This window comes from Cupriavidus sp. WKF15 (genome assembly GCF_029278605.1).
In the GTDB taxonomy this organism is placed as follows: Bacteria; Pseudomonadota; Gammaproteobacteria; order Burkholderiales; family Burkholderiaceae; genus Cupriavidus.
Map to the genome: position 1 here is coordinate 112,700 of NZ_CP119574.1, position 458,950 is coordinate 571,649.

At 61.0% G+C, this 458,950-nt stretch carries 396 protein-coding genes, 1 other RNA gene and 43 pseudogenes (1 of these 440 only partly in view); 231 read left to right on the plus strand and 209 right to left on the minus strand.

The window, feature by feature from the left end:
• Positions 1-431: 431 nt before the first annotated feature.
• The 4 genes and pseudogenes from CupriaWKF_RS30435 to CupriaWKF_RS30450 all read right to left on the minus strand — a co-directional run bounded on the left by CupriaWKF_RS30435 (position 432) and on the right by CupriaWKF_RS30450 (position 3,086).
• Positions 432-1,049 (minus strand): serine protease, encoded by a 618-nt coding sequence (locus tag CupriaWKF_RS30435; RefSeq protein ID WP_276103801.1) that lies wholly within the window; start codon positions 1,047-1,049, stop codon positions 432-434.
• Between the two features lie 476 nt (positions 1,050-1,525).
• Positions 1,526-1,968, minus strand: a pseudogene (locus CupriaWKF_RS34415) (HAD family hydrolase).
• Positions 1,969-2,014: 46 nt separating this feature from the next.
• Positions 2,015-2,263: a hypothetical protein gene (locus CupriaWKF_RS30445; protein ID WP_276103804.1), complete on the minus strand. Its 249-nt coding sequence runs from the start codon at positions 2,261-2,263 to the stop codon at positions 2,015-2,017.
• A gap of 121 nt (positions 2,264-2,384) precedes the next feature.
• Positions 2,385-3,086 (minus strand): hypothetical protein, encoded by a 702-nt coding sequence (locus tag CupriaWKF_RS30450; protein ID WP_276103807.1) that lies wholly within the window; start codon positions 3,084-3,086, stop codon positions 2,385-2,387.
• A 193-nt stretch (positions 3,087-3,279) separates the two neighbouring features.
• Between CupriaWKF_RS30450 and CupriaWKF_RS30455 the strand changes: the two genes are divergently transcribed.
• From CupriaWKF_RS30455 to CupriaWKF_RS30465, 3 genes are read left to right on the plus strand one after another with little or no spacing between them, the layout of a single operon-like run.
• The gene (locus CupriaWKF_RS30455) at positions 3,280-3,606 is read left to right on the plus strand and encodes a hypothetical protein (RefSeq protein WP_276103808.1); all 327 of its coding nucleotides are present in this window, start codon (positions 3,280-3,282) and stop codon (positions 3,604-3,606) included.
• Between the two features lie 13 nt (positions 3,607-3,619).
• Positions 3,620-4,303: a hypothetical protein gene (locus CupriaWKF_RS30460; protein ID WP_276103809.1), complete on the plus strand. Its 684-nt coding sequence runs from the start codon at positions 3,620-3,622 to the stop codon at positions 4,301-4,303.
• A 42-nt stretch (positions 4,304-4,345) separates the two neighbouring features.
• Positions 4,346-5,500: a hypothetical protein gene (locus CupriaWKF_RS30465; RefSeq protein WP_276103810.1), complete on the plus strand. Its 1,155-nt coding sequence runs from the start codon at positions 4,346-4,348 to the stop codon at positions 5,498-5,500.
• 202 nt (positions 5,501-5,702) lie between these two features.
• Here the strand turns inward: CupriaWKF_RS30465 and CupriaWKF_RS30470 are convergent, their stop codons facing one another.
• Complete coding sequence (locus CupriaWKF_RS30470; protein ID WP_276103811.1) at positions 5,703-6,122, minus strand: hypothetical protein; 420 nt, start codon at positions 6,120-6,122, stop codon at positions 5,703-5,705.
• A 56-nt stretch (positions 6,123-6,178) separates the two neighbouring features.
• The gene (locus CupriaWKF_RS30475) at positions 6,179-6,556 is read right to left on the minus strand and encodes a hypothetical protein (RefSeq protein ID WP_276103812.1); all 378 of its coding nucleotides are present in this window, start codon (positions 6,554-6,556) and stop codon (positions 6,179-6,181) included.
• 867 nt (positions 6,557-7,423) lie between these two features.
• Here CupriaWKF_RS30475 and CupriaWKF_RS30480 point away from each other — a divergent pair.
• Together CupriaWKF_RS30480 and CupriaWKF_RS30485 are read left to right on the plus strand one after the other, a co-directional pair.
• Positions 7,424-7,708, plus strand: coding sequence for a hypothetical protein (locus tag CupriaWKF_RS30480; protein ID WP_276103813.1), 285 nt, complete (start codon positions 7,424-7,426; stop codon positions 7,706-7,708).
• Positions 7,709-8,213: 505 nt separating this feature from the next.
• A pseudogene (locus CupriaWKF_RS30485) lies at positions 8,214-8,606 on the plus strand (group II intron reverse transcriptase/maturase); the annotation flags it as partial.
• Positions 8,607-8,872: 266 nt separating this feature from the next.
• Here the strand turns inward: CupriaWKF_RS30485 and CupriaWKF_RS30490 are convergent.
• Positions 8,873-9,661, minus strand: coding sequence for a hypothetical protein (locus CupriaWKF_RS30490; protein ID WP_276103814.1), 789 nt, complete (start codon positions 9,659-9,661; stop codon positions 8,873-8,875).
• Positions 9,662-10,311: 650 nt separating this feature from the next.
• Between CupriaWKF_RS30490 and CupriaWKF_RS30495 the strand changes: the two are divergent.
• From CupriaWKF_RS30495 to CupriaWKF_RS30515, 5 genes and pseudogenes are all read left to right on the plus strand, one after another.
• Positions 10,312-11,058: pseudogene (locus tag CupriaWKF_RS30495) on the plus strand (IS110 family transposase); the annotation flags it as partial.
• 83 nt (positions 11,059-11,141) lie between these two features.
• Positions 11,142-11,519 (plus strand): transposase, encoded by a 378-nt coding sequence (locus CupriaWKF_RS30500; protein ID WP_276103008.1) that lies wholly within the window; start codon positions 11,142-11,144, stop codon positions 11,517-11,519.
• A complete protein-coding gene (tnpB, locus tag CupriaWKF_RS30505) occupies positions 11,516-11,851 on the plus strand; it encodes an IS66 family insertion sequence element accessory protein TnpB (protein WP_276103009.1) in 336 nt (111 codons plus the stop codon). Before CupriaWKF_RS30500 ends, tnpB (CupriaWKF_RS30505) begins: the two co-directional genes overlap by 4 nt.
• Before the next feature lie 82 nt (positions 11,852-11,933).
• Positions 11,934-13,490: an IS66 family transposase gene (locus CupriaWKF_RS30510; RefSeq protein ID WP_276103010.1), complete on the plus strand. Its 1,557-nt coding sequence runs from the start codon at positions 11,934-11,936 to the stop codon at positions 13,488-13,490.
• Positions 13,491-13,537: 47 nt separating this feature from the next.
• Positions 13,538-13,984: pseudogene (locus CupriaWKF_RS30515) on the plus strand (transposase); the annotation flags it as partial.
• Positions 13,985-14,133: 149 nt separating this feature from the next.
• Here CupriaWKF_RS30515 and CupriaWKF_RS30520 read toward each other — a convergent pair.
• Positions 14,134-14,328 (minus strand): annotated as a pseudogene (locus tag CupriaWKF_RS30520) (transposase); the annotation flags it as partial.
• A gap of 57 nt (positions 14,329-14,385) precedes the next feature.
• Between CupriaWKF_RS30520 and CupriaWKF_RS30525 the strand changes: the two are divergent.
• Entirely contained in the window at positions 14,386-14,697 is a 312-nt protein-coding gene (locus tag CupriaWKF_RS30525; RefSeq protein WP_276103815.1) for an H-NS histone family protein, read from the plus strand.
• A gap of 651 nt (positions 14,698-15,348) precedes the next feature.
• Here the strand turns inward: CupriaWKF_RS30525 and CupriaWKF_RS30530 are convergent.
• Positions 15,349-15,549, minus strand: a complete 201-nt coding sequence (locus CupriaWKF_RS30530; RefSeq protein ID WP_276103816.1) for a hypothetical protein — start codon at positions 15,547-15,549, stop codon at positions 15,349-15,351.
• Between the two features lie 319 nt (positions 15,550-15,868).
• Here CupriaWKF_RS30530 and CupriaWKF_RS30535 point away from each other — a divergent pair, with 319 nt between their 5' ends.
• Complete coding sequence (locus CupriaWKF_RS30535) at positions 15,869-16,327, plus strand: fumarate hydratase (protein WP_276103817.1); 459 nt, start codon at positions 15,869-15,871, stop codon at positions 16,325-16,327.
• Between the two features lie 711 nt (positions 16,328-17,038).
• Here CupriaWKF_RS30535 and CupriaWKF_RS30540 read toward each other — a convergent pair.
• The 8 genes and pseudogenes from CupriaWKF_RS30540 to CupriaWKF_RS30575 all read right to left on the minus strand — a co-directional run bounded on the left by CupriaWKF_RS30540 (position 17,039) and on the right by CupriaWKF_RS30575 (position 24,244).
• A complete protein-coding gene (locus tag CupriaWKF_RS30540) occupies positions 17,039-17,815 on the minus strand; it encodes a hypothetical protein (RefSeq protein WP_276103819.1) in 777 nt (258 codons plus the stop codon).
• A 213-nt stretch (positions 17,816-18,028) separates the two neighbouring features.
• Positions 18,029-18,130: pseudogene (locus tag CupriaWKF_RS30545) on the minus strand (PHA-granule associated protein 4); the annotation flags it as partial.
• A 131-nt stretch (positions 18,131-18,261) separates the two neighbouring features.
• Entirely contained in the window at positions 18,262-18,834 is a 573-nt protein-coding gene (locus tag CupriaWKF_RS30550; RefSeq protein ID WP_276103820.1) for a DUF4337 family protein, read from the minus strand.
• Positions 18,835-18,852: 18 nt separating this feature from the next.
• Positions 18,853-19,248, minus strand: a complete 396-nt coding sequence (locus CupriaWKF_RS30555) for a type II toxin-antitoxin system VapC family toxin (protein WP_276103821.1) — start codon at positions 19,246-19,248, stop codon at positions 18,853-18,855.
• Entirely contained in the window at positions 19,245-19,490 is a 246-nt protein-coding gene (locus CupriaWKF_RS30560; RefSeq protein ID WP_276103822.1) for an AbrB/MazE/SpoVT family DNA-binding domain-containing protein, read from the minus strand. The genes CupriaWKF_RS30555 and CupriaWKF_RS30560 overlap by 4 nt, the downstream gene beginning before the upstream one ends.
• Before the next feature lie 256 nt (positions 19,491-19,746).
• A pseudogene (locus CupriaWKF_RS30565) lies at positions 19,747-22,587 on the minus strand (error-prone DNA polymerase); the annotation flags it as partial.
• Positions 22,584-23,493 (minus strand): annotated as a pseudogene (locus tag CupriaWKF_RS30570) (nucleotidyl transferase AbiEii/AbiGii toxin family protein). The pseudogenes CupriaWKF_RS30565 and CupriaWKF_RS30570, both read right to left, overlap by 4 nt.
• Entirely contained in the window at positions 23,486-24,244 is a 759-nt protein-coding gene (locus CupriaWKF_RS30575) for a type IV toxin-antitoxin system AbiEi family antitoxin domain-containing protein (protein WP_276103823.1), read from the minus strand. Before CupriaWKF_RS30575 ends, CupriaWKF_RS30570 begins: the two are co-directional and overlap by 8 nt.
• Positions 24,245-24,661: 417 nt before the next feature.
• On the opposite strand from CupriaWKF_RS30575, the gene CupriaWKF_RS30580 reads away from it, so the two are divergent.
• The 5 genes and pseudogenes from CupriaWKF_RS30580 to rpoD all read left to right on the plus strand — a co-directional run bounded on the left by CupriaWKF_RS30580 (position 24,662) and on the right by rpoD (position 31,107).
• Positions 24,662-26,062, plus strand: a complete 1,401-nt coding sequence (locus CupriaWKF_RS30580) for an ISNCY family transposase (protein WP_276101523.1) — start codon at positions 24,662-24,664, stop codon at positions 26,060-26,062.
• 550 nt (positions 26,063-26,612) lie between these two features.
• A complete protein-coding gene (locus tag CupriaWKF_RS30585) occupies positions 26,613-26,924 on the plus strand; it encodes a type II toxin-antitoxin system RelE/ParE family toxin (RefSeq protein WP_276103824.1) in 312 nt (103 codons plus the stop codon).
• An 18-nt stretch (positions 26,925-26,942) separates the two neighbouring features.
• Positions 26,943-28,081 (plus strand): annotated as a pseudogene (locus CupriaWKF_RS30590) (IS3 family transposase); the annotation flags it as partial.
• 171 nt (positions 28,082-28,252) lie between these two features.
• A complete protein-coding gene (locus tag CupriaWKF_RS30595) occupies positions 28,253-28,573 on the plus strand; it encodes a helix-turn-helix domain-containing protein (protein ID WP_276103825.1) in 321 nt (106 codons plus the stop codon).
• A gap of 503 nt (positions 28,574-29,076) precedes the next feature.
• Entirely contained in the window at positions 29,077-31,107 is a 2,031-nt protein-coding gene (rpoD, locus tag CupriaWKF_RS30600; RefSeq protein ID WP_276103827.1) for an RNA polymerase sigma factor RpoD, read from the plus strand.
• 58 nt (positions 31,108-31,165) lie between these two features.
• On the opposite strand, the gene CupriaWKF_RS30605 is transcribed toward rpoD, so the two are convergent.
• The gene (locus tag CupriaWKF_RS30605) at positions 31,166-31,369 is read right to left on the minus strand and encodes a cold-shock protein (protein WP_115666647.1); all 204 of its coding nucleotides are present in this window, start codon (positions 31,367-31,369) and stop codon (positions 31,166-31,168) included.
• A gap of 353 nt (positions 31,370-31,722) precedes the next feature.
• Between CupriaWKF_RS30605 and CupriaWKF_RS30610 the strand changes: the two genes are divergently transcribed.
• Positions 31,723-32,577: an RNA-guided endonuclease TnpB family protein gene (locus CupriaWKF_RS30610; RefSeq protein WP_276103828.1), complete on the plus strand. Its 855-nt coding sequence runs from the start codon at positions 31,723-31,725 to the stop codon at positions 32,575-32,577.
• On the opposite strand, the gene CupriaWKF_RS30615 is transcribed toward CupriaWKF_RS30610, so the two are convergent.
• Both CupriaWKF_RS30615 and CupriaWKF_RS30620 read right to left on the minus strand, forming a co-directional pair.
• Positions 32,485-32,799: a helix-turn-helix domain-containing protein gene (locus CupriaWKF_RS30615; RefSeq protein ID WP_276103829.1), complete on the minus strand. Its 315-nt coding sequence runs from the start codon at positions 32,797-32,799 to the stop codon at positions 32,485-32,487. The two genes, CupriaWKF_RS30610 and CupriaWKF_RS30615, sit on opposite strands and share 93 nt — an antisense overlap.
• Positions 32,800-33,099: 300 nt before the next feature.
• Positions 33,100-34,092: a tripartite tricarboxylate transporter substrate binding protein gene (locus CupriaWKF_RS30620; RefSeq protein WP_276103830.1), complete on the minus strand. Its 993-nt coding sequence runs from the start codon at positions 34,090-34,092 to the stop codon at positions 33,100-33,102.
• 324 nt (positions 34,093-34,416) lie between these two features.
• Here CupriaWKF_RS30620 and CupriaWKF_RS30625 point away from each other — a divergent pair, with 324 nt between their 5' ends.
• Positions 34,417-34,788: a helix-turn-helix transcriptional regulator gene (locus tag CupriaWKF_RS30625; protein WP_276103831.1), complete on the plus strand. Its 372-nt coding sequence runs from the start codon at positions 34,417-34,419 to the stop codon at positions 34,786-34,788.
• Positions 34,788-36,089: a type II toxin-antitoxin system HipA family toxin gene (locus CupriaWKF_RS30630; RefSeq protein ID WP_276103832.1), complete on the plus strand. Its 1,302-nt coding sequence runs from the start codon at positions 34,788-34,790 to the stop codon at positions 36,087-36,089. The genes CupriaWKF_RS30625 and CupriaWKF_RS30630 overlap by 1 nt, the downstream gene beginning before the upstream one ends.
• A 582-nt stretch (positions 36,090-36,671) precedes the next feature.
• On the opposite strand, the gene CupriaWKF_RS30635 is transcribed toward CupriaWKF_RS30630, so the two are convergent.
• From CupriaWKF_RS30635 to CupriaWKF_RS30645, 3 genes are all read right to left on the minus strand, one after another.
• Complete coding sequence (locus tag CupriaWKF_RS30635; protein ID WP_276103833.1) at positions 36,672-38,030, minus strand: type II toxin-antitoxin system HipA family toxin; 1,359 nt, start codon at positions 38,028-38,030, stop codon at positions 36,672-36,674.
• Complete coding sequence (locus CupriaWKF_RS30640; protein ID WP_140952720.1) at positions 38,027-38,449, minus strand: helix-turn-helix domain-containing protein; 423 nt, start codon at positions 38,447-38,449, stop codon at positions 38,027-38,029. The genes CupriaWKF_RS30635 and CupriaWKF_RS30640 overlap by 4 nt, the downstream gene beginning before the upstream one ends.
• Before the next feature lie 455 nt (positions 38,450-38,904).
• Complete coding sequence (locus tag CupriaWKF_RS30645) at positions 38,905-39,240, minus strand: helix-turn-helix transcriptional regulator (RefSeq protein WP_276103834.1); 336 nt, start codon at positions 39,238-39,240, stop codon at positions 38,905-38,907.
• A 1,075-nt stretch (positions 39,241-40,315) separates the two neighbouring features.
• Between CupriaWKF_RS30645 and CupriaWKF_RS30650 the strand changes: the two genes are divergently transcribed.
• From CupriaWKF_RS30650 to CupriaWKF_RS30665, 4 genes are all read left to right on the plus strand, one after another.
• Positions 40,316-41,227, plus strand: a complete 912-nt coding sequence (locus CupriaWKF_RS30650) for a site-specific integrase (protein ID WP_276103835.1) — start codon at positions 40,316-40,318, stop codon at positions 41,225-41,227.
• 127 nt (positions 41,228-41,354) lie between these two features.
• On the plus strand, positions 41,355-41,789 hold the full coding sequence (locus CupriaWKF_RS30655; RefSeq protein ID WP_276103836.1) for an HU family DNA-binding protein: 435 nt from the start codon (positions 41,355-41,357) through the stop codon (positions 41,787-41,789).
• A 69-nt stretch (positions 41,790-41,858) separates the two neighbouring features.
• Positions 41,859-42,236 (plus strand): transposase, encoded by a 378-nt coding sequence (locus CupriaWKF_RS30660; RefSeq protein ID WP_276103837.1) that lies wholly within the window; start codon positions 41,859-41,861, stop codon positions 42,234-42,236.
• Positions 42,233-42,859, plus strand: coding sequence for a phosphatase PAP2 family protein (locus tag CupriaWKF_RS30665; protein ID WP_276103838.1), 627 nt, complete (start codon positions 42,233-42,235; stop codon positions 42,857-42,859). Before CupriaWKF_RS30660 ends, CupriaWKF_RS30665 begins: the two co-directional genes overlap by 4 nt.
• A 74-nt stretch (positions 42,860-42,933) precedes the next feature.
• Here the strand turns inward: CupriaWKF_RS30665 and CupriaWKF_RS30670 are convergent, their stop codons facing one another.
• The 5 genes from CupriaWKF_RS30670 to CupriaWKF_RS30690 form a co-directional block, all read right to left on the minus strand.
• The gene (locus tag CupriaWKF_RS30670; RefSeq protein WP_276103839.1) at positions 42,934-43,395 is read right to left on the minus strand and encodes a hypothetical protein; all 462 of its coding nucleotides are present in this window, start codon (positions 43,393-43,395) and stop codon (positions 42,934-42,936) included.
• Between the two features lie 144 nt (positions 43,396-43,539).
• Positions 43,540-45,864 (minus strand): SMC family ATPase, encoded by a 2,325-nt coding sequence (locus CupriaWKF_RS30675; protein WP_276103840.1) that lies wholly within the window; start codon positions 45,862-45,864, stop codon positions 43,540-43,542.
• Positions 45,852-46,370 (minus strand): hypothetical protein, encoded by a 519-nt coding sequence (locus CupriaWKF_RS30680; RefSeq protein WP_276103841.1) that lies wholly within the window; start codon positions 46,368-46,370, stop codon positions 45,852-45,854. The genes CupriaWKF_RS30675 and CupriaWKF_RS30680 overlap by 13 nt, the downstream gene beginning before the upstream one ends.
• Before the next feature lie 156 nt (positions 46,371-46,526).
• Positions 46,527-47,966: a metallophosphatase family protein gene (locus CupriaWKF_RS30685; protein WP_276103843.1), complete on the minus strand. Its 1,440-nt coding sequence runs from the start codon at positions 47,964-47,966 to the stop codon at positions 46,527-46,529.
• A gap of 137 nt (positions 47,967-48,103) precedes the next feature.
• The gene (locus CupriaWKF_RS30690; protein ID WP_276103844.1) at positions 48,104-49,429 is read right to left on the minus strand and encodes a hypothetical protein; all 1,326 of its coding nucleotides are present in this window, start codon (positions 49,427-49,429) and stop codon (positions 48,104-48,106) included.
• 907 nt (positions 49,430-50,336) lie between these two features.
• Between CupriaWKF_RS30690 and CupriaWKF_RS30695 the strand changes: the two genes are divergently transcribed.
• Positions 50,337-50,936 (plus strand): hypothetical protein, encoded by a 600-nt coding sequence (locus tag CupriaWKF_RS30695; RefSeq protein ID WP_276103845.1) that lies wholly within the window; start codon positions 50,337-50,339, stop codon positions 50,934-50,936.
• Between the two features lie 663 nt (positions 50,937-51,599).
• Positions 51,600-52,037: a polymer-forming cytoskeletal protein gene (locus CupriaWKF_RS30700; RefSeq protein WP_276103846.1), complete on the plus strand. Its 438-nt coding sequence runs from the start codon at positions 51,600-51,602 to the stop codon at positions 52,035-52,037.
• Between the two features lie 77 nt (positions 52,038-52,114).
• Here CupriaWKF_RS30700 and CupriaWKF_RS30705 read toward each other — a convergent pair whose 3' ends face one another.
• On the minus strand, positions 52,115-52,507 hold the full coding sequence (locus tag CupriaWKF_RS30705) for a hypothetical protein (protein ID WP_276103847.1): 393 nt from the start codon (positions 52,505-52,507) through the stop codon (positions 52,115-52,117).
• A 166-nt stretch (positions 52,508-52,673) separates the two neighbouring features.
• On the opposite strand from CupriaWKF_RS30705, the gene CupriaWKF_RS30710 reads away from it, so the two are divergent.
• On the plus strand, positions 52,674-52,973 hold the full coding sequence (locus CupriaWKF_RS30710; RefSeq protein ID WP_276103848.1) for a helix-turn-helix transcriptional regulator: 300 nt from the start codon (positions 52,674-52,676) through the stop codon (positions 52,971-52,973).
• Positions 52,974-53,051: 78 nt separating this feature from the next.
• On the opposite strand, the gene CupriaWKF_RS30715 is transcribed toward CupriaWKF_RS30710, so the two are convergent.
• The 5 genes from CupriaWKF_RS30715 to CupriaWKF_RS30735 form a co-directional block, all read right to left on the minus strand.
• The gene (locus CupriaWKF_RS30715) at positions 53,052-54,281 is read right to left on the minus strand and encodes a VWA-like domain-containing protein (protein ID WP_276103849.1); all 1,230 of its coding nucleotides are present in this window, start codon (positions 54,279-54,281) and stop codon (positions 53,052-53,054) included.
• A gap of 7 nt (positions 54,282-54,288) precedes the next feature.
• Positions 54,289-55,212, minus strand: coding sequence for a hypothetical protein (locus CupriaWKF_RS30720; RefSeq protein WP_276103850.1), 924 nt, complete (start codon positions 55,210-55,212; stop codon positions 54,289-54,291).
• A gap of 100 nt (positions 55,213-55,312) precedes the next feature.
• A complete protein-coding gene (locus CupriaWKF_RS30725; protein WP_276103851.1) occupies positions 55,313-56,332 on the minus strand; it encodes an ATP-binding protein in 1,020 nt (339 codons plus the stop codon).
• Positions 56,333-56,617: 285 nt separating this feature from the next.
• Positions 56,618-58,183, minus strand: coding sequence for a hypothetical protein (locus tag CupriaWKF_RS30730; RefSeq protein WP_276103852.1), 1,566 nt, complete (start codon positions 58,181-58,183; stop codon positions 56,618-56,620).
• A 97-nt stretch (positions 58,184-58,280) separates the two neighbouring features.
• The gene (locus CupriaWKF_RS30735; protein ID WP_276103853.1) at positions 58,281-58,652 is read right to left on the minus strand and encodes a hypothetical protein; all 372 of its coding nucleotides are present in this window, start codon (positions 58,650-58,652) and stop codon (positions 58,281-58,283) included.
• Positions 58,653-59,134: 482 nt separating this feature from the next.
• On the opposite strand from CupriaWKF_RS30735, the gene CupriaWKF_RS30740 reads away from it, so the two are divergent.
• Entirely contained in the window at positions 59,135-60,472 is a 1,338-nt protein-coding gene (locus CupriaWKF_RS30740) for a transposase (RefSeq protein WP_276103854.1), read from the plus strand.
• On the opposite strand, the gene CupriaWKF_RS30745 is transcribed toward CupriaWKF_RS30740, so the two are convergent.
• The 12 genes from CupriaWKF_RS30745 to CupriaWKF_RS30800 form a co-directional block, all read right to left on the minus strand.
• Positions 60,467-60,787: a hypothetical protein gene (locus CupriaWKF_RS30745; protein WP_276103855.1), complete on the minus strand. Its 321-nt coding sequence runs from the start codon at positions 60,785-60,787 to the stop codon at positions 60,467-60,469. The genes CupriaWKF_RS30740 and CupriaWKF_RS30745 overlap by 6 nt on opposite strands.
• A 10-nt stretch (positions 60,788-60,797) precedes the next feature.
• Complete coding sequence (locus tag CupriaWKF_RS30750) at positions 60,798-61,178, minus strand: hypothetical protein (protein WP_276103856.1); 381 nt, start codon at positions 61,176-61,178, stop codon at positions 60,798-60,800.
• A gap of 197 nt (positions 61,179-61,375) precedes the next feature.
• Positions 61,376-61,756 carry a hypothetical protein gene (locus CupriaWKF_RS30755; RefSeq protein ID WP_276103857.1) on the minus strand — a complete coding sequence of 127 codons (381 nt, stop codon included), beginning with the start codon at positions 61,754-61,756 and terminating at the stop codon, positions 61,376-61,378.
• Positions 61,757-61,945: 189 nt separating this feature from the next.
• On the minus strand, positions 61,946-62,413 hold the full coding sequence (locus CupriaWKF_RS30760; RefSeq protein WP_276103859.1) for a hypothetical protein: 468 nt from the start codon (positions 62,411-62,413) through the stop codon (positions 61,946-61,948).
• A 123-nt stretch (positions 62,414-62,536) separates the two neighbouring features.
• The gene (locus tag CupriaWKF_RS30765; protein ID WP_276103860.1) at positions 62,537-62,797 is read right to left on the minus strand and encodes a hypothetical protein; all 261 of its coding nucleotides are present in this window, start codon (positions 62,795-62,797) and stop codon (positions 62,537-62,539) included.
• A 61-nt stretch (positions 62,798-62,858) separates the two neighbouring features.
• Positions 62,859-63,653: a PRTRC system ThiF family protein gene (locus CupriaWKF_RS30770; RefSeq protein WP_276103861.1), complete on the minus strand. Its 795-nt coding sequence runs from the start codon at positions 63,651-63,653 to the stop codon at positions 62,859-62,861.
• On the minus strand, positions 63,650-64,294 hold the full coding sequence (locus tag CupriaWKF_RS30775) for a PRTRC system protein A (protein WP_276103862.1): 645 nt from the start codon (positions 64,292-64,294) through the stop codon (positions 63,650-63,652). Before CupriaWKF_RS30775 ends, CupriaWKF_RS30770 begins: the two co-directional genes overlap by 4 nt.
• Positions 64,295-64,296: 2 nt before the next feature.
• On the minus strand, positions 64,297-65,016 hold the full coding sequence (locus CupriaWKF_RS30780; RefSeq protein WP_276103864.1) for a PRTRC system protein B: 720 nt from the start codon (positions 65,014-65,016) through the stop codon (positions 64,297-64,299).
• Positions 65,017-65,024: 8 nt separating this feature from the next.
• Entirely contained in the window at positions 65,025-66,164 is a 1,140-nt protein-coding gene (locus tag CupriaWKF_RS30785; RefSeq protein WP_276103865.1) for a PRTRC system protein F, read from the minus strand.
• Between the two features lie 93 nt (positions 66,165-66,257).
• Positions 66,258-66,482, minus strand: coding sequence for a PRTRC system protein C (locus tag CupriaWKF_RS30790; protein ID WP_223999906.1), 225 nt, complete (start codon positions 66,480-66,482; stop codon positions 66,258-66,260).
• 11 nt (positions 66,483-66,493) lie between these two features.
• Positions 66,494-66,946 (minus strand): PRTRC system protein E, encoded by a 453-nt coding sequence (locus tag CupriaWKF_RS30795; RefSeq protein ID WP_276103866.1) that lies wholly within the window; start codon positions 66,944-66,946, stop codon positions 66,494-66,496.
• Between the two features lie 61 nt (positions 66,947-67,007).
• Positions 67,008-68,672: a PRTRC system ParB family protein gene (locus tag CupriaWKF_RS30800; protein WP_276103867.1), complete on the minus strand. Its 1,665-nt coding sequence runs from the start codon at positions 68,670-68,672 to the stop codon at positions 67,008-67,010.
• A gap of 503 nt (positions 68,673-69,175) precedes the next feature.
• Here CupriaWKF_RS30800 and mgtA point away from each other — a divergent pair.
• Positions 69,176-71,755, plus strand: a complete 2,580-nt coding sequence (gene mgtA / locus CupriaWKF_RS30805) for a magnesium-translocating P-type ATPase (RefSeq protein WP_276103868.1) — start codon at positions 69,176-69,178, stop codon at positions 71,753-71,755.
• Positions 71,756-71,959: 204 nt separating this feature from the next.
• On the opposite strand, the gene CupriaWKF_RS30810 is transcribed toward mgtA, so the two are convergent.
• Positions 71,960-72,745, minus strand: a complete 786-nt coding sequence (locus CupriaWKF_RS30810) for a transporter substrate-binding domain-containing protein (RefSeq protein ID WP_276103869.1) — start codon at positions 72,743-72,745, stop codon at positions 71,960-71,962.
• A gap of 696 nt (positions 72,746-73,441) precedes the next feature.
• Between CupriaWKF_RS30810 and CupriaWKF_RS30815 the strand changes: the two genes are divergently transcribed.
• Both CupriaWKF_RS30815 and CupriaWKF_RS30820 read left to right on the plus strand, forming a co-directional pair.
• Entirely contained in the window at positions 73,442-73,885 is a 444-nt protein-coding gene (locus CupriaWKF_RS30815) for a phosphate-starvation-inducible PsiE family protein (RefSeq protein WP_276103870.1), read from the plus strand.
• A 35-nt stretch (positions 73,886-73,920) separates the two neighbouring features.
• Positions 73,921-74,256 (plus strand): glutathione S-transferase C-terminal domain-containing protein, encoded by a 336-nt coding sequence (locus CupriaWKF_RS30820; RefSeq protein WP_276103871.1) that lies wholly within the window; start codon positions 73,921-73,923, stop codon positions 74,254-74,256.
• A 292-nt stretch (positions 74,257-74,548) separates the two neighbouring features.
• On the opposite strand, the gene CupriaWKF_RS30825 is transcribed toward CupriaWKF_RS30820, so the two are convergent.
• The 9 genes from CupriaWKF_RS30825 to CupriaWKF_RS30865 form a co-directional block, all read right to left on the minus strand.
• Positions 74,549-75,469, minus strand: a complete 921-nt coding sequence (locus tag CupriaWKF_RS30825; protein ID WP_276103873.1) for a LysR family transcriptional regulator — start codon at positions 75,467-75,469, stop codon at positions 74,549-74,551.
• Between the two features lie 29 nt (positions 75,470-75,498).
• Positions 75,499-75,936 carry a Zn-ribbon domain-containing OB-fold protein gene (locus CupriaWKF_RS30830; protein ID WP_276103874.1) on the minus strand — a complete coding sequence of 146 codons (438 nt, stop codon included), beginning with the start codon at positions 75,934-75,936 and terminating at the stop codon, positions 75,499-75,501.
• An 18-nt stretch (positions 75,937-75,954) separates the two neighbouring features.
• Complete coding sequence (locus CupriaWKF_RS30835; RefSeq protein ID WP_276103875.1) at positions 75,955-77,127, minus strand: thiolase family protein; 1,173 nt, start codon at positions 77,125-77,127, stop codon at positions 75,955-75,957.
• The gene (locus CupriaWKF_RS30840; RefSeq protein ID WP_276103876.1) at positions 77,124-77,915 is read right to left on the minus strand and encodes a crotonase/enoyl-CoA hydratase family protein; all 792 of its coding nucleotides are present in this window, start codon (positions 77,913-77,915) and stop codon (positions 77,124-77,126) included. Before CupriaWKF_RS30840 ends, CupriaWKF_RS30835 begins: the two co-directional genes overlap by 4 nt.
• A 48-nt stretch (positions 77,916-77,963) precedes the next feature.
• Positions 77,964-79,475 carry a class I adenylate-forming enzyme family protein gene (locus tag CupriaWKF_RS30845; RefSeq protein WP_276103877.1) on the minus strand — a complete coding sequence of 504 codons (1,512 nt, stop codon included), beginning with the start codon at positions 79,473-79,475 and terminating at the stop codon, positions 77,964-77,966.
• A gap of 76 nt (positions 79,476-79,551) precedes the next feature.
• Positions 79,552-80,724, minus strand: a complete 1,173-nt coding sequence (locus CupriaWKF_RS30850; protein WP_276103878.1) for an acyl-CoA dehydrogenase family protein — start codon at positions 80,722-80,724, stop codon at positions 79,552-79,554.
• Positions 80,725-80,800: 76 nt separating this feature from the next.
• The gene (locus CupriaWKF_RS30855) at positions 80,801-81,883 is read right to left on the minus strand and encodes a hypothetical protein (protein ID WP_276103879.1); all 1,083 of its coding nucleotides are present in this window, start codon (positions 81,881-81,883) and stop codon (positions 80,801-80,803) included.
• A 247-nt stretch (positions 81,884-82,130) separates the two neighbouring features.
• On the minus strand, positions 82,131-83,642 hold the full coding sequence (locus tag CupriaWKF_RS30860) for an aldehyde dehydrogenase family protein (RefSeq protein WP_276103880.1): 1,512 nt from the start codon (positions 83,640-83,642) through the stop codon (positions 82,131-82,133).
• 812 nt (positions 83,643-84,454) lie between these two features.
• The gene (locus CupriaWKF_RS30865; protein ID WP_276104126.1) at positions 84,455-85,987 is read right to left on the minus strand and encodes an SNF2-related protein; all 1,533 of its coding nucleotides are present in this window, start codon (positions 85,985-85,987) and stop codon (positions 84,455-84,457) included.
• Positions 85,988-86,180: 193 nt separating this feature from the next.
• On the opposite strand from CupriaWKF_RS30865, the gene CupriaWKF_RS30870 reads away from it, so the two are divergent.
• From CupriaWKF_RS30870 to CupriaWKF_RS30885, 4 genes and pseudogenes are all read left to right on the plus strand, one after another.
• The gene (locus CupriaWKF_RS30870; RefSeq protein ID WP_276103692.1) at positions 86,181-87,044 is read left to right on the plus strand and encodes a hypothetical protein; all 864 of its coding nucleotides are present in this window, start codon (positions 86,181-86,183) and stop codon (positions 87,042-87,044) included.
• Between the two features lie 172 nt (positions 87,045-87,216).
• Positions 87,217-87,423: pseudogene (locus tag CupriaWKF_RS30875) on the plus strand (hypothetical protein); the annotation flags it as partial.
• A 208-nt stretch (positions 87,424-87,631) separates the two neighbouring features.
• On the plus strand, positions 87,632-88,165 hold the full coding sequence (locus tag CupriaWKF_RS30880; RefSeq protein ID WP_276103691.1) for a transporter suffix domain-containing protein: 534 nt from the start codon (positions 87,632-87,634) through the stop codon (positions 88,163-88,165).
• Between the two features lie 237 nt (positions 88,166-88,402).
• Positions 88,403-88,813: pseudogene (locus CupriaWKF_RS30885) on the plus strand (isoaspartyl peptidase/L-asparaginase); the annotation flags it as partial.
• A 588-nt stretch (positions 88,814-89,401) separates the two neighbouring features.
• On the opposite strand, the pseudogene CupriaWKF_RS30890 reads toward CupriaWKF_RS30885, so the two are convergent.
• The 4 genes and pseudogenes from CupriaWKF_RS30890 to CupriaWKF_RS30905 form a co-directional block, all read right to left on the minus strand.
• Positions 89,402-89,836 (minus strand): annotated as a pseudogene (locus tag CupriaWKF_RS30890) (NnrU family protein); the annotation flags it as partial.
• A gap of 13 nt (positions 89,837-89,849) precedes the next feature.
• Positions 89,850-91,403, minus strand: coding sequence for a hypothetical protein (locus tag CupriaWKF_RS30895; RefSeq protein WP_276103689.1), 1,554 nt, complete (start codon positions 91,401-91,403; stop codon positions 89,850-89,852).
• A gap of 33 nt (positions 91,404-91,436) precedes the next feature.
• Positions 91,437-92,141 (minus strand): glycoside hydrolase family 25 protein, encoded by a 705-nt coding sequence (locus CupriaWKF_RS30900; protein ID WP_276103688.1) that lies wholly within the window; start codon positions 92,139-92,141, stop codon positions 91,437-91,439.
• A gap of 403 nt (positions 92,142-92,544) precedes the next feature.
• Positions 92,545-92,775: a hypothetical protein gene (locus CupriaWKF_RS30905; RefSeq protein ID WP_276103881.1), complete on the minus strand. Its 231-nt coding sequence runs from the start codon at positions 92,773-92,775 to the stop codon at positions 92,545-92,547.
• 1,218 nt (positions 92,776-93,993) lie between these two features.
• On the opposite strand from CupriaWKF_RS30905, the gene CupriaWKF_RS30910 reads away from it, so the two are divergent.
• The 3 genes from CupriaWKF_RS30910 (at position 93,994) to CupriaWKF_RS30920 (ending at position 96,827) form a co-directional block, all read left to right on the plus strand.
• Entirely contained in the window at positions 93,994-95,025 is a 1,032-nt protein-coding gene (locus tag CupriaWKF_RS30910) for a dihydrodipicolinate synthase family protein (protein WP_276103883.1), read from the plus strand.
• A 151-nt stretch (positions 95,026-95,176) separates the two neighbouring features.
• The gene (locus CupriaWKF_RS30915) at positions 95,177-96,343 is read left to right on the plus strand and encodes an alpha-hydroxy-acid oxidizing protein (RefSeq protein WP_276103884.1); all 1,167 of its coding nucleotides are present in this window, start codon (positions 95,177-95,179) and stop codon (positions 96,341-96,343) included.
• Between the two features lie 136 nt (positions 96,344-96,479).
• Positions 96,480-96,827: a hypothetical protein gene (locus tag CupriaWKF_RS30920; RefSeq protein WP_276103885.1), complete on the plus strand. Its 348-nt coding sequence runs from the start codon at positions 96,480-96,482 to the stop codon at positions 96,825-96,827.
• A 327-nt stretch (positions 96,828-97,154) separates the two neighbouring features.
• Here CupriaWKF_RS30920 and CupriaWKF_RS30925 read toward each other — a convergent pair whose 3' ends face one another.
• Positions 97,155-97,835, minus strand: coding sequence for a hypothetical protein (locus CupriaWKF_RS30925; RefSeq protein ID WP_276103886.1), 681 nt, complete (start codon positions 97,833-97,835; stop codon positions 97,155-97,157).
• 624 nt (positions 97,836-98,459) lie between these two features.
• Between CupriaWKF_RS30925 and CupriaWKF_RS30930 the strand changes: the two genes are divergently transcribed.
• The 3 genes from CupriaWKF_RS30930 (at position 98,460) to CupriaWKF_RS30940 (ending at position 101,410) form a co-directional block, all read left to right on the plus strand.
• The gene (locus CupriaWKF_RS30930) at positions 98,460-99,779 is read left to right on the plus strand and encodes an MFS transporter (RefSeq protein WP_276103887.1); all 1,320 of its coding nucleotides are present in this window, start codon (positions 98,460-98,462) and stop codon (positions 99,777-99,779) included.
• 619 nt (positions 99,780-100,398) lie between these two features.
• Complete coding sequence (locus tag CupriaWKF_RS30935) at positions 100,399-100,587, plus strand: hypothetical protein (protein ID WP_276103888.1); 189 nt, start codon at positions 100,399-100,401, stop codon at positions 100,585-100,587.
• Between the two features lie 388 nt (positions 100,588-100,975).
• The gene (locus CupriaWKF_RS30940; protein WP_276103890.1) at positions 100,976-101,410 is read left to right on the plus strand and encodes a hydroxyquinol 1,2-dioxygenase; all 435 of its coding nucleotides are present in this window, start codon (positions 100,976-100,978) and stop codon (positions 101,408-101,410) included.
• A gap of 535 nt (positions 101,411-101,945) precedes the next feature.
• On the opposite strand, the gene CupriaWKF_RS30945 is transcribed toward CupriaWKF_RS30940, so the two are convergent.
• The 3 genes from CupriaWKF_RS30945 to CupriaWKF_RS30955 are packed head-to-tail and all read right to left on the minus strand — an operon-like array spanning position 101,946 to position 104,421.
• Positions 101,946-102,590, minus strand: a complete 645-nt coding sequence (locus CupriaWKF_RS30945) for a 3-oxoacid CoA-transferase subunit B (protein WP_276103891.1) — start codon at positions 102,588-102,590, stop codon at positions 101,946-101,948.
• 13 nt (positions 102,591-102,603) lie between these two features.
• Positions 102,604-103,302 carry a CoA transferase subunit A gene (locus tag CupriaWKF_RS30950; protein ID WP_276103892.1) on the minus strand — a complete coding sequence of 233 codons (699 nt, stop codon included), beginning with the start codon at positions 103,300-103,302 and terminating at the stop codon, positions 102,604-102,606.
• A gap of 60 nt (positions 103,303-103,362) precedes the next feature.
• On the minus strand, positions 103,363-104,421 hold the full coding sequence (locus CupriaWKF_RS30955; RefSeq protein WP_276103893.1) for a phosphotransferase: 1,059 nt from the start codon (positions 104,419-104,421) through the stop codon (positions 103,363-103,365).
• 697 nt (positions 104,422-105,118) lie between these two features.
• On the opposite strand from CupriaWKF_RS30955, the gene CupriaWKF_RS30960 reads away from it, so the two are divergent.
• Positions 105,119-106,150 (plus strand): dihydrodipicolinate synthase family protein, encoded by a 1,032-nt coding sequence (locus tag CupriaWKF_RS30960; protein ID WP_276103894.1) that lies wholly within the window; start codon positions 105,119-105,121, stop codon positions 106,148-106,150.
• 450 nt (positions 106,151-106,600) lie between these two features.
• The gene (locus tag CupriaWKF_RS30965; RefSeq protein WP_276103895.1) at positions 106,601-107,713 is read left to right on the plus strand and encodes a porin; all 1,113 of its coding nucleotides are present in this window, start codon (positions 106,601-106,603) and stop codon (positions 107,711-107,713) included.
• 473 nt (positions 107,714-108,186) lie between these two features.
• Here the strand turns inward: CupriaWKF_RS30965 and CupriaWKF_RS30970 are convergent, their stop codons facing one another.
• The 5 genes from CupriaWKF_RS30970 to CupriaWKF_RS30990 all read right to left on the minus strand — a co-directional run bounded on the left by CupriaWKF_RS30970 (position 108,187) and on the right by CupriaWKF_RS30990 (position 112,869).
• The gene (locus CupriaWKF_RS30970) at positions 108,187-108,780 is read right to left on the minus strand and encodes a hypothetical protein (protein WP_276103896.1); all 594 of its coding nucleotides are present in this window, start codon (positions 108,778-108,780) and stop codon (positions 108,187-108,189) included.
• A 256-nt stretch (positions 108,781-109,036) separates the two neighbouring features.
• On the minus strand, positions 109,037-109,657 hold the full coding sequence (locus CupriaWKF_RS30975) for a flavin reductase family protein (RefSeq protein WP_276103897.1): 621 nt from the start codon (positions 109,655-109,657) through the stop codon (positions 109,037-109,039).
• Between the two features lie 80 nt (positions 109,658-109,737).
• Positions 109,738-111,105, minus strand: coding sequence for an MFS transporter (locus tag CupriaWKF_RS30980; protein ID WP_276103898.1), 1,368 nt, complete (start codon positions 111,103-111,105; stop codon positions 109,738-109,740).
• Positions 111,106-111,410: 305 nt separating this feature from the next.
• Positions 111,411-112,181: an aldolase gene (locus CupriaWKF_RS30985; protein WP_346348642.1), complete on the minus strand. Its 771-nt coding sequence runs from the start codon at positions 112,179-112,181 to the stop codon at positions 111,411-111,413.
• A gap of 70 nt (positions 112,182-112,251) precedes the next feature.
• Positions 112,252-112,869: a glutathione S-transferase family protein gene (locus tag CupriaWKF_RS30990; RefSeq protein WP_276103900.1), complete on the minus strand. Its 618-nt coding sequence runs from the start codon at positions 112,867-112,869 to the stop codon at positions 112,252-112,254.
• A 316-nt stretch (positions 112,870-113,185) separates the two neighbouring features.
• Between CupriaWKF_RS30990 and CupriaWKF_RS30995 the strand changes: the two genes are divergently transcribed.
• Positions 113,186-113,860 (plus strand): XRE family transcriptional regulator, encoded by a 675-nt coding sequence (locus CupriaWKF_RS30995; RefSeq protein WP_276103901.1) that lies wholly within the window; start codon positions 113,186-113,188, stop codon positions 113,858-113,860.
• Between the two features lie 190 nt (positions 113,861-114,050).
• Here CupriaWKF_RS30995 and CupriaWKF_RS31000 read toward each other — a convergent pair whose 3' ends face one another.
• The 8 genes from CupriaWKF_RS31000 to CupriaWKF_RS31035 all read right to left on the minus strand — a co-directional run bounded on the left by CupriaWKF_RS31000 (position 114,051) and on the right by CupriaWKF_RS31035 (position 123,033).
• The gene (locus CupriaWKF_RS31000) at positions 114,051-115,367 is read right to left on the minus strand and encodes an MFS transporter (protein WP_276103902.1); all 1,317 of its coding nucleotides are present in this window, start codon (positions 115,365-115,367) and stop codon (positions 114,051-114,053) included.
• Between the two features lie 79 nt (positions 115,368-115,446).
• Positions 115,447-116,895, minus strand: a complete 1,449-nt coding sequence (locus CupriaWKF_RS31005) for an amidase family protein (protein WP_276103903.1) — start codon at positions 116,893-116,895, stop codon at positions 115,447-115,449.
• Between the two features lie 149 nt (positions 116,896-117,044).
• A complete protein-coding gene (locus CupriaWKF_RS31010; RefSeq protein WP_276103904.1) occupies positions 117,045-117,851 on the minus strand; it encodes a helix-turn-helix domain-containing protein in 807 nt (268 codons plus the stop codon).
• Positions 117,852-118,014: 163 nt separating this feature from the next.
• The gene (locus tag CupriaWKF_RS31015) at positions 118,015-118,479 is read right to left on the minus strand and encodes a MaoC/PaaZ C-terminal domain-containing protein (protein ID WP_276103905.1); all 465 of its coding nucleotides are present in this window, start codon (positions 118,477-118,479) and stop codon (positions 118,015-118,017) included.
• 516 nt (positions 118,480-118,995) lie between these two features.
• On the minus strand, positions 118,996-119,859 hold the full coding sequence (locus CupriaWKF_RS31020; protein ID WP_276103906.1) for an enoyl-CoA hydratase/isomerase family protein: 864 nt from the start codon (positions 119,857-119,859) through the stop codon (positions 118,996-118,998).
• Positions 119,860-119,967: 108 nt separating this feature from the next.
• Positions 119,968-121,209: an MFS transporter gene (locus CupriaWKF_RS31025; protein WP_276103907.1), complete on the minus strand. Its 1,242-nt coding sequence runs from the start codon at positions 121,207-121,209 to the stop codon at positions 119,968-119,970.
• Positions 121,210-121,308: 99 nt separating this feature from the next.
• Positions 121,309-122,451 (minus strand): iron-containing alcohol dehydrogenase, encoded by a 1,143-nt coding sequence (locus tag CupriaWKF_RS31030; protein WP_276103908.1) that lies wholly within the window; start codon positions 122,449-122,451, stop codon positions 121,309-121,311.
• Positions 122,452-122,565: 114 nt separating this feature from the next.
• On the minus strand, positions 122,566-123,033 hold the full coding sequence (locus CupriaWKF_RS31035) for a MaoC/PaaZ C-terminal domain-containing protein (protein ID WP_276103910.1): 468 nt from the start codon (positions 123,031-123,033) through the stop codon (positions 122,566-122,568).
• Positions 123,034-123,204: 171 nt separating this feature from the next.
• On the opposite strand from CupriaWKF_RS31035, the gene gcvA reads away from it, so the two are divergent.
• Complete coding sequence (gene gcvA, locus CupriaWKF_RS31040) at positions 123,205-124,086, plus strand: transcriptional regulator GcvA (protein ID WP_276103911.1); 882 nt, start codon at positions 123,205-123,207, stop codon at positions 124,084-124,086.
• A 1-nt stretch (position 124,087) separates the two neighbouring features.
• Here gcvA and CupriaWKF_RS31045 read toward each other — a convergent pair whose 3' ends face one another.
• Together CupriaWKF_RS31045 and CupriaWKF_RS31050 are read right to left on the minus strand one after the other, a co-directional pair.
• Positions 124,088-125,620, minus strand: a complete 1,533-nt coding sequence (locus tag CupriaWKF_RS31045; RefSeq protein WP_276103912.1) for an AMP-binding protein — start codon at positions 125,618-125,620, stop codon at positions 124,088-124,090.
• A 51-nt stretch (positions 125,621-125,671) separates the two neighbouring features.
• Positions 125,672-126,466, minus strand: a complete 795-nt coding sequence (locus CupriaWKF_RS31050; RefSeq protein ID WP_276103913.1) for an IclR family transcriptional regulator — start codon at positions 126,464-126,466, stop codon at positions 125,672-125,674.
• A 179-nt stretch (positions 126,467-126,645) separates the two neighbouring features.
• On the opposite strand from CupriaWKF_RS31050, the gene CupriaWKF_RS31055 reads away from it, so the two are divergent.
• Positions 126,646-127,629, plus strand: a complete 984-nt coding sequence (locus CupriaWKF_RS31055) for a nitronate monooxygenase (protein WP_276103914.1) — start codon at positions 126,646-126,648, stop codon at positions 127,627-127,629.
• A gap of 576 nt (positions 127,630-128,205) precedes the next feature.
• Here the strand turns inward: CupriaWKF_RS31055 and CupriaWKF_RS31060 are convergent.
• The 3 genes and pseudogenes from CupriaWKF_RS31060 to CupriaWKF_RS31070 form a co-directional block, all read right to left on the minus strand.
• Positions 128,206-128,997: a LysR substrate-binding domain-containing protein gene (locus CupriaWKF_RS31060; protein ID WP_276103915.1), complete on the minus strand. Its 792-nt coding sequence runs from the start codon at positions 128,995-128,997 to the stop codon at positions 128,206-128,208.
• Positions 128,998-129,184: 187 nt separating this feature from the next.
• Positions 129,185-130,147: an IS5 family transposase gene (locus CupriaWKF_RS31065; protein ID WP_276099037.1), complete on the minus strand. Its 963-nt coding sequence runs from the start codon at positions 130,145-130,147 to the stop codon at positions 129,185-129,187.
• A gap of 69 nt (positions 130,148-130,216) precedes the next feature.
• Positions 130,217-130,363: pseudogene (locus CupriaWKF_RS31070) on the minus strand (LysR family transcriptional regulator); the annotation flags it as partial.
• A 256-nt stretch (positions 130,364-130,619) separates the two neighbouring features.
• On the opposite strand from CupriaWKF_RS31070, the gene CupriaWKF_RS31075 reads away from it, so the two are divergent.
• From CupriaWKF_RS31075 to CupriaWKF_RS31115, 9 genes are all read left to right on the plus strand, one after another.
• Complete coding sequence (locus CupriaWKF_RS31075) at positions 130,620-130,778, plus strand: hypothetical protein (protein WP_276103916.1); 159 nt, start codon at positions 130,620-130,622, stop codon at positions 130,776-130,778.
• A gap of 10 nt (positions 130,779-130,788) precedes the next feature.
• Positions 130,789-132,060, plus strand: a complete 1,272-nt coding sequence (locus CupriaWKF_RS31080) for an epoxide hydrolase family protein (protein WP_276103917.1) — start codon at positions 130,789-130,791, stop codon at positions 132,058-132,060.
• Positions 132,061-132,073: 13 nt separating this feature from the next.
• The gene (locus tag CupriaWKF_RS31085) at positions 132,074-132,358 is read left to right on the plus strand and encodes a hypothetical protein (protein ID WP_276103918.1); all 285 of its coding nucleotides are present in this window, start codon (positions 132,074-132,076) and stop codon (positions 132,356-132,358) included.
• A 250-nt stretch (positions 132,359-132,608) separates the two neighbouring features.
• Positions 132,609-133,427 carry an enoyl-CoA hydratase/isomerase family protein gene (locus tag CupriaWKF_RS31090; protein WP_276103920.1) on the plus strand — a complete coding sequence of 273 codons (819 nt, stop codon included), beginning with the start codon at positions 132,609-132,611 and terminating at the stop codon, positions 133,425-133,427.
• A gap of 17 nt (positions 133,428-133,444) precedes the next feature.
• The gene (locus CupriaWKF_RS31095; RefSeq protein WP_276103921.1) at positions 133,445-134,338 is read left to right on the plus strand and encodes an alpha/beta hydrolase; all 894 of its coding nucleotides are present in this window, start codon (positions 133,445-133,447) and stop codon (positions 134,336-134,338) included.
• Positions 134,339-134,662: 324 nt separating this feature from the next.
• Positions 134,663-135,289 (plus strand): isochorismatase family cysteine hydrolase, encoded by a 627-nt coding sequence (locus CupriaWKF_RS31100; RefSeq protein ID WP_276103922.1) that lies wholly within the window; start codon positions 134,663-134,665, stop codon positions 135,287-135,289.
• 6 nt (positions 135,290-135,295) lie between these two features.
• Positions 135,296-136,504 (plus strand): MFS transporter, encoded by a 1,209-nt coding sequence (locus CupriaWKF_RS31105; RefSeq protein ID WP_276103923.1) that lies wholly within the window; start codon positions 135,296-135,298, stop codon positions 136,502-136,504.
• Positions 136,505-136,809: 305 nt separating this feature from the next.
• The gene (locus tag CupriaWKF_RS31110; protein ID WP_276103924.1) at positions 136,810-140,289 is read left to right on the plus strand and encodes an indolepyruvate ferredoxin oxidoreductase family protein; all 3,480 of its coding nucleotides are present in this window, start codon (positions 136,810-136,812) and stop codon (positions 140,287-140,289) included.
• Between the two features lie 552 nt (positions 140,290-140,841).
• Positions 140,842-141,783 carry a LysR family transcriptional regulator gene (locus CupriaWKF_RS31115; RefSeq protein WP_276103925.1) on the plus strand — a complete coding sequence of 314 codons (942 nt, stop codon included), beginning with the start codon at positions 140,842-140,844 and terminating at the stop codon, positions 141,781-141,783.
• Positions 141,784-142,183: 400 nt separating this feature from the next.
• On the opposite strand, the gene CupriaWKF_RS31120 is transcribed toward CupriaWKF_RS31115, so the two are convergent.
• The 4 genes from CupriaWKF_RS31120 to CupriaWKF_RS31135 form a co-directional block, all read right to left on the minus strand.
• Positions 142,184-142,546 carry a 4-oxalocrotonate tautomerase gene (locus tag CupriaWKF_RS31120; RefSeq protein WP_276103926.1) on the minus strand — a complete coding sequence of 121 codons (363 nt, stop codon included), beginning with the start codon at positions 142,544-142,546 and terminating at the stop codon, positions 142,184-142,186.
• A gap of 527 nt (positions 142,547-143,073) precedes the next feature.
• Positions 143,074-144,123: a GntG family PLP-dependent aldolase gene (locus CupriaWKF_RS31125; protein WP_276103927.1), complete on the minus strand. Its 1,050-nt coding sequence runs from the start codon at positions 144,121-144,123 to the stop codon at positions 143,074-143,076.
• A 29-nt stretch (positions 144,124-144,152) separates the two neighbouring features.
• On the minus strand, positions 144,153-144,593 hold the full coding sequence (locus CupriaWKF_RS31130) for a tautomerase family protein (RefSeq protein ID WP_276103928.1): 441 nt from the start codon (positions 144,591-144,593) through the stop codon (positions 144,153-144,155).
• 17 nt (positions 144,594-144,610) lie between these two features.
• Positions 144,611-145,561 (minus strand): DMT family transporter, encoded by a 951-nt coding sequence (locus CupriaWKF_RS31135; protein WP_276103929.1) that lies wholly within the window; start codon positions 145,559-145,561, stop codon positions 144,611-144,613.
• 101 nt (positions 145,562-145,662) lie between these two features.
• Between CupriaWKF_RS31135 and CupriaWKF_RS31140 the strand changes: the two genes are divergently transcribed.
• Entirely contained in the window at positions 145,663-146,577 is a 915-nt protein-coding gene (locus CupriaWKF_RS31140; protein WP_276103930.1) for a LysR substrate-binding domain-containing protein, read from the plus strand.
• A gap of 207 nt (positions 146,578-146,784) precedes the next feature.
• Here the strand turns inward: CupriaWKF_RS31140 and CupriaWKF_RS31145 are convergent, their stop codons facing one another.
• From CupriaWKF_RS31145 to CupriaWKF_RS31155, 3 genes are read right to left on the minus strand one after another with little or no spacing between them, the layout of a single operon-like run.
• Positions 146,785-147,396 carry a TetR/AcrR family transcriptional regulator gene (locus CupriaWKF_RS31145; RefSeq protein ID WP_276103931.1) on the minus strand — a complete coding sequence of 204 codons (612 nt, stop codon included), beginning with the start codon at positions 147,394-147,396 and terminating at the stop codon, positions 146,785-146,787.
• Between the two features lie 55 nt (positions 147,397-147,451).
• Complete coding sequence (locus CupriaWKF_RS31150) at positions 147,452-148,153, minus strand: SDR family NAD(P)-dependent oxidoreductase (RefSeq protein WP_276103932.1); 702 nt, start codon at positions 148,151-148,153, stop codon at positions 147,452-147,454.
• Positions 148,150-148,791, minus strand: a complete 642-nt coding sequence (locus tag CupriaWKF_RS31155; RefSeq protein ID WP_276103933.1) for a DsbA family protein — start codon at positions 148,789-148,791, stop codon at positions 148,150-148,152. Before CupriaWKF_RS31155 ends, CupriaWKF_RS31150 begins: the two co-directional genes overlap by 4 nt.
• Positions 148,792-148,918: 127 nt before the next feature.
• Between CupriaWKF_RS31155 and CupriaWKF_RS31160 the strand changes: the two genes are divergently transcribed.
• Together CupriaWKF_RS31160 and CupriaWKF_RS31165 are read left to right on the plus strand one after the other, a co-directional pair.
• Positions 148,919-149,890, plus strand: a complete 972-nt coding sequence (locus CupriaWKF_RS31160) for a zinc-binding dehydrogenase (RefSeq protein ID WP_276103935.1) — start codon at positions 148,919-148,921, stop codon at positions 149,888-149,890.
• A 145-nt stretch (positions 149,891-150,035) separates the two neighbouring features.
• Positions 150,036-151,313, plus strand: coding sequence for an epoxide hydrolase family protein (locus CupriaWKF_RS31165; protein ID WP_276103936.1), 1,278 nt, complete (start codon positions 150,036-150,038; stop codon positions 151,311-151,313).
• Between the two features lie 283 nt (positions 151,314-151,596).
• Here CupriaWKF_RS31165 and CupriaWKF_RS31170 read toward each other — a convergent pair whose 3' ends face one another.
• Both CupriaWKF_RS31170 and CupriaWKF_RS31175 read right to left on the minus strand, forming a co-directional pair.
• On the minus strand, positions 151,597-151,806 hold the full coding sequence (locus tag CupriaWKF_RS31170) for a hypothetical protein (protein ID WP_276103937.1): 210 nt from the start codon (positions 151,804-151,806) through the stop codon (positions 151,597-151,599).
• A 150-nt stretch (positions 151,807-151,956) separates the two neighbouring features.
• The gene (locus tag CupriaWKF_RS31175) at positions 151,957-152,436 is read right to left on the minus strand and encodes a hypothetical protein (RefSeq protein ID WP_276103938.1); all 480 of its coding nucleotides are present in this window, start codon (positions 152,434-152,436) and stop codon (positions 151,957-151,959) included.
• Between the two features lie 147 nt (positions 152,437-152,583).
• Here CupriaWKF_RS31175 and CupriaWKF_RS31180 point away from each other — a divergent pair, with 147 nt between their 5' ends.
• The 5 genes from CupriaWKF_RS31180 to CupriaWKF_RS31195 all read left to right on the plus strand — a co-directional run bounded on the left by CupriaWKF_RS31180 (position 152,584) and on the right by CupriaWKF_RS31195 (position 155,555).
• Entirely contained in the window at positions 152,584-153,066 is a 483-nt protein-coding gene (locus CupriaWKF_RS31180) for a hypothetical protein (RefSeq protein WP_276103940.1), read from the plus strand.
• A gap of 381 nt (positions 153,067-153,447) precedes the next feature.
• Positions 153,448-154,323, plus strand: a complete 876-nt coding sequence (locus tag CupriaWKF_RS34420; RefSeq protein ID WP_346348643.1) for a UvrD-helicase domain-containing protein — start codon at positions 153,448-153,450, stop codon at positions 154,321-154,323.
• Between the two features lie 34 nt (positions 154,324-154,357).
• Complete coding sequence (locus CupriaWKF_RS34425) at positions 154,358-154,528, plus strand: hypothetical protein (protein WP_346348644.1); 171 nt, start codon at positions 154,358-154,360, stop codon at positions 154,526-154,528.
• A 23-nt stretch (positions 154,529-154,551) separates the two neighbouring features.
• Entirely contained in the window at positions 154,552-154,803 is a 252-nt protein-coding gene (locus CupriaWKF_RS31190; protein ID WP_276103941.1) for a hypothetical protein, read from the plus strand.
• A gap of 485 nt (positions 154,804-155,288) precedes the next feature.
• Positions 155,289-155,555: a hypothetical protein gene (locus tag CupriaWKF_RS31195; protein ID WP_276103942.1), complete on the plus strand. Its 267-nt coding sequence runs from the start codon at positions 155,289-155,291 to the stop codon at positions 155,553-155,555.
• 162 nt (positions 155,556-155,717) lie between these two features.
• On the opposite strand, the gene CupriaWKF_RS31200 is transcribed toward CupriaWKF_RS31195, so the two are convergent.
• From CupriaWKF_RS31200 to CupriaWKF_RS31220, 5 genes and pseudogenes are all read right to left on the minus strand, one after another.
• The gene (locus CupriaWKF_RS31200) at positions 155,718-155,855 is read right to left on the minus strand and encodes a hypothetical protein (RefSeq protein WP_276103943.1); all 138 of its coding nucleotides are present in this window, start codon (positions 155,853-155,855) and stop codon (positions 155,718-155,720) included.
• Positions 155,856-156,523: 668 nt separating this feature from the next.
• Positions 156,524-157,702, minus strand: coding sequence for an epoxide hydrolase family protein (locus CupriaWKF_RS31205; protein WP_276103945.1), 1,179 nt, complete (start codon positions 157,700-157,702; stop codon positions 156,524-156,526).
• 182 nt (positions 157,703-157,884) lie between these two features.
• Positions 157,885-158,286, minus strand: a complete 402-nt coding sequence (locus tag CupriaWKF_RS31210) for a cupin domain-containing protein (RefSeq protein ID WP_276103946.1) — start codon at positions 158,284-158,286, stop codon at positions 157,885-157,887.
• Between the two features lie 108 nt (positions 158,287-158,394).
• Positions 158,395-158,598: pseudogene (locus CupriaWKF_RS31215) on the minus strand (thioredoxin); the annotation flags it as partial.
• Between the two features lie 65 nt (positions 158,599-158,663).
• Positions 158,664-159,080, minus strand: a complete 417-nt coding sequence (locus CupriaWKF_RS31220) for an organic hydroperoxide resistance protein (RefSeq protein ID WP_276103947.1) — start codon at positions 159,078-159,080, stop codon at positions 158,664-158,666.
• 439 nt (positions 159,081-159,519) lie between these two features.
• Here CupriaWKF_RS31220 and CupriaWKF_RS31225 point away from each other — a divergent pair.
• Positions 159,520-160,244: pseudogene (locus CupriaWKF_RS31225) on the plus strand (response regulator); the annotation flags it as partial.
• 389 nt (positions 160,245-160,633) lie between these two features.
• Here CupriaWKF_RS31225 and CupriaWKF_RS31230 read toward each other — a convergent pair.
• The 3 genes and pseudogenes from CupriaWKF_RS31230 to CupriaWKF_RS31240 form a co-directional block, all read right to left on the minus strand.
• Positions 160,634-162,106 (minus strand): benzaldehyde dehydrogenase, encoded by a 1,473-nt coding sequence (locus CupriaWKF_RS31230; protein ID WP_276103948.1) that lies wholly within the window; start codon positions 162,104-162,106, stop codon positions 160,634-160,636.
• Positions 162,107-162,670: 564 nt separating this feature from the next.
• On the minus strand, positions 162,671-163,228 hold the full coding sequence (locus CupriaWKF_RS31235; protein ID WP_276103949.1) for an Rrf2 family transcriptional regulator: 558 nt from the start codon (positions 163,226-163,228) through the stop codon (positions 162,671-162,673).
• A 198-nt stretch (positions 163,229-163,426) separates the two neighbouring features.
• Positions 163,427-163,894: pseudogene (locus CupriaWKF_RS31240) on the minus strand (TolC family protein); the annotation flags it as partial.
• A 4-nt stretch (positions 163,895-163,898) separates the two neighbouring features.
• Here CupriaWKF_RS31240 and CupriaWKF_RS31245 point away from each other — a divergent pair.
• Positions 163,899-164,090, plus strand: a pseudogene (locus tag CupriaWKF_RS31245) (thioredoxin reductase); the annotation flags it as partial.
• A gap of 263 nt (positions 164,091-164,353) precedes the next feature.
• Here CupriaWKF_RS31245 and CupriaWKF_RS31250 read toward each other — a convergent pair.
• The 4 genes from CupriaWKF_RS31250 to CupriaWKF_RS31265 form a co-directional block, all read right to left on the minus strand.
• Positions 164,354-165,769: an efflux transporter outer membrane subunit gene (locus tag CupriaWKF_RS31250; RefSeq protein ID WP_276103951.1), complete on the minus strand. Its 1,416-nt coding sequence runs from the start codon at positions 165,767-165,769 to the stop codon at positions 164,354-164,356.
• Positions 165,756-168,920, minus strand: coding sequence for a multidrug efflux RND transporter permease subunit (locus tag CupriaWKF_RS31255; RefSeq protein ID WP_276103952.1), 3,165 nt, complete (start codon positions 168,918-168,920; stop codon positions 165,756-165,758). The genes CupriaWKF_RS31250 and CupriaWKF_RS31255 overlap by 14 nt, the downstream gene beginning before the upstream one ends.
• A 4-nt stretch (positions 168,921-168,924) precedes the next feature.
• Positions 168,925-170,136, minus strand: coding sequence for an efflux RND transporter periplasmic adaptor subunit (locus CupriaWKF_RS31260; protein WP_276103953.1), 1,212 nt, complete (start codon positions 170,134-170,136; stop codon positions 168,925-168,927).
• A gap of 84 nt (positions 170,137-170,220) precedes the next feature.
• The gene (locus CupriaWKF_RS31265; protein ID WP_276103954.1) at positions 170,221-171,414 is read right to left on the minus strand and encodes an MFS transporter; all 1,194 of its coding nucleotides are present in this window, start codon (positions 171,412-171,414) and stop codon (positions 170,221-170,223) included.
• Positions 171,415-171,572: 158 nt separating this feature from the next.
• Here CupriaWKF_RS31265 and CupriaWKF_RS31270 point away from each other — a divergent pair, with 158 nt between their 5' ends.
• Complete coding sequence (locus tag CupriaWKF_RS31270) at positions 171,573-172,067, plus strand: helix-turn-helix domain-containing protein (protein ID WP_276103955.1); 495 nt, start codon at positions 171,573-171,575, stop codon at positions 172,065-172,067.
• 266 nt (positions 172,068-172,333) lie between these two features.
• On the opposite strand, the gene CupriaWKF_RS31275 is transcribed toward CupriaWKF_RS31270, so the two are convergent.
• Positions 172,334-173,314 carry an alpha/beta hydrolase gene (locus CupriaWKF_RS31275; protein WP_276103956.1) on the minus strand — a complete coding sequence of 327 codons (981 nt, stop codon included), beginning with the start codon at positions 173,312-173,314 and terminating at the stop codon, positions 172,334-172,336.
• A 285-nt stretch (positions 173,315-173,599) separates the two neighbouring features.
• Between CupriaWKF_RS31275 and CupriaWKF_RS31280 the strand changes: the two genes are divergently transcribed.
• The 5 genes and pseudogenes from CupriaWKF_RS31280 to CupriaWKF_RS31300 all read left to right on the plus strand — a co-directional run.
• Positions 173,600-174,118, plus strand: a complete 519-nt coding sequence (locus CupriaWKF_RS31280) for a MarR family winged helix-turn-helix transcriptional regulator (protein ID WP_276103957.1) — start codon at positions 173,600-173,602, stop codon at positions 174,116-174,118.
• Positions 174,119-174,225: 107 nt separating this feature from the next.
• Positions 174,226-174,428, plus strand: a pseudogene (locus CupriaWKF_RS31285) (nitrilase-related carbon-nitrogen hydrolase); the annotation flags it as partial.
• Between the two features lie 37 nt (positions 174,429-174,465).
• Entirely contained in the window at positions 174,466-175,113 is a 648-nt protein-coding gene (locus tag CupriaWKF_RS31290) for an alpha/beta fold hydrolase (RefSeq protein ID WP_276103958.1), read from the plus strand.
• Complete coding sequence (locus CupriaWKF_RS31295) at positions 175,106-175,492, plus strand: alpha/beta hydrolase (protein WP_276103959.1); 387 nt, start codon at positions 175,106-175,108, stop codon at positions 175,490-175,492. Before CupriaWKF_RS31290 ends, CupriaWKF_RS31295 begins: the two co-directional genes overlap by 8 nt.
• A 109-nt stretch (positions 175,493-175,601) precedes the next feature.
• Positions 175,602-175,722 (plus strand): annotated as a pseudogene (locus CupriaWKF_RS31300) (alpha/beta hydrolase); the annotation flags it as partial.
• Positions 175,723-175,781: 59 nt separating this feature from the next.
• On the opposite strand, the gene CupriaWKF_RS31305 reads toward CupriaWKF_RS31300, so the two are convergent.
• The 10 genes from CupriaWKF_RS31305 to CupriaWKF_RS31350 form a co-directional block, all read right to left on the minus strand.
• Positions 175,782-177,029 (minus strand): FAD-dependent oxidoreductase, encoded by a 1,248-nt coding sequence (locus CupriaWKF_RS31305; RefSeq protein ID WP_276103961.1) that lies wholly within the window; start codon positions 177,027-177,029, stop codon positions 175,782-175,784.
• Positions 177,030-177,148: 119 nt separating this feature from the next.
• Positions 177,149-178,516, minus strand: a complete 1,368-nt coding sequence (locus CupriaWKF_RS31310; protein ID WP_276103962.1) for an MFS transporter — start codon at positions 178,514-178,516, stop codon at positions 177,149-177,151.
• The gene (locus CupriaWKF_RS31315) at positions 178,476-178,874 is read right to left on the minus strand and encodes a hypothetical protein (protein ID WP_276103963.1); all 399 of its coding nucleotides are present in this window, start codon (positions 178,872-178,874) and stop codon (positions 178,476-178,478) included. Before CupriaWKF_RS31315 ends, CupriaWKF_RS31310 begins: the two co-directional genes overlap by 41 nt.
• A gap of 450 nt (positions 178,875-179,324) precedes the next feature.
• Positions 179,325-179,741: an organic hydroperoxide resistance protein gene (locus CupriaWKF_RS31320; RefSeq protein ID WP_276104129.1), complete on the minus strand. Its 417-nt coding sequence runs from the start codon at positions 179,739-179,741 to the stop codon at positions 179,325-179,327.
• A 101-nt stretch (positions 179,742-179,842) separates the two neighbouring features.
• Positions 179,843-181,345 (minus strand): fumarate hydratase, encoded by a 1,503-nt coding sequence (locus tag CupriaWKF_RS31325; RefSeq protein ID WP_276104130.1) that lies wholly within the window; start codon positions 181,343-181,345, stop codon positions 179,843-179,845.
• Positions 181,346-181,363: 18 nt separating this feature from the next.
• Positions 181,364-182,407, minus strand: a complete 1,044-nt coding sequence (gene gtdA, locus CupriaWKF_RS31330; RefSeq protein ID WP_276103964.1) for a gentisate 1,2-dioxygenase — start codon at positions 182,405-182,407, stop codon at positions 181,364-181,366.
• A 24-nt stretch (positions 182,408-182,431) separates the two neighbouring features.
• The gene (maiA, locus tag CupriaWKF_RS31335; protein WP_276103965.1) at positions 182,432-183,070 is read right to left on the minus strand and encodes a maleylacetoacetate isomerase; all 639 of its coding nucleotides are present in this window, start codon (positions 183,068-183,070) and stop codon (positions 182,432-182,434) included.
• A gap of 13 nt (positions 183,071-183,083) precedes the next feature.
• Positions 183,084-183,782, minus strand: a complete 699-nt coding sequence (locus tag CupriaWKF_RS31340) for a fumarylacetoacetate hydrolase family protein (RefSeq protein ID WP_276103966.1) — start codon at positions 183,780-183,782, stop codon at positions 183,084-183,086.
• Between the two features lie 67 nt (positions 183,783-183,849).
• Complete coding sequence (locus CupriaWKF_RS31345; RefSeq protein ID WP_276103967.1) at positions 183,850-185,049, minus strand: 3-hydroxybenzoate 6-monooxygenase; 1,200 nt, start codon at positions 185,047-185,049, stop codon at positions 183,850-183,852.
• An 87-nt stretch (positions 185,050-185,136) separates the two neighbouring features.
• Positions 185,137-186,516 (minus strand): MFS transporter, encoded by a 1,380-nt coding sequence (locus tag CupriaWKF_RS31350; protein WP_276103968.1) that lies wholly within the window; start codon positions 186,514-186,516, stop codon positions 185,137-185,139.
• 138 nt (positions 186,517-186,654) lie between these two features.
• Here CupriaWKF_RS31350 and CupriaWKF_RS31355 point away from each other — a divergent pair, with 138 nt between their 5' ends.
• Positions 186,655-187,575 carry a LysR family transcriptional regulator gene (locus CupriaWKF_RS31355; RefSeq protein ID WP_276103969.1) on the plus strand — a complete coding sequence of 307 codons (921 nt, stop codon included), beginning with the start codon at positions 186,655-186,657 and terminating at the stop codon, positions 187,573-187,575.
• Between the two features lie 77 nt (positions 187,576-187,652).
• On the opposite strand, the gene CupriaWKF_RS31360 is transcribed toward CupriaWKF_RS31355, so the two are convergent.
• Positions 187,653-188,864 carry an NAD(P)/FAD-dependent oxidoreductase gene (locus CupriaWKF_RS31360; RefSeq protein ID WP_276103970.1) on the minus strand — a complete coding sequence of 404 codons (1,212 nt, stop codon included), beginning with the start codon at positions 188,862-188,864 and terminating at the stop codon, positions 187,653-187,655.
• 584 nt (positions 188,865-189,448) lie between these two features.
• On the opposite strand from CupriaWKF_RS31360, the gene CupriaWKF_RS31365 reads away from it, so the two are divergent.
• The 3 genes and pseudogenes from CupriaWKF_RS31365 to CupriaWKF_RS31375 form a co-directional block, all read left to right on the plus strand.
• Positions 189,449-189,868, plus strand: a complete 420-nt coding sequence (locus CupriaWKF_RS31365) for a cupin domain-containing protein (RefSeq protein WP_276103971.1) — start codon at positions 189,449-189,451, stop codon at positions 189,866-189,868.
• A 9-nt stretch (positions 189,869-189,877) separates the two neighbouring features.
• Complete coding sequence (locus tag CupriaWKF_RS31370; RefSeq protein ID WP_276103972.1) at positions 189,878-190,333, plus strand: carboxymuconolactone decarboxylase family protein; 456 nt, start codon at positions 189,878-189,880, stop codon at positions 190,331-190,333.
• A 586-nt stretch (positions 190,334-190,919) separates the two neighbouring features.
• Positions 190,920-191,215, plus strand: a pseudogene (locus CupriaWKF_RS31375) (TolC family protein); the annotation flags it as partial.
• Between the two features lie 71 nt (positions 191,216-191,286).
• Here the strand turns inward: CupriaWKF_RS31375 and CupriaWKF_RS31380 are convergent.
• Positions 191,287-192,210 carry a LysR family transcriptional regulator gene (locus CupriaWKF_RS31380; protein WP_276103973.1) on the minus strand — a complete coding sequence of 308 codons (924 nt, stop codon included), beginning with the start codon at positions 192,208-192,210 and terminating at the stop codon, positions 191,287-191,289.
• A 160-nt stretch (positions 192,211-192,370) separates the two neighbouring features.
• Between CupriaWKF_RS31380 and CupriaWKF_RS31385 the strand changes: the two genes are divergently transcribed.
• The 7 genes and pseudogenes from CupriaWKF_RS31385 to CupriaWKF_RS31415 all read left to right on the plus strand — a co-directional run bounded on the left by CupriaWKF_RS31385 (position 192,371) and on the right by CupriaWKF_RS31415 (position 200,819).
• Positions 192,371-193,657, plus strand: coding sequence for an MFS transporter (locus CupriaWKF_RS31385; protein ID WP_276103974.1), 1,287 nt, complete (start codon positions 192,371-192,373; stop codon positions 193,655-193,657).
• A 12-nt stretch (positions 193,658-193,669) separates the two neighbouring features.
• Positions 193,670-194,419, plus strand: a complete 750-nt coding sequence (locus tag CupriaWKF_RS31390; protein WP_276103975.1) for a creatininase family protein — start codon at positions 193,670-193,672, stop codon at positions 194,417-194,419.
• A 78-nt stretch (positions 194,420-194,497) separates the two neighbouring features.
• Positions 194,498-194,962 carry a RidA family protein gene (locus CupriaWKF_RS31395; RefSeq protein WP_276104131.1) on the plus strand — a complete coding sequence of 155 codons (465 nt, stop codon included), beginning with the start codon at positions 194,498-194,500 and terminating at the stop codon, positions 194,960-194,962.
• Positions 194,963-195,076: 114 nt separating this feature from the next.
• Positions 195,077-196,351, plus strand: coding sequence for a M20 family metallo-hydrolase (locus CupriaWKF_RS31400; RefSeq protein ID WP_276103976.1), 1,275 nt, complete (start codon positions 195,077-195,079; stop codon positions 196,349-196,351).
• Positions 196,352-196,540: 189 nt separating this feature from the next.
• Positions 196,541-197,887 (plus strand): MFS transporter, encoded by a 1,347-nt coding sequence (locus tag CupriaWKF_RS31405; protein ID WP_276103977.1) that lies wholly within the window; start codon positions 196,541-196,543, stop codon positions 197,885-197,887.
• A 164-nt stretch (positions 197,888-198,051) separates the two neighbouring features.
• A complete protein-coding gene (locus tag CupriaWKF_RS31410; protein WP_276103978.1) occupies positions 198,052-199,572 on the plus strand; it encodes an amidase family protein in 1,521 nt (506 codons plus the stop codon).
• Positions 199,573-199,847: 275 nt separating this feature from the next.
• Positions 199,848-200,819 (plus strand): annotated as a pseudogene (locus CupriaWKF_RS31415) (IS5 family transposase).
• A 210-nt stretch (positions 200,820-201,029) separates the two neighbouring features.
• On the opposite strand, the gene CupriaWKF_RS31420 reads toward CupriaWKF_RS31415, so the two are convergent.
• Positions 201,030-201,491, minus strand: coding sequence for a DUF6130 family protein (locus CupriaWKF_RS31420; RefSeq protein ID WP_276103979.1), 462 nt, complete (start codon positions 201,489-201,491; stop codon positions 201,030-201,032).
• A gap of 206 nt (positions 201,492-201,697) precedes the next feature.
• Between CupriaWKF_RS31420 and CupriaWKF_RS31425 the strand changes: the two are divergent.
• Positions 201,698-202,134: pseudogene (locus CupriaWKF_RS31425) on the plus strand (Rrf2 family transcriptional regulator); the annotation flags it as partial.
• A 97-nt stretch (positions 202,135-202,231) separates the two neighbouring features.
• Here the strand turns inward: CupriaWKF_RS31425 and CupriaWKF_RS31430 are convergent.
• A pseudogene (locus CupriaWKF_RS31430) lies at positions 202,232-202,393 on the minus strand (NAD(P)/FAD-dependent oxidoreductase); the annotation flags it as partial.
• Between the two features lie 226 nt (positions 202,394-202,619).
• Here CupriaWKF_RS31430 and CupriaWKF_RS31435 point away from each other — a divergent pair.
• Entirely contained in the window at positions 202,620-203,825 is a 1,206-nt protein-coding gene (locus CupriaWKF_RS31435) for an IS110 family transposase (RefSeq protein ID WP_276099851.1), read from the plus strand.
• Positions 203,826-203,844: 19 nt separating this feature from the next.
• On the opposite strand, the pseudogene CupriaWKF_RS31440 reads toward CupriaWKF_RS31435, so the two are convergent.
• Positions 203,845-204,897 (minus strand): annotated as a pseudogene (locus CupriaWKF_RS31440) (FAD-dependent oxidoreductase); the annotation flags it as partial.
• Between the two features lie 501 nt (positions 204,898-205,398).
• On the opposite strand from CupriaWKF_RS31440, the pseudogene CupriaWKF_RS31445 reads away from it, so the two are divergent.
• Together CupriaWKF_RS31445 and CupriaWKF_RS31450 are read left to right on the plus strand one after the other, a co-directional pair.
• Positions 205,399-205,551: pseudogene (locus CupriaWKF_RS31445) on the plus strand (cupin domain-containing protein); the annotation flags it as partial.
• Between the two features lie 9 nt (positions 205,552-205,560).
• Positions 205,561-206,016: a carboxymuconolactone decarboxylase family protein gene (locus tag CupriaWKF_RS31450; protein ID WP_276103980.1), complete on the plus strand. Its 456-nt coding sequence runs from the start codon at positions 205,561-205,563 to the stop codon at positions 206,014-206,016.
• A gap of 308 nt (positions 206,017-206,324) precedes the next feature.
• Here the strand turns inward: CupriaWKF_RS31450 and CupriaWKF_RS31455 are convergent, their stop codons facing one another.
• The 7 genes and pseudogenes from CupriaWKF_RS31455 to CupriaWKF_RS31485 all read right to left on the minus strand — a co-directional run bounded on the left by CupriaWKF_RS31455 (position 206,325) and on the right by CupriaWKF_RS31485 (position 212,633).
• Positions 206,325-207,218: an FAD-dependent oxidoreductase gene (locus tag CupriaWKF_RS31455; protein ID WP_276103981.1), complete on the minus strand. Its 894-nt coding sequence runs from the start codon at positions 207,216-207,218 to the stop codon at positions 206,325-206,327.
• Entirely contained in the window at positions 207,215-207,580 is a 366-nt protein-coding gene (locus tag CupriaWKF_RS31460; protein WP_276104132.1) for an FAD-dependent oxidoreductase, read from the minus strand. The genes CupriaWKF_RS31455 and CupriaWKF_RS31460 overlap by 4 nt, the downstream gene beginning before the upstream one ends.
• A 15-nt stretch (positions 207,581-207,595) precedes the next feature.
• Positions 207,596-207,748, minus strand: coding sequence for an FAD-dependent oxidoreductase (locus tag CupriaWKF_RS31465; RefSeq protein WP_276103982.1), 153 nt, complete (start codon positions 207,746-207,748; stop codon positions 207,596-207,598).
• A 148-nt stretch (positions 207,749-207,896) separates the two neighbouring features.
• Positions 207,897-208,796 carry a LysR family transcriptional regulator gene (locus CupriaWKF_RS31470; RefSeq protein WP_276103983.1) on the minus strand — a complete coding sequence of 300 codons (900 nt, stop codon included), beginning with the start codon at positions 208,794-208,796 and terminating at the stop codon, positions 207,897-207,899.
• Positions 208,797-209,445: 649 nt separating this feature from the next.
• Positions 209,446-210,211 (minus strand): annotated as a pseudogene (locus CupriaWKF_RS31475) (LysR family transcriptional regulator); the annotation flags it as partial.
• Between the two features lie 109 nt (positions 210,212-210,320).
• On the minus strand, positions 210,321-211,427 hold the full coding sequence (locus tag CupriaWKF_RS31480; protein ID WP_276103984.1) for an efflux RND transporter periplasmic adaptor subunit: 1,107 nt from the start codon (positions 211,425-211,427) through the stop codon (positions 210,321-210,323).
• Between the two features lie 84 nt (positions 211,428-211,511).
• Positions 211,512-212,633, minus strand: a complete 1,122-nt coding sequence (locus tag CupriaWKF_RS31485; RefSeq protein ID WP_276103985.1) for an MFS transporter — start codon at positions 212,631-212,633, stop codon at positions 211,512-211,514.
• Positions 212,634-212,669: 36 nt separating this feature from the next.
• Between CupriaWKF_RS31485 and CupriaWKF_RS31490 the strand changes: the two genes are divergently transcribed.
• Both CupriaWKF_RS31490 and CupriaWKF_RS31495 read left to right on the plus strand, forming a co-directional pair.
• Entirely contained in the window at positions 212,670-212,957 is a 288-nt protein-coding gene (locus CupriaWKF_RS31490) for a winged helix-turn-helix transcriptional regulator (RefSeq protein WP_276103986.1), read from the plus strand.
• Positions 212,958-213,220: 263 nt separating this feature from the next.
• Positions 213,221-214,498: pseudogene (locus CupriaWKF_RS31495) on the plus strand (IS1182 family transposase).
• A 326-nt stretch (positions 214,499-214,824) separates the two neighbouring features.
• Here the strand turns inward: CupriaWKF_RS31495 and CupriaWKF_RS31500 are convergent.
• From CupriaWKF_RS31500 to CupriaWKF_RS31520, 5 genes are all read right to left on the minus strand, one after another.
• Positions 214,825-216,330 (minus strand): fumarate hydratase, encoded by a 1,506-nt coding sequence (locus tag CupriaWKF_RS31500; protein ID WP_276103987.1) that lies wholly within the window; start codon positions 216,328-216,330, stop codon positions 214,825-214,827.
• A gap of 19 nt (positions 216,331-216,349) precedes the next feature.
• Positions 216,350-217,393 carry a gentisate 1,2-dioxygenase gene (gene gtdA / locus CupriaWKF_RS31505; RefSeq protein WP_346348645.1) on the minus strand — a complete coding sequence of 348 codons (1,044 nt, stop codon included), beginning with the start codon at positions 217,391-217,393 and terminating at the stop codon, positions 216,350-216,352.
• A gap of 24 nt (positions 217,394-217,417) precedes the next feature.
• Positions 217,418-218,056 (minus strand): maleylacetoacetate isomerase, encoded by a 639-nt coding sequence (gene maiA, locus CupriaWKF_RS31510; RefSeq protein WP_276103988.1) that lies wholly within the window; start codon positions 218,054-218,056, stop codon positions 217,418-217,420.
• A gap of 13 nt (positions 218,057-218,069) precedes the next feature.
• The gene (locus CupriaWKF_RS31515) at positions 218,070-218,768 is read right to left on the minus strand and encodes a fumarylacetoacetate hydrolase family protein (protein ID WP_276103989.1); all 699 of its coding nucleotides are present in this window, start codon (positions 218,766-218,768) and stop codon (positions 218,070-218,072) included.
• Positions 218,769-218,841: 73 nt separating this feature from the next.
• On the minus strand, positions 218,842-219,933 hold the full coding sequence (locus CupriaWKF_RS31520) for a porin (RefSeq protein ID WP_276104134.1): 1,092 nt from the start codon (positions 219,931-219,933) through the stop codon (positions 218,842-218,844).
• A gap of 591 nt (positions 219,934-220,524) precedes the next feature.
• On the opposite strand from CupriaWKF_RS31520, the gene CupriaWKF_RS31525 reads away from it, so the two are divergent.
• The 11 genes from CupriaWKF_RS31525 (at position 220,525) to CupriaWKF_RS31575 (ending at position 233,385) form a co-directional block, all read left to right on the plus strand.
• Positions 220,525-221,274 carry a glutathione S-transferase family protein gene (locus CupriaWKF_RS31525; protein WP_276103990.1) on the plus strand — a complete coding sequence of 250 codons (750 nt, stop codon included), beginning with the start codon at positions 220,525-220,527 and terminating at the stop codon, positions 221,272-221,274.
• 86 nt (positions 221,275-221,360) lie between these two features.
• Entirely contained in the window at positions 221,361-222,656 is a 1,296-nt protein-coding gene (locus CupriaWKF_RS31530) for an FAD-dependent monooxygenase (protein WP_276103991.1), read from the plus strand.
• Between the two features lie 122 nt (positions 222,657-222,778).
• Entirely contained in the window at positions 222,779-223,678 is a 900-nt protein-coding gene (locus CupriaWKF_RS31535; RefSeq protein ID WP_276103983.1) for a LysR family transcriptional regulator, read from the plus strand.
• 148 nt (positions 223,679-223,826) lie between these two features.
• Positions 223,827-225,239: a glutathione-disulfide reductase gene (gene gorA / locus CupriaWKF_RS31540; protein ID WP_276103992.1), complete on the plus strand. Its 1,413-nt coding sequence runs from the start codon at positions 223,827-223,829 to the stop codon at positions 225,237-225,239.
• Between the two features lie 662 nt (positions 225,240-225,901).
• Positions 225,902-226,879, plus strand: coding sequence for an alpha/beta hydrolase (locus tag CupriaWKF_RS31545; protein WP_276103994.1), 978 nt, complete (start codon positions 225,902-225,904; stop codon positions 226,877-226,879).
• 230 nt (positions 226,880-227,109) lie between these two features.
• Positions 227,110-227,400 (plus strand): hypothetical protein, encoded by a 291-nt coding sequence (locus CupriaWKF_RS31550; protein WP_276103995.1) that lies wholly within the window; start codon positions 227,110-227,112, stop codon positions 227,398-227,400.
• 391 nt (positions 227,401-227,791) lie between these two features.
• Positions 227,792-229,348 carry an MFS transporter gene (locus tag CupriaWKF_RS31555; RefSeq protein WP_276103996.1) on the plus strand — a complete coding sequence of 519 codons (1,557 nt, stop codon included), beginning with the start codon at positions 227,792-227,794 and terminating at the stop codon, positions 229,346-229,348.
• A gap of 254 nt (positions 229,349-229,602) precedes the next feature.
• Positions 229,603-230,697 carry an aromatic ring-hydroxylating dioxygenase subunit alpha gene (locus tag CupriaWKF_RS31560; protein ID WP_276103998.1) on the plus strand — a complete coding sequence of 365 codons (1,095 nt, stop codon included), beginning with the start codon at positions 229,603-229,605 and terminating at the stop codon, positions 230,695-230,697.
• 70 nt (positions 230,698-230,767) lie between these two features.
• Positions 230,768-231,757 carry a PDR/VanB family oxidoreductase gene (locus CupriaWKF_RS31565; RefSeq protein WP_276103999.1) on the plus strand — a complete coding sequence of 330 codons (990 nt, stop codon included), beginning with the start codon at positions 230,768-230,770 and terminating at the stop codon, positions 231,755-231,757.
• A 45-nt stretch (positions 231,758-231,802) separates the two neighbouring features.
• A complete protein-coding gene (gene fdhA, locus CupriaWKF_RS31570) occupies positions 231,803-233,002 on the plus strand; it encodes a formaldehyde dehydrogenase, glutathione-independent (protein WP_276104000.1) in 1,200 nt (399 codons plus the stop codon).
• Positions 233,003-233,154: 152 nt separating this feature from the next.
• Positions 233,155-233,385: a DUF2798 domain-containing protein gene (locus tag CupriaWKF_RS31575; protein ID WP_276104001.1), complete on the plus strand. Its 231-nt coding sequence runs from the start codon at positions 233,155-233,157 to the stop codon at positions 233,383-233,385.
• Between the two features lie 495 nt (positions 233,386-233,880).
• On the opposite strand, the gene CupriaWKF_RS31580 is transcribed toward CupriaWKF_RS31575, so the two are convergent.
• The gene (locus CupriaWKF_RS31580) at positions 233,881-234,843 is read right to left on the minus strand and encodes an IS5 family transposase (protein WP_276099037.1); all 963 of its coding nucleotides are present in this window, start codon (positions 234,841-234,843) and stop codon (positions 233,881-233,883) included.
• 927 nt (positions 234,844-235,770) lie between these two features.
• Here CupriaWKF_RS31580 and CupriaWKF_RS31585 point away from each other — a divergent pair.
• From CupriaWKF_RS31585 to CupriaWKF_RS31640, 13 genes and pseudogenes are all read left to right on the plus strand, one after another.
• Positions 235,771-236,592: a DUF5131 family protein gene (locus CupriaWKF_RS31585; protein ID WP_276104135.1), complete on the plus strand. Its 822-nt coding sequence runs from the start codon at positions 235,771-235,773 to the stop codon at positions 236,590-236,592.
• On the plus strand, positions 236,582-236,905 hold the full coding sequence (locus tag CupriaWKF_RS31590; protein WP_276104003.1) for a hypothetical protein: 324 nt from the start codon (positions 236,582-236,584) through the stop codon (positions 236,903-236,905). The genes CupriaWKF_RS31585 and CupriaWKF_RS31590 overlap by 11 nt, the downstream gene beginning before the upstream one ends.
• Before the next feature lie 175 nt (positions 236,906-237,080).
• Positions 237,081-237,689 (plus strand): hypothetical protein, encoded by a 609-nt coding sequence (locus tag CupriaWKF_RS31595; protein ID WP_276104004.1) that lies wholly within the window; start codon positions 237,081-237,083, stop codon positions 237,687-237,689.
• Positions 237,690-237,740: 51 nt separating this feature from the next.
• The gene (locus CupriaWKF_RS34430; RefSeq protein WP_346348646.1) at positions 237,741-238,301 is read left to right on the plus strand and encodes a DNA/RNA non-specific endonuclease; all 561 of its coding nucleotides are present in this window, start codon (positions 237,741-237,743) and stop codon (positions 238,299-238,301) included.
• The gene (locus CupriaWKF_RS34435) at positions 238,282-238,689 is read left to right on the plus strand and encodes an endonuclease (RefSeq protein ID WP_346348647.1); all 408 of its coding nucleotides are present in this window, start codon (positions 238,282-238,284) and stop codon (positions 238,687-238,689) included. The genes CupriaWKF_RS34430 and CupriaWKF_RS34435 overlap by 20 nt, the downstream gene beginning before the upstream one ends.
• A pseudogene (gene traD, locus CupriaWKF_RS31605) lies at positions 238,685-239,914 on the plus strand (conjugative transfer system coupling protein TraD); the annotation flags it as partial. The gene CupriaWKF_RS34435 and the pseudogene traD, both read left to right, overlap by 5 nt.
• A 6-nt stretch (positions 239,915-239,920) precedes the next feature.
• A complete protein-coding gene (locus tag CupriaWKF_RS31610; RefSeq protein WP_276104005.1) occupies positions 239,921-240,427 on the plus strand; it encodes a hypothetical protein in 507 nt (168 codons plus the stop codon).
• Positions 240,405-240,644, plus strand: coding sequence for a hypothetical protein (locus CupriaWKF_RS31615; protein WP_276104006.1), 240 nt, complete (start codon positions 240,405-240,407; stop codon positions 240,642-240,644). The genes CupriaWKF_RS31610 and CupriaWKF_RS31615 overlap by 23 nt, the downstream gene beginning before the upstream one ends.
• Positions 240,645-240,672: 28 nt before the next feature.
• A complete protein-coding gene (locus tag CupriaWKF_RS31620) occupies positions 240,673-241,263 on the plus strand; it encodes a DUF4400 domain-containing protein (RefSeq protein ID WP_276104136.1) in 591 nt (196 codons plus the stop codon).
• A gap of 76 nt (positions 241,264-241,339) precedes the next feature.
• Positions 241,340-242,212 (plus strand): ATPase, encoded by an 873-nt coding sequence (locus tag CupriaWKF_RS31625; protein WP_276104007.1) that lies wholly within the window; start codon positions 241,340-241,342, stop codon positions 242,210-242,212.
• Positions 242,213-242,215: 3 nt separating this feature from the next.
• Positions 242,216-242,467 (plus strand): hypothetical protein, encoded by a 252-nt coding sequence (locus tag CupriaWKF_RS31630; protein WP_276104008.1) that lies wholly within the window; start codon positions 242,216-242,218, stop codon positions 242,465-242,467.
• Positions 242,457-244,163, plus strand: a complete 1,707-nt coding sequence (locus CupriaWKF_RS31635; protein WP_276104009.1) for an ATP-dependent helicase — start codon at positions 242,457-242,459, stop codon at positions 244,161-244,163. Before CupriaWKF_RS31630 ends, CupriaWKF_RS31635 begins: the two co-directional genes overlap by 11 nt.
• A 496-nt stretch (positions 244,164-244,659) precedes the next feature.
• Positions 244,660-245,877: a transposase gene (locus CupriaWKF_RS31640; protein ID WP_276104010.1), complete on the plus strand. Its 1,218-nt coding sequence runs from the start codon at positions 244,660-244,662 to the stop codon at positions 245,875-245,877.
• A gap of 277 nt (positions 245,878-246,154) precedes the next feature.
• Here the strand turns inward: CupriaWKF_RS31640 and CupriaWKF_RS31645 are convergent, their stop codons facing one another.
• Positions 246,155-247,552 (minus strand): replication initiation protein, encoded by a 1,398-nt coding sequence (locus CupriaWKF_RS31645; RefSeq protein WP_276104011.1) that lies wholly within the window; start codon positions 247,550-247,552, stop codon positions 246,155-246,157.
• A 1,336-nt stretch (positions 247,553-248,888) separates the two neighbouring features.
• Here CupriaWKF_RS31645 and CupriaWKF_RS31650 point away from each other — a divergent pair.
• On the plus strand, positions 248,889-250,100 hold the full coding sequence (locus CupriaWKF_RS31650; RefSeq protein WP_276104012.1) for an AAA family ATPase: 1,212 nt from the start codon (positions 248,889-248,891) through the stop codon (positions 250,098-250,100).
• Positions 250,097-251,068 (plus strand): ParB/RepB/Spo0J family partition protein, encoded by a 972-nt coding sequence (locus tag CupriaWKF_RS31655; RefSeq protein WP_276104013.1) that lies wholly within the window; start codon positions 250,097-250,099, stop codon positions 251,066-251,068. The genes CupriaWKF_RS31650 and CupriaWKF_RS31655 overlap by 4 nt, the downstream gene beginning before the upstream one ends.
• Positions 251,069-253,044: 1,976 nt before the next feature.
• On the opposite strand, the gene CupriaWKF_RS31660 is transcribed toward CupriaWKF_RS31655, so the two are convergent.
• Positions 253,045-254,238, minus strand: coding sequence for a site-specific integrase (locus CupriaWKF_RS31660; protein WP_276104015.1), 1,194 nt, complete (start codon positions 254,236-254,238; stop codon positions 253,045-253,047).
• Positions 254,239-256,847: 2,609 nt separating this feature from the next.
• On the opposite strand from CupriaWKF_RS31660, the gene CupriaWKF_RS31665 reads away from it, so the two are divergent.
• The 9 genes and pseudogenes from CupriaWKF_RS31665 to CupriaWKF_RS31705 all read left to right on the plus strand — a co-directional run bounded on the left by CupriaWKF_RS31665 (position 256,848) and on the right by CupriaWKF_RS31705 (position 265,434).
• Positions 256,848-258,008: a transposase family protein gene (locus CupriaWKF_RS31665; RefSeq protein ID WP_276104016.1), complete on the plus strand. Its 1,161-nt coding sequence runs from the start codon at positions 256,848-256,850 to the stop codon at positions 258,006-258,008.
• 5 nt (positions 258,009-258,013) lie between these two features.
• Complete coding sequence (locus tag CupriaWKF_RS31670; RefSeq protein ID WP_276104017.1) at positions 258,014-258,883, plus strand: TniB family NTP-binding protein; 870 nt, start codon at positions 258,014-258,016, stop codon at positions 258,881-258,883.
• Positions 258,858-259,451, plus strand: coding sequence for a TniQ family protein (locus tag CupriaWKF_RS31675; RefSeq protein WP_276104018.1), 594 nt, complete (start codon positions 258,858-258,860; stop codon positions 259,449-259,451). The genes CupriaWKF_RS31670 and CupriaWKF_RS31675 overlap by 26 nt, the downstream gene beginning before the upstream one ends.
• A 281-nt stretch (positions 259,452-259,732) precedes the next feature.
• Positions 259,733-260,380 (plus strand): hypothetical protein, encoded by a 648-nt coding sequence (locus CupriaWKF_RS31680; RefSeq protein WP_276104019.1) that lies wholly within the window; start codon positions 259,733-259,735, stop codon positions 260,378-260,380.
• Between the two features lie 92 nt (positions 260,381-260,472).
• A pseudogene (locus CupriaWKF_RS31685) lies at positions 260,473-260,757 on the plus strand (transposase); the annotation flags it as partial.
• Between the two features lie 114 nt (positions 260,758-260,871).
• Complete coding sequence (locus CupriaWKF_RS31690) at positions 260,872-262,767, plus strand: acetate--CoA ligase family protein (RefSeq protein ID WP_276104020.1); 1,896 nt, start codon at positions 260,872-260,874, stop codon at positions 262,765-262,767.
• 24 nt (positions 262,768-262,791) lie between these two features.
• Positions 262,792-263,598, plus strand: coding sequence for an IclR family transcriptional regulator (locus CupriaWKF_RS31695; RefSeq protein WP_276104021.1), 807 nt, complete (start codon positions 262,792-262,794; stop codon positions 263,596-263,598).
• A gap of 381 nt (positions 263,599-263,979) precedes the next feature.
• Positions 263,980-264,861, plus strand: a complete 882-nt coding sequence (locus CupriaWKF_RS31700; protein ID WP_276104022.1) for a PIN domain-containing protein — start codon at positions 263,980-263,982, stop codon at positions 264,859-264,861.
• A gap of 15 nt (positions 264,862-264,876) precedes the next feature.
• Positions 264,877-265,434: a hypothetical protein gene (locus tag CupriaWKF_RS31705; protein WP_276104023.1), complete on the plus strand. Its 558-nt coding sequence runs from the start codon at positions 264,877-264,879 to the stop codon at positions 265,432-265,434.
• Between the two features lie 160 nt (positions 265,435-265,594).
• On the opposite strand, the gene CupriaWKF_RS31710 is transcribed toward CupriaWKF_RS31705, so the two are convergent.
• On the minus strand, positions 265,595-266,557 hold the full coding sequence (locus tag CupriaWKF_RS31710) for an IS5 family transposase (RefSeq protein WP_276099037.1): 963 nt from the start codon (positions 266,555-266,557) through the stop codon (positions 265,595-265,597).
• On the opposite strand from CupriaWKF_RS31710, the gene CupriaWKF_RS31715 reads away from it, so the two are divergent.
• Positions 266,556-266,759, plus strand: a complete 204-nt coding sequence (locus CupriaWKF_RS31715) for a hypothetical protein (RefSeq protein WP_276104024.1) — start codon at positions 266,556-266,558, stop codon at positions 266,757-266,759. The two genes, CupriaWKF_RS31710 and CupriaWKF_RS31715, sit on opposite strands and share 2 nt — an antisense overlap.
• A 375-nt stretch (positions 266,760-267,134) precedes the next feature.
• Here the strand turns inward: CupriaWKF_RS31715 and CupriaWKF_RS31720 are convergent, their stop codons facing one another.
• The gene (locus CupriaWKF_RS31720; RefSeq protein ID WP_276104026.1) at positions 267,135-268,169 is read right to left on the minus strand and encodes an AraC family transcriptional regulator; all 1,035 of its coding nucleotides are present in this window, start codon (positions 268,167-268,169) and stop codon (positions 267,135-267,137) included.
• A 144-nt stretch (positions 268,170-268,313) separates the two neighbouring features.
• Here CupriaWKF_RS31720 and CupriaWKF_RS31725 point away from each other — a divergent pair, with 144 nt between their 5' ends.
• The 4 genes from CupriaWKF_RS31725 to CupriaWKF_RS31740 all read left to right on the plus strand — a co-directional run bounded on the left by CupriaWKF_RS31725 (position 268,314) and on the right by CupriaWKF_RS31740 (position 272,053).
• Positions 268,314-268,721 (plus strand): carboxymuconolactone decarboxylase family protein, encoded by a 408-nt coding sequence (locus CupriaWKF_RS31725; protein WP_276104028.1) that lies wholly within the window; start codon positions 268,314-268,316, stop codon positions 268,719-268,721.
• 37 nt (positions 268,722-268,758) lie between these two features.
• Complete coding sequence (locus CupriaWKF_RS31730) at positions 268,759-269,814, plus strand: 3-keto-5-aminohexanoate cleavage protein (RefSeq protein ID WP_276104029.1); 1,056 nt, start codon at positions 268,759-268,761, stop codon at positions 269,812-269,814.
• Positions 269,815-269,919: 105 nt separating this feature from the next.
• The gene (locus CupriaWKF_RS31735) at positions 269,920-271,194 is read left to right on the plus strand and encodes an MFS transporter (RefSeq protein WP_276104030.1); all 1,275 of its coding nucleotides are present in this window, start codon (positions 269,920-269,922) and stop codon (positions 271,192-271,194) included.
• A gap of 31 nt (positions 271,195-271,225) precedes the next feature.
• Entirely contained in the window at positions 271,226-272,053 is an 828-nt protein-coding gene (locus CupriaWKF_RS31740) for an SDR family NAD(P)-dependent oxidoreductase (RefSeq protein WP_276104031.1), read from the plus strand.
• A gap of 898 nt (positions 272,054-272,951) precedes the next feature.
• On the opposite strand, the gene CupriaWKF_RS31745 is transcribed toward CupriaWKF_RS31740, so the two are convergent.
• The 9 genes from CupriaWKF_RS31745 to CupriaWKF_RS31785 form a co-directional block, all read right to left on the minus strand.
• Positions 272,952-273,137 carry a DUF2188 domain-containing protein gene (locus tag CupriaWKF_RS31745; protein WP_276102092.1) on the minus strand — a complete coding sequence of 62 codons (186 nt, stop codon included), beginning with the start codon at positions 273,135-273,137 and terminating at the stop codon, positions 272,952-272,954.
• Positions 273,138-273,743: 606 nt separating this feature from the next.
• Entirely contained in the window at positions 273,744-274,532 is a 789-nt protein-coding gene (locus CupriaWKF_RS31750; RefSeq protein ID WP_276104032.1) for an enoyl-CoA hydratase-related protein, read from the minus strand.
• 65 nt (positions 274,533-274,597) lie between these two features.
• Positions 274,598-275,632 carry a CaiB/BaiF CoA-transferase family protein gene (locus CupriaWKF_RS31755; protein WP_276104034.1) on the minus strand — a complete coding sequence of 345 codons (1,035 nt, stop codon included), beginning with the start codon at positions 275,630-275,632 and terminating at the stop codon, positions 274,598-274,600.
• A complete protein-coding gene (locus CupriaWKF_RS31760; protein ID WP_276104035.1) occupies positions 275,629-276,780 on the minus strand; it encodes an acyl-CoA dehydrogenase family protein in 1,152 nt (383 codons plus the stop codon). Before CupriaWKF_RS31760 ends, CupriaWKF_RS31755 begins: the two co-directional genes overlap by 4 nt.
• A gap of 11 nt (positions 276,781-276,791) precedes the next feature.
• Positions 276,792-277,622, minus strand: a complete 831-nt coding sequence (locus CupriaWKF_RS31765; RefSeq protein ID WP_276104036.1) for an SDR family NAD(P)-dependent oxidoreductase — start codon at positions 277,620-277,622, stop codon at positions 276,792-276,794.
• A gap of 36 nt (positions 277,623-277,658) precedes the next feature.
• On the minus strand, positions 277,659-278,078 hold the full coding sequence (locus CupriaWKF_RS31770) for a MaoC family dehydratase (RefSeq protein WP_276104037.1): 420 nt from the start codon (positions 278,076-278,078) through the stop codon (positions 277,659-277,661).
• A 10-nt stretch (positions 278,079-278,088) separates the two neighbouring features.
• Entirely contained in the window at positions 278,089-278,529 is a 441-nt protein-coding gene (locus tag CupriaWKF_RS31775) for a MaoC family dehydratase N-terminal domain-containing protein (RefSeq protein ID WP_276104038.1), read from the minus strand.
• Between the two features lie 2 nt (positions 278,530-278,531).
• Positions 278,532-279,716 (minus strand): lipid-transfer protein, encoded by a 1,185-nt coding sequence (locus CupriaWKF_RS31780; protein WP_276104039.1) that lies wholly within the window; start codon positions 279,714-279,716, stop codon positions 278,532-278,534.
• Positions 279,717-279,742: 26 nt separating this feature from the next.
• Positions 279,743-281,302 (minus strand): long-chain-fatty-acid--CoA ligase, encoded by a 1,560-nt coding sequence (locus CupriaWKF_RS31785; protein WP_276104040.1) that lies wholly within the window; start codon positions 281,300-281,302, stop codon positions 279,743-279,745.
• A gap of 56 nt (positions 281,303-281,358) precedes the next feature.
• On the opposite strand from CupriaWKF_RS31785, the gene CupriaWKF_RS31790 reads away from it, so the two are divergent.
• Positions 281,359-282,459 (plus strand): AraC family transcriptional regulator, encoded by a 1,101-nt coding sequence (locus tag CupriaWKF_RS31790; protein ID WP_276104041.1) that lies wholly within the window; start codon positions 281,359-281,361, stop codon positions 282,457-282,459.
• 432 nt (positions 282,460-282,891) lie between these two features.
• Here CupriaWKF_RS31790 and CupriaWKF_RS31795 read toward each other — a convergent pair whose 3' ends face one another.
• Positions 282,892-283,881 carry an SLAC1 anion channel family protein gene (locus CupriaWKF_RS31795; protein ID WP_276104042.1) on the minus strand — a complete coding sequence of 330 codons (990 nt, stop codon included), beginning with the start codon at positions 283,879-283,881 and terminating at the stop codon, positions 282,892-282,894.
• A 113-nt stretch (positions 283,882-283,994) separates the two neighbouring features.
• Here CupriaWKF_RS31795 and CupriaWKF_RS31800 point away from each other — a divergent pair, with 113 nt between their 5' ends.
• Complete coding sequence (locus CupriaWKF_RS31800; protein WP_276104137.1) at positions 283,995-284,903, plus strand: LysR family transcriptional regulator; 909 nt, start codon at positions 283,995-283,997, stop codon at positions 284,901-284,903.
• Between the two features lie 414 nt (positions 284,904-285,317).
• Here CupriaWKF_RS31800 and CupriaWKF_RS31805 read toward each other — a convergent pair whose 3' ends face one another.
• Complete coding sequence (locus tag CupriaWKF_RS31805; protein ID WP_276104043.1) at positions 285,318-286,436, minus strand: sensor histidine kinase; 1,119 nt, start codon at positions 286,434-286,436, stop codon at positions 285,318-285,320.
• On the opposite strand from CupriaWKF_RS31805, the gene CupriaWKF_RS31810 reads away from it, so the two are divergent.
• The 3 genes from CupriaWKF_RS31810 to CupriaWKF_RS31820 all read left to right on the plus strand — a co-directional run bounded on the left by CupriaWKF_RS31810 (position 286,435) and on the right by CupriaWKF_RS31820 (position 289,390).
• Entirely contained in the window at positions 286,435-286,953 is a 519-nt protein-coding gene (locus tag CupriaWKF_RS31810) for a response regulator (RefSeq protein ID WP_276104044.1), read from the plus strand. The two genes, CupriaWKF_RS31805 and CupriaWKF_RS31810, sit on opposite strands and share 2 nt — an antisense overlap.
• A gap of 694 nt (positions 286,954-287,647) precedes the next feature.
• Positions 287,648-287,989 (plus strand): helix-turn-helix domain-containing protein, encoded by a 342-nt coding sequence (locus tag CupriaWKF_RS31815; protein ID WP_276104046.1) that lies wholly within the window; start codon positions 287,648-287,650, stop codon positions 287,987-287,989.
• Between the two features lie 9 nt (positions 287,990-287,998).
• Positions 287,999-289,390, plus strand: coding sequence for a HipA domain-containing protein (locus CupriaWKF_RS31820; RefSeq protein WP_276104047.1), 1,392 nt, complete (start codon positions 287,999-288,001; stop codon positions 289,388-289,390).
• Positions 289,391-289,740: 350 nt separating this feature from the next.
• Here the strand turns inward: CupriaWKF_RS31820 and CupriaWKF_RS31825 are convergent, their stop codons facing one another.
• From CupriaWKF_RS31825 to CupriaWKF_RS31835, 3 genes are all read right to left on the minus strand, one after another.
• Positions 289,741-291,081 (minus strand): cytochrome P450, encoded by a 1,341-nt coding sequence (locus CupriaWKF_RS31825; RefSeq protein ID WP_346348648.1) that lies wholly within the window; start codon positions 291,079-291,081, stop codon positions 289,741-289,743.
• An 85-nt stretch (positions 291,082-291,166) separates the two neighbouring features.
• Positions 291,167-292,372, minus strand: coding sequence for an 8-amino-7-oxononanoate synthase (locus CupriaWKF_RS31830; protein ID WP_276104048.1), 1,206 nt, complete (start codon positions 292,370-292,372; stop codon positions 291,167-291,169).
• Between the two features lie 557 nt (positions 292,373-292,929).
• The gene (locus CupriaWKF_RS31835; protein ID WP_276104049.1) at positions 292,930-293,226 is read right to left on the minus strand and encodes a hypothetical protein; all 297 of its coding nucleotides are present in this window, start codon (positions 293,224-293,226) and stop codon (positions 292,930-292,932) included.
• A gap of 60 nt (positions 293,227-293,286) precedes the next feature.
• Between CupriaWKF_RS31835 and CupriaWKF_RS31840 the strand changes: the two are divergent.
• Positions 293,287-293,507: pseudogene (locus CupriaWKF_RS31840) on the plus strand (IS630 family transposase); the annotation flags it as partial.
• A 56-nt stretch (positions 293,508-293,563) separates the two neighbouring features.
• Here the strand turns inward: CupriaWKF_RS31840 and CupriaWKF_RS31845 are convergent.
• Positions 293,564-294,862 (minus strand): erythromycin esterase family protein, encoded by a 1,299-nt coding sequence (locus CupriaWKF_RS31845; protein ID WP_276104050.1) that lies wholly within the window; start codon positions 294,860-294,862, stop codon positions 293,564-293,566.
• Positions 294,863-295,001: 139 nt separating this feature from the next.
• Positions 295,002-295,604 (minus strand): annotated as a pseudogene (locus CupriaWKF_RS34440) (hypothetical protein); the annotation flags it as partial.
• A 26-nt stretch (positions 295,605-295,630) separates the two neighbouring features.
• Between CupriaWKF_RS34440 and polX the strand changes: the two are divergent.
• From polX to CupriaWKF_RS31870, 4 genes are all read left to right on the plus strand, one after another.
• Complete coding sequence (gene polX, locus CupriaWKF_RS31855; RefSeq protein WP_276104051.1) at positions 295,631-297,370, plus strand: DNA polymerase/3'-5' exonuclease PolX; 1,740 nt, start codon at positions 295,631-295,633, stop codon at positions 297,368-297,370.
• Between the two features lie 277 nt (positions 297,371-297,647).
• On the plus strand, positions 297,648-297,878 hold the full coding sequence (locus CupriaWKF_RS31860) for a hemerythrin domain-containing protein (RefSeq protein ID WP_276104140.1): 231 nt from the start codon (positions 297,648-297,650) through the stop codon (positions 297,876-297,878).
• 344 nt (positions 297,879-298,222) lie between these two features.
• Positions 298,223-300,619, plus strand: a complete 2,397-nt coding sequence (ppsA, locus tag CupriaWKF_RS31865; protein ID WP_276104142.1) for a phosphoenolpyruvate synthase — start codon at positions 298,223-298,225, stop codon at positions 300,617-300,619.
• 46 nt (positions 300,620-300,665) lie between these two features.
• Entirely contained in the window at positions 300,666-301,625 is a 960-nt protein-coding gene (locus tag CupriaWKF_RS31870; protein WP_276104143.1) for a 1-phosphofructokinase family hexose kinase, read from the plus strand.
• 610 nt (positions 301,626-302,235) lie between these two features.
• On the opposite strand, the gene CupriaWKF_RS31875 is transcribed toward CupriaWKF_RS31870, so the two are convergent.
• The 7 genes from CupriaWKF_RS31875 to acsA form a co-directional block, all read right to left on the minus strand.
• Positions 302,236-305,067 (minus strand): AMP-binding protein, encoded by a 2,832-nt coding sequence (locus CupriaWKF_RS31875; protein WP_276104052.1) that lies wholly within the window; start codon positions 305,065-305,067, stop codon positions 302,236-302,238.
• Positions 305,060-305,470, minus strand: a complete 411-nt coding sequence (locus CupriaWKF_RS31880; protein WP_276104053.1) for an AMP-binding protein — start codon at positions 305,468-305,470, stop codon at positions 305,060-305,062. The genes CupriaWKF_RS31875 and CupriaWKF_RS31880 overlap by 8 nt, the downstream gene beginning before the upstream one ends.
• A 202-nt stretch (positions 305,471-305,672) precedes the next feature.
• A complete protein-coding gene (locus CupriaWKF_RS31885) occupies positions 305,673-305,921 on the minus strand; it encodes an acyl carrier protein (RefSeq protein WP_276104054.1) in 249 nt (82 codons plus the stop codon).
• Positions 305,918-307,036: a dihydrolipoamide acetyltransferase family protein gene (locus tag CupriaWKF_RS31890; protein ID WP_276104056.1), complete on the minus strand. Its 1,119-nt coding sequence runs from the start codon at positions 307,034-307,036 to the stop codon at positions 305,918-305,920. Before CupriaWKF_RS31890 ends, CupriaWKF_RS31885 begins: the two co-directional genes overlap by 4 nt.
• Before the next feature lie 61 nt (positions 307,037-307,097).
• Positions 307,098-308,072 carry an alpha-ketoacid dehydrogenase subunit beta gene (locus tag CupriaWKF_RS31895; protein WP_276104057.1) on the minus strand — a complete coding sequence of 325 codons (975 nt, stop codon included), beginning with the start codon at positions 308,070-308,072 and terminating at the stop codon, positions 307,098-307,100.
• A complete protein-coding gene (gene pdhA / locus CupriaWKF_RS31900) occupies positions 308,069-309,091 on the minus strand; it encodes a pyruvate dehydrogenase (acetyl-transferring) E1 component subunit alpha (RefSeq protein ID WP_276104059.1) in 1,023 nt (340 codons plus the stop codon). Before pdhA ends, CupriaWKF_RS31895 begins: the two co-directional genes overlap by 4 nt.
• A complete protein-coding gene (acsA, locus tag CupriaWKF_RS31905; RefSeq protein ID WP_276104060.1) occupies positions 309,088-310,857 on the minus strand; it encodes an acetate--CoA ligase in 1,770 nt (589 codons plus the stop codon). The genes pdhA and acsA overlap by 4 nt, the downstream gene beginning before the upstream one ends.
• Before the next feature lie 319 nt (positions 310,858-311,176).
• Here acsA and CupriaWKF_RS31910 point away from each other — a divergent pair, with 319 nt between their 5' ends.
• The gene (locus CupriaWKF_RS31910) at positions 311,177-311,374 is read left to right on the plus strand and encodes a hypothetical protein (RefSeq protein ID WP_276104061.1); all 198 of its coding nucleotides are present in this window, start codon (positions 311,177-311,179) and stop codon (positions 311,372-311,374) included.
• An 8-nt stretch (positions 311,375-311,382) separates the two neighbouring features.
• On the opposite strand, the pseudogene CupriaWKF_RS31915 reads toward CupriaWKF_RS31910, so the two are convergent.
• The 3 genes and pseudogenes from CupriaWKF_RS31915 to CupriaWKF_RS31925 all read right to left on the minus strand — a co-directional run.
• A pseudogene (locus CupriaWKF_RS31915) lies at positions 311,383-311,586 on the minus strand (sigma factor-like helix-turn-helix DNA-binding protein); the annotation flags it as partial.
• A 117-nt stretch (positions 311,587-311,703) separates the two neighbouring features.
• Positions 311,704-311,832 (minus strand): annotated as a pseudogene (locus CupriaWKF_RS31920) (sigma-70 factor domain-containing protein); the annotation flags it as partial.
• 141 nt (positions 311,833-311,973) lie between these two features.
• Positions 311,974-312,429, minus strand: a complete 456-nt coding sequence (locus tag CupriaWKF_RS31925; protein WP_276104062.1) for a universal stress protein — start codon at positions 312,427-312,429, stop codon at positions 311,974-311,976.
• A 1,213-nt stretch (positions 312,430-313,642) separates the two neighbouring features.
• On the opposite strand from CupriaWKF_RS31925, the gene CupriaWKF_RS31930 reads away from it, so the two are divergent.
• The gene (locus CupriaWKF_RS31930; RefSeq protein WP_276104063.1) at positions 313,643-314,050 is read left to right on the plus strand and encodes a DNA-binding response regulator; all 408 of its coding nucleotides are present in this window, start codon (positions 313,643-313,645) and stop codon (positions 314,048-314,050) included.
• Between the two features lie 92 nt (positions 314,051-314,142).
• A complete protein-coding gene (locus CupriaWKF_RS31935; RefSeq protein WP_276104064.1) occupies positions 314,143-315,036 on the plus strand; it encodes a helix-turn-helix domain-containing protein in 894 nt (297 codons plus the stop codon).
• Between the two features lie 3 nt (positions 315,037-315,039).
• Here the strand turns inward: CupriaWKF_RS31935 and CupriaWKF_RS31940 are convergent, their stop codons facing one another.
• The 4 genes and pseudogenes from CupriaWKF_RS31940 to CupriaWKF_RS31955 form a co-directional block, all read right to left on the minus strand.
• The gene (locus CupriaWKF_RS31940; RefSeq protein WP_276104065.1) at positions 315,040-315,687 is read right to left on the minus strand and encodes a response regulator transcription factor; all 648 of its coding nucleotides are present in this window, start codon (positions 315,685-315,687) and stop codon (positions 315,040-315,042) included.
• A 1-nt stretch (position 315,688) separates the two neighbouring features.
• A pseudogene (locus CupriaWKF_RS31945) lies at positions 315,689-317,019 on the minus strand (PAS domain-containing sensor histidine kinase).
• Between the two features lie 339 nt (positions 317,020-317,358).
• A pseudogene (locus CupriaWKF_RS31950) lies at positions 317,359-317,740 on the minus strand (hypothetical protein); the annotation flags it as partial.
• Between the two features lie 15 nt (positions 317,741-317,755).
• Complete coding sequence (locus CupriaWKF_RS31955; RefSeq protein WP_276104066.1) at positions 317,756-318,271, minus strand: lecithin retinol acyltransferase family protein; 516 nt, start codon at positions 318,269-318,271, stop codon at positions 317,756-317,758.
• A gap of 661 nt (positions 318,272-318,932) precedes the next feature.
• Between CupriaWKF_RS31955 and CupriaWKF_RS31960 the strand changes: the two genes are divergently transcribed.
• Both CupriaWKF_RS31960 and ald read left to right on the plus strand, forming a co-directional pair.
• Entirely contained in the window at positions 318,933-319,247 is a 315-nt protein-coding gene (locus tag CupriaWKF_RS31960; RefSeq protein WP_276104067.1) for a GYD domain-containing protein, read from the plus strand.
• Between the two features lie 9 nt (positions 319,248-319,256).
• Positions 319,257-320,372, plus strand: a complete 1,116-nt coding sequence (gene ald / locus CupriaWKF_RS31965; protein WP_276104068.1) for an alanine dehydrogenase — start codon at positions 319,257-319,259, stop codon at positions 320,370-320,372.
• Positions 320,373-320,827: 455 nt separating this feature from the next.
• Here the strand turns inward: ald and ssrA are convergent.
• Together ssrA and CupriaWKF_RS31975 are read right to left on the minus strand one after the other, a co-directional pair.
• Positions 320,828-321,200, minus strand: a transfer-messenger RNA (tmRNA) gene (gene ssrA, locus CupriaWKF_RS31970).
• Positions 321,166-321,330 carry a zinc ribbon domain-containing protein gene (locus CupriaWKF_RS31975; protein WP_276104069.1) on the minus strand — a complete coding sequence of 55 codons (165 nt, stop codon included), beginning with the start codon at positions 321,328-321,330 and terminating at the stop codon, positions 321,166-321,168. Before CupriaWKF_RS31975 ends, ssrA begins: the two co-directional genes overlap by 35 nt.
• 560 nt (positions 321,331-321,890) lie before the next feature.
• Here CupriaWKF_RS31975 and CupriaWKF_RS31980 point away from each other — a divergent pair.
• From CupriaWKF_RS31980 to CupriaWKF_RS31990, 3 genes and pseudogenes are all read left to right on the plus strand, one after another.
• Complete coding sequence (locus tag CupriaWKF_RS31980) at positions 321,891-323,573, plus strand: PQQ-binding-like beta-propeller repeat protein (RefSeq protein WP_276104070.1); 1,683 nt, start codon at positions 321,891-321,893, stop codon at positions 323,571-323,573.
• An 87-nt stretch (positions 323,574-323,660) separates the two neighbouring features.
• Positions 323,661-324,092, plus strand: a complete 432-nt coding sequence (locus CupriaWKF_RS31985) for a cytochrome c (protein WP_276104071.1) — start codon at positions 323,661-323,663, stop codon at positions 324,090-324,092.
• A gap of 229 nt (positions 324,093-324,321) precedes the next feature.
• Positions 324,322-324,579, plus strand: a pseudogene (locus CupriaWKF_RS31990) (hypothetical protein); the annotation flags it as partial.
• A 231-nt stretch (positions 324,580-324,810) separates the two neighbouring features.
• Here CupriaWKF_RS31990 and CupriaWKF_RS31995 read toward each other — a convergent pair.
• Positions 324,811-325,872, minus strand: a complete 1,062-nt coding sequence (locus tag CupriaWKF_RS31995) for a porin (protein WP_276104072.1) — start codon at positions 325,870-325,872, stop codon at positions 324,811-324,813.
• Positions 325,873-326,516: 644 nt separating this feature from the next.
• On the opposite strand from CupriaWKF_RS31995, the gene CupriaWKF_RS32000 reads away from it, so the two are divergent.
• The 13 genes and pseudogenes from CupriaWKF_RS32000 (at position 326,517) to CupriaWKF_RS32060 (ending at position 340,518) form a co-directional block, all read left to right on the plus strand.
• Positions 326,517-327,554: a cytochrome D1 domain-containing protein gene (locus tag CupriaWKF_RS32000; RefSeq protein WP_276104073.1), complete on the plus strand. Its 1,038-nt coding sequence runs from the start codon at positions 326,517-326,519 to the stop codon at positions 327,552-327,554.
• Complete coding sequence (locus CupriaWKF_RS32005; RefSeq protein WP_276104074.1) at positions 327,541-328,137, plus strand: cytochrome b; 597 nt, start codon at positions 327,541-327,543, stop codon at positions 328,135-328,137. The genes CupriaWKF_RS32000 and CupriaWKF_RS32005 overlap by 14 nt, the downstream gene beginning before the upstream one ends.
• A gap of 658 nt (positions 328,138-328,795) precedes the next feature.
• Entirely contained in the window at positions 328,796-329,806 is a 1,011-nt protein-coding gene (locus CupriaWKF_RS32010) for a thiamine pyrophosphate-dependent dehydrogenase E1 component subunit alpha (RefSeq protein WP_276104075.1), read from the plus strand.
• Positions 329,807-329,836: 30 nt separating this feature from the next.
• Positions 329,837-330,910: an alpha-ketoacid dehydrogenase subunit beta gene (locus CupriaWKF_RS32015; RefSeq protein WP_276104076.1), complete on the plus strand. Its 1,074-nt coding sequence runs from the start codon at positions 329,837-329,839 to the stop codon at positions 330,908-330,910.
• Positions 330,907-331,158 carry a lipoyl domain-containing protein gene (locus CupriaWKF_RS32020; protein ID WP_276104077.1) on the plus strand — a complete coding sequence of 84 codons (252 nt, stop codon included), beginning with the start codon at positions 330,907-330,909 and terminating at the stop codon, positions 331,156-331,158. The genes CupriaWKF_RS32015 and CupriaWKF_RS32020 overlap by 4 nt, the downstream gene beginning before the upstream one ends.
• Positions 331,155-331,865 (plus strand): dihydrolipoamide acetyltransferase family protein, encoded by a 711-nt coding sequence (locus CupriaWKF_RS32025; protein ID WP_276104078.1) that lies wholly within the window; start codon positions 331,155-331,157, stop codon positions 331,863-331,865. The genes CupriaWKF_RS32020 and CupriaWKF_RS32025 overlap by 4 nt, the downstream gene beginning before the upstream one ends.
• The gene (locus CupriaWKF_RS32030; protein ID WP_276104079.1) at positions 331,865-332,644 is read left to right on the plus strand and encodes a ligase; all 780 of its coding nucleotides are present in this window, start codon (positions 331,865-331,867) and stop codon (positions 332,642-332,644) included. The genes CupriaWKF_RS32025 and CupriaWKF_RS32030 overlap by 1 nt, the downstream gene beginning before the upstream one ends.
• 73 nt (positions 332,645-332,717) lie before the next feature.
• Positions 332,718-333,296: a gluconate 2-dehydrogenase subunit 3 family protein gene (locus CupriaWKF_RS32035; protein ID WP_276104080.1), complete on the plus strand. Its 579-nt coding sequence runs from the start codon at positions 332,718-332,720 to the stop codon at positions 333,294-333,296.
• A gap of 32 nt (positions 333,297-333,328) precedes the next feature.
• Positions 333,329-334,909 carry a GMC family oxidoreductase gene (locus CupriaWKF_RS32040; protein ID WP_276104081.1) on the plus strand — a complete coding sequence of 527 codons (1,581 nt, stop codon included), beginning with the start codon at positions 333,329-333,331 and terminating at the stop codon, positions 334,907-334,909.
• A 132-nt stretch (positions 334,910-335,041) separates the two neighbouring features.
• On the plus strand, positions 335,042-336,997 hold the full coding sequence (locus CupriaWKF_RS32045; RefSeq protein WP_276104083.1) for a sigma-54-dependent Fis family transcriptional regulator: 1,956 nt from the start codon (positions 335,042-335,044) through the stop codon (positions 336,995-336,997).
• Between the two features lie 149 nt (positions 336,998-337,146).
• Positions 337,147-338,138, plus strand: a pseudogene (gene lipA, locus CupriaWKF_RS32050) (lipoyl synthase).
• Positions 338,139-339,142: 1,004 nt separating this feature from the next.
• Entirely contained in the window at positions 339,143-339,994 is an 852-nt protein-coding gene (locus CupriaWKF_RS32055; protein ID WP_276104084.1) for an L-serine ammonia-lyase, iron-sulfur-dependent, subunit alpha, read from the plus strand.
• Positions 339,995-340,005: 11 nt separating this feature from the next.
• Positions 340,006-340,518: a flavin reductase family protein gene (locus CupriaWKF_RS32060; RefSeq protein ID WP_276103371.1), complete on the plus strand. Its 513-nt coding sequence runs from the start codon at positions 340,006-340,008 to the stop codon at positions 340,516-340,518.
• A gap of 46 nt (positions 340,519-340,564) precedes the next feature.
• Here CupriaWKF_RS32060 and CupriaWKF_RS32065 read toward each other — a convergent pair whose 3' ends face one another.
• The gene (locus CupriaWKF_RS32065; RefSeq protein WP_276103373.1) at positions 340,565-344,014 is read right to left on the minus strand and encodes an adenylate/guanylate cyclase domain-containing protein; all 3,450 of its coding nucleotides are present in this window, start codon (positions 344,012-344,014) and stop codon (positions 340,565-340,567) included.
• A gap of 672 nt (positions 344,015-344,686) precedes the next feature.
• Here CupriaWKF_RS32065 and CupriaWKF_RS32070 point away from each other — a divergent pair.
• Positions 344,687-344,887: a helix-turn-helix domain-containing protein gene (locus tag CupriaWKF_RS32070; RefSeq protein ID WP_276104085.1), complete on the plus strand. Its 201-nt coding sequence runs from the start codon at positions 344,687-344,689 to the stop codon at positions 344,885-344,887.
• Between the two features lie 89 nt (positions 344,888-344,976).
• Here the strand turns inward: CupriaWKF_RS32070 and CupriaWKF_RS32075 are convergent, their stop codons facing one another.
• Positions 344,977-346,083: an S-(hydroxymethyl)glutathione dehydrogenase/class III alcohol dehydrogenase gene (locus CupriaWKF_RS32075; protein WP_276103374.1), complete on the minus strand. Its 1,107-nt coding sequence runs from the start codon at positions 346,081-346,083 to the stop codon at positions 344,977-344,979.
• A gap of 175 nt (positions 346,084-346,258) precedes the next feature.
• The gene (locus CupriaWKF_RS32080; RefSeq protein ID WP_276103375.1) at positions 346,259-347,344 is read right to left on the minus strand and encodes a GlxA family transcriptional regulator; all 1,086 of its coding nucleotides are present in this window, start codon (positions 347,342-347,344) and stop codon (positions 346,259-346,261) included.
• 321 nt (positions 347,345-347,665) lie between these two features.
• On the opposite strand from CupriaWKF_RS32080, the gene CupriaWKF_RS32085 reads away from it, so the two are divergent.
• The 7 genes from CupriaWKF_RS32085 (at position 347,666) to CupriaWKF_RS32115 (ending at position 356,031) form a co-directional block, all read left to right on the plus strand.
• The gene (locus CupriaWKF_RS32085; RefSeq protein ID WP_276104086.1) at positions 347,666-349,054 is read left to right on the plus strand and encodes an L-serine ammonia-lyase; all 1,389 of its coding nucleotides are present in this window, start codon (positions 347,666-347,668) and stop codon (positions 349,052-349,054) included.
• 14 nt (positions 349,055-349,068) lie between these two features.
• Positions 349,069-350,313, plus strand: coding sequence for a sarcosine oxidase subunit beta family protein (locus tag CupriaWKF_RS32090; RefSeq protein WP_276103376.1), 1,245 nt, complete (start codon positions 349,069-349,071; stop codon positions 350,311-350,313).
• 19 nt (positions 350,314-350,332) lie between these two features.
• The gene (locus tag CupriaWKF_RS32095) at positions 350,333-350,629 is read left to right on the plus strand and encodes a sarcosine oxidase subunit delta (protein ID WP_276103379.1); all 297 of its coding nucleotides are present in this window, start codon (positions 350,333-350,335) and stop codon (positions 350,627-350,629) included.
• Positions 350,626-353,637 carry a sarcosine oxidase subunit alpha family protein gene (locus CupriaWKF_RS32100; protein ID WP_276103380.1) on the plus strand — a complete coding sequence of 1,004 codons (3,012 nt, stop codon included), beginning with the start codon at positions 350,626-350,628 and terminating at the stop codon, positions 353,635-353,637. Before CupriaWKF_RS32095 ends, CupriaWKF_RS32100 begins: the two co-directional genes overlap by 4 nt.
• Positions 353,627-354,280 (plus strand): sarcosine oxidase subunit gamma, encoded by a 654-nt coding sequence (locus CupriaWKF_RS32105; protein ID WP_276103381.1) that lies wholly within the window; start codon positions 353,627-353,629, stop codon positions 354,278-354,280. Before CupriaWKF_RS32100 ends, CupriaWKF_RS32105 begins: the two co-directional genes overlap by 11 nt.
• Positions 354,277-354,723: a dihydroneopterin aldolase gene (locus CupriaWKF_RS32110; protein WP_276103382.1), complete on the plus strand. Its 447-nt coding sequence runs from the start codon at positions 354,277-354,279 to the stop codon at positions 354,721-354,723. The genes CupriaWKF_RS32105 and CupriaWKF_RS32110 overlap by 4 nt, the downstream gene beginning before the upstream one ends.
• A gap of 156 nt (positions 354,724-354,879) precedes the next feature.
• Positions 354,880-356,031 carry a porin gene (locus CupriaWKF_RS32115; protein ID WP_276103383.1) on the plus strand — a complete coding sequence of 384 codons (1,152 nt, stop codon included), beginning with the start codon at positions 354,880-354,882 and terminating at the stop codon, positions 356,029-356,031.
• A gap of 89 nt (positions 356,032-356,120) precedes the next feature.
• On the opposite strand, the gene CupriaWKF_RS32120 is transcribed toward CupriaWKF_RS32115, so the two are convergent.
• On the minus strand, positions 356,121-357,551 hold the full coding sequence (locus CupriaWKF_RS32120) for an MFS transporter (RefSeq protein WP_276103384.1): 1,431 nt from the start codon (positions 357,549-357,551) through the stop codon (positions 356,121-356,123).
• Positions 357,552-357,896: 345 nt separating this feature from the next.
• Here CupriaWKF_RS32120 and fdhA (CupriaWKF_RS32125) point away from each other — a divergent pair, with 345 nt between their 5' ends.
• Positions 357,897-359,093 carry a formaldehyde dehydrogenase, glutathione-independent gene (gene fdhA, locus CupriaWKF_RS32125; RefSeq protein WP_276104087.1) on the plus strand — a complete coding sequence of 399 codons (1,197 nt, stop codon included), beginning with the start codon at positions 357,897-357,899 and terminating at the stop codon, positions 359,091-359,093.
• Between the two features lie 67 nt (positions 359,094-359,160).
• On the opposite strand, the gene CupriaWKF_RS32130 is transcribed toward fdhA (CupriaWKF_RS32125), so the two are convergent.
• Positions 359,161-360,195, minus strand: a complete 1,035-nt coding sequence (locus CupriaWKF_RS32130) for a GlxA family transcriptional regulator (protein WP_276103385.1) — start codon at positions 360,193-360,195, stop codon at positions 359,161-359,163.
• Positions 360,196-360,608: 413 nt separating this feature from the next.
• Here CupriaWKF_RS32130 and CupriaWKF_RS32135 point away from each other — a divergent pair, with 413 nt between their 5' ends.
• The 10 genes from CupriaWKF_RS32135 to CupriaWKF_RS32180 all read left to right on the plus strand — a co-directional run bounded on the left by CupriaWKF_RS32135 (position 360,609) and on the right by CupriaWKF_RS32180 (position 372,998).
• Positions 360,609-361,883 (plus strand): serine hydroxymethyltransferase, encoded by a 1,275-nt coding sequence (locus CupriaWKF_RS32135; RefSeq protein WP_276103386.1) that lies wholly within the window; start codon positions 360,609-360,611, stop codon positions 361,881-361,883.
• A gap of 25 nt (positions 361,884-361,908) precedes the next feature.
• Positions 361,909-362,880 carry a dipeptidase gene (locus CupriaWKF_RS32140; RefSeq protein ID WP_276103387.1) on the plus strand — a complete coding sequence of 324 codons (972 nt, stop codon included), beginning with the start codon at positions 361,909-361,911 and terminating at the stop codon, positions 362,878-362,880.
• A gap of 123 nt (positions 362,881-363,003) precedes the next feature.
• Positions 363,004-363,537: a DUF5943 domain-containing protein gene (locus tag CupriaWKF_RS32145; RefSeq protein ID WP_276103388.1), complete on the plus strand. Its 534-nt coding sequence runs from the start codon at positions 363,004-363,006 to the stop codon at positions 363,535-363,537.
• A 61-nt stretch (positions 363,538-363,598) separates the two neighbouring features.
• Complete coding sequence (locus CupriaWKF_RS32150) at positions 363,599-365,662, plus strand: NADH:flavin oxidoreductase (protein ID WP_276103389.1); 2,064 nt, start codon at positions 363,599-363,601, stop codon at positions 365,660-365,662.
• Positions 365,663-365,664: 2 nt separating this feature from the next.
• Entirely contained in the window at positions 365,665-367,590 is a 1,926-nt protein-coding gene (locus CupriaWKF_RS32155; RefSeq protein ID WP_276103390.1) for a (Fe-S)-binding protein, read from the plus strand.
• 4 nt (positions 367,591-367,594) lie between these two features.
• Positions 367,595-368,764 carry an electron transfer flavoprotein subunit alpha/FixB family protein gene (locus CupriaWKF_RS32160; protein ID WP_276103391.1) on the plus strand — a complete coding sequence of 390 codons (1,170 nt, stop codon included), beginning with the start codon at positions 367,595-367,597 and terminating at the stop codon, positions 368,762-368,764.
• Complete coding sequence (locus CupriaWKF_RS32165; RefSeq protein WP_276103392.1) at positions 368,761-369,546, plus strand: electron transfer flavoprotein subunit beta/FixA family protein; 786 nt, start codon at positions 368,761-368,763, stop codon at positions 369,544-369,546. Before CupriaWKF_RS32160 ends, CupriaWKF_RS32165 begins: the two co-directional genes overlap by 4 nt.
• A gap of 55 nt (positions 369,547-369,601) precedes the next feature.
• Positions 369,602-370,843, plus strand: coding sequence for an aromatic ring-hydroxylating dioxygenase subunit alpha (locus CupriaWKF_RS32170; protein WP_276103393.1), 1,242 nt, complete (start codon positions 369,602-369,604; stop codon positions 370,841-370,843).
• Positions 370,844-370,878: 35 nt separating this feature from the next.
• On the plus strand, positions 370,879-372,027 hold the full coding sequence (locus tag CupriaWKF_RS32175) for a hybrid-cluster NAD(P)-dependent oxidoreductase (RefSeq protein WP_276103394.1): 1,149 nt from the start codon (positions 370,879-370,881) through the stop codon (positions 372,025-372,027).
• 107 nt (positions 372,028-372,134) lie between these two features.
• Positions 372,135-372,998: a glycine betaine ABC transporter substrate-binding protein gene (locus tag CupriaWKF_RS32180; protein ID WP_276103395.1), complete on the plus strand. Its 864-nt coding sequence runs from the start codon at positions 372,135-372,137 to the stop codon at positions 372,996-372,998.
• Between the two features lie 74 nt (positions 372,999-373,072).
• Here CupriaWKF_RS32180 and purU read toward each other — a convergent pair whose 3' ends face one another.
• The gene (gene purU / locus CupriaWKF_RS32185; RefSeq protein ID WP_276103397.1) at positions 373,073-373,945 is read right to left on the minus strand and encodes a formyltetrahydrofolate deformylase; all 873 of its coding nucleotides are present in this window, start codon (positions 373,943-373,945) and stop codon (positions 373,073-373,075) included.
• A gap of 475 nt (positions 373,946-374,420) precedes the next feature.
• Between purU and CupriaWKF_RS32190 the strand changes: the two genes are divergently transcribed.
• From CupriaWKF_RS32190 to CupriaWKF_RS32215, 6 genes are all read left to right on the plus strand, one after another.
• Positions 374,421-375,578: a glycine betaine/L-proline ABC transporter ATP-binding protein gene (locus tag CupriaWKF_RS32190; protein ID WP_276103398.1), complete on the plus strand. Its 1,158-nt coding sequence runs from the start codon at positions 374,421-374,423 to the stop codon at positions 375,576-375,578.
• Positions 375,571-376,467 carry a choline ABC transporter permease subunit gene (choW, locus tag CupriaWKF_RS32195; RefSeq protein WP_276103399.1) on the plus strand — a complete coding sequence of 299 codons (897 nt, stop codon included), beginning with the start codon at positions 375,571-375,573 and terminating at the stop codon, positions 376,465-376,467. The genes CupriaWKF_RS32190 and choW overlap by 8 nt, the downstream gene beginning before the upstream one ends.
• Before the next feature lie 76 nt (positions 376,468-376,543).
• A complete protein-coding gene (locus CupriaWKF_RS32200; protein ID WP_276104088.1) occupies positions 376,544-377,494 on the plus strand; it encodes a GlxA family transcriptional regulator in 951 nt (316 codons plus the stop codon).
• An 86-nt stretch (positions 377,495-377,580) separates the two neighbouring features.
• Entirely contained in the window at positions 377,581-378,735 is a 1,155-nt protein-coding gene (gcvT, locus tag CupriaWKF_RS32205) for a glycine cleavage system aminomethyltransferase GcvT (protein WP_276104089.1), read from the plus strand.
• Positions 378,736-378,798: 63 nt separating this feature from the next.
• The gene (locus CupriaWKF_RS32210; protein WP_276103400.1) at positions 378,799-379,689 is read left to right on the plus strand and encodes a CoA ester lyase; all 891 of its coding nucleotides are present in this window, start codon (positions 378,799-378,801) and stop codon (positions 379,687-379,689) included.
• A gap of 423 nt (positions 379,690-380,112) precedes the next feature.
• Positions 380,113-381,261: a branched-chain amino acid ABC transporter substrate-binding protein gene (locus CupriaWKF_RS32215; RefSeq protein ID WP_276103401.1), complete on the plus strand. Its 1,149-nt coding sequence runs from the start codon at positions 380,113-380,115 to the stop codon at positions 381,259-381,261.
• 662 nt (positions 381,262-381,923) lie between these two features.
• On the opposite strand, the gene cyoD is transcribed toward CupriaWKF_RS32215, so the two are convergent.
• From cyoD to cyoA, 4 genes are read right to left on the minus strand one after another with little or no spacing between them, the layout of a single operon-like run.
• Complete coding sequence (cyoD, locus tag CupriaWKF_RS32220; protein WP_276103402.1) at positions 381,924-382,301, minus strand: cytochrome o ubiquinol oxidase subunit IV; 378 nt, start codon at positions 382,299-382,301, stop codon at positions 381,924-381,926.
• Positions 382,298-382,942 carry a cytochrome o ubiquinol oxidase subunit III gene (gene cyoC / locus CupriaWKF_RS32225; RefSeq protein ID WP_276103403.1) on the minus strand — a complete coding sequence of 215 codons (645 nt, stop codon included), beginning with the start codon at positions 382,940-382,942 and terminating at the stop codon, positions 382,298-382,300. Before cyoC ends, cyoD begins: the two co-directional genes overlap by 4 nt.
• A gap of 4 nt (positions 382,943-382,946) precedes the next feature.
• Positions 382,947-384,923 (minus strand): cytochrome o ubiquinol oxidase subunit I, encoded by a 1,977-nt coding sequence (gene cyoB / locus CupriaWKF_RS32230; protein WP_276103404.1) that lies wholly within the window; start codon positions 384,921-384,923, stop codon positions 382,947-382,949.
• A 1-nt stretch (position 384,924) separates the two neighbouring features.
• Positions 384,925-385,917 (minus strand): ubiquinol oxidase subunit II, encoded by a 993-nt coding sequence (gene cyoA / locus CupriaWKF_RS32235; protein ID WP_276103405.1) that lies wholly within the window; start codon positions 385,915-385,917, stop codon positions 384,925-384,927.
• A gap of 161 nt (positions 385,918-386,078) precedes the next feature.
• On the opposite strand from cyoA, the gene CupriaWKF_RS32240 reads away from it, so the two are divergent.
• A complete protein-coding gene (locus CupriaWKF_RS32240) occupies positions 386,079-387,470 on the plus strand; it encodes a PLP-dependent aminotransferase family protein (protein ID WP_276103406.1) in 1,392 nt (463 codons plus the stop codon).
• A gap of 547 nt (positions 387,471-388,017) precedes the next feature.
• On the opposite strand, the gene CupriaWKF_RS32245 is transcribed toward CupriaWKF_RS32240, so the two are convergent.
• A complete protein-coding gene (locus CupriaWKF_RS32245; RefSeq protein WP_276103407.1) occupies positions 388,018-390,252 on the minus strand; it encodes an FAD-dependent oxidoreductase in 2,235 nt (744 codons plus the stop codon).
• 679 nt (positions 390,253-390,931) lie between these two features.
• On the opposite strand from CupriaWKF_RS32245, the gene CupriaWKF_RS32250 reads away from it, so the two are divergent.
• Positions 390,932-392,662, plus strand: coding sequence for a PAS domain-containing sensor histidine kinase (locus CupriaWKF_RS32250; protein ID WP_276103408.1), 1,731 nt, complete (start codon positions 390,932-390,934; stop codon positions 392,660-392,662).
• A 1-nt stretch (position 392,663) separates the two neighbouring features.
• On the plus strand, positions 392,664-393,311 hold the full coding sequence (locus CupriaWKF_RS32255) for a response regulator transcription factor (protein WP_276103409.1): 648 nt from the start codon (positions 392,664-392,666) through the stop codon (positions 393,309-393,311).
• Positions 393,312-393,420: 109 nt separating this feature from the next.
• On the opposite strand, the pseudogene CupriaWKF_RS32260 reads toward CupriaWKF_RS32255, so the two are convergent.
• A pseudogene (locus tag CupriaWKF_RS32260) lies at positions 393,421-393,699 on the minus strand (tyrosine-type recombinase/integrase); the annotation flags it as partial.
• 189 nt (positions 393,700-393,888) lie between these two features.
• Here CupriaWKF_RS32260 and CupriaWKF_RS32265 point away from each other — a divergent pair.
• Positions 393,889-394,146 (plus strand): GlsB/YeaQ/YmgE family stress response membrane protein, encoded by a 258-nt coding sequence (locus CupriaWKF_RS32265; RefSeq protein WP_276103410.1) that lies wholly within the window; start codon positions 393,889-393,891, stop codon positions 394,144-394,146.
• A gap of 1,209 nt (positions 394,147-395,355) precedes the next feature.
• Positions 395,356-397,008 carry a sialidase family protein gene (locus CupriaWKF_RS32270; RefSeq protein ID WP_276103411.1) on the plus strand — a complete coding sequence of 551 codons (1,653 nt, stop codon included), beginning with the start codon at positions 395,356-395,358 and terminating at the stop codon, positions 397,006-397,008.
• Between the two features lie 641 nt (positions 397,009-397,649).
• Here the strand turns inward: CupriaWKF_RS32270 and CupriaWKF_RS32275 are convergent.
• Positions 397,650-397,997, minus strand: coding sequence for a hypothetical protein (locus CupriaWKF_RS32275; protein ID WP_276103412.1), 348 nt, complete (start codon positions 397,995-397,997; stop codon positions 397,650-397,652).
• Positions 397,998-398,241: 244 nt separating this feature from the next.
• On the opposite strand from CupriaWKF_RS32275, the pseudogene CupriaWKF_RS32280 reads away from it, so the two are divergent.
• Positions 398,242-398,382 (plus strand): annotated as a pseudogene (locus CupriaWKF_RS32280) (EamA family transporter); the annotation flags it as partial.
• A 435-nt stretch (positions 398,383-398,817) separates the two neighbouring features.
• Here CupriaWKF_RS32280 and CupriaWKF_RS32285 read toward each other — a convergent pair.
• The gene (locus CupriaWKF_RS32285; RefSeq protein ID WP_276103413.1) at positions 398,818-399,252 is read right to left on the minus strand and encodes a GNAT family N-acetyltransferase; all 435 of its coding nucleotides are present in this window, start codon (positions 399,250-399,252) and stop codon (positions 398,818-398,820) included.
• A gap of 136 nt (positions 399,253-399,388) precedes the next feature.
• Between CupriaWKF_RS32285 and CupriaWKF_RS32290 the strand changes: the two genes are divergently transcribed.
• Positions 399,389-400,771, plus strand: coding sequence for an IS701 family transposase (locus tag CupriaWKF_RS32290; RefSeq protein WP_276102015.1), 1,383 nt, complete (start codon positions 399,389-399,391; stop codon positions 400,769-400,771).
• 45 nt (positions 400,772-400,816) lie between these two features.
• Here the strand turns inward: CupriaWKF_RS32290 and CupriaWKF_RS32295 are convergent, their stop codons facing one another.
• Entirely contained in the window at positions 400,817-401,137 is a 321-nt protein-coding gene (locus CupriaWKF_RS32295; protein ID WP_276103414.1) for a hypothetical protein, read from the minus strand.
• Positions 401,138-401,500: 363 nt separating this feature from the next.
• Between CupriaWKF_RS32295 and CupriaWKF_RS32300 the strand changes: the two genes are divergently transcribed.
• Both CupriaWKF_RS32300 and CupriaWKF_RS32305 read left to right on the plus strand, forming a co-directional pair.
• Positions 401,501-401,944, plus strand: a complete 444-nt coding sequence (locus tag CupriaWKF_RS32300; RefSeq protein WP_276103415.1) for a hypothetical protein — start codon at positions 401,501-401,503, stop codon at positions 401,942-401,944.
• Positions 401,945-402,355: 411 nt separating this feature from the next.
• On the plus strand, positions 402,356-402,973 hold the full coding sequence (locus CupriaWKF_RS32305; protein ID WP_276103416.1) for a hypothetical protein: 618 nt from the start codon (positions 402,356-402,358) through the stop codon (positions 402,971-402,973).
• A 199-nt stretch (positions 402,974-403,172) separates the two neighbouring features.
• Here CupriaWKF_RS32305 and CupriaWKF_RS32310 read toward each other — a convergent pair whose 3' ends face one another.
• The 3 genes from CupriaWKF_RS32310 to CupriaWKF_RS32320 form a co-directional block, all read right to left on the minus strand.
• Positions 403,173-403,376, minus strand: coding sequence for a cold-shock protein (locus CupriaWKF_RS32310; RefSeq protein WP_276104091.1), 204 nt, complete (start codon positions 403,374-403,376; stop codon positions 403,173-403,175).
• Positions 403,377-403,445: 69 nt separating this feature from the next.
• A complete protein-coding gene (locus tag CupriaWKF_RS32315; RefSeq protein WP_276103418.1) occupies positions 403,446-404,642 on the minus strand; it encodes an RNA-guided endonuclease TnpB family protein in 1,197 nt (398 codons plus the stop codon).
• Positions 404,636-405,268, minus strand: coding sequence for an IS607 family transposase (locus tag CupriaWKF_RS32320; protein ID WP_276104092.1), 633 nt, complete (start codon positions 405,266-405,268; stop codon positions 404,636-404,638). Before CupriaWKF_RS32320 ends, CupriaWKF_RS32315 begins: the two co-directional genes overlap by 7 nt.
• A gap of 947 nt (positions 405,269-406,215) precedes the next feature.
• Here CupriaWKF_RS32320 and CupriaWKF_RS32325 point away from each other — a divergent pair.
• Positions 406,216-406,521: a hypothetical protein gene (locus CupriaWKF_RS32325; protein WP_276103419.1), complete on the plus strand. Its 306-nt coding sequence runs from the start codon at positions 406,216-406,218 to the stop codon at positions 406,519-406,521.
• A gap of 32 nt (positions 406,522-406,553) precedes the next feature.
• On the opposite strand, the gene CupriaWKF_RS32330 is transcribed toward CupriaWKF_RS32325, so the two are convergent.
• The 4 genes from CupriaWKF_RS32330 to CupriaWKF_RS32345 form a co-directional block, all read right to left on the minus strand.
• Positions 406,554-407,123, minus strand: coding sequence for a hypothetical protein (locus CupriaWKF_RS32330; RefSeq protein WP_276103420.1), 570 nt, complete (start codon positions 407,121-407,123; stop codon positions 406,554-406,556).
• 64 nt (positions 407,124-407,187) lie between these two features.
• A complete protein-coding gene (locus CupriaWKF_RS32335) occupies positions 407,188-407,433 on the minus strand; it encodes a hypothetical protein (RefSeq protein WP_276103421.1) in 246 nt (81 codons plus the stop codon).
• Between the two features lie 401 nt (positions 407,434-407,834).
• Entirely contained in the window at positions 407,835-408,281 is a 447-nt protein-coding gene (locus CupriaWKF_RS32340; RefSeq protein WP_276103422.1) for a hypothetical protein, read from the minus strand.
• Between the two features lie 147 nt (positions 408,282-408,428).
• On the minus strand, positions 408,429-408,872 hold the full coding sequence (locus CupriaWKF_RS32345) for a GNAT family N-acetyltransferase (RefSeq protein WP_276103423.1): 444 nt from the start codon (positions 408,870-408,872) through the stop codon (positions 408,429-408,431).
• Between the two features lie 541 nt (positions 408,873-409,413).
• Here CupriaWKF_RS32345 and CupriaWKF_RS32350 point away from each other — a divergent pair.
• The 3 genes and pseudogenes from CupriaWKF_RS32350 (at position 409,414) to CupriaWKF_RS32360 (ending at position 412,257) form a co-directional block, all read left to right on the plus strand.
• The gene (locus tag CupriaWKF_RS32350; RefSeq protein ID WP_276103424.1) at positions 409,414-409,845 is read left to right on the plus strand and encodes a GNAT family N-acetyltransferase; all 432 of its coding nucleotides are present in this window, start codon (positions 409,414-409,416) and stop codon (positions 409,843-409,845) included.
• A gap of 503 nt (positions 409,846-410,348) precedes the next feature.
• Positions 410,349-410,510 (plus strand): annotated as a pseudogene (locus CupriaWKF_RS32355) (acylphosphatase); the annotation flags it as partial.
• Between the two features lie 550 nt (positions 410,511-411,060).
• A complete protein-coding gene (locus tag CupriaWKF_RS32360; RefSeq protein WP_276103425.1) occupies positions 411,061-412,257 on the plus strand; it encodes an MFS transporter in 1,197 nt (398 codons plus the stop codon).
• Between the two features lie 17 nt (positions 412,258-412,274).
• Here the strand turns inward: CupriaWKF_RS32360 and CupriaWKF_RS32365 are convergent, their stop codons facing one another.
• Together CupriaWKF_RS32365 and CupriaWKF_RS32370 are read right to left on the minus strand one after the other, a co-directional pair.
• Positions 412,275-412,793: an aspartate carbamoyltransferase gene (locus tag CupriaWKF_RS32365; protein ID WP_276103426.1), complete on the minus strand. Its 519-nt coding sequence runs from the start codon at positions 412,791-412,793 to the stop codon at positions 412,275-412,277.
• Positions 412,794-412,849: 56 nt separating this feature from the next.
• Complete coding sequence (locus CupriaWKF_RS32370; RefSeq protein WP_276103427.1) at positions 412,850-413,197, minus strand: carboxymuconolactone decarboxylase family protein; 348 nt, start codon at positions 413,195-413,197, stop codon at positions 412,850-412,852.
• Positions 413,198-413,346: 149 nt separating this feature from the next.
• On the opposite strand from CupriaWKF_RS32370, the gene CupriaWKF_RS32375 reads away from it, so the two are divergent.
• The 3 genes from CupriaWKF_RS32375 to CupriaWKF_RS32385 all read left to right on the plus strand — a co-directional run bounded on the left by CupriaWKF_RS32375 (position 413,347) and on the right by CupriaWKF_RS32385 (position 415,695).
• Complete coding sequence (locus CupriaWKF_RS32375) at positions 413,347-413,724, plus strand: transposase (protein WP_276103008.1); 378 nt, start codon at positions 413,347-413,349, stop codon at positions 413,722-413,724.
• Entirely contained in the window at positions 413,721-414,056 is a 336-nt protein-coding gene (gene tnpB, locus CupriaWKF_RS32380; RefSeq protein ID WP_276103009.1) for an IS66 family insertion sequence element accessory protein TnpB, read from the plus strand. Before CupriaWKF_RS32375 ends, tnpB (CupriaWKF_RS32380) begins: the two co-directional genes overlap by 4 nt.
• 82 nt (positions 414,057-414,138) lie before the next feature.
• Entirely contained in the window at positions 414,139-415,695 is a 1,557-nt protein-coding gene (locus CupriaWKF_RS32385) for an IS66 family transposase (protein ID WP_276103010.1), read from the plus strand.
• Between the two features lie 16 nt (positions 415,696-415,711).
• Here the strand turns inward: CupriaWKF_RS32385 and CupriaWKF_RS32390 are convergent, their stop codons facing one another.
• The 6 genes from CupriaWKF_RS32390 to CupriaWKF_RS32415 all read right to left on the minus strand — a co-directional run bounded on the left by CupriaWKF_RS32390 (position 415,712) and on the right by CupriaWKF_RS32415 (position 419,047).
• On the minus strand, positions 415,712-415,921 hold the full coding sequence (locus CupriaWKF_RS32390; protein WP_276103428.1) for a DUF2892 domain-containing protein: 210 nt from the start codon (positions 415,919-415,921) through the stop codon (positions 415,712-415,714).
• A gap of 177 nt (positions 415,922-416,098) precedes the next feature.
• Positions 416,099-416,917: a c-type cytochrome gene (locus tag CupriaWKF_RS32395; RefSeq protein ID WP_276103429.1), complete on the minus strand. Its 819-nt coding sequence runs from the start codon at positions 416,915-416,917 to the stop codon at positions 416,099-416,101.
• A gap of 55 nt (positions 416,918-416,972) precedes the next feature.
• Entirely contained in the window at positions 416,973-417,791 is an 819-nt protein-coding gene (locus CupriaWKF_RS32400) for a sulfite exporter TauE/SafE family protein (RefSeq protein ID WP_276103430.1), read from the minus strand.
• Between the two features lie 56 nt (positions 417,792-417,847).
• Entirely contained in the window at positions 417,848-418,279 is a 432-nt protein-coding gene (locus tag CupriaWKF_RS32405; RefSeq protein ID WP_276103431.1) for a YeeE/YedE family protein, read from the minus strand.
• A gap of 1 nt (position 418,280) precedes the next feature.
• Positions 418,281-418,715 (minus strand): YeeE/YedE family protein, encoded by a 435-nt coding sequence (locus CupriaWKF_RS32410; protein WP_276103432.1) that lies wholly within the window; start codon positions 418,713-418,715, stop codon positions 418,281-418,283.
• Entirely contained in the window at positions 418,709-419,047 is a 339-nt protein-coding gene (locus CupriaWKF_RS32415; RefSeq protein ID WP_276103433.1) for a metalloregulator ArsR/SmtB family transcription factor, read from the minus strand. Before CupriaWKF_RS32415 ends, CupriaWKF_RS32410 begins: the two co-directional genes overlap by 7 nt.
• An 84-nt stretch (positions 419,048-419,131) precedes the next feature.
• On the opposite strand from CupriaWKF_RS32415, the gene CupriaWKF_RS32420 reads away from it, so the two are divergent.
• From CupriaWKF_RS32420 to CupriaWKF_RS32435, 4 genes are all read left to right on the plus strand, one after another.
• On the plus strand, positions 419,132-419,992 hold the full coding sequence (locus CupriaWKF_RS32420) for an MBL fold metallo-hydrolase (RefSeq protein WP_276103434.1): 861 nt from the start codon (positions 419,132-419,134) through the stop codon (positions 419,990-419,992).
• A gap of 391 nt (positions 419,993-420,383) precedes the next feature.
• Positions 420,384-421,349 (plus strand): MFS transporter, encoded by a 966-nt coding sequence (locus CupriaWKF_RS32425; RefSeq protein ID WP_276103435.1) that lies wholly within the window; start codon positions 420,384-420,386, stop codon positions 421,347-421,349.
• Positions 421,350-422,348: 999 nt separating this feature from the next.
• Entirely contained in the window at positions 422,349-423,317 is a 969-nt protein-coding gene (locus CupriaWKF_RS32430; protein WP_276103436.1) for an IS5 family transposase, read from the plus strand.
• Positions 423,318-423,414: 97 nt separating this feature from the next.
• Positions 423,415-424,683 (plus strand): IS256 family transposase, encoded by a 1,269-nt coding sequence (locus CupriaWKF_RS32435; RefSeq protein WP_276098122.1) that lies wholly within the window; start codon positions 423,415-423,417, stop codon positions 424,681-424,683.
• A 1,297-nt stretch (positions 424,684-425,980) separates the two neighbouring features.
• Here the strand turns inward: CupriaWKF_RS32435 and phaP are convergent.
• From phaP to CupriaWKF_RS32460, 5 genes and pseudogenes are all read right to left on the minus strand, one after another.
• The gene (phaP, locus tag CupriaWKF_RS32440) at positions 425,981-426,484 is read right to left on the minus strand and encodes a TIGR01841 family phasin (RefSeq protein WP_276103437.1); all 504 of its coding nucleotides are present in this window, start codon (positions 426,482-426,484) and stop codon (positions 425,981-425,983) included.
• 292 nt (positions 426,485-426,776) lie between these two features.
• On the minus strand, positions 426,777-427,151 hold the full coding sequence (locus tag CupriaWKF_RS32445; RefSeq protein ID WP_276103438.1) for a PHA-granule associated protein 4: 375 nt from the start codon (positions 427,149-427,151) through the stop codon (positions 426,777-426,779).
• Between the two features lie 208 nt (positions 427,152-427,359).
• Positions 427,360-427,680: pseudogene (locus CupriaWKF_RS32450) on the minus strand (DNA/RNA non-specific endonuclease); the annotation flags it as partial.
• A gap of 138 nt (positions 427,681-427,818) precedes the next feature.
• Positions 427,819-429,066 carry an MATE family efflux transporter gene (locus CupriaWKF_RS32455; RefSeq protein ID WP_276103439.1) on the minus strand — a complete coding sequence of 416 codons (1,248 nt, stop codon included), beginning with the start codon at positions 429,064-429,066 and terminating at the stop codon, positions 427,819-427,821.
• Between the two features lie 166 nt (positions 429,067-429,232).
• On the minus strand, positions 429,233-430,168 hold the full coding sequence (locus CupriaWKF_RS32460) for an NAD(P)H-binding protein (protein ID WP_276103440.1): 936 nt from the start codon (positions 430,166-430,168) through the stop codon (positions 429,233-429,235).
• A gap of 255 nt (positions 430,169-430,423) precedes the next feature.
• Between CupriaWKF_RS32460 and CupriaWKF_RS32465 the strand changes: the two genes are divergently transcribed.
• Both CupriaWKF_RS32465 and CupriaWKF_RS32470 read left to right on the plus strand, forming a co-directional pair.
• A complete protein-coding gene (locus CupriaWKF_RS32465) occupies positions 430,424-431,365 on the plus strand; it encodes a LysR family transcriptional regulator (protein WP_276103441.1) in 942 nt (313 codons plus the stop codon).
• A gap of 617 nt (positions 431,366-431,982) precedes the next feature.
• A complete protein-coding gene (locus tag CupriaWKF_RS32470) occupies positions 431,983-433,119 on the plus strand; it encodes a zinc-binding dehydrogenase (RefSeq protein WP_276103442.1) in 1,137 nt (378 codons plus the stop codon).
• Here CupriaWKF_RS32470 and CupriaWKF_RS32475 read toward each other — a convergent pair.
• Positions 433,091-433,414: a DUF302 domain-containing protein gene (locus CupriaWKF_RS32475; RefSeq protein WP_276103443.1), complete on the minus strand. Its 324-nt coding sequence runs from the start codon at positions 433,412-433,414 to the stop codon at positions 433,091-433,093. The genes CupriaWKF_RS32470 and CupriaWKF_RS32475 overlap by 29 nt on opposite strands.
• Before the next feature lie 102 nt (positions 433,415-433,516).
• Positions 433,517-434,095 carry a TetR/AcrR family transcriptional regulator gene (locus tag CupriaWKF_RS32480; RefSeq protein WP_276103444.1) on the minus strand — a complete coding sequence of 193 codons (579 nt, stop codon included), beginning with the start codon at positions 434,093-434,095 and terminating at the stop codon, positions 433,517-433,519.
• A 144-nt stretch (positions 434,096-434,239) separates the two neighbouring features.
• Here CupriaWKF_RS32480 and CupriaWKF_RS32485 point away from each other — a divergent pair, with 144 nt between their 5' ends.
• A complete protein-coding gene (locus CupriaWKF_RS32485) occupies positions 434,240-434,962 on the plus strand; it encodes a hypothetical protein (RefSeq protein WP_276103445.1) in 723 nt (240 codons plus the stop codon).
• A 930-nt stretch (positions 434,963-435,892) separates the two neighbouring features.
• Here the strand turns inward: CupriaWKF_RS32485 and CupriaWKF_RS32490 are convergent.
• Entirely contained in the window at positions 435,893-437,224 is a 1,332-nt protein-coding gene (locus tag CupriaWKF_RS32490; RefSeq protein WP_276103446.1) for a PLP-dependent aminotransferase family protein, read from the minus strand.
• A gap of 88 nt (positions 437,225-437,312) precedes the next feature.
• Here CupriaWKF_RS32490 and CupriaWKF_RS32495 point away from each other — a divergent pair, with 88 nt between their 5' ends.
• Positions 437,313-437,909 carry a DJ-1/PfpI family protein gene (locus tag CupriaWKF_RS32495; RefSeq protein ID WP_276104093.1) on the plus strand — a complete coding sequence of 199 codons (597 nt, stop codon included), beginning with the start codon at positions 437,313-437,315 and terminating at the stop codon, positions 437,907-437,909.
• A gap of 157 nt (positions 437,910-438,066) precedes the next feature.
• A complete protein-coding gene (locus tag CupriaWKF_RS32500; RefSeq protein WP_276103447.1) occupies positions 438,067-438,855 on the plus strand; it encodes an enoyl-CoA hydratase in 789 nt (262 codons plus the stop codon).
• Here the strand turns inward: CupriaWKF_RS32500 and CupriaWKF_RS32505 are convergent.
• Positions 438,852-439,281: pseudogene (locus tag CupriaWKF_RS32505) on the minus strand (MarR family transcriptional regulator). The gene CupriaWKF_RS32500 and the pseudogene CupriaWKF_RS32505 overlap by 4 nt on opposite strands.
• Positions 439,282-439,511: 230 nt before the next feature.
• On the opposite strand from CupriaWKF_RS32505, the gene CupriaWKF_RS32510 reads away from it, so the two are divergent.
• From CupriaWKF_RS32510 to CupriaWKF_RS32540, 7 genes and pseudogenes are all read left to right on the plus strand, one after another.
• Positions 439,512-439,778, plus strand: a complete 267-nt coding sequence (locus CupriaWKF_RS32510; protein WP_276103448.1) for a hypothetical protein — start codon at positions 439,512-439,514, stop codon at positions 439,776-439,778.
• A gap of 263 nt (positions 439,779-440,041) precedes the next feature.
• Positions 440,042-440,605 (plus strand): hypothetical protein, encoded by a 564-nt coding sequence (locus tag CupriaWKF_RS32515; protein ID WP_276103449.1) that lies wholly within the window; start codon positions 440,042-440,044, stop codon positions 440,603-440,605.
• Positions 440,606-440,746: 141 nt separating this feature from the next.
• Positions 440,747-440,902, plus strand: a pseudogene (locus tag CupriaWKF_RS32520) (DNA-binding response regulator); the annotation flags it as partial.
• 188 nt (positions 440,903-441,090) lie between these two features.
• On the plus strand, positions 441,091-441,822 hold the full coding sequence (locus CupriaWKF_RS32525; RefSeq protein ID WP_276103450.1) for an alpha/beta hydrolase: 732 nt from the start codon (positions 441,091-441,093) through the stop codon (positions 441,820-441,822).
• Positions 441,823-442,199: 377 nt separating this feature from the next.
• On the plus strand, positions 442,200-442,613 hold the full coding sequence (locus tag CupriaWKF_RS32530) for a hypothetical protein (protein ID WP_276103451.1): 414 nt from the start codon (positions 442,200-442,202) through the stop codon (positions 442,611-442,613).
• Positions 442,614-442,929: 316 nt separating this feature from the next.
• Positions 442,930-443,922 (plus strand): zinc-binding dehydrogenase, encoded by a 993-nt coding sequence (locus tag CupriaWKF_RS32535; protein ID WP_276103452.1) that lies wholly within the window; start codon positions 442,930-442,932, stop codon positions 443,920-443,922.
• A gap of 89 nt (positions 443,923-444,011) precedes the next feature.
• Complete coding sequence (locus CupriaWKF_RS32540) at positions 444,012-444,602, plus strand: TetR/AcrR family transcriptional regulator (RefSeq protein ID WP_276103453.1); 591 nt, start codon at positions 444,012-444,014, stop codon at positions 444,600-444,602.
• 29 nt (positions 444,603-444,631) lie between these two features.
• On the opposite strand, the gene CupriaWKF_RS32545 is transcribed toward CupriaWKF_RS32540, so the two are convergent.
• Positions 444,632-444,832 carry a hypothetical protein gene (locus CupriaWKF_RS32545; protein ID WP_276103454.1) on the minus strand — a complete coding sequence of 67 codons (201 nt, stop codon included), beginning with the start codon at positions 444,830-444,832 and terminating at the stop codon, positions 444,632-444,634.
• A gap of 94 nt (positions 444,833-444,926) precedes the next feature.
• Here CupriaWKF_RS32545 and CupriaWKF_RS32550 point away from each other — a divergent pair, with 94 nt between their 5' ends.
• The 15 genes from CupriaWKF_RS32550 to CupriaWKF_RS32620 form a co-directional block, all read left to right on the plus strand.
• Positions 444,927-445,607 carry a YciI family protein gene (locus CupriaWKF_RS32550; RefSeq protein ID WP_276103455.1) on the plus strand — a complete coding sequence of 227 codons (681 nt, stop codon included), beginning with the start codon at positions 444,927-444,929 and terminating at the stop codon, positions 445,605-445,607.
• Positions 445,608-445,694: 87 nt separating this feature from the next.
• Positions 445,695-446,603, plus strand: coding sequence for a LysR family transcriptional regulator (locus CupriaWKF_RS32555; protein WP_276103456.1), 909 nt, complete (start codon positions 445,695-445,697; stop codon positions 446,601-446,603).
• A gap of 448 nt (positions 446,604-447,051) precedes the next feature.
• Entirely contained in the window at positions 447,052-448,455 is a 1,404-nt protein-coding gene (locus tag CupriaWKF_RS32560; protein ID WP_276103457.1) for an NAD-dependent succinate-semialdehyde dehydrogenase, read from the plus strand.
• 122 nt (positions 448,456-448,577) lie between these two features.
• Positions 448,578-449,009 (plus strand): tautomerase family protein, encoded by a 432-nt coding sequence (locus tag CupriaWKF_RS32565; protein ID WP_276103458.1) that lies wholly within the window; start codon positions 448,578-448,580, stop codon positions 449,007-449,009.
• A 269-nt stretch (positions 449,010-449,278) separates the two neighbouring features.
• A complete protein-coding gene (locus CupriaWKF_RS32570; protein ID WP_276103459.1) occupies positions 449,279-449,968 on the plus strand; it encodes a 3-oxoacid CoA-transferase subunit A in 690 nt (229 codons plus the stop codon).
• Positions 449,969-449,978: 10 nt separating this feature from the next.
• Positions 449,979-450,626, plus strand: a complete 648-nt coding sequence (locus CupriaWKF_RS32575) for a 3-oxoacid CoA-transferase subunit B (RefSeq protein WP_276103460.1) — start codon at positions 449,979-449,981, stop codon at positions 450,624-450,626.
• A gap of 103 nt (positions 450,627-450,729) precedes the next feature.
• Positions 450,730-451,506: an enoyl-CoA hydratase/isomerase family protein gene (locus CupriaWKF_RS32580; protein WP_276103461.1), complete on the plus strand. Its 777-nt coding sequence runs from the start codon at positions 450,730-450,732 to the stop codon at positions 451,504-451,506.
• Between the two features lie 31 nt (positions 451,507-451,537).
• Positions 451,538-452,803: a CoA transferase gene (locus tag CupriaWKF_RS32585; protein ID WP_276103462.1), complete on the plus strand. Its 1,266-nt coding sequence runs from the start codon at positions 451,538-451,540 to the stop codon at positions 452,801-452,803.
• Positions 452,804-452,929: 126 nt separating this feature from the next.
• Positions 452,930-453,454, plus strand: a complete 525-nt coding sequence (locus tag CupriaWKF_RS32590) for a DUF302 domain-containing protein (protein WP_276103463.1) — start codon at positions 452,930-452,932, stop codon at positions 453,452-453,454.
• Positions 453,455-453,579: 125 nt separating this feature from the next.
• Positions 453,580-453,876: a DUF1330 domain-containing protein gene (locus CupriaWKF_RS32595; RefSeq protein WP_276103464.1), complete on the plus strand. Its 297-nt coding sequence runs from the start codon at positions 453,580-453,582 to the stop codon at positions 453,874-453,876.
• Between the two features lie 146 nt (positions 453,877-454,022).
• Entirely contained in the window at positions 454,023-455,366 is a 1,344-nt protein-coding gene (locus CupriaWKF_RS32600; protein ID WP_276103465.1) for an MFS transporter, read from the plus strand.
• Between the two features lie 105 nt (positions 455,367-455,471).
• Positions 455,472-456,311: an alpha/beta hydrolase gene (locus CupriaWKF_RS32605; protein ID WP_276103466.1), complete on the plus strand. Its 840-nt coding sequence runs from the start codon at positions 455,472-455,474 to the stop codon at positions 456,309-456,311.
• A 139-nt stretch (positions 456,312-456,450) separates the two neighbouring features.
• Positions 456,451-457,941 carry a CoA transferase gene (locus CupriaWKF_RS32610; RefSeq protein ID WP_276103467.1) on the plus strand — a complete coding sequence of 497 codons (1,491 nt, stop codon included), beginning with the start codon at positions 456,451-456,453 and terminating at the stop codon, positions 457,939-457,941.
• 147 nt (positions 457,942-458,088) lie between these two features.
• Positions 458,089-458,733, plus strand: coding sequence for a TetR family transcriptional regulator (locus tag CupriaWKF_RS32615; RefSeq protein WP_276103468.1), 645 nt, complete (start codon positions 458,089-458,091; stop codon positions 458,731-458,733).
• 98 nt (positions 458,734-458,831) lie between these two features.
• Positions 458,832-458,950: the start of an alkene reductase gene (locus CupriaWKF_RS32620; protein ID WP_276103469.1), read on the plus strand. Its footprint extends 991 nt past the window's final position; the window shows 119 of its 1,110 coding nt (coding positions 1-119); its start codon is at positions 458,832-458,834; the stop codon falls past the right edge of the window.

A 458,950-nucleotide genomic window follows, 5' to 3' on the forward strand; every position in this document is an offset into this window, starting at 1 on the left:
CGCGTCTGGTGTTCCCTTGTGGGAGCGGCGCGCGTGGTCCCCGCAATCGGTTGCCATTGGAAAAAACAGTGTCGAGTCCCGCGCTCTAGCGCAGGCGGAGAAACTGGTGTGGGATTGACCGTTCTTGCATCAGCGAGCGCGCCTGGTACATGCGCAATGGCTGCGGAGCGGGACGTGCCGCCGGTCGGAAAAGGTTGCGGCCGGTTGTTGCCGCGAAAGGTTCGCGTGTACGCCCGTGCTGCCGCTGATACTTTTCTAATGATAATGTCTTGCGGACAGCGCATTTGGCGTCGACGGGTATCGACGAAAACGGATGATACCACTTTTTGGTATCTCTGCTTGCGATGCACCCAAATTTCGCAGGTACTACGGCAGCTCCGCGGTCAATCCGTTCGAACGTAGAATCCTTCAAGCTCGATCGTCTTGCCGGATCATGCCTCGGTCAGAGGCAGCAGGATGTCGGCATACCAGGCGGAGTTCAAGCCCATGGCTTCATCAAGTTCAAAGTCCCGCGAGCCCACGTCCAACCGGGCCGAATGGGTGCCGAGCAGCATCCACGGCAGCGTGCGTGTGGATGAATCGGTCCTGGGCATGCGCAAGACAACCGGTGCTCCACTCGTACCGCGGTGCGTCCTCGCATCGGTCAGGAAGTAGCCATGCCCCTGAAAGCGCATGCCGAACGAGGATGAGATGACTGCTTGGCGCACGACGGGCAAATGATGAAGCGTGTCGTGGAAACCTAGCGGGAAACCAACGATTAGCAACGGGGTGCCTGCTTCGATGCGGTCGCGTGGCCGGTAAAGGTGAGAGGGCGTAAAGGCCCGGTAGACCATTGTCGGCGGCAGCGCAGTACGATCAAGCTCTATCACGGCCACGTCGATGCCGCCGCCGCTATCGAGCCCATCGCGCCAGATACTCTTGCCGTCGTGATACAGCGGAATTGAGAAGCCGATGGATTCGGCCACGTTGTTCGGATTGACGTGCAACTCAATCTCGATCCGGTCTGGGAAGTGCTTTGTCGGCTCGTGGAGTAACGCACTGTGCGGCAACGCTGTCTCCTGGATTCACGCCCGGTCTGACATGCGAAAAGGCGCCTCCCCCAGGGTGAACGCTGGGGAGGCTTTTCTTACGCTCATCGCCGTATTTCGGGGCAGAGGTGACCGGTTGAATCTGCGACCCTACGCGGTCATTCGCACGTCAATACTACGAGGGACCGTTTTCCGCTGTACTTCTGCCCTTGGTGCCCCGGACCCATTCGTAGCCGAGGCCTGTAGTCACATCGGTGATAGATTTGGATGGGTCAATCGGGAGGGATACGACTTTTGACCACTGACTCATCCAGCTCGAATTCACGCAAACGCCGGCCAATACGGCTGCAAGTCGTGGCGGCAGGTGCTAAACGAGTTCCAGGTGTTCGAGCTGGAATACCGCAAGCATGAGCGCGGCCGGCCGGTGGCGTGGTTCCGGGAGCGGGGCGAGTAGAGCAGCCCGTTCCCTCTCGCGAAAAGGCGGGGTGGTGCCCTTCTCACGGCTGCGCGCAATCGTGTCGCCAGCGCAGTTCGGCCAATCGTCTGCGCGTTGCTTCCTCGCGCAACGTATCGTCGGGATTCACGACATGCGCGTACTCCACGGACTGCAGGAGCGGCACGTCGTTGAGCGAGTCGCTATAGCCGTAGCTGCCGTCCAGTGTTTCGCCGTGCGTTGCAAACCATGCGTGCAACCTGGTGACCTTGCCCTCGCGATAGCTGAGCACGCCGCGGGTGCGTCCGCTGTAGGCCCCGTCCCCATGTCCAGCTCGATGCTGATGACGTCCGCGACACCCAGCCGCCGCGCGATCGGCGCAACCAGATGCTCGCCCGAGGCGGAGATGACCAGGACGCGGTCGCCGCGCTCGCGGTGCAGCGCGAGCCGGTGCCACGCCTGCGGGAAGATGCGCGGCACGATCACTTCCTCGATGAAGCGCGACACCCAGGACGAACTCGGACATCCCAATCCGCCGAAAAGCAGGGACCGATCAATTGTGCTGGGCCGCGTTCAGTTCACGTGCCGGTGCGGAAGCGGCAATTAGCGTCCGCCGAAAACGAACAGGCTGAAGCTTCACGACCGGGCGGACGCTTAGCGCCGCGGCGACAATGCTCACCACCAGGACCATCAATCCCCCAAGCAGCGGCGTAAGCCACATGATGCGAAACGGGAAGCCGGCCATGACAGCAAACTGGCCGAGAATGCTGCGCAGGCCAACGCCCAGACCCGTACTGATCAACGCCCACAGGCCCGTCGTCAGTGGCCGGGAGCCTCCCGGCGTCGAAGATCCACATACCTTACCAGGCTAACAATCGCTTTCCCCCTCCAATGAAGGGTTCAGACTGGACAACCGTCGTCCGTTAAAGCCGGAAATCCGAGCCTCCGGGGCTGGCCGGCTTCGAGATTTCACGCATAGCGTAGAAATCGAGTGGGTGGCGGCCATTTTCCTGCTGACAACCAAAGAAATTCGAAATCAGCCAATAGGAAACGAGCGCCCAAGAAATACCAATAAATAGCGAAGGGAGTGGAATGACGAGCTGTACGAATTGCGGTGCCGATACCGCATCCGGCGCCCGCTTTTGCAAATCATGTGGCACGCCAGTCAAAGCTCCGGCGGCGCCGTTGAACGCATTGGTCTGCGGTGGCTGTGGCGCCGAACTAGGCACCGGTGCAAAGTTCTGCAGGAAGTGCGGGGCGCGACCGCCGGGTGCGGAGGCGCCGCCTGCGGCTTCGCAGGTGCCAGAGACAGTGGTGACCGCCGAGGCTGCATCCGAGCCCGTGCACTTGGCCGCGATCCCGGTTCGGGATACGACGCCAGAAGTCGCACCGCCGGCAGTACAGCCGGACGAATCTACCGTGATCCAGGAAGTCGAGCCCGAGATCGCACCGCTGTCCGTCGTTCCCGAGTCAGCAAACGACGAAGTGCCGGCACGAACGGCTGCGCGGTCGACATTGGAGCAAGGCACCGTCGCCGCGACCTTGCCCACAGCAACGGAGCCAGCAACACGACAATCGCAGAACGTACTGATCGCCATCAGCATCGTCGCGACAGTCGCTGTCATAGGTGGGGGCCTATTCTGGTGGTATGGCGGCAAACAGTCCAGCACGCCGGTCGATCAGGCGGCACAAATGCAGGCCTCCCAGTCGACGGCGCCTGCTGAAGCCACGCCGGCCGCTCGACCAGGCGAGCCTGCTCAGCCCGTCGAGCCTGTCCAGCCCACTCGATCGCAACCAGCGCAACCCGAGGACGCACCGGTGTCATCTCCGCTGCAACAAGCGCCTGCACCTGCGCACGCACCGGAGCCACCCCCGATCGCAGCCGCACCGCCGGCGCTGCCTGTGCTAGCGGACCCGGTCAAACACGCCAAGTCAGCAGTCCAGCCGGATCCCAAAGACGCAAAGGTCGACGAGCTGTTGCGCAAGGCGAAAGGCCATGTCGCCAATGGCCAGTTCGACAAGGCCATCGCCACGGCCGAAAGCGTCTTGGCCATCGATGCAGGCAATCGAGCGGCAAAAGCTTTGATCCAGAACGCAAAATCCAGGCAAATAGAAGCGCTCCGATCCAACACGTCTCTCGAATAACTACGAGCAACTCATGACACTACAGAAGACGATTTCATTGGTGGCCGTCGCCACGCTACTGGCCAGCGGCTGCGCAACCCAAGGCGGAGGGAGCACCGTCAGCAGTGACACGGTCCTGCGCTGCACTGCCCTCGGCGCGGGCGGTGCAATTGTGGGCGCATTGATTGGTGGCACGAAGGGCGCCATTGGCGGTGCTGCCGTTGGCCTGGCTGCATGCGCGGTGATTGAGGTGGCCACGCGCCAAACCAAGACCGCAGCGGAGGTGGACCGCGAATACAAGGTGAACAATCGCAATCACCTGCCTCGTACCGCCGAGGTCAATGCGTACAACACTGTCGTCACGCCCAATGGCGCAGTGAAGGCCGGCGAGGCGATCAAGCTGCAATCGACGATCCGCGCCGTGTCCGGCACCACTGAACCCGTTCAGGAGGTGAAGGAGATCGTGACGGTTTATGCGCCGTCCGGGGAGGAGTTCAAGCGCGGCGAGAAAGTTGTCAGCTCGGCGCCGGGCAGCGGCGAGTATGAGAACAGCTTCACGTTGAAGTTGCCGTCCGGCGCGCCGCAGGGCACCTATCGCCTGAAGAGCCAGGTGGTGCTGAATGGCAAGCCTGGCGTCACTCGGGAAAACCAACTGCAGCTTGCGCGCGTGGGAGACACAGTCACCGTTGCCATGCTGGACCACAGAGTCGATCACTGATGCGACCGCAGAACCTATAACAACACCGAATAGGCCAAATTCATGACGACAAACGAAAACGCGGCAGCGCCTTCCTACACCCTTCTTCGCGCGGCCGAGGCAATCACAAACTGGCGCGCATTGGCGATGTGCGGCATAGCGGGCGTGGCAACGTTGATTGCGGGCATGCTAACCACTTACATGATTGCCCAAAGCGTCTTCCTGGGGCTGGTGATGGGCTTGGTCACGCTGGTGGTGATGCTGGTGGGATACTCGGCCGTTGGCATCACGCTGATGCGCCGGGCGCAGGGCCAAACCATCGGTTTCGTCGATGCGGTGCTGCAGGCAGTGTTCACAGCGCACAGGTTCCTTGCCGTTGGCATCTTGCTGCTGCTGGGCTACCTAGCGGTGTTGCTCGCTGCGCTTTTGATCTTCCTGCTGTGCAAGATCCCCGGGCTGGGCCCACTGTTGTACGCGTTCGCGTTTCCGCTGGTGGCAGTAGTCATTGGCGTGACGTTCGCGGGCCTGGGGTACGTGGGCTACCCGCTGGCCGCGCCGGCCATCTGGGAGGGCAACACGTCGGTGCAGACGGTGGCGCGCCTGGTGCAGATCGGCCGTCAACGCCTGCTGCAGGTGATCGTGAACATGTTCCTGCTGCTGGTGCTCGTGGCATTCCTGTCGTTTGTCGTCTTTGGCATTCTGGGCTATGGCGCCGTGATGGCGACGTCCCTGTCGAGCGCCGTTGGCGCCAGCCCGATGAGCGCGCTGTTGTCGATGTTCTCTGGCGTCATGGGCTCGTTCGGTCGCGGCTACGGTGGCGGCTTTGGCCGCGGTGGCCTGACTGCCTTGGAGAGCGGCATGGCCTACGCGTCGTCGTTTGGCTTTGGTGCCGGCTTGCTCATGACGATTGCCTTGGTGATACCGTTCCTGACGTTTATCAACGGGACTTGCCTGATCTACCTGCAAACCGTCAAGGGCATGGACTTCTCGGAATCGGAGGCGATGCTGCGGGAGCGCATGGCACAAGCCAAGCGGCAGGCGGAGCAAGCGCGTAATCGCGCCGCAGAGCGCATGCGCGAGGCGAAGGCATCGCAGACCACGCCCGCGGTGCCGGCGGTGGCGCCTGCACCGGCGTCGTCGGCTTGCCGCACCTGCCATGCACCCATGGCAGCGGATGACGCGTTCTGTGGCGAGTGTGGGGCCAAGCGTCCGGCTTGACGGCAAAGCTGCCCGATCGGGCCCGCCAGCAGTGGGGCGGGACTAACGCCGGTCGGCAGCGGCCAGGTCGTTTCGGCCATTCATGATCCGAAGCTAACTGACTCGAAATGGCCGGACGCGGAAGTTCGGTAGTCGCTCTAGGCCGGCCGCAACTACAAACCTCTGTTTCCGACCCTAAGCGGCCGTCCGAGCCCGGTAGACCTTAGTAGCCTTTGAGCTGCCTGAGCAGCGACGCGTACTTCTTCCCGAACTCCGGATAGTCACGCGAAAGAGCCTCAATCGAACGCATGCGGTCATCTTTGCGCGTCTTGGGATTCTCGATGTCGCTGACGTAGGAATTGATTTCTGCGTCTGCAACCATCGTTGTCAAATCTTTGTCGTTGGTAAGTTGAGCGCAGCGCCGGACCGTGAGCACCGCCGGCCAGTACTCACGAGCTTTCATCAAGCCCTTATACTTCGCCGTCATCTCCGCCTTCGTGGATTTGCACACACCGGCCTGGGCGATGTCGTCGGCCGCATCCTTTTCCGCCTTTGGCGTCCGGACCAACGGGTGGATGGTTTTACTGAGGAAACAGCCTACCCAAGAGCTGCCCTTGGCGACCGGCTGCTTTCTGCCGGTCACGGATCAGCGCACTAAATTGCTCCGTGCGCCCCAACACAATGACGCTCTCATCAGACTTAAACGACGTGAAATACTGGACATGTCAGGATACACCGCTGCTTTTCCGGCCCGTCTTTTAGTGCCCCCCCGCGCTTTGGCGGGTTCTTTTTGGGCGGGGCCTGCTCGAATTGGCGCTCGTCAGCCTTCGGCGCAGCGCTCTGCTGGTCGCCAACACTGGCTTCCTCTACCATGATCGCGTAGCTCGCCGGGTCCCATTGGAGTGTCTGCTGCCTCTCCGAACCGCCATCAAGAGATGACACGGTTATCTCAACACCATCCTTCCCCATTTCACAGTCCAGGAAGACAGCGCAGTAGTTATCTCGCAAGACCAAAATGCGTCGTCCGGGGTACTGCTCCCGCAGGATATGGACCTTCTCGGTAAGTGCGATGAGCATGCGGCGACCCTCGGGCATTGTTCCCCTTAGACGAGCGAGCAAGGAGCGAGAAGTCGATTCTAGCTGCCGTCAGCCAGCCGCATATCCCCGCACTGAGGTAAAAACCACCCTTTTGATTGCGGGTTGCGGGTCGTTTTTTAGAATTCAATCGGTGCAAATATGGGGATAGCACTGAACATGTGCATGTCATTACCCCAAGGGGACTAAGCTTCAGATACCAATCGCTGCAACCTGGTGTCTCGATGTTCCCGGGGCGGGTCGTAGCGAGCAGCTAGACCGAAAACAAGGGCGAAGTGATAGGGCGGTTCTGTTGGGTTGGGGACAACAGACATCGGAACGACTGGCGAACGGAGCTACCAAGCGGCTCTTCATGGCCGGTCACGGCCGGCTGCTCACCTCCAGGTCGCGGCCGTCCCTGAACGCCCCTTCACCGCCATTGATGAGCGCTCACCACAAGCGGAAGATCTTCAATGTAGAACGGCCACAGACTGAGTCAGGCGGGCGTAGCCGTGATCCAAGCAGTCCGGTACTAATGGAACAACGACAGGCTCCCGGTACCTTGTCCCCCGACGGCGAGCACCCTGCCGTCAGGCATCAGCGTTGCCGTTGGCTGTCTGCGTGCCTGCGCCATGCTGCCGGTCTGCGACCAGGTACCAGCCGCTGGATCGTAGAGTTCGGCCGAAGCCCACTGATCGAGCGCTCTGCCGGTGAGTTCTCGGGTCGCGACAGACGTAACGGCGCTGGGCTCTGCAGAATCATCGCTTACGGTTTGTCACAACCTCATCGTCAACGCCAAATGAACGTGGGTCGTTTTTACGGGTAAGCACGGCAACTTGCAGTGCCTCTAACCTCAAAGAAGGATTTATCATGAAGAAGCTGTTCGCCGCTGTCGCCTCCCTCGCCATCGCCGGCGCCGCTTTCGCCCAAGGCGTTGCCCCGGCTCCCGCTGCTGCCCCGGCACCGGCCGCTCCGGTTGCGCAAGCCGCTCCGGCTCCCGCCGTGAAGGCACCCGCCAAGACCGCTACCCATAAGCACGCCAAGGCCACCAAGGCCACCAAGGTGAGCACGGCGAAGGCTGCTCCGGCTGAAGCGAAGGCCACCCCCGTCGCGGCTGGGAAGGTCGCGCCGGCCCCCACCGCCACGAAGCAGTAACGCGGCGTCTGCAAGGCGGGCAGAAGGGTAGTCGTTCGAGCCAAACCTTCCGCAAGCCTTCAGCGGCTTCTCAAGAAAACAGCCGACCGATTGGTCGGCTGTTTTGCTTTGTGCGCCCAGCATGGGCGCACTCTTGTGGGTGCAAGTCCCACCGTAAGTTGATCACAGCGAACGAAGCGAAACGCAACTGCGTGAGGGTGACCGAGCGTGGGGAGGAAGCGTGGAGCGAAGTTGCGAGCCGAGGGACACGAACCGGATAGAAGGCGGTGCTAACCAGGACGAGCGGGCAAGGAACCGCGAAGTTCTTGTGATCAAGGGGAGGCGGCTTAAATCCGGCGGTTGTGCAGCGAAGGAGTGCGTTCTTACCTGGGGACGCCCCGCCTTGCGCCTGAAAGGGCGACGGCGTCGAGCCGGAGCGGGGTCTCAGCAGAGGTCATAGTAGTCGGGGGTAGCGAAGGCTCGAGTCCGCCGACGAAGGACCGAACGAGAGGGAGTGTTCGAAGCCGTGTCGATGCAACAGGCATTGCGTCAGAAGCCCGCGCGAGCGGGGCGAGCGAGGGAAGCGGACGGTGAAGCCGGCCGGGAACGCGCCTGCGACGAAGCCTGCGGCCCGCGACGCGAACCGGAGAGCACAGGGTCGGCGCTGCTGGCAGCAGCGCTGACGCGAGAGAACCTGAAGCAGGCGTTCAGGCGAGTCCGACGAAACAAAGGCGCCGCTGGCGTGGATGGTCTGGATATTGATCAGACCGCCCGCCATCTGGTGTCGGCGTGGCCGGCGATTCGCCAGCAACTGCTCAAGGGGAGGTACCGGCCCAGTCCGGTACGGCGGGTAACGATTCCGAAGCCGGATGGAGGAGGCGAGCGCGAGCTTGGTATCCCGACGGCGACGGATCGGCTGAAGATCAATTCATCCCAGTTCGGTGCGCCGTGTAATTGGGCCGCAAGATCGAGGCCACTCGCGAAGTGGGATGCGTAACGTTCTGGCTAGGTTCCGGCCATGCAGATGGCCGCAGCGACCGGCTCTGCCCGACCCATCCGAGTCATTCGACTGCGCAAGGACGAAGGGCCAAGTCGGCCGATCTCCGGCTCTTCACCGGATACCAAGCTTTGGCCGGTGTCGTGCCTCGAAGCGACATTGCTCAATGGGGGACAGTCGGCGATGCATCAAGGCAGCGGAATCTCGAAGATCCATTTCAGTGTCCAGCGGTCCGCCGCTTGCGACAGGCCGCGCCCGACACCGAAGTTGAAGACCAGTGGGCCGTGGTTGACGTCGAACGCCAGGTAGAGCGTCTGCGCCTGCTTCGGGCCCATCGCTGGATGGTTGAGACGGCCTAGGTCCATGTAGTATTCCACACCGGCGCGCAACCAAGGCAACACCGAGCGCGCCACCTTGAAGCTGGGGACGAATTCCGGCACGCCGCTTTTGTCGGGGCCGGCCAGGCTCCAGTCGAGCACGGGGTTGACGGCTAGCAGCCAGCGGGCGTTCTGGTAGCCGAAGATCGGCCGCAGCTCCGCCGCGCGCGTGGACTGGTCAAAGCGCTGGTCGACGTGCGCCAGTTCGACATTGGCCCCCGCGAAATATCCCACTCCATCCTGCAGCCGCACGGGCAGCCATTTGAGGCGGATCTTGGGCCCGGTCACGTAGTAGGTGTTGTCGCGCGTCAAGACGGTCGGGATGTAGAAGCCCAGCTCCCAGCCCGGAGCCAGACCGTATGAAAACTCGGCCGTGGCGCGCCAAGCGTGGGGGGTGGTGACCTCGCCCGGATACGACGGCTGGGAATTGCCGCTCGGCGTGGTGTTCAGGTGCAGTTCCAGCCCGAATTCTCCAGGCGCGTTGATGTCGCCTGTGTAGACCTGGATTTCGTCAGGCAGCGCCGCATGGGCGGGCGAGGCCACCCACGATGCCAAGGCGACGCACAGGGTCAGGCATAGGCTGAATATGCGGCAATTCATGGTTGGCTCGGGGCAAAGATGCCAATCATAGCCGGCAAGCATTAACAGGGCAATGTCGGTAGATTCTAATAATGAGAAGGAAAGTACGAGTGATTCGGATATGCGGGTGCGACATCTTCGGAATTCTCCGCCAGAGCACGCAACAGAAATCGCCGCCTTGCTGAAGCTGGGGTGAAGCGGCCGTCTGAATGGCACAGCCTGGGCGATATCGAGCATCGCTTGCTGGCCCGACACCGGCCGTAGGTTCGTTATTTGTTGAAGGGCCGTAGATCGGCCGACTCGGCCTTCCAGTTCGGCGCCGACGGATTCTCAACGTGGCCGGGAAGGGCCCGATCGCCCCAGGTGGCCGGAAAATCCGGCAGCAACGGGCTGTAGCCGACCGAGGCCGTGTGGAAACGTCTCTCGAATCGGACCAATGCGCCCCCGTTACTATCTTCGTGTCCCGATGATCGGGGCTTTGGCCAGCCAGGCCCGGCATGATTCTCGCCCCCAGTCGCCCATGATCCGGGGGGTGTTGTCACCGGGCCTGGTGGGTGGCTGGTGATCGCTAATAGGGGCTCGGCTGGAACATCTGGAGGCCGTCCGTAACGTGGATGCCGAGACTTGCCACCGTTGTTGCAGGCCAAACCGCTCAATCTGCAAAACCTTCGATGCAAGACAACCAACAACATAGCTCCGTCGATGTATTCGTCGGCGTCGATGTCGGCAAAGGCCACCATCATGCCGTCGCTCTCGATCGGAACGGAAAGCGCCTGTACAACAAAGCGCTGCCCAACGATGAGGCCAAACTGCGCGCGCTCATCGCCGAACTCAAGGCACACGGCCAACTTCTGTTCATCGTCGATCAGCCCGCCACCATCGGCGCGCTGCCTGTGGCAGTCGCCCGTGATGAAGGTGTCCTGGTCGCCTATCTGCCGGGTCTGGCCATGCGCCGCATCGCCGATCTGCATGCAGGTGAAGCCAAGACTGACGCCCGCGATGCCGCCATCATTGCAGAAGCCGCCCGCTCAATGCCGCATACGCTGCGCTCGCTTAGACTGGCGGACGAGCAACTTGCCGAACTCACCATGCTGTGCGGCTTCGATGACGATCTCGCCGCGCAGATCACGCAGACTAGCAACCGCATTCGCGGACTGCTCACCCAGATCCATCCCGCTCTGGAGCGGGTTCTGGGGCCGCGCCTCGATCATCCAGCCGTGCTTGACCTGCTTGAGCGATATCCGTCGCCCGCCGAACTTGCAGCCGCCAGCGAGAAGACGCTCGCTAACCGCCTCACCAAACTCGCACCCCGCATGGGCAAAAGCCTCGCGGCCGAAATCGTTCAGGCGCTCAGCGAGCAGGCGGTAATCGTACCTGGCACTCAGGCAGCAACGATCGTCATGCCGCGTCTGGCACAGCAGCGTAAGGGCCCGGTGAACCCGTCTTGAAGGGAAGCAGGAGAGCAAGGAGCATCGTGTCCATCTAAATTCTTGGTGGACACGTGAACACTATCGAAGAGAGCGTACCAGCGCGACGCCGACGTCAGCATAGCGCCGAGTTCAAGGCCAAAGCCGTCCAGGACTGCATGCATCCTGGTGTTTCGATTGCGGCAGTAGCGCTGCACCATCGCGTGAACGCGAATCTGCTGCGGCGCTGGGTCGCTGAGCACCAAGCGTTGGAAGCCGCGGGCGAAGCCCGCGCATTGATGACAGTACCCCAAGCCGAGTTCATCCCGCTGCAGATCGGCGATCCCACGCCGACGCCGGCGATACCGGATATACAGATCGAAGTGCGACGCGGTGCAGCGACGATCAACATTCGTTGGCCGGGATCGGCCGCAGCAGAGTGTGGCGAATGGCTTCAGGGGTGGTTGCGTTGATCCGCGTCGAGGCAATCTGGCTAGCCACCGAGCCGCTGGACATGCGAGCGGGAACAGATACGGTCTTGGCTCGGGTGGTGAAGGTATTTGGAGCCGCCCGGCCACATCATGCTTATCTCTTCACGAACAAGCGTGCCACGCGGATCAAGGTGCTGGTGTACGACGGCATTGGCATCTGGTTGGCGACGCGGCGGCTCAATAAGGGTCGCTTCGTCTGGACCGACGGTATGACAGCCATCACGACGCCGCTGTGTCGGGAGCAACTGGATGCGTTGGTGCTGGGCCTGCCTTGGCAGCGCTTGGGCCGCGATGAGGCGATCACCGTGCTTTAGTCGTGGCTTGGCACAGGAGCCGAGCGTCCATTGGGGGCTGTGCCAATGGTTGGAGTGACCGGGAACTGGCAAGATTCGGAACATGAATCCCGCCGAGAACCTGGACGACCTGAGCCCACAGCAATTGCGCGAGTTGGCTGCGACGCTGCGGGCGCAGATCCAGGAGCATGACGCCGTCATTGCGCGGCACGCGCAGGAGTTGCGCTACCGGCAAACCAAGATCGATCAGCTCACTCACGAGCTAGCCATCCACAAGCGTTGGAAGTTCGGCAAACGCAGCGAGCAACTGACATCGGCCCAGGCAAGCTTGCTGGAGGAAGCCCTCGATGCAGACCTTGAGGCAATCGAAGCCGAGTTGGAAGCGCTGATGCCGCCGTCCAAGTCGGAGCCCAGGGACAAGCCGAAACGCCAGGCGCTTCCGCCTCAATTGCCTCGCACCGAGATCCGTCACGAGCCAGAGTCCGAGACCTGCACGTGCGGCTGCGCGCTCAAGCGCATTGGCGAAGACGTCAGTGAGAAGCTGGATTACACCCCTGGCGTGTTCACGGTCGAACGTCATATCCGGGGCAAGTGGGTATGCGGGCAATGTGAGACTCTCACTCAGGCACCGGTTCCTCCCCACGTCATCGACAAGGGCATCCCCACCGCCGGGCTGCTGGCGCATACGCTGGTGTCCAAGTTTGGCGACCATCTTCCTCTGTATCGGCAAGAACGCATCTACGCGCGGGCCGGCCTGGCAATCCCGCAATCGACGCTGGGTGCGTGGGTCGGTATCTGCGGTGTGCGACTGCAACCGCTGGTGGATGCCCTGCAGGCTGAGGTATTGACCCAGAGCGTACTGCACGCCGACGAGACACCAGTGCAGATGCTCTCGCCAGGCGACGGCAAGACGCATCGCGCCTACCTGTGGGCCTACGCACCGAGCCAGCTCTCATCGTTGCGTGCAGTGATCTATCAGTTTGCACCTAGCCGCAGCGGCGAACATGCTCGCGCATTCTTGCAGGACTGGCAGGGCAAGCTGGTATGCGACGACTTCTCTGGCTACAAGGCCAGCTTCGGCGGTGGCATCGTCGAGATTGGGTGCATGGCTCACGCGCGTCGTAAGTACTTTGAGCTGCACGACAAGCACAAGAGCGAGTTGGCTGGCCAGGCGCTACGCTTCATTGCCGGGCTCTACGAGATCGAGCGAGAGGTGCGGGACGCAGAACCAGAACTACGCTTGGAAGCGCGACAGCAGCGGGCCAGACCAATCCTGGACGCACTGCATCTCTGGCTTGAAGAACAAAGGCGGCGGGTGCCAGACGGTTCGGCCATTGCGCGAGCTATCGACTACAGCCTCAAACGCTGGGTGGCACTCGTGCGCTACGTTGAGGATCCAGCCGTGCCTATCGATAACAACCATATCGAAGGGCAAATACGGCCTATCGCTCTTGGAAGATCGAACTGGCTGTTCGCAGGTTCGCTGCGCGCTGGCCAGCGCGCCGCCGCAGTCATGAGTCTGATCCAGTCGGCGAAGCTCAATGGGCATGACCCCTACGCCTACTTGAAAGACGTGCTTACGCGACTGCCAACCCAGAAGACCGCTGACATCGCGGAGCTCCTGCCACATCGCTGGACTGCCTCCGTCCTCCCTGAGTAGCCACGTCAAGACGGGTTCACCGGGCGCTTACACAGCAGCTCGCTGCCTTACGCAAGCAACGCGACGAGGTTGCCAGCGAAGTTGAACGCCTGGTGCATGCGAACCCTCTTTGGCCAGTCCTGACCAGCATGCCGGGAGTCGGCGTCAGGACCGCCGCCAGACTCCTCACTGAAGTCGCCCACAAAGTCTTCGCTTCGGCCGCGCATCTTGCCGCCTACGCTGGCCTGGCGCCAGTAACTCGACGCTCCGGCTCATCCATCCGTGGCGAGCACCCGTCCAGGCGGGGCAACAAGGTCCTTAAGAGAGCACTCTTCCTCTCTGCCTTTGCCGCCTTGCGGGACCCTGTCTCACGGGACTACTACGCCCGCAAGGTCCAACAGGGCAAGCGCCACAACCAAGCGCTCATTGCTCTTGCCAGACGTCGCTGCGACGTGCTGTTCGCCATGCTGCGTGACGGCACCTTCTATCAACCGAAATCCGGCCCTAATGCTTGACGAACCACATAGGGGCACCCCCCGGGGCGTAGCCTGCCTTATCGAATTTTCGGCTAATCGGGTCGTGGGATGACGTCGAAACGGGTGCGAATAGTGCTAATGGCCCCTGAGGGCGATCTTCAGCCCATTTTGTGGGCGTAAATAGGTGCTTACGCACCCACCAGGCGCATCGCCTTCATTGTTTTCGAGAATCCGAGAATTCTGAGCACGCGCTTGAGGTTGTACGCCAGAACATGCAGGCTCATTTCAGTACCTACATTGGGTAGCGTGCGCGTCAGGAAGTGCGTGTCGCCCATCCAATGTTTGAAGGTTCCGAAGACATGCTCGACCGTTCGCCTGCGGACCGCTGGATTAGGATATAAACTATCTCCATTCAGATCTCGATTAGAAAGGAAACTCACATGGCGTCCTATAAGGAACTCATGTCCCAGAAGCAGGCCCTCGAAGCCCAACTGGAACAGGTACGCGCCAATGAAGTAGCCGGTGTCATCGAGAAGATTCGGAGCCTAATGGCGGACTATGGCTTGACGGCCGAAGACATTGCCAAGCGCCGTCGCGGCCGCCCCGCTGGCAGCGGTGCGAGCAAGCCGAAGTCGGAGCTGCCCCCTAAGTACCACGACCCCAAGACCGGGAAGACCTGGTCTGGCCGTGGTCGCCAACCGGCTTGGCTCGGTAAGAACCCCAAGCGATTCCTGATTGCCGAAGAAGCCTGATTCTCAGCTTCTCGCCCTGAAGTAGTATTTGCCCCTGCACTGTGCAGGGGTTTTGTTTTTTTGAGAGCAGCACCATGTCCCTTGAAGCGATTCACGCCGAGATCATGCTTGCGCGGCCCTACCTGATTCCTTGCGAACGCACTGAGAAGGGGATAAGGAATGGATATTCCTATTGGCTGCGGGTTCCGCCCAGCAAGGAGCTGCAAGTCATCCGTCTTTCGCAAGAGGACGGCAGCTATGAGCTCGTGCGTTCGGCCAGCGAGCGCAAAACCCTCGCGAAAGTTCGACAGCCTTTCTCCGGTTCAGTAGCCGAGCTCGTGGCCATCATCGATGAGCAGATCGACATCATCCGGGAAGCCGGAGCGTTAGTCACTTGGAATGATTCGCATGGAGTCGACGGCTGTCGAGTCCATGGACATGCGTGCACTTGCGGATGCTGCGACCTGTGGTGGTCACGTCCTCGGCCACAATCTCGACGCGCAGTCGGCGATAACCGACGTGGGCCCAAGAAGGCCGCCTTCCACCGACCAGGCCCTGCAGCGGCATTGCGTCGACTTTGCGCGACGCAATCGGTGATTCGCGGTCATCCGTGGCCAGGGATTCTTCGCGACAAATAGAGCAAACCATGAGGGCTCTCAAGACCGAGCGGCGTTAGGCAATACGGCGCATGGCTTCGAGCATGGAATACCCTTGACTCGTTAAGCGAGGGTGGGCATTTGCGCTATCGTGTCCGTACTCCATTGTCACCAGTTTGTGGACCAGCAAGCCGTCCAACTGTTCCGGTTCGAGATCGTCGATGTCTTGCGCATCGCCAAGCAGTAGCAGCGCGGCAATTTCATGCGGACTGAGCATGTCAGGCTCCTCTGTCGGGGAGACGGAAAAGGAACTACGACTGCTGGTCCGTGGACGGAGTTCCACGGAGGATGATTGGAACAACACTAAGTGAATTCGGTGCGAGGACGCGCTGAGTATGCGCACACCGAACGTTGACACTAAACGCTCTTGTCCCCGGAATCAAGCGCTACGTGTGCTGCAATGCAGCGACGAAGCGGAACCCATCGGCTTGTTGGTCGATGTTTCAGGCGTTTCGCAACCCAATGGTGCGCCCCGGATCACTGCAGATTGAGACAAAGGTTATACTTCGCGCTCCAACGAACAACGGATAATCAACATGGTCGCAGCAACCAAAGCAACGACGCCGACGAGCGCGGTTACCAAAAAGAAGCCTGTCGCAAAGAAGTTGACGGCACCGACGAAGAAGGCGAGCGTGCTCGCACGTGAAGCCGAGGTAGCGAAAAAGCGCTTGTTGAAACTGCGCGCCGACACGAAGAAGGCGATTGAGGCGGCAAAGCGTGACGTGGCGAAAGCAACGGAAGCCGCAAAGTCCGCCGCGCGTTTTGAAAGGCAAGCCGCCAAGGACAAGCTCGCGGCGAAGAAGGCGAAAGCTGCAGGCGTCAAGAAGGCATCGGCCAAAACCGCCGCTACGAAGGTCGCCCCGAAAAAGGCTGCCGGTAGCAAAGCCGCCGCGACGGTTGTGTCGAAGAAGGCTGCGGTGAAAGCCGTGACGAAGAAACGTGTCCCGGCGAAGAAAGTGGCATCGACCGTCACGACTCCCGAAGCTTCGGTGTGATTTTTCCCGTCGACTGAACTGGCCTTCGGCAACCGGTCGATTGAAGCAGGATGGGCGCACACCGGCGCCCAGTTTGATCGCCCGGACAAGCCGCAAGGAGCTTCGGCCTGTTCTTCACCAGCAGTATCCCGCCTCTGGCTCTGACTTCGTGAGTGCTGCGGCCCCATCCCGTTGATGCTCTGCTCGATTTACGAGGCCTGCCCAGCACGCCCCATATCTTGATCCCGCGTTTTTGCATCCGCTAACCGCTGGCCATTCGCATACATCTGGCTGGGCAAACGCTCCCGCTCCGCAGCTGAGTCACCCATTGACTACGCGCTGAGGCAAGCAACGCGTCGCCATGACACCAACTTCCCATGGCAAGCGTCAGGCCCATGCCCACGATATTCGTCTGCAGCTGCGCGTACCCATTTCTGCGTGCCGTGAAAGGAGCGTCTCCTGATCATGCGGTCATCTTGCGTGCCCCTACGCGGCCAGTGTCGGCGTCAAACGCGCCTGACATCGGGTGTCCGATTTCTTCATGGACGTTCCACGGCTCTCTTCCGCGAGGTGGAGAGCATTTTTTTGCCCTGATCGAGTGCGTGCAGAAGCGAAGAAGAGCCCCGAAACATTATCGCGTACGCGATATAGGCCTCGAAGAGGCCCCCGTGCAGGCCGCGTAGGTCCTTTCGCCGTTCCACCAAATCATGCTGGCGGCCTTGGCGCTCAAGGTTAAGCAACTCGCATTCCCTTTTCGGGTAATGTGCCCGTCGAGGGCTCGGACGCGCGTAAGAGGGCAGCAAGTCCGGGTTTTTCCGTCAAGGCCCAGGCAGGAAAGAAGGCAAGATCATCGGCTGTACCGTCACCGTCGAAATTTGCATCGAACCGCCGGCGCAGCGCCACCAATGACGAATCCCCGAGCGTTTGCATGAGCGCGCCAAGCTTTTTCGGGGACAGCCAAGCAAGCTCCGACAAAAGCGGCCACGCCGAATCAAGCCCCTGGAGCCGGTAGACCGTCTCGGCCATCCAGGCGAGCGGGATTGGAATGCGTCGCCATGACCCGATTCGCTTGATGCTGTCACATGCCTTCGTCCACTCCGCTGCGCGCATCCATAGCGGTGCCGCATGCCATTCGGGCATCTCCCGGTGAAACGGTAATTGAGAGGCGGCCCCGGCGATGGCGCGCCACAGCGGTAGGCACCAAGCCATGCCCGCTGCGTCGCCGAATGCCCGGCGCGCTGCCGCCACGCACGGCAAACACCACGCTTCGCATCTGTCGCGCAGTGCCGCGTGATTCGTGAAGTGTTCGTGGACGGGTGACTCCAGCACACCGACAAGCGTCTCCAGGGTTGGCACAAGCGCGTCGTCTGGATATTCCGCGCCCAGGCGCTGCAGTGCTTCACGCCCGGCGGCGGCATTGCGTTGCTCAAGCGCTGTGGGCACGTCGTTGCGAAGCATGACATCGCGACCATCTTCGAAGAGATCGAGCTGATTCGTCACGGCGTTCACGTTGGTAGTCACCCCTGGAGGACCGGCCCAACATCGCCGGGCACAACAAATCTTCAGGGATGGTAGCTACTGCCACGACTACGGGCAATCCGCGACCGGCCAACCATCTCTGCGTGCGAGATAAGAGTTCCGCCCAAGGCGGCCAGGCAAATCAAGGCGCGACTCACGGCGCAGATCCTGTTCTGGACCTCAGGAAGGCTGCATGGCAATGCGTTACTCCGTCCACACAGCATCGACATCCCGCATTAGGTGTCCAGCGAGGATGTAGTCCCCGAGCTTCTCCGCTTTTCCCTCCAGGCGCTCCAAGTCAGTCGCTGCTTCAACGACAAGGGCTTTCCCGTTCGGCACCGACCAACGATTCCAAGAACCTTCACTGTTCCAAGACAGTCGCTCACAAGATCAGCCACTATCGCCGGGGTCAGGACGACGTGGTCCATTTCATTTTTCTACACGTGAAGTAGCGCGAGCGTGGCCAGGACTCCACCGACTGCACCCGCGCCATATGAGACGGCCTGTAACCAGCGGCGGCGCGACAACAGGGTGATGGCCGCCAGCGCGATCGCGACCTGGACGGCGACGACAGCTTGCGCCCAACGGTGGTGGTGATGAACGGCTGCCTCGCTGGCTTCATCTGCTCGCTTTGCTTGCTCTTCTTGTGCGTCCGCCTTCTGACGAATGGCCTCCTTTTCGGACCCGTACCGCTTGGCCTCTCGCTGAGCCGCGGCCTGATCGACACCAGGTAGTTGCGCGGTCAGTTCCGCGATAGCCTGTTTCTGGCCCTTGGCCTGATAGTAGGCCCACTGATTGGCTGCCTCCGTCTTGTGGATAGCAGCTTCGTTTTTCAGCAGCAGCGCCTCGTTTTGTGTCGCCCCGCCCTGGTAGCCGAAAATGGCACCTGCCGTAGACAGAATTGCCGTCATTACGGCGATGCGCCCAGCAAAGCTGTCGGCGTGGCCAGCTTCCGCTGCGTGTTCCAGCGCGTGGTCGTGGGCCCCATGGACATGGAATCCTTCAGACATCTGTTGTTCTCTTTTCCCTTATTTCATGAGCCGCATTCCGGCGCCCTTGGCCGCTTTCGTGTCAAACGTCATTGTGTATTCACACTGCGCGTCGTGACACATCCGTTCAATTAGGCAGTCGGCGAAATCGGCCGATGATCCGCCATAAAGGCGCAATGCCTTCCAGACTGTTTCCGCCGATTCGACTACTAATTCCTTCGTCCGTAGCAGCGTCTCGACCACCTGCGTGATTTCATCGCGGTCCGCACTATAAGCCAGTCCCAATACCCACACGACTTCGACAAGGGCCACCTGTGTGACATAACCCGGGGAGTCCGCAGTCAGCGACTCGATCAGTTCGGTTGCCTGCTTAGCCTGCACAGGTTCATCTTGCGCGAAGTACCGGACTAGCACATTCGTGTCGAGACCAATCATCGGGCGGAAGCCCCTTGTTCCGCTATCGCTGCGTTCATGTCGTCGATCGAGACCGGCTTAGAGGGCTTGCGAATAATGCCCTTGAGAGCGGTTACCGAACGGGTAGCAGGGACCACTTCATATCGTCCCGTCTGTTCATTGAGCACGAATTCGATCCGGTCCCCCGTAGACAGGCCCAGATGGGTCCGCACATCCACAGGAATCGTAACCTGCCCTTTTGATGTCACGGTTGCAGAAGCCATAGCGCCTCCTGATATTTCATTTCCTTACTTTAATGTAAGGAATGCGGAAGGGCAAGCGCATTCTCTCATCCTTGTAACACCACTACCAAGGCGCAGTTGATGCGGCATCCGGGTCACACGCAGCACAAGTTGCTTAGACTGCCCCCACCTCTGCCATAGCCAGGGTCTTGGCGCGTTTGATGTTCATCGATTCTCTATCTCGGAATACGCCCGATTTTCGGACCTGTTATGAGAGAGAAACGGCAGGCGCCAGGCGTCAGCAAAAATTCCGGCTCGTGGTACCCAGCCGGCCGAGCATCGACGAAAGATCCACGACGCGCTGAGCGATCAGATGTCGCACTTCGCCTTCGCATTGCCACTGTCCGTAGATGCCGGCCATCCTCGCGGTGAGGACCTCTTTGCGAAAGCGTTCGAAGACGCCAGGCCACACGATCACGTTCACAACGCCGGTCTCATCCTCCAATGTCATGAAGATGACGCCATTTGAGGTGCTCGGGCGCTGCCGCACCGTCACAATGCCGGCCGCACGGGCGGTCTGCCGCGGCTGGTAATGCGCAAGCTCCGAGGCTGGCACAAAACGCCGCTCGGCCAGTATTGGGCGCAGCAAGGCGAGCGGGTGGCGACGAAGCGTCAGGCCCATCGCCCTGTAGTCCCCGACGATCTCCTCGCCCTCGGTCGCCTGCGCCAGTTCCGCCGGCTCTTCGACGAGTTCAGCAGCCCGCAGCATGTCCTTGTCGGGCACCGCCGCAGCGGCCAGCCAAAGGGCCTGCCGGCGCCCGCCCGTCATCGCTGCCAGGGCATTGCCTGCGGCGAGCGCTTGCAGGTCGTTCCGATCGAGCCCCGCACGCCGAGCCAGTTCCGCAGTGCTGGCGAACGGCCGAATCGCGCGGGCCTCCTCGATGCGCTGCGCGGCCTCTCGCCGCATACCGCGTATCAGCGAGAGGCCGAGTCGCACTGCCGGCCGGGTACCGCCGGACGAATGCTCAAGAGCGGAATCCCAGCCGCTCACTGATACATCTGCGGGCAGGACGATGACCCCGTGCCGCTTCGCATCCTGCACCAACTGCGAGGGCGTGTAGAAGCCCATGGGCTGGCTGTTCAGCATCGCGCAAAGGAAGGCCTCGGGCTCATGGCATTTCAGCCAGGCGCTGGCGTAGACGAGCAGGGCGAAGCTGGCTGCGTGGCTCTCGGGGAATCCGTATTCGCCGAAGCCCTGGATCTGTCGGAAGATGCTTTCGGCGAACTCGCGGTCGTAGCCACGCTCGAGCATGCCCGAGACGATCCGGTCGTAATACTTGTCGATACCTCCCTTGCGCTTCCACGCGGCCATTGCGCGCCGCAACTGGTCGGCTTCGCCCGCCGAGAAGCCGGCGGCCAGCATGGTCACCTGCATCACCTGCTCCTGGAAGATCGGCACACCCAGCGTGCGGGACAGCGCCTTTTCCATCGCGGCGCTGGGATACGTGACTGGCTCGAAGCCCTGCCGCCGGCAGAGGTAAGGGTGCACCATGCCGCCCTGAACCGGTCCGGGGCGAACAATGGCGACCTCAATGACCAGATCGTAGAACGTGCGAGGCTTTAGGCGTGGCAGCATCGACATCTGGGCGCGCGATTCGATCTGGAAGACGCCTACCGTATCGGCCTGGCAGATCATGTCGTAGGTCGCCGGGTCTTCCGCGGGAATGTCCTGCAGCTCGAAGGCCTCGCCGCGCTGCTCGGCAACGAGGTCCAGCGCGCGTCGCACGGCGGACAGCATGCCGAGCGCCAGGACGTCCACCTTGAGCAAACCCAAGGCGTCCAGATCATCCTTGTCCCACTGAATCACGCTGCGGTCCACCATCGCGGCATTCTCAATGGGCACGAGTCGTGACAACTTGTCGCGCGCGAGCACGAAGCCGCCCGTGTGCTGGGACAGATGGCGGGGAAAGCCGAGTAATGAGACGGCCATGTTCGCCCATCGTTGGGAAAGCTCAGCTTGAGCGTCGACGCCGCTTTCTGCGAAGCGCTTGAGCAGATCCGCCTTGCCATCGAACCAGTGATGCGACTTGGCGACGAGGTCCACGATAGCCGGATCCACACCCAGCGCTTTGCCGGTATCGCGCAAGGCGCTGCGCGGGCGGTAAGTCGTCACCGCGGCCGCGAGCGCTGCCCGATCTCGCCCATATTTGCGGTACAGGTACTGGATGACCTCTTCGCGTCGCTGGTGCTCGAAGTCGACGTCGATGTCCGGGGGCTCGCCGCGCTCCTTGGAAATGAACCGCTTGAACAGGAGGTTGCCGCGCGCGGGGTCGACTTCCGTGATGCCCAGGCAGTAGCAGACTGCGGAATTGGCCGCCGAGCCACGGCCCTGGCACAGAATACCGTTGGAGCCTGCGAAGCGGACAATGTCATAGACGGTCAAGAAGTAGCGCTCATAGTCCATGTCCCGGACGAGCGCCAGTTCATGCTCGAGCTACTGTTGCACGACAAGAGGAATGCCGGCGGGGAAGCGGCGGTGGGCCCCGGCGTATGTCTCGGCGCGCAGATAGTCCGCTGGTGTGGTGCCATCCGGCACCACTTCGTCGGGGTATTCATACCGCAACTCATCCAACGAAAACTGGCAGAGGTTGGCGATGTGGATGGATTCGGTGAGATAGCGGTGCGGGTAGATGTTCGCCAGGCGCAGGCGCGAACGCAGGTGCTGCTCGGCATTGGGTGCCAGGTCGTAGCCGCACTCTGGAACAGGACGGCCCACGCGGATCGCCGTCAGCACGTCGTGCATTGGCTTGCGCGAGCGCACGTGCATGGTGACGCAGCCGATGGCCACGAGGCGCAGATGGTGGCGCGCGGCGGCCGCCTCGACCGTCCCGCGGTGAATATCGTCCATCGGGCGGTACAGCAGGTTCAGGCCCATCCAGGCCCGACCGGCGAAGGTGGTGCTCACCCATGACGCTTGCGTGTCGAGCTTGTCGGCCGGCACGCCGTAATCCGGCGTGAAGACGATCAGGCAGTCGGGCAAACCCTTGAGGTGCTGGTGGGGCGCCTCCGGTGCCGCGAGGTCGCGTGGCGTCAGAACATAGGAGCCTTTGGCGGCGCGCATGCGAGCCAGCGTGATCAGAGGCCAGCTTCCAGTAATGCAGCCTGCGCCGAAGAGTCGCTAGGTCGCCGCTTGCGGAAGGTTTCCAGGTTGCTGAGCTTCCATCGCAGTGCGGGCATTTCGGCGGCATGCCGACATTGCAGCAGGGACCAATCAGGTTCCGCGCGGGCCAGGCCACACAGAAATTGCTTTTGAGCCGCACTCAGCCGTCGCGGCAATTCCTGACGCAGTCGCTCGCGAGCCTCCAGCAAAGTTTCCAGGGAACAGGGAACCTCAGTCATGCCGACAAACGCCCGGTCGTACTCTGCGGCGATATCCTTGTCGTTGCCGAGAAGGACTTCATGCGTGGGCCGGTTGTGGCCTGCTAAATAGACCACGAAGCATTCCACCATGCCGTCGGTAAGGCTGCCCGATTCATAGAGTTGCCACACGTCGAAGGTCGCGGGGATGCTGCCGGTCCAGCGCGGCCACCAGCTTGCCTGCGTAAAGTTCATCCTGCGTCAGGATCGGCAGCTCGAACTCGACGCCGAACAGGTCGCTGGCCTCGGCACACAACGGCCGGTGCTCCACCGGCAATACGGTTCCACGGAACACCACGTTCACCTCGACCTTCACTTGGCTCGTCTCGTTCTCGACGATCAGCTTGGTTTCTCCGAGATCCTTGGCCCGGATCAGGCGTGTTTGCAGGCCCAGCGGCTGAACCCGTTCCCCGATGGCAGCCAACTCCTGGTTGATCGCCCGGAGCGCCTCATCGCGCGGCACTTGCCACGGCAGGTACACCACGTCGATGTCAACCGATAGACGTGGCATGTTCCGCACGAAAAGGTTGATGCCGGTGCCGCCCTTGATGGCGAAAATGTCGTAGGCAAACACGTCGGGTGCGACGGTCAGCAGCAAGCGAACGGTGTCTGCGTAGGTTTTATCCACGGGGTTTTAGGCTAAGCAAAGTGCCGTCGTCCAGTCGGCTCATCCAGCGCTTGGGGCTGCCAGTACGTACCGCGTACTGTTCCAGCAGGGTATCCACGTCCACGAGGTTCGTTTCGCGTGCCCATGTGAGGAACAGGCGTACTGCCTTCACGCTGGTACAGCAGGTCAGCAAGCGTCCCAGCAGATCCTTTCGGGGCGAGCGCAACCCGTCGAAGAGATTACGAGCCTCTTCAAGGCTTTGCTTGACACCCACCTCGTACAGCAGTTCGAGCATGGCGCGTTCGGGGGTGGCAACGTGCAACCCTTCTGGCAGGCTCGGAGGGGTGGTCAGGGTTTTACGTGTCAATTCGTCGTCGGGCCAGTCGAACAGGTGAGCATGGACGTAGCGCCCGGGAAAACGCTTCGTGAACCAGGTCGGCAAGGGAAAGCGGTTGTCTCCCCATAGCACCAGTGCATCCCGGCTGCCGAGGTTGTGCCTCACACCTTGCCAGGCCAGCGCACTTTTGCCACCGACATGAAGCCCCGGCACCCGCCTCTGGAGGAACAACAATGCGCCGTAGACGCTGAAGTCATCGTTCGGATACGCGTAGACGCCTTGAGCGAGACGCACGAGCCACCCGCCGTCGACGTAATGGGCGGCGAGTTGGGGCGAGACGCCGAATTGACTCAGCACGGCAAGGTCGAACGGGGCTCCGCGGGGCAGCTCCGCCTGTAGACGCTTGATTACATCATATCTGGAACTTAACTCCATGTTTGTAATTCTATACCAAATCCAATCACCGCTCGTCCCGAGACAGCCTAATGATCGAAAAATAGCAATTGGCTTTATTATCTCAGCCCGATCTAATCACCCCTGATTTCCCGACAGACGGCGGTCCCACCCAGCGGGCCGAGCGTTGTGGTCGCCGCAAGCCGACGTCCGATGCACTGGCGCCCGCGGCGCGACGCCGCTGTCGCAGTCACCACCGGGGCCTGACTCGCGTTTCTTCCGGCATTGGGAACCCGTCCGTACACTCGCAACACGATTTAACATAACCCTTATTCGGCGTATTTGAGCTGTAGCGGCAAAGTTGTAATGTCCGGTTTTGGCAAAGTTCAAATGTCCGCCTGAGCGGTCCATTCGTGTTATTTAGCCTGCCCCGGTTGAACACGATGGAGACGCCAGAGGATGGCTAAATCCGAGGTCATTACAGTCAGCATGCATGAGTTAGACAGGCTCAAGACCGTCCAGGCGGTTGTGGATGGTCAGTTACGGCCCGGTGTGGCCGCAGAACGATTGGAGATCACGGACCGGCAGTTGCGGCGGTTGCTGGAGCGCTACCGGCAAGAAGGTCCGTCGGGACTCGTGACCCGCAAGCGCGGCCGTCCGAGCAACAACCGGCTGTCGGCCGACCGCGAAGCCGCGGCGCTGGGCCTGATCCGGGAACACTACGCCGACTTCGGGCCGACGCTGGCCTGCGAGAAGCTCCGCGAACGCCATGGACTCACGTTGTCCAAGGAAACGATCCGCCGCCTGATGACGGCATCTGGGCTTTGGATACCGCGCAAACAGCGGCCGCCGAAGGTCTACCAGCCGCGCAACCGCCGTGCCTGCTATGGCGAGCTGATTCAGATCGACGGCTGCGATCACCGCTGGTTTGAGGAGCGCGCTGCGGCCTGCACGCTGCTGGTCTATGTCGACGACGCCACCAGCCGGATCATGGAACTGCGCTTTACCCATTCCGAGGCCACGTTCACATACTTCGCTGCAACTCGCGCCTACCTGGAGCGCCATGGCAAGCCGGTGGCGTTTTACAGCGACAAGGCCAGCGTCTTCCGGGTCAACAAGCCGAATGCCACCGGCGGCGATGGCCATACCCAGTTTTCCCGGGCCTTGTTCGAGCTGAACATCGAGGGCATCTGCGCCAACAGCAGCCAGGCCAAGGGCCGCGTCGAACGGACCCACCTGACGTTGCAGGACCGCTTGGTCAAGGAGCTGCGCCTTCGCAATATCAGCACCATGGAAGCTGCCAACGCCTTCATGCCCGAATTCATCGCGGACTACAACGCGCGCTTCGCCAAGGTCCCGCGTAACAGCCATAACGCGCATCGTCCGCTGCGACCGGATGAGAACCTGGATCTGATCTTCGCCTGGCGCGAACCACGCTGCGTCTCGAAGAGCCTGACGATCCAGTACGACAAGATGCTCTACCTGCTGGCAGATACACCCGAGCACCGCAAGCTCGCCGGTCGCTATATCGACGTCTACCACTACCCCGACGGCAGGATCGAGCCACGCGCGAATGGCGTCGCCCTGCCCTACACCATCTACGACAAGCTGTCGGAAGTCGATCAGGGGGCAATCGTGGATAACAAGCGGCTGGGGCACGTATTGCAACTGGCGCAGTACGTTCAGGAGAAACGCGACAACACGCGATCTCTCTCTTTGCCTGCCACCGAAGGCGTTGTCCGCAAGCGTGGGCGACCGCCAGGCAAGAAGTCACAGCGCTCGCTGGATCAGAACGACATGTTGGAAGCGCTAAAACGCTTACAGCAGCAACCGTGGCCGCTTAACGGAACTGAGAACTGATTTCCGCTTACTCCTGGGAATTCAAATCCGCCCTGCTGGAATGACAGCCCCACCCTGAGCTGGACTCCGTCGTGTCAGGCCAGCACCACCGCCCTACGGGAACCTCAAAAGACTGAACAAACAAGCTGAAAAGACGCCGGACAACCGGACATTTCAACTTTGCTGGCGCCCGGACATTTCAACTTAGCTTTGACATGAGCCTTTTGGAGCACATGCCGGGAAACTGGCTTCTCCGGCATGTCGGCCGCCCACAGCAGTAAATGTGGTGTTCGGCGATAACTTCATTCCGCGCCACCGAACAGCGGTTCCAATCCCCATGCGACCGAATCGCCAAGGCTCGCTGCGCAGAGCCTGATGCTGCGCGCCGATGTTGGGTCGGGGGCATCGACTCAGAGCAAACGTGTCACCCTTCCCGGGATGTACCTCATGAGCTGCTTTTTTTGTATCAATAGAATCACATTGTTCCGGAACCCTTAGCAGATCGATAACGAAATGGCTTAGCAATCAATTTTGACTTGTTATACAATCAAAACTGAGCAAACAAGAGATCATGACGCCGAACTATAAGAAGCCCTTCAGTCAGTTTATTAAGAAGGCGCATAAGCCACTTCAGTTGAGAATCGAGGACGAAGTGGAGGTCGTCTGTGACAACCCGAACATCGGGGAAGCGAAAGTGGGCGATCTGACGGGGATCTGGGTCCACAAGTTCAAATTCAACCGCCAAGAATACTTGATGGCCTATCGGCCACCCACTCCAGAGCAGAGAGCCGAAGGCATTGACATTGATCTGTTGCTGATCGATTTTTGCCAGGTTGGCTCGCATGTGGAGGTGACCCGCTTTTTCGGACAGTGCCTATCTTGAGTAAGCAGGAGGTGCACCATGCCGAAAACGCGCCCACCGTACAGTGCGGTCTTCCGTCAGCAAATGGTTGACTTGGTCCATGCAGGTCGCCGTCCGGAGGATCTGGCCAAGGAGTTCGAACCCACGGCCCAGACGATCTACAACTGGGTTGCCCAAGCGGATCGCGATGCCGGCGTTCGTCAGGACGGCCTGACCACGGCGGAGCGCCAGGAACTCACGCGGCTGCGCCGTGAGAACCGGCAACTCAAAATGGAGAGGGAGATACTTGCAAAAGCCGCGGCCTGGTTTGCCCGGGAGACCGACACGCTGCCCGACAAGGGTTCGAGTTCATGAAGGCAAATCAGGACCGCTTTCCGCTGTCCACCATGGCGCGGCTGCTTAAGGTCTCGCGCAGCGGCTTCCATGCATGGATGGAACGACGTCCGAGCGCTCATGCCGTGAGTGACAAGCTGTTGCTCGCGCAAATCCGTGAGATTCACGCCCGCTCGCGCGGTACCTATGGGATGCCACGTGTGCATGCCATGCTGCTGCGCCAAGGTATCCACGTCGGGCGCAAGCGCGTGGCGCGTCTGATGCGTGAGGCCGGCCTGCGCGGGGCTTGCCGGCCGCGCTTCATTTGCACCACCCACCGTGCGCCAGCGGGCAGACCCGCGCCCGATCTGGTGCAGCGACACTTCTCTGCCGATGCGCCAAATCAGCTGTGGGTCGCCGATGCGACATACATTCCGACCGTTGCCGGCTTTTACTATCTGGCTGTCGTGTTGGACGTGTACAGCCGGCGCATCGTAGGTTGGGCCATGGGTAGTCATCTGCGCACCGCACTGATGCTGCAAGCGCTGGACATGGCGCTGGCGCAGCGACATCCCAGCGCAGTGATTCACCATTCGGACCAGGGCTGCCAATACACGTCTGTTGCCTTCGGGCGACGTTGCCGCGAGGCCGGCGTTCAGCCTTCGATGGGCTCGGTGGGCGATGCCTACGACAACGCCATGTGCGAGTCCTTCTTCGCAACGCTCGAATGCGAGCTGCTGATGCGTTCGCGCTTCGCCACGCACGACGACGCCCGTCAGGCATTGTTCACCTGGATCGAGGGTTGGTACAACTCGCATCGCCTGCACAGCGCACTGGGATATCGGTCTCCGCAGGAGTTTGAAAAGCTTCCCGTCAATGGCATGAATCCGGCGCTACACCGGGCATACACTGCCCCATCACAAGGAGAAAACCCATCGACATAAAATTCCAATGCGAATCTGTCCGATGAAACGGGGCAACCCCAATGAGAATTTTTACGACGAGCTCAAGAAGTACCTGAAGGCAGAGAGGAAAGCATGAACATCATGACCGCAGAAGAGCTAATGAAGACTCTTGGCAAGATGCCTGCTCAGGAGCGGCTCAAGTTTTTTGCCCTGGTGGGTCAACAGGCATTCCGCGACGAGAACCTGAGCCACGACGAAGTCTTTGGCCATTTGGCTCACGACGACTTCACGGCAGCCGAGGCCGCCGAATACCTTGAGGTCTCGATGGCTACCTTCCGCCGCTTCGTACACGATGGAAAGTTGACTGCCCATGCCGAAGTCGGCCGCAGCCAGCTATTTGCTGTGGCGGATCTGAAGGCATTCAAGCGCCAACGCCAGGCCATCAAGGGCTGAGCCCACCAGAACTGCCAACAACGCAAAAGGGCGCTTCGGCGCCCTTTGCTTTTTTCTCGCACGCTGCGTCCCAGCTCACTGCTGCGTCCGCTCATCAGTGCAATTTTCTGCGCAGAAGATTGATCCCAACTTTGTCGCTGCCAGGCACCAGGCTAGCCGTGGCCGCCCGGGGTGAGGAAAAATGCTTTCGGCTTGAGTTGAAGAGGTTGCGAGGTCAGCATCTAACCACTGGGGCGGGCCCGCCTTGCCATTGCCGGGGCCCCAGTAGAGTGAAAGCATCCATGAGACGAAACGCCCATTCGGCGAATCTGAGCCCATAAATCACATTTGATGGCCTCAACGAAGCCGTAGCCACCGCATGTTGCGCCGCACAACGGCGGCTGGTATTATTCAGCATCCCCCCATTCTGCGCACACCGGATTCCGCGAGAGGCATTCCGGCCTCGACTATCCGTGCGCCATCCCACGATTTCGTTCGCACCCCGACAGCCTTGACCAGCCGTCATGTCCGCGACGATTGTCGGCCAATCCGTCGAGGAGAGTGTATTGGCAAATCCAGTTCGCGACGATTCAGCATCCCGCACGATCGCGGTCACGTCAAAGACCGGCCGCCGCTCTTCAAAAGGAAAGATCCAGGCGGTCGCAACACCGCTGGACAAAGCGTCCATGGCGCGTCAGGACGAGGAGCGTCAACGCCAGATGCGCGCGCTGATCGCGCTTGGCCGTGAGCGTGGCTATCTCACCCACGCGGACATCAACGATCACCTTCCCGACAACGTTACGCAAACTGCTGCGATGGAGACTATCGTCAGCACGTTCGGCGACATGGGGGTGGCCGTGTACGAGCAGACGCCCGACGCGGAGACGCTCCTGTTAAGCGACGCCGCGCCTGCCGCGGCATCCGACGATCAGGCGGACGAGGAAGCGGAAGCTGCACTGTCGACCGTCGATTCCGAATTCGGCCGCACGACTGATCCGGTCCGGCTGTACATGCGCGAAATGGGCGCCAGTGAACTGCTCACTCGCGCCGGCGAAATCGAAATCGCTAAACGCATTGAAGGCGGCTTGCAGGACATGATTCAGGCGATCGCCGCGTGCCCGTCAGTCGTGTCCACGATTCTCGCCGATGTGGACCGCATCGTTGCCGGCGAACTGCGTATCGACGAGCTGGTCGCTGGCATCAGCGACGATGTGAACGAAAGCGAAATGGCGCTGGAGTCCGATGAAGTTCAAGTGGAAGCAGACGCCTCCGACGATGACTCAGACGGTGATGAGGCTGAAGCGGACGCCGGGGATCCGGAGAAAGCGAACGCAGCCCGCCTCGAAGAACTCACGGTCGACAGTCTTGCGATTTTCGCGTGCGTGCGGGCACTGTTCGAGCAGTTGCCGGACGCGCCCGTGACCGGGAAAGCCCGTTCCGCAGCCGTTGCGCGACTGCGCTCGGAGATCCAGCGCGAACTGGCGCCGATCCGCTTCACGGCCAAGACGATCGACCGCCTGTGTGCCAGTGTGCACGAACAGGTTACCGAGGTTCGAGCGATCGAGCGCAGCATCCTGGAGATCGCCGTCGACCGTTGCGGCATGCCGCGCGAGGCGTTTGTCGAGTTGTTCCCGGGACACGAGACCGACCTTAAATGGACCCGCCACATGGCGGCGACTTCGCCGCAGTTTGGCGCCGCGCTCAAGCGACATCTGCCGGCCATTCAGGCCAGCCAGCAGAAGCTCATCGACATCGAGGCCAGGGTCTCGCTGCCCCTCCAGCAGCTCAAGCAGATCAATCGCCAGATGAGTGCCGCGGAGTTGAAGATGCGGCAGGCCAAGCGAGAGCTAATCGAAGCAAATCTTCGCCTTGTCATTTCAATCGCCAAGAAATACGTGAACCGCGGCATGCAGTTCCTGGATCTCATCCAGGAAGGCAATATCGGCCTGATGAAAGCGGTGGACAAGTTCGAATACCGGCGCGGCTGGAAGTTTTCGACGTACGCCACCTGGTGGGTCCGACAGGCTGTCACGCGCGCGCTTGCCGATCAGGCGCGGACCATTCGTGTGCCGGTCCACATGATCGAGTTGATCAACAAGCTGAACCGGATTTCGCGCGAATTCCTGCAACAGACGGGACAGGAAGCGCATCCCGCTGTCCTCGCCGAGCGCATGGAGATGTCCGAGGAAAAAGTGCGCAGTATCCTCAAGAGCGCGAGGCAACCTGTCTCGCTCGAGACCCCTGTGGGCGACGACGCCGACGCGACGCTCGGCGACATGATTGAGGATGTCTCGGCGAGTTCACCGGCTGAGGCCGCGATTCAGGCGAATATGCGCGCCGCGATAGATGAGGCACTCGACGGGTTATCGCCGCGCGAGGCCAAGGTCCTGCGGATGCGATTCGGCCTCGATACGACCTCTGATCGTACGCTTGAAGAGGTCAGCAAGCAGTTCGACGTGACCCGCGAGCGGATCCGTCAGATTGAGATCAATGCGATGCGCAAACTGATGCATCCCAGTCGCGCTGACAAGTTGAGGCCCTTTCTCGAGCATTGAGAAAGGCGGAGGCGCGGCCCCTTTCGACGCCCTGCTCCAGACCCGCAGCGCAGAAGACTTACAGCGGTTTGATGCTCGCTGCCTGCTTCCCCTTGGGGCCCTGCTTGACTTCAAAACTGACCTTCTGGCCTTCCTGAAGTGATTTGAAGCCGCTTCCCTGAACCTCGGAGAAGTGCGCGAACAGGTCATCGCCGCCGTCGTCCGGCGTGATGAAGCCAAAACCCTTCGCATCGTTAAACCACTTGACGGTACCTGTTGCCATGTTCTGAATGTTCCAAGATTTAGATGACGCCGCCGGCCTGCGCCAGACGTGCGGCCATCTTGTATCACAGGTGAGCCGTCGCCGACAATCCGGTGTTATTTGAGCGGCTCCGCTGAGCCGTGCCATGACGCTTGCTGGGCGGAGTCAGCGACAAGGGGTCTCCTAGCGTTCGGCGAACGCTTCGGCCGCGTCCTTGACGCTCGAGCATGCCTCGCTCAAGCGCTTCCAACGGTGAGATGTTTTCGAGGGATGCCTTGGCAGAGGTCTGTCAGGTCGATCGCGCTCCGTCCTTCGCAGCGATCTCCCTAGCCTCGTTGAGGCCCTTCGGGCTGTCGAACTGCCGTTGCAGACTGATGACAGGCTCCGTCAGCTGTTATATCGACGCCTCACGCATTCGCATCCCCAATCTCGGCTGGGTGCGCATGCGCGAGACGTTGCGCTTTGCTGGCAAGATCATGTCGGCCACGGTCTCCCGTGTGGCCGACCGCTGGTTCGTCAGCATCACCGTGGACACACCCGACAGTTCGCACCTGCCCGAAGCCGAAAACCAAGGGGCAGTGGGTGTCGATCTGGGTGTGTCGGCGCTGGCCACGCTCTCGACGGGAGAGGCGATTCCTGGTCCCAAGCCGCACAAGGCTTTGCTAGCCCGCCTGCGCAAGCTATCGCGCAGCCTGTCGCGCAAGGTCAAGGGATCGGCCAATCGTCGCAAGGCGAAGGCAAAGCTGGCGAAGCTGCATGCCCGCATCGCAACCATCCGCTCGGATGCCCTGCACAAGCTCACGACTGATCTCACTCGCCGCTTCCACACCATCGGCATTGAAGACCTGAACGTGCGCGGCATGGTGAAGAACCGGCACCTGGCGCGTTCGATCGCCGACATGAGCTTCTTCGAACTGAGGCGGCAGCTGGAGTACAAGGCGGACATGCGCGGAGCCAAGGTGGTGGTGGCCGACCGCTTCTATGCCAGCAGCAAGACGTGCTCGGCGTGCGGACACAAGCTGGAGAGCTTGCCGCTGTCCATGCGCGAATGGATGTGTCCCCCGTGCGGGACGATTCACGACCGCGATGTGAACGCGGCCGTGAACCTGTGCAACCACGCCGTGAGTTCCACGGTGTCAGCCCGTGGAGAGGAAGGCTCTGGCTCGGATCGCAAGACCCGAGTGAAACCGTCCTCCGCGAAGCGGGAAGTCAGCTTTGTTCCTGTTTGAGCAGGAATGAGCAAGTCTGATGGAACGGTCGCCAACCTTTGCCGCATGGGGCGCTGCCTGCTCGAGCCAAGAACCATGCGCCTTCGGCACGACCAGCATCGTCAAACCCAGTCCGTCCAGCACACGCAGGACGTGCTCGAGATTGACGCCCTTGCCGTTCTCTAGCTTGGACAGCATGCCGACAGACACACCACAATGCCTTGCTGCCTGGTCAATAGGCATCGCTTCCCCTACTCGGGTGGCGCGAATGCGGTCACCCAGTTGCGGAATGGTACGGATGGTGGCGCGTGAGGGGGGCGTCGGATCAGGGAGTGGGACACGTTCCGTGCAGAAGGAAAGCCAGCGTGGAGGCGGCTCACAGGGTTCTTTCACTATCGTGAAAGTTAACTCAACTCGACAACGACCGCTTGTGAGATAGGCCGTTGGGCGAGGGATCCTTTGCTTGCCAGATTCGGCTAGATGCTAGCGAACGCCGCGCAATACACCAACTTGCGCGGCTCCACTGTCTGCGGAACAAGACCTCTAGTCGAGCGAAATCTTGCCGGCTTTGACGATTGCCGCGTAACGCGCGGTGTCCCGCTCGATCAGCTTGCGAAACTCATCCGGCGTACCACTCACCGGCACAAAACCCAGGTCGGTCAGCTTCTTTGCAACATCCGGGTTGCGCACAGCCGTAGCGATCTCCCTGGCCATCCGGTCGACGATTGCCTGCGGCGTGCCAGCTGGCGCGAGGAGTCCAGTCCACGAACTCATCACGAAGCCCGGAAATCCTGCTTCTTCCATGGTCGGGATATTTGGCTCGCCAGGCCAGCGTTTTGCAGAGGCCACCGCCAGCACGTTGATCTTGCCCTGCTTCGCGTGCGGCATCGGTACGAGCAACGGATCGAATGCAACCGAGACCTCGCCCGAAACAAGTGCCGGCAAGATCGGAGCGCTACCGTTATATGGGACGTGCGTCATCTTTACCTTCGATTCCATCGCGAACCGCTCGCCGGTCAGATGCGCCGAGCTGCCGACGCCGCTGGAGCCAAAGGTAAGCGTGTCTGGATGCGCCTTGCCGTAAGCGACCAGCTCGGCCACCGTCTTGACCGGCAGCTTCTTGCTTGAAAATAGGAACAGCGGCAGCTCCGCCATTTGAGCAACTGGCACCAGATCCGACGGTTTGTAGCTCAGTTTTGAATACAGCGACATGTTTGCGCTGTACGCCGCCAGGACCGACACGAAGGTATAACCGTCCGGTGCCGAGCGGGCCGTGACACCGACCCCCAGCGTGCTGTTCGCGCCCGGCTTGTTCTCGATGATGATCGGTTGCCCAAGACTTTGAGAGACCTTCTCGAATACGACGCGCGACACAGTGTCGGTAGATCCCCCGGGCGTATAGGGAACAATCACTTTGATCGGCTTGACGGGCCAGGCGTCGGCCGCGACGGCATTGTTGCCAACAGCAACGCAGGCGATAGCCGCAAGCTGCACCACGCTGATCAAATGCTTCTTGACGCTCAATTTCATCTCCATCTTTCATTGTCCTGCGGCCCTATTTTCTTTCTGGAGGGCATTCGCAGCCGACACGGTCGGCCGATCCATTTTCGGTGCGGCAGCATCGAAGATGTGGGAAAGAAGAGCCCTCTCCGCCGAGATTTGCGCGATAAGCGCACAAGGGCGCCGCATATGACGCTTCACGCCGTTTGAGCATCTAACCCACCGAACCCAGGTCCGGAATAAGCACTCACGCATAAGCGAAAAACCAAAATGATCGCTCATATCTGAGCGATCACTTGACCTCTCAGCGAAGGTTGGCGAAAATAACCGCGGTATAGTCACCCGCCCATAACCGCGCACATGGCCACCCGTATCTTGCAAAAACGCTCATATATGAGCGCTAGTGATGACAACGTCTTGCCGACGCCAGTCTCTCGCGCCTTGATAAAACTGGGCCACGACCTGTCGCTGGCCCGCCGTCGCCGACAGCTGACACAGGAGTCCATGGCCGAGCGCATTCAGACGTCGGTCGCCACCCTGCGTCGGATGGAAAAGGGTGACTCGCGGGTACAAATCGGGACAGTCGTCCAAGCATTCTTCGTCCTTGGCGAGCTCAACAAAATCACTGACTTGCTGGACACGGCGTCCGATGAGATTGGCTTGTCACTCATGAACGAGCGGCTGCCCCAGCGCGTGCGGCGCAAGAGCGCCAAGAAGACGGGAGCACTCTAATGGCTCTCAAACAAAAGAAGGTGAGCGTCGTGCTGGGCCGGGCCGGGATTCCTCTTGGCGAACTGTCGTATACGAAGGACGGCAAACGGGAACATTCCAGCTTTTCCTACGATAACGTCTGGCTGGCCGGTGCTGACAGGTTTTGGATTTCACCCGACCTCCCCCTTGTAGAGGGCAACCAGTTCCGCAAAGCTCCCTCCAAGGAGGACTCCATCTTCCATTTCGCGTTCGCGGACACGGAGCCCGACGGTTGGGGCTGCCGGGTCATCGCGCGCGACCACGCCAAGCGCCGCAAACAGGCCCAGCAGAACGGCAAGCCCGTCCCAGCCGCCGAATTGAGCGAGTTGGACTACCTGCTGGGCGTTGACGATGTGAGTCGAATCGGCGCCGTCCGGCTTGTCGACCAGAATACCAGGGAGTTCCTGCGGGTCATCGAAGACGACGGCCGAGGCACACCGCCGCTGCTAGAGCTCGCACACCTGATGGCAGCTTCTCGCGCGGTGGAGATGAACCAGGAGACCGAAGCCGACTTGCGCTACCTGCGCGGACGCGGTACGTCGCTGGGCGGGATGCGCCCGAAGTGCACCATCGTCGATGAAGACGGCCACCTGGCCATCGGCAAGTTTCCAAGTGTCAAGGACGACCGCAGCGTGACCCGGGGCGAGATTCTGGCCCTGCACCTGGCAGCCGCCGCGGGCATCTCGGTAGCAGACTCCCGCATCGTCATGTCTGATGACATCCCTGTCGCGCTTGTTCGCCGGTTCGACCGGGTCGCCAATGGCGGGCGAATTCCCTACCTGTCAGCTGGCTCAATGATGCAGGCTTCTCGGCAGGAAGACTACGCATACACGCAGATTGCCGACGCCATCATCGCCAACAGTGTCGATCCCGCCCGCGACCTTGAAGAGCTATGGCGTCGGCTGGCGTTCAATCTGCTTATCACAAACGTCGACGACCACGTACAAAACCACGGCTTTCTGCATGTGGAGCACGGCCAGTGGCGCCTGTCGCCGGCCTTCGATATCAATCCGTTCCCCGACAAAGATCAGGAGCTCAAGCTGTGGCTCGATGAAGGCTATGGCCCCGTCGACTCCATCGAAGCGGTCGTAGGTGTGGCTGCCTATTTTCGCCTCAATGCGGCTGCCGTTCAGCGAGTGCTGGGCCAGGTGTACCAGGCCATCGTCGACTGGCAAACCGTCGCCCGGTCTTCCGCCGTGGGCATGACCGCACGCGACCTGGACGATTTCGCGCCCGCGTTTGAGAACGAACAGATGAGCATCGCCAGGACGATGCTCCAGTAGGCTTGGGACTATTGGAGCATGATCTCCTGGGAATTCTACGGACGGATACCAGTACCTGGACTTACCGGCGTACGTCAGGATGCTTACGTCTCCGCGGTCAGCGTGATGCTCGGGCTGGCCCTAGCTTCCGACCGTCCCGCCCCCGTGCGTGTTGAAGGAAGCCGGAACGATTGCGCCCGTGATCACTCTGAAGGCTTGGTCGCATGGACCTCTGCCTGCTCGATCCAAGAACCATGTGCCTTCAACACGACCAGCATGGTTACCCAGTCCGTCCAGCACCCGCAGGACGAGATTGACGCCCGTGCAATTCCAGCCTGTCGCTCCCGCTAGATCCAATTGGCTGGCTCCCTGGGCGAGCCAACGTGCGGCCGCAATTATGAGTTTGATCCATCGGCCAAGTTCGAGGTCGAGGAAGCGGTCCGCGGCCGCACAAGAATCGGCCCGCGCTGGGTCAGCGTCGCGGATCTTCATCGACGAGAAGCTCGGCACGACACGCCCTGCCGCTACGTCCGTTGGCATACACGGATTTGGACCGACCTCACGGCCCGGTCTCTTTGACGGCTCCCATGCGGCCAGCCAGCGCTATCGTGATTTGTGGCTAAACGCACCATCCGGGTTGATATAGGGGTTCACTTCCTTTTTTGCGGTGCCCTTCGGGCCAGACAAGCCAATTTGCTCGCGCAGCGGCGCGGGCTCGGTCTTCCCGGGCTTGGCAGTCGGCTTGATATCCTCCAAGCCCCTTGCCCACTCGTCCGCCATCAGTTTCGCTGTCTCCCGAAAATCGGGGAATCGCTCCGTCATCTCTTGCATTATCGGCAGCACTTGTTGGACCGCATCTTCCACCTTCTCGAGGCAGGCTTTTCTCACGAAGGCCGGGAGTCCCATGACTTTACCGCCGACTTCATGAAGCGTCTTCCCGCACGTCCATACCTTCTTGCCTGCGAGTGTGAGCGCGGGTGTATCTCGCTTCAAGTGCGGGTAGACGGTCACAGTGACAATGTCGAACGCCGGCGCAAATCGAGCATTGTTGTGGGCTGTGTAAAGAAGTGCGAAATTTTTGAGGTGCGCGTCGCCGTTCTTCAACGCATAGTTCACGAGATGGAGCGTGAACAGTCTTGCCATATCCTCTTGTTGATGCTCGGGCGGAACGCGTAGCTTGATGATCCTGGCCAGCGCCTCAAGTGACCCTCCCCCGCTAGGACCGCCGCTGTATTTGTCCACTGGAAGATGGCCTGCGAGTGAACAAAAATCTTCGAACGCAATCATCGATCCGTCAGGAGTTCGGTCGAATCGCTTCACGGCCAGCACCTGCCCATCATTGGAAAGGCGAGTCACTGGCACTTCCAAGCCAGCATGCCGAGCCACTTCGAGGCAGAGATATTCGTTGATAGCGATCCAAGGTAACTCCGCCGAGCCCGTCTTCAGGATGTAGTTCGGCGTTTGGGCGGTGACTTTGTCCCGCTCACGCAGATTTGGGGCACGTTCCACTGCAAATGACTTTGGCATGACCCCGGAAACGCCTTGAGAGATATCCGTTCTGAGGAGGCCCAGCAAGCTCTCGCGTGAATCTGCAGAAGCCAGCACGCTGGCCATGTCCTCAACGTCCTTTGCGCTTGCCAGCCCCAATCCTTCCGGCACGACCTGCACGCGACCGATACCATTCGCTCCGGTGAGCTCAAGCAAACCGATATCACTCATGTCCGCGTGCGGGCCAACGGCTTCTCGAAGGAAGTCCTTCTTGTAGCCCTCCGGTAGATTCATCTGAAAGATTGGATGAACGCCGCGCGGATATACGTAAGACTGCAGGCGAACAGGCATGGGGAGAGAGACGAGCTTGTCCGGATCAACGCCAGGCAAATAGCTGAAAACCCCGGCCGCCCCTTCTTCCGTGAGTCGACCCACCATCTGGCCGTCGACATACACGTCGAGGTTCTTTGTCATTTCTTGGGATCTTTCTTACCAGTATTTGGTTTGAGGAAACTTGCGAGGCCAGATCGGAAATCTTGTTCGCCTGTGCGGACATTGCGGACCCGCTGCCGCAGAATGCGATTCCGCTCAAATAACGACTTCGGGAGAACGTGCTCGATGTCGGAGGCATGCGCACCACCGACGCTCTGAAACTGCTCTGCCACCAGGTCATCCAATGTGTGGCCTTGCCCCAAGGGACGAGCGACCAACTGGAGTCCGACTGTTTCGAAAAGCGACAACACCTTCACGACGCCAAGCTCGGGAAGTCCACCGTTCTCGAAGGCACTAATGCGCGAGCGCGAGATGCCAGTTAGGTCAGCGACTTCCTGCTGCGTCCTGCGCGCCTGGAGACGGGCGGCCTTGAAAGCCATCCCAAGTTCAACAAGGTTCATACGTCACCTATGTGGGACATTCATTTTACGTTAACGTCACTATAGCGTTACCTTGCAGCGAAGCAAGCGTTAATCGCCATTAACGTCACGCTATCATGACATTAATACCAAATAATGATGAGATGTCTCGTTCACGAGATCTTATGAGTGTCGTTTACTTTACATTTGATACTGAGCGCAGCGATCGCAGGACCTGCGGCGTTGTGCGACAGACACTGCGGATCGCTTAGGCATCGGTGGTGGGAGGGGGCTGGGACAGAGTGATTGTTTCCTCGCCGATTCCCCCTCACGCGTGGATTGCCGTCCATGCCGCAGCGGGAGAAAAGCCGCCCGCAGGAGCAGCACCGCATCGGATGGGCCAGCTTAGGCGTAAGGCGCGTCCGCACGCCAAGCGAACGGTATTTCCGCACAGATCGAGGACCGCATCCGAGGATGAGGCCCAGCCTGATCGGGTGCTAGGCTTCCGGCCATGCATGCTGGTCCCTGGCCGCACCCTCGCTGATCTTGGCCGCATGAACCGCTGCCTGTTCGAGCCAAGACGCATGCGCCTTGGGAACGACCAGCATCGTCAAACCCAGTCCGTCCATCACACGCAGGGCGTGCTCGAGATTGACTCCCTTGCCGTTCTCTAGTTTGGACAGCATGCCGATGGAGACACGGCAATGCCTTGCTGCCTGGTCAATGGGCATCCGTTCCGCGGCGCGGGTTGCTCGAATGCGGTCGCCCAGTTGGTGAATGGTGCGAATTGTCGCGCGCGAAGGCGGCGTCGGATCAGGTAGTGGTCGCGGCATAGAGGCCCGTCCGTGAAGAAGGCAAGCCAGAGAGCAAGCTGCTGGCCAGGTGATTTCATGATCGTGAAATTATAATCCGAAACGGGATTGGCTGCCTTCTCGGCTAGGGTAACTGCCTCATGCCGGCCCTCGGTATTAAGAGCTTTGGGGTATCGGCAATGAGCGTTTTCGCCCGCCGAGGTCCGAGATGAAAGTCCATCTTTCGAGAGGAGACGGAGACCATCACCAATTGGGGCGAATCGGGATGGCCCGCTCCCAAAGCCATGCGCCCGGAACGCACGTGGCGCGCGTTGGCGTAGGACGGACAATGCGGCAACCTCTGCTCGACACTACCTGAGTGCCGCGCATCCTTGACGTTCCTCGTGCGTGGGCAATCTGGAAGCATCATCGTGAATACCGCTTCCCATGCTTACCGCCCCCTCGCGACTGTCCCTGTTCTCAACCCCGTCGCACGCCCTCACCCATGCACCGGCCTTGTTGTTGCTCACCTGTTCCCGCACGAAGTTGGATCCGCCGGCTTGTGCAATTGACCTCTGCCGGCGTTCGGCGAGAGGATCGGCCAAAATCTAAACGGCACACCGCTCTATCGGCGGCATGACTGGATCGCAGTTGACGGTCAAAGTCGCTCATGCCGGCTCCTCGGTGAAAGGATGGAACGCTGACCCCGCGCGGGCAGATTCTCGCGCGCCCACGTACGAACTCTTCGACTTCGACGCATGGGCCAACGCCACGAGTTTGTCTGGCGTGGTTGACCCGGTCTGGCACAGCTCAACCGCCTCCCGACGCGCAGGCCTGAAGGCACGGGCGAAGGTCGGCAATCTCCAGTTCCCGCAGGCGCTACTGCGCCTGGGAATGCCTGCTCGCGTGCTGCTTCACGCAGGAGCACCGCTTGGAGCGGATCACGGGCATGCTGGATGACGCCTATCCCCGCTATGCCAGAACGCGTGCAAGGCTATCCGCCCGTCGGAATCGCTACGGCCGGCCGCAGGAGTGACCCCGTCTCCTACAGGCAATATCCGCCTCGACGAGGCGGCAGGGGTGTGGGAAGGGGCAAATTCAGTATATAACAGCGGTCATGGATACCCTCTGGCTCACGAATCCCACCTCGGCCTACCGGGACTGGCAGGCACGCGAGGCCGCCGGCGCGGATCGCCGCCCGTTCGCGGCTCGTTCGATCGTCCAGCACCAGGCCATGTTCGAGCACTTCCGCCGACATCTGATGGCCAGAGAAACGTCTGTCGTCACGTTTGGCGCCGACGATATCGAGGCGTTCTGGCTAAGCGCGGAAGCCCGCACCTATTCCCAAGCCACGCGCATGCGGTACGTCAAGTTGCTGGACCGGCTATGCCGGCACCTGGTCTTCGCCGGCATTCGGCAGGACAACCCGGCCGCCCCTTTTCTCGCCGTCGAGCGATGGCCGGACACTGAACCCACGCCGCAGTATCTTGACGCCGACGCCGATGCACGGCTGCAGGCGTATCTACAATCCCCTGCCAACGATCTGGCACAACTGCGCAGCCGCGCCATCGTCGCCACGCTTCTGGCTACCGGCATCACCGCCGCCGAAGCCCGCGCCGCGCGCATCCTGGACCTGGTCCCGGACGCCCGCCCTCCTTACCTCTTCGTGCCGGCACACGGGCCGCGAGACGCCCGCACGGTGCACCTGCCCGACTTTGCCTTGCCCGTACTGCGTGCGTGGCTGACGCGACGCAAGACGCTGCCGATCGAGGGCGATCGACTATTCACGCTCACCCCGGACGGGCGCCCGGTCACAGACATGAGCTTCGGCCGCATCGTGTCAGCGGTGCTCGAAGCGATTGGCGGGGCGGACGCGGAGATGAGCCCGCGCACGCTGCGCAATACCTTCGGCCGGCGGCAACTACTGGCCGGACGCTCGCGCGAGGAAGTCAGCCAGATGCTGGGCCTGTCCAGCCACCGCACGTGCGACCGCATCGCCGCCACGATCCCTGTCGACAGACCGTTGTAAGCGCGCACCGTTCGAACGCTGCGTGAAATCCCGGCCTTGCACAGCCGCCCCTCTTTGCTATGCTTCGCCGGTGCGCTGCAAGCCAAATCCGGCTTGCAGGCGCGCATTTCCATCCAGACCTACGACTATGGCCACGAAAGCAAAACCTGTAGCAAAGACTGCAACGAAGACCGCAGCGAAGAAAGCCGCTCCGGCCAAGAAGGCTGCCGCCCCGGCTAAGAAGGCAGCCACTGCCGCCCCGGTCGCCAAGCCGATCAAGGACACCTTCAACAAGTCCAGCCTGCTGGCTCACCTGATCGAGCAAACCCAGCTGGAAAAGAAGGCCGTTCAGACGGTGCTCGCCCATCTGGAGAACACCATCGTCAGCGCCATTCACAAGAAGGGCGCAGGCGAATTCACGCTGCCGGGCCTGTTCAAGGTGCAGGCCATCCAGGTACCGGCCACGAAGAAGCGCTTCGGCAAAAACCCGTTCACCGGTCAGGAACAGTGGTTCGCCGCCAAGCCGGCCAGCGTGAAGGTGAAGGTGCGTCCCCTGAAGAAGCTCAAGGACGCCGCCCTGTAATCGATTCGCGACCGACAGCTGCAAAAGGAAAGGCCCCGAAATCTCGCGATTCCGGGGCCTTTCTGCACGTTGACGACTTGCCTGGCGAAGAGATACGGCACGCACCTTGTGTTTGCAGATCGCTGGTTTCCGTCGAGTAAGCTGATGTCCTGCTGTCGCAATAAGCTCGACAGACTTGCGCTTAGCGAGCGTCGCATCGTGTGCCCGGCCTGCGGCATTAGTCATGACCGCGATCACAACGCAGCGATCAGCCTTGAACGGCTCGCAACCGAAACTGCGCTACCCGTGGCGAGTGGTTCGGCAACGAATCGCACTGCGAGAGGCATGTCGCCAATTGTGGGCGGGAAAGTTACATCCGTCAGAGACGAGGTCGGCCAGCAAGGAGCCTCGGGGCGGGAAGGAAACGGCGCGCACATTTGCGCACGTTTTTCGTGGCAGATGACATGATGAACCTGCGCACTCGCTTAATGCAGCAGCTGCGGGGCTGGGGGCCCGTTGGACTACTGTACATCCTGCTGTGTACTTTCACCCCAACGCGACAAACGGTGCTGCCGGAAACATTCCTGGACAGGGCCATTCCGTTCAATCCAGCAGGTGTATGGATATACCTGTCATTCTTTATTATGGTTCCACTGACCTACCTGGTCGTTGACACCCCTACCCTGCGTTGGCTGACTCGTGCCCTGCAGGCCAGCGGGGTGGTTGCAGGAACCATATTTGTGCTGTGGCCCACGACGCTGCACTACCCGACCATAGCCGACAACAGTATCAGTGCGCAGTTCCTGGTCTGGATGCAAAAATGGGACAGTCGTTGCAACTGCCTGCCCTCTCTGCATGGCGCCCTGACTTTTTTGTGCGCGTGGGCGTTGGCCAAAACGAAGAACTTTTGGGTCACACTTGTTGGTTTTGTGTGGGGTCTGGCCATCCTTTATACCGTCATCCAGGTTCGACAGCATGTGGCCGTGGACTTGAGCGCCGGCATGCTGCTGGGTCTCCTGTCTGGAATCGGTGCGCAACTCCTCCAAAAGCGTTCCTTACCTCATGGCTTTCGCGGGTGCTCGCAAACCTGACTAGCGGCCTTGTCTCTTTTCTACCGCATGAGGCCAGTGATACCGATCCTCAGCCGGTTTCATGCTCCGGCTGGTCAAACCCCTTCATCTTCAGCCATCACGGAAATCTCGCAGAGCACGTAGCGCGCAAACATAGTCTGAAACGCCTCCTTCTGCGATCCGGAAAAGAACACCCCCGCTACGTCACCCGCGCTCGCCTTGAGGCCATCCTGCACGGAGAGGCATGCAGCGTTCAGTGCATCCTCGACAAGCTTCTCGACCAACAATGCGTTGCGTTCGACGCTGGCGGTCAACCACTGGCCCAGCGCCTCTTGCACGCGGTTGGCGGCCTCGAAGAAGGCATCTTCTTCCGCGGCGCTGGTGCGCGGGAACAGGCGGTTCCACTCGCCATCGTCCTCGCACAGTCCGCCAAACTCATTGGCATCCACGAAATCGTGTAGCCCGGCGAAGTCGGTCACCGTCGGCGGAATACGGCCATCGGCGATCTCCTGCTGGGATCTGCCGCTTACCGAGCTCAATCGCCCGAGCGATCGCACCGTCCTGCTCTCCGGTCAGCTCGATAGGCTGCGGAGTCGCGACCACATCGATGTTACTTTTCATCAGAAACTCCTCGTTCAAAAAGGAAAAATGCCCGCGTCCCTTTCGGGGCGACGGGCATGGCTACAAAGGGTTGTTACGAACTACTGGGCAGCCAAGGCCACCACATCAATGACCGCATCGGCTTCGTCGACCAGGTCCGGCGTGTGCGAAATGAAGAATTCCCGCTCATACCCGCCCTGGCGCAGCACTTCCCGCTTCATTCGCATGAAGGCACGCTTGCGCTCGGGATCCAACGGGCCATCGGCTTCGTCGGTAAACAGCGTCTGGATGGCCTGCCCGGTGTCCTGCGCCCGGTAAAGCGCAATCCCACGGGTCAGGCATTCGTTGATCCAGATCTTCTGTCCGCCCGACATCACCGAGAAGTCCTTCGTGGAATCGTTCTCCCCGTCGTTGACGGCGATCTCGAACCCTTCACGCTTCTCGCCATTGGCCAGCGTCGTCTGCGTCTGAATCGCGATGGTGAATCGCGGTCCGTAGCAAGCGAGCAGCAGGTCGTTGACGATGCGCGTGAGGGCCGGCCCCGCGTCATCGATGGACAACGCGATGACGCCGTCGTTGCCCAATCCCTTGGCGAGCAGCTTCCACTGCGCGATCTCGTCAGAGAGCCGATCGGCCTTACCCTGAACTGCGGGCAAGCCGGCAACCATAGGGGTGACCCGTTCGAGTTCGGTCGACAAGGTGGCCTGCTGGCGAATCAGGACTTCAATCCTCCCATCAAGAGCCACCACCGCTTCCCGGCTCTGGCGGAGGCGCTGGTCCAGCGCGGCCAGCATGCCGGTCACGTCTTCGGTGGCCAGCCCGGATAGCTCTCGCTGGACGGTCGACAACTGCGAATCGGCTTCCGCCACTTCCCGCGCGAAAATTGCCGCGGCAGCAGCCTCCTCCTCACCGAGTGCCGTCTGGTCCCGCTCGGCCTGCACCAGGCCCTCCCGGGCGACGTCGAGCATTGGCTTGCGGGCCGCCAGCGCGGTCAGGCGCTGCAACTCCTGTTGGTCGCGAGCCAATTCCGCCTGCAGGGCAGTCAAGGCCGTGCGCTGGCCGGGCAGAGCCGCCAGCGCATCGGCCAGCGGCTTCATCGCCAACTGCTTGGCCTGGTAGCTGGCCCGCAAATCCCGCACCGTGATGACCTGTTCGGCCAACTTGCCTTGGGCTTCGCGCGCCTGCGCCAGCAACGGGCACGTGTTGTGCATCGGATCGGCCCGGCATGGCACCGTGTCGATCACATCGGCCTGGGCCTTCAGCGAGCCAGCAAATTGCGCCGCCGACTTGCCGCGGGCTTCGAGCCCCTGCAACTTGGTGGAAAGCGCGGCTTGCTGCGTCCGCTGCGATTCCAACTGGCTCACCGCCTGCTGCAACGCGCCAAACTCACCCTGCTTCCGGCCAATGGCCATCTGCAAGGCATCGCGCTGCTCGCCTGCCGCGAGGATCACCGGCCCTTCGGCCAGGGTCAGCTTGCGGCTGGCCACCAACTGCTCTAGCTCCCGGCGCCGCGTTGCGGTACGGGTGGCTGTTGCACGGTGGTCAGATTCCAGTTGCCGCCGGCGCGCCCCCAGTTCGGTTTCCCGTTGCCTGAGTTCGCGCAGACGCGCTTCGGTCGCCGCACTCGCGCTTTGCCTGGCAGCCTGCGTCGCACGCTCCTGCAGGAGCTTTGCGCCGTTGGCTGTTTCCGCATCGCGCTCGCGCCGTGCCGCCGTCAATGCCTCGTCGGTCTGGCCGATCTCCCGGCCCAACTGCACCGCCCGCTCACGCTGGGCGGACAGGCCCACCAACTCGCGCTGCAGGGTGTCCAGACTGCGCCCCAGCACCTTTGCCACTTCGCCGGCCTTCGCCGACAGGTCGCGCAAGTGCTCGATCCCAAGCAACTCAGCCAGCAGGCGCTTGATCTCGCTAGCCTGGTAGCTGGCGATCGGCCGACGGTTCTGGGCAGAGAACACGCTGGTGAAAAACGCTTCGGGAGACCCCAACACCGCCTCAATGCAGCGGTTGTAGGTATCTGCCTTGCCATCCGACAGCGTGCCGTCGGGAAGCTGCAGCGGCACCCAGTCACCTGCGGCGCCTTTCTCGAACAGGTAGTACTCCGCCTTGCGGCTCTTGCCCGGATTCCGGAAAGCGAACGCCGAACGGTACAGCTTGCCGGCGTGCTCCCACTCCAGATCCTTCTCGCCACGGGTGCCACAGAGGTGATCCCAGTAGGAGAAGCCATCCGCGGTCATTTTCGAGGCGTGGCTCGGCATGATCGGGTACGGGTGCAGGTTGTCCATCAGCGTCGTCTTGCCCGCCCCGTTGGGGCCGACCAGCGCGATTAAGCCGGGTGGCAAGTGAATCAGGTCCAACGTCACGCTGTCACGGCGCATGCCATCGCGCACGCCATGAAAGCCCGAGAGGGTCAGTTTCAGTGGACGCATTCGGACACCTCCGTACCGGTCATGGATGCCAGGTAATCCGCCGGCAACTCCATCACGTCGCCGTCGTAGAACGGCATGTCAGGGGCAACTGCTGGGGCGTCCTGTTCGGGCCGCCCGGCCAGTGCACGCTCCAGGGAACGCACGGCCGCCGCGAATTGCTGGCGAGCCAGCGCAATCACGTCGGGCCACGCCGTGCAGCCGCACAGCGCCTTCAACTCCAGCGCACTCCACTGGCTGGCGTAGCCATTGGTGAACGACCAAAGCAGGTTCTGCATTTCGAGCGAGGGGGTGACCTCGTACCAGTGCTGGCCGTCGGCGGCGTGCACCGCAAGGACCAGCAGATGGTCGCGCTGGGCGATCACCGCGCCGCGCCCTGCCCCGAACGGCTGGAACAAGGTGCTGCGGGTAAAGCCGTGTGCGTCCGCCAGGCGCGCGGCCAGGTCGGGCGCGGCGATGGTGGTTTCAAAGGTTTGGGCCCAGTCGGCGCCCGCGGGATAGAACATCATGATGCACTCCAGATGGGACGGAGTGCTGTCCCGGACGGGAAGCACCCGTCAGGGTTCAATGGGATAAAACTACGGTCGATGCGTCCGGAAGACGCGGGTAAAACCTTGTTTCGACAGCCCCAAAGGGCTCTCGGAACTTTCGGCCAGGTTCAAGAGTTAGGCGGTTGCTTCCGCAAACAGGTCATCGGAGAGCCAGTCCATCGCTTGTAGCGGTGCGGGGATCTCCTCAAGGAAGCGTTCAGGACGCGCGACAGGCACTGCTGGCGCTGCAGACACTTCGGTGTCGACCACCGGTATGGACACAACGTCCGGAGCAGCTACGGGGGCAACCTTGGTCGAGGCGTCGGCATTGTCGGGTTGCTGCAGCACCAGGTCCGCAATGGCCTGCGGATCTGCATGCTCCAACATCGACAGCCGATCCAGCAGCGGGACAGTGTCGACCTGCGTCAACTCGCCCCATCGCGTGATCTTCTCCGACAGGCTGGCGGCACGGCTGATGCCTTCCGCGCGACTGCGCACGGCGGGCAGCACACGGCCTTCGAGCTTCACTTCGGCAGCGCCCGCAAACAGCACGCCGATGGCGTCGCGATCGACCGCTTGACGGTGCTCCTCGTCCACAACCCAGCGGATGCGCACGAACTTGTCGGTAGCCTGCGCCGCCACGCGGGCCAGCTCCGACATATCGGGTAGGCCTTCGAAGTCGATACACAGGGTCTCGCGAGCCGGCGTCACCACTGGCGTAGTGGTCGCTCGTCCTGGCGTGACCTGCCATTGCAGGTAGGTCTTGTCACCGATCTCGCCATAGTGGAAGCGCCCGATCGAACCCGGATACGCCACCAGCCGGCCCTCGCGGTCCCATTGCTGGGCGCGATGGATATGGCCGAGCATGAAGCCGTCGCATTCCGCGTCGAACAGCGCCCCAATGGTGAACTCGTGATCGAATCCAGCCATCGGTACGCCGTGCTCGGTCTGGCAGCCGTTCACCGTGCCGTGCGAAATGCCTACCGTGCGAATGCCACGGGCCCGTAAAAGACGATTCACCGTGCCAGCAGCATGCAGGTAGGTAGCCAGATGGTCCCCCACCGCGGTAGCGGCCTCGGTCGTCCCGACTGCCGCCGCGAGCATGGCCTTGTTGACCGTGGGGACGCAGGTGAAGACCACCTCCGGCACCGCGCTTGCGAGCAGCTCCTCGATCTCCGCCGGCGTGAACAGCGCGCCGGTGGACGGGGTAAATGACCCATTGCACAGCGCCACCTGGTGGATGCGGTCGGCAATGTAGACCGGGTAACGGCTGCCAACGAGGCGAAACAGATCCAGCGTGCCCGGCGGCTCGTGGGAATACGTTCCCTGGAGCATAACGACGGCCATGTGCTCGGAGAGCTGCTGGATGCGTTCGGCCAACACACGCAGTGCTGGAGTGTGAGCGTCCAGACGATGGTCGGTCGAGTCGCCGGAGACGACACCGACGCGACTGCCGGCGGCGATCGCGTGTTGGACCGCGAAGCCAAAGCAGCGGTCCGCCTCGGCGAGATGGCCGGGCGAGTAGTGCAGGTCAGAAAAGTGAGCCAACAGCAGGCTCTCATTTGCGTCGAGCATGTGTGATTCTCCAAAGGAAGGTTGCGCCGGTGTGGCGCGGGCATGAAAAGGTGTGACCGGCGTGGCCACCGGTGAAAGGAAATGGGGGAAAGAACAGGGGGAACGACGCTACTGCGCCGCTCCCCCTCTCGATGCCGTCAGACCGGCAAGGTCGCCTCGCGCACGCGGGCGCGGACTTGCTCGCGGAAGGCCATGGGGTTGGCCAGCGCCGTCTGCATCTCGCCGATCAGGCTGTCGATGTCCTTGGGCCGCTTGGTCCAGCCCTGCCCATACTCGATACGGGCAAAGGTCAGCAGGTCGATCTTCTCCTGCCCCGCTGCCATGCCGAGGCGGGCGGCAAGGTCGGCCAGCATGCTCTCGCGATCCTCGGGGTCGGATGCGCCAGCCATGGGCGGCGCGCCCGGTTCGGGCAACGCTCCTGCCGTGCCCTCCGATACCGTCACGACTGGCACGGCGCCCGCGAACTCTCCGGTCGACGCCAACGGCACATCGTCCGTCGCTGCCGAAGTGCCTTCCAGCAACGCAACCGCATGGTTTGCCCCTTCGATGGCGAGCTGATCAGCACCATCCAGCAGCGCGCCAAGGTCGATCTCCGCATCCAGCATGGTGAGCATCTGTTCCTGCCGAATCGGCAGGCCATCTTCACCAATGCGGGTGATCTCGACGGCCTTCTTCGAGAGCCAGAACCTCATACCGGCCAGGCGTCCACCGCGTGCCATTGCCACCGTCTGCATGGCGGCATACGCCTTCTGCAGCACGTAAATGGAGTTGGTAGGCAATTCGATCAGGCCGAGGCCCTTAATATCTGGGACCGCGAAGAAGAAGCTCGCGCTGAGGTTGCACTTGCGCTCCTGGTACTGTGGACACTGGTGCGGATCGCACACGCCATCGGGAATGGCATCGTCCTGGCGCAGGATGATGGTCCGCCCGCCGAACAGACGCTTTGCGCGTTGCGCGCGCTGATCGACTTCCGGCGCTGCGTACATCTTGCAGTATCGCTTGCCGTCCGGCCCGTAGTCCGAAAAGTACTGCAGGCCGCGGGAGCCCCAGACCTTCAACTGGTTGGGCATGTTGGCCAGCCAGTCGTCGAAGGCGAAAATCACCGGGAAACGCCACAGCTTGAGGCCGTCGCCGCGATCCTCCCCGTACTTCTGGAGAATCTCCTCGGCGGTGGCAGGGTTGGTGAAGTCCGAACCGCGGCAGGTAAACCACCCCGTGTTCTTGGGTACCAGCGCGTTGCGAAGCTTGGTCTTGCGCTCGATTTCGTTGCCGATGGATTCGAACGACTCGCCAAGCGCCAGCATCGCGTCGTGAATCTTGACCGCCTCCGGGTTGGCCTTGGCCGCCTTGGTGAGCACCTTGATGCCCGGGCGGATCTTGCCAATGATCGGCGGCCTGGCCGGCCGTTCCTCTATGAGACTGCGGGGACTGCTGAAGTCGCTGTAGCCAATGGCTCGTTGCATGATGCGTTGCTCCTGCGTTCAAGGAATTGAACGACGGCGACGCGGATGGACGCAGCATGCTCCCGAAGGCGCAGGGCTGTGTCGGCCCCGCGCTGGGTCGTTACTTGGGAAAGGAACGCCGCTCGCGCGGGCTCCGCTAGACCGGCCACGTGGGCCGCTTCGCACAAACTTCGCCACGCGTGCGGCATGTCGACATAGTCGGGCCGCCTACGGGCAAGCGTGGCCGCAATGGCGGCACGAATCTGGGAATTCTGGTCGATGGCAGTCAGCATGATCAGCTCCTGTTCGAGGGTTCCTAAAACAAAAAAAAGCCCGCTCCGGCGATGCGGAAGCGAGCTTGTTCGCAGGAAACCCGTTGCCACGCCCCTTCCGGGGGCGTGGCAAACAGGGAGCTATACGCCAATGCGCAAGCTCTATGTGAGGACGTAAAGTCGTCCCCGTGCAGCATGGTCACGCTGCACTTCAACCCATTTAGAACACAAGGTTCACCGCAGGATCACGGATCAGCCGACGACGGCCGTTCTGCCCAGGAGGGGCCAAGAGAGAGAGAGACCCACATGGTCCCGAGCTCGAACGGTGTCCACAGCGCATGCCAAAAGCAGCACTGATGCAGGACGCGTTTTACGGATGATAGATGGGGAGCAAATGGCGAAAATGCTCATCACAAGAGAATGTCCACACCGGTAGCCAACCGGTCGGCGCATGCGCTAAGGCACGACTTGAAAATGCTATGGACTCGCGAGGGAGTCAGGTCGATGCGTCGGAGACGCGAGAAGTGAGATCATTATGCATCGAATGGGCACCGATGCAAAGCGCGTAATCTCACGAAAATCGCTAACCTTACGACACGCATCTCGCCCCTGTCGTGGCCGAGAATCTCCCCCGAGAGAGACTCACGTTCACGGACATGGCCGAGAAGCCGGGGACACTTCCCCCCAACCCACCAGATTCCCAATCCGCCCCGGCGCAAGCGGACACGCCCGAGCAAGCCAAGCCAGACACTGGCCTCAAGCCCATCACGCGGCTCATCAGCGAAGACCGCATCGGGCGCATCGTGCCCGAGACGTCAACGAGGGTCGAAGTTTCGTTCTCGTCGGTCTTCACCCGCCGATTCCTGCATGACGATTTTTATTTTTGCGCGGCCAAGTGCTCTGTCGCGCGGGATGGCAAGGTCAAAGCGCTAGATGAGGCGTTCCGCGACGCTGAAGAATGGTTCGCGCGCGTGAACGAATGGCTCGCGTGGAAAAACCAACTTGAGTTCGCAATTGGCTATGAGTCCGTTGTTCTCGAGGTCCCCAACGCCCTCGCCGGCCGGCTACTGCGTCTGTTGAACCAATACGACAAGCTCTCTTCGGCAACATTGTTCGCTCAAATCGGACGTTCGATCTCCGGGACCGAAAGAGATACGCAGCTCGATATCGCGAGCCGCCGCATCAACACCATTCACGCACTCTGCATCCCGGACAGCGACCGGTTTGCCGACGATGGCAGCCGCCTGCCGGCTTGAGTGCGTCTTCTCCCTACCGAACCTCAAGGACCCACGTGGACATTCGAGAGATCCAGCGTCTGCACGAGCAGTTCGCCCATTCCCCGCATACCATCGAAGCACCGATAGGCGTCCAGCATTCCGGCAACCGAATGTTGCCGCCTCCCGTCTACGCGGCCGCGCGCGCGTCACGCCACTGGGGAAGCTACAACAGAACCGCTCTTTTGGTCGCCGGCATTGTTGCCGGCATCCTGGTGGCTGGAGCCATCGGCATGTCACTCGCCAACTGGCAGCATCGGCGTGTCGCTGATGCCGACGCTCCCGGCGACGCTGCACTCGCCAGGGCACCCGTCACGCAAGCACCAGATCCCGCGCAACTGGCTACCCCAGTTCAAACCATCGTGAACCCGGCCGCGACACTACCAGCCGCATCGGCGCCCCGGTCCGAGATGACGCAGCCCTCCGAGCTTTCCCCTAAGCCTGCGCCGCCGCAGCCTGTGGCACAGTCACCGATGCCGGTTGCCCCAGCAGCCCGCCCTCTATCTGGCGAGGCTCTTGCAAGGAATCCTTCTGGATTGCGCAAGGCCGAGCCAGCCCCCGCGCAGGCGAAGCCCGCCGCCCCCCCTGCCACCCGTGCGCAGCACGGCAACGCAGCCACCGACATCAAGTTGTTCTGAGGCAGCCATGAAAACGACTCCCACCTTCAGCGTGCTCAATCATGGTATGAGCATCCACGGCGATGTCGCCGCGGATCACGGGATGACCTGCCTTGGTCTCATCGACGGCAATCTGTCCGCCACCGCCGGTCTGTTGCATGTCGGAACTGGCGGCGTCGTTCGCGGCAAAGTTGAAGGCGACCATGTCATCGTCGATGGCATCGTGGAAGGCGATGTCGCCGCGCGCAGTACGTTGCTGATCAATGGCCGAGTGAAGGGTGAAATCTTCTATGCCGGCACGATCCGCCTTGGCCTGAACGCGAATCTGGAGAGCAAGATCTCTCGCGTGGCCGCAATTGGCTCCGGGAGCGATGCTCACATCTTTGCGCGGGAATCCATCACGGTAGACCCGCCCCAGCCCGCCGAGCTCACAGAGACTAATACAGCGGGAACCCCGAGCACGTGAGTTCACCCTATTGGCAATAACGCGCTAGATTGACCGTCTCTTACGCTCTCTCACGGCCCGGTTTCCTCCGGGCCTCTTTATTGCTCACCCCCGACCTGCCGCAGCGAAACCAATTCATCCACGGTGAACAGTCCCGGCACGGTGAGCCATGGCAGGTTGGAGCCCTGCGCGCCGATAAAGGAAACGAAGGGGAACTGCTGCTCCACCATGCAGCGGAAGCTGCGCGCGCCCCGTACCGGGTCTTCTATTTTGTACAGGCCGCGATGCCGCAAGGCAAATGTTGCCAAGCCTTGCCGATACTGCTGCTCAACGGGCGCACCTGACCAAAGGTGCCCCTCCAGCCAACGGTCATAGTCGAGACCTCTCTCACCGGATGCCCTTTCGCGTAACCAGGAATCGTGCAATGCCAGCGGCACGTCACGCGACATGGCTGCAACATCCAGCGGACCCGAAATCTTGTTGAAATGCAAATTCTTCTCCAGCTAGCCTGACCCTGGCCGATAAGCTTCGTTTGGCCAAACGGTTGTCGGCGGATCTCCTCTCGTGGTTGTCGCGCCGCAAAAGAGTCATCGGCAATTCCGGAAAAGCGTTAAATATCACGTGGTTTAAGCCGGCCTGCAGCACCACGCTTAAGCCATGCAGAAGCGTCCTATCCAGCGTGGCCGTCCGCTCGGCACCGTGACTTTTGACTCCCACTTGGCACAGGGCTTTGGCGGCGCTGTTCGCGCTCGCCGGCTTGCAGCTGGAATCGCCCAAGAAACTCTTGCTAACCTCGCCGGGATCGAGCGATCGCACACGGGAAAGATAGAGCGCGGTCAGCACATGCCGTCGCTGGCGATCATATTTCGGCTGGCGCGAGCGCTGGATTGCAGCCCGGCGGACCTGATTGCTGCCACCGAGAAGCTGGCCCAGTCGCGCAAGACTCCAGACGCCTGAGGAGAGGGCAAGGCCCGGGTGTTTCCGCTGCTCCGGCCCCACAAAAAAGAAAAACCCCGGGACTAGCCCGGGGTTGGTTCAAACGATCACCTCCAGCGCCTCACCAAACGGCGGCGGTGCAATCCGATGGAGCGGCGTGGTCGACGCCCACAGGGTGGGATACGCCGGCGGCGCCGACGGGAACTTCCCGTGCATGTCCGTCAGGTAGACCAGGAACGCCGGAGCAATTCCCTGTTCGTCCAACCAGTCGAACGGCGCCACGAAGCTCGTGCCACCACCGCCTAGGATGGGACCCAGCTCAATGGCCTGACCCCGTTCAAAGCATTGCACCTGCGCGATGCGGGTGTCACAGTCCACCACGAACAGTCGCCGGGGCTGCAGCGAAGCGAAGACTGCTTCGATTTCCGCCCCGAACTGCCGTTGCGTCTCGTCGAACACCGAACCGCTGGTGTCGCGCACGAAGACCGCATCGCCGACTGACTGGTCATGCAGAGCCGGCAGGTACAGCCCCATGTGGGTGTACCGCCGATTCGGCATCGCCCAGCTGTAGTCCGAACGGGTCTGTTCGAAGGCAAAGCGGTGCAGCACCGCGCGCCAGTCCACCGACGCCCGCGTGGCTGACTCGACCATCGCACTCAACTCGCCCGGCAACTTGCCCCGCATCTGCGCGGCCTTCGCCGCCTGCATAGTGGCCACCTTCCACTCGTTGGCCAGCGTCTGCTGGTCCGCTTGCGGTTGCTGACGCACCTCGCCGGGCGAGAACTCTGGCGAGGCCTGCGACGGATCGTCACCGGCCTTCCCTTCCGCATTGCCGTCCTGGCCATCGGGCTGGGGCGGCGACCCACCTTCACCCTCGCCGTTGCCCTCCTGCTGTGGCTGTGGCTGTGGCTGGACCTGCGGCGGCGCCTGGTCGGATGCCTCTTGGCGCAGCATGGCATAGATCTCTTCCGCGGACTTGCCGAGGAAACGTCCATCGATGAGCGCGCCGGCCGGCAACTGCAAGCCGGCGTTGAGCACCAACGGATTGATCGCATAATCACACGCCTGATTCCAACGGGCGGCATCGCGGACGCCGCGGCGCCAGCAATGCCCGTTGGCCGGATGCAGGACCTCGTGCGCCACACAGCCGCGCAGCTCAAGATCGCTCAGGGTGGCGACGTACGCGGGGTTGTAACCCAGCGAGACGCCATCCACCCAGAACGTCTTGCACGACGGATCCTCGACCAACTGCAACCGCATCAGCAACGCTCCGAAGAACGGTTGCGACAGGATGAGCTGGGAACGCTGCTTCGAGATTCGATCTCGCATCCTGACCTCACGCAGTCAGCATTTCGAAGAGCTGCGACGTCGACGCCGGCGCTTCTGTCATTGCCGACGGGGGCGGACCGCCCATGAAGGCGGCCATCTGCGCCTCAATCTCCATCGCCTTCTCGGCTACCTGCTTGCGCAGGTCGGTCGAGTTACGCAGGTCCAGACCGCTATGCCGGGCCAGATGCTGCTGAGTCTCCTCCAGGATGCGCGTGAGCGCCGGGTCCCCGGAGAAATTCAGCTTCGGCAGCAGCGCACTCAACTCGCGCACCTTGTCGGCCACGTCCAGCCGCACGTTCGTCGCCCCATACAGGCGGTTGGCGAAGTGCTGCACAGCTTCAAAGAGGCGCCCGACCAGGTCGTCATTCGCCGTCTTCACCGCGCCGAGTACGCGCTGGTCCATGTCGGACCGCAGCCCGTCCAGCACGTTGGCCGGCAGCGCGATATCGAACTGGCTTGCATCCGGAAACGGCAGGACCGCCAGGCGCATGCCGAACTTCATGGCCAGCTCCGCCGGCGTCGGATAGTCCGCTTCGTCGAAGAGGCCATTCAACGCCGACCGCGCCTCCTCCTTCAGGCGCGGATAGTCAGCGAGAAACACCGCGGTCGCGGCATTGAACTCGTCCTGGAACTGGCGCTGGCGGTCGGCGACCTCCATGTAGATGTCGGTGGGCAACAGCCGAACGCCTAGTTGGTCATAGTCCAGCGAATGCGCATCGAAGTAGGCTCGCGCACGGTTGGCAATCGCGCACACCTCCTTGTAGGACGTGGCGCCTTCGGTCAGCAGCTTCTTGTTGAAGCGGCCAATGTCCTTGGCGTCATGGTTGGCTTCGACCTCCTCAGTGGCCCGGGTGTCGAACTTGCGCGCGCGCCACACCGACGTGTTGAAGGTGGCGAGCATGACGCACTTGGTGATGTTGGTAATGTTCATGATGAGTCCTGGAAATGGGATAGATACGGCAGAAAAGGAAACGGCGAGCCAGGTGGCTCGCCGTCAGGGGATGAAGATGAAAAGGGGTTGGTTGCGTGGATCAGTTGCCGAGCAGCAGCTCACCGAGCTTGCCGCCCTGCGCATTGATCCACGCCGGGGTGGCGCAGATGCGCGAGTCGCGGCGCGCCGCGTCCGTTGCCAACATCACGGCGAACTCACCGAGATGGGCTTCGAACAGGCGATTGGCATACACCATCACCCGATCGAAGTTGTTCTCGTTGGCGACCGATGCCAGCGCCGAGCAGATGGCGAACTGTGCCGCCACGTTGTCCGGGATCCTCGCGGATTCCGGCGCGGCCAGCACTGAATCCACGCTGGGTAGCTCGCGATAAATCTGGCGGAACGACTCAAACTCGAGCGCTGCGCCCTCGCCTACCGCGCCGGCCGTGACGATGATCTCCATGCCCGGCGGCACGAGCGGCAGTTGGCGCGCAACGTGCCCCCAGCCTCGCGGCGACGGCTCGTTCTCGACCTCCTTGCTGCGCTTGGAAGAGAGCAGCAAGTCGGGCCGGAAGCGCAGGAACGCGATCAGCACCGGCGGCACGCTGTTCGTGACCGCCCAGCGCGTCCAGTCCTCGATCGTCGGCTCCAACTCCACGATGGTGCTGAAGCGGGATTTCAACGGATCGAGGATGTTGGAGACCGCCGCGTTGTCGCTACGGCGGTTGGTCGCGGCGACAAAGGTGACGTGGTCTGGCAGGACGTGCTCACCGATACGCCGTGCGAGCAGCAGTTGCATCTTGGCGGCCTGGACGGCCGGAGAAGCCTGTCCGAGGTCGTCAATGAACCAGACAATCGGGCGCGTGCTGTTGAGCGCCGTGGCCAGGTCCCCGAACGGCAGGAACTTGGCGCCAGCGCCGTCAGGAAACGGCAGCCCCTTGGAGTCGGTCGGATCCTCCACCACGGGGTGGGAGATCAGCAGATCGTAGCCGGCGGCCTTGGCGGCACTGGCAACGATGTCGCTCTTGCCGATGCCAGGAGCGCCGGTAATGAGGACAGGCAGACGTGCCGGAATGAAGGCCGAGAGAAGCGTATGCAGTTGGAGCGGATTGACTTTCATGGGAATTCCTAAACGGGATCCCACAAAGCCACCTTGCCCACAGGGAAGGTGTCCCTGTGGGAAGGTTCAATGAATGCGCCAGCGGTGCTGGCTTGGGTCGATGCGTCGCTAGACGCGGGTAAAACGCTGTTTGGACTGATCCGTATCAGTGCGAACAACGCTTCATCGACAAGACTACAGGCAACGCGGCACGAGCGGAATGCCGAAAGGCGAGAGATTGCGTATCGCTTATGAGGGAGAGAGAGGTCCCCCGGGCACAAGGCCGGGGGAAAATTGCAAAGAAGATCACGCGGCCATCGCCAGCGCGGTGACCGGCTCAGACAGGCGGGCACGGGCATAGTCAAGCGTGCCATCCTTGGCCCGCAGGCGCCGGGCGGTGCGTGTCGCGGGCTGCTCGATGTAGTAGACCCGAGCGCTCCCACGCGGGAAGTGCCGAATCTGGCTGAAGCCTTCATCGATGCACAGATCCACATACTCCCGGCCGTTCATCCGCTTGCCATTCAAGTTCCAGCGCGAGGCCTCCGCACGCTTGCGCGCACATTCGGCGTCTTGCTCCTGCAGGCGCTCGGACTTCGCGGCCAGGGCCTGAAGCTCCCACTGGTGCTGCTCCGACTCGGAAAAGCCGCACATCTCGAAGATGCGGCGACGGCGCGTTGTCGCGGGGACTCCCGTCAGCGCGACACCACACACCTCACGCAGGGCACGCTTGGACGACGTGTTGCGGTCGTTCGGCGTATCCAGGACCTGCAGCAGCGTCGCGATGTCCCGCTGCAGCACGGCCAGCGCGAAGCGGTTGGGCCAGCTGAAGCTGGCATGGTCCCGTTCGACGGCGGCCATTGACATTTCCGACTGGAAGCGCCGCTCACTGAGGTTGCCCTTGGTCCGCTCCGCTGCCACTCGCTCAACGTGCTTCGCATATCGCTTTGCACCGATCAAGGCGTGCAAACGTGCGGCCAGCGGCGACACCGGTTGGGCATCGTCTCCGGTCGGGGCCTTGCCCAACGGGGCGGAGAGCGGTGGGACCACTTGCGCGGCATACAGGGCATTGTCGACGTCGACATGGGTGCAGTCATCAGGCAGCAGCTTCACCAGGGCAATCAGGCGTGCAGCGTTGCGCGCCGTGATCGCCAGCTTGTCATGGCGCATCACCGAGCACAGCGCTTGCAGCTTGTTGGCGGACAGTGCACCCCGTAGCGCTGGTACCTCGATCAACGTTGGCAGCCAGTGCAGGTCGTGGCGCCCGGCATCCACGGCATCTCCGTCACGGCGGTAGGCGTTCAAGATGCAGTCCCGGACAGGTTCGCCGCGCTGCAATGCATAGGCGACGTGGACCTCATGGCGGCAGTTCATGCCAGCACCCGGCGAGTACTCCGGTCCGGTGGTCCCGTAGCCGAAGCGCCGATAGAACTCTTCATGCACGAAGCTGCTCGCGTCGAAGGGCTCTGCCACCGCAAACAGGTCGAGGTTCGCAGACTGGGGCTTCCCAAGCTGGTCCGGATCGACTGCCTCGTTGGTGAACACCGCCAACCGTCCAGCCGCAGCCACCGCTTGCCAGGAGGTGCGGCTCATTTCATGCGGACGCAGCACTTTGCCGTCCGGCCGGACGATGTAGCGGTCTACTTCATCCAGGATGGAAGCCAGAATGGCCTTCGCTTCTCCGGCTGGCCGCACCGCAAATTGCCCCGATGGGAGTCGCAACACGGGAATGGCGCCGCGCTCGACATGCCGCACAGCCATATCCTCAGCGCGCATGCCCGGCTTCGGGCCAGGCTCATGGTTCAGCAATGCCAGTACGCCGGCGAGGGTCGTGCGGCTCTCGACCCGTTCCGGGCCGATCGAAATGACATACATGATTTGCTCCGCGAGCGAATGGAGCAAGCCCATCGGGGCGTTGCCCCGTATGGGTTGATAGGTAACAGCTGTGCGAGATCAGACTCGCGGGCGCAGGTCAGGCGCTTGCCGATGCATCCGCGGCGGCGTCCGCGCGGGCATCGGCAATCCAGTCGAGCAGCTCGGCGGACTGGATCTTCCAGACCGGGCCACGCGCGAAACCCGTGACGAGCGTGCGCTCTGGCACGAACAGGTCTGTCTCAAGCAGTGCCGCCAGGACATCATCGGGAACATTCCACGCCGCTATGAACACCTCGTCGTCCGCCAGCTGCTGGCCGGGAACATTCGAGGTGAGATCGACATAGGGCATGAAGTCGTCGGCGCAAATGAGGGACTGCGCCGGGCGATTGTTGCTTTGATAGACGTGAACCCGTAAATGCAGGCCTGCCGGGTAGCTGCCTACGCCAGCGCAAAGGATGCGGTCTTCCATGGGGGACTCCTGAGTGCAGGGGCGCCCCATCGGGGCGCGCCCCGTGTGGGTGTTGGAAACAAAAAACGCATCCCGAGGGATGCGTCAGAGCAGACGTCCGGGGAACCCGGGCACCTGAGAGGATCGATGGCGATCAGTCCTTGTGAACGCGACGACCGTTGCGGTCGGCCCACAGGAAGTAACCTGCCAGTGCCAAAGCCGCCAGCAAGATATAGGGACCAAACATCACTTTTCTCCTTTTGAAAGGATCGCGCCTACGCCGAATAGTACTACGGCCGTGGCTATCAGACTTGCAGTGTTAGCAACCGACGGCCAGGACCATCCCGGCTTACTGGCGATATAACCACCAGCCGCTACAGCGGCGGCTGCCGAGAGCGTATGGAGATGGCCTCTAGGTAGCGTGAATGTGCTCATAGGCGCATAATCGTGCGCAATCATTGCATGATGATGAGTTGCGAAATGGAACACAAAGGGCGCTGCCAATGCTGCTAGCCCATACGATTGAACTTGTGACCAGCCAGCGCGAAGTCGATTACTTCGCGAGGGCGGCTGGGTGCGCGCGTTTCGTATGGAATTGGGCGCTGGCAGAATGGAACCGCCAACGCGCAGCCGGCGGTAAGCCGAGCGCCATGGCGCTGAAGAAGTCCTTTAACGCCATCAAGTATCAACAGTACCCGTGGATGGCCGACATCCATCGTGACGCGCACGCCCAACCCTTCGCGAATCTATCAAAGGCTTGGTCGAAATTCTTCTCTGACATAAAGTCGGGGATAAAAGCGCACGCCCCTAGGTTCAAGAAAAAAGGTCAATGCAAGGACGGATTCTACGTCGCCAATGACAAGGTAAGGTTTGAGGGAAAGTCGGTTGTGCTGCCATTGATCGGGCGGGTTGCCATGCGGGAGGCGCTGCGGTTCCCCGGACGAGTCATGGGCGCCGCCGTGAGCCGACGCGCTGATCGTTGGTTCATCTCGGTCCAGGTAGAGGTGGCGGACGACGTGGCGTTCATCCCGCGCACCGGCCATGGCGTGGTGGGCGTGGACCTTGGGATCAGTTCGGCCGTCACCCTTTCGACGGGGGAAACGTTCGAGGGCCCAAAGCCGTTGAAAGCGGCGCTACGGCGCCTGCGGATTCGGTCTCGACGCCTTTCCCGAAAGGTGGAGATGGCCACGCCTGGGCGCGCGGCATTCAGCCGCGAGTTCACTGGGCCGCTACGTCCGAACACCAAACCACAGCCGGCGCGGTCTGCCGGCCAGATCGACAGTGCCGCACGGCTGGCACGCCTGCACGCCCGTGTCGCCAATATCAGGCAGGATTTCCTGCACAAGGCAACCACCAGGCTATGCCGCGAAAACCAAGCGATTGGCCTGGAGGATCTCAACGTCGCCGGTATGCTCAAGAATGAGCGTCTTGCCCGCTCACTATCGGACATGGGGCTGGGTGAGTTTCGCCGGCAATTGGACTACAAGGCGAAGCGATACGGCACGCACCTTGTGTTTGCCGATCGCTGGTTTCCGTCAAGTAAGCTGATGTCCTGCTGTGGCCATAAGCTAGACAGACTTGCGCTGAGCGAGCGTCGCGTCGTGTGTCCGGCCTGCGGCACGAGTCATGATCGCGATCACAACGCAGCGATCAACCTTGAACGGCTCGCAACCGAAACTGCGCTACCCGTGGCGAGTGATTCGGCAACGAATTGCACTGCGAGAGGCATATCGCCACTCGCAGGCGGGAAAGTTACGTCCGTCAGAGACGAGGTCGGCCAGCAAGGAACCTCGGGGCGGGAAGGAAACGGCGGCGCGCACATTTGCGCACGTTTCTCATAGCAGGTAGCGCCCGTACTGCAGGCGTTGGTCCTTAGTAGGCGCCTCCACGGCCATCCGGGCTTCCTGCAGCCAGCCTCGCTTTGCTGCCTTGGAACGGTCGACGCGATATTTTGCGCCTTCCTCACGGATGAGCGGATACTGGAAGCCGCTCCTGAGAAACAGGACGTGCCGCTCGCCCAGCGCAGTGGACGCGTCCACCAGACTGTCGAGGCGGGCGGGCAGCATGACGAGACCCGAACTCCGTTCGTAGTGCACGGAGCAGGAAAACTCATCCCCGCTCGTCGACTTCAACAGGACTTTGGCTATCTGGGTCATTGCGGCCCCTTCAACTGCGCCGACCCGTTACCACGCGCAGCGTGGCCACGAGCGAGGCATAGCCTTCCGGAGAGCCGATCGACTGCAGACAGACCGCATTGTCGCGACCGCCTGTGTGGTCATCGCGGCCTCGGCAGGTGCGAAAGCTCATGCTGGCAGCGGTCTGCTGCGGCGCGTGGGAAATCTGCACATACAGCGTGTCGGTGTGCAGCGCATAGAGGTCGGCTTGATGGCGGCGATGGCGGCGCTCGCGAACATTGAAGTCCCGCTGGCGCAGACCAAGGTCGCTCGCCAGGCGGCGAATGACACGCGAGGCATCGCGTTTGAGGGTGGCACAAGCGGCAGCGTTGCCGGGCTGGTGCGGTCGCGTAAAGGATTTAGGGATTTTCATGGCATGTCTCTGAGAAATCGGGACAGCCATCCCCACGGGACAGTGTCCCGCATGGGTGAAGGTCTGGGCAAGCCAGACGTGGGTTCGATGCGTCGAAGACGCGATCAAAGGGTGCTTGCCGAATCGCCTCCGATTGAGCAAACGCCCTCCTCCGGCTGGCGTCAACGCCCGAGGGCGCCGCGTCAGTCAGCGAAGTGTCAGTCCAGGTCCAGCGCGCGATTGATGACGCGAGCGGTTTGCCAGGCCTGGTCTCGATTAAACATCTTGGCCGAGACCAGCTTGCGCAGCGTCGTGCTGCCGGAGGGCCCCTCCACGATCGTTGCGATGTGATCGACGTGGACGCGCCAGCCTTCCGATATGCCGCGCTCCACAGAGACGGCGAAGCGGTGGCGGGCATGCTCAGCTGGCCAGGGCGCGGTGGGTCGGAGGCCATACTGCGCCTCATTGGCGTCGGCGAGGAAGTTTGTCGGGATGATCCACTCGGGCTCAAGTTCGAGCGCACGTAGGGTGTGAGCGAGCAGGTCGGAAACTTCCTGCACGGTCTTGCCTTCAGTAGTGATCGGGGAAACGGATTGCATAGTCGGCTCCAGAAAAGGGACGCCGCTCACGGGGGCGGTGCCCCGTGGGTGCAAGGGATGGTCCTGGACAAACCAGGCGCAGGATTCGATGCGTCGTGCGACGCCATCAAAAACGCTTGCCCAAGCGCGAACGCTGGGGCAAGCCCTCTCGGGCTTGCAAGGGATGGGAGAGCCTGTATGGCCTTCTAGTCATCGCGTCAGGCGGTAATCGCTACCCGACGACACCAAGTACAGCCGCTCGCCAGTGACGAACTGCTGCTCGGAGCCTTGCGTGACGACAAGCTGGCGGCCGTTGTCCGTACGGACAATGACCTCAACGCCGTCACGCTGCGACAGGTGTGTGGCGGTGAGCTGGCCAACGACGCCAGCCGCGGTACCCGACAGGGCGCCGGCAATGTAACGACCATCGCCGTTGCCGATCACGCGGGCGCCAAGCACGGCGCCTACCAAGGTGCTGAGAATCGCCGGTACGCCAGAGCTTGCCGAGAGCATGCTGTCGCCTGCGATGACGACATTGCGCACGCGTAGCACGGTCACCTGCTCGACGGACCCGGTGCGCATGGCGTCGGATCCACGATAGATATTCGGCGAGGATTGCGCAGCGCAGCCGGTGAACAGGCAAACGATGGCAACGAACAGGAAGAAACGCTTGAACATGATGGCCTCACATGAATGGGCCAACATGCCTACGGGCAGGAAGGCCCGTAGGGGGGAAGAGAAAAGCTGTGCCAGCGATGCCGGCAAGGTCGATGCGTCAGGGACGCGGAAAGTACAGCTATGTTAGCAGTCCTGGCCTGTGGCAAGCAATCGTCCGCAGTCATCGCAGGTGCAACCGTGCCAATCTGCCGCGTCACGCTCGGGGTACAGACTTTGAAAACCGGAGAAATCCCCGGTGAACGGGGCGAACGGTACGCCGTTTCCGTCCTTTGGCCGGCCGTATCCCTGGCTGCGGAACTTGGCCTGTGTGCAGGCCGCGCAGTGCGCCGCATCGTGATACAGATAGCCAAAGGGCGGCGCAATGGTGGTCTGAATCTTGGACATGATGTACTCCTGAATAGGAAAACCCCCGACATCGTCGGGGGTGGGTGCATGCAAAGATGGATCATGCGGCTTTCGCGCGCTTACGTGGCGACTTCGCTGGCAGCTTGTAGCCGAAGCGCTCCCAGGCTGCCGGATCGACCGGCAGTGGGTTCGTCCGGCCGGCGGCCAGATTCACGAAAGCACCGCAGTACTGCAGCGTGCCGGTGCGAAAGAGCGTCCAGAGCAGGTTGTAAGCCTGCACGGCGATGGCCTGATTGATGACCAGCGACTGCTTGCGCAGTGCATCGGCCATCGAGCAGGACGGCGCCGTATCCGCCTTGTCCCCTTTCGGGTTCAGCAGTTCCGGGAACAGATCGCCCACATGAGGCAACCGCTCGGCGGCCTTGCCTCGGACCTGACCAAGAATGACCTGGCCGCTATCCGATTCGTTGCCGCAGTCGAGGTAGTAGCCACCGGTTCCGCGTTGCATCGACCCAAGGATGGCCTTACGGGCCGCCCGCGTGTCGACGCAACCGACCACCAGGTCGCACACGAAGCGGTCTTTGCTACCGATCCGGCGTGTTTCCGCTTCCCAGCGGGTACCCATCAGGTTATTCAACCGGTTCACCAGCAACGTAGCCTTGTACTGGCCTACGTCCACCGGATAGAACCCCTGGCGGCCCACGTTGGTTTCGCTCACCGTGTCGTCGTCATACACCGTGCAGTCAATGCCACCGGGATGGCCGAGCTCCAACATCGCATGGTGCAGCCGGGCGAGATTCGGCAGCAAGGCGCTTCCGGTACCGCCGGCGCCGACAACCGCCACACTCCACGCACGCTGGGTCATCGCAACGGGGATCTGATGAACGAGGCTCATGCGACCTCCCCGTAAGCTGCCGTTGCACGAACCCACGCGACCGGGATCGGATTGACGTCTTCCATGATCCCCTTCGCGCACAGGCGCAGTGCCAGTGACGGATACTGACGGTCACACTCACCAACGACCAATGCAAACTTCACGTCGAAACGGTCGTCGGCATTATCGGTCGAGGAGAAGCACGCTCGATGGCGCCCATGCGAATGGCAGTCCATCACCAACACCTCTGCCTCTTCCAGCCGCGGCCGGTCGTAACGAAGGTGGCCCGGGCCGTGCTCCAAGATTCGCACCGGAATGAGCCGGAACGCGCAGGTCTGGCTGTTCCAGACAATCCACGCGCCCGTCTCGTTCGGGTGGGCTTCGCGAGCCATTCGGGCGAACTGCCCAATTAACTCCAGCGGTACCTGACCGCAGTGAAGCTCCGTGGCCGGCTGGACAGCACCGTACGGGATCGGCGTCTCGAATACATAGGATGCCAGCCGGCGGACCAGGCGAATCCACGGGCGAGAGATTTCAAGGAAAATTCCGTTCTGGCCAATCAGGAGCCGTTCCCCGGACGTCTGCATTGGGTGCAGATCGCCAAAGCGCGGAACCATGACGGTCGGAAAGGACTGTTGCAGGGCAATATCAGCAGGATGCATGATCAATGGTTGAGCTTGCCGGCGATGAGATCGGCCAGCGTGAAGTTCATGGGGATGAGGACGGTCTTGGGGTAGTTGGGAAACTTCCCCTCAAGCATGTCCTTCCAGAAGGCGTAAGCGCCGCGCTCGTAGTTCACGCGCTGGCCACCCACATTGGGGTGAGTGAATGCAGAGTTGAAGAAACTCTCTTCCCATCCGGTAATGGAAGCCACGTCGATCTGCTTGGGCACGTGTGCGCTCCCGATGCAGATCTTTCCCTGGTCCCAGGTGTTGAAGTACGGAGGCTCATGCAGGACCGTGGTCGGCGCCGGGCGATCTTCGCCGCCCAGCGCAAAGACTCGGAATCCCGCATGAGACGCCTGGAATACCAGCGCCGGATGCGGAACGACAGCGCTGCGTTTGCCAAGCTCCTTGCAATCGAAGAAGACGCGTTGTTGGCCCGCCGGACACCACCACGTCACCGCGGTGGGACTGATCGACAAGACGTTCGGCGTCAGGAATTCGCCTTTCGGCAGCGCTTCCTTGGCAACCTGCCGCACGGCGTAGATCAGCGCCTGCCGGTTGAGCGGCGTGCCAGGTCCCATCACCGGACGCCCGCCCACATCCTGTTGGATGACGTGGGCGGTTGCGTACGAGAACTGCTCGGGCCGAGCGCCGTAAAGCAAAATGGCCCCTTGCAGGGCCACATCGTGCGACCGTGAGGCGGTCAGAATACTGGCCATGAGGCCTCCTATGAAGAAATGAGAGTGAGAACGCGGTCGAGGGCACCGATGATCCGCAGCATCCCGTCCAAATCACGGAACTGCCGGCGAATAGCGTCGGCCTCGCTCGCTAGAGGAATGAAGCACTGGAAAAGCGTCGCATCACCGGAGTTGTTGATGCAGTCGTAGTGGTCGTCCAGGAGTTCCGAGACGTAGTCACTATCGCTGAACGCGATGATTGCGGCCGAGTAGGCTGGCTCAGCCCACTGCGAGCCTTCAAGCGCTGACCGCTCGCCCTGTTGGGCAACGAGCAACTGCAGGTCGGCAAGCGCCCCACATAGCTCCCCTACCCAGCCGTCTTGCGAACGCGACAGCGCGCGCAGACAACGGCGGCTTAGCGTGCGCAGGTGGGCCGACGCCGAATTGGTATGGCAGAACTTCGGCAACGTGTCATCGGGTGCCAGTTCAGGGCGCACGACGGACGGCAGGTAGCGCTCGATATCGGAATCGTCCTCTCCGAAGCGCTCTTTCAAGAAGCTCCGTGCATCGTCGTCATCGGTGAGCGTGGAATCAAACTCCCAATGCCAGCGCGCGAACATGTCCAGCAACTCATCCGGCGTGCGGAGGTACAACGACTTGCCCGCCGCGGCATTGATGATGCCCATTGCCGTGTAGAGCAACGATGGGTGCGCCGCTCGCAATGCCTGCGCGCGCTCCATGCCGATGACATAGGTCTCGTCGCCGGGCAAGTCAATGCCCAGGTACAGCGGGTTGTCCAACTCTTCGTCCCAGCCGAACTGGCTCACCTGATCAGCTACTGCAGATTGATCGACCAGCGACAGGCTGAACTGCAACCGCTGGCACTTCGGCATGCGAGCGCCAATCCACGCGAACATCGCCTGCGCGAAGGCATCACCTGCACCCGTTGGATCGACGACATCCCGAGCGCGCAGCACGCCGGTCGCGAACTGCACGCGAACCAGGTCCGTGAAGTCCACATCCTCAGGGTAGGCGAGAGCGGCCTTGCCGGGGACCCCTGCTGGGATGACCGGCAGCGTCAGAAAATCATGGGCAGGTCGATGTTGGGCAGCGGAATGCTGTCGCGATGACGACCATGCGGGTTGTCCTCCAACGTCTTCAAAAACAAACGACCGAGGATCGAACAGCATTGTTGAGTCTCCTCAGAATGAAAAAAAACCGCCCTTTCGGGCGGCTTCGTGTTCGGATGGCTGAACTGTCCGGTGGACAGCGCCTTCATCAGATCAGACTTGCGCATAGGCGCCCTTCGCGCCGGCGGCGCGAACGAACGTGTAGTGCGCGACATCGCCCTTGTGCTCGGGGCCATCCACCGCAGCGGTGGTCAGCTCCGGGTACTGGGCGGAATAAACGTCGCGTACCTGTTCCGGGGAAAACGTCGGGCCCGGGTCCATCAGCGTCATGCCGTTGTAGGAGAACTCGCGCTTGAGCTTCTTGACTTCGATAGCCATTGCGATCCTCCTTAACCGAGCAAATCAGACAGGTTGGTGCCGGCCGGTTCGGCAGGCTGCGCGGGCTCGGCTTTCGCCTCAGTGCCAGCGTTTGCACCTTCATCGCCCTCATCGTCCTCGTCGCTGGCATCAGCCGACGACGAAGCTGACGAGGGGGAGGCCTTGACCAGCGCCTTCGTCGCCTTGACGGACTGCGTGGACTTGGCCGCATCCAGAATCGACTTCGTGGCCTCGGCCTGCTCGGCCAGAGACTGGCGAGCGTCGGTAACCGTGGCGACCGCGTCAGCAAAGCCAGCATCGAGCTCCGCCGGCGACGCCGACAACGCCAGAGGCGTTGTGAGCGCACCGTCCGTCGGGTTCTTGATGACCGGCACGACGACAACAGACATCGTATCGCCCTGCATGGTGAGGGTGAGCACGACCTTTTCGCTCGCGCGAACGAGCGGAACAAGTTCCGAGAACATGGGGGGATTCCTTAAGAATAGAGAGAAAGAGAGGCGCACGCGGCGCCTCAGGGAAGATGAATCAGAAGCAAAGGACCTTGGGCACCTTGCCGCTGTAGTCGAAGCCTTCCACGTTGAGAAGTGCCTCGATCAGTTCCGGTTTGGATTTGTTGAACGCCTTGGCGAAGTTGTCACCAAGCGCGGCGCGCAAGCCGAGTTCGTCGGCAAGCACCTTCATCTCGGACTTCGTGAGCATCTCCAGGAAGTCCTTCGACTTCTGAAGATTCCAGTGCTGGCGCAGGTCAAGCTTGTGGTACTGGCACAGCGCCACCAGGTGGCTGACGTCAATCCCTTCGATTGCAGCCACGGTGAGCGCAATGGTCAGGTTCTGGCGCTTGCCCGCGTCCAGATCGTGGACTGCTGACAGGTTCTTCTTGATGTCCGTGGCCGACGACTTCTCGTCCACCAGTTTCTCGAAGATTTTCCCCATCGTGTCACCGGCAATGTGGCGGGACAGGCCCGTCAGTGCCATCGCCAGCAGATAGGTGTTGGCCGTGTCAGCACTGGCCGCGGCCTCGCGACGCAATGCCTTGCGCCACAGCGCGGTCCGGTAGGCTTTCACCTTCTCGGATTCGCTGATCTGCGTGACGGGCTTTTCCTCGGCCGTAGCCTTGGTGGTTCCCTTCGACGCAGCCTGTGCGCTCGCCGCAGCTTTCGCGGGCGCCTGGGTGGCCGCCTTGGTGTCGCGCTCCGCCTTCAGACGTGCCGCGACCTTTTTGGTGTTGCACGCCGTATCGAAGCATTGGCCGCGATAGACCTTGCCCATGCTGTCCGGCAAGGCGCTAACGGCCGCCCCGAAATTCTCGCAGGCGTGACAGGCTTTCGCCTGTTCCTCGCCAACGCCGGTTGGGCCGTCCACCACCAGTTGCACACGCGTGTGGTTGTCCCCCGCGCGCACAATCCGGATCACCGGGTACTCATCCTTCAGGCCGTAGGCAACCGTTTCCAGTTGTTTATCGGTCTTCTGGCTGTAGCACGCTCGGTTGGTGCAATTGCCGGTGGCAATGGCTTCACCGAACATCTCCGTCTGCAACGACGAATTGTGCGGGCAGGCAGCGCAGTCGGCCTTGTCGAAGATGGCCGTGGCGAGGCTGCACGCGGCGGCCTCGATGGTCTTCTTCAGTTCGGCGATCGACTTCTTCTCGGCGATGATGACCGGCAGGAGCTTGTCCTGCTTGTCCTTAGCCAGGGTAGCCAGGAGTTCGGCGTGACCAAGCTGGAGCGCGCGCGTGTTGAGCGCGTCGAGCACGGCTTCGCTGCAGTTCATCAGCGCCAGACGCTTGTCCAGCGTGGAGCGGGACCAGCCGAGTACGCGGGCAGCCTCATCGCGGTCGCCCTTGAGTTGACCGACAATCCGCGCGGCGGCCACGGCTTCCTCGGAGGGCGCCATGTCCGCACGCTGGACGTTCTCGATGAGTGCGAGCCGGTCGGCTTCCTCTTCGGACATCTCGCGAATGGTGACGGGGATTTCGTAGTAGTCGCCGTGTGCTTCCTTGGCGGCGCGCAGGCGACGCTCACCGGCCACCAGCTCGTAACTGTCACCTCCCAGTGGGCGGATCAGGATCGGCTGGATGACACCGTTCTCGCGAACGGAATCGGTGAGTTCTGCCATTTCGGCAGGATCGAAATACTTGCGCGGATTGCGGCCAGGATTGATCTTGCCAACGGCGATAGTGGGGTTCAGCATGATGGGTTCTCCGGAACGGAAAAGGGAACCCGTCGCCGCATCGGGAACAGGTTCCCGATGGGATAAGAAGGAAGGCATGGCGGCCCGGCAAAGCGGGAAGCCAAGTTACGGCAAAAATCTATGCACCGGTGGTGCGAGGTCGATGCGTCGGAGACGCGGAAGTAGCCGAAAGAATAACGGATTTGTGTTGACTGCGCCAGTCGCCCCGTGGAGATGGTCGATTGAGGGGCTTCCCAACTCCTGTCGGCAACCGGTTGAATCTGCGACCCACTACCGCCATTCGACCTTGCCTCGCCTCAACAGCCGCACTCATGGTAGAGCAGTCAATAGTTATCCGGGGGCCAATCGGCAAGAACTCGCCCAAGCGAACCGCCACTCACGGCGAACCGCGCCGATCGACCAAGATGCTTGGGAGCGGCCCCTTCCTTTTGTGCTAACGTACTGACCCCAAGCCGTCTTCATCTGCCTAGCCGAGCGCGTAGTTGCCGCAGAAGGTATATGCAATGGATTTCCCGGAACAACAGTTTTGGAACCAGCCTTCTGCCGCGCTCCAGGCCCGTTTGGCGTCATCACCTGAGGGCTTGAGCCAGTCGGAAGCACGCCAAAGGGCAGCGCGCTTCGGCCCCAATACGCTGCAGCCGGGCGGTGGACGATCCCTGTTACTGCAGTATCTGAGCCACTTCAGGAATCCCCTTGTGATGATCCTGCTCGTCGCCAGTGCCGTGTCGGCGCTGACTGGCGAGCTCACCGGATTCACGATCATCTGGGTCATCGTTCTTGTCAGCGTGACCCTGGATTTCGTCCAGGAGTATCGAGCGGGGCAAGCTGCGGAACAGCTTAAACAAACTGTCGCGGTCCGTGCAAGCGTGATGCGCGATGGACATTTGCAGGACATGCCGATCGCCACGCTGGTTCCCGGCGATGTCGTTCTTCTTGCCGCCGGCGATCTCATACCGGCAGATTGCCGCTTGATCGAGGCCAAGGATTTTTTTGTCAATCAGGCGGCGCTAACGGGCGAATCCTACCCAGTTGAGAAGTACGCGGCCGACCTCGCTGAACCGGCGGGCGACCTCAATCAGGCTGAGAACGCTGTCTTCATGGGGACGTCCGTGATCAGCGGGATGGCCAAAGCGATGGTGTGCCAGATTGGTGCGGATACCGCCGTTGGCAACGTCGCGGATTCGCTGGTGACCAAGGCACCGCCTACCGCTTTTGAGCTGGGTACGCATAGTTTTGGCATGTTGATCATGCGCTTGACCGTGCTGCTGGTGCTTTTTGTGTTTCTGGTCAATGCGCTGTTCCATCGCCCCTTCCTCGAGTCGTTTCTCTTCGCCATCGCGCTTGCGGTCGGGCTGACGCCGGAACTCCTGCCGATGGTTGTCACGGTAACGCTCTCGCGCGGCGCAATGCGCATGGCCCGACAACACGTCATCGTAAAGCAACTCGCCGCGATTCATAACCTGGGCAGCATGGACATCCTGTGCACCGACAAGACCGGCACGCTGACCGAAGCACGCATCCATTTGGAACGGCATCTGGATGCGCAAGGGCGCGATAGCGCGCAGGTCCTGCAGTTGGCTTACCTCAATAGCTATTTTGAAACCGGCCTCAAAAGCCCCTTGGACGCCGCCATCCTTGAGCACAGGGAGATCGAGGTCGGCCATTGGCGCAAGATCGACGAGGTGCCATTCGATTTCGAGCGCAGGCGTGTCTCGGTGTTGCTCGACGATGGTCGGCAGCGGCTGTTGGTGGTAAAGGGCGCGCCAGAGGACATTCTCAAACTTTCCACGCAATACGCGCTTGGCGAGGCACCGGGGATGCAACCTCTGGATGAAGCCGCGCTGGCGACCATCCAGGCGTTGGACGACAGTCTTGGGCGGGAAGGCTTCAAAGTGCTTGGCATCGCGTGGAGATTGGTCGCGCCGAACCACTCGCACGCGGTATTGAGTGATGAAGCCGAACTAATCTTCGCCGGCTTTGCCGCCTTCCTCGATCCCCCTAAGTCCAGTGCCGCCAAGGCGCTCAAAGACTTGGCGGAAATTGGCGTGGACGTCAAGATCATCACCGGTGACAGCGAGCTGGTCACCCGGCACGTGTTTACACAACTTGGCGTGCCAGTCACGGGGGTGCTCACCGGCAACGAAATCCGGCAAATGGACGATACTGCACTGGCTGTGCGGATAAGGGATGCCAACCTGCTTTGCCGGGTCACGCCGGCGCAGAAAAACCGCGTTATCCTGAGCCTGAAAGCCCAAGGACATACCGTCGGTTATCTTGGCGACGGTATCAATGACGCACCCTCGCTTCATTCCGCGGATATCGGCATTTCTGTCGATAGCGCGGTTGACGTGGCCAAGGCGGCGGCAGCGATGATCCTGCTGCGGCAAGACTTAAATGTATTGCGTGCTGGCGTGCTGGAAGGTAGACGGACCTTCGCCAATATCATGAAGTACATCATGATGGGAACCAGCTCGAATTTCGGCAATATGTTCAGCATGGCGGGCGCGACGATATTTCTCGCCTTTTTGCCGATGTTGCCGGCACAAATTCTTCTCAATAACCTGCTTTACGATATCTCGGAACTGCCTATTCCGATGGATAACGTGGATGACGATTTCCTTACGCATCCCAAGCATTGGGATACGACATTCATTCGCAATTTCATGTGGGTGGTCGGTCCAGTGAGCTCGGTCTTCGACTTCTTGACATTTTTCATCATGCTGAAGGTGCTCAACGCGGGCGAAGGGCTATTTCACACTGGCTGGTTTATCGAGTCGATTGCCACTCAAGTATTGGTGATCTTTATCATTCGAACCCAGGGCAGCCCGTTCAAGAGTCGGCCGAGTCGCGTATTGACGATTGCTTCGCTCTCGGTTGTGCTCATTGCCGGCTCATTGCCCTTTATGCCGGTCGCTGCGCTGCTCGGCTTCGTCGCACCACCGTTTCAGTTTTTTCTGATTCTATTGGCGATACTGCTCTGCTATTTGGTCGCCGTGGAATGGATAAAGCGATTGTTCTATCGCTATTTCGCGGCGCACAGGCAGATGGACAGGCTCACCAGCGGAAGGCCATTACCTGAGTGAAGCCGACGTTCATACGTCCGGCCGAGAGCGCGGTTGAATCTGCGGCCGGTCTCTGACGTCGACCCACCCGCGCACTGGCGTGCTGGCGCCACAGGCAACTCCTGACTGCGGATTCAGTCGGTCACGCAGCTACCAGGAAGGCGGACAACGTTGCCGACGACCGGCCATCACCGGCAGGTTAGAAACCACTGCCTTTTTCAGTTGTCAGCGCGTGCCGCGCAGGCCCGCTCTTTGAACCGCCGCCTTGATTAGTCCATCGGATTTCGCGTCCTCAATGAACTTTCGCACATAGGTCATTCCGGGCTCACGGCCTTTCGGGAGTGCTATGGCAACTTCGTCCACACCAATCCGACCATCAAGAACTCGGGACCCAGGCATCTTTTCCGACAACCCGAACAGGTTTGCCTTATTAGCGGCAAAGACGTCCACCTTTCCGGACCTGAGCATTTCCTCCCCGGCGGGAACACTCGGACTCACGATCAGGGTGGCATTCTTGATTATGCGCGCCAAAGATGCGTTCACGGACCCACCCTGCGGCACACCAATGCGCGTTCCCGACCGATCCACTGCGTCGATGGTCAAGATCGGAGAGCCGGCGGGAACGAGGTAGCCGTGCTCAATTACGAGAAACGGGACGGTGAAGTTTAAGACACGTTCGCGCTCTGGGGTTGGCCCAAAGATGGTGAGGTCCCACTCGCTGGACTTCAGGCCGTCCATGATGGCCCCTGGCGAGGGGTACACCACTGGTTCGAATGGAACCCCGATACGCCGGGCCATCTCCTTGCCCAGATCGAACCCCACCCCCTTTGACTCATCCAGCGTGGCACCGCGAACAATGGACGCGGGCGCGCCGAGATAGAGCGCTACACGGAGCTTGCCTGTTGGGGCCAGTACCTGTCGCTCCTCCTGACTAGGCGCGGAAGCGATACCCGCGCAACCTTCAATCAGAAATCCAACTACCGCGGCGGCAAGCCATGGAATCGCTCTCATTCCATCCTCCGTTGATGCTTTACGACGAACAAGTTCACTGACCGACCGCACGCCTTGATCGCCTTGCTATGACGACGCAACATGTTGCAGGCAATATCAAGCGCGGAAAGGCTCATGTGTGCGTTGACAGACAAACCAGCCGTTGGGCAGCCAGTGGTGACTGACTGAGATTGGCCGGCAAGCGCGTGATCGATTCTGAGATTGAGCGCGTTGGCGCTGGCGGGCAGAAGCCGACCCATTGCGGCCAGTCGAACGGAGTCGGCCTCGACGACAGCTTTCAATCTACAACGGCCATCCACGCGGTTTCTGTCCGGTTTTGGAGCCGGCCAGGCCTGATATCAAACCATCGCGAGGCGCACATCCACCAGATTTTCTTTGCCAAATATGGCAAGTGCCCTTGGCGTCACCGATCCAACTCATCTGGGCACACCCGCGCACTTTTATACCGACGCCGGATAATTATCCCGCCATGGATAATTCGGTATAAGAGTGGTGAGCCTCAGCCGCCGCAAATCGCCACAAAACGCGCGACAAATGCGCCTTGACGCACATGTGAAACTGAAATCCTCCGGCGCGTGCTCGTGTCTTGCAGACATAAGGCATCAAATGCTAACTGAGTGGCGGCAGGAGCAAAGGCCCGCCTCCGCGGCACGCTTATTTTGAAATGTCCGCTTTTGACAAGGAGTTTCATCCGCCATGCAAAATGAAAAATTCACCTCGAAGATCACCTACTGGTTCGAACAATCCGTTTTGGTGGCTGCTCAGATCCTGCTGATGGCGGTGATCCTAGCGATGGTCATCCAGCTTTGGGTCATGTTTTCCTCCGATCTCATCGAGCGTGTTCGCAGCATCGATACCGTTCCGGAACTCATGAAGTCGGTGCAGACGGCTTTTTCCGGTGTGCTACTCATCATTCTCGGGCTCGAGCTTATGGAAACGTTGCGCGTGTATTTCAAATCGCACCGCGTTCGGCTGGAAACCATCTTGGCCGTGGCCATCATTGCCATCGGCCGCCACGTGATCAATTTGGATATGGAGCACATGCCGGGCGTTTCCCTCATCGGCGTTGCCGCGGTAGTGTTGGCGCTAACGGGCGGCTATTTTTTGCTCCGATACAAGGCGTCACCCTCTACGGATTGAGGCCAGCGGTGCTTCACTCGATGTGGGAGCGACGCATGGAGGTCGAGGGATTTGCCGCAGTGATGGAAGGTGTGCGCAACGCTGCCGCGGGACTCAAGGGGCGAGCCATTTCGGGTCCGCATGGGTACGAGCAGATTCCCGCACTCGTCGAGCGCAGCAAACAACGGGTTGCTAATTTCTATGACGACCTGGAAGCGCAATTGGGACACGCGGCATTTGTCGCGGGTGGCCACTTCTCCGCGGCTGATATCACCGCCCTCGCTACCGTCGACTTCGCGGCGAAAGCGCTTGCAATGCCTATGCCCGCGACGCATGTCGCGGTCACGCGGTGGCATGAAGTCGTTTCCGCTCGTCCTAGCGCCACGGCGTAAGTTCGGGGCCGAAGCAGCCTGAGGATACCCCAGCCGTCGGTCTATGGCAGCCCCGAGCAAGCGAAACTTTCGAGGGGCGGGGAGGCAGAAAGGGCACGCATTCCATAGGCGGTTATCCGTACCAATCTGGCAGATGGACGAGTCTGGTCGGTCGGCAGGCGATACCCGCCGCGAAGCGGCTATCGTCTCTGATCGACCCCAAGCGGCCTTGCAGGTTTTCGCGACGGCTACGACTGCTATTGAGGAGCAACAGCCGCAGGCCCGTATGCGTGCCCCAGGATGTGGGCGCCGGTCATACCGCCGCGTCGTACTGATGGATCTGCGCCGCTAGTCGTTGCAGCAACCGGTTCGCCGCAGGCGAAAGCTGGCGGCCCACGCGCGTGATCAATTGAGCCTCCGGACTTTGGAGCAACCGGTTCTCGACTGGGATTGCCGTCAACTGGCCGGCTTCCAGCTCAGGGGCAACCGCGATCCGCGCAAGAAACGTGAAGCCGAGATTGTTGGTTATGAACTGCTTGAGCAAGGTGACCGAATTCGTTGTCAACGCTGGCGTCAGTCTGACGCGGTCGAGCAGCATCGCGGCCTCCACCAGCCGCCGCGTGCCGTGCTCCGGATGCGTCAATGCCAGCGGATAAGGAAGCAAGTCCTCCAGCGTGACCGATCCGAACTTGCCGGCGAGCGGGAAATCCGGCGCAACGACCGCGTGCATCGGTTGACGAGATTCAGCGCGGCTGACGACCTTAGGGTCGGGCGACGGGTTGAACGCTAGCCCGATGTCAGCCTCGTCCTCGGCCACCCGACGCACCACTTCGTTGGTGCTGCACAGGTCAACTGTGAGCGAGATTTCCGGGTGGCTTTCGCGGAACTGCCGTATCGGGCCGCCGACCATCGTCGACGCAAAGCCCTCGCCCATGACGACAGTGACCTTGCCGCGGCGCAGTCCGCGCAATTCCTGGATTTTCGAAACGAGATCGGCCTGATGGGCGCGCTGCTGGGAAAAGTACTCGAGCAGCAGCGCGCCTGCCTCGGTTGGTTTGACGCCGCGCTTGTTACGCTCGACGAGCGGCGTGGCAAGTTCCTCCTCGAGCAGTGCGATCTGCCGACTCACGGCCGAGGGCGCGATGTCCAGGAAGTCGGCCGCGGCGCGCACCGTGCCACAGCGCACCGCTTCATACAGGTAACCAATACGGCTTTCGGTGTAGGGGGCTGGCATGCGGTCGTCCCAGACTGGCGTGTAGGCGCCTACTCCGGTTGAAACATCAGTAGGTGCATGCCATCGTCTATCGGCAGCCAGTAGGGCACGACCTTCATGCCGATGCAAACCTCATGCAGTGAACACTTGACCAGGTTGGCAATCACATTGACGCCGACATCGAGAGTCACCGACGCGACCACATAGGGCTCGTGTCCACGAAAAGCTGTGGCGGCGCGCCGCACCACGGTCCATGAGAAAACTTCGCCTCGACCCGAGACCTCGCGCCATTCAATGTCGGTCTTGCGGCCGGTGAAGATACTTGTTGGGCGCGGGTAATGCTGATACTTGCCGGTCGCACGGCAATACTGGATCACCAGCTTCTTCTCGCGTGTCGCCGTCCAGAATGGCTGCGTGAAGCTGGATGGCTGGATCGCGCGCTTGACACCAAAAGTATCATTGAGAAGATCGGGAGTAGCTGTTGCCATTGTCGCCTCGCGTATTGATCATGCGTTGGGAGCCAGGACCAGGGCGCTGCTCGTGCCCCAGTTGCGCGAGTAATTGATCCAGCCGATGCCACTCACCAGCGCATTGGCGGTATTCCTGACCTGACGCGCACCGCCCTCGCCCATCAACTGCCTCACTGCCTCGGTCAGGTTGTGCGAACAGCATGCCGCTTGCCCCGCCGAGATCTGGCCGCCGCCGGTATTCAACGGTAGATCACCATCGAAAGCAAAGTTCATTTCGCGGATGAACTGCACGCCCTGACCAGGCCCACAAAAGCCGAACGCCTCGAGCTGCAGCATGATCGCGATGATGAAATCGTCGTAGGGATGAAACGATGCAACATCCTTGAGCGCGAGTCCTGCCTGGGCGAGGGCGCGTTTGCCGCAAGCCTCGTGGCCACTGCGGGTAACATCGACGAAGTTCTCCCCGCCCAGGAAGTTGGTCCGCTCTCCGTAGCCGATCGGTGTGACGAACTTGTCGATGCCCTTTTCCCTGGCGCGTCGCCGGCTGGTCATCAGCAGGCCGGAAGCGGCGTCGCAGCGCATAACGCAATCGAGCAGACGTATCGGGTCGGCGATCATGCGCGAGTTGAGGTAGTCATCGATAGTGATCGGCTTGCGCAGCTTCTCGCAGGCGTTCTCGTTCAACACGGCATGGGCACGCTGGGTGACCGCGAGCTTGCCCAGCATCTCGTAGTCAAGTCCATACTGATGCTCGTAGCGCCTCGTCAGCAAGCCGAAAGCGTCGGGGGGGCCAAATACGCCGTACGGATCGGCCCACTCGCGGCGGAAGCTGCGGTCACCTCGGTTGTTTTCCGCCACGCCAGTATCGGCGAACAGCAGCAAGACCGTGGTGCATAGGCCAGCATCGATCGCGGCCGCGGCACGTGCGACACTGCCGGTGGCTGAACAGCCGCCGATATGCACCTGGTCGCAGTAGTCGAGTTCCAGGCCGAGCTGGTCGGCCGTGACTTGTGCCCAGAAGCTCTCACCCGCCGCTGTCAGCCCGAACCCGGCCATGACCAGGCCGTCGATCTCGCCCTTCTCGAAGCCGCTGCGCTCGAGCAAGGCTTCGAGGACCTCGGCATCAAGCTCCCAGACGTCGCGGTCGCTTTTCTCCATGATCTTGGTTTCGGCGTAGGCGACGATTGCCGAATCGCGTAGGCCGTTCACAGCGTCTCCCCCCCTCCCGGCGCCTTGATGGGCGCCGCTTTCTTGTTCAGGAACTCGCTCAGACGCGCGGTCGATTCCGGGCTGAGGGTATATTCACTGACCAGCCGCTCGACGAAGATGCCATCGTCGTAAGACATATCCCGGATGCGCGGCAAGGCATTGGTGATGGCGAAATTGGTCAGCGGCGCGTTGGCACAGATGCGCCGGGCCAATGTAACTGCCTTCTCCAGCGCCTGCCCCGTGGGCACCACATACTGCACCGCGTTGAAGCGCAGCGCCTCCTCGGCGTTCAGCACGCGTCCCGTCAACATCAAATCCGTCATGAGGGCGGTCCCGATCAGCCGGCTGATCCGCACCGAGCCGGCGCCGCCGACGAAGATGCCACGCTGGCCTTCAGGCAGGGCGAAGAACGCCGTTTCGTCGGCGACCCGAATATGGGTGCTGGCCGCGGCCTCGAAGCCGCCACCGATGGTGGCGCCATGCAAGGCAGAGACGAAGGGTATCCTCCCCCGAGCGATCAGCTCAGTGTCGTAATTGCGGGGATACGGCAGTTTGTGGTCCTGGCCGCTTTCCCACATCGACGCGGCGTAGGCGAGATCCAGCCCACCGCTGAAGCACTCCCCATGACCGAACAGCACGCCGCACCTGGCCTCTTCACCCGCGCGCATCACTGCCGCATGCAACTGCTTATGCAGTTCGTCGTTGAAGGCATTACGCTTGGCCGGGCGGTTGAGACCGATAATGGCAACGTCGCCATCGAGTTCATAACTCACTACTTCCTGGCTCATTTCTTTCTCCTTCGATGTTTCGTTCATTTCACGAGGGCAACAGCCCGGTCATCCCTGCGCCACTGCATCGATGTGGGCGAGCAAATTTCGTTTGAGCAACTTGCCGGTGTCAGTCATCGGCATGGAGGGCAGCACGCGAAACAGTGCCGGTTGCTTGTAGGGCGCTAGTTGCTCCCGCAGGTAGCCGCGCAGTGCTTGCTCATCGAAACCCATGCCGTCGCGAAGCTCGAGGAAGGCGATCACCCTCTCGTTGCCATCAGGCTCTCGCTGCCCAACGACCGCCGAGCGCTGTACGCTGGGATGCTGATTGAGCACCGCTTCCACTTCTGCCGGATACACATTGAAGCCGGAGCGGATGATGAGCTCCTTCAGTCGGCCGACGATGAACAGCGCGCCGTCCTCCCCCAGCCGCCCAAGGTCACCGGTGGCATACCAGCCGCCGGGACGGAACGCCTGCCGGGTAGCCTCGGGATCTCGAAAGTAACCGGGCGTCAGATACGGCCCGGCGAGCCAGATCTCCCCGGTCTCTCCCGCCGCTACATCGCGATGATTGGTGTCCACGATGCGAATGGACATGCCTTCCAGGAGATAGCCTGCGGCGGTGTCCTGGCGCCGCACGTTGCTTGTGGTGGCGCAGCCGACCGGGGATTCCGAACTCGCGTAACCGTGGTGCAGCGGCAGGCCGAAACAAGCCTCCACGCGCTCTTTCAGCGCGATATCGAGCGGACTGCTTCCCGTGTAGATGTAGCGCAGATGCGGCGCTGATGGCCGGTCAATGCCATGCGTCTCGAGATGGGCAAGGAGGCGCGAATACAGCGCCGGCGGACCTTGCAACTGGCTGACCCGATGATGGGCGAGTGCGTCGAGCACATCGGCGGCAGAGAAAGTCTGCTGCAAGACCAATGTTGCGCCCGAAAGGAGCGAAGAGGCCAGCACAGCGGCGAGGCCAAAGATATGGGTCATCGGCACGAACAAGCACAGGCGATCGTCGCGACCCAGGCCGCGCGATTTGCAGGAGACACGCGCGGCATGCAGCACGGCCGCGTGGGTCACCATGACGCCCTTTGGCCTTCCGGTGGTGCCGGAGGTGGAGATGATCGCCGCGACGCGTTCGGCTTCGCTACCTTGTTCGGCGACCGCTTCAAGGCGCACGTCGCTGTGCATGAGACCGTCGACCGTCGATGACCGGGCTTGGTGCCGCCGGGCATGGGTCATCGCCGCCGCCGAGACTGCCGTGGTGAAGTAGACCACCCGCGCATCGACCAATTGCGCAAAGGCATCGACTTCACCGGCGGCCATGCGGGCATTGACTCCGCAGGACCACGCGCCGACGCGACTGCAAGCGAGCAGCAAGGCGATATGCTGAGTGCAGTTCTCCGTCACGATGACCACCCGATCGCCGGGGCGCACGCCCAAGGCGAGCAGTTCCGTCTCCAGGGCGCTGGCCATCGCGCCGACCTCGGCATACGTCACAGTGCGATCGGGGAGATGGATGAACTCGCGGTCGGGCTCACTCGCGAGCCACGGCTCGAGGAGTTCGTGGATGCGGCTTGGATTCATGGGTTCTCCAAAAGGAAACAGATTCGGGCGCGATGATTTGCCTGGATCGGCAATGCGCCTCGGCGCACCAGTGCCATCAGCCGAACACATTCAATGCATGCCGGGCAATGGCGACCTTGAGAACGTCGGTCGGCCCATCGGTGACCAACATGCTGCGCTGATCACGCCAGAATTTCTCGATCGGCAGTTCGGTCGAGAGTCCGATACCGCCGTGGACTTGCATGCATCGATCCGCAGCTTCAAAGGATTTGCTGTCACCGAAATTCTTCACCATGTAAGCTTCCGTGCGAATGTCCTCGCCGCGATCGTGTTTCCACGCTGCGTGCCTGACCATCAGTTCGAGCTGGTGCCACTCGAGGTAGGAATCGGCGATCAACCATTGCACGCCTTGCCGTTCAGCAAGCGGCTTGTCGAAGGTCACCCGCTCCTTCGCGTAGCTCGCGGCCAACTCGAGACAGCGCTCCATCACCCCGCAGGCCTTGGCGCCATGACGCACGCGAAGTACGGTGAGCACTTTCTGTGCGTGCCTGAAGCCTTCACCTTCGGCGCCGATGCGATTTTCCACCGGCACTCTGACATCGTCGAAGGCGATTTCCCAAGGCGTGTCGTCGACCAGCATCTTCTGTGCGCGCAGCAGTTTGACCCCGGGAGATTTCATGTCGACGATGAAGGCAGAGATCCCGCCGTGCGAGCCCTTTGTGCGGTCGGTCGCGGCCATCAATTGCGCATAATCGGCATCAGCCGCGCCGGTGATGAAGCGCTTGAAACCGTTGATTACGTAATGATCGCCGTCGCGCACGGCAGTGGTCTTCATGCCGCCGGGGTCAGAGCCCGCATCGGGCTCGGTCTGAGCAAAGCACCATTTCAATTCGCCGCGCAGTGTCGGCAAGAGAAAGCGCTCCTTTTGCGAGGCGTCGAGTTCATAAAGCACGGGGTACACCGTCGCGCCGAACGGATTGATCGCCCGTACCGGCAAGGCCACTGTGCGGGCGAGTTCCGACCACACGACGGTCTTGGCGAGCAGGCCGAAGCCCAGTCCGCCGTATTCGACGGGCACATCGAACTTGTCAAGTCCCAATTCTTTCCCGAACGCCTCGACGCGGGAGCGCAGTTCGGGAATCAGCTTGTCGTCCTTGCGAGCAGTGAGTTCGGCCGGAATGAGCTCCTGATTCACAAAGCGGCGCAGCGATTCCTTCAGCATGCGCAGTTCTTCCGGTAACGCAAAATTCATCATATCGTCTCCGTCCATACCCATTTCCTTTCAGCGCCGCTGCGTCGCACGCCGACGGCATATACGCGGCTGCCGTTGGCCGCGCTGGCAGCGCTCAGCGCGATGAATTCGACTGGACGTACTGGTTGAAGAAGGTCACCATCCCCGGCGGCAGGCTATTCAGTTCGGCAAGGATGCGCTCGCCGTCGGCACGACGGACGAAATGTGCCGGCGCGAGCGCAGCCATTTCGTACTGCGCGATGAACTGCGGATCCTTCGCCATCCTTTCCACGGCGCTGCGCAGTTCAGCGACGGCAGCATCGGGGGCATTGGGCGGCATGAAGACCACCCGCGGCATGCGCGAGATCCTGTTCAGGAACTGCAGCGCTTCCCACTTCGTGCCGCTCGGATTCGCATTGGCGCCGTGGATTTCGCGATAGACCTCCAGGAAGGTGGGCACATCGGGCAGGTTGGGACTGCGTCCGAGGTTGCCATCACCGCGTTCGTATTGGAAGAGCGGAATCGCGAGACCCTTGCCCACCAAATTGGGTTTGGCAAAGGAGTTGTAGCCGGGCAAGGAATTACTGACCAACTGGATGTCGCCTTGGATCATCGCCATTTCGGCCTCACGCGTCCCCTTGTAGCCGGGGATGATCCGGTATTTGGCGCCGAGCAGATCAAGGGCCAGACTCTGGCGCAACGCCGACCAGTCCGAACCGTTCGAAAGCACGCCGGCGTGAAACGTATTGACTTTGGCAATGTCGGCAGGCTTGGCGATGCCCGGGGCGGTGTCACGCCGAATGTATAGCAGGTTGGTCTGCTCCATGCCGGCAATGAACTTGAGGTCATTGAATTGGACCCGCAAGTTCGGATGTTTCAATATCTGCTGCATCGGGTCCCAGGTAAAGAAGCCGATGTTGAGGTTATTCGTCTCGGAGACGTCGCCGAGTTGGTTGACGGCGATCATGCCGCCGGCGCCGGCAACGTTGCGAACGACAACAGCGCTGGTGCCTTTCAGAAAGCGCGGCAGATGTTGCGCAAAAACGCGGCCCTCCAGGTCGGTGGGCCCGCCCACCGGAAAATTGACAATGACATTGACCACGCGGCCGGCGAATTCTTGCGCATGGGCAATACCCGTGCCAGCGCAGAGCATCGCCAAGACGCAGGCAACGCTGCCAAGCTTAGTCATCAGACGCATTTTTCAAACCTCCTAATAGCCGACATGAAGTGAATCGCGACGTCCGTAGCACTCCGACTCGCACGACTAACCCCGTAACTTCTATATAGGTGCGAGAAGGATATAGCTTGACGTACTGACTTTCTTCTAGGGATATCCATAAGTCCTACATAGGAGAAAGAGCGGTTCGTTTCGCGGCCCGATGGGGCGGTTGTACTCGATGCCATGCTGTTCCCGGTCGTGCGTGGGAGTGCATGGGTGAGCGATGTCACGAACGGCCCACCCGGGTCGTGGGCGTGGCGGCGGTCTGAACCCATACGCTCTTGGTCTGCGTGTATTCGTAAAGCGCCTCGACGCCGCTCGTGCGCCCGTAGCCGCTGTTCTTGTAACCGCCAAATGGCGAAGCAACATGCACGGAGCGGTAACCGTTGACCCAGAATGTGCCGGCGTCCACCTGGCCCGCCACACGGTGCGCGCGGGCGACGTCGTTGGTCCACACCGCGCCAGCCAGGCCGAATTCGCTGTCATTGGCGATCGCGATCGCCTCCTCCTCCGTGTCAAACGGAATCGCGGCGATCACGGGTCCGAAGATCTCGGTGCGGGCGACCTGCATGGAGTTCGAGACGCCAGCGAACAGCGTCGGCTGGACGTAATAGCCGCCTGGCTTGAAATCTGTGGTGCCGGCCGCGAGTTGGGCGCCTTCTGCGACGCCCGCAACGATCATCCGCTTGATGTGCTCGTACTGGCCGCGGTTACTGATTGGTCCAATCTCCGTCGACGATTCGAGCGGATGCCCGATGCGCAGCCGGCGCGCACCGTCCGCCACTTTGTCGACCAGTTCGTCGTAGACTCGGCGCTGCACGAGCAAGCGCGATCCAGCGGTGCAGCTCTGGCCCGTGCCCGAGTAGACGGCTGCCTGGGCGCCAATTGCGGCCATGTCGAGGTTTGTGTCTTCGAAGACGATATTCGCGGACTTGCCGCCGAGTTCAAGGATGCAGGGGAGCAGATGCCGCGCAGCAGATTCGGCGATCTTTGCGCCCGTTGCAGGCGAGCCGACGAAGACGACCTTACGCACGATGCTGTTCGCGATGGCTGCCTGGGCCGTTGTGTGACCGTAGCCGGCCAGCACGTTGACCAACCCGGCAGGCAGGCCTGCCTGTTCAGCCAACGAGGCGACCGCCAGCGACGTGAACGGCGTCAGCTCCGACGGCTTGAGCAGCACTGCATTGCCTACAGCGATGGTCGGCGCGACTTGCCAGCCGAACGACAGGATCGGGATATTCCACGGCGTGACATGGAGGATCGTGCCGTAAGGCTCGCGGCGCGTGTAGTTGAGGTGTGTCGTTGGCACGGCGATGACGTCGCCGTGAAACTTATCGGCCCAGCCTGAGTAGAACTCGAACATTTCGGCCACCATTTCGGCCTCGCGACGGCTATCGCGGATTGGCTTGCCGGTCGAAATCGATTCCAGGCGTGCCAGCGCTTCGCCGTGCTCGCGGATCTTCGCCGCTACCGCGAACAGGGTGCGCCCACGCGCTGCGTGCGTCATGCCCCACCAGATCTTCTGCGCCTCGTGTGCGGCCACGCAAGCGAGCGCGGCCACTTCGGCGCCGGCGTCGCGATAGCTGATACTCTTCTCTCCGGTCGCAGGGTCGAATAATTGAATCTCGTCGCCGGTGCCGGGAATCAATTTTCCGCCCACATAGGAAGCGATCTCCGTGGAGCCGGGAAAGAATTCGGCAAAGGCCGCCACCAGGAATCCTGCTTTCGATTGCTCCATCTTGAATGCTCCAGTCAGTTGTGTCCGTCCGGGGCAGTATGGTTGGAGGGGGTGGCCCGATCAATCACACACGATGAGCAATCGTGTTCTGAAAAAGAGAACACTAGCGCAGCGTGCTACTTGATGTGAAGACAGTGGCGCCGCTGTTGACTAGCTTGTCCCGAGACGTCAAATGGCAGTCCCGAAATGCCAAATTGCCGGTCTTACCTGATGGCTCTGCTGCCGGCTGGCACAGGCGAAGCGGATCTCAGAGGCGATAGGACGCTTGCCAGGGCCAATAGCAGTCCGTCAACGCTCTATTTCCGATTTGGCTCACACTCGTAAAGTTCGGCCGCCGAATGCTCGTGGATCACGTCACCCCCGATAAATCGGCTGCTGTCGGCAGGCAGTCACGCGGTAATCGGATGACCGGTTACAGGGCTGAACTGACGCCTGAACGTCCGACTGATGACACATCTGAACGGCGGCTCATGGCCGTTCTCGGTCTTCCCGTGCATCGCCGGAAGACGAAAAAAAACCCTCCCGCATGGGGAGGGTGAGTCTTACGAGGTCGGGTCAGTAGCGGGAGCGCCACTGAAGTCCATCATAACGTGTGCGTGGGTGCCTTCGTGCGCCGAAAGCTCACGAATTTGCTATCTCTTTCGCCGAATAGTACCGCTAGGCGGACCGCGTACTGCGATCCGCCTCTGGCCATCAATTCATCCGCTGGCGCGGCCCAATTGGACGCGAAAGTAGCGTGGTAACGGCGCCGGCGACATGCCATCCATCCAGCTCCGATTCGTGGATGCCGTGCACCAGCCGGTCCAGGCAAATCACCTCGACCCCGTGCGTGCCAGGATTGCGATCAGGTTGTTGGACTTCCCCTCGATCTTGCGCATGTCCCGGTACCACTCGGCAAACTCGTCCGCCGTACGCAGGTAGAGCGACAGGTGGGCAGGATCCCAATCCGACTCGACCACCTCGACTGCTGGCGGGTCGATCTGGATGTATCGCGACACATCCGGTTCGCACACCAATCGGCACTTCACATGCGGTGCCAGCATCTGCCGATACCGCGGCAAGTTGCCGATCTTCGGCACCTCGCGCTTCGCCCCGTCCTGCAGGCTCTCCGCGAACTCCCACGTCACCCATTCCAGCACAACGAAGTCATTGCGGAAGCGGTCGATACCGCGCTCGGCGTACTGCACCGATGCGAGCCAGTTGGCTTCCAGATAACCGCGCCGGTAGCCGTAGGGCTGGGCCGCCGTGCCATCTCCACCCGTGAATGCGATCAATCCGAAGATGTCGCGCGGGTAGTTGGCAATGGGGCTGCCGGTCAGGATGTAGCGACGCCTGGCCGAGAGCTGCCACAGCGCACGGCTCTGGTCACTGGCCGGGTTCGACAGCCGCTCACCTTCGTCCGCTACCAGCAGGCCAATGCGACGGCGCAACCGGTGGGCATATGTGACGCGCCGAGACGCCTCACGGCATATGGGCATGCGCAAACGCTCATAGGCAATCAAGTTGATTCGACCGAGCGCACCCAGATCTTCTGACGACTGGATGACGTGGACGTCGCCAGGTGGCAGGATCTGCGCCAGTTCCGCGCGCATCTCCGGCACCAGCCGGGCCTCGACCACGATCAGGCCATGCCGGACACCCGATAGCAGGATCAATGCCGCGGCCAAGCGCGACTTGCCGCAGCCTTGCTCCCACGCCGCCACCGCCCCGTTGGGCTTGAGCAGCAACTCGACCAGGTCCTCCTGTTGGAATTCCCAGTCCAGCCACTTGTCGATTCCCAACGCAAGCAGCCGCTTGCGCAACTGGTTTGCCTGGTGCGGGTACTGGCGCTGCAGGCCCTCGTGGACGACTTCCCACGCCTGTGCCGATTTCTCGACAGAGAAGCGCGTCATGAGTTCGTCCAGGGACATCGCATGTCGCTTGCCCGCACACTCGTAGGCGTACATGCCATCTGGTAGGCGGTCGAAGCGCACTTGCTGGCCCGCCTTGAGCACGGGGCTACCCCACGAGCTGGGGTCGACTAGATGAGACTTCGTCGCCGCCCCTACCATCGTGTCGGCCTGGCCCGCGCCCGTCGTCCATACGGCATGGCGGAGCGGCAGCGCCTGACGCGCGCTGCGGCGCACCCTGCGGCGGAAGTGCTCGAGGAAGCCCGGCGCGAACTCCGGCTCGCCGCCCGCAGCCTTCACCAGTTTGATGAGCTGGCCCAGCGCTTCGATTGGGTCGTCCTGCGCCAGATAGGCTTCGAGATCCAACCGTCCCGTACCCGCATAGCGGAAGCCACGCGGCAGGCGTCGGCCCTCCAGCGACACGATCCGGCTCTCCAGCACCCGGTTGAGCACCATGGCCTCGGTGAATCCACACTCGAAGCCGAACACGATGCGCCGTCCGTCATGGGCGATGCGTACCCGTTTCTGCGAGGTTATGGGGCGCGTGATGGCGGGCCCTTCGTCGTCGAGCAACTGGTTGGCCAGGCGCGGTTCGCCATAGAGACGATCGTCGGCTTGCAGTTCCACTGGAAGAGCGGAGGCGTAAAGGATGGGAAACACGCGACAAGTCAGCCGGCTCGACGCGAGAAATGGCGAGCACCGGCCCGCGAAGCCTGGCTGGAACCGTCTGGGTGTCACGATCGTCCTTGCGATCGCGGCCGCCTCGGCTCACGCGGAATCGCGGGATGCGAACGGGTGGAGATTCGCGATTGGTCCATATCTCTGGTTACCCAACGTGAGCGGAGCCCTGCGATTCTCCGGATCGTCATCGACCGGAGGTGGCAGACTCGATGTGGGAACGGGACCGGACAGCTATCTCCAGAACTTGCAGTTCCTGCTCATGTGGCAAGCCGAGGCCAGCAAGGGGAACTGGACAATCCTGGCCGACGCAGCGTATCTGGATTTCAGTCACCAGGAGACCACCATCAATGCGGTCGGCGCCGGGAACGGTGCCGCGGTTGGCATACCGCGCGACGTGGAAAGCGGAGCAGGCAGCAGCCTGCGCGGCGGCCTGTTCGGACTTGCCGCGGCCTATACGGCCTTGCATGTGCCCTGGGGCACCATCGAACCACTCGGCGGGCTTCGGTACCTGAACCTGAGTGCGAACGCGAACTGGACACTGTCGGCCACGTTCACGGCGCAAGGCGCGACGCTGGCGAGAGAAGGGAGCCTGTCGCAGACCGCGAATATCGTCGACGGCATAATCGGTGTCCGCGGGCGCATCCGTCTTGGCGACTCTGACAGATGGTACCTGCCCTACTACTTCGACATTGGAACCGGCTCGTCAAGATATACGGATGCAAGCATCCGGAGGCGCGGCATATGCGGCAAAGTGGGGAGATGTGCAACTGACCTACCGCTACCTGACCTATCAGCTCGGAGACAGCGACCTGGTGCAAAAGCTGACACTTAAAGGGCCCATGATGAGCGTGGTGTTTCGCTTCTGAACCCCTTGCCTTTCAGGAAGGCATCGCTACGCGGCGATGTCCTGTCGGCCCGCGGGGAGCCTTGTTCGTGCCGGGAGGGCTGGCTAGCTGCCCCCTATTGCCCTGTCCGACCATCGATGCAGTTACCGGGAGCTCTCTGTGGCAAATACACCCAAGACGACAATCGGCGCATGCACGACGGTCAAGCCGGAGGACGCGGAGATGCGAGAGCCGGTGCTGGACGTAGTGGACCGCGTCTCCGAAATGTGTTTCGGCCTGTTCATGGCGCTCACCTTTGTCGGCGCGGTGGCGAGCGGCACGGGCGGGCCGAACGCCAGTCACACCATGCTGCATGCCGCCCTGGGGGTGCAACCTGCACGCGGATTTACGGCGGCGACCGCGATCTCCAGCGGGGCTGGCTTTTTCCAGGTCACTGTGCGCAAGGTCACCGCTGGTCTCTACTGGTTCAACCCAGGCTCGCATGAGCAGGTCGCGATCCTGTCGCTGGGCGTCAGCTTCTAGAGTGACCACGCGATAGTATGTGGAGCACGCCGTCCGGAGGAGGAGCGCGAGCATGGCAGATCCTTATACCCAGGCCGGATCTCTTGCATCCGCCACCTGGCGCCTGCGCGCCGGCATCGGCCTTCTGGTCCTGGCGTATGGGGCATGGCTGGCGGTGCCGGTGGCGGCCACGGCAGGTGCTTCCCCCACGCAGGTTGCCACGCTGACCGGCGCCATCGTGGTGGCCAACAAGATCATGCTGCTGGCCAGCGTCGCCGTGATGGGCAAGCCGGGATTCATGCGGGTGAAAGCAATCGTGCTCCGGTACCTGAGGCGCGCCGCTTCCGGCGACCCTATTGGACCGGTTCGCCATGCGCTCGGTCTCGCGATGTTCTGCCTGCCGCTTCTCTCGGCGATGCTGGAGCCTTACGTAGACGCGATCTGGCCAGACCTGCGGCCGAAGCTATGGGAAGCACAATTGCTCGGCGACGTGATGCTGGTCGCCAGCGTCTTCGTGCTCGGCGGTGAATTCTGGAACAAGGTGCGGGCACTGTTCATCCGCACCGCACGCGTGGTGGACGATGGCGATCCGACTGGCGGAGCCTGAGGCGCGCGCAGTTTCGCGGCGGGCATCCGACCGAGACCGGACCAACTGCAGCCCTTCGCCGTCGCAGTCACGCTGTCATTCAAGCGAACGGTCAGCATCGATCGGTGGCCTTTCGAAGGCGGATCCGTGCTCTCGTGAATTCGTCGGGCTAATTTATTAAATGAGCAACGCTCGAGGCGGGCCATCAAGTTCTGAGAGCTGGCGGATCGAGCGTCGATGCTGTCGTCGCCGCAGCACAAGTTCGGCACGGTCGGCGCCGTCGCGCTCGATGCAAACGGTCATCTTGCCGCCGCGACGTCCACCGGCGGCTTGACGAACAAGCGCCACGGCCGCATTGGCGATTCCCCGCTCATCGGATGCGGCACTTTTGCCGACACGCGCGTAGCCGTGTCCACGACGGGAACGGGAGAGGCGCTTATCCGCGCTGTCGCGGCCTATGACGTCGCAGCGCGGATGAAGTACGGTCATGCGACGGCCGATGAGGCCGCGCGCACGGTCATCAACGAGATGATTCCGAGGCAACGTGGCAGTGGAGGACTCATCGCCGTCGATGCCGAGGGACGCGTTTCGATGCCGTTCAACACCGAAGGGATGTATCGCGGCGTCATTCAGGCTGACGGCAAGCGGTACGTCAATATCTATCGGTAGATGACGCCCCTCCGCTCCGGTAGCGAATTGGAAGACGAAGCACCGGTACGATCGTGTGCCGAACCGCACCATTGACGACCGAGATCAATGCTTGCGCAAATCTTGAGATGAGGCGAAAGGCACTATAGAAGGCGGCGGACAGCACGCCGCTTCCGAAGATCCTGTGCTGACAGCAGAACAGGTCCCTATTCGAGTAGCTTCATTCGCTGCAGAAATTGACCGGTACCATCGGAATCGTACAGGACGCGTTCCAACGGCCGGAGTTCGACGATCACCAGCCGTTCAGCGCGAACATCTCCACCGGCTGCAAGGGGTCGGGAACGGTCGGTCGGCTCTAGAAAATGGCCGTCGCGTGCCGGCCCAAACGGAGGGCACTGGCTAGAGTCGTTCGAATGACCTAGGCCGGGCAAGTCTGTCATCAAGGCGATTCGGTTACGCAGGACAGACAAGTACAGACCTATAAGGCCTGACATATGGTCGGCCAGCAGGATGACAGAGCGAGGAAGCGCGGTAGCTTCAGCCGTTCGCGGCTCGCGGTGTCGGCTGGCGACTCGCTACTGCTCCATGGCGTGACAGCTCGTCCTGCGGCTACAGCCAATGCCAGATGCCCGCCGCCCGACCGGTGACTGGGGTATGTGCCCAAGTCGCTACGAGCCAGAAGACGAGGCCGCCCAGAAGTGCATGCAAGCCAAAGCCGCCCAGCCGGGCACGGCCAGCGAGAATCGCCGTGAATGGCAAGTAGCTCGTCTTCGACTCCCATGTGGGCCAGAGATCCGGCTGCAGTTGCTCCTTCTTCCGGTCCTGCAATGCGGCGCCGACGAGTGCGAGGACGACAATAGCCGCTGCGACTATGATGTTCTTGGCCACCGGGAACACTGCGACGTGGCACAGGCCCCAGAGTGCGAACGACCACATCATAGGGTGGCGCGTCACCGCATACACGCCGCGCGCCGCTTCGGGGAACGAGGCGGGCCGGCCGCCTGTCGGGAACGACGGGTTGCGGATCAGAGAGCCCATCAGGAGGTTCCCGCGGTGATCAGGGATGCGTGGAGACATCCCCATATAGCTGCCGCATGAACGCTCGAAACACAGGATTCATCACGTCGTCGTGGTTCTTGATGACATCGCCGTCCACCTCGACGTTCCAGATCACTGCATTCGCCGCCGCGACCCCATCAGCGCCACCCACCGTCGTCAGAAAGCTGCCGCCGCAGAAGGTACGTGCCCAGTTTGGCTTGAGCAGATAGCCTGGCGTGAGGTTCTTGCGAAAGAACTCAGCAGCGTCTTCTGCCTCGAGCTTCTTGTTCTGACGCACTGCCTCGCCCAGTTCCTCACCGTGTAAATCTTTGAGCTCCGCCTCTGACCTCCATCCTGAACAGCGGGCGCCGTCGCCAGGCATGGCGTTGCCCCCGCCCGGCGCCTCGCCGGGCGCGTGAGCGTAGAGTCGGTGCGTCAGGTAATGATCGATGTGGCCTGGGGTCTTCTTCATGGCCGTACCCTGTTCACTGGTGGTCTCACGCTCGAAGAGCGTGTTGACCGAGCGGCCAATCGGAAATGCGATTCCAGTTGCCCAGTCCTTGATCGACGTGACGGACACCAGCAGCGGCGGCTGAAACCGTGTCGACTGATACCTGAGCGACACGCGGTAGAGCGCCTCGTAGCGCGATGCCTCGAAGGCCGGATTGATCAGCAATATCATGTCCGCCGGTCTTTCCGCCAGTTCCGTTCCCTTGCCCGTTCCGGCCAGATCTCGCTGCGCGGCCAGCGACTCGATCAGCGATCCGGACATGGCGGCATAAAGGATCAGACCACCAAAGCTATGACCTATCATCAGCGTGCGGATGCGCGGACGCGCGCCCGCTTTTTCGGAAGCGGCGCCCGTCTGGAGCGCGCCGGCCGACTGCGCTTGGCTGTAGTGAGTTCGGAGGGATCGCAGTCGGGCGAACAGCTCACGCGACGATCCGATCGAGACGCGTCGCGCGGCCTCCTTGCGCGCCCAGAAAGTAAGACTCAGTAGCGGATCGGGCACTGTCCACGACTTGCCTCGCCATGCCACATAGACGCCCACGACCTTTCTCGGTGTGCCACCCGGTCCAGCCCGGTCACGTTCCTCGGCGCCTGCGGCTTCGAGCAAAGCACGGAATTCCTCCACATTAGCGTCGGCGGCCTGTGCGTTGTGCTTCCAACCGTGAACAAAAACAACGATGCTCAGGTCTTCGCCTTTGGCAAGGAGGGACTTCAGCCGATCCATCAGGTTATCGATCTGGTTCGAGGGGTTGGTCGCCAGTGCGTCTGCGGAAGCGGGCGTACTCGGAAACAGCCAGCCCTGATCGTCGAACTCGACGAAATGCAATTCATAGAGCCCTCGTACACTTTCCGGTGTCACGCTACCGCACACTTGCCTGGGGTCATCGTGCATATTGGCGCTTGCACGCTGACAGCTTGTGTCCTTGTCGAGGTCGACGAGATGGGGGCGATACGCGCCGTTCGGCGCGCATGCAAAGAGGCCCCCTATCAGCAAGGCTGTAGAAAGCCATTGCAGGATATGTATCGCGCAGGGTTGTGCCGCACTGGCGGCGTCGGCTTTCATCTGTCCTGGGCTAGGTGCGAAGGCGCCTGGCACCTAGGCATTCTGATCGGTCGACCTCGGTGCTGTCATGAAATAGTCAGCAAACGGCCATGCCGCCTTCAGTTGCGCTTCGGTTCCGGCATAGCAATCCCGATCGCTGGGATCCATCCCCGCAAACGCATGGGGTAACGGCCCTAACTTGCCGTCGGTGTACTGCCAGAGGATAAAGTGCGGCCAGGTGTCCGTCGGGATGCCAACAGGCTGGCTTCGGTACCGGGCATACCAGAGCGGGCAATTCTTGAGGATGGGGTCCGCACCATGTGCCTGCACGGCATCGCGGAGCATGTTGCCGCCATAGACCATGGGCCAGCGTCCGGTCTTCTCCTTCACCCTGGCGACGAACTCGTGGGCCTGATCTAGCGTCATGTCCGGTCCGCTTGAACTGGGTTCGAAATCGAGGCAGAAGAGCGTCATGGAATTATCTACCGCCGGGTCGCCCCACTGCGTGGCGGCCAGGAAATTGTCCGCCTGCGCGATAGCGTCCCGGGAACTGGAGAAGTGGTATGCGCCCCACAGTAGTCCCGCGGACAGTGCCTCATCCCGCCGCTTTCTGTATGTAGGATCCTGGAAGGTCGCACCCTCGCTGGCCTTGTGGATAACTGCCCTGACCCCAGCGTTCTTTGCCTTGACGGCATTGAAGTGGTTGTCATGGTTGATGTCGATGATGACATCGATGGTTCCGGCTAGGGCGTCTGGCATCGCACCCTCCCATTTCCAAAGGCCATTGGGTCACGGCGCAGCAATCGGCGGACTGCTGCGCGCGCTGGACCGTGAAAGTGCTGCGAGGTTTCCGTCGGACCAGAACACACATCGGTGACCGCCGCCATCAGTTTCCGGGCCGTGCCTGAAACTTTTCGGACTAATCTGAAGAATAGGCAACGCTCGGGCGGAGCATCTCAGCCAAGTGGATGATCTCGTGATGCAGAAAATTGAATCCTGAGTTAAGGGATAGGTAAAAACGGGCGTTGACACGGGCTACCTTTGAAGGGTCGGCTAGTGTCGGAGATGCCCCGCCAACGGCGCGCCCCACAAAGGCGGTATGGCGGGGGCATTTCCGGCGGGTCAGGCGCACGGTCAGGCCCCGCTACGGCGATGGTGACCGTCAGACTTGCGCCGCACCCGCGATGCCGCCGACCTTGCTGAGCATGGTGTGGGTAGAGAAGTCGACCTGCGTCACCGGTGCAGTGATGATGTTCGGGCTGGCAAACGACAGGCCACAGCCATTCTGGAGAGCGTTGACGCAGTTCTCTGCCTTGTCACGGGCCCCGCACAATGGCCCGACTGATAGATCGGAAACGAGGTTTTCGCAAACCGCTTGGCGGCTCCCGTCCATGCATCCACCGCTGGCTTCACCGAAGCTGTCTGTCCGGAACCGGTAGCATCGCTCGGGCGTGAAGACTCGCCGACCAACGGGCAATCCGAGCGATCCCAATCGGCCATCAAGCGACGTTCGCGCGTTTCTACGATTAGACATTGGAATGGCCGGTCGACTTCACAAACAGTCGCTTGACTATTGATAGATTTCGCAGCTCATCGGCGTCTGGCGACGGTCCCATCACCATTCGGTTCTACCGTAACCCTGCGCAGAACGGGAGACGTTGTCAGGTCGGGCCTGAGGAGAAAGTCGCGCGCGAGTGCTGTCGGCCACTTCAATGCATGAAGGCATGAAGACTCAGTAGCCAGTCGCTATTGCCCGACTGCGGATAGTACAACGGCATGGCGCCCAGGCGAAACTATGGCCACAGTAGTATTCGAGGCGACCGACGCCTCGAACTTCGTGCAGGGCTCAGAACCGGTGGTCGACGGCGGCGGCTAGCCACTCAAAAGAACGGTATTCATGCCCCCGAGCCCTACCCATCCTCGGCTTTGCCCCAGATGGGCAACATAGAGCAAGTTTCGTCAAATCGCGACGCCTAGCCCCTCATAGCATTCGATGTAGCGACAGTCGAAGGCATTCCGAAAGAGCGGATCGGCATTCGTCGTTGAGGCTGGAGGCACCAAAAGTCCACGGCCTACAGGAAAATTTGACGTGATTCACGGGGGTTTTCCTTCGCGGCCATCTTGTGGCCTACCCATGCCACAGAGGGTCGCTCCTCAACATTGCCATTGGCTTGTCGTCGGAATTCGGCGTCGTCCGAGCGACCGACCTGCCGAGCAGGTGTACTACGTTCGGCGGTCACCTTACCAACATACCGGCCGGCCATGATGCAACGCTTACAACATTAGACGGCATGACTCAATCAGTAGACCACGTGTGGCAACTCGCCCTCGAGGAATCTCGGCGTGCCATCAGGATGACCTGGCGCAATGTGGCCGCCTCGAAGCAACCCTGCGCGAGCCAATCGTCAATTGCCGGGGGGCAAATTTACCGCATAAATTCCTCACAACAGGAATTGACAATTCCTGTTGTGAGGAATAAATTGAAGCGGTCGTTCAGTGCTTGAGTATGAAGACGACGGAAGATGGGCTGCACCGGTCACCCGAAGAACGTTGGGCAAGCTGCAGTTCCAGATTCAGTTCCAATAGGCGCAAATTTCCCGGAGGCAGACTGATGGAAACGATTACAAGCGTGACAACGAACAAGTGGGGCAAAGCGGCCGGCAAAGGCCCGCTAGGGCTGGACTGGTCTGGGTGCTACCCGGCCACTGTGATTCCGTTCACCGACCGTACTTGCCGAGAGATTGACGAGGACGCCTTCCGAATTTTGGTCAGGGACCTATTGGAATCGGACATCGCCGGCATCGACCCCAATGAGGTTGAGGGTCTTTCCCGCCAAGAGACCATCCGATTGATGCAGATTGCCAAGGAGGAGGTGCGAGGCAGGGTTCCAGTGACCGGAAAGGTTGAGGCCAGGAACGGTCAGTGGACGTGGGACCTGATTCAGGAAGCCGAGAAGGTCATCGAAGCCGGCGCAGACGTTCTTTACCTACATCCATGGCCCGAAGGGGACAACATGGAGGACTTCGTCAATCTTTACAGGACGTTCGACAAGGCTTTTGACGTGCCCATCATCGCCCTGATGGTTGGCGTCCCCGTGCCCGTAATCAAGGAGATCTCGCTGGCGTGCAAGAACATCGCCGCTTGGAAATTTTATGCGGGCGAAGACCTCAGGCTCATGAAACAGCTTGTCTGGAGCCTGCAAGAGGCCGAAGCGGTGACGGGCAGACATATTAGCCCGTTGCGCGGAGGTGATGAGTCCTTGGTCGAGTGCCTGATGAATGGCGCCGAGGGCAATTTCAACGGAGCTGCGTCGTGGAGGGGCCGCGAGGATGTAGCCATCTACCAGGCCGTCAACCGTGGCGACCTGAACGAAGCATTCGCCATTCAGAAGAAAATCGAGGCTGCCACTGAGGCCGTTCGCGGAAGGCACGGCAGCAAGACCCTGCCGTTCTGGCGCTTCCCCCATCGGTACAAATTGGCGGCCTGGCTGTTGGGCAAGGTACCCAACCCCTACGCGCGATTGCCGCGCATCGCATTTTCCGATGAGGAAGTGCTGCTGGTACGGGACGCGTTGATCAGGTCCGGCTTTGAGGTCGTGCGGGAGCCCGGCGAGTGTCGGAACCTGGGCTCATCTTCCTACTGACGGCCCTGCAGTACAGCGAGGCGCGAGGGCGATACGCCCTCGCGCTCCGCGCTGGACAAAGCGGCAAGAATTATGGAATCCCCATGGCGTCATGAGTTCTCGTTCCCGGTCAAAGCGCCAGCAGACAACCTCACATCCAGCAAGGACGACCATGACTCAATTCGGTGACTTCCAGAACGAGATCTACTTCAATGGGCTGCAGGGCATCAAGCCGGCCCTTCCCGTTGATTTCAAAAGACTTGAAGAGCGCGCCGGGGCAGCATTGTCGCCCTCCCTCCTTAGCTATGTCCAGGGAGGCTGCGGCGACGAGTTCACCCAGCGCCGCAATGCGGAAGCCTTCCATGACTGGGGAATCGTTCCGCGTATGCTCGTAGATACCCGCGTCCGCGACATGTCCGTCAATGTCTTCGGAAAGAAGCGCGCGTCGCCCCTGATGTTGGCCCCGATCGGCGTGATCGGCGCCTGCGCACAGGATGGCCATGGCGATATCGCAACGGCCAAGGCGGCGGCAGCGGCCGGGGTACCGATGATCGCCTCCACGCTCATGAACGATCCGCTCGAAACCGTGGCCGAGGCGCTCGGTGAAGGCGACGCCTTCTTCCAACTCTACACTCCCCGGGACCGCGATCTCGCCGAGAGCTTCGTACGGCGGGCCGAGACCGCCGGCTACAAAGGCATCGTGGTGACCCTGGACACCTGGTTGACCGGCTGGCGTCCGCGCGATCTCAACGACAGCAACTTCGCTCAGTTACGTGGTGTGGCGCTGGCAAACTACTTCTCGGATCTGCATTTCCGTTCAAAGCTAACGACCACACCGGAAGACGACGTTGCCGCCGCCGTGAGGCATTGGACCTCGGTCTTTGGCAAGGTCGTTACGTGGGAAGACCTTTCTTGGCTGCGATCCCTTACTCGCCTGCCGCTAATCGTCAAAGGCATCCAGCATCCCGACGACGCGAAGCGTGCCATCGATGCTGGGGTCGATGCCATCTACTGCTCCAACCATGGGGGCCGGCAGGCCAATGGCGGCATCGCGTCGATCGACCTTCTACCTGCGCTAATCGCCGCGTGTGGCAATGTGCCGGTCTGGTTCGATTCGGGTATCCGCTCTGGATCAGATGTAATCAAGGCGCTGGCGATGGGCGCGAGCATGGTCGGCATCGGCCGCCCCTACGCCTACGGCCTGGCGTTGGGCGGCACGGCCGGCATCGTCCACGTGGTGCGAGCCATTCTCGCAGAGGCGGACCTTCTCATGGCGGTCAACGGATTACCCGATCTGGCGGCGCTGCGGGAGGCCGGCGTACGTCGTACTCGCGTGTAGTCCAGCCAAGCATCCCAAAGGACAGGCCATGCGAATTGCCCCTGCATGGCCGCCCCGCGCTCATCGGCGCAAACCGTCACCGGCGTCGCCCGCTGACAATCATGTTCCGCGTTTCAATGCATACAAGGAGGCTAGCATGGCAAAGTTCACCTTTTTGGTACTGACGAATCCCGTCCCGGGGCGCGAGGATACGTTCAACCGTTGGTACACCGAACAGCATCTTGCTGACGTCCTCCGTGTACCGGGGATTGTGAGCGCCCAGCGATTCCGGCGCATGGCGCAGCAGAGAATCTCGGTCCCTCAACCATGGGAGTACATGGCGCTGTACGATTGCGACGCCCCCGGGCCACAGGACGTCATCGACGGCCTAGAAGCTCGCATCGGCACGACTGAAATGCCAGTGACCGACTCATTGGCCGAGGTTCGCTACGCATGCCTTTTTGAACCGATTACAGAGGTTATCCATAGCCAACTCAAGGCATAGGGTTGCGATACGACAAGACATAACCGTTATCGCCTTGAGGTGGATTGGTGGATTCAGGCCACAGATCGACGCGGTTCGGATGGCTGGCGCATAGCCAGCCATCTGGCGGCGTCAACGGCACAAATCAAGAGATCATAGAGTGCAGGAGTCAAGACCGACACTTCCAGGCAAACCAACGACGCGCAAAGTCCCTCATGGATACGTCGCCTACCGGGTGAGTACGTCTCGGCAGCACAGGTTTATCGTTCTTCAGTCAATGTCGGGCCCGGTACTTCTCGTACTGCCGCACGATGGCCTGGCTAGAGGCAAGTATTGTGGAATCAGATGCTAAGGCCTCTTAGCGATACCACGCAGCACGAGGTCAATAATGAAGTCTGCGTAGAGATTCTCGGTCGATGTTCGCCGGCCAGGCATCAGTTCGTCGATGATTGACCGCGCCGTCACGAAGATCTCGCTCAGTCCGATAAGTGCGATATAGAGGAATCGCGTATCAATATTTTCAGCAAACTCACCATTTCGTTGCCCATCCTCGATGACAGTTTGTAAACGGCTATAGGCTGAACTAGTCAACTCGGCTCTCACATTCTTGGCCCAGTCCGTTTTGGACGCGTATACACGGTCTGAAATCATCTCCCACAGGTTCGGGTTCGCGACTACGTAATTCGTTAGCGCCCGGATACGCCTGCGGATGCGTTCCGTTGCAGTCCCGCCTGTCGTGCTGGCCTTCGACATGACCATGCCAAGTCCGTCGATCAGCCGTTCAAGGACAGTGGTCATCAGCCCCTCAAGGTCGCCGAAGTAATAGCGGACCAGCTTTGGGTCCACTCCTGCATTGCTTGCGACGAGATTTTGCGTGATCTCTCCGGGCTTGTGTTTCCTCAGTAGGGCGATTGCAGTGGCGATGATCTTTTCACGTCCCACGTTTTCGTCCAAAGTGGACGGACGCCCCTTTCGTCGCTTTTTGGGTGTGGGCTGCTCTGCGATGGCAGATGGTTCAGTGCTTTTCACGATCAGACGAATGAAAGGGATGAAGTGGATATGACTCGCGCCGTCCCATGTTTCTCAAGATCGGCCAAGATGCCATGGTATCCGCTCTGCCACCGGCGAACAACTTCAACCCCAGGACTTTGCCCCGAATCCTAATTCGGGATGTGCCTCGGTGGACAACTGGCCGAGCTGAGCAGCTTAGCTCGGGCGCCCGCATCGTACGAGAGGCCAGGCGGCGGCTTACTACTATGGGCTCCCAGTTGTTGTGCGTTCAGTTCCCGAGTGGCTTTCGTTGCCTTCGCGACCACAATCTCGTACGGGTTTATTCCTATATATAGGAATTTAATCAACGACGAAACTGGCATCACCGGATGTATGACTTCGTACCCGGTCGAGCAGAGTCCCGCGCGCTAAGGAACGCGAGCAATCCTCGGCGCGCCTAGATCGCTAGTGGTGTCGCTGGAGTTGATTAGGAACCGTGGTAGCAACCAAGGTTGTCAAAGCACCCGACGCGAGACAGGCTCCTATTCGACATATCGGCCTCTCTATCGGGATGGCCCTCGTGGTTGTCGACACACAATGAATCTAAAAAAAGAAATGTAACTTCTATCAGTTCAGTAACAAGCAACTTAACTGGAGCGCATCTTGGATAGCTATGTTGAAATCGATGTTCGAGCAACTCGGACGACGTCGCCCGAATACGCTTTATGGATAACGATTGCAGGAAATTTACTGGAGTGGTTTGATTGGACAATCTACGCGACTTTCGCGCCGTATATCGCGAAGACTATGTTTGCCCCGTCGGATGAGATTTCCGCAATGCTTCAGACGTTGGCAGTCTTTGCTGTCGGGTTCGTCGCCAGACCAATTGGCGGACTCCTGTTTGGCAAATTTGCTGACACTCACGGGCGCCGAAGGGCGCTCGTCACCTCAATGCTACTGATGGCAACCGGCAGCCTTTTGATCGCCGTGGCGCCTTCGTTCGCGCAAGTCGGCGTTATGGCCTCGGCTTTACTTCTTGTCGCTCGCCTCGTGCAAGGCTTTGCACATGGCGGAGAGAGCGGAGCATCGTACGTTTACATAGCTGAGTTAGCACCGGCTCGTTCCCGAGGGTTATGGTGCAGCAGCGCCTTTGCTAGCGTGACGGGAGGAGTGGTGCTTGGAAGCCTTCTTGGCGTCGTATTGACGCAAACACTTGACTCGGCCTTACTGCAATCTTGGGGCTGGCGCATTCCGTTTGTAGTGGGTGGCGGGCTTGCCATTTTTACCTTCTACCTGCGGCGATCGGCCATAGAGTCGGAAGCCTTTCAGGACAACAAAAGAGAGGCATTGGTGTCACCGGAACGGGCTCGGGCACGCAGCTCCCGGTCTGCGGGCCTTACCCGCCTACGGTTATTTATTCTAATAAGTGCCACCGTAGTTGTCTATTATACCTGGCTTGGATTTGCCACATCATATGCGGTGGTCAATAAGGGTATATCAGAGAAACTTGCGTTCTCTGCCAGCCTCGCCGCTCAACTGATCTGCTTGCTGGCAATGCCGTTTTTCGGATGGCTTTCAGATATAGTAGGGAGAAAGCCACTTGCGCTTTTCACAACCATTGGTTTTACACTGCTTTCGTTTCCGCTTGATTTCCTGTTTCAAAGCAGTGCGTGGTCGCTTTTCATTTGTCAGACCATCGCATTGCTAATGTTCGCAGCCACTGGAGCAATATATCCAGCCCTCCTTTCTGAGCAGCTTGCGACTTCCCATCGAGGCGCCAGTATCGGCCTAGTTTCGTCACTTTCGGCGGCAATTTTCGGGGGTACGGCCCCATACCTAAATACCTGGCTGACTTCGATTGGAGCACACTGGTTGTTTACGTCGTACACCACCATCCTTTGTATCTTGGCGACTATTGCAGTGGCTACGATGCCTGAAACTAAAGGGATCGACTTGCGCGTAGCAGGGACCGAAACGGCTTAACACACGGGAGTGGGAAGTGGGGGACGAACGTAGCCGACTTGGGAACAGAAAATCGCCCGATGTCAATCGACGAATCTTGATCCAAGCCTCAACATTTTCTCGAATCGGTTTCGCCATCCTTCACAGGTTGCAGAGGCTCCTGCTGTGGCACGCCACTTGAATCAAATCATGAAGCTGGCTCAGTTGCTCAAAGCCCGATCATGTTATGCCCAAAACAAAACTTCGGATTCACTCTTCTGGGTCACCTTGCGCTCGGCGTCGTGTTTGGAGTCTCTGACAAAGACGGCGTCGTCACGATCCACGCTCCGGGAGCGTGGCGCGAAAAAATCAATGATGGCCAACCTCCAGGCGTAGAGCAAAGCGAGTTCTCCCACCAATTGCGCAGGTAGCCCGTCAGGAGACAAACCATGCGGACCCCTTCGCCCGAATAGGTATCCCGGCGGTCGGCCTCTCGCCCCGGGGCCAAACTCTTTAGCAGGACGCAGTACCCGCTACGCGGCTGACTCCGAGCGCCCCTCTTACGAGAATGGTGCCCCTAGTCTAAAGCCCGAATTTCCGAGATTCACTACATTGAAGTGGCAGAGGGACACACCCCGCCGCTTGGCAGAACGGACAACTCATGGCAGCAGCGGTACAGACGAACATCCGAGCGGACAACCAACCCGATACGTGGCGTCGAGACTTCGGCCTCGGATATCTCTACGCTTTCTCCAAGCGCACGGATGCCTACGTCAACATCCTATACGACAAGCTTAGCAAAAAGGGCAGCGGAACAACCACCGGGATCGGCATTCGACTTAAGTTCTGATTCCATTTATGGCTGGCCGCTGGTCCCGGTCAGCCGGGAGGTCAGGATTTCAAGAACTCCGCCCCCATCCGTCATCATCCTTCCCACGGCCGCGCCAGATTCCGACGCGTCCATGTTGCGTTGGCGACACCTCTCGTGTGTTTCCCCCTCCCCCAAGCGTCCGCCGGCTGCTGCTGACCCCCTCCCTTTTTGTACGCCTTTGTATCAGGCCGCGCCGCCGATACGTGCCCCGACAGAAACGCCCCCCGGCGCGCTACCGGTGAGATACGTGGAGCGCGTTAAATACATTCCATGGCAGCGCGACGCAACTACAGACAAAGCGAAAACGCTGCTTCGGCTTACCCGCAACGCAAACACTGCGACCTCAATCAACGTAAAGGAACTGATCATGTCCAACACCTTCGCCAAGCGCCTTGTCCTCGCCGTCGCCCTCGTTGCCGCCGCCGGCGCTCAAGCTTCCGTCATTGGTAGCCGTGACCCGTACTCGGACGGCGCCCGCTCCGTCCAGGATGCTCATGATGTGTTCAGCGAAGGCGCCCGTTCGGTGCCAGACGCCCGCGACCCGTTCACCGAAGGTGCCAGTTCCGTGCAGGATCCGCGCAGCCCCTATTTTGAAGGCGCCCACACGATTGCCGGAATGGACCGCGTCGGCGTGTCAGCTTCGCCGGCCCGCAGCGCCGACCCGTACACGGACGGTGCCAAGACCGGCAAATTTGACCCGTACACCGACGGCACCCACGCGGTGGCCGGCCTGGACCGCAGCGGCGTGTCGGCCTCGCCGGCGCGCAGCGCCGGCCCATACACCGACGGCGCCGTTGCCTGAGTCCGTGGCCGGCATGACGCCGGCCGTTCCTGACGTCTGCCGGGCGCAACCCGCCTCAGGCGCGTTGCGCCCGGCCTTGGAGTTGATCATGAACCTGCGAGACAGCGTCTTGATACTAGCGGGATGGGTGGGACTGTGCCTGTTGAGCGGTTCCCTCGCCACGCTGGTGGCGCAAGCCCTGCCGGCCTGATCGGGATGTCATGAAGCCATGAAAACCCATTCCGTTCACGAACAACTGCTCGTCCAACGGCTCGAGTCGCTAGTCGGTGGCATCGAAGTCGATCTCGATGCGGCCCTCTCGGCAGACGGAGTATGAGGGCGCAAGGCCGCACATCTGCCGGTGGAAGGTAAAAAGCCCTGGGGAGCTCCCGCTCACGGTGCACATTATCTTTGCGTATATTTGCTGACTCATGGCCTCCCCTTGCTAATTGCGACACCAGGATCGATTCCATTGCCGCACGGGATCATCGTTCGGGCGGCTCGCTCGAATGGCCACATGATTGATGCCGCCAAGTCGGCGGTAGGGTGTTTCCTCTCAGCGGAAGATGAGGGGCACTCCTGTGTGGGCTTGCAAGATTGCCGTGGAAACCTCGGGAGCAACCTTGCAGACGTGAAGCCCGTCTGGAACGACGTCGATAACGGCTAAATCCGTGATGATGCGACTCACTACTTGCACCCCTGTGAGAGGCAATGTGCAACGCGGTACGATCTTATGCTCAAAGGCTCCGTCCTTCCGTCGTACGACGTGCTCCATCAATACGACGACGCGCGGGACTCCCGCGACAAGATCCATGGCGCCTCCCATACCTTTGACCATCTTTCCTGGAATCATCCAGTTCGCAAGATCGCCGTCTACGCTCACTTGCATCGCGCCAAGGATGCTTAGATTTAGCTTACCGCCACGGACCATTGCAAAGGATTGATCGCTACTTACCACCGCTGTTCCCGGTACAGCGGTAACGGTCTGCTTACCGGCGTTGATGAGATCGGCGTCAACCTCTTCCTCAGTGGGAAAAGGACCAATCCCCACCATTCCGTTCTCAGACTGAAGCCAAACGTCAAGGTTGGCCGGCACGTGATTGGACACAAGGGTTGGCAGACCGATGCCCAAATTGACGTAGAAACCGTCACGCAGTTCTTCGGCCGCCAATGCGGCCATCTGATCATGATTCCATGGCATTTTGCTATGTCCCTCAGGCCGGCCGAGTGGTTCGTTGTTCGATGCGCTTCTGCGGCGCGGCATTCACCACGATACGGTGAACGTAGACACCGGGAAGATGAATGTCATCAGGTGCCAACTCTCCATTCGAGACGAGCCGTTCGACTTCTGCGATGCAGATTCTGCCCGCCATCGCCACGGCAGGGTTGAAATTTCGCGCGGTAAAGCGGAAACGTAGATTGCCGGCATGATCGGCAACGTCTGCCTTTACGAGGGAAACGTCGGGAGTCAGCGAGCGTTCCAAGAGATACTGCTGTCCATTGAACTCGCGAAGTTCCTTACCCGCCGCTACCAAGGTTCCCAAACCTGTACGGGTAAAGAACGCCGGAATCCCGGCGCCGCCGGCGCGCAGCTTTTCAGCCAAGGTCCCTTGCGGAGTAAACTCCACTTCCAACTCGCCGGCTAAGTACTGCCGCTCGAACTCCTTATTCTCACCGACATAACTCGCGATCATTTTTCGAATCTGCCGCGTCTCCAACAGCAGTCCGAGACCAAAGCCGTCCACGCCAGCATTGTTCGAAATCGCCGTTAACTCCCTCACGCCCGTGGCGCGAAGGGCTTCGATGAGTGCTTCAGGGATGCCACACAATCCGAAGCCCCCGACGGCAAGCGTCTGACCGCTATGCACGACACCCTCAAGCGCCGCGGCAGCGGAGCTATAGATCTTGTTCATGGATATCCCTCCCCCGGATAGATCCGGACACGTTTTCGATTTCGCAGAAACCAGGCCAGATCAAGTTACCCGCCTCGCTTGCTCCCAAGCAAGTTCCGCCACCCGAGAGAACGTACTCCCCACCTTTCCGGCATCTGCGTTCGTCGCAGTACCGCGAGCGGCTCGACCTTTAATGCCATGGAGGATGGCCGCAAACCGAAACATGTTGAATGCGATGTAGAAGTTGAGGTCTCGAATCTCGGACCTGGATGTTCGGTCGCAGTAGGCGCGAACATAGGCCTGCTCATCAGGGAGCCCGGCATGCGCGAGGTCCACGCCTGCGATGCCGCCCAGAATGTCTCGCGGCATTCGGTACATCATCACATGATAAGCAAAGTCTGCGAGCGGATCTCCAAGGGTTGAGAGCTCCCAGTCAAGAACCGCGATCACACGCGGCTCTTTCGGGTGGAAAATCATGTTGTCGACACGGAAATCTCCATGCAGAACTGCGGCATCGTCGACAGTCGGCACATGCGCAGGGAGCCAATCCACAAGCGAATCCATGGCGTGATGCCGACCGGCCAACTCATCGGATTGATACTGTTTAGACCATCGTCCGACCTGTCGCAAAATGTAATTGTCGGGCCTTCCAAAATCCTGGAGACCGATTGACATGTAATCAACGCGATGTAACGACGCAAGCGTGGCGTTCATTGCGTCCATGTATTCCGGCCTCTCCGCTTTGTCGATCTCCGGAAAGCTGGCATCCCAAAAGATCCGACCATCGACGAGGTTCATAACGTAGAACCAACTGCCGATTACGGACTCGTCAGTACAGAGGCCATACACGAGCGGTACGGGATAACCCACTTGTTCAAGCGCCTTCATCACACGGGCTTCTCGATCTACCGCGTGGGCCCCCTTCAGCAGTCCCTCCCCCGGCGGTTTCCTTCTGAGTACATAGTCACGGGCCGGGGTCTGTATTCGATAGGTTGGATTCGATTGGCCAGTGCTGAACTGCGTCACTTGCATTGGGCCGCTGAAGTCCGCAACGTTCGTCTTCATCCATTCGAAGAGAGACGCCTCATTGAGACGCGAAGTGGTAGGTGGGTACATGTGTGCATCTTTGCGTTCAGTCATGGCCTTTTTACCTCCAGCGTGTCACGCTTGATATTCCACATTGAGGGACCGGATCCAGCGCCCCTCTGCTTAGCGAATTCCGTCTTGAAGATTGCGAGGTGCTTCTGGTCGCCAAACCAGGGACCAAGAAGCCGCTTCTCCTGGGCCCCGAGTCATGTGTAGATACTGGCTGAGATGCGTGCCGCCTGGAAGGAGGAGAACACCAGACCTTCCGTATCACCCCAGCGTTGTTGGTCAGACGTCCATGGCTCCCAACGTGTTGAACTTTCAAGTCCGTGCCCCCACAGATGCCTCCCATCCTGCGTTAGGCCAGGTCGAACTCGTAGGTCTAACGTGGCACCACACACCTTCTATGCCGCGATTGGCGAACCACCCTTGATCACGAGCGTCTTTTCGCTACCGGAACCAGCTTGGTGCGTCCCAGTGGCTTGGATCGCGCCACCACACCCGAGGGATTCGCCCGCCGCTCCGAAGGCACCGTCGCAGGTTGTAGCGCCTGACTGCTACGGGATTACCGTAAGTCGCGATGCCATGATAATTCCTTTTCGTGGGAATTGCCAATTCCCTTTCGAAGGAATAATGTAAATCTCATCTGCCGGAAACGGATGTCGCGGGAGATGTACGCCGCGCTGTTGCCCGACCAGATGTGGGGTGAAGCATGGATCGAACGAACTAACATTTCCTGGAGACGAGTCCAATGGATGCGGTAGCAAACGTGACAACGAACAAGTGGGGAAAGCCGGCTGGCAATGGTCCGATGGGATTGGACTGGTCCGGGTGTTATCCGGCCACCGTCATTCCGTTCACCGATCGCACCTGTCAGGAGATTGACGAGGACGCCTTCCGGTCACTTGTGAGGGATCTCATGCTGTTAGAGATTGCGGGCATCGATCCCAACGAGGTCGAAGGATTGTCTCGTCAAGAGACAATCCGGTTGATGCAGATTGCCAAAGAGGAAGCTCGAGGCAGAATTCCGGTGACCGGCAAGGTCGAGGCTCGGAACGGCCAGTGGACATGGGACTTGATCAAAGAGGCCGAGAAGGTGATCGAAGCCGGAGCTGACGTGCTTTACCTCCATCCCTGGCCGGAAGGGGACAACATGGAGGACTTCGTCAATTTGTATAAGACGCTAGACAAGGCCTTCGATATTCCCATCATCGCCATGATGTTCGGCGTTCCGGTACCAGTGATTAAGGAAATTTCGCTTGCGTGCCGCAACATCGCCGCATGGAAGTTCTATGCTGGCGAAGATCTCGGGCTCATGAAGCAGCTCGTCTGGAGCATGCAGGAAGTTGAAGCCGCGACCGGTAGGCACATTTGCCCGCTACGGGCCGGCGACGAAGGACTGGTGGAGTGCCTGGTCAATGGGGCCGAAGGCAATTTCAACGGCGCAGCCTCCTGGCGGGGGCGCGAAGACGTGGAGATCTACAAGGCGGTAAAACGCGGCGATCTCAACGAAGCGTTTGCTATCCAGAAGCGAATTGAGCCGGCCACGGAAGCGGTGCGGGGAAGGCATGGCACGACGAGCTTGTCCTTCTGGCGCTTTCCCCACCGCTACAAGCTTGCTGCATGGTTGACGGGGAAGGTTCCGAACCCTTACGCCAGATTGCCGCGTACAGCGTTCTCGGACCAGGAAGCACTGATGATTCGAGATGCACTGATCCGGTCCGGCTATAGGGTCGTTAGGGAGCCGGAGGAGTGTAAGCACCTCGGTGCTGCGACCTACTAAACAAATCCGAAGACGACATGCCGCGAGCAGCCTAGGGAAGCGCTGATCACTGAGTTTGCGCTTGATGTCGCACATGCCAATGACCGCCGCTTTCGCAATGCGAGAGACATAGGCCGATTCAAGCCTGCTTCTCTCGGGGCTCGCGCCTTTCCTGGCGCCTTGCGCGCTCAGCACGGACTGCTCCCAGGGCTGCCCATCAACTGCCTCTAGGCAAGCACCAGATTTGCGAGACCAAACAAGCTGAACAGTTGCGCCGTGTTCTTGGCCAAGCCTTTGTCCCGTGGGATCGTGAGATCAGCAGACTTGTTGATGCGATTTCCTGCACGAAGGTGTGATCTGGGAATGGTTCATCTTGCGCGCGGTGGTTGGGGGGGCCATCAAGCTGCATAGCGGTTCATGCTGGGAAGAAGCTCCCAAGCAAAGACAATGTCAACATTAGGAGGAGTGAGGATGAAGAGGTCGGCGTTTCTGTTGGCGGCAATGGGACTGTTTGTTGAATGTGCAAACGCACAGTCCAGTGTGACGCTGTATGGCGTAGTTGATTCAAACGTAGAGTACGTAAACAATCATGGCGGTGTTGCCGGCGCATCGGGCAGCGTTTTCAGAGTAGGTAGCGGGGGATTCGCGAGCAATCGCTGGGGCATTCGGGGTATCGAGGACCTGGGAGGGCTCAGCGGCGTCTTCACGATCGAGAGCGGATTCAATGTAGACACGGGTACGCAATTCAATGCCTCCCGTCTTTACGATCGACAGACTTTTGTGGGCTTGAAGAGCTCCAGACTCGGGCAGCTTACCTTCGGCCGTCAATACACAGCGTTCTTCCGTGGACTCGCCAACTACTCGCCAAGCGCGTACGCGCCAATGTATGAACCGATTACGCTCATGACCGGTCTGAATTTCCGCTCGGACAATACCGTGAGCTACGAGGGGCAATTCGGCGCGCTTACCGCAAGGGCGAACTGGACGTTCGGAAACGGTGTATTTGGAAGCGGGGAGACCCCTGGTTCGATCCGTGCCAACGCGGGGTATGGTGCCGCGCTGGACTATTCGGGCGGAGACTTCGGCGTTACCGTCGCATACGACCAATATAACCCGACTGCCTCGACGCTTGGCGACCCCGGAATCGGGAAGTTCCGGAAAGCCGCAATTGCCGCTGGCTACAATCTAGGACAGATCCGGATCTTCGGAGGCTACCGATGGGGCAAGAATGACTATTCGAACGGTGCAACGGCCTATCGCGATGACTTCCTCTGGGCCGGCGTGAACTACCAGGCAACCTCAGCCTTGAATTTCATGCTTGCGTATTACTATGCCAAGGTACATACAGTACAAGCGACGTTCAGTGGCACCGCCAGCTCGCCGGCCAATCCATACCAGGTCAGCCTTATGAGCAGCTATGCTTTCTCAAAGCGCACTAATGTCTATTTGACCACCGCCTATTCGAAGCATGCGGCTCTTGGTTTGGGTGGTGTTTCTGCGACTGCAGGTAGTAGTGCTTATCAACTGGGTATAGGCAAGGATAGTCAGTTCGGTACAGCAATTGGTATCCGCCATATCTTCTAGGACTACTGTGTTGGTTTTCCGACCGCAGCACGGGTGCCGTTCAAGGCGGGTAAGCAGTGTGGGCAGCCAAATCGCAGCGTGGCGATAGAATCTGCCCGTGATGCTGCTTACGCAGGGGTGCCGCGGGGCCGGAAACCTTCGGATAAAGTAGATCCCTCGCCGAGTAACCGATGAGCTGGAGCCTTTTCTGCGCCGCCAGGCGTTCGCGCTGACCGTGACTTGGCAGTTGTCTTGCTTACCCCTTTTTCGGAAAGCCGGTATCGTCAATAATCAGCGCCTCCGGCGAATCCACGCCGGCTGATTCGCTCCAGCTTGTAACCGCACACTGCATCGAGCACCGCCTCGCTAACTTTTTAACACAGTAGTACTGGGTACTCCGCGCGGAACGCTTCGCAGCATATTGTTGTGAAATCTCTGATCCCACTAGGCATCTCGCCGTTTCGCGCATCCGGCTGCCGCACACAAATCTCGCATTACGTCGCCTTCGGTGCCGTTGCCGCACGCCGTCGTGCTGGCGGCCTAGTTTCGAGCCCCCCTAGAAAGAGATCCACAATTGAGCTGGTGTAAGCCTCTAGATCCGCGCGCGTTGGCTCCTTGCCGATCAACTCCGCGAATACCGCACGTTCGGACATCGGATATCCGCACGCCCCGACCATGGCGAGAAACAGATGACGAGGATCGAATCTACGAAATTCACCTGTGGCGACGCCTTCATTGATTGCTTCCTCCAGCGCATCAACGGCACCATACATGAGGTCGTGACGCATATCGAGCACCTCGCGAGACTTGCCATGGATGATGCGCTCGAGGGCCAGGTGATAGAAGGAAGGATCGTCATAGAACACTTCCAGAAGGCCAGTGATTCGAGCCTTGATTTTCGCACGGGGAGTCCGAGCCCGCGCAAATCCGGCCGCCTGCCTATCACGCAATTCTGCACTAGCCTCCAGAACAGCGGCCTCAATCAGTTTCGACTTGCTTCCAAAGTAGTACCGAACCAGGGCAGGATCGCATCCGGCGGCGCGCGCAATGTCGAGTCGACTGATCTCAGCCGGGGGAACTGACTTCATGAGCTTTCGCGTTGCGGCGATCAAGGTCTCACGTCCCGAAGTCGACTCGTTTTTGTGCGGGCGCCCCTGCGCGCGCTTCCGGCCCCGTTTTACTGGAGGACTATCCATATCAATGAGCTGCGTTGGCGGTTCCGTATTATAGGCACAGGGATTCTTGCCCTCAATTACGCTCGCCCGCCGCCCCCTGCCCTCGGCTCCTCTCCCTTGCTACCGCGCAGCCTGGAAGCAAGGGGATATCCTACTTGCTAGTCTCGGCCTATTGGCCACTCCCGCGCGGAAGCTGCGACGCGGTTTGTACCATAACGATGTCCCCGAGGCGCCCATAACGCGGACCGGCTACGCGAGCAAGCGGATCCAGTTCCCTGGTGTCGATCTTGTCCCCATCTAGCAGACCGTCGCGGATGTGGAACGTCAGTACCTCGCCAACAATCAGACGGCTGCGGCTGTCGCCGAACTCCAAGCATTGCCGGAAGCGGCACTCCATCGCAATGGGCGGAAGGGCTAGCCGTGGTACCGCGATATGTGTGCTCGGTAGCGTTTCGAGCCCCAACTCATGAACTTCACTGACCTCTGGCGGGTGTTCAGCCGAGCTGTCATGTACGGCGGACATTAGCGTAGAGTCGGCTATATGGATGACGTACTCCTCGTTGTTCAGAATGTTCTGCGCAGTGTCCTTGTACACATTGCCTTTACGGCCAATGCTAATGGCCAGCATTGGTGGCTCCGCCGAGACAAAGGTAAAGGCGCTGAATGGGGCCAGATTGACGACACCGTCGCCCGAGACACTGGTTACCCAAGCAATGGGACGAGGTACCACGATGCCGGTAAGCAACCGGTAGGTTTGTTCCGCGCTGAGCGTGGAAGCCTTGATTTGCATGACAACTCCTGAGCTTAAGAAAGCGCCCTCTGCTGCGGGCGCGCAACAAGTCTGGGACCGACAAGAACGTGCGTGGGTGGTTAGGGAGAGACTTCCTCAAGCATCCGGAACCGCGTTTCACTTACAAAGAGCCAAGACACCACGGCGGCGAAGGCAGCGGCCATAGCCAAGCCGAGAAATACCGACCCAAGCCCCCAAGTTATGATCGTTCCCCCGATCACGTTCGGCCCGACGAATCCGGCGACGCGGGCCCAGAACGCACTGGCCGAAAGTCCAATTGCACGAGACCGCGTTGGATAGATTTCCGTTGTATAGAGATAAACCCCGATCGCGATATAGGCGACAAAGAAGTTCGCAATGGATCCGACGATCATAAGGGTCGTTGCGGATGTGGGATTCACAAACCAGATCCAGAGGAACGAGACAGCGGCACCAAAGAAAGCGACACCAAATGCAGTTCGGCGCATGGTCATATCAATCGACAAAGCGCAGACCAGACACCCAACCAGCCCGACTGCCTGCGTCGCAACGCTGTAGATCAATGCATCGCTGACGCCGAGATGAAAGACGTTTCGGTAGATGCTTGGAAGCCAAACGAGAAGACCATAAGTACAGAAATAGCACGTGCTCCAGATGACCCAACTCGTGAGGGTACGGCGGAGATACTGCGGTCCAAACAGGTCAGCCAACGAGGCGGACCGCTCGATGGCTAAAGGGATGGGCTGTGCCGCTGGCAAAGACTTCCCAGTTGCCTTCTCAATGGCCTTTTCGATTGTATTCAGCGCTGCATCGGCCTCCGCAAATCTGCCCTTGCTCGCGAGCCAGCGCGGCGACTCCGGAAGTCTCCGCAGCATAAAGACAAGCAGGGCAGGAAGCGCCCCGATGACAAAGAGCCATCGCCAGCCGATGTCCGGCACGATCCACGCACCGACAAGCACTGCAGCAAGCAGCCCAACAGGAAAAACTAGCTCATATAGCAAAACGAAGCGACCGCGCCCGTGGGTACGAGACAGTTCGGAAATATATGTCATTGCCACTGGAACCTCCCCCCCGATCCCGAAGCCCTGCAGAGTACGCAGCAGCAGCAGAGACTTGAAGTCCCACGCAAAGGCGCAGGCAAGGCTCAACAGAGAATAGATCAGGATTGACCCCGTCAAAGCTCGCTTTCTGCCAATGCGTTCCGCCCACCAGCCAAAAAAGAGCGCTGCGACTAGCTGCCCAAAGAAACTTGCCGACAAGAGCAAACCGATTTGTCCCGTACTGAGCTGCCATTGTGGCGCGAGAACCGGCAAAACATACGCGATGGCGAGGTTGTCAAAGGCATCGAACAACGTGGCAATGCCGATAATGAAGCGGGCCTTGAGATGCCAACGCGAGATAGGCATGCGCTCGATGCGCGCCACCACATCCTGGACCGTGCCACGTTCTACTCTTACTTGATCAAGCATAACTTCTCCTCCACGGCTGGTTCAGCAGCCGCAATGCGGTTTGATACCATTTCGTCTAAATTCTTTTTTCGAGGAATATATGTTTTGACTCGAGAGGCGTCAATCCACACAACCCCGCTTCTTTACTTGATGCGGGCCTCGCCGCACCCTACCTGCACGGCTCATGCACGAGGTGTGTTCAGCAAGAGGCGATCCTTCGCCAAAACAGCTCCCGTTGCAGATGGCGACTGGATAGATCTAGTGGCCGGGACATTGCAAGCGCCGCCCCAACATCGCACTTGCCAGAACGCTTAGCCGATGGAGCGTTACACGGTCGGCCTCTCCCTGCGCAGCAGACGCCTAGCAAACATTGCAAAGCTTGCACGCACAACGCTGGGCAAGAGGAGGAAATCATGGGACTCGCGGGCGAGTTCTGGATCGACTTCTCGCAGTTCCCCTGCCGCCAAAGCACGGAGCTGGTCCCGGGCTGCCTTCTCAATCAGGACGGCAAGATAAGCAGTTTCTTCAATCGAGGAAGTCGCGCACAAGAAGCCGTGATTGGCAAGCAGAACGCTGCGATGCGCACCCAGGGCGGCGGCGATCAACTCGCCTTCTTGGTCCGCGATCGGTAGTCCGGGCCAGTCGGCGAGGTATCCGCAATCGTCAGCGAAGGGGGTCGCGTCCATATGCGTGACCCGGAGCGGACTTCCTATCATGGAGAGCGCCGAAACATATGGCGGGTGTGTATGCACGATGCAGTTAGCATCCGGCCTTGCCCGATACACCCACATATGAAAGCGAATCGCCGGATTGGGGATTCCATTCCCAGCGAGAACATTCATGTCAGCATCCAAGCGCAGGATGCGATCCACATCGATCTCGTCGAAACCGACCGCCATTGGCGTCGTCAGAAAAGTACCGTCGTCGCAGCGTACGCTAATCTGACCTGCAAGCGTCTCTGAATGCCCCTGATCGGCGAGAATTCGGCACGTTAATGCTAATTTCTCAGGCACGGTCCAGTGTCCATAATCCAGTCCGGTCGCCATCCTCGCAGTGGCCTGTTCTGTGACAATCTGTTTTTCCGTATCTATCATCATAAGTCCCTGTCTCAGTGGTGGGTATGCCGTTGCCAATCGCAATCTCTACAGTAGCCACGCATATCGAAATCTACAGGCGGTCCTCAGCAGCGGGCTTCGCTAAACCGGGCATCTCAATGAAGCCTGGAAGCGCCATGACACGCTCGATCCAGCCACATATGTTGGCAAACTCATCCAGGGGCATGCGGCCTTCGCGCGAGAGAGCGACATAGGGGAAGCACGCGAGATCCGCGATGGTGGGACGGTCGAGTGCGAGCCAATCTCGCATGGCCAGCCTCTCGTCAAGGAGTTTAAGGACTCGAAGTCCAGAGTGCGTCGCACGCTCAATATCTATCATCTCATCGAGAAGATAGTAGACGCGCGCAGGCTGGAGACTGTTCCCAATCTCATTTGCAGAGAATGACAGCCATTCCATTACCCGAGCCCGCTCATGTGCATCGACACCGTTCCAGTGCGGGCCGTATTTCTCCGCGAGATATACCAGGATGGCGTGACTGTCCTGGACGACATAGTCACAGTCCATCAGTACCGGAATCTGGCGTAAAGGATTGAGGAGTCCGAACTCTTCCGTCCCGGTGGCATGATTGATTACATCAGTGAACCTAGTTTCATATGGCAACGCGAGCATTGACAACAGCAGTCTGATTTTGTGGCAATTTCCCGATAACGGGTGGTCGTAAAGAACCATCACATGCAGCCTCCATTCGTTGTTTCAACAAAACTTCCCTAGCGCTGAGCAAAGGATCCTTCGGCCTCGAATTCGCGATGCAAGATCCCCGCACACACAGACTGAAGAGACGAGCGCGAATCCCCTCAAGCCCTCGCGCGAGACTCCCGATGCCGCAGCGTTGCCCACCTCCGCCCGATAGACAACAAAGTTGTCTATCGGAAAACTTTACCTCGACGACGACAGGAGTTCAAGCACAGAAAGATGCTAGGATGAATCGGTCTCGATTTAGGGTATGCCCTAATAACCGGGTGAAAAACAAACCGACAAGAGCGGCATGAGCTACAGGATGAAGGCGAGAATTGAACGAACGCGAGCAAAGCGGACAACATCGAAGCACCAGCGGGACAAAGTACTGCCTGAGACGACAGAGCCCACTGGCGACGGGCCAAGGCCGTCCGGAACGCACCCCGGCCATTACGCACGCGCCGCACGCAGGCGACAAAATCTGACGCTGGATGAGCTCGCTGAGCGCACAGGCCTAAGCAAGGGGCACCTTTCTCGCTTTGAGCGAGGGGAAAAGTCACTTTCGATTGCTGCCCTGATTCGCCTTGCGGAGGCGCTGCACACTCGCGTGTCGACGTTACTAGGGGAATCGGCAGGAACCGATGGCTTGCATGTCGTGCGGGCGGCAGACCGGCAAGTCTTGAGCAGTTCATCGAGTGAAGGTGGTTACCGCTATGCGGCACTTTCTCGGGCACAGGCCGATGCACCATATGAGGCATTCATTGTGCATCTGAATGCCGAGTCTAGTATGAACAAGGGTGCCTATCATGGCGGCGAAGAGATGTTCTTTGTGCTCTCCGGTGCAGTTGAAATTGAACTGGAAGCACACACGCTGGTCTTGCGTAGCGGCGACTACGCGCAGTTTCCGGGACACATCCAGCACCGGGTTAGAGGAATCGATCCGCAAACCAGCATCCTGATTGTCGTGGCGGGCGCAAACGAATGACAATCAATATGGCAAAACATTGGAAATTGGCCATCAGCGAGTCCCATTGAATGGCAACGGCAGTTCATCGCTCGAGAGCCGCTCCGAAAGCCAACCACACATTAGACGACATGCGCACCGATGGACGGATAACCCGGCCATCAGTGCCTTGGCGTGCCAGACCGGTCGAACAGATGGAAACAAACTAGCCTCAGGAGAATTTTGGCTGTGCAACCGGTTCGTCCGCGTCTACCAGGTGACGCCCCTTGTTTAGCTTGGCGAGTCCGCAAATTCCCAGTAGCGACAGCACAGAAAGGAGGCTGAAGAAAATCGCGAGTGGCGTCCATTGCCCGGCGTAGCGCTCGGCCAGCAGCGCACCAACCACGGGCGCAGTTCCACTGGCCAGCGCACTACACAACTGATACGACAAGGAAATGCCGGAGTATCGGACACGCGCTGGAAAGATCTGCGTAATGTAGCCGGCAATGACTGCATAGACGGCAGAAAGAAGCACCACGCTTAACGCAATTCCTGCTGTCATCAGATAGACGTTCTTTGTGCAAACCATCCAAAACATTGGATATGGTGCGAGGATGCACAGCCCGGCTGCTGCTTTCAGAAAGCGCGTCTCCCCCACCTTTTGGGCGAGCCATGCTGAGGCGGGTTGCGAGACGAACTGTGCAATCGTCACCACGAACAGGCAATCGAGAATGACCGCGCGTGAGATACCGAGATACTGGGTCACGTAACTGATCATGAACGTATTGGTAAAGAAGAAGCCGGCCGTTCCGATCGTAACTGCGAGCGCAGCACAGACGATCTCTCTCCAACTATCACGTACAACTTCAGCGATGGGAAACCTCGCCGTATCCCGACTTGCTATGACCGCTGCGAACTCCGCAGATTCGCGCACGCCACTTCTAATGTACAGACCCGCCAGCATCAGAAGGCTCCCAACCAGAAATGGAATTCGCCATCCCCACGCCAGGAACTCACGCTCGCTCAATAACGACACAAGTCTGAACACGATCAGGGTTAGCAGGAGCCCCGCCGGACTGCCAAGCTGAGCAAAGGACGCATAGAAGGTCTTTTTGCCGGCCGGCGCGTTCTCGCTCGCCATCAACACGGCACCGCCCCATTCTCCACCCACTGATATGCCTTGCAGGAGGCGTAGCGCAATCAGTCCTACCGGCGCCCAATACCCAATAGCCGCATATGTGGGAAGCAGGCCAATGCCTGTGGTTGCGGCGCCCATGATTCCCATCGTAACCAGCAACATTTTCTTGCGCCCAAGTCGGTCACCCAGATGTCCAAAGACAACTCCGGCCAGCGGCCGAGCGATGAATCCAACCGCGAACGTACCGAATGCTGCAAGCGTGCTCAGATGGACGTTGTCACCAGGAAAGAAGAGCTGGCCAAGGACAAGTGCCGCCGCGGTAGCGTACACATAGAAGTCATAGAATTCGATAGTGGTTCCAATGAAGGCGCCTGCCGCGGCGCGTCTTGCGTTGCCTGTGTCGACTGACATGACGATGCTCCTAGTTGATTAGTTCTAGTAGAAGGAGGCGTTGGGACTGTCTCCGTATCCCGATTGCCTGGATTTCGCATCAAGCAGGATTGGGAGCCGCGATAGGCCCGAGGACACCGAATATCCGGGCGGCCGCTTCCAGCAGCGCCACGTCGCCGTTCCGTGTCCCATCGATCTCCATGCCGATAGGGAGGCCTGCCGGTGAAAGACCAATCGGAATTGAGATCCCGGGCAAGCCGGCGCAACTGCCAGGAAACGTGTTCCGTGCAAGCGTGATGCGGTTTGCGGCATGGCCAGCCACGTCAAACTGTGCGTGCGAGGCGATCGGCGGTGCGACGGTTGGCGTGGTCGGAAAAATCAAGCCATCAAGCCAGTACTCGCGGTAGACTTGTGCAAAGCGTTGTTGCAACGCTGGACGATGAAGATTCACCGAAGCGTAGTAGTCTTGCACTGAAACAGAGCCCGGTGCATCGAGCAGGACACTATTGGCCCAGACAGATTTGATACCGGTACCTAGGCCCTCATAGATTTCCTCGAATGTTGCCGCAGTACCGTGCACCGCGAGGAAACCCGTGACGGACGGGCGCGTTTCTCGGGCAAAGATCGGCCAGTTCGCCTTGAATGCCAGTGCATGAAAGTCTGCACCCATGTCAACTTCAACAATCTCTGCTCCAGCTTCCTTCAGCGCAGCAAGCGCTCTCGAAAAGCACGACTCGACATCCGAATCGACAAGATCGAGATGCTGTTTCGGCGCATAGCCGAATCGGAGCCCTTTGAGCCCTGCGGCGGGCGCGCGGGGGTGCCACACCTCGCCAGTGGCAATCGCGTCCAAGATCGCGCAGTCCTCGACCGTTCTGGCCATTGGTCCGGCGGTGTCGAGAGTGTCGGAGATCGGCGCAACACCTGCTGCCGGCCAACGGCCCGTTGACGGCCGAAAGCCGACCACGCCACACAACGAAGATGGCACACGAATCGAGCCGACAGTGTCGCCACCCAACGCTGCAGGAACAATACGAGCGGCGACCGCAGCCCCTGCGCCACTTGATGAGCCCCCCGTTATACGTTCGAGGTCATATGGGTTCTTCACTTGCCCGTAGTGTGCATTCAGTCCCGTGAGCCCATAGGACATCTCGACGAGGTTACTTTTGCCAAAGACAATGGCACCGGCGCTGCGCATCGCCTTGACGACTACGGCGTCCTCTGCCGGCCTAAAATTTGCAAGCACGCTCGTGCCAATAGATGTCGGCAGGTCTTGAGTATTGATGCTGTCTTTGACGGCAATGGGTACGCCGTGCAGTAGTCCGCGCATAATGCCGGCCTGGCGTTCCAGGTCCGCCTTGTGGGCAGCTTCCAGAACGTAGTCCTCATCCAGCGTGATGAACGCTTTCAGGTCAACATGAAGGCGCGCATTCTGGAGCAGCGCAGTGGCGTAGTCGGTAGCGGAGAGCGTACCTGTCGCTATTGCCTGAGCGGCTGCAGCAAGCGACAGGTCGCACAAATCGGACCGAGTTTGATGAATGTTGCTCATGGTGGATCGCCTTGTGAGAGGGAATTCGATCAATCACAGACTATCCACTCTGACTCCGGGATGCTTGACTGAGGCGGCCATCTTGATGGACTACGATTGCCACATTCAGCGACTTCTGGGTACCGCCGCAAATTCAGAAGATGAGCCCTCTATTGCGCCCTGGATCGTGATCTGCGCAAGACTTCATATGGCAGCACACCGAACTCTCGCTTGAACGCACGGCTAAAATGCGACGCATCGCTGAATCCCAGCCGGAACGCTACCTCAGTAACGCTTGTCACATGACCTTCCGACAAGGTCCGGTAGCTGGTGGAAAGACGCATCTTCCACAGCCACCGAATCGGTGTCGTCCCTTCTGCAGCGAAGAGGCGATTCAAAGTCCGCGGGGAGATATGGTGAGCGGCGGAAATGCGATCGATGTCGAGATCCGCCTCCTGAATGTGTGCGATGATATAGCGTTGCACTTGAGACATGAGCCCGCGATGCGGCGTGCGCAACGCCCGCTCATCTGCAAGCTCTGCTTCCAAAGCCGCGGAAACAAGATCCAGCAACGACGTCGCCAATCGATGCTCTACGATGGCAGTGCCTGAGGCATCAAGCTTTGCCATCCGTTGTAGCGAGTCACTAACCAGTGCGCCGAGTTGCGATGTCCCAGCTATCCGGCGCGCAGCGAAATCCGCAGCGTCCGGTAATCTGGAAGCGAGCAACTCTCGCGGAATGCTTACCAAGATCGAATGATGCTGGTATAGATTCAACGAGAATGGCATCGCTTGGTCGTACAGGAGCAGGTCACCTGCTTGCCCACTGGTTTGGCGCTCGTACTGCGTCAGTTCGACACGGCCGTCCATGAGGAGATAGAACACGAAGTGGTCACGTGGGTCCTTTTTGATCTCCGTAATCCCACGGCGTATGGATACGCCATCGGTTGCATCGGACGCCACCTCACTGAGTTCCAAAGCCCCGAGGCGTCGCCTCGTTACCCGTGCGCGAAAATCGGCGCCAGGACGCCGCCAGCATTCAGAAGTGGATATGCTCTGGCATGTGAATTGATGCCACGCTTCGAATCCATACTCGGCCGGCCCGGCCCTTGTCCCTACGTCCATCACAACGACCTCCTGACTATCCGACGGTTTCCCCGGCTACGGTGGCCCTAGAGGGCAGCATATTCGGACCGACGAGCCGCATGACGAGCTCGCCATGTTGGTTCTTCATATCGATCCTGACGCGCACGATACCCATCTCCGGAAGGTTCGGGGCCCTGTCTACATCAATGACCTGGTGCATAGTAGTCACGGTGTCACCCACCCGCACAGGCTTGAACCAACGCAACTCATCGATGCCAATCGATGTCAAGGGATTGTCAGGAACAATGGGGATATCCGGGCAGAGTCTTGAAGCAATCGCGGCAAGCTGCCAACCGCTTGCGACAATGCCTCCGAAAGGAGACTTCTGTGCAACCGCTGGATCGGTATGGAACGGCTGTGGATCGAATTTAAGGCCGAAGCTGACAATGTTCTCTAACGACAGCGTCAGTGTCGTGCCAACCCACGAGTCACCCACTTTGAAATCCTCAATATAGCCCATTACCATTGCAATTCTTCCGTTTTCGGACCGGTGCGGATCCAGTGCGCCCCAGTACTACATAGGTCATTCGAACATCGATCGTGATTCGGCACGCGTCACAAGTAGTTTCGCCGTCTTAAGTTTGCTCCCCATGGGATGCTTTCCAAACCCAGTGCGTTTGCGACGAGCATGGATCACCGCTGCTGCCAAGGGAAGCCGAATCGGGACGTAAACAAAACACACACGTAATGCCTTTCGGCAGAATGACGGCTCCTTCATAGACCAGCGAAGGTACCAGTCTGTTGACGATATCATCTGGGGGTGAGAGAGCGCGTCGGCAATCCAATTTCCTCTCTGTTGCTTGCGATGAACTCCCGGCCCCTGGGTCCATCACCGGCTTGTGCCCTCCTTCGTCATGCCGGCACCACCCTATCCTTGTCTTCTAACCGAGGCGGCCCGCTCAGCAAAGCCGATCGGTGGGGCGTGAGAGTGGACTATCTCCGATATTTCGACTCGCCAGCGCCTCCGAGTCGATGTCTAGCCGAGATCAAGGCTGCTCAGATCCGAGACTACGAAGGGATCCACTGCCATTCCCCCGATCCTGCGTAGCAGCATCAAATTGAGGTATCGCTCCCGTTCGACTCGCAGGCCTTCTTCGAAGGTGAGCTTTGTTGTCGCCTCACAGCAATCGATCATGAATTGCCTCCCGTTATCCTCCGGAAACGTCCGGAGGACATCGGCACGCAGTCCCGCAAACAGTTCCTGGACGTGCACGCTATCAACCTTCACGGGCAGGTCTCTTGTCCGGCGTGGGGGAACTCCCAGTTCAATAAAGCGCCGGGAAAACCTTCGCGCGCCATCAACTACATCGCCTTGTACCACTTCGTCGACTAGGCCCAATTCCTCCGCTTCATGCCCTGTGACAGCGGCCCCGGTAAGCATCATGCGAGCTGCCTTCTCCATCGCGATCAACCTTGGCAGACGCTGCGTACCTCCAGCCCGTGGCAAAAAGCCGAAATTCACTTCTGGGAGTGCCAACCTGGCGTCCGGTGTCGCAATGCGGTAGTGCATTGCAAGCGCCAATTCAAGGCCCGCACCAAGGGCGTATCCATCGATCGCCGCAACAATGCACTTCTCGTATGCGTCGCAGATCTCAACAAGGTCATGCATCATCGGTGCCTGTATTTGCGCAGGGGTGTTGCATTCCCGGATCTCCGCGCCCCCACAGAATGGCAAAGCGCCACCGGTTACCACGACCACTTTGATATCGTGGCGTTCCGCGATTCGCTGGAGCGCTTCGGAGAACAAGGCCCTTTGCTTGCTCGACAGACTATTTACTGGTGGGTTGTCAAACGTGATGACAGCCACACCGGCGTCAACATAGTCGACCTTCAAAACCATTCCAATCCCCAGACACGTTGATCGAACGACCATCTCGCTGTAGGGCTATCGCCGTCATCCTTTCGTCAAGGTGTTTGCCTCCGCCCTCAAGCGAGTAGAGGAATGCTCTCATGAGTACACTTGAAGTTCCTTTCCACGTGTCTCCGGCAGACTGACTGTGACGATGACCACCATCGCGTAGGCCCCCGCAGCCAAGACTGCAATGGCTTCGCCAAGTCCGATCTGAGTCGATAGGAGACCTGCCAGCGCCGGACACAAACCGCCGATTCCTCGACCTACGTTGTACTTGAACCCTTGGGCAGTCCCGCGAATGCGCGATGGGGACAGTTCTGTGAAGAATGCGCCCATGCCGCCTAAGCATCCGGATTGACTGAACCCGAGTACCGCACCGAGGGCCATCAGGCTGAACGACTCAAGCGGCAGATACATGTAGGCAAGCACGGTGATCGTAGACAGTATCGCGAAGACTACGAATGTCGGCCGTCTGCCAAACTTGTCACTCAGATTCGAGCTCACCATGTATCCCAGGAATGATCCGCATATATTTACAAGCAGATAGATTCCGGTGTTGGAAACGGACAGCCCGTGGGTCAGCTTGAGATAGGTAGGTAGCCACGTCAAGATCGTATAGTTTCCGCCCAGTACGCCCGTAGCCAGCAGTGACGCAAGCACAGTGGTTCTCAGGTGTTGCGTTGAGAACAACTCACGCGCTCGTGCCGGTGCCGCTCCTGCCGCAATGGCCTTGCGGGTGGCTATGTACACATCCGGCTCTTCGACGTAACGGCGCACCGCAAAGACCAGGAAGGCCGGAAGCACGCCGATAAAGAACAGCACGCGCCATCCAATGGCGGCTGGAACAAGAGAGAAGATGACGCTGTAGAGGACCACTGCGGCGCCATAGCCAACAGACCATCCGCCCTGAACTAAGCCGACAGCCTTGCCTCTGTACTTCGCTTGAATCACCTCCCCCATCAATACCGCGCCGGCCGCCCACTCGCCACCGAACCCGAAGCCCTGCAGGGTGCGGACAACCAAGAGTTGCTCGTACGAGTTCGTCAAACCGCTTAGCAATGTGAAGAAGGAGAACCAAAGAATCGTCGCCTGTAGCACGCGGACGCGTCCAAAGCGATCGGAGAGCAATCCCGCCAGCCAGCCACCGCATGCTGAGCTAATCAGTGCGACGGTCGACAGAATTCCGGCCTCACCGGTGGTCAGTCCCCAAATGCCAATCAGCGTGGGAATTGCTACGGCGTACAACTGCCCATCCATTGCGTCTAGCGCCCAACCAGCAAAGCACGCCCAGAAGGTACGCTGCTCCCGCTGACTGACCTTTTTATACCAGCCAAACATTCTGTCTCCTCGCTTCGCAGCCAACGCGAGTGGTTAGCTCTGCGTTGGCAATAGTGTGTGGTCGGACCGAACCGTATCCGGTCCAATTCTCCACTGTTATCAGGCGATCGCGTTCAGGATTTCCAGGACTTCCTCCGACCCTGTTAGCTTGCGCGGATTGCTATGCACCCAGCGGTCGAGCATAGCGTTCTTCGCAATTAGCTCGAACTTGTCAGGAGTTACCCCAACCTTGTGGAGACGATCCGGCATTCCAAGGTAGCTAATCAAGTCGGCGACCAGATCTGCTGCTTCGCGCTTGGGGTCACCGAGCGCCTCGCTGATGAGCTTCTGCTTCGCTTCAGTCACCGGCTTGTTGAAGCGCAGGATCTCCGGAAGCGTCACGCAAGTACAATGTCCGTGCGGAACGCCTGCCGTTCCAGCCAACACATGACCGATTCCATGGCTGGCCCCCATGGGGACGAGCGACCACATACCCATCTGAGACAACCACATGCCCGCCTGCGCCTGCGCGCGCGCCTCGAGGTCCTCCGGGTTCGACTTTGTCCGCTTCAGCGCCTCCGGCAGGATACGCAGTGCCTGCAGGGCCGTGCCATCTACAAAAGGACTTCCGAAAGGAGAGTAGAACGACTCGACGGCATGATCGACAGAACGCATGCCGGTAGACAACCAAAGCCCAAGCGGAGTGTGCAGCGTCAACGCGGGATCGAAAATCACCGTGCGTGGAATCATCAGTGGGTGGCGGATGCTCTGCTTCAGGTGCTTCACTGGATCGTTTGACCCCCCGCTCTGATGAAATTCACCACCAGAAAGCGTGGTGGGCACAGCGATCTGACGCACGGAGGGACCACGGAAAGCCGGCGCATCGACGATACCGGTCAGCGGGTCAGTCTTGAGCCGGAACGGTTCAAACTGATCCAGCTCCGTAATATTGTGCTCTAGGCAGAGTGCAATGTTTTTGCCCGCGTCGGTTATAGAACCGCCGCCAACGGATACGATCAAGTCCGCATCCGCAGCACGCGCCACGGCGGCTCCCCGCAGCACCGCGTCACGCGGGATGTGGGCGGGGATGTCGTCATAAATTGCCGCGAACTTCTCTCCCAGGGCGGCCTTCAACTTGTCGATCTCGTCAGTCTTGTTGTGCAGCGTGTTGCTGACCAGCAGGAATACTCGCTGGGCGCCCAGCCTCTCCACCTCCTCAAGCACGACCTCAATATATGGGCGCCCGAAGTAGACGCGTTCCATGGGGGGGATGCTGAAATGACCTTGTCTCATACTCACTCCGTTATAGGTAAATGGTTTAGGGAATTTCCTTGCTGAACGGATGCCGAGGCAGATTCAGCAAACTTGGGATGGTGCTCAAGCGCGTACCGGCACTCGTGTCAAGACTTTCATTTCCAATACGATGTCGCCGATCTGGTCCTCTGCCAGCAGTTTTGTCGTCACGACCCCGCGGTCTGGCTTCGATGAAGAGCGTCGTAGGTCGATGATTTCGCGCCGGAACGTTAGGGTCGTACCCGGGCGCACGGGCTTTAGCCATCGAATCTCGTCCGCGCCCATGCCTATGATTGGTGTGGTCCCCAGCGTTTGCGCGCGTACAAACTCACGCATGGCGATGGCAATCAGATGCCAGCCGCTCGCAACGATCTCCTCCTCGGCTTCTTGATTCGCCTTGGCGACGTTGACGAAGGTTCCTTGCAATGCCCCGCAAGCGAGGTCGAATGCCCTGATGTCGTCCCCAGAAATGGGGATGGGTTTCGAACACCAGACTTCGCCTATGGCGAGGTCATCGAGGTAGCGATCCGTTGTCTTCTGGCCTGGACCCATCAGCATGCTCCAATGATGGCTCGCACCTGACGCATTCAACGCACCCTGCAACGAACCTACTTCGCGAGCCTATGGACTCGAACTCTTTCGATAAGTATCCATGCCTCTATCCGCATCGAGCCAGCGATATTTTTTGACTGAGGGCGTTAGCCTGACTAACATGTACGCACCATGCGTCTACCTCCGCTAAATACGTTTCGCTTCTTTGAGATCGCAGCTCGCCATCGGAACTTCACGCGGGCAGCCGAGGAGCTCCATGTCACGCACGGCGCCGTCAGTCAACAGATCAAAGCGCTGGAAGAAGCCGTCGGCAAGCAGCTTTTTTTTAGACGGTCTGGAGAGATGCGCCTGACTCCTGAGGGAGCCGAGCTTTTGAGGTATGTGTCGGAGGCCTTCTCAAAGCTGAATGAAGGAATCGAGAGCACGCGAGGGCACAGCTCGCCTAGACGGTTGACTATCAACTCGCATCCGGCGTTTGCCGCCCGCTGGCTGGCGCCTCGCCTGCATTCGTTCAGTGATCTCTACCCCGAGATGGAGATCCGTGTCCGGACGTCGCTGACGCTGACCAACTTCAAGACTGGGGGTATCGATCTAGCTATCCGCTTTGGGAACGGCGAATGGCCTAGTCTGGTTACTCACAAGCTGATGGACGAGGCGCTTTTCCCCGTTTGCAGTCCAACCTTCAATCGAGGAAAGGTACCCCAAAGTGCGGAGGAGATTGCGGCCTCAAGGCTGCTTCATGATGAGCGATTTCCGTGGGCTTTGTGGTTCAAATCGATCGGCAAGACATCGTACGTGCCGCGTCGGGAAGGGATAGCGTTCACTGACGCCAGCCTCCTTCTGCAGAGCGCACTGGCAGGCCATGGAATTGCCTTGGGGCGAATGCGGCTTTGTGAAGATGAGTTGATCCGGGGAACGTTGCTCAGATTGCGAGTGGACGTCCTGCCCATAAGTGACGCGTACTACGTCGTGTACCCGGAGCAGCATGCCAGCCGCTCGCAGGTGGGGGATTTTATGGCCTGGCTCGCCCTTCAACTTCCAGGCCGCGTCTAGATCAACTCGCCGTGCTTGCTGCACGCTCCTTCAGTTCAGCCTTGCGGATCTTTCCGCTTGTCAGCAACGGCAGCGAAGGCAGGAAGACGATCTCGGCGGGGCGCTTGTAGGGGGACAATCGCGGCTTCAGCCACTCCAGCAGTTCCCGGGTGGTCGCCTGCATGTTCTTGCGTAGCTCGACGAATGCCACCACCTCCTCATTGAGCGCCACATTTCGACCGACGACGGCCGACCGAGCAACCGACGGATGCATGTTCAAGGCTGTTTCAACCTCGAGCGGGTAGACGTTGAAGCCCGAACGGATGATTACGTCCTTTAGACGACCGACCAAGTGAACATTCCCGTCTACATCGACACTGGCCAAGTCTCCGGTCTTGAGCCATCCGTCTTGAAGTACCTCATTTGACGCGGCCGCATTGCGGAAATAGCCTTGCATGACATTCGGGCCCTTCACCCACAATTCTCCGGACTCACCCTGCGCAACGTCTTGTCCGCTCAGATCGACTATACGGATGCTGATTCCCGGGATTGCTGGTCCTACGGACGCGTCCTTGCGGTGGTCCTCGAGGCGAGTATGGCAAATCGTGGGCGAGGTCTCCGTCATCCCGTAGCCATTATTTAACGGAAGTCCAAAGAGGTCCTCTACCGAAGCCTTCAGCGTTGGATCAAGTGGTGATCCACCGGCATAGAGATAGCGAAGTCGATGCTTCAGTCCGCTACGGCCTTCGGCTTTGAGAAAGCCGAGCAGTCCGGTGTACATTGCCTGGACTCCCTGGAACAGCGAAACCGAGGATGATTCCAGCGCATTGACCAGGTGAGCAACTTCAAATCGAGGTACCACCAGCACCGACCCACCAGCAATTAGTGTACTGAGCATAACGCTGGTCAACCCCATGGTGTGCGACATGGGCAGTGCAGCGTAGCTTCGATCCCGTTCGGTCAGGCCGCGATAGCGCGCCATGGTGGATCCGCTGAATATCAGGTTTGAATGGCTGAGCATGACTCCCTTGGGTGCCCCGGTGGTGCCCGACGTGTAGATCAGTGCCGCAATCTCGTCCATGCCTTCATCACGAGAGGCGTCTTGCGGAGCCCGCCACAAATGAAGGCATCCCAGCTCCGGCAGGTCCCACGAGCGCGCGTTATAGGTCCTCGCATGCTCTTCTGCGGCGTTCATTCCTGCAGGCAAGAAGGCCATGACCTGGGGATCGCAGTGCTCACGTATTCCTTCAATCTCCCCCTGAGAAAGTCGTGCATTAACTACGACTGGACACGCGCCAGTCGCTCCCACCGCGAAAAGGAAGACCACGAGTGCAAGGCTATTCTCCCCGACCAGCATCACCCGATGTGCCGGCATCACTCCATGTTCCGTCAGTAGCGTCTTAACCCTATCGATGTGATCCTGCAGGGCAGAGTAAGTCAGCGCGAGATTGTCGTCGAGCAGCGCTATCGCTTCAGGCGACCTTTGTGCCCAGTACGCTGGCACATCATGAATCCTGGAAAAGGGAGAATCAAAAGACTGAGGAACTGTATTCATTGAACACCTCTCGGTAACACCACTACTGCGACGCACTCGCTTGCGTCAACATCAAATCGGCCGCATGGCTGCATCAACATTCCGCACGAGGTTTACCAGCCGTGGCCCCCACACCTCTGAAAGTTGGCCTTCTGGCAACTGATATGCCGGGCCGCAGATGTTGAATGCCAGAACAGCGGTTCCGTCAGGGGCGCGATACGGTATGCCTACGGCGTTGACATCGCTCTGCCATTCACCAACGGAGATGCAAAAGCCCGATCGCTCGTAATACTTCAGCCCCTGTTCAAGCGACTGCCGGTTCGAGCGACTATCGGAAGACTGACCGTCAGCGAGTGAAGTTAACAAGTGCTCTCTTGCCTGCTCGTCAAGGCCACAAAAATAGGCTCGACCAAGAGCGGACGTCGCCAACGGCACCCGCGAGCCCGTCGAAAGGCGGAAATTCTGGTTTGCGGCACTCGCACAGCTTTCGACATAGACCATGGTGTGCCGGTCCCGTGCAGCGATACCTACCGATGCAGAGCACTGCTCGGCTAGCTCTCGCAAAAACGGCCTGGCAATCTGACGCAGGCCCATCGAACCAAGGGCCGAGAAACCGAGACAAAGCAATCCGGTCCCAAGGTAGTAACGCTCCTGGACGAGCGAATACTCCAGATACCCCTGCGCGACCAAGGTATGTAGAAGGCGGGACACCGTAGCTTTGGGCAAGCCGGTGCGGTCTACCAAATCCTGCATGCTGAGAAAGCGTTGAGACGAACGGAAACACTCAAGCAACTGCAGCCCTCTTGCAAGTGCAGATACTTGCTCTTTGTCTCCCGAATCCTTACTGAGAAGGCTAACTTTCCCCATCCACCCCTCCAATAACGGTACATATGTTCTGAAATTGTAGCATCTAACCCGATGCTTAGCACTACCACAGATACAAAACTAATGTTGACAGGGGTATCCTTGCTGGAATACGCTTCATTTGCACGTTTATATGGAACCACTGTTCCATTTTAAAGAATCCACCAGCACCGGAAATTAGCATGGAAGCGCAGTTCAAGACACCCATTACCGACCTATTCGGCACGCGACTGCCGATCGTTGCCGGCGGATTGCATTGGCTCGCCGACGCCAACTACGTCGCGGCCGCCGCACGTGCCGGCATCATTGGCTTCATCACCGCCGCGAGCTTCGCCAATGGAGCGCAACTGAGGGCCGAGATCGAAAAATGCCGGGATCTGGCTGAGGACAGGCCCTTTGGAGTTAACATCTCGATGCTTCCAAAGCCGACATCTGACGAAAAAGTCGACGAGTACATCGATGAAATCATCGAAGGCGGTGTCCGGTTCGTAGAGACCTCCGGTCGCAGTCCGGAGGCATATCTTCCCCGCCTTCATGCAGCAGGCGTTAAAGTGATGCACAAAGCGCCATCGCTCAGGCACGCCAAGAAGGCGGAATCGCTCGGTGTCGACGCGGTGTCGATCGTCGGAGCTGAATGCGGAGGACACCCTGGTGTCGATTTGATTGGGAGCATGATTCAAGGCGCGCTCGCTGGGGCCGCGATAAGCATTCCGATCTTGCTTGGCGGCGGTATCGGCACCGGCAGACAAGTCATGGCTGCATTGGCACTTGGCGTCGATGGCGTGACAATCGGCACTCGCTTCCTTGTCGCGGATGAAATCTGGGCGCACGGCAACTATAAGGACTTGCTCATCACGCTGAAGGAAACCGACACCGCACTCATGATGCAGAGTGTTCGGAATACGGTGCGCGCCCTACGCAATACTACGACAAACATTGTCAATGATCTGGAGCGAACCCACGCCGGCGAGTTCAGCGTGCTACGCCCCCATGTCGCTGGGGCGTTAGGAAAACAAGCCTACCTGTCGGGAGATGCTTCCGCCGGCGCGCTGTCTCTGGGTCAAGCGGTGGCCTTTGCTGACCGCAGGGAACCTCTCGCAAGAATCGTTGAACGCATTGAAGCTGAGATGATCTCGACAACAAATGCGCTATCTAAATTCCATTGACCCCTCAATGAGTGCAGATGCAGCCCCTGATACGGCAGACGTCTGCGGCAGACCAACACAGAAAGGCTCGGTCGACCAATGGGCGCCATATTCCCGATGTGCGATCGCGCGAGCAACGCTTGTGCTTCGCGAACGATGGTCGATTTTGATCGTTCGCGAGGCCGTCAATGGCAGCACCCGGTTTGATGAATTTGTAAAGAACCTTGGTATAGCGCCAAACATCCTTAGCGGTCGCTTAAAGGCATTGGTAGCCAACGGTGTGCTCACAAGGAAGAGCACTGCCTACGGCGGTCGGCAGGCCTATGTGCTAACCGACAAGGGCCACGCTCTACTGCCAGTCCTCGCCGCGCTAGAGTCCTGGGCTGACGCATGGCTGCCAATAGAGCAAGTCGCCGCCAGCCATTCATTGGGCGCATGCGCAATTGACTAACGCGCCTGCCTTCCACGGATGCGCTGACACACGTCCGACTCGATAGCCTTTCATCTGATCGTATGAACTAACGGGCCGCATAGTGAATTCCGGTGCTGCAAATTTCTAAACGCTCATATGGGTGCCACGTTTGCTATCGGTAGCCCTCACTTTCGCACCGACTTGGATCGACGCCTCACTTTCGGCTCCCGCACACCGGTCGCGCCTGGATGCTCATATCCGAGCTTCTCCCTGAGCCGTGGAATGGCGAAATCAAGAAAAGCACGCAGCTTCAGTGGGATCTGGCCTTGGCCTGCATACATGATGCTCACTGGCACGGGAGACGGCTCGAATTCGTCAAGCAACTCTATCAGTTTGCGCGACTTCACCAGATCCTCGACTTGATACGATGCGACCTTTGCAATGCCGGCGCCCTCCACCGCAGCAACGACCGCCCCTTCCACCGAGTTCAACACGAGCCGGGACGAGACCTGAACAGTATGTAGGGCGCCTTGGGAGCGAAATTGCCAGCTATTTCCAATCGCGTAGCCTTCGTACCCCACGCAATCGTGCAAAAGAAGCTCTTCGGGCTTCTTGGGGACGCCACGCTTGCTCAGATAGTCCGGGCTGGCACACACCACCTCGCGTAGCGCCCCAATTGGCATGCCGATGAGGCTGCTACTGGGCAGTTCTCCGATTCGTATCGCCACATCCACCCGTTCTTCCACAAGATTCACAAATCTGTCGGTCAGATGAGCCTTCACACGGATCTGTGGAAAGGCGTGTAGGAATTCCACAATTACCGGCACTACGAGAATTCGTCCCATCACTGGCGGCATACTGATGACCAACTCCCCTTGCGGTGCGTGATATTCGCCGGATGCAGTGCGTTCGACTTCTGCGATCTCGTCAAGGATACGTCGGCACGACTCGGCATAACCGCGCCCGGCTTCGGTCATTGTCAACTTGCGATTGCCCCGCACTAGGGATGCTCTGCACAAACGCGAATCGAGTGTGCTTGGCCGTTTAACAGGAAGCTGAATGCGCCACGACGCCAACCTGTCAGCCCGGGGCGAAGCTGTCTGGCACGCGCGGAGCAGCACTCGCGGGCTACGCGCGAGGCATCGGCATGAGCCTGAAACGCGCTCATGCCTCAGCAGCCAGCAGTTTGCCGCGCGCCATCCACAAGTTGGACAGCGCGAACAAGGTCATGACTTGCGCGGTGTTCTTCCTCAGCCCTCGATAGCGGACCTTGGTGTAGCCGAACTGCCGCTTGATGACCCGGAACGGATGCTCGACCTTGGCCCGGATGCCCGCCTTGATTCGCTCGACTTGATCGACGAGCGCGCCAAGCGGTTTGCTTTGGTCCAGAACGCGACGTTTGCCTGGCTTCATCGCCACGTGCCAGTTCACGTCCGCCCGCGCGTCAGGACGCTTCTCCACGCCCTGATAACCCGCATCGCCAAACGCGTCGGTTTCCTCGCCATGCAGCAGGCTGTTGGCCTCAACCACGTCGTTGATGTTGCCAGCCGTGCCCCGCACCGTGTGCACCAGCCCGCTTTCGGCGTCCACGCCAATGTGCGCTTTCATGCCGAAATACCACTGGTTTCCTTTCTTACTCTGGTGCATCTCCGGGTCGCGTTCGCCCGACGCATTCTTGGTCGAACTCGGTGCGCTGATCAGCGTCGCGTCCACCACCGTGCCCGCGCGCAGCATCAATCCCTTGTCGCGAAGGATGTCGTTTACCAGCGCGAGAATCTGAGCGGCCAGCTTGTGCCTCTCCAGCAGGTGACGGAACCGCAGGATGGTGCTCTCGTCGGGCAGCCTCACCGTCCAGTTGTCCAGCCCGGCGAACTCCCGATACAGCGGCACGTCGTGCAGCGCTTCTTCCATCGCCGGGTCCGACAGGCCGAACCATTGTTGAAGAAAGTGGATGCGCAGCATTGCCTCGACCGCGAACGGGGGACGGCCGCGCTTGCCCTCCGGGGCGTACGGAGCGATCAGCATCACCAGATCGGCCCACGGCACCACGCGGTTCATCTCGTCCAGAAATTCGCGCTTGCGGGTGCGCTTGGTCGACAAGTTCAGTCCAAGGTCAGTTTGCTTCATGCGCTACATGCTCGCTGGCTCGACGATTCATTGCAAGCACATCCGCCGGCTAATTGTGCAGAGCATCCCTAGCAACCGGATGCTGAGATGCTCCTCAAGCTCCAAAATTCGTCGGCTGACGGTAGCCAAGGGAATTCTAAGCTTGCGGCTGGCAGCCGAGAGACTCCCAGTATCGACTGTCGCCAACAAAATGGTCATTGCCTCGAGTCGGTCCACAGCCTTTCACCAGTGAGAAGGTAATTCCCGATTTTACCGGCTGTTCTGTTGAACACGAACAGCCTAAATTGTGACCATCTGCAGCGCGCACCGACGTAACCGACAACCTAGTGTATCGAAGGTCTATATGTCTTCCACAGCACAGTATCTCCCTCGACATACCAGCCACCTGCTCGTCGAGCCCAACAGCGATTGCCTTTCCAAAGAGGGGAAGGAATGGTCTCGGATCAAACCCATCGCCCACCGAGTAGGCTGCTTGATCACCTTCGAATTTTCGAAAGTGCCGCGCGCGCCTCTCGTGCGTGGCGCGGCCACGCTTGCGTCGGAGATGACGCGTTCTGCTCACGAACTGAGCCGCGTGAAGCTATCCGACGTCATTCTGACCGCAGACAAGCAGGTCCCATCCCTGAATTGAGGAGTCCAACATGAAGCGATTTTCTGCCGCGCTAATGATAGCGCTCGCATTCTCCGCATCCGTGCTCGCTGATACGCCTTCAAAAGGCGATGCGAAGCTCATTCGTCCCTTCCATGCGCACGTCTCCGACGCTGCCCTTGCGGACCTGCGCCACCGCATTGCAGCCACGCGTTGGCCGGATCAGGAAACGGTAACGGATAGCTCTCAAGGTGCGAAACTGGCGCCGCTACACGAGCTCGTTCAGTATTGGGGAACAAGCTATAACTGGCGGAAGGCGGAGGCCAAGCTTAATGCCTTGCCTCAGTATGTTACCAACATCGACGGGGTTGACATCCACTTCATCTGGGTGCGGTCCAAGCGTCCAAATGCGCTGCCGGTGATCCTGACGCACGGGTGGCCTGGATCTGTGCTCGAGTTCACCAAGGTCGTCGGCCCGCTCACCGACCCGACAGCATATGGTGGCAATGCCGCCGATGCCTTCGATGTCGTCATTCCATCCATTCCGGGGTACGGCTTCTCAGGCAAGCCCACTGGCACAGGATGGGATCCAGACCACATCGCTCGAGTCTGGGGAACGCTGATGCAGCGCCTCGGGTACACGCACTACGTTGCGCAGGGTGGCGACTGGGGCGCTCTCATCACGACTGCCATGGCGCGGCAGGCGCTGCCAGGACTGGCAGGGATCCACCTCAATCTTCCGGCGACGATACCGCCTGACGTGGCCGCCGCACTCGCCACCGGTGGACCCGCACCAGCGGGACTTTCCGAAGCGGAGCGCGCGACCTTCGATGCGGTGCTGGCTTTCAGCAAGCAAGGCAACTCTGCGTACATCACGATGCTGGGTGCGCGTCCACAGACGATCGGATACGGCCTGACGGATTCTCCGGCCTTCCTTGCGGCGTTCATGCTTGGTCACCCTGGGTTCGCCGGATGGAAGTACGGTGTCAATTCCCAGCAGACGCCAACCAAAGACGAGGTGCTCGATGATTTCTCCCTGTACTGGCTGACAAACAGCGCGGCTTCTTCTGGTCGGCTCTATTGGGAAAACAAGGGAAAAAGCCCGCTCTTCGCTGCCGCACAAAGAACCAACGAGATCTCTCTGCCTGTGGCCGTCACCGTGTTTCCTGAGGACGTCTATCGTCCTCCGGAGACTTGGGCACGGCGCGCCTACCACAACCTGATTTACTTCCATGAAGCAGACAAGGGCGGCCACTTCGCGGCCTGGGAGCAGCCTAAGCTCTTTTCTGAGGAACTTCGCGCCGCTTACCGGTCACTGCGCTAGGAGGCAATGGGCTATGAAACATGTCTTTCTGACGTTGATGGCAACTGCCGTTGTAGCAGGCGGCGTCTGCTTGGCTCAGGCAGCCACGGACGGCGATATGAAGGCATCCAACTATATCTCCATTCCCACCGGCTACCGCAACTGGACGTTGGTCTCCGTGGCACGCGAAGAAGGTACGCTGGACGATCTACGTGCCATCCTGGGCAACAGACAGCAATCCAAGCTCTGCAGAACAGCAAATATCCCGTACCGGACGGCGCCATCATCGCTCGGCTCGCATGGAATTATGACGCGCTAGAAGAAAGCGCCAAGGCCTTTGGCCAGCCCCAGAGCCATGTGGCCGGGCATCCAAAGAACGGCGTCCAATTTATGGTTAAGAACTCTGTGAAGTATGCGTCCACAGGGGGCTGGGGCTTTGCACAGTTCGACGCCGGAAAATCACATAACACTGCTGACGCCCACGTTTGCTTTGCCTGCCACACAGCGGCAAAGACTCGCGACTTTGTCTTCAATCGTTTTGCACAAGACCTTCCAATTGGGAACCATCCATGAATTTCGATACGCTCAACGTAAGCCGCGATGGTGCGGTTCTGTTCGTCGAGATCTCCGCGCCACCAATGAACTTGCTCGGACCTGAAATGGTCCGCGACCTAGTCACTCTGCTCCGCACCGCCGAGGCCGACGATGACATCAAGGTTCTCGTGTTCAAGAGTGCCGACCGCGACTATTTCATCTCCCATGTCGACGTGAAACAGGTTAAGGAATATCGCGAAGAGGCGGCGAAACTGACAGGTGAAGCATCGATAGGGCTGCTTTTCCGCCACCTGAGCAACAGTCGACTCGTCTCTATCGCACAGATCGAAGGACGGGTGCGCGGTGCGGGTAGCGAGTTCGTTCTAGCGTGCGATATGCGCTTCGCCGCGCGTGAGTCTGCGATCTTTAGCCAAATGGAGGCCGCTTTTGGCTTGCTTCCAGGTGGCGGCGCCGTGCAGTACCTCACCCGAATTATGGGTCGCGGACGGGCCCTTGAGGTGATGTTAGGGGCATTGGACTACAACGCGGAACTCGCCGAAGGGTATGGATGGATCAATCGCGCACTGCCTACTGCGGAACTCGACGCTTTTGTCTCGTCCCTTGCACGACGGATTGCAAAATTCCCCGCAATCGGTCATACGGCCGTGAAAAATCGGGTAAATGACATCACGCTGGCGCCCATCGAAGATTTTCGCCACGACTCCGACCTCTTCGGCGAGACCGTACGGCAGCCGGAAACACAACAGCGCATTGGCGCAGCGATGGCGCGAGGGTTTCAGTCGCGCGATGCGGAGCTGGAGCTGGCCCAGATGCTGGGTGGGCTTAACAATTGACGAGCAGGAGAACACGGATGTTTCAAAAGCAAGAAGTTCACTTCGCAGCCGAAGGCGGCATAGAGTTGTCGGCGTGGCTGTACTTGCCGGAACATTCCGGCCCCCCTCTGCCAGCTATTACCATGGCGCATGGCTTTGCGGGCACAAAGTACCACGGCATTGAACCTATGGCTGAAGCCTTCGCCGAAGCGGGTTTCGTAGTACTCCTTCACGATCATCGCAACTTTGGCGATAGTGGCGGCGAGCTTAGGCATGACATTAATCCCTGGCAGCAGATTACCGACTGGCGCCGTGCGATCTCCTATTTGCAGCAACGACCCGAAGTAGACGAGCATCGAATCGGTCTCTGGGGCACAAGTTTCGCCGGCGGGCATGCAATCGTGCTCGGTGCAACGGACCGCCGCCTGAAGGCGGTGGTCGCACAGGTACCGACCATCGATGGTCATGCCGCTGGCCTGCGGCGCGTCGCTCCGGAAGCGGTCGCCGAACTCGAGGCGAGATTCTCGGCAGACGAAAATGCTCAGCTCAAAGGTGAACCGCCTGCGATGCAACAAATTGTCAGCGACGATGCGGCCCGGAATTCCTCGTACAAGGCCGCCGATGCCGTGAGCTTCTACCTTCGACCTGTGCCGGACGGTATCTGGGAGAACAAGGTCACACTGCGCTCGACACGGTGGGCCCGCATGTACGCGCCTGGCGAGTATGTCAAACGCGTATCCCCCACCCCGCTGATGATGGTCGTCGCGGAGCGCGACCATATCGCTGTGACGGACCTGGCGCTCGACGCATACGAACGGGCGTTGGAACCGAAGCGGCTCGTGATGCTAAAGGGAGGCCACTTTGATCCATATCTGGGTGAGTTTCTCAATGCGTCGCGCGCTGCCATTGACTGGTTCAATAGGCATCTCTAACGACTACTGGCCCTAGAACGCGGATGCTATGGACGTAGTCGCGACGGTCTTTGCTGTTGATCCGTCGTGACGGACAACGGCCGGCACACCGAATTCGGCAAAGAACGAAGGGACCGGCATAGCCTTGAAGCTTACGACCCACGTCATGAAGAGAGGGCTACCGTTTGTAGTGCCCGCCAAATAAGGGGAAGCCGACACCCGCCCAACCAGCACGAACGCGCCCAACCGTGCGGCGTGTTTTGGGTGTCTGCGCAAATTTCCGCAATCCATGCCGCGTCCTCACAAAAACACGCGCGGCTGCCACGCAATCAGGAGCAGTACAACATGAGTCATTCTTCCTATCGCGCCGAATCGACGGCGCTCCTGTTGGTTGATCCTTATAACGACTTTCTATCAGAAGGCGGCAAGGTTTGGCCGTTTATCAAGGACATCGCCGAGGAAGTGGGACTACTGGATAATCTTCGCACCATCACGCGGGCGGTGCGGGCTGCCGGTATCCGGGTAGTCATCGTGCCCCATCGTCGCTGGCGCCCGGGCGATTACGAGTGTTGGTGCCACCCGAGTCCCAGCCAGCAAAAGATCATGCAGGGTCATCACTTTGCTGACGGCGAATGGGGCGGGGGATGGCATCCCGATTTCGCTCCGCAACCTGGCGACATCGTTGCAAATGAGCACTGGGGGTCGAGCGGCTTCGCCAATACCGACCTGGACTTCCAGTTGAAGCAACATGGCATTACGCATGTCGCAGTGGTGGGTCTACTGGCCAACACTTGTATCGAAGCCACTGCACGATACGCGCAGGAACTCGGCTACCACGTCACGCTAATAAAGGACGCCACGGCGGCGTTCCGGAAAGAGATGATGCATTCCGCCCACGAACTGAACGGGCCGACTTTCGCGCACAGCATCGTCGATACCCGCGAGTTCATCGCTGCACTCCCGCAGGAATGATTCGCCATGTCGGATCGACAGCATGGCGCGGCGTCCGGCCTGACGTCGCGCCAAGTGTTCCTGATGGCCCTGACTTGCGCCCTGGCTGTCTCGGCCATCTACTATCACCAACCGCTTCTGCCGCAGATTGCCGACTCGTTCAGCATCTCGCCGACGCGTGGCAACCTGATAGCCACCATCACGCAGCTCGGCTATGCCTCGGGTCTCTTGCTGTTCGTGCCGCTGGCCGATAGTTTTCAGCCGCGCAAGCTGGCCACTGTCGCGATTGTTGGTAATGCCGTCGCGCTACTTGCGTGTGCGGTGGCGCCGTCGTTCCCGCTGCTGGTCGTCAGCAGTTTCGTCGTTGGCGTGACGGCCATCACTGCCCAGATCATCATTCCGTCGGCATCGGGCATGGCCTCGCCGGAGCGGCGTGGGCGCACCGTTGGCATGCTGCTGGGCGGCCTGTCATCCGGTGTACTGCTAGCGCGCACATTGAGCGGATTTGTCGGCGCTCATTTCGGGTGGCGCGCGATGTTTGTATCGGCCGCGGGATTCGATCTGGCGCTGATTGCCGTCGTCGCACGGCTTCCCGACGCCGAGAACTTAGCAGCCTTGCGCTACCGGGATCTGATGCTGTCGCTTGTTTCGCTGATTCGCACCGAACCGGCATTGCGCATATCCATTGCGACCGGTTTCTTGGCATTCGGCGCATTCAGTGCATTCTGGGCGACGCTGGCGACCCTGCTGGCGCAACCACCGTATCAATTCGGACCTGCCACCGTGGGCGCGTTTGGACTGGTCGGCCTGATTGGCCTCGTAGCGTCCCCGTCTATCGGCACCCTAGTCGACCGCGTCCATCCAAGCCTGGTATCTGCATCGGGCGCACTCACGGTATCCCTTTCCTTCTTGCTGGTTGCGACGGGCGCCATGCACCTCTCATGGTTGCTCGCCAGCGTAGTGCTGCTGGACTTGGGTAACCGGACCGCCTTCGTTGCCAATCAGGCACGGATCTACTCGCTGCGCCCCGAAGCCCGCGGGAGGCTTAACACGGCATTCATGGTTTCGTATTTCGTCGGGGGCGCGGCTGGGGCCGCCATGGGAGGCATTGGTGCCCAACACGGCGGCTGGCTAGGGCTTGCAGCCGTTGGCGCCGTGTTGGCACTGCTGGCCCTAGTGACTAGCTTCCTCGGCTATCGCATGGCGTTCGTGACGACGGCAACAGACGAACCCTAACGCAGCCCAATATCAGCCGGCCTTGCATACGTTCTCAGGTGACCATGTCGCCCGCTCTCGTTCGCGCCAGACACTAAACGAGATCGGAACATGAGATGGGTTCTGTACCCGACGTTGCTGCACTCAGTGCGCCAATGCATCGCTTCTCGATCTTTACGTAAAGTGTAAATCTCATTTACTGACGAGGCTATTGTTGCACGCGTGCCCACAAAAAATAATGCATCGACCTAGTCGGCTTCTTTAGGCCGAGCGCCGTTCCTCGCCAACGAGCTGACAGTGTGGACGATCAGTCAAATGGAGACAGCATGACAACAAAATCCTTCCAGTCGGCAGCGACGTCGAAAGATGCATCGCTGAATGACAAGTACGTTTGCGACCAAGGCACCGCCTACATGACGGGCATCCAGGCTCTGGTGCGCCTGACACTCGCGCAAAAACGACGAGATGCACTGATCGGACTGCAGACCGCCGGATTCGTTTCCGGATATCGGGGCTCGCCGCTCGGCAATTTCGATAGTGCCCTCTGGCAGGCCGGAGAACTCCTCGATGCGCACAAGGTTGTTTTTCAACCAGGTGTGAACGAGGACCTTGCGGCCACTGCGGTTTGGGGGACACAACAAGCCAATCTGGCAGGACAAGGAAAGTACGACGGCGTCGTTGGATGGTGGTATGGAAAGGGTCCCGGCGTCGATCGCTCTGGCGATGTGCTGCGCCATGCGAATCTCGCCGGAACCGCAGAGCGAGGCGGAGTCGTCGCTCTCTATGGCGACGACCACTCTTGCAAATCTTCCAGCATCCCGCATCAGTCAGAGCATGTAATGGTGGGGTGTGGAATTCCGATTTTTTATCCCACCTCGGTTCAGCAGATTCTCGACTATGGTGCACACGCGGTCGCGATGTCCCGCTGTGCAGGCGTCTGGACCTCGATGAAATTGGTGAGCGAGATCGTAGAGACGTCAGCGTCGGTCAGTGTCGAATTGGGCCGTGCCCAATCCATTCCTCCGCAAGACTTATCGTCCATTCCAGGTGGTCTGAACATCCGTTGGCCAGATCGTTCACTCGCGCAGGAGGAGCGCCTTTATCTTCACAAGTTACCTGCCGCTTTGGGATATGCACGTGCCAACCCCTTTAATCGCGTGACGTGGGACAGCCAACAAGCAAGAATCGGAATTGCCGCGAGCGGAAAGGGCTATCTCGATACGGTCGAAGCGCTACGGATCCTTGGCCTGGAGGGGGAGCCTGCGCGCCGGCTCGGGCTACGTCTCTACCAAGTCGGCATGATCTGGCCCCTCGAGCCTCACGGACTCCGACACTTTTCCCACGGCCTCCAGGAAATCATCGTCGTCGAGGAAAAGCGCCCGATTCTCGAAGCCCAAATCAAGGACGAGCTTTACGCTCTTCCCGATCATGCACGCCCACGGGTGATCGGTAAATCGTCCGATGGCCACGGCGAATGGAGCACGACCACCGATGATGCTCCACTCATCAGTCACTATGAGTTACAACCCGAGCCAATTGCGAAGATGCTTGCAGCACGGTTCTTGCGTATGGAGCTCCCGGCAGACCTCCGACAACTGATCGGACAGCGCTTGCAAGCTCTGCAACACGCGGAGCAGGAGTCTCGCCGTGTCATCGACATTGCGGAAAGGAAGGCCTACTTTTGCAGCGGATGTCCGCACAATTCCTCGACCGTCCTGCCGGAGGGAAGCCGCGCGCTCGGCGGTATCGGTTGCCATTTCCTCACCTTGACGATGGACCGTGGAACCGAGACGTTCTCACAAATGGGCGGGGAAGGCGTTAGCTGGGTCGGCGCATCGCCATTCACCAAGGAGCGACATGTCTTTGCAAACCTTGGCGACGGGACCTACTTCCACTCTGGCTACCTTGCAATCCGCCAGTCCGTTGCCGCGAACGTCAACATCACATACAAGATCCTATATAACGATGCGGTCGGCATGACCGGCGGACAGCATGTCGACGGCCAACTCAGCGTTGCACAAATGACGCGACAACTTGCTGCGGAAGGCGTGAGGCAACAGATCATCGTCACGGACGAACCCCGACTACTCAGTGATGATGCGGGAATCGCCCCAGGCGTCACAATCCGCCATCGCAATGAACTCGACGCTGTGCAGCGCGAACTGCGCAATGTGTCAGGTGTCACGGCGCTGATCTACGCGCAGACATGTGCCAGCGAAAAGCGCCGGCGGCGCAAGCGTAACGAGTACCCGGATCCTCCGCAACGCGCTTTCATCAACACAGAAATCTGCGAAGGATGCGGAGACTGCTCGAAAAAGTCCAATTGCCTCTCCGTCGAACCGGTTGAAACGCCGCTTGGTACCAAGCGGAAGATCAATCAGAGCAGTTGCAATAAGGATTTTTCTTGCGTCGAAGGGTTTTGCCCCAGCTTCGTCACGGTCCACACTCGCGACTCGCGGCGACCAACACAGTCCCAGGCCTTGGCCACAGGCTGGCCCAAAGCACCAAAGAATATAGACTTCGGCTCGCCCGTCCGTATCATCGTTGGTGGCGTCGGCGGAACTGGGGTCGTGACTATTGGGGCGCTATTGGGAATGGCAGCTCACTTGGAAGGCAAGGCTGTCCGTGTAATGGACATGGCGGGCATGGCGCAAAAAGGCGGCACGGTATATTCATATGTTCAGATTGCACGAAGCGATGACGCGATCGCGGCGACTAAAGTGGCTACTGGCCAGTGCGACCTTCTGATCGGGGCGGACGCCGTCGTGGCTGGTAGTAGCGCCACTCTCTCACGGCTGCGCGCGGAAGGACTGGCGATTGTGAACGAAGATGGCTCACCGACCTCAGACTTCATTGGTTCCCGCGACTGGTCCATACCGGTAAATGATCTGCTGGCACGTCTGCGATCCAGACTGAAGAACGGTCGCGTGATTGCACTGCCGGCCGCCCGCATTGCCACGATGGTCTTTGGTGACGCAATCTTCGCCAATCTGCTGTTGCTCGGCTTGGCTTGGCAGTCGGGACGTATTCCGCTATCCCGGGAAGGCATCCAGAGGGCTATCGCGCTAAATGGTACCGCCGTGGCGAAAAATCTTGAAGCGTTTCGGATTGGATGCCACCTCGCCGATGATCTGCGACACGTCGACAATTTGTTGCCATCACCGCAAGGTTCCGAGTCACTGAACACCTTGCGTGAACTGATTGATGACCGCTCGCGTCGTCTGCGTGTGTACTGGAATGTCGCGTATGCTCGTAAGTACCACACCCTTGCGACAGCGGTCGAAAGCAATTTTCCAGAGGACCTGGCAACTGTAATTGCGACGCAGCTTTATCGAGTTATGGCTTACAAGGACGAGTATGAGGTGGCCAGACTACTAGCTTCCGACCACTTCAAGAAATCCATCGAGTCTGAGTTTGGCAAAGGCGCGCGATTGACATACCACTTGGCTCCGCCCACGCTGGGCACAGGACCGGACGTGCACAAGCGTCCGTTCGGATCCTGGATTCGATGGCCGATGGCGGCCCTTGCGCGCATGCAAGTGCTGCGCGAAACACCGTTCGATCCGTTTGGGCGAAACGATGAGCGGCGAAAGGAGCGTGCCTGGCGGGACCGGTATATCGCCTTCGTCGAATCATTGATTCGCTCCGCTGGAGATTGCGATTTGTCCCTCGCAAATCAAATTGCTCGAATTCCCGCTGACGTCCGTGGCTTTGGACATGTAAAGATGTTGGCAATGCAAGCCGCGTCGGCGCGCTGGGATGAGCTTGCAGCGAAGCTCTACAAGGCCAAGATCCAACGAGGGTAACCTGAACGGGCTTCTCTAGCCTCCTTACTGTCAAGGTTTCGGCGAGCCCTCTCGGTTCGCCGGTTAATCTTTGACTCTTTGACTCAGAGTGTTCCGTTGCACCCCACGCCGGACGACCTGGGAGCTAATGCTTGTACCCGAGCTCTGAACAATTGACGTAACGCCATGCACATACGCAAATTGAAAGCCGCCACGCCAGACGAGTAAGCCCGCGCGAGTTGCCCAGGGAGTTCCAATAACGCTCCATATCGTGCCCTAATGTGACCCAGCCGCCAAGCGGCAGTAGGCACAGCCGCGCAAAGAAAAGTGTTCGGCGGTCGCCTACATCATGCAACCCGCCATGGCGGGCAGACCGGCTCCCAACGAAGTCTCCTCTCCCTAGAGCAGCGGAGGCATACTCACACCAGCCAAGCGCGGAATTTGCAATAACTGTTCTGAGGAGCAGCAGACTTCCAGTCTCCGCCCTCATGGCAATTGGCATGGCGGTTGAGACCAATGTGGCAATCCCCAGGTGGCGTAACAATAGAGCGCTCGACAGACCATATTCACACTATGCGCAAAATTTTGGAGTCCGGCCTCATTCACGCCCTACGCGCCTTCGTGCGAGTAGTGGATAGCGGAAGTTTCACGGCTGCCGCAGAGCAGATGAACCTTACCACGGCACAAGTGTCCCGGCTAGTAACCGATTTGGAGAAGCGTCTAGGAGCCAAGCTTTTGCAACGCACGACCCGCCATCGCGCGCTGACCGACGCGGGTGCAGATTACGCAAAGCGGTGTCGCGAGATCCTGGCCATGATCGACGAAGCCGAGGCTAATGCATCCAAGACGGCCTCCAAACCAAAAGGCCGGCTACGCGTCCAGTGCATGGCCAACTTCGGCCAGCATTACGTCGCTCCCATGCTCGCTGACTTTTGCCGAGCCTACCCCGAACTAACAGTCGACTACCGCACGTCTCAGTACTTCCCCGATTTGCTCGCGCGGGGCGTAGATGTCAGCCTGTATCTGGCAGAGTCGCTGTCGGACTCAGGACTCGTAGCGCGGCGTCTGGGTACCACATTCGCGGTTGTGTGCGCCTCGCCCACCTACCTAGATCGGTACGGCGCCCCGAAGACCCCTGCCGAACTGAATAGCCACGCCTGCTTGCGACTGGTGAATCCCTCCATTACGCCGGAGTGGCGACTGACAACTGACGAGGGTATTATCCTCGATCTGTCCCCGCGGGGACCTCTGGTGGCGGACACGCCGGAGTTGCTTCTTGACGTGACCTTGCAGGGCGCCGGCATTACCTTGTTGCCCCTGTTCTCCGTGATCGATGCAATCCGCGATGGACAATTGCAAAGGGTGTTGCCCGCCTGGCGCTCGCCGGATATTGGCGTCTTTGCATTGCTCCCGTCTCGACACTTCATGGATGCAAAGACCCGTGCTTGGCTCGAGTGGGCGGACAAGAGAGTCTCTCCCCAACTCCGTGAGGATGCAGCGTTCTTCACCCGTTGAGCGGCGCATTTTATGAGCCGTCGCTTGCCGGCACCGTCGTAAGGACATTCAGACGTCGGTTCAGCCTCGCAAGCGGCCATTGCACGCCGGAAGACGGAAGCTGCTTCCTGGCTGTGACCTTCATTCAGTCAGCTACCTGCTGACGCGGTAGACGTACGTCAAACGCAGTCTCTGTCTGGTCTCCCAAACCTCAATTGACCAGTGACGTGCTTTAGCAATTCCCCCGAGACCACGTAGACGCGCAACCTTATGCTTGAACTCATTGACGGTGGGTTCATCACCATAGAGCCGTCCCCCACCCGTGCAGCGGCCATGACCTACCGCATGGCGTCGCAGGACTTGCTGCACGCTTCGCTTCGCAAATTAATCACGCTTGCCTCCATCGTTTCGACGACCTCAATCAGTTGCCAACCCTTTCCATGAACGAACGAACCGATGGGTCGAGCGCTGCCATCCATTGAGATTCCTGCTCCGGTTTCGGCAGGAACTCACCATACTCGACCATCTGGCCCGGCGGCAACTCAGAGAGGTAGATCCAGACACTAACCTTGTCGACCTTGGGGATCTGGCACACGTCATTGATGATCCGTTTCAGCAGTTCTGCCTTCTGCTCGTGCGTCCGTCTGGCCCGCACATGCCCTTGCACGAACACTTGATCGTGCCGCAGACCTTTGCTTCCCATGAAGTAGTTGTCACGCGGAACGTCCTGGAACATCACCTTCGCGAAGAGATGGTTGCCGCATTTATGGATGTCACGCATCATCTTCAAGAATGACGTGGCGTGAGAGGAAAACTGCCCTTGAAATATCGAGCAGGGCAACCTTGCTGCTTAGACATCATGTTTCCCATAGGCAGTCCGTGTGCGTCGTACGGGGAAGGTAATGTTCCGCCAATCTGACAGCGTTCGGCAAGATCCCTGCATATCCTGCGGCCCCATACGTGCGTGCGGTGCCGAACTAAAGCGGCTGGGCAACAGCCGCGATCAACCTGGCGCATTCCCCCACTAGCCGGCCAATTCCTGCAACCGGATTAACTGCGGCCCTGGGACCGATCTGTCAGAGCTTTCGTGGTCGTGCCAGCGGGTGGCTGCTGCGGGTGTGCAGATTCGCGCGCGCCGCTTCGAAAATGTGCGTGTAGTTCCGATGTGACGAATGCTGAAGCGGATAGCGCAGTTGTCGCAGCAAGGGCTGCGTACTCATGCCTCATGAACATGGCTTCACGGATTCGCTGGGTTGGTCCAGTCGAGCGAATAGCGTGCGCGCGCGTGGGCTCGTAGGATGGGGAATGCGCCTAGGTGGCGTCGTGCTCCAGAACAACGGACTCAATGATCGAGATGGCCCGTCGAATGTCAGCGTTGGAAATGTTCAGGTATGGGATCGCGCGAACGCTGTCGATGCCGGCCGGTAGCACGTGAAGACCGCGCGCGTACACGCGCTCCACGAAGTCTGCCGCATGCAGCCCGGTCAGCCGGAATCGAACGATGTTCGTTTCCACCGTGTGAGGATCGAGATCGATTCCCGGAAGTCTCGCAATACCTTCCGCAAGCATCCTTGCGCGCGCATGGTCTTCCACCAGGCGCTCCCGGTTGTTGCGCAGCGCATATAGGGCGCCGGCCGCAATAATTCCGGCTTGCCGGAAGCCACCGCCGATCTGCTGCTTGAAGCGTCGCGCGCGGGAAATGAAATCGCGTGGGCCGGCGAGTACCGAGCCGACCGGCGCACCCATCGCCTTGGAAAAGCAGACGCTCACCGTATCGAACAGCTCTGCATACCCCCGCTCGGGAATACCGGTCGCCACCGATGCATGCCAAAGACGCGCGCCATCGAGATGGAGCGCCAGATTCAGCTTGCGTGCCGATGCGCAGACTGCACGCAGTTCTTCCATTGGCCAGACCTTGCCGCCGCCAACGTTGTGGGTGTTCTCCACACAGAGGAGCTTCGGCGGCGCGGGAACGGTTGACGGGAAGAAGCGATGTGGCTTGCCGACCGCTGCCTCCACATCCGCTGCGGTGAATACACCGCGAACTCCAGGCAGCAGCCGCGGAAGCACGCCCGCGAACGCGGCCGGCGCGCCTCCCTCAAGCAGGTAGACATGTGCGCCCTGATCGAACAGCACCGCGTCACCGTGCTCAGTATGCGCGCGGATCGCTATCTGGTTGGTCATGGTTCCTGAGACCATATAGACGGCATCCTCTTTGCCCAGAAAGTTGGCAACCTCACGCTCGAGCTCCTTGACGGTGGGGTCATCGCCGTAGACGTCATCTCCCACCGGTGCAGCGGCCATGGCCAGCCGCATGGCGTCGCTAGGCTTGCTGCACGTATCGCTTCGCAAATCAATCATAATTACCTCCATTAGGGGTACAGCCACAATCAGGTGCCAACCTTTTCCATGAACGCGCGAACCGCTGGGTCAAGCGCTACCATCCACTGGGATTCCTGCCCCGGTTCCGGCAAGATCTCCCCATACTCGACCATCTGACCCGGCGGCAGCTCGGAGAGGTAAATCCATACACTTACCTTGTCGACCTTGGCGATTCGGCACACATCATTGACAATCTGCTTCAGTAGTTCTGCCTTCTGCTCGCGTGTCCGTCCTGCCCGCACATGCCCGTGCACGAACACCTGATCGTGTCGGAGGGGTCGGCCGCCCATGAAGTAGTTGTAAGGCGGAATGTCCTGAAACATCACCTGCGCGAAGAACGTATTCGCCCCGGTGACCTGGTTGTGCGATCCGGTAATCGAAGCCGCCAGCTCCTCCTTGGCGCGTGGGGAAAGCAGGCCTGCGGCAGCGGACACGATGTAGGTAGGCATGGAGAGCTCCTTGATTGCTATGCAGAAATGAAGCGACGGATGGCCGGACAAAGGGCCGCGATTTTCCGTGCAAATCCGAGTAATTTCTCGTTTGCAGGATCTCGGCTTTGCAGGAGATAGACGCCCCCCAGGATGGCCGCCATTGCTACCCCATCAACAGGCCGCAGCGACTCGCCCGCGATTGCCGCTCCGAGGAACAACGCCACCACGGGCGGGATATACGTGACGCTCGAGGCTGCCAATGCACCGAGTCGCCCGACAATGAAGTAATAGAGAATGAATGCGATCCCCGTGCCGCACAGACCGAGACCGAGCATGAGGCCAAGGAATGCTCGGGTGTCCCCAGCCACGCGCGTGATGCCGTCGAAGTCGGCGATGCACGTCACAATGAGGAGCGCGAAGCCGATCTGCCAGGTAGAAAGTGCGAGCGGCGAGAGGTCCAGACCTGACAGGAAACGCCGCGCATAGGCGAACGAGCATCCCACGCTCAGTGAGCCGGCGAGCATGTAGGCGACCCCAGCCGGGTTGACCCCGGCACTATGCGCACTCCCGGGCTGGGCGATCAGCAAGACCCCGACGAAACCGCCGAAAATGCCAACCAGCATCCGGGGTGTTGGGCGCTGCTGCCGCGAGAGCGCCCAGGCGCAAACGAAAGAAACCAACGGAATCGCGCCACTGAGCATCCCGGCCACGCCGGATGCGAGGAGCGCCGAGCCCTTTGCGAACGCATAGTAGTAGAGCACAGTCGCAAGCAGCGCCATGACGACGAAGTGATGTGCATGCCGCAAGTGGCGCCATTTCAGCGCGCCGGTGAACAGTGCACACGCCAGCAGCGGCAGGAAGCCGAAGAGCACGCGCAGGAAGACAATCTGACTGGCGGTGAGGTAGACGCTAGCCCACTTCATGAAGATAAAGTTGGTGCCCCAGATGAGGCCAAGCGCCGCAAAGGCGAGATAGGCGGGGTTCATGGCGACGAAACTCCATCGGCGTTGCTGAGCCTTCATTGTGGTTGCGCCGCCGATGTCCTACAAATGATTTAATCTTCCCGATGCAATAGGAAAACTGAGCCATGCGACCCATCCCGCCCTTGAAGGCTTTGGTAGCATTGGAAGCGGCCATGCGACTTGGCAGTTTTACTATGGCGGCCGATGAACTTGGAGTGACACCCGGTGCCGTCGGGCAGCAGATACAGAAGCTTGAAGACTGGCTCGGCGTGGCGCTGTTCGTCCGGCAGATTCGTCAAGTGACGCCAACCGTTGAAGGGCGAGCATATATGGCGCAAATTCAGCCTGCTCTTGCGGAAATCGTGCACGCCAGCCGCCGCCTGCGGGAGCGCAGGCACAACGGCGTACGGCTTTCCATGCCACCGAGCTTCGCCGCAAAGTGGTTCGCGCCGCGAATGGCCGACTTCCTCCAAGCGTACCCGGGGACTGCATTGAGCCTGAGCACTTCAACCACGCTCGTGGATTTCGAGCTTGATGCCGTTGATCTGGCAGTTCGACACTTCAATGGAGCCGATCCCCAACTGTCGGCGCAGCTACTTTGCCCTGACGAGGCCCGCGCATATTGCAGCCCGGCGTACGCGCTGAAATGGAAACTGAAGCGGCCTGAGGATCTTCAGCCGGCCACGCTGCTGCATAACACACTTCATCCTCACTGGGTGGCCTGGCTGGCTCGCTACAGCGAGCTCTCGGACCAGCAGATCGAGTCCATTGCCGGGATTCAGTTCGACCAGTCCTTGATGGCGATCGAAGCGGCAGTTCGCGAGCAAGGCGTGGTACTGACGAGCTCGATTCTTGTGGAAACCGAGACGGCCGAGGGACTGCTTGTCGAGCCCTTCGACAAGGCGTTTCCGCTATCTCTAGGGTATTACCTCGTGCATCCGAAGACGGCACAGCTTCCAGCAGGGGCGATAGCGCTAAAGCAGTGGTTCGCCGAAAAGTTGGCTATGCACAGCCACCCATCAGAAACGGAACCTGGATGAGCTTCATTGAGTCCGGCTCGTTACCCCAAATTGAGCAAAGCCATCAGCACTGACGCGTCTATGGGAGACGATCGCACACTGCCCAGGACGCAAGGCTCGCTCCCGCCAGTGGCACATTCGCATGCCGTAAGAGCTGAGCGCGACGAGCGCAATGCCGATCGTGCTTACGTGCGATACCAACTGCGCCGCACGCGAGCGCGATCGATATCATGCGATAGGTGGTACGTCCAGCTCATTGGATGACTGGTCACCAGACCCCGCCAAAAGAAACTCGCGCGCAGAGGCCAATATTTCAATGGAGAGCTTGTCGTCTGAAACCGCACGAGATAGTCCCAAGGCACCGGTCATTATGCAAAGCGCCACGATCGCTGCATGCTTGTCGCCCTTTCGCCCTTCTGCCGCCAGGAGTGCACCGATGCCCTCAAGATTTCTTCGAACCTGGGAAGTGAAAAGCGCCTTCGTTTCTTTATCGGCCCGGCCAACGTCGCTCATCAGTGCAGTGACTGCACATCCCGAGCCGACTTTATCGCGATGACGCTTGCTCAAATAGGCTTCAACGATACTTTCGAATGTGAAGGCGCCCTTGGGTGCGCCGCTTCCGTTTCCACTTGATCCGCTCTTCAACGCGGCAGCCATGGCTTCCAGTACCAGGGCGTCACGAGAATCAAAGTGCTTGTAGAAACCGCCATGAGTTAGGCCAGCTTCCTTCATAAGGTCTGCAATACTTGCCCCTTCGAGGCCTGCTTCGCGAAATCGCCGGGCCGCAATTTCCACGATTCGGTCGTGATTTCTACTCTTTTCTTCCTGTGAATTTGCCATACTTTGCCTTTAAGAATGCGGCAGTGGTAGCAGCGCGCCCTTCCACCGCCGCGGCTTACCAAACTTCCTTGAAGGGTCGAATTTCTACATTGAACGACCAGGCACTCTTCGGCTGATGCACGACATGCCAGATTTCCTCAGCGATGTCCGACGGTTGAATGAAAAAATCATCCGCCGCATCAGGCCACGCCTTGCGCGTCCACTCAAGATCGATTACGGCGTCGATGAGCACGTAGGCTACGTGTACACCTTTCGGCCCTAGCTCGCGCGCCATCGATTCCGCGAGAATGCGCTGAGCTGCCTTGGTCGGTGCGAATCCGGCGAAATTGCTCTTACCGCGCAGTGCAGAAGTGTTGCCCGACGCAATGATCGCACCTTTTCCAGAATCGAGCATAAAGGGAGCAACACGGCGCGCGAGTTGCAGGAACGCCATGACGTTCGTTTGAAAATTCTGCTGCAGCGCGGCCGGATCGATCTGCATGAAATTCCCGAAGACGCCGCCGATGGCGTTATGGACAACAACCTCGGGAGCGCCGAATTCCGACAGGATACGGTCGAGTGCCGCATCGAATTGGATCGGTTCTGAGACGTCTGCGACATACGCATGGGTGCCGGGAATTTCCGCTTCGAACTCCTTAAGGCGATCGGCACTTCTCGCGACCATTGCGACGTCATAGCCCCCTGCCACTAGCCGGCGGACGACTGCGAGGCCGGTACCCGGCCCAACGCCGGTGACGAGAGCGCGTTTCTCGCTCATGCTGACTCTCCCTTTACTGCCAACTCACGTAAGCGAGCCTCGACAAACTGCAGTCGATCATTGCCAAAGAAGATCTCGCTATCGATGAAGAACGTTGGGACGCCGAATACGCCGCGACCCGCCGCTCCCTTGCTCAACTCGGCGAGTTCCTCTCCGATCTCTTGGGTCATAGCAGTTTGCCACAGCAAGGACGGCAGCCCGCGCTCGGTCAGGAACCTTTCGCGCCCCTCGTCCGTCGTCAGATCGTCGTTGCTAGCCCACAGCACACCGAAAAGTGCTTCACTAGCCTCACCGAACACACCGAGCTGCCGGGCCGCGAGCCCGGCGCGGGGAAGCAAAGTGCCGTCAAACTGGCCCGTTCTCATCGCGCTTAGCAGCCCCATGTTTGGGGCGAAGGGCACGCCGTAGTACTTCGCCCATCGCACAGCGTCGGAAAATGCATATCGGGCCTTAGGCGGGCAAGCAGTCGACGGTTGGTTATTGACAGACCGCATCACACTGAATGCGTCAACCGGCGTGATTTCCACTTCTGCGTCTAACCGGCCAACTTGCGTGCTTGCTAGGTAAGAGTAGGGGCTACGGTAGTCCAAAAAGAATTCGACTTTCATTTCGGTTCCCTGCTGATCGGCGCGATTCATTCAACCGCCACAGGATGATGGTTGACATCCTCATGGATGTCAACCATCATCCTCAAAACGGAGGGCGGTTCTTCACATCAACTGCCTGAACCTGAACCTGAACCTGACCTGAAGACGGAGGAGTGCAGTGCGCGCAATTTGCTATGAAGAGTTTGGTAACCCTGCCGAGGTCCTTAAACTCGTCGAGCGCCCGAAGGAGAGTCCTGGACCTGGACAGGTTCGGGTACGGGTCATCCTCGCGAGCGTCCACAGTCATGATTTCGCGACCATCCAAGGCAATTACGGTTACCGTCCCGACTTGCCTGCAACCGGCGGTACAGAAGCCGTGGGTGTCGTCGACGCAGTTGGTGATGGCGCGCAGCTTTCTCTTGGGCAGCGAGTCAGTTTTTTCAATCAGGCCGGCACATGGACCGAACAGGTTATCGTGCCAGAATCCGCGGTCGTCCCCGTTCCTGAGGCAGTCCCAGACGGGGTTGCAGCTCAACTAGTATCCATGCCGGTGAGCGCCCTTACCCTGCTGAACTCGCTGCATCTCGGCGAAGGCGATTGGCTTGTCCAAAACGCTGCGAATGGCGCCATTGGCATCACATTGGCCAGGATCGTCCAGGCTAGAAGGCTGAACGTTCTGAACATCGTTCGCAGAAAGGCGGCGATAGACGAGCTTGCCGCCGTCGGCCTCAATAACGCCATCTCGTCTGACGACGTCGACTGGAAGAGGCGAGCAAAGGAGTTGGTTGGGGACGCGCGCATCGCGTCCGCGGTCGACTCGATCGGCGGAAGAGCTGCGAATGACCTTGTTGACCTTCTTTCCCCTGAAGGAGAACTTGTCATCTTAGGCTCACTGACCGGACAGCCACTCGAACTGAATGGCCAGTTGCTGTTCAAGGAATTGAATGTGCGCGGCTTCTGGGCAAGTCGGCTGATGCAGCGCATGACTCCGGGCGAGCGAGACGAGTTATACCGCGAGGTGCTCGGTCTTGCTGCATCGGGGAACCTTGTGCTGCCAGTCGGTGCCATCTTTGATTTCGAAGATATCGAAGCGGCAATGGTTACTCATCAGGTGCCGGGCCGGGGCGGAAAGATTCTACTTAAGCCATAAGGTCACCCGCGCACACACGGGTGCGCGGCCTGGCACCCTTCTGGGTATACCGCTGGCGAGCTCGACTGGCAGCACAACCGAAAGCTTCGTTCAAGCCGTTCCTGCTTGAACGAAGCATCTCATCCCTACATATGAGGACACGCGCATGAAACAAATATTCGCTGCCCTTGCAGCCGTCCTACTCTCCGCTTCTGCGATGGCCGTCGGCCCCGCCCGGACAGACGGGGCAACGACGATTCGCCCCTTCCACGTACACGTTCCTGACGGCGCTCTTGCTGATCTGCGCAGTCGCATCGCGTCGACACGCTGGCCGGATCGGGAAACCGTTGCCGATCAATCCCAAGGCGTCCAGCTAGCCAACTTGCGGGAGCTCCTTCACTACTGGGGGACGGGCTACGACTGGCGCAAGGCCGAAGCCCTACTCAATGCTCTGCCGCAATTCGTTACCACTATTGACGGGGTCAATATTCATTTCATCTGGGTGCGTTCCCGCAATCCAAATGCTCTGCCGGTAATCATCACCCACGGCTGGCCGGGATCCGTGTTCGAGTTCCTCAAGGTCATTGGCCCGCTCACCGATCCCAGTGCACATGGCGGCAAGGTTACAGACGCATTTGACGTCGTGATCCCGTCCATCCCTGGCTACGGATTCTCCGGCAAGCCAACGGGTACGGGGTGGGATCCGGAACACGTCGCACGGGTATGGGCGGAGCTGATGCAGCGCCTCGGGTATAACCGCTATGTCGCGCAGGGCGGCGACTGGGGTGCTCTCATTACCAGTGCCATGGCGCGCCAGGCGCCTGCGGGATTGGCTGGCATCCACCTCAACCTTCCGGCAACCGTACCGCCGGAGGCTGCGGCTGCGCTTGCCGTGGGCGGGCCGGCGCCGGAAGGACTTAGCAGCAAGGAACGCGCGACATATGACGCAATTCTTGCGTTCGCGAAACAAGGCAACTCGGCCTACATCACGATGCTAGGGGCGCGGCCGCAGACGATCGGCTATGGCTCGACGGACTCTCCAGCCTTCCTCGCCGCCTTCATGCTAGGGCATCCAGGCTTTGCCAAGTGGACGTACGGCGCCGTGCCACATATGGAACCGTCAAAGGACGAGGTACTGGACGACTTTACGCTGTATTGGCTGACGAACAGCGCAGCATCCGCAGGGCGTCTCTACTGGGAAAACATGGGAAGAAGCCCCCTGATTGCGGCCGCACAGAAGACTGCAGACATCTCGCTGCCGGTTGCCGTCACGGTATTCCCGGAGGACGTCTATCGTCCACCCGAGACCTGGGTCCGGCGCGCCTATCGCAACATGATCTACTTCCACGAGGCAGACAAGGGCGGCCATTTCGCTGCCTGGGAACAGCCGCAGCTCTTCGCGGAGGAGCTTCGCGCGGCCTTCCGATCGCTGCGCCAATTCTAATGGAGGCTTCTATTACGCATAGATCTTTCGGTGATTGCCGTCACGAAGGACCGCAACTCGGCCTTCAGGCGCTACGCACTCTTCTTCGTACGGCACGGGGCCGACTTCGATTTCAAGGGACTTGGTGAACATGGCGATTCCTTGTGAGCAGGGAAACGCCACCCCATTGGGAGCGTCTCCCAATGGGGTGAATTCAATGCCCGACGACATCGGGCGGTGCAGACATGGAAGCCGGGCAACCGCAAGATCGCCCCGCATAGGAAAGCTGCGTTGAGGTAAGCGCTTAGCCGGCGACAGTCGACTCAGCTTCCGGAATCAGCAGCTTGGCGAGAAGCCAGCTGATGATGACCAAAAACTGAATCTCGGCGACGAGATGCAACTGCACCATCACCAGCCGGTCGTCACTTGTCGTGCAAAGGAAAAACAAGACGGCAATCAGGTTGACGACGGTCGCGAGAACTGCCACACCCGAAATACGCGAGGAAATGTGCATGTGAGGCTCCGGAGAAGGGATGGAGCCTCCCCGTTGGGAAAGCCCCAACGGGTGAAAAATATGCCGAGCAATCGGCGGTGTCGATGCGTCTGAGACGCGGAAGTAGCCCGCAGGATAGCGCAAAGCCCGCCCGCGATAAAGCCCCCGGCCCTACTTCAACGCGATTCCCGCCTTGCGCAAGCGGTTCACGACGTTCCAGCGATGACGCGCGACCTCGGCGGGGTCCTGGACCGACGAGTAGTCGGGCATGCGCTCATTGCCCGGCTTGCCGCCGGGCTTCTCACAACCCCGGAGATCCAGGCCATGCTGTGCGGCATGCAGTTGCGACAGCGACCACGACAGCTCGAACGTGGCAATGGCATCCCAACGAGCCGGAACCGCCTCGGCGTCGAACCAGACCTCGCCCAGGTCGTCCATGATCGCTGTGACCGTGTACTCGCTGCCTTGCTCCAACGGGATGGCCCGTACCTCAAAGCGCAACACTTCGGCGGGCGGGTGCCAGAAGACCCGATCCAGCAGGCGCCGGAAGGTCAGCGCATCAATGGTGGCCACTTCGCGGTAAAGCGGTTCGCCCGGGGCGATGTGGGTCCGCTCGTCGCGCGGCCGATTACCGAGGTTCACTTCCTTCATGGAGATTTTGTTCGAATATGCCGACTATCCGGCGAAAGACGAGCGAAATCATACGCCTTTCACCGGGCGATTCGCCCCTCTTCGCCCGCAAAATGGTGCTTGCCGCGATGGGCCCGGAGGCAGCCTTGACTTTGGCGGCGAGCCGATATGCTGGATTCATTGAGCAATCATCCGATCCATACCATGCGCTTCACCCGCTACGAACGCCACAATCCAATCGACTTCAACGCCCGCCGTCAGGCAGCCTTTGCGCGCAAACAGGCGCGCGAGCGTGACCGCTATCCGCTGTTTGCCGATCACGTGGCCGCCGAGCAGCATTCGTTGGACGCGGAGTTGGCACGCCGTACCGCGCGTGGGGATGCATTTGAGCAAAGGATGCGCGCCTTCAACGCAAAGTGCTGGCGCGACGCCCGTCGCATCTACTTCGCGCAGCCCGATGAAGTGCGGGCCGTCATCCGCGCAAAGTGGGCCACGTGGGTCGGGCCGACCACCTCCACGTACTTTTCGTGGATGGTCTACGCGGAAAGCGGCAACCAGGCACGCCGCGTCGCCGAATGCCGCGCTCGTGACGCTGCCGCACGCGCGGCCCGCTCCGCTGCGATCCTGGTGCAGGAAGCGTTGCCGGTCTGAGCATGCAGCCGACCCAAGAGCAATCCGAAGCGGTCGCCGCGGTCACTGCCGGCGGTCCGCTCAAGGTCCGGGCCTACGCCGGTGCCGGCAAATCGACGTTCCTTCGTATGGCGTCGGAGGCCCGGCCGCGCGCACGCGGCCTGTATCTGGCCTTCAACAAGCACATCGCACAGGAAGCCCAGCGCAAGTTCCCCGCGAACACGCGTTGCCGGACGGTCCATTCGCTCGCCTTTGGCTCAACGTCCCCGGACATTACCCGCAAGCTCAAGTATCCGGTGGAGCCTGCCCATACGATGGCCATGCGCTACGGCCTTGCCCCTCTGAAGGTGCCGACGACCATCGGCCAAGACCGTCGAACTGACCACCGGCAAGCTGGGCCGCATGGTGATGGACGGCGTGGCGCGCTTCTGCTCGTCGGCACAGGCCGAGCCCCAGGCATGGCATATCCCGGTCGATCCACTGATCGAAGAAGAGCTGGCCGACGCGCTGCGCGAGGAACTGCTGCCACACGTCCAGTCGCTTTGGCGTGAGAGCATCGATCCAAGGGGTGTCGCGGCGGTCAGTCACGCGACCTATGTGAAGCTGTGGCAACTCAGCCGACCGCGCATCCCGGCCGATTTCATCCTGTTCGATGAGGCCCAGGACGCCGATGGGTTGATGCTGTCGGTGCTACGCGGGCAGTCATCCCAAGTCATCTACGTGGGCGATCCCTATCAGCAGATCTACAAGTGGCGCGGTGCCGTCAATGCAATGGACCACATCAAGGCGCCGGTGAAGGGGCTCACGGAATCATTTCGGTTCGGCAACGCCATCGCCAGCCTTGCCAGCCGGATGCTACGCCTGATGGACGAGGACGTTCCGGTACGCGGCCAGGCCGCGATTCCCTCGCGTGTCGTGCGGCACGCCGCTCCTGGCGAGATCCGCCCCAACGCGATCCTGTGCCGCAAGAACACCACCCTGCTCGCCAAGGTGGCCGAAGGCCTGCAGCGCGGCCACAGGGTGGCAGCCCGGACAAAGAAGGAGGAGCTGGAGGCTTTCATCGACGGTGCTGAGCGCCTGCTCGCTGGCCAGCGCACGCACTACCCGGCCGCCCTATCCCTGTTCGAGAACTGGCTCGACGTTCAGGAATACGCCGAGTCCTTCGCCGGGCGCGACCTGCATCCGCTGGTCAAGCTCATCGACGAACAAGGCCCACCTACCTGCGCCAGTTGTTGGCCGCCATCGCCCCGGAGGACCAGGCCGACTACGTCGTATTGACCGTGCACCGGGCCATAGCCTGGAATGGCCCACCGTGACGCTGGCCGACGATTTCCGCTTTCGCCGCGAGGACGATGGCCGGGAGACGCTGCCCGCCGACGAAAAACGCCTGCTCTATGTCGCGCTGACCCGGGCGCAGCACACGCTGGACATTTCGGGGATCAATCGCAGCTTGCAAGCGGTGTTCCGCGATGCCTCCGTCTGACCCACTCTATATAGGAACACAGAATGACCACGGTTCGCATCGGCATTGAGGAACACGACCTGGAGAAGGTGCTCGAATCCCCCGCAGACTATGCGCGGGCACTGGAACGCGCGAAGAAGCTGCGCGGCTACGCGGAATGCCGCTGTAACATGACCTCACCAAGGCCGAAGCTGGTGATTCGCGCTCACGGCAAGATCTTCATCCTTGCCCGCTGGCCGGTTGTCGTACAAAGCATAAAGGCGATACCCGGCTTCTGCCTTCGCTTTCGCGTGTAACGCCATCTGCAGCTTCTGAACACAAAACGGAGTTGATAGGTTGCCCAATCTCCAGGTCCCGTACTACTTATTGCGTTTGTCTTGAACTGAGGCCCCTTCCCTCCACCGGCATTACCCGGCTTCATCGGTACTACGGGCCTCTCCGTCACCCCAAGGCGCCCGGCCTGTCTCTCACGGGCGTCCGGTTGATCATCCCTGACCACGCCAAGGCGCTTCCCGTGTTGCGTGCGCTTTCCTTGTGTACATGCTGTCGCCACTACCCCGGCGCGGGCTCGTCTTGGATAGAAGACAAAGAGCTCATCTTCGTTCACCGGGACACGTCTAAGTTGGAAAGTCCCTGCGACTTCCCTCATCTCATAGAAGCGGATTCGGCGTGACCTTCCTTCCAGCGCCTTGATTACACTTGCTTTATTTGCGAGCAATGCGCATCCGACGTCGCGGAAGAGCGGCAGGTCTCGGTCACGACGAGACTTGGCCCCTCGGATATGAATGATGCCGTCGGCCCAGTCCACGTCATTCAGACTGAGGTGCGCGACTTCAGCGGCCCGCATCCCGGTCCTCGCGAGCAGCAGCATGATTGCCGTGTTCCGCAGCGGCTGAAACGTCGCAGCATCGGCCACGCATTTGATGAGCCGATTCACATCGTCGCTCGACAGGCTCGCTGGAAGCGTCGCGTGACGCCATCGCCGGATTCGTGGCAGCGTTTCCTCGAGACCGGGCGGCACCAGTCCCCTGACGGCGAGAAAACGTAGCATCGCGCGCAGCGCGACGATCGGCGAGTTCGATGGTCGGCGCCTCTTGCTCGAGAGCTCGTGAAGCAGATATGCGCGGAGATCTTCGATTGACAGGTCTTGCCAATTCGGTGGACTGTCGCCACACCACCCGTCCAGGAAGCCTTGGACAAACCGGCCATACTACCGGCGGGTGCCCTCCGCCAGGCCCTTGGCGGTGCCCAGATACGCGTCAAACTTGCTGAGGAATTCGGCTGCGCTCGAAATTGACAGCACAAGCGTCGCGGGGTCCTCGCCGCGCGCCAGTTCAGACTGCGCCATTATCTTCTCCTTGCCGGCCACCATGGTCGGTAGGAAAAGTTCAGGACATTATGCGAACCATTGCCACACAACTCAGCTCGCGCGATCCAGCGTGAACACGGCGGTGTCGCCGTCGTCTACATGGCGCTTCGCCTAATCCGCCGGTGTGGGTAATCGCAAATATCTGAAGCTTCAGATATTTGCTAATAGCGCCCGACCCTCCTTTTCGTTCGAGCTTCGCCTAGCGTACAGTAGCCCTGTCAGAAGCCGAGCAGGTGTTTTGCCGCGGCGGTCGGCCTGAGTCCGCGCGGCGCGCGTTTGGACCAACTGCAAGCGCTCAAGGGGCTGCAGCAAAGGCAACTCCAGTGGCTGTAAGCGACGGCTATGTTGGTCCCTTGTTCAATGAAGTCCTTGCGCCCTTCCGCGCGCATATCCGAAGCTCAACCTCTGGCTGGACGGCCTGCCGGTGGACGACGTACTGACTAACGGTTGCGGAGGCCCGTAACCGGGCCATTCTCGGCAAGGAGCAAGTCCTCGACCCAGGAGCCCGGCGAGAAGTTGTGAAGGCGGCTGGCAGTACAGTCACTTTGCCCGGCAATGCATGCCGTTGTACCTTCCCGATGGCAAACTCATTGCGGTGCGCGCCTGCCCGATCAGTTGATTTGGTCAGGCGGCACCATGGTACTTGCTCAGCGCAGGGACTGGAACGCGGAACGTACTTCGGTACTGAACAATTCTGGCTCTTCCCAAGCTGCGAAGTGGCCGCCCTTGTTCACTCGGTTGTAGTAGATGAGGTTCTGATAAGCGCGTGCCACCCAGTGCCTTGGAGGCCGGTAGACCTCGCCTGGGAAGATGGTAACCGCCACGGGGATCGTGATGGGCGCTGTGCTGACAGCGCTAGCACCGGCTTCCCAGTAGATTCGCCCGCTTGAAGTTCCGGAATCCGTCAGCCAGTAGAGCGTGATGTTGTCGAGGATTGCGTCGCGTCCTAATGCTCGCTCAGGATCGCCACGCGTGAATACCCAGTCAGCCTGCTTGTCATAGATCCATGCTGCCAGCCCCACCGGCGAATCGGCCAGGCCGTATCCGATGGTTTGCGGTCGCGTTTGCATGATAGAGGCGTATCCGAATCCCTTACTGAGGAATTCCCTGGCCTCGTCGAACACCCGCCTTTCTTCGATGGCCAGGTTCGCCGGTGCGGGATCCCCGCTTTTGAGCGCCTTTGCAACGTCTGGTGGCAAGGTCGTGGAGCGCTCGATCCTGTTGACGTGGATCCCGAGAAGCCCCTCCGGCGCCAGGCGACCAAGCGCATCGGAGATGATGGCACCCCAGTCCCCGCCCTGTGAAACATAGCGCGCATAGCCGAGCCGCTTCATCAGGACGTCCCAGGCGCGCGCGATGCGCTCAGGATTCCAGCCTTTGCCAGTTGGCTTCTGTGAGAAGCCAAAGCCGGGAATCGACGGAATGACCAGATGGAAAGCATCGTTGGCAGTTCCGCCGTGCGCAGTGGGATCGGTCAATGGGCCGATGACATTGAGCAATTCAAAGACCGACCCTGGCCAGCCGTGAGTCATGATGAGCGGCAGCGCGTTTGGATGGCGAGAGTGTACGTGGATGAAATGAATGTCCAGACCGTCGATGTTCGTCAGGAATTGGGGATAGACATTGAGCTTTGCCTCAGCCTTTCGCCAATCGTAGCGGGTTGCCCAGTAGCCCACGAGCGCCTGAAGCTTTGCAAGCTGTGCACCCTCGGATCGATCGCTGACCGTTTCCGCATCAGGCCAGCGCGTTGCGGCTAGGCGTCGGTGCAGATCGGCGAGCGCGGCTTGGGGAACGTGCGCGCGAAACGGGCGAATCGTGTCGGTCATGGCGGGCTGCCCGGCATTGGCCTGCGCGGCAGCAGACAGGACCGGGCGGAACATGGGGAGGGCTGCAATTGCCACGCCACCCATTAGCAACGTTCGGCGAGACAGGTTGGGCGGCGGGTTCGATGCGCGAGTGTTCAAGGGGATGTCTCCTTTGCCATCCGTAGTGGATCCATACCGCATGCTCATTTGGCCGGCACCACCAGCGGTGCCCCCTTCTTCACGATGTATGTTGCCAGTTCCGATGCCTTGCCGCTGCCGACATTCCGCGCCGAGTGGGCGGTTCCAGCCGGGATGAACAGGGAATTACCAGCCGTGAGCGTGACAGGCGGGTTGTCGCCGAGCTGGTATTCCAGCGTTCCCTGCAAGACATGGGCAAGCTCTTCGCCCGGATGCGAATGCTTCGGCGCGAACGCGCCAGGATCGAAGTCAACGCGCACCTGAATGCCCTCGCGATCCGGCACGCTGAGATCGTGCTGGACGAGATCTGCGCGATGGACGCCAGCCGTTTGTGCTTGAGCCGCCTGCAGCATCAAACCGCTGCCCAGCAAGAGCAGAGCCGCAGCAGTGATTCTGGTCGATTTCATCTAGAGATTCCTTCGTCTTGATAATGTGGGTGAGATTCCGTTACAGCCGCGATCGTCTCGGTGATTCACCGGGCGTGTCGGGCAAATTGTCTTTGCTGGTTTCCCGGGCCGGGGCCGATCCAGGAATTTCTGGATGACAGCGTCCGTCTCGGCATAGCTGCCTTCGCCGAAGTGTTGGTAGACAATTCGACCGTCGGCGTCGATCAGATACAAGGCGGGCCAGTACTCATTGCAGAATGCCGACCACGTGCCGTACCCGTTGTCCTGCGCTACCGGATAGCGGATGTCGAAGCGCTTGAGGGCGGCCTGGACGACGTTGTGGGCATGACGGGTTGCAAGGAATGGCCCGCGAGGCAATGCAAGCAGGCCAATGCTTGTCAGGCCACGTTCAGCTCGACGTGGATGTTGCCGCGCGTCGCCTTGGAGTACGGACAGAGCTGGTGCGCGGCTTCCACCACCGCTTGCGCCACCTCACGGTCCAGGCCCGGCAGGCTGACATTCAGGCGGGCCTGCAAGAAGTACGCGTCGCCTGTTGTGCCAAGGTCCACTTCGGTATTGAGTGCGAGGTCCGCCGGAAGCCTGATCTTCATATCGCTGGCTGCACGGCCCATCGCACCGATAAAGCAGGCGGACCAGCCTGCGGCAAACAACTGCTCCGGGTTCGTGCCTTGGCCGTTGCTGCCCGGGGGCGACAGCTTCAGGTGTAGGCGGTCGTCGTCACTGTGGGCTTGGCCATCGCGGCCACCGCTAACGCGGACCTTTCCGGTGTAAAGCACATTTTCGATACGCATCATGATGGATATCCTTGAGTTGAAATTGCGTGTCCAGGTTACTTCGCCCTCTGTCTGGCGGCGGGGCCACGCTATCCATTAAAGAAACCAGATGTATCCGCCACGTAGCGTGAGACAGCCACTCTGCGTGGGAAGGTATCCCGCTTGCCGCCAGATACAATGGCATACAAAAATCCGGCTCCGGTGGCGGGTTTCTAGGCTGCCCGCTCCTTCAGTCAATGCCTGCACGCCGCCTAGATTGGCGAGTATCAGCAGGCTCTTCGCAGGGTGGGCTTTGCGCCAAGTGGGCATTTCTGGCGTGTATCGCCAAAAGCAGTTTACGTATCGAACCGCGGAAGGCCACCGCAAAATGCCTTGCGATATACTCAGAGCGCACGACGTCACATCGTAGACGCGGCAAATGGCCGCTCTTTCAACTGTGCCGAGTGATTGACACCAATGGATACACGACCATATCCTGATCGTCGATGATGACTGGGAAATTCGGGAACTGGTTTCAACCTACCTCACCAAGAACGGCCTGCGTGTGACCGTGTCGCCGGATGGCAGGCATATGCGATCCTGCCTGCAGGCCAACACGGTCGACTTGATCGTACTCGACGTGATGCTCCCCGGCGATGATGGCCTGGTACTGTGTCGCGAACTGCGCGCCGGCAAGCACAAAGCCACGCCGATACTGATGCCCACCGCGCGCGACGACGAGACCGATCGCATCCTCGGGCTTGAAATGGGCGCCGACAATTATCTGGCCAAGCCTTTCGCAGCGCGGGAGTTGCTAGCGCGCATCAAGGCCGTGCTGCGCCGCACTCGGATGCTGCCGCCCAACCTGCAGATCTCCGAGGCCGGGCAGATGCTGGCGTTCGGCGACTGGCAACTCGACACCATCGCGCGGCACCTGGTTGATCGGGAAGGCACCATTGTCGCGCTCAGCGGTGCCGAATACCGCCTGCTGCGCGTATTCGTCGACACCCGATGCGGGTGTTCAATCGCGACCAGTTGCTCAGCCTCACGCAGGGACGCAAAGCGGACATGTTCGAGCGATCGGTCGATTTGCTGGTCAGCCGCCTGCGGCAGCGCCTCAACGATGACGCACGCGATCCGGCCTATATCAAGACCGTGCGCAGCGAGGGCTATGTATTCTCCAAGCCCGTGGAGATCAAGGAGGAGCGTCAGTGCACGCGCGCGCTTTACCCTGGCCCCGGTCGCTGGGATCACGGCTCTTCCTGGTCCTGCTTTCCGGTCTGATCGTCGCGTATGCGCTGTCGTTTGCGGTGCTGGGTAGTGTCTCGGACAATGCCGGAGGATTCGTCGAGGAAATGCAGAGGACCCGCCGCGCGACACTCCCCGCGCCATCGTGAAGCCACGCACTGTGAGGAGCAGTGGTGCCGATATGCGGCGCAATGACGCCGCAGCACCCCCACCGTGTGGGCGCTGCGACGCTGGGGCACGCTGCGAAGCTCCTGATTGCGACTACTGCTTCAACCGCCCTTGCCGCGAATCACAGCGGCCTTGCGCAAACGGCACCCGATCGTATTGTTGCTTCTGGAATCCCATTTTTAAATTGGGTAATGTGGCGCTTCGCCCCGAATGGTCATCCATTGCCACTGGGTAAATTCCTCCCAGTTGGCCACTCCGCCGATGCTGGTGCCGTTGCCAGACGCGCCGACACCGCCAACCGGGTTGATGACCTCGTCGTTGACAGTCTGGTCGTTGATATGAAGCATACCGGTGCGCAGGCGTTCGCCAATGCGCAGTGCCCGGGTGACATTGCTGGAGATGATGCCCATCGACAGTCCGTACTCGGTACCGTTGGCCAGCGCAATCGCTTCCTCATCCATGTCGAACGGCACCACCACAGCCACCGGCCCGAATATCTCTTCGCGGAAGGCAGGACTATCCGGTGTCACGCCGCTGAGCACGGTGGGCTCGAAGAATAGGTCGCGATAGGCGCCACCAGATGTGATGCGGGCACCAGAGCGCTGCGCGTCGCTGACGATTCTGGCAACATTATCGCGCTGGTTTTCATTGATCAACGGCCCCAGCGCGAAGTCGCCTTCCGCGGGGTCCCCCACCGTGAGGCTCGCGGCCTTGGCGGCGAGTTTCTCGACGAACCGGTCGTGGATACCACGCTGTACCAGCACACGGCCGGTGGCCATGCAGACCTGGCCCTGATGCAGAAAGGTGCCCCATGCGGTGTTTGTAACCGCGAGGTCGAGATCGGCATCATCGAGGATGATCAGCGAATTTTTTCCGCCCAGTTCCAGCGAAACTTTCTTGAGATGCCGGCCTGCGGCCTCCCCGACCTTGCGGCCTGCAGCCGTGGAGCCAGTGAACTGGATCATCGCCACATGGGGATCGGCCGTCAGCGCCGCACCCGCGGCACCATCTCCCGGCAGCACGTGCAGCGCACCGGTCGGCAGGCCGGCGAGTTCAAACAGCCGCGCGACAACGAAGCCACCGCACACCGCTGTGCGGGGATCGGGCTTGAGCACCACCGCGTTGCCCAGCGCCAGCGCCGGCGCAACGGCCCGCATCGCCAGGTAGAGCGGAAAATTGAACGGCGAGATGACGCCGACCACTCCAAGCGGCCGCCGGCGCGCCAGGGATAGCCGCCCAGGCACGGAAGGCAATAGCTCCCCGGCGCAGCGCGATGGCAGCCCGGAGGCTTCTTGCAGGACCTTAATAGTGATACTCGTCTCGAACGCCGCCTTCGCTCGCGTGGAACCGCTTTCGCGCACAATCCAGCCGACAATTTCGTCGAAATGCGTCTCGGTAAGGCGCACAGCCCTGCGCAGCACATTCGCACGTTCGTCATGGTGCAGGCCGGCCCAGACTGGCTGTGTCTTCGCCGCGGCCTCGGCCGAACTGGCAATCATCGAGACATCGGCCATGCCGATGCGCCCCAGCTCCCGGCCCGTAGCAGGCTCTATCACGCTGGTCGCGACACTGCCGGCCTGCCAGCGCCCAGTGAAGAGTTGATCAGTCCAGATGTTCTTGTCGAGCAAGCCGGGGGAATCCGTGCGGTTCATGAAATCTCCAGTTCGTGTGGTTGTGGTGTGCCAACATCCGCCGATCTGCGGGACCGAGGCTCTGAAGAGGGAATCCCGAGCGCGGAGTAGCTGCTGCTCTTGAGGCGCCTTCAGGCGTCTCAGGCCATTCCGCTACCTATTGCGGACTATCGCCCCGTGGATTCTGCCCCGACACACCCTCAAGACGTTGCGTAGCAGTCATGGCAAATTTCCGTCATGGGGAGGAGAGTAAGTATAGACCTAAACAACGACTATATAAGTCGCGGTTTCAACGAAATATCGTTTGGAAGCCGTGAGCCCGACATGATTTGGTTGACGCCACGCGAGACCATCCCGCCCTGCATCGACGGTTGATTGCGCAATCGAAGTCAGTCACCACTGCACGGTGAAGAGATGTCATCCGCTGCCGGAATCCGCCTGGGCCCACAGCCCACTATTTGTGGGCCATTTGCGAGACACTGCAGCGACTGGAGAAACCAACGGCGTGCGCACCCGGGAGCTTTGTAGGGTTGGGGTCGCCTGCCATTTCGCGCGTGTTGCGCAGGAGAATCGAGCGGGCGAACCTCAGCCGCTCTTGCGCGAAGTGGAGCGCTTGGGCGCAGGTCTTCCGCCCCGCCGATTGGCCGCTCGATCCGACAGCCATCTGACAACCTGCACACCGTAGCTGGCCGGCGTCTTATCATTGACGCGCTGAGAAAGGTCGGCCAGAGTATGCCGTTTCAGTTCCGCTCGCATAGCTTTCTCTGCAGCCTGCATGACGGCGTGAACCGAGCAAACGCCACGCGTCGCCCAGCCCGGCGCGTCATCATTGAAGACGGCACAGCGCCCGCGGATCTCGAGGCAGTCGAAGAGAGGCTTCTCGCCATCGATCGCTTCCACGACATCGAGGACGGTAATGTGGTTGGCGGGCCGCGCGAGCCGGAATCCGCCCTTGATGCCCTCCGTAGCGACCACCAGCTCAGCCTTGGCCAACTTGGTGAACAGCTTGGCCAGGAAGTCATGGGGAACGCCCTGAAGCTCAGCCAGATCACGGACGCTCGCTTCTTCCACCGCTGCGTTCGAACGCGTCAGGTACAGCAGGCAGTGGAGGCTGTATTCAACGCCTGTACTGATGTGCGACATGATATACTAAGACTTGAAATATCGTAGTTGCAATGCTATACAAGTTCCGCGGCAACCGCAAGGCAGAAGCTCACCGCTTGTGCTGTTGATCTGTCACGACATCCGGGCCGACATACAGACCGATAACCGGCTTTGGATCGTCTGGCGTCGGGTACCTTCCCGGCTTGAGCACCAGGGCCTCCTGATACACTATCTAACTCACTCGACAGCAGGCCCGCTGTCAGGGTTGTTGCGCGGACTCCATCCACCCCCGAGGCTGCGCACCAGCGACACCGTCGCCGCGGCCCGCAAGCCGGCCACGGCGTTGGCATCGCGTTGCGATTGCAGCACCGTCCGGTCGGCATCGATCACGGTCAGCTAATCCACCGCGCCCGCGTCATAGTGGCTGCGCGAGATGCGCTGGGCACGCTTCGCCCCGGCCAGTGCCCCGTCCAGCGCCGTGGATTGCTGGCTGAGCCAGCGCACATCGGCCAAGCTGTCCTCGACTTCGCGAAACGCCACCAGCACGGTCTGCTGGTAGCGCGCCACGCTCTCCTCGCGCGCGGCACGCGCGCCGGCCAGGTTCGAACTGTTGCGACTGCCATCGAATACGGTTTGCGCGATCGTCGAACCCACCAGCGGTCCGAGCGCCCACGTGCGCGACGACCACTTGAACAGATTCGACAGGTGGCGCAACCCCGACGTTGGCCAACTCGAGCCCTATCTGGGTCTGCTTCCGGAACTCGATCCAGCACACGTCTACGATGTGGCGATCATGACGGGGCTGGGGGGCTGGCGGCGTCAGTCTACGCGGCTTCCGGCGGGCTTCCCGTTGCGGTATTCGACTGGCGCGCCCGGAGGCCAGGTCGGAACCTGTTCCCGCTACTCGCGGCAATATCGATGTGGCCGTGGACGTCCTGACTTCGTGATCTGACTCGCTTGCAAAAGTACCCCGTCGGCCATCACGAACCGCCGACGGGATGCTTCGGGCGCTGGGATGCAACGTATTGACCTGTATGAGCAGAGGCCAGCGACATGCGCCGAACGGAAGATTGTCCGCCGCGACCAATCGTCAGACTCCTCGCTACATTCAAGTTTCGGACCCCGCGCCGTGAACAGTGAACGGTGACCGCTGGACCACCGCGTCTAGTGGAGATCTTGTTCAACCTCCCAACCACCGCCCGCAGCAACGAAGATTCGCACGAGGTTCGTCCGCAGGCTCGCATCCGATGCGGCCTGCTGCGATTCCGCGTCGAGCAGGTCACGTTCGGCTACCAGCACGTCCAGCAGGCCGACATAGCCGAAACGGTACTGTGTTCGCGCCAGTTCGGCTGCGCGCCGGTTCTGCGCCACGCCTGCGGCGAGCGACGTATTGCGCGCCTGCTCGTTCAGGTAGGCCGACATCGCACTTTCCATATCCTCCAGTGCGTCGAGCACGGTCTGCTGGTAGGCCAGGAACGCTTGCGTCTGGCGCGCGTCGGCCGCATCGATCTGCGACCGGATGCGCCCGAAGTTCAGTACCGGCTGCACCAGCCCGACTCCGATCCCCCAGGGTGTCGACGAGAACGGCGTCGCATTCTGTACGCCGAATAAAGCGGTCAGCGAAATGTTCGGGAACAGTTCCGCGACCGCCGCCTTGCGTGCGGAGATCGACGCGGCGAAGCGGCGTTCCGCTACGCGTACATCCGGTCGCGTGGCGATCACGGCGGCCGGCGCCGAGACGACGATGCGCCCGTCGAGTGACGGCTGTGGCGCGGCCGCGACTTCCTGCAAGGTGCCCGGCGGCCTGCCGAGCAGCGTCGATAGCCGGTTGGCCGCCGCGTCCCGCGCTGCGCGCAGCGTCGGCACGCGCGCCTCGGTCGTGGAGGTCTGCGCCGCCGCGCGCTGGACGTCGAAGTTGCTCACCAGCGCGCCGCGTTGCTGGGCTTCGACCAGTTTCAGCGTCCTGCGCTGGGTCTCCAGGTTGCTGGTCGTCAGCGCAATTTGCCGGTCCAGGTTGCGCAATTCGAAGTAAGTGCGCGCCACCTCCGCCAGCAACGCAACACGCACGGCCTGCTCACTGGCCTCGGTGGACTGGAGGATCGCCGTCGCCTGTGCCGTGCGGGCCTGGTTGCGGCCGAACAGGTCCAGTTCCCACGCCGCCGACAGCTCCACCTGGTTCACGGTGACCGCCTTGTCATTGGTCAGCAGGCCGCGATTGCCGCGCTCGCTGCTCGCTACGGCGTTCACCTCCGGCGCCAGCGCCGATTGCGCCTGCAGCCGCGCTGCGCGCGCCTCTTCGACCCGTGCCCGCGCAATGCCAAGCGACTTGTTGCCGGCAATCGCCTCACGGACCAGCGCCTCCAGCGCGGGGTCGTGGAAATGCGACCACCATTGCTGGTCGACCTTCGCATCGTCGTGGCTCTCGATCAGGTCGGCGTTAGCCTGCGCGGGCGCGAGCGTCTGCCAGCGCGGCGCGACGTCGACACCGGAGCTTTGCGGCCCCACCGGAGTCGTGCAACCCGCTACGACAGCCGCAGCGGCAGCAAGGACAGAGGCAGCCCATCGTTCAAGCTTCAGCATGCTGCTGCACCCTTTCCTTCCGCGTGATGCGCTTTTCCAGTTTACGGATCAGGACATAGAAGACCGGCGTCAGGAACAGGCCAAAGAACGTGACGCCGATCATGCCGAAGAAAACGGCCACGCCCATCGCGTGGCGCATCTCGGCGCCGGCACCGTGCGACAGCACCAGAGGGAGTACCCCCATGATGAAGGCAATCGACGTCATCAGGATCGGCCGCAGGCGCAGGTGTGCGGCCTCGATGGCTGCCGCAAGCGTGGCCTTGCCCTGTATTTCCAGTTCCCGGGCGAACTCGCATATCAGGATCGCGTTCTTGCACGCCAGTCCTATCAGCACAAAGAACCCTATCTGCGTGAAGAGGTTGTTCTCCCCGCCGGTCAACCAGACCCCCGCGATGGCCGAGAAGAGGCACATCGGCACGATCAGGATGATGGCCAGCGGCACGAACGGGCTTTCGTACTGCGCGGTCAGCACAAGGAACACCAACAGAATGCAGATCGGGAACACGATCAGCGCGGTGTTGCCCGCCAGGATCTGCTGGTAGGCCAGCTCGGTCCATTCGAAGGCCATGTCGCCGGGCAGCGTGTCATTCAGGATGCGCGTGATCGCCGCCTGCGCCTGTCCGGTGGAGTAGCCGGGCGCCGCGCGCCCATTGATGTCGGCGGAGCGGTAGGCGTTGTAGCGCGAGGCGCTGTCAGGGCCGCTGGTGTCGCTGAGCGTCACCACGGCTCCCAGCGGCACCATCCTGCCTTCGACGTTGCGCACCTTCAGACCGAGGATGTCATCGCGCTTCGAGCGGAAGTCCTTGTCGCCCTGCGCGATCACCTGGTACGTGCGGCCGAACTTGTTGAAGTCGTTCACGTAGAGCGAGCCAAGGTAGATCTGCATGGTCTTGAACACATCATCCACATCCACACCGAGCTGCGCAGCGCGGGTACGGTCCACGTCTGCATAGATCTGCGGCGTGGAGACGTTGTAGTTGGTGTACACCCCCGCCAGCTCGGGCGCCTTGCGTGCCTTCTCCAGCACGGTGTTAACTACCTTGCTGAGCGCCTGGTAGCCGGCGTCGCCACGGTCCTCGATCTGCAGCTTGAAGCCTCCGGTGTTGCCGAGCCCTTGCACGGGCGGCGGCGGGAACACGGCGATGAAAGCATCGCGGATCGACGCGAACTGCTTCTGCAGGCTGGCGGCCATCGCCGGTCCTGTCGTTCCCTGCTTGTGCAGCTCCTCAAACGACTGTTCCCCGACAAACACCACGGCGGAGGACGGGCTGTTGATGAACCCGTTGATCGACAATCCCGGCAACTGCACGGCGGTGCGAACACCAGGCGCCTTCAACGCCACGTCGCCCATCTGCCGGACCACGGCTTCGGTGCGGTCCAGCGTCGCCCCTTCCGGCAAGCGAACCAGGTTGACCAGATAGCCCTTGTCCTGGATTGGCACGAAGCCGGCGGGCACCCGGACGAAGCCAAGTACCGTGGCCGCCAGCAGCAACGCGTAGAAGACCATGGACCCGCGCTTGTGCTGAAGCGCTCGCTTCACGCCACCGCCATAGGACTCCCCTCCCCGGCTGAAGACGCGGTTAAAGCGGCTGAAGAAGCCACCGAGCCAGCGGTCCATCAGGCGCGTCAGACGGTCCTTGGGCGCATCGTGCGAGCGCAGCAGCAAGGCGGACAATGCCGGCGACAGTGTCAGCGAGTTGAACGCCGAGATCACGGTTGAGATCGCGATTGTCAGCGCGAACTGGCGATAGAACTGACCGGTAAGGCCGCTGATGAACGCGATGGGCACGAAGACCGCGCAAAGCACCAGTGCGATGGCGATGATCGGCCCCGTCACCTCCTGCATCGCCTTGATGGTGGCTTCGCGCGGCCGCAGGCCCGTGGCGATGTTCCGCTCGACGTTCTCGACCACCACGATCGCGTCATCCACGACGATGCCGATCGCCAAGACCAGCCCGAACAGCGACAACGCATTGATCGAGAAGCCAAACCCGAGCATCACCGCGAATGTGCCCACCACGGATACGGGCACAGCGAGCAGCGGAATGATGGCCGCGCGCCAGGTCTGCAGAAAGACGATCACCACCAGGACCACCAGCGCGATGGCTTCGAGCAGCGTATGGATGACTGCCTTGATCGAATCGCGCACGAACGTGGTCGGGTCGTAGGCAATGCGGTACTCCAGGCCATCGGGGAAGCGCTTGTTGAGTTCGGCCATCTTGGCGCGGACATTGTTCGAGATGTCGATGGCGTTCGCGCCCGGCGTCTGGAAGATCACCATTGCCAGCGCCTGCTTGTTCTCGAGCAACGCGCGCAGCGCGTACTCGCTGGCGCCCATTTCCACCCGGGCCACGTCCTTCAGGTAGGTGACCACGCCCGCCTCGCGCTTGACGATGATGTTCTCGAACTGGTCCACGTCGGCCAGGCGGCCCTGCACGTTCACGGGCAACTGGATCTCGACGTTGTCCTTGTACGGCGGCCCGCCCACCACGCCCGCCGCAACCTGAATGTTCTGCTTGCGAATCGCGGCCACGACCTCGTCGGGATTCATGTTGCGCTCGGCAATCTTTTGCGGATTGAGCCAGACGCGCATGGCATAGTTGCCCGAACCGTACAGCTTGATTTGTCCGATGCCTGGAATCTTCGCCAGTTCGTCCTTGACGTTCAGCAGGGCGTAGTTGCGGAGATAAAGATTGTCATAGCGGTCCGACGGCGAAATGAGGTGCACGACCATCGTCAGGTCCGGCGAACTCTTGACCGTGCTGACGCCGAGCTGACGCGTCACCTCTGGCAGGCGCGGGAGCGCTTCGTTGACGCGGTTCTGCACCAGTTGCGTGGCGAGGTCCGGGTTCGTGCCCAGCTTGAACGTTACGGTCAGTGTCAGCACGCCATCGCTGGCCGCCTGCGAGGACATGTACAGCATGTTCTCAACGCCGTTAATTTGCTCCTCAAGCGGCGTAGCCACGGTTTCGGCGATGACCTTGGGGTTGGCGCCGGGGAACTGCGCGCGCACGACCACCGACGGCGGCACGACTTCCGGATACTCGGAAATCGGCAGCTTCGGAATGGCCAGCACACCGGCAAGGAAGATAAGGATCGAGATGACCGCCGCGAAGTTGGGGCGGTCGACAAAGAACTTGGACAGATTCATGCGACTACTCCGCCCCGCGTGCTGCCGTCGTGGCGGCGGTCTTCACATCATCTTCAGCCAGTTCCTTCGGCGTGACCACCGCCTCGGGCTTCACGAACTGCAGCCCGCGCGCAATCACACGCTCGCCGGGCTTGAGGCCGCTCGCGACCACATGCCTGCCATCGAGCCCGGCCCCGAGATAGACTGCGCGATAAGCCACCTTGTTGTCCTGGCCCACCACGTACACGAACTTCTTGCTCTGGTCGCTGCCAACGGCCACATCCGGCACCACCAGCGCGGACGTGTCGCCACTACCAGCCAGCCCGATCGAGACGAACATGCCGGGGACGAGCGCCCCGTCGCGGTTCTCGAACTTCGCCCGCGCGCGGATCGTCCCGCTGCGGGTGTCGATCTTGTTGTCGAACGTGTAGATCACACCTGGGTAGATGCGCTCCGTGTCGCCCTGCACACGCATTTCCACCGGGATGTGCTGCTCCTTTTTTTGGGTCTCGGCATAACGGTGAATCGACTGGACATAGGCCTGTTCGTCAACATCGAAGTCGGCATAGATGCCGTCGTTCGACACGATGCGGGTCAGCACGGGCGCATTCGCGCCGGGCTGGACCAGGTTGCCGACGGTGACTTCCGCCCGGCTGATGCGGCCGGCGATCGGCGCCTTGACGTAGGCATAGTCGAGATTGATCTCGGCCTGGCGCAACGCGGCTTCGGCCGCCAGCACGGCCGCCTTGGCCATGCGGTCTTCGTTGGTGCGCTGGTCGTGCAGGCTCAGCGGGATCGCGTCGGCGTCGATCAGGCCCTTGGCGCGCTCACGCTCGGCGGCCGCGAACTCGGCGCGCGCACGGGCCGACGCCAGGTCGGCGCGGGCACGGGCCACAGCTGCGCCATAGGGACGCGGATCGATCACGAACATCACATCGCCCGCCTTCACCGTTTGCCCGTCGCGCACACGGACTTCCACGATCTTGCCGCCCACTTCAGGCCGAACCAGCGCCTCGTCCACCGCATTGAGGCGACCGGAGAAGTTGGCCCAGACGCGTATGTTCTCAGGCGCCAGTGTCTTCACGAAGACCTCGGGCGCGGCGGCCGCCGGGGCTGTTGCCGCGCCCGAGGTCTTCAATGCCATCGTTGCGACCAGCGTGCCGGCCGTCACGACCAGTACCCCACCTGCCAATAGCCATCGCCGCCTGCCGGCCCGGCCGTTCTGTCTGTCTGCCATGCTCTGCTGCCCAATCCGTCCATTAGTTCATCGGCGATTCGTCCGACAGTGCGCCGCGCGCCTGCCGGTGTTCCCTGCTCGGCTTCAGTTCGCCGAACCGGGTGTGGCGGCGACCACGCCGGCCGGTCCCGCTTCCGGGCGGGCGATCCGCTGTCGTGCCCATTCGGCGACAAACAACGCTACCGCCAGAAAGCCCGCACCCACGAGGCCAAGGGCATGACGGTCGAACCAGGCGATAGCCGCGCCGCCGATGACGCCTGACATCGATACGCCGACGTAGATCGCCGCCGAATTCAGCCCCAACAGCAGCGGCGAGGCAGCCGGCGTGATACTGATGAGCCGGTGCTGCTGCGGGACCAGCACGCCCCAGCCGCACACGCCCCAGACGATCAGAGCTGGGACCGCGGTCACCAGCGATGCCGACGTCAGCGGCAACAGGGCGAAGTCGATGACCAGTACGGCAATGGCGGCGTTGATGATGCGGCGGCTGCCGTAGCGATCGGTCAGGCGGCCGGCGGCGAAATTGCCGGCGGTCGCCGCCACGCCCCACAGCAGCAGCAAGGCCGCCAGCACGCGCGGGTCTCCGCCGGTGGCGCGGTCGAAGCTCAGGCCGATGTAGGTGTAGACGAGGAAGAGGCCCGCATAGATCATCCAGGTGGTCAGCAGAGTCAGCAGCACGCGAGTATCCGCCAGCGGTGCAAGGCGGCGCGACAGGCTGATGGCCGGCGGCGTCGGGATCTCCGGCAAGCGCCACGCTACGCCCAGTCCGGCCAGCGTGCCGACGGCGGCCACGAACCACATCGTCGCGCGCCAGTCCAGCGCGCCGCCGATGAAGGTGCCCAGCGGCGCGCCCAGCGCCGTTGCACTGGACAGACCGCCGATCACGATGGCGAGCGCGCGCCCACGCTGCTCGGGCGGCACCAACGACGCGCCAGTTGCCGTCGCGGTCGGGCTGAACATGGCCGCGCCCAGGCCCGCAATGAGTCGGCTGGCCAGCACGAGTTCGATGTTCGGCGCCACAGCGGTCACCACGTTGCCCACCACGAACACGGCGAGACCCGTGAGCAGCAACTGCTTGCGCGGCCAATGCGCTGCCGCTGCAGCGATGATGGGCGACAGCAGCGCATAGCTGATCGCATACAGCGTCACCATCTGGCCGGCCAGCACCACCGATACGCCAAGCGAGGCCGAGACCTGCGAAAGCACGCCGGCAACCACGAAGCTGTCCGTGCCAATCGCGAACATGCCGCTGGCCAGAACGATAAGACGTTTATCCATGTGAATGTCCTCCGCGGCACATCGAGCCGCCCGTTGGGGGAATCGCCACGGGCCGCAGCCCACAAAAGTTTCTTGATGCAACTTACAATAGCGCATTAGGTTGCTTCATGCAACTTTTTCATCTAGGATGAGCGTTATGTACCGCAGGACGTTCGCTTATGCACCGCAAGACTTTCACAGGGATGAACTGCTCCGTGGCTGGCGCGCTGGAGCAGGTCGGCGAATGGTGGAGCTTGCTCATCGTGCGAGAGTGCATGATGGGCACCACGCGCTTTGACGACTTCCAGCAGCGCCTGGGTATCGCGCGAAACGTGCTGACCACGCGGCTGAACACCCTAATTGAGCACGGTGTGCTGGCGAAGGTGGTAGCCGAGGGCGCTGAACGGCGCACCGAGTACCGGCTGACGGAAAAGGGAGAGGCGCTCTATCCGATAATCGTAGGGCTGATGCAATGGGGCGACGAATGGTGCAGCAAGCGGACGCCTATCCGTCTCGTCGAGGATAGAACCGGCGAACCGGTCGAACCGGTCAGCTTGCGCGTGGGTCCACGCACGCTGGGCTTGCGCGACGTGCGCATGGAAGCCGGCGAGGGTGCGACGGAGCGAACGGCCGAGATCATCGACGCCCGTAATAAGTCCATACTCGGCAAATAGTCAGGTCATCCACGGCTTGGGCAAGGCCACCCGGCCGAACAGGCCCGGTGGCCGAACCCGGATTCCCCTCGCCAAGACCTTAATGACGCCGATCGCGGTTCTCGATCATACGGGCCGTAGTCGGGGCGTGTGTTTGGGCGCGAATGCGCCCGGGTTAAAGTCCACGCGCACCGGAATGCCTTCCTTGCCCTGGAACGCTAAAGGTCATGGCTGACCAGGTCCGTCCGATGGACCGCCGGCGTTCCGATATATGCAAATGGCGTTGCTTACCGCGCATCGAACGCGGCCTGTACTTCTGAAATCGTCGCAGCCTTGTCCTGGAGGTGCATATAGTGGCCAAGACCGGGCAAGACCTTCATGTCAAGGCTTGCGCGTCCTGCCAATTCCTCGCCCATCTCCTTGCGAATATAGATGTCCTTCTCGCCCCAGATCACGCTGACAGGCGTCTTAAGTTTGCCCAGGTTCGCTTCGAAATAGTCCTGGTCACGCGTGAAATGAGAGTAGTAGTGGTAGAACGCATCGGCAGAGGTCAAGGCACCGTTTTGCCATCCACGGGCGATGTCGGCCTTGAATTCCGGTGTCAACTCATAGCGTGAGGACTCGGGAAGTCCGCGGGTAAAGGCGTTCTGCAGGATCTCGTCGCGTGTGCGGTTGAAGGCGGCATGAATCGCATCCGCGGTGGCGGGATCCTTGAGCCCTTGCAGGCGCTCCTGCATGAACTGCGGCCGGTTGAACGGCGCAAAGTCGCCGACAACGATGCGCTTTGCGATGGCCGTGTCGTCGATGGCCGCCAGCAGAGCCGGCAGCGCGCCAATGTCCGTCGCGTAGATCACCAGATGGTGCTTGTCGATTCCCGCCGTGGCGATGTAGTCCTTGAGCACCTTTGCATAGTCTTTAGGTGAGTAGGCAAACCTGTCAGCGCCGGGACGGGAGGACTCGCCATAGCCCGGCCAGTCGAACGCGTGGACTTCATAGTTCTGGCCCAGGGAGGAGGCGATGTCCTTCCACGCGTACAGCGTCTCGGGGAACCCATGCAGGAACAGCACCGTGCCCCTTGCATTGGCATTGCGTATGACCAGGCGCCTCAGCTTGATATCGGGGTTGACCTGGACGAAGCCAATTTCCGGCGATACAGGTTGAGGCACCGCTGCGTGGGCGTTGCCAATGAACAGCGTGGCGGCCAGCGCCGCTGCGCCCGCGGTGGCCGCGAATCGGAGCGCGCTGCGAACTGTGGATTTCGTTGTCATGTCATCTACCTCTTGCTCTAGGGTCTGCAACAAACCCAATCAACGTGGTGGGTATCTGTTGCATATGCAGCATTGAAAGATGGAGATGTATCCCGGCTGTAGCAGAAGGTGGCACTTAATGTATTAGTTCGTATCAGCCGCGCGCGCCGCTACGTTGTCATACAAAAATCCCGACAGCCCGCTGCGGAGGTGTGCTCAGATGCAAACGCCTGTCCTGGATTTGCACGTCACATCCGGTCTGGATGTGCGTGTTGCCGCAACCCACCTGCCTAAAAGGAAAGCGCCATGCACCCCATCCTTAAGTGCCTGTCAGCCGCTGCCTTGCAACACACGATCACCATGAAGACCGCAGACTCTCGCACCTCAATAAAGGCCGGCGCAACCGGCGAAATCCTGCGAAGCTGCCTACTTACCCGAACCCGCCAGATATCACGTGTCCTGACCGCGCTCTATGACGACGCCCTCAGACCATTTGGAATCAATGCACCGCAGCTCACGCTGCTAGTGATGATTCATGAACTCGGGCCAATCGGCCGCGCGGCTCTTGGCCGCCGCAACCACCACGACCGCTCTACGCTCACCAGGAATCTGCAGCCGCTGCTGGCACAGGGATGGATCGTCGAAGGACCGCCGGACGAGGATGGCCGTACGCGGCCACTTGCTGTCACGAGTCTGGGCCGGACGTTGCTGCGCGATGCCGCGCCCGCCTGGTCCGTCGCTCAGACCAAAGCCACCGCGATGCTGGGCGGGTCGAGCGTCGAAGCCATCATGGATATTGGCCGCCGCCTGCCCGGACCCAGATAGATCGTGCACTGCCACGATGCCCGATTCCAGTTTCCCCGGCAATGCTGCATATACAGCATCGCCAAGACCAACGTTTTTCGTCACCACATGTCGTCGCAAAGGAAGTAGTGAAATTCGTGAAAGCCGCCACAGTCCAGTTCAGTCCCATCTTTACAGTCGTGAAGCCACCGTCGAGAAGGTAGTGAGGAAGATTCTCGAGCTTGGCCAGAAGGGCGTGCAGCTCGCCACGTTCCCGGAAACCGTGGTGCCCTACTACCCATATTTCTCGGTCGTGCAGACGCCGATCCAAGGCGCTGACGATCCGCGTCTCACGGTTGCCTGAACCATTCCCGATTTCCTGGAGAAATATGTTGAAAACTCCTGCCAAGTTCGCATTCGCCGGCGTCACGCTGGCCGTCCTGATGGCGGCGTCGCTGCCCAGCGTGGCCCAGCCGCTCGATACGGCCCCGCCCGCATCGCACACTGCCCGCAAGGCTGCGCCAGCGCGCACGGCCGACATCTCTGACGCCGCGTTGGTGAAATCGCTGCGGGGCTTCCGCAATGGCACCGCCGAAGTCAATGGCGTACGTCTGCACTATGTCGTCGGCGGCAAGGGCGATCCATTGGTACTGCTGCCGGGATGGCCGGAGACATGGTGGACGTTCCACAAACTCATGCCAACGCTTGCCCAACACCACACCGTCATCGCCGTGGATCTACGTGGGATGGGCGGATCGTCCAAGCCCGCCGATGGATACGACAAGAAGACGATGGCGCGCGACATCCACGCGCTGGTGAAATCGCTTGGCTATGAAAAGGCCAGTGTCGCGGGCCACGACATCGGCTCTGCCGTGGCGTTCTCGTATGCCGCGAACTTCCCGCAGGCCACCGACCGGCTAGTGATGCTGGAATTTCCACATCCGGACGAAAGCCTGCTGACATTCCAGTTGCTGCCAGCCCATGGCACCTTTGGCGACAAGCTCGATTTCGCGCATCCGTACCTGTGGATTGCCTGAGAAGCTGCTCGCCGGACGCGTCCGGATCGTACAGGACTGGCTGTTCAAGTACTTACTCGTCGACGAGAACGCCATCGATGCGCGCGATCGAGCAGTATATGAGCGCGCTTACAACAGCGCGGAAGCCATTCGCGCCAGCAACGGCTGGTACCGGAGCTTCACCCAAGACATCGCCGACAGCAAGACATACCCAAAGCTGGAGGCACCAGTTCTGGCGATGGGCGGTCCAGCCTATCGCTGGATGAGCAAGGTAATTCCCCCCAAGGCGTCCAACCTGACAACCGTGAACCTGGAAGACACAGGCCACTTCGTCCACGAAGAACGTCCCGAACTCGTCGCGAAGGCAATCACCGAATTTCTGGAACGCAATCGCCAATAGAACGCGCCGATGCCGGCCACCATGCGCAGAGGCTTCGTTACGTCCCTTTACCGATCCGCCCAAACCATCCGACGTAGCGTAGCGGCATCAACTTGGCGATGCCCCGGTGTCCCCGCGGTGGAAGTTCGACGACGCCACCTTCGAGCGCAGCGCGGCCGGCGCTCCGCAATCCCGACCACGTGGCAGTCAGCGTGCACAACTATCGCTGGCGCCAGGGACTAGCGGAAGGGCGATGGCTTCTGATTAGCCAGCCGCCCGCTCCCCGGTTCACGCGGTACTGATGAGGTGGCTACGGCTTTCCTGTGCTCTCACCGTATCCTGGCGGTCGTTGCACAATTGGGGCTCCCGCCTCGAGAATTTCGTCAGCAATGCCGGACCTTGGCGGGTAAATGCGCTCGTGGTTGATGGTCAGCTTGGTCTGCTTCGCCACAGCACCCTCCGCCACTAAGCGTCGGTCCCATCCTTCCGTGTACACAGCGCCCCAAGCTCCGAGATCAAGGATTGTTGTGTACCAGTCGATGCTCAGAGGCATCATCGGCAAATCCAGCAGTTCACTCGCTGCGTTGTGGCCAGCAAAGCGCCCCATCGGACGCGCGTGTTGACACGACATGACTGACGAGTGATCGCCATCAATTTGCGTGGTGGCAGCATCGCCCGCGGCGAAGACGTTTTTGATACCCCCCACGCGCATGAACTTGTCGACCACTATCCTTCCCAGGCTATCGAACTTCGCAGGCAGGCGTCGATTCAATGGATGCGCCCTCATGCCGCCGCACCACACCACGGTCGAAGCAGGCAAGCGCTCACCATTGGTCAAAACCACTTCGGACTCGCCAATGAATTCAATTGAGAAATTTGGCCACATCTCAACGCCAAGCTCTTCACATGCCCGCTCGATGACCGGTTGGGCCTCACCCATCGCTTCTCCAATACGCGGTGTTCGGTCCGCCAAGATGACTCGGGACACTTTGTCTGAGTCTGATCCTGTCGCTGACCTTGCCGCTTCCCGTAGTCGATCGGGTAACTCCAATGCCAGCTCAATGCCCGTGAGCCCAGCCCCAATCACAATCGCCGTGAAGCGACCTGCCGCAGGACTCGCTTCCGCCAGCCTGCCCATATGTTCTTTCAGGCGCTTTGCGCCAGCGTACGTGTCAATATCGTGGGCATATTGAGCCAACCCCGGGATCGGCGGACGGGCAAGTTGACTACCGGTAGCGATGATCAGTTTGGAATACGAAATCTCCGTTTCCTCCCTCTCAGTGCGAACAAGGACTACCTGTCTCGAAGTATTCACATCGATTACTTCGCCTTCAACATGCTGGACTCCAATTGGGTCCAGCACCTCGGCAAATGGAACCAGCGTGCTTGCGAGATCGGATTCATAGTTCCTCACGCGGATGCTGTGATGCTTCCCAGGACTGACAAGAACAACTTCCATGTTGCTCGGCTCCACGCCCGCTTCACGGATCTTCCGAGCCGCCCCAACGGCGCTCCACAGCCCTCCGAAACCACCACCTACAACAACGATTCTCTTCATTCCAGACTCCACGTTACATCTGCCGTCTAGCAAGACCTTGAAAGGCAAACGGTTTTTGAACTAACGAAAATGAAATTAAAGAACTGCCATCACTTCATAAATGCCATACCTGATTCCGATTAACTGGAGGACTTTTTTATTCTGTCACGCATCAACATTTTTTGAGGCGCTGACGAAGAACGGGATGAGCCCAGCCCTAGCATTGCTACTCCAGCAGCTAGTGTGGGCAGACCAACAACGGCAAACAAAGTCGGCATGCTCCAGCCAAATGAGAGCAATGTCGCCCCGCCCATCGAACCCACGACGGAGCCGATTCGGCCCACACCATTCGCCCACCCCACTGCTGTCGCGCGGCAGTCCGTGGGGTAAAACCTTGCGATCAGCGCGTTTACGCCTACTTGAGAGCCAGAGATACAGAAGCCTGCGCAGAATACTGCTACTCCGGCAGCCACCGGTTCGGAAGCCAGGCTGCCGATCGCAGCAATGAACAGGCATGCAAGCGAGTAGCTGGTGGCCAGGACGTAGTAGGGATTAAGCCGATCCATTAACCACCCCAGCACGATGGCGCCTAAGGTTCCGCCTCCCGGTAGCATTGCGGAAACATAGGCGGCATCGCGGAGTGACAGACCGACTTCTTTCAAAAGAGTTGGAAGCCAACTGACCAAAAGAAAGAGCACCAGTAGACTCATGAAGAATGTCAGCCAGAACATTAGCGTAGGACGGACGAGAGCCGGCCGGAGCAAGTGTCCTAGCGGTGAACGGTTGCTGCGTTTTTCCGATACGGCAAAGGTTGCCTCGTGTAGTTCTGCACGAGGCGCGATGCGGTAAAGCGTGGCGCGAATCCGCTCTTCGTTCTTACCGGCCATGGCAAGGTACCTGACAGACTCGGGCAATCTCCAGGCCACGACTGCGGCAAGGACCATAGGAAATACGCCACCAACCGCTAGTACTGAGCGCCATCCTAATCCTTCAATCAGCCACGCCGATGCGAGCCCGCCAAGTGATATCCCGACGGTGAAACCACAGAACATCGTAGTCACGAGAATAGAGACACGCCTTTGGGGGCAGAATTCGGAGGTTAACGTAATCGCAATCGGCATAACCCCACCAAGGCCAAGCCCCGTTAGGAAGCGCAGCGCAATCAGCTCCCACAACGTACCGGCTTCAGCGGAGACAAGGCTCGTGATCCCAAAGAACACCACCGAGAGCACTAGGACAATCTTCCGCCCCAAGCAATCCGCTAGTGGTCCGAAAATGAAGGCCCCGGCCATCAGCCCAATAAGTCCAACACCGAACAACGGTGCGAGGTCACCGTGTTTCAATTTCCATTCCGCACTAATTGCCGGAGCAATGAATCCGATTGCGGCTGTGTCGAATCCATCGATAGCGACAATAAGAAAACACAATATAACGATATTAACCTGGAATAACGACAGGGGCTGCCTGTCAATAAATTCCGTGACGTCTATTTGGCGAATGTCCGACATAGTTGTCTGCCCCCTCGAGTTTATCGAAATCAGTTTTGATTATTCGCTCGCCGTGCCCGGCGGCCAGGCGAGCGGCACGCACGCCTTCGCTGCCACCGCCAATCACCAGGATGTCAATACGTGTCTTGCCTGATTCAGTTCTGCATAGGAACTCCGTGAGCCGGTCAAACCGGCAAGGCGCAGCGAATGAGTACGCGAGAAAGATCGGACCGACTATCGGCAAAACAAAGCCGTCCGGCAATGGCTTGGCGGTAAAGACGCTGATTAGCGCTTTGAATAACAGTCGACGCGCGCCGAGGCTACTTTGCGAACAATGCCATGCTGACCCCGCGCAGCCGCCGGCTGCCGGGGTCAACATGCTGGCAACGGTGCCAGTGCTGTTTCACGTCTCACATTGGGAAGTCAAAAGGCGGGCAAGAAGCTGCAACTCGGCGTGGTCGGCGTAGACCTCTCCGATCGATTCGCTGACGGTGGTGATCAGGTGCGTTGCGGCGACGATTGGGGAATGCTGAGGAAGTGCGCGGGCAGCTTAGCTGCGCGGTGCCAGCCGGCCGCTCCCGACTCTTCCCGGCCTGCTTCCGCGACCGCCTTGGCCTCCTGACATCCTGCCCTCGAGAGCCGGTCAGGCGAGTGGAGCGGAGATTCATTAAGTCGAGGCAAATGACCTCAACGGGTCGGGTAGAGCCGACCAGCGTTCTCCCCTTACCGGACCGCGGTCGGCCATGGCTGCAAGGCACGCACCGGCGCGAGCCAATGCGTGCGCAAGCAACAGGAGCGTCTCCCTCAAGTGTCGTGCGAGATCCTGTCGTCAGACGATATTGATCTCGACATCAATATTGCCGCGAGTCGCCTTGGAGTACGGGCAAAGCTGGTGTGCGGCCGCGGCCAGGGACTGCGCGATCTCGCGGTCAATCCCGGGCAAACTGACATAGAGCCGTGCCGCCAGGAAGTAGCCCTCCCCTGCTTGGCCGAGATCCACTTCAGCGTCAACGGCAGCGTCGGCCGGAACCGTGACCTTCGCCACCTGTGCCGCCCTGGCAATTGCGCCAAGGAAGCAGGCCGACCAGCCAGCGCCCAGGAGCTGTTCCGGATTGGTACCGGCGCCGTTGCTGCCGGGTCCTGAGAGATCGACGGCCAGACGGCCGTCGGTGCTGCGGGAGTTGCCGTTGCGGCCGCCGACGGTATGGGTCTTGCCGGTGTAGATGACTTTATCAAATTGGTTGATCTTTTCGGGATACTTCAGTTAAGGATGTTGATCGCCACGCGGGGTTGAGCGTCGTCCGGGGTGGCGCCTGCCGGCGACGCGATAATCAGGCAAGTGGTTCTTCATGCCGCCGCGATGCGCCAGGTGCGCGGTCCGCTTTCGTGGACACTGTTGCCGCCGGCATCCACGGCGACGACGACGGGCAGGTTCTCCACATCGAACTCGTAGATGGCTTCCATGCCGAGATCGCCAAATGCCACAACGCGAGAGGACCGGACCGCCTTGGAGATCAGATAGGCGGCTCCTCCGGTCGCCGCCAGATAGACGCAGCCGTTCTTCACGATCGCGGCGATCGCATCGGGTCCGCGCTCGGCCTTGCCGATCATGCCGAGCAGGCCGGTGGAAGGCAGCATACGTTCGGCAAACTTGTCCATCCGTGTTGAAGTGGTTGGGCCGCAAGGGCCTACTACCTCGTCACGCACCGGATCAACGGGGCCGACGTAGTAGATCATGCGATTGCGGAAGTCCACCGGCAAGGGCTCGCCACGCGCGAGCATGTCGTCGATCCGCTTGTGCGCGGCATCGCGCCCGGTCAGCATGCGCCCCGACAGCAGCAGCGTCTCGCCCGTCCGCCATGTGCGGGTTTCCTCCCGGGTCACGGAGTTCAGATCGACCCGGCGGCTCGCCGTGCCGTCGGGCAAAGGCAGGTCCGGCCAGAGGTCGGGCGACGGCGGCGTCAGCATGACCGGGCCGCTGCCATCGAGTTCGAAGCGCGCGTGCCGCGTTGCCGCGCAGTTCGGCACGATGGCGACAGGCATGCTTGCCGCATGCGTGGGGTAGGTGGCGATTTTGACATCGAGCACGGTGGTCAACCCACCGAGCCCCTGTGCCCCGATGCCAAGCGCATTGATGCGGTCATGGATCTCGATGCGCAGCGCCTCCAATGCGTCGCGCGGGCCCCGGACCTTGAGATCGAGCATGTCGAGCGGTTCGGTCAGGCTCTGCTTGGCCAGCAGCATGGCCTTCTCGGCCGTGCCGCCGACGCCGATGCCGAGCATGCCGGGAGGACACCAACCGGCCCCCATCGACGGCACCATGCTGACGATCCAGTCCGCGACCGAATCGCTGGGCATCAGCACCGCGAACTTGCTCTTGTTCTCGCTGCCGCCGCCCTTTGCCATCACGTCGACCACGACGGTGTTGCCTGGCACCAGTTCAACATGGACGACCGCCGGGGTGTTGTCGCCGGTATTGCGCCGCGCGAACAACGGGTCTTCGACGATGCTGGCACGCAGCGCATTGTCGGGATCGAGGTAAGCACGACTCACCCCGGCATTGGCCGCATCCACGATGCCCGACGGGAATCCGACGAGCCGGACGTCCATGCCGACGCGTACGAAGATATTGACGATGCCCGTATCCTGGCAGATCGGACGCCGGCCTTCCGCGCACATCCGCGAGTTGATCAGGATCTGGGCAATCGCCTGTTTCGCCGGCTCGCTGGCCTCGCGTTCATAGGAGGCGGCGAGGTGCCGGATATAGTCGGGAGGATGATGGTGACTGATGAACTGCAGCGCCGCGGCGATGCTGTCGACAAAGTCCCCATACGAAACGACGGTGGTCATGATGCCGGCCACCCCGCCTCAGGAACGCTGCTCGCGGAACAGGCCGAGCTTTTCCTGCGCGACGCGGTCAGAATACGAGAACAGCACCAGATCCTGACTGGCATGCAGTGTGTAGCGGCTCCAGCCCGGCACCACCACGATGTCGTGCGGCGCAAGCTCGAACTTCTGATCGCCGATCATCGCATGGCCACTGCCTTCCACGCAGACAAAGACGGTGCTGTCGGTCGAGCGGTACGGCAACGTCGCGAAGCCAGACGGCAACAACCGGATCATAGTGGCAATGGTCGGCATGGCCCAGCCGCCGTCCACCGGATTGGTGTAGCGCATGAGGTAGCCCGTGTGCGGATCGGGGGCGCCAGCGTGTGGCAACGCGAACAACGCCTCGCGCGTACGCGCGTAGGGATAGTTGAAGACTGGGGAGTTCATCGTAGATGCCTGGTAGCCCACCGGCATCAGACCAGTGCCATAGCGTGCGAGGGCATCGCCTGCCGGGCGGGTGACCGGCGATTCGCCGGATTCGAACTCCTCGCGGAAGCCACCGTTGAAAAGCGACACGATGGGAATATCGAGGCCGTCCAGCCAGACCATCGGTGCGTTGCCCTCGTGGCCGTGATGGTGCCACGTCCACGCCGGCGTGATGACGAAATCGCCGGGTTCCATATAGGTCTTCTCTCCGTCCACGGCGGTGTAGGCGCCCGAACCTTCGACGACGAAGCGCAACGCCGATTGGGTATGGCGGTGCGCGGGGGCGACCTCGCCGGGCAGGATGAGCTGAAGGCCGGCATACATCGTTCTGGTGATGCACGAGGTCCCAGGCAGACCCGGATTCTCCATCAGCAGCACGCGCCGTTCGGCTTCCTCGGCCGAGATCAGGCTCGCCGATTCGATCAGGTACGGGCGGGCCGTTTCGTATGACCAGCGGTGCGCGACACCCGCCGGTGTGGGTTCCGATGGAATCAGCTTGCGCAGCCGGGTCCAGAGGGCGGCCATCGCATGCGGCTCCAGTTCGCGGTAGAACGCGTCGAGCCGGGTCAACACGTCAGGAGTGGGATTGGTTGTCATGATCGGATGCCTCCAGCATCGGTATCAGTGGGCGGCTACGTAATCGGGCTGGGCACTTGGCGCCGCCACGCGGAAAGCCTCGTGACGCATGCAGTGCTCGTAGGCAAGGCGCACGCGGGGGAACGGATCGAGGCTGAACCCCGCACGCTGCGCATTGGCAACCTGCGGTACCAGGCAGCAGTCGGCCAGGGTCGGGGCGTCGCCGACGCACCAGCCGCCGTCCGCAGTCAGCCACGGTTCCAACGCGCTGAATCCCGCGGTGAGCCAGTGGGCGACCCATTCCGATTTGTCAGCGTCGGCAATACCAAGATGGGCGCTGAGGTACTTCTGCACACGCATGTTGTTCAGCGGATGCAGGTCACAGGCGATCGTCAGCGCCAGCTCCAGCACTCGTGTGCGAGCCTGGCCGTCGGCGGGAATCAGCAGCGGCACGGGGCACTTGCGATCGAGATAGTCGATGATCGCCAAAGATTGCGTTATGGTCTGCTCGCCATCCTGGATCGTCGGCACCAGCCGGTTCGGATTGAGCGCCTGATACTCGGGCCGGTCCTGCTCGCCAGCGCGCAGGTTCACGCCGATATGGTCCCAGGGAAGGCCCTTCAGTGCCATGGCGATGCGCACCCGGTACGCCGCCGAACTGTTGAAGAAGTTGTACAGGTCCATGCTCGTGCCGCCTTCAGGCTACGCGCACTTCGACGTCGCTGAGCCCCGCGATGCCGCCACACATGAGCTCGCCGCTGCGCACCGGCCCGACGCCTTCCGGCGTGCCGGTGAAGATAAGGTCGCCCGGCTGCAGCGCAAAGAAGGTGGACAGGTTGGCGACGATCTCGGGCACCGACCAGATCAGCTTGTCCAGGTCGCTGCGCTGGCGGTCCTGTCCGTCGACCTGCAGCCAGATCTCTCCGGCGGCCGGGTGGCCGACTACGCTGGCAGGATGCAGCAGTGATACCGGCGCGGACTGGTCAAAGCTCTTCCCGAGTTCCCACGGGCGGCCTCGGTCGCGCGCCGCAATCTGCAGGTCGCGCCGCGTCATGTCGATGCCGACCCCGTAGCCCCAGATATGCGCATTGGCATGCTCGACCGGTATGTCCCGTCCCGCGCGGCCGATCGCCACCACGAGTTCAATCTCGAAGTGGAACTGCCCGGTCGCCGGCGGATAGTCGATCTGCGCGCCGGCGCCCGTGGGCGCTACCACGATCGCATCGGCAGGCTTGCAGAAGAAGAACGGCGGCTCGCGGCTCGGGTCCATGCCCATCTCGCGTACGTGCGCGGCGTAGTTGCGGCCAACGCAGTAGATACGGCGCACGGGAAACAGTTCGTCGCCACCAGCTACGGGAATCGTGACGGCGGGAATGGGCTGAACAACAAAAGTCATGCGGAACTCCAGGTTTGGGATCTGCAAGGTCAGATCCCGGGTCGATCGGGGGATGGGGAAGTGGCCTTCATACGGACAGGCAGGTCTCGGCCTTCCAGCCGTAGAGCCATTCCAGCGAGTCGTAGAACCGCTCCGGCGAGCGGCTCTTCCACAGGGAATTGCGCACCAGGCGCTCCACGCCGGACGCGTGGCACAGCCGGCCGAACTCGCGGGTCGACAGGACGACGCGCGCTGTGCGGGTGATGCGTGCGTCCTGGTACAGGGAAAAGGCGCGCGGCAAATCGCCGTCGCACGCACGTACCGCGGCCCCGAGTGTGACGGCATCCTCGACCGCCATGCAAGCACCCTGCGCGAGGTATTGCAACAGCGGATGCGCGGCGTCGCCGAGCAGCGTGATGCGGCCGTGCGTCCATTGCCCGATGGGTTCGCGGTCCGCGGTGGCCCAACGGCGCCAGGTCGGCGGCAGCGAGAGCAGGCCAAGCGGACGGGGATCGATGCCCTGGAAGTACGAATGCACCTCCTCCTGGCTGCCCTCGCTGACGCCCCAGGTTTCCTGCTGGCGGCTGTGGAACGTCACCACGAGGTTGTACTGCTCGCCAGCGCGGACGGGGTAATGCACGACGTGGCAGTTCGGCCCGACCCAAAGCACCGGTGCGTTCCATTGCATGTCGCGCGGAAAATGCTCGGCATCGATCACCGCGCGGTACACCACGTGCCCCGATACGCGCGGCGGGTCGCCGACCAGTTGCTGGCGGATAGCGGACTTCACGCCGTCGGCGCCAACCAGGGCACAGCCGTGGTAGCGGTTACCCTGTTCGTCGAATGCGGTTACGCCGTCCGCTGACTGCCGGAGCTCGACGATGCGCGTTGCGGTGACGAACTCGATCCGGTCGGTTTCGCGCACACCCGCGAGCAGGGAATTGTGAACGTCGGCACGGTGCGTGACCGCGTACGGATTGCCAAAGCGCTTGCGAAAGGCCTCGCCGACGGGGATGTCGGCAACGGTTTTCCCGTCGATCGCATCGATCATCATCATGTGATCGGTGTAGACAGCATGGCTGCGCGTGCGCTCACCGACACCAAGCGCGTCGAAGGCGGCGAAGGCGTTGGGGCCGAACTGCACGCCTGCGCCGATTTCGCCGATGACGCTGGCCTGCTCCAGCACCTTGACATGACAGCCCTCGCGCGCCAGCGCGAGCGCCGCCGCAAGCCCTCCGATGCCGCCACCGACGACGAGCACGGGCGATGATTGAGTAGTAATACGCATGAGACTCCTTATTTCTGCGGGGCGACATCGGCCGCGACGATCCGTGACCGGTGCCGCGTACAACGGCTGCGATGAATGAAAAGGTGGCTATTGGCCATCCAGTACCGCAGGCAGCGCGGCGTCCTGTGCCGGCGCACCGTGTGCCGGCGACGCGGGGCGCACCACCCGCAGCAAGAGAATCGCGGCAGCGGCAACGGCGGCGGGAACGGCGCTGCACAGGAAGATGGTCTTGATGCCGAAACCGCTCGCGAGCAAGACGCCGACGATGAGCGGTCCGCTAACCTGGCCCATGCGAGCAAGCGCCATAGCCCAGCCCACGCCGGTGGCGCGCATCCCGCTCGGGTAGCTCAGTACGGCCAGGCCCAGCAGCCCTGAACTGCCGGCGCCCAGGAAAATGCCGGACAGCGTGGCCGCGATCGCCAGCGAGGGCAGAGATTCGGTGACATAACCGAGCACGGACACGCTGAGCGCACCGAGCACGAACAGCGGCGGCAGCGTCAGATATGGACCGAAGCGGTCCACCAGGCGGCCACCCGCGGCGGTGCCAGCCACGCTGCCGAGATTGATCAGGGCGACCACGAGCGCGGCATCGTGCTCACCGACGCCCTCGCCGCGCAGCAGCGCAGGCGTCCACAGCACCAGCACGATCAACAGCACAAAGCACATGAAGAAGCCGACCCAGAGCAGCAGCGTGGCAACGAACCGCCCTTCCGAAAGCAACTCCCGGAATGGCAGGCCACGCACGCGCTCTTCGGCGTCGACATAGGTGATATGGCGATCGGACTCGGACGGCCGTTCCGCGATGCGCGCGACCATGGCGCGTACCGCATCCTGTCCGTCCTTGCGCCGGAGCAGGAACGGCAGCGATTCGGGCAAGCCCATGATGACCAGCAGCGCCAGCCCCAGCGGCAGTACACCACCGAGATAGAACAGTGCCGGCCAGCCGTAGTGCGGCACGATGTGCGAGCTGACGAGCGCGCCCACGGCACCACCCAACGGAAAGCCGGCATAGAGCACGCCGGTCATCATTCCGCGCATGGGCCGCGGCGTGTATTCGGCAGACAGCGCCAGCAGATTCGGAATCGCGCCGCCAAGGCCGAGACCGGCGAGGAACCGCATCAGCAGCAGTTCCGGCAGCGTGGACGCATGCGGCGTCAGCAGCGAGAACACCGAGAAGACCACGATGGCCGTCGCCAGCAGCCAGCGGCGGCCAAAGCGATCGGCCAGCGGGCCGAGCAGGAAGGCGCCAAACATGGCGCCCAGCAGACCAGCGGAGAAGACCTGTCCGAATTGTGCGATGGCAATGTCGAGCGAGGAAGACATGGCTTTGGCTGCAAAGCCGATCGCCTGGGTGTCGAAGCCATCCATTAGCACGATGAGGAAGCAGACGATGAAGATGCGAAGCCGATAGGCACCGAGAGGCCGTCTGTCGATGACCGACGCAATGCTAATTGGGGGTGGGTACATGTGTCTCCTTGATTGCGCGGTCTTTTGTGTGGTTGAACCTGGTCCGGTCGGCCGTTGCGCCGCGCTGCGAGGTAAGCGGATGACGGAAGTCTCGTTCCTCGCCTATCATTCGGCAATCAAATGAACGGAATTACGGTCATGAACGAAATAGATAATTTCGATATGAACCTGCTGCGCGTATTCGATGCGCTGTGGCGGCATGGTCACCTGGGCCGCGCGGCCGAGGAGATCGGCGTAAGCCAGCCGGCCATGTCGCACGCATTGCAGCGGATGCGCGATCAGCTTGGCGATCCGCTGTTCCTTAGGGTCCGCACCGGCATGCAGCCGTCACCGCGTGCCGTAGTGCTTGCGCCCGTCGTGCAGGGGGTGTTATCCGAGGTGCGAGAACACCTTCTGACGGCGCCGCGCTTCGATCCTGCGCAGGCTCGGCGGACCTTTACGCTGGCGCTGTCTGACGTCGGCGAAGCAGCATTCTTGCCGCGCCTGCTGGCCCGTCTCATGAAGGAGGCGCCGCATGTGGACGTGCGTACGGTGTCGGCACGGCACACGGACCTCATGGATCAGCTCGAACGCGGCAGGATCGATCTGGCCATTGGCTACTATCCTGACCTCGGCGGTTCGGATGTATTCCAGCAGCGCCTGTTCCCGCACGGCTTCGTGTGCCTGGCGCGCAAGAATCACCCGGTCGCACGCGGACGCATGACGGCGCAACAGTTCCGGGCGCTGCCTCATGCGGTGATTCAGAGCGAAAGCCGCAGCCAGGAACTCGTCGAATCGTATCTGCGCCAGCACGGCATCGCGCGGCGCGAGATGCTGCGTTCCCCGCATTTTCTCAGCATTCCGCTCGTGATCGCGTCGACCGATCTGGTCGTCACGGTGCCGCTGCCGGTGGGCGAGCTGTTCGCGCGCATCGCGGATGTACAGGTCCTTGAACCACCGTTCCCGATTCCCGCTTTTGATCTCAGGCAGCATTGGCACCGCTGTCAGCATGACGACCCGGGCAATCGCTGGCTGCGCTCAGTCACCCAGGAACTGTTCGGCGAATCTCCTGGCGAGTAGCGGCCCGTACATCGCATACGGCTAAGGCAACGAGGGCGATCCATCCGGATCGCCCTCGTTCATGATTGCTTTCGCTGTCAGGCCACAACCACATGGTGCGGATCGGCACAGGCCAGCGCCTCGGCACGGTCAGCACTCGGCGGATAGATCCACTCGGTGTTGATCTGCGTCTTCAGTGCCTTGGCTTCTACGCCCACCAGCTTCACCTGACGATCCCAGCCTTCGGTGTATACAGCCCCCCACGGCCCGAGATCCAGGCAGGTGACATACTTCGGCTGGCTGTAAGGAATCGGCGTTGTCCCCAGGAGGTCTGCCGCCACATTATGCCCAGCGATCCGGCCCAGCTTCATCGCGTGCTGACAGGACATCGCGGCGTGGTTACCTTCATCATCGGTGGCCGCGTAGGCAACGTCACCCGTAGCGTAGACCGTATCGATGCCTTTGACCTTCAGGTTTCGATCGACATGGAGCCGCCCGAAGTTGTCGCGCTGCGCTGGAATCTGCGACGTCAGCGCACTGGCACGCGCGCCGGCGGTCCAGATCACCGTGTCTGTCTCGATGCGCTCACCGTTCTCGAGCGTAACGCCGTTCGCATCCACCGCCGCGACGCCGGAGCCGAGCTTCCATGTCACACCGAGCTCAGTCAGCGCCTGGGTAATCACCGGACGCGGGCCGGGACCCAGGTCGGGGCCAACGTCGCTGTTGCGCTCGACCATGATCACGTTCACGGCAGCGTCCTTGCCGAGTACGTCGCGTAGACGGGCAGGCATTTCCGCGGCGGTCTCGATACCGGTGAAACCGGCTCCGGCGATCACTACCGTGTTGCGTGACACGCTTTCGGGACGACGCGCCAGGCTGGCGAGATGCGCATCAAGCGCTGCGGCATCAGCCACCTGGTCTACATTGAACGCATGCTGCTCGAGCCCCGGAATCAGCGGCCGGAACAGGCGGCTGCCAGCAGCGAGGACCAGGCGGTCATAGTCGAGCTTACGGAGCGACGTATCGGCACCCAGCCCCACAATTTCCACTTCCTGGCTTGCCACATCAATGCGCTCGACCAGGCCCTGGATGAACTTGACGCCCACAGCCTGAAATATTTCCTGCAGTGGCGCCCTCATGCCGCCTGGGTTCTTCTCGTAAAGACGCGGACGCACGTGCAGCTCGGGCTCCGGCGCGACAAGTACGATCTCCACATCGGTACGCCCCACTTCATCCAGAAGGCGGGCCGAACCCAGCGCGCTCCACATGCCGGCGAAGCCGGCACCAATAACAACAATACGTTTCGACATGCTTCATGCTCCTTGAATCAATGCTCGATTTCGTGTGACCGGCGAACTCCAAAGTTGGCGTAGCAGCCTGATCAGCTAGGCGGTACCTTGCGGCACCGTAACTACGATTCTATTAATCGTAGTTACGGTGTGCAAGAGCTTTTTTGATGCAGCCAAGGTCGCTACATTCTCCTGTGGCATCTCGTGCGCTTTTCACCTGCGCCTTGCACTTGGATCCTCTTTCGACTATCTTTACTACGCTTTTACTAGTCGTAGTTAAATGGAGTGGAGCATGAAGCGGAGCAGATGGGTCGGCGCGCTGACCGCAGTTGCCATCGTGGCGACTGGTGTTGCCGTATGGGCGGAGGGTTCAGGGTTGGTGGTGCAGAGTCCGAGCCCTGCGCTGAAGGCGGGACAGTCGGTTCCTCCCGGTAACACTGACGATCCTGTCAGCGAGTTGCTCACAGGCCAAGACGTGACAGGGATAGCCTGGGGCCGTCCGGGCCACTCAAATGGCACAGCAGATGACAGTTCCGCTAGCAAAGGTTTGGGCCGACCGCGGCCCGAGCTTGCCTGAGATAAATACGCTACCAAGGAGATCCGTTATGAAACTCAAACGCAAATTTTTGCTGTTACTGGTCGCTGCGGCCGGGATGGCCGCTGCAGGCGTCGCCGCTGCGCACGGGCCTGCCGAGACGGTCGTGCCGAACTTCTCACACACTATCCCGAACATTCCGGGCAAATCGCTCGTGACTGTGGAAGTGCTTTACCCCCCCGACGGCGCCTCGTTGCCGCACCGCCATGCCGAGTCGGCATTCATCTACGCCTATGTTGTTTCGGGCAGCATAGTGAGCAAGGTCGATGATGAACCGGAACGCATCTACAAGGCAGGGGAAGGCTTCTACGAGAAGCCTGAATCACGGCATCTGGTCAGTCGCAACGCGAGCAAAACCCAGCCGGCCAAGTTGCTGGCCATCTTCGTCGTCGATTCTGACGACAAGGCACTGACAACCAATGACAAGTAGGAGTTTGAAATGAGACTGGATTACACGAAAGTATCCCCTGGCGGCGTAAAGGCCTTTGGCGGCGTCTACGGCTACATCATGCAGTCGGGCCTCGACGAGGTATTGGTCGAGCTGGTCTATCTGCGCGTCAGTCAGATCAACGGATGTGCATATTGCCTCGACATGCACACCCGCGATCTGGTCAAGAAGGGAATCAAGCCCGAAAAGCTCGCACTGGTGCAAGCCTGGCATGAAGCCGGCCGGCTGTTCAGTGACCGTGAGAAGGCCGCCCTTGCTTGGGCAGAGTCGGTGACTCGCGTCGCGGATACGCATGTTCCGGACGACGTGTTCCAGGCGGCCACAGTAGCCTTCAGCGAAAAGGAACTGGCTGACCTGACGATGGCCATCAGCCTGATGAATGCATTCAATCGCCTGGCAATCAGCTTCCGCCGCGCGCCGGAAGCCGCGATCGAACTCGAGGACTGATCGGCGACGCATCTGCGCGCGAGACATTGTCTTCGCCGCAGGCGCTACGACACACCAACTCGGCGTTCAGGAGTTCAGTATGAATCCGATTCTTTCTCACGCCATGACGCAGCCCAGACCATCAGGCCTGTTACGCTGGTCCCTGGTCGTGGGATTTCTTGGCTTGGCGAGATGAATTACACAGTGGACAACTTCCCTCGGCGCTTGGGATGCGACAAGACAAGAACGAGCTTTGCCGCCCTTACTACGTGGCATTCGACACGCTATGGGCAGCAGCACGTGTCGCACAATCAGTCTTTCCCTAGGAGTCTGTCGGAATTTCGTTGCCCGACGAGCTTTTGATTAAATGTTGAGCAAATTTTGCGCGTTAGAGAGGAGAAGTTGTCTTCGACGCCCTCATCAAACCTCAACTTTCGGCCTGTAGCACGTCGGCATTGTTCAAGTCCGACAGACTCCTAGAACTGCCACGGATCTGCTGCCATCGAGCGGTTAAGCTGAAACTCGGCCTCGCCCCTGAGAAGGATGGAACGCCATTGTCAGTGTGCCCCCCCTATCCCGGTAAATTGCATCGAAATCAAAGGGTTACTTGGTGGCGTTCCGCGAGGTCGAAGATAGCCTGGGCGATGTGCGCTGGCTCAGTGAGCAAGCCCGGGCGCTGGACAGCGCGTGGCTGGCGCGAAGCGTGCGCAGCGCATCTCGCGCAGCCGCTATGAGGCCGGCGCGGTCGACTACCTGACCGTGATCGATTCGGACCGCACCGTGCTGCAATCGCAACGCGAGGCAAACGCGGTGGCCGGCCTGCGCGCCGCGGCCACGGTGTCACTGGTTCGCAGCCTGGGCGGCGGCTGGGGACCGTTGCCCGAAGTGGTGGCGAAGAGCTGACGAAGCCTGCAGGTCTCCAGCAGCGCCGGGGTAGCCCGGCCGTCCTGCACCGCGCGAGCCTAAGCGGGCGGCTACTGGCCACCCTGTGCAAACATCGGCATGTCCCGCAGGATATGTTCGAGCAGCTTGAGCGCCGCCGCCGGTAATGGCCGCCCGGCCTTGACCAGCAAGCGCGCCTGGGTGCCCCTGAACAGCGGATGATCGATCGGCACCACCGTGAGCGTTCCGGCAGCGATTTCGCGATACGCGGCGAACTCGCCGCCGATCAGCGTCATGTAGTTTTCGTAGGCAACAAACTGCTTGAGCGCCGTCAGCGAATTGGTGATCAGCGTCGGCCGGATCCTGATGTTCTCCGCGAATTCGAGCATTTTGGCGGCGTGCCCGACGCCGAATGACGCCGGCATCATGGCCAGCGGCCAGGACAGGATGTCCTTGACGCTGGCCGCGCCGCCACGCAATGCCAGGGGGTGGTCGGGCCGCACCAGCAGGCCTACCGGCTGCGATGAGCTCGCCAGATACTCGATGCGCGGATGTGGCGGCGGATTGAAGGCAAGTCCGATGTGCGCGCGACTTTCGGCCACGGCGTCGAGCACCTGATCCACGCCGAGGATCTCCATGCTGATGTCGAGCAGCGGGTACTGCGCGCAGAACGGCGCCAGCACTTCATTGACCAGCGCATCCACATACCCTTCGCTCAGGACCAGCTGGACCTGCCCCTGCTGCAGGCCCTTGAGGGCATGGAGCTGGTCCTCGAGCTTCTCCTGATGTGACCGGTAGCCGCGCCAGAACTCGAGCAGATGCGCGGCGGCCTCGGTCGGCTTGACGCCACGCGCCTGTCGCTCGAACAGTGTCGTGCCAAGTTCGTCCTCGAGCAGCCGGATCTGCCGGGTGATCACCGATGGTGAAGTGTCGAGACTCTCCGCCGCGCCGCGAATAGTGCCTTGCTCTAGGACTTCGCGGAAATAGCGCAGCCGCTGCTGATTGATTTCCCGCATGTCGATCCTCCACCTGGCCAATGACAGACTCACACCATACCCGATGCGTTGCCCGTAAGGCAACGAAGTGTGGACATAGTTGCTGTTGGAGATTGCTCATGCCGCTGCCACTATCCGATCCATCAACGCCGCACACACATAAAAGACATTGGAGACTGGCATGCTGGTGATCCCGAGCGAAAGCGCAGTAGACGACACCTCAACCCTCTACAATAAGATCAACTGGCGACTTCTGCCGTTCCTGCTGATCTGCTATCTGTTCGCCTATCTGGATCGCGTCAACATCGGCTTTGCGAAGCTGCAGATGCAAGGCGATCTCGGCTTCTCCGATGCCGCATATGGCGTGGGCGCGGGGATCTTCTTTATCGGCTACGTGCTGTTCGAGATACCGAGCAACCTGATGCTGCCGCGCATCGGCGCACGCAAGACCTTCAGCCGCATCCTCGTGCTGTGGGGCATCACCTCGGCCTGCATGCTGTTCGTGCGCAACGTGCCGATGTTCTATGCCATGCGTTTTCTGCTCGGCATCTTCGAAGCAGGCTTTGCCCCGGGCATGATCTATTACCTGTCCTGCTGGTACGGGCCGCAGCGCATGGCACGCGCCATTGCGATCGTGTTCCTTGCCGGCCCGCTCGGCGGCATTGTCGGCGGCCCGGTCTCGGCATGGCTGATCACCGCGCTGTCGGGCACCGGTGGCCTAGCCGGCTGGCAATGGATGTTCCTGGTCGAAGGCCTGCCCTGCATCCTGCTCGGCGTGCTCGCCCTCTGTTTCGTGCCGAACCGTCCCGCCGACGCCGCCTGGCTGAGCGAGCAGGAAAAGCGCCAGCTCGCCAACGAAATCGGATCGAGCACGGCGCACAGTCATTCCTTCCTGGCCGTGGCCCGCGATGTCCGGGTCTATGTGCTGGCGCTGGCGTACTTCTGCATCATCGCCGCGATCTATGCGATCAGCTTCTGGCTGCCGACCTTCATCAAGGCCCAGGGCGTGAACGACACCGTGCAACTCGGCTGGTACTCGGCCCTGCCCTATGTTGCCGCGGCCTTCGGCATGTACTACATGGGCCGCCGCTCGGACCGGGTCGGGGAGCGCCGCTTCCACAGTGCCGTGCCCGCAACCGTCGGCGGATTGCTGCTCGCCGCGTCCATCCTTGTCGACGGTAATCTTGCGGCATCGCTGGTCTTGCTCACGCTCGGTACCTGCGCGCTGTGGATGGCCTACACGGTGTTCTGGGCCATGCCTTCCGAGTACATCAAGGGTCCGGCGGCCGCAGGCGGCATCGCACTGATCAACACGATCGGGCTGTCGGGCGGCTTCTGGGGCCCGGCCATGATCGGATGGGCCAAGACCGCCACCGGCAACCTTCACCTCGGTGTGCTGATCCTGGCCGCGCTGCCAGTCATCGCCGCACTGATCATCCTCGCCAACAAGCTGCCCGCAAAGCGGTAACAAGGAGTCGTCATGCTTCTACATCTGTCCACCTGGTCCGAAATCGAGCAGTTCCTCAAGCGCAGCCGCACGATCGTCGTGCCGATCGGCTCCAATGAACAGCACGGTCCCACAGGGCTGCTGGGTACGGACTGGCTGTGTCCTGAAATCATTGCGCGTGAGTCGGAAAAATCCGCCGACATCCTCGTGGCCCCCACGTTCAATATCGGCATGGCACAGCATCACCTCGGCTTTCCCGGCACCATCTCGCTGCGCCCGTCCACGTTCATCGCCGCGATCGGCGACTGGACCCGCTCGCTGGTGCTGCATGGTTTCGAAAAGATGCTGTTCCTGAACGGCCACGGCGGCAACGTCTCGTCGATCGATGCCGCATTCTCCGAACTGTACGCCGAAGCAAGCTTTGCGCGTCGTCGTGCCGGCTTCGCACTGAAGCTCTGCAACTGGTGGGATCTCGAAGGCGTGGGCGAACTGGCACGAGACCAGTTCCCGACTGGACACGGCGCGCATGCCACGCCCTCGGAAATTGCCATCACGCAGTACGCCTTCCCCGATTCGATCAAGTCGGCCGACTATGCGCCGCCCATTGCGCCGACCGGCCCGATCCGCGAAGCCCTCGACTTCCGTGCCCGCTTCCCGGACGGGCGCATTGGTTCCGATCCAGGCCTGGCAACGCGCGAGAAAGGCCGCGCACTGGTCGAACTGGCCGCTAAGTCCCTGGTGCGCGAACTCGAAGCGTTCGGCCGCGAGCCGATGCCGGACTGAAACCGGTGCGCCGGCGCCACATGACTCGCGATGACTCCCCGTGGCGCCAGCCATCTTGCCCACCCCTCGACAAACATCATGCAATCACACGATATCCACCAAAGACTGAAAGCACTCGACATCGAGCTGTCCCCCGCAGGGGCGCCGGCTGCCTCGTACGCAATGAGCGCGCAGAGCGGCAATCTTGTCTACCTGTCTGGCCACATTGCGAAGAAGCACGGCAACGTGTGGGTTGGCAAGCTCGGCGCCACGATGTCGACGGACGAGGGCCGCGCCGCCGCCCGCGCGGTCGCGATCGATCTGCTGTCGACGCTACATGCCCACACCGGCAATCTGAATCGCGTCAAACGCATCGTCAAGGTTATGAGCCTGGTTAATTCAACGCCCGACTTTACCGAGCAGCATCTGGTCACCAACGGCGCATCGGAGCTGTTCGTCGACGTGTTCGGCGATGCCGGCAAGCATGCGCGGTCGGCATTCGGTGTCGCACAGATTCCGCTGGGGGCCTGCGTGGAGATCGAAGTCTGCGTCGAACTTGACTGAGGCATCAGATCGAACCAAACAGTGCACGCAGATGAACTCTTAATATCTGCGCGAAAATTTTCTACGCGGCAACCAGTTGCTCATGCGAAGCAACGCAACAAGGCAAGCAGCCAGATGAACGCCCCCACGCCATCCTCCTCTCTTACCCCTGTCGGTCCCCGCATCAATAGTCAGCGGCTCTGGGAACATGTCAGCGCCATGGCAAGGATCGGCGCCACGGCCAAAGGCGGTGTCAACCGCCAGGCGCTCACCGCGGAAGACACCCAGGGCAAGATGTTGTTGCTCCAGTGGGCATCCAGGCGAGGCTATCAGACCTCGATTGACCCGATCGGCAATCTGTTCATCCGCCGCCCCGGAAGGAATCCGGGCCTCAGCCCGGTATTGACGGGTTCACATCTTGACTCCCAGCCGACCGGAGGCAGATTCGACGGTGTCTACGGCGTGCTTGCAGGTTTCGAGGTACTCGAGACGCTTGACGATCATGGCATGGAGACAGAACGCCCGATCGAGCTCGTTGTGTGGATGAACGAGGAGGGATCAAGGTTCCCCCCCCCCACGATGGGCTCCGCCGTTGCGGCCGGCGCGCTGCCGCTGACCGACGCATTGGCCATCAAGGACGTCAACGGGATCGATGTGGAAAGCGCATTGAAGGCCCAGGTCGCCGAGTTGCCGGTTCTGGAGAAGCGCCCGCTTGGCATGAGCGGCTTTGCCTATATCGAAGCCCACATCGAGCAGGGCCCGGTCCTTGAGAACCAGGCGTGTGATGTGGGCATTGTCACGGGCATTCAAGGACTTCATGCCTACGAGATCCAACTTCTGGGCGCCGAGGCCCACGCGGGCACGACGCCGCTGCGGCATCGCAAGGATGCATTGGTGGCCGCCACCACGCTCATCGGATGCATTCGCACCGCGATAGACGACCCCGAGGATATCCTGCGCTTCACCGTCGGAAGGCTGGAGGTTTATCCGGGATCGCCGAACACCGTGCCAGGCAGGGTGACATTCAATATCGATCTGCGGCATCCCGACCCCGATCTCCTCCTGCGTGCCGGCGAGACGATCCTTCAGCTTTGCGCCGGCGAGATCGAAGGCTGCCCGGTGTCAGCGAAGGTTCTGTTGAGGTCCACGCCGATAACGTTTGACGATCGCGTGGTGGCAACCGTGCGCAAGGCCGCTGGCGGTCGGGCCACGAAATTCCTGAACATCGTTTCCGGCGCGACCCACGACGCCAAGTATACCGCACAACATATTCCCACCGGGATGATCTTCGTGCCTTGCGAAAAGGGCATTAGCCACAACGAGGCCGAGAACGCGCGCGAAGTCGATGCCGCGGCTGGGGCGCAGGTCCTCTTCGACGCCATGCTTGCGATCATGTCCGAACCACTATAAGCAGTTCCAGCTGCCGCATCGATTGCGGATCAACCGCACATGGGCAGCGATCGGACGCACGGCCACCGCGAAGTGTCGGTCGACACGAAGCGAAGTTGCCACGCAATCACGCCAGAACCATTCAACCACGGATGCCGGCGCCGATGCACACCGTGGCGACGCTATACACACCAACCAAAGGAGAGGTCTGTGTCTCAGAAAGACCAAATTTCAGGGAGCAGGACGGACGGTGCGTCCCTCTATCGAAAGATAGATATACGCTTGCTGCCACTGCTGTTCATTGGCTTCATGTTCGCCTATCTGGACAGAGTCAACGTAGGCTTTGCAAAGCTTCAGATGCAGAGCGACCTCGGCTTCTCCGACGCCGCCTACGGCATCGGAGCAGGAATATTTTTCGTGGGCTATGTCTTGTTCGAGGTGCCAAGCAACCTTTTGCTGCCCAGGGTTGGCGCCCGGCTTACCTTCAGCCGCATCATGGTGCTCTGGGGTATTACCTCGATGTGCATGGTGTTCGTCAATAGCGTCCCGGTGTTCTACGCCCTACGCTTTCTGCTGGGCGTCTTCGAAGCCGGCTTCGCGCCGGGCGTCCTGTTCTACTTGTCGCGCTGGTATGGTCCTGGCCGCATCGCCGGTGCAATATCGATGGTTTGGCTTGCGGGCCCTTTTAGCGGAATTGTTGGGGGACCGCTGTCGGCGTGGATCATGACGGCGTTCGCCGGTACGGCCAATCTCGCCGGGTGGCAATGGATGTTTCTTATAGAGGGCGCTCCCACCCTCGTGCTTGGCGTTGCGGCTTACTTCCTGCTCGTCGATGGTCCATCCAAGGCGAAATGGCTCAATGACATGGAGAAACGCGTCCTGGCCGCGGAAACGAACACAGGTGCAGAGCAGCGGCACGAGTCGTTTCTCACGGTACTGCGCGATCCCAAGGTGTATGTCCTGGCGGTAGCCTACCTGTGCATCATCGCGCCGATCTATGCCTTGAGCTTCTGGCTGCCGACTATCATCAAGTCCGCTGGTGTCACCAGCACACAGCTCCTCGGTTGGTATGCAGCCATTCCTTATGTGGCGGCGGCGTTTGCCATCTTCTTCGGCGGCCGTAGCTCCGACAGGCTTCAGGAGCGCCGGATTCACATCGCTGTGCCGGCTGCCATAAGCTGTCTTTGCTTCATTGGCTGGTACCTCGCCGACGGCAGTCTCGCAGTGACACTGGTATGCGTTACCTTCGCTACCGGCCTGATGTGGATGGCCAACATCGTCTTCTGGGCCATTCCTTCCGCGTACATCAAGGGCAACGCACGAGCGGGAGCCATTGCTCTGATCAATACGATTGGACTGTCTGGCGGCTTCTTCGGCCCAAGCATCATCGGTTGGTCGAAATCCCTGACCGGCAGCATCTACCCCGGGTTCCTGCTGATGGCAGCGTTGTTGCTGATGTGTGCATTCATCATCATGTTCCTTCGCCTGAAGCCAAGCGGCGATGCCGCGCTTCGCCACGAGTCGCCCTTGCCGGCCAGCGTGCGTCAAGCGAAGTAGAGGCTCCGGCCACGTAATCACACCTGTCGGTAGGTACTCGCCTATGAGACAGCCGGGGGCGATGCCGGACAAATGTCCGTCGTTGCCTGCGGCCAGAACAGACAGGTGCGCAACGCTGCCGATGCGCGCGCTGTCCCGATGTCTCCCTGAAAGAGAACGTCCACATGAAACTCGCCGAATATACCGCCCTTGACGGCATGGGGCTGCATCACCTCATCGCTACGCGGGAAGTGACTGCAATGGAAGTGGCGCAAGCCGCATTGTCTGCCATCGAGGCGGCTAATCCCCAGGTAAACGCTGTGCTCGATTACTGGCCCGACGAGGCTGAGATACAGTCCGCCAGCATCATGCGCGCCGATCCGAGACCGCTCGGCGGCGTGCCGTTTCTCCTCAAGGATCTCGGCGTCAGTATGCAGGGACGCAGGAGCGAAATGTGCAGTCGTCTGGCGATGGGAACCATCGCAAAGGAAGACTCGTACGTGATGACGAGCTTCCGTCACGCAGGCCTGATTACGCTCGGGCGCACAACCATGCCGGAACTGGCGGTCAGCACGACGACCGAACCCGCGCTGTACGGCCCTACGAGGAACCCCTGGAGTCTGCAACATGGCGCGGGCGGATCGAGCGGGGGAGCAGCTGCGGCGGTGGCCGCCGGTATGGTTCCCATTGCGCATGCGACGGACGGAGGCGGATCGATACGGGTGCCGGCCTCCTGCAACGGGCTCTTCGGTCTGAAACCGACCAGGGGCCGCGTGTCGAACGGTCCCTACGTGGACGAAGTGTGGAATGGTCTGGGCGTGCATTTTGCCGTGAGCCGGACTGTGCGAGACAGTGCTGCGCTGCTTGATGCGATCCACGGCGGCGGCGTGGGCGATCCCTACTACATTGCCCCACCCAAAGCCAGCTATCTATCCGAGATCCGGCAACAGCCGGGAAATCTGAAGATCGGGTTCATGGTGAATCCATTAAATGCCGCACGTACTGACACGCGGGTCGCTGACGCTTTGAGTAAGGTGGCAAGGACACTTGAGACCCTGGGTCATCATGTCCATGAGGTAGCGCCAGATTTGGGAGTGAGCTGGGATGCCTTTGTGCAATGCAATGCGCAAATCTGGGCTGCCAACGCGGCGCTCCGGATCAACGGCATTGCCGCAGCCACCGGACGAACGGTGGATGAAAAACAACTTGAACCCGCAACGCTCGCGCTCTATCGATACGGCATTGAGATTGGCGCCGTAGAGCTCCTGTCGGCATTGCAAGTCAGAAATACGGTCACACGGGCGCTGGGTAGGTTCTTCGGCGACTACGACGTTCTGCTGACACCGACGCTACCCGGACTTCCACCTCAAATTGGCGAATACAACCGGGTAGAAACGTCCGTGGATGGGCTTGGCTGGATCGCACACGTTTTTGACCAGTCACCATTTACTGCGTTATCGAACGTAACCGGAACGCCAGCGATGTCAGTGCCGCTTTCCATCGACCTGCAAGCGGGTCTGCCAATCGGGTCGCATTTTATGTCTGGCTTCGGGCGGGAGGACACGCTATTCCGACTCGCCGCGCAATTGGAAGCAGCATGTCCCTGGCGCGAATTGCGACCACCGGTATGGGCAGGGTCGATCGTCAACGAGATGTCGACACAGCAACATCCCTTTCCAGGGTCGAAGCTAGGGGGTTCTCCTTAAAGAACGATGCGTGGCTTCGCAATCCGTAAGGATCTTCCTCGCATTGGGCGCGGAGGCAGCTTAGGCGTGAGTGTCATCAGAAGCATAGAGATGGCGCTCGCGAAATGCCACCGCAGCCGAAGCCCTCAAGGCACAAAGAGACATCGCTCGTAGCAAGCAACCCTTCCATGCATCCTGCGAATTTAGGTTGGGCCAACTAAGGCAATGCTGATTAAGTCCTCCGCTTCATGAGGAAGAGCGTTATGTGAGGGGATCAAGAACGCAAAGAGAAGAACATGAAGCAGATGACGTTGGCAGCGGGTGCAGATCAAGGGGCGGGATTCGAGCAATACCGTAAGCCAACGCGACGTGAGGCATTTCTGGCGACGATGGAAACGATCGTGCCGTGGGGGGCGTTGTGCGCGGTGATCGAGCCGTACTATCCGAAGGCCGGCAACGGCCGGCCACCCATTGGCCTGGAGCGGATGCTGCGCATCCACTTTTTGCAGCACTGGTTCAACCTGGCGGATCTGGCTTGCGAAGAGGCGCTGTATGACAGCGCCAGCCTGCGCCGCTTTGTAGGTATTGACCTGGGTCGTGAGCCGGTGCCGGACGCCACCACGCTGCTGAAGCTTCGCCGCCTGCTGGAGAAGCACCAGCTTGCCGAGCGGCTGTTTGCTGAGGTAGGCCGGGTCCTGCAGGCCAGTGGCGTGAAGCTGAAGACCGGCACCATCGTGGATGCCACGATCATCGGTGCCCCCAGTTCGACGAAGAACGAGGAGAAGGCTCGCGACCCCGAGATGCACCAGACGCGGAAAGGACAGCAGTGGTACTTTGGCATGAAACTGCACATTGGCGTGGACAGCCAGAGTGGGTTGGCCCATTCGGCAGTCGTGACGCCGGCCAATGTCCACGACAAGCATGCGCTGCCCCAGTTACTGCATGGGCAGGAACAGCGCGTTTAAGATAGTGCCTACGCCAGTCAGCAGGAGCTGATCGCATCGAAAGCTCCTCACGCCAAGGACTTCACCAATCAGCGTACCCGCAAGAACGGCCAGATTGACGAGGTGCAACGCGGGAAGAACCGAAACAAATCGAAGATCCGTGCCCGGGTCGAACATGTCTTTGCCGTGGTCAAGCGCCTGTGGGGCTTCACCAAAGTCCGCTACCGCGGCCTGAAAAAGAATGCCGGCCGGGCCTTCACAGCCCTAGCGCTGGCCAATCTTTACCTGAGCCCAGGACATCTGATGGGAGCAGTCCGCCCATAATGGGCGCGTGCGGGGCGAGCGCCTCGCCGACACACCCCGTTGGGGGCGCAGCATGCCAAAATCTCGTCATCACGGCCATTTTTCAAAGCGAATAGGCTCCACGTCGAACCGCTCCACAAAAATTCGGCAGCTTATTCAGCGTAGCCCTAAAGCAGATTCCTCAACGAAGCAGTCCACGCGCCCACCTGAAACAGACGGGCGCACAATACATCAATGCTCGTGCGGCTTCGAGATTCTTAGATCCGGGACCGTGACGGCTACCACCTCCGTAGCCAGGATCTTGTGGCTCGGGTCAGCCAACTCGAGCCGAAGCTTGTGCGGCCCCGGCGTGAGCCCGACGACGATGATCGGGTCTTCACTAGTATGGGCCCAGGTACCACGAACGTCGTCTACTGTTACGTGCAGATGCCCGATGCGTGGCGAGATATCGACTGCTTGTTTGCCAAATACGGGCATGACGCGGAAATTCTCGGTCCGGAACTGGACAATGACTACGCCGCGCGCAAGCGGCTCGGCAAGTGCCGGGTACGCTATCAGCCTGGGGGCAGGCTCGCTGTTGAGCGGAAGAATGGCGGGTGGCCGCACGGCATCCTGTGCTGTTTGCGCGGATGCGCTTACGCAGAATGTCGCCGCAATGGCGACAGCCGCAAGGTACTTCAGGTTGTGGCGCATGACATGGTCCTTTTCGTAGATGGGCTGCCTCGATGCGCGGGCCAGGTAAAGCGATCGCGCGCAGTTTTGAGATAGTCACCAAATTTCATCACACGCCAGCTGCCCGTTGTGGTGACATTGTATGGGCAAGTATCGCTTGCCGTTCCTGATACATAGCAATACACCAATCGCCGGAATTGCTGCTGGTGGGCTCGTAGTTAAACTAGGGCGTTCCCACCGAGTTTCTGGCCAAGCTGTTCACCAAATTGGCTAAGGCGGAATTGGTAGTGGCCACTGAGGGCATCAAGGGTGGCTTCAGGCTGGCACGCCCGGCCGCACGCATTGCTGTGCACGACGTGGTGGTAGCGATCGACGGGGACAAGCCAATATTCGACTGCTGCGAGATTCGCGAGCGCTGCGCAATATTCGAGGATAGCCGCCGGTGTGGGCCACGCGAGGCGTATGCTCAATCCGTGGGGTCATGCAGATCGCGGAAAAAGCCATGCGCGCAGAACTCAAGCGGCACACGCTGGCCGAGCGCACCAACAACAAGGCTCCGACTGGCTACGGCGTGCAAATCGTTCAATGGTTGACCGATCGCCAGGCCAACAGACGCAGCGACAAGGCCGAACCCGTGCAAGCGAGAGCGCGAAAACGCGCCTGAACCGCATCATTGCGATGGGCCCAGCCGCTTCGATGTAACAACAGAATGCAATGAGGGCGATCATCTGGATCGCCCTCGTTCATGCTTGCTTAAGCTGTCACGCCACCACGGCAAGGTGCGGATCGGCCGAAGCTAGCGCTTCGACACGATTTGCACTTGGCGGATAGATCCGCTGGGTGTTGATCCGCGTCTTCAGCGCCTTGGCTTCCGCACCCACCAGCTTCACCTGGCGGTCCCAACCTTCTGTGTATACGGCCCCCGTTACTATCTTCGTGTCCCGATGATCGGGGCTTTGGCCAGCCAGGCCCGGCATGATTCTCGCCCCCAGTCGCCCATGATCCGGGGGGTGTTGTCACCGGGCCTGGTGGGTGGCTGGTGATCGCTAATAGGGGCTCGGCTGGAACATCTGGAGGCCGTCCGTAACGTGGATGCCGAGACTTGCCACCGTTGTTGCAGGCCAAACCGCTCAATCTGCAAAACCTTCGATGCAAGACAACCAACAACATAGCTCCGTCGATGTATTCGTCGGCGTCGATGTCGGCAAAGGCCACCATCATGCCGTCGCTCTCGATCGGAACGGAAAGCGCCTGTACAACAAAGCGCTGCCCAACGATGAGGCCAAACTGCGCGCGCTCATCGCCGAACTCAAGGCACACGGCCAACTTCTGTTCATCGTCGATCAGCCCGCCACCATCGGCGCGCTGCCTGTGGCAGTCGCCCGTGATGAAGGTGTCCTGGTCGCCTATCTGCCGGGTCTGGCCATGCGCCGCATCGCCGATCTGCATGCAGGTGAAGCCAAGACTGACGCCCGCGATGCCGCCATCATTGCAGAAGCCGCCCGCTCAATGCCGCATACGCTGCGCTCGCTTAGACTGGCGGACGAGCAACTTGCCGAACTCACCATGCTGTGCGGCTTCGATGACGATCTCGCCGCGCAGATCACGCAGACTAGCAACCGCATTCGCGGACTGCTCACCCAGATCCATCCCGCTCTGGAGCGGGTTCTGGGGCCGCGCCTCGATCATCCAGCCGTGCTTGACCTGCTTGAGCGATATCCGTCGCCCGCCGAACTTGCAGCCGCCAGCGAGAAGACGCTCGCTAACCGCCTCACCAAACTCGCACCCCGCATGGGCAAAAGCCTCGCGGCCGAAATCGTTCAGGCGCTCAGCGAGCAGGCGGTAATCGTACCTGGCACTCAGGCAGCAACGATCGTCATGCCGCGTCTGGCACAGCAGCTCGCTGCCTTACGCAAGCAACGCGACGAGGTTGCCAGCGAAGTTGAACGCCTGGTGCATGCGAACCCTCTTTGGCCAGTCCTGACCAGCATGCCGGGAGTCGGCGTCAGGACCGCCGCCAGACTCCTCACTGAAGTCGCCCACAAAGTCTTCGCTTCGGCCGCGCATCTTGCCGCCTACGCTGGCCTGGCGCCAGTAACTCGACGCTCCGGCTCATCCATCCGTGGCGAGCACCCGTCCAGGCGGGGCAACAAGGTCCTTAAGAGAGCACTCTTCCTCTCTGCCTTTGCCGCCTTGCGGGACCCTGTCTCACGGGACTACTACGCCCGCAAGGTCCAACAGGGCAAGCGCCACAACCAAGCGCTCATTGCTCTTGCCAGACGTCGCTGCGACGTGCTGTTCGCCATGCTGCGTGACGGCACCTTCTATCAACCGAAATCCGCCCCTAATGCTTGACGAACCACATAGGGGCACCCCCCCACGGCCCGAGATCCAGGCAAGTGACATACCTCTTCTGGCTGGAAGGAATCGGCGTCGCTCCTAGCAGGTCCGCCGCCGCGTTATGTCCTGCTGTCCGACCCAGTCTCATCGCGTGCTGGCAAGACATCAAAGTGCGGTTTCCCTCATCATCGGTGGCCGCACAGGCAACGTCACCGGTTGCATAGACGGTATCGACACCCTTGACCTTGAGGTTTCGATCGACATGAAGTCGACCAAAGTCGTCGCGTTCCGCCGGAATCTGCGATGTTAGGGCACTGGCTCGTGCACGCCCGGTCCAAATAACGGTATTAGTCTCAATGCGCTCGCCGTTCTCAAGCGTAACGCCGTTCGCATCGACAGCTGCGACACCAGATCCGAGCTTCCATGTCACACCGAGTTCAGACAGAGCCTGCGTGATCACGGGGCGTGGACCGGCACCAAGATCGGGACCAATATCGGTGTTGCGCTCGACCATGATGACGTTCACGGCGGCGTCTGCGCCGAGCACCTCGCGCAGACGGGCCGGCATTTCCGCAGCAGTTTCGATACCGGTGAAGCCGGCACCGGCTACCACTAACGTGTTGCGCGCCGTGCTTTCGGGGCGGTTGGCCAAGTTGGAGAGATGCGCGTCAAGCTCCGCAGCACTCGCGACCTGGTCCACATCGAACGCATACGGATCGAGCCCCGGGATCTGCGGCCGGAACAGCCGGCTGCCAGCGGCGAGGACCAGGCGGTCATAGCCAAGCTTGCTGCGCGACGTATCGGCACCCACCCCCAAAAATTCCACTTCCTGGCTTGCCACATCAATATGCTCCACCACGCCTTAAATGAATTTGACGCCAACAGCCTTAAAGATCTCCTGCAGTGGCGCCTTCATACCGCCTGGATTTTTCTCGTAGAGCCGCGGGCGGAGGTGCAGTTCTGCCGCCGGCGCGATAAGCGCGATCTCCACGTCAGTGCGCCCCACTTCATCCAGAAGGCGAGCCGAGGCCAAAGCGCTCCACATGCCGGCAAAGCCGGCACCGATAACAACAATACGTTTCGACATGCTTTCATGCTCCTAACTCAATGTTTGGTTTCGCGTGACGCGCAAATCCTTAGCTGGCGTAGCGACCTGATCAGCTCAACGGTAACCCACGGCTGCACGCAAGGTGCGACATTGTTTGTGCCAATTCGTGCGCTTCCTGCCTGCGGCTTGCACTTTCACCTTAGATCGATTATCTTTACTACGACTTCATTGTTCGTAGTATGAACAGCGATGAAGTAGATCTAGAGACGGCTCCGATTGGTCGGCGCCATAGGCACAGTTGTTATCGTGACGACTGGCGTTGCCAGAATGAGCGCGGCCAACAAGTGGCGCGCCAGATGGCAATGCTGCTAGCGAAGCTTCGGTCCCACGCCTAGGCTTGCCGGAGGGACTCATATGGCCTCACCAAGGAGATCCGTTATGAAAACAAGCGCATTCCTTTGCTCTCACTGGCAGCGATCGGAATCGCCTCCGCAGGCATCGCCGTTGCGCACGGGCTCTCCAAGACGGTTAAGCCGAAAGGAACGCATCTACAAAGCGGGTGAAGGCTTCTACGAGGAGCCTGGGTCCCGTCACCTGGTCAGTCGCAACGCGAGCCGGACGCAACCAGCCACGCTTCTGGCCATTTTCGTCGTCAATTCCAACGATCAGGAACTGACTAGCAATGACAAGTAGGAGTTTGAAATGAGACTGGATTACACGAAAGCATCCCCTGCTGGCGTAAAGGCCTTTGGCAGTGTCTATGGTTACATCATGCAGTCGGGACTCGACGATGTATTGGTCGAGTTGGTATATCTGCGCGTTAGCCAGATCAACGGATGCGCATATTGCCTGGACATGCACACCCGTGATCTTGTCAAGAAGGGCGTCAAGCTCGAGAAGCTCGCACTGGTGCAAGCCTGGCATGAAGCCGGCACGCTGTTCAGTGACCGGGAGAAGGCCGCCCTTGCCTGGGCGGAGTCAGTGACTCGTGTTGCCGATACGCATGTTCCGGACGACGCGTTCGAAGCAGCCGCGGCAGTCTTCAGCGAAAAGGAACTGGCCGATCTGACAATGGCCATCAGCCTGATGAATGCGTTCAATCGCCTGGCAATCAGCTTCCGCCGCGCCCCAGAAGCTTCGCTCGCGCTCAAGGACTGATTGGCAGCACTAGTCGCGGACAGCTTACCGACCAGGGCCGCGCGATGTTCTGAAGCGGCTCGAACTCTGCGACAAACTAAGGCATTGCGCCCCATCCGTCGCTTCGATGGCTTTCATGCTCCGCACCGGCCTGTTAGAGCTGCCCGTTGAAAACGCTGGCATGGCGACGGACGCATCTCGGTCGCCGGCAGCGCCGACCAACTCGGGCCGCCTGCCTGCTTAGGCGCACATTTCGATAAGGGGGGTCGTCTGAATCGCTCGCTTCCTCCTGGCAAGGCCTCTACCGTTCGGAAGCCCCCGTCCAGGGGCTAATCCCGATGCATTAGCGTGCAAAAGATTGCGTCTGGCGTTCCGACGTCGGTTTGGCATCGCCATCGACCATCGGACTCGAGGCTGGCCTGCAGACCTCTGCGGGTACATCGTAATCGGGCTCGGTGATGGCGGTTCTCATTGTGACGAACTCCTCGGCTGCCGTGGACCACCTCGCCTGCTTCCTCACCGACCATGAGTACCCCGACTACGCAGTCGGTGTCGGCGTCGACCACAAGCTTCATCAGCGTACGTGTTGCCCTCCCACTCAAGATATGCTTCAGCGCGCGAAAGGTACTGCGGTAGATTGCTACCCCTTTTGAATCGTGCGCGCTTGTGTCTCGCTCAGCCCTGCGGTCGCAGTGTTCGGATGAGTGAATACGGCCGTCGGAATGGCGGAGTAGTCGATGCGAAGGGTGCCGCTCTAGCGAACAACCAGTCCATGAGCACCGTCGCTTCCCGCAGCGCGACGGGTGTGAGTTGTATGCGTCGATCACGTCGCCCACGGCATAGACCGACGGCACGCTCGTCTGAAACCGGGCATCGACCGCAATGGCACCGTCTGATGTTAGGGCAACGCCGATCTCTTCCAGTCCAAGTCCACTCGTGTTCGGCCAACGGCCGGTCGCGCACAGAACGGCATCTGCCACAATACGCTCGCCGTCACTCAACGTGACGATGCGATGGCCGGCCACAGTCTGTACCTTCCGAACGGTAGCGTTGAACCGAAACTCGATACCATCCGCTTCCATCTTTCCTTGCAGGAACTCCCGGACGTCGTCGTAGCCGCTTAGCAGTCCCGCTCCACGGTACACCAGGATTACCTCGGCGCCGAGCGCCCTGTAGATCGCGGCGAACTCGCAAGCGATCCACCGCCAACCACCAGCAATCATCCGGGCACTTGTGGAAGATCGAACATGGCATCGGATGTCATCACCAGTTCCCGGCCCGGCATGTCGGGAAGGCTAGCACTCGCGCCGGTCGCAACCAAGATATGCTCTGCCGTTATCTGATGATTGCCGATGACGACCGTGTGCGCATCGGTCAGCCGAGCACGGCCGCGTAGAACCTGGACGCCGCCGGTCGCAAGCATATGCTCGTAGACCTCAATGAGGCGAGCGATCTCTGCCGCTCGGCGATGCTTTAGTGTGGGCCAATCGAGGCGCTGACCGTTTGGCACCGCCCAGCCAAAGCCGGTCGCCTCCTCGAAGGCGTGCGCGTAGCTCGCCGCATAGCTGTAAAGCTTCTTGGGAATGCATCCGGCATTGACTCAGATGCCGCCCATGGCGCCCTGCTCCACCAGCGCAACGCGTGCGCCGCGTTCCGCGGCCAGACGAGCAGCGCGCACGCCTCCACTGCCACCGCCGATCACCAGGATGTCGACATCGAAGTCTTGCGTGTTCTTCTTGATTCGGTTCTGCATAGGGAACTCCATGAGCCGGTCAAACCGGCAAGTCTCAGCGAATGAGTACGCAGGATAGACCGACTATCCTCGATTGCAGAGCCATCAGGCAATGTCGTGGAGGAAAAGACGCTGATTAGCGTTGTGAATGACAGCCGTGGCGCTGCCACTATTTGCTGAACAATGCCATGGTGACCCCGCGCAGCCAGCGGTTGCCGGGGTCACCATGCTGGCTACGATGCCAGTGTTGTTTCACGTCGTAGTGAGGGAAGTCAAAGGGAGGAGCAAGCAGACGCAACTCCGCATGATCGGCGTAGACCTCGCCGATCGACTGGCTTACGGTGGCAATCAGGTGCGTTGCGGCCACCACTTGCGGGATGCTGAGGAAGTGCGGACAGCATAGCTGCGCATTTCTCTGGATGCCGTTCTCTCTCAGATACCGCTCCACGAGATCATGAGTGCGGCTTTCGGACTGCACGACCGCGTGGGACGCTCGACAGTATCGCTCGCGAGTCAGGGTTCTGACAGCGAGTGGGTTGTTCCTTCCAGCAATGCAGACGAAGCCGTGAGTGAACAGCCGCTGCTGGTACATGTCCGTGCCGAAAAGGTCTGGCAAGTGGCCCATTGCAAGGTCTACTTCGCCGCGCTGCAGACCCTCGCCGAGTTCGCGCGGGCTCAGCGATACGGTCTTGACGCTTACCCGGGGAGCCACGCCAGCCAGATGCCGTAGCAGCCGCGGTAGGAACGTCAACTCACCAATGTCCGACATCGCAATAGTGAAGACGCGTTTGCTTAAAGACGGTTCGAACTGCGGTGTGACGAGGATACGCTCCCGTACCCCCGAGAGCATGTCCTGTATGACCGGTGCGATATCGACTGCCCTGGCTGATGGCTGCATGCCAGCGTGGGCCTTGACGAAAAGCACGTCTCCCACCTGCTCGCGCAAGCGCTTCAGAGCATGCGACAACGCCGGCTGGCTAAGCCCGAGCTCTTCCGCAGCCCTTCCCAGATGGCGGTGACGCCACAAGGCGTCGAAGATGCGCATTAGGTTGAGGTCGAACTGATCCATCTGCAGAATGAAGCGATCCGTCGCTGATCCACTGCGCGCCGGTGCGCGCGGAACAGGAGTGTCCGCCAGGCGCGCTACCGTGAAGGCCTCATGGTAGCATCGCCATCGGGACCCGTGCGGAGCTTAGCATACACGCCGCGGCTGGGCAGTATCATCTCGTTTCTCGGCGACAGCGGCGACGTGCATGCCATCCGCGGCCATATCGAAATCGGGCAACGAATGCCACTGGCGCACATATGCCGGCGCGGTGAATAGCCATGCTAGCCGGTCGTAGTATTCGGAGGGCGTTCGTCCCTCAAAGACCGAATTGCGTACTAGTCGCTCGACGCCGCCAGCATGGTAGATCCGATCCAGCATCAGCGACGAAATCTGAACGCGCGCCGACCGTACAATCCGCACGTCCTGATACCTCTGAAACGCCTGTGCGCACGCACCATCTGCGGCGTCCAACTCTGTGGCGAGGGAGATCGGTTCTTCGAGCGCCATGGCAGCACCCTGTGCAATGTACTGCACCATGGGATGTGCAGCGTCGCCCCCAACGGCGTGGCCAGTCGGACTGGCTGTGGCGGCCAGATTGCGCCCGACCTGCCGCGCAGTCCGGCGAAGTTCCAGTCATTTCCCCTCGCCAGAAAACATCGTCATCCTCCGCGAGCGTGCCGGCCGCGATCTCCCGATACGCGGCGAACTCGCCGATCAGCGTCATGAAATTCTCGTAGGCGACGAACTGCTTGAGCGCCGTGAGGGAGTTGCTCACCAGCGTTGGCCGGATGCTGACGGTCTCGGCAAACTCCAGCATCTGCAGCGCGTGCCCCACGCCAAACGACGCGGGCATCATCGCGAGCGGGTACGACTGCAAGTTCCGGATGCTGGCCGGGCCGCCGCGCAAGGCCAGCGGGTGGTCACGCCGGAGCAGCAGCACCACGGGCTGCGATGCGCGCGCATGATACTTGATGCGCGGATGCGGCGGCGGATTGTAGGCAAGGCCGATGTGCGCACGACTTTCCGCAACTCCGTTCAGGACGTCATCCACCGGCAGGATCTCCAGCCGGAAGTCGAGCTCGGCGTATTGCGCCCAGAACGGCGCCAGGACTTCATTGACCAGTGGATCCACATAGCCCTCGCTCATGGCCAGCTGGACCTCGCCTTGCTGCAGCCCCTCCAGCGCGCGCAGCTGGTCTTCAAGTCTCTCCTGGTGCGACCAGTAGCCCCGCCAAGATTCAATCAGGTGCGCTGCCGCCGCCGTCGGCCGCAGGCCGCGCGGCTCTCGCTCGAACAGGGTCGAGCCGAACGCCTCTTTGGATCTGCCGGCTAATCACCGAGGGCGAGGTATTGAGGCTGTCCGCCGCTCCGCGGATGGTGCCGTGAACTAGGACTTCCCGGAAATACCGCACGCGCTGCTGATTGATCTCACGCATTTTGAAACATCCACAGGACCCAGGTGTGACGCGAAGCGCTACTCCCGAACCACGCGCCCTGTGTTCAACGTGCCTTGGTGCATTGCGAGGTGCCAGCCGCTTACGTTGCTCAAAAGCCAACGACCTGTGAACGCAGTTGCTGTTTGCCGGACCAGCCCGCCCTGTCACTATCGGCAGCCAGAAAAACCCGATAGGCCACCTTGTTGTCCTGGCCAACCACGTACACGAACTTCTTGCTCTGGTCGCTGCCGACGGCCACGTCCGGCACCACCAGCGCGGATGTGTCGCCACTGTCGGAGAGTCCGATCGAGACGAACATGCCGGGGACGAGCGCCCCGTCGCGGTTCTCGAACTTCGCCCGCGCGCGGATCGTCCCGCTGCGGGTGTCGATCTTGTTGTCGAACGTGTAGATCACACCTGGGTAGATGCGCTCCGTGTCGCCCTGCACACGCATTTCCACCGGGATGTGCTGCTCCTTTTTTTGGGTCTCGGCATAACGGTGAATCGACTGGACATAGGCCTGTTCGTCAACATCGAAGTCGGCATAGATGCCGTCGTTCGACACGATGCGGGTCAGCACGGGCGCATTCGCGCCGGGCTGGACCAGGTTGCCGACGGTGACTTCCGCCCGGCTGATGCGGCCGGCGATCGGCGCCTTGACGTAGGCATAGTCGAGATTGATCTCGGCCTGGCGCAACGCGGCTTCGGCCGCCAGCACGGCCGCCTTGGCCATGCGGTCTTCGTTGGTGCGCTGGTCGTGCAGGCTCAGCGGGATCGCGTCGGCGTCGATCAGGCCCTTGGCGCGCTCACGCTCGGCGGCCGCGAACTCGGCGCGCGCACGGGCCGACGCCAGGTCGGCGCGGGCACGGGCCACAGCTGCGCCATAGGGACGCGGATCGATCACGAACATCACATCGCCCGCCTTCACCGTTTGCCCGTCGCGCACACGGACTTCCACGATCTTGCCGCCCACTTCAGGCCGAACCAGCGCCTCGTCCACCGCATTGAGGCGACCGGAGAAGTTGGCCCAGACGCGTACGTTCTCGGGCGCCAGTGTCTTCACGAAGACCTCGGGCGCGGCGGCCGCCGGGGCTGTTGCCGCGCGCGTGTCCTTCAATGCCATCGTTGCGACCAGCGTGCCGGTCGTCACGACCAGTGCCCCACCTGCCAATAGCCATCGCCGCCTGCCGGCCCGGCCGTTCTGTCTGTCTGCCATGCTCTGCTGCCCAATCCATCGATTGATTCATCCGTGATTCGATCCGATGACGCCCGTGCGCCTGTCGGGGTTCCCTCCTCAGCTTCAGCGCGCCGAATCGGATGTTGCGCCGACCACGCCGGCCCGTTGGACTTCCGGCCGGACGATCCGCTGTCGCGCCCATTCGGCGACGAACAGCGCTATCGCCAAGAAGACCGCACCCACGAGGCCGAGGGCATGAGGGTCGAACCAGGCGATGGCCGCGCCGCCAATGACGCCTGACATCGATACGCCGACGTAGATCGCCGCCGAATTCAGCCCCAGCAGCAGCGGCGACGCGGCCGGCGTGATACTGATGAGCCGGTGCTGCTGCGGGACCAGCACGCCCCAGCCGCACACGCCCCAGACGATCAGAGCTGGGACCGCGGTCACCAGCGATGCCGACGTCAGCGGCAACAGGGCGAAGTCGATGACCAGTACGGCAATGGCGGCGTTGATGATGCGGCGGCTGCCGTAGCGATCGGTCAGGCGGCCGGCGGCGAAATTGCCGGCGGTCGCCGCCACGCCCCACAGCAGCAGCAAGGCCGCCAGCACGCGCGGGTCTCCGCCGGTGGCGCGGTCGAAGCTCAGGCCGATGTAGGTGTAGACGAGGAAGAGGCCCGCATAGATCATCCAGGTGGTCAGCAGAGTCAGCAGCACGCGAGTATCCGCCAGCGGTGCAAGGCGGCGCGACAGGCTGATGGCCGGCGGCGTCGGGATCTCCGGCAAGCGCCACGCTACGCCCAGTCCGGCCAGCGTGCCGACGGCGGCCACGAACCACATCGTCGCGCGCCAGTCCAGCGCGCCGCCGATGAAGGTGCCCAGCGGCGCGCCCAGCGCCGTTGCACTGGACAGACCGCCGATCACGATGGCGAGCGCGCGCCCACGCTGCTCGGGCGGCACCAACGACGCGCCAGTTGCCGTCGCGGTCGGGCTGAACATGGCCGCGCCCAGGCCCGCAATGAGTCGGCTGGCCAGCACGAGTTCGATGTTCGGCGCCACAGCGGTCACCACGTTGCCCACCACGAACACGGCGAGACCCGTGAGCAGCAACTGCTTGCGCGGCCAATGCGCTGCCGCTGCAGCGATGATGGGCGACAGCAGCGCATAGCTGATCGCATACAGCGTCACCATCTGGCCGGCCAGCACCACCGATACGCCAAGCGAGGCCGAGACCTGCGAAAGCACGCCGGCAACAACGAAGCTGTCCGTGCCGATCGCGTGGTGGCCGAGGGCAGCGAACGGCGTACCGAGTACCGACTGACGGAAAAGGGAGAGGCGCACTACCCGATCATCGTTGGGCTACTGCAATGGGGCGACGAATGGTGCAGCGCCCAGAAGCCCATCCGCCTCGTCGAGGACAGCACCGGCGAGCCGATCGAGCAGGTCAGGCTGCGCGTGGGTCCGCGCACACTGGGCTTGCGGGACCTTCGTTTTGAACTCGGGGACGGCGCGACAGAGCGAACGGCCGAGATCATCGCCGCCCGCAACAAGGCCATTCTAGGCAAGTAATCCAGCCATTCATTGATTACCACGGCTGAAGAAAATAATACCTTGTGGGTCATGGGAACGACTTCCTTGCCCATCACGCGCGGGCACTCCGGAAGTCGGACCACGCGAGCGACGGTGTGAGGAGTCTAGGAGCCTGTCGGGCTTTCCAGCCTTCCACTCAATGACGCCCTCCCAGATAATCGTGGCAGCACAACCGACAGACGACCCCGATGAGCCGCCTCGTTCCCGTTGACCGAGACACTGCGTACCTGCTGCCGCCGTAGGTGGACGAATGGTTACCGAGCGATCACCTGGCGCGCTTCGTGGTCGAAGTCATCGAGCAGCTTGATCTGAGCGAACTGACGCGCCAGTATGCGGGCCGGGGCTCGGCGGCGCACCATCCGGCAGTGTTGCTGGGCCTGCTGATCTACGGCTATGCCAACGGCATGCACTCCAGCCGCAAGATCGAACGCGCGACCTTCGACTCGGTGGCTTTCCGCTACGTGGCAGCAAACACCCACCCGGATCACGACACGCTGGCGACGTTCCGACGTCGATTCCTGAAGGAAGTGGAGTTGCTGTTCGTGCAGGTGCTGGTGCTGGCGCGCGAGATGAAACTGCTCAAGCTCGGGCACATTGCGCACCAAGATCGACGCCAACGCGAGCAAGCACCGCGCGCTGTCGTGGGGTCATGCCCACAAGATCGAGGCGCAGTTGCGACAGGAAGTGCAGGCGGTGCTTGCGCTGGCCGAGAACAGCGACCGTGCAGCCATCCCGCGGCGGAGAGCGCTCGACGCGAAGATCGCTTGAGCGCGATGGCGCTGGCCAAGGCAAAGATCGAGCAGCGCGCCGCTGAGCGTCATCAGCGCGAACAGCAGGAGTACGAGGCCAAGACGGCCAAGCGCACGTCTCAGAGGGATGCCGGCAAGAAGCCGCGCGGCAAGGATCCCGAGCCGCCAGAGGCCGGCCCCAAGGACGGTGACCAGGTGAACCTCACGGATGAAGATTCGGGCATCATGCCCGTCTCGGGCGGGGGCTTCGAGCAAAGCTACAACGCGCAAGCCGGCGTCGACACCGAGACGATGATGGTGGTCACACAGCACGTGAGCCAGGCGTGCAACGACAAGCGCGAAGTCGTGCCCACACTGGAGCAGATCGTGGCGTTGCCTGCGGTGCTGGGCGAGGTGCACACGCTGATCGCGGACAACGGCTTCTTCGTTCAGGCCAAGGTGATCGCTTGCCTCGACGTGGGGGTCGATCCTCTGCTGGCGCTCAAGAGGGAGTCGCATCATGCCCCCGTGTTGGAGCGCTTTGCCCCCGATGTGCCGCCGCCCCAGACCACGGACCCGGTTGTGCAGATGGCGCACCGACTGGGCACACAAGCCGGGCGTGCCCTCTACAGCTTGCGCAAGCAGACGGTGGAGCCGGTGTTCGGCATCATCAAGCGGATGATGGGTTGGCGCCAGATGAGCATGCGCGGGCTGGCCCACGCCCAAGGCGAATGGAGCTTGGTGACCATGGCCTGGAACATCAAGCGCATGCATGTGCTGCGCACCGCGTGAGGGGAAAGTGTGCCCCGGTCACGCCGAAACCGAGTCCTCAGGCGGCCCGATACGCCCTCGTGGAGACTCGCCAACCGCTGAGCGCGCTCGATCATCGCGACGCGGTCTCAACAAACGCGTCGCACCGATCCATCGGATTCGCTCGGGCTCAAGTCCGACAGACTCCCAGTGCTACTGTGTCATAGATGTGATTGATCAGCCAGATGCGCAACATGGGCAAAGCATGCGATCGGTCACACGGACTTAAGTCCACCAAAGTCGTCGCGCCGCAGCCCCGTACGTGACCGCATGCACCACGCGACGGGTTATCCATTGTGCTAGCGTCACTATCGCGCTGCCGCAATCCGCCAGGCTCGGGGGCCACTTTCGTGGATGCTATTGCCGCTGGCATCCACCGCGACGACAACGGGAAGATTTTCCACATCGAACTCGTAGATGGCTTCCATACCGAGATCTCCAAAAGCAAGGACGCGAGCCGATCGCACTGCCCTGGAAATCAGATATGCTGCGCCACCGGTCGCCGCCAGGTATACGCAGGCGTTTTTCTTGATTGCTCCGATCGCAGCCGGCCCCCGCTCAGCCTTGCCGATCATGCCGAGCAGCCCAGTCGACGAAAGCATCCGCTCCGCAAACTTATCCATTCGTGTTGATGTCGTCGGGCCGCATGGACCCACTACCTCACCGCGCACCGGATCGACGGGGCCGACGTAATAGATCATGCGATCACGGAAATCCACCGGCAATGGCTCGCCGCGCGTGAGCATCTCGTCAATGCGCTTATGCGCGGCATCGCGGCCGGTCAGCATGTGCCCCGACAGCAGCAGCGTCTCGCCGGCACGCCAAGTGGCGGCTTCCTCTCGAGTAAGGGTGTCGAGATCAACACGGCGGCTCGCAGTCCCGTCCGGCATCGGTAGATCCGGCCACAGGTCGGGTGACGGTGTTGGGAGCATCATTGGGCTGCTGCCATCGAGTACGAAGCGGGCACGCCGTGTCGCCGCGCAGTTTGGCACAACGGCGACCGGCATGCTGGCGGCATGCGTGGGATACGTGGCGATCTTGACGTCCAGCACTGTAGTCAAGCCGCCGAGGCCCTGCGCCCCGATGCCGAGCGCATTGATGCGATCATGGATTTCGATGCGCAGCGCTTCCAGCGCGTTCCGCGGGCCTCGTGCCTTGAGGTCGAGCATGTCGAGCGGCGTCGTCAGGCTCTGCTTGGCGAGTAGCATGGCTTTCTCCGCGGTGCCGCCGACTCCTATCCCGAGCATTCCTGGAGGGCACCAGCCGGCGCCCATGGACGGCACTATGCTGACGATCCAGTCAGCAACCGAATCACTGGGCATCAGCACCGCGAACTTGCTCTTGTTTTCACTGCCGCCGCCCTTCGCCATCACGTCGATCACCACGGTGTTGCCCGGCACAAGCTCGACATGAACCACCGCGGGCGTGTTGTCGCCAGTATTGCGCCGCGAGAACAGCGGATCCTCGACGATGCTGGCACGCAACGTATTGTCCGGGTCACGGTAGGCACGCCGCACTCCCGCATTGGCCGCATCAACGACGCTCGATGGGAATCCTTCGAGACGAACGTCCATCCCCACTTGTATGAAGACGTTGACGATGCCCGTATCCTGGCAGATCGGGCGCCTGCCTTCCGCGCACATCCGTGAATTGATCAGGATCTGGGCAATCGCTTGCCTGGCCGGCTCGCTGGCCTCGCTTTCGTACGCCCTGGCGAGGTGCCGGATATAGTCGGGAGGGTGATAATGACTGATGAACTGCAGGGCAGCGGCGATGCTGTGGACAAAGTCCTCATAGGAAACTACGGTGGTCATGGCGCCTCTCTCTCCCTTTTCAGAAGCGCTGCTCGCGGAACAGGCCGAGCTTTTCCTGCGCGACGCGATCGGAATACGCGAACAGCACGAGGTCCTGGCTAGCGTGCAGCGTGTAACGGCACCATCCCGGTACTACGAAGACATCGTGCGGTGCAAAGTCGATCCGCCGATTACTGACCATTACGTGGCCCCCGCCTTCGACACAAACAAAGACGGTGCTGTCAGTCGCGCGGTACGGTAATGTCGCAAAGCCAGATGGCAGCAGCCGGATCATCGTGGCGATGGTCGGCATTGCCCAGCCACCGTCCACAGGGTTGGTGTAGCGCATCAGGTAGCCGGTGTGCGGATCTGGCGCGCCAGCACGGGGTAACGCGAACAGCGCCTCCCGCGTACGCGCGTAGGGATAGTTGAAGACCGGAGAATTCATTGTCGAGGATCGATGGCCCACTGGCATCAGGCCGGTCCCGTAGCGCGCTAGTGCATCGCCTACTGGCCGCGTGACTGGTGATGCCTCGGATTCGAACTCCTCCCGGAAGCCACCATTGAAGAACGACACAACGGGAATATCGAGGCCATCGAGCCATACCATCGGTGTGTCGCCATCGTGGCCATGATGGTGCCAGGTCCACGCCGGTGTGATGACGAAATCGCCGGGCTCCATATATGTCTTCTCGCCGTCCACGGCTGTGTAGGCGCCGGAACCTTCGATGATGAAGCGCAGCGCCGATTGGGTATGGCGGTGCGCGGGAGCCACCTCACCCGGCAGGATCAGTTGAAGGCCCGCATACATCGTGTTGGTGATGCGCGAACTCCCCGGCAGGCCGGGATTCTCCATCAACAGGACACGCCGTTCGGCCTCCTCGGCTGAAATCAGCGTCGCCGATTCCATTAGATAAGGGCGGGTTGTGCCATAGGACCAGCAGTGCGCCTCGCCAGCCGGCGTAGGTTCCGAAGGAATTAGCTTGCGCAGCCGTGTCCAGAGCGCGGCCATCGCATGTGGCTGGAGTTCGCGGTAGAACGCATCACGCCGGCTCATCACGTCTGTAGCGGTGTTAGTTGTCATGATCGAATGTCTCCTGCGTCGATATCAGTGGGTGGCGATGTAGTCGGGCTGCGCGTTTGGCGCCGCCACCCGGAAGGCCTCGTGACGCATGCAGTGCTCGTAGGTACGACGTACACATGGAAAAGGATCGAGGCTGAACCCTGCACGCAGTGCGTTGGCGACTTGCGGCACCAGGCAACAGTCGGCCAGCGTGGGTGCGTCCCCAACGCCCCAGCCGCCGTCCGCAGGCAGCCATTGTTCCAACGCGCTGAAGCCAGTGGTGAGCCAATGCGCCACCCATTCCGACTTGTCGGCATCGGCAATCCCCACACGGGCGCTCAGGTACTGCTGCACGCGCATATTGTTCAGCGGATGCATGTCACATGCGATCATCAGTGCAATCTCCATTACGCGTATGCGCGCCGGCCCCTCAGCGGGAATCAAGCGCGGCACTGGCCAAGTGCGATCGAGATAGTCGATGATCGCCAGGGACTGCGTGATGGTTTGCCCGCCGTCGAGCAGCGTCGGCACCAGCCGATTCGGGTTGTGTGCCTGATACGCAGGCCGGCTCTGCTCGCCGGCGCGCAGGTTCACGCCGATATGGTTCCAGAGGATTCCCTTCAGCGCCATGGCAATGCGAACCCGGTACGCCGCGGAGCTGTTGAAGAAGTTGTACAAATCCATGGTCGACCCGTCTTTATGCAACGCGTACCTCGATATCGGTGAGCCCGGTGATGCCGCCCAGCATGACTTCACCACTGTGTACCGGCCCGACACCTTCGGGCGTGCCGGTGAAAATAAGATCACCGGGCTGTAGTTCGAAAAGCGTCGACAGATTGGCGACGATCTCGGGTACCGACCAGATCAGCTTGTCCAGGTTGCTGCGCTGGCGGTCCTGGCCATTGACCTGCAGCCAGATGTCGCCGGCGGCTGGGTGACCGACCTCGCTGGCGGGATGCAACAGCGAAACTGGCGCGGACTGATCGAAGGCCTTGCCTGGCTCCCAAGGGCGGCCGCGGTCGCGCGCCGCGATCTGCAGATCGCGACGTGTCATGTCGATGCCGACCCCATAACCCCAGATGTGCGAATTGGCGTGTTCGACGGATACGTTCCGCCCCGGGCGGCCAATTGCGGCTACAAGTTCGATCTCAAAATGGAACTGCTCGGTCGCGAGCGGATAGGCAATCTGCGCGCCGGCACCCACCGGGGCGACCACGATTGCATCCGTAGGCTTGCAGAAGAAGAACGGCGCTTCCCGGCTTGGGTCCATGCCCATCTCGCGCACATGCGCGGCGTAGTTGCGGCCAACACAGTAGATCCGGCGGACGGGAAACAGTCCATTTTTACCAGTCACGGGAATCGTGACGGCGGGAATGGGAGGAACAGTGAGTGTCATGTGGAACTCCAGATCGTCGCGCTCGCTGCGCGGATATTGTGAGCGAGACTAGTGGTGCGGACAGATGCCGCTTTCAGAAGACATGCTTGATGCCGACCATCGCCCCGAGTTGCGAGGCACCCGGCAGCGGATTGGCCCCGGCCGATCCGCTGCTGACGGACAGCGCCAACTGGCCATCGTTGTTGATGTAACCTGCCGTGGCATAGACCAATGTGCGTTTGGAAAAGTTGTAGGTGCCGCGCAGCGCGTACAGCATCGCCCTGTTGCCATTTCCGTGATAGCGCAGGTAGTAAATCTGGCCGGCTACATTGATGGCTGGTGTCAGGTCATGGGAGGCGCCGGCGTACCAGAGGTCGCTCAACCCTGCGGGGCTGCCTTCATTGTCGCGGCGCAGCCAGCCCACACCAACCCTGGTTTTGTCCAAAAGTGCATACGCACTGAGCGACAAACGTTGGTCGGACTTCTCACTGGTGTTCAGTCCGGCGAATGCTCCCGATCCGCCACGAAGGACGTCATAGGCCGCGGCCACGCCGAATCGACTGGTCTCGTACTGCACCATTGCCGACCACTCTCGGCAGGCCGAATGGTCTGCCGGGTTCTCACCCGCACAGTTTGTGCCCGCCGGGCTCGGTCCTGCGTTCACTGCGTCGCGGCCGAAGCTGTATGTCGCGCCAATTGTCAGGGCTCCGAACTTTCCCTTGTAGGCAATTGCATTGTCGGCGCGTGCGTTGGGAATGTAGGTATCGAGTGAGCCGGAGCCGAATGTATTCGGGCCGAGGACGTCCGAGTCGAGCATCGACCAAAACAGCATGGTGTACTGGCGACCAAGCGATATCTGTCCCCAGCTACCCGACAGGCCGACCCACGCTTGGCGTCCGAACAGGCGCCCTCCCTGGTTGCTGACTCCCGAGTCGGGCGAGAAGCCGGATTCAAGCACGGCGTTTGCCTTCAGTCCGCCGCCGAGATCTTCGGTGGTACGCAAGCCCCAGCGTGATGGTACGGTGCCAGACAGCGAACTCATGCGGACGACGCTGTTATTGCTGGCACCGATGCGATTTACGTATTCGACGCCCGTATCGACTACGCCATAAAGCGTTACGGATTGCGCGCAGGCGAGCGCAGGCAAGGTCGCGGCGCATGCCAGCGCCAGTTCATTAAACTTCATAGGTCTGCCTCCTCGTGATTTCGTTCTTCTCAGGAAACTATCGGACCGCGTCTGGTCACGCGGCGTCAGGCGCCGTTCGCGCAAGAGGATCACTGCAAATGCGGCATCGGCCATGGGCAGAAGGAAGAGGAAGTACAGGTCATGACCGTGCCATCCGGCGCCCAGCAACATCCCACCAACTATCGGCGACAGCATTCCACCGTCCCGGCCGATGCCGACCGCGAAGGCGATGCCCATAGTTCATACCTGCGGCTGGGTAGAGCGTTAGAGACACCGTTCTTCGAAATATCCGCGCTCACTTGGCCATCCTCCAGAGTTCTCATAAACCCCGTTGTAGACCGACGTTCTGTGCACTGTGCAGCGTCGTGGGGTGCACGATCAATGAAATGCGGCCTTGCGGCAATGGCGCGATGGGAAAGACCGTTATTCAGAAGTCGAATGATGGCCTTGCGAGCCAGTAACGACGCCGTAATCACGCTCGAAGAGGCGTTGAAAGTTCCGAGCAGATACCGCTTTCACGGGCGTTTGGATTGACCGCAAGATTGGCCGGGACGTACGCTCCAATCACCTCAACCGAACACGGAGACTCACATGCTCTCGCTGTATCACGATTGGCGTTCGTTTTGCTCAATCAAGGTCCGTCTTTGCCTCGCCGAGAAGGGCCTCCCCTGGGAAAGCAACTTCGTCGACCTGATGAAGCTTGAACACACCACGCCGGAATATCTCGCCCTCAATCCAAACGGCGTGGTGCCCACGCTTGTTCATGATGGCGTTCCCATCCACGAGAGCACGCTCATCAACGAATATCTGGAAGAAGTCTTTCCCGAAGTTCGCCTGATGCCGGTTGATCCGGTAGAACGCGCGCGTGCACGCTTTTGGGTGAAGTATGAAGATGACGTGCTTCACCCGGCGATCCGGCCAGCAACTTTTGCACTGATGATGAGTCCCGACCTGGCGCAGCGCTCGGATGCCGAGCTGGCTGCGATGGTTGACGCGCATCCCAACAAGGCGCGCGCAGAAGAGCTTGTCAGGGCAGCACGCGCACCGATCGACGAAGAAAAGGTCGAAGTCGCACGCCTGAATATGAGTCGTGCTCTGGAACGCATGGAGAGCCAGCTCACTGCGACTCGATGGCTCGGCGGCCGCGAATACTCATTGGCCGACATTGCGGCCGCTCCGTTCATCGACCGGCTCGAGGAGCTCAACCTGTCGGGTCTCTGGTCCACCAAGCCAGCATTGATGGACTGGATTGCACGGACGAAGGAGCGACCCGCCTACCGAGAAGCCATTCCGGACAACGCCCAGCGGTTCGCAGCTGCCTACCGCCCCCTGGAAGCCTGAGTCCACCGTGTCGCTAGTCGACTCAGGCTGGCGGCACGGGTGGCGGTCATTAGCAAGTCGATTGCACTGAGGTGGAGGAAGTTTCAATGACGAAAATGAGTAGAAACGAGTTGCCGATCATCGTCTCCGGTGGAGGTATCGGTGGCCTTGCATGCGCATTGGCGCTCGCACAGAAGCGATTTCGGGTCCTAGTATGCGAACAGGCGCCCCGCTTTGGCCAAGTGGGCGCGGGGCTTCAGGTTGCACCAAACGCTTTGTCCGTTCTGGATGCGCTTGGCGTCGGGGCCGATATCAAACGACAGGCACTGTTGATCGAGCAGATGCTGATGATGGACGGCATCAGCGGCGAGTCTGTCGGTGTCATACCCTGCGGCAGCGAGTTCCAGCAGCGCTTTGGTAACCCCTATGGAGTAGCACATCGCGCCGATGTACACGGCGCTTTGCTGGAGGCGTGCGAACGGCATCCACTCGTCGAATTGAGGACGGATAGCAAGATCATCAGGTACGAGCAGGACGGGAATGTCGTCACAATCACCACGGATGCCGGTGCAACGCTCCGTGCATCCGCGCTTGTTGGTGCCGACGGCGTCCACTCGAGGATCCGGCAGCAGCTGATCGGGGATGGCGACTCAGTGCCAATCGGTGCCGTGATCTACCGCGCCCTGGTGCCCGCATCCCACATGCCGCGCGAACTGCAGCATCCCTATCCCACCTTGTGGACCGGACCCGATGCGCATTTGATCTACTACCCGGTCCGAGACTGGAGTCAGTTCAATGTCGGCGCGACTGTTAGGACCGGCGACGGGGAAATGCGTGATGGCGAGGCGTCACCCGAGGAGGCCGCCGCCGCATTCGCGGATTGGGCCCCGGAGCCCAGGCGCGTGTTGTCGCTGGCCCCGGTGTTCCAGCGCTACGTGCTCCGTCAACGCGCACCAATCCCTAACTGGACCGCCGGACGTGTGACCTTGCTGGGCGACGCTGCACACCCCATGGTGCAATACATTGCGCAGGGTGCTGCCATGGCGCTCGAAGATGCGATCTCTCTCGCCACAGAACTGGACGCCGCGGATGGTGCCTGCGGACAGGCGTTTCAGAGGTATCAGGATGTACGGATCGTGCGGTCGGCTCGCGTTCAGATTTCATCTCTGATGCTGGACCGGATCTACCATGCCGGGGGCGTCGAGCGCCTGGTACGCAATTCGGTCTTTGCGGGTCGAACGCCATCGGAGTACTACGATCGGCTAGCGTGGCTGTTCACCGCGCCGGCATATGTGCGCCAATGGCACTCGTCGCCCGATTGCGTCGGAGGCGCAGATGACATGCACATGTCCGCCAATCGCGAGGAACGAGACGAGGCTACCCGGCAGCCACCTGCATGTTAAGCTTCGAACAGATCCCGAAGGCACCGCGATCGTAAGGATTTCACGGTGGCGAGCCTGGCGGGCAATACCGCTCCGCGCGCACCGGCGCTCATCTACTCAGCGACGGATCGCTCATTCTGCAGATGGACCAGTTCGACCTCAATCTGATGCGCATTTTCGACGCCTTATGGCGTCACCGCCATCTGGGAAGGGCTGCGGAAGAGCTCGGGCTTAGCCAGCCGGCGTTGTCGCATGCTCTGAAGCGCTTGCGCGAGCAGGTGGGAGACGTGCTTTTCGTCAAGGCCCACGCTGGCATGCAGCCATCAGCCAGGGCAGTCGATATCGCACCGGTCATACAGGACATGCTCTCGGGGGTACGGGAGCGTATCCTCGTCACACCGCAGTTCGAACCGTCTTTAAGCAAACGCGTCTTCACTATTGCGATGTCGGACATTGGTGAGTTGACGTTCCTACCGCGGCTGCTACGGCATCTGGCTGGCGTGGCTCCCCGGGTAAGCGTCAAGACCGTATCGCTGAGCCCGCGCGAACTCGGCGAGGGTCTGCAGCGCGGCGAAGTAGACCTTGCAATGGGCCACTTGCCAGACCTTTTCGGCACGGACATGTACCAGCAGCGGCTGTTCACTCACGGCTTCGTCTGCATTGCTGGAAGGAACAACCCACTCGCTGTCAGAACCCTGACTCGCGAGCGATACTGTCGAGCGTCCCACGCGGTCGTGCAGTCCGAAAGCCGCACTCATGATCTCGTGGAGCGGTATCTGAGAGAGAACGGCATCCAGAGAAATGCGCAGCTATGCTGTCCGCACTTCCTCAGCATCCCGCAAGTGGTGGCCGCAACGCACCTGATTGCCACCGTAAGCCAGTCGATCGGCGAGGTCTACGCCGATCATGCGGAGTTGCGTCTGCTTGCTCCTCCCTTTGACTTCCCTCACTACGACGTGAAACAACACTGGCATCGTAGCCAGCATGGTGACCCCGGCAACCGCTGGCTGCGCGGGGTCACCATGGCATTGTTCAGCAAATAGTGGCAGCGCCACGGCTGTCATTCACAACGCTAATCAGCGTCTTTTCCTCCACGACATTGCCTGATGGCTCTGCAATCGAGGATAGTCGGTCTATCCCGCGTACTCATTCGCTGAGACTTGCCGGTTTGACCGGCTCATGGAGTTCCCTATGCAGAACCGAATCAAGAAGAACACGCAAGACTTCGATGTCGACATCCTGGTGATCGGCGGTGGCAGTGGAGGCGTGCGCGCTGCTCGTCTGGCCGCGGAACGCGGCGCACGCGTTGCGCTGGTGGAGCAGGGCTCGATGGGCGGCACCTGTGTCAATGCCGGTTGCATTCCCAAGAAGCTTTACAGCTATGCGGCGGGTTACGCGCACGCCTTCGAGGAGGCATCCGGCTTTGGCTGGGCACTGCCATCCGGACATCGCCTCGATTGGGCTAGGCTCAAGCATCGGCGCGCCGGAGAGATTGATCGCCTCAACAAGGTCTATGAGCATATTCTTGCGACCGGCGGCGTCCAGGTCCTCCGCGGCCGTGCTCGGCTCGCCGATGCGCAAACCGTCGTCATCGGAACACAACGAATTACGGCTGAGCATGTGCTAGTGGCGACCGGCGCGAGTGCGAGTCTTCCCGACTTCCCCGGCAGGGAACTGGTGCTGACGTCAGATGCGATGTTCGAGCTTCCGAAAGTGCCCCAACGATTGCTGGTGATCGGCGGCGGCTATATCGCTTGCGAATTCGCTACGATTTACCGAGCGCTAGGTGCCGAGGTGATTCTTGTACACCGTGGCGCGGGACTGCTCAGTGGCTTCGACGACGACGTCCGGGAGTTCCTACAGGTAGAGATGGCAGCGGATGGTATCGAGTTTCGGTTCAACGCCACCGTACAACAGGTAGAGGCAGAGGACGGATTCCGCATCGTCACGCTGAGTAACGGCGAGCGGATTGTGGCAGACGCCGTGCTGGGAGCGACCGGCCGCAGGCCCAACACGAGTGGACTTGGACTCGATGAGATCGGTGTCGCCCTGACATCTGACGGTGCCATCGAGGTCGACTCCTGCTTTCAGACGAGTGTTCCGTCGGTCTATGCTGTGGGTGACGTGATTAACCGGGTGCAGCTGACCCCTGTCGCTCTGCAGGAAGCCACCGTACTCATGGACAGGTTGTTCGGCAGCGGCACGCTTCGCATGGACTATGCCGACGTTCCGACGGCGGTGTTTACCCATCCGAGCATCGCGACCGCGGGCTTGAGCGAGGCCCAGGCAAGAGCACGTTTCAAAAGGGTAGCCATTTACCGCAGTACATTCCGCGCCTTAAAACATACCTTGAGCGGACGGGCGACGCGTACGCTGATGAAGCTTGTGGTAGATGCCGACACCGACCGTGTATTGGGAGTGCACATGGTCGGAGAAGAAGCTGGTGAGGTGGTACAGGGGTTCGCCGTGGCGATGCGCGCGGGCGCCTCGAAGGCCCAGTTCGACAGTACCGTTGGCATCCACCCCACAGTGGCTGAAGAGTTCGTCACAATGAGAACGGCCGTCACCGAGCCCCATCCCGACGTCCTCGTTGCTGCCGGATAAGGTTTTCCTTGCTTGGGAGCTTGACGATCGATCGTAGCGCCTGACCTTGCAAGCGCCTCGCGCGCCAGCACGAGCAAACGGCCTTCGGAGCTACGGTCGTTCGCCGGAAATCGCGTCCCAGTCGGCCACCAGTTCCACGCTGCGCACCGGCCCGTTGACCTCGCCAGCCAGTTTGCTCTACCCAGGGACCGGGACCCTTCACACGCGTCATGACGCTGGGCGCACCGTGGACCGGAGAGCGAACTCGAAAAGGTATCAATCGCATGGTGGACCACGCTCCTCCGCAATCCGTTCGCATCGCCTGAATTCAGCAGCAAAGGGCGGCCTTTGTTTTCAACATCGATTTGTGCAACAACGCCGCGTCTCGGCACTCATTTCTACAGTCGTTCTGTTCTCGGGTACGAGTAAGTCTAGAGCAGATCAAGCACGCAGCCACTTGCCATCGCGAGGTGCCACTACCCTTTGCGACCCGTTACCGCGGCATCGGGCCGGCATCTTGTGCGCCACTGTATCTAGCGTGCACCGGGATACATAGCGATACGCTTCTGTTCATCCATCGTTATACAGAAGAAACATCGATGTCCTTTAATGATACATATGCAACAACACGGCCAGGATCCCGTGGATTGCCGCGCCTCTTCAGCGCCTCAAAGGTGAAAGTTATGACTGCACAACATCAAGATCGCCGTACCCGCCCGTCCGTCCGCGCGCTTGGATTGGCTGCCATCCTAGGCATGGTGCTCACAGCCGGATGCGTGTCAACCGCGCCGGTGAAGAGGCCGGCACCCGAAATCGGCCATGTGGACATCAGCTCCGATATGCAACTCAGGAGGATGGTTGTACGCAATGACAATCCGAAGGGGACCGTCCTGCTTCTGCATGGCTTTCCCGAGACGTTACATGCTTGGGACAGCATCGCTGCTGCACTCGGAACCGACTATGAGGTCCATGCGTTCGACTGGCCAGGATATGGTGAATCGTCGCGCCCTTCTTCCGACAGCTTCGCCTATGCGCCTGCTGACTACGCGAAAGTGCTGAAGGGCTACATCGAACACGCTGGCATCGACAAGCGGAATCTGGTGATCTACGCCACAGACATTGGCGCTCTGCCGGCGTTGCTTGCAGCCATCGATGATCCCGCGATCGCAAAGACCATCGTCGTGGGGGACTTTGCGCCGTTCAACCGACCGCAATATATGCAGGAGCGCCTGCAAGCCCTGAAGAATCCAGAATCGGCCGAGGGCGTGCGTGCAGCCTTCAACAGGACGCGGGATGAAATCCTGGAGAACGCCTTTACGCGGGGCCTTCCGCCGTCATCGGGCTATGCCTTGTCTGCCGAATACAAGGCTGATATGGCACGCGGTTGGCAGAATGGTCCGCTGACATCCGCCGATGCGTTCTATCACTACTACTCGCATTTCACCCGAGACCAGCATGAGTTCGAGGCCAACATCGGCAGACTGAAGACGCCCGTCAAGGTGATCTGGGGAGAGCAGGACATCTACATCAAGAAGGAGATGGGCATCGAATTCGCACGGAAGATCAATGCCCCGCTCACGCTTCTTGCAGAGACCGGGCACTACCCACATTTGCAGCATCCGCAGCAGACCGCGGACGAAATACGTGCTGCATTTCGATGATCGCGCGGTCAGCAGATCGCCGACGCCTGATCACAACGAAGGCGCGTCGCTCCGAGATCGCCACATCGGAGCGACCGTAACAGACGTGGCGGACTTCCCATCTATTCCATACAACCCATCATGATCCATACCTCGATCGAGTCATCTACACCAGAATCGTTCGCAAAGGGGCGCCACTGATAACGCCTGCAAGGTAGTCGCAGCATCCGCTTGCTTTGAGAGATCCAGAAATGACCGCATTTCACAACACTGTCGAGACGCCGGATCGGCTGCGCCGCAAGCTCCTGCTGGGTGGCACAGCCATGACGACGCTGGCCATGATCCTCACCGCTTCCACCCTTGCGGCACCGTTGCAAACGGCACTGGATGTCGCGCCAGAAAGCGTCCGGCCGTTCCGGGTGAATATTCGCAGGCTGCGCTCGATGACCTGCGCCGGGGACTTGCCGCAATGCGCTGGCCAGACGCTGGTACGGTCACTGACCCGTGGCAAGGCGTCCAACTGGACGTTCTGCAAGCGATAACGGACGTTCTCTGGACACTCTCAACCGCTCGCCCATGCGGCGGGCTGCTTGCGTAGGTCCGAGATTGCAGCCCATCGCGAAGATCGTCAGCAAAACGTGCCCTTGACCCGATCCGGCAGTTGCACGCATAGACATTAAAACCGGAACCCCGATCTCACGCCACGTGCTCCTGCCAAAAGGCAAAAACTCGCTCGACAGCCGGCGAAAACTTCAGCCTGGCAACGATCTCGTGTGCCCACCTTCCCCACCGCAATTGGCTTGCAGCTGGATCATTCGATTTCCGAATTACGGTCTTCGACTCCGCGATATTGCGACAGAGCCGCGTTTCGCCGATCGTGGAGCGCCACACAAATCGCAGAGTCTGGATCGCTATCGACGTGAGCAGGGCAGCTTGTCGCCCAACGCAGGAATCCAACCACAAAAGATCGCCAGCATTGCAGCGGCCAGCCCCAATCGCAAATGCGAAGCTGCCCGGTCGCATCTTCTATATGTGCTGAGTCTCACCTCGGAGAAGACGAGGAATGTCAATAAAGGCTGCTGCCGCACTTGCGAAGTGCCTATCGGCCACATCAACCGGCAATACAACCTTGAGGAGGGTGGTGGAGTGAGCACAAATATTCGGAAATTGATCGATGAGTCGCCCATGAGCAGGCTTCAGACAGTGGCCGTCATCGTGTGCATCATCTTGAACATGCTGGACGGATTTGACGTACTGGCGATGGCATTCACAGCTCCACATCTCGCCGCCGGTTGGGGACTGAGTGGCAAGGAGCTTGGTTTGCTGTTTAGCGCGGGACTGGTCGGAATTGGCGTCGGATCAGTCTTGATTGCTCCGATTGGCGATCGGATCGGCCGCCGCAAGGTCATCCTGTGCTGCCTGTGCATGATCGGGAGCGGGATGCTTGCGAGCTCGGTCACGCAAGGCGTCTTGCAGCTAGCTGCAGCACGCGCCTACACGGGGCTTGGAATTGGAGGCATGGTGCCCAGTATCACGGTAATTGCTGGGGAATACGCATCAAACAAATGGCGCAGCGCTTCCATTAGTTTTCAGGCCACCGGTTATGCCGTGGGGGCTACCGCAGGCGGCGCCATGGCCGCTTACCTGATGTCGATCTGGGGATGGCGCAGCGTCTTCGCGTTCGGCGGCGTCGCTACGCTCCTGTCGATCCCAATGGTACTCGCCGTGCTCCCCGAGTCCCTAGACTACCTCCTCACCAAGCGTCCCGCCCGCGCGCTTCGAACAATCAATCGGACGCTTGTCAGAATGAAGCGCCCACCGATTGACACGCTTCCCGAGGTGACCAACGTAGCCGCGGCCGCTGAACCATCCCGTGGCCTTGCCGCGCTCATGAAGGCGCCGTTGCTTCATCGGACTCTGGCGTTGTGGGCCGCCTTCTTCTTTGTCCTGGGAAGCTTCTACTTCGTCGCCAGCTGGACACCAAAGCTGCTGGTGCAAGCCGGCATGTCAGCGGAGCAAGGCGTTACCGGTGGTGTGTTGCTCAATCTTGGGGGCATTGTCGGATCAGCGCTATTCAGTTTGCTATCCGCCAGATTTGGCTTGCGTCCTCTCCTCATCGCCAGCCTGGTAGCCGGTGGTGTGCTGATGTTCGCCTTCGGCACCCAGACCACCTCTCTCGGCGTTGTGATGGCAATCAGCATTCTGCTTGGCGCTGTACTCACTTCATCCGTAGCAGGCATGTATGCGCTGTCGCTGGCAATCTATCCGACCGGAATTCGGACGACCGGCGTCGGCTTTGCGGCAGGTGCCGGCCGAATTGGAGCGGTAGTTTCACCTCTTGTAGTCGGGGCGCTGCTGGATGGGGGGTGGTCCGTTCCCAACCTATATTTCGCTTTCGTCCTGCCCGTCGCCGGTGCCGCAATAGCAGTCGCCATCGCTCACGTAAGTGTTCCGGACTCGCGTGATGGACGTGAACCGGCAGTGTCATAGCTGATGCACCAGGGCGTGGCGATATACCAAAGTGACCCGACGATCTAAACCGGCCGAAATAGCCATTTATTGTTTGGAGACAATCAATTTTTGGCCTGAAATGAGTGCCGGTAAAAATGTGCGGTAGATAAGATAGCCTGGCGTCATTCGTGAAATTTTTAATCATCATCTGTATCAACAATCTTTCGCCGTCGCAAAGCATGTCGACGTTCACGCCGTCAGACAATAATTAATAGGATCCATAGGAGGCACAAATGTTTTCACCGCCAAAAACACAAAATTTCCCCATGAATGCATGGTATGCGGCGGCATACGATGTGGACGTCAAGCGCACGCTGCTGCCACGCACCGTCTGTAATAAACAGGTGGTCCTATATCGACAAACCGACGGAACCCCGGTAGCACTGGAAGATGCCTGCTGGCATCGTCTGCTTCCACTGTCGATGGGCCGGCTCGACGGCGATACGGTGGTTTGCGGGTATCACGGACTGGTGTTTAACGCCAGCGGCCGGTGCATTGAAATGCCATCGCAGGAAACTCTGAACCCTTCAGCCTGCGTCAGGTCCTATCCGGTGGTGGAAAAGCATCGCTTGATTTGGCTGTGGCTAGGCGATGCATCGAAAGCCGATCCGGCGACGATTCCCGACTTTCACTGGAATGAGGATCCTGCCTGGGCCGGCGATGGCGAGACCATTCACGCAAAGTGCGATTACCGTCTGGTAGTGGATAACCTGATGGATTTGACGCACGAGACTTTCGTTCACTTCACCAGCCTGCACCAAAAGGAACAAGCCGAGTCCCCATTCGAAGTGACTTACGACGATAAGTTCGTCACCGTATCGCGCTGGATGCACAACGTCGATGCGCCGCCTTTTTGGGCGGTGCAATTGCGCAAACATAACGGCTGGACTGGCAAGGTCGATCGCTGGCAGATTATCCGCTTTGAAGCACCTTGCACGGTTACGATCGATGTTGGCGTAGCGCCCGTGGGAACTGGTGCGCGTGAAGGCGATCGTTCGCAGGGCGTTAATGGTTATGTACTGAATACGATTACGCCGGAAACGGATACCACGGCTCATTATATTTGGGCCTTTTGTCGAAATTATCGCATTGGCGACCAGAGTATCACGCAGCAATTTCGGCAGGGCGTGCGCAGCGTATTCCGTGAAGATGAACTGATCGTCGAGGCGCAGCAACGGGCGATTCTGGATCATCCTGATCGCGAGTTTTATAATCTAAATATTGACGCTGGCGCATTATGGGCGCGGCGCTTCATCGATCGGATGATTCAAATTGAGAATGATATCGCTCTTCCTTCGGCTGTTATTCCAATTCGCGTCGCGAACTAATGTGACGCAGGTGTGAGATGACCTAATTTCGAAAATTAACACAAATCAATCTCTACAGGAATTTGGGATCATGAAATTTCGAGACGACTGGGCGATGGTCTCTATCGAGCGTATTGAGGACGTCAGCCCAACCATTCGATTGATCGAGATTGCGGCTGGCAACCATTTCAAAAACTGGGCGCCTGGTGCTCATCTGAGAGTACGAGTAAAGGTGGAAGAGCGAATCGAAATTCGGACCTATTCGTTGATCGATCTCGGCGATGACGAAAAAAAATATCGCGTCGCGGTTAAGCTAATGGAGGAAGGATTGGGCGGCTCGCGCTACATGTGGAGCCTGCAAGTTGGCGATGCGCTCGAAATATCGCAGCCACATAATCATTTCGAGCTGAGCTGCTACGCGTCCTCTTATACGCTGGTTGCCGGCGGTGTCGGGATCACACCGTTGGTCAGCATGGCATATGTCCTGAGAAATAGTGATAAACCGGTACGGCTGTTCTACGGCGTACGAAGCCATACCGAGGCGGCGTTGGCGAACTTGCTTCGAAGCTGGCTGGGCGACCGGCTGGAACTATGCGTGGCCGACGAAACGGGACCACTCGATCTGAAGAGAATTGTCGACAGCGTGACGGGCGATGGTGAGCTGTACATCTGCGGGCCGATCGCCATGCTTGAGACAGTCAGTCGAATTTGGAAAGAAAGCGGAAAATCGATGGGCGCATTGCGCTACGAAACATTCGCCTCCAGCGGACATTACCCGACTCGCCCGTTCACCGTCGAACTTCCGCGATTCGGCAAGACAGTCGAGGTTGCTGCGCATCAGACGTTACTCGCAGCGCTCGAAGCGGAAGGGATAGAAGTGATGTCGGACTGCAAGCGTGGCGAATGTGGACTATGCGTGGTCAACGTACTGGAAAGCAATGCGCCTGTGGACCATCGGGATGTGTTCTTAAATCCGTCAGAAAAAGAGGAGAGCAAGAAAATGTGCGCCTGTGTTTCGAGAATTAGCGGAGGCACGTTGACTCTGGATACAGCCTATCGCGGCCCAACGCCCAACGCATGACAAAACACGGCGGGTTTAAATATAAAACACAGCTAGGAGAATCGCATGGCGGATAATCGCGGTGTAGCATACATCAGGCAGGGTGTAGTCGAAGTTCAAAGTATTCCATTTCCAAAGCTGGTTGATCCGCGTGGCCGTCCCATCGGGCACGGCGTCATTATAAAGACACTTTCGACGAATATCTGTGGTTCGGACCAGCATATGGTGCGCGGTCGCACCACCGCGCCGGCTGGCCTCATTCTCGGCCATGAAATCACCGGTGAAGTGATCGAACTGGGGCGCGATGTCGAAACCCTTAAAGTGGGCGATATCGTGTCGGTGCCGTTCAATGTGGCGTGCGGTCGCTGTCGAACCTGTAAGGAGCAGGATACCGGCGTGTGCTTGACGGTAAATCCTTCCCGCGCCGGAGGGGCCTATGGCTATGTCGATATGGGTGGATGGGTGGGCGGTCAGGCGGAATACGTGATGGTGCCCTACGCTGACTTCAATCTGCTGAAATTTCCGAACAGGGAGGTGGCGCTGGAAAAAATCCGTGATTTGACGTGTTTGTCGGATATTTTGCCGACTGGATTTCACGGCGCGGTGACGGCTGGAGTTCGCCCTGGAAGCACGGTATATGTTGCAGGCGCGGGGCCGGTCGGGCTTGCTGCCGCGGCATCAGCGCAGCTGCTTGGGGCTGCTGTAGTCATCGTCGGAGACGTAAATCCAGCCCGGTTGGTGCATGCTCGTAAAGTGGGATTTCAAACAGTCGACTTGTCGCAGGATGTGCTGTTGGTGGATCAGATCGCACAGATACTTGGAACATCCGAGGTTGACTCTGCAATCGATGCGGTAGGTTTCGAAGCGCGCGGTCACGGGCACGAAGGTGCGCAACATGAAGCGCCGGCTACCGTGCTCAACTCTTTAATGGAGGTGACGCGCGCTGCGGGCAGGATCGGCATTCCCGGCTTATATGTTACTGATGATCCTGGTGCTGCCGATAAGGCAGCCAAGAAGGGCTCTCTATCAATTCGTTTGGGTCTCGGTTGGGCAAAATCGCATAGCTTTTTTACCGGTCAGACGCCGGTCATGAAATATAACCGGGCGTTGATGCAAGCAATTATTTGGGATCGCATCAAGATTGCCGATATTGTCGGCGTCCAGGTGATCTCGTTGGACGATGCGCCGAATGCGTATGCCGAATTCGATGCGGGAGTTCCGAAGAAATTCGTTATTGACCCGCATCGGCAGTTTGGCACGAATTGATTTTTGCCCAGCAAAATATGGATTCCATTCGTTATCCATAAAATGCTCCCGACAAAAATTGAAGAATTTAAAAGAAGTTTTATGTGAAAGAGCTCGGATATTAGGCTATGTATCCGGGCTTTTTTAGGTCGATTGAACGCTCACACTAATCAATGTCAAGAGTTCCAAAACGCTACGGTCATCTTTTCTACGGCGTCATTCAATCCTGCTTGACGACCGGTATTACCGCCTGTATTGCAAGTTTCTCGTCTTTTGAAACTGGGAATTTTTTGATGCACTGGGCCAGATTGTGGCTGCTGTCCTGGGCTGCGATGCTGCCCGTGGTGGTGTTTGCCGCGCCGATCATTCGCAGAATGACAGACCGCATAACCGGCAATGTTTGATACGCTTGGCATCCGAGGCGGCGCGAGGTCGATAGTGTTTAGCACTACATGATGGATCCGGACCAAGGCGCCGATGGTGCGCACGGGGCGCCGTGGCATTCAGGCGCTGCATCCGGCCCAGAGACGGCGAGCTTGGACGCTGCAAACCCGCCCGGATAGCACACACTGGTGATTCAGGAACTCCAAATAATGCGCAGCGTGGAAAATGCTGGCGACTCTGGAGGCGCCGGCATTGTCGATGTTCTTTTCCAGGATCAATGGGCGGCCTGGCAAAGTGAAAGCCGTTCATCCACGTGTATTGATCTCTGAGACTGGTTCACTTCGATGCCAGCTAGGGATGCTCTGCACAAACGCGAATCGAGTGTGCTTGGCCGTTTAACAGGAAGCTGAATGCGCCACGACGCCAACCTGTCAGCCCGGGGCGAAGCTGTCTGGCACGCGCGGAGCAGCACTCGCGGGCTACGCGCGAGGCATCGGCATGAGCCTGAAACGCGCTCATGCCTCAGCAGCCAGCAGTTTGCCGCGCGCCATCCACAAGTTGGACAGCGCGAACAAGGTCATGACTTGCGCGGTGTTCTTCCTCAGCCCTCGATAGCGGACCTTGGTGTAGCCGAACTGCCGCTTGATGACCCGGAACGGATGCTCGACCTTGGCCCGGATGCCCGCCTTGATTCGCTCGACTTGATCGACGAGCGCGCCAAGCGGTTTGCTTTGGTCCAGAACGCGACGTTTGCCTGGCTTCATCGCCACGTGCCAGTTCACGTCCGCCCGCGCGTCAGGACGCTTCTCCACGCCCTGATAACCCGCATCGCCAAACGCGTCGGTTTCCTCGCCATGCAGCAGGCTGTTGGCCTCAACCACGTCGTTGATGTTGCCAGCCGTGCCCCGCACCGTGTGCACCAGCCCGCTTTCGGCGTCCACGCCAATGTGCGCTTTCATGCCGAAATACCACTGGTTTCCTTTCTTACTCTGGTGCATCTCCGGGTCGCGTTCGCCCGACGCATTCTTGGTCGAACTCGGTGCGCTGATCAGCGTCGCGTCCACCACCGTGCCCGCGCGCAGCATCAATCCCTTGTCGCGAAGGATGTCGTTTACCAGCGCGAGAATCTGAGCGGCCAGCTTGTGCCTCTCCAGCAGGTGACGGAACCGCAGGATGGTGCTCTCGTCGGGCAGCCTCACCGTCCAGTTGTCCAGCCCGGCGAACTCCCGATACAGCGGCACGTCGTGCAGCGCTTCTTCCATCGCCGGGTCCGACAGGCCGAACCATTGTTGAAGAAAGTGGATGCGCAGCATTGCCTCGACCGCGAACGGGGGACGGCCGCGCTTGCCCTCCGGGGCGTACGGAGCGATCAGCATCACCAGATCGGCCCACGGCACCACGCGGTTCATCTCGTCCAGAAATTCGCGCTTGCGGGTGCGCTTGGTCGACAAGTTCAGTCCAAGGTCAGTTTGCTTCATGCGCTACATGCTCGCTGGCTCGACGATTCATTGCAAGCACATCCGCCGGCTAATTGTGCAGAGCATCCCTAGAGGACGCCGACGGCATCCCCGCGGTCGCCCGTCGCGGGGTTAAGCGCAGAGGCACCCGCGCGAATGTCGACGTTAGCTCGGCTGCGGAAGTCGAGCGCCGCCGCCCGCCGATGGGGGTACTTCCGCGTTCGGCTATTACCGGCCACTCTTGGGAGATTGAAAGGCGCTACGCGTTAGACGCTCGTGAGTATCGATGAAACTCTGGCTGACCCACATGATAGCGACCGACTCTTCAATGCCGGGACCTGTCGAACGCTTATCCACCTCGGGACTTCTTCGAGCGTCGCGACGTCCGATGCAGTAACTCCCGCTGTCACAAACAGTGGGATAAGGGCATTGGCGTTCGGAAAGTTGTAGCGCCTTGCAGCTACTGCACAGCAGAGCGCCACGCCGGCGAGCAGCATAAGGGGGATAGTCGGCCAAAAGCTCGCCCAATGGACCTTCAGATGAGGGCTAAGGTGCGCTCCGTACTGCACGGCAGCGGGCACGATGGAAACGGTGAGCAATACCCGGAGCATGTGCGCCGTCACGACTTGGTCGATGCAAGCCCCTTCCCGCTCGGCAGCAACCGCCATCTCGGGTGCGCCACCCATGGCGGTTGCAAAGTGAGCGGTCGCTCGGTCGACCCCGGCAAACTTTGAGATCGCGCCGCCGCCAATCAGGCCCAAGAGTATCGCAACAAAAGCTGCCGCGATCATGTAGGGAACATAGGCGGCAATTTGGGCGACCATCGCTGGAGTGAAATGCAGACCCAGCGCGACTCCGATTAACCATTGGTCTGTCGAGCGAAGCCAGCGGGGTGTGTCAACGCGCGCAACCGCAAGATTGCAGATTGCCACAGTCAATAGCGGGCCTATCAGCCACGGTACTGGCGCATGCGCCATCGCAAAAGCTGCGCCAGCCGATACACCCAATCTCGATTGGCTTCTCCTGACCAAGCGCATCGGGAACGCGCATGCCATGCTGGATGCCGCGCTCGCCGACCTCTCGCACGGCTTGACCCGCTGGGCATGCGCGCCGTGGCCGAATGTCTGGCTTGGCGCCACCATTTGCAACCAAACTGAAGCCGACCACGACATTCCAAAGCTGTTGGCCACGCCGGCCGCAGTGCGCTTCCTCAGCATGGAGCCGTTACTGGGCTCGTTGACTATCCGCCAGCACCTGATGATCGGTGACCACCCCGGCCTCTGTGCCGCTTGTGGCAAGGGTCGCGGGTTCACGCGCTGCCCCAACCACGGTGGCGTGGCCGCTGCAAGGGAGAACTGCAAGGGGTTCGTGCGTGCGGACTTCGCCATCGACTGGGTGATCGCAGGCGGGGAGAGCGGTGCCAGTGCACGTCCAAGGCATCCGGACTGGGCCAGAAGCCTGCGAGATCAGTGCGCCGCCGCAGGCGTGCCGTTCCTATTCAAGCAGTGGGGCGAGTGGGCGCCGGTAAAGGTCTGGGCCGACAGTCTCCCACCGAAACAGGCTGCAGGCCTGGGCGCAACGCGCCGGGTCGGCAAAAAAGCCGCTGGCCGCCTCCTGGATGGGAGTAGAGCATCACTCGTTTCCACCAACGACTGGAGAGCCCGACCGAGGCCTACCCTGAGGCGCCCACGCCGCTGCTGTATGCGGCTGTCGCCCATGCCGCTGGCTTTTGAATTAAGCACGAACCATTCTTCTTTTTATGCAACCTGAACAGCTTGATCCAGATTTCCCATGCCCGACAACCGTACTCGCCATTCGGGGGGCTATTGCCCTTGGACTGCAGGGTGGACCCAGGCCCGCTGGCGGTTCGTGGCTCGCCGAGTTCTGGAAGGTCGGCAACGCCGCCCGCAGCGCAGCCGAGGCGATACACGAGGCGGCTCCCGGATTCCAGCAACTGGTAGGCGATGACACCGCCCAGCTGCAGGACCACCTAAACGCGCTCACCCGCGCCGCCGGCGCCATCGATGCCCTGTACCCGGCCCGACTTAAGCATCCCCCGATCCTTGGCGATAACGACACCTGAAGTGCAACAACAACAAACAACCCCGGATCAGTCCATGCAACAAGCCATCACCGAACTGCTCGCCAAGGCTGCGCAGTATTTCCAGCTCGGGCCGCTCACCTCCTAGCCGCGACGTGGCTGGCGGCCCGAGGAGCTTGGCATAATGCGCCCTTGACTCCTGACACTCCGCCCAGCGATGGCCGACAACCTTCTTAACTGCGCCCACTGCGACAGCCAGCCTCGATTCATTGCCAACCGCCTCGAGGCGGTCATTGTCTGCACTGGGTGCGGCATTTCCACCCCGCCCCAACCCCTTGATGGCGGCCGCGATCACGCCTTTGCTGTTCTGCAAGGTATCTGGAACACACGCGTGACGCCGCGCCCGACCGCGCAGCATGAGCTCTCTGCCATCGTTCGCCAGGAACTCACCAGTTCCGACCTCGGCACAGTGCTCGCGCTCATTGCTCGCAACGAAGGCAACTGGGAAGAGCGCGGGCCGCTGTTTGCCGCCATGGCCGAGCAGCTGTTGCAGCCCGAGCCATTCCTTCAGGACCTCGTGCCCGCTGAAACGCTTCTCCGGGACGCCGACCGCTACCGCAAACTGATGCGCCGCGCGAAGATCATTCAGATCGACGGCCGCCCGTGGGTCCACATCGAACCCATCGACGCGCTGCCGGCAACGGTCTCGGAAGAGCTGTTCGGCGGCACGATCATCCTGGAGGAGTTTTTGGCGCGCGCGCTCGATTGCGCACCAGAAAGCAGCCCGTCCGTCGCATCGCCGCTGGAAAAGAAACGGTCCCCTTGACTTTGCCCTTGGCTTGGCAAGATAGGGGTACCGCCGTCTCAAACAACAACAATGCGCAAACCTCTATTTCTTGCCGCGGCCATCGCCGCAACCGCCATCAGCGCGGCCGTCACCAACACCGTTGGCAACGCCGCCTACGCCAAAGGCCCGGCCACCGATTGCCCGCATGTCTTCGGCACCAACGGGCGACCGAGTATTACGGCATCGACCTATTCCAGTCGCACTCAGTTCATCTGCTACCGTGGCTACGCGGTTCAAACGTCTGCGACCACCCGCACTGCCCTTTGGTCGGCCGAGAACCTGACCGCCCAGGCCGTGCTGGCTGCGCGCTCGGTTCCACGGGACAGTGAGTTCTACGAGGAGGCCGAGATTCCCGCCCCCGACCGTGCCCGCCTGTCAGACTATGGTCGTGGTGCCGGCCTGGATCGTGGCCACCTCGCCCCGTCGGGTGACTTCCCAGACTTGGCGTCGCAAGCCGAAAGCTTCAGTCTGGCCAACGTCGTGCCGCAGGCATCCGTCAGCAATCGCCGGCTGTGGAGCCATATCGAAACCTCGACTCGGCGTGGTGCGCGAGTATGGCCAGGCCTTCGTGGTGACCGGCCCGGCCTTTGATGCCCAGCAGGCAGCGCGACTCAACGGTCGGATCTCGATTCCGACCTATCTGTGGAAGGCGGTCTATGTGCCCGGTGTCGGGGCCGCCGCCTACGTGGCCCGTAATGACGCGATGCCCTCGTATGCGGTCGTGAGCATCGCCGAACTGGCTGGCTTCGCTGGCGTTGATCCTTTTCCTCGCCTGGACAAGGCCTATCGGGATACGCCGATGACACTGATTGCGCCGACGCCCCATCCGGGTGAAAAGACGGGCCGAAAGGTCAGTCTCCAGACACTCATGGCCACCGCCGTCGATCGGTCAGCATCGTCCGAGGCCGAGCCGCATCACTCTGCCTTCCGACTGTCCTCCGCGCGATCGTTCGTGCACGCCGTGTTCAATCCTCAGTAACCAGGACTTGAAAGACCGCGTAAAGCGCGAATGCGAGCGCACCGGACGCAAGTTCCTGTACTGGAAGCAGGCCGCGCCTTCTGAGTCAATTCGCCTGAATCCACTGGAGAACTGGTCGCAGCCTTCGGAAATTCCCAGTCGGATCGCGCAGCTAATGGAGGAAGGCCCGTTCCGCGATTTCGCGTTTCTCTTCATCGACCGCGCCGTCAAGGGTGAGCTGTACGTCGGCGACAAGCCCAACCTGCGCTCCATCCTCAATTACGCGCAGTCCGGCATCAACAACTTGCTGGAGCGCTGCCTCAAGCGTTTCTTCCCAGAACACGGACTGGCCGACTGGGAGGAAGAGGTCAACGGCTTCATGCAGAAGCTCGGCCAGAAAAGCGGCGCTACGGTGCTCGACGGCATGGTGCAGCTCTACCTCCAGCGGTTCGCCAATGTCGGGAACGGGCACGAGTCGATCGATGGCCTGGTCTCGACCTTCACGCACGACCGCGAGCACTACATGCGCATCATCGCATCGGCGCTGCCGCTGCTACAGATGCTGGCGACCGGCGAGACCGGGCTGATGCTCGCGCCCAAGGCCGATGACTTCGAGGACGACCGGGAAATCTGGGACATCGACAAGATCATCAAGCAGAAGGCTGTGCTGTGTGTCGGGCTCGACTCCATGTCCAACAGCATCGTTGCCAAGGCCATCGCCTCGATGATCCTGTCCGACATCGCTTCGGTGGCCGGCACCATCTACAACTTCTACGACAAGCCGCCGGGCGTGGTGCTCATCATCGACGAGGTGGCCGAGGCGATCAACGAGCAGGTGATCCAGATTCTCAACAAGGGGCGCGGCGCGGGCTTCAAGGCCTTCGTCGCCTTCCAGAGCCGGTCCGATCTGGAGGCCAAACTCGGAAACGCAGCAAAAATGCTGCAGGTTTTGGCGAACCTCAACAACCAGATCATCTTACGATTGGAAGACACCGACACGGCGCAGTGGTTCTCGGACAAGGTGGGCGAAACCGCCATCACCAACATCGTCCAGTCCAGCACCACGAGCACCGACAGTGAGGCCCACGTGGGCGAGTTCAGCGGATCGGTGTCGCGTTCCCGGCAGCTCGAAAAGGTTCCGCTGATTCCCGTGCGCCTGATTACCCAGTTGCCCAATCTCCAGTACTTCCTGCGGGTCTCTGGTGGCGCCGTCTACCAGGGTCGCATTCCCATCATCGAAGGATAAGTTCGCATGACCAGTCTGTTTCGCCAGATCGTCAAAGAGCACAAGCTCTCGGCCAAGCTGTCGCCCGTGTTCATTTGCTTCCCGGAGCTGGACGACGTCTGCACCCGTCTCGTCGACTTCATCGGCCCGAACTTCATCGTGCGCGACGAGCCGCTGGTGAAGGAAATGCTTGTAGATGCGCTGGCCGGCTACAAGGCCGAGCGCAAAGAGGGGTCCGGCAACATCGCCTTCATGCGCGGCCTATTCGGCCGTTCGCACGATTTGTATGCCAAGCGCTACGCGGCCTTCAAAGGGGAGAAGTACGTGGTCTGGGCCCCGTTCCTGGAGCCAATCCCGCTGTTCGAGGCGCGCCAGGCACCGGGCTATGTCTGCCGTATGGTCGATGAGCCTTGCCCTGAGCCAATCACACCGCGCAGCGCCGCTTTCCAGCTGGCCGCGCGTGTCCTCAAGGGACCTACCTTCCGCCGCTATTTCGAGGAATACGATGCCTGTGGCCAACTCGCTCATCGCTAAGCTCGCACGGGTGACGCCCGTCGAGGTGGACGACATGCGCGCCTGGGTTCGCTCAAGCGACCCAAACGCCGTGGTACCGGAAATGTTCGCCAACGGTCGCCATGCATTCGCCTTGGCGCTGCTGAAAGTCGAGCAGTCCCGCCCCGCGCTGTTCTGGGGCGGCCTGCTCGCCTTCCTCGCGATTCCGTGTCTCGTGCTCCATACCCTGCTGCGCTGATATGTCCAACAGTCGTTTCGTTTCGCACATGCGGTTGTGGCTGGTCGTCACGCCGGTATTGATGGCAACGCTCGTGCCCCTCCTGCCCGATAGCGCAAGGTTCGAAGTTGACGCGGCCGAACAGGCGTCTGTCGAATCAGTCTTTGGGGAGGATCGGGCCGCTGCGCTAGCCGATCGCGCCAACCAGCGCTTTCGCGAATGGTTTGTCGAGTCGGGCATGATCCGACGCTCCTTGTCGGGTGCCACCAACCAGTCTGTGGTCGGCGACGGTGGCTCGGCCGGCTTTGCCGCGGGGTGGATGCAACGTTTCTGGATGGAACTGTACCGCGCTGTCTATCGGGCCACGATTGCCGGCAACTGGGGATGGGGCGCGCTGATCTTTGCCGCCGTCATGCTCAACGACGGCGCGGTCCAGCGGCGCATCCGGGCGGCTGCCGCCGGCGTTGCAAGCCCTGTTGGCTTCCACCTGGCCGCACACGGCCTCCTGGCTGCAATGGGCCTCAGTGCCGTGGCAATGCTCCTGCCGATCTCGCTGCCTGCATCGGTATGGACGCTTGCCGTTGCGGGCGTAGGGAGCCTGTCGTGGCGCCTCGCCGCCTCGTTTCACGTGAACCGATAGCCGTACTCACCCCCACCACATCTTCAATCATTCAACGCGGATCGCCCATCTTGGGGGTCCTTTCAGGAGAAACCGCATGACCACCATCACCGATACCGCCGTTGTGACGCTGCAGGACGATCCCCTGCTCGCCGCCGGGGCCGACACGCTGGCTCACGCCGCTACCGCAGGGGCTGCTGACGCCGCAACGGGCACGACCGATGGCGCTGACGATGGCTCGCTCGAGCGCGAGCTGCTGGAGATGGACGCCGCGGCCGACACGCTACGTAAGGAAGGCCTGATCACTTCGGCGGAAGCCGAGGAAAAGAAGGCAGAGGTCGCCAACACGCGCAAGCGCTTTCGCGACTTGAAGCCGGAGGACCGCGCTGCGATCATCCGTCGCCGCCGTGAGATCGGCAGCCAGATCCTGACGCGGCAACTTGCCGGCGCAGCCGTCGTGCCTGTCGCCATCAAGCTCAATCACACGCGCCTGCGCCCACTGTTCGAACAGTGGTGGCCGTTCATGAACCGCATGAGCATCAACCTGCAGCGCTTCGGCAGCAGCACGTTTGCCAAGGGAGAACTGGCGACGCTGGAGGACTACTTCGAGCGCACGCTGTCAAGGCTGGAGGACTATGTCGACGAGCAGTTGCGCGTTGCCGAGGCGCTGCGCACGCAACGGGAGGCCGAGATGCGCGCGAAGAACGACATCGTGTTTGAGCCGACCGTCACCCTGCCATCGTTGCACCTGACCGTGGAAGCTTACTCGCGCTTCTCCATGCGGGTGCTTGGCCTCCTCGCAAAGTTCGACCGCGCCATGGACCAGTTCGACTTCATGGTGTGGAACGGCATCCGCGACCAGTCCGATATCAACGACGAAGTCGCGCGATTCCTGCGCACCTTCCATCCGCTCGGCCTGCGCAGCTATATGACTCACCTGAAGCTGATGACGACGGTTCGCGGCGTCTGAGTGATGCCTGGCCGCCCTTCGTCGAAATGGGCGGCACACTTCTTCAATACCTATTGCTGCAACATGAACCTTGTGAACGCTACCGTGGAATTCCAAACCGATCTCGCGTCCTTCGGGGAAGGCGTGGTCATTGCCCACGATGAAGACGCCGGCACGCTCGTAATTCGCGACGACGTGGGAATCCACTGGCGCGGTGCCGAGGATCATATCGTTGTGATCCTCTCCCCCGACGAACAGGTGGCTCATGCTGGATGAACTGAATCCGGCGCAGCGCGAAGTGGTGGAATTGCGGCGGCATTGCGTCGCGGTGGCCTGTCCGGGCGCGGGGAAGACCAAGACCATCGCCACCAAAGCGGCAATGCTCCTCGGCGAGGCCGACGCAACGGTTGGTGCGGTGACGTTCAGCAAGGATGCGGCGTTGGAACTGCGCGAACGTATCGTGGCGCTGGCCGGCCCGGGCGCCAAGAAGCGGCTGCTTGCGGGTACCTTCCACTCACTTGCGTACAAGCAGTTGGGTGGAGGGGGCGAGAGCGCACCAGACATTGCGACCGATGGCGACCGCACAGGCCTGCTCATCCAGGTCCTCGCCGACGCGGGACTGGATTGGAAGGTGGAGGACGCCATTGCCGCCATCGAGGCAATCAAGACGAACTTCGGCCAGGTACAAGCTGATGCCCCTGAAGCGCTGTTGTATCAAAGCTACCAGGACGCGCTGGAACGAAATGGGAAGATCGACTTCCAGGACATGGTGCGTCTTGCAGTCGACGGCATGCAGCGCGGGACCATCGCGCCCTACCCGCTGACCTATCTGCTGGTCGACGAGTTTCAGGACACGGATCCTCTGCAGTATCAGTGGATTGCGTTGCACGCCCAGGCCGGGTCGATCGTGACCGTGGTCGGGGACGACGACCAGAGCATCTACGGCTTTCGCTCGGCGCTGGGCTTCCGCGGCATGGAATCGTTCATTCGACAGTTCGAAGCTCAGCCGGTGGTGTTGGGAAACAATTACCGCTGCCACGCGGAAATCCTTGGCGCGGCCGACAGGATCATCCGAAACAACCGCGACCGGATTCCCAAGGAGTTGGTCGCGCACAAGGGACCAGGAGGCGAGGTGTTGTTCCAGCGGTACCCGGATGAATATGGAGAAGCCGTGGCGGCCATGGAATACCTCGGGCCGGCGCTGCGCGAAGGTCAGTCCACCGCGATACTCGCTCGGACGAACCGGATTCTCGATCCCGTAGAAGCCGTCTGCCGATCGCACGGTATCAAGTATTACCGTGCGTCCGGCAAGTCGATCCTTGCCAGGCCCGAGGCCGCGCTGATGTGCAACCTGCTCGAACTGGTGCAGAAGACCAAGACGGCAGGTGTCGACGCCCTACTCTCGTTTGCCGGCATCGGCACGCAGGAGCTCAAGCTCATTCACCGGAAGGGCCGTGCGAGTGCGGACCAACGGCAGAAGAAGGAATTGCTCGAAATGGGCCTGTCCGAGAATTCCGCCGACCGGTACCGCGAGCTGATGAAGCGGCTCGCAGAATGGCGATCTCTCTGTGACCGGCAGTTCTACTCGCTGGTGCTCGAAGGGGTGCGAGAGTGGATGCTGCAACACACCGTTGTGGATCAGGCCAAGCGGGCCATCACCACGACCTACGACGTACTCACGCGGCTCAACGGTCCATTCTCCGAGCGCCTGGACTTCCTGCGCCGCGACAACAACGAGCCCGCGCCGGACGCGCTCATTCTCACCACCATGCACAGTTCCAAAGGGCTCGAGTGGGATCGGGTATGGATCATCCGGGCCGAGGAAACGGTGGTGCCGGATGAAAAAAGCACCGAGTCCGAAGAGCGGCGGCTGTTCTATGTAGCGGTGACGCGCGCCCGTGCACACTTGCGGATCAGCACGGCGAAGAAGAATCCGACTTCACGCTTCGTCCTTGAGGCGGGGCTGGAATGATGTTCAAGCATCCGACCAGCGGTGCGCTCCAGTTAGTGCAGGAGCTGAAGTGGAACTGGTCTTCGAATACACCCCACTCTTGAATCGGCGGCTCAGTTGCGAGCTCATGACTTTCATGACGTTCGCGCAAATGCTGTGAGTTCCTGCAGGTGGACTTCTGTCATTTCACGCCTCACGCTGTCCTATCGACGGTACACAACGACCTGGTCGTGGCTGACTGTGAATGGCGTGAACATGTGCCCCAGGATGTCATTGCAGATCTTCGCTCGTGCCCCTCGGATCGAGCTGCCCATGAGTATTGCTCCATAACGCCACTCGTATTGGCGGTCGTCAATCCACTGCGCTTAGCTCGTCGCGCTTGAAAGGTGTTGCGGGCTGGGCAAGTTGCGTGCGTTGACCAGAATGCGCGTCAAGCCCCGGACTTCAGGCCGGGGAAGGATAGCGCGGACGCCGCAGGCGTCCTTGACAACGCATGAATCCTGATACGATTTATATCATGCAACGACTCCAAGCCTTCAAGTACGAATTGATGCCGACCGGCGAACAGACGCGGGACATGCGCCGCTTCGCAGGTTCGTGCCGATTCGTCTACAACAAGGCGCTGGCGTTGCAGAAGCAGCGTTACGAGCAAGGCGAGAAGAAGCTCGGGTACGCTGGGCTGTGCAAGGAACTCACGGCCTGGCGCAAAGGCACCGAAACACCGTGGCTCGCCGATGCACCGACACATCCGCTGCAACAGACGCTGAAGGACCTGGAGCGAGCCTATACCAACTTCTTCGCCAAACGGGCCGACTTCCCGCGCTTCAAGAAGAAGGGGCAAAGCGACAGCTTTCGTTATCCCGATCCGAAACAGATCAAGCTGGATCAGGCCAACAGTCGTATTTTCCTGCCCAAGCTCGGCTGGCTGCGCTACCGCAACAGCCGGGCCGTGTTGGGGGAAATGCGCAACGCTACGGTTTCCGTGAGCGCAGGGAAGTGGTTCGTCTCGATCCAGACGCAACGAGAGGTCGAAGCCCCCGTGCCACAGTCCGCCAGCGCCGTGGGCATCGATGTCGGCGTGGCCCGCTTCGCGACATTCAGCGACGGCAGCTACCTTGCCCCGCTAAATAGTTTCAAGCGGCACGAAGCCCGGCTGCGCCGAGCGCAGCAAACGATGAGCCGCAAACAGAAATTCAGCAGCAACTGGCAGAAGGCGAAGGCTAGAATCCAGCGCATTCACGCCCGCATCGGGAACGCCCGCCGCGACTACCTGCACAAAGCCACGACCACGATCAGCCAAAACCACGCGATGGTGTGTATCGAGGACTTGCAGGTGAGGAACATGTCCAGGTCGGCAGCGGGCAGCGCCGAGAAGCCAGGCAGGAACGTTCGGGCCAAGTCCGGCCTGAACAAAGCGATTCTGGATCAGGGCTGGTTCGAATTCCGCCGCCAGCTGGAATACAAGCTGGCGTGGAACGGCGGCTGGCTTGTCGCAGTGCCGCCCGAAAACACGAGCCGGACATGTCCGGCGTGCAGCAGCGTGAGCGCGGACAACCGGCTTACACAAGCTGGCTTCGCCTGCATCGAATGCGGTTTCGAGGAAAACGCCGACGTCGTCGGCGCGATCAACGTTTTGGCGCGGGGACACCGCGTTGCAGCCTGTGGAGAGCCGGTGCAGTCAGGCCGCTCTGCGAAGCAGGAACCCGCCGAAGTGGCTGCGCAGCTCATCGCGTAGCGCCGTAGGAATCCCCTTCCTTTCCGCCGACAGGCGGCGACCGAAGGTCGAGGGAGGGGAGGATGTCAAGCTCTTGGGCTCGGTTTGAAGCCTTTTCGATAGAGTGGAATGCTCCCCTCGTGCTCCTATCGCTTCACAGTTACTGATGGCCCCCCCGCTCGTGCCCGGGCAATGCGCGTAAATGGGGGGTGCGAGTCGGCTCGCGGGGATCGGTAGGTCAACTGAAACAAACGCTTAACCCGCTGGCGAGATCGGCTGGGTAAGAAAATTGCGGTCTTTAGGCGCGCGAGGACGTCATTCGCCCAAACACGAATTGGCCCAGATACCATGCCAACTCGGAGTTGGCCAAGATCACCTCTTCGGACACGGATGAAGCCTCCAGCTTCATCCTCTTCAACACGAGCTTACCCTCGCGCGAGGCCAGCCATGCCCGGACAAACTCCTGTCGTGCTTTGGTATCGGTCGCACCGAAGTGCTCGCGGCCCTGCCGCGATTCGTCGTTCATGCGAGCGCGAGTCTCGTCATCACGCGAGGCGACACTGCGCTCCACGCTTGTCTTGACAGCAATTTTCGCGGCTTCCTTCTGTTCTTCTTCGACGAGCAGCTTGGTCTGGACCTGAACCATCGTCCGTTCGGCCTCTGACATGCGCCAGTTGTCGCGCAAGGCCTTCATCAAATAGCCAGCGGGACTCTTCTTTATCTGACCGCGATTGAGTTTGAACCGCGTGTACTCGATCGCCTGCAGGATGCGATCATCGTTCCATGTCTCGCGGTTCTCGGAGATCTCGCCGAATTGACGAGTTGAGAGGTTGAACTCTTCCTTCAGGATCTTATAGATCTGGCTAGCATCGGACAGGCTTGCCATGACAGCGTCCGCCGTGTCCTTGCGCTTGAGGAGGAACCGAATCCGGTCAACCTTCTTGGAGGAAGTCGATTCGGTCTTGGTCTCATATGACAGCTCGATATCCGAGATCTCATTGATCTCACGAACTGCCGGCTCCAGCCAGTCGCGCTTGAAATACTTAAAAATGGTCGCATTCGCGCCCATTTTTCCGGGCCAGGTCCGCATCTCTTCGAGCTTGATCCAATCTGTACGCCCGTTGGGCACACTTGGCAGGACCTTGTCATAGATCGCGCGTGCGAGACTGCGGGTAAACGACGTTGAGATGCGAAGGCTGAGCCAGTGCGACTTGCGGGGGTCACGAATGTGCGGGATCAAGCTGTGATGCACGTCGAAACGAACGCGGCCGCGGTGCATCGCCACCATGCCGATCAACTGGACCTGGACCCAGATATCGTTCTCATCCGGCTCACGGTCTGACGGTGTATTGGTGACCCGGACCTTGGCGTTCTGCGCCTCGTCCGCGATGGTACGCAGATGCTTTAGGTTACGGCTGTCATAGCGCATCAACCACTTGAAGTAGTTCAGCTCGACATCGTATTGGTCTGGAACCTCCGGTTCTTGTGCAACGATGAAATACGCGGCATCGAGAAACCGTCGCGCCGCCAATCCCATGTTGACGATTTCCGTGAAGAAATTATTGCGCTGATAGCCGATTTCTCGGTTGGCCTCATTGATGGGCAACCCGAGGTCAAACATGTCTTCGAACAATGCCAGCGCCATTTGGCGAGGCGTGGTTCTCGCTTTGACTTCCACTGGATTGTCCGTCTCCATACTCGTCGTCTCGCTCGTCTTGTTCTCGGGCGACTCTAGCATGTGATGGTGAGGTCCTGTCAACACAACAAACCTCACCTTCACGTTGGTCCGTCGCGCTGTCGGCTCAGTTTGGGGTGACGCGCACAATGAACCTCACCAGACGCACAACCAACCTCACCAATATCCGTTACGCGTGTGGTTCGAACCATAGCCCCGCCTGGGCAAAACGGACTTGTCCACACGTGCCGCACAATACATCTCACCTTCGGGGTGTTTGCACAATGAGCCTCACCTTGTCGCGGAATAGACCTCACCTGCGCCACACAGTAAACCGCACCTTGGCAGCACAGAGAACCTCACCAATGACACAGCTAACCTCACCTTTGGAGGGTTAAGTCATTGATCGAAAAGGATTTCGTGATTCTCCGTTTGTTGGCTAGGTGGTTTACTTCAAAAAACATCCAACCAACACGGGACTTGCAGTCTCGAAGCAGTGCGCATTGACCTATTGATCTCTGCACAAGCAGCGTACCCATTTCTGCGTCCCTGTAGTCGTGATCTCTAACTGGAACGGCGCCGAAGTTGCAAGAGGATCGCTGGGGTCATGTACACCCACTTGGACAGGGCAAGGCCAACACCGCGCTCAGCTGCAGGGTGAGGTTCCTTGTGCCTGAGATGAAGGTGAGGTTTCTTGTGCTGACTATTAGATAGGTGGAGGGCACAACAAACCTCACCGCCGCTCCCAGGCAAAGGGGCTCGCCGCTCAAAGGATGGTGAGGTCCATTGTGCATCGGCGGACAGGTGCACCCCGCTCCACTCTTGACGGCTGAAAATCGTCGTCACTGCGACGTGATGAGGCTCCAGCGCTAATCCATGCTGTAAAGCAGCACAAAGGACCTCACCATCTCTGCTTTTGCGTCATGCCTTTCTTTGTATGGGTCGTGCAAAGGTGAGGTGGATTGTGCTTAAGAGGTGCCCTCCCCACACCAAACGTCCGACCACCTTGTACTGGGAGGGAACGAAGGTGAGGTTCATTGTGCTAGAGTTCGCCAAGTTCACTTCTCCAGTTCTGCCGAACGGCACAATCGACCTCACCTTGGCCGGTGGCGACGGCGATGAACAGGTTGAAGGTGAGGTCATTTGTGCCACCTTTTGGCTTTGCTTATAAGGTGAGGAATGTCGCACGGCTTTCCAAAGCCATCATGTGAACCCCAAGACGTCCAGAGGTTGCCTAAAATTTAGGCAAAATCGTTGTTTTCAAAGAAACTTTAGTTAAAAAACAGCGATTTATGAGCCGTTGCTCAAGTGTTTCCTGTATTCTGAGCTTTATCGAGTTATCCGGATAAACCTCAGAATGGTGAAAACGAGCCAACTTCCAGCAGTCGACCGAACTGTACCGCTAGAGCAGATATCCCAGTTCGCGGAAAAGGTCACCATTTTTACAGACGAACTTCGCGAGACGATTCTCGCACCGCGGCCGCGAAAAACCGCACCGATTTTCAAGACGGGGGAGATTGCAGACCTGTGCAACATCTCCCACTCGCAAGTTCAGTACCTCGCGACCAAGGGAGACGGCGAATTGCCACCCGGAAAGGCTGCCGGTACTGGGCGTACCCGAACCTTCACGCTCGAGGAGGCACGCATCTGGGTGCAGAAGGTCTCCGACATTTACCAGACGCCGTTGGTCACAGGCACGCGAGAGCCCGAAGGAAAAATCATTATTACCGCCCAGCTCAAGGGCGGCTCGGCAAAGACGACCACGACTATGTGCCTAGCTCAGGGGCTGACATTACGTGGCAGAAAGGTCCTGGTTGTCGACCTGGATCCTCAGGCCTCACTCTCGGAACTGTGTGGCTTGTACGCCGAGAAGGATGTCACGCCAGAAGACACGGTCTTGCCTTATATCTACGACCAGCAAATCGAGGGGGGACTGCAGGGAAGCATCCAGTCAACCTATTGGGATGGCCTTGACCTGATCCCTGCGCATACCGAACTGATTGGGGCAGAGTTCCATCTGCCCGCGATGCAGAAAATCAAGCCTGGCTTTCGCTTCTGGACGGTGCTGAGGGAAGGGTTAGAGCCGTTGCGCAAGCACTATGACTATATCCTCATGGATACGTCTCCCTCGCTTTCCTACATGAACCTGAACGCCTTGCTGGCGGCAGACGCGATGGTCATGCCGATGGTTCCTGAGAACCTCGACTTCATCAGCTCGCTGTCGTTCTGGCGCTTGTTTTCAGACGTCTCCAAAAGCTTCATCAAGTATGAAGCCGACAAGAAATACGACTTCGTCTCGTTGCTGCTCTCGAAGGTCGATTATGGGCGCACCTCGTCGGCACCCATTGTGCGTGCCTGGGCGCAGAGCGCTTATGAGAAGTGGCTGCATTCGATCGAGGTGCCGGCGAGTTCGGTGATGAGCACCGGGGCGCTGGCATTCTCGACAGTGTTCGACGTGAGTAGCACGCATAGCGCGGCCAAGTCGCTGCAGCGCGTGCGTCAGCCGATTATGGATTATTGCCGGTGGTTGGATGAAATCTATGCAGAAAAATGGAGGAGCGCGCAATGAGCAATATGCGAGAACAGCTGCTGGCTAAGACGGCGGGCATCCGCAAGACCTCGGCGATTCAGCAGGACGAAGTCAAGCGTAGCGAGCGGACCCAGACGGCGCCTGGCCTTACCGGGGCGCTCGCCGTTGCGCAACTCCGTGTCCAGGAGTTGGAGGCAGCCGGCGTCGCGTCGCAACTCGCTGTCGCCGAGATCGTGCCGAATCCATGGCAGCCCCGGCGCGTGTTTAGTGAAGCCAAGCTGTCGGAGCTTGCAGAGTCGATTCGTGAGGTGGGACTCATGCAGCCGATCGTGGTACGCCGCGGTGAATCCGGCTACCAGATTGTGGCTGGGGAGCGCCGGTGGCGCGCCCACAAAATGCTTGGGCTCGATACCGTCAAGGCCGTGGTCGTGGAGTGTTCTGATGCGGATATGGCGGTGCTCGCCATGGTCGAGAATATCAGTCGCGACGACCTTTCTGACTATGAAATCGCGCTGTCGGTCCGGCGCACGGAGAAGGAATTTCCGTCCCGCGTGCGACTTGCAGAGGCGCTTGGCCTGTCCAAGAGCGGTCTTTATCGATTCCTTAGCTTCGCGCAGTTGCCGGATTTCGTTTTGCAGGATCTCGACCTTCAACCGCGGCTGCTCGGCGGAAGCGCGGCCGAAGCTATTGTCACGACGATTCGGAAGTATGGTGAAGCTGGCAACGATGCTGCGAAAGAGATTTGGCCGCTCGTAGCATCGGGAAAGATGGAGCAAGGGAAAGTCGCTGGCGCTATCAAAGCACTCGCCACCCGGCGCGCATCGGCGCCAAGTTCCGCGAGTGAGCGAAGTATTGACAAGTTCTTTTCCGGCAGGGAACAGGCTGGTTCCATTACGAAGGACGTCAACGGCTTCACGGTGAAGATTAGAGCTGGGGTTCTGTCCGAGGCCCTGGAGACGCAAATCCGACAGCTCATCAGCGAATCGTTCCACCACCAGCCCAAGTAGGTACACCTACAAGTAACCACGCCCGCTTCGAGCGGGCTTTTTTTTTGTCGAACGCAGAGCATGGGCGACGCGGGTCGACCTTCCCAAGTTGGGGCAGTGCCAAGTACGGCTCGCAGACCTTCCCAAGTTGGGACGGTGCCCGGCGCAGTTCGTTGGCCTTCCCATGTTGGGATAGTGCCAAGCACGGCGCGCCGATCTTCCCAAGTTGGAACAGCGCCGGGCTGCGGCTCGTCGACCTTCCCAAGTTGGGACGCTACCAGGCACAGCTCGAGGATCTTCCCAAGTTGGGACGCCGCCGGGTCCGACTCGTAGACCTTCCCCGGTTGGACGCCGCCGGGCACGGCTCGTCGACGTCCTAAGTTGGGATGCAACCAGGCACAGCTCGCGGACCGTCCCGAGTTGGGACGCAACCAGGCGCACCTCGCTGACCTTCCCAAGTTGGGACGCTGCCCGGCACGGCTCGCTGACCTTCCCAAGCTGGGACGCCGCCAGGCGCGGCTCGTCGACCTTCCCAAGTTGGGACGCTACCAGGCACAGCTCGCGGATCTTCCCAAGTTGGGACGCCGCCGGGTCCGACTCGTAGACCTTCCCAGGTTGGACGCCGCCGGGCACGGCTCGTCGACCGTCCTAAGTTGGGACGCTACCAGGCGCACCTCGCTGACCTTCCCAAGTTGGGACGGTGCCCGGCGCAGCTCGTTGGCCTTCCCATGTTGGCATAGTGCCAAGCACGGCGCGCCGATCTTCCCAAGCTGGGACAGCGCCGGGCCGCGGCTCGTCGACCTTCCCAAGTTGGGACGCTACCAGGCACAGCTCGCGGATCTTCCCAAGTTGGGACGCCGCCGGGTCCGACTCGTAGACCTTCCCAGGATGGACGCCGCCAGGCACAGCTCGTCGACCGTCCTAAGTTGGGACGCCGCCAGGCACGGCTCGCGGACCGTCCCGAGTTGGGACGCTACCAGGCACAGCTCGCGGACCGTCCTAAGTTGGGACGCTACCAGGCACAGCTCGCGGACCGTCCCGAGTTGGGACGCTACCAGGCGCACCTCGCGGACCTTCCCAAGTTGGGACGGTACCTGGCGCGGCTCGTCGACCTTCCCAAGTTGGGACGGTACCTGGCGCGGCTCGTCGACCTTCCCAAGTTGGGACGGTGCCAGGCGCGGCTCGCTGACCTTCCCAAGTTGGGACGGTGCCAGGCGCGGCTCGTCGACCTTCCCAAGTTGGGACGGTACCTGGCGCGGCTCGTCGACCTTCCCAAGTTGGGACGGTGCCAGGCGCGGCCCGCCGACCTTCCCAAGTTGGGACGCTGCCCGGCGCGACTCGCTGACCTTCCCAAGTTGGGACGCTACACGGCGCGGCTCGTCGGCCTTCCCAAGTTGGGACGCTGCCAAGCGTGGCCCGCCGACCTTCCCAAGTTGGGACGGTGCCTGGCACGGCTCGCTGGCCTTCCCAAGTTGGACGGTGTCTGACCCGGGTCGCCGACCTTCCCAAGTTGGACGGTGTCTGACCCGGGTCGCCGACCTTCCCTATTTTGGACGCTGCCCGGCGCGGCCCACCGACCTTCCCAAATTGCGACGTTGCTTGGCGCGACTCACCGACCATCCCAGTTCGGGAAGCTGACGAGCGGCATTCGTGTCGTTCCCAAGTTGGGGCGGCCCTAGTATCGCCCTCCCGCATTGAGCGAGGCCGGTATCAATTCCGCTTGATGCCCAAGCCATAAAGTCGCGGGGGAATTTCGGTAAGAATTTTAGGTGCGACGGCCGGGCGGGCAACTGCATGTCGATCTCGGTGAACCCCGGCCCCGGCTTCATGGCGCGTATGCTGCTCAGTCTGACTTGGGCACATTCGCCGTGGATCGCTTGCTCACTGGGCCATACCAACGAGGGTTTTCATCCCTGGTTCTTCACTGCCTTTCATAGACAGTTGAATAAGTCAGCGGCACACGGGGAGAGAGCGCACGAGTGCTCTCGACTAGCACTCTACGCGACGCCTGGAATTTTGCCGGCTAGCGCATGCGCTACGTCTTCCAGCGCTTCGTGGGTGTACCGCCGCGTGGTGTTGATGTCCCGGTGCCGCAAGGCACGCTGCACGTCGGTTACCGGTACGCCGGCGCGTAGCAGATGTGTGGCATGCGTATGCCGTAGCCAGTGCGTCGACGCGGCCCGGAGTCGGGCCGCTTCCTCGCTACGGCGCCCTCGCTCCAGGCGGTCGGCCGCTTCGGCGAATGCCGCGCGTACGACCGCGTAGATCCCTTGGCGCGTACGCAGCGGCTGGCTCAGCTTTCGATGGAGCTCAACCGTATCGGCCAGCGGTGCGGCGCGCAGCCGCCCGCTGGCGATCGCCGGGATGACCGCCATGGTGTCGGTGGCACTCGGCGTCGGCGGCAATCCCACCAAACGGCGCCACCGCGCTAGTTCGTCCATCGCGTTGTCGCACGGCACCAGTTGATCGTTGCCACCTTTGGCGTGACGGATGCGTACGGTCCAGAACGCACCGGACCGGCCAGGATGGCGTTCGAAATCCGCCCACGTCAGCCCGGTCACCTCGGAGGCGCGTAGTCCCGTCTGGAACAGCAGCGCAACTAGCAGGCGGTCGCGCGCCTGGTGTAGTTGCGCCCATCGTGTCGGCGCCGGACGCGCTTCGATCGCTTCGAATACCGCGGCGACCTGTTCCAGTTCGAGAAAACGCCGCTGAGAGCCCGGCCCTGTGGCAGCGCGCACGCGCGGCACTGACGCGAACGGATTGATCCGCAGCGCCCCAATCCGTACCAGCCAGTCGAACAGGCCGCCCACGATAACTGCGCTCTGGCGCCGCGATGCCTCGGAAAGCGGGCCACGCAGCGGCCGCCAAGCCGCGCTGCCGCGACGCGCCCTGGCGTCGCTAACCGCGTGCGCCGGCGGGTCACGCAGGAAGGCAAGATAGTCGCTGGCATGGGTAACCTGCCAGCTGGTGATGGGTCGGCCCAGCGCATGCGCATACCACAGCAGGCGCTGCGCCTCGAGTTCGTACTGACTGCGCGTGCTGGCGCGCAGACCAAGGCCCGCTGCGGACTTGGCGTCGATCCATGCGCGCACCAGCTCGGCGTCGGAGAGCCCACCCGGCAGCACCGGGCTAGCCAGCGCATTCGGCGAGAGCAAGGTATCCATTGGCGGGGCAGTTTGGGCAGATGTCATGGCTGGCCACGGCGGAGGTAGGTAGCCGGCTGGCGCATCACCGGGCAGGACCAGCGGCGGGCTCTCGAGCCAGATGTGACCCATTATATCTAGCCAGTACATTGCCTTACCATTATTCGGATAATGGTAAGTAAAAACGGAGCATGCGCACCGCACCTCGATCTGAGATGGCGATCATCTTTGGTCCGCTGGGCGGTCCAGGCACCTCTCGGTAGGAAGGTCCAATAGCCGGAAAGCGCAGAACTGCCTAGGACTCCCTCAGATGTCCCTCGCCATCCGGTCCCATCTGTGTTGGGGGCGCTAAGTGCTTGATCTATAACAAAATTCAATGAGCGTCACATCGAACCGGGCTCAAAATGCTGATATAAACGCAATGTAAATTATTTTGCGCGACGTGAGGTCGCGTTATTTCTTGCTTCACCACCTCACAAGCGAGGAAGGAAACCGGGCGTTCCGTCAGGCTACCGGTGCATGCGGGGCTGGTAGCGGCCCCGTGTGAAGCCATCGGGACAACGTAGCCCGACGTCAGTCACGCCAAAGTCGCGAGACCGAGGCGCATCTGCGAGTGTCAATGCGGATGGGGCGCTAGGCTGGATGGCAAGGTTAAGGTATCTGAACGGTCACAACTATCTTTATTACAGAGGAAATATGGGGCAACACGGACAGACGCCTTACCGGTGGACAGACTGAACCTACTCCATTCTTGCAAACACAATGTGGAACACGGTAAGTCCGTATCGCTGTCCATCCGGGCAGGGCGGTGCGATAGAGGAGGACTGAGAAAGCGAAGGCCGTCCTGTAATGGGACGGATAGGGTTGCGCCGCAAGGCAACATCACCCCCCGCGAAAGCGGGCAGACTTCAGCTGGTCTTTCATCACGAAATGGTTTGACGAACCTCTTTGAAGGAGGGGTTGAGGATCAAGGATCGCGCGAGCGCTGCTCACCATGCGCAAGAGCAATCACACAGCCAAAAGGCTCTGATTTGGATTTCGTCCATAAGTATTCCCTTCGACAGTTGCTGAAAGACAGTCAAGGCTATGAATGCTCAGCATTCATGAGACTACGTCGAACTGCCGAACTCGCAGTTACTTCGCCGATCCCGTAACGCTCCCCCCTTTCCGGTCGCTCGCGTGCCCGCCCCGCAACCGGCCATGGCGCCTCAAGGCGCCGATGCCAATCTGATGGCGTGGCGCCTCGTCATGGACCGCGGCTGGCGGGGGCGCGTCGAAATTATTCAGAAAAACAGGGAGTGGCCATCACCGATGCCCGCCCCACGGCGGCTGCGCTGCGCGCCATGCTGGAGGACGAGGATAAGAATACAAGCTCAAACGCTGCTGGCGACCATGCCCCAAGGGGCGTCGGGGACGCTCGACAAGGCCTCGCGCTTTGTTTTCCCACCGAGCGGCCCTGCGAAGTGTCGCTGGCGTGAAGAGTACTAAAGATGCTACGTAAGGGGCTGAGAACGAAGCTATATCAATCAATAAGTTATAAATTTTTGTGTTGACGCCCGTATCAACATTGCGACGATTTTTCGAGTAGTAATCCTGGCACTTTGGTGAGGCGAGAAGTAATTCTGAAACGATCGCGGGTCCGTCACTTCGTGTCATCTTTACTACTTTTCGCTCTGACCTATGCGGCTTCGCTCTGGTTGATAAAAAGGAGCGTTCGCGCGAAACATGCCTGAATAAGGCTGCAATCACAGTCGAGAACCGAATGCGAGGTGGGCCTTGCCGCAGAGTGAGAGTAGTCGAGAAGGGGACACGATTTCTCAGAACTGCGGAAGTAAAGATGATACTTTCTATGGGATTAAGCGCGCGGAGCAACATTACTACGCCGGGGTATCACGATTACCGATTACTACAGTTCACGCTCGCCGACGTTAATCAGAAAGAGGAGTGGTGGGTAGTGGGGCGGGAAAAACGTGACAAGGTCCTCCACGCGAGTTTGCCGTCGTCACACAAATTGCGGAAGACCCGCGATTACTACAGTTCACGATAAGGGATTTATGCTCCGTTGTGACGTCTACCACCGTTGTTCGTAAGCAACGCGTTTCTGGGCCTCCACGTTCACAAATTCCGCTTGCTTGGGTCGACCGTTCATTTAATCGCCTAGTGTGGGTAAGACCACGGTCTCGAGTATGGGGATGAGGATTGCAACGAAGCGCGAACTGGCGATTGCGAGGGTCCTACGTCCGTTGGGGAGGGCGCAGCTCTCGCGAAAGCAAGCTGAGATCGCTGGAAAATTGCTTGGAATCCATTGGGCTACGGTTTATCACCTGCGCCGGCGCTTCCTCGCAGATCCTGTGGCGAGCGCGTTGATACCTTATGACCGAGGTCCCAAAGTGGGAAAGCCGCGTCTAGCAGCGACTGTCGAGGAAATCGTGGGTGAGGTCCTGACCGATTGGCTGCCGCGACAGCGTCATCTCGCTCATCCGCTTTTCGAGCTTGAGGTCGAAATCCGGAAGAGATGCGCAGGGGCCAGTGTTAGTCCGCCAAGCAGGTCCACCATTTCGAGACGCTGGGCCGCCCATCGAAAAGAAGAAGCTCTTAGGCTCGCAACGCTGCCGGGTTCTGAGATTCCCCCAGGCCATCTTGTCGCGCGTTGTCCGATGGACATTGTGCAGATTGATCACACGCTGGCCGACTTGATGCTGGTCGATGATGCTAGTCGACGCCCAATTGGCCGGCCATGGCTGAGCATAGCCCTCGACGTTTCGACCAGATGCGTCGTCGGCATCTATGTCGGGATGGACCGCCCCAACGCGGCCACGGTCGCGTTGCTGTTGACCCGCGTTGTCCTGCCGAAGGACGGCTGGCTCGCCAGCCTCGATGTGAGTGTTGATTGGCCCATGCACGGTCTTCCACAGCTACTTCACCTCGATAATGCGGCCGAATTCAAGAGCAGGGCATTGCGATCGGGGTGTCGGGAGTATGGTGTTGAACTGATGTATCGACCTGCAGGACGGCCGTACTTTGGGGGGCATATCGAACGCTTGATGCGGACCGTCATGGAACGTGTCCATAGCTTGCCCGGATCGACTGGATCGTCACCCAAGGGGCGCAAGGCCAGGCCGCCGGAAAAGGAAGCCTCCTTGACGATCCGGGAATTTGAGCGGTGGCTAGTTCTCGAGATTGGCGAACGCTATCACCAAAACGCCCACCACGGGCTGCAGGGAGCGACACCGTTTTCGGAGTGGGCCATGGCAAGTCGGAAGACGCCCCCACGCGCACTTCCCAATGCGGCGCCTGAACCCCTGCGTTTCCTCATCCAATTCTTGCCGATGACCTATCGGACCGTGCAGTCAGATGGGCTGACGCTGTTCTACCTCCGATACTGGCACCCGATATTCGCGGCCTGGCGGGCGACAAAGCAAAAAGTTATTGCAAGGTACCACCCCGAGGATCTCTCCAGGATCTTTGTCAGCGTCGACGGAAAACACTACGTTGAGGCGACATTTGCAGACTTGCGCCGTGGCCGAGTGTCATTGTGGGAGCAACGCAGTGCGTTACGGCGCTTACGATCACAAGGGAAAGAGTTCATCACAGAAGCAAAGGTCTTTGCAGCGATTGACGAGCAACGTCGGATTGTCTCCCGCGCTAGATCGCAAACGTTGGGGGCAGGCCGTCAAGGCGAGGCGCTGAAGGAACTGGCGCCTCAGATTATTGGTGCGGCGTCAAGCACGGTGCGTGCAGACGCGTTGCACAAGCAGTCTGAGCCTGCGCTGGATTACAACAAGCCGCCCCCAGTGTTCAGTGTGGAGCTCCTGTAGTCGCGATGCGCGCGCTGCTGACCCACTTACTCCCGGCCGCCAGAGAACTGGCACTGTGCGACGACGGTGTCAGAATTAAAGGCTTGGCACGTGGCCATTGGATAGACTACCCGCGCGCTACCCAAGCATTGGAGATTCTCGAGCGTCTCCTGCAGACACCTCAGCGAGAGCGTATGCCGTGCCTACTGCTGCACGGAGATTCCAACATTGGTAAGACACAGATTGTTTCGAAGTTCCAGCGTCGTCATCCACCTGAGTATGACGAAGAGAAGGGCGTCGAGTTGCGAAGCATTGTTGCCATGCAGATGCCGCCGACACCCGATCAGTCGCGTTTCTATTCTTCATTGCTCTTTGAACTGGGCGCCCCCTTCAACTCGGCGGCAAGACTATCTGCGCTTGAGAATCTGAGTCGCGCACTGCTTCGAAAGGTCTCGGCGCGCATGCTGATCGTTGACGAGGTTCATCATCTGCTTGCCGGCAATTATCGGGAACAGCGTGCGTCCTTAAATTTATTGAAGTTCCTCGCCAATGACTTGAAAATTGCTGTTGTGCTGGTCGGCACGCAAGACGCCGTCATGGCCCTCGAAACGGATCCCCAGATGGTCAGTCGATTCTCCCGTCTCGAGGTGCCGAGATGGCAAGAAACGGAGGCATTTCGTTCTCTTCTTGCCGCCTTCGAGATGATCTTGCCGCTTCGACGTCCGTCGAATCTCGCACGGCGAGAGATGGTACATGCCATTCTGATAGCAAGTGGGGGGCTGACAGGGGAAGTTTCGCGCGTCTTGACCGTTTCCGCAGAACTAGCGATCCGCGATGGGCAGGAGGCTATCGGCCTGGGTCACATCGAGAATGCCGCGCGGACCCTGGTCTCCTGAGAGCGTCAGACCTTGGCCCGTTGCTCCGCGCCAATTCGATGATGAAGCGTTTGGCGGTTGGCTCGGTCGCCTGGCGGCGAGGTATCAGATCAGGGTTGACCAGTTGTGGCAGATTGGCGGCTTTGGTGCGTTTCCAGCGTTGACGAATGCTGGCTGGCTTCTATTCCCGCCGATGGACGGGCAGGCATTGATTCGCCTCGCGCTGCTGACGCATGTTGGCGTCCCAAGGTTGGAAGCCCTTCAAACGCCAACGGCGTGGGTGTCAGATCGAGATCGGCTCCCATACTGCTTCGATTGCCTTGTGCTGAATCCCTTCGACGTCTTCTCACCTCGCTGGAAGCGGGACTGGCTAGATCCTCACACGACAGTCTGCCACGTCCCAGGCCATAGACTGAACATGCTTACGCCATGCACGCTACGGCTCTGTGGCAACTTGACTGCGCTGCTCCGTGAGGTTGGCAAGCGTCAGCGCAAGGGCGTGCAAAGGCGCTTGGAGCTCGATATTGGCAAAATTGTGACCGCCATTGGCGGAAATAGCGATCTGCAACACCTGTGGCGAGCGCGTTGATACGTCATGACCCAGGTCCCAAGGCGGGGGAGCGGCATCTAGCAGCGCCGGTCAAAAAGATCGTGAGTAACGTGCTTACCGATTGGCTGCCACGACAGCGTCATCTCACGCATCCTCTTCTCGAGCTCTGCGTCGAAATCCGGAAGCGATGCGCAGCGGCAGGCGTTAGTCCGCCGAGCAGACCTACCATTTCAAGGCGTTGGGCCGCCCAACGGCAAGCGGAGGCCCAGAGCAGTGTGAGAGTCAGGGCACGTCGGAGAGTACGACAGGAGGTATAGGCCATGGTCTTGCCGATCCTTGTGTTGGAGCTGTCTGAGCCCGACCCCGCGTACGTGCCGATACCGCGCAAACGGGCAGCTTCTCAGCCACCGCCAACGAGTAAGCGCGATAAACTCATTCGTTACTGGCGCCAACTCTTGGCGCGCCGAGCGTCTATCGCCAGCAGCTGGCGCCATCAGGCCCGTGCCTCGAGCGACTGGACCTACGAGGCGATGGCTTACGGCGATTCGAGTGCGTTGCTGCACGACAGCGAGCATTTGACGAGATTATTGCTGCGCCGGGCGTGGGCAAACGTGCCGCGTCGCCAACGGATAATGATTCGTCGCGCCGTTCGACGTTTCGATCCGAACAAGCCCAACATCAAGGTTGCAGCCGCTCAAGTCAACGCCGTGGCGTGGCTGCTCGCCGCGATGCACTGGAACGGCTGTCGACATCCCAACGCGCTGTGGTGCAAACCTCTGCATCCCCTGACCGGAGTGGTGCGTTGGCTCAGCGGCTTTGACGTTGTCGAACAGCATGAGCATTCGCGAGAGATCCTCATGATGCTGGCGGAAAGGGTAGTGCGGGTCGAACGGCAAAGCCGCCAGCTCGTTGCTGCGATGAAGGCCGAACGGCAAGTTGTCGCGTTGCTGCCTGAGTTGCTGCAGTGAGAATACTTGAGTCGTGAGAGACGAAACCGGCACAGCCCACGGAGCGTACCAACATTACTACGAAAACGTACCAACATTACTACAGTTCACGGAAGCGCAAGGAGATGCAAAGCAAGTCCGTGAAGTGGCAGGTGGCCGTCAAGCGCGGCAGGATCAAGACGATGCCTGATGGTGCAGTCAAGGACCTGCTATTCGCCGTGGAGCAGGCCAAGGCCCAGATTCGGGCGCGGGTCGAGCATCCGTTCCACGTCATCAAGAATCTGTTTGGTCATCGCAAGGTTCGCTACAAGGGCCTGCTCAAGAACACCGCGCAATTGTTCAGCCTGTTTGGTCTGGCAAATCTGGTGCTCGCCAGGAAGCTGTTGTTGGCCCCATAGGGGCGTAATCCGTCCTGAGCGCGCAAAGCGCGCCAGGAAAGGTGCAAAACGAGAGAAAACGCGACTTGAATCGGCCCATCTCTCCCGCGTAGCGAAAACCGAAGTCGTTGGCTTGTGCAACATCAAGCGCAAACCTCATTAGCTGGCGCAGAGCGGGCGCACCATGCCGTTCGCGAGCTGGCCGCTCGCGGCACGGCGGCGGCCATCGTACTGGCGAGCGGCTATACCGAGACCGGCGCGGAAGGCGCGCGGCGGCAGGCTGAACTGGTCGAAGCGGCCGGCGGCATGCGCCTGCTCGGTCCGAACACGATCGGGCTGGTCAATGTGACGGACAGCATTCCACTTTCGGCGAGCGGCGCGCTGGAAATGGAGCGGTTCCCGGCGGGCGGCGTCGGCGTGGTGTCGCAAAGCGGCGGCATCCTGGGTGCGCTGCTGTCGCGTGCGGCGGCGCGGGGCGTCGGCCTGTCCAAGCTGGTGTCGACCAGCAACGAGGCGGACCTCGACCTTGCGGACTTCATCGACTATCTGGCTGACGACCCGGCCACGCAGGTCATTGCGCTGTATGTCGAAAGCGTGCGGCACCCTGAGAAATTCCGCGCGGCGGCGCTGAAGGCGGCCGCGGCCGGCAAGCCCGTGGTGGCATTCAAGATCGGCCGCTCCGAGGCCGGCGCGCGCGCCGCTGTGTCGCATACAGGCGCCATGGCCGGCGCCGACCGCATGTACGATGCGCTGTTCCGGCAGGTTGGCGTGATCCGGGCGCAAGAGTTCTCTGACCTGATCGACATCCCTGCCGCACTTGCCACCGGACGCGTGCTGAAGGGTCGGCGGATCGCCGTGCTGACGTCGACTGGAGGCGCTGGCACGCTCGTGTCGGACAGCCTCGGCGTTTCCGGCTTCGAGACACCGCCGCCGGATGCGGTGACGGCCGAGCGGCTGCGCGCCCTGCAAAAGGGCGACCACGCCGCGCTGGACCGCAACCCCATCGACGTGACGCTGGCCGGCCTGCAGCCAGATCTGCTGCGCGGCGCGATCCGTGCATTGCTCGCGAGCCCGTCGTACGACGCGGTGACCGTGATCGTCGGCTCGTCCGGCCTGGCCATGCCGCACCTGATGGCCGATGCCATCAACGACTGCCTGCCGGAGAGCGACAAGCCGGTGCTGGCCTACGTCAGTCCCCACGCGCCGGAAGTGGCGGCCGTGCTGAACCGCAGTGGCGTGCCGGCTTTCAGCGCGCCGGAGAGTTGCGCAGTAGCGTTCGCGGCCATGCTGGCGGCGCGCCAACGGCTTCCGGACGACGCAGACGCGGTCCCTGCGTCTTCGTTGGTGGATACCTCCGATCTGCCGGCGGGGCCGCTGGACGAGGCCGCGGCCAAGCAACTCTTCGCGCGCTTCGGAGTACCCGGGGTCCGCGAACGGGAAGTTGCCAACGCAGCGCAAGCGGATGCTGCCGCGCGCGAACTGGGTGGCCGGGTAGTGCTGAAGATTCTGTCGTCCGCCATCACGCACAAGAGCGATGTGGGTGGGGTAGCGGTGGGCGTCGCGCCGGCGGAGGCAGGCGCCCGGCTGGAGGTGATGCGCGAGGCGGTGCGGCATCACACGGGTGAAGCGCCGGAGCGCTTCCTGGTGCAGGAAATGGTGTCCGGTGGCGTCGAGCTGATTCTTGGCATGCACCGCGACGCCCTCGGCACCGCGATTCTGCTTGGCATGGGCGGCGTCACGGCGGAGCTGTTCCAGGACACGACGTTGCGCCTGTTGCCGCCAGCCGGAGGCCTGACGCATGCAGAGGCACTGGACATGATCCACTGCCTGAAGACCTGGCCCCTGCTTGACGGCTATCGCGGCCGGCCGAAGGCCGACGTGGGAGCACTCGCCGATGCTATCGTGGCGTTCTCGGCCATGACGGCGGCAATGGGCGCCCGCCTCGCCGAGGCGGAGATCAATCCGCTCTTCGTCCTGCCAGCCGGAAAAGGCGTGCGTGCGGCGGACGGCGTGGCCGTGATCGCGCCCTGAGGGCAAGCCCGCGGGAGGAAGACGTTGGATGCGCAAGATGCAAGTCGCCGGGCGCGCGGCCGCCCGGCCAGCCTGCTGGCCAACCGTTCGCTGGAGCGAGGGCTCGAGATCCTGCGCGCCTTCCGGCCGGGCTCGGAGACCCTTGGCAATAGCGAACTCGCCGAGCGTACCGGACTGCCCCGTTCGACCGTCAGCCGGCTGACGCAGAGCCTTGTCGATACCGGCTTCCTCCAATACGACACCGCGTTGCGTGCCTACCGCCTCGGCGTGCCGTTGCTTAGCCTCGCGCACGCCATGCGCAGCGGCTCCGCCATCCTGCAAGTCGCTGCGCCACGGATGCGGGAGCTGGCAGAGCGCGAGCACCTGAACGTCGGCCTGGCGATGGCCGACCGCGACGAGATGGTCTACCTCGAATCGATCCGCTACAGCCGCAGGGCCTCCCTGCGCAGCGTGGTGGCGGGGCAGCGCGTGCCGATGGCGTTGACTTCCCTGGGGCGGGCGTGGCTGGCGGCCGCATCCGAGGGCGAGCGCACTGCCTTGATGGCGGACTTCCAGGCGCGCTTCGCGAGCTCGCCAACGCTCGAAGCGGAAATCCGCGAGGCCATTACGCATGTCCGACAGCATGGCTGGTGCGCCGCTGGCTGGCAGCCGGAGGTCGTGGCAGTCTCCACGCCCCTGCAACTCGGAGCGCACGCGATTCACGTGCTGAACGTCAGCCAGTCGACGAAGGTTCCGCTATCGGAGGCAGTGCTGCGGTTGGCACCGCTGCTGATGCGCCTGGCTGCCGATGTACGGGCAGAGTTCTTGTCAGTGGAAGCCAGGACAGGCTGACTGCCCTCATAGGAAAACTGCTGTCTCGTAGCAACTCATTGGAGAGTTGGCGACGGCGCCTGCCAATTGCAAGCGACAATTTCTCGAGAAAGGCAGGGCTCTCGATTCATTTGGCACCTCCATCGGCTATCCGCTTCAGTCTGAACCACTGCGCGGCCCCTTCGTTGCCCGGTCAGTAGTGCCTTCGGCAATGCGCCCAAGTATGAATCGCAGGCCGTCTGCGTTGAAATAGACCGTCAATCAGTGACCCAGAGCGCTCAAGGCTCTCTCAGGTTCAGGCGCGAGGTTCACTATGGTCGCTTGAGCGAACTGCGCGCGGGCTTCCGCCAACTCTGCTGACCGCTTTCTGGTCTGCAACAGCCATCGGCTTTTCCTAAGTGGATGACCGCGTTCGGCCAAGACCGGCGCACACAGTGCGGCCGCAAGCAGTCCGACTACCGCTTGAATCAGTTTGGTGAAGACGGACGCAAAGGCGAATTGCTGGCGGGCCTCAACGAGGTCGACCACCAGATCGGCGTTGACGGTGATGCGGTAGGCGGTTCGATCGAGCGTATCGACAGACTTCTGCGCCGTGCGCCCGCACTCGCGACCAGCGACGCGGTCAAGCAGCGCGTCACCGAGCGCGCGCTCGCAAAGCAGGCTCCGTATCACCGTGCGAAGAACAGCGTGGGAGACGCCATCCTCGTCGAGATGTACGTCGATGTGGTCGCGGGTGCGGGCGCGGGCGCGTGCGAGCCCAAACCGTGTGCGTTCATCACACACAACACGAAAGACTTCAGCGATGCGAACGGCGATTTTCGGAAGGCGCACGCTGACCTCCTGCACCTGTTCGATGCGCCGAAGTCATCCTACTGGATCTCGATGGTTGAGTTCCTGAAGGATCACAGCCCCGACCTGCTCGGTGAGCACGACTTCGAGTTCAACTACTCGCAGGAAGCGCGGCGGCTTCCAGAGATCCTCGAGGCCCAGCATCTGCTGTTCCAGCAGGTCTGGTACAACCGGCACTGGAATCTTCGCCACGAGATCGAGACAGGCAAGGTCAAAGTCGTGCCGGAGGGAAATTACAGCAGGAGCCCATACCGCCAAGACCAGATACTCGACAGCATCTGGGCTGGCGCATTCGCCTCGGCAAAGAAGACCGAAGACGAGGTGGGCATCGAGAACCTCGGTCCGTGGGATGACTTCGAGTGGGGAATGATCAACGGCAAGCTGTCCGCGCTGCGTTGGATTCTCGGTGACGAGTGGGACATGCTTGATACTTAAAAAAGGGGGGTGACCATGCAGCAAGCTCATCCGGTTGAAATGCATATCCAGATCGTTTGGTCATCCGTCCGGCTTGTTCTGCTCCAACGGGTGCTTTACGAATTGATACCCGATACGCGTGTGGACCTCTGGCGAGTGATGCGAGGCGCGTCGCTCGACTATGGCCTTATCGAGTGGTGCAAGATCTTCGGTAATCGATCAGATGACACTCATTGGACCAAGCTCGTATCCAACGATCGGCATGACGTTTTCCGCGATGGCCTCCTCGCGGCGGTTGGCAAGAGTTCCAGGGAGTGGGAGGAGTATCACTCAGCGATGAAGGACTATCGCGATCAACTGGCTGCACATCACGACCTCGATGCCAAGCCGACACACTATCCGTCCTTCGATGCGGCGCTCGAAGCGGCGTATTACTACTATGCCACCTTCCTCTATCCCGAGTGGTCATCGAAAAACCCCGCGACCCTATACCCGCCTGATATGAAAGCCTATGCGGCGGAGTACCGCGAGCAGTTGCTCAAGGTAGCCAAAGCCGCTGCGCAGGCGACTAGGGAGTTCAAACGGGGCCATTAGGGATGCTCTGCACAAACGCGAATCGAGTGTGCTTGGCCGTTTAACAGGAAGCTGAATGCGCCACGACGCCAACCTGTCAGCCCGGGGCGAAGCTGTCTGGCACGCGCGGAGCAGCACTCGCGGGCTACGCGCGAGGCATCGGCATGAGCCTGAAACGCGCTCATGCCTCAGCAGCCAGCAGTTTGCCGCGCGCCATCCACAAGTTGGACAGCGCGAACAAGGTCATGACTTGCGCGGTGTTCTTCCTCAGCCCTCGATAGCGGACCTTGGTGTAGCCGAACTGCCGCTTGATGACCCGGAACGGATGCTCGACCTTGGCCCGGATGCCCGCCTTGATTCGCTCGACTTGATCGACGAGCGCGCCAAGCGGTTTGCTTTGGTCCAGAACGCGACGTTTGCCTGGCTTCATCGCCACGTGCCAGTTCACGTCCGCCCGCGCGTCAGGACGCTTCTCCACGCCCTGATAACCCGCATCGCCAAACGCGTCGGTTTCCTCGCCATGCAGCAGGCTGTTGGCCTCAACCACGTCGTTGATGTTGCCAGCCGTGCCCCGCACCGTGTGCACCAGCCCGCTTTCGGCGTCCACGCCAATGTGCGCTTTCATGCCGAAATACCACTGGTTTCCTTTCTTACTCTGGTGCATCTCCGGGTCGCGTTCGCCCGACGCATTCTTGGTCGAACTCGGTGCGCTGATCAGCGTCGCGTCCACCACCGTGCCCGCGCGCAGCATCAATCCCTTGTCGCGAAGGATGTCGTTTACCAGCGCGAGAATCTGAGCGGCCAGCTTGTGCCTCTCCAGCAGGTGACGGAACCGCAGGATGGTGCTCTCGTCGGGCAGCCTCACCGTCCAGTTGTCCAGCCCGGCGAACTCCCGATACAGCGGCACGTCGTGCAGCGCTTCTTCCATCGCCGGGTCCGACAGGCCGAACCATTGTTGAAGAAAGTGGATGCGCAGCATTGCCTCGACCGCGAACGGGGGACGGCCGCGCTTGCCCTCCGGGGCGTACGGAGCGATCAGCATCACCAGATCGGCCCACGGCACCACGCGGTTCATCTCGTCCAGAAATTCGCGCTTGCGGGTGCGCTTGGTCGACAAGTTCAGTCCAAGGTCAGTTTGCTTCATGCGCTACATGCTCGCTGGCTCGACGATTCATTGCAAGCACATCCGCCGGCTAATTGTGCAGAGCATCCTTAGTTCGCAGGCAGAGCGCGGCAAGCTGCACGTCGATGCGCCGGTATCGCGCAGTGCCGTCCCTGACCTTACGCACGATGCGCGAAAATCTTCTCGGCGCGCACTGGCTTCGGGCCGCCATCAACCCACCTGAGACGTTCAACACTGACGGGTCCTAACGGCCGTTTAGGGCGACAATCAGCCACCTATGTTAGTGGCAGGTTCAATGTCCGACGTCTGAAGAAGTTCGGCCTCGGGTCGACTGGACTTTCCGCGGCTTTCGAAGCTTGCCGCCACTTCGACACGGTCTTGCCAAAGTGCTTTCTGAACCAGAAGGCGAAGGCGCTGGGATTAGAGAATCGGAGAAGATCAGCGAGTGCGACAGCGAGCGACTCTTGTCAAGAATCTGGCGTGACGCAAGTTTAGCCTGCACCGACTGAAGCTGGGACAAGACGTTATACGCGAACAGGACCGGAGCCCGGTACGTGAGCATCGTGCGCAGCGGCGACGCATCCACGGGAGCAGGTCCTTATCGAGGCTCTGGCATGCGCCCCGCCTGCTCCGCAATCGCATCCCGGGTTCGCCACTGCGAGACACTGCATCCGAACTGGCCGGTGAACCAGTGTGAGAACGCGCTCAGCGAGGCAAAGCCAAGCAGGACGGCCACTTCCGAAAGGGGACGTTCGCGATTCTCGATATATCGCCCGGCGAGATCCATCCGGATCGCGTTCAGCAGCCCGGAGTAGCGCTCGCCCTGGCTCGCGAGGCGGCGTTGCACCGTCCTCGCATCCATGCCGAGGTGCTCCGCCACCCGGTCGATCGAGCACGCTCCCGACGGCAGCAAGGCGATGATCAGCCGTCTCACCTTGTCCGCCATGCTGTCCTCGGACCGGGCGAGCATCGCGTCGAGATACTGCCGCACCTGGCGGGCGATGGCCGGATCGTAGGAGGGAAGCGGGGCGTCGAGGTCGGACGCGTCGCAGATGATGCCGTCAAACTCCTGGTTGAACAGCACCGGCATCTTGAAGACGCGCAGGTGCGTCGTGGTACTGGCTGGCGCGGAATGGGTGAAACAGATGCTTCGAGGTTTCCACCTGGGACCGAGGAACAGCGTGAGCACGCGGTACAGGACACCGACCACCAATTCCGAGGACTGTCTCAGCGAGCCGGAAAGCCCGGCCAGTGCTTCCTGCCGGATGGTCGCCAGGCCGTCCGCCCCATCGATACGCATTGCGATGGCCTCGTTCTGCAGGCGCAGGTACCGGACCATCGATTCCAGCGCACGTCGCAGGGTCGGCTCCTCTCGCATCACGAATGCCAGGGGGCCGAGGTTGGCAAGTTCCCGTGTCTCGGCCATGCGGAGCCCGAAATCCTCCACGCCTGCCGCCTGCGCTGACACATCCAGCAAACGGGACACGGCTGCCGCGGAAATCCGGATATCGGGATCGACCAGGGCTGCAAGGCTGATGCGAGCGGCCCGCAGGAAGGCGAACGGCTCCAGGCCCAGCGAGCGGGCTACTTCGACGTAATTGGTGAGGCTGGCGCTTCTTAGCTGGTAGGGCATGGCGTTTTCCCTGACTGTCGTGAATTCTAAAGCGTATGTCGTGTTTCATCAAATTAATGCCGACCGGTGGCCGATACTTTTCAACATCGGCGCCCCCGTGCGCCATGCGCCTGAAGTCAACCTGATCCGTCGAGGAGAACGAACATGAGCAGCCAGATCCGCTCCAGCGCCACACCCCTGTGTGACCAATTGCGGGCAACCGGAAACTGGAATCCCGCGTGGGACGCCATTGCCGAGCTGGACCCGGCATGGATCGAGAAATTCATGGCGATGGGCATGCACCCGGTCCTCTCCGGCGTGCTCGATCCCAAGGTCTACGAATTCATCGCCATTGCGGTCGATGCGTCATGCACCCACATGTACGCCCCGGGCACCCGCCGCCACATTCGCAAGGCGCTCGAACTGGGCGCCACGAAGGAAGAGATCGCCGCGGTGCTGCAGGCCGTCAGCGTGCTTGGCATCCATACCAGCAGCCTGGGCGCGCCGATCCTGCTGGAAGAACTCGCAGCACTGCAACAGGAACAAGTGTCGGCTGAGCGCGCCGCCGCCTGAACACGATTCGCGCCACGCACAATCAAGTGAGACTGAAATGCACTTTCTAGACGATTCCCTCCTGCCCGAGAACCAGGAAAAGCTGGTTATCCAGGTGGCTCCCTTCGGGCCGCAGTGGTTGCCCGGCGATTCGGACGATATTCCGGTGACCATGGACGAGCAGGTCCAGAAGGCGGTCGACTGCTACAACGCGGGGGCCACCGTGCTCCATGTGCATGTACGCGAGGCCGACGGCAAGGGCAGCAAGCGGCTGTCCATGTTCAACGAGATGCTGACGCGCCTGCGCGAAGCCGTGCCCAGGATGGTGCTGCAGGTGGGCGGTTCGATCTCCTTCGCGCCGGAAGACGAAAGCCAGGCCGCGAAATGGCTGGCCGACGATACGCGCCACATGCTGGCCGAATTGCAGCCGAAGCCGGACCAGGTCACGGTCGCCATCAACACCGCGCAGATGAACATCATGGAGCTGATGACCGAGGCTGACGTGGCGGGGACTTCCCTGACGAACCCGGCCATCCAGGCGGCATACCGAGACATGATCGTGCCGTCCAACCCATCCTGGCACGTTGAGCACATCAAGCGACTGGTCGCGAAGGGCATCCAGCCGCATTTCATGCTCGGCAACCTGACAGGACTGGAGACGGTCGAGCGACTGATCCGCGCCGGCGTCTACCGCGGACCGCTGATCCTGAACTACGTCGCCATCGGTGGCGGCGCTGCCGGGCTGCATCCGGCTGACATGCTCGAGTTCGTGCGCCGCACGCCGGACGGAGCCGTGCTGACGATCGAAACGCTCAATCGAAACGTGTTTCCGATGAGCGCCATGGCGATCGCGCTGGGCTTGCATGTGCGCGTGGGCATCGAAGACACGCTGTTCGGCCCCAACGGCCAGCGCGCAACATCCGTGCAGCAGATCGAAACGATGGTGCGCATTGCCCGCGAACTGCATCGTGAAGTTGCCACCGGCGAAGACGCGCATCGCATCTACCAGACCGGCACGTTCTGGAACAGCGCCGATGAAACCCTGGCCCGCCTGGGCATGGTGCCTAACCGCAAGCCAATGCAACGCGGCGTGCCGCTACGACCTGCCGCCTAAGCTTGCCCCTCTCGCCTTCATGGAGAGCGGCACGGATGCGCCTTAGAACATGGCCGACAAATATTGATACGTGACAGATAGAGGCACTCAAAACAGGAGACTAAGATGTTTTGGAAGAAGAGCCCCTCCGCCGTGCTGGCCAGCTTGCTGGTCATCCACGTGCTGGCCATGGTTGACCGCAACATGCTGCTGGGCTTTTCGCCCCAGATCATCGCGGACCTGCATCTCAGCAACGCCCAATACGGCTTCCTCGTCGGGGCTGTGTGGGTGCTGAGCTATGCGTGCTCGGTAGTGTTCCTCGGCTCCATGGCCGACCGCTTCAGCCGCACGCGCATCCTGGCCGGTGGCGTGTTTGTCTGGAGCCTGTGCACCTGGGCTTCGGGCCATGCCCAGAGCTTCGATCAGATGGCGCTGGCGCGCTTCTTCGTCGCCATTGGTGAGGCCGCGCTCGTGCCGTCCACGGTGTCACTGCTGGCTGAATTGTTCGTGCAGGAGCGGCGTGGCACGGCCATGGGCATCTTCTTCATGGGCATTCCGCTGGGCATCGGTGTCAGTTTTCTGCTGGCCGGTACCTTTGGCGCCGTGCATGGCTGGCGCACCACTTTCTATGCCCTGGGTGGCGTGGGCATCGCCATCGCCGCGCTGCTGGCCGGCCTCAAGGACGACCGGGGCCAACTGCCGGTGCACGAGCGTGGGGCCCCCTTCAAGCAGCAGGTGCGCGACACGCTGGGCCTGCTGCGCCGTAGCCCTGCGCTGTCGCTGATGATTACCGGCTTTGCACTCTTTCACTTCTTCTTCGTCGGCCTGACGTTCACGCAGCTATGGCTGGTGGAGGAGCGCGGCATGGACGCCGCCGCCATTGCCTCGCGCATCGGCATGCTGCAACTGGCGTTTGGCGCGGCGGGCTCGGTGGTGGGCGGCGTGCTGGGGGATCGCATGGCGCAGCGGCTGCCGGGCAAGCACGCCGCCGTGGTCGTGCTGTTCATCGCTGTGTGCGCGGTGCCCATGATCGCCTACCGCTTTGCCGAGCCGGGTTCGTTGGTGTTCTACACCGGCATGTGCGCAGGCTTCTTCCTGCCGCTTGCCCTGTACGGGGCCGGCAACGGCGGCATCGTGAACCTGACACCGCCGCAGATGCGCTCCACGGTCAGCGCCTTCAACATGCTGAGTGTCAACGTCTTTGCCCTGTCCATCGGCAACGTCATGGCGGGGCGTGCCGTGGATGTGATGAAGGCCCGGGGGGTTGCCAATCCGCTCTCGCACGTGGTGCTGGCGTCAGACCTCCTGGGCATTGTATCGATCATATTCTTTGCGCTGGCCGCGGTGGCTATCGCCCGGCACCAACGCGGCGAGGCAGGTGGCGTCCCTGCCTGCGCCTAGGTTTCCCCTCAGTACAGATCGGAGTGAATTCATGAATAAGCTGCAAGATAGAGTCGCCCTCGTCACGGGGGCCGGACAGGGCCTGGGCAGTGCCATCGCGCGGGCCATGGCCCGCGAGGGCGCCCGACTGGTGATCTGCGACATCAACATAGAAACGCTGGAGGATACCCGCGCAGCGATCGAAGCCGAAGGCGTGCCCTGCCTGGCGCTGCGCTGCGACGTGTCGGATGTGGCCGCCGTCGATGCCATGTTCGTGCAGGCCGCCGAGCGCTTTGGCGCGGTGGACATCCTGGTCAACAATGCCGGTATCGTCCCCGCGTCCCAGAAGGACACCGAGCGCCGCAACAAGCTCTACGCCTACCTCACCACGGCCATGCCGCGCCAGTCGCTGGGCATCGTGTCGTCGCTGACCGACGACGACTGGCTCAAGTGGTGGGGCGTAAACATGCACGGCGTGTTCTATTGCACCCGCGCCGCGCTGCGCCAGATGGAGCCGCGCCGCAGCGGCAAGATCATCAACATTGCCTCGATCGCGGGCATGAGTACGCTCAGCACGCACAGCCCCGGCTACTCGGCCACCAAGGCGGGCGTCATCAGCCTGACCAAGACCACTGCTATCGACGCGGCTGGCGCCAACATCTATGTCAACGCCATCGCCTGCGGCGGGGTGATGACGCCGCCGTTCCAGGCCTACATCGCCAATGCCAGTGAAGCGGAGAGAAACAGCCTGTTCCAGTTGTCGCCGCTGGGGCGACTGGGCGAACCGTCGGAATACGCGTCGCTGGCGATCTACCTGGCCTCGGACGAGCATTACCTGGTAGGCCAGGTCATCAGTCCCAACGGCGGTGCTGTAATTTGAAGGCGCGTCAGGAGCCGCAAGTTCGGTCTCCACAACTTCAATCGCAGACAAGGATGACGCGCGCATAATCGCAGATCAACGCCATTCGTCGATGGCATACCGCGAAAATCTGCACTCGCACGACTTGCATCTGGCCAGCGAAAGTCCGTTAGCGTTGCCGGAGCCGACGTTCGAATGACCGCGTAGTCGCGCTGACCAACGACGTCTCATGGCCGGTGTCGGCCGCTGCCCCGCGATACTATGATCGTCCCTGACCGAACTGTTGCCATGGTTCGTCTCGGCGTCATGTCGACGGTGCTTCCAAGGCACCGTTGTCATTCATCGGTCGCGGCCAGCACTGAGCTGCAATGTGTGCTTTCCTTTTGTAGGGCGACCTGGCGGGCCGCATGGTTGAGGCAGTACACCGCCTAGCGAACTGTGCTGACATGCCGTGGCCGTTTCAGGCCGCTTCCGCAAGGTAGAGTGCGGCGTCATGTCCAGATTGTTCGCATTACGGAAGATTGCAAGGAAACGAAGCCAAGTTCAAAGTACGCTCATATCAAACTGCGGTATGGCCGTGCATGCAGAAAGAGCTGGTCAGCTCCTGGCACACCGATTGAGCGTCCTTGAGCGTCGGATTTGGCAGTCACGGCGGCGTCTGCGCGCGCAAATTTCCCGCGTAAGGAGCGCACAGATTGAAGGTGGAGACGTCGCCTTGGCTATGCGTGTGCTTAGCCATATGCGGGTAAGCTACTCCATCCTTGTGCAGCTTAAGCGGGGGAGGGGGCGCATGTAGCGCTCCCACTAGACAACTGGCGAATCAGGTTGTAGGCCAAGCCTTCGAGCGGGCCTATGACCGCGCTGACGGTGGAGGCCTTACGGCGGCACGGTCAGCGCTTGAGGTCAGGTGGGTCGTAGCTTACGTGCTGTGCCTTTGGATTCTGCCGTCCCGGCTGTGAATATAGAGTTGCACGCCGTCTCGGTTAGCGATCCGCAAGCTGGCAGCAATAGCTTCCTCTTGAGTGTCGTAGTGCGACTTCGGCGTGCCCTCGCGGGTGACGACCCAGCCCTCGCCTTGCGGCATCACGTGGATGTTCCGTGGCATGGTGCGTCCTCCTGCCCCCCTAATTCATCTTTACACCTGCGGGCAGCAGATGGTTATCGGGTGCCGTCCTACAGGCTGGGAGATGGTCGAGGCGTGCCAAATGTCAGCCGTGCCAACAGGTGCAGGAATCTTGGCAGAACATGCTGACCACCGCCCGTCCCAGTTAAGTCGAAAAGCTGCAACGGCCGATGATGAGGCATGCATCTCTGGCCCATCGAAAGTCCATTAGCCTGGCGGGGAGCGACGTTCGAACGACCGAGGGATCGCGAGCGCAACGACGTTTCCTGGCCGGTCACGGCCCGCTGCTGCCGGTGATGCCGCGGCCGTCTCTGACCGACCCTTCTCAGCCATTGGAGGTGCCAGATCGAACGTCCGCACCGAAAAACGGCCATTCGCCTCGGCCGCGAGTGGCGGCCCCATCGAACTCAATCGGATCGTTGGCACTCGGCAAACGTCAGAGGAATTCTGCAATCTGGCGTACTTTGGTTGGCCCCCGTGATGGACGTATTACGAGACGAAGCAGTTCGACCGAGGCCAAGATTAGTGAGGCAGCAGAGACCCTCAACTTTTCTAGACCAAGCAGCGAAGGTCGACGCAGCAGAAACATCATTCTCCCGTAAATCGTGGCGCACGCCGCTCTACAAAGGCACGTACGCCTTCCTGTGCATCAGCGCCACTGGCCCGGGCTGTGAGCAGCTGATGCTCAAGCGAAAGGTGTGCCTGCAAGTCACGGACAGGCAGGCCGCTGCACAAGGTCTTGATGCCGGCCAATGACGCGGTCGCGGCCTGCGCCAGGCGCAACGCAAGATTCTCGGCCGCACCGGCAAGCTCGGCATCAGGGTGCAGCGCATCTACCACACCATGTGCGAGGCAGCGTTGCGCGTCGATCGTTTCGCTGAGCATGAACCACTGTTGGGCCCGCACAGCGCCAACGCGGCGGGCCAGGAAGTAGGAGGCGCCGAGGTCGGGCGACAGCCCTATTGCTGCGTAGCCGGTGCGCAGTTTCACCGATTCCGCTGCAAGCACGAAGTCGGCGCACAGCGCCAGGCCGATGCCGGCCCCCCCGAGAGGCCCGTTCACTGCTGCGACGACGGGCAACGGCGCCGTCGCCAGACGGTACAACGCTGGATGCAGTGAATCGAGAATATCGTCCACGAGCGCACCCAGGGCCGGGCCAGCGGCCACAAATTCGTCAATATCCCCGCCGGCACAGAAAATGCGGCCTTCCGCCGCGAGCAACACGACGCGCGGCTGCTGCTCCAGAACACTGTCGATCGCCCCCACCAGCGCGCGGGATGCAGCGCGTGAGATGGTGTTTGCGTGCTCTTGGCGCTTCAGCACGATCCGGCCGATGTTCTCGGCTACGCCCCAGGCAATTCCATCAGATTGATGCATTGGATTGTCCATTTTTGTCCTGTATCCAGTCTGGTGAGCATTCGCACGCCAGCGCGCTTCATCAATTAGTCCACCGACAAGGGCAGAAAGCGCGGCGCGGCGGCAACTTGCAGGGCCCCATCTGCGCCAATGCCATAGATGCCATGCGCCGCATTGTGCGGGTGCGCGGCCGCCTCGGACAGGCTCAGGACAGGCGCGAAGCATGCATCGCTGCCCTCGAGTAGCGCGCACCAGTGAGCGCGCGAACGGCCGGCGAACAGCGTCGAAAACCGAGCCTTCAACGCAGGCCAGGCACGCACGTCATACTGCGCGGCCGGGTCCACATCCGCAAGGCCGAGCTTGTCCAGCAGCAGCGCGTAGAACTGGGGCTCCAGCGGGCCAAGCGTGATGAAGCCCCCGTCGGCACAGCGGTAGACATCATAGAACGGCGAGTCGTGGAACGGGCTGGGAGTCGGCCCATCCAGTTGTCCGCTGGCGCGTACCCATTGCACAATGGTGCCGAGCATCGCCAGTACATCAACGATGGCGCCGTCCACCACGCGCCCTTGGCCGCTGGCGCGCGCGTCCAACAACGAGCAAGCCATGCCAAAGGCCAACCCCAACGCGCCAGCGGCGTCGCCGACGACGGTCGGTGGCACGATGGGCGCCTGGCCGTCGCGCGCCGACAGCGAAAGCAGGCCGGTCAGTGCCACGTAATTCAAGTCGTGGCCGGCGGCTTGCGCCAGGGGCCCGGATTGCCCCCATCCGGTCATGCGGCCATAAACCAGCCGAGGGTTGCACGCAGCGCAATCAGCCGGACCCAGGCCCAGCTTCTCCATCACGCCGGGACGGTTACCTTCGACCAGTGCGTCAGCCTCTGCAACCAGCGCCATCGCCTTGGCCACGTCGGCAGACTGCTTGAGATCGAGCATCACGACGGCCTTGCCGCGCCGCAGGGGATTGTCCGCCGCACCGCCAATGCGTTCGTTCACCGCGCCCTTTTGCGGCCGCGCGATGACAGTGACCTGCGCCCCCATGTCGGCCAGCATCCGGCCGGCCAATGGGCCGGGTCCGATTCCTTCAAACTCAATGACGCGAATCCCAGTCAGCGGCTGCTTCATGCGGGCAGCCTCCGTGCAATCAGTTCCTTCATGATCTCGTTCGCACCGCCATAAATGCGCTGCACCCGCGCATCGGCGTACAGCCTCGCAATCGGGTACTCGGTCATATAGCCGTAGCCGCCGAAGAGCTGCAGGCATTCATCAGTGACCTTGCCTTGCTGCTCGGTACACCACCACTTGGCCATGTAGGCCGCCGATTCGTCGAGCTGGCCATCGAGCAGACGCTGGATACAGTCATTGACGAATGTGCGCACCACATGCGCCAGCGTGGCACACTCTGCCAGCTTGAAGCGCGTGTTCTGGAAGTCGTACAGCGATTGGCCGAATGCCTTGCGCTGCTGGGTGTACTCCAGCGTCAGTTCGACAGCACGCTCGATCACGGCCGCCGCGGGCACGGCGAGCAGCATGCGCTCGTAGGGAAGCTGGCTCATGAGTTGCGCGAAACCCCGTCCTTCCGTCTCGCCAAGCAGGCGGTCGGCGGGAACCCGCACGCCATCGAATGACAACTCGGCGGTATCGGAGGCGTGCTGGCCAAGCTTTTCGAGCCGGCGGCCAACGCGGAATCCCGGCAGATCCTCGGTCTCCAGCACGATCAGCGACACCCCCCGGCTACCCGCCTCACCCGTTCGTACCGCCACCACCAGCAAGTTGGCGGTGAAGCCGTTGGTAATGAAGGTCTTGGCACCGTCGATGACGTACTCGCTGCCGTCGCGGCGCGCGCGCGTGCGCAGCGCCTGAAGGTCCGAGCCGCAGCCGGGTTCGGTCATGGCGATGCCGGCCAGCATCTCGCCGCTGACCAGCTTCGGTAGCCAGCGCTGTTTCTGCTCCGGCGTGCCATAGTCCAGGATGTAGTGAGTGGCGATGCTGTGGACGGCTGTGGTGGCGGGCACTTCGGCCCTGGCCAGCTCGTCCTGCACCACCAGTTGGTAGGCCAGGCTCGCGCCGGCGCCACCATGGGCTTCCTCGATCTCAGGCAGCAGGAAGCCCATCTGCCCGAACGCATGCCAGACTTCGCGCGGGATGTAGCCCTGGCGGCGCCATCCGTCCAGGTTCGGCGCCAGCTCGCCGGCCACGTAGCGGCGCACCTGCTCGCGGAATGCCTCGATTTCCTCATCCATCCAACGATGGCGGTACAGTTGCGGCAGCATCGCTAGTCTCCTCAGATGCCGGTCAGGCCGCCGCTGCACAGAAGCGTCTGGCCACTCACGTAGTCCGATTCCGGGATGCAGAACATGTACACGGCGCCGGCTGCTTCGTCCGGCGTGCCGCCGCGTCCCAGCGGGATGCCGCGCTCCATCGCGGCCAGCAAGTCAGGGTTCACGCCGACCTTGATCTCGCGGCCTTCGATATTGGCGGTGGATTCGCCGGCTGCACTCCCGGTCAGGCGGGTCTTGATCAGGCCATATGCCACGCAGTTCACGGTGACATTCATGCGTCCCCACTCCTTGGCGAGTGTCTGCGTCATGCCGACGATGCCGGCCTTGGCAGCGGAGTAATTTGCTTGCCCGGCATTGCCGAACAGGCCAGCGACGGACGAGATATTGACCACCTTGCGTACCGCGCGCTGGCCGGCCTCTCCTTCAGCCTTGGACAGGCCGCGGATCACGGGCTGCGCGGCACGCAGAATGCGGAACGGCGCCGTGAGGTGGCAGTCGAGCATGGCGTACCACTGCTCGTCCGTCATCTTCTGGATCACGTTGTCCCAGGTATAGCCGGCGTTGTTGACGATGATGTCAAGGCTTTTGTATTCGCTCACCGCAGTACCGACGAAGCGCTCGGCGAAGTCCGGCGCGGTTACGCTGCCCACGCAGGCTATGGCCTGCTCGCCAGTGGCGCGAATGGTTTCCACCACCTCCTGGGCTGGCTCCTGGTCCAGATCATTGATAACGAGTCGGGCGCCTTCACTGGCTAGCTTGAGCGCGATGGAGCGGCCGATGCCGCGGCCGGAACCGGTAACGAGGGCAACTTTGCCTTCCAGTTTGCGAGTCATGGGTTAGTCTCCTTTTCGATTTCGTCATTTCGTGGTTCAGGGCAGCGCGACCAGCGCCTCGCCTGCAATCCTGGTTTGTCCGAACTGGTTGGCGCTCTGCACCTCGACACGCACGCAGCGCTCGCCGTTCACTTCAAGCTTTTCGACCACCCGGCCACTGCAGCAAATGGCATGACCGAGGTGGGTAATACCCTGGAAGCGGGCATCGAACCGGCGCAGTTGCGACTGCGGCGCCCAGCCGGTCAGCAAGCGGCCCAGCCAGGCCATGCCCAGCATGCCGTGTGCGAACACGTCCGGCATGCCGGCCCGGCGCGCATAGTCAAGGTCGATGTGGATCGGATGGTGGTCGCCGGATGCGCCGGCAAAGAGCGCCAGCATGTGGCGGTTCACGGGGGGCAGGCTCTGGGACGGCAGGATGTCGCCAACCTGCACCGAGTCAAAGCAGAGGGTTGTCATTGGGGGTCCTTCAGTTGCGTACCACGGTCAGCGAGCGCATCCGGGCCACGTGTTCGCCGCGCTGGTTGACCACCTTCGACTCGACTTCGATGAATTCCAACGCGCCGCCTTTCTTGTCGTAGATGTCCTTGACGTGGGAGCTGACCGTCACGGTGTCGCCTGCGACGACGGGGCCGAAATACTCGAAGCTCTCCTCGCCATGCAAAACCTTGGCATGCGGTACGCCGAGCAGGTCGAGTAGACCGAACATGGCACCCGAGTCCAGCTCCGCAGCGAACAGGAATGTGGGTGGCGCCGGCAAGTCGGCATAACCGGCGTCGTGGGCGGCAGCCGGGTCGGTGTAGATCGGGTTGGTCTCGCCGATTGCCTTGGCGAAAAACTTCAGCCGGCCGCGCTCGATCGGCAGCACCGAGCTGCCGACTTCATGGCCAATCCATTTCTTGTCGATCATGGTCAGATCCTCTCGTACAGGGTGACGACGCACGCGCCACCGAGGCCCAGGTTGTGCTGCAGCGCCAGCCGGAGGCCCTCTACCTGCCGTGCACCGGCCTGCCCGCGCAATTGCTCGACCAGCTCCGTACATTGCGCCAGCCCGGTCGCACCCAGCGGGTGGCCCTTGGAGAGCAGCCCGCCCGACGGGTTGGTCACGATCTGGCCGCCATAGGTGTTGTCGCCATCGGACACGAACTTCTCGGCGCCACCCACCGGGCACAGCCCGAGCGCCTCATAGGTAATCAGCTCGTTGTGAGCGAAGCAATCATGCAATTCCACCACGCCGATGTCTTCCGGTCCGACGGCGGCCGCTTCGTACACTTGCCGGGCCGCGTTGCGTGTCATGCTGAAGCCCACCACCTCGCGCATATCGCGCGCCTCGAAAGCAGGCGGCGTGTCGGTGGTCATGGCCTGGGCGCGGATGCGAACGCTCGCGTCCAGGCCGTGCTTCTTGGCGAATGCTTCCGAGACTAGCAGCGCTGCTGCCGCACCGCAGGTCGGTGGGCAGGCCATCAGCTTGGTCATCACGCCGGGCCAGATCATGGGCGATGCCATCACGTCTTCCTCCGTGACCACGGTCCGGAACAATGCCAGCGGATTGTTGGCAGCATGCCGGCTGGCCTTGGCGCGAATCTTGGCGAAGGTCTCGAGCCTTGTGCCGAACTTCTCCATATGCGCCAGGCCGGCGCCGCCAAAGTAGCGAAGGGCGAACGGTATCCCGGGAACGTCAATCAGTTCGGCGGTAACGGCATCGAACTGCTCGAACGGGCTCGGCCGATCGTCAAACACAGACCCCAGTGCACCGGGCGTCATCTGCTCGAAGCCGAAGGCAAGGGCGCAATCGACGGCGCCGCTAGAGACCGCCTGGCGCGCCAGGTACAACGCGGTCGACCCCGTTGAGCAATTGTTGTTGACGTTAACCACTGGGATGCCCGTCATACCAACTTCGTAGAGCCCACGCTGGCCGGCAGTGGAATCGCCGTAGACATAGCCAGCATAGGCCTGCTGAACCTTGTCGTATTCGACGCCCGCGTTGGTGAGTGCGGCGCGGATGGCTTTCGCGGCCATCACCGGGTAGGGTTCGCTGGCCCCCGGCTTGGTGAAGGGAATCATGCCGACGCCGGCTACGATCACGGATGAGGTCATGGTGGTTCCTTGCGGTTGGATTGTGGTTAGCTGACTTTGCGAATCTGGCTGTCCCAATAGGGCTTGCGCAGCTCCGTCTTGAGGATCTTGCCGGCGCCCGACAATGGCAGGCTGTCCCGGAAATGGACACTGCGCGGACACTTGTAGCCGGCAATCAGCGTCTTGCAGTGGGCAATCAGTTCTTCGGCGGTCACGGATGCATCCGGCTTGCGCACCACGACGGCGTGGACGGCTTCGCCCCACGCTGCGTTGGGGATGCCGATGACGGCGCAGGCAGCCACCGCGCTGTGCATGGCGATGGCGTTCTCGACCTCGGCCGAGTAGACGTTTTCGCCGCCGCTGATGATCATGTCCTTCAAGCGATCGACGATGAAGATGAAGCCATCATCGTCCATGTAGCCGCCGTCCCCGGTGTGCATCCAGCCGTTGCGTAGCGCTTCCGCTGTCTGTTCGGGCTTGTTCCAGTAGCCCTGCATCACGTTCGGGCCACGCACGATGACCTCGCCTACGGTGCCGCGCGGCACTTCCCGATCCTCGGGGTCCACGATCCGCACCTCGGTGCAATAGCTCGCGCGGCCGGCCGACCGTGACTTGCCGAGCTCGCGGGCTTCGGGCGTGTGATAAGAGGGCCGAACAATGGTCGCTAGCGGCGACAACTCGGTCATCCCGTACGCTTGCACGAAGCTCACCCCGGGCAGTGCCGTCATCGCGCGTTCGAGCACCGCCTCGGAAATCGGTGAAGCTCCGTAGATGATGGTATGGAGTGCGCTCAGGTCGCGCGGTTGCCGCATCGCCGGGTGGTCGACCAGCATCTGGATCATGGTCGGCACCAGAAGCAGGTGTGTCACGCGGTCGCGCTCCAGCGTATCGAGCACCAGTTCCGGTGAGAACGCCGCGATCACGGAGTGCGTGTTGCCTTCGATCCAGTGTGGCATCGCCAGACCCATGTCGGCGAGGTGGAACATCGGCGCGGCATGCAAATATGTGCCGCCAGGGGTGGCCATCCCTTCTGCACGCAAAGCCAGGCCGGAGCTAAGGAGATTGCCATGGCTCAGCATGACGCCCTTGGGGAAGCCCGTCGTCCCGCCCGTGTAGAAGATACCGGCCAGGTCCTCATCACGGCGCACGGCATCGCCCACCGGCTGGGCCTTTGCCAGCAAGGCTTCGTATCCGTGCATGCCAGCCGGTACGTCATCATCCCCGCAGTAGATCACTTCACGCAACGCGGCCGCGTCGCCGCGGATCGTCTCGGCGAGCGCGCGGAAGGTCTCATCCACAATCAGGATGGTCGAACCGGAATCGTTCAGCGAGTACAGGATCTCCGAAGAGGACCAGCGCGTGTTGCATGGATTCAGGACCCCGCCGCCCCAGGGGACCCCCATCTGGTACTCAAGATAGCGGTCGGAGTTCAGGGTCAGCATGGCGACGCGATCGCCGTGCTGCATGCCCAGTCCTTGCAGCGCCCCAGCCAAGCGCGCCACACGATCGGCGAACTGGCGGAAGGTCTGCTGCCGGTCACCGAACCGCACGGCAATATGGTCGGGCTTTTGCTGCATTGCACGATGCAACGCTTGCGTAAGGTACATAGTTGTCTCCGTCCTGCCCGCGACGATGCGGAGCAATTGCTTTGTTTGTGCGGCTCATGTTAGAAACGCACGCTCCGGCCAGCAATCGCACATTGCATCGATTGGATGGCAGAAGACCTCAATACACGACGCTGCCCACAGTGACGCTTAAAGCTCCCATTACCGTTCCGGTCGCCTTTGTGCGTGGCATGCTTGCCGGTGTGCAGGCACGCGGAGAACCTATCGAGAGTTTCCTGGCGGACGCCGGGATCCCGTCGGAACTGCTTGATCATGCGGGCGCCCGCATCACCGCTGCCCAGTACGTGACACTCTTTCGGCTATTGATAGAGCGGCGTGAAGACGAGTGCCTCGGCTTTCTGTCGCAGCCGCTAAAGCCGGGTAGCTTTGCCCTGATGGCACGTTCCGCGTTGGGCGCAAGCAGCCTCGACTCCGCCATCCGCCGCGTGTCACAGACCTTCTGGTTGCTGCAGGACGATGTTGTCTTGGAGTCGCGCCGCGAAGGCGAGCTCGCCGGCGTCGGCTTGCGCTTCAGCCGCCCATTGAGCGAGCAGCCGGTCTTCCTGCATGAGATGCTGGTCCGCGTTTTTTGGCGCCTTATCGCCTGGCTCGCGGGTGGCCGTTTGCCCGCTGCGCGCTTTGACTTTGTTTTCAATAACCCCCCTCACGCCGGCAGCTACGGCAAGATCTTTCCGGCGCATCTGGAATTCGGACGGGGTCAGACAGCGTTCTGGTTCGAAGCAGCATGGCTGCGAAGTCCCGTGCGACGGGACGAAGCTGCGCTTCGCGCATTCTTGGCCGATGCACAGGCCAATATCGTTATCCCGCGAAGCGACCGCGACGTGGCGAGTTCACGCGTACGCGCATATTTGCAACGTACACAGCCGACCTGGCCAGACCTCGCGGTGTCGGCTAGCGCATTGCACATGTCGACGGCAACCCTACAACGGCGGCTGGCCTTGGAGGGAACCTCGTTTCAAACACTGAAGGACGAACTGCGGCGAGATATTGCAATTGTTCGTCTCAACACCAGTTCGGTGTCGCTGGCAGAATTGGCGCAGGAGCTGGGATTCGCCGATAGTGCTGCGTTCCAACGCGCCTTCAAGGGCTGGACGGGCAGTGCGCCGGGATCGTATCGCAAAGCTCAAATCAGCCTCTGAAGAACAGGCTGGAATATACGGAATCCGCGTTTCCATTTGCCGGCTGACGTGGGCCAATGCATGACCGGCGATTGGGGCAATCGGTTATCGCAAAGACAACTTGATACGATATGTGTAGTCGGCGGATCAAAGATAATGGTTCGCCAGCCGTGCGTGCGCGGAAGCATAGGTTAGGCGGGGGCTAATGAGTGTCGCCAAAATTGGGACAGTCATCGCTCAGCCCAGCTTTTTCGTTTCTCCGATTTCGAGGGGCGGGGAGCTCGCCAACCGGACTCAGCTAAGCCCGCGCCAAACGAGAGAACGACCTTTCTCGAACGTCGGAGATGGATCGAAGGGGACCGCTTATGGCCCGGCAACTGTCATTTGACGGTGAGGGCGTGATCTTCGTGAGGGCTCGCAACCGGCTCTGGAAACAGGTGGACAATGGCTGCTTCAACCGGTGAGTAACCTGCCATTCAGAAGCATATGAAGCGTTCTGACGAGGAGAACCACGATCGCGATGCTCAGCATGGCGAGGAGGATGATCGCAATCAGAGCCACAGGCCAGGCCTGGACGAACATCGAGTATTTCAGCGCGGCACTCGCGAGGGCGGCCATTGGAAAGCTGATGGCCCACCAACCGGAAGCAAACGGAATGCCCTTGCGAAATACTTTGGGCGCCAGCGTCAGGAAAAGGAAGAGACCGAAGTAGAACAGCAACCCGGCGAATGTGTCGACGCGCTGCGTAAAGTTGGTGTAGGCCAGAAAGCCCACTTCGAACGGCGCCATCATGATCAACAGCGAAGGAACCATGCCGGCAGGCAGGGGCTCGTGATGGATCATTCGCGACATGATGATCGTAAAGAACAAGAGGGCAATCATCGTTCCAACGGCCATTGCGAACATGTTGACTTCATGGGCCCACGGGATTGGCATGGTGCCGCCGGCAACCGCGATATCCAGTGTGGCGACCCCCGGAATAAACCAGGCAGGAACTGCATGTCCGGTGTCGATCTTGCCCTGCAGCAGCCGGCTTGCAATCGTGAAACTGAGCGCGATCGTCGCAACGGTCCCCACGATCCAGATCGCTTCGGCGAGCGGCTGGCTCAGTTGCGCAACGACCGAAGAGATCAGCAGGACAGCAATCGTGATCGTGCCAAAGAAGTTACCCGCGACCGGATGCCGAAACTCGGCGACGACCGCTTCTGGATGCTTGACTGCCTTGACAAGATAGCTCGCGCTAAGCACAAGGAACACGATAACGGCAAGCATCCCGGCTGCCGCGGATATCAGCGGAGTGACGCCGAATTCCTGGCTGGCCTGGCGCCATGCAATCGAGAGTCCGGCAATGCCCATGACCGACGCGAACAGGTTGACGGGTAAATGTTCGAGGGAAGCGTTTCGTTGCAAAGCCTGCGGTTGGGTACCCGAAAGTGTCGACACAGCACATTCTCCAGATGCTCGACGCATTCGCCGAGGATGTCTGAATGGTAGGCGCTTCCAACGAGAAAGATAATCCAGCATGATTGGAAATCATCCTCTCAAAAAATGAGAACATGACGGATCGTTTCGAATCCATGTCGATCCTGGTGGCCGTGGTCGATGCAGGGAGTTTTTCTGCGGCCGCCCGCAAGCTGGAGATTCCGCTTGCGACGGTTAGCCGCAAGGTCGCAGACCTGGAGTTGCACCTGAAAACCCGACTCTTGCATCGCTCCACCCGACAACTTGCCCTGACCGAAGCCGGACAAGCCTATGTCGCCGCATGCCGGCGCATTCTGGAAGAAGTGGGAGAGGCCGAGCGTGCCGCGGCGGGGGAATACGCGATCCCTAAGGGGGAGCTTGTCATGACTGCGCCCATTGTCTTCGGACGCTTGCATCTGTTGCCGGTGGTCGCGGAATTCCTCAAGACTTACCCGGACATCGATGTGCGGATGGTGCTGACCGACCGCGTGATGCATCTCCTTGAAGAGCAAATCGACGTCGCAGTGCGGATCGCGGAACTGCCCGACAGCAGTTTCATCGCGACGCGGATTGGCACAACGCGTCGGGTGGTTTGCGCCAGCCCAGCCTACTTCGCCGAACATGGCACGCCGACGACCCCCCTTGAACTCACCGGCCATGCATGCATCACCATGGAACAGATTGCATCCAGGCAAGTGTGGACCTTCGGGGCTGGCAAGGCGGAGGTGGAGGTGCCGATCCGCTCGCGGCTTGTCGTCAGCACTGCAGAAGCCGCAATCGAAGCGGCCGTGGCTGGCGTCGGTCTCACTCGCGTGCTGTCCTACCAGATCACGGACGCGATGCATGCCGGTGCGGTCAGGACCGCGCTCGAAGCGTTCGAGCCGGCACCATGGCCCGTCAGCCTTGTTCACCCTGGACAGGGGGTCCTGCCGCTGAAGTTGCGCGCTTTTCTTGATTTCGCCGGGCCGCGATTGAAGGCTCGGCTGGAGGAGCAGGGCGTCTAATGGCTTTATGCTTTGAGGCCTCCAGACATCTAGGTCACCGCTTCGGGCACGCCGAGCCGGGGCACGCACCGCTTTCAAGAAAGCCGACATTGCACTCCTTGCAAGCGGCAGGGCCGATTCATCTTTCCGCTTGCCAATAGAAAGCATGGTCCAGCTTTGCTCGCGTGCCGATACAGAATTTCCTTGATTGACTCTATGAATGGTTAAAGCCGGGCCGCATTCGGCCAGTGGCCCGCCATTGGCCCAAATGCCCGAAACTGCCGGGTGCGGCCCGACGACAAGCACAACAATCTAGCGTTCCTTCTGGACCGGTCCGCGTAGGGCAGCAGTCGACCCGAAGCAGCCAATGGCGTCCAGCAGAAGCGGACAGCCGTACCGCTAACTGGCAGCGATCTGCGCGTACCACACACCGAGCTATTTGCCACGAGGCAGATTTACAAAGAACACCGTTTCCGTTGCATCGGATCGCGCATCGATTTTGCCCCCGTGTGCCTTGGCAATCTCGCGCGCGATATACAGTCCGAGCCCCAGACTGCTGTGGGTATTTGTGCCTTGATAGTTCAGGCCGCGCTGGAGTGGATTAAAGATGACGTCAAGGGTCGACCGCTCAATGGGGGTGCCGGTATTCCTTACTTCCAGTAGGAGTTCCGCGCCCTTGTCGGTCACTGTCACATATACCGGCGCGTCTGGCGCTCCGTACGTGATCGCATTTAGTACCAGATTGCCCAACAACTGCTGGAGACGTCGGCCATCCCAGACACCCATGCAGTCACCGACCACGTCCAGTTCAATCTGACGGTCCGGATGTACTGCCCGCAACTGGTCCAGCGTATCGGCAAACAACTGGCCCAGATCGATATCGGTCGGCGCGATATTGATACCGAAACCGAGCCTGGTTCGATTGAAATCAACCATATCGTCCAGCAGCGCCTGCATGCGAGCGCCGCTTCTGATCAAACGTGACGCGGCTCCCGACACGTTTTCGCCGGCGTTCAGTGCTGCCAGATACGACGCTGTAATCTGGATGGTCTGGAGCGGACTTCGCATGTCATGCCCCAACATTCCGAGGAACAGATTACGGGCCAAGTCTACCTGCATGCTGAAAAAGTCTACCGATTCGGCGATTGCCTGATCGATAGCCTCGTTGAAACGGATCATGTCATCCTCGTGATGACTGTCGGGCGCACACTCGTCCATCCACAGTCGGAGTACGCTCGCGCGCAGGGCACGGTATTCGGCAACCATCTGATTGATATCGAAGCCGCTTCGCGCGCGCAGAAGGGCGTGCATCTGGGCGGCTGTCTCAGGCGCTCCGGCCAGTTTGGGCGCGTGCCCCATGGACTTTTCAAATTGTTCCTTCCTGCTTTGGGAAGTAGACAGATCCTTTGCCACGGCCACCAGGATCTGCTGCGCATGGTCCCGTAGTGCCAGCGATCTCATATCGGCCGCTGCCGGCAACAAGGTGCGCGCAAATGCCTCCCATTGCAACAGAATGGCATCCATATGGTCGAGGATAAAGTCGGCTAATCGCATGTCTGCTCCCGAGGGGACGGAAAATGCGTCGCATAACGCATTTTTTTGCGGTGAGCAAAATTGCTACCCGATTTTGTCGGGTACATCAATTGCTTATGGTAGGAAATTGGAGAACCTAATGCCTACCCGAAACGCCGTGCGCCTGCTAATCGCGGACGACGACCCGAATGCGTTGGCAGCATACGAGGTGTTCTTCGACGCTCATGGTTACGAAACCCGGACAACAGGAGACGGCGCGGACGCCCTCGCGGAATACTATGCGTGGCGGCCGGACGCTGTTGTTCTCGACATTCAGATGCCCGGTTTGGACGGGCACGCGGTGGCAAGGGAGATCCGGCGCCTACAATCCGCGCCGGCCCCTTTGCTGGTGGCGGTTACCGCTCTGACATCGCCTTCCGAGCAGGCCGCATCAATTAGATCCGGGTTCGATCATCATTTTGTAAAGCCCGCCGACCTGCCGGCGGTCCTCGCTGCGATAGCGGCCCGCGTAGGCCCAAGCGCCACGGATGCTTCATGACAATCGGCTCCGCGGTCTGTGACCGTTTTCCGGCAGGCTAATGACTGGCCGTTCATGGCCGATCTCTGCCCTTGGTGGGGCTTGACAGGAGCCTGGCCCACTGGCCGAAGCTTGCTGGTGACAAATTCAGTTCGCAACCTGCAAACGCTTGGCCAGCAAGGGCTGGCGCGGAGTTGACCGAAATCGCTCGGGGTGTTGACACATCTACTGTCGCAACGGTGACAGACACTACGGTCTACGCCAGCGGACACGTCCCGAACTGTGGGGTAGGTGGTACCAAGCCAGCTCACGGTCGCCGGCGCCACCCGGGTCTTGTTGCCCGTTGCAGGAACTCGAAGCTCTCCAGCGCCCTGCCGGCGGGATCTTGTATGGGCTACATCGATAACAGGCGCGCTTCCTCGGCGCAGGCAACTGGTCATCTTCGACGCCCTGCATGACTTCCTCGGCAAATGCCGGCCAAGAAGCCTTCTCGGGGTCCAACTCGATGAGGCAGCTTATGCCTTTTGCGGCATATTCGTTAAGCCGAGCGAGCCAGAATGATCGAAACGATCAAAAATGTTTTCAATCATGGACATTAATGTGGATAAAGTCCAAATTTGTGAACATATCTTGGGCTTGATCTCCAACTCCATCATCTCTACAATGTTCGTAATCATAGACATAAATCGTCTTATAGTTCAGGATTACAGACATTATGAAGCGGGACGAATCTCCACTTCTGCCTCTTTCCCGGGTCACTGAAGCCGAGCAGCTCGGTGTCCGTATCACCCAACTACGCCAAGGCCTGAGGCTACGCCAGGCGGATGTGGCTGCGCGCGCCGGGGTCTCTCGGGGAACGGCGATCCTGATTGAAAAAGGTGATCCGGGACGGACTCTTACGCAGATCCTGCGCTATGTTCATGCCCTCGCGCCGGAAGTCACCCTGCAGGCGCTCCTGGCAGGCGATGTGCCGGCATTGATCGCCTTGCATGCACGTAAGCTGCCACAGCGCATTCGCTCCGCAAGCAAGGCGGAACTGCGTGAGCTCGATTTCTAAGGAGAAGCCTTGGCCCCTCGTCGCGCTCCCAACAAGGTAGCGGTATTTGCCCACATCGCCGATCAGGCGGAAGGGCATCACTTCGTGCCCACAGGACTGCTCAGTCGCGAGACGTCCGCGAGTCGGCAAACCGTCAGCTTCGCCTATGGCACACGTTACCTACAGCGGCCGAACGCCGTCGAGGTAGACCCTCGCGCGCTCACCTTGGCGCAGGCGCGACAGGCGGAGCCCGGCACGGTGTGGTACCCGCTGCCCGAGGTGAACGAATTTGGGGGGATCCGCGATGCTGCGCCCGATGCCTGGGGCCGCCGTGTTATCGAGGCCGCGCTCAATGCCGTGCCGAACTCGCTCGACGAATTCACCTACCTGCTAGAGGCCGGCAGCGACCGGGTTGGTGCGCTGGACGTGCGGGAGGACACCAAGAGCCCCGCGCACAAGGGGGCCGGGGGTCTGATCGATCTGCCATACCTCTTGCAGGTGGCTGACGCGGTCGAGAACGGCGAGCCCATTCCGGCGAACCTGCTGCCATACCTCGGCGGCGTGCCGTCGGCAGGCGGCGCGCGCCCGAAAGCTTCCGTGCGGGAGACCAACAGCGTCCTGTGGCTGGCCAAGTTCCCGTCCAAGACCGACACGCTCAACATGGCAGTCCTCGAGGCCGGCGCCCTGGAGATCGCGCGGGCCGCTGGGCTTTCCGTTCCGCCCGTGAAGGTGATCGCGGTTGGGGGCAAGCCGGTGCTGATGATCCGTCGGTTCGACCGGTACTGGGCGCCGGCCGGGCAGCCGCTCGCGGCCATGGCGCGCGGCTACGACACCGAGCCCATGCCTGGCTATACGGAGGGACGCATTGCGCAGGTCAGCGCGTTGACCTTGATGGGATGCCCGGAGATGGAGTCGATGGCCAAGGGCTACAAGGATCTGGCCCGGACGATTCGCGAGCAGGTCGTGGCGTCGCGCGTGAGAGTCGACAACGAGGAGCTGTTTGCCCGCATGGTGCTCAACATCTTTCTGACCAATGACGATGACCACCTGCGCAACCACGCGTTTGCCTACGACACGCAGCTGCAGGGCTGGCGCCTGAGCCCGCTGTATGACGTCGTGCCGCGAGCGTCCGTCTCCATGGAGCGCCGCCTGCACCTAAGCGTGGGCAAGCAGGGGAAGCTTGCAACCCTCGACAATGCGATGAGCGAGTTCGCTGCCTTCGTGGCGGACCGACCTACGGCGCTCGACGTGATTCGCCGGGTATGGGGTGCCGTGCGGGGCTGGAAGAACATCTATGAAGGCCTGGGAGCCACCCAGGATCTGATCCGCACGCTCGAGCAGGCCGTCCGAAGCCTCTCGGACATTGCGAGTCCGGCGCTGGAGAAGGACATCCGTCGCGGCGCGGAAGCCAAGGCAGCCTAGAAAAACGGCGAGCAGATCCTCGTCAACGGCCGTCGGCTGGTCGATGTTCTGATTCGGCCACGGCCGGCGATTACCTGCGGTGATGTTCCACTCGGGTTCAAGGTTCGAATGATGCTGCCTTCCAGGCCCGCAGCCAGATTCAAGTGAAACGGCCAATAGTGCATCAGGCCATTGTCCCGAAGGGCATAGACCTCAACGGTCGACCCGGCGGCTACCAGCTCATGAATCAGATGCGAGAGCTTGCAAATGCTGGGGAGGCCCGAAAGGCGTGGGCGCTGGAGCATAGAAGCGATTTGCAACAGCGGCCTTGGTTGCCGCTTCAATCTTTCGGGGTCTGGCCAGGCCCGAGCCTAGCTCCCCTTTCGTACACGAAGTCTGGTTAATCCGCGGTATACCGGGTTGCCATTCCAGTGCGGTTCGTCGTCTAGGAGTGAAAGCTCGGGCCAGTGGCGCAGAATCGCCCGGAACAGGATCTCCGCCTCGATCAGTGTCAGCGCAGCGCCAATGCAGACATGGGGGCCATGCCCGAACGAAAGGTGGGAGCCTTCGCGCCGCGTGATGTCCAACTCGTCCGGGTTGCGGAAGCGCGCCGGGTCGCGATTGGCGGCGCCGATCAGGGCAACGACCAGATCGCCGCGCCGCAGTTGCCGCCCGTGCAGCATCAGATCTGTGGCAACCCGACGTCCCGTGTACTGGACCGGGCTCTCATAGCGCAACAACTCGCGCAGGGCATTGGGCAGCAGTTCCGGGGTCTGCTGCAGGCGCCGCCATTGCTCGGGATGGCTCAGCAGTGCGTGCAGCCCGTTGCCAAGCAGATTGCGCGTCGTTTCATGACCGGCAAACAGCAGCATCGCGCATTGCGCCAGGAGTTCCGCGCCGGCCTCGATTTTGCCTTCGGCCTGGGCGTACAGCAGATGCCCGATCAGGTCCCGCTGTGGCAGCTGCGAGAGATCTGTGTCCTGTGCCTTGCGCCGTGCCAGCATCGCTTCAAAGGCTGCCGCCATCTTGAGCAGGCTGACCTGGGCGCGTCGTTTCAGCGCTGCGTCGGGATCCGGTGCGCCGATGAAAGCGGCCAGGTCTTCGGACCAGGCGAGGAAGTCCGGCTGGCGCTCGGCGTCCATGTCGAGCAGCCTCGCGATGACCATCGCTGGCAGCGGCCTGGCGATCGACTCCATGAAATCGAACTCTTCCACGCCTGCCAGCCGCTCTATCAGCCCGGCCGCCATTTGCTCGATGATGCCGGCGAACGCGCGCAGGGCAGCCGGACGGAAGCCGGCATTGAGCACTTGTCGCAGCCTCGTATGATCGGGCGCGTCCAGGAACAGCATCGCCCGGCTGAACAAGCGCTGGAAGGGGCAAAGCTCCTGGCGCTCGCCTTCGCTGCCACGCATCACCCAGCCTCCCGTGCGCCGCGCCGAATATCGGGGGTCGCGCAGCACGGATTCCACATCCTCGTGCCCGGTGAGTAGCCAGGCACCCCCGAAGAACTCTTCACTCCAATGGATGGGCCCGAGCGCGCGCAGCGCGTGGTAAGCGGGGTAGGGGTTTTGCAGGAAGGCGCCGTCGACCAGGCGGTCGCAGGGGATCAACGCTCCGGCCATCGATGCCTGGCTGTAGGACCGGTGTAGAGCCTTCGAGGGGAGAGCGGTGGCCCGATCGGTAACAGTCGTGCTATCGGCAATGCTGGTCATCGTGAGATCTTGCTTTGGCAGCCAGACACTGTCGGGTTTCGGTCTGGCTCGGTTCGGAAGCGTCGGCAATGAGGCGAGAGATTCTTCACGCTTCTCCCCGCCGGGCTAGGACGGCGGACAGGCTGTCCAGCAAGCGTGTCACGTCGGCTGCGGTATGCGACGCCGACAGTGTGATGCGCAGGCGCGACGTGCCGTTGGGCACGGTGGCGCGGATGTCGTCGTTCTCAAGCGCTTGGGACAGCGACAGCGCGGCCTCGTTGTCGCTAACGATCAGGGGCTGGATGGGTGTGCTGCTGTCGGCGAGTTGCCAGCCGGCATTCGGATGCCGGACCTGAAGGGTTTGAAGGCCGTTGCGCAACTGCCTGATCAATTGCATCAGGTGGTTGCGGCGCTCGCGTCCTTCATGGCCTGCGATCAGCGCCAGGCTGCTCAGGAGCGCATGGACGATAGCCGGCCGCGCAGCCGCGCTGTGGAGGTAAGGACGGGCCTCGTTGGCCAGATGCTCCACAATCGTCCTGTGCGCAGCGACAAACGCTCCCGCCACGCCCGCTGCCTTGCCCAGCGTTCCGACATAGATCAGGCGCTCGGAGGTCAGTTCCAGGTGCTCCAGGGCACCGCGGCCTCGCTCCCCCAGCACGCCAAAGCCGTGGGCATCGTCCACCACGAGCCAGGCGTCATGGTGCTCGGCCAGTGCCTGCATTTCGGCGAGCGGTGCCATGTCGCCATCCATGCTGAACACGCTGTCGGTCACGATCAGCTTGAGCGGGCTGTTGCAGGCAGCAAGCTGCCTGGCGAGGGCGGTGATGTCGCAGTGTGGGTACCTTTTCATCGTGGCGCGAGCCAGTAGCGCGCCATCGATCAGCGAGGCATGGACGAGCTTGTCGCAAAACAGCGTCGCGTCGGCCGTGCCCAGCGCGCTCAGCACGGCCAGATTAGCCATATATCCAGTGCAGAAGTAGAGCGCCTGCACGTTGGGAATATTCGGAGTGAACCACCGGGCCAACTCGCTTTCCAGTTGGTGGTGGGCGAGCGAACGCGCATTGACGACGGGGAAAGCGCCGCTACCCGCGCCGTAGCGATGGGCCCCCTCCGCAAAAGCCGCGATCACCGCCGGGTGGTTTGCCAGCCCGAGGTAGTCGTTGCTGCAAAAGCTCAGCAGAGGACGTGCTTGACTGTCCTTGACGCTAACCGTCTGGTGAGGCGCGCATCCGGTATGTGCGGCGCGGCGGTAGCGCGTCAAAGCACCAGCGGCGCGCTCGGCCGCGGCCTGGTTCAGTTGGTCAATCAGCATTTGCCGAACTCCTGCGCTACGCGCTGCTCCGGGGGTAGAACAGCCGGCACATCGCGGCGGGCCAGCATGCGGGTATATCGGCCGCTTGTGGATGCATTTCCCACGTCAGCTCCTGTTTCGGCATCCTCGGCTCGGTCGTTTTAGGCAGGGCCCGAGCACTGGCATGAATAGGAGAGTGGATGTTAGTAGAGGCTCCTCATGTCCCGCAAACTGGGGGTGCTGAAGCGAGTTGAGAGCGGAACGTCGATAAAAACGCGACAAAGCCGACAAATGGATGTGTGATGCTGTAATTTGGCTTCACGCGGTACAGTCGCCTCTCGGGTCGATTGGCGCCTCAGCTATCCTATCGTCGAAGCAAAGCGCAATTAATCGCCAAGCGTTCAAACCACAACAACCTATGGAGCCAGCGCGCGATGGGTTCAAAGTGGCTATGAGCAATGTCGTCGATGACCGATCTCACGCAAGTCGCAGTGGCCGCGGAGCAGGGCCCGGTAGACCGGGTTGCCGTTCCAGTGCGGTTCGGCGTCTACGAGCGAAAGCGCGGGCTTGCAAATGCGTCACGCGGCGTCCGCCGCCCCCACCAGCGCCATTAACGGCGCCATGCATGGGCTGGCCGCCGCCAGCGCGCGCTGTTCGTCGAGGATGTCCTGGAGGATGGTATGCGTCGTATCCGGATTGGCCAGCACCACGCGGAAAACAGCAATCGGGCGGCCACCGCACTGTGTCGACGTCAACTGCGTGCGCGATACGAACGAGCGGCCGGCATCGCGCTGCATTTCCTGAATGCTGATGGTCAGTGCGTCCAGGATCTTCTCGCGCCTGTCCGCTGAAGCCGTTGCCAGCGTGGCACGCACGTCTCGGGTACATGGCGATAGGTCAGGATGCAAAGCTGCGGGTGGCTGTCGAGCTCGAAATCCAGTTGGCTCAACATGGTCGAGATCGAAATCGGCGTGCTGCGAAGACAGTGCCTGGATCGCCGCTTCGACTGCCGCGACCGGCTGATCACCGAGTCGCGGCTTGGGAGCAACTGCGAAACGCCAGCGGCGCTCGCATTAACTGGATGTTCTCTACCGAAACGGTCCGGGAAAAATTGGCCAAAGCCTACCCAGTACTGACCTCTGGCATACCGTCATAACCTGTGCGGAGGTACTAGTGGTCGTATCGGCCTGGTGCAGCCCGGTTGAAGGCGCGCTAGTCGGCGGCAACCGGCTCTGCCGGCTGTAGCGGTTCGAGCGCGACCGTTTCATCGAGGTGGAACAGGGCATCAAACTGGCCGGCGATGGACGCGTCGAAATAGTGGCTGGCGCGTTCGGTCCGGGGCAAGTAGAGTACGCCGATCGCACGTTCCAGCAAGACCTCGAACAGCGGCCCGCTTGCGCCCGGTCCCAGCGGCAGGAAGAAGCGGTCTAGGCCGGTGGCATGAAACAATGCTTCCCAGCTGTCAGGCAGGGCCGGGACGATGCGCTTGGGTTCCGGATCGCCATCCCACTCCGAGGCTGCGCAGACGTGGCCGGCATAGGTGGTAAAGCCGACCAGCAGTGCCCGCGTGCCGGCTTGCTGGCGTACCAGTTGCCCCAGGTTCCATTCGCCACGCAAGCGAGATTCGGTGGCACGGGCATCGCCCAGATGGGAATTGTGTGCCCAGACCACGGTACGTCCGTTGCCGCCTTGGCGCTGCCGGTACGCCGCAAGCGAGTAAAGGGTCTGCGCCATGTGGGCGTCGCGCAGGTTCCATGTGCTGACGCGGCGGCCGAACATCTCCCGGTAGTAGGCTTCCGCATTGACCACCACCAAGGCGTTCTGTTCAGCAAAGAAGTGGGAATCCATCGCCGCCAGCCCGTTTTGGGATATGTAGGCAGCTTCGTCGTTGCGCAACTGGAGCAGTTGCCGGATGGCACCATCCCGGGCTGGCGCGCGCAATCCCGCAGCGGCCTGATAGCCATAGGCGGCGGGGTCGCGCACATGGTCGAGGGCGGCATAGTGGTGGCGAGCCGCTTCCGCCTGCGCGGGGTCGGTGCGCTCGAGATAACCGATCACGGCTTCCGCGGAGCGATAGAGGCTATAGAGATCCAGGCCATAGACGCCAGTTCGCCGTTCCCTCGGCAAGCCCGCGTTGTGCGCGCGCAGCCATTCTATGAATGAGAGAAATTCCTGGTTCCTCCACATCCAGGACGGGAACCGCTCGAAGTCGGCGAGCGCCTGCTCACCGCTGTCGTCGCCCTCCCCCTGCACATAGCGATTGACGCGCCAGGCGTCCGGCCAGTCGCCCTCGATGGCAACCGCGTCGAAGCCGTGGCCGGCAATCAGCGCCTGCGTGATCTGGGCGCGCATTCGGTAGAACTCGGCGGTGCCGTGCGTAGCCTCGCCGAGCAGGACATACTGCTTGCCAAGGGCCAGGTCGAGCAGCGACGCATAGTCTGACGCGTTGCCCTGCAAGCGGTGGGCGGTTTCCCGTACCGCCAGGAACGGCGTGAGAGGAGGAGAGGGCATGGTGGCTCCTGATGGCGGCCTCGTGCTTTGAGGCGGACTTGGCTTGTGGCGACGGCGTCGGCTCCGTCTTCATCAGCGCATCCAGGGCAGCCCGGTCAATTACTTCCTTTTCAAGCAGCATCTGTGCAAGCGCGTCGAGCCGCCCACGCCGCGCCAGCAAGCTGTTCCGGGTCCGTTCGGCAGCCTCGGCCAGGATCAGACGGATCTCGTCGTCGATTGTCTGCGCCGCGCACTCGCTGTATTCCCATTCCGGCTGCCGCATGGCGGGGGCGCCCCGCAGTGGGCTGTTGCCCGTGCGTTCGTAGCAGGGCAGGCCGAGCGATTCGCTCATACCGTACTGGGTGATCATCTGCCGGGCCATGTCGGTGGCGCGTTCGAGGTCGTTCTGCACGCCGGTGGAGACATCGCCAAAGACCATGCGAAGAAAGCGCTCGACATTCCTGGTTTTCACGCCGGTTTCCGTGGCCATTGTCGGGATCCTTGCGAGGTCGCTGCTGCGTTTAACATAGTGCCGCGCCCGCGTCCCGGGTTGATCGGCATCAACAGACACCGGAGGAGCTGTCGCGACGCCTTGCGCCCGGGGGCTCCTTGATTTGCCGCAAGCCGCTCGGCCAACCGTCGACCAGAATGGTGCGGAGCGACCCTGCGCAGGAGGAGAACGTGACGGCCCAAGCACGAAATGCCACTGGCACGAAGCGAAGCGACAGCCGGTCGCGAGGCCTCGCCGCGATGGGAGCCGCATCGCCCACGCTAGGCGCCGGAAGTGGCTTGGCCTCTGAGCAGGCCCCCGTCCTCAGCCAGGCCGTGATCGCCACCTTCACCGAAATCGCCGACCTGCTGGATATATCGGGCGCCAACCCGTTCCGGGTTCGCGCCTACCGCAACGCGGCGCGGACCGTGAGCGGGCTGAGGGAGGACCTGCGGGCTTTTCTGGCACATGGCGGCGACCTTACTGATTTGCCAGGCATCGGCGAGGACCTGGCCGGCAAGATTCGCGAGATTGCCGATACCGGCACATGCGCATTGCTGAGTCAAGTGCACGGAGAGGTTCCCGGTCACGCGGCCTCGTTGCTCAAACTGCCCGGACTGGGGCCGCGACGTGTGCAAACATTGCAGCGTGAGCTGCATATCTCGTCGATGGATGATTTGGCTCGCGCCGCGCGCGAGCACCAGATCAGTTCACTTTCCGGATTCGGACCGCGCAGCGAGCAGCGCCTGCTCCAGGCAATCCAGGCGCATCTGGATCGCAACCGGCGCTTCAACCTGGATGTCGCCGGGCATACCGCCGAGCCGCTGTTGCGATACCTGCACGATAACGCGAGGACGACAGCCCTTGCCGTGGCAGGCAGTTTCCGGCGCGGCAGGGATACGGTGGGCGACCTGGATATCGTAGCCGCCTCAACGGCTCCGCGTACCGTCATCCGCGCCTTTGTCAGTTACCCGATGACGCAGACAGTGATCTCGGCGGGCGTGACGCGGGCGAGCCTATTGTTGTCGAACGGTATGCAGGTGGACCTCAGGGTGGTACCGCCTGAGGACTACGGCGCGGCCCTGGTGTACCTAACAGGTTCCAAGGCCCATAACGTGGCCCTGCGCCAGCTTGCGCAGTCGCAGGGATTGAAGATGAACGAGTACGGCGTCTTCCGCGGGCGCAGCAAGCTCGCAGGGCAGGACGAGGCATCGGTCTACGCAGCGGTCGGCCTGCCGTGGATTCCCCCCGAATTGCGCGAAGACACCGGGGAATTGCAGGCCGCGCGCGAAGGCACCTTGCCCCAGCTTGTTACGGCGGAAGACCTGAAGGGCGACCTGCACGTCCATACCCGTGACAGCGACGGACTGGCAAGTCTGGAAGAGATGGTACAGGCCGCAGGGCGACTCGGCTTCCAGTACCTGGCGATCACGGACCATTCGCCGCGCATGGGCATCACCCATGGCCTGGGCGCAGAACGGCTGGCGGCCCAGGCGGATCGCATCGATGCGCTCAATGCGGCGGGTGGCTTGCCGGTGGTATTGAAGGGTGTGGAAGTCGACATCCTGGAAGATGGCTCTCTGGATCTTCCAGACGCGGTGCTGGGCAGGCTCGATCTGGTAGTTGGCGCCATCCATAGCCACTTCGACCTGCCAGCGGCCACGCAGACGGCGCGAATCCTGCGCGCCATTGAACACCCGCATTTCAGCATCCTCGCCCATCCTTCCGGACGCCTGCTCGGCGAGCGCGACGCTTGCAGGTTCGACTTGCCGCGCGTGATGAAGGCGCTGGCCGAGCGCGGCTGCTTTGTCGAAGCCAACAGCCAGCCGAGCCGGCTCGACCTGTGGGACAGCGCCTGCCGGATGGCCGGGAAGGACGGCGTGCTGGTGAGCATCGCCTCGGACGCGCACCGTGTTTCGGATCTGGACAACCTGCCGCTGGGCCTGGCACAGGCCAGAAGGGGCTGGCTGGAAGCCGCCGACGTGCTCAACGCTCGGCCGCTGGCGGAACTGCGCCGCCTGCTCGGGCGGACCATGTAGGAAATGCTGCCAATGTTCAGATCCACGCTGACAGGCTGCTCCTGCAGCCGCGCCTGTGGCAGCGAAGGATAGGGTTGAGCGGCCATGCTCGCCGGCGCATTGGATGCGCAAGCACGGCTTGTTGTTGCTTGCGGCCGGCATGCTGCTTGCCGGCCTGGCGCTGATCGGGCTGGGGCATGCTCGCGCTGCCGCATTGATGTGAACTGTCGGCGCACTGCCCGTTGCTGTCGCGCCGTCGGCCTCCATCGCCAGGGCCCTATCCCGGCTTGCGCGCCTGCTGGGCGGGGACGAGCCGCTCGCGGCCATGAGCGGCATGCATCGCGAGATCTTCCGGCTGGTCCGGATGCTGCAGCGCATGACGCGCGACGCTCCTCCCGACGGTCCGGACGAGGCGGGCGTTTGGGAGTATCCGCGGCTGCACTACGGGCTGGAGGAGGTGCTGCGGATGCATTGTGCGCAGGAAGACGAGTTCTCCCATGCGCTGGGCGACGACGCCCTGGACCGGTAGCCGCCGTGGTAGCTCGTGTGCTGTCGTGCCGGCGGCAAGGACTAAGAGTTCCTTTGATCCAGCCCAAGGCTGCGCGCGCCTGGACGCCTAATTTAAAACTATGCGCCGGCTGTCCACCGCGAATCCGCAGGCAACAGCGCTGGGCATGGCACCGCCATGAGGCGGTGATACCGGTGCCGCACCGCCACATCGGCGCTGATCGGGGTGCGGCACCGTAGCGGTGTACCTTGGTCCAGGCAGAGGAGAAAAGACGGCAATGGGAAACAGTTTCTGGAGCGAGACAGGAAGGCGATATGAACGATATGCGGTCCGAACTTTCAGAGCGTAGCGAGGTACTGGCGCACATGTCTAATAGCACTGCGCAGGTAGTCTGGTTTGAGGAGCTTCGGCGCACGGACATCCCGCGCGTGGGCGGCAAGAACGCATCGCTGGGAGAACTGATGGCCAGCCTGGCTACCGAGGGCGTCCGGGTGCCACCCGGCTTCGCCGTTCCGGTCGAAGCATACTGGCGTTTTCTCGAAGCAAATGGATTGCGGCAAGTACTTTCCTCAACGCTTGCGGAGCTAGCTGACGGAAAGCGCTCCTTAACTGATGCGGGAGAGGCGATTCGCTGCGCGATCCTCGCTGGCGAGTGGCCTCGGGATGCCGTGCAGGCAATTGGGCAGGCTTATGCCGCCCTGAACGAGCGGACCGGCCAGCCCAACGTGGACGTCGCGGTGCGTTCAAGCGCGACAGCAGAGGATTTGCCGGAGGCGAGCTTTGCCGGACAGCTGGAGACCTACCTCAATATCAGGGGAGAGCGTCCATTGCTTGACGCTTGCCGCCGTTGCTACGCGTCCCTTTTTACCGATCGGGCAATCAGCTACCGTCAGGCGAAGGGAATCGATCACCTCCAGTTGGGATTGTCCGTTGGTGTGCAACGCATGGTGCGAGCTGACCTGAGCGGTGCCGGCGTGATGTTCTCCATCGATACGGAAACGGGCTTCGAAAAAGTGGTCCTCATCAACGCAGCATGGGGGCTGGGCGAGAACGTCGTCCAAGGGGCCGTCGATCCTGATGAGTACGAAGTGTTCAAGCCGCTGCTGTCAGATTCGTCTGTCACGCCGATCGTCGGGAAGAAGCTGGGCGAAAAGGCCAGGAAGCTGATCTACACAAGCGATGTCGCCTGCCCGACAAAAAATGTACCCACGACAACGACGGAGCGCGCCACCTTCGTGCTGAGCGACGAGGAAATCCTCACGTTGTCGCGCTGGGCCTGCGCGATTGCTGACCACTACGGCCAGCCTATGGACATCGAATGGGCGAAAGACGGTGAATTAGGAGAAATGTTCGTCGTACAGGCCCGCCCGGAAACGGTCCTGTCTCGACGAGAAGGCAGCGCGGTCAAGACCTATCGCATCAAGAAAGCCGGCCAACAACTCGTTGCGGGCGCAAGCATTGGCGACGCCATCGCAAGCGGCCCCGTCTGTATCATCGCGAATCCGCAGGAGATGACGCGCTTTGTCGATGGTGCCATTCTCGTGACCCGAACAACGGACCCCGACTGGGTGCCGGTAATGCGGCGTGCGGCCGCGATTATCACTGACCAGGGCGGAAGAACTTCGCACGCGGCGATAGTCAGCCGGGAACTTGGGCTTCCCGCCATCGTCGGGACCGGCAATGCGACCGGCCTGCTGCATGAGAAACAGGAAGTGACGGTATCCTGCGCGGAAGGTCGGGAGGGTTTCGTCTACGAGGGGATCGCTGACTACGAGGTGGAGGAGATCGATTTTGGCGGTATCCCGGCGACCCGGACCAAGGTCATGCTAAATCTGGCGAATCCGGCGGCGGCATTTCGCTGGTGGCGAATGCCCGCCGATGGTATCGGGCTGGCACGGATGGAGTTTGTCGTCAGTAACCATATCAGAATCCACCCGATGGCGCTGGTCCGCTATGACACACTCAAGGACGAAGCTGCGAAGCGAACCATAGCCGAGTTGACGGCCGCCTACGAAAGCAAGACAGAGTATTTCGTGGACCGGCTCGCGCGTGGACTGGGGAGAATTGCCGCGGTTCAGTATCCGCGCCCTGTGATCGTCCGCATGAGCGACTTCAAAACCAACGAATATGCCCGTCTCATTGGTGGAGCGGAGTTCGAACCGAAGGAGGAGAATCCCATGCTTGGATTCCGCGGCGCGTCACGCTACTACTCACCGGGCTATCGGGATGGCTTTGCCTTGGAATGTCAGGCGATCGCCCGCCTGCGCAAGCAAATGGGCTTCAGCAATGTTATTGTCATGATTCCTTTCTGCCGATCTGCGAAAGAAGCCGATCTGGTGCTCGGAGTCATGGCGGAAAACGGCGTCGTACGTCACAAGGAGGGTCTTCAGGTCTACGTGATGTGCGAGATTCCATCCAACGTCATCCTGGCGAAAGCCTTTGCCAAACGCTTCGACGGCTTCTCCATTGGCAGCAACGACCTGACGCAGCTGACGCTCGGCGTGGACCGCGACTCGGCCGAGCTTGCCGGACTGTTTGACGAACAGGACGAGGCAGTCAAATGGATGATTCAGACCGTCATTGCAGAGGCGCATGTGGCTGGCGCCCACGTGGGCTTGTGCGGACAAGCTCCGAGCGACCACCCCGGGTTCGCGGGGTTCCTGGTGGAATGCGGAATCGATTCCATTTCCGTGACCCCCGACAGCTTCATAGCGGTCAAGCGCGCAGTTGCTGCCGCCGAATCTGCCACGAGGGTGGCTTGAGAAGGAGCCATCCCATACGGCAGGGCCATTCCAAGCCCGATGGATGATGACAGACATCGTGACAATTACGCCGAATCCTGCCGTGGATGTGGCGACTTCAGTTGACTGCGTGGCCGATACACGCAAGCTGAGATGCAGCGAGGCACGGCGGGACCCCGGGGGTGGGGGAATCAATGTCGCGCGCGTCATACAGCGCCTTGGGGGAGACTGTCTTGCCGTCTATCTTGCCGGAGGCACGACCGGACTGCTGTTGCGGCAATTGCTCGATGCTGAGCACGTGACAGGCGTGTGCCTGGCGATTGCCGGAGAGACACGCCAGAATTTTTCCGTAAGCGAAACCTCGACGGGACGCCAGTTCCGCTTTGTGCTCCCAGGGCCAAGCGTCGCGCAACACGAATGGCTGCGCTGCATCGAGCATCTCGAAATGCTTGCCGTGCCGCCGCGATACATGGTGATGAGCGGGAGTCTGCCGCCCGGTATCCCAGTCGATTTCTATGCGCGGCTCGCGCGGCTGGCGCGCCAGCGCGGCATGCGGATTGCCGTGGACACCTCGGGGCCCGCGCTCGTTTCAGTGCTCAACGAGGGCGTCAGCCTGGTCAAACCGAGCCTGCGCGAGCTACGGGAGCTGACGGGACTGCCGTTGCACGACGAGGAGGAATGGCGCAGCGCGGCGTTGGAGATTGTCAAAGGTGGGCGCGCGCAGATGGTGGCACTTACGCTCGGCGAGCGCGGTGCATTGCTGGTGACTGCTGACCGGACCTTACGGTTGCCGGGTCTGAATATGCAGGTGGCAAGCTCGATCGGCGCGGGTGACAGCTTCCTGGCGGCGATGGTCTGGGCGCTGAACCGTGAAGCTGGAACGGAGGAGGCTTTTCATTATGGGCTGGCTGCCGCTTCCGCGACGTTGCTGAGTACCGGAACAGGACTTTGTGAGCGCGCCGACGTCGAACGGAAGTACCGGGAAATCCAGCGGATCAGAACCTGTGCAGCAGACCAAGGCGGATAAGGGGCGGAATCCCCTAGTTGCACGGGCAGGCCAGCTTCGCCACGGCTTCTTCCATCGACCCGAAGCACGTCAGCTTTACCCGGCAGCCGCATTCCGATTCGAAGCGTGCAATCGTTGCCGGAGACAGCGAGTTGTTCCAGATGAAGACATTTAGTTCCGGCGCGCCGACAGCCGGCCGCCCAGGCAGCAGGCGGAGCCATTGGCCGGCAGCCTGACGGCACTTCTGCAACCAGATTTTCCAACTCATAGCTGGGCCTTCCACGCGTGCGCGCGAAGGGATTGAATCCCCAAGGTGCGGCGTGGTTGCCGGTGCTTCATCTGAGCCGGGACGGCTGGCACTTTACCGCGCCGTTCTCCAATACCTCGCGTGCCCACGACCTCGGGCGTACCGAGGACTGGGTGGTGCTCTATTTCTACGACGACGACCGTGGAGAGAATCAGCGGACGGTCGTCACCGAAACCAGCGGATCATTGATCGGCAAGCGCGTGGTGCGAGGCCGGGAGTTGGAGTGCAGGGTGCAGTACCTGAAGCAGGCCATGCAGCCGACCCGGCGGTGGGTATGGCTTCAGCAAGCCCGGCGCGATCATCCTCGTGAGCGGCAGGCGCCGATCATTCCGTTGCGTCTGGCTCCTGGAGCCTGGCGCGGATTTCGTCGCGAGTGGCATCTCTTAGCCGCAGCAAGGTGTGCCAGTCATCGCCGGACGCGTAGACAGCCTCTCCGGCAACGACTGCCAGAGGCGTCCGGCTCGGCCACCAGCGTTCGTCCCGTAGCAGGGACCGGGTGCCGATCACGGTGACGGGAACCACCGGGGCCCGGGCGCGCGCGGCACACAGGAACGCGCCCAGGCGGAAAGGCAGCAGTCCGGGTTCTCGCCGAAATGTGCCCTCTGGGAAAAAGACAAGGGATTCGCCCGCCGCGACCCGCTTTTCCAGCGCGCTGGTGTCTTCCACGCCGCGCGCCGGGTCGAATCGCTCGACAAAGGCGCAGCCGAGCCGGCCCAGGAGGAACGCGAGCGGCGGGTTCCGCAGCAGTTCCTGCTTGGCTACGAAAGTGAAGGTGGGGGGCAGCACCGCTGTCAGCAGGATTACGTCAGAGTAGCTGGCGTGGTTGGCCACGATGATTGCCGGGGCCAGTTGGCCGAAATCGGGCATGCCTTCGACCTTCGGGGAGAGGCCGGTCAGTGCAAAGCCGAGCCGGGCGCAGGCCCGGGCGACCTGCCGTCGCGGGGCCAGCCCGGGAAGAAGCACGATCAGGACGCAGGCGGGCATGGCAAGCAGCGCAAATACCGCCCATGCCCACGCCCCCCAGATCCGGGACAACGCCAAGTGCAGAAGGCGCGAGGCGCGGACGCTCGCGCCGGACACCGCGAACCTCAACAACTGTTGCCATGGCGCGCGTGGAGGGCCCTGGATCTCGCCTCGTTCGTACAGTTCGCGGCACGCGGCGCGGCGCAGCTTGCCGCTGGACGTCTTGAGCACCGTACGTGGTGGCACTAGCAGGATTTCGTCGACTGGCATGCCCATCAGGTCGACCGCCAGGTGGCTGATTTCAGCGCGTATCCGCCCGCGCGCCTCGTCGTTCTCTTCGCGCGTCTCGGCCAGCACGACCAGGCGCTCGGTGCCGGAGCGGGCGTCACTGGCCGGAAATACCGCGACGCTGCCCTTGCGCACCCCGTCGACCTGGCTGATTGCCTCTTCGAGTTCCTGCGGGAACCAATGCTGACCCGCACGAATGATGATGTCCTTGAGGCGCCCCGTCAGATAGAGTTCGCCCGCCGCGATGTAGCCCATGTCACCGGTCTTTAGCCACGGTCCGTCGAAAAGGCCGGCCGTGGCATCGGAGTTGTGGAAATAGCCTGTCGTCGCCGATGGCCCCAGGAACTCGACGTGTCCAAGCGCGCGTTCGGGTAACTCCCGTCCGGCCGGATCGGCGATGCGGATCTGGTGGCCCGGCAGCGGCAGGCCGCTGGAAACCAGCTTGAGTGCCTTGCGGGCAGGGTCGGCTAGTGGGCGGGCGACGCCTTGGCGCGAAAGTGAATCCCGGTCGATCTCGTCGATATGTGGGCCGCGTCCCGGTGGGGGAAACGCGAGCCCGACCGAGCACTCGGCGAGGCCATACACGGGAGTCATGGCGATCGGATCAAAGCCATACCGAGCAAAGCGTGAGGCAAATCTCTCGATGGTTTCGGCGCTGACCGGTTCGGCGCCGTTGTAGGCCAGGCGCCATGCACTCAGGTCCAGGCCGGCCAGATCCCGTTCATCGATTTTCCCCGCGCACAGCTCATAGGCAAAGTTCGGCGCCGCGGACACCGTGCCGCGATGCCGGTAGATTGCCCACAGCCATGAGGCGGGGCGTGTCAGGAAGTCGATCGGCGACAGCAGTACGAGCCGGAATCCGACCAGGAGGCTTCCCATGCAAGCGCCGATCAGGCCCATGTCGTGGTACAGCGGCAGCCAGGACACGAATACGTCTGCCGCGGTGACGCGCGCGGCGCGTTCCATCGCCCGCAGATTGGCAAGCAGATTGGCGTGTGTCAACACCACCCCCTTGGGGTTGCCCGTGCTGCCAGACGTGTACTGCAGGAAGGCGATGTCCTCCCGCCCGGCCCTGATGGGGGCTGGCGGCGCGCCCGTTCCGCCGAGGTCCGCCGGCGATAGGATCTGGCGCAGCGACGCGCACTGCGCGCGCAGCAGGCGAAGCAAGGGCTTGGCCTGCTGCGCGGTAACCATGATGGCGGCCTCGGCGTTGGCCAGGATGCCGGCGCTGCGCCGCATGTGGTCCCCGATCTGCGACAAGCGCGCGGGCGGATAGAGCGGCACGGGGACGCAGCCCGCATAAAGCGCACCGAAGAAGACGTAAAAGAAGTCTCGCCCGGTCGGCAACATCAACGCCACCCGGTCGCCCGCGCGCAGGCCTTGCTCGGCCAACCCGGCTGCCACTGCGAGGGCGCCCGCCCGCATCGACGCGTAGTCGAGGTCGCCGCTGTCTGGGAGGGTCGCATACACTTGGTCGCCATGGGATGTGGCGTGCCAGTCAATAAGATCCATCAGCGTGGCAGCATTGTCAGGCGGGCGGTAAGACGCGGCCGTACGTTCCGTGCCATGCAAGACGGCCGATGGTTGCGCGGGCTTGGTGGGCGCGAACGGTACGCCACACTTTGCCAGCCTGAGCAGGTCGCGCGGCGTTTCAGCGGCCATGAGCGCCTTCTCATCGAGCCGGCCGGCATATTCGCGCTCGATGCGCGTCAGCAACTCCGCGCGCGCCAGGCTGTCCAGGCCAAAGTCACGTTCGAGCGAGTGGTCGATCCCCAGTGAGCTGACTTCGCGCGCGTTGGGGCGCAGTTCTGCCGCCAATCCGCGCACTATGCCCAGCAGCCGTTGCGCGTTAGCTGGCCCGGCCTCTGGCGGTCGGGGAATGGTCGATTCGCGGATTTCATTCATTTTGTCTCTGTCTGCTGTCGCGGCAGCAGGGCAATGTCCTCCGGTGCAACGGTGGGTTCGTGCGGGAGCTGGCGACTGCCACCATGCGAGCACGCAGGATGTCGAAAAGGACTATGGGGTATTGCAACAGGTTCGGCAACATGATGGCGATCGGTTCACCTCGGCGCAGGCCGAGCTGCTGCAAATACGACGCGAAATGGCGCGACAGGTGGTCGAGCTCCGCAAAGGTGAGGACGGTGTTGGCGATAGTGAAGGCAGGCCCTGCGGCGTACAACGAGCAACTGCGCGCGAGCATGTCGCCCAGCGAAGCAAACGGGCGGGTGTCGACTTCCGTCGGCACTCCTGCGGGATAGTGTTCCAGCCACTGCTGTTCGGGGCGGCCGGACTTCACATAATCTGCCATGTTGCGCGCGACGCTGGCCTGTGGGAAGAGGGATGTGCGGGAGCCGAGGAGGTCACGGGGCGACCGGCGACCAAATGGCTGCGCGCTCTTTCTTTATCGTCGTCAGCAACGCGCCAGGCTCATTGATTCATATCAAGCGCCCTCACAGTATTGCTCGGCCAGACCATGCTGGCAAAGTCGGGGGGGCGGCGTGGCACGAGGTTCAGCGTGTCGCGGCCGCTTCCAGGTAGGACACGACATCGTCCAGGGTGACGAGCCGGGCGTAATCGGACTCCGGGATCTCCACCTTGAGCTTCTCATGCAGGGCGATCAGGAAATTGAGCCAATCCATGGAGTCAAGGTCGACCTGCCTGCGCAAAGGACGATCCGCGCACAGGGCTTGCGGATCGACCTCGGGCGCGATCTCACCTAGCGTAGACAGAACCACGGCACGGATAGCAGCGTTGCTCATCGGTCAAGCTCCTCGGGATGTTGCAATGCTTCCCGCAGCGCGGCCAGGAACAGTGCGCCGCGATGTCCGTCGGAAACTCGGTGGTCGGCTGAGAGGCTGGCCGTCACGGCAGGCATCACCACCAGCGTGCCGCTATCCGCCCAGGGCCGTTGGCTGATCCGGCCAAAACCCACCAGAGCTACTTGCGGAGGGTAGATGACGCCGAACACTTGTTCTGCGCCCTGATCGCCGAGGTTGGTCACAGTGATGGTCGGTTCGGACAGCTCCGTGCGCTTCAGGGAACCGGCCCGGCAGCGTTTGACCAGGTCGGCAAGCTCCCCCATCAGTTGCGTGAGCGGCTTGCTGTCGGCGTGCAACAGCGCTGGTGCGACCAGGCCGCCCTGGCGCAAGGAAATTGCGACGCCGACGTGCACGGCCGTCGCGGCGTCGAACGTGCCATTACGGAAGAAGCCGTTCAGTTCAGGAAAGCCCTTGAGGATCGTCGCAACCGCCTTGATCAGCAGGACCGCTGGCAGCATGCGCTCGGTCATGGAGCGGCAGGCATTTGCCAGGGCGAGCCAGTCCAGCGCGGCTCGCAAGGGGATTGTCTCGGCGACGTAGTAGTGAGGGATTTCGCGCTTAGCCCGCGCCATGGCTGCGCCGATGGTCTTGCGGATATCTGCGGTGCGGTCGCCCGCCACAGCCTCGGGCTTGTGCGCGGCCCGTTCGACGTCTGCGAGCGTCACCACGCCCCCAGGTCCGGTGCCGGCCAGGGCCTCGACATCGATTCCCTGGTCCCGCCCAAACCTGCGCGCTGCCGGGGAGACCATCTGGCGCCCACGCGGCCCGCTCGCTGCAACCACCGTCCCCGGCGTGCGCCGTACGGCCACCGCGCTCTCGCCAGGTTCAAGGAGGGTCGCCATCAGGGTTCCGACAGGGATCTTGTCTCCTGGCGAAACGAGCAGCTCTCCGATGATGCCGTCGTGCCACGTCTCCACATCGACCGCGGCCTTGCTGGTGTCCACTACGGCGATGATCTGCCCCTTGTTCACGGCGTCGCCGGGTTTCACGGCCCATTCGAGCAGCGTACCCTCATCCATGTCTGCGCCCAGGGAGGGCAGGCGGAACTCGATCACCGGGTCCTCCCCCGCTGGGTGTGCGAAGCGGGGCACATCGCGATAAAGGTCCCTGGCCGGCTCATGAGATCAGCTGGCTTACCGCTGCCACGATCTTATCGGCCTGTGGCAGGGCGGCCTCCTCCATGTGACGCGCATAGGGAATCGGCACCTCTGCCGAGCAGACGCGGGCAACTGGCGCGTCAAGTTCGTAGAAGACCTGCTCGACGATGCGGGCCATCAGTTCAGCGGCCAGGCTGGCGCTGCGCCAGCCTTCATCGACGATGACCGCGCGACGGCATTTCGCGACCGAGGCCATTATGGTCGAGTCGTCCAGCGGTCGCAGGACGCGCAGATCGACCACTTCGGCATCGACGCCCTGGGCTGAAAGCAGGTCGGCAGCCTGCACGGCCTTGGGCAGGCTGCCGCCATAGGCAATCAGGGTCACGTCCATGCCGGGCCGCCTCACCTGTGCCGAGCGGATATCCACAACCGACTCTTCCGGAATATCGCCCTCGACGTTGTACAGGCCAGCGTGCTCGAAGATCAATACCGGATCGGGATCGGCCAACGCGGGGGCCAGCATGCGGCGCGCATCCTCGACCGTGGCGGGGGCGAGCACTTTGAGTCCGGGAATGCTGGCAAACCACCCCTCGAAGCTGTGCGAATGCTGGGCGGCGACCTGGCGCCCGGCCCCCGTCGCCATCCTGATTACCAACGGCACGGAAAACTGTCCCCCCGACATGTGGTGGTAAAGGGCCGCCGTATTGACGATCTGGTCGAGGGCAAGCAGGCTGAAGTTGACGGTCATCACCTCGACGATGGGGCGCAAGCCCCCCAGCGCCGCACCAATGCCTGCGCCAGTGAAGCCGAGTTCCGAAAGCGGTGTATCGCGGATGCGTTCGGGGCCGAATTCCGCGAGCAGTCCCTTGGAAACCGCGTAGCTGCCCCCGTAGCGGCCGACGTCCTCGCCCATCAGGAAGACACGTGGATCTGCGGCAAGGGCCTCGCGCAGAGCTTCACGCATGGCCTCCCGGTAGCTGAGGTGCACGGTCATGGGGTGGCTCCCTCGCTGGAGTAAACATCCTTCAGCAAATCCCCGACAGGCTCCCACGTGCCCGCCTCGGCAAAGGCGTCGGCTCGCTCAACTTCGGCGCAGGCCGCGGCATCCAGCGCAAGGAATTCGTCCTCTGCCAGCTTGCCTTCTGCCTTCAAGCGCGCACTGAATGTGTGAATGGGGCCACGGGTCTTCCACGCCTCGACTTCGGCCGCCTGGCGATACAGGTCAGGATCGTACATGGAGTGCGCGCGAAAACGATAGGTGCGCAGCTCAAGAAACACCGGACCGGTGCCGCTTCGAACACGGGTTACGGCATCCTTGGCAGCCTCGTGAACTGCCACGACGTCCATGCCGTCGACCGGGGTGGCGGGCATATTGTATGACATGGCCTTGGCACAGAGATCTGTTTGCGATTCATGGCGCTCCAGAGCCGTACCCATCGCATAGAGGTTGTTCTCGCAGCAGAACACCAGCGGCAGTTTCCATAGCGCGGCCAGGTTCATCGATTCATGGAATGCGCCTTCGGCGACCGCGCCGTCTCCAAAGAAGCAGGCGGTAACACGCCGGCTTTTCCGCATTTGTCCGGCCAGCGCCAGGCCTACCGCCAGCGGAAGGCCGCCGCCAACGATGGCGTTGCCCCCGAAAAGCCGGGTTGCGCGATCGAACAGGTGCATGGATCCGCCACGGCCGCGGGCACATCCCTCCCGCTTGCCATACATTTCCGCCATTAGGATCCCTATGTCCATGCCGCGAACCAGTGCGTGCCCATGCTCGCGATAGGTGGCTACCACATTGTCTTCGGGTGTCAGCGCGTGGAGCGCTCCGACGCACACGGCCTCCTCGCCGATGTAAAGGTGGAGGAAGCCCCGGATCTTGCCTTCACCATAGCGTTCCGCGCACTTCTCTTCGAGACGGCGAATGCGCAGCATGTCCCGAAGCAGCGTCAGCGCGAACGCCTTCTCATAGGGAACCGGCCCGGTGGGAGGCGGGGGGGCAGGATGTTCGATGGCCGTCATGATCGGGTCTCAAGCGTGGAGATGTCCCCCTCTGGCAGGCCCAGTTCCCGGGCCTTTAACAGCCGGCGCATGATCTTGCCGCTGCGCGTTCGCGGCAGATCTGCCAGGAAAGCGATGTCTTTCGGCGCGACGGCTGCGCCAAGGCGGCCCCTGCCGTGCCCGAGCAGTTCCAGCCGCAAGGCTTCGCTCGGCTCGAAGCCGGTGTTGAGTGAGACAAACGCCTTTACGACTTCCCCCACCAGCGGATCTGGCTTGCCGATGACACCCGCTTCGGCGACAGCGGGGTGCTCCATCAGCACGCTCTCGACTTCGAAGGGTCCGATCAGGTGCCCCGCCGATTTGATGACGTCGTCGCTGCGGCCGACGAACCAGTAGTACCCGTCGGCATCGCGGCGCGCCAGGTCGCCCGTCAGGTACCAGTCGCCGGCGAAGCACTTGCGATAGCGCTGCTCGTCATTGAGGTAGGCGCAGAACATGGATGGCCAGCCACGTCTGAGCGCTAGCTCGCCCTCGGTTCCAGATGTTTCGACCAGTTCCGCTGCGCCGTTCTCCAGGCGCCGGACGATCGCCGCCTCCACGCCCGGCAGAGCTCGTCCCATCGAACCGGGCTTGATATCGAAGGCCGGCGTATTGGCGATCATGATGCCGCCCGTTTCGGTCTGCCACCAATTGTCGTGGATCGGCAGTCCAAGCACATCCTTGCCCCACCACACCGCCTCGGGGTTCAGCGGCTCACCGACGCTGGCGATGAACCGCAAGTGGGGGAACGTGTGCGCCCTGGCCACATCGGCACCTGCCTTCATCAGCATGCGGACGGCTGTTGGCGCGGTGTACCAGACGGAGACCGCTTCGTCGTGCAGGATCCGGTACCAGCGTTCCGCGTCGAATTCCTCAGGGTCAACGATCGACGTGACGCCGTGAAGCAGCGGGGCGATGGCGCCGTAGGATGTGCCCGTTACCCAACCGGGATCGGCCGTGCACCAGTAAATGTCATCGGGGTGAAGATCCAGTGCATAGCTGCCAGTTGCCCAGTGGGTGGCTGCTGCGCCGTGGACATGTACTGCACCCTTGGGTGTACCGGTCGTTCCGCTGGTGAAATGCAGCAGCGCCATGTCCTCGGGTGTCGTAGGTGTGATCTCGCAACTGGCGGGAACACCGCTCATGAGCGTCTCCAGGTCCAGCGTGCCCGGGATGGTTGTCTGGCCGCCATCCGCAGCGACCAGCAGGACGTGTTTAAGGTTGGGGATGCGGTCGTGCCACTTGGCTATCTTGCGGGTGAACAGCTCGTCCGTGGTGACCAGTACGCTACCGTTACCGAGATTCAACCGCGTGGCGATCGGTTCGGGCCCGAATGCCGAGAACAAGGGCGAGACCACCGTGCCATTTTTCAGAGCGCCGAAAAGTGCCGCGTACAGTTCCGGTATGCGTCCGGTCAGAATGAAAAGCCTGTCTCCCTTGCCCACCCCAAGCTTGCGCAGTACGTTGCAGAACCGGCTGGTGAGGCCAGACAGCTCTGCGTAGCTGATGGGAAGCGCTGTCCCGCCTCCAGGGGACAGGAACCTGAATGCAACCTTGTTGCCCGCTCCCTCCGCAACATGGCGATCCACGGCCTGCCACGCGATGTTCAAGCCACGGTCCGGCTGCCTGCCCAGCTTGCTGAAGACGGCGTCCCAGGAAAAGCGGCTGCGCTCGGCCTCGTAGTCGGCGAAATTTGGCGCAACGCGCAAGTCCGCTGCCGTCTTATGGATGATTTGTGACGGATCCATTCTTGCGCTCATCCTCCTTGGGATCACTATAGGAGGCAGACAGGGCAGCGAGAAGCCCATGTGCCCGGCGGATACGCCGAGGGTTTCCCGTGCGCATCACGCCACCTTCGGCGCTTACCGAGCAAAGGGCAGAGGCGCGCGACGGTCGCCGGGTGAAAAAGCGATCACGCTCCAGTTGATCAAGCTCAACGATCGGCCACTCTCGCCGAACTCGTGCCGTTTCGGTTCGTATAGTTGCCCAGCAGGTGCCGGTTATCAGCAGGTCGTCGCAAGAAGCTTGCGGTGCAGGCATGAGAATCACCCTCTGCCGGAGACAGAGATGCTAAGTCCCCATGAGATTGCAGCGCTGATGGTCCTGTGCGAATCGGAAGCGCACCGCGAACTGGACCCGGCCGATATCGGCGCACTCATCGAGCGCCAGTTGGTCCGCCTCGAAGCTGCGACACAGGAGTACAGGCACATACGCGTGACCAACGAGGGCAGGCGCCTTCTGACGGCGATCGGGAAGTGCCACTGAACGATTGCTCAGTGTGTGCCGCCCGCAGGCAGGTGACCGCCCTTCGTCAGTGCATGCTCTTCCAGGAACGAGCGGCCGGTCTGCGCCTGGGCTGACGTGCGCAGCAGCTCTAATGCAGTCTTTTCGAGGCGCCTGACCTTCTCGCGCGAGAGGCCCGTCTGCCAGGCGATTTTCTCGTAGCTTGCCGGGGCGCTGCCGCCAATGCCGAATCGCAGTGCGCCACGCATCCGCACCAGGGACTGGCGGAGCGCTTTCATCCGCTTAGGCTCATCGGTGCCGGTCTGGTTGCCGGCGCCGGCGATCCACGCCACGATGGCGCGCGGGCAACCGGCGAAGGCCCAGAGTAGGGTATGGCGGCCGGTCTCGATCTCCTTCGCGAGCGCCATCTCCTGCTCCTTGGTGAGCAATGCTACGGCGTGCATGCGCCGGGTATAAACGGCAAGGGGATCCGTCGACGCACCCACGCCACTGGCCGCTTCCTCGAGGAGCTTTATGGCGTCCTCTGCGGTAGCCTGGTCGACGCCATTGCCGGCGACCGCGGGGAACGGCACGGAGACTTGCCAAGGTCCCGGCAGACTCCTTCGAGCGGTCTGGTCGGGTCACTTTTCCGTCTCGCTACGGATCAGCAGGACGGGCAAACTGGTCTTGCGAATCACGCCCTCGGACACGCTTCCCATGACTAGGCGGCGGATTCCGCGCCGCCCGTGCGTGCCGAGGACAATCAGGTCGGCATTCCAGTGGCGCGCCTCGTTCACGATGGTGTTCGCGATCTGGCCTGGCGAGTTGGTACGCTCGAGCAAACGGGTCACGCAAGGTACACCGGCAGCGTTGAATCGGTTGACCGTGGCGGCCAGTACCTTTTGCCCAAAGTTCATGACTTCCTTCATGAGATCGGCCGGGTCCCTGTAGCTGACCTCGAAGAACAGGTCACTGTCGTCTGCCACGAACAGCACTTTGACTTCCGCGCCGCTGGCCTTGGCGACGACAATGGCTTGCTCGACTGCGAGGACCGACGATTGGCTGCCGTCAACAGCGACAAGGATGCGTTCATACATGGTGGAATTCCCGACAGGAAAGGGCGACTGCCGCGATGACAGCCAGACAGTTTCAAGCCTAGGTGCCGGTGGCGCGTAGGAGTTGACTTGCGTCAAACGTGCAGTCCCGCCCTTCCCGATTCCGCCGGCTGGTCAGGGGAGGGCGGCGGCATGCTGCCATTTCCCAAGCCCTCTTTGATGTGCGACAAATGACCGAGGTTGCTCACGACACCCGGCGACAAATCAGGAGTCGACCGCTGTCAGGCTGTACTGACAGGCCCGCCGTAGTTACCTACGCAAGCAGGGGCACGGCCGACAAACGGCGCGCCACGGCGCTGACATGACAATCAGCGTCTCCTGATGGCGGTAGCGGGGTGTCCCTTCGATACTGGAGTTAACAACCTCTGCTATCGACGAAGGAATTGCCATGGACCACTATTGCACGCTGTGCGGACGCCTCGGGCATTCTGCATCGGGCTGCCCGTGGGGTCCGTACATTCATCATGCGAGAATTTCTCCTTCCGTGCCAGACGTGTGCCGGGCGCAAAGGGGAGAGCCTGCAATTGCCAGGCAGTGGCCGGCTGCGACGGCATGCCGATCACCGACGGCGTGATCGTGCCATGGGTGCGGCAGCCGCAATCAGGTGTCTACCCGTTCTTTTCGGTGCGTCGGTGTGCGGCCCGCCGGAACGAAGAAATGCCGCCCGGGACTCGCCAGATCGGCGGCGCCCCTTTGGTGACGCCGCCACAATCTCGACACTCTAGTGCTTGGCAGCACGGCCCGCCTTATCAGAGGCCTGCTGCGATGCCTTCGAAGCGGCCGCGGAAACCAGGTTCAAATTATTCTCAGCAGCTGTCCTGGGTGTCCACCAAAGTCGATTTGAGGGTCCGAAAATTCAAGTCGACCAGCTTCTGCAAGCTGTCAAGGCCCTTATTGGCCAGGCCGCAAAAGACATCGAAGCTAGCGCTCCAGAGCGGAGGTTGTTCAGCGCGCTGCATCGAGGCATGGTGCGCCGTGTACGCCCTGGTTGGCATGCTTTGCGAAATGCTCGGAAAGCGGGTTCGCGAAAGGACAGCCCACTTCACTACGGGCGGTGAAGCGGATTTTTCCCTTGCGGTCGGGAGCTGAACGTCGACCGTCCGTCAGGGAAGCCTGACAGTGCCGCATCCGAATCTGACGCGACTCTCAGCCTTGCCTCATTTCGGTACACCGGGACATCCACAATACTGCGTATATGAGTGATCGCACCCAACAAGATTGCCTCACCGTCTATCTGCTCGAACATGTCATCCCGATCCGGCGCAGACAGTTGCGAATGCTGAAGACGCTGGCTGGCATTCAGGTGATAGGAATGGGGGCAGACGCGGCGACCGAGCTGCAGATGCTGATCGCTGTAAGGCCGGACATCATTCTGATCGGACTGCGCACCTCGCAGCCGGGCTGGTTGGCGCAGATCCAGACAGTGGCGAAAGCACTCCCAGATAGCATCTTGATTGTGCTTGCCGAAAGCGGCGCTTCGTTGTTACGTAAGGCTTGCCTGAAGGCAGGCGGGCGCTATTGCTTTGACAGGACGCTCGAAATCAATGAACTGCGGGCGGCTCTGATAGAAGCAATTGCGGTAAAGAACGCCAAGAAGCCATAGGGAGGTTGCAATCGGTGACAAATGCGCACTGTCAAGAATGCGCAGGATCGCCGTTCGGCCAGTCGACGACTGGCATCGGGATGGAGACAACGATGTTCGAAACAAGCATTGCGAGGACGACAGCCCTGACGGCATTCGATGCCGTCACTTCGGAAGCCGAGGACTTTGGTCACATCGTGTCGAAGTCGCCAAAGTCAAAGGTTCAATGTTCCTCCTGTGCGCTGCGGCACATCTGCATGGCGTCCGCACTGGATGAGAAGGAGGTCGCTCGCCTGAGTGGCGTTGTCCTCAACTGGCGAGCGGTCAGGCAGGGACAGGCGCTGTACCGGACCGGCGATCCGTTCCACAGTGTGTACGCGTTGCGCTCAGGTTCGTTTAAGACCGTTCTCTCGCACCAGAGTGGCCGGGAATATGTATCCGGTTTCTTCCTGCCTGGCGAAACTCTCGGCGTAGACGGCATTGCGACTGAGCAGCACATTTGCGATGCCGTTGCCCTCGAGGACAGCGCCGTCTGTGTGATCCCGTTCCATCTCCTGGAAGCGCTGTGCCGCGAGGTCAAGCCATTGCAGCTACACGTTCATAAGATGTTGAGCGCGGAAATCGTACGCGAAACCGGTCAGAGGATGCTGCTCGGGAACCTCACCGCCGAGCAGCGCGTGGCCGCGTACCTGCTCGACATCTCGGCTCGGTTCGAGCGCCGGGGCTATTCGGCGACCGACTTCACGTTGCGCATGACACGGGAGGAGATTGGGAGTTACCTGGGCCTGACACTGGAAACTGTCAGCCGTACTTTGTCCCGCTTCCAGCAGGAAGGCATGATCCGGGTCCATGGCAAGCAAATCACGCTATGCGACCTTGAGGCGCTTGACGCGCGCTGGGGGCAGGCAAAGGCAACAGTGTCCGCACGCCTCGCCTGCGCCCAAACGCATGCGGCCACCAGCACTCGCTTCGACTGGGGTACAGCCTCGAATGAGGCCCCATGCTAAGTCTTAGAAGTCCTCGTCCTCGCCAAACAAATGATGGTGCAGGGCATACCGTACCAGCGCGGCTTCGCTCGACATATCCATTTTCTCCATCAGGCGCATCTTGTAGGTACTGACGGTCTTGGCGCTCACACACAGCGCCGCCGCGATGGCCGTCAGCGACTCGCCCAGGACCAGACGGCGATAGACCTCCAGTTCGCGGTCGGACAAGTGCAGGTGAGGCGCCTCGCCATGTTGATCCCGCAAACTCGTCGCGAGTTTTCCTGCGATGGCCGGGCTGACATAGGTGCTGCCATTGGCTACCTGACTAATGGCGGCGACCACTTCATTTGCGGCGCTTTCCTTGGTCAGGTAGCCGGCAGCCCCCGCCTGGAAAGCGCGAACAATGTATTGTGCCTCCGCATGCATGGTAAGCACGAGAATGCGCAACGCCGGCTGCTCGTCCCGCAACAGACGAATCAGTTCCAACCCGCTGCGTCCCGGCATGGAGAGGTCGAGTAACATCACCTGCGGGCTGCAATCGCGCACCAGAGAAAGGACCTGCGCCCCGTCCGCAGCTTCGGCGACGACCTCGAACTTGCCGGCTCGCTCCAGGATCTGCCTGAGCCCGTCGCGGACCAATGCGTGATCGTCGGCAATCATGACACGTACCACGTTAAGTCTCCTTGACCTGGGGGACTTGTACCATCAGGCAAAATCCCTTTCCAGGGGTGCTATCGATCGAGACGGCACCACCCAGGAGGCGCGCCCGCTCCCGGATGCGAGCAGGCCCAGCGACTTGCGCGGCCCGGCCCCGGAAGGTTGCTTGTCCCAACCCACGCCATCGTCTTGTATCTGCAGTTCTATCTGGCTCTCTTTCTGGGTAAGGCGGATCTGTACGGCCGTTGCATCGGCATGACGGATGACATTGCTCAAAGCCTCCTGGGCAATACGGAACATGGCGATTGCCGTTTGCTCCGGAACTTCCTCGTCGACGCCGTCGACGCTTACCGCCAATCCATACCGGTTGGCAAAATCGTTGGCCAGCCATTCAATGGCGGGCAGCATGCCCAGTTCGTCGAGCAGGGCCGGTCGCAGGTCACTGGCAATGCGGCGAACCGAGGCTACGGCGTCGTCGATGACTTCGTCCATGGCATCCATCTCCTGAAGGAGGTCTGCAGCTTCACGGCCGTCCTTCATGTCGGCGCGAAGCATGGATGTGTCCATCTTCAGCGCGCTGAGCCGTTGGCCCAGGTCATCATGGAGTTCTCGCGCAACGCGCCGCTTTTCCTCCTCACGTATGGCAAGAATGCTGCCGGAGAGCTGCTGCAATTCCTCGCGCGAGCGGCGCAGGGCCTCGTCAGCACGTACGCGTTCGGTGATGTCGCGTAGCATCACGGTGTATAGCTTGCTGCCACCGTCAATGGTTTGCGAAATGGACGCCTCGATCGGAAATTCGCTGCCATCGCGACGCAACGCGTAGAGGGCTCGTTGACGTCCCATCTGGCGCTCGGACACCCCGGTGATGCCGAACCGGCGCACATGTTCGTCGTGGACCGCGCGGAAGCGTTCGGGAATGAAATCGCCGAGCGGGCGACCGATCGCGAGTTCGGCAGGCCAGCCAAACAAGCTCTCGGGCATTGGGTTGAACAGGACGACGCGCTGGTCGCTGTCCACGGTGATGATCGCCTCCATGGCCGAGCGTATGATGCCCCCCAAGCGCGCCTCGCTTTCTTTCACGCTCTGAAGACCGCCTCCCGAGGCGAGCCCAAGCCTTCTCAGCCGGATCCAATAGAGACCAACCACGAGCCCGATGCCTGCCCCCAGTAGGGGGATTAACGGCGCCAGAATCTGGGGGTACCGTTCGGCCGCGACCCGAAAGAGGTAGGCCAGCGCAATGCAGAGTACAACCGCACCACTGCCAATCGCGAAATCGATAGCAAGCGGGGGCGCTTTTCTGGACGATGGCGGCCGGGCCTTGCCTTTGGGGGCGAAAGGGTTGGTCATGCAACGCGCACTGTCTGGCCGGTGTTGTGCTTTTTCTGCACTTATTAACACTATAGGGGGACAGCAGTTAACGGCAATCCCTCTCGCCAGAAACGTGCTTTATGCGACACCTGTAGCAACGCGGACCGCTGCCGCCATGGGCGCGATTGCTCGCGGGGTTCATTTCCGGAGGCAGTAGACTTGCCCGACCTCGCTCCGATGCCCCCACGGACCACGAGCGCATCGTACAGGCGCTCTGCAAGATCGAACCCGTGGTGGGCGAGGTCCGCTGCCTCGCGCGTGAGTTTCTTGGCCTCATGCACCGGCGAGGTCCGCGGTAGTTCGATCGATGGTTGAAGCCTGCTGGTCGAACCGCCGCATCTTCACGGCATACTCCAGCGGCGTGCCCACGCCTTCCACCTGCACTGCGCCGGGGATCGTGCCGCGGGTGATGGGCACCACACTGAGATAGAGATCCGGCGCAAGCCGGCGGTTGAGCCGGACTTCGGTTTCGCAGTCGGTGCGGCGCGCCTGCGGGCTGGAAAAATCGACAAAATCGAACCGCACGGGCTTTGCGTGCCTTGTGCGCAAAGCCGCCTGCCAGGAAGACGCGCGAGATATGGGTCTCTGTGACGCTGATCTCGGTGACCGGGTATGGGTGGGCGTCGGGTTGCCGCAAGGCGGCCGTCAATGCCGTGTCTGCAATGTCGGGACTCCCGCAGGGCCGCAGTTCCGGCCTCATTGTCGAATGCGAAGACTATGCCATACGCACGCCGCGCAAGCCGAGAATAGCCGGAAGGCGGCTTGCGAATGAACCCCGGCCCCCGCGCATGTCAAACAGGATGCCGGCAATGGCAGGCAGTGCGCGCCAGGGATGGCTCAGCAGCGCTTCCACTTGCTGGCTGCGGCCCTCGCCGAACAGGCACCACGTACAGAAGTGCTCACAGTTGTTGGTAAGAAGCCGGTAATCGTCCTCACCGAGGCGCGATGCCGCGCGCCGGACGGCCTCCGCGCCGACGTACCGGGCCCGCGCGACCGCCCGGGTTTCGATGCCATGACCGTTGGCAAAGCCTGCAAGGGAGGTTTTCTCGACCGGCCCACAGCGTAGAAAGCCCTTGAATCCGACATAGTGCATCACCTCTCCGTTGCCGGCATAGATGCCGTGATGAACATAACCGCGACGCCGTGTCACCAGATGCGCGCCCAGGGGAAGCTCGCCGCCCCGGCTGGCTATCTGCTGTAAGGACTCGAGGTCTTGATCATCGTTGCTCATCGCTTGCCTCTTCTTGCTGATTCCCGGTACCGCTGTTGCCTGCGTGGGTCCGGAGGTCTGGAGTACCCGGTTCAGTGCTGGCAGGACGCTGCCTTGGATGCCTGAAGTATCGGCGCGGCAAGGCGCCACCGAAATCATCCTGGGCTGAGAGTGCTGTCCGGTCTTGCCATGGTTGATGTACGGGGAAAGCGAGCCGCGCTGTCCGACAGGGAGCCATCGCTGTCAGCGAAACCTGACAGCGCGAGACCGTCAGGATGACATGGACGAACCGCGCACGATGCCGCAAGGCGATTGCAGGCATCGTTGGTAAGCGTCTACGAGGAAGCCATCTGACGATGGGGACGGCGCGCCGGCGGACAAGGCTTTGTTCACGATTGCACCAATGGTCCAATAGGTACAGCCTGTTGCACGAAACAATTCCTAGCGCCCGTTCGGTGCGACCAATAGTCGACCAATAGCGCAGCCGTGCCGACACGCATTGGAGCATGCTCAGCAACGCCCCCACCCAACAAGCACTGGACGAATCCGCAAAAGCAGATCTTCGCGTCGCCGTTGAATCTTTGCCTGCGCCACCTTGCGCTGAAACAAAGAGCGCGTTCAAACGGCGGCTACTTTTTAAGCAGGCGCCCATCTATATATGGGCCGACTGGAGGAGCGGAACATGCCGATATTTATCATGGAAACACGGGTGTCCGTGGAGTCGCTGCATCAGCCGAGATCATTCGAGGCGCTCGAACGCGGCGTGGCAGGCTACCTGGGAAAAGCCTGCCCGGAGGTCAAATGGCTCGGCAGTTATGCCACGTTTGGGCCTTACGACTACCTCGATATCTTCGAGGCCAGCGACATTGAAGCCGCGATGCGCGTTTCAGTGCTGGTGCGGGCATACGGCCACGGTGAGGCCACGATCCACCCGGCGGTGGACTGGGGCCGGTTCAAGCACCTGCTCCGGAACCTGCCAGAACTGCCGCCTGTGTGAGCAAGCACCATGCGTATCGGCGTTCCCAAAGAGATCAAGGACCAGGAGTACCGGGTCGGCCTCACGCCGGCCAGCGTGCGCGAGCTGGTCAGCCGTGGCCATGTGGTCATGGTCCAGGCCGGCGCAGGCGCCGCGCTAGGCCTCTCCGATCATTCCTATACGGTTGCCGGCGCGAAGCTGGTGCCCGACGCGCAGGCGGTATATGGCGATGCCGAGATGATCGTGAAGGTGAAGGAGCCGCAGCTGTCGGAGCGCGCCTTGCTCAAGCCCGGCCAGATCCTGTATGCCTACCTGCACTTGGCGGCAGACCGCGAGCAGACTGCCGATCTGGTGAAGTCCGGTTCAGTATGCATTGCGTATGAGACCGTGACCGGCCCGGATGGGCGGCTGCCACTGCTGTCCCCGATGAGCGAGGTAGCCGGTCGCATGTCAGTCCAGGTGGCCGCTGCCTACCTCGAAAAGCCGCGTGGCAGCATGGGACTACTGTTGGGCGGCGTGCCCGGTGTCGCCCCGGCCCATGTGGTGGTGATCGGCGCAGGCGTGGTCGGCACCAGCGCGGTACAGATCGCCGTTGGCATGGGCGCGCGCGTGACCGTGCTGGACAGGAATGTCGACCGCCTGCGGCATCTCGGACTGGTTTTTGGCAATCGGGTGGTGACCGTCTATTCCAGTGTGGACAGCCTCGAACGCGCCGTGCTCAGCGCCGATGCCGTCATTGGGGCGGTGCTGGTGCCGGGCGCGGAGGCGCCCAGGCTGGTCACCCGCGCCATGGTTGCACGCATGAAGGGCGGATCGGTGGTAGTGGACGTGGCGATCGACCAGGGCGGCTGCTTCGAGACATCCCGGCCGACCAGTCATACCCACCCCACCTATGTCGTGGACGGCGTGCTCCATTACTGCGTGACCAATATGCCCGCAGCCGTGTCCAGGACTTCGACCTTCGCCCTGAACAACGCCACCCTCGCCTATGCGATGGCTATTGCCGACAAAGGCTGGTCCCGCGCGTTGGCAGAAGACAGGGGCCTGCGGGCAGGCCTGAACATCTGTCGCGGCAACGTGACGTATGCAGCCGTCGCAAGTGCTCACGGCTACGCGCACGTGCCAGTGGAGCAGGTACTGGCATGATTGGGTCGTGCTCCACATCTACAACGACGCCCGCGAGGAGAGCCCACGCGCCGTCGTCACTGAGGCGCGTGGGCCCCCGGCCGGAAAGCGGTGGTGAGAGGGCGGGAAATGGTTTGCCGGACCCTATACTTGACCTGACGCAGGGAAGCTAGGTCCTTGTGAGCGGAGGCCGCTTTGCATCGAGCAGTCAGGCTGCTGCGTCAGCTCCTGCAAGCTGGAGCTGATTTCCTGGCAGGCTGAAGAGGATTCCGGTAAAGAGCGCCTGAAGTCGGCATGGCCTTATGGCGGTGGAGCCCGCGTCGTGTCAGTCTGGCTGTGCGGACGCGCGTGCAGGCGTGAAAGAAGTCCTCTGCACGAAAGCGAGCCTCTTCGGCCCGGGATCGAGCATTCGTCCAGGATGGCGCCAGGCCAGATCGCGCAGCTCTCGACGGGCGGTGGCGAATTATCAACTCAAATGACAATGGGGACCGAAGTCCCCACCGGCTGTCTTGGTCTACAAGGCTTCAGCGGCCCCGGCATTGGCCTAAGGCGGCCAGTGCAAAACGCTCATCGTTGGCGTCTATGGATTTGCTTCATTTACGTCAATCGCCTGACGGGTTGCCTGCGCCCCTATGCACGACGCCCTGTCGAAACCCATACACCGTTCCGTCAGACTTGCTCATTCCTGCTCAAACAGGAACAAAGCTGACTTTCTGCTTCACTGAGGCTGGTTTCGCCACCGTCTTGCGACGGCGGCCAGCGCCTTCCTCTCCACAGACTGACACCGTGGAACTCACGGCCATGATCTTTAGGTTTATTGCGGCATTTGCGTCTCGGTCGTGGACGACCCGCACGACGGACACGTCCACTTGCGCGCCGACAGTGGCAACGCATCGAGCTTGTGCCCACATGCCGCGTTCGAGCACGTCTTGCTGCTGGCGTAGAAGCGGTCGGCCACTACCACATTGCCGCCGCGCATGTCCGCCTTGTACTCCAGTTGCCCCTTAGCTCGAAAAAGCTCATGTCGGCGATCGAACGTGCCAGACGCCGGTTTTTCACCATGCCGCGCACGTTCAGATCCCGCACAGGACAGTCTGCCATGTCCCGGGCCATCGACTGAACATGCTTACGATGCACGCTACGCGTCTGCGGCAACCTCACTGCGCTGCTCCGTGAGGTTGGCAAGCGGCAGCGAAAGGGCGTGCAAAGGCGCTCGGACCTCGATATTGCGATATTGGCGGAAATAGCGATCCGCAACATCAACCATCTTGCGAGTGCTCAGGCAGGGCAATACGCCGAATGCGACATCTGTCGCATTCACTGCTTCAGTTGTCGCTAATGAAATGAGACAGCCGCGCTCAGGGCGCTACGCGGGGGAAGCACCTGAGTCAAAGAAATTTCATGACGGACGCGGGTTCGGCTGACGCCTTAATACGGTGGCATGGAGGTGTGTGGCGCATGGCACAGAAGCTGCGTATTGCCAGCCGTTTGTCGCGGCAAGCGACCGTAAACCGGCGTCAATAGAACAAGGAGACGATAGTGACCAACCTCGAATACCGCGTTAAGGGGGTAATAGCAAAGAAGGCATTGATCATGGGGATTGCAATGGTCGGGGCTCAAGGCGCTCAAGCAGAGAGTGGCCCGGGGTTCGATGATCCGAACAACTGGCCCCAATACCACCGCAGCTACAACGCTTGGCGTTATAGCCCTCTCAATCAAATCAACAGGAACAACATCAAGAGATTGCATGTGGCCTGGATCCACCAACCAGGGGTGGTTACCCATGGGCTGCAGGCAACGCCGATCGTGATCGACGGTGTGATGTACTACATCGCGGCAGATAACAACGTGTTTGCGCTCGATGCAGCGACCGGCAAGACGCTGTGGCACTACAAGCCCAAGCTAGCTCCGATCACCAGGGAGGTGTTCTATGCCTCGGCGAGTCGCGGCGTGACCGTGGGGCGCGGCAAGGTATTCGTCGGTACGCTGGATGGTCGTTTCGTTGCGCTCGATCAGAAGACCGGCAAGGAGTTGTGGTCGACCCAACTCACCAACCAGAGGGCGGAACAAGGCGCGTTGTTCTCGGCGCCGCCGCAGTTGGCGGGAAACATCCTGTTTGGGGGCACGACTGGCGGTGACCAGCCGATCATCGGCAAGATTTTCGCGGTCAATGCCGATACTGGCGAGCGTACCTGGACGTTCGAGATCCCGCGTGATGACCCGAACAGCTGGCCCGGCGACAGCCGGTCGAAGGCTGGCGGCTCGGCATGGATGCCTGGAACCTACGATCCCACCACCGACACGATCTACATTGGCACCAGCAATGCCGCTCCTGACTTCAACCGCGAGGGCCGCGTCGGCGACAACCTTTATACCGCCAGTTTGCTCGCGCTCGATCCCAAGACCGGGAAACTTAAGTGGTATCGACAAGAGGTGCCGAACGATACCTGGGACTTCGACGCGGCTTACGAGGCGCTGCTCGTTCCCGACGGTCACGGCAAGACTGCGCTCGTGCACTTGAACAAGAACGGCTTCGTGTACGTCATGGACAAAGACACCGGTGCGATGCGTAATGCGTGGCAGTACGCCGAGAACATGAACTGGGCGAAAGGCGTTGATCCCAAGACCGGTTTGCCGATTGAACCGAATTATCCTGAGACCGACAAGCAAAAGCTTCACTGCCCCAACTTACTCGGCGCTCGCAGCTGGAACGCCGGAGCCTACAATCCAGGCACCAAGCTCTGGTACTCGCAGGGCATGGAGGTGTGCAATACCGTCACCAGCGCAAAGCAGGGGCCGACCCCAGGCATCAACACTCTGACGCTCGGTTTGTCGGAAATCACCTTGACCGATCCGCCTGGCAAGAAGGCCGATGGCTGGCTTGCCGCCTTCAATCCACTGACAGGCAAGCAGGCCTGGAAGGTGCGGTTCGAGCTGCCGCCGCTCAGCAACGTACTGGCGACCGGGGGTGGGCTCGTGTTCACCGGAGACATGGTCGGCAATCTCTATGCATTCGACGCCGACAACGGCAAAGAGCTGTGGAAGTTCAACGCGGGGTCCGGGGCGCGGGGCGGTCCGGTCAGCTATGCGGTCAACGGCAAGCAATACATTGCGATTCCTACCGGCTTGGGCTCGCATGCACCCGGTTTCCTGACGGGGGCTTTCCCGCAGATTCGCGATTTGCCAGGCGGTGCGGCAATGATGGTGTTTGCCGTAGATTGACGGCCCGCATCACGGCAAACCAGGTGCCTGTTGGCGCAAGGGGACGGTTTCGCCCGTCCCTGTACTTCCCACTTCAGACTTACCGCCATGACGAAACTTTTCCCTATCACGGTTGGCGCATTCGCGGCATTCGTCACTGTAGCTGCCGGCGCTGGCACGCCGGAGGGACACGGGGCTCCCACTCCGAGCGCGGAACCTGTCGCCGCAACGACGGAGCCATCGACTTCGGCGCTATCGCCACCGTTCTCCCTCAATGATCCGGCGCGTATTGAGAACGGCCGCAAGCGCTTTGGATCTACCTGCGCAGCATACTGTCACGGGACGGGCGGACAGGGAGGCCGTGCACCGAGCTTTACGGGTCGCACAGACTTCGTCCCTGCCGATGCGTTCAAAACGATCGCAGAAGGACGAACTGGCGCCGATGTCATGCCGCCATGGAGCAGTACCTTCAAATCCGAACAGATCTGGGAACTCGTTGCCTATCTCCAGTACTTGTCGAAACAGCCCGCGACGCGATAAGCGCTCGGCCTCGTCAGGCGAGTCTTCCATCCCACCAGATGCCGCGCCGTGGCCGACAGGCCATCGAGATGTGGGCACTGGCACAACTGCCGAGGGCATTTTGACGGCCACCGATGAACCTGCGCAGAGTTCGCTGCCTTGGCGTACACCGCGTAAAGCCCATGGCCGAAAAACCACTCAAGACCGCGCGCGGCTCCCAGCAAGCAACTGCACAACAGTACTGATACATAAGGAGGAAACAGTGCTGATTTTCGACGAGGCGACACATCGGATTGTCGGCGCCGGCCTTGTCGGCACGCACGCGGGCGATCTCATCGGGGAAGTCTGCCTGGCTATCGAGATGGGTTGCGAAGCAGCCGATATTGGCAAGACGATCCACCCGCATCCGACGCTGGCGGAATCCATCGGGCTGTGCGCCGAGGCGTTCGAGGGCGTGTGTACGGATCTGCCGCCGCAGAGGAAAATGGCGTCGGTATCGACCATGTAACGGACGCCACTGCCACTGGCTTCCTGTGTGCCAAGCGCCTTTGCCAGGCGCGATGATCCAGACGCGATTCTCCTCCCGGCCAACCGGGCTCTCCATTCGATGTGCGCATGAATGAGAAGTCGTGACAGACGGGAGAGAGGCCACAGCACCGTACCCAGCCATCGCTGCTTGATAAAAATGGGCCGCGGCCCCTTTCTATCCTCGACGAGGCATGGCCCGCGGCCGTGTCCATCAGAACGTGTGCTTCAGGCCAGCGCCGACCAGGAGCGTCTTCGCGCCTGGCGCAGTACCGCCGGCAACAATGGAGGTCTTGAGGCTTTCAAGCGAATCGGCGGTCCCGACCGGGCCCGCGTCGACATAGGCCAGTTGCGCATACAGCGTGGTGCGCTTGGAGAAGGAATGGTCGTTGCTCAGCACCACTGACCTCGTCGAACTGTTGTGAGCGTCGCTTCTGTAGCGGCTGTAGTAGCCGGCGAGCGTTGTCGTATTGTTCCCGTTCCAACTGTAGTCGATGCCTGCGCCGCTGGACTGGACGTGGGAGATGCGGCCCCCGCCCGTCGCATTGTTGATGACATCCACGTAGTTCAACCTGCCGTTGAAGGCGCCACCGAACGGCACCGCGACGCCGGCGGTCCACAGCCGACTGACGGTTGCGCCGCTGGTGCCGTCCTTCATCGCCTGATAGCCGAGCGCCACGGTTGCAGGGCCAGTGTAGGAGGCGCCGAGCGAGATCTCGTCGCCCTTGTTCATGCTGCCCGAGACTTCACCGAATGAGTACGCTGCGGCCAGCCATACCGGACCAAAGCTGTTCGAGTATTGAACGGCGTTGCCGATGAACACGCCAACGTCGTTGCCGGTGTTTGTGCCGGCGCCCAGGGCATTTCCGGGGGACGACAACTGGTTGTAGGCCCAGACGTACAGGTTGGAGAACTGCTCTTTGAAGCCGCGCGCTTCAGTGCCGATCACGCCGATCAGGGCCGGGCTGTACTGACGGCCCAGCGTGATCGTCCCCCAGTTTCCGGTGAGGCCGACGTTTGCCTCGCGACGGAAGATCTGCGAGCCGAAGCCAGGTCCGCTCGTCAGTTCTCCGGTATCGCTGCTGAAATGCCCCTGGAGGTTGAAGCTCGCCTTTAGTCCGCTGCCAAGGTCCTCGACACCCTTGATGCCCCAGATGCTCGGGCTGATACCCCCAGACCTCGACTCGGTGAGGCTGCCGGCGTTGTCCGCGCTCTTGTTCCGGTACTGCAGTCCGGAGTCGACGACGCCATAGAGCGTCACCGATGATTGCGCCATGGACGTTCCCGCAGCACACCCCATGGTGACTGCCAGGAGGTATCCCCGTATGTCATTGCACTGCATGAAGTCTCCTTTCTTTCTTGTTGAGACAGGCTAGGTCTCTATTTCTGAGTCAGGTGCTCGAAGGTATATGGGCTCGGCACCGGCCGTGGCTTAGCAATGTGCGTACCAGGTCGACGTTGCGACAATGCCCGCCTTCTTCTTGTAAGGTGCAGGCGCGAAACACCACAGTGGATGGCCCCGTCTTGCGCCACACGTGTCGCATGTCGTGCAACATTCGTCGCGCGCGAACGCGCCAGGTGTGGCGTGATTGAGCAGCGGGCACAACAACTGTTCCGTCATGAGGCACCTCGCGGGCATGGCCGATATGGCTGCGCTCGACCTCTGGTGACATCACTGGTTTGTGGCGGCGCTCACGGGCAGCAGGTCTCTGACGGAAATCTATGGAGCAGGCCACTGATGGCCCGCATTTTGCTCAGAGTGCTTGCTCAGAATCCTGCTGGTCGGCACGCGATTCTTCCCACCGCAAAGCAACGCTGTGACGACCGTTAGCACAACAACCAGGCGGCTGCTTCAGATCACGGATCGTGCCCGCCAAATAGAATGAGAGCGAGACGATGAATTTCCTATCCCGCGTTGGCATGGCGGCCTTTGCCTGCATGAGCGCGGCGCCGGCATGGCAAGCGTATGCGGCCGAGAACGGTGTTGCCTATGTCACCAATCAAGGGGGCGGCGTGACCGTGCTGGACACGCTCACGCTAAAGCCCATTGCCGACATCGCGGTAGGGCGCGATCCCCGCGGTCTGGCGGTATCGCCTGATGGCCGCTGGCTGCTCACCGCCAACCAGGGAAGTTCGGACGTATCAGTGATCGACACCGGCACGCGCAAGGAAGTCAGGCGCATTGCCATCGGCAAGAACGTTGAGTTCTTGCGGATATCTCCCGACGGCCACCTCGCGTTCGTGACCTACGAGCCGTCATCGCACGGCGGGCCGCCAGCCAGTGAACGGAAAGCGGAGAAGGGCCAGGACCAGGACGAAGTCCCAGCGGAGGTGGCTGTCGTGGACCTCAGGCAGTGGAGCGTGGTCGGCCGTATCAAAGCGGCCCGCGAAACCGAGGGCATCGAGTTCTCGCCGGATGGGAAACTACTGGTAGTCGCGAATGAAGGTGAGAATACGCTTGTCGCTTACGATATCGCGACTTTGAAGAAGGTCCGGTCGGTGGATGTGTCCCCGTATGGCAGCCGGCCGCGCGGCATCAAGATCGCGCCGAATGGCAAGACCTACGTGGTCGCGATGGAAAACTCGGACAACCTGTTGCTGCTCGACACCGGTCTCGAGCCGATCAGGACAGTGCCGACTGAACGCGGCCCCTATGGTGTCGCGTTCGACCGCGAAGGCCGGTACCTCTGGGTTGCCGCTAGTCGCGCTGACCGTTTGCAGGTCTTCGACGCCCAGAGCCTGACCACGGTGGCTGTAGTGCCGGTCGGCAAGCGCTGCTGGCACTTCAGTTTCACTCCAGATGCGCAGAAGCTGCTGCTCGCGTGTGGGCGCTCCAACAGCCTGCACGTGATTGATCCGCGGCGCTATGAAGTCGTTGATACGCTCCAGAACTACAAAATGCCATGGGGCGTGGTCACCTATCCGGCATCGGTGGGGAGTCTCGATGCGCCGCGCTAGCCGGGATGCCCAACCGCGCAGGGCGGACTCCGCCAATGCCTTGCGCGCGTATGCGGGGATTCAGATCGCTCTGCATTGGGCGAATGCATTATTGCTATTCGTCCTGTTCCCGCTGGGCTATTACATGACGAGTCTTCCGCGGGGAACGCCCGCGAAGGTGGAATGGGTGGGCCTGCATAAATCAATGGGTCTTACTGCTGCGCTGGTGATCGCATGGCGCGTAGCCGAACGGCTCCGACGGTCTGAGCCGCCGCTCATGCCAGGGTTGCGCTGCTGGGAAGCGGAAGTGGCGCGCATCACGCACCGCGTTCTGTATATGTGCATGGTGGTGATGCCCCTTTCTGGCTATCTGGGATCGTCGTTCAACCAATACGGCACGCGCTTCTGGGGGTTGCTCCTGCCGCGCTGGGGCTGGGTCGACACCACGTTGCAGCACCTGTTCTACGCGGTGCATGCCACGACTTCGTATCTTCTGCTCGCCCTGGCCCTTCTGCATGTGGTCGGGGTGGTCAAGCATGAGTGGCTCGACCGAAAGGCCTGCTTGCAGCGCATGCTGCCCGCTGGGCGTGCGCGTTCCAGATAGGTCGTTCCAGACAGGTCGTATGCGTTTGGGCTGAACGCCGCGCTCCCGGCGGGCAGACGATTCAACCGCACTGCGGTGATGGCGCTGCAGACAGCAGCGTCGCCAGATGTGCCAACGTCATGTCGGCGCAATCGCTATCCATTGGCGGCACCGGTTAATACCGGTGCTCGCCGGGGCCCCTGCGCTGGCTGCAGCGCAGCCGCGTCATGCAAACGCGGCATTTCCGCTTGGTCCTCGAGGCTTGCCAATTTTCCACGCAGGTTGGTGGATGCGTTCTTGATTGCAACTCCCTCCCGGCCGCCAGCGTCGGGCTATGAACGGATTCATCTGGCGCCATACATCGTTTGTCGCTGGCATCCCCTCTGACTGGAACGACACTGGCCACCCCGAGCGGGGCCGTGCGTCACGTTTGGCGTCGATGCAATGAGACAAATGTCTCGGCGAACGCGACGTCTGTCTCACGGCACGGGTCGCTCGCAAACGCTCCCGGTCGCGTGCCGGCTGGGGCCCGGATGGCTGCAATGCCTTGTCCAGAAACGAGCCGCGGCGGTTGCTGACAAATGTTTGTCGCTTCGCTTGCGGCTGGCATCGCTCTTGCAGTTATAGGGTACCCGGCACTTCGGCCGGAAACCGATACGAGAGCAAGAGGAGACTTTGCATGGACCCCACACCGCAACATCTTCTGTGGATGTACGAGAAGATGATCGAGATCCGCCAGTACGAAGAGACCATGGCAAAGGTGTATCTGGAGGGGAAGCTGCCACCGAAGATCCAGAAGGGCCTGGCCTTTGACATCGGAGCTGGACCGGTTCCCGGTGAGATGCACTTGTCCGCCGGTCAAGAGCCGGTGGCCGTGGGTGTTTGCGCCCATCTGCGACCCGAAGACACCGTTGTCGGTGCCCACCGCTCGCACCACTTTGCCATCGCCAAAGGCGTACCGCTTGACGCGATGACAGCCGAGATGTTCGGCAAGGCCACCGGCCTGGGTCGCGGCAAAGGCGGCCACATGCACCTGTTCCATGCCGGGACCAAGTTCTCGTGCAGCGGCATCGTTGGCGCGAGTTCGCCGCAAGCCTGCGGCGCCGCACTTGCTGCGCGCAAGCTCGGCAAGGACTGGGTGGCGGTGTCCTTCTTCGGGGAGGGAGCGGCCAACCAGGGATCTTTCCATGAGTCGCTGAACCTGGCCGCACTCTGGAAGCTGCCGGTCATCTTTGTCTGTGAGGACAACAAGTACGGCATCTCCGTGGAGAAGAGCGCCTCCACCGCCGTGCCGACGAACGAGATTCGTGCCGCCGGTTATGGCATGCCGGGCGTACTGGTGGAACGCAATGACGCGGTGGCCGTCTACCGTGCGGCCGGCGAGGCCATTGCCCGCGCACGGCGCGGCGAAGGCCCCACGCTGATCGAGGTCAAGACCGACCGCTATCTTGGCCACTTCCAGGGCGACCCCGAAACCTATCGCCCGCGCGATGAGGCCAAGACGCTGCGCACGAATGACCCGATCCAGACCCTGGGCGACGCCCTTCGAGCCGACAACCTTCTCAACGCGGCAACCGAGGCGCAGCTTCGCGCTGCGGTCACTGCGCGCATTGAGGCCGCCTATGAGTTCGGCCGCAATAGCCCCTACCCGGCACCCGGCGATGCGCTACAGCACGTCTTCGTGCAGTAAATCCCGCATCCCACAAGACAGGAGACCACTATGCAAACGGCAAAAGACGCCGGACAGGGCGCGCGGACGCTCACCATGGCCCAGGCCATCGCCGAGGCCATCGGCCAGGAAATGGAGCGAGATTCGCGCGTATTCGCGATGGGTGAGGACATAGGCAAGTACGGCGGGATCTTCAGTGCCACCACCGGCCTGCTGGACCGCTTTGGCCCCGAACGCATCATGGATACACCGATTTCCGAAACGGCCTTCATGGGCGCGGCCATCGGCGCGGCCGCGGAAGGGCTGCGCCCGATCGCGGAGCTGATGTTCGTCGATTTCTTTGGCGTCTGTTTCGACCAGATCTACAACCACCTGGCCAAGAACACCTACATGTCCGGCGGTCGGATATCACTGCCGGCAGTCGTGATGACCGGTATCGGCGGCGGCTACAACGATGCGGCCCAGCATTCCCAGTGCCTATACGCGAGCTTTGCGCACATGCCGGGCATGAAGGTAGTGGTGCCCTCCAACGCCTACGACGCCAAGGGCCTGATGATCCAGGCCATCCGCGACGACAACCCGGTGGTGTTCTGCTACCACAAGGGCATCATGGGCTTGTCGTGGATGTCGTACTTCGAGGGTAGTACCAATGCTGTTCCCGAAACTCCCTACGCCATTCCCTTCGGTCAGGCCCGCGTCGCACGCAATGGCCGCGACGTGACCATCGTCACGCTGTCGCAGATGGTGCAGAAGTCGCTGCTGGCGGCAGAGCAACTTGCAGCCGAAGGCATCGAAGCCGAGGTGATCGACCTGCGCACCATCGTGCCGCTTGACCGCGAAACCGTCCTTCGCTCGGTCGCCAAGACCGGCCGCCTGCTGGTCGCCGATGAGGACTACCTCAGCTTCGGCCTGTCCGGCGAGATCGCCGCCATCGTCGCCGAGAACCTCGACAGCGTGGCGCTGCGGGCCCCGGTGCGCCGGCTGGCCGTCCCCGATGTACCGATCCCGTTCTCGCGCCCGCTCGAACAGTTCGTGATTCCGCAGGTCGACAGCATCGCCGCCCAGATGCGCGCGCTGGTGCAGCACCAACCAGTTTCTTATTCACTCAAGCGAGAAGCAGCATGATCGACGTATTGATGTCTGACGCCGTCTGGCAGGACGTGGAAGAAGGCACCGAGGCCCTGTTGCAGGAATGGTCGGTACAGTCAGGCGATACAGTCAGCGCGGGCCAGGTGCTCGGCGTGGTTGAACTGGTCAAGACCACCCACGAGATTGCGGCGCCGGCCGCAGGTGTGGTCGCCGAGCTGACGGTGGCGGCACAGGACACCTTTGGTCGCGGCACTGTGCTGGCACGACTGGAGCCGAAATCATGACGCACAGTTTGGTTTCTGCCCCGGATGCCGGCGAACGCCGCGCCGTTCCGCTCGCCGGCATACGTGGGGCCATCGCGCGCAGCATGAGTGCCGCGTGGCAGGTGCCCCGCGTGGCGCAGTCGATCGAGGTGGACGCGACCCGACTCGAGCTCGAGGTGTCGTCTCTGCAGCAACGGCTCGGGCCGCAGTGCAAGGTCACGTTGACCGCGTTCGTTCTGCGCGCGGTGGCATTGACGTTGCGCGAGCACCCGCGGTTGAACGCCCGCATGCTGGAGAAGGAGGTCGATGTGATGCCCGACATCAACATCGGCCTCGCCGTCAGCCTGGACGAAGGGTTGATGGTGCCCGTGCTGCGCAACGCCGATACCAGGCCGGTCGCGGACATTGCCGCGGAAAGCCGTCGTCTCGCGGAGGGTGCGCGTGCTGGCACGCTGTCGGCCGGCAGCTACCAGCATGGCACCTTCACCGTCACTAATCTGGGCATGACGGGCATCGACAGCTTCACGCCGATCATCAACGTGCCGCAGGTCGCCATTCTGGGCGTGACGCGCGTCGCCAAGCGGGCGGTGGTCAAAGACGACAGCATCGCGATCGTGCCCATGCTGGGGCTGCATCTGGTCTTCGACCATCGCGCGGTGGACGGCTACCCCGCAGCGCGCTTTTTGTCCGACCTGAAGACGCGGTTGGAAACGATCGAAGGCCTGTGATGCTGACCCCCGCCTTTCTCGCCGATGGCGTTCACTGTGCAGACGAGCAGGACTGGAACCGGGCGCAACTGGCTGAGCCTGTCCTGCGGCCTGCCGTACGGCTGTGGACATATGCTGCCCCGGGCATTGTGCTCGGCCGCGCTCAGGCCGCCCTGCTCCCACGGCTGGCAGGCGGTCCAGCACCGGTGATTGTGCGCGACTCCGGGGGCGGTGCGGTGCTGGCCGGACCGTGGATGTTGTCCGCCTCGATCGTGCTGCCGGCGGATCACCCGCTGGTGGGCACCGGCACGGTGTCGAGCTATCGCTGGCTGGGGGTGCTGTACGCCGGGCTCCTGCGAGATCACGGGATTTCCGCCTATGCGGTACCGCCCGAGGAACTGCAGATGGCGCGGCCCGACCCGTCGCTTAAATGGGCTTGCTTCGGTTCGCTTTCGCCCTGGGAGGTGGTTGTCGGGCAGCGCAAGATCGTCGGGCTGGCGCAGGTACGGCGGCGCACGGGTGTACTACTGACTTCGGGCGCGCTCGTTTCATCGCCGGATTGGCCCCTGTTGTGCGAGATGATAGAGGCGCATCCCGCCGATGCCGATCGCCTGCAGGCCTGCACGACGTCGTGCACCGAGCAACTGGGTGCGCCATTGATAGCCACCGTACTGGCCAAGGGTCTGCATCACATGCTGATCGACGTGCTTGGTGAGCATGATGATCCGGGCGAATCCCGGCATCCACGCCACGTGTCGCGCGAGACGCCGGCAATCCTGTCCACCACGGCGGGCGCATGAGTCAACGGTCAACGTTGTGCCTATCAACAAAACAAGGCTCGCCAGGCGCGCGCCATAAATGGAGACATCCAACATGAAGCCCATGCCACCCGCTGGCCCCGCCATGCGCGTATTGGACAAACAACCCAAGGTGTCGCGCCGAGGCTTTCTGCGCGGCGGCGGCCTTGCCGCCATCAGCGTTACGGTGGTGATTCCCACGGCCTCCATCGCGGCAGCCAGAGATATGGCCACCCAACAAAGCTTTCATACCTTGGGTCGTGACACGAGCAAGACTCTGGTGCGCATGGCGCGCGACATCTATCCGCACGACAAGCTGGCAGACAAATTCTATGTCGAGGCTGTGGCGCCCTATGACGTGGCGGCGTCCGAAGACCTGGCGGTAAAAACGTTGTTGACCGATGGCGTCCAGAATTTGGATCAACGCGCGAAGCAGCGCTATGGCTTGCCCTATGTCGGGGTTAGGACAGAGAACGAGCGGGTGGCCTTGCTGAAGGACATCGAAGGCACCCCATTCTTCAAGAAGATCCAGGGCGATCTGGTGACGAGTCTCTACAACAACAAAAAGCTATGGCCGTTGTTCGGCTACGAGGGCTCGTCATGGGAGAAGGGTGGCTATCTGCACCGCGGCTTTGACGATATCGACTGGCTCTAAGCCTCGGAATACAAAAAATGGAGACAAGCATCATGGCAGATCAGACAAAGTTCTCACTCGACGATGACAGCGTCATCGTGATTGTTGGTTCGGGCGCGGGCGGGGGCACGCTAGCCAACGAGCTGGCGCAACGCGGTGTCAAATGCGTCGTTCTGGAGGCCGGCAAGCACTATACCCAGGCCGATTTCGAGAACGACGAATGGGCGATGTTCAACAAGATTTCCTGGCTGGACAAGCGCATTTCAGCCGGCGGCTGGCACCACACGAAGACGTATCCCAATCTGCCAGCCTGGATCGTGAAGGGTGTTGGCGGCTCTACTGTCCACTGGTCCGGTGTTGCACTGCGCTTTCAGGAGCACGATTTCCACACCAGGACCACCTATGGCGCCATCAACGGGGCCAATGTGCTCGATTGGCCTATCACGCTGGCCGAGCTGGAGCCATATTACGAGCTGGCCGAGAAGAAGATGGGGGTGTGCGGGACCAAGGCCAGTGGTCTGCCGCCCATGCCGCCGAATAACCACTACAAGGTGATCGAGGCCGGGGCAAGAAAGGTTGGCTACAAGAAGATCGTGCGTCCGGCCGCTTCGAACTCCCAGCCTTACGATGGACGGCCCGGCTGCCAGCAGATCGGGTTCTGCATGCAGGGCTGCAAGATCGGTGCGAAGTGGTCAACGCTCTACACCGAGGTGCCGCGCGCGCAGGCTACAGGCAATGTCGAGGTGCGGCCCGAGTCGATGGTCCTGCAGATCCAGCACGACAGGAAGGGTCGTGCGAACGGCGTGCTTTACGTGGACAACAAGGGCCGCAAGCAACTGCAGAAAGCTCGCGTAGTCTGCGTGGCGGGCAATTCCATCGAGTCGCCCAGGTTGCTCCTGAACTCGGCATCGAACATGTTCCCCAATGGGTTGGCCAATTCATCGGGACAGGTCGGCAAGAACTACATGAATCACGCCACCGCGGCGGCGGTGTCGATCCACAAGAAGCCGGTCTATATGTACCGCGGTTTCGACATCGCGGCGGTGGTTGCCGACGAGGTGGCGCTCAATACCAAGCGTGGCTTTGTCGGCGGCTATTACCTTGAAGGCCTTGCCATTCATCTGCCATACACGGCGGCGTTCATGAAGCCGGGCGGCTGGGGGCGCGACTTCACTTCCGCCATGGAGATGTACGACCACATGAGCAGCGTCTGGGTCTGTGGCGAAGATCTGGCGCGCGAGCAGAACTCCATCACGCTGCATCCCACGGAAAAGGACAAGAACGGCCTGCCTGTCCCCATCGTGACCAAGACTTACCACGAGAACGATGAGAAGATCACGGCTCACGGTCTGATCCAGTGGCGTAAGCTGTCCGAGGCGGTGGGCGCCACGCGCGTGATAGACATGCCGGCCTATCCGGCCAGCCACAACTTGGGCACCAACCGCATGAGCGCGAAGGCCAGCGACGGCGTGGTCAATCGCTGGGGTCAGGCGCACGACGTGAAGAACCTGTTTATTTCGGATGGTAGCCAGTTCACCTCCAGTTCGGCGGCCAACCCGACGCTCACCATTGTGGCCCTGGCAATCCGGCAGGCGGAGTACATTGCCGGGGCATTGAAGCGGCAGGATATCTAATCTGGTTCGTCCGCCGCCTTGCGTTGCGGCGGCTGGGCAAATGGATTAGCGTAGAGCCCTTCGCGCCATGCCGACACCAGACCGGCAGCGCGAGCCTTGCACCATTCAATTGCGGCGGACAAGGAGACAGTCGTGCAGCAAAAAGCACACCGCGCCCACATCGAGCGTCTGCTCGCCTTTTCGCAGCAGCCGGGCGAAGTACATGGCACGATCGAGCGATCATGGCGGCGCTGCCTGGACGACTATGGCCGCGATCCCAGTCGGCCCACGCCAGCCTACATCGTAGAGGCGGGCTGCCTGCGGGAGCACAAGGAACAGATTGAGGATTTCCTGATTGTCGCCCGAACCGGCATGGAACAGCTCTACAAGCGCGTATCCGGATTGGACTACGTGCTACTGCTGACCGATGCGTACGGCGTCACCGTGGATTTCATAGGCAACGACAACCTTGACCGCGAACTCAAGCGCTCTGGACTCTACCTGGGTGCTGATTGGAGCGAATCCCGCGCCGGCACTTGCGCGGTCGGTGCCTGCATCGTCGAGCGGGAACCGGTGACCTGTCATCAGACTGACCACTTCGACGCATGCCACATCACGCTCACCTGCAACAGTGCACCGCTGTTCGATCCAACGGGCAATTTCCTGGGCGTGCTCGACGTTTCTGCGCTGACTGCGCCGGCACCGAGGGAAGGGCAGCACCTGGCGCTGCAGATGACCGCCATGTATGCCCAGAAGATCGAGGACGCGAACTTCCTGCGCTACTTCCGCAACCAATGGATATTGCGGCTCGGCTCAACCTGGTCGCTGGTGGACGTGGACAGCGAAATCATGGTTGCTTTCGATGCCGATGGCGTAATCCGCGGCATCAATAGCGGCGGCCGGCGCAAGCTGCGGCTCGAGAGCAATCCGCAAGCTGATGTGCGAGGCCACCTGCTGACCGAAGTATTTCGCGAGGACATGAGCGAGCTGTGGCGCATTGCACGTGCCGGCACTTCGTCCGAGCGCACCGCGGTACGGACGTTCGATCACGGCTTGTACTACGCAACGGGGATTCCGCCGCGCGGTGCGCCCGGCAAGCCTTCCATGCCATCTGCAACTGCCGCTCAGCCGGCGCTGCCGAGCGCCGAGGCTAGCGCGGCCCTGGAAGCCCTCGGTGCCGATGATCCGCAGATGCAGCGGCTGATCCTGCAGGCCAAGCGTCTTGCGAACAAACCGCTCAATATCCTGGTGCAGGGCGAGACCGGTACCGGCAAGGAAGTTCTGGCCAAGGCCCTGCACATTGCAAGTGAGCGCCGCAGTAAAGCCTTTATAGCCGTCAACTGCGCGGCTATTCCCGAATCGCTGATCGAGAGTGAGCTGTTCGGCTACACGCCCGGCAGCTTCACAGGCGCGCGCACCAAGGGCATGCGTGGCTTGATCGCGCAGTCGGATGGCGGCACGCTGTTCCTCGACGAGATTGGCGACATGCCGCTGCAGCTGCAGAGCCGGCTGCTGCGCGTGCTGTCCGAGCGGGAGGTGATGCCATTGGGCTCGGAAAAGCCGATCCCTGTTGATTTGCGTGTCATTGCCGCCTCGCACCGTGACCTGCGTCAGTTGATCGCCGAGCAGCGGTTTCGTGAGGATCTTTACTATCGGCTGTGCGGCGCTACGTTGCACTTGCCGACGCTGCGCGAAAGGCGCGACAAGGACTACCTGATCGCGCGCATTGTCGAAGATGAGGCGCGCCAGCTCGGTATGCGCGCAGAACTGGCGCCAGCGGCGCTGGCGTTGCTGCGAAGCCATTCATGGCACGGCAACGTCCGGCAGTTGCGCAACGTGCTGCGTTTTGCTCTGGCCATGAGCGATAACGGCTTGATCGACATCGATGCGTTACCGCCGGAAATTCTGGAAAGCACGACGGATAGTACGGCAGGCGCGGTGTCCGCCACGGACGATGTCCCACCGGCCAACGAGCGTGAAGCCTTACTGGTAGCCCTGCGCCGCAACAAGTGGCGGATTACTCAGGTTGCCGCCGATCTCGGCATCGCGCGCGCCACGGTCTATCGCCAGATGGAACGCTTCGGCATCGTCGCCCCGAACCGCCAGTAGGGCTGGCACGTGCTAGCAGGTTAACAGCGGAACGAATTTATTCTCGCTTGCAAGCAGGCGGAGCCGCCGTGCTCTGCAGTCCAACAAAGCTTGAGGACCAGACTTCCGGTCAAAACCGATTTGCACGTGAATCGCGTGCGGAGAATTGTATGAGCGACGGGCTGATCACTTCATTCGACGAAACGCCGGACTCCCCCGTGGAGCAGTACGATCCGACCCGCAAGCAGAAGTCGGCCGACAAGACCGCGCGCATTCCCATCAAGATCGTGCCGGCCGAGAAGCTCAAGAAGCCGGACTGGATCCGCGTGAAGGCCGCAACCGGCAACTCGCGCTTCTATGAGATCAAGGACATCCTGCGCGCGAACAACCTGGTGACGGTGTGCGAGGAAGCGAGCTGCCCGAACATCGGCGAATGCTTCGGCAAGGGCACCGCCACCTTCATGATCATGGGCGACAAGTGCACGCGCCGCTGCCCGTTCTGCGATGTCGGCCACGGCCGTCCCGATCCGCTCGACGTGAACGAGCCGGGCAACCTGGCCCGCACCATCGCCCAGCTCAAGCTGAACTACGTGGTGATCACCAGCGTCGACCGCGATGACCTGCGCGACGGCGGCGCCCAGCACTACGTGGACTGCATCAGCCAGACCCGCGAGCTGTCGCCGGCAACCCGCATCGAAGTGCTGGTGCCGGACTTCCGCGGCCGCCTGGACAAGGCGCTGGACATCCTGCAGGCCCGCCCGATGTGATGAACCACAACATGGAAACCGTGCCGCGCCTGTACAAGCAGGCCCGCCCGGGCGCCGACTACGCGCACTCGCTCAAGCTGCTGCAGGAGTTCAAGCGCCGCAACCCGAACGTGCCGACCAAGTCCGGCCTGATGGTCGGCCTGGGCGAGACCGACGAGGAAATCCTCGAAGTCATGCGCGACATGCGCGCGCACGACATCGACATGCTGACCATCGGCCAGTACCTCGCGCCGTCGAACCACCACCTGCCGGTGCTGCGCTACGTCCATCCCGATACCTTCAAGATGTTCGAGGAAGAGGCCTACAAGATGGCCTTCACGCACGCCGCCGTGGGCGCGATGGTGCGCAGCTCGTACCACGCCGATCAACAGGCGCATCAGGCGGGGTTTGCCTGAGCGCTTACCACATGACGCCGAAAGAGCCGCGCCATGGCTCGGTAGACCGAGAAAGCTGGCGCATCGGACCAGTAGGACGACGATTTTTCCCTTAGATCGAAGTCTGCAAACGCCTGCTGATGGCAAACGTCATTGTGAAACACAGTTGAGTTTCTTAGCGCTTTTCGGAGCACTCTTGTCCACCTCACTCGGCATGCGGATCGGACCCGAGCCATCCCACTTGGATAGCGCGGTGCCGCCCCAGGCTTGGCACGATCGCGTGCCAAATGCGTCATGGTGATGCGGCCGCCGATTGATCGCGCAGTGCACCCAACCGCCCGATACCTAGGGTTCTTAACGTGACCGGAGTCAGTAACACTCTCGCTTCGTCCGGCCCCGGAGCTACTTGATCGATAATCTCATTACCGTGAAACTATGTTGCGTAGCCTTGCTGGCGTTCGCACTCGTGGACAACCTGCGGGCGCGGGGGTCAAGTCCGCAGATGTGAGGATCGCGCGAAAGCTTCGACTGCCTTGTGCTGACCCACTTCGATATCTTCTCGTCTCCCCTGGAAGCGGGACTGGCTAGATCCGCGCACGACAGTCTGCCAAGCCCCATGCCATAGACCAAACATGCTTACGCCATGTACGCTAGGCCTTTGCGTCAATTTGACTGCTATCCTCCGTCAGATCGGCAAGCGTCAGCGCAGGGGTGGGAAAGAGCGCTCGGAATTCGGTATGGGCGGAAATTGTGACCGCCAATGGCGGGAATAGCGATCTGCAACAGTACGTCCGGCTGACAGGCACACCAGCCTTGGCGCGAATGTCCTAATGGGACGACGCACCGGTTCTATCTCCCGACCTGCAGGACCTGATTTACTAGTGACACGCCCACGGCGGACGGCGCTCACCTTCGTAGCGATCGAAACGGGTACTGCAGGGACGGTTAAGGCCAGTATGTTCGTCAGCACATTTGATATCTTCACAGTTGGAATCGGCCCCTCTGGTTCGCATGACGCGGGCCACATGATCACGACCTGGCACGTCAATGCCCAGAGGATCGACGAGCACCCGATTCCTTACCCCTTCAGGAGCAGCGAGGAGCTGCTGCAGATGTGCGGGGAGTCTGGTCGCACCATTGCAGACCTGATGCTCGAGAATGAGAAATGCTGGCGAAGCACCTATGACATTCGCGACAGGCTTCTGGCCATTGCCCATGCCATGCACGGTTCGATCGCGAGAGACGACGCAATCACCGGCGAGCCGCCCGTTCCGATTCGGGCGCGCCGTCGTGCTGCCGAGCAGTATCGGCAGCGATCAAAGCGTGGTGAGGCGTCTCTACGCGATCCGCAGTTGATGCTGGATGCGGGCTATCTCAACGCGATCGCGGTCAACGAAGGCAATACCGCATGCGGACTCCCGGCCTCCTCGACAGGTGACGCCGCGGGCGTAATTCCTGCTGTGCTGCAGTACTACCGTAAGTTCGTGCCCGGAGCTGACGACGACGGGGTGGTGGATTTCCTGCTGACCGCTGCAGCCGTAGGCATTCTCCACAGGGAAAAGGCGCCGATATCCGCAGCCGGAATCGGTAAGCAAGGTGAGAACGGCGTGGCATGCTCGATGGCTGCTGCAGGTCTTGCGGCGGTGCTGGGCGGCAGCAACGAACAGATCAGGAGCGCAATGGAGTCGGGCCTGGCGCACTACCTCGGCGCGAGTTGCGACCCGGTGGACGGGCTCGAACAGATTTCCTGTATCGAACCCAAGTCCATGGGGGTCATACAGGCGATTAACGCGGCACGAATGGCATTACGCGGCCATGGCCATCTCCATGCGTCTCAAATGACACGGATATGCGGCAGGACCCTCGGTGCAGCCTGAAAGGAAGCGTGATGGAACATATTGATGGCCTGGCCCTGCGCAAGGCACTGGGTGCCTTCCCCACAGGCGTCACAGTAATGACCACTTTAGATGCGACCGGACGGCCATGTGGGATCACAGTCAACTCGTTCAGTTCTGTCTCACTGGACCCACCGTTGATCCTGTGGAGTCAATCACTCTCGTCAAGGAGCTATCCCGTGTTTCGGGATGCCGAGCGGTTCGTCGTCAATATCCTCTCGGAGCATCAAGTTCCGGTATCCAGGCAGTTCTCGACCGGCAGCGACGACAAATTTCGCCATATCGCCTTTCGATCCGGTCTGGGAGGCGTTCCCATCATTGGTTCATGCGCCGCAAACCTGGAATGCGTGAAGGTTTCCGCCCATCCTGAAGGCGATCATGTCATCTATATCGGACGAGTTATCCGCCTGGAACGGTCCGAGCATAGGCCGCTCGTCTTCGGGGATGGACGCTATCTGGTTGCACGCGCCTGCCAGCATGATGAGATGGGGGCAGTTCTGGCTTAACCAGGCAGGGGGCCGCTTACCCGGACGATCGCCGCGGGCGGCGGGCTTACCGTTCCCCGAGCTCGACGAGCAACTTCCGGGCTTCCCGCAAGTCGAGTGTGTCGAAGCCTTCGCTGAACCAGCCGTAGGTGTTGTGAAGCAAGGAACGCGCCTCGGCATGCCGACCCTGCTTCAGCCACAGGCGGCTCAGCGCAATCGCCGCGCGGAGCTCCGGCGATCGGGCATCCTGCCTGCTGGCGATCGCGATCGCCCGCTGGAAGCAGCCCTCGGCTTCGCGGGCGTTCTCGTTCGCTTCGTCCGATCGGCCCGCTTCCAGCAGCGTTAGTTCTCCCTTGAGCCGATGCAACTCTGCTTCGTGCAACCGTTCTCCGGTTCGTTCCACGACCTCCAGCGCCTCGGCTACTGTTGCAAGCCCTGCTTCAACCTGTCCCGCCCTGGCACAGGTTTCGGCCAGCAGCGCCAGGAAGTGAGTTCGCTGGAGCTCGGCGCCGGTTTCGCGGTAGGCACTCAGGCCCTTCTGAATGAGATCGAGCCCCTCTTGCACATGACCGCCTGCAGCCAGGGCACAGCCCGACAGGAGGGTTCCGCAAGCCAGCCCGTACGGCAAGCCATAATCGGTCGCGAGGGCGACCAGTGCCTGCGCGAGATCGAGAGCCGTCTGTACTTCACCACGGAACAGCCGGACCTCCGCAGCGGCGATCAGCGCATCGGCCGAATCCGAAGGATGGGACGGGGATTGGGCGAGCGCCAGGGCTTCCTGGCTGCGGGTGCACGCTTGATCCGGATAGCCGAGCATCCACAGATCCATGGCAATGAGGGCCAGTCCCTGGACACCAGGTTCCAGGCCATAGACGAAGGCATGCGAGCGGTGCTGCTGCGGGTCATAGAGCGCCATGGCCGCCTCCAGCCGCGCACGAGCCGGGACCAGCTCGCCGAGATAAAACAGATTGGCACCCAACGCCCGACGCGCCTGGAGCAACAACGCCGGATCCTGCGCCTGCTCGGCCAGGCCGAGCAACTGCTCCGCCAGTTCGCGAGCGGTCCTGAGCTCCGCACGGACCGTGTAGAACGTGCGCAGTCCCATCAGGGCAGTAAAGAGCTGGGTCGTTTCCCCGAACTGCTGACACAGCGCCAGCGCGCGCGTGTAGGCCGCCCCAACTTCCGGGGCAGCGAAACCTCTGGTCACCATCAAGGCTGGACCAAGGGTGAGCTGGAGCATGAGTTCCTGTTTTGCGCGCTCGGGACTCTCCGGCAGCGTGGCGAGCAAGGTCAGCGCCAAGGTGAGGTGCGTGACCGCCTCGGCGTCAGCCGAGCGTTGCACGGCCTGGCGCCCGGCGCGCTGCAGGTACTCCACCGCTTTCGAAGTGTTGCCACTGCGGCTGAAATGATAGGCAAGCTCGCCGCAGTGCTCGTCGAGCTGAGCACTGAACAGGGCCTCGATCGCCTCGGCGGTGCGCTCATGCAACGCCCGACGCCGGTCGCTCAGCAAGGAGCCGTAGGCCACCTCCTGCGTCAGTGCATGCTTGAAGCTGTATTCCACCTCCGGGAACGCCGGCTGCTCGTAAATGAATTCCCCTGCCTGCAGCCGGGCCAGCAGGCTCTTCGTCTTGTCTTCGGGCTGCTCGACGACGCGCGCAAGCAGGCTCCAGGGAAATATCTTGCCGATCACGGCCAGGGTTTGCAGCAGCGCTTTCTCTGCAGGCTGGAGGCGGTCGATGCGGGCGGCGAGCACGCCTTGTACGGTGGCCGGAATATGCAGCTTTCCAGGGATCTGCTCGAGACGGTAATGTCCGCGCTCGCCGCGCAGCACCTGTCCTTCAACCATGTCCTGAACCACTTCCTCGATAAAGAAGGGGTTGCCTTCGGTCTGCTCAAGGATCAACTGCTCGAGCCGCGCAAGGCCGGGAGCATCGCCCAGCAGCGCTTGCACAAGGTCCCGGGCTTCGGCTTCGCCCAGAGGATCCAGGCGTAGCTGGGTGTAGTAGCTCTTGCGGCTCCAGTCGTGCCGGTACTCGGGACGGAAATTGACCAGCAGCAGGATGCGCGCGCTGGGTACGCTCTCGCCGAGAAAGCCGAGAAAGGCCTCGGTTTCGCTGTCGAGCCACTGCAGATCCTCGATTATCAGCTCCAGCGGCTGGGTCAGGCTTTCGCGCACGAGCAGCCGCTTGATTGCCTCGAAGGTGCGCTGCTGGCGGATCTGGGTGTCCATCTGTGCCAGTGCAGAGCCCGGCTCGACGGCCCCCAGCAGGTGGCAAAGGTACGGCAGGCTGTCTTCCAGCGTGCGGTCCAGCGTCAGGAGTTTGCCAGTGAGCTTCTCGCGCCGCCGGCGCTCATCATCTTGCGCTGTGATCTGGCAATAGTTCCGCAGCAGCTCGATCAGTGGCAGATAAGGGTAGGCCTTGCCGTGCGAAACCGAGAAAGTTTCCAGCACCAGGCAATCGCGTGGCGCGAGCAGCTTGAACTCATGGCAAAGCCGTGACTTGCCGACTCCCGGCTCGCCGACCACGCCAACGATTTGCCCGTGACCGGCCCGTGCCCGTGCCCTCGCTTCGTGCAACTGTTCGAGCTCCCGGGTGCGGCCGACAAAACGCGCCAGCCCGCGGCTGGCCGACATCTGCAGCCGGGTGCGCAGCGGACCGAGGCCCAGGACTTCGAAAACCTCGAGCGGCTCGCGCAGCCCCTTGATCGGTGTCTCGCCGAGGGCCTTGAAGGCGAAATAGCCTTCGGTCAGATTGCGGGTATGTTCGCTTGCGACAATCGTGCCGGGCACCGCAATGTTCTCCATGCGCGAAGCAATATGGATCGAATTGCCTACCGGGTCGTAGTCGGTGTGCAAATCCTTGATCCGGATCGTGCGTACCACGACTTCGCCGGAGTTGATGCCGACTCGGATCTGCAGCGCGATGCCCTGCGCAAGACGTACGCCGTCGGCGTAATGGCGCATGGCCTCCTGCATGCGCAGCGCCGCCAGCAAGGCCCGCTGCGGATGGTCTTCGTTCGCGATCGGCGCACCGAAAAGCGCGAGGATGCCATCGCCCATCGACTTGGCTACATAGCCTTCGTAGTGATGAACAGCCTCCATCATCAGCGCCAGCACGGGGTCGATCAGGCGGCGGGCATCCTCGGGATCGAGGTCATGGATCAGCGCGGTCGAGCCGGCCATGTCTGCGAACAGCGCGGTGACCATCTTGCGCTCGCCGTTCGCGGGGCTGTGGGCTTCCAATTCTGCCTGGGCCGCCCGGATGCGCTCGGCCAGATAGGGTGGGGTGTAGTCGATGGGCGTGCTGGGCTCAGTGGCCGTGGCGCGGACCTCCGCGCTTGAGGCAGCGGGGCTGGCCAGGGGAGCGCCCAGCGCTGCCCCGCATTCGCTGCAGAACTTCGCGCTGGCAGCTGCTTCCTGCCCGCAGGCCGGGCAAGCGCGCAGCTGCCTTGCGCCACATTCCTCGCAGAATTTGGCGCTTGCCGGATTCTCGAACCCGCATCTTGCGCAGCGCATGGGGTTTGTCCGCCCGTGGAAACCAGCTATGGTCAACGATTAAATCTTAGCGCCTGCACGTGGCGCGTCGGCTCGGCGGACTCAATTCTTCCGCCGCCCGCGGCATTGCGGGAGCCCGCACCAGGCAGTCGCCAGGCCAACCGGCACAGGGAAGTGATGTTCCATGTTCTTTCCTTGGCCGCGAGGCAGGGGCAGTGCAACGCTTTGGCTATCAACGCAGTGCAAGCCGCGCCTTGACTTTGCGAGTTGCAATCCGCCTGGCCACGCGGAATGGTTGGATACAATCGGCATTCGACGTGCGCGGTCAAAACCCGACAGCGCCGTGCCTCGACGCCGCGCAATGAGAACTACTGTAGACATTGTCATCTATCCCGGATTCAAGGCCATCGAGGCTGTTGGCGCCATCAATGTCTTCGACTATGCCAACACCCGCTTGCGGCAGCTCGGCTGCGAAGGTCTACCTGAAGCGGCCGGGAGGGCAGTCTCAATTCAGCGAACATCTGCTAAGCCAGATGACGGTTCATCCGACGGTTCGCGATATACAGGACTATATTCATCGCTCCCCAAAGTCGGACCTTTCGATCAAGGTCCTGGCGGCGCGCTTCGCGATGAGTTGAGCGAAATTTCTCAAGGGTGTTCCAGAAAGAGACCGGACACACGCCTTCGGCTTATGTGGAACAGACCCGGCTGGACGCGGCCCGACGACTCCTTGAAGACACCAGGCAGCCAATGAAATGGATCGCCATGGAGAGCGGCTTTGGGTCGGAAGCGAGACTGAGGCAGGTGTTCCAGCGGCGCCTGAACGTGACCCCCGGCGCTTATCGCGAGCGGTTTGCGAGCACAGGTGTAGAGGACGTTGCCGAGGTGGCCTGATCTGGCCCTGCCATTGCGGGTGCATGCAAGCCCTGCCAGGCAGAACTGGACCGGCGGCTCGCCGCGGGCCCAGGGTCACGCCGTGATCCTCAGTACAGCACCACAGAGCGGATCGACTCGCCGCGCTTCATCAGGTCGAAGCCGTCGTTGATGCGCTCCAGCGGCAGCGTGTGCGTGATCAGGTCGTCGATATTGAGCTTGCCGTCCATATACCAGTCAACGATCTTCGGCACGTCGGTGCGGCCGCGCGCGCCGCCGAAGGCCGAGCCCTTCCATTCGCGCCCGGTCACGAGCTGGAACGGGCGCGTGGAGATTTCCGCGCCGGCCTCGGCCACGCCGATGATGATCGACTTGCCCCAGCCCTTGTGGCAGCACTCCAGCGCCTGGCGCATGATCTGCGTGTTGCCGATGCACTCGAACGAGTAGTCCGCGCCGCCGTCGGTGAGCTGGATGATGTGGTCGACGACATTGCCCACGTCCTTGGGGTTGACGAAATCCGTCATGCCGAACTTGCGCGCCATGGCTTCGCGCGCGGGGTTGATGTCCACGCCGATGATCTTGTCCGCGCCCACCATCTTCGCGCCCTGGATCACGTTCAGGCCGATGCCGCCCAGGCCGAACACCACCACGTTGGCACCGGCTTCCACCTTGGCGGTGAAGATGACCGCGCCCACGCCGGTGGTCACGCCGCAGCCGATGTAGCAGACCTTGTCGAACGGCGCGTCGGGACGGATCTTCGCCAGCGCGATCTCCGGCACCACGATGTGGTTGGCGAAGGTCGACGTACCCATGTAGTGGAAGATCGGCTTGCCGTCGATCGAGAAGCGCGAGGTGCCGTCCGGCATCAGGCCCTTGCCCTGCGTCGCGCGGATGGCCTGGCACAGGTTGGTCTTGCGCGACAGGCAGAACTTGCACTGGCGGCATTCGGGCGTGTACAGCGGGATCACGTGGTCGCCGGGTTTTAGCGAGGTCACGCCCGGGCCGACGTCGGTGACGATGCCCGCGCCCTCGTGGCCCAGGATCGCCGGGAAGATGCCTTCCGGATCGGCGCCTGACAACGTGTAGTAGTCGGTGTGGCAGATGCCGGTGGCCTTGATTTCCACCAGCACTTCACCGGCGCGCGGGCCTTCCAGGTCCACGTCTTCGATGGTCAGCGGCTTTCCTGCACCCCAGGCAATTGCTGCGCGTGTTTTCATTGGTCGTCTCTATCGATATAGGGTTGGCGCAAAACTATAGGTGGACAGACGATGGCGATGGCCCGGCAGGGGGGCATTTGTCCGAAGACAGACGTAAGTTGGCCGACGTCTGTATAGCGATCCACCGAACGGGAAGTCGAATAAAACGGGATTTCATCACCATGAAATGACAGGCTCAGCACTCGCTTTCACTTTCGGTGAGCGCCGGCACCTCAATGGCATCGCCATCCGGCAGCATCGGGTCGGCCGAATCGACGCCCTTGTCGCGGTAGGTTGCCGGCGGTACGCCGAACTGTTTGCGAAATTCCCGGCCGAGGTGGGATGCATCGGCAAAGCCGCAGCTCATCGCGATGTCGGCGACCGTACGGTCCGAGCTGGTCAACAGCCACGCAGCAGTCCGTAGCCGCACATGCTTGGCGAATGACTGCGGGCTCTTGCCGGTATCTGCCTTGAAGAGGCGCTCGAGCTGGCGTGGCGACAGGTCGAGCTTGCACGCGAGCGCCTCAAGCGGGAGGGCCCGGCCGACGTGCTGTTCCATCAGCAGAATCGCGCGCTTGACCTTTGGGTGCGTCGCCGGCTCGAGGCCGGGCGGATGTGGCTGCGGAGCGTTGCCCTTTTGCATCTCGCCGACGAGCAGGATTCGCAGCGCCTTCTGGACGGTGGCGTGATCGAAGTGGCGCAGCAAAATGGCGGCGGCGACGTCGATTGACGCGCGCCCGCCCGAGCAGGTGATGCGCCGGCGGTCGATCACGAACAGACGGTCGGCAATCAGCAGGTCCGGATCCACCGAGGGGAAGCGCTCCATAAAATCCCAGTAATGGAACCAGCTGACGCAGGCGCGGTGCCCTTCGAGCACGCCCGCGCGCATCAGCGTGAATACGCCGGTGCAGATGCCGACGATCGTCGCACCGCCGGCGGCCGCGCGACGGATGAAGTCGAGCGTCTCAGGCCCGGCCTGCGGCCCCGAGTGCAACAGTCCGCCAACCACGACCACATAGTCGAACGGCTCTGCGTCCTCGAACGTACTCCACGGGGCGACCTGGATACCGCAACTCGCGCGCACCGGGGCGAGTGTGCTTCCGATCACGCTCCAGACGCACCGCACCGGCTTGCTGTAGTCGCCATCGTCAGCTGACAGCCGCAGCATGTCGACGAAGCCCGAAAACGCGGTCAGCGTGAAATTCGGCAGCAGCACGATGCCGAATCGAACGCGTCGTGGCGCCGGCTCGGCGACAGGGGAAATGGGAACGTCGGGTGTCATGGCGGCATCCATCTTGAGAGGCGATATGGGTCGCAAGGCGAGCTTCGGAGGTGTACGCAGATGAAGCGTACGGCACATCCATGCAGCTCTCGCTGTGCACCCGCACGACGTGGCTCCGTCACTGCCAGCGTGACCGATCAGCCTGCCGCGGACTTGCCTATTTCCGACGCGAATCATCGCCAAAGCGAAATTCCGCCTGCCTGGCCCCGCGGCTGGCGCCGTCGTCCCACGTCGATGCCGCTTTTGTTCTATCGGCGCCTTCCACGCTTTGATGTACTGACGTCCAACGACACCTATCAGGTCAGAGCAAAGAGGCAGCCAATGAATGTCAGCGTTTTCGATCTGTTCAAAATCGGTATCGGTCCGTCGAGTTCGCACACAGTCGGCCCGATGATCGCCGCATGCCGCTTCGTATCGCACCTTGAGGACGCGAACCTGCTCGGCTTCGTGCGCCGCGTGCGAGCGGAACTGTACGGCTCGCTCGGCGCGACCGGCAAGGGCCATGGTACCGACAAGGCAGTGCTTCTCGGCCTGGGGGGGAGCTTGCCCGACCGGATCGATCCGGACACCATCGAGCCGCGCCTTGCGCAAATCCGCAAGGACAAGCGCCTGCTGCTCCTCGGCAAGCATGAGATCGCCTTCGACGAAAAGGAGCATATCGGCTTCTTTCGCCGCCTGATGAGTGGCACGGGAAATGTCGTGCATCCGAACGGCATGCGTTTCCAGGCGTTTGACGAGCAGGGGCAGTTGCTCGTCGAAAAAGAGTTCTACTCGGTCGGCGGTGGCTTCGTGGTCAATCGAGACGGAGATCGCGTGAACGGCGTGCGTGCGGCGGCCGAGGTGCCGTATCCGTTCCGCACCGGCGCCGACCTGATGCAGGCATGCACCGACAGCGGATTGTCGATCGCGGAGCTGATTTTCCGCAATGAATGCGCGTTGCGCCCGGCCGAAGACGTGCGCGCCGGCCTGATGGCGATCTGGCAAACCATGGCCGCGTGCGTCGAGCGCGGTTGCAAGGTCGAGGGCGAACTGCCCGGCCCGATGCGCGTGAAGCGCCGCGCGGCCGAGCTCAACCAGCGGTTGCGCACACGTTCCGAAGAATCGCTGCGAGATCCGCTGTCGATGCTCGACTGGGTCAATCTCTATGCGATGGCCGTCAACGAAGAGAACGCAGCGGGCGGCCGCGTCGTCACCGCGCCGACGAACGGCGCGGCAGGCGTGATCCCCGCGGTGCTCCACTACTACGTGAAGTTCGTGCCAGGTTCGAATGACGACGGCATCGTCGACTTCCTGCTGACGGCGGCCGCGATCGGAATGATCTACAAGGAGACGGCTTCGATCTCGGGCGCCGAGGTCGGTTGCCAGGGCGAGGTTGGCGTTGCGTGCTCGATGGCCGCGGCCGCGCTCGCCGCAGTGATGGGGGGCACACCGGATCAGGTCGAGAATGCCGCAGAAATCGGCATGGAGCACAACCTCGGGATGACGTGCGACCCGGTCGGCGGCTTGGTGCAGATCCCGTGCATCGAGCGCAATGCGATGGGCGCGATCAAGGCGCTCAATGCATCCCGCATGGCACTGAAGGGCGACGGCCAGCACTACGTGTCGCTCGATTCGGTGATCAAGACCATGCGCGAGACCGGCGCGGACATGAAGACGAAGTACAAGGAGACGTCGCGCGGCGGTCTGGCCGTGAACGTCATTGAATGCTAACGAGGGTCCATCAAATGAGCCGCTATTCGATATTCAGTCTGTTCCGCAACGGCTTGTCCTATCACGAGAACTGGGAGAAGCAATGGAGGAGCCCGGAGCCCAAGCGCGAGTATGACGTGGTGATCGTCGGCGGCGGTGGGCACGGTCTCGCAACCGCTTACTACCTCGCGAAGGAGCACGGCATCACGAACGTCGCCGTGCTCGAGAAGGGCTGGATCGGCGGTGGCAACACGGCGCGCAACACGACGATCGTGCGCTCGAACTATCTGTGGGATGAGTCCGCGGCGCTCTACGAAAAGGCGATGAAGCTGTGGGAGGGTCTGTCGCAGGACCTGAACTACAACGTGATGTTCAGCCAGCGCGGCGTGATGAACTTGGCGCACACGCTGCAAGATGTGCGCGACACCGAGCGCAGGGTGAACGCGAACCGCCTGAACGGCGTCGACGCGGAGTTCCTGACGCCGCAGCAGATCAAGGAGATCGAGCCGACGATCAACCTGAACAGCCGCTATCCCGTGCTTGGCGCGTCGATCCAGCGCCGGGCGGGCGTTGCCCGGCACGACGCGGTCGCGTGGGGTTTCGCGCGCGGCGCCGACCGCGCAGGGATCGACATCATCCAGAATTGTCAGGTGACCGGCATCCGTCGCGACCGCGGCGCAGTCGTCGGCGTCGACACAGTGAAGGGCTTCATCAAGGCGAAGAAGGTCGCGGTCGTCGCGGCCGGCAACACGACGACCCTCGCCGATATGGCCGGCGTGCGTCTGCCGATCGAGAGCCATCCCCTGCAGGCGCTGGTGTCGGAGCCGATCAAGCCAGTCGTCAACTCGGTGATCATGTCCAACGCGGTGCACGCCTACATCAGCCAGTCGGACAAGGGCGATCTGGTGATCGGCGCTGGCATCGACCAGTACACCGGCTTTGGCCAGCGCGGCAGCTTCCAGGTCATCGAAGGGACGCTGCAGGCGATCGTCGAGATGTTCCCGGTGTTCTCGCGTGTGCGGATGAACCGCCAGTGGGGCGGCATCGTCGACGTGTCGCCGGATGCCTGCCCGATCATCAGCAAGACCGACGTGAAGGGCCTCTATTTCAACTGCGGCTGGGGCACGGGCGGCTTCAAGGCGACGCCGGGATCGGGCTGGGTGTTCGCGCACACGATCGCGCGCGACGAGCCGCATCCGATCAACGCGCCATTCGCGCTGGATCGCTTCTATACCGGCCACCTGATCGACGAGCACGGCGCTGCCGCCGTCGCGCACTGAACGCCCCGAGGAGAAAGAAATGTTGCTGATCGAATGTCCGTGGTGCGGCCCGCGCGCCGAATCCGAATTCTCGTGTGGCGGCGAAGCCGACATCGCGCGCCCGCTCGAAACCGAGAAGCTGTCCGACCGCGAATGGGGCGACTACCTGTTCATGCGTACCAATACCCGCGGCACGCATCGCGAACAATGGATCCACGCCCAGGGCTGCCGCCGGTGGTTCAAGGTCGAGCGCGATACCGTCACCTACGACATCAAGGGCTACGAGACCTTCGTCAAGCCCATCGCCAATGCACCGCAGAAAGGGGTCAAGAAATGAGCCAGAAAGACCGACTCGGCGCGGGCGGCCGCATCAATCGCGGCCAACCGCTGGCCTTCACGTTCAACGGACGCGCATACCAGGGCTACCAGGGCGACACGCTGGCTTCGGCACTGCTCGCCAACGGCGTGCGCTTCGTCGCGCGCAGCTTCAAGTACCATCGCCCGCGCGGCATCATGACCGCCGACGTCGCCGAGCCAAATGCCGTGGTGCAGCTGGAACGCGGGGCATACACCGTGCCGAATGCGCGCGCGACAGAAATCGAGCTGTACGAAGGGCTCGTCGCCACGAGCGTGAACGCGGAGCCGGACCTGGAGCACGATCGCATGGCGATCAACCAGAAGTTCGCCCGTTTCATGCCGGCCGGCTTCTACTACAAGACCTTCATGTGGCCGCGCAATATGTGGCCGAAGTATGAGGAGAAGATCCGCGAGGCGGCGGGTCTGGGCAAGGCGCCTACGACACTGGACGCCGATCGCTACGATAAATGCTATGCGCATTGCGACGTGCTCGTGGTCGGCGGCGGGCCGACCGGCCTTGCGGCCGCGCATGCGGCGGCGGAGACAGGCGCGCGCGTGATTCTCGTCGACGACCAGCGGGAACTCGGCGGCAGCCTGCTGTCGGGGCGAACCGAGATCAACGGCAAGCCCGCACAGCAATGGGTCGGCGAGATCGAGAGCAAGCTGCGCAAGCTGCCGGACGTGACCATCCTGTCGCGCAGCAACGCGTTCGGCTACCAGGACCACAACCTTGTCACCGTGACGCAGCGCCTCACCGACCATTTGCCGGTAGCGATGCGTCGTGGCTCGCGCGAGCTGCTGTGGAAGATCCGCGCAAAGCGGGTGATCCTCGCGACCGGCGCGCACGAGCGTCCGATCGTTTTCGGCAACAACGACTTGCCGGGCGTGATGATGGCGTCGGCGGTATCGACCTACATCCATCGCTACGGCGTGCTGCCGGGGCGCGAAGCGGTCGTGTTCACCAATAACGATCGCGGTTATCAGGCGGCGCTCGACCTGAAGGCGAGCGGCGCGAAGGTGACGGTCGTCGATCCGCGCGCTTCGACCAACGGCGCGTTGCCAGCCCTCGCGAAGCGGCAGGGCGTGACCGTCATGAGCGGCGCGGTCGTGATGGCCGCGTCCGGCAAGCGGCACGTCACGTCGGTCAATGTCACCTCCTATGCGAACGGACAGACTGGCGCAAAGGTATCGAAGATCCCTTGCGACCTGGTAGCCATGTCGGGTGGCCTGAGCCCGGTGCTTCACCTGTTCGCGCAGTCGGGCGGCAAGGCGCAGTGGAGCGATGAAAAGGTGTGCTTCGTGCCGGGCAAGTCGCTGCAGGCCGAGGTGAGCGTCGGTGCGGCGGCAGGGGAGTTCAACCTTGCACTGGCGCTGCCGCTCGCGCTGGAAGCAGGCATCGACGCGGCGAAAGCCGCCGGCCTCGGTAGCGCAAAGCGGCCGGCCGCGCCGAAAGTCACGGCCGTCGCCGAGGGCGCGCTGATGCCACTTTGGCTCGTCGGTAGCCGCGCGGCCGCGGCACGCGGGCAGAAACAGTTCGTCGACTTCCAGAACGATGTGGCCGCCTCGGACATCCTGCTCGCCGCGCGCGAAGGCTTCGAGTCGGTCGAACATGTGAAGCGCTACACCGCGATGGGTTTTGGCACCGACCAGGGCAAGCTCGGCAACATAAACGGGATGGCGATCCTGGCGCAGGCGCTCGGCAAGTCGATTCCGGACACCGGCACGACCACGTTTCGTCCGAACTACACGCCGGTCACGTTCGGCACCTTCGCGGGGCGAGAAGTCGGAGACTTCCTCGACCCGGTCCGCAAGACTTGCATCCATGAATGGCACGTCGAACATGGCGCGCTGTTCGAGGACGTCGGAAACTGGAAACGCCCCTGGTACTTCCCGAAGAGGGGGGAGAACCTGCATGCCGCGGTGAAGCGCGAATGCCTCGCTGTGCGCAACAGCGTCGGCATCCTCGACGCGTCGACGCTCGGCAAGATCGACATCCAGGGTCCGGACGCGGTGACGCTGCTGAACTGGGTGTACACGAACCCATGGAACAAGCTCGAAGTCGGCAAGTGCCGCTACGGCCTGATGCTCGACGAGAACGGCATGGTGTTCGACGACGGTGTCACCGTGCGGCTTGGCGAGCAGCACTTCATGATGACGACGACGACGGGCGGTGCCGCGCGCGTTCTGACCTGGCTTGAGCGCTGGCTGCAGACCGAGTGGCCAGACATGAAAGTCCGGCTGTCATCGGTGACCGATCACTGGGCAACATTCGCGGTGGTCGGGCCGAAGAGCCGAAAGGTACTCCAGAAGGTCAGCCAGGACATCGACTTCGCGAACGATGCGTTCCCGTTCATGAGCTACCGAAACGGCACTGTCGCTGGCGCGAAGGCGCGCGTCATGCGGATCAGCTTCTCGGGTGAACTGGCGTACGAAGTCAACGTGCCCGCAAACGCCGGCCGCGCGGTATGGGAAGCGCTGATGGCTGCTGGCGACGAATTCGACATCACGCCGTATGGCACGGAAACGATGCACGTGCTGCGTGCGGAGAAAGGCTACATCATCGTCGGCCAGGACACCGACGGCTCGATCACGCCGTACGACCTGGGGATGGGTGGAGTTGTCGCGAAGTCGAAGGACTTCCTTGGCAAGCGCTCGCTGACGCGTTCGGATACCGCCAAGGAAGGCCGCAAGCAGTTCGTCGGCCTGCTGACTGACGACGCGGACTTTGTGCTGCCTGAGGGGGCGCAGATTCTCGCGCCGGGCACGCGCGTGTCGACAAGCGAGCCAACGCCGATGATTGGCCATGTGACGTCCAGCTACTACAGTCCAATCCTGGAGCGTTCGATCGCGCTCGCCGTAGTGAAAGGCGGCCTGGGCAAGATGGGCGAGAGCGTTGCGATCCCGCTGGCCGACGGCCGGCGCGTGATGGCGAAGGTCTCCAGCCCCGTTTTCTACGATACCGAAGGGGTGCGCCAGAATGTGGAATGAAACGGGAAATGCTACGCCGGTGGCCGACATGCCGGTGTCTGACGCGCGCAAGCGCGGCGTGCGGCTCGAGTCGCCGTTCATCGGCGCGGCCGATCTGCTGAGCGCGCAGCAGGCGCGTGCGGCCAAGCAGTTCGTGATGCGCGAACGGGCCTTTCTGGATCTCGTCAACGTGCGGGGGGACCTGTCCGATCCTGCGTTCGTCGACGCGTTCGAGGGCGTGGTCGGTTGCTGTCCGCCGGCCGCACCGAACACCGTCGCGCGCAGTGCCGAGTACGACGTACTATGGCTCGGTCCCGACGAGTGGCTGGTGCGGTCGAACGGGCCCGTGCCGACGGGCGTCCTCGAGCCGAAACTCGCCGGGGCGATCGCTGGTGCATACGCGGCGGCGGTCGACGTCGGCAGCGGCTATACGGTTGTCGAGATCAGTGGGGAGCGCGTACGCGAGGTGCTGGCGCGCGGTTGCCCGCTCGACCTGCACCCACGCGTGCTCAGGCCGGGGCAGTGCGTGCAGAGCCACTACTTCAAGGCTTCGATCGTGCTCGTGCCGACAGCCGCCGACCGCTTCGAGATCGTGGTGCGCCGCAGCTTTGCCGATTACTTCTGCCGCATCATGCTCGACGCCGCTGCGCCGCTGACATCATGAAGCTGGTCGATAACGTGTTCAACGGGCCGCGCGCCGCGCTTGATGCGCCGCTCCTGTCGGGAAGAGGATGGAGCGTGTTCATCGATGCGCTGGCGGTGCCGGTGCGGATCGGCATTCACCCGCACGAGCACAATGCACCGCAGCCGATCGTCATCGATGCGCGTCTGGGCTATCGCTGCGAGCCGCGCGAGGACGGGGAGTGGATCGACTACGAAGGCTATTGTGCTCGCATTGCGGCTTTTCTCGGGCACAAGCCACATACGCGACTGCTGGAGACGCTGGTGGCCGAGATCGCAGAGCTGTCGTTTCGCGAATGGCCGGCGCTCGACACGCTGACGCTAGCCGTGCACAAACCGAAGATCCGGCCCGGCACGCAACGCGTCGGCGTGGCGCTCGAGTGGACACGCGCCGATTACCTGAGGCGCAACGGGAAAACGGGCTAAGCGTCGCCCCGGCCCATGTCGGCGTTGTTCAAACGCGTGTCGGTATTGGACATGGGCTTCCCGGCCTTCCGAACTACTCTCGTAGACGCTGGCGCACCTGCCGCGCCGATAGGTGGGGAAGCGTAGCAAGTCACATTAATCCGAGGAGAGAATCCGATGAAAATGGGAGCGACTGCCGGCTCGGCCCTGGCCCTGATGTTTTCCACGTCCGCCTTTGCCCAAAGTGGCGTCACGCTGTACGGCATCATCGACGAGGGCATCAACTACACGAATAACGTCGGCGGGCATAGCCTGACCGAGGTGGCAAGCGGCTTTGCGCAAGGCAGCCGTTGGGGCCTGAAGGGAACGGAAGACCTGGGGGGCGGCCTCAAGGCCTTGTTCCAGCTCGAGAACGGCTTCAATGCGAGCAACGGCAAGGCGGCACAGGGCGGTTTACTCTTTGGCCGGCAAGCCTACGTCGGGCTATCCGACAATCAGTACGGGAGCGTCACGCTGGGACGCCAGTATGACTCGGTGATCGACTATCTCGCGCCGACGACTGTTGCCGGAAATTGGGGGGGAACCATGTTCGGCCACCCCTACGATAACGACAACATGATCTACTCGTTCCGCGTCAACAATACCGTCAAGTACACGAGTCCCTCGTTTGGCGGGTTCCAGTTCGGCGGCACCTACAGCTTCAGCAACGACACCAACTTCGCCAACAACCGCCAGTACGGTGCGGGGATGCAATACGCGAGCGGAGGCTTGTTGCTGGCGGCGGCCTATCTGCAGGCGGACAACCCGTCTGCTACGTCAGGCGGCGCCATCAATAACGGCGGCGACCAGAATTTCCTTGCCAAGCGCTTGCGCATCTTCGGTGCCGGCGTCAACTACACGTTCGGCGCGGCGACGGCCGGCTTCGCCTACTCCAACTCGAATCTGACCGAGCCGCTGTCGACCTCGTACATCTCCGGCTCGATCCTGCCGGCCACTGGTACGTTGAACTCACTCCGATTCCAGAACCTGGAGGTGAATTTCAAGTACCAGTTCACGCCCGCTTTTTATGCAGGTGGGGCTTATACGCTCACCCTGGAGAACTTCAACGCATCGTCAGGCGACGCGAAGCCGAAAGTGCATTCCTTCGGCCTGATGGCGGATTACAGCTTCTCGAAACGCACCGACGTCTATATCCAGGGGGCCTACCAGCGTGTCACCGGCGGCAAGACCGGCACCGCATTGGACATGGCTGACCTGCCCGGCGCGGCGAACGCATCATCGACGTCGAGTCAGTTCCAGGTTCGCGCCGCGATTCGCCACAAGTTTTGAGCCTGGCCTTCTGAGGTGGCCGCGAGTCGCGACTGCGACTCGCGGCGAACGCCCGGCCAGGCACTCCCCGCGGGAGCCGGGTGTGCGCGTCAGGACGACTTGTCCGCTACGCCAGGGTAAAACGTGGTCTCGCCTGTCGCGTCCTCCGTTGCCAGCGTTTCCAGCGCGACCCCGCGGGTCTCGATCCCTAGCATCCACACAGCGAGTGCCGCTACCGCGAATGAGAGCGCGCCAAGCGTGAACACTCCGCCCTGTCCGAACACGGGCAACACGACGCCAACCACATAGGGGCCGATCAGCGAGCCGATCCGCCCGACTGCCGAGGCGAAGCCAGACCCCGTTGCACGTGAGCCGGTGCCGTACTGTTCCGGCGTGTAGGTGTACAGCACCGCCCACATGCCGAACAGGAAGAACTGCATCGCGAGGCCGGTGCCGATGAGCAGCGCGATACTGCCGCCATACAACGCACTCTGGCCGTACAGGTACGCCATCATGCCGCCGCCGAGCAGCGACGCGATGCAGGTTGGCTTGCGCCCCCAGCGCTCGACGAGCCATGCTGCGCACAGGAAGCCCGGCACCCCGCCAAGCGAGATCAGTACCGTGTAGTACACCGATTGCGTGACTGCAAAGCCGGCCTGCTGCAACAGCGCGCCAAGCCAGGACGTCAGCCCGTAGAAGCCGAGCAGCGCGAAGAACCATAGCAGCCAGACCATCGTCGTGCGGCGGCGGTACGCGCCGCTCCAGATCTCGCGCAGGGCGCTACGGCCGCGCACGGGCGCCGCCGTCAGGTGCTGCGATGGCCGAGGCAGCATCGCGACGCCGGCCGAGCGCATCACCCTGGCCTCGATGTTACACATCACTGCGTCGGCTTCAGCGTGCCGGCCCGTATGCTCGAGCCAGCGCGGCGACTCGGGCACGATACGGCGCACGATCAGCACGAACACGGCCGGGATCGCGAGCAGTGCAAACACGGCGCGCCAGCCGAACTGCGGCAGCACGAAGTAGGAGATGATGCCAGCCGTGATAAATCCGAGCGGCCAGAAGCCGTCCATCAGTGCGATCAGCCGGCCGCGGTTCGCGGTGGGGACGAATTCCGACAGCAGAGTCTGCGCGACCGGAAACTCCATGCCCATGCCGACGCCCAGCAGTACGCGCCACGCGATGAGCGCCTCGACGCTTTGTGCAGTCGAGCACAGATACGACGCTATGCCCCACAGCACCATGCTCCAATGGAACACGGGTCTGCGTCCGAAGCGGTCCGCGAGCAGGCCGGCGAGAGCCGCGCCGACCACCATCCCGATGAAGCTTGCGCTGGCGACCAGGCCGGTCATTGCGGTGGATAGCCCGAATTCCTGCTTGATCGAGCCCAGGATAAAGGTCATGGTCGCAAGATCGACCGAGTCGAAGAAGAATGCGATCGCGATGATGAAGAAAATCAGTTTGTGATAGCCGGAAAACGGCAGGCGCTCGAGCCGGGCGGCGGCGTTCGAACGCGTGGATGAGGTGGTAGGCGTTGGCATGGCGTCCTTGGAAAAATTCAGGTCCTCTTAGCAAGTTGCTTGCAGGCCCCGAATCTTCAGTAGACGCGGATATTGCCGAACACTCTGGAGGATACGCGCCGTCGGTATGTGTAAATCCGCCATCGGCGGCCCAATGCAAAGGGCTACCGCTTAATTCGCCCAGTGCGCGTGCGGAGCTGGAGATCCCGGCGGTTCCGACGCTCCCGATGTCGGCCTTGTTCAAGCACTCGTCGTGTTTTGGACATACTCGCCCGTCGCCCGGATCTACTCTCGATAACGCTGCCGCGCATGCCGCGCCGATCGGCGTGGCCGCGGCACGATTCAATGAGACATGGAGACAATGCGATGAGCAGCAACCGAGGTGTCGTATATCTTGGGTCGGGCAATGTCGAGGTGCAGAAGATCGACTATCCGAAGATGGTCGACCCGAGCGGCCGCGCAATCGGCCACGGCGTGATCCTGAAAGTCGTGAGCACCAACATCTGCGGGTCGGATCAGCACATGGTTCGCGGTCGCACGACCGCGCCGATTGGCCTCGTGCTAGGTCACGAAATCACCGGCGAGGTGATCGAGGTCGGCCGTGACGTCGAAACGCTGAGGATCGGCGACCTGGTGTCCGTACCGTTCAATGTCGCGTGCGGACGATGCGCGATGTGCAAGGAGCAACACACCGGCGTATGCCTGAACGTCAATCCGTCGCGTGCCGGCGGTGCGTACGGGTACGTCGACATGGGCGGCTGGATTGGCGGCCAGGCCGAGTACGTCCTGGTGCCATACGCCGACTTCAACCTGCTGAAGTTCCCTGACCGCGACCAGGCGATGTCGAAGATGCGCGACCTGACCTGCCTGTCAGACATTCTGCCGACTGGCTATCACGGTGCAGTCACCGCAGGCGTGAAGCCGGGCTCGACCGTCTACATCGCCGGCGCGGGCCCGGTCGGCATGGCCGCCGCCGCTTCGGCACGCCTGCTCGGCGCGGCATGCACGATCGTCGGCGACATGAACCCGGCGCGTCTCGCGCATGCGAAGGCAATGGGTTTCGAAGTCGTCGATCTGTCGAAGGACGCTACGCTGGGCGAGCAGATCGCCGCGATTCTCGGCACACCGGAGATCGACTGCGCGGTCGATTGCGTCGGCTTCGAGGCGCACGGCCACGGCTCGTCGGGACATGCGGAGGAGGCTCCCGCCACCGTACTCAATTCGCTAATGGAGATCACCCGGCCCGCCGGTGCGATCGGGATTCCGGGCCTCTACGTGACCGATGATCCTGGCGCCAAGGATGCCGGGGCGCAGCGCGGAAGCCTGAGCATTCGCTTTGGCCTCGGCTGGGCGAAGTCGCACTCGTTCCATACGGGCCAGACGCCCGTACTCAAATACAACCGCAACCTGATGCAGGCGATCCTGCACGATCGCCTGCCGATCGCGGACATCGTGAATGTGACTGTAATTGCACTTGATCAGGCGCCCGAGGGCTACAAGCAGTTCGATGGCGGCGCCCCGCGCAAATTTGTCATCGATCCGCACGGACTGCTGGCGGCCTGACCGGCCAGTCACAGATGAAGCGGGCGGCCGAGGTTCGGCCGCCCGTTTTATTTATCTGTATCGTGCCTCAATGTGGGTGCATCATCGCGGAAGACGATGAGTACGTGGATGCGCCCTGTCCTGCCAGCTTCGCCAGGGGGGCGCCCTGCGCCCGGCGCTCGAGCGTTGGCGGGAGGCCGAATGCCTCGCGATAGCTCTTGCTGAAATGGCACGCGGACTGGAAGCCACATGCCGTCGTGATGTGCATAATCGACATATCCGTCTGCAGTAGCAGCTCTCGCGCGCGGCGCAGGCGCAGCGTCAGGTAGTAATGCGTCGGTGTCATGCCGAGGTGGTCACGGAACAGTCGCTGCAACTGCCGCTGCGACAGGCTTGCCAGCCGTGCGAGCTCTTCGCGCGACAGTGGCTCCTCGATATTGTTCTCCATCAGCGACACCACTTCGAACAGCGACTTCTTGGCCGAGCCAAGGCGCGCCACCAATGGCATCTTCTGCTGCGCACTGGTGTCACGCACATGCTCGACAATAAACTGCTCGGCGATCTGGGTGACAAGCGCGGTGCCCACGCGCCGGGTGATCAGGTTCAGCATCATGTCCAGCGGTGCAACGCCGCCGGTACATGTAACACGGTCGCGGTCGATCACGAACAATTCCTTCAGGAAGCGCGTGTCGGGAAACTCTTCCTTGAGCGCCGACATATTCTCCCAGTGGATCGCGCAGGCGTAGCCGTCGAGAAGCCCCGATCTCGCGAGTGCGTACGTGCCGGTGCACAGGCTGCCCAGCATGAGGCCCTCGCGCGCCGCGCGGCGCAGCGTGGAAAGGTGCTCGGCCGTCGTCGAACGCTGTACGTCGATACCCCCGCACACGAACACGATGTCGGGACGCCCGATGCTGTGCGCCGGCTGCGTGTCGATTGACAGGCCATTGCTCGCCGTCACGGGACCGCCGTCGGGGCTGATGATGGTCCAGCGGTACAACTCCTGGCCGCTTAGGTAGTTGGCCATCCGCAGCACTTCTATCGCATTGGTGAATGCGATCATCGTGAAATTGGGTAGCGGCATGAACGCGAAGTGGGATAACGACGCGGCGCGGTCGGTCGGCATGGGGGCGTCCTTCGGGTTTTTAAGGTGCATGTCCAGGCCTTGGGAAAGGGATCTGGATGCTGTTTGTATTCATTGTTAAATCAGCCGCAACTAGCATGCCATACGGCGAAACCCTAGCCCGCTGGAAGGGTGCGCCACTGGAGACATAGCGGGCGGCGCGCTTGTTGCACTGCAATCGCGCCACGCGCACCAGCGATGCGCGTCCGGCACCTCCGCAGTGCCATCGCCGGGCGACTTGTGCAAATCGGACGCAAATGGCGGAAATCGAAAAGAACGCGTCTGAATTCATCAATCGGCCAAAAACACGAACGACAAGAATAGAGCCATCGGCAACGCTGCGCTGATCAGGCGGAAAAGCCTGGCGCAGCGGGCTTTTCGCCCCATTCAGCGTTTTCCCTACCACACGGACCTCTATGTCGAACACCCAGACTTTCTTCTCGCAGCCCTTGGCCGAGCGCGATGCGCTGGTTCGCGGCGCCCTCTCGAAGGAACTCGAGCGTCAGCAGTCGCAAGTCGAGCTGATCGCGTCCGAAAATATCGTGTCGCGTGCGGTGCTGGAAGCGCAAGGCTCGGTACTGACCAACAAGTACGCCGAAGGCTACCCGGGCAAGCGCTACTACGGCGGCTGCGAATTCGCCGACGAAGTCGAATCGCTCGCCATCGAGCGCGTGAAGCAACTCTTCAATGCCGGCTATGCCAACGTGCAGCCGCACTCGGGCGCCCAGGCGAACGGCTCGGTGATGCTCGCGCTGACCAAGCCGGGCGATACCGTGCTCGGGATGTCCCTCGACGCTGGCGGTCACCTGACCCATGGCGCGAAGCCGGCCTTGTCGGGCAAGTGGTTCAACGCCGTTCAGTATGGCGTTAACCGTGAGTCGATGCTGATCGACTACGACCAGGTCGAAGCGCTCGCGAAGGAGCATAAGCCGAGCCTGATCATCGCCGGCTTTTCCGCGTATCCGCGCCAACTCGACTTCGCCCGCTTCCGTGCGATCGCCGACAGCGTCGGCGCCAAGCTGATGGTCGACATGGCGCACATCGCTGGCGTGATCGCTGCAGGCCGCCACTCAAATCCCGTGGAGCACGCCCACGTCGTCACCTCGACCACGCACAAGACCCTGCGCGGCCCCCGCGGCGGCTTCGTGCTGACAAACGAAGAGGAGATCGCCAAGAAGATCAACTCGGCCGTGTTCCCCGGTCTGCAGGGCGGCCCGTTGATGCACGTGATTGCAGCCAAGGCGGTCGCGTTCGGCGAGGCGCTGACATCGGAGTTCAGGACCTACATCGACAATGTGCTCGCCAACGCGAAGGCGCTGGGCGAAGTGCTGAAGGAAGGCGGCGTTGACCTCGTGACCGGCGGCACCGACAACCACCTGCTGCTCGTCGACCTGCGCCCGAAGGGGCTCAAGGGCACGCAGGTCGAGCAGGCGCTCGAGCGCGCTGGCATCACCTGCAACAAGAACGGCATCCCGTTCGACACCGAGAAGCCGACCATCACGTCGGGCATCCGGCTCGGCGCGCCGGCCGCTACGACGCGCGGCTTTGGCGTTGCGGAGTTCCGCGAGATCGGCCGCCTCATCCTCGAAGTGTTCGAGTCGCTACGCGCGAATCCGGACGGTGACGCCGCTACCGAGCAGCGCGTGCGCCGCCAGATCTTCGTGCTGTGCGAACGCTTCCCGATCTACTGAACCGCCGAACGGACTGGAACTAACTATGAGCCCGCTGCACCAGGACAGCATCATCATCGACGGCCTGAACATCTCGAAGTTCGAGCGCTCGGTGTTCGAAGACATGAAGAAGGGCGGCGTCACGGCCGCGAACTGTACGGTCTCGGTCTGGGACAACTTTACCAAGACCGTCGACAACATTGCGCTGATGAAGAAGGCGATTCGCGACAACAGCGAACTGCTGACGCTGGTGCGCACCACCGAGGACATCTACCGCGCGAAGCAGGAGGCCAAGACCGGCGTGATCCTCGGCTTCCAGAACGCACACGCCTTCGAGGACAACCTCGGCTACGTCGAAGCCTTCGCCGACATGGGCGTGCGCGTGGTGCAGCTCTGCTACAACACGCAGAACCTGGTGGGAACCGGTTGCTATGAGCGTGACGGCGGGCTGTCGGACTTCGGCCGCGAGGTGATCACCGAGATGAACCGCGTTGGCATCATGGTCGACCTGTCGCACGTTGGAGGCAACACGTCGTCCGAGGCGATCGCGTTCTCCAGGAAGCCGGTCTGCTACTCGCACTGTCTGCCGTCCGGTCTGAAGGAGCATCCGCGCAACAAGAGCGACGCACAGCTCAAGGAGATCGCGGATGCAGGCGGCTTCGTTGGCGTGACCATGTTCGCGCCATTCCTCAAGCGCGGGATCGAAGCGACGGTCGAGGACTACATCGAGGCGATCGACTATGTCATTAACCTGATCGGCGAAGATGCGGTCGGCATTGGCACCGACTTCACGCAGGGCTACAGCACGGAATTCTTCGACATGCTGACGCACGACAAGGGCCGCTATCGGCGCCTGACCAACTTCGGCAAGGTAATCAACCCCGAAGGCATCCGCACGATCGGCGAGTTCCCCAACCTGACCGCGACGATGGAGCGCGCGGGCTGGAAGACCTCCCGGATCCAGAAAATCATGGGCGAGAACTGGGTGCGCGTGTTCAAGGAAGTCTGGGGCGCGTAAGCCGCGCGCTCTTTCACCCCTTCACAACATACCGGACGTGCCGCACGAGATGCGCGGACACGCGGGCGAGGCCGCGCCTGCGCAAGGACGCCAGCGGCTTTTTTCCTCACGGAGCCTACAACGATGCAACCGCAACTGCCGATCGACGTCGATCCCGAAACCGGTGTCTGGACCACCGACGCGCTGCCTATGCTTTATGTGCCGCGTCACTTCTTCACGAACAACCATGTCGCTATCGAAGAGGCGCTCGGCCGCGATGCGTACGCCGAGATCCTCTACAAGGCCGGCTACAAGTCCGCCTACTACTGGTGCGACAAGGAGGCGAAGCTCCACGACATCAGCGGGATGGCGGTGTTCGAACACTACCTGAAGCGGCTGTCGCAGCGCGGCTGGGGCCTGTTCTCGATCCTCGAGGCCGATCCGACGAAGGCAAGCGCGCGCATCGCGCTGCGCCACTCGTCATTCGTGCTTCAGCAGCCGGAACGGAGCGGCAAGCTTTGCTACATGTTCGCCGGCTGGTTCGCCGGCGCGATGGACTGGGTCAACGACACGGCCAACGCGGCCAAGGGCGCCCCGCGCGCGCAGTCTAAGGAAGTGCAGTGCGCGGCCGAGGGGCACGATCACTGCGTGTTCGAAGTGTCACCGATCTCGCGCTGACATCCAAGCCCGGCCGCACTACGCCAAATACGAGACACACCAACGCCAGAGGTCGTCCGCGATGCGTTATCCCCACCTGTTCAAACCTTTGCAGCTTAATCAACTGACGCTTCGCAACCGGATCGTCAGTACGGCGCACGCGGAAGTGTATGCCGAGCCGGGCGGCCTGCCGGGCGACCGCTACATTCGCTATTACGAGGAGAAGGCAAAGGGTGGCGTCGGCCTCGCCATCTGCGGCGGCTCGAGCCCCGTTTCGATCGACAGTCCCCAGGGCTGGTGGAAGTCGGTGAATCTGTCGAGCGACAAGATCATCGACCCGCTGTCGCGGCTCGCCGAAGCGATGCACCGGCACGGCGCCAAAATCATGATCCAGGCCACGCACATGGGACGCCGCTCGGCGTTCCACGGCGAGCACTGGCCGCACCTGATGACGCCGTCCGGTGTGCGCGAGCCCGTGCACCGTGGCAACGCAAAAATCATCGAGGTCGAGGAGATTCGCCGCATCATCACCGACTTTGCGGCTGCCGCGAAGCGCGTGAAGGATGCAGGCATGGATGGCATCGAGATCTCGGCCGCGCACCAACACCTGATCGACCAGTTCTGGAGCCCACGCACGAACTTCCGCACCGACGAGTGGGGCGGCAGCCTTGAGAACCGCCTGCGCTTTGGCGTGGAAGTGCTCCAGGCCGTGCGCGAGGCGGTTGGCAAGGACTTCTGCGTCGGTCTGCGCATGTGCGGTGACGAGTTCCATGAAGACGGTCTCGATCATGAGCAACTCAAGGAGATCGCGCAGGCGATGTCCGAGACCGGTCTCATCGATTATCTCGGTGTGATCGGCTCCGGCGCCGATACGCATAATACGCTCGCGAACTGCATGCCGCCGATGGCGCTACCACCCGAGCCGTTCGTGCATCTTGCGGCGGGCATCAAGTCGGTTATCAAGGTGCCCCTGATGCACGCGCAAAGCATCCGCGACGCGGGCCAGGCCGAGCGCCTGCTCGCGAACGGCATGGTCGACCTCGTCGGCATGACGCGCGCGCAGATCGCCGATCCGCACATGGTCATCAAGATTCGCGACGGCCGCGAGGATGAAATCAAGCAATGTGTCGGCGCGAACTACTGCATCGACCGCCAGTACAACGGCCTCGATGTGCTGTGCGTGCAGAACGCCGCGACCTCGCGCGAGGCGACGATGCCGCACATCATCGAGAAGTCGCGCGGTCCGAAGCGCAAGGTCGTCGTGGTTGGCGCCGGCCCGGCGGGGCTGGAAGCGGCGCGCGTCGCGCGCTCGCGTGGCCATGATGTCGTGCTGTTCGAGAAGAACAACGAAGTGGGCGGGCAGATCCTGCTCGCCTCGAAAGCGCCGCAGCGCGAGCAGATGCAGGGCATCGTGCGCTGGTTCGACATGGAGACGAAGCGCCTCGGCGTCGACCGGCGCCTGGGCGTTGAAGCGGATGCGAAGATGATCATGGCGGAGAAGCCGGACATTATCGTGCTCGCGACAGGCGGTCGGGCATTCTCCGATCAGGTGCCCGGCTGGGCCGTTGCCGACGGGCTCGCGGTCAGCTCCTGGGACGTGCTGGCCGGGCGCGTGGAGGCTAAGGAGAATGTGCTCGTCTACGACGGCGTGAGCACGCACGCAGGCGCGGGCGTTGCCGACTACCTGGCGAGCCGCGGTGCGAAGGTCGAAATCGTGACGCCCGACGTCAAGGTTGCCGACGATTGCGGCGGCACGACCTTTCCGATCTTCTATCGCCGACTCTACGCGCAGGGCGTGATTCATACGCCGAACTACTGGCTCGACCGAGTCTATGAGGAGGGCGGGAAGACGATCGCGGTGCTGCGCAACGAGTACACGGAGGAGCTGGAGGAACGTGCCGTCGACCAGGTCGTGATCGAGAACGGCTCGACACCGAACGACGCGCTGTACTGGAAGCTCAAGCCGGAATCCGTCAACCGCGGCCAGGTCGACGTACACAAGCTGTTTGCGTCGGAGCCGCAGCCGTGCCTGTCGGAAACGCTCGGCAACGGCCGCTTCCTGTTGTTCCGCGTCGGCGACTGCATCTCGATACACAACATCCATGGCGCGATCTATGACGCGCTGCGGCTCGCGAAGGATTTCTGACCATGAATCCGTCCCTCCTGATTACCGTTCTGCTTTGGCTGTCGGTCGCGGGGCTAGCGTTCGCGGTCATGAAGCGCGCCTCGTACTGGCGGCTCGGGCGGGCAACCGCGCCCGGATCGTTCGGCATCACGAACCTGCTGGCCATCCCGAAGCGATACTTCGTCGACCTGCACCACGTCGTCGCCCGCGATCCGTACATCGCGAAGACGCACGTCGCCACGGCGGGCGGTGCGCTTGCCGCGCTGGCGCTCGTGTTCGTCAACTACGGTCTCGCGATCTACTCGCCATGGCTTGACAAGGCGATTTTTGCCGCGGCACTTGCGATGTTGATTGGCGTGGTGTTCGTCTGGCGCCGTCGTGCCGCGAAGGACGTGCCGGCGCGCCTGTCGAAAGGTCCGTGGAACACACTGCCATGGCTGCTCGGGTCGTTCGCGCTTGGCCTCGTACTGTTTGTGGCCGTGCCGGCTGAGCTGATGTCGGGCGCCTTCGCGGTGGTCTGCGCGCTGCTGATCGGCGCCGGCGCGTTCGCGATGACATTCGGCGCGGCGAAAGGTGGGCCGATGAAACACGCCATCGCGGGCCTGATGCACCTGGCATTTCATCCTCGCCAGGAGCGGTTCGCCGGCAGGGCGGACTCGTATACCGGTAGCGGCACCGCCACGCCACCGACTGCGCTCAAGCTGCCCGAGATCGAAAAGCAGGAGTACGGCGTTGCCAAGCCCGTCGAGTTCCGCTGGAACCAGCTGCTGAGCTTTGACGCTTGCGTGCAGTGCGGCAAGTGCGAGGCGGCGTGTCCCGCGTTTGCCTCGGGCCAGCCGCTCAATCCGAAGAAGCTGATCCAGGATCTCGTGGTCGGCATGGCGGGTGGCACCGATGCCGCGTATGCCGGCAGCGCGACGCCCGGGATTGCCGTCGGCCGCCATCGCGGCGAGCCGAATGGCCTGATTGTATCGGGCCTGATCGAAGCGCAGACGCTGTGGTCGTGCACGACCTGCCGCGCGTGCGTGCAGGAGTGCCCGATGCTGATCGAGCACGTCGATGCGATCGTCGACATGCGCCGCAACCAGACGCTGGTGCATGGCGCCGTACCCGGCAAGGGCGCCGAAGTGCTTGCGAACCTGCGCGAGACCGGCACGATGGGCGGTTACGACACCGCGGCGCGCTATGACTGGTCGGTCGACCTCAATGCGCCGGTCGCGCAGCGGGGCAAGTCGGTAGACGTGCTGATCGTTGCCGGCGAGGGTGCGTTCGACATGCGCTATCAGCGCACCCTGCGGGCCTTCGTGAAGGTGCTGAACAAGGCCGGCGTCGATTATGCGGTGCTCGGCGGCGCGGAGACCGACACCGGCGACGTGGCCCGCCGTCTCGGCGATGAGGCGACGTTCCAACAGATGGCGAAACGCCTGATAGGCACTCTCGGCAACCTGTCCTTCAGGCAGATCGTGACGGCAGATCCACACGTGATGCACAGCTTGCGCAACGAGTATCGCGCCCTGGGCCTGCGCGTCACGGTCAAGCATCACACGAGTTATCTCGCCGAGTTGGCTGACAGTGGCCGCATCGCGCCGAAGGCACTCGAGGCGCTGCGCGAAAAGCGCACCACCTATCACGACCCATGCTATCTCGGCCGCTACAACGGCGAGACCGAGGCGCCCCGCAAGCTGCTGAAGACGATCGGCATCAAGGTGGTGGAGATGGAGCGCAACGGCATGCGCGGCCGCTGCTGCGGCGGCGGTGGCGGTGCTCCGCTGACCGATATCCCTGGAAAGCAGCGCATCCCCGACATCCGCATCGCCGATGCGCGTGCGGTCGGCGCGGAGGTGGTTGCGGTCGGGTGCCCGAACTGCACGGCAATGCTCGAAGGCGTCGTCGGCCCGCGCCCGGACGTGCTTGATGTAGCCGAACTCGTTGCGGCCTCGCTGGAGTGACTCGATGAACAAGATCCCACGTATCGATCCGCGTCGGCCATTCATGATTACGGCGGCAGGCTTGCGAAGGATCACCCTGGGCGAGACGGGCAGCGCGGATCCGAATACCGCGCACTGGCCCGCGCACGGCCACGGCGCGACGACGGCAAGGCCGCGCCGCGCGATCAGCGATCCGCAGCACGTGCTGCTCGTCGTCGCGCACAGCGAACGCGGCGCGCTCGACGATCACGCGTGCCAGGCGCTCGCCGCGGCCGCGCTGCTTGCCGATGCGCAGACCGAAGTCGCGCTGCTGGTGTTCGGCGATCTGAAGGACGACGCGGCGGCGCTCGGTGCGGACAAGATTATCGTGCTGCCCGGATTCGATCGCCGCGCGTTTGCGCCCGAAGCCGAGCTGCGGGCTTTGCTGGCCTGCACGGCTGCATTGTCACCCAAGCATGTGGTCCTGCCTGATAACGCGACCGGGGACGGCGACCTCGGCCGCCGCTACGCGGCGGCGGCGGGTGCGAGCGTCGCGACGCACGTCGTCGAGATCGACGCGCGCCACGTTGGCACCTATGCCCAGGCGAAGCGCGCGTTCGCGACGCGCTCCCTTCCCGACGTGATCTTGCTTGCACCCGGCGCCGCAGACACGAAGCTGCCGTTCACCGGTGCCGGCCAGACGCTGTCCGGCGACTTCCTGCTCGGGATCGGCGACGGCTCGCAGCCGTACCGCGATCTGGGACTTGAGGAGATCGATGCCGCACAGGTCGCACTCGAGGAAGCGGACTTCATCGTGTCCGCCGGCAACGGCGTGGCCGATATCGGCGACTTCGAGCAGCTCGCCCGCGTGTTTGGCGCGGCGATCGCCGCGAGCCGCGTCGCAGTCGACAACGGCCATTTCACGCGCGACAAGCAGGTCGGCGCGACCGGAAAGACAGTCGAGGCGAGTGTCTATATCGCATTCGGCATCTCGGGCGCCGTGCAGCACCTGCAGGGCATCAAGGACTGCCGTCATGTGATCGCCGTCAACCTGGACGGCAGCGCACCGATCGCCAAGCGCGCGAACCTGACCATCGTCGGCGACGCGAAGGAGACGATCGCGGCGCTGATCGAAGCGGTGCAGGCCGCGCGCCGCGCAAACGGAAGGGCGCCGGCCGCGGCCGGCTTCCGCGAACCCCTAGGAGCCGCAGCATGAACGCCTCCCAAGCAATTCGACGCATCGCAGTGCTGGTGTCGGTCGGCCGTCATCCGGTCAGCGGCGCGCAGCGCTGCAGCCGCAACGACGCGGCGGCGCTGGAGATCGGCCTGGCGCTCGCGGACGAGCATCGCGCGCAGCTCGCGGTGCTGCACGCTGGAGACGCCGCCGAGCCGGCGCTCGCCGAATACCTGGCGCTCGGCGCCCGCGAAGTCGAGGTGCTTGCATGCGGCGCCGGCAGTGACGCCGGGCGCACGCTGGCCGCTCGCGTGAAGGACTACGACCTCGTGCTGACCGGCACCCGTGCGGAAGGCGCCTACGACACAGGGATGCTGCCGTACCAGCTCGCCGCGGCGCTTGGCCGCCCGCTGGTCGGCGCGGCCGTCGACGTCGAGATCGGGGACGGGCGCGTCACCGTGCGGCAGTTCCTGCCGAAGGGCTTGCGCCGGCGCGTCCAGGCGGTGCTGCCGGCCGTGGTGGCCGTCCATCCACTTGCGAACGCGCAGCCGCGCTATGCGTATGCAAGGCTGCGCGCGGGGGCGATCCGGACGGCGCCCGCGGCAAGATACGAAGACGCCGGCGCCGCCGCATGGACGATCGGCGTTCCCGAACGCAAGCCTGTCAGGCTGGCCGCCGCCGAGAAGCGCTCCGGGCATGCCCGGATGCTGTCGGCGACGACCACCGAGAGCCGCGGCGGAAACGTCGTAAACGGAGGGACTTCGGTCGAAAAAGCACAAGTCATCCTCTCGTACTTGCGCGAGCATCAACTCATTGACTACTGATGTTGCCGGTCTGTCGGCAAACAAACCAGGAATGCAGGGAATCCGGAGCAAAACCATGAAAGTATCGGCAGACATTCGTGCGCTGGTGGAGCGGCGCAAGCAAGGCTTCAGCCTCGAGGCGCCTTTCTATCAGAGCGAGGAGATCTTTGCGCTCGACATGGAAGCGATTTTTCGCAAGCATTGGATTCACGTGGCCGTCGAGCCGGACGTGCCGGAGCCGGGCGACTACGTGACCGTCGAACTCGGCCACGACTCGATCCTGATCGTGCGCGACGACGACATGCAGGTGCGCGCCTTCCACAACGTATGCCGTCATCGCGGCGCGCGGCTGTGCAACGAGGACAAGGGCACGGTCGGCAACATCGTCTGCCCGTATCACAGCTGGACCTACAACCTGAACGGCAATCTGATTTTTGCCGAGCACATGGGCGAGAAGTTCGACCGCTGCAAGCACAGCCTCAAGTCCGTCCACGTGGAGAACCTTGCGGGCCTGATCTTCGTCTGCCTGGCCGACGAGCCCCCCGCCGACTTCGCGACGATGCGTGCCGCGATGGAGCCGTACCTGCTGCCTCACGATTTGCCAAATACGAAGATTGCCGCGCAGATCGACATCGTCGAGAAGGGCAACTGGAAGCTCACGATGGAGAACAACCGCGAGTGCTATCACTGCGTGGCAAACCATCCCGAGCTGACCATCTCGCTGTACGAGTACGGATTCGGCTATCAGCGCTCGCCGGCCAATGCCGAGGGTATGGAAGCGTTCGAGCAGACGTGCATCGAGCGCGCCGAGCAATGGGAAGCGATGGGCCTGCCGTCGGCGGAGATCGAGCGCCTGCTCGACACGACGGGCTTTCGTACGCAGCGCCTGCCACTGGACCGCAGCGGCGAATCGCAGACACTCGACGCGAAGGTTGCCTCCAGGAAGCTGCTGGGCAAATTCGAGCAGGCCGACCTCGGCGGGCTCTCGTTCTGGACACAGCCCAACGCATGGCATCACTTCATGAGCGACCACATCGTTACGTTCTCGGTGATCCCGCTGTCCGCCGGTGAAACCCTTGTGCGCACGAAGTGGCTGGTCCACAAGGATGCGCAGGAAGGCGTCGACTATGACGTGAAGAATCTGACGGCGGTATGGAACGCGACCAATGATCAGGACCGCGCCCTCGTCGAGTACTCGCAGCGCGGCGCGGCAAGCAGCGCGTACGAGCCCGGCCCGTACTCGCCGTTCACCGAAGGTCTTGTCGAGAAGTTCTCGGCCTGGTATGTCCGCCGGCTCGCCGAGCAGATTGGCGAATAGGCGAATAGGCGAAAGCGAAAGAGGCGGAGATGGAGATGATGCGCGATGCGGTCCAATTCGAGCCGGCCGATTGCCGGGTGACGCGCCCGGCGTTCTGGAGTGCGCTCCCCGAGCGCTGGACCAGCGACGTCGAGGAGACGCTGGTGTGCTGCCACGTGCGGCAGGAAACGCACGACGTGAAGAGCTTTTTCTTCCGTTCAGCGGAGGGGCGCGCATTCGTCTTCGAGCCGGGCCAGTTCATTACGCTTGAACTCGATATCGAGGGCGAAACGATCAACCGGTGCTACACGATTTCGTCGTCCCCGGCGCGGCCGCACACGATCTCGATCACCGTTAAGCGCGTACCGGGCGGCAAGGTCTCGAACTGGCTGCACGACAACCTGAAGCCGGGGGCGCCGATCCGCGTGCTCGGTCCCGCCGGCGAGTTCACATGCGCGCGGCATCCGGCAAGCAAATTCCTGTTCCTGTCGGCAGGTTCCGGCATCACGCCGCTGATGTCGATGAGTCGAGCGCATCACGATCTCGGCGAGGACCGGGACATCGTATTCGTGCATAGCGCACGCACGCCGGACGACATTATCTTCGCGCGCGAACTCGACCTGATCGCCGCGAACCATGCGAACTTCCGCACGTCCTTTGTCTGCGAGCGGGTGGGCGCGCGCACCAACTGGCCCGGCGTGACGGGGTTCCTGTCGCTTCCGCTCCTGAAGCTGATCGCGCCGGATTTCATGGAGCGCGAGATCTTCACATGTGGGCCGGCGCCATACATGAAGGCGGTGCGCGCCCTGCTCGAGGAGGCCGGTTTTGATCGCAGCCGCTACCACGAGGAGAGTTTCTCGTTCGAGACGCTGACGGCCGAGGCCGCGGCCGACCCATCTGTTGCCGGCGCAGCACCGGCGACAAACGGCAATGCGGCTACGGCGCAGTTCAGCGTCAGCTTCGCGAAGAGCCAACGCGAGATCATCTGCGGTTCGGGACAGCATGTACTCGAAGCGGCGCGGCAGTCAGGCGTACGGCTGCCCGCGTCATGCACGCAGGGCATGTGTGGCACCTGCAAGGTCAGGCTCATGTCAGGCCAGGTCGAAATGAAACACAACGGCGGCATCCGCCAGCGCGAGATCGATCAAGGGATGGTGCTTTTGTGCTGCAGCAAGCCGCTGTCGGATCTTGTCATCGATAAGTGAGTCAGGCGTCAGCCACGCGGCCAGCGGCCGAAAGACGTCTGCCTCGCCGCTTTCTCGACGATTTTAAGTACACGGGGCGTTACCGCTCCGGCCAAAGGAGGTGTGCCATGAAGCTTCTCTCTAAACTGGTTTTTGCCGGCGCAGCGTCGGTGATGTTGACATGGAGCGCGTTTGCGCTTGGGGATACCAAGCCGCCCTTGAAGATAGGCTACGTCGAGGGATGGGATGACAGCGTCGCGACGACGAACGTGGCCGCCCGGATCATCGAGAAGAAGCTGGGGTATCCGGTGCAGCTCGTGCCGCTCGCTGCGGGCGTTATGTGGCAGGGCGTCGCGCGTGGCGATCTCGATGCGACGCTCTCCGCCTGGCTGCCGGTTACGCAGGGGGCGTACTGGGACCAGTTCAAGACCAAGGTGGTCAATCTCGGCCCGAACTTTACAGAGGCGAGAATCGGACTGATCGTTCCTGCATCCGTGAGCGCGAAGAGCATCGATGATCTGAATGCTCAGAAGGCGACGTTCGAAGGCCGCATCGTCGGCATAGACGCTGGCGCCGGGGTGATGCGCAAGACCTCCGAGGCAATCAAGACTTATGGACTTAGCTATTCGCTGATGCCAAGTTCGGGCAGTGCGATGACTGCCGAGCTGGCGCGCGCGATGAACGCGAACAAGCCTGTGATCGTGACCGGCTGGGCGCCACACTGGATGTTCGCCAAGTGGAAGCTGCGCTTCCTGGAGGATCCGAAGAAGGTGTTCGGCGAGTCCGAACACGTCGACAACATTGTGAACCCGGGTCTGGAGGCAAAAGCAAAGCCGGTTGTGGCATTCCTTAAGAAGTTCCAGTGGAAGCCGGGGGAAATCGATAGCGTGATGCTCGCCATCCAAAGCGGCACGAAGCCCGATGCCGCCGCCGACGCGTGGATCTCCGCAAATGCAGAGCGCGTGAATGCGTGGCTCGACGGCGAGCGCTGATTCACGGAAGAAAGCCAGAGCCTCAAGAAACCCGGTCACGGTCGCATGCGAGCGTGGCCGGTTTTGCTTTGGGGCTACGGAAGTACGACCGTCCGGTCTCCGTTGAGAAACACCCGCCGCTGGATGAACGCCTTGACGGCGCGCGCAAGCGTGATGCATTCGACGTCGCGTCCCACGGCGAGCAGTTGTTCCGGTCGGTACGAATGATCGACGCGCTCGACGGCCTGTTCGATGATCGGGCCTTCGTCGAGATCGTCGGTGACGAAATGCGCGGTTGCGCCGATCAGCTTGACACCGCGCGCATGCGCCTGGTGATATGGCTTTGCGCCCTTGAAGCCAGGCAGGAAGGAGTGGTGAATGTTGATGGCACGATTGGCGAGCGCCGCGCTGGTTCCGGGGGACAGCACGTGCATGTAGCGCGCGAGAATCACCAGTTCGGCGCCGCTTGACTCGAAGAGGTCGAGCCAGCGCGCCTCCTGTTGTGCCTTCGTCTCGGGCGTGATCGGGAAATGCCGGAATGGGAGATTGTGCTGCTGGGCAAGCGGTTCCAGGTCAGGATGGTTCGAGCCGATCCCGACAATGTCCATCTCCAGTTCGCCCATTCGCCAGCGGAAAAGTAGGTCCGCGAGGCAATGCTCGAGCTTCGACACCATGATCAGTACCTTTGGTCGGGCGAGCGCGTCGTGGATCGCCCATTGCATGCTGAAGCCGTCCGCAATCGGGCTGAATTCCTGCCGCAACACGTCGAGATCCAGCGTTTGTGTGTGCGTCGGATGGAATACACAGCGCAAGAAGAAGCGGTCGCTCAGATCGTCATCGAAGACGGTTAGCTCGTCGATGTAGCAGTGGTGGCGTTCGAGCAGGCCGACGACCGCGGCCACCTGGCCGGGGGCGCTCGGGCACGACAGCGTGAGAATGAATGACTGAGAACGGGGCAGGGCGTCCATGGGATTCCTTTCTTCGGGGTGATGGCCCGCGGACGCGTGGTGCGCTCGCGCGTGCCATTGCGCGAAGTAAAGCAGGACAAGGGACAGGCCGGATAGAACCGAAGCGCCGCGTGGCTGGTATCGGCGCGCCAACGCGGATTGGCGCCGCGATGCCAGAGTCGGAAGCGTGTTGGCGTGAGCGCGTCGCAATCGCTCCATTCGACGTCGCATGCGGACAAGTAGGGGAAAACAATCGCTTGCGATGGTTGCCGGTGTCGCATTTGTGCAAGCACTTGTCGGAATTCATCAGCAGGGGGCGGCCATTTCTGTCAACTATGGAGGGGATCGCACGATGTCCGTTTGTGATGCGGCGAATCGAATTAGCCAGAGCATTCCAGGAAGAGGTAGCAACGCACCGCCCAGCGCCTTTCAGACATAAGTGGTGCAGGCATGCCATATGACGTATGAGTCCCCGCAGGACCAGGAGAAGGTTTCGATGGATAGTCCCAAGGTCGTGGTCGAAGGTCTGTGCAAGGTATTTGGAAGTAATCCGCAACAGGCGCTTGACATGCTTGCCGCCGGTTCGACGAAGGACGAGGTATTCAGGCGCACCGGCCAGGTCGTCGGCGTGCATAACGTATCGTTCGATGTCAAGGAAGGTGAGATCTTTGTGCTGATGGGCCTGTCCGGCTCCGGCAAGTCAACGCTGATCCGTCTCGTGAACCGGCTCGTCGAGCCGACAGCCGGCAAGGTGCTGATCGGCGGCCGCGATGTGGCCACCGTGTGCCGCTCGGAGTTGATCGCGCTGCGCCGCAAGGACATGAGCATGGTGTTCCAGTCGTTCGCGCTGATGCCGCAGCGCACTGTGCTGTCGAATGCCGCGTTCGGGCTGGAGGTCGCCGGCGTCGGCAGGAAGGAGCGTGAGCGCAGAGCGATGGATGTGCTCGAGCAGGTGGGTCTCTCGACGTTTGCCCAGAAGCTGCCGCGGGAGCTGTCGGGTGGCATGCAGCAGCGCGTGGGCCTTGCGCGGGCACTTGCGGTCAATCCGTCTCTGATGATCATGGATGAAGCGTTTTCCGCGCTCGATCCCCTCAAGCGCAAGGAAATGCAGAACGTGCTGCTGCAGCTTCAGAAGGAGCATCGCCGCACGATCATGTTCGTGTCGCACGATCTGGAGGAGGCGTTGCGCATCGGTAGCCGCATCGCGATCATGGAAGGCGGCCGGCTGGTACAGGTTGGCACGCCGCAAGAGATCATTGCGAAGCCGGCCGACGACTACGTCCGCACGTTCTTCGACGGCATCGACACGAGCCGCTACCTGACCGCCGGCGACCTGATGCAGATGGACGCCGTGCCGATCATGTCAAAGTTCGATGCCGCGAGCGTCGCGGCGACGCTCAACGGCCATGCCTCATATGCCTTCGTTCTCGATGCCCAACGCAGGCTACGTGGCTGCGTCATGCGCGGCGCAACGGAAAGCGTTCGGCCCGTGGAAAGCATCCGGCGCGACGCCTCGCTGGAGCATGTTGTCGAGCGCGTTGTCGCGAGCCCGAATGCGCTGCCAGTCGTTGACGAGAATGGCTGCTACTGCGGGTCGGTAGACCGCGCCGTCATCCTCAAAGCTATTACGCACCTGAGAGGTCACCATGTCTGAATCCCTTCCGCTCGGCCACTGGGTCGACCAGTCTGTCCATTACCTTCTCGACCACGACGCGGCGACATTCGACGCGGTCGGACGCGCGATCGAGGGCCTCGCCGCACTGATCGAGCGAAGCCTGCAGGCGGTTCCGATGTGGCTGATGATGGCCATCTTCATTGGCGTCGGGCTTTGGCGGGTCGGCTGGCGGTTTGCACTCTTCACTGCCGCATCGCTATTCGTCATCTTCGCCACAGGTTTTTGGGATCAGACGGTCATCACGCTCGGACTCACGCTGTCATCGACGATCATCAGTCTGGTGCTTGGCGTTCCGCTTGGCATCTGGGCGGCGAAGAGCAGGGTGGTTGCGGCCATCGTACGGCCAGTTCTGGACTTGATGCAGACCATGCCGGCATTCGTCTACCTGATTCCAGCCGCAATGCTGTTCGGCCTGGGCCGCGTGCCCGGTATCCTCTCGACGGTGATCTTTGCAATGCCGCCGGCGGTGCGCCTGACGAGCCTTGGCATCCGCCAGGTGAACATGGAGATCGTCGAGGCGGGTTATGCGTTCGGCTGCACGCCGTTTCAGCTCCTGTACAAGGTGCAGTTCCCGAACGCGCTGCCGTCGATCATGCAGGGCGTGAACCAGACGATCATGATGGCGCTGTCGATGGTGATCATCGCATCGATGGTCGGCGCAGGCGGCCTGGGCAACGAGGTGCTCGCGAGTATCCAGAGACTCGACATCGGCCTGGGCTTCGAAAGCGGCCTGTCGGTTGTTCTGCTGGCAATCGTCCTTGACCGCATTACGGAGAGCTTCGGCCGCGCGCCCGGCACGGCCAAGGCACCACTGTTCTCGGGGCTCAGGCAGCTGTTTTGCGCCAAGACCACGACGGCGCAAGCCTGATCGCGGATCATCCGTTCGCCAGGAGAGTGACGTGAGCTCCGTTGCCGCTGCGCTGGCTGACAGCGCTTCAACTTCGATGTCGTCTCTCGCGCATTTCGGCTTTCTTACGTTGCCCGAGTTCTCCATGATCGCGTTCTCGAGCGCGGTCGAAGTGCTGCGCATGGCGAACTATGTCGGTCGCGCCGAACATTACACGTGGTCGATCTATTCGACCGACGGCGCGCCGGTGCACGCGAGCAATGGCATCGTGGTACGCCCGACGCGCGCGCTCGATGACTCGAGCTTGCCGGACGTAATGATCGTTTGTGGCGGCATTCGCATTCGCGATGCCGTCGACGATGGCACGCGCGCGATGCTGGCGAAGCTCGCCGGGCAAAGCATGCCGCTCGGTGGCATCTGCACGGGCGCCTATGCGTTGATATCTAGCCGTCTGCTCGACGGTTACCGCTGCGCTGTGCATTGGGAGAACCGATCCGCACTGTACGGCGAGTTCCCGCAGGTGCAATTCGCCGACGAGCTGTTCGTCATCGACCGCGACAGGCTGACGTGCACGGGTGGCACGGCACCGATCGACATGATGCTGAATCTTGTGGGCTCGCGGTTCGGCCAGCAACTTGCCGCGCAGGTCTCCGAACAGTTCATTCTCGAGCGGATCCGTAGCGCGACCGATCCGCAGCCGATCCCGGTCGATGCGCGGGTCGGCCTTTCGCGGGCCGAGTTGGTCGAGGTCGTGCGCCTGATGGAGGCGAATATCGAGGAACCGTTGTCTCTAGATGAACTGGCGCGGCTCGTCCGGCTGTCGCAGCGGCATCTCCAGCGAATGTTCAGGTTCTATCTGAACGTATCGCCAACCCACCACTACATGACCGTGCGCCTGAAGCGCGCACGCGAGCTGCTGCGCACGACGAACGCGTCAATTGCCCGGGTGACTGCTGTCTGCGGATTCCATTCTCCGAGCCATTTCAGCAATGCATATCGCGCGCTGTTTGGTCATGCGCCCAGTCACGAACGCCGGCCGACAGCATGATCACCGGTGGGGTACGAAGCAATCACCAGGATCACGGACGCAATGCGCAGTATCGCGCTGGTTTGACTACCGACCTTGATATTCCGATGAGCCAGACGACCTTACACGCATTGCGCACTCCACTGTATGAGCGGCACCGTTTCATGCACGCCCGCATGGCTGATGTGGGTGGCTGGAGTCTGCCAGTGGCCTACGGATCCCAGATCGAGGAGCACCACACCGTGCGTGAGGATGCCGCTATGTTCGATGTCTCGCACATGTGCGTGATCGACATACGCGGCGTGGACGTTCGAAGGTTTCTCGGCAAGCTTCTCGCCAACGATATCGGAAAGCTGAAGTCGCCAGGCAAGGCACTTTATTCGTGCATGCTTAACGAAGAAGGTGGGGTGATCGATGACCTGGTCGTCTACTACCTGGACGATGAATACTTCCGTATTGTCTTGAACGCGCACACTGCAAGGCGGAACATTCAATGGATTCAGTCGCAGATCGTTGCGACAAAAAGCTCGGTTGCTCTGGTCGCGCGCCGTCAGGATCTTGTCACGGGCCACCAGGACGCGCTGGCAATGATCGCCGTGCAGGGTCCCTATGCCCGGCAGAAGGTGTTTCAAGCCATTCCGTCAACACACGTTGCTGAAAGGGTGAAGCCGTTCAATTCCATCATCGTGCATGACCCCGAGGTGGGCGAACTCATGCTGGCGCGAACGGGGAAGACCGGCGAGGATGGCTTCGAAGTCGTCATGTTGGCCAAGCATGCCGTTAGGGTATGGGACATGCTGAGGTCGGCTGGCGTCCCTGCCGCCGGACTTGACGCGTGGGAGACGCTTCGGCTCGAAGCCGGCATGCACTTGCATGGCCGGGACATGGACCCGCAGACCTCGCCTTTGGATGTTGGCTTGGGCTGGACTGTGGATCTGGGGACCGGGCGCGAATTCGTCGGCAAGGCAGCGCTACGTGCTCGTCGCCAGGATTGGCAGTTCGTCGGGCTCGCTTTTGAAGGAAGCGCCGCGGTTGCTCGTACACAGAGCCCCGTGATGAGCCTTGAAGGGGATGTGATTGGTAAGGTCACCAGCGGAACCTATAGCCCGACGCTTCGGATCGCCATCGCATTGGCACTGGTGACCCCGGACATCAAGTTCGGCTCGTATGTGAGTGTCGAGGTCTACAACAAGAGAATCTCTGCGAAAGTAGTTCGTCCGCCTTTCGTACGGGACGGGAGCTCAGTGCAGCAACTGCTATAGGGCGGGCGCGGACGACATTCTCCCGGATCGGTTACTTTCACCGAGAAGAACAGTAGAACGCTTATGCATGACAACTTGCCACAGCGCTTGCGCTCGCTTCTTTTCGTTCCCGCGGATAGCGACCGCAAGCTTGCGTCCTCGCTCAAATCAGCAGCGGACGGGCTGGTGTTCGATCTGGAAGATGCTATCCCGGAGCCGGGGAAAGGTGATGCACGCCGCAAGCTGGTCGCCTTCCTGGCGCAGCATCGCGCCTCAATGCATTCGGCCTTGCTGGTGCGTGTTAACGGGCTGGCGTCCGGCCACATTCTAGACGACCTCGCCGCCGTGATCCCGCATCGGCCCAATGCGATCGTGCTGCCGAAGTGCCGTAGTGTCGATGATGTGCATCGCCTTTGCGACTACCTTGCGGCCTTTGAGTGTGCGCTGTTGGACGATGGGTGGGAAGTCTCCATCATCGCGATGGCTACAGAGTCGTCCGAGAGCGTGTTCGGCTTGCCGTCGTATCGCAACGGACCCATGCGGCTGCGCGCGCTGATGTGGGGGGTGGACGACCTTGCGGCAGACCTTGGTGCGTTCTCGTCGCACACGGGCAAGGCGCTGACTGCACCGTTTTCCGTGGCCCGTACCATGTGTCTGCTGGCGGCCGCGCAGGCGGGGATCGACGCCATCGACGCTGTCAGCACGAGCCTGACCGACCCGGCGGAGATCGGAGAAGAGGCTGCGCAGGCAAAGCGGGACGGATTTTCGGCCAAGGCCGCGGCTCATCCTGCTCACATTGATGCCATCAACCAGGCCTTCGTACCGCAGGATGAGGAAATACGCTGGGCCAGACAGGTCGTCGATTCATTCTCAAGGGTCGGTGCTTCGGGTGTGGCCAGGCTGGGCAATGCAATGATAGATCGGCCGCATCTGCGCCTCGCCCATCGCATCTTGTGTCAGATCGACGAGGGTTGATTCTTGCTGCTCGCGTCGTATGGGCATCTGTGTATCGAGGATACGGCGGTATGGCCACTTCGGGATTCACTAGCGGAGGACGAAGGTCAATGAGGGCGAAGGAGATGGGCGTCAGCATTCTTTTCATGGCATGCATTGCCATCGCTTATTTCTTGCCAGACCGGATATCGGTTCCGATGATGCTAATTGCATCAATCGCGGCTGTCGTCCATGCGTGCTTGCAAGAATAGACAGGCTGACCAGCGCGCTCCGTTTCGGCGTCGGGTCGGAGCCCTGGTCGGCCCGTCGCGTTGCTGACTGATCCGCTCTATGCCACTATCGCGGAAGCGGTCGCCACCAGAAGTGCCATTTGAATCAGGAGTAGGGCGGAAGTTGGCCGCTGATAATCGCCGCGCCGATTCCCGTAGTCGCCAGAGTTGACTGATGATCCACTTTCCTCGACTGCAGCTCGTTTTTTGCCTGAGCGCGCTATTGCTATGCTTCGCTTGCAGCCAGTCATATGGGCAAGTGGTTGTCAAAATCGGGGTTTCCAGCCCTCTTACCGGAATCAATGCCGCCAATGGCAAGGACATCGAGAACGGTGTTCGTCTTGCTGTTGAAGAAGCCAACGCGCAGCGCATCAAGCTTGATGGGCGGGATGCGCGCTTCGAGCTTGATTCGGTGGACGACCAGAGTGACCCGCGCATCGGCGTTCAGGTCGCCCAGAAGCTGGTCGACGACGGGGTGGCCGTCGTTGTAGGGTATTACAACTCGGGCGTTGCGCTTCCGTCCTCGCTGATCTTCGCCAGGGCAGGCATCCCGATGATCCATCCGGCGGCAACCAATCCGGCTATCACGCGTCAAGGCCTGAAGACGGTCTTCCGCATCATCGCGACCGATACGCAGAACTCCGGTACTGCTGGGAAGTACGCGGTCAATGTTATGAAGGGCCAGCGCATTGCGGTGATGGACGACCGGACCGCGTTCGGTCAGGGGGCAGTGGACGAGTTCAAGAAGGCCGTGACCAGCGCCGGGGGAAAAATCTCGATCGCCGAGTACACCAACGACAAGGCGGTCGAGTTCAGCGCACAGCTCACGAGTATCCGGGCCGCCAACGCCGATCTTTTGTTTTTCGCTGGCTTGGACAACCAGGCGGCGCTCATCACGAAGCGGATGAGAGAGTTCGGCATGCACACTCAATTCGTCGGAAGCGGTGGCATTGCCGACAGCATCTTCCTGAACGTTGCGGGTCCCGCCGGGGAAGGTGCGATGGCCTGGGAATATGGACGTCCTGTCGAAGCGCTGCCGCAAGGCAAGGCCTTCATGCAGAAGTTCAGGAGGCGCTTCGGTACCGACAGCCTCATCTATGCTCCCTTCGCGTACGACGCCACTTGGGTGGCCATAAACGCGATCAAGCAGGCCAATTCTGCGACATCGCCCGAGTTCCTGTCGGTGCTCCGGGCAACGCAATACGAGGGCATCACCGGGAAGATTGCCTTCGATTCGAGCGGCGACCTGAAGAATCCGACGTCGACGCTATATCAGGTAAAGGGTGGACGTTGGGTACCGCTGACGACGATCGGGGCGGATTGACTTGACGATGTTCGCATATAGCGCCGCGAATCCTGGTGGCAAAGCTGCTGGCAGGCGTCCGTGGCATCTATGGTCTCGGGGACACCACCGGAGCGAATCGTCACAGAGACCGTGATGGTGCTGACCGCGCAACACGATAAAAGGGCACGCGGTCGCAGCATGACACCGGTGACCACAGCGGCTGACTGAACAGGCCGGAAGTTAGTGTTTGACGAACGGGGAAGATGGAGTTGGCATGCGAGACACAAGCGGGGCCCTGTATTTGTCCCATAGTTTCAGCAGAATCGACTCCGAAGGCGGTGTGGACTCGAAGCCGGCAACGTTTTTGAATACGTGAAGAATGCAGTGCCTGAACGAAGCCAGATCCGTCGGCCCTTTCGGTGAGGCGAGCGTGATGTCGATAATCGTATGCAATTGCTCACTCGACAGCTCCGCGATGGCAGACCACAAGTCGCCGGGCTTGGCGTAAGACTGGGCGGGTTGAATGGGCATTTCTCGTTGGCAGGGTGAGGAAGCTATCGATATCGGCTCGCAGGGCCATGGCTGCGTTGCCACGACGACGAGAACCTCGCCCAGGCGCCCGAGGTTGGTTCGGGCAAGCGCTGGGCAGCCGAACTGCGGGTTCCCGCAGTCCATGGCGGCAATCGCGGCATCGTGTGGCGTTAGTCTTTTGCCCGGGCTCGTTCGATCGACATGTCGGTCGGCATCATGTTGATATTTGCGTTGTGCATCACCCATAGTGATCCGGCCACGACAATGGCGATCAGGAAGGCGGTGCAGGCGAAGATGGCGCTATTTCCACGCTGGCCGGGACCGGTGCCGAGATGAAGGAAGTAGATCAGTTGCACCAGTAGCTGGGCGACGCAAAGGCCCACGATCAGTGCGATCGCGACATGCGTCTGCAAGGTGCCTGTCATCACGGCGGAGAACGACGCCACGGTCAGCGCGACCGACAGCAGCAGGCCGACGGTGTAGCTGCGCACACTGCCATGCGTGACAGCCTCGTCCGCGTGCACGGAATGAAGATGGGACGGCTTCATGCGAACTCCCGCAGGTAGACGAAGGTGAAGACGCAGATCCAGACCAGGTCCAGGAAGTGCCAGAACAGGCTCAGGCAAGCGAGGCGGCGGCGCACGATGTCATCCAGTCCGAAACGCTGAATCTGGTGGATCATCACGGCGAGCCAGAGCAGGCCGGACGTGACATGAAGCCCGTGCGTCCCGACCAGCGTGAAGAAGGCAGACAGATAGGCGCTGACGCCCGGATCCGCTCCCTCGTGCAGCAGATGGGAAAACTCGTAAACCTCCATGGCAATGAACAGCGCGCCAAGGACGAAGGTCGCGGTCAGCCACCGGACCATCCGCGGCGCGGCATTGGCGTCCTGCCTGAGCATGGCCATGCCAAAGGTGTAGCTGCTGAGCAGGAGCACCATGGTTTCGGCAAACACGAACGACAGTTCGAACAATTGGCGGCCGCCGGGGCCGCCTGCAGTGTTCGCGGACAGCACGCCGAAGGTGGCGAACAGCACCGCGAAGATCAGGCAGTCGCTCATTAGATAGAGCCAGAAGCCAAGCGGTGTATGCGACCCGGCGTCGTGATGCTGGTGCGCCGCAGAATGTGCCGGGTGGTGTGCCGCCTCGGGCACGGAGCGGCGCAGGGTAGGGGATAGAGTCGGGTTCATGATGTCAGGCAGCTTCCTGCAGTTGTGCGTAGCGCGCGCGCTCGATCCGCTCGACTTCGGCGGCCGGGACGTAGTAGTCAACGTCCCGGTCATAGCTGCGAAGGATGAAGGTAGCAATTGCGCCGACCAGGCCGGCAATGGCGAGCAGCCATATATGCCAGACCAGTGCGAAGCACAGCAGCAGGCCGAATGCGGAAACGATGAACCCGGCCGAGGTGCTGCGCGGCATGTGGATGTCCTCATAGCGGGCTGGCTGGCGCCATGCGCGCCCGGCTTCCTTGTCGTCCCAGTGTTGCTCCAGAGACGTGATATGCGGCACATGGGCGAAGTTGTAGAACGGCGCGGGAGAAGCCGTCGACCATTCCAGGCTGCGGCCATCCCACGGATCCCCGGTCAGGTCCCGATTCTGGTTGCGATCGCGGATGCTGACGGCAAGCTGCACGATCATGGCCAGGATGCCGGCGGCGATCACGAACGCACCAATCAGCGCGACCACGAGGTAGGGGTGCCAGTCGACGTTGGCATAGTGGTTCATCCGCCGGGTCATGCCCTTGAAGCCCAGTACGTAGAGCGGCATGAATGCCAGGAAGAAGCCGGTCAGCCAGCACCAGAACGACACCTTGCCCCAGAACTCATTGAGCTTGAAGCCGAACACCTTGGGGAACCAGAAACTGATCGCGGCCAGGCAGCCAAAGAGCACACCACCGATGATCACGTTATGGAAATGGGCTACTAGGAACAGGCTGTTGTGCAGTACGAAGTCGGCGCCCGGCACTGCCAGCAGCACGCCGGTCATGCCGCCTACGGCAAAGGTCACCATAAAGCCGATAGTCCACATCGTCGAGGTGTGGAAGCGGATCCGGCCCCGGTACATGGTGAACAGCCAGTTGAACAGTTTCACCCCTGTGGGAATCGAGATGATGGAGGTCATGATGCCGAAGAAGGCATTGACGTTCGCGCCCGAGCCCATGGTGAAGAAATGGTGCAGCCAGACGAAGAACGACAGCACGCCGATCGAGGAGGTGGCGTAGACCATCGACTTGTAGCCGAACAGCGGCTTGCGCGAAAACGTCGCAATGATCTCGGAGAAGGCCCCGAATGCCGGCAGGATCAGGACGTAGACCTCCGGATGGCCCCAGACCCAGATCAGGTTCACGTACATCATGGCGTTGCCGCCGAGCTCATTGGTAAAGAAATGCATGCCGAGATAGCGGTCGGCCGTGAGCAGGGCGAGCGTGGCAGTCAGTACCGGAAAGATCGCGACGATCAGGATGTTGGTGATCAGGGCGGTCCAGGTGAAAACCGGCATCTTCATCAGGTCCAGGCCCGGCGCGCGCATGCGCAGAATGGTGACGATGAAGTTGATGCCCGTCAGCGTGGTGCCCAGCCCGGATATCTGCAGTGACCAGATGTAGTAATCAACGCCGGTCGTCGGGCTGTAGCCGAGTTCGGACAAGGGCGGGTAGGCCACCCAGCCGGTGGCCGCGAAGTCGCCGACAAACATCGACAGCATCACCAGCACTGCGCCCATCGCCGACATCCAGAAGCTCAGCGAGTTGACGAACGGGAAGGCGACGTCGCGCGCGCCGATCTGCAGCGGCACAATGACGTTCATCAGGCCCAGCACCAGAGGCGTGGCCACGAAGAAGATCATGATCACGCCGTGGGCCGTGAAGATCTGGTCGTAGTGATGCGGGGGCAGGTATCCAGCGGCATCGCCATACGCGATGGCCTGCTGCGCACGCATCATGATGGCGTCGGCAAAGCCGCGCAGCAGCATCACCAGCGCCAGGATGATATACATGACGCCGACCTTCTTATGGTCGACGGAGCAGATCCATTCGTTCCACAGGTACTTCCACTTGCCGAAGTACGTGATGGCGCCCATCAATGCCGTGCCCAGCACGATCACGGCTGCCAGCGTCCCCATGATGATCGGCTCATGCGTGGGGATGGCTTCAAGATTGAGTTTTCCAAGCATCTTATTGCTCCGTCCGTCCAGGCTGCGCTGTCGGCACGCGCTGGAAGGCCTGCAGAGATTCGAGTGTGTCCGTGCGGCAGATCTGGCCGCTTGCCTGCATGTATTTGTCCGCGACCTGCTCGAACAGCTTCGGCGCGACGGCGGCGTAGAGCGTGATGGGGTCTTTGCTGCTTGGCTGTTCCAGCGTGCGGTAGGTCTTCAGGTCGAGTGCCTGGGACGAATTGCGGGCGGCCTGTATCCAGGCATCGAAATCCTCGCGCAAGACCGCCAAAGTCTTGAAGTGCATGTCTGAGAAGCCGGGGCCGCTGTAGGCTGCCGACTGACCGAGATAGACGCCGGGCGTGTCAGCGATCAGGTGCAGGCGCGTCTGCATCCCCGCCATGGCATAGACCATGCTGCCTAGTTGCGGAATGAAGAACGAGTTCATCATCGATTCCGCGGTCAGACGGAAGTTGATCGGCGTGCCGATGGGAATCGCGAGCTGATTCAGCGAAGCGACGCCGTACTCAGGGTAAATGAAGAGCCATTTCCAGTTCAGGGCAATCACATCGACCTGAACCGGCTTGACCTGCGACTGCAGTGGCCGATAAGGGTCGAGCTTGTGCGTCGAGTGCCAGATCAGCACGGCCAGGCAGGCAACGATCACGCAGGGAATGCTCCAGACCACGATCTCGATCCTGGTCGAGTGCGCCCATTTGGGAGCGTAGGCGGCGCGCGTGTTGGTCTCGCGGTAGCGCCAGGCGAACCACAGCGTCAGGACGATCACCGGAATGACGACCATCAGCATGACGAACAGGGAGATCAGGATGAGTGATTTCTCCTGCTCGCCGATGCTGCCCTTTGGCGCAAAAAGTTCGAGGTTGCATCCACTAAGCAGCGCACTGCCAAGCGCTGTCAGCAGAAGCGTGGTGATGCGGGGTGGGATGTTTAAAGCCTTGCGGAGGAGCCGGCCGTGTTGATTCTTCTCTGCCGGCCAGGCGGTTGGTTTGCGCATTTCGGACACCTTGGTTAAGCATCACTGAGGTCTCCTCTGCTACCAACCCAAATGCCGAAAGTGATTAATGCGACAGGATCGGGCCATATTGTATGGATTCCCGTGATGATGTCTGGCATGCTAATTGAAGACAAAACCCATACATCGAGGAAAATTTCGCCATGAGATCCATGCAAGCTGGCAGCGCTGATTCGATTTGGGATTTAAAGATCACTCTTGGGGGCGGTGCGCGGTATTTGCAGATTGTGGACTTCATCGAGCGGGCGATCGGTGAGGGGCGCCTTGTGGCCGGGGATCGCGTGCCGCCGCAACGCAATCTCGCCAGCGCGCTTGGTGTGGATCTCACAACTGTGACCCGGGCCTATACGGAGGCCAGGCGGCGGCAGCTGATCGAAGCCAAGGGTGCGCTCGGGACCTTCATTGCCGCTCCGCGTGCTGAGCTGGCCCAGGTGGTGGACATGAGCATGAATGTGCCGCCGCCGCCGGGACTGGATTACCAGGACCTGCTGCGGCGTGGCCTGTCGCAGGTCTTGCTACGCAGTGATCCGCATCTGCTGATGACATACCAGTTGGGTGGGGGCAGCACAGCGGACAGGGCGGCCGGCGCTATCTGGCTGGCACGGACATTTGGGGGGCACATCGATACCGCGCGGCTCGTCGTCTGCCCGGGTGCGCAGACGGCGCTGGCTGCCCTGATCCTCGCCAGAACGAGGCCGGGCGATGCGATCGTTACCGAGCCGCTGGCCTACCCCGGGATACGTGCCGCAGCCGCAAGGCTAGGGCGACGCGTCGTCGTCGCGAGGTGCGACTACGACGGGATGCTGCCCGGCGCGCTCGAAGCTGCCAGTGCCGAGGGGGTGACCCTGGCTTACCTGAATCCGACTGCGCAAAACCCGACCACACGTACCATGCCGGTCTCGCGCAGGGCTGAAATTGGCCGCGTCGCCAATCAGTACGACATCACCTTGCTCGAGGACGATCCCTACTGGTTGCTGACACCGGACGCACCGCCGCCATTGGCTCATTTTGCGCCGACACGCACTTACTACGTATCCACGCTATCCAAGACGCTGAGCCCGGGATTGCGCACGGCCTATGTCCTGTTGCCAGAAGGCAGGGGTGGCGACGACCTTCTTGCCGCGATGCGCGCCTTCACCCTGATGGCAGCGCCAATGACGGCGGCGCTGGCCACGCAATGGATCCATGATGGCTCCGCGGCGCAATTGCTCGATGGCATCCGCACCGAGGCTTTCGCACGATGCGAATTGGCCAATCGGTGGCTGAGCGGCATCGGGCAACTCCCTCCAAGTGCGATCCATGCATGGCATCGTCTGCCAGATTACTGGTCAACGCATCAGCTAACACAGGCGGCCCTGGCGGAGGACCTGAGGGTAACGCCTTCTGATGCATTCTGGGAAGGCTCCAATCCGCCGAATGCAATACGCATTTCGCTGGGCGGCGCCAAGGACCGAGCGCAGTTATCGCAGGCATTGCGCAAACTGGCAGCATTGTTGGAGCGCAGGCCGACGCCAGGACCGGAACTGGTCGTATAGGGCCGAATGCTGGCGAAGCACTATGCGTGCCGAGCGGCCGGAGCATCACGCCTTGCCAACGCAGCGTTGATCTTCAACATCAGCTGCTCAAGCCGGGTTTGCAATCAAATTCTTAACTGCAATTAATCGCCAGCGTCACAAGCCAACACCGTGTATGCGGCCGACGTTCGAATGACTTGGCAAGGCTGGGTGCCGAGGGCCGAAATTGGCCGGGTGCGGCCCGAAGCCGAGCACAACCGAGCGTTCCCCCTGGACTAGTCCGCGTAGAGCAGAAGATGTTAAGGATTGTTCGACGCCTGCCCACAGGCGCCACCGCCGCTCACTGTCCTGCAGTCGAGAGCAGGCATCAAACAATCCTTAACAGTCAGAGACGGTCGCGGTTTCGCGGCGGCTATCGGATCGAGATCGGCCATTTTGAGTCAGTCGACTCCGGATCCTCGATGACCGAGTCGGCCGAAAAGCCGACCTTCGAGTTACGAGGGCGGGCTGGTTCCAATCCTAAGCGGCCCTTCGACCCGGGGCAACCGCCGCGTCCTGATCAGGACCGTTACGTTTCGCCGAGGGTTCGCTTTGCGGTTTCGTACCCAGACTTCTTGTGACGCTCCACCGTCTGCCAGGAGAAATCATTGTCGAGGAATAGTGGCTCCCCTTGCTTCCCGTGATTGACGATGCGCGTAATGACCGTCGGCGCGGCATCGCCCATCAGTCGGATAAAGCTCGGACGCTGACGCAATCGCTCGCAAGTCTCCGGCTCAACGTTTTCCATGATTTCCGCGACCAGATTCCGCAAATCTCCGATCCGCTCTCTGACACGCAGTTCATTGCGCACCCGCTCCGCGTACACGATCTCATCTCGCCTTAACAGTACCTCCGCAAGATTCCCTGGCAACCGCTGATTATTTGGGAACAGATCGACGATAAACACCCGTTTGCTGATCTCGCCGCAGCGCTCGTTGATGAACTCAAGAGGCGAATTGCTGACGATGCCAGCATCCCAGTAGTGGCTTTCGCGGATGGTCGTCCAGGGAAAGGCCGGCGGCAGACTGCCGCTGGCCAGGATGTGATCTACCGTCAGGTCATCCACAAAACTATCAAATACCTCCAGCGTGGCAGTCTCGACATTGACCGTGCTTACGAACAGGCGAACTGGGCTGTCCTTCAACTTGCTGAAGCTCACATATTTCTCAAGCAAGGCCCGCGCGGGCGTCGTGTCATAGAGACTCGTCCACTGCCAGGGTGGAGGCAACCACGGCTGCAGCCAGTTTGGCAGAAAGAACCTGGGGGAACCGAGCCAGATGGCCCACCAGGCTGACAGGGACCGACGCCAGGATTCGGTCGGCGCGCAAGGGGTGGTAAGCGCAAGCTCATTCCAGAACCCTTCCAGCGCGGCCGAAGCATTGCCCGGATTGCTGGCAATGATCGCGCCGTTGAACGCGCCGATCGAGACTCCCGCAATGACATCTGGACGGATGGCTGCCTCATCAAGGGCCTTCATCACCCCACATTCGAAGGCACCCAGGGCACCCCCGCCTTGCAGAATCAATACGGTCTGGCTTGGGATGCTGTCCAACGGAAACTGCGCGTCCGCAAGCCTGCCCTTGATTGCGCCTAGGTTGGTGCGATGACGAATCAGTAATTCCGCCGCCAGCGTCTCGCTGGCCGGTCTTCCCATCGAAAAGCAGGCACGCAAGACATCCTTTTCGATATACAAGAGCGCGAAAGATCCATCCTCGAGCGAGCCACGGCTGATGCGTTCGTGAGTCGCCTTGACCGAACCCAGGAAATTGAAACTGAGGTCGAGAATATTGCAGAAGAAGTAGGACACCTCCTCATAGGCCAGGCGCTGCCCCATCATGTTCCGCGCCGCCAGCCTGCCCTGCTTGACTGCATTATCCCAGTGTTCAACCCGACGCTGTGCCTTGAATACGATGTCATAGAAGCTGGCGACATCGCCGGCCGCGAAGATACCGGGCACATTCGTCTCGAGATGCTCGCTGACCACAATGCCGTCATCGACCGTGATGTTGGTGCCGCGCAAAAACTCAGTCGCCGGCGAGACACCGATCGCAACAACTGCCAGATCGCATGGCAATGCTTCGCCGGACTGCGTCAGGAGTGCCTCGACGTGGCTGGTACCCAGGAAGCCCGTTACCGCATCTCCTGTGCGAACCTCAATCCCGCGCGACTCGCAATGGCGAGTGAAGAACCCAGACAGCTCGGGCGCCTCAAGCTGGGACAGAAGACTGTCTTTCTGTTCGAGCAGTACGACGCTAATCCCGAGGCGGGCCAATGTTGTCGCGATTTCGATGCCGAGGAAGCTGCCGCCGATGACCGCCACTCGTTTGATACCTGCGGCGGCTAGCCTGAGCGTACTTGCATCCGATGAGGTATGCAGATAGTGGATGCCGTCGAGTTCCGCACCCGGAACCGCCAGCCGATTCGGCCTCGTTCCAGTTGCGATCAGGAGTTTGCCGAAATGGATGTCCCCGGAGCGATCCGTATGCACGAGCCTGTTCGCTGTATCAATGCCGGTTGCGCGGGTGCCAAGCATCAGATCGATCGCATTCTCCCGGTAATAAGCTTCACCATGGATCAGCAAACTCTTGTCGGGCTGTGGCCCGAGAAGTACCTGCTTCGACAGATATGTGTGCCCATAAGGCGAACAATCCTCGCCCGAGATCAGCAGAATGGTGCCGGTCGCACCTTCGGCCCGTAGTGTTTCGGCAGCACTGACACTCGCCTGCCCGCCACCGAGCAGCACAATATCGAAATGCCTTTGCATTCGTCCTCCGTTTGCTCTTGCTTCGAGGCAAAGATTGGTCGGTGTCGATTCTAAGATACTTTGGGCGCCTGTCGCCTGGATCGCCGAAGTTGCCGCGGGAGTTTTCCGGGAGGTAACTGGAGGCAGAGTGTTGCAAGCAGCGCATGGTCTGGCGCGGCGGGGCCGGGAGGCACTCGCATGAGCGCGTGCACACACGGACCGCCGCCCATTTCTTCAAATGCACTAGGACAATCGCCGAGTCCCTTCAATCCACTTCGACAAGGACAAGACGCAGGCTTCGATGCAGTGCATCGCCGATTTGCTCTTGGCTGGAGCGGTCGCTGTGGCCTTCGAAGGCGCAGCCTAAGCGACGTCGATTTCCTGCGGTGCTACCCGGATGAGGGCTTGTTGCGTCATGCGACCCCCAAGTCCTCGAAGCGCATTTGGTCGAGGGTGAACGGACAATCGTAAGTTCTAAAGGGGCTGGTGCCGGCTCGCGCCAGCAGGTTGCTGCCGCGCCGCCAGCGCCGCTTCCAACTGGCCAACCTGGCTGGCCAACTCCCTAGTCGGCAGCAGCCCGCCTTGTAGGGAGGGTGATTATTGCGACTCATTTTCGGCGGGGGTTGCGGTCGACGGCTGTCCCCCTCTACTATTGATAAGTGCTGAAAACGCACGACACTAGCCAGACAGTGCGCGTTGCATGACCAACCCTTTCGCCCCCAAAGGCAAGGCCCGGCCGCCATCGTCCAGAAAAGCGCCTCCGCTTGCTATCGATTTTGCGATTGGCAGTGGTGCAGTCGTGCTTTGCATCGCGCTGGCTTACCTCGTTCGGGTCACCGCCGAACGGTACCCCCAGATTCTGGCACCGTTAATACCCATGCTGGGGGCGGGCCTCGGGCTCGTGGTTGGTCTCTACTGGATCCGGCTCAGGCGCGCCACCGGAGACGGTCTTCAGAGTGTGAAGGAAAGCGAGGCGCGGATGGCGGCGATCATCCGCTCTTCCGTGGAAGCAATCATCACTGTGGACAGCGACCAGCGCGTCGTGCTGTTCAATCCAATGGCCGAGGCCTTGTTCGCGTGGCCTGCCCAACTCGCGATTGGCCGCCCGCTCGGCGATTTCATTCCCGAGCGGTTCCGGGCTGCGCATGAGGAGCACGTGCGCCGGTTTGGTATCACGGGGGTGTCGGATCGCCAGATGGGACGTCAACGAGCCCTCTACGCCTTGCGGCGAGACGGCAGCGAATTCCCAATCGAAGCGTCCATCTCGCAAACGGCGGAGGGAGGCACCAAGCTGTATACGGTGATGCTGCGCGATATCACCGAACGCGCACGTGCTGATGAGGCGCTGCGGAGCAGTCTGCAGCGCGTGAAGGAAAGCGAGGCGCGCTTGCGGGGTATCATCCGCTCGTCCATGGAGGCGATCATCACGGTGGACAGCAACCAGCGCGTCCTGCTGTTCAATCCAATGGCCGAGAGCTTGTTTGGCTGGCCTGCCGAACTCGCGATTGGCCGCCCGCTCGGCGATTTCATTCCCCAGCGCTTCCGCGCCTCCCATGAAGAGCATGTGCGCCGGTTCGGCATCACCGGTGTGTCCGAGCGCCAGATGGGACGTCAACGGGCACTCCATGCCTTGCGTCGGGACGGCAGCGAATTCCCGATCGAGGCGTCCATCTCGCAAACCATTGACGGTGGCACCAAGCTGTACACGGTGATGCTGCGCGACATCACCGAACGCGTACGTGCTGACGAGGCCCTGCGGCGTTCGCGCGAGGAGCTGCAGCAGCTCTCTGGTAGCGTTCTCTCCATACGCGAGGAGGAAAAGCGACGCGTTGCGCGCGAACTCCATGATGACCTGGGCCAGCGGCTCAGCGCACTGAAGATGGACACGTCCATGCTTCGCGCCGACATGAAGGACGGCCGTGAAGCTGCAGACCTCCTTCAGGAGATGGATGCCATGGACGAAGTCATCGACGACGCCGTAGCCTCGGTTCGCCGCATTGCCAGTGACCTGCGACCGGCCCTGCTCGACGAACTGGGCATGCTGCCCGCCATCGAATGGCTGGCCAACGATTTTGCCAACCGGTACGGATTGGCGGTAAGCGTCGACGGCGTCGATGCGGAAGTTCCGGAGCAAACGGCAATCGCCATGTTCCGTATTGCCCAGGAGGCTTTGAGCAATGTCATCCGGCATGCCGATGCAACGGCCGTACAGATCCACCTTACCGAGAAAGAGAGTCAGATAGAACTGCAGATACAAGACGATGGTGTGGGTTGGGACAAGCAACCTTCCGGGGCCGGGCCGCGCAAGTCGCTGGGCCTGCTCGGCATCCGGGAGCGGGCGCGCCTCCTGGGTGGTGCCGTCTCGATCGATAGCACCCCTGGAAAGGGATTTTGCCTGATGGTACAAGTCCCCCAGGTCAAGGAGACTTAACGTGGTACGTGTCATGATTGCCGACGATCACGCATTGGTCCGCGACGGGCTCAGGCAGATCCTCGAGCGAGCCGGCAAGTTCGAGGTCGTCGCCGAAGCTGCGGACGGGGCGCAGGTCCTTTCTCTGGTGCGCGATTGCAGCCCGCAGGTGATGTTACTCGACCTCTCCATGCCGGGACGCAGCGGGTTGGAACTGATTCGTCTGTTGCGGGACGAGCAGCCGGCGTTGCGCATTCTCGTGCTTACCATGCATGCGGAGGCACAATACATTGTTCGCGCTTTCCAGGCGGGGGCTGCCGGCTACCTGACCAAGGAAAGCGCCGCGAATGAAGTGGTCGCCGCCATTAGTCAGGTAGCCAATGGCAGCACCTATGTCAGCCCGGCCATCGCAGGAAAACTCGCGACGAGTTTGCGGGATCAACATGACGAGGCGCCTCACCTGCACTTGTCCGACCGCGAACTGGAGGTCTATCGCCGTCTGGTCCTGGGCGAGTCGCTGACGGCCATCGCGGCGGCGCTGTGTGTGAGCGCCAAGACCGTCAGTACCTACAAGATGCGCCTGATGGAGAAAATGGATATGTCAAGCGAAGCCGCGCTGGTACGGTATGCCCTGCACCATCATTTGTTTGGCGAGGACGAGGACCTTTAAGACTTAGCACGAGGTCTCGGTCAACCGGCCGCTCAAATGACCGTATGACCGCGAGGATGGATGGCCGAAGATGGCCGGCAAGCGACCGCTAGCCGGCCAAGCTCTCTAACTACACTTCGGTCTGCTCTGCCATTTCAAGCGCGTCGTCGACCTCAATGCCAAGGTAGCGCACCGTGCTTTCAAGTTTGGTATGCCCAAGAAGCAGTTGTACGGCTCGTAGATTCTTTGTGCGCCGGTAGATCAGCGATGCCTTGGTACGCCGGATGGAATGCGTCCCGTAAGCTGAATCGTCAAGACCAATGGAGACGACCCAGCGATGAACGATTCTCGCGTACTGTCGCGTTGACAGGTGCGGCGATGCGTGCAAGCGACTCGGAAAGAGGTAGTCGCCCAGTTTGAGTCTGCTCGACATCAAGGACATCATCTACCTCTCGTATGCTCGGAGTGCACCCCAGTGGTCCCCTGTGATGGCGCCGCCTGGCAATCTGCTGCATTACGAAATCCGCTATGCTTCGCGGCAGCCGCGCCGGCGAAACGGTCGGAGCGGCCAAGTGATCTCAACTCTGACGACGGATACATGGCTACCAAAGAAAGCTTAATTGTCTTGCTCGTGATCGGCGGCATTGCCGGCTGGCTGGCGGGTGTGCTAATGAAGGGCCGCGGCTTGGGGCTACTGATGGACATTGTTCTGGGCGTCGCCGGCGCCTTCCTCGCCCATTGGCTCGCGGTTAAGCTGGGCATCCACATCAGCAAGGGGTGGATTGGCTCGCTGATCACGGCTACTGTGGGGGCCGTGCTGATCCTAGTCGTAGCTCGGGGGATCACACGCAGGTAAGTGTAGACCGGTCGAGTAGCTGTTCCGCAGCCTCGACCGGCTTCTACCCGGTCGTCTCTTGACGACCCGAAGCGGGCGTTCGGACAATCGCGCTCCGAATGACCGTCCCCAAGCTGCAACGGCCATCCACCGATTCAGGTGTCTCTCGGCATGTCAACGAGGTAGCTATCTCTTTTCCCAAGAGGGACTTCTTTGGAAGTACGCATCGAAAATCCAATTTGTTGGCCCCCACATTGCGGATTGGCAGGATGGGCGCTGCATGACGGCACCCCCGTCTAGGGCTAACGCCTGTTGACGTCCTTCTGATATGCGAAGAGCCCTTGGCACATCTGGTGAGTTGCAGCGACGTGCACGGGAATCGTCGACGGGGGTGACCGGTAAGCTACCGATTGCAGCGGCAAGAAGTGCCAGGTGCACTGGCGCTGGCAATGCCCGCCTGCGCCAGACCTTCAGACCTCCGTCGGACGTGCAGCCCAGTCCATCAACAAGTCGTCCTGGGCGGGCGCCTACTACCGGCAAACAGCGAGCGAAGGGCAGTTCGTATCAGGCCGCCGTCCGGGCACTGGCATTCAAGGGGATACGGATCCTCTACCGCTGCTGGCAAGCGGGAACGCGGTGCGATGAGAGCATCTACCTCAACGCCCTGAGGAAGCGCGGTTCGCCGCGCATCGGAGACCACGGGCTTCCAAGGTGACCACTCTCGAGCGGCGGTGACGCAGTTCAACTCCAGCTATGAAGACCGACAAGATTACCCGGCTCGACTGCTCGAACCGGAAACCAACGCTCCTTTGAAAAACCACCTCATGGCGTGACTCAGTCATTCGACGGTGTTTTGTTGAACGATGGCCGGCAGAAAATGCGGACACCCGAGGCAATCTGTTTCATTGATGTTACGAATTAAGCATCATGCAGGACAGAGTTGACTGGGAACCCGTTGTCATTTGCCGTCGGCACCATATAGTAATTTTGTCTGCCTCGCCTTATGCGGATCGAGTGCACGTGGATTTTGTAACGTTTCGATGCGCTTGATAGCACGAATATCAGCGCTCAAGCGCACCGCGATCCCAACTCGGAAGACGGGCATGCTTCGACGGGAAGATAGTCGTTTTTCGCACGTGAATCGGCCGTTCATACTGCGAAAGTCATGGTACCGGTGATGTGCAGCCGGCAGTGCAAAAAAGCGTTTTACCGTTTTTCGCGAGGCACAGAATGAAATCAATTTCCAGACGCCTGTCCCGTCTTATTTCCCAGGGTCTCGCAGGTGGCGGCGTCATCGCGCTCACGTGCGCGATCGGCACAGGCTCCCAGGCGCAGACGCTCGGCCCACTTGTCCAGGTGACCGCGGGCGATCCGTTCAGTGGATGCGCTGCCGACCAGGTGCACGCGCAGGAGGCCGCATTCGGGAGCATCCTTTATCCAGCCACGTCGATCGAGCCGTGGGTGGCGGCTGATCCGGCCGACCCGTCTCGCCTCCTCGTCGGCCACCAACAGGACCGCTGGAACGATGGTGGCTCACGCGGGCTCGTCGGCGTCGTCTCCAACGATGCGGGCAACACCTGGACCAATTCGATCCCGACCGGCGTTACCGAGTGCACCGGGGGTAAATTCGGTCGCGCCTCCGATCCCTGGGTAGATTTTGCGCAAAATGGAACGGCGTTCTTCTTCTCGCTGGTGTTGGATCCGATGAAGCCGACGACTCCGTTTGGTGCACGAAATAGCGCGATGCTGGTCAGCCGGTCCGTCGACCACGGCGCGACGTGGCAGACTCCGGTTACGCTGATCCGCAACAACTCGCCGCACGTGCTAAATGACAAGAACGCGCTCACCGCCGATCCGACCGCGAGCGATTTCGTCTATGCGGTGTGGGATCAACTGAGCGTCTTCCCGCACACCATCGAGGCTGCTCAATTGCTCGCGGAAAACGATGGTGTCGAAATCGCGCGCAAATTGCTCAACGCTACAGCGGGCGGTGCTCCGTCCTTCAAGTTTAATTTTACCGGCCCGACCTTCTTCTCGCGATCCATTGACAATGGCGTGACCTGGAGCACGGCCGCCCCAATCTTCCATCCGGGCACGAACAAACAGACGATCAACAACATCGTGCGGGTGTTGCCTGATGGGAGTGTGCTCGATTTCTTCACTGCGATCGGTGTCACAAAGGCGGGTCTCAGCATCGGCTATATAAAGTCCACGGATAAGGGAGGGAGTTGGAGCGGGACGACGTTCGCCAACGATATTCACGTGGTCCGAGTGGTCACTCCGGACACCGGCGCGCCGATACGCGATGCCTCCATTCTCTACAGCGTGGCTGTGAACCCAGTCACGGGGGCAATCTATCTCGCCTGGCAGGACGATCGCTTTTCGACGGCCATGTGCCCCACGCCCACAAGTTCCACAGGGTCAATCCCGATCGACGGGATCGTCTTCAGCGAGTCGGATGACGGCGGGCTAACTTGGTCGGCGCCGGTGATGATCAACAAGACGCCGGCGAATGCCACGAACCCGTGCCGTCAGCAGGCCTTCATCCCCGCGGTGGTGGCGTCGGGCGACGGCAAGACGATCGTGGTGACGTACTACGACTTTCGTAATGACGGGAAGATATCTGGCATCGAGGGCACTGACTATTTCGCGCTCTTCTGCCCTACCTCCAGCGACTGCACGAAGCCCGCCAACTGGGGCAATGAGAAGCCTCTAACCACAGCCTCGTTCAACATACTTGACGCGCCCGTGGCGCGTGGCCATTTCCTTGGCGATTACATGGGCTTGACTGCTAGCGGGCCCAAGACCGTGTATCCGGTATTCGGCATAGCCACGGGTCTCAACGTGACGGCGGAATTCACCCGCCAAATCACATTGCCGTGAGCGCAACCAGCGGCGGCTGGAGGAGGGTCGCCGCCCGGTCCTCCGGCATGCGCAAGGGTCCCGGCAACAGCTCATATGGGGAGGGGAATGCGCGAGCTCTCTGCGATGATGCAGCAGTGTTTTCGTTGCGTGATCGCCTTGGACGCCCGTTCCCTGCACTCCCGAACCGCAAGATCTCTTTATGATCTTCGTCTCTTTTTCTGATACCAGCCATTCGGAAATGAACACGTATGCGAGAAGCCAATGGTTTGGCCAATGACCGCCTGTCAGTATCAGGTAGCGAAGGTCCGCAGCAGGATGTGAATCGGACGTTTCCATGAACGAGCACCAGCCTCAGCGAAGGACCGGTCATGGCCGATCTCTGCCCTCGGCGACCCGGAGCGGCCCCTGATGGCAAGCTGCGAACTGTTCCGTAACCGCAACATGTATCCGCAAGCGAGGTGTGCCCGTCCCCGCAAGCAAGTAGCCATTCCAGGCTCCCAAGGCACGACGCACCTCAAGCGTTGCCACCACCTCATCTGGCTCCCCTTGGTAAAGCTCATGCCAAGAAGACCCGGGCACATAGTCCGCACCGGCCGCGTTCCATTCTTCGAGAGTAACGGGAGGGACAGGAAGGACGAGATGCAGTCGACCATGCGGCGTCAGTGCTTGTCAATGCTTCGCGTGGCCAAGGGAGTTTGCTTTTGCGCTGCGGCTGTCACTGAGTTGGCTCCTAATACACCGTTCAATGCCATTTTCGCGCCAGACTTCTTGAGGACCGGTCCCCAATCGACCAGTCGATAGACCGGCCCATCCTTCTCGATACGAACCCCGGCCTGTGCCGCAGCTTGCTTAACAAGCATGGTCACAGTCTTCTTATCGATGCCAGTCCGCGCTACCACCTTGACCAAGGTCGCATCGGTGATGGCGTCAATCGCAGCCAGAACGGTAAGCATTCGCCGCAGGTCGCCCCTTGGGTATTTCGGCACGTCGTTGTCATCAACTGGCATCAATTTACACTTGGATCGGATTACCTGCGACAGTCTTTTAACGGCAGAGAAACGAGGGGGTTGACAATTGCAGTGCGCGTGGCCACGGCGCAGTCGGAGGCATGCGCTCTGACGGTCCAGATGATTCGCACTAGTCCCGACTCGGCAACCTAGATGTCGCGGCGAGCCCGACTGTCCCAACGACCCCGTCTCGTTCATTCACAACTCATTCGGCCATTGGCTGAAGTTCACCTGATGGCAGTCGTCCTGGCAACCGGACGCTGCGGCCTTGTCCTCCCGCGCGATGCTCATCGTGGCAGCGTGCGGATGCTGGACAATCGACAATAACCTGAGGCGCAAGGTGTCATCGAACGACGCCGTCCTGATCGCTTGCCTGAAGGGCCTGGGTGTACTGGCTCGGCTCGGGCCGCCGCCAGGCACGCCAGGTTGGCGTCCTTGAGATTGGACGTTGCTGCCTTTACCCTCTGGAGTTCGCCTTTCGATAAGCGAGAGCAGTTGTCAGTGAAATTTGGAAACCGCCTTCACCTTTCTGCGAGACCCGGCTGCATGCAGCGCATCGGAAGATGTTGTCGAGATGTCTTCGCGAAATATAGAGAATGACGCGCGCCTTGCAGGGGCGTTCCTCAATCTGGCTATTGGCTTCGGATTCTACGTTGACGTTGTCTGCCATCAGTCCAAGTCTGACATCAACTGATGAGGCCATGACTCCATTCGTCCCAACGACGCGAAGTACAGGGAATTGCAATGCGAACTGTGCGGGGACGTCCATTAATTACTGCGGTGCTACAGCAGGATAGCGCTAACAGGGTATGAGCTGTAGCTAGAGCTCAGCTTTCATCAGGGGCGGCGTTTCAATAATACCGGCGTCGGCGAATTCACGGGATGCCAGTACTTCCGGAGGGATGACAGCACGGTCGATAGGTGTGAATCCGAGGCGGGAGAAATAGCCGGCTGCCGCCTTGGTTCCGACGACCAGGGTATCGATGCCGCGCAGGCGGATATCGGCGACCAGCGCGGAAACCAGCAAGGCAGCCAGCCCTGCCCGTCTCGCGCGCTGGGCGACAGCGACCCCTCGCAACAGGCCAACGCTGCCCCCGAACACCTCGATGCCGGCGCAGCCGAGCAGGCCCCTCTTGTCCCGGCTGACATGAAATTCCACCGCGTCGCCACGTATCCCGCCGACGGGCAGCGAACACGACCGAAGCAATGCTTCCACATCATGCAGGTCTGCCTCTGTCGCACGACGCGGCCTCATAGTGTTACCTGTTGCCAATGATTCACGGCGGACATCTCCGCGCTCCGGCTGTTACCCACCAGCCTAACTAATCTTACTGTGTCATAAAAATTAAGGCATAATATGCCCATCATTTTTCCCTTTGATGGGAGGTGCCATGGGCATATCCAAAGAGTTCGATCGATACATGGCTCACCTGGCTGAAGGGTTGGGTCATGCCGACCGTCACGCAGGATTGACTGGGTATTGCACCGGTCTGATGCTGCCTCTGTCGCGCAAGAGCGTCGAACCCATGGCCGCCCGCGTTGATCCGCTGCGCGCCAGCGCCCGGCACCAAGCCCTGCATCACTTTGTCGCCAAGGCCCAATGGAGTGACCAGCAACTGCTCAATCGCGTGGCGCAGTGGGTGGTGCCGCATATGGACTTCAGCGCTGGCGGCTGGTGGATCGTTGACGACACGGGCTTTCCCAAGAAGGGCGTCCACTCGGTGGGCGTGACACGCCAATACTGCGGGGTGCTGGGCAAGCAGGACAACTGCCAAGTGGCCGTCAGCGTCTCGCTGGCCTGCGAACAAGGCAGCCTACCGGTGGCCTGGCAACTGTACTTGCCCCGCAACTGGGCCGAAGATGCCGAGCGCAGACTCAAGGCCGGGATTCCCGAACACATCGAGTTTGCGACCAAGCCTCAAATTGCCCTGCAACAGATACGGGGCCTGCTCTCTGAAGGAGCACCCAAGCACTGCGTGCTGGCCGACGCAGGCTACGGGATCGACTATGCGTTTCGTCAAGGGCTGACCAATCTGGGCTTGCCCTACGTGGTCGGGATCACCTCGGCCGTGGTGGTCTGGCCACCGGGGGTGGAGCCCCTGCCGCCAAAGCCCTACAGCGGCATGGGCCGTCCACCGGTGATGCCACGGCGCACCGCCAAGAGACAGCCGGTGAGTGTCAAGGCATTGGCGCAGTCCTTGTCCGACAGCGCATTCCAGAACATCAGTTGGCGCGAAGGCAGCAACGAGCGCCTGACGGGCCGCTTTGCGGCGCTGCGGGTACGCTGCGCCGGGGGTAACGTGGGCAAGGCGCGTCTGCTGCCCCAGCAGTGGCTGCTCATCGAGTGGCCCGCAGATCAGGCCGAGCCTGAGAAGTATTACCTGTCCACGCTGCCCGAAACCACGGCACTGAACGATCTGGTGCGCGCTGCGCACATGCGCTGGCGCATCGAGCGCGATTATCAAGATCTCAAGCAGGACCTCGGCCTGGGCCACTATGAGGGGCGGGGTTGGCGGGGCTTTCACCACCACGCCAGCCTGAGCATCGCCGCGTATGGCTTCCTGATGGCGCAGCGACTGAAAGCCGGCAGCAGCGCCGGCGGTAAAAAAAACTTCATCGAATGCCAGGTGCCTGCCATTCCCGAAGATTACGTTCCTCGGGGAAGTCCGGCGCGCGCAGCGTCACGTGCCGAACTCGATCAGGACGCTGCGCCTTCAGTTGAGCGTCGCACTCGCAGGCGCCCTGGGACATTGCCCGCATTGCGCCGCCGTTAGCGTTCGACTACGTTTGTGACACAGTAAGACTAACGCTCGCGCATTCTAGTCATCGTAGCCGTCATGCCAGCGCCGCCATTCGCGCTGGCGCTCCCGCCATTCATGCTCTCTCCATCGCTGCTCGCGCCGCCATTGGCGCTCCCTCCAGGCGCGCGCTTGCCAGTCGTCGTAGTAGTAAGCCGGAGCCGCTACCACCGGCTGCTGCTGGACGACCACGGGGGCAGGTTCGTAGTAGACAGGCGGCGGGGCGACAACCACTGGCGCAGGGATGCCAATACCAATACCCACGTCCACCCGCGCTTCAGCCATGTTGGAGCCAAGAGCGGTAACGCCGACCAGAAGCAAGAGCGCTGCGGCCTTTCGCATGATTTTCTCCTTTTTCTCTTGCTGAGACTCTAGGTCAGCATGGTTCTACGGTGTATTAGCAGATTTGCACAGCGGTGACATTCTGTAACGCGACGTCGACGCGCAAGGTGTCAAGCCGGACTATGGGAGCTACAAGACAACCGAGCATCTTCCGTGTGGACCGAAGTCAGAATACCTTCGAGAGGGCGAAGACCCGTAATAGGGGGTGGAGGCGCATCCGTCCAGGCTCACGACTTCAGCTTGCCTGTTTCAGAACTTACGGTTTGTCACGAGTTCGAGGTCAACTCGACTCGGAACAGTGCGTTTTTTCCGGTAAGCACGGCGCATTGCCGGGCTGCCAAAAATTGCTCAGGAGTTCACGTCATGAAGAAGCTGTTTGCTGCTCTCGCCTCTGCCGCCCTCGTCGGTACCGTTTTCGCGCAGACTGGTGCGCCAGCTTCCGGGACTCAGCCGCAAGCAGGGGCGACGAAAGACCAGGTGAAGGTCGTCAAGGAAAAGAGTGCCACCCCGGCGAAGGCCGACAAGGACACGAAGGGTGTCAGCGCGCAGGGCGATGAAGCAAAAGCGCAAGCCAGCGCCGGCAAGGAAAAGGCTGATGTAAAAGCTGGCGCAAATAAGGCCGCTGCCAAGGGTGCCCACCCTAAGGCGAGCAAGATGGGTGCCGCCAACACCGAGGCCGGTAAGGCGAAGGCTGAGGCAAAGAATGATTCCGATAAGGCCAAGGCAGATGTGGCGAAGCCCGATGCGCAGCCCGAAGCCGCGAAGGCCGCAGCCAGTGCTAACGTAGACAAGACGAAGAAGCAGTAAGCCGCTCGCATCGAGCGACCAGGAGGTCCGTTGCCAGGGCGACGGCCATGGCAACGAAGCTTGAGTGCCCGAGCTTTGCGGAGAGCGCAGGTTAGCTGAAAGGCAGCCTGGCCTCTGCATTTGTTACGTTTGGGGAAGTGCAATGAAGCCGTTTCTCGCTTTGCTTGTCGCCGTATCTACACTGCTTGGTGGTTGCGTCGTCGTGCCCTACGATGGCGGGTACTACGGTGGATACTATGGCCCGTACGGGTACTGGGGCCACAGACACTATGGACACCATGGGCACCACGGGGATGATGATTGAGGGCAATCAGGTCGAAATCGCGCTATGGCGTTGTTCGCGCTCGGCGCTCCGGTTGAGCGCAGGGCTGATGACGGCGACGCAATCATCGCGTCAGCGGGGATAGTCTTATGGATATCTACCAGTTGCGGTTGGTCTCAACGGTCGACGCTCAATGGCTATCCGCCGAACATAGGGGGCGTGTAGTTGTCGAAGACAATCAGGTAACGCTGGATGGGGCGCGGCTGGAGATTGTCAGCTTGCAGCGGTCGAGTCGAACGGAGGCAGTCACGCTTGCCTCTGGTACTTTGCTCGAAGTTTGGCAGCATTCCAAAGTGCTGTTTGTCGGTGCTAGGGCAGAGGATGTCGACGGTGCTCGAGCAGCGAAGACAGAGAGGGAAGAGGCGGCCCGAATCGCGCTTCACAAAAGTGAGGAGCGTCTTCGTAATCAAGCGCTTGCATTCAATGCGAGTCTGGCGATTCCAGTTCGGTGGGTGCCTGGTATCGTTGCGGTTGACTCGAGAAATGCCTCGAGGGTGCCTACCCACGACGAGCCCGAACGCGATGTTCACGTCCTGTTAAACCAGGCCATTCGTGATGGGCGGCTGATACGCGCGGCGGGCGATTTGCTGTGCAAGCGCTTGCGCCAAACCGACGGCGAGCTCCGGTCCGCACGAGGGCTGGACGAGTATGCTCGGGTATCTTGCCCCGCGTGTTTGGCAGCGGTAAAGCGGTGGGAGAGCGACTAGTGCCATTACGCATCAAAAGCCTTTTCGGCGAAGTAGTCCACGTGTGGTCGCCTCTGCTGCCGGCCTTCCGTGCTCAATTGCCGATATTCCGCGCAAATGATGGGCCCGCCGAGTGGCTGGGGTCATCAAGTGTGCCCCCCTTCGCGTTAGAGAAGGGCTGCTTTACCGTTCAGGCCAGGCTGCTCAGGTACGCAGGCGGCTATACTTTGCGAATCTTTGACGCTTGCAGGCCTTTCTGGCCTTGCGAGACATCGAACTCTACCTTTGCGCCTTCCTCAAGCGACTTGAACCCGGTACCTTGGATTTCGCTGTGATGAGCGAACAAGTCCTTGCCGCTATCGCTGGGCGTGATGAATCCATAGCCCTTTTCGTTGTTAAACCACTTCACAGTGCCAGTCGCCATCTTGTCCTCGAAATTTGGTGCGCACAGGTAGCTAGAACTTCCCGTTCCATCAGACTTGCTCATTCCTGCTCAAACAGGAACAAAGCTGACTTCCCGCTTCGCGGAGGACGGTTTCACTCGGGTCTTGCGATCCGAGCCAGAGCCTTCCTCTCCACGGGCTGACACCGTGGAACTCACGGCGTGGTTGCACAGGTTCACGGCCGCGTTCACATCGCGGTCGTGAATCGTCCCGCACGGGGGACACATCCATTCGCGCATGGACAGCGGCAAGCTCTCCAGCTTGTGTCCGCACGCCGAGCACGTCTTGCTGCTGGCATAGAAGCGGTCGGCCACCACCACCTTGGCTCCGCGCATGTCCGCCTTGTACTCCAGCTGCCGCCTCAGTTCGAAGAAGCTCATGTCGGCGATCGAACGCGCCAGGTGCCGGTTCTTCACCATGCCGCGCACGTTCAGGTCTTCAATGCCGATGGTGTGGAAGCGGCGAGTGAGATCAGTCGTGAGCTTGTGCAGGGCATCCGAGCGGATGGCGGCGATGCGGGCATGCAGCTTCGCCAGCTTTGCCTTCGCCTTGCGACGATTGGCCGATCCCTTGACCTTGCGCGACAGGCTGCGCGATAGCTTGCGCAGGCGGGCTAGCAAAGCCTTGTGCGGCTTGGGACCAGGAATCGCCTCTCCCGTCGAGAGCGTGGCCAGCGCCGACACACCCAGATCGACACCCACTGCCCCTTGGTTTTCGGCTTCGGGCAGGTGCGAACTGTCGGGTGTGTCCACGGTGATGCTGACGAACCAGCGGTCGGCCACACGGGAGACCGTGGCCGACATGATCTTGCCAGCAAAGCGCAACGTCTCGCGCATGCGCACCCAGCCGAGATTGGGGATGCGAATGCGTGAGGCGTCGATACTGAACTGATCGTTGGTGAGCGTAAAGCGGTCGTGCACGCCCTTCTTGCGGAACTGCGGATAGCGGGCGCGGCCCGCGAAGAAATTCTTGAACGCCTCGCCCAACTGGATGATCGCCATCTGCGGCGCATTCTTGGTGACTTCCATCATCCACGGAAACTGCTCGCGCTTGATCGCGTTCAGTTGGCGTCGCAACGCCGCCTGCGACGGCTTGAGCAGCGCATTGTCCGTCTTCCACGCCTCGTACTGGCGCTTCCACTCGGCCAGCGCCCAGTTATAGGCGAAGCGCGCCGTGCCCGCGGCTCGCGCCAGATACGTGGCTTGCGCGTTGTTCGGATCGAGGGCGATGCGGTGGGCAATCAGCATGACTGGGCATGCTCGACGGCCTGGCGCACGCCGTCGAGCAGCTTCTGATTCTTGCGCGAACGGCTGCCGTAGAGCCGGGCACTGAACACCGTGATGATCTCCAGCACGTCCTTGGCCAAGTCTTCCTCGAACGTCGTGTCCTCGCCCTGGTTGAGGATCACGACCTCGACGTTCTTCGCCTCGCAGATGGCGAACACCAGTTCCGCACCGAAGCGCAGCAGCCTGTCCTTGTGGGTGATGACCAGGCGCCCGACAGCGCCCTCGATGATCGCGCCCAGCAGGCGCTTGAGGCCCTTCTTGTGGTAGTTCATGCCGGAGCCAAGGTCGCCAATCACCTCAAACGTCCAGCCCTGGCGGGCACAGTAAAGCTCCAGCACCTGCTTCTGCCGCTCAAGGTCATCCTTCTGGTCGTGGCTGGAAACGCGGGCGTAGGCCACGGTGCGTCGCGCCGTAGCGATTGCATAGAATTGCTCGGGTCGCAGCCGCGCCAGATCATAGCGACGACGCCCGCCCGCTGTGCGTTCGTCTGGGATGAGCTTGCCTTCGCGCTCCCAGCGCCTCAGCGTTGGGGCCGAGACGCCCAGAAACTCCGCTGCTTCTTGAATGCTGCCCATCATGCGTGACATGCGCAAATTGTGCATGTCTGCGCAATAATGCGCAACTAATTCATCAGCAGTTCGAGCCCCGTTGGAATTATCGCAACGCCCGAACATTATTGGCTGTCGTGTGCCGTTGCGTACATCCAGCATAGCTGAAGAGGTGCGTGGCGACATCTCAGGGTTTACCTCTCGGCGACATGGTCGACGATAGGGCGCGAGTAGTTAGATGGACCCGGCGGCCAAGCCGAGCGCCGCCGAAATGAAGGAATGCATGAGTTGAAGTTACTCGGCCCAAACGATATCGGAGTTCTGCAGCAGATGCTCGGCCAGGATGTAGTCACCAAGCCTCATAGCCACCTTCAGATTTGAGGCCAAAGTTTCTCTTAATTCTGACGTAAGAAAATTTTAAATCGATATAGACTGGCCATGAAGTCCTGCTACCACCCGCGTAACCACCCCGGCTACGCGGGTTTTTTTTGGGGGCAGCGTGAGGCTTGCTCTTTGGTCTGACGCGCCATCCCGCCCATCAGCAGCTTTGTGGTGTCAGCGGACTCCGACAATCTCCCAGAGATGCCAATCGGTCGGTTGGCGAATGGCTACGGGCGCCACCGCTTGCATAGCACTGACGCCTCATGGTGTAGTCCAACCAGTGATTCAGCGGACGTTGGAGGCAAGGCGAAGGGGGAAGGTGCCACATAGCGCTGGGGTCGTGCTAGCCGCCGTTCGGCGTTCATGCCACCTCAATACAAGAGCGTGGCGAAGCTCATCAATTATCCCCAGGTGAGTGTTGTCTCCCCTAGCAGGTGTCCCGCCAGGATGTAATCGCCGTGCCGTACAGCCCGTTCCTCGAGCTCGTCGAGGCACGCCTCTGGTAGCTCCGTTAAATCGAACAAGCAGTAAAGATGACGTTGACGAAAGGTGAGCTTGTCCGCTCTCAAGCCGCGAATTAATGCATCTGGGGAACGTACGGCCGCATGTTCAATGGTCCGGAACCGCACCGAGTCGCCACCGGCATCGCCAAGCCGGCCGAGCTCCAACGCATCTTGCCAAGCCGTTTTGAGGCCAATTCCGGGCATCCAGATGAGAACTTCTGTTCCGCTGTTGCAGCCGGCATCGCCATGCACGACAGCACAGCATGTAAGGGCGCCTATGGCAATAACCTGCCGCAAAATTGCGCGCGGAAGGGGGCCGGTGGAGCTCATGAACACCTCACTATCCAGTGGATACTGAAATCCGTCACCCCTAGTCCAGAATTCGGCATCGGAAGGCTGACCAATTGAATCGGGGGCTGGATACTGCCATAGCGACGTTGCTAGCCGACCCGCAACGTGGACCCACTTGCCTTCGCATTGAATACGTGGCACGTATAACTGTCCAGCGTATTTGCCGCGATTGCCAGAATGATGTCTAGGATGTTTTCTTCACGATAGCCAGCATGCAAAAAGGTCTTGACCTCATGCTCGCTGGGGCGACCGCGATGTATGAACATTGCACGTGTAAAACTGACTAGAGCCCGAAGCCGGGCATCAGCGAGAGGCTTGCCGTGACGGATTGCCGCCACAATCTTTCTGAAGGTCTCATTGGCGGTGCAGGTGCCGTCACCAGAGGCCAGCTCGTCGTAGTTGCAGCCACTGGCAACCGCAAGTACAAGAAAAACCACTCGTTGTTCGAGCTGTGTCAGGGTTAAATCCTGACTCATAGCGCGGCAGCAATTTTGGTACGTGGCAAATAGTGAGGGCGCAACGGCCATAGCGGCATTCATGGTCGAGACGGTATCCGTCTTATCGATTGCCTCGCAATGCGTGTCACTGTCATTGGCGGGCACGGCTTCCCGGCCGGCATCGCAGAGCGAAATGCCGGCACCAGCGAGCATGTTCTTCATAGCGCAAGTCCTAGTTGGGTGGTTGCTGCCTGGTCTCTGCTTGTGTCAATCGGTAATGAGCCGCTCACAAGGCAAGACAGCCGGCAATCATCCTCGGGACTGGAGGCGGAAACACGCGCCAGCATCCGTCATCGTGCCGAAAGAAGAACAACGCGCGCAACCCGGCCGGTTGCGCGCTCTCGACGCAAACGTAGCGTCGTCGACCTGAGATGGTGCGACTGAATTCGACTACGCGGACCGCTGCCGTGGAACCAGGCGCGAGCCACTTCTCGACCTGGAAACGCAGCGACTGCTCGTTCGTGCCTTTCATGACCCCTCCAACATCCCAATGCTTTCTTTTTGCCGCGCTTATAGGGCCCAACAGGAGCCATGGCCATGGGGCGAAGGTGCAATGCGCTTCATGACACCTACGCTTCGCGGTCGAATCTTGAGGGACAACTCTATGCCATAAACTGCCGCCGTGCGTAATTTTTTTTGGGGTGAAATAGCAACAGCCGAAGGGCAGGAGGCTGCTTGCGCTTCTCTGGGATTGGGCAGAAGCCGGGCTCGTGGCCTGGGCTCAGAGCTCGGCAAGCGTCCAGAGAAGGAATTAAAAATCGTTTATGTCAGGACTAAGGCGCTCAGCCTTGTCGCTGCCGTAGGCGGCCACGGCCTCAAGCCGCGAAGCGGAGGCAGCTCATCAACATGGTTCCGAATGAGCCGGTACGCGCCTCAGCTAAGGCCCGTTACCGCGTTCAATGCTGCGTCCAGGATTGCTTCTGGTGGCAACGGCGGATTCGAGAATCGGAATCTCTTTCGAAGCGCGCCTGCTTCGTAGTCGACACCATAGCAATCGATGCCTAGTACGCGCACACCAGCTGGCACAATGCGTGAGACTTCCCGCACAAGATTGGCCTCAGTCTCTCCGGACAATTGGTCAACAAGGCACAGGTCAGCTTTATCCAGCCATCCCATCCGTCCGAGGCCCTCAATGAATCGGACTTTCCTTGTGCTCAATCGGAAGAACATGAAGTCCAGCGCCAACAGTTGCTCCGTCCCTGGCTCATAGCGCAGGTAACGAGCAAGAAATGCAGAACTTGGTTCGAAGCGCTCAGCATCGCCGACAACCGTCAGCCGGCGTGCAGTCTGAACGTCGGTGGCATTGCACCACAGTCGCATACGGGTAACCAGGCAGGGTCACTGAGTGGGTGGCCAGCGTGCCCAAAGCGGCTTCGTGTAGGAGATTGATGACGTGTCCAACAGACATTCTTCACACCGTTCTCTGGTCAACCGCATCTTGATGATGTCGGTGCGACGCGGCACTTTCTATCCTAGCTCACATCTCATGCAAAGCGCTGATGTTAGGGCCGCACGCTGGACAGCTGGCAATAACTTGACTTCATGTGGCACTTCTTCAGTCGCGACGAGCGAGAATCCCCAGCGAGCGAAGTACGCGGGAGCCACTGTGGAGAAAATATAGGCATCATGAGCTTCTGTGCCGCGAGCCCGCATCAATAGTATTTCAACCGGGCGCGTTGCGATGCCGTTTTCTCGGTATGCTGGCTCAACTGCGACTGAGCGGATGAGCACATGCGAGCCGCGATATTCCGCTGCCGCACATCCAACAATGCGGTCTTCATATATCGCAACTTGGAAGTCTTCAATTAACTCATAGGTATCGGAGGTGGGGAGGCCGCATTGCTCAAGCAATGCAGCAATGTGATGCCAATCTGAACGAAGGGCCGAGCGCACAACAACGTCGGTCAGCATGATGATGTGTCTCCTGCGTGCGTCATCTTCTGCCGAGAAGTCCCGCGCACATCAAATAATATTGAAGGCAATTATGTTGCCCTCGTTGTATGACAGTCCGGCGGTTATGCAACCTCAGATAGACCGTTCAGTAAGACTATCATCGAACAAGGAGCTCGTCTGTAAGTGATTGTGATTGAGCTTCCCTGCACCGCGTCGACCGTGCGTAGCCGGATGGCGCCTCCCTCAGTGCATTTTTTTACCTCATTGATAGCAGTGTATTGTGATATTAGTTTTGTCTAATGCAGGATTTAGTTTTTGTAAATGTGCGTTGAAGCATTCTGGCGACTCATTCGGGTGAGACCAAATTTAACTGCCCTATAGAGTCTTGCTTAGATAAAAGCGAAGAGATGAAAGCTAGTTCATTTGGCTGAGAGAATTTTTCCGTGCGTATAGTTAAAATATAGAGGGTGCACTGTTGAGGGGGCGCACTTTTGAGGCGCGATATGAGTCTCAAATTGTTGTGGGAGCATCGGGGGGGATAAGAAGAATGATAAGAGATGTGAGGATTCGCGCCGCCGGGTCGGCAGACGTAGAAGCAATCTCGCACGTGCTCCGTTCCTGCGGTTTGCTCGGCAGCGATATTGACCCCTCGGCGAGCCTCTACAGCCTGGCTGCCATAGGTGAGAACGTAATCGGCTGCGCCTGCGGCGAAATGCATGGCGAGACGGTCATCATTCAGGCCGCTGCGGTTCTAGGCGAGTACCGGGGCCATCAGGTTGCTACGCATCTGGTTAGGGCCATCTTGATGCGTGCCCGCGCCAACGGCTGCACGAGGGCTGCGGTGCTCACGTCCGAGCATCCTGCGTTCTTTGCTCGTTTCGGGTTCACGCTCACCGCGTTAGAAGACATGCCACAGAGGATGAAGCTGTCCAAGGAATTCCTTCGGCGGTTTGGCGCAAGGACACACTACATGTGCCGTCATCTCGACTGATTTCGCAGCGATTATCGAGCACTACGGCACGGCACTGATAGCAATCGAAGACCCTGTGCGCGAATGCTCTGTTGCGTGCGAGGCGAAACCTCAAAGACCCCGGGGCATGAACCGAGCCTTCTCAAACCTCGTGAAGTGCGCTGAAATATGAAATCAATCTCGCTCTCGGGAAAGTCGCCAAGGTTGCGGTATGCTACTCGCATTCTCTCCTGGTGGGAATTCCGCTCGACCTCGGTCAGAGCAACCACACTAGCCAGCCAGCAGGGACCGCGAATGCCATTGTAGCCAGCGCCGTCTCCACGGCCCATAGTTCTCGTCCATCAATTGACCGCTGCGTTGACAGCGCTTATCTACACGCTTAAACCCTTCAAGGGCTTCGAGTACGTGTGTGGCATGTGTTTAAAAGCATCATAGTGTGAGATGAACTGTCCCACAATAGAGTGTGGGAGATGGCACCTCCTGCCAAAAGGGGGCATGCTTTGCCCCCGCTCGTTGTCGGGGATACCGTAGAGGCAATGTTTCAGGGCTCGCCAGAGCAGCTCGCCGACATGTGCGGTTGGTTGAGCGAAGGCATGTCGGCAGCGCTTGTGGAAGAACTTGACGTTACTGAAGTGAAGCCACCATTTGCGCGCTATGACCGGTTCGAGCGCTTGCCCTCCCTGTAAGGGCATTCATCGCGCACCGTGTTCGTTGACTGCACTGCGGGCTATGCAGGCGCTCAAACCAAAGGAACAGAGAACTGCCAGGGCGCCACCGACCGGTTTGCTGACAATGAAGCCGGGAGTATCCGCCGGCGGGGTGCCTGCAAAGGTGCGCTAGGATGTAATTCGGGCATGCCTCCAGCGCAGCTTACCCAGGCAAATCTCGGCGAGCGTCATGAGGGGATTGAAGTGCGCACCGGAAATATTGATGAATGTGGCGATGAGCGCAGTCGGTCACGCCCACAACCTGCTGCAAATCCGGGCCTCTGTGTTCAATAACCAGCTCTGGTGGTACGTTGAACGATGGTTCCCTCCAACGCCGGAGAAGAAGGCTCACCGCCTTGCCGCTTACTCAGCCCCTGGGTTGGCGAGGTCTCCTACACGCAATTTCTCCCGGAAGACTGATGGAGGTCTCAGGTTCTCGAGCCACGGTTTTGTGCAGTGACGAGCTGATATTCCAGTACAACGAAAAGCGAGGTTGAGACCCAGCTCTGCCTCACCATCGAAAAGACTAATGGCAATGACTGCTCCTGCTGGTACCTTACGCCAGATTCCCACCAGCATCTGGATGCTGGGCTTCGTCAGCTTGCTGATGGATGTGTCGTCTGAGCTCATCCATAGCCTGCTGCCTGTCTTCATGGTCACTACGCTCGGTGCAAGTGCCATGGCGGTCGGGCTAATAGAAGGCGCGGGCGAGGCGACGGCCCTGATTGTAAAAGTCTTTTCCGGCGCATTGAGCGACTATTTAGGAAGGCGCAAGGGACTGGCAGTCTTCGGCTATGCGTTGGGTGCGCTGTCGAAGCCGTTCTTTGCATTTGCCTCGGGGGTCGGCATGGTGCTGGGTGCGCGCGTTGCTGACCGTGTTGGCAAGGGCATTCGTGGTGCGCCGCGTGATGCACTGGTCGCGGATATTGCTCCGCCCCACCTTCGAGGTGCCGCCTTCGGACTTCGACAGTCGCTGGATACAGTGGGAGCCTTCCTCGGCCCCCTGATTGCTATCGGTTTGATGTATCTCTGGGCGAACGACTTTAGGTCCGTCTTCTTGGTGGCCGTTATTCCGGGCATCTTAGCTGTCGTCTTGCTCTTGTTCGGTGTGCAAGAGCCGGAGGCCCACGAAGGTGCAAAGCGTGTTAACCCCGTTCAACGCGAGAATCTCGTGCGGTTGAGTCCAGCCTATTGGGGTGTGGTTGCCGTGGGTGCGGTGTTCACGCTGGCGCGATTCAGTGAAGCATTCCTGGTGCTGAGGGCTCAGCGTTTGGGCCTGCCGCTGTTCCTGGCGCCTCTCGTTCTGGTGGCGATGAATCTTGTGTATGCCATCGCAGCCTATCCATTCGGGAAGCTGGCTGACGAGTACAGTCATTCCAAACTCCTGGTATGGGGACTGGTGGTGCTGATAGCGGCTGACGTTGTGCTTGCCATGGCTTCGCACTGGTCGGTCGCGCTCTGCGGAGTCGTGCTCTGGGGGTTGCATATGGGAATGACGCAGGGACTCTTGGCGACCATGGTCGCCGATACCGCGCCAGCTGACCTCAGGGGCACGGCGTTCGGTGTCTTCAATCTGGCTAGCGGGCTGGCGCTGCTGATTGCGAGCGCATTGGCGGGCTGGCTGTGGGATAGATTCGGAGCCGCCTTTACGTTCTATGGCGGAGCAATATTCAGCGGTGTGACTATCTGCCTGATTCTCACTGCGAAATTCGTCCGACGACGGTGAAGGTAGTCGGGCTCTGGTCAGTCTTGGGAATGAGCGCCATGATGATGCGCATGGCCCTCCATCGCGTCTGCGCCATGGTCGGAAACTTGCGTATCGAACCAAGCGTGAAGAGCAGACACAAGACTGGGCTCAGTAGTGCGAAAAGACAGTTCGCCGCCCCTTGCGACGTCCATGTATGTAATAGAAATTTGGCCCGGCTTCGCTGCCTTGAGTTGGGCAAGGCCAGGCATCTCATTGCCATGTATGTACGAAGGGCCTGAGAAATCGCCTGCCTGGAACTGCTTCTGGATGAGCTGTAGGTGTTCTCGCACCAATCGGACCTGCGTGACATCGGACGCATCATCCTTCGCGACCACGCGCTGGGTTCCCCCGTCCCTCGTCTTGGTAAATACGTGTGTTGTGGCCCTTAGACTGAACGGCATCACGTCTGCGCCTAACTTGGCGACCTCCGCTTGGCGTTGCGTGTCAGCAGATTGCGCGGTGAGCGGTAGGCTTGAAAAGACGGAAAGCGTAAGGCAAAGACTGAGCTTCTTCACGATGGACTCCGGACTCAATAGGCAGTGCAGTTGTGTTGGGTAGCCCGACACCTGCGTCAGGACGAAAACTCCTCAAATGCAGCGAGCGCGTGCGTGGCGTACATCATCGACGGCCCGCCTCCCATATACACGGCTGTTCCCAGCACTTCCTCTAATTTAGCTCGGGTGGTTCCGAGTTGGACAAGCGTTTTGACGTGAAAGCCAATGCAGTCATCGCAGCGGCACGCGATTGCAATACCCAGCGCCACCAACTCCCGGGTCTTTTTGCTTAGCGCGCCTTCTTTGGTGCCGGCTGCAGCCAGCTGGCTGAAGGCCGTCATCAAGCCCGGCTGGCTCTCTCGCAGGCCGCGCATTTGCGCCGACACGTCTTTGACCACAGTCTTGAATTCTGGCAGGCCACTCATGAAAACCTCCTTCATCTTGAGGCCTGCGATGGCAGGCCGAACGATATATGGACTTACTTGGCACCAGACTGTAAGGGCCCGGTGAACCCGTCTTGAAGGGAAGCAGGAGAGCAAGGAGCATCGTGTCCATCTAAATTCTTGGTGGACACGTGAACACTATCGAAGAGAGCGTACCAGCGCGACGCCGACGTCAGCATAGCGCCGAGTTCAAGGCCAAAGCCGTCCAGGACTGCATGCATCCTGGTGTTTCGATTGCGGCAGTAGCGCTGCACCATCGCGTGAACGCGAATCTGCTGCGGCGCTGGGTCGCTGAGCACCAAGCGTTGGAAGCCGCGGGCGAAGCCCGCGCATTGATGACAGTACCCCAAGCCGAGTTCATCCCGCTGCAGATCGGCGATCCCACGCCGACGCCGGCGATACCGGATATACAGATCGAAGTGCGACGCGGTGCAGCGACGATCAACATTCGTTGGCCGGGATCGGCCGCAGCAGAGTGTGGCGAATGGCTTCAGGGGTGGTTGCGTTGATCCGCGTCGAGGCAATCTGGCTAGCCACCGAGCCGCTGGACATGCGAGCGGGAACAGATACGGTCTTGGCTCGGGTGGTGAAGGTATTTGGAGCCGCCCGGCCACATCATGCTTATCTCTTCACGAACAAGCGTGCCACGCGGATCAAGGTGCTGGTGTACGACGGCATTGGCATCTGGTTGGCGACGCGGCGGCTCAATAAGGGTCGCTTCGTCTGGACCGACGGTATGACAGCCATCACGACGCCGCTGTGTCGGGAGCAACTGGATGCGTTGGTGCTGGGCCTGCCTTGGCAGCGCTTGGGCCGCGATGAGGCGATCACCGTGCTTTAGTCGTGGCTTGGCACAGGAGCCGAGCGTCCATTGGGGGCTGTGCCAATGGTTGGAGTGACCGGGAACTGGCAAGATTCGGAACATGAATCCCGCCGAGAACCTGGACGACCTGAGCCCACAGCAATTGCGCGAGTTGGCTGCGACGCTGCGGGCGCAGATCCAGGAGCATGACGCCGTCATTGCGCGGCACGCGCAGGAGTTGCGCTACCGGCAAACCAAGATCGATCAGCTCACTCACGAGCTAGCCATCCACAAGCGTTGGAAGTTCGGCAAACGCAGCGAGCAACTGACATCGGCCCAGGCAAGCTTGCTGGAGGAAGCCCTCGATGCAGACCTTGAGGCAATCGAAGCCGAGTTGGAAGCGCTGATGCCGCCGTCCAAGTCGGAGCCCAGGGACAAGCCGAAACGCCAGGCGCTTCCGCCTCAATTGCCTCGCACCGAGATCCGTCACGAGCCAGAGTCCGAGACCTGCACGTGCGGCTGCGCGCTCAAGCGCATTGGCGAAGACGTCAGTGAGAAGCTGGATTACACCCCTGGCGTGTTCACGGTCGAACGTCATATCCGGGGCAAGTGGGTATGCGGGCAATGTGAGACTCTCACTCAGGCACCGGTTCCTCCCCACGTCATCGACAAGGGCATCCCCACCGCCGGGCTGCTGGCGCATACGCTGGTGTCCAAGTTTGGCGACCATCTTCCTCTGTATCGGCAAGAACGCATCTACGCGCGGGCCGGCCTGGCAATCCCGCAATCGACGCTGGGTGCGTGGGTCGGTATCTGCGGTGTGCGACTGCAACCGCTGGTGGATGCCCTGCAGGCTGAGGTATTGACCCAGAGCGTACTGCACGCCGACGAGACACCAGTGCAGATGCTCTCGCCAGGCGACGGCAAGACGCATCGCGCCTACCTGTGGGCCTACGCACCGAGCCAGCTCTCATCGTTGCGTGCAGTGATCTATCAGTTTGCACCTAGCCGCAGCGGCGAACATGCTCGCGCATTCTTGCAGGACTGGCAGGGCAAGCTGGTATGCGACGACTTCTCTGGCTACAAGGCCAGCTTCGGCGGTGGCATCGTCGAGATTGGGTGCATGGCTCACGCGCGTCGTAAGTACTTTGAGCTGCACGACAAGCACAAGAGCGAGTTGGCTGGCCAGGCGCTACGCTTCATTGCCGGGCTCTACGAGATCGAGCGAGAGGTGCGGGACGCAGAACCAGAACTACGCTTGGAAGCGCGACAGCAGCGGGCCAGACCAATCCTGGACGCACTGCATCTCTGGCTTGAAGAACAAAGGCGGCGGGTGCCAGACGGTTCGGCCATTGCGCGAGCTATCGACTACAGCCTCAAACGCTGGGTGGCACTCGTGCGCTACGTTGAGGATCCAGCCGTGCCTATCGATAACAACCATATCGAAGGGCAAATACGGCCTATCGCTCTTGGAAGATCGAACTGGCTGTTCGCAGGTTCGCTGCGCGCTGGCCAGCGCGCCGCCGCAGTCATGAGTCTGATCCAGTCGGCGAAGCTCAATGGGCATGACCCCTACGCCTACTTGAAAGACGTGCTTACGCGACTGCCAACCCAGAAGACCGCTGACATCGCGGAGCTCCTGCCACATCGCTGGACTGCCTCCGTCCTCCCTGAGTAGCCACGTCAAGACGGGTTCACCGGGCGCTTACACCAGACTTCGGTGACGCGCAGGTCTTTACACCAACAATGCTGTAGGCGGGGCAGACGCGCACGACGCCTGTCAGCAGTGGCAGGATGCCAATCCAGCCCCAGGCGCCAATGCGACCCGTCGCGGCCAGGCCAATTAGGACCAGCCCAACGACAATCCGGAGGACTCGGTCAATGGTTCCAACATTTGCTTGCATGACTGGCTCCTTGTCCATAACAAGACGGTGTGGATGAAAAGCAGAGTGGGGTTGCTGCTGAAAATATTGAGTTCTGGAAGCGAGAGCTCTTAAATGGTCTCGCCCCTTACAGGACGTCAGGCGTTGACGTGGCGCAAGCTCATGCGGAGCGATTACGCTGTCGGCGCTGGACTGACGCTATCGTGCGTCCTTCGGCTTGTCGCCCTTTGGCCAATCTTTCACCCTGGCCGCATAATCGGGCCTCGGCTGCCGCGTGAAGTAGGCTGCCACGTCTACGGAATCCTGCGCAGACAGCGTTCCACCCTGGCCAAGCGGCATGTTGTGCTTCACAAAAGCAGCGGCGGTGTACATGCGCGCCATCCCCGCTCCTACATTGAAGGAGTCCTTGCCCCAGACGGGCGGGAAAATGTAACCGCCTTGCGGGTTCTTGGTGCCCAGCCCCTCCGCCCCGTGGCAGGACGCGCATTGCGCTGCATAGAGTGCCTTACCGTGCTCTCTGTTCGGGACGAGCGCGGTATCAATCTTTTCGAAACCTCTGCCGGTCACGTTGGTGCCGGCCGGGACCCCCGTGGACAGCCACTTCATGTAGGCCATGATGGCATTCATTTCGGCCGAGTCGAACGCCAGCGGCTTGCCGTTCATTGAGCGTTGGAAGCAGTCATTGACGCGCTCCTGTAGCGAGATGATTTTTCCACTGCGCGACCGGTATTCCGGAAAGGCTCCGGCCAGCCCCACCCACGGCGATGCATAGGCAGTCGTTCCGGCATTGAGGTGACAGCTCGTACAGTTCAGTCTATTGCCGACATTGTTCGGAAGCTGTTTGTGGGTGTCCGTCAGCAAGACCTTCCCATGCCTGATGGCATCACCCATTGGCCCCTTGGGAATTGAAGCCTCGTCTGGCACGGGCATAGGCACCGCCTGCGATTCAGATAGCACTGGCGCACTGGCGGCTGCCAGCATGGCCAGGGTTAGAACACGCAGCTTGATTGTGTTCACGAGTGTGTCCTCAGGAATGGTTGTGTCGACTAACGTGTTCGCTTTGGTATTCGCATTAGGCAGCCATGGCGACTTTCGCGACCATGCCGATGGCAATCAGGCCGGCGACCACTGCAAAACCTTGTTGCAGCCTGTGGCCGCTCAACCGGCTGGCGACGAGCCTGCCCCCTAACATGGCAACCATGGCACTTCCAGCGAACGGCGCACCAATCTGCCAGTTCATGCGCCCGGCAATCGCGGTCGAAATGACGCCGGAAGCGGAGACCGGCGTGATGACTGCCAGGGACGCTGCCACGATGGCGTGCACTGGGGCGTTGGTGGCCTTCTTCAGGGCGGGAACAATGACAAAGCCGCCACCGACACCGAGCAGACCGGAGAGAAAGCCGGCGCCTACACCGGAGAGCGCAAGGGCGCGGGTGCAGGAAGCGGTCCAGACAAAGCGGCCGGTGCGATTGTCCAGTTGGCAAGGCTGCAACAGGCCGGCTCCCGTTGGGTGTTCCGGCGTGCTCCCGGTCGCTTGCCAGAACATCCGCCATGCCACAAAGGCCAGCACGGCTGCGAATAGCAGCGTTAGTGGGCCGTTCGGCAGACGGTGCGCGAGCCACAATCCGACAGGTGAGAACAGCGTGCCGGCGATAGCCATCAGCATGGCAGCGCGGTAACGCACAATGCCTGCGCGTAGTCCAAGTATGGCTCCTACGGCGGCAGACAGGCCCACCACAAGCAGCGCGACCGACGCGGCCTCCGCAACGTTCAGATGCAGAACGAAGAGCAGTAGCGGCACAGCGAGAATAGCGCCACCTGCCCCGGTCAACGCCAGGATGAGACCGACTACCGAGTCCAGCGCTGCACTGACGGCAAGTACGTTTTCCATCGATGTACGGCTTAACAGATGCGTTCATTGGACGTCGCCGCCGGGTGCTGGCCTGCTTACGCCCGTTGCAGGGTCGATTTGGCCCGCTCGGCGATTTCGAACACGACCATGCCGGCCACCATCGCCGCCACAAAGCCAACGGCCTTTGGATAGCCAGCGCCCAAGGCCACTAGCGCGGGGCCGGGGCAGAAGCCTGCCAGACCCCAGCCGATGCCGAACGCCGTGCTGCCCAGCACCAGCCGCAGCGTCACGGTCGTGGTGGCGGGAAGTTGCACGGGCAGCCCAAGGAAAGAGCGCTTGCGGCGTTTGGCAATCAGGAAGGCGAGTGAGCCGACGGCAATCGCACCGGCCATCACAAAGGCCAGGGACGGGTCCCAGATTCCTGCCAGGTCGAGGAAGCCCTGTACTTTGTCGGGGTTGGCCATGCCGGAGACCATCAGGCCGATGCCGAAGAGCAGGCCCGCGAGCAATGCGGTAATGGCGGTCACGTCAGCCTCCAATTAGGTGCCGCTGCACGAAGACAGTCAGAAATCCCGCCACCATGAACGTCAGGGTGGCGACCAGGGAGCGGACGGAACCGCGCGAGATGCCGCACACGCCGTGGCCGCTGGTGCAACCGCTGGCGTAGCGGGTGCCAAGGCCGACCAGAAAACCAGCGACCAGGATTTCTCCCCAACTCGCCTGGATATCGGCAACAGCGGGCTTGCCGAGCAGGCTCGCAAGTACTGGAGCGCCGACCAGTCCGGCAAGGAAGGCCAGGCGCCAGGCCATGTCCTTTCGGGGCAGGCTGAGTAGGCCGCCAAGAATGCCACTGATGCCGGCAATGCGGCCGTTGAGGAGCACTAGTACGGCTGCTGCGGCGCCGATGACGAGTCCGCCAACCAGCGACAGACCAGGCGTGAAGTTAGCAAGGTCAATCAGCATGTCGCGTCCTCCGAGGTATTGGCGCAGAACTGTTGATAAAGCACGGCCATGACGGCAAGCGCCTGGGGGCTTGCCACCGAATAGAAAATGTTCTTGCCGTCGCGGCGCGTCGCCACCAGACCGTTTTCACGGAGCACGGCGAGCTGTTGAGACAGCGTCGGCTGCCGGATGCCTAGCTGTTCCTCCAGCTCGCCAACAGACAACTCATCCTGCGACAGGCGGCACATCAGCAGCAGGCGGTCCGGATTGGCGAGCACCTTGAGCAGCGCACAGGCGTTCGTCGCAGCAGCTTGCATCGTGGCGAGGTCGATGGTCGGGTGGGACTGGTCCATGGGTTGTCTACACTTTGTCTGTTAATAGTATATTGAAAAATAAACTATCTGTGATCAGAATGTTTTGCATCCAAGGAGGCAAGCATGCAACCGACCATTCAACCGTTCTTTGACCCGGCCACCTGGACCGTAACGTACGTGGTGTATCAGGCGGGGTGTCCGGAGTGCGCCATTATCGACTCGGTGCTGGACTACGACCCCAAGGCGGGGCGGACATCGACAGCAAGTGCCGATAAGGTCATTGCGTTCGTTCGCGAGCATGCGCTGCGGGTCGAGTGGATTCTCGAAACACATGCGCACGCCGACCATCTCTCTGCTGCCCCTTATCTCAAGCGCCAACTGGGTGGCCGCATTGCCATCGGCCAGGACATCCGTCGTGTCCAAGGTGTGTTCAAGAAGCTCTTCAATCTCGAACCGGAGTTTCGGCTCGACGGGTCGCAATTCGACCATCTGTTTGAAGACGGTGAGACGTTCGACATCGGCGGTCTGACCGGCAAGGCGGTTCATGTGCCCGGCCACACCCCCGCCGACATGGCCTACCAGATAGGAGATGCGGTCTTTGTCGGCGACACGCTGTTCATGCCGGATGTCGGCACTGCCCGCTGCGACTTTCCAGGGGGCAATGCGCATGAGTTGTACCGGTCCATCCGCAAGCTGCTGGACTTGCCTGGCGAGACGCGACTGTTCATGTGCCACGACTATCCGCCCGAAGGGCGCGGCCCGACTTGGCAGACGACTGTCAGCGCCCAGCGTGAAGGCAACATCCACGTGCACGATGGCGTGAGCGAGGACCAGTTTGTGGCGATGCGGCGGGCACGTGACGCAACGCTGGCAATGCCGACGCTGATATTGCCGTCGGTCCAGGTCAACATCCGCGCCGGCGAATTGCCTCCACCCGAGCTCAACGGGGTGCGCTATTTGAAAATCCCGCTCAACGCCTTGTGATGGGCGATAGTAGCTGCGAATTGACAGTTTGGGTTTCTGTGCAAGTCCCTAGCCGCTCCGATGCCGGGCAGAGTCGGAGTGCCGGGTATTGGGTGAATGGCTAGACTCGGTCGCTACGTTAACCAAAAACACTTCGCTTCTGTGAGACTTCTCCAGAACAAGAAATCTAACGATTAGGTCGGCTAACGCCTTGCGTCAGTGGGTCGTTTGAGCTGTGCCCCCTGACACAGAGAAGGGCCATGTAAAGATGCACTTCGGTATCAGAGCAAATCTTGGTCAATTCCTGCAGCAACTACTGCAGGTTCTGCTCGTTGGCCTGACCATCGGGATGATGCGCAACGTTGTACCCGCGTTGGCCGAGTCTTAATTCGGCGTGCCACGCGGTTCATTCATGCTCTTGGTAGCCTTTGTCGTCGCCTTCGGCTTTGTGAAGGGCGCGATGAACTTCGTCGCGGGCCGTATGGCCGAACATTTTGGGCGAAAGCGAGTACTGCTGCTTGGCTGGCTCGTTGCCTTGCCAATACCCGCTTTGGTGTACTTGGCGACCAGTTGGTCGTGGATTGTGTTCGCGACCATCCTGCTCGGTATAAACCAAGGTCTGACCTGGTCCATGACTCAGACTGCGAAGCTCGATATCACGCGGGCGGACCAGCGGGGCTTGGTGATTGGTCTGAATGAATTGTCCGGTTACGTCGGCGTGGCGCTTGCTGGCGTTGTCACTGGATACCTCGCCTCGCTGCTCGGCCCACGGCAAGGTTTGCTCTGGTTCGGCGGCGTGGTCATCGGACTGGCCACGATTCTCGCTCGGCTCTCAGTGGTCGAGACCCCGCCTTGGGCGCGAGAAGAAGTAAAGCAACACGCAAGTCCGGCGGCACCAGCACTGCGCCCGAAATATCCGGAAGCGATTGGGCCGCAACCCACCACTGCAGAGATGTTTGCGCTGATGACCTGGCGTGACCGACGGATGGCAGCACTTTGCCAGGCTGGGATGGTCGAAAAGTTCGTCGATGCCCTGGTCTGGGTGTTCTGGCCTGTTTATCTGCATCAGCGCGGGGTGAGCCTGCCTGGAATTGGGTGGATTGTCGGCGTCTATGGCTTTACCTGGGGTGCGGCACAGTTTTTCACCGGTAAGCTGTCGGACCGCATTGGCCGCCATCTTCTCAACACCTTTGGTATGTGGATTTGCGGCGCAGCTGTTGCGCTAATGTCGCTCGGCTCGGGCTCAACCTGGTGGAGCGCCCCTGCCGTGATAACCGGACTCGGTATGGCCATGCTTTACCCAAACCTGAGCGCGGCGGTCGCCGATATTGCCCATCCGGATTCGAGAGCTTCGGCCATCGGCATCTACCGATTTTAGCGTAACCTAGGGAAAGACTGACCCGCTGTGCGACACGTGCTGCTGCCCACAGCGTGTCGAATGCCAAGTAGTAGGGGCGGCAAAGCTCGCTCTTGTCTTGTCGTATCCCAAGCGCCGAAGGAAAGCGTTTGGAACTGCGACCTGTTGTGCGACCAACAGTTGCCTATCCAGACATGCTCAACTGGTAACGGCTGGGTATGAAGCTTTGGAGACAACGTGCCTCTCGATTGACGGCTCGCCCCGGTGACGGGAAGGGTCGACACTGCCAGCCATCGGCGGTGTGGGGTGCCAGGCAAGTTCCGCATGCGTAACGTAAGTGAATTGTTGATAAACCTCGTCATTTCCAAAGGGCCAAAACGGCTGACAGGCCCTGACCAAAAGGTGTGCAGCCGGTTGCTCCTCTAATCAGAAGGAGCACGTCGTCACAAGCGCTGCCGGGGGAAAGACAGACGCTAAACGGATAGGCCCGGGAACAGTCGGGTCGGCAAGAACGGGAACGTGGTAAGCCCGACTCTCTGCCGAGGTTCGGAACATCGAATCGTTGGCAAGCGACCCGCGAGGGAAGCTGTTGGGGAAGCGGGTAAGAGAACGCGGAAAAAGCGAATGCCGATCTGTAATGGAACGGATAGGGGTTCGAACTTTGCCCCGGCCCGAAAGGGCGCAGACTTCCGCGAGGTGTGGCTGTCGCAGGCCAGTATTTGAGGTTCGACGAAGGGAAGCTTGGGAGAGGCTGCCTCGTTGCAGTTCAGCGCCCTCGTCTCAGCAATGGGATGAATCAACGATACGACGTTTGCGAAGGTCTTGAGCAGTACGGCGAGACCGGTATCAACTGATGATGCTTTAGCTGTGCTTGAGCCGTTTGCGGTGAAAGTCGCTTGGGCGGTTCTTTGGGGAGGGGGCGGCAGTGATGCTGTCTCCTTACCCGCTTAATCAGCGCGGCAGTCATCTGTGAGTGGCGTGTAAGCGTTGTCATGTGCATGCCCACGATATGAGTCGGAGATGAAGCGACAGATCAGTTTTGCGGAAGCGGAAAGCCACGGCAAGAAGCGGGTGACGCGACGCGAGCGCTTCCTGACGGAGATGGAGAGTTTGGTGCCGTGGACGCGCCTGATTGCGGCGGTCGAGCCGTACTACCCCAAGGGCAAACGTGGACGGCCGCCGATCGGTCTGGAGCGGATGCTGCGCATCTACTTCCTGCAGCAGTGGTACGGGTTGTCGGACGAAGCGCTGGAAGACGCGCTGTACGACAGCATGGCGATGCGGGCGTTTGCCGGGGTCGACCTGGCGGTCGAAGCGGTGCCAGACGCGACCACGCTGCTGAAGTTTCGCCGCCTGCTCGTCGAGCATGAACTGACGCGAAAGCTGTTCGACGAGATCGGCATCATGTTGTGCGAGCGGGGGCTGATGATGAAGGAAGGCACGATTGTGGATGCCACTATCATCGAGGCGCCGCCGTCGACCAAGAACAAGGAGAAGAGCCGCGACCCGGAGATGCACCAGACCAAGAAGGGTAATGAATGGCATTTTGGTATGAAGGCACATGTCGGCGTGGATGCGGCTTCGCGGCTGGTGCACAGCGTGGTGGGCACGGCGGCCAACGAGTCGGATGTGTCGCAGGCGCATGCCTTGCTGCATGGCCACGAGAAGCTCGCGTTTGGCGACGCGGGCTACACGGTCGTGGACAAGCGCAAGGAGATGCAAGGCAAGTCCGTGAAGTGGCGGGTGGCCGTCAAGCGCGGCAAGATCAAGGCGATGCGTGACGGTGCGTTCAAGGAGCTCCTGATCGCCGTGGAGCGGACCAAGGCCCAGATTCGGGCGCGGGTCGAGCATCCGTTCCACGTCATCAAGAATCTCTTCGGTCATCGCAAGGTTCGCTACAAGGGCCTGGTCAAGAACACGGCGCAGTTGTTCAGCCTGTTTGGTCTGGCGAATCTGGTGCTCGCCAGGAAGCTGTTGTTGGCCTCATAGGGGAGCAATCCGTCCTGAGCGCGCAAAGCGCGCCAGGAAAGGGAGCCTGTCAGATTTTTAGTGTGCCGAGGTCATGAGACGATTACGGAAACGTCCAATGACCGACACGACAGTGAACAAGAAGAGCAAGAACCCGAAGGCACCGAAGCTGTTTCCCGATGAGCTGATCGATCAACTGCTGGCCCAGGTGCAGAGCAAGGATGCCGAGTCGATCCTGGGCGAATCGGGCTTGGCCGGCCAGCTCAAGAAGCAGTTGGCCGAGCGTATGCTCGCCGCCGAGTTGAGTCACCATCTGGATAACGAGGCCGAGCAAGGCAAGACCGGCAACCACCGCAACGGCACCAGCCCCAAGACGGTCCTGACGCCCAACGGTGAGCTGAATCTGGATATTCCGCGCGATCGGCAGGCGACGTTCGAGCCCCAATTGGTCGGCAAGTATCAACGCCGGCTGCCTGGCTTCGACGACCACGTCATCAGCATGTATGCGCGCGGCATGAGCGTGCGCGAGATTCAGGGCCATCTGCTGGAGCTGTACGGGCTGCAGGTATCGCCCGATCTGATTTCCACGGTCACCGACGAGGTGCTGGCTGACGTCGAGCAATGGCAGCAACGCCCGCTCGAGGCCATGTATCCGATCGTGTACTTTGACGCGCTACGACTGAAGATTCGCGACGAAGGCACGGTCAAGAACAAGGCGGTCTATCTGGCGCTGGGCATCCGCGCCGACGGCCGCAAGGAAGTGCTAGGTCTGTGGATCGAGCAAACCGAAGGCGCCAAGTTCTGGCTGAAGGTCTTCAACGAACTGAAGAACCGCGGCTTGCACGACGTCCTGATCGCGGTGGTCGACGGCTTGCGCGGCTTCCCCGAGGCGATCGAGGCGGTCTATCCGGCCGCGCAAATCCAGACCTGCATCGTGCATCTGATCCGCAATTCGCTGAATCTGGCGAGCTGGAAGGACCGTAAGCCGTTGGCTGCCGCGCTCAAGCCGATCTATCAGGCCGCCACGGCCGAGGCGGCGGCCGCAGCGCTCGACACCTTTGCGGGAAGTGAGTGGGGACGCAAATTCCCTACCGTCGCGGCCATGTGGCAGCGCCAATGGGAACAGGTGATTCCCTTCTTCGTCTATCCGCCTGAGGTGCGTCGAATCATCTATACGACAAACGCCATCGAGAGCATGCACATGCAGTTGCGCAAGATCGTCAAGAATCGCGGCCACTTCCCCAGCGACGAGGCCGCCAGCAAACTGCTGTATCTGGCCTTGCGCAACATCGAAAAGGATTGGAAGATGCCACCTATCACCTGGCGGCAAGCAGTCAATCAGTTCGCCATTCTGTTTGGCGAGCGATTCACCTCCGCCATGAGCTGAGATTTTTTAACCGACCTCAGCACACAAAATTCCTGACACCTCCAGGAAAGGTGCGAAACGAGAGAAAAAATGGCTTGAATCGGCCCATCTCTCCCGCGTTGCGAAAATCGAAATCCTTGGCTTGTGCAACATCAAGCGCAAACCTCATTAGCGGGTAAGGGAACGACGTCACCGTCGCCCCCTCCCCAAAGAACCGTACGTGCGAGTTTCCCCGCATACGGCTCGCGCATGGCTAAAGCACCGTTGCCCGGCGCCGGCCTTTCCATACAGCACAAGACCTTCGCATACGTCATATCGTTGGCCCATCTCATTGCTGAGGCGGAGGCGCTGAACTGCCGTAAAACAACGACAGTCTCTTCCAAGCTGCCCCGCGTTGGACCGCAAATACTGGTTCGCGACAGCCACACCTCGCGCAAGTCTGCACCCTTTCAGGTCGGAGCAAAGTTTGAACTCCTATCCGGACGATTACAGTCTGGCATTCGCTTTTTGCGCGTTCTCTTACCCGCTTCCCCAACAGCTTCCCTCACGGGTCGCTTGCCAACGATTCGATGTTCTAAATGTTGGCAGAGAATCGGGCTTACCACGTTCCCGTTCTTGCCGACCTCGGCGATACCTCCAGCCCGAGGACTGTCCGTTTAGCGCCCGCCTATCCCACGGCAGCCCTGATGACGACGTGCCCCTACTGATCAAAGGAGCAACCAGCTGCTTACCTTTTGGTCAGGGCCTACCAGCCGCTTTGGCCCATCGGAATTGACGCGGTTTATCAGCGATTCACATCTGTTGCGCATGCGGAAATTTCCTAGTCCCTACACCGCGTTGCGGCTTGCAGCGTCGCCACCATTCGTCGCCGAATCATGACGTCTTTCGACGGGTACATTGTCCCCGGAGCTTCAGACCCGACGATTACTCATCACGCCTGTCCAGGTAGGAGACTGCTGGTCGTACAGCAGGTCACAGCACACTAGTACCGTATGTGACAAGACAAGAACGAACTTCGCTGCCCGCTGAAACTTGACTACCGACACGCCGCGGGCAAGCAGCACGTGTCGCACGATCAGCGATTCCCTAGAGAGGGTGCTCTGCGCTTATGGGTGTGGTGCTTCTGCACGTTAGCGTGGTGCCGCAACGCGCCATTGACGCGCTTCGCGGCAAACAGTGGCACATAGTCTTGAATCCGCGCCTCTACAATGAAGTCCTGCAACGCTTCAATGTAAATTTTCCACATCGGCCCCCTCGGCGAAAAAAAAGCGAACCGAAGTTCGCACTGATTCCGACTGGGCGTGCGCGCTAGGAAATACTATAGGGCAGGGCCAACACCTTTGTCGTGGGCCAAATGCTTTGTGGTGTTCTTGGCCGTTTCGTCGGACGCGCCGGCGGGCGTCGAAAAGGCCGATTGCCATGCTACTAGGACAGATTCGCTTCCTGTGGGCGCGTTCTTCGCGAGGTTTTCGAATAACTCTTGCGTATCGCGCTGACATTGCTGGAGGTGCGCTTGGGCGGCCGTCGAGAATTCGCCGTGAATGCTCGACAGGATTTCGGAGACCTGCCGGCTGTACGATGCCGCCTTTTCGGCTATGGGCTGGGTCAGGTGCACAGGCAGGGAAGCCCACTCTTGCTGGTTGTTGGCCGAAAGCGTCTTGCCCAGGATTTCATGATTTTCGGCGATAGTTGATTTGACTACTTGCAGATTTAGCTCAGCCAGCTTTTCGATGCCTTCGAAGGCTATGGTCGCCAGACCAAGGAGCCTTTCCACGCCCGCTTTCTGCGCGGAGATGGATTGTTCGGGGATGGGAGTGCTCATCACTGCTCCATAGGTGAGGCTGCGAGTGTTCGAGGGGAACTCTGAATCAGGACACAAGTAGTGCGCCGCCAAGTGGAAGTTTTTGCTGCGTTGCGGCAAAAATCATTCTAGGGGCGATTGCTCGGAAGTCAACTGTTTTTCGCTTGGGCAGGCTTGCGCGCTCGTAATGAAGTCGAGTTTCCGGTTGGCCGAAGAGTCCGTGGCAGAAAACAACCGATATCAGCGCCTTCCCGCACTTGGTTACCAAATCGTCATTTGGATTGTGTCCAATGCACGGGGCTCAGGCGCCGCCTTACTCGGTCCATTCCGCATCAACCTCCCGCAGCAGGTGCCCCGCGAGAATGTAGTCCCCAAAACTACTTGCCTTCGCTTCCAATGCCGCCAGGGCATTAGCTGCGAGCCGGTCTAGATTGAACTGGCAGTACAGGTTTCGTTGCCGGAACGTCGTCTTCGGGCGCTGGAGGCCAGCAATCAATGCTGCTCGCGAACTGACCGCAATGCTCTCGTGACCGCGATACGCGACGCGTATCCCAACCTGGTCGCCAAGGCGGGCGAGTTCGATGGCGTCCTGCCACCCTGACTCATACTGCAAGTCGAGCGTGGTTATCTCCGTGCTATCGAGAAGACGCAGTGCTTCACTTCTGCTCTTCGCGCTTGCTCTCGTCACGGTGCTCCCCCCTTCACTTCATCGGGACCGCCTTTGTTGCAGCGCGGTAATTCATATACGCTAACCGCTGCGGCGAGATTGCGCAATGCAATTTCGTCGCTTGGGAGCATGTGGTTGGGAAGGTTGTAGGCGGGCCATATGGCCCGCTGGTGTAAGTTGGACATCGCATGATGATGACGACGAAACGTCAGCATGCCAGGGTGAGACCTCATTCCGTCAAGGGAACGCCGGGAAGGAACTCCACGCCAGTTCGCTTCACAAGTTCGCGGTAGCTGATGGGACGGCCGGCGCGTGCGGAATCTGAGTTTTCAATCCAGTGAGCCCAAGCTCGATGGGACGTCGGGTCGTACACAAGCTTGAACCGGTATTGCGGCACCTACACTTGGTCGGGTCCAATGGTGTTTGGGGCGGCAGTCCCGAACACCGGTCCCGTAATGACGTACACATCCCCCGTGGCGCGCTGGACGTACTTTCGTGTTGCCTTCTCGATGCCCGCCCAGCTCCTTCTATTATTCTGCGGGGCCTGGGGACCATATTTTATGCAGACCCAATGTGTTCAGATATCAGGTGTTCCCCGTGTGCACAACTTGGCTGCCCACACCGCAAGCCGATCGACGTTCTCGGGTAATACGCGATCAGTTGAGCAGGCTGGCCATTGCCCTGGTGTCTAGCGGTCCCAGCGGGTCCGCAGAAATCCAACCAGACTAATGGTCGCTGCCACGGCAATGCTGACGGCCACCAGTACGAAAGCCGTATGCAAGCTTGCGTAGCCTTGCAGGACCAGCACCATGGCAGTCAGCGCAAATACGCAGCGCACCACACTTGCGGTCATCGGCCAGAGGATGCGTTGTGCGCCCTGACCTGCAAAGTAGAGCTCGAAAATCACGCCGATCGCCGCATAGAAAGGCGCTACCAGATGCAGGTATTGGGCGCCCACCGCCATCACGGCGCTATCGCTGGTAAACAAGCCCAGCCAGAGTTGCGGGAAGAGCGAGACAACCAGTCCGCCCAGGCCAACCACGCCGGCAACAAACAGTACGTTCACGATCGCCACGCGCCGGGCACGCGCCACGTTGCCCGCACCCAGGTTCGTGCCCACCAGCGTGATCGCGGCGGTTCCGAATCCGAACATCACCGGCACCAGCAGCAGCTCGAGGCGTGAGGCAATGCCGTAGCCGGCGATGGCGGCGACGCTCACGGCACCGGCCGCAGCGGTCAGCGCGTTGACTGAGGTGGCCGACATGACGGCGTTGATCGACGACAGCAAGCCGACGCCAAGCATCGCACTGAAATGCTTGCGTTGCAGCGGATAGCGGCGCAGGCGCAACGTTGACGAGGGCAAACGCATGTAGACGACCACCACGCCCAGCGCGGCGATATTGCACAGCACCTGGGCGACGCCGGCGCCCGCCACACCCATGCGGGGCGCACCCAGCCAGCCGTTAATCAGTACCGGTGACAGTATCAGGCCGGCAACTGCGCCGCCCAGGATGATCATCGCCGGCACCTTGACGTTGCCGGCGCCGCGCAGCGCCGCCTGCAGCAGCAGGAGTATCCAGAACGGGATCGCGCCTCCAAACAGGATGTTGGAGTAGAGCACCGCCTGGTCCAGCGATGGTCCGCTGCCACCCAGGCTGCGGTACAGTGCCGGTCCGGCCAACAGCACCACCAGGGAGGACAGTGCACCTGCCATGGCGCCGGTGATCACCGCATGCCAGGCCAGGCTTTCCGCCTCGTCCTGGCGGCGGGCGCCGGTGGCGCGGGCGATCGTCGACGACACCCCGCCCCCGATGCCGGCACTCGCTATCGTGGTCATCATGACCATGACGGGAACCACCAGGGATGCGGCGGCGATCGCTTTCACGCCTAGTGCGCTGACAAAATAGGTCTCGGCGACACTGACCAAGGTCGTCATGAACAGCACTGCAACCGTCGGCAAGGCAAGGCGGATCAAATTTGACAACAACGGACCGTGGAGCAGTCTGTTGGCCGGCAGGTTATCCGGAGGCGGAGAAATCTTCTCGGCCTGATTGGCAAGCGTAGCGGGCATGATCGTTTGTAAGAGGATGCGTGGTCGTGGTTCAGGCGGTCGCGGCGGCTCGGGTGAATTCCGCAGCGTGCGCCTCCACGAACTCGCGCATGCTCATCGGCGCACGGCCCGTCAGCCGCGTGAAGTCGTCCGTCATGCGGTCGTAGCGGCCCTGCTGATGCAAGCGCGCCATCGCGGCGAGGTGCGCCAGCAGATGCGCCGGAAGACCGGCGTCGCGCATCCTGCCGATCCAGGCGTCAACCGGCACGTCGCGGTAGATGATCTCGCGCCCGAGCACCTCGGAGAAGATCTTCGCGAAATGCGTCAGGTCGGTCGACTCGGGACCGGTGAGGTTGTAGATGCGGCCGATGTGCGCAGCCGGCTCGTCCAGCACCAAGGCGACGGCGAGCGCGACGTCCACCGCAGAGATGGGCGCGGTGCGGCCGCCGCCAAGTGGCAGCACGAGCGCATCGCTGTCGCGCACGCCCGTCGCGGCGGCCGCCAGGAAGAAGCCTTCCAGGAACACCGTCGGCCGCATCGTGACGACCGGCAGGCCGGACCACGCAAGCGCCTGCTCGGCGAGCCAGTGCAGCTTGTGCTGGGGGCTGTCGGTTGTCTCGGTGATGCTCATTTGCGTGATCGTCATCTGCGAAATGTTCACGATGGCCTCGACGCCGTGGTGACGGGCGACAGCAGCAATGTTGACGGTGGCCTCGAGATAGGCCGCGGAGACCGACATGCCGAAGTAAATGCGTTTGCAGCCCTCGACGGCGCAATGCACCGACGCGAGGTCGGTCAGGTCGCCCACTACCACCTCAGCGCCGAGGCGGCGAAGGCCTTCCGCGCGCGCGTCCTCCCGTCGCACCATGGCGCGCACCTTGTGGCCCTGGGCCAGCAGCATCTCGGTGACGCTGCGGCCGATGGCGCCGACCGCCCCGGCGGCGCCGGTCACGAGGATGGGAAAATCGATGTCTAAAAGGGGGGTCATAACGTTTCCTTGGGAATCAGGTTGTGAGGGAAGGGATAGGAATCGGCGCTGCATACTGCGCATGCGACAGTCATTGAAATTCAGTTCCCGCGACACGGAAGCTCTTCGCCCGCGATCGCCTTGATCGAGCGCGCGCCGACCGTCTACTGCGTTGAAACCGCACCGCCGGCGTCGGACAGGGTGCGCGATGGGGCTAGTGTGGGTCTGAAGGACCCACTTGACTAGTGCAATGTTCTGAAGCCAATATTGCACGGCATGAAAACATATGACCTGAACCTGCTGCGCACGCTGGACGCGTTGCTGGCCGCCGGCAGCGTCACCGGCGCCGCCGATCGGCTTCACCTGAGCGTGCCGGCGACCAGCCACGCGCTCGCGCGCCTGCGCGAACTCACTGGCGATCCGCTCCTGGTGCGCGCTGGCCGGCGCCTTGTGCCCACACCGCGTGCCGTGGCGCTGCGCGAGCCGGTGGCGCAGTGGATTGCGCAGGCCGCGGCGCTGGTGCAGGCGCCGCGCGGTGACGACTTGGCGGCCACTGAACGGAGCTTCGTCGTGCGCGCGCCGGACGGCTTCGCGATCGCCTTCGGCGGTGCCCTCGGCGCCGCGCTGGCGGCAGAAATGCCGCGCGCCCAGTTACGCTTCGTGACCGAGACACAAGACGACGACGGTGCGCTGCGCGACGGTCGCGTCGACCTCGACATCGGTACGTTCAGGCCGCGAGAACCCGAGATCGAAGTCGTCGACCTGTTCCCCCAATCTCTGATCGCGGTCGTGCGCGCCGGTCATCCGTTTGCCGCCCGCCCTGCGACCGCGCGCCGCTACGCAGCACAGTCGCACATTGACGTGCAGCGCCGCGCAGGCGCGCCATCGGCAGTCGATGACGCGCTGGCCGCGCTCGGCCTGGCGCGGCGCGTCGTGCTCACCGTGGCGAATGCCAGCGCGGCGCCCGTCATCGCCGCACGGGGCGACTTCGTCGCCACTCTCAGCGAGCGATTGGGGCGGGCGATGGCGCCCGGCCTCGGTCTCGTGGTGGTGCCGCTGCCGTTCCTGCCGCGCGGCGAGACGGTAGTCATGGCATGGCATCCGCGCCACGCAGCCGATCCGGCGCACGCGTGGCTGCGGCGGCAGGTGCCGGCAGCGATCGCCGCCGCCGGTGCCGCCCAGGGCTATCGGATGGTCTCGGCCCCTTCGACGACGTGAGCGCAGGCATGCCTGCGGCGCACGGCGACTGACGGGGAGAGGGATCCGCTTGCGGGCTGGGCACAATGGTGCCCGGCCCCAACTGAGGTGGCGGAAATAATCGCTCGCAGGCCGGCCTGATGCCCGGCCGAATTGAGACCGGGCGCGCGGCTTGAATTTACCCAATGAAAGTAACGAAGCCACTTTCGTCGCCGCCGGAGACGAAAGTCCGTTAGCGGGGCTGAAGCCGACATTCGAACGACCGAGTGACCGCGCGGGCCAATGACGTTTCATGGCCGACTTCAGGTGCCCGAGGGGAGGGCGCGGGTCGGCGCTACCCGACCATTCTCCGCAGCAGGCCGGTTTAATTGTTCCAACTCAGACGAGCAGGCGGCAATGGAGGAGATCAGACTAATGTTGTCGGATTTGCCAATGACGTGGCGAACGACAGGTGGAGGGCTGACCGCCATCCACCGCTATCAGTGCGATGCATGATGGCCCGTCGGCCGACGCATGGCCTGAATTTCCAGCCCAGTACGGGATTCGCAGGAACTTGCTACATTGCTGACTTCTGGCAAAAACAGCCCCACGCTGCTGCCCGCTCACCGCAAACCGACAGCCCAAGGAGGAGACATCGAATGCGCACCGCACTTCAACTTCGTTCGAAAATCAAGAGCAGCGGTGAACTCGAGTTGTCGCTAGACAGCATCGACACGCCGCACCCCGGCCCGGATGAAGTGCTCATCCGCATTGAAGCCTCTCCCCTCAACCCGTCCGATCTCGGTCTGCTGTTCGGTGCTGCTGACATGAGCACAGCCAAGGCCAGCGGCACGGCCGAGCGCCCCGTAGTCACCGCGCGTGTTCCGGAAGGCGCGATGCGCAGCATGGCGGGCCGCCTGGATGTGTCCATGCCGGTTGGCAATGAGGGCGCGGGCTTGGTCGTCGATGCAGGCTCGTCCCCTGCGGCGCAAGCCTTGATGGGCAAGACTGTGGCTGCCATCGGCGGCGCGATGTACTCGCAGTACCGCTGCATTCCCGCGGACCAGTGCCTGGTCCTTCCCGAAGGCGCCACGCCTGCTGACGGCGCGTCGTCATTCGTCAACCCGCTCACCGCACTGGGCATGGTTGAGACCATGCGGCTCGAAGGACATAGCGCCCTGGTGCACACCGCCGCGGCGTCCAACCTGGGCCAGATGCTCAATCAGATCTGTCTCAAGGATGGCATCAAGCTGGTGAACATCGTGCGGAAGCAAGAGCAGGTGGACCTGCTCAAGGCACAAGGTGCGGTCCACGTCTGCAACGCCGCGTCGCCCACGTTCATGCAGGACCTCACCGAGGCACTCGTCGCCACTGGCGCAACGATCGCGTTCGACGCCACGGGCGGCGGCAAGCTCGGCGGCCAGATCCTCACCTGCATGGAAGCAGCCTTGAACAAGTCGGCCCGCGAATACAGCCGCTATGGCTCGACCACCCACAAGCAGGTCTACCTTTACGGCGGCCTGGACACAAGCCCGACCGAGTTTAACCGCAACTTCGGCATGGCGTGGGGCATGGGCGGCTGGCTGGTGTTCCCGTTCCTGCAAAAGATCGGGCGCGAGCGGGCCAACGCGCTGAAGCAACGCGTGGTGGCGGAGCTGAAGACCACCTTTGCCAGCCATTACTCGAAAGAGATCTCGCTGGCCGAGGCACTGGACCTGGACGTGATCGCCGTCTACAACAAGCGTGCGACGGGGGAGAAGTACCTGATCAACCCGAACAAGGGCCTGGCTGGATAAATCGCCCCGGGGCGCCTTGCGCGCCCACCGTGTCAAGAATCTGCCTCTGCGCCATAGTCAGCGGCGCTACGCTGCCGGCCGGCAATGGGTGAGCGCCTTCCAGTTCCTCGGCGGTGTAGAAGCTCACCCAGATACTGCCCTGGCAGTCATCGCGCACCAGGGGCAAGTCCAGCGCAACGCTGGGTGCCGCGAGCATCAATGGCGTTCCCCGCTTGGCGTTGCCATGGGTCAGCGGCATTGCCAGACCGGCGTTGCGTGCGGCCTCAGCACGTTCGATCCGTGCGAAGATCGTCATGCCCTTGTCCAATTGGCCGCCGGCTTCTGCCGGAGATGCCGCGGCCGTCTCTGGCTTGAACGAGACGGTCGCAGTTTAAGCATTCACAACGACGTGCCTGCTTCAAATCGCAGTAGGGTTGGCCTGCATGATTAGCACCTTTGTGTTTGCGAGAATCTGCCGTGCAAGGCTGGCGTCACCCGCCGCCCGCGACATACTCACCGCGCCGACGATGGCGGTGAGAATCGCCGTTGCGCGGGCGGTCGCCGCCTCGCCGCTGCCGATGGTCTGCGCAATCTGCTGCACGTTTTTGTTGAACTGTTCGGCAATGACCTGCTGGACCTGCGGGCCTGCGTAGCGTGCTTCTCCGGCGAGCGTGCAAATGCCGCAGCCGCCCGTCGGATCGGCCACATGAGCGGGATCAAGCCACGTATCCACTACTTGTTCAAGAGTGGGTTTCTTCTTGCGCGAAAAAAGCGCATCGAGCTTGGTCTGGCCTCTATCCATGGCGCGCCTGGCCGCCTCGGCAATCATTGCGTCGCGAGACTCGAAATGCCCATAGAAGGCCCCCTTGGTGAGGCCCGCGTTCTGCATCAACTCCGCCACAGCAACGCTATCAAGCCCTCGTTCGCTTATCTGACGTGCGGCTTCGTCCAGGATGCGCTCTCGGCTGGCCGCCTTCTCTGCTTGTGAATGTCCCATTGCTTAGCAATCCCAACACACTGATACTTGACAATCTGCAGTACGAACGTAATACTGATTCTGCAGTGCGAATGACCTGCACATTATACCGCGCCGGCAGCCGCGTGAATCGGCGGAAAGGCATATCAGTGAAAGGAGCAGTTGATGAGCGCATTACTTGAACAAGCAGTCGGGGCCCACGGAGGGATCAAGAACTGGAGGAAGCTCCGCGCCGTATCCGCCAGACTGGATATCGGCGGTGCCCTATGGCAGGTCAAGGGGCAACCTGAAATGTTCAGGGACGTCGAACTGGAGGCGGACCTGCGAACGGAACGCCTTGCGATGACGTCGCAGACTGCCGGTTGGAAAGGCCATTTCACGCCGGACCTGGTGCGAATCGAATCGTTAAAAGGAGATTGGATCGAAGAGCGCCACGCGCCAAGGACGTCGTATGAAGGCCATACTCTGCAGACCCAGTGGGACCGCTTGCATGCGTTGTACTTTGGCAGCTACGCCCTCTGGACCTACCTGACCATACCGTTTCTCTATACATACCCAGGCTTCCATACGGAAGTGTTGCCCGAATGGAAAGAAAACGGAGAGGTGTGGCAGCGGCTGAAGGTGACGTTCCCGGACTCGATTGCGAGCCATAGCCGGGAGCAGATCTCCTATTTCGGCAAAGACGGCCTGCTGCGCCGCCACGATTTCACAGTGGAGGTGGTGAATGGTGCGCCCGGCGCCAACTACGCATCGAACTATCAGAACGTTGGCGGCATCATCGTCCCGATGTCGCGTCGCGTCTATGCCTATGACACGGCAGGACAAAAGATCGCTGACCCGCTTCTCGTGTCCATCGATTTTCGTTCGGTTGCATGGCGCACGGACTGAGCCTGTGTTCTGAACAGTCTTGTCGCGTTGTGGCGCGTACTACCCCTTCAAATCCCAAAGGCACGAATGGTTTGCTCTGGCTGAACCTTCCGTGCACCAGTAAAAGGGGTTCCGGCCATGAAAGCCCATCATCTTCAAAGACCTGACTATTCGTGGCTTCTCGATAGGAAACCCTCACTTCGCCAATCAAATCACCGATGGTGTCAGCCGCGCAGATGGTGGTATCGGGCAGATGTCAGTTCCCATCGCGGCGGAATACGGACTCGAGGAAATCGGTGCTGCGATCGTCCATGCCGAGAAGGGCGGAAAAATTCTGCTGAAGGTGGCTAGTTAGAAAAAGGGAAACAGCGGAGGCTCCGCCCTGAATGTCAACGACGGGCGGGGCCGCAATTTGCTCGTAGCAGACATTCGGATGTCCGGCCTGGCGCATCGGCGAACCTCGCTTATGGCCGAACCCGGTCAACGGAGGGGGAGGGAGGCGATCGTCGTCTGCGCAGCCATTTGTACAGCGCGCCTCGTCAGTGTGATTTCGAGATCAGTGGGTCTGGGGCATATCGGTATGAATGCGATTCGACGGCGTCCAGTTTCTTGAATGGCGCAAGCCGGTTTCGAATGACCGACTCAAGCTAGAGGAGCAACTGGCCGTATCCGACAACCCTTCTCCGTCGCGGGGGTAGTGATACCAGTGACCGGTGTTTGACTACGACTAGACATCGTATTCTTCGGGTGCTTTCCGCCGGGTACCATCAGAGCAGTCGATGCCGAATTCGACGCCTGGCTAAGGAACGTTTCAAGGTGCGATTACGCTTTACGCGCGTGTCGGCGGGCAGCCGATCCGGTGGGCTTGTCTGCGCGTTGTTGTGGCTGGCGTGCGCGAGACTCGTCGTGCATTGTTTTTACCGGGTTGCAATCAGGCCGCGCGAAGCACCGTCAGTAGGTATGATCGGCAATCACGCGGGCCACCGCCTGAAGTGAATGCCTGAGCGCGTCCATGCTGACGGAGCCCAGCGCCAGCCGTATCGCACGCGGAACCGTACCGGACGTAGAGAACGGATGCGCCGTGGAGACCGAGATCCGCTCCCGCATCAGCGCCATGGCGATCGCGTCCGCGCGGACCTCCTCTTCCAGGGGAAGCCAGACGAAGTACGAAGCGGGATGACTGATTCGCTTGATCCCGCCGAGCACTTCAGAGGCAAGACGCTGGCGCGCCGCTGCATCCTGTCGCTTGGCGGCTTCCAGTCTTGCCACCGTGCCGTCCTCGATCCAGCCGCAGGCCATGGTTGTCATGATCGCGGGTGTATTCCAGGTCGTCGCGCGGATGGTTCTCTCGAGCTTGGGTACGAGTTCGCGCGGGGCGCAAACAAAGCCGACGCGCAGCCCCGTTGCCACGCTCTTTGACAGGCTCGATACATTCACTGTTGTCTCCGGCGCGAGCGACGCCAACGGAGGCGGTGCATCATCGGCCAGGAAGGCGTAGGCGGCGTCTTCGATGATTAGCAGGCCATGCTGGCGCGCAATGCTGACGAACTGCCGACGTCGGCTTGCGCTCATCACCCAGCCGAGCGGATTGTGCAGCGTCGGCATGGTGTACACGGCGCGAACCCGTCTTTGGGTGCACAAGTGCAGCAATGCGTTCAGATCGGGGCCCTGTGCGCCGGCTGGAAGCGGCGCGAGTTCCAGGCGGTTGGCCTCGGCGGCGAGCTTGAATCCCGGGTAAGTCAGGGCGTCCACGGCTACCACGTCGCCCGGTTCGAGCGCGGCCATGGCTGTCATCGTCAATCCATGCTGGGCGCCGCTCGTCAGCAGGACGGTGTCCGCTGATGCCGGCACGCCGCGGTTCGCCAGATGCCGTGCCACCACTTCGCGTTCGTGCTCGCGCCCGCCGTGAGGCTGGTAGCGAAGCAGCGCTTCCAGCTCGCCCGCGGCTGCGAGCTGGCGCAGCGCCGTCCGAAGGAGTTCTGTCTGGTCCGGCAAGGCGGGGTAGTTGAAGCTCAGGTCGACCGTGTCGGCGCTCCAGGCCAGCAAGTCGACGCCCTGGCCACGGGGCAGTGCCTCCTTGACGAACGTGCCGCGTCCGGTTTCTCCACTCACCAGCCCCATTTCCTGAAGCTCAGCGTAGACGCGCGTGGCTGTGACCAGCGCGAGTCCTTCGCGCGCCGCAAGGTCGCGGTGCGTCGGCAGCCGCGTGCCGGGACGCAATCGCCCGGCGCGAATGTCGTCCGCGAGGCGGTCGACCAGTTGCTTGTAGCGAGCCTGGCGCATGCTGGAGTGTATCCATGACAATTATTTGAGCGTATTGATTATCCGCTCCAGAATGGGCCTGTACAAGGACACACACTTGAGGCTCGCCGTGCACATCGCCATCCTGGCCTTCGAAGGCTTCAACGAACTCGACTCGCTGATCGCCTTCAACATCCTTAACCGGGTCACGCAGTCGGACTGGCGCGTGTCGATCGCCAGTCCGACTGCCACCATACGTTCGATGAACGGCCTGGTGATGGAGTCGCAGGCCTCGCTCGAGGAGGCCTGCGAGGCGGACGCGGTGCTGGTCGGTAGCGGGGTGCGCACGCGCGATGTTGTCGCCGATACGGCACTGATGTCGCAATTGAAGCTGGACCCGACACGTCAGTTGCTCGGTGCGCAATGTTCGGGGACGTTGATACTCGCTAGACTCGGCTTGCTGGGCGACGTGCCGGCGTGCACAGACCTGACCACGAAGTCGTGGGTGCAGGAAGCCGGAGTCGCCGTGCTGGATCAGCCATTTGTGGCCCATGGGAACGTGGCGACTGCGGGCGGTTGCTTGTCGGCGCCGTATCTGGCTGCCTGGTTCATCGCACGACTGAAAGGCGTGGATGCTGCGTGCAGTGCGATTCACTACGTCGCGCCGGTCGGGGAGAAGGACGCCTTTGTGGCGCGCGCGCTGCGGAACATTTCGCCATTCCTCTGAGGCTCACTGAGGCTGACGGGGGAGGGGGAGCGATCTCTGGTGGCTGGCACGGGAATTCTCGAGCCGTTTACTTCGCATACGAAATGTACATATACTTCGCATGCGAACCTAGTGAATGCCTGTGACATTCATCACCCAACCCACCTAGAGGTCGACCATGACCCCGGAAATCCATTTTGACCTGAGCGACGGCGTCCTGACCATTACGCTTGCCCGGCCGGAGAAGAAAAATGCCATGACGAACGAGATGTACGGCGTGCTGGCCGATACGATCGACGCGGCGCAGCAGGACCACAGTATCCGCGTCGTGCTGTTGCAGGGAGATGGAGACAGCTTCACGGCCGGCAGTGATGTGGGGGAGTTTGCGGCGATCGCGGCGGGAAAGGGGCCCGGCGAACGGAACGTGCATCGCTTCCTGCACGCGCTCGCCAATGCGACGAAGACGCTCGTTGCCGCAGTCAACGGCAAGGCGGTCGGCGTCGGCACCACCATGTTGCTTCATTGTGACTACGTCGTGCTCGCCGAAGACGCACAACTCATCACGCCGTTCGTCAACCTTGCCCTCGTTCCCGAGGCGGCTTCGAGTTACCTGTTGCCCTTGCGCATTGGACATGCCCGGGCCTTCGAGATGTTCGCGCTGGGCGAGCCGCTCGATGCACAAAACGCCGTTGCATGGGGCATCGCCAACAAAGTCTGCGCCACCGATCAACTGCGGGAGGAAGCGGCGCGGATGGCCCGCAGGATTGCCGGGAAGCCGTCTGGCTCGCTGAACGCAATGAAGACGCTGATGCGCGACGCGGAAAGACTGGTCGCGCAAATGGCGAGCGAAAGCGCCCGGTTCGAGGAGCGGCTCGCCAGTGCGGAAGCGAGGGAAGCCTTCTCGGCCTTTGCCGAGAAGCGCAAGCCTGATTTCATGCGAATCGCGGCCCGCGCTGTCCAGGGCTAGGCTTCGCTGTCGTCAGTGGCCGGGAATTTTGTCTGCAGGCTTGTCAGCCACCGTGCGACGATATCCAACTCGGCCTCGGTGAAGCCTTTCGTTAGTTTGGCGTTCAATGCCTTCATTCCGGCTTTCGAGCGCTGGCGCGCGGCCGGCTTCGGTCAACCATAGGCGTGACACACGGCGATCGGACTCGTCCGGCCGGCGCTCGATTAGCCCCGCCTTTTCCGTACGGTCGGCAAGGCCGCTCATCCCCGGTGCCCCCAGGTCCAATGCGGCAGCCGCCTCGCTCATCAGCGCACCGTCGTTGCCTCCCAGGAAAAACAGGAGCCCTGCCTGGGCTGCAGTCACGCCGCCTCCGGCCACTCGCGCTTGTGACCACCGCTGCAGGCGCCGCTGGCCCACATTCAACAGATAGACAAGGTGATGTTCCATATCGGGATCCGCTTGGACGTGGGAGTTAGTTCGTATGCGAATATACCATGCACCCCTGTCAATGCCGCCGATTGTATCCATGACAATTATTTGAATGTCATGGTGCATTGACCTTACGATGGAGCCATACCCTCCTTGGTCAGGTCCGATACGCTGAAGTGCGAGTGAAGTCTGGCAGCGCTTGCCCCGAAAGCGGGACGGCCAACATGGCGGGGAAACAAGGAGGAATCATGGACGACTTCCTGACCGCCCTCGGCGCCATCTGCTTTTTTATCTCCGTGTACACGGCGCTGTCGTATGAGCCGAAGGCGATCAACATCCGCGCCGGAATTCCGCGCAATCCCCTTCAGTCGATAGGCCGCGAGACGGGAAAGCCGGGCAGCTCCGAGCTCGCCTCCGCGGCTTGCCATCCACGCTGGCCGGGAAGGGATTCGCGCAGGCGCTCGCTCCATTGCGAGAGGACATCATCGGGCCGAATACGCTCGTCCCGCAGGTGACGTTCCGGAACAGCTCTATGCTCATCTCAGGTTTCATCGCCCATCGCGAACCCATACAGCCTTTGCGCCTGCATTATTAGTTTGTGTCCTGAATCGCGGCATATTTGTCATTTGAGATGCGACGGAAAGGGCCAATCATTAGCAAATGCCTCGGCGCAACAGGCCCGCTCCTATCAGGACAAAAGCCGCGTGACGGCCCACACCTTGACGCGGTTGCCGCTCCCGGCAGGCCCCGACATGGGTGGGGGCGCTCGGGCAATTGCATGGGCGATGCCACCATGCAGGACAGCATGCTGCGAGGCATCATCCTGCTTCAGGATCAGGGCCCACGCCCGACGAAGAAACTCACCATGTCGACAATTCACTTTCACTATAAGACCACTTCGACGCCCGAGCAGTTTGTCGCTGCGCTGACTGACTTCGGTCCTGGTCGCTCGGAGCTCTTCGGCAACAGCGCAGACGAATACCTGAAGGTGCATCACCGGGGCGCCTTCGAGGCCGACGTCACGGAGGGCTCGGGCGGCATCTGGGAACGACTGCATTACGACTGGTCGGATCCCGATTGTGTCGTCTTGACGACAACCGACTCCAACGTATGGGGAGGCCGGTCAGGCCATACCTATACGTTCACGCGTCTGCCTGACGGGACGACCGCGCTGGACGCGGTCGTGGTGCGGGAAGGAAAGAACATCAAAGGACGGGTGCTCGGGCTCGTGCTCGGAACCATCGGTAGACACGTTCTGGCAAAGGCCTTTGCGAAGAGCATCAAGGCCATTGAAATCCAGAACAGCGTGGCAAGAAAAGAAGGCGCGCCGAGTACCGGCTAAACCTCAAACGCAGGCGGCGATCTGGGCAATCCGTCGCACCAGACTTGGGTGCGCAAACGTCAACGTCAGGCACGGCCGTGGCGGGAGGACGCGCCCCAGCTTCCCGCAGCAATCGATCACAGGGCTGCCGAGGTGAAATCGATGGACTCGCACGTCGACCACATCCTGATCGTCGATGACGACTGGGAAATCCGCGAATTGGTCTCGGCCTATCTCACCAAGAACGGTCTGCGTGTGACGGTGGCGCCCGATGGCCGGCATATGCGGTCGTTCCTGGAAGCCAATACCGTTGACCTGGGCTCGACGTGTGCGCTTGTCGAAAGCTTGCCTACGACTACCAGGACACCGGAAAGGCGGTGACCGTGCAGTAGAAGTCGGCGGCGCCATCGACACGGCTCGCCAACTCCCACAGTTTACCTATTACCCAAAAAGGAATCGATATGTTGAATCGCAAATTTGCCCCTCTCGCGCTGCTGGCATTCGGCATGGCCGTCAGCGCGCCAACCTTTGCAGCGGACGACGTCAACCAGCCTTCCGTTGTGATCGTGCATGGCGCCTTTGCCGACGGCTCTGACTGGGCGAAAGTCATCCCGCTTCTGCAAGCGAAAGGCGTGAAGGTTCAGGCCGTTCAGAACGGGCTGAACTCGCTTGCAGACGACGTGGCTGCCACGCGTCGTGCCATCGACAATCAGTCCGGCAAGGTCGTTCTGGTGGGCCACTCGTGGGGCGGCACCGTCATCTCCGAGGCGGGCGCGAATGACAAGGTCTCCGCACTGGTTTATGTGGCTGCCTTCGCACCCGATGCCGGGCAGTCGACGGAAGAGGCGGGAAAGGGATTCGCACCCGCGCCCGGCAGCGCCAAGCTGGTTGTGGATACCGAAGGCTACCTGTCGCTTCCCGAGGCCGCGCTGGCCAGCGATTTTGCGCAGGATGTCCCGGCCGCGCAGGCACGCGTCATGGCGGCCACGCAGGGGCCGGTCAAGGCCACGGCATTTGGCGAAAAGACGACGGTTGCTGCCTGGGCTGAGAAGCCTTCGTGGTACATCGTCAGCGAAGACGACCGGATGATCCAGCCGGATCTGGAGCGGGCCATGGCGAAGAAGATTGGTGCACGGGTGACGAGTCTCCCGACAAGCCATGTCCCCCAGCAGTCGCGACCCGAGGAAGTGGCAAAGGTCGTTCTCGATGCCGTGCACGCTGTTGAGGCGCACAGGTAAGAAAAGGAAGTTGCGTCTAACGGGCATCGTCACCCCCAAAGTGCGCACTGAGCGACGTGCCTGCCCATCCGTTTTTGGGAGACTGACATTGACGGCGCCACGTCAACTAGCGGTGAACGCTGCGTCCTGTCTCAATGGGATTGTCAGGCGGCCGGGGCCAATCCAGAATGAGCCAACGATGTAAGGATGGTGAAGAGATTCAGGAGACCCGATAAGCAGTCGGCACTTGGTTTGCGCTGGTTGTGCAGCGCGGCTCCGTCACTATCTGAACCCGTTTTCCGTATCCCACCACGCGTTCATCAAACTCGAAGCCGCCGGAGCGAGACGGCTTTTTTGAAAGACTAGACGGGGCACACACCCCAACCAGGAGGCATCGCATGCACCCACTCCGTCAACTCAGGGAAACAAGCGTTCCCACGTATGAGGCGATTGCCGCCATCCTGGCGGAAGACGTCGTCTTCAACAGCCCGCTTCTTGTACGCCCTATTGCCGGGCGCGATGCGGTTGCGCGAACCTTGGTCCAATCCAGCACCACCCGGGGAAGTCCAGGCGAGTACGTCCTTGAGTGCAAGATTGACGCCAACACCACGCTGCTGCGCTGGAAAGGCACAATTGACGGTCATCCTCTTGAAAGCCTGGAGCTGTTGGTGGACGACGCTAATGGCCTCTTGGTCGAGCGCACTATCGCTTTTCGCCCGTTCCCCGCGTTGCGCATCTTTCGGGACAGGATGAAGGCAAGCCTTGGCGACAGCCTGGGTGTCGGCATGTGGGACTACGAGCCCGAGGCCTGAGGCTTTGATCGCGCACCGGCGTCAGCGAGACCATGGCGCGGGTGCCGTAAGAGCGTACAGACAGCGGCGATGCCTTCGAACCCGTTGACGCCTCCCAAGTTGAGGGCCAGCGGCGCGTCAGCGCTTGTGCGGTACCGACTGGGCCGCTGCCTGCAATGTGAGCTTTTCCTCTCTCGAATTACAGCGTTGATCACGCCGTGTAGGCGCGTCTCTATACCCGACGAGTCGCGCATTTGTCGCGCCCATCTTGATTGCGACCACAATTAATCCTAGACTGAGTCGAACGGAATCCGGCTGAGCCGAGCAAGAGAAAATTATGAAAGCCATTCAATTGAACGCATTTGGCGAAGCAGATGTGCTCGGCTTGTCTGATGTTGAAGTTCCAGTTCCACGCGATGAGGAGGTTTTGATCAGGGTCTCTGCCGCTGGCGTCAGCTTCGTCGACGTGCGGCAGCGCCTCGGTGTCTACAATCAGGCGTCCACACGTGTCGGGGGCATCTCATTTCCTCACGTTCCGGGCTCGCAGGCCGTCGGAACGGTCGTCGCGCTTGGCCCGACAGCGAACCGGGCCTTGCATGGACGGAAGGTCGTTGCGCACGTCCGCAAAGGGGCTTATGCCGAATACCTGATAGCACCAGGTCCAGATTGCGTCGTGGTGCCCGATGATGCCGACGAAGCGGTGTTGGCCGCGATTCCCATGCAAGGGCTGACCGCCTACTGTCTGCTGACCGCGTCAACGGTGCTCAAAGCGGGGGAAAGCATCCTCGTGCATGCGGCCGGCGGCGGGGTCGGCAGCATTGCGGTCCAGATCGCGAAAATCATGGGTGCCGGCCCCGTCATTGCGACGGCGGCAACACCAGAGAAACGTGATTATGCGCTCGCAATGGGCGCAGATTTCGCGATCGACTATGAAAGACCAGACTGGCCCAGTCAGGTACTGCAGGCGACGGGTGGTCGCGGAGTGGATGTACTGCTGGAGTCAATTGGCGGGGATGTGTTCGAACGAAACTTTGAGTGCCTGGCCGACTTCGGACGCTGCGTCATCTTTGGGTCAGCCCGTGGCCCCGGAAAACCTGTCGAACCCCGTCGCTTGATGACCCGATGCCAAAGCCTCGCCGGATTCTACCTGCCAGTGCTCTACGACGATGTCGAGAGAACGAGTCAAGGCCTTCAGTTCCTGGTTGACCACGTAGTGGCCGGAAACATCAACGTTCGGATCGCTGAAGAGATCCCGCTCGCCGAAGCATGTCGCGCACACCGAATGCTCGAAGGCAGGGAGGTGATCGGAGCGGTCGTCCTGAGGCCGTAGTCCAAAGCCGCTTTCGAAGTTCAACGAGACATGGAGCATGTGCATCAGTCCGAAAAGTGGTCTAACACCGAATCAATCGGGGGACATTCATGGTGTATGTAAGACGAGAGCAATCTGACGAAAACCGCGCGGCCTTGCTGGCCACGGCCGGTCGGTTGTTTCGCGAACGAGGTATCGATGGCGTGGGTGTTGCGGAAATCGCGCGCGAAGCCGGGCTGACACATGGGGCGTTGTATGCGCATTTTCGCTCGAAGGACGATCTTGCGACGGAAGCCTTTTCGCAGGGCCTGGCGCGGAGCCGCGAAGCGTTCCGCGGCGAGGCAACGCGCCGCATGCGCAGCGTGTCGGAATATCTCGACTATTTGCTTTCGCCACTGCGGCGCGACAATCCTGGCATGAGTTGCCCGATGACGGCGTCGGCTAGCGAAATCGGGCGACATGGAAAGGACATCAGCGCGCGGTTCGCCCAAGGGTTTCAGGAAAAGGCGAGCGCATTCGAGGCCGTGCTTGACGAATCTATGCCCGAGGCCGAACGGCGCCGTCTGGCGATGACCATTGTCGCGGCGGAGATCGGGGCAATGGCCGCCGCCCGTGCTGTCGCAAAAAGCGACCCGTCGTTGTCCGATGAAATACTGAAGGCGGTGCATGCCGTACTGGTGAAAGCCTCGAAGGGACAGTAAAACGACGTTCGATATCTGACTGCGCCACGTCACCCGAGAATGCGCGGATCGTTCGTCTCCGGCTGGCTCGCGAGTTCATCCTCGGCATTGAAGCGCACTAACCAACCTTCATCACAGATACCCCAACTCAAGGACAACATCGTGTCACAAGATCTGTCACGCCGCCGCTTCCTTGTATCCGCCGCCGCAGGCGTCGCAGGCCTTGCGCTTGCCGACATGTCCTCGGCCATGGCAGCGTCCTCGCTCTCCCAAGACGCTGCCGTGCAAGCCGCGGCGCCTGCGCTTCCCACGCTTTCTGAAGTCCTATCAGGAGATCCTGGCTCAATGAAATTCGTGAACTACGCGAAGTACGTTCACGATCAGGACAGAGTGAACGCGTCCCGAGCCGAACACGTTGCTTATGCAGATGCACTTCGCGAACACGACCGGCTAGTGATGGGGGGGCCATTGCTGGACGACGACGGGCGGGCCGGCGGTGTCCTGCTCGTTTATCAGGTTGCGTCTGAACAGGAAGCTGAGACGTTAGCGCAAAGAGATCCGTTCGTTCTGCAAGGTGCGATTGCGGACTATCGCCTGGCGGAGTGGGCCGTGCTTAGCAGAAACGTCGACGTCAAGACCCTTGCCGCTTCGCTCGTCACGGCGGATCGGCAAGCTCAGCCCAAGGATCCGCGCGCCTCTGATGCTACGTCGCTCGCACCGGACGCACGCCCCGCGAGGCTTTATGTCAATTACGCGAAATACGTTTCCGACCACTCCCGCATCGAGCGGGTGAGGCCTGCGCACCGGTCGTATGCGCGGGCGATCAGGGCGAAAGGCGCGCTGATGATAGCCGGTCCTTTCGCAGACGACTCGGGCGCACTGCTCATTTATCGGGCACAGTCGAAAGACGAGGCGATGGCGCTGGTATTAGAGGACCCGTACCACGCCGAGGGCGTGTATGAAACTTACGCGCTTTCAGAGTGGCGGCTGTTCGGATTGAATGCAGGATTGATCGAGAGACGTTGAAGCGCATACTGACCGGGCCTTCTGTGGATAAGGCCCGGTCATAGGAGCGAAAGCGCACCTGGTTCCGCCACGTATCGAGTACGCCGAATGGACCTGAACCTGATCACGCTATTCGTTGAGATTGTGGAGTGCCATGGCCTGGCTGCGGCAGCGCGCAAGCTCGATATGTCGAAGTCAAACATCAGCCAGAGACTCAAGGTTCTCGAGCGCGAAACACGCGCGCAACTTGTCCGACGATCGGCACGCAGTTTCGAGCTGACCGAAGCGGGCCAGGTACTCTATGCCGCCGGACGGCGCACGCTTGATGATCTGGACAACGCCCGCGCATCCATCGACATGCTTGGGCACACGTTGACGGGTCGGATTCGCATCAGCGTACCCACCGGAATTGGCAGGCTGTTCATCGGGCCGAAGCTACGTGAATTCGCGCGGATTCATCCGGGAATCTCGCTGACGATCACCTTCAGTAACAGGGTCGAAGATCTGATTGCTTCCGAAATCGATATCGCGCTGCGCATCGAGCGAACACCTCCTTTGGATTACGTCGCACGTGAAGTTTGCTCCATTGACTGGGTTCTTTGCGCATCCGCGGATTATTTTATGAGACACGGACCGATTAACCACCCTGCTGACCTCGCCTCGCAGGTTTTTATCGGGCTGCCGCCGAGCCAGGAAACGACGATCGAGCTTAGAAATCGAAATGACGATGCAGACGCCCAGCTCATCCATATCCAGCCAACGCTGCAATCGGCAGACTACCCCTTTATTCTCGATGCTGTGCTCGAAGGCATGGGAATCGGCATTCTGCCGAAATACGCCATGTGCGGGTCGAGCGCCCGGAATCTCCAGCAAGTCCTTCCGCAGTACCGGATCGTCGGGCAACTAAACAGCCTGTATATTCTCACGCTGCCCAGCCATTTCCCGTCACCCGCAAAGCGGGCGCTGATAGAGTTTCTTGAAAAGGAATTGAGGGAATACGCTGAGAGCTGGAAATAAGCGCCTCAAATTGCGCCGGCCCCTCAGAACCGGTGCGCCAATTCGACACCTCACCACACTAGTTGTGCCGCTGCTGTCAACAAGGAATCACAACGATTGCGCGGCCGCAGGGCGCCACGACAATCGCCCCTTTGAACCATTGGTTCAGTGCGACCACACTACGCGCCACCACTGTGTGCACGTCCAAAAGGCCACCTGCGCACACCTCATCATGACGCCGAAAGCGGCTGTCCGTGTCACTCCAGGCCGCTTCACGTGCGCACTGGCCAACGTGCCATGCCTCCGTTCCTGGTGCCTGTGTCGACGGCGTCATGTTCACTGGTAGTTAACGCTGCATCCGTTTCCAATGGGATTGTCAGCCGGCAGCGTGAATTCCAGAATGTGCTAACGATGCATGGATGGCGAAGAAACTCAGTCCATGTTCCGCTGACACACCGAGGACCGCCAGATGGAATACCAGACAATCAACCCGGCGACAGGGAAGCTAGTCAAGTCGTTCGACACCGCGAAGGACCACGAAATCGAGGAGATTATTGCGACGGCTCAAAATGCTTTTGAACTGGATTGGCGGCATCGGTCCGTTGTGGATCGTGCGCAGATTATCGCGAAAGCAGCATCCATTCTGCGGGAAAAGGCGGAAGATTACGCGCAGATTATCACGATGGAAATGGGAAAGAGGATTGCCGAAGCCCGCGTCGAAGTGGGGTTATCGGCAAGTATCCTCGATTATTACGCGCAGCACGCGCAGGAGTTCCTTGAGCCGAAGCAGGTGCCGGAAGTGTCCGGTGCCAAAGTCCATGTTCATCCAGTTGGCATCCTGCTCGGTGTCGAACCGTGGAACTACCCGTACTACCAGATCGCGCGCGTTGCGGCTCCACAGCTCATGGTTGGCAATGTGCTCATCTTGAAGCACGCCGAAAGCGTGCCGCAATGTGCGCTGGCTTTTGCCCGACTGTTTGAAGAAGCGGGTGCGCCGGTGGGCGTGTACACCAACGTCTTCGCGTCGATCGATCAAGTCGGGACGATCATCGACGATCCACGCGTGCGCGGCGTCACCCTCACGGGCAGTGAAAGAGCCGGCGCCGCGGTGGCTGAGCGGGCCGGGCGCAATCTAAAAAAGGTGGTGCTCGAACTCGGTGGCAACGATGCCATGATCGTCCTGGAGGATGCTCCGCTCGATTGGGCCGTCAATACCGCATTAATCGGCCGGACCCTGAATTGCGGACAAGTCTGCGTTGGCTCGAAGCGCATCATTGTCGTGGGAAAACAGCGCGGTGAGGAATTCCTCAGCGGCTTCAAAAAAGCCATGACCGCGCTGCAGGCTGGCGACCCTGCGGACGCGAACACGACGCTTGGGCCGATTTCGTCGGAACGCGCCCTCGATCATCTTCTTGGCCAGATCCAGCGCGCAGTGGATTCCGGCGCAGTGATCGAATGTGGCGGCCATCGCATTGATCGAGAAGGGTTCTATATCGAGCCCACCATCCTTAGCAACATCAACACGAACGCCCCGATCTATCGGGAAGAGTTCTTCGGCCCTGTCGCTTCCTTCTTCGTTGTTGCGGATGAAGAAGAAGCAATTCGGCTCGCAAACGATACGCAATATGGGCTCGGTGGCTCCGTCATGACCGCCGATCCTGAGCGCGGCGAGCAGATCGCCGCGCGTATCGACAGCGGCATGGTGTTTGTCAATCGACCGTTCTCGACGACACCCCAGTTGCCGTTTGGCGGCATCAAGAACTCTGGATTCGGGCGCGAACTGTCGATGGCTGGATTCGAGGAGTTCGTGAACAAAAAGCTGATCACAACGGACCCGGTTGGCACGCTTCCCACGAAACCGAAGGGAAGCTGACAGGCGGTAGCTCGCTCCTGAGCTATCGATATCGACGCCTTACGAACGTCCCGTCATTTTTCGAAAGAAATTCAGGCGATATGACATGAGAAGGGCGGCATCTATCAAGTATGGAGACAAAAATGCCTTTGTGGAATATCTATCATCCAGTCGGCGCCTACACGGCAGAAGACAAAAAGGAGATGGCCAATCGTATTGCCGACATCTACATCATTCCTCGCTTCTACGTGGGCGTTCTGTTCCATGAACAGCCGAAAGATTCCTTCTACATGGGAGGCGAGGCGCGAGGCGATTTTGTCAGGCTCCGAGTGGACCAGTTCGCCAGGCACATCTCCAAGGACCCCGAGTGGACGGCGTCCTGGCTGCGCAAGGCGAATGCCGCAATTGCACCTTTCGTTCAGGATCGGGGCTACCACTTCGAGTTGCATGTCGGCGAAACACCGCGCGAACTGTGGTTGATCGACAGCATCCACCCACCACGTCCCGATACGGTAGCCGAGAAACGGTGGAAACTTGAAAACTGCGCGTCGCCGTACGATCCGAGCGAAGGCTGATCGGACCCGTTTCGTCTGAAACAGTTCGTACGCCGATATGCAACAGCCGCTGTAGCGGCCGAGCCGTCGCAGCGGGGGGCTCCCCAGCTCTCTGGCTGCTCGCCTCGCTCGAGATCGCTTTTTATCGAAGCAGAAACGTGGTGCGTACCTTCGCGCCTCGCAGCAGATCTCGCTCCAGGTCTGGCTCCAGATCGCCGCATGGGACATCGTTGGCGCGCCATTTACCCAGGCAGCCAAATACACCAGTGGCCCGCCTTTGGATATTTCTTATGCTCAACAAGATTCTGGAAACATGCGAAGCTGCGCTGGCGGACGTCCACGATGGTGCAACCATCATGATCAGCGGCTTCGGGCGGGCAGGCCTTCCCTTGCAACTGATTGACGCGCTGGTTGCACAGGGTGCACGCGATCTCACCATTATCAGCAACAACTCCGGCAGCGACGATTCGGGCTTCGGCGCGCTCATTCGGCAGAAGCGAGTAAGAAAGCTAATTTGCTCATTTCCGCGGCTCGCCGGCGCAACACTGTTTGACGCGGCGTATCGGGCGGGGGAAGTGGAACTTGAAGTCATTCCACAAGGTACGCTGGCGGAACGTATGCGGGCAGCGGGCGCCGGAATCGGTGGATTCTATACCCCAACTGCCTACGGCACCAAGCTTGCCGAAGGAAAAGAATCTCGCAAGCTGGATGGCAAAAACTACGTTTTTGAGCTACCGCTGAAAGCAGACTATGCGTTGGTGAAAGCCCATCGCGCAGACCGGTGGGGCAACCTGACCTACAGGATGTCCGGTCGCAATTTCGGTCCCGTCATGGCCAGCGCGGCGACGACTGCAATCGCCCAGGTCAGCGAAGTCGTTCCGCTCGGCACATTGAATCCAGAGGCCATCGTGACCCCGGGAATCTTTGTGAAACGCGTGGTACAGGTCTCCTGCTGCAAGTCCGACGGAAGAATTGAGTGAGATCCCGGAAATGAAGAAGCTTACACGGATAGAAATGGCGCAACGCGTTGCGCGAGACATCCCGGAAGGTGCATACGTCAATCTTGGCATTGGCGTACCGACACTTGTCGCCAATCATCTGGACCCACATCGGGAAATCATTCTTCACAGCGAAAACGGCATCCTCGGGATGGGACCTGCGCCGGGGCCAGATGGGGAAGACGATGACCTGATTAACGCAGGAAAGGAGCCGGTCACGCTGCTTCCCGGAGGCGCCTTCTTTCACCATGCCGATTCCTTTTCCATGATCCGTGGCGGACACCTGGACTACTGCGTGCTGGGCGCGTTCCAGGTATCGGTCAATGGCGACCTGGCGAACTGGCACACGGGGCAAGCCGACGCCATTCCAGCGGTTGGTGGTGCGATGGATCTCGCAACTGGCGCCAAGGAGGTCTACGTGATGATGGAGCATATGACGAAGCAAGGCCAAAGCAAGATCGTCGAACGATGCTCCTACCCCATTACCGGGATGGGTTGTGTGAGCCGGGTCTACACCGATCTGGCGGTTATCGATGTCACGCCTTCCGGCCTGCAGGTCGTGGAGATCTGCTCAGACATATCGTTCGACGAACTTTGCGAATTGACTGGCGTTCAGATGCGCCGAGGGCCAGCCGGATAGACGCTGCAAGCCAGGCCGATTCCCGGTTGCACGCCAGGGGAACTTCGCAACAAGCGTTGCGCGTTCAACGCGACAACGCCAGAACCAAATACATGGAGCAAGAATGAGCGAACCAATTGTGATGTGTGAAATTAACGAGCGCGTGACAGTGTTGACGATGAACTTTCGTCCGCACAACCTCATGGGTCCAACGATGTACCGTGCGCTGCTCGAGGAATTCGACGCTGCGGTGAAGCGCGGTTCCCGCGCAATCCTGCTGCGCAGCGGATTGCGGCATTTTTCGGCCGGTGCCGAAGTGGCGCTGTTTCCGGATCGCATTGCGCGAGAGGGCAAAGGACTGGTCGATCCGCTCGAGATTCTGCGTGCGTTCGAAACGCTGCCAATTCCGATCGTCGCGGCCGTCAATGGCACTTGCCTCGGTGGCGGCTTCGAGGTGGTGCTTGCCTGCGACTACAGCGTGGTCGCGGAATCCGCCAAGATTGGGTCGGTCGAGGTCGCACTCGGTCTGCATCCGCTGCTTGGGGGAATCCAGCGCCAGGTGGTGCGGGCGGGGCCAGCCCGCGCCAAGGAAATGGCAATGCTCGGCCGGCGGTATGACGCGGCAACCCTGGAACGCTGGGGTCTGATCAACCTGGTGGTGCCCGACGAGAAGCTTGACGAGGCTGCGCTGTCGGTCGCTCAGGAACTGGCCGCCGGCCCGACCATTGCGCATGGCGCTACGAAGCAACTTGTTCGCGTAGCGCTCAACGACGGCCTACAAGCCGCCGATGAAGCGATGTTCGAACTGCAAAAGCCGATCTGGGCGTCACAAGACCTCAAGCGAGGGCTCGAAGCCTTTGGCAAGACTGGTCCCGGCACGGCGGAATTTGAGGGGAACTAACATGACTGGACCACTAGACGGACTCAAGGTCGTGGACTTCTCGCGCGTGTTGGCCGGACCGCTCTGCGCACGGACGCTCGCCGATCTCGGCGCGGACGTGATCAAGATCGAGCCGCCTCGCCCGGACGTGTCGCGCGCCGCGTTCCCGAACCAGGACGGCATGTCGGGCTACTACGCGCAACAGAACAGCGGCAAGCGAAACATCAGTATCGACTTGAATGTGGGCAACGCGCGCGAGCTGGTGCTGCGCCTATGCGACGAGGCTGACATCATCGTCGAGAACTTCCGCGCGGGCACGCTCAAGTCGTTCGGCCTTGACTACGAGACGCTCAGCCAGCGCAATCCGCGGCTGGTGTATGTGTCGATCACCGGCTACGGCCAGCGCGGACCGTGGGCATCGCGCATGGCCTATGCGCCCACGGTGCAAGCCGAAGCCGGCTTCACACACAACACGATGCGTCATTTCGAAGGCATCGATGCGGGCCGAAAGTGGACGGATCCGCTGTCGCACGCAGACGTCTACGCGGGCCTGCAGGCAACCATCGCGGTGCTCGCCGCGGTGCGCAAGCGCGAAGTGACTGGTCGCGGACAGTACATCGATGTGGCGATGGCAGCCGTGATGCTGTCCATCAACGAACGCGCGCACCTCGATCTCGCGGGTGTAGATACCGGCGCGGAGCCGGGTGTGCTCGGCGCGACCGAAGGCCCGCACTTCGTCGGGCCTGGAGGCGAGGCCTTCGTCGCGGCGCAGAGCATCGTCGGCAGTAACACGTTTCCGAACTACCTGCGCGCGATGCGGCGAATGGACCTTGGGCGTGATCCGCGCTTTAGTACCGCTGAGCGACGACTCCAGAACTACGGCGCGCTGCATGCAGTGATCCAGAAATGGATGCTGACGTTCCGCGACCTGAAAACGCTCGACGCGCAACTCGACGAAGCGAAGATCGCGATCGGCCAGATACGCTCGCTGAAGGAACTCGCCGAGACCGACTGGGCGAAGCAGTGGGGCGCTGTGCAGGAAGTGCCTGACCGGCGAGGTGGTTCGTATCTTATCCACGGCTATCCGTGGCGGTTTTCGGATGACCAGCTCGGCCCGCGCAGCGCACCGGCGTTTCGCGGTGAGCATAACGAACAGGTGTTCCGCAGCGTGGGCCTGTCAGAGAACGAGGTGCGCGCAGCCGTCGAGGCGGGCGTCCTCGTCGGCGGCCTTCCGGACTCGGTGAAGAGCCTGCCGTTGGCGAAAGTGCGGGATGTCGTCGGATCGGATCAAGATGTCGCCGCCTCTATAGAGGATTGATCGGGCCAACGCCTTTGCAGGTTGAGAGATCGCGCGAGTAGCTTTACGAGCGACAAACAGGAGACTTCCATGAGCAAAGCAAGTAGTACGTTGATCGGGATTGTGGTTGGCGCCGCGGCGTCGGCGATGTTGCCGATCCTGGGTTACGCGGCCGATGACGTCCAACCGCAGATTCGCGATGTCGCGACGAAGCACGTGATCATTGAAACGAAGAAGCGGTATGCCGACGTGTGCGGGTTCATCGAAAGCAAGTTGGGCCGCCTGGACCAGCCGATGCGCGACATGCTGCAGAACGGCCAGACCGAACAGCTCCGCGAATCGGCTGCGCGAATCATCAGGAACTACGGCCTGTCCATTCACTACATTGCCTACCACGGCAAGGTGCTCGCGCTGAACGGTCCGGCGGAAAACCTGAAGACCTACTACATTGGCGACATCCTGTCTGCATCCAGGATGACGCGCGAGGTGCGGGCGGCGGGCCTGTATGCGCCACTGCGTGCGGTCGTATATGAGAACGCGTCGGGCGGCACCACCATCGAATACGATCGACCCTCTTCACTGTTCGGGCAGTTCCACAATCCCACCACCGATGCAATGGGCGTCAGTCTGGATGAGCGGATGAGCAAGCTCATGCACGACGCGGCTAGCTGACTTTTCCCGCTTCGCCGTCGCAGTTGTGGGCAAGGACCAATGGATACCTTGTCCAACCTTTGTCGCATGCGTACATGTGCTTTAGGGTTTCCGGTTTCAAGTGCTTTTTCTACTGAGGATGAAAAATGGCAAAAGGATATTGGGTGGCAGCGTATCGAGCGATTCATGACCCAGATAGGCTGGCAGCGTACGGTGCCCTCGTAGGACCTGTAGTGAGCGCAGCAGGCGGAAGATTTTTGGTGCGAGGCGGCGAGGTTTACGCGTTCGAAGCGGGTCTGAAGCAAAGGACCGTTGTGGTTGAATTTCCTAGCTTCGAGCAGGCTCTAGCTGCGTATCAGAGCGAGGCTTATCAGGCGGCATTGGCTGTACTGGGCGATGGCGCGGAAAGGGACGCGCGCGTCGTCGCAGGTGTAAACGACTGAGACGTTCCCGTAGACTGCCAAGGTGGCCCGCGCCGGCTTGGGGCGACAGAAATGGCCAGCCGTGGTCATCGATTGCGACGCCAACGGAAAAGGGTGGCGCAGCACATAACGACTTCTGCTGCCGGCAGAGGCATTCGGAGACAGAGATGATCCCCACAAATCAACACCGCCGCGCCGCGGTGGAGGACGCACTTTACCGGAAGGTCTCGCTACGCGTGATTCCCTTCCTCTTTGTTGCCTACGTAGTTTCCTTCATTGATCGTATCAATATTGGCTTTGCGCAGTTGCAGATGAAGGGCGATCTCGGGTTCAGCGATGCCGTTTACGGGCTGGGAGCGGGGATCTTCTTTATCGGCTATTTCCTCTTCGAAGTGCCCAGTAATCTCCTCCTGCACAGGATCGGTGCCCGCCGAACCTTCGTGCGGATCATGGCATGCTGGGGTCTGGTTTCCGCGGGAATGGCGTTCGTTGTGGAACCCTGGCAACTCTATGGGATGCGCTTCCTGTTGGGTCTGTTCGAGGCAGGCTTCTTCCCAGGGATCGTTCTGTATTTGACCTACTGGTTCCCGTCAAGCCGGCGAGCTGCCGCAACTTCCTGGATGTTCGTGGGCATTGCCGTCGCCGGCGTCGTGGGGGGAATCGTGTCTGGCGCGATCATCGACCAAACCAATGGACTTCATGGTCTCAGAGGCTGGCAATGGATGTTCATCCTGGAGGGACTTCCTGCGGTAGTACTTGGGATCGTGGCTTACTGGATGATCGATGACGGTCCGCGCACCGCAGTGTGGCTGACGCCCCAGGAGCGCCATACCCTGCTCGCCAGGCTCAGCGAAGAAAAAAGTCAAAACACCAACGGTGCAGCAAAGTCCCTGAGGGACGTGCTGAGGGATGCGCGTGTATATCTACTGGCTGCAGTCTATTTCTCGCTGGTTTGCGGAACGATGGCGATCAGCTTCTGGCTACCCGCCGTGATCAAGGGCGCCGGAGCCAAGACGATCTTCGAGGTCGGCTATCTCAGTGCGATTCCGTACGGAGTCGGGACATTGGGAATTCTTTTGATTTCCAGACATTCGGACGCAAAGCAGGAGCGACGCTGGCACTATCTCGCCTGTACGGTGGGCGGCGGCATTGCCTTGTTCGTCCTGGCCTTCTGGACGCATAGCCTGCCCGCTGCGCTGGCGTTGCTTGCCATTGCCGTGACGTTTTCCTTCTCGGCGCTCCCTGTTTTTTGGACAATTCCGCAACGCTACCTATCCGGCGTTGGCGCGGCAGGGGGAATCGCCGTCATTAGCAGCCTGGGTCAGTTGGGAAGCTTCTTCAGCCCCACCATGATTGGCTGGATCAAGGCTACGACGGGCAGTCTCAATAATGGCCTAATCGTCCTGGGCGCGCTGATGATCCTGGGTGGTATTGGCCTGTTTCTGGCCCTTGGCAATCTGGAGACGACTGGTGCGAAGTCGCCGGACTTGACTGCTGCTGCCGAGACTTGAACACCCCATCCGCACGCACAAATGGGCAAGGCACGCCAGTCAGTAAGCCGGATGCGCGCATACGGTACGCAACCGTCTCCCCAACTCCAATTGTAGGAGCACAAAATGAACATTGAAAATCACGTCACGGCGAAGACTCGATATGTAGAGAGTAACGGGATTCGCTACGCCTATCGGTGCTTCGGATCCGACAAGGGTACGCCCCTAATCTTGCTGCAACATTTCCGGGGCGGAATGGACAACTGGGACCCGTTGGTAACAGACGGCCTTGCGCAAGGAAGGCAGGTTATCGTCTTTAATAATGCAGGTGTCGCGAGTACGAGCGGTGAGACGCCGGACACGATTGACGCTATGGCCGATCACGTTGCCATCTTTGTCAAGGCTTTGGAATTGCGGAAGGTGGACGTCCTGGGACTTTCAATCGGCGGTTACGTGGCCCAAAGCTTTGCCCTGAGGCACGCGGATCTTATCAGACGCCTGGTATTGGTAGGAACGGGCCCTCGGAACGGTGAACCCCCTTCCGATCCTCGCATCAGGGAAGTCGCGGCGAATGCCGTACCCAGCCTGGAGGACTTCCTTTATCTGTTCTTTGCGCCAACAGAGTCTGGACAGGAAGCCGGAAAAGCCTTCTGGGAGCGTCGCCACCAACGCAAAGACGCGGACGTCCCCTCGTCGGTTCAGACCATGCAGGCGCAAACGGCAGCAATCATGGAATGGCGCCAGCCTCGTGGAGAACGGTATGCAGAATTGAAGAGAATCTTGCATCCGACGCTGGTTGTAAACGGCCAAAACGACATCATGGTGCCAACCATCAACTCGTTTACGCTTCAACAGTATATCCCCAACGCTCAACTCATTCTCTACCCGAACGCTGGTCATGGATCGTTGTTTCAGTATCCGCAACTTTTTGTCGAGCATATGAAGCTTTTCCTCGAAGCGGCCTAATCGAATGGCCAATGCCGTCAGGGTTTACTTTTAGCGGGTGCGTTACGGGATAATTTGGCCCCGAGACTGCAACTGATAGAGACTCGCTGAGTGAAATTTTTGATAATTCACCCCGTAAAACATCATGATAGGAAATGACATGACCGCCGCTGAGGCTCTGGCGAAGAAGATCCTTTTCAACTATCGGAACCCGCTAAAAGAATGTGGTGTGGATTTGCATCAGAATCTGAAGTCGGTTCTGGATCTTTGCAGCGCATCCATCGAGGATATCGGCGGGACGCTCACATTCTCTGGAGCGGACCCGATTGTAAATAGTCGTCTTCCGTTTGGTGCGATGTCTGCAATCAGCCTGGCGGCGAAAGCGATTCTGGTTGCAAAAATTTGGAAGGAGCGAACCGGGGAAAGCCAAGACATTCACGTTGATGTCCCGAAAGCTCTACGTCGATTCACTCCGTTCTGGGAAAAGAAATGGGAGCTTGTGAATGGTTTTCCAGGAAAATCAGATCCGTACAATCCATTCTTCGCAATGCCTGTTATGCATCAAACGAAGGACAATAAATGGATAATGCCATTGAATATTTATCCTTCGATCAGGCAAAGGGCGATCGGTCTATTGGGCGGCGGTGGAGATCCGGCCTCAATTGCTAGAGCGATCAAAAAATGGAATGGCGAAGATCTTGAGAATGCGGCCAGTGACGCAGGCGTTGTCATGGCACTCGGCCGCCGGATCGAAGAGGTCGTTAAGCTGGACGCATTTCTAGAATCAGTGGGCTTGATGCCGCTAATAGAAATTGAAAAGGTGGCAGATGGCGACCCTATCCCTTTCAAACCGAACGCGAAGACGCCGTTGGATGGCGTTCGAGCTTTGGGCACATCTCATGTGATCGCCGGGCCTTCAATTGGCAGGAGCCTCGCATTACACGGTGCCGACGTGTTGAATATTTTCCGTCCGTCAAATGTCGAGTTGGACGTATTTCAATATACCTCACATGTCGGAGTGCGGACTGCAAAAATGGAACTGCAGGAAGATGGCCATCGAAACGGGTTTTATGAGCTTGTTTCGGGAGCTGATATTTATTTCAACAACCATCGACCGGGTTGGCGTGAAAGGTTTGGGATATCGAATTCAGATTTAAGGGAACGCAATCCCAACATTATCGATGTCGATATCTTCTACGCAGGAGAGGCGGGCCCCTGGTCGAATCGACCGGGGTTTGATGTCTCGGCTGGCTTGGCGTGGGGCCTGAACAATATCGAAGGGACAGACGACAGGCCAGAGCACCCTCCCCACGTAGTGATATGTGACTATCCAGCCGGGTGGCTAGCTGCGACGGGTGCCATGGCTGCTCTGTATCGGCGATCCCAAGAAGGTGGTAGTTATCGCGTCAAGGTTTCCTTGGGTCGGGTTGCGCTGTGGCTTCCAGAAATGGGGGTGTTCGATCGCGATTTTGCGAAGTCAATGGCGGGATCAAAGGATGGCCATATTTATCCGGACCCGGAGCAATTTACTGTTAGCACTCCGTTGGGACAGTACACTGGAGTAACGGAAATGGTTGAGATGTCTAAAACGCCTGGCCATTACCAACATCCGCTGACTCCGATAGGGTCCTGGGAGCCAAGCTGGCTGTAACTCGACGGACGCCTTGCCAGTTGCCTGTCCCATTCTTCCGGTGAGGTATGGCCGATGCCATCGCGCATTGGGATGCCTTCGCCCTTGAATACGCCGTCTGCGCACGCGGTGGGACAGTAATCGCAGTGCGTACCACAGGCGCCTCCCTTGCCGGACCTTTCCGCTATTGGGCGCCAGTTCCGATACTCGAAGGCAAAGAGAAATTATCGAGTGATTGAGATGAGGGTCACAAGGGAAAAAGCAGCGCAGAACCGGGATGACGTGCTGAACAAGGCATCAGAGTTGCTTCGGGCGCGGGGACCGGATGGCGTGGGCATTGCGGACTTGATGCGCAGCGTCGGGCTGACTCCCGGCGGATTTTACGGTGCATTCGGCTCCAAAGCTGGGCTGATCGCGGAGGCAAGTGTTCGCGCGCTGGAAAAAAACGTTGAGTACTGGAAGCAGTTCAATCCGGCGAGCTTTGCTCAGGAAGTGCCGCGGAGAATGGCTGAGTATCTCGATGCATCGTTCCGTGATGGCCCGGCACATGGTTGCCTTGTTTCCGCACTGGGCCCCGAACTGTCAAGACAAGGTGAGCAGACACGGCATCTTGTCACAGAGGGCGTCAAGCAATTGCTCGATGTGCTCGAACACCGCATGCCCGCGAAGCTGTTGGCGCAGCGACGTGCGCAAGCCATAGCCGCCTATGCAGCCACAGTAGGAGCGCTTGTTCTGGTGCGTCTCGTCGACGACGAGGCGTTAGCGAGTGAAATTCGAGACGCGGTCGCCAATGCAATGCCTTCCCCTCAATAGATGAACGGGTGTCTCTGAAGGAGCCCGACAGCCGTCATGGGCGGAAAGCCGGTTGCCTTTCTTTCGTAGCCTGCAATTGCACGCTTAGGATTAGTCAGATGTCATTGCCTTCACTTTTTTCGCCAATTCAAGTCGGGCGTAATGAGCTCGCTCACCGGGTGGTCATGGCACCGCTAACGCGGATGCGCGCAGGGCCGGGCAACGTGCCCAACGATCT

Bases quoted from the DNA above. Each gene is read 5' to 3' on its own strand.
- CupriaWKF_RS32425 (WP_276103435.1), top strand. From the start codon at position 420,384: ATGCTCTTGGTAGCCTTTGTCGTCGCCTTCGGCTTTGTGAAGGGCGCG.
- CupriaWKF_RS31845 (WP_276104050.1), bottom strand. From the start codon at position 294,862: ATGCCCTCTCCTCCTCTCACGCCGTTCCTGGCGGTACGGGAAACCGCC.
- CupriaWKF_RS32145 (WP_276103388.1), top strand. From the start codon at position 363,004: ATGCAACCGCAACTGCCGATCGACGTCGATCCCGAAACCGGTGTCTGG.
- CupriaWKF_RS30620 (WP_276103830.1), bottom strand. From the start codon at position 34,092: ATGGAGATGAAATTGAGCGTCAAGAAGCATTTGATCAGCGTGGTGCAG.
- CupriaWKF_RS31760 (WP_276104035.1), bottom strand. From the start codon at position 276,780: ATGCTGCCGCAACTGTACCGCCATCGTTGGATGGATGAGGAAATCGAG.
- CupriaWKF_RS32555 (WP_276103456.1), top strand. From the start codon at position 445,695: ATGGACCTGAACCTGATCACGCTATTCGTTGAGATTGTGGAGTGCCAT.
- CupriaWKF_RS32600 (WP_276103465.1), top strand. From the start codon at position 454,023: ATGATCCCCACAAATCAACACCGCCGCGCCGCGGTGGAGGACGCACTT.
- CupriaWKF_RS31345 (WP_276103967.1), bottom strand. From the start codon at position 185,049: ATGCGTATTACTACTCAATCATCGCCCGTGCTCGTCGTCGGTGGCGGC.
- CupriaWKF_RS31380 (WP_276103973.1), bottom strand. From the start codon at position 192,210: ATGCGGGAAATCAATCAGCAGCGGCTGCGCTATTTCCGCGAAGTCCTA.
- fdhA (WP_276104000.1), top strand. From the start codon at position 231,803: ATGGCGGATAATCGCGGTGTAGCATACATCAGGCAGGGTGTAGTCGAA.
- CupriaWKF_RS31515 (WP_276103989.1), bottom strand. From the start codon at position 218,768: ATGACACTCACTGTTCCTCCCATTCCCGCCGTCACGATTCCCGTGACT.
- CupriaWKF_RS30530 (WP_276103816.1), bottom strand. From the start codon at position 15,549: ATGCTCAGTCCGCATGAAATTGCCGCGCTGCTACTGCTTGGCGATGCG.
- CupriaWKF_RS31255 (WP_276103952.1), bottom strand. From the start codon at position 168,920: ATGAATCTGTCCAAGTTCTTTGTCGACCGCCCCAACTTCGCGGCGGTC.
- CupriaWKF_RS30780 (WP_276103864.1), bottom strand. From the start codon at position 65,016: ATGGCCAGTATTCTGACCGCCTCACGGTCGCACGATGTGGCCCTGCAA.
- CupriaWKF_RS30640 (WP_140952720.1), bottom strand. From the start codon at position 38,449: ATGAACCTTGTTGAACTTGGGATGGCTTTCAAGGCCGCCCGTCTCCAG.
- ppsA (WP_276104142.1), top strand. From the start codon at position 298,223: ATGTCTAATAGCACTGCGCAGGTAGTCTGGTTTGAGGAGCTTCGGCGC.
- CupriaWKF_RS31265 (WP_276103954.1), bottom strand. From the start codon at position 171,414: ATGGATAAACGTCTTATCGTTCTGGCCAGCGGCATGTTCGCGATTGGC.
- CupriaWKF_RS32345 (WP_276103423.1), bottom strand. From the start codon at position 408,872: ATGCTGACCGACGTTGTTGTGCGCTCGGCCCTTCGTTCAGATTGGCAT.
- CupriaWKF_RS32115 (WP_276103383.1), top strand. From the start codon at position 354,880: ATGAAAATGGGAGCGACTGCCGGCTCGGCCCTGGCCCTGATGTTTTCC.
- CupriaWKF_RS32170 (WP_276103393.1), top strand. From the start codon at position 369,602: ATGAAAGTATCGGCAGACATTCGTGCGCTGGTGGAGCGGCGCAAGCAA.
- CupriaWKF_RS31610 (WP_276104005.1), top strand. From the start codon at position 239,921: ATGACCAGTCTGTTTCGCCAGATCGTCAAAGAGCACAAGCTCTCGGCC.
- CupriaWKF_RS31420 (WP_276103979.1), bottom strand. From the start codon at position 201,491: ATGCGCCACAACCTGAAGTACCTTGCGGCTGTCGCCATTGCGGCGACA.
- CupriaWKF_RS30585 (WP_276103824.1), top strand. From the start codon at position 26,613: ATGACGCCGAACTATAAGAAGCCCTTCAGTCAGTTTATTAAGAAGGCG.
- CupriaWKF_RS31525 (WP_276103990.1), top strand. From the start codon at position 220,525: ATGCTCTCGCTGTATCACGATTGGCGTTCGTTTTGCTCAATCAAGGTC.
- CupriaWKF_RS30910 (WP_276103883.1), top strand. From the start codon at position 93,994: ATGGAAACGATTACAAGCGTGACAACGAACAAGTGGGGCAAAGCGGCC.
- CupriaWKF_RS31955 (WP_276104066.1), bottom strand. From the start codon at position 318,271: ATGAGCAACGATGATCAAGACCTCGAGTCCTTACAGCAGATAGCCAGC.
- CupriaWKF_RS32315 (WP_276103418.1), bottom strand. From the start codon at position 404,642: ATGCTGATTGCCCACCGCATCGCCCTCGATCCGAACAACGCGCAAGCC.
- CupriaWKF_RS32095 (WP_276103379.1), top strand. From the start codon at position 350,333: ATGTTGCTGATCGAATGTCCGTGGTGCGGCCCGCGCGCCGAATCCGAA.
- CupriaWKF_RS31680 (WP_276104019.1), top strand. From the start codon at position 259,733: ATGGTCTTGCCGATCCTTGTGTTGGAGCTGTCTGAGCCCGACCCCGCG.
- maiA (WP_276103988.1), bottom strand. From the start codon at position 218,056: ATGGATTTGTACAACTTCTTCAACAGCTCCGCGGCGTACCGGGTTCGC.
- CupriaWKF_RS32100 (WP_276103380.1), top strand. From the start codon at position 350,626: ATGAGCCAGAAAGACCGACTCGGCGCGGGCGGCCGCATCAATCGCGGC.
- CupriaWKF_RS31825 (WP_346348648.1), bottom strand. From the start codon at position 291,081: ATGACCAGCATTGCCGATAGCACGACTGTTACCGATCGGGCCACCGCT.
- CupriaWKF_RS31060 (WP_276103915.1), bottom strand. From the start codon at position 128,997: ATGACCGAAGCCGGGCGCGGTTATGCCGAGTCGTGCCGACGTATCCTT.
- CupriaWKF_RS30795 (WP_276103866.1), bottom strand. From the start codon at position 66,946: ATGTTCTCGGAACTTGTTCCGCTCGTTCGCGCGAGCGAAAAGGTCGTG.
- CupriaWKF_RS32160 (WP_276103391.1), top strand. From the start codon at position 367,595: ATGAACAAGATCCCACGTATCGATCCGCGTCGGCCATTCATGATTACG.
- CupriaWKF_RS32540 (WP_276103453.1), top strand. From the start codon at position 444,012: ATGGTGTATGTAAGACGAGAGCAATCTGACGAAAACCGCGCGGCCTTG.
- CupriaWKF_RS31645 (WP_276104011.1), bottom strand. From the start codon at position 247,552: ATGGAGACGGACAATCCAGTGGAAGTCAAAGCGAGAACCACGCCTCGC.
- CupriaWKF_RS30905 (WP_276103881.1), bottom strand. From the start codon at position 92,775: ATGGACGGGAGCCGCCAAGCGGTTTGCGAAAACCTCGTTTCCGATCTA.
- CupriaWKF_RS30870 (WP_276103692.1), top strand. From the start codon at position 86,181: ATGGGAAACACGCGACAAGTCAGCCGGCTCGACGCGAGAAATGGCGAG.
- CupriaWKF_RS30615 (WP_276103829.1), bottom strand. From the start codon at position 32,799: ATGCCTATTGACCAGGCAGCAAGGCATTGTGGTGTGTCTGTCGGCATG.
- CupriaWKF_RS31035 (WP_276103910.1), bottom strand. From the start codon at position 123,033: ATGGGTCCAGGCCAGAAGACAACGGATCGCTACCTCGATGACCTCGCC.
- CupriaWKF_RS32035 (WP_276104080.1), top strand. From the start codon at position 332,718: ATGAAGCCCATGCCACCCGCTGGCCCCGCCATGCGCGTATTGGACAAA.
- CupriaWKF_RS30990 (WP_276103900.1), bottom strand. From the start codon at position 112,869: ATGGTTCTTTACGACCACCCGTTATCGGGAAATTGCCACAAAATCAGA.
- CupriaWKF_RS31180 (WP_276103940.1), top strand. From the start codon at position 152,584: ATGCTGGATTCATTGAGCAATCATCCGATCCATACCATGCGCTTCACC.
- CupriaWKF_RS31120 (WP_276103926.1), bottom strand. From the start codon at position 142,546: ATGATGCGTGACATCCATAAATGCGGCAACCATCTCTTCGCGAAGGTG.
- CupriaWKF_RS31045 (WP_276103912.1), bottom strand. From the start codon at position 125,620: ATGAATACAGTTCCTCAGTCTTTTGATTCTCCCTTTTCCAGGATTCAT.
- CupriaWKF_RS32490 (WP_276103446.1), bottom strand. From the start codon at position 437,224: ATGCGCCAGGCTCGCTACAAGCAACTGGTCGACCGCCTCGCGGACGAC.
- CupriaWKF_RS31020 (WP_276103906.1), bottom strand. From the start codon at position 119,859: ATGGTTTTGAAGGTCGACTATGTTGACGCCGGTGTGGCTGTCATCACG.
- CupriaWKF_RS31200 (WP_276103943.1), bottom strand. From the start codon at position 155,855: ATGGCGCAGTCTGAACTGGCGCGCGGCGAGGACCCCGCGACGCTTGTG.
- CupriaWKF_RS30550 (WP_276103820.1), bottom strand. From the start codon at position 18,834: ATGTCTGAAGGATTCCATGTCCATGGGGCCCACGACCACGCGCTGGAA.
- CupriaWKF_RS31220 (WP_276103947.1), bottom strand. From the start codon at position 159,080: ATGATGCGTATCGAAAATGTGCTTTACACCGGAAAGGTCCGCGTTAGC.
- CupriaWKF_RS30735 (WP_276103853.1), bottom strand. From the start codon at position 58,652: ATGGAAGACCGCATCCTTTGCGCTGGCGTAGGCAGCTACCCGGCAGGC.
- CupriaWKF_RS30595 (WP_276103825.1), top strand. From the start codon at position 28,253: ATGAACATCATGACCGCAGAAGAGCTAATGAAGACTCTTGGCAAGATG.
- CupriaWKF_RS31755 (WP_276104034.1), bottom strand. From the start codon at position 275,632: ATGAAGCAGCCGCTGACTGGGATTCGCGTCATTGAGTTTGAAGGAATC.
- CupriaWKF_RS32300 (WP_276103415.1), top strand. From the start codon at position 401,501: ATGAAGAAGCTGTTTGCTGCTCTCGCCTCTGCCGCCCTCGTCGGTACC.
- CupriaWKF_RS32580 (WP_276103461.1), top strand. From the start codon at position 450,730: ATGAGCGAACCAATTGTGATGTGTGAAATTAACGAGCGCGTGACAGTG.
- CupriaWKF_RS31365 (WP_276103971.1), top strand. From the start codon at position 189,449: ATGAAACTCAAACGCAAATTTTTGCTGTTACTGGTCGCTGCGGCCGGG.
- CupriaWKF_RS31080 (WP_276103917.1), top strand. From the start codon at position 130,789: ATGAAGCGATTTTCTGCCGCGCTAATGATAGCGCTCGCATTCTCCGCA.
- CupriaWKF_RS32010 (WP_276104075.1), top strand. From the start codon at position 328,796: ATGGACCCCACACCGCAACATCTTCTGTGGATGTACGAGAAGATGATC.
- CupriaWKF_RS30960 (WP_276103894.1), top strand. From the start codon at position 105,119: ATGGATGCGGTAGCAAACGTGACAACGAACAAGTGGGGAAAGCCGGCT.
- CupriaWKF_RS30970 (WP_276103896.1), bottom strand. From the start codon at position 108,780: ATGAAGTCAGTTCCCCCGGCTGAGATCAGTCGACTCGACATTGCGCGC.
- CupriaWKF_RS32285 (WP_276103413.1), bottom strand. From the start codon at position 399,252: ATGAGGCCGCGTCGTGCGACAGAGGCAGACCTGCATGATGTGGAAGCA.
- gtdA (WP_276103964.1), bottom strand. From the start codon at position 182,407: ATGACAACCAATCCCACTCCTGACGTGTTGACCCGGCTCGACGCGTTC.
- CupriaWKF_RS31290 (WP_276103958.1), top strand. From the start codon at position 174,466: ATGTTGAAAACTCCTGCCAAGTTCGCATTCGCCGGCGTCACGCTGGCC.
- CupriaWKF_RS31975 (WP_276104069.1), bottom strand. From the start codon at position 321,330: ATGCGCGGCGGCAATGTGGTAGTGGCCGACCGCTTCTACGCCAGCAGC.
- CupriaWKF_RS31275 (WP_276103956.1), bottom strand. From the start codon at position 173,314: ATGACAACGAAATCCACAGTTCGCAGCGCGCTCCGATTCGCGGCCACC.
- CupriaWKF_RS31340 (WP_276103966.1), bottom strand. From the start codon at position 183,782: ATGACTTTTGTTGTTCAGCCCATTCCCGCCGTCACGATTCCCGTAGCT.
- CupriaWKF_RS32055 (WP_276104084.1), top strand. From the start codon at position 339,143: ATGATCACGACCTGGCACGTCAATGCCCAGAGGATCGACGAGCACCCG.
- CupriaWKF_RS31005 (WP_276103903.1), bottom strand. From the start codon at position 116,895: ATGAGCAACATTCATCAAACTCGGTCCGATTTGTGCGACCTGTCGCTT.
- CupriaWKF_RS32455 (WP_276103439.1), bottom strand. From the start codon at position 429,066: ATGACGACCTTGGTCAGTGTCGCCGAGACCTATTTTGTCAGCGCACTA.
- CupriaWKF_RS32290 (WP_276102015.1), top strand. From the start codon at position 399,389: ATGGGCATATCCAAAGAGTTCGATCGATACATGGCTCACCTGGCTGAA.
- CupriaWKF_RS30645 (WP_276103834.1), bottom strand. From the start codon at position 39,240: ATGCCGCGACCACTACCTGATCCGACGCCGCCTTCGCGCGCGACAATT.
- CupriaWKF_RS32085 (WP_276104086.1), top strand. From the start codon at position 347,666: ATGAATGTCAGCGTTTTCGATCTGTTCAAAATCGGTATCGGTCCGTCG.
- CupriaWKF_RS31780 (WP_276104039.1), bottom strand. From the start codon at position 279,716: ATGACCTCATCCGTGATCGTAGCCGGCGTCGGCATGATTCCCTTCACC.
- CupriaWKF_RS31750 (WP_276104032.1), bottom strand. From the start codon at position 274,532: ATGCATCAATCTGATGGAATTGCCTGGGGCGTAGCCGAGAACATCGGC.
- CupriaWKF_RS31165 (WP_276103936.1), top strand. From the start codon at position 150,036: ATGAAACAAATATTCGCTGCCCTTGCAGCCGTCCTACTCTCCGCTTCT.
- CupriaWKF_RS30765 (WP_276103860.1), bottom strand. From the start codon at position 62,797: ATGTCCAAGATTCAGACCACCATTGCGCCGCCCTTTGGCTATCTGTAT.
- CupriaWKF_RS30525 (WP_276103815.1), top strand. From the start codon at position 14,386: ATGGCGTCCTATAAGGAACTCATGTCCCAGAAGCAGGCCCTCGAAGCC.
- CupriaWKF_RS31175 (WP_276103938.1), bottom strand. From the start codon at position 152,436: ATGAAGGAAGTGAACCTCGGTAATCGGCCGCGCGACGAGCGGACCCAC.
- CupriaWKF_RS30625 (WP_276103831.1), top strand. From the start codon at position 34,417: ATGGCCACCCGTATCTTGCAAAAACGCTCATATATGAGCGCTAGTGAT.
- CupriaWKF_RS31725 (WP_276104028.1), top strand. From the start codon at position 268,314: ATGAGCAGCCAGATCCGCTCCAGCGCCACACCCCTGTGTGACCAATTG.
- CupriaWKF_RS32200 (WP_276104088.1), top strand. From the start codon at position 376,544: ATGTCGTCTCTCGCGCATTTCGGCTTTCTTACGTTGCCCGAGTTCTCC.
- CupriaWKF_RS32030 (WP_276104079.1), top strand. From the start codon at position 331,865: ATGCTGACCCCCGCCTTTCTCGCCGATGGCGTTCACTGTGCAGACGAG.
- CupriaWKF_RS31700 (WP_276104022.1), top strand. From the start codon at position 263,980: ATGACCGCGTTCGGCCAAGACCGGCGCACACAGTGCGGCCGCAAGCAG.
- CupriaWKF_RS32420 (WP_276103434.1), top strand. From the start codon at position 419,132: ATGCAACCGACCATTCAACCGTTCTTTGACCCGGCCACCTGGACCGTA.
- CupriaWKF_RS31500 (WP_276103987.1), bottom strand. From the start codon at position 216,330: ATGACCACCGTAGTTTCCTATGAGGACTTTGTCCACAGCATCGCCGCT.
- CupriaWKF_RS31995 (WP_276104072.1), bottom strand. From the start codon at position 325,872: ATGGCGCAATCATCGGTGACGCTCTATGGCGTCGTCGACTCCGGACTG.
- CupriaWKF_RS32605 (WP_276103466.1), top strand. From the start codon at position 455,472: ATGAACATTGAAAATCACGTCACGGCGAAGACTCGATATGTAGAGAGT.
- CupriaWKF_RS31745 (WP_276102092.1), bottom strand. From the start codon at position 273,137: ATGCCACGGAACATCCACGTGATGCCGCAAGGCGAGGGCTGGGTCGTC.
- CupriaWKF_RS30730 (WP_276103852.1), bottom strand. From the start codon at position 58,183: ATGTATGTCATTTCGATCGGCCCGGAACGGGTCGAGAGCCGCACGACC.
- CupriaWKF_RS30575 (WP_276103823.1), bottom strand. From the start codon at position 24,244: ATGGAGTTAAGTTCCAGATATGATGTAATCAAGCGTCTACAGGCGGAG.
- CupriaWKF_RS31620 (WP_276104136.1), top strand. From the start codon at position 240,673: ATGCGGTTGTGGCTGGTCGTCACGCCGGTATTGATGGCAACGCTCGTG.
- CupriaWKF_RS31930 (WP_276104063.1), top strand. From the start codon at position 313,643: ATGAGTGATCGCACCCAACAAGATTGCCTCACCGTCTATCTGCTCGAA.
- CupriaWKF_RS31960 (WP_276104067.1), top strand. From the start codon at position 318,933: ATGCCGATATTTATCATGGAAACACGGGTGTCCGTGGAGTCGCTGCAT.
- CupriaWKF_RS30825 (WP_276103873.1), bottom strand. From the start codon at position 75,469: ATGCCAGCCCCCTACACCGAAAGCCGTATTGGTTACCTGTATGAAGCG.
- CupriaWKF_RS30860 (WP_276103880.1), bottom strand. From the start codon at position 83,642: ATGGAGCAATCGAAAGCAGGATTCCTGGTGGCGGCCTTTGCCGAATTC.
- CupriaWKF_RS32075 (WP_276103374.1), bottom strand. From the start codon at position 346,083: ATGAAAACACGCGCAGCAATTGCCTGGGGTGCAGGAAAGCCGCTGACC.
- CupriaWKF_RS31360 (WP_276103970.1), bottom strand. From the start codon at position 188,864: ATGTCGAAACGTATTGTTGTTATTGGTGCCGGCTTCGCCGGCATGTGG.
- CupriaWKF_RS32485 (WP_276103445.1), top strand. From the start codon at position 434,240: ATGAGCGCATTACTTGAACAAGCAGTCGGGGCCCACGGAGGGATCAAG.
- CupriaWKF_RS31595 (WP_276104004.1), top strand. From the start codon at position 237,081: ATGGCCGACAACCTTCTTAACTGCGCCCACTGCGACAGCCAGCCTCGA.
- CupriaWKF_RS30510 (WP_276103010.1), top strand. From the start codon at position 11,934: ATGAATCCCGCCGAGAACCTGGACGACCTGAGCCCACAGCAATTGCGC.
- CupriaWKF_RS30745 (WP_276103855.1), bottom strand. From the start codon at position 60,787: ATGACCCAGATAGCCAAAGTCCTGTTGAAGTCGACGAGCGGGGATGAG.
- CupriaWKF_RS32110 (WP_276103382.1), top strand. From the start codon at position 354,277: ATGAAGCTGGTCGATAACGTGTTCAACGGGCCGCGCGCCGCGCTTGAT.
- CupriaWKF_RS31150 (WP_276103932.1), bottom strand. From the start codon at position 148,153: ATGAGCGAGAAACGCGCTCTCGTCACCGGCGTTGGGCCGGGTACCGGC.
- CupriaWKF_RS31720 (WP_276104026.1), bottom strand. From the start codon at position 268,169: ATGCCCTACCAGCTAAGAAGCGCCAGCCTCACCAATTACGTCGAAGTA.
- CupriaWKF_RS32250 (WP_276103408.1), top strand. From the start codon at position 390,932: ATGACCAACCCTTTCGCCCCCAAAGGCAAGGCCCGGCCGCCATCGTCC.
- CupriaWKF_RS32140 (WP_276103387.1), top strand. From the start codon at position 361,909: ATGAGCCCGCTGCACCAGGACAGCATCATCATCGACGGCCTGAACATC.
- CupriaWKF_RS30915 (WP_276103884.1), top strand. From the start codon at position 95,177: ATGACTCAATTCGGTGACTTCCAGAACGAGATCTACTTCAATGGGCTG.
- CupriaWKF_RS30810 (WP_276103869.1), bottom strand. From the start codon at position 72,745: ATGAGAGCGATTCCATGGCTTGCCGCCGCGGTAGTTGGATTTCTGATT.
- CupriaWKF_RS31565 (WP_276103999.1), top strand. From the start codon at position 230,768: ATGAAATTTCGAGACGACTGGGCGATGGTCTCTATCGAGCGTATTGAG.
- CupriaWKF_RS31450 (WP_276103980.1), top strand. From the start codon at position 205,561: ATGAGACTGGATTACACGAAAGCATCCCCTGCTGGCGTAAAGGCCTTT.
- CupriaWKF_RS31250 (WP_276103951.1), bottom strand. From the start codon at position 165,769: ATGCTGAAGCTTGAACGATGGGCTGCCTCTGTCCTTGCTGCCGCTGCG.
- CupriaWKF_RS31885 (WP_276104054.1), bottom strand. From the start codon at position 305,921: ATGAGCAACGCTGCTATCCGTGCCGTGGTTCTGTCTACGCTAGGTGAG.
- CupriaWKF_RS32595 (WP_276103464.1), top strand. From the start codon at position 453,580: ATGGCAAAAGGATATTGGGTGGCAGCGTATCGAGCGATTCATGACCCA.
- CupriaWKF_RS31135 (WP_276103929.1), bottom strand. From the start codon at position 145,561: ATGAACCCCGCCTATCTCGCCTTTGCGGCGCTTGGCCTCATCTGGGGC.
- CupriaWKF_RS31875 (WP_276104052.1), bottom strand. From the start codon at position 305,067: ATGAATGAAATCCGCGAATCGACCATTCCCCGACCGCCAGAGGCCGGG.
- CupriaWKF_RS32545 (WP_276103454.1), bottom strand. From the start codon at position 444,832: ATGGCCGAGGACATGTCGGCAAGCGCAAGGCCTGCGACGCCTGCGGCG.
- CupriaWKF_RS32475 (WP_276103443.1), bottom strand. From the start codon at position 433,414: ATGACGATCTTCGCACGGATCGAACGTGCTGAGGCCGCACGCAACGCC.
- CupriaWKF_RS31775 (WP_276104038.1), bottom strand. From the start codon at position 278,529: ATGATCGACAAGAAATGGATTGGCCATGAAGTCGGCAGCTCGGTGCTG.
- CupriaWKF_RS30465 (WP_276103810.1), top strand. From the start codon at position 4,346: ATGACGACAAACGAAAACGCGGCAGCGCCTTCCTACACCCTTCTTCGC.
- CupriaWKF_RS30775 (WP_276103862.1), bottom strand. From the start codon at position 64,294: ATGCATCCTGCTGATATTGCCCTGCAACAGTCCTTTCCGACCGTCATG.
- CupriaWKF_RS31470 (WP_276103983.1), bottom strand. From the start codon at position 208,796: ATGGATCAGTTCGACCTCAACCTAATGCGCATCTTCGACGCCTTGTGG.
- CupriaWKF_RS30815 (WP_276103870.1), top strand. From the start codon at position 73,442: ATGCAAAATGAAAAATTCACCTCGAAGATCACCTACTGGTTCGAACAA.
- CupriaWKF_RS31705 (WP_276104023.1), top strand. From the start codon at position 264,877: ATGCAGCAAGCTCATCCGGTTGAAATGCATATCCAGATCGTTTGGTCA.
- CupriaWKF_RS32190 (WP_276103398.1), top strand. From the start codon at position 374,421: ATGGATAGTCCCAAGGTCGTGGTCGAAGGTCTGTGCAAGGTATTTGGA.
- CupriaWKF_RS32065 (WP_276103373.1), bottom strand. From the start codon at position 344,014: ATGCGCTGCGCAAGATGCGGGTTCGAGAATCCGGCAAGCGCCAAATTC.
- CupriaWKF_RS30695 (WP_276103845.1), top strand. From the start codon at position 50,337: ATGGCCGAGAAGCCGGGGACACTTCCCCCCAACCCACCAGATTCCCAA.
- CupriaWKF_RS31810 (WP_276104044.1), top strand. From the start codon at position 286,435: ATGTCTGCTCCCGAGGGGACGGAAAATGCGTCGCATAACGCATTTTTT.
- CupriaWKF_RS30450 (WP_276103807.1), bottom strand. From the start codon at position 3,086: ATGACAGCGACTGTCGCGACGATGCTGATGGCGATCAGTACGTTCTGC.
- CupriaWKF_RS32340 (WP_276103422.1), bottom strand. From the start codon at position 408,281: ATGCGACTGTGGTGCAATGCCACCGACGTTCAGACTGCACGCCGGCTG.
- CupriaWKF_RS31635 (WP_276104009.1), top strand. From the start codon at position 242,457: ATGCTGGATGAACTGAATCCGGCGCAGCGCGAAGTGGTGGAATTGCGG.
- CupriaWKF_RS32575 (WP_276103460.1), top strand. From the start codon at position 449,979: ATGAAGAAGCTTACACGGATAGAAATGGCGCAACGCGTTGCGCGAGAC.
- CupriaWKF_RS31145 (WP_276103931.1), bottom strand. From the start codon at position 147,396: ATGGCAAATTCACAGGAAGAAAAGAGTAGAAATCACGACCGAATCGTG.
- cyoC (WP_276103403.1), bottom strand. From the start codon at position 382,942: ATGAACCCGACTCTATCCCCTACCCTGCGCCGCTCCGTGCCCGAGGCG.
- CupriaWKF_RS31085 (WP_276103918.1), top strand. From the start codon at position 132,074: ATGAAACATGTCTTTCTGACGTTGATGGCAACTGCCGTTGTAGCAGGC.
- CupriaWKF_RS31310 (WP_276103962.1), bottom strand. From the start codon at position 178,516: ATGTCGGACATTCGCCAAATAGACGTCACGGAATTTATTGACAGGCAG.
- CupriaWKF_RS32000 (WP_276104073.1), top strand. From the start codon at position 326,517: ATGGCGGCCTTTGCCTGCATGAGCGCGGCGCCGGCATGGCAAGCGTAT.
- CupriaWKF_RS30710 (WP_276103848.1), top strand. From the start codon at position 52,674: ATGCAGAAGCGTCCTATCCAGCGTGGCCGTCCGCTCGGCACCGTGACT.
- CupriaWKF_RS30845 (WP_276103877.1), bottom strand. From the start codon at position 79,475: ATGAATCCAAGCCGCATCCACGAACTCCTCGAGCCGTGGCTCGCGAGT.
- CupriaWKF_RS30650 (WP_276103835.1), top strand. From the start codon at position 40,316: ATGGATACCCTCTGGCTCACGAATCCCACCTCGGCCTACCGGGACTGG.
- CupriaWKF_RS31985 (WP_276104071.1), top strand. From the start codon at position 323,661: ATGACGAAACTTTTCCCTATCACGGTTGGCGCATTCGCGGCATTCGTC.
- CupriaWKF_RS30945 (WP_276103891.1), bottom strand. From the start codon at position 102,590: ATGCCATGGAATCATGATCAGATGGCCGCATTGGCGGCCGAAGAACTG.
- CupriaWKF_RS30635 (WP_276103833.1), bottom strand. From the start codon at position 38,030: ATGACAAAGAACCTCGACGTGTATGTCGACGGCCAGATGGTGGGTCGA.
- CupriaWKF_RS31190 (WP_276103941.1), top strand. From the start codon at position 154,552: ATGACCACGGTTCGCATCGGCATTGAGGAACACGACCTGGAGAAGGTG.
- CupriaWKF_RS32155 (WP_276103390.1), top strand. From the start codon at position 365,665: ATGAATCCGTCCCTCCTGATTACCGTTCTGCTTTGGCTGTCGGTCGCG.
- CupriaWKF_RS30480 (WP_276103813.1), top strand. From the start codon at position 7,424: ATGAAGAAGCTGTTCGCCGCTGTCGCCTCCCTCGCCATCGCCGGCGCC.
- CupriaWKF_RS31410 (WP_276103978.1), top strand. From the start codon at position 198,052: ATGAAACTCGCCGAATATACCGCCCTTGACGGCATGGGGCTGCATCAC.
- CupriaWKF_RS31050 (WP_276103913.1), bottom strand. From the start codon at position 126,466: ATGGGGAAAGTTAGCCTTCTCAGTAAGGATTCGGGAGACAAAGAGCAA.
- CupriaWKF_RS31805 (WP_276104043.1), bottom strand. From the start codon at position 286,436: ATGCGATTAGCCGACTTTATCCTCGACCATATGGATGCCATTCTGTTG.
- phaP (WP_276103437.1), bottom strand. From the start codon at position 426,484: ATGAGCACTCCCATCCCCGAACAATCCATCTCCGCGCAGAAAGCGGGC.
- CupriaWKF_RS31205 (WP_276103945.1), bottom strand. From the start codon at position 157,702: ATGACCGACACGATTCGCCCGTTTCGCGCGCACGTTCCCCAAGCCGCG.
- CupriaWKF_RS30535 (WP_276103817.1), top strand. From the start codon at position 15,869: ATGGTCGCAGCAACCAAAGCAACGACGCCGACGAGCGCGGTTACCAAA.
- CupriaWKF_RS30975 (WP_276103897.1), bottom strand. From the start codon at position 109,657: ATGCAAATCAAGGCTTCCACGCTCAGCGCGGAACAAACCTACCGGTTG.
- CupriaWKF_RS31170 (WP_276103937.1), bottom strand. From the start codon at position 151,806: ATGCACATTTCCTCGCGTATTTCGGGTGTGGCAGTTCTCGCGACCGTC.
- CupriaWKF_RS32180 (WP_276103395.1), top strand. From the start codon at position 372,135: ATGAAGCTTCTCTCTAAACTGGTTTTTGCCGGCGCAGCGTCGGTGATG.
- CupriaWKF_RS30935 (WP_276103888.1), top strand. From the start codon at position 100,399: ATGGCAGCAGCGGTACAGACGAACATCCGAGCGGACAACCAACCCGAT.
- CupriaWKF_RS31925 (WP_276104062.1), bottom strand. From the start codon at position 312,429: ATGTATGAACGCATCCTTGTCGCTGTTGACGGCAGCCAATCGTCGGTC.
- CupriaWKF_RS31785 (WP_276104040.1), bottom strand. From the start codon at position 281,302: ATGTACCTTACGCAAGCGTTGCATCGTGCAATGCAGCAAAAGCCCGAC.
- purU (WP_276103397.1), bottom strand. From the start codon at position 373,945: ATGGACGCCCTGCCCCGTTCTCAGTCATTCATTCTCACGCTGTCGTGC.
- CupriaWKF_RS32390 (WP_276103428.1), bottom strand. From the start codon at position 415,921: ATGCAAGCAAATGTTGGAACCATTGACCGAGTCCTCCGGATTGTCGTT.
- CupriaWKF_RS30760 (WP_276103859.1), bottom strand. From the start codon at position 62,413: ATGTTCAAGCGTTTCTTCCTGTTCGTTGCCATCGTTTGCCTGTTCACC.
- CupriaWKF_RS32570 (WP_276103459.1), top strand. From the start codon at position 449,279: ATGCTCAACAAGATTCTGGAAACATGCGAAGCTGCGCTGGCGGACGTC.
- CupriaWKF_RS32480 (WP_276103444.1), bottom strand. From the start codon at position 434,095: ATGGGACATTCACAAGCAGAGAAGGCGGCCAGCCGAGAGCGCATCCTG.
- CupriaWKF_RS32240 (WP_276103406.1), top strand. From the start codon at position 386,079: ATGAGATCCATGCAAGCTGGCAGCGCTGATTCGATTTGGGATTTAAAG.
- CupriaWKF_RS31815 (WP_276104046.1), top strand. From the start codon at position 287,648: ATGAAGCGGGACGAATCTCCACTTCTGCCTCTTTCCCGGGTCACTGAA.
- mgtA (WP_276103868.1), top strand. From the start codon at position 69,176: ATGGATTTCCCGGAACAACAGTTTTGGAACCAGCCTTCTGCCGCGCTC.
- acsA (WP_276104060.1), bottom strand. From the start codon at position 310,857: ATGGATCCGTCACAAATCATCCATAAGACGGCAGCGGACTTGCGCGTT.
- CupriaWKF_RS30680 (WP_276103841.1), bottom strand. From the start codon at position 46,370: ATGATGTTCTATCCCGCGGGCGCCGACTGGGCCCAAACCTTTGAAACC.
- CupriaWKF_RS31800 (WP_276104137.1), top strand. From the start codon at position 283,995: ATGACGGATCGTTTCGAATCCATGTCGATCCTGGTGGCCGTGGTCGAT.
- CupriaWKF_RS32005 (WP_276104074.1), top strand. From the start codon at position 327,541: ATGCGCCGCGCTAGCCGGGATGCCCAACCGCGCAGGGCGGACTCCGCC.
- CupriaWKF_RS31105 (WP_276103923.1), top strand. From the start codon at position 135,296: ATGTCGGATCGACAGCATGGCGCGGCGTCCGGCCTGACGTCGCGCCAA.
- CupriaWKF_RS31115 (WP_276103925.1), top strand. From the start codon at position 140,842: ATGCGCAAAATTTTGGAGTCCGGCCTCATTCACGCCCTACGCGCCTTC.
- CupriaWKF_RS31765 (WP_276104036.1), bottom strand. From the start codon at position 277,622: ATGACTCGCAAACTGGAAGGCAAAGTTGCCCTCGTTACCGGTTCCGGC.
- CupriaWKF_RS32500 (WP_276103447.1), top strand. From the start codon at position 438,067: ATGACCCCGGAAATCCATTTTGACCTGAGCGACGGCGTCCTGACCATT.
- CupriaWKF_RS31660 (WP_276104015.1), bottom strand. From the start codon at position 254,238: ATGACATCTGCCCAAACTGCCCCGCCAATGGATACCTTGCTCTCGCCG.
- CupriaWKF_RS30665 (WP_276103838.1), top strand. From the start codon at position 42,233: ATGATGAACCTGCGCACTCGCTTAATGCAGCAGCTGCGGGGCTGGGGG.
- CupriaWKF_RS30460 (WP_276103809.1), top strand. From the start codon at position 3,620: ATGACACTACAGAAGACGATTTCATTGGTGGCCGTCGCCACGCTACTG.
- CupriaWKF_RS32215 (WP_276103401.1), top strand. From the start codon at position 380,113: ATGATCCACTTTCCTCGACTGCAGCTCGTTTTTTGCCTGAGCGCGCTA.
- CupriaWKF_RS32135 (WP_276103386.1), top strand. From the start codon at position 360,609: ATGTCGAACACCCAGACTTTCTTCTCGCAGCCCTTGGCCGAGCGCGAT.
- CupriaWKF_RS31100 (WP_276103922.1), top strand. From the start codon at position 134,663: ATGAGTCATTCTTCCTATCGCGCCGAATCGACGGCGCTCCTGTTGGTT.
- CupriaWKF_RS30840 (WP_276103876.1), bottom strand. From the start codon at position 77,915: ATGAGCCAGGAAGTAGTGAGTTATGAACTCGATGGCGACGTTGCCATT.
- CupriaWKF_RS32130 (WP_276103385.1), bottom strand. From the start codon at position 360,195: ATGCCGACCGACCGCGCCGCGTCGTTATCCCACTTCGCGTTCATGCCG.
- CupriaWKF_RS30790 (WP_223999906.1), bottom strand. From the start codon at position 66,482: ATGGCTATCGAAGTCAAGAAGCTCAAGCGCGAGTTCTCCTACAACGGC.
- CupriaWKF_RS31210 (WP_276103946.1), bottom strand. From the start codon at position 158,286: ATGAAATCGACCAGAATCACTGCTGCGGCTCTGCTCTTGCTGGGCAGC.
- CupriaWKF_RS32435 (WP_276098122.1), top strand. From the start codon at position 423,415: ATGACCGACACGACAGTGAACAAGAAGAGCAAGAACCCGAAGGCACCG.
- CupriaWKF_RS32040 (WP_276104081.1), top strand. From the start codon at position 333,329: ATGGCAGATCAGACAAAGTTCTCACTCGACGATGACAGCGTCATCGTG.
- cyoA (WP_276103405.1), bottom strand. From the start codon at position 385,917: ATGCGCAAACCAACCGCCTGGCCGGCAGAGAAGAATCAACACGGCCGG.
- CupriaWKF_RS32590 (WP_276103463.1), top strand. From the start codon at position 452,930: ATGTTGCCGATCCTGGGTTACGCGGCCGATGACGTCCAACCGCAGATT.
- gtdA (WP_346348645.1), bottom strand. From the start codon at position 217,393: ATGACAACTAACACCGCTACAGACGTGATGAGCCGGCGTGATGCGTTC.
- CupriaWKF_RS32530 (WP_276103451.1), top strand. From the start codon at position 442,200: ATGCACCCACTCCGTCAACTCAGGGAAACAAGCGTTCCCACGTATGAG.
- CupriaWKF_RS31110 (WP_276103924.1), top strand. From the start codon at position 136,810: ATGACAACAAAATCCTTCCAGTCGGCAGCGACGTCGAAAGATGCATCG.
- CupriaWKF_RS31230 (WP_276103948.1), bottom strand. From the start codon at position 162,106: ATGAACCGCACGGATTCCCCCGGCTTGCTCGACAAGAACATCTGGACT.
- CupriaWKF_RS31455 (WP_276103981.1), bottom strand. From the start codon at position 207,218: ATGATTGCTGGTGGTTGGCGGTGGATCGCTTGCGAGTTCGCCGCGATC.
- CupriaWKF_RS31385 (WP_276103974.1), top strand. From the start codon at position 192,371: ATGCTGGTGATCCCGAGCGAAAGCGCAGTAGACGACACCTCAACCCTC.
- maiA (WP_276103965.1), bottom strand. From the start codon at position 183,070: ATGGACCTGTACAACTTCTTCAACAGTTCGGCGGCGTACCGGGTGCGC.
- CupriaWKF_RS31155 (WP_276103933.1), bottom strand. From the start codon at position 148,791: ATGAATCGCGCCGATCAGCAGGGAACCGAAATGAAAGTCGAATTCTTT.
- CupriaWKF_RS32415 (WP_276103433.1), bottom strand. From the start codon at position 419,047: ATGGACCAGTCCCACCCGACCATCGACCTCGCCACGATGCAAGCTGCT.
- CupriaWKF_RS30895 (WP_276103689.1), bottom strand. From the start codon at position 91,403: ATGAAAGCCGACGCCGCCAGTGCGGCACAACCCTGCGCGATACATATC.
- CupriaWKF_RS31640 (WP_276104010.1), top strand. From the start codon at position 244,660: ATGCAACGACTCCAAGCCTTCAAGTACGAATTGATGCCGACCGGCGAA.
- CupriaWKF_RS31125 (WP_276103927.1), bottom strand. From the start codon at position 144,123: ATGATTGATTTGCGAAGCGATACGTGCAGCAAGCCTAGCGACGCCATG.
- CupriaWKF_RS30800 (WP_276103867.1), bottom strand. From the start codon at position 68,672: ATGCTGAACCCCACTATCGCCGTTGGCAAGATCAATCCTGGCCGCAAT.
- CupriaWKF_RS31325 (WP_276104130.1), bottom strand. From the start codon at position 181,345: ATGACCACCGTCGTTTCGTATGGGGACTTTGTCGACAGCATCGCCGCG.
- CupriaWKF_RS30700 (WP_276103846.1), top strand. From the start codon at position 51,600: ATGAAAACGACTCCCACCTTCAGCGTGCTCAATCATGGTATGAGCATC.
- CupriaWKF_RS32465 (WP_276103441.1), top strand. From the start codon at position 430,424: ATGAAAACATATGACCTGAACCTGCTGCGCACGCTGGACGCGTTGCTG.
- CupriaWKF_RS31025 (WP_276103907.1), bottom strand. From the start codon at position 121,209: ATGTTTGGCTGGTATAAAAAGGTCAGTCAGCGGGAGCAGCGTACCTTC.
- CupriaWKF_RS30770 (WP_276103861.1), bottom strand. From the start codon at position 63,653: ATGAGCCTCGTTCATCAGATCCCCGTTGCGATGACCCAGCGTGCGTGG.
- CupriaWKF_RS30830 (WP_276103874.1), bottom strand. From the start codon at position 75,936: ATGGCAACAGCTACTCCCGATCTTCTCAATGATACTTTTGGTGTCAAG.
- CupriaWKF_RS30785 (WP_276103865.1), bottom strand. From the start codon at position 66,164: ATGCTGTTCGATCCTCGGTCGTTTGTTTTTGAAGACGTTGGAGGACAA.
- CupriaWKF_RS32330 (WP_276103420.1), bottom strand. From the start codon at position 407,123: ATGAAGAACATGCTCGCTGGTGCCGGCATTTCGCTCTGCGATGCCGGC.
- CupriaWKF_RS32430 (WP_276103436.1), top strand. From the start codon at position 422,349: ATGAAGCGACAGATCAGTTTTGCGGAAGCGGAAAGCCACGGCAAGAAG.
- choW (WP_276103399.1), top strand. From the start codon at position 375,571: ATGTCTGAATCCCTTCCGCTCGGCCACTGGGTCGACCAGTCTGTCCAT.
- CupriaWKF_RS32150 (WP_276103389.1), top strand. From the start codon at position 363,599: ATGCGTTATCCCCACCTGTTCAAACCTTTGCAGCTTAATCAACTGACG.
- CupriaWKF_RS32410 (WP_276103432.1), bottom strand. From the start codon at position 418,715: ATGCTGATTGACCTTGCTAACTTCACGCCTGGTCTGTCGCTGGTTGGC.
- CupriaWKF_RS31665 (WP_276104016.1), top strand. From the start codon at position 256,848: ATGGACATTGTGCAGATTGATCACACGCTGGCCGACTTGATGCTGGTC.
- CupriaWKF_RS31195 (WP_276103942.1), top strand. From the start codon at position 155,289: ATGAATGATGCCGTCGGCCCAGTCCACGTCATTCAGACTGAGGTGCGC.
- CupriaWKF_RS31655 (WP_276104013.1), top strand. From the start codon at position 250,097: ATGAGCAATATGCGAGAACAGCTGCTGGCTAAGACGGCGGGCATCCGC.
- CupriaWKF_RS31520 (WP_276104134.1), bottom strand. From the start codon at position 219,933: ATGAAGTTTAATGAACTGGCGCTGGCATGCGCCGCGACCTTGCCTGCG.
- CupriaWKF_RS31560 (WP_276103998.1), top strand. From the start codon at position 229,603: ATGTTTTCACCGCCAAAAACACAAAATTTCCCCATGAATGCATGGTAT.
- CupriaWKF_RS31260 (WP_276103953.1), bottom strand. From the start codon at position 170,136: ATGGCAGACAGACAGAACGGCCGGGCCGGCAGGCGGCGATGGCTATTG.
- CupriaWKF_RS31280 (WP_276103957.1), top strand. From the start codon at position 173,600: ATGCACCCCATCCTTAAGTGCCTGTCAGCCGCTGCCTTGCAACACACG.
- CupriaWKF_RS32370 (WP_276103427.1), bottom strand. From the start codon at position 413,197: ATGAGTGGCCTGCCAGAATTCAAGACTGTGGTCAAAGACGTGTCGGCG.
- cyoD (WP_276103402.1), bottom strand. From the start codon at position 382,301: ATGAAGCCGTCCCATCTTCATTCCGTGCACGCGGACGAGGCTGTCACG.
- ald (WP_276104068.1), top strand. From the start codon at position 319,257: ATGCGTATCGGCGTTCCCAAAGAGATCAAGGACCAGGAGTACCGGGTC.
- CupriaWKF_RS34430 (WP_346348646.1), top strand. From the start codon at position 237,741: ATGCGCAAACCTCTATTTCTTGCCGCGGCCATCGCCGCAACCGCCATC.
- CupriaWKF_RS30980 (WP_276103898.1), bottom strand. From the start codon at position 111,105: ATGCTTGATCAAGTAAGAGTAGAACGTGGCACGGTCCAGGATGTGGTG.
- CupriaWKF_RS31730 (WP_276104029.1), top strand. From the start codon at position 268,759: ATGCACTTTCTAGACGATTCCCTCCTGCCCGAGAACCAGGAAAAGCTG.
- CupriaWKF_RS30555 (WP_276103821.1), bottom strand. From the start codon at position 19,248: ATGATTGGTCTCGACACGAATGTGCTAGTCCGGTACTTCGCGCAAGAT.
- CupriaWKF_RS30880 (WP_276103691.1), top strand. From the start codon at position 87,632: ATGGCAGATCCTTATACCCAGGCCGGATCTCTTGCATCCGCCACCTGG.
- CupriaWKF_RS31015 (WP_276103905.1), bottom strand. From the start codon at position 118,479: ATGGGCTATATTGAGGATTTCAAAGTGGGTGACTCGTGGGTTGGCACG.
- CupriaWKF_RS32270 (WP_276103411.1), top strand. From the start codon at position 395,356: ATGAAATCAATTTCCAGACGCCTGTCCCGTCTTATTTCCCAGGGTCTC.
- CupriaWKF_RS31355 (WP_276103969.1), top strand. From the start codon at position 186,655: ATGAACGAAATAGATAATTTCGATATGAACCTGCTGCGCGTATTCGAT.
- CupriaWKF_RS30820 (WP_276103871.1), top strand. From the start codon at position 73,921: ATGGAGGTCGAGGGATTTGCCGCAGTGATGGAAGGTGTGCGCAACGCT.
- CupriaWKF_RS31895 (WP_276104057.1), bottom strand. From the start codon at position 308,072: ATGACCGTGCACCTCAGCTACCGGGAGGCCATGCGTGAAGCTCTGCGC.
- CupriaWKF_RS30965 (WP_276103895.1), top strand. From the start codon at position 106,601: ATGAAGAGGTCGGCGTTTCTGTTGGCGGCAATGGGACTGTTTGTTGAA.
- CupriaWKF_RS31670 (WP_276104017.1), top strand. From the start codon at position 258,014: ATGCGCGCGCTGCTGACCCACTTACTCCCGGCCGCCAGAGAACTGGCA.
- CupriaWKF_RS31535 (WP_276103983.1), top strand. From the start codon at position 222,779: ATGGACCAGTTCGACCTCAATCTGATGCGCATTTTCGACGCCTTATGG.
- CupriaWKF_RS30475 (WP_276103812.1), bottom strand. From the start codon at position 6,556: ATGCTCATCGCACTTACCGAGAAGGTCCATATCCTGCGGGAGCAGTAC.
- CupriaWKF_RS30855 (WP_276103879.1), bottom strand. From the start codon at position 81,883: ATGCGTCTGATGACTAAGCTTGGCAGCGTTGCCTGCGTCTTGGCGATG.
- CupriaWKF_RS31740 (WP_276104031.1), top strand. From the start codon at position 271,226: ATGAATAAGCTGCAAGATAGAGTCGCCCTCGTCACGGGGGCCGGACAG.
- CupriaWKF_RS31650 (WP_276104012.1), top strand. From the start codon at position 248,889: ATGGTGAAAACGAGCCAACTTCCAGCAGTCGACCGAACTGTACCGCTA.
- CupriaWKF_RS31395 (WP_276104131.1), top strand. From the start codon at position 194,498: ATGCAATCACACGATATCCACCAAAGACTGAAAGCACTCGACATCGAG.
- CupriaWKF_RS32165 (WP_276103392.1), top strand. From the start codon at position 368,761: ATGAACGCCTCCCAAGCAATTCGACGCATCGCAGTGCTGGTGTCGGTC.
- CupriaWKF_RS31935 (WP_276104064.1), top strand. From the start codon at position 314,143: ATGTTCGAAACAAGCATTGCGAGGACGACAGCCCTGACGGCATTCGAT.
- CupriaWKF_RS32060 (WP_276103371.1), top strand. From the start codon at position 340,006: ATGGAACATATTGATGGCCTGGCCCTGCGCAAGGCACTGGGTGCCTTC.
- CupriaWKF_RS30675 (WP_276103840.1), bottom strand. From the start codon at position 45,864: ATGCGTCCACTGAAACTGACCCTCTCGGGCTTTCATGGCGTGCGCGAT.
- CupriaWKF_RS31090 (WP_276103920.1), top strand. From the start codon at position 132,609: ATGAATTTCGATACGCTCAACGTAAGCCGCGATGGTGCGGTTCTGTTC.
- CupriaWKF_RS30995 (WP_276103901.1), top strand. From the start codon at position 113,186: ATGAGCTACAGGATGAAGGCGAGAATTGAACGAACGCGAGCAAAGCGG.
- CupriaWKF_RS30900 (WP_276103688.1), bottom strand. From the start codon at position 92,141: ATGCCAGACGCCCTAGCCGGAACCATCGATGTCATCATCGACATCAAC.
- CupriaWKF_RS32210 (WP_276103400.1), top strand. From the start codon at position 378,799: ATGCATGACAACTTGCCACAGCGCTTGCGCTCGCTTCTTTTCGTTCCC.
- CupriaWKF_RS32120 (WP_276103384.1), bottom strand. From the start codon at position 357,551: ATGCCAACGCCTACCACCTCATCCACGCGTTCGAACGCCGCCGCCCGG.
- CupriaWKF_RS30690 (WP_276103844.1), bottom strand. From the start codon at position 49,429: ATGCAACGAGCCATTGGCTACAGCGACTTCAGCAGTCCCCGCAGTCTC.
- CupriaWKF_RS30950 (WP_276103892.1), bottom strand. From the start codon at position 103,302: ATGAACAAGATCTATAGCTCCGCTGCCGCGGCGCTTGAGGGTGTCGTG.
- gcvA (WP_276103911.1), top strand. From the start codon at position 123,205: ATGCGTCTACCTCCGCTAAATACGTTTCGCTTCTTTGAGATCGCAGCT.
- fdhA (WP_276104087.1), top strand. From the start codon at position 357,897: ATGAGCAGCAACCGAGGTGTCGTATATCTTGGGTCGGGCAATGTCGAG.
- CupriaWKF_RS30985 (WP_346348642.1), bottom strand. From the start codon at position 112,181: ATGATGATAGATACGGAAAAACAGATTGTCACAGAACAGGCCACTGCG.
- CupriaWKF_RS31590 (WP_276104003.1), top strand. From the start codon at position 236,582: ATGCAACCTGAACAGCTTGATCCAGATTTCCCATGCCCGACAACCGTA.
- CupriaWKF_RS31830 (WP_276104048.1), bottom strand. From the start codon at position 292,372: ATGCTGATTGACCAACTGAACCAGGCCGCGGCCGAGCGCGCCGCTGGT.
- CupriaWKF_RS31435 (WP_276099851.1), top strand. From the start codon at position 202,620: ATGCAAGACAACCAACAACATAGCTCCGTCGATGTATTCGTCGGCGTC.
- CupriaWKF_RS32025 (WP_276104078.1), top strand. From the start codon at position 331,155: ATGACGCACAGTTTGGTTTCTGCCCCGGATGCCGGCGAACGCCGCGCC.
- CupriaWKF_RS31530 (WP_276103991.1), top strand. From the start codon at position 221,361: ATGACGAAAATGAGTAGAAACGAGTTGCCGATCATCGTCTCCGGTGGA.
- CupriaWKF_RS32245 (WP_276103407.1), bottom strand. From the start codon at position 390,252: ATGCAAAGGCATTTCGATATTGTGCTGCTCGGTGGCGGGCAGGCGAGT.
- CupriaWKF_RS32305 (WP_276103416.1), top strand. From the start codon at position 402,356: ATGGATATCTACCAGTTGCGGTTGGTCTCAACGGTCGACGCTCAATGG.
- rpoD (WP_276103827.1), top strand. From the start codon at position 29,077: ATGTCCGCGACGATTGTCGGCCAATCCGTCGAGGAGAGTGTATTGGCA.
- CupriaWKF_RS30720 (WP_276103850.1), bottom strand. From the start codon at position 55,212: ATGAACATTACCAACATCACCAAGTGCGTCATGCTCGCCACCTTCAAC.
- CupriaWKF_RS31465 (WP_276103982.1), bottom strand. From the start codon at position 207,748: ATGCAGAACCGAATCAAGAAGAACACGCAAGACTTCGATGTCGACATC.
- CupriaWKF_RS32525 (WP_276103450.1), top strand. From the start codon at position 441,091: ATGGCCGTCAGCGCGCCAACCTTTGCAGCGGACGACGTCAACCAGCCT.
- CupriaWKF_RS30755 (WP_276103857.1), bottom strand. From the start codon at position 61,756: ATGCAATCCGTTTCCCCGATCACTACTGAAGGCAAGACCGTGCAGGAA.
- CupriaWKF_RS32510 (WP_276103448.1), top strand. From the start codon at position 439,512: ATGGACGACTTCCTGACCGCCCTCGGCGCCATCTGCTTTTTTATCTCC.
- CupriaWKF_RS30725 (WP_276103851.1), bottom strand. From the start codon at position 56,332: ATGAAAGTCAATCCGCTCCAACTGCATACGCTTCTCTCGGCCTTCATT.
- CupriaWKF_RS32020 (WP_276104077.1), top strand. From the start codon at position 330,907: ATGATCGACGTATTGATGTCTGACGCCGTCTGGCAGGACGTGGAAGAA.
- CupriaWKF_RS31580 (WP_276099037.1), bottom strand. From the start codon at position 234,843: ATGAAGCAAACTGACCTTGGACTGAACTTGTCGACCAAGCGCACCCGC.
- CupriaWKF_RS31350 (WP_276103968.1), bottom strand. From the start codon at position 186,516: ATGTACCCACCCCCAATTAGCATTGCGTCGGTCATCGACAGACGGCCT.
- pdhA (WP_276104059.1), bottom strand. From the start codon at position 309,091: ATGACGGCCATCGAACATCCTGCCCCCCCGCCTCCCACCGGGCCGGTT.
- gorA (WP_276103992.1), top strand. From the start codon at position 223,827: ATGCAGAACCGAATCAAGAAGAACACGCAAGACTTCGATGTCGACATC.
- CupriaWKF_RS31675 (WP_276104018.1), top strand. From the start codon at position 258,858: ATGCCGCGCGGACCCTGGTCTCCTGAGAGCGTCAGACCTTGGCCCGTT.
- CupriaWKF_RS31710 (WP_276099037.1), bottom strand. From the start codon at position 266,557: ATGAAGCAAACTGACCTTGGACTGAACTTGTCGACCAAGCGCACCCGC.
- CupriaWKF_RS30685 (WP_276103843.1), bottom strand. From the start codon at position 47,966: ATGCTCGACGCAAATGAGAGCCTGCTGTTGGCTCACTTTTCTGACCTG.
- CupriaWKF_RS32470 (WP_276103442.1), top strand. From the start codon at position 431,983: ATGCGCACCGCACTTCAACTTCGTTCGAAAATCAAGAGCAGCGGTGAA.
- CupriaWKF_RS31910 (WP_276104061.1), top strand. From the start codon at position 311,177: ATGCTAAGTCCCCATGAGATTGCAGCGCTGATGGTCCTGTGCGAATCG.
- CupriaWKF_RS31400 (WP_276103976.1), top strand. From the start codon at position 195,077: ATGAACGCCCCCACGCCATCCTCCTCTCTTACCCCTGTCGGTCCCCGC.
- CupriaWKF_RS31770 (WP_276104037.1), bottom strand. From the start codon at position 278,078: ATGACAACCCTCTGCTTTGACTCGGTGCAGGTTGGCGACATCCTGCCG.
- CupriaWKF_RS31000 (WP_276103902.1), bottom strand. From the start codon at position 115,367: ATGTCAGTCGACACAGGCAACGCAAGACGCGCCGCGGCAGGCGCCTTC.
- CupriaWKF_RS34420 (WP_346348643.1), top strand. From the start codon at position 153,448: ATGGTGATGGACGGCGTGGCGCGCTTCTGCTCGTCGGCACAGGCCGAG.
- CupriaWKF_RS31870 (WP_276104143.1), top strand. From the start codon at position 300,666: ATGACAGACATCGTGACAATTACGCCGAATCCTGCCGTGGATGTGGCG.
- CupriaWKF_RS32610 (WP_276103467.1), top strand. From the start codon at position 456,451: ATGACCGCCGCTGAGGCTCTGGCGAAGAAGATCCTTTTCAACTATCGG.
- CupriaWKF_RS30850 (WP_276103878.1), bottom strand. From the start codon at position 80,724: ATGGACGGAGACGATATGATGAATTTTGCGTTACCGGAAGAACTGCGC.
- CupriaWKF_RS31575 (WP_276104001.1), top strand. From the start codon at position 233,155: ATGTCAAGAGTTCCAAAACGCTACGGTCATCTTTTCTACGGCGTCATT.
- CupriaWKF_RS31140 (WP_276103930.1), top strand. From the start codon at position 145,663: ATGCGACCCATCCCGCCCTTGAAGGCTTTGGTAGCATTGGAAGCGGCC.
- CupriaWKF_RS32320 (WP_276104092.1), bottom strand. From the start codon at position 405,268: ATGTCACGCATGATGGGCAGCATTCAAGAAGCAGCGGAGTTTCTGGGC.
- CupriaWKF_RS32460 (WP_276103440.1), bottom strand. From the start codon at position 430,168: ATGACCCCCCTTTTAGACATCGATTTTCCCATCCTCGTGACCGGCGCC.
- CupriaWKF_RS31625 (WP_276104007.1), top strand. From the start codon at position 241,340: ATGACCACCATCACCGATACCGCCGTTGTGACGCTGCAGGACGATCCC.
- CupriaWKF_RS32295 (WP_276103414.1), bottom strand. From the start codon at position 401,137: ATGCGAAAGGCCGCAGCGCTCTTGCTTCTGGTCGGCGTTACCGCTCTT.
- CupriaWKF_RS32550 (WP_276103455.1), top strand. From the start codon at position 444,927: ATGAAATTCGTGAACTACGCGAAGTACGTTCACGATCAGGACAGAGTG.
- CupriaWKF_RS32105 (WP_276103381.1), top strand. From the start codon at position 353,627: ATGTGGAATGAAACGGGAAATGCTACGCCGGTGGCCGACATGCCGGTG.
- CupriaWKF_RS30920 (WP_276103885.1), top strand. From the start codon at position 96,480: ATGGCAAAGTTCACCTTTTTGGTACTGACGAATCCCGTCCCGGGGCGC.
- CupriaWKF_RS31055 (WP_276103914.1), top strand. From the start codon at position 126,646: ATGGAAGCGCAGTTCAAGACACCCATTACCGACCTATTCGGCACGCGA.
- CupriaWKF_RS31235 (WP_276103949.1), bottom strand. From the start codon at position 163,228: ATGTCGCACATCAGTACAGGCGTTGAATACAGCCTCCACTGCCTGCTG.
- CupriaWKF_RS32265 (WP_276103410.1), top strand. From the start codon at position 393,889: ATGGCTACCAAAGAAAGCTTAATTGTCTTGCTCGTGATCGGCGGCATT.
- CupriaWKF_RS31390 (WP_276103975.1), top strand. From the start codon at position 193,670: ATGCTTCTACATCTGTCCACCTGGTCCGAAATCGAGCAGTTCCTCAAG.
- CupriaWKF_RS31315 (WP_276103963.1), bottom strand. From the start codon at position 178,874: ATGTTGACCCCGGCAGCCGGCGGCTGCGCGGGGTCAGCATGGCATTGT.
- CupriaWKF_RS30630 (WP_276103832.1), top strand. From the start codon at position 34,788: ATGGCTCTCAAACAAAAGAAGGTGAGCGTCGTGCTGGGCCGGGCCGGG.
- CupriaWKF_RS32535 (WP_276103452.1), top strand. From the start codon at position 442,930: ATGAAAGCCATTCAATTGAACGCATTTGGCGAAGCAGATGTGCTCGGC.
- CupriaWKF_RS30955 (WP_276103893.1), bottom strand. From the start codon at position 104,421: ATGACTGAACGCAAAGATGCACACATGTACCCACCTACCACTTCGCGT.
- CupriaWKF_RS30655 (WP_276103836.1), top strand. From the start codon at position 41,355: ATGGCCACGAAAGCAAAACCTGTAGCAAAGACTGCAACGAAGACCGCA.
- CupriaWKF_RS32335 (WP_276103421.1), bottom strand. From the start codon at position 407,433: ATGAAAGGCACGAACGAGCAGTCGCTGCGTTTCCAGGTCGAGAAGTGG.
- CupriaWKF_RS31305 (WP_276103961.1), bottom strand. From the start codon at position 177,029: ATGAAGAGAATCGTTGTTGTAGGTGGTGGTTTCGGAGGGCTGTGGAGC.
- CupriaWKF_RS32400 (WP_276103430.1), bottom strand. From the start codon at position 417,791: ATGGAAAACGTACTTGCCGTCAGTGCAGCGCTGGACTCGGTAGTCGGT.
- CupriaWKF_RS30740 (WP_276103854.1), top strand. From the start codon at position 59,135: ATGCTGCTAGCCCATACGATTGAACTTGTGACCAGCCAGCGCGAAGTC.
- CupriaWKF_RS30560 (WP_276103822.1), bottom strand. From the start codon at position 19,490: ATGGCTTCTGCAACCGTGACATCAAAAGGGCAGGTTACGATTCCTGTG.
- CupriaWKF_RS31095 (WP_276103921.1), top strand. From the start codon at position 133,445: ATGTTTCAAAAGCAAGAAGTTCACTTCGCAGCCGAAGGCGGCATAGAG.
- gcvT (WP_276104089.1), top strand. From the start codon at position 377,581: ATGAGCCAGACGACCTTACACGCATTGCGCACTCCACTGTATGAGCGG.
- CupriaWKF_RS31630 (WP_276104008.1), top strand. From the start codon at position 242,216: ATGCCTGGCCGCCCTTCGTCGAAATGGGCGGCACACTTCTTCAATACC.
- CupriaWKF_RS31130 (WP_276103928.1), bottom strand. From the start codon at position 144,593: ATGCCTACCTACATCGTGTCCGCTGCCGCAGGCCTGCTTTCCCCACGC.
- CupriaWKF_RS30715 (WP_276103849.1), bottom strand. From the start codon at position 54,281: ATGCGAGATCGAATCTCGAAGCAGCGTTCCCAGCTCATCCTGTCGCAA.
- CupriaWKF_RS32560 (WP_276103457.1), top strand. From the start codon at position 447,052: ATGGAATACCAGACAATCAACCCGGCGACAGGGAAGCTAGTCAAGTCG.
- CupriaWKF_RS30940 (WP_276103890.1), top strand. From the start codon at position 100,976: ATGTCCAACACCTTCGCCAAGCGCCTTGTCCTCGCCGTCGCCCTCGTT.
- CupriaWKF_RS30605 (WP_115666647.1), bottom strand. From the start codon at position 31,369: ATGGCAACAGGTACCGTCAAGTGGTTTAACGATGCGAAGGGTTTTGGC.
- CupriaWKF_RS30750 (WP_276103856.1), bottom strand. From the start codon at position 61,178: ATGAAAATCCCTAAATCCTTTACGCGACCGCACCAGCCCGGCAACGCT.
- CupriaWKF_RS32360 (WP_276103425.1), top strand. From the start codon at position 411,061: ATGGCAATGACTGCTCCTGCTGGTACCTTACGCCAGATTCCCACCAGC.
- CupriaWKF_RS30865 (WP_276104126.1), bottom strand. From the start codon at position 85,987: ATGGTGCTCAACCGGGTGCTGGAGAGCCGGATCGTGTCGCTGGAGGGC.
- CupriaWKF_RS30580 (WP_276101523.1), top strand. From the start codon at position 24,662: ATGGCTAAATCCGAGGTCATTACAGTCAGCATGCATGAGTTAGACAGG.
- CupriaWKF_RS31715 (WP_276104024.1), top strand. From the start codon at position 266,556: ATGCGCTACATGCTCGCTGGCTCGACGATTCATTGCAAGCACATCCGC.
- CupriaWKF_RS31480 (WP_276103984.1), bottom strand. From the start codon at position 211,427: ATGGCAGACAGACAGAACGGCCGGGCCGGCAGGCGGCGATGGCTATTG.
- CupriaWKF_RS32515 (WP_276103449.1), top strand. From the start codon at position 440,042: ATGGGCGATGCCACCATGCAGGACAGCATGCTGCGAGGCATCATCCTG.
- CupriaWKF_RS32015 (WP_276104076.1), top strand. From the start codon at position 329,837: ATGCAAACGGCAAAAGACGCCGGACAGGGCGCGCGGACGCTCACCATG.
- CupriaWKF_RS32325 (WP_276103419.1), top strand. From the start codon at position 406,216: ATGTTCAATGGTCCGGAACCGCACCGAGTCGCCACCGGCATCGCCAAG.
- CupriaWKF_RS31550 (WP_276103995.1), top strand. From the start codon at position 227,110: ATGACCGCATTTCACAACACTGTCGAGACGCCGGATCGGCTGCGCCGC.
- CupriaWKF_RS31370 (WP_276103972.1), top strand. From the start codon at position 189,878: ATGAGACTGGATTACACGAAAGTATCCCCTGGCGGCGTAAAGGCCTTT.
- cyoB (WP_276103404.1), bottom strand. From the start codon at position 384,923: ATGCTTGGAAAACTCAATCTTGAAGCCATCCCCACGCATGAGCCGATC.
- CupriaWKF_RS32175 (WP_276103394.1), top strand. From the start codon at position 370,879: ATGATGCGCGATGCGGTCCAATTCGAGCCGGCCGATTGCCGGGTGACG.
- CupriaWKF_RS32275 (WP_276103412.1), bottom strand. From the start codon at position 397,997: ATGCCAGTTGATGACAACGACGTGCCGAAATACCCAAGGGGCGACCTG.
- CupriaWKF_RS32310 (WP_276104091.1), bottom strand. From the start codon at position 403,376: ATGGCGACTGGCACTGTGAAGTGGTTTAACAACGAAAAGGGCTATGGA.
- CupriaWKF_RS31270 (WP_276103955.1), top strand. From the start codon at position 171,573: ATGCACCGCAAGACTTTCACAGGGATGAACTGCTCCGTGGCTGGCGCG.
- CupriaWKF_RS31065 (WP_276099037.1), bottom strand. From the start codon at position 130,147: ATGAAGCAAACTGACCTTGGACTGAACTTGTCGACCAAGCGCACCCGC.
- CupriaWKF_RS31545 (WP_276103994.1), top strand. From the start codon at position 225,902: ATGACTGCACAACATCAAGATCGCCGTACCCGCCCGTCCGTCCGCGCG.
- CupriaWKF_RS31880 (WP_276104053.1), bottom strand. From the start codon at position 305,470: ATGGCAGATTATGTGAAGTCCGGCCGCCCCGAACAGCAGTGGCTGGAA.
- CupriaWKF_RS31030 (WP_276103908.1), bottom strand. From the start codon at position 122,451: ATGGAACGCGTCTACTTCGGGCGCCCATATATTGAGGTCGTGCTTGAG.
- CupriaWKF_RS31790 (WP_276104041.1), top strand. From the start codon at position 281,359: ATGTTAGAAACGCACGCTCCGGCCAGCAATCGCACATTGCATCGATTG.
- CupriaWKF_RS30610 (WP_276103828.1), top strand. From the start codon at position 31,723: ATGACAGGCTCCGTCAGCTGTTATATCGACGCCTCACGCATTCGCATC.
- CupriaWKF_RS31735 (WP_276104030.1), top strand. From the start codon at position 269,920: ATGTTTTGGAAGAAGAGCCCCTCCGCCGTGCTGGCCAGCTTGCTGGTC.
- CupriaWKF_RS30490 (WP_276103814.1), bottom strand. From the start codon at position 9,661: ATGAATTGCCGCATATTCAGCCTATGCCTGACCCTGTGCGTCGCCTTG.
- CupriaWKF_RS32385 (WP_276103010.1), top strand. From the start codon at position 414,139: ATGAATCCCGCCGAGAACCTGGACGACCTGAGCCCACAGCAATTGCGC.
- CupriaWKF_RS32080 (WP_276103375.1), bottom strand. From the start codon at position 347,344: ATGACACCCGACGTTCCCATTTCCCCTGTCGCCGAGCCGGCGCCACGA.
- CupriaWKF_RS32565 (WP_276103458.1), top strand. From the start codon at position 448,578: ATGCCTTTGTGGAATATCTATCATCCAGTCGGCGCCTACACGGCAGAA.
- CupriaWKF_RS32090 (WP_276103376.1), top strand. From the start codon at position 349,069: ATGAGCCGCTATTCGATATTCAGTCTGTTCCGCAACGGCTTGTCCTAT.